The sequence below is a fragment of the Chryseobacterium sp. R2ACT005 genome, from assembly GCF_049949215.1.
GTDB lineage: Bacteria > Bacteroidota > Bacteroidia > Flavobacteriales > Weeksellaceae > Chryseobacterium.
On the sequence record NZ_CP188192.1, the window covers coordinates 2,362,898 to 2,824,270 of the forward strand.

419 protein-coding genes, 4 tRNA genes, 2 pseudogenes and 2 riboswitches (1 of these 427 running past the window's edge) are annotated in these 461,373 nt (G+C 36.6%); of the genes and pseudogenes, 162 read left to right on the forward strand and 263 right to left on the reverse strand.

Annotation, left to right across the window (positions count from 1 at the left end):
- From ACPF63_RS10845 to ACPF63_RS10995, 31 genes and pseudogenes are all read right to left on the reverse strand, one after another.
- Positions 1-1,733 carry the 5' portion of a glycoside hydrolase family 3 C-terminal domain-containing protein gene (locus ACPF63_RS10845; protein ID WP_426483030.1) on the reverse strand. The gene continues 907 nt to the left of window position 1, outside the view, so 1,733 of the gene's 2,640 nt are visible here — the first part of the coding sequence; it begins with the start codon at positions 1,731-1,733; its stop codon lies beyond the left edge, outside the window.
- Between the two features lie 296 nt (positions 1,734-2,029).
- Positions 2,030-4,768, reverse strand: a complete 2,739-nt coding sequence (locus ACPF63_RS10850; protein ID WP_426483031.1) for a T9SS type A sorting domain-containing protein — start codon at positions 4,766-4,768, stop codon at positions 2,030-2,032.
- Between the two features lie 131 nt (positions 4,769-4,899).
- Positions 4,900-7,422, reverse strand: coding sequence for a glycosyl hydrolase 115 family protein (locus tag ACPF63_RS10855; protein WP_426483032.1), 2,523 nt, complete (start codon positions 7,420-7,422; stop codon positions 4,900-4,902).
- 17 nt (positions 7,423-7,439) lie between these two features.
- The gene (locus ACPF63_RS10860; protein WP_426483033.1) at positions 7,440-8,660 is read right to left on the reverse strand and encodes an SGNH/GDSL hydrolase family protein; all 1,221 of its coding nucleotides are present in this window, start codon (positions 8,658-8,660) and stop codon (positions 7,440-7,442) included.
- Positions 8,661-8,688: 28 nt separating this feature from the next.
- Positions 8,689-10,626 carry a glycoside hydrolase family 97 catalytic domain-containing protein gene (locus ACPF63_RS10865; protein WP_426483034.1) on the reverse strand — a complete coding sequence of 646 codons (1,938 nt, stop codon included), beginning with the start codon at positions 10,624-10,626 and terminating at the stop codon, positions 8,689-8,691.
- The gene (locus tag ACPF63_RS10870) at positions 10,623-12,005 is read right to left on the reverse strand and encodes a glycoside hydrolase family 43 protein (RefSeq protein WP_426483035.1); all 1,383 of its coding nucleotides are present in this window, start codon (positions 12,003-12,005) and stop codon (positions 10,623-10,625) included. Before ACPF63_RS10870 ends, ACPF63_RS10865 begins: the two co-directional genes overlap by 4 nt.
- 8 nt (positions 12,006-12,013) lie before the next feature.
- The gene (locus ACPF63_RS10875) at positions 12,014-12,538 is read right to left on the reverse strand and encodes a carbohydrate-binding protein (RefSeq protein WP_426483036.1); all 525 of its coding nucleotides are present in this window, start codon (positions 12,536-12,538) and stop codon (positions 12,014-12,016) included.
- Positions 12,539-12,578: 40 nt separating this feature from the next.
- A complete protein-coding gene (locus ACPF63_RS10880; protein ID WP_426483037.1) occupies positions 12,579-13,406 on the reverse strand; it encodes a family 43 glycosylhydrolase in 828 nt (275 codons plus the stop codon).
- A gap of 13 nt (positions 13,407-13,419) precedes the next feature.
- Positions 13,420-15,438: an NPCBM/NEW2 domain-containing protein gene (locus ACPF63_RS10885; protein WP_426483038.1), complete on the reverse strand. Its 2,019-nt coding sequence runs from the start codon at positions 15,436-15,438 to the stop codon at positions 13,420-13,422.
- Positions 15,439-15,576: 138 nt separating this feature from the next.
- A complete protein-coding gene (locus tag ACPF63_RS10890; protein ID WP_426483039.1) occupies positions 15,577-16,950 on the reverse strand; it encodes a glycoside hydrolase family 43 protein in 1,374 nt (457 codons plus the stop codon).
- A gap of 16 nt (positions 16,951-16,966) precedes the next feature.
- Complete coding sequence (locus ACPF63_RS10895) at positions 16,967-19,408, reverse strand: TIM-barrel domain-containing protein (RefSeq protein WP_426483040.1); 2,442 nt, start codon at positions 19,406-19,408, stop codon at positions 16,967-16,969.
- A 44-nt stretch (positions 19,409-19,452) separates the two neighbouring features.
- Positions 19,453-20,325 carry an alpha/beta hydrolase gene (locus ACPF63_RS10900; protein ID WP_426483041.1) on the reverse strand — a complete coding sequence of 291 codons (873 nt, stop codon included), beginning with the start codon at positions 20,323-20,325 and terminating at the stop codon, positions 19,453-19,455.
- Between the two features lie 346 nt (positions 20,326-20,671).
- Positions 20,672-22,279 (reverse strand): glycoside hydrolase family 43 protein, encoded by a 1,608-nt coding sequence (locus ACPF63_RS10905; protein ID WP_426483042.1) that lies wholly within the window; start codon positions 22,277-22,279, stop codon positions 20,672-20,674.
- Between the two features lie 85 nt (positions 22,280-22,364).
- On the reverse strand, positions 22,365-24,083 hold the full coding sequence (locus ACPF63_RS10910) for a glycoside hydrolase family 43 protein (protein WP_426483043.1): 1,719 nt from the start codon (positions 24,081-24,083) through the stop codon (positions 22,365-22,367).
- A 170-nt stretch (positions 24,084-24,253) separates the two neighbouring features.
- Positions 24,254-25,528, reverse strand: a complete 1,275-nt coding sequence (locus tag ACPF63_RS10915; protein WP_426483044.1) for an MFS transporter — start codon at positions 25,526-25,528, stop codon at positions 24,254-24,256.
- Positions 25,528-26,163, reverse strand: coding sequence for a bifunctional 4-hydroxy-2-oxoglutarate aldolase/2-dehydro-3-deoxy-phosphogluconate aldolase (locus ACPF63_RS10920; protein ID WP_426483045.1), 636 nt, complete (start codon positions 26,161-26,163; stop codon positions 25,528-25,530). Before ACPF63_RS10920 ends, ACPF63_RS10915 begins: the two co-directional genes overlap by 1 nt.
- Entirely contained in the window at positions 26,160-27,173 is a 1,014-nt protein-coding gene (locus tag ACPF63_RS10925) for a sugar kinase (protein ID WP_426483046.1), read from the reverse strand. Before ACPF63_RS10925 ends, ACPF63_RS10920 begins: the two co-directional genes overlap by 4 nt.
- Positions 27,163-28,581, reverse strand: a complete 1,419-nt coding sequence (uxaC, locus tag ACPF63_RS10930) for a glucuronate isomerase (RefSeq protein ID WP_426483047.1) — start codon at positions 28,579-28,581, stop codon at positions 27,163-27,165. Before uxaC ends, ACPF63_RS10925 begins: the two co-directional genes overlap by 11 nt.
- 130 nt (positions 28,582-28,711) lie before the next feature.
- Positions 28,712-29,527, reverse strand: coding sequence for an SDR family oxidoreductase (locus ACPF63_RS10935; protein WP_426483048.1), 816 nt, complete (start codon positions 29,525-29,527; stop codon positions 28,712-28,714).
- A gap of 31 nt (positions 29,528-29,558) precedes the next feature.
- Positions 29,559-30,734: a mannonate dehydratase gene (gene uxuA / locus ACPF63_RS10940; protein ID WP_426483049.1), complete on the reverse strand. Its 1,176-nt coding sequence runs from the start codon at positions 30,732-30,734 to the stop codon at positions 29,559-29,561.
- Positions 30,735-30,813: 79 nt separating this feature from the next.
- The gene (locus ACPF63_RS10945; RefSeq protein ID WP_426483050.1) at positions 30,814-32,772 is read right to left on the reverse strand and encodes a RagB/SusD family nutrient uptake outer membrane protein; all 1,959 of its coding nucleotides are present in this window, start codon (positions 32,770-32,772) and stop codon (positions 30,814-30,816) included.
- A 12-nt stretch (positions 32,773-32,784) separates the two neighbouring features.
- The gene (locus ACPF63_RS10950) at positions 32,785-35,679 is read right to left on the reverse strand and encodes a SusC/RagA family TonB-linked outer membrane protein (RefSeq protein WP_426483051.1); all 2,895 of its coding nucleotides are present in this window, start codon (positions 35,677-35,679) and stop codon (positions 32,785-32,787) included.
- Between the two features lie 93 nt (positions 35,680-35,772).
- Entirely contained in the window at positions 35,773-37,101 is a 1,329-nt protein-coding gene (gene xylA, locus ACPF63_RS10955; protein ID WP_426483052.1) for a xylose isomerase, read from the reverse strand.
- Positions 37,102-37,208: 107 nt separating this feature from the next.
- Entirely contained in the window at positions 37,209-38,693 is a 1,485-nt protein-coding gene (locus ACPF63_RS10960; RefSeq protein ID WP_426483053.1) for a xylulokinase, read from the reverse strand.
- A gap of 15 nt (positions 38,694-38,708) precedes the next feature.
- Positions 38,709-39,434, reverse strand: a complete 726-nt coding sequence (locus ACPF63_RS10965; RefSeq protein WP_426483054.1) for an NUDIX hydrolase — start codon at positions 39,432-39,434, stop codon at positions 38,709-38,711.
- 991 nt (positions 39,435-40,425) lie between these two features.
- Positions 40,426-41,886, reverse strand: coding sequence for a T9SS type A sorting domain-containing protein (locus ACPF63_RS10970; RefSeq protein WP_426483055.1), 1,461 nt, complete (start codon positions 41,884-41,886; stop codon positions 40,426-40,428).
- A 5-nt stretch (positions 41,887-41,891) separates the two neighbouring features.
- Complete coding sequence (locus ACPF63_RS10975) at positions 41,892-42,071, reverse strand: hypothetical protein (RefSeq protein WP_426483056.1); 180 nt, start codon at positions 42,069-42,071, stop codon at positions 41,892-41,894.
- Between the two features lie 16 nt (positions 42,072-42,087).
- Complete coding sequence (locus tag ACPF63_RS10980; RefSeq protein ID WP_426483057.1) at positions 42,088-42,774, reverse strand: two-component regulator propeller domain-containing protein; 687 nt, start codon at positions 42,772-42,774, stop codon at positions 42,088-42,090.
- Between the two features lie 406 nt (positions 42,775-43,180).
- Positions 43,181-44,133 (reverse strand): annotated as a pseudogene (locus ACPF63_RS10985) (TraG family conjugative transposon ATPase); the annotation flags it as partial.
- Complete coding sequence (locus tag ACPF63_RS10990) at positions 44,130-44,228, reverse strand: hypothetical protein (protein ID WP_426483058.1); 99 nt, start codon at positions 44,226-44,228, stop codon at positions 44,130-44,132. The gene ACPF63_RS10990 and the pseudogene ACPF63_RS10985, both read right to left, overlap by 4 nt.
- A 463-nt stretch (positions 44,229-44,691) precedes the next feature.
- On the reverse strand, positions 44,692-47,655 hold the full coding sequence (locus tag ACPF63_RS10995; protein WP_426483059.1) for a response regulator: 2,964 nt from the start codon (positions 47,653-47,655) through the stop codon (positions 44,692-44,694).
- Between the two features lie 434 nt (positions 47,656-48,089).
- Between ACPF63_RS10995 and ACPF63_RS11000 the strand changes: the two genes are divergently transcribed.
- From ACPF63_RS11000 to ACPF63_RS11055, 12 genes are all read left to right on the forward strand, one after another.
- Positions 48,090-48,632 (forward strand): peptidoglycan-binding protein LysM, encoded by a 543-nt coding sequence (locus tag ACPF63_RS11000; RefSeq protein WP_426483060.1) that lies wholly within the window; start codon positions 48,090-48,092, stop codon positions 48,630-48,632.
- A gap of 200 nt (positions 48,633-48,832) precedes the next feature.
- Positions 48,833-49,378, forward strand: a complete 546-nt coding sequence (locus ACPF63_RS11005) for a peptidoglycan-binding protein LysM (RefSeq protein WP_426483061.1) — start codon at positions 48,833-48,835, stop codon at positions 49,376-49,378.
- Between the two features lie 452 nt (positions 49,379-49,830).
- On the forward strand, positions 49,831-50,376 hold the full coding sequence (locus ACPF63_RS11010; protein ID WP_213278759.1) for a peptidoglycan-binding protein LysM: 546 nt from the start codon (positions 49,831-49,833) through the stop codon (positions 50,374-50,376).
- A gap of 58 nt (positions 50,377-50,434) precedes the next feature.
- Positions 50,435-50,980, forward strand: coding sequence for a peptidoglycan-binding protein LysM (locus ACPF63_RS11015; protein WP_077414289.1), 546 nt, complete (start codon positions 50,435-50,437; stop codon positions 50,978-50,980).
- Between the two features lie 196 nt (positions 50,981-51,176).
- Positions 51,177-51,722 (forward strand): peptidoglycan-binding protein LysM, encoded by a 546-nt coding sequence (locus ACPF63_RS11020; RefSeq protein ID WP_077414292.1) that lies wholly within the window; start codon positions 51,177-51,179, stop codon positions 51,720-51,722.
- An 81-nt stretch (positions 51,723-51,803) separates the two neighbouring features.
- Positions 51,804-52,604 (forward strand): hypothetical protein, encoded by an 801-nt coding sequence (locus ACPF63_RS11025; RefSeq protein WP_426483062.1) that lies wholly within the window; start codon positions 51,804-51,806, stop codon positions 52,602-52,604.
- Positions 52,605-52,613: 9 nt separating this feature from the next.
- Complete coding sequence (locus ACPF63_RS11030; RefSeq protein WP_426483063.1) at positions 52,614-55,418, forward strand: hypothetical protein; 2,805 nt, start codon at positions 52,614-52,616, stop codon at positions 55,416-55,418.
- A gap of 10 nt (positions 55,419-55,428) precedes the next feature.
- On the forward strand, positions 55,429-56,862 hold the full coding sequence (locus tag ACPF63_RS11035) for a hypothetical protein (protein ID WP_426483064.1): 1,434 nt from the start codon (positions 55,429-55,431) through the stop codon (positions 56,860-56,862).
- A 27-nt stretch (positions 56,863-56,889) separates the two neighbouring features.
- Positions 56,890-58,887, forward strand: coding sequence for a response regulator (locus ACPF63_RS11040; protein WP_426483065.1), 1,998 nt, complete (start codon positions 56,890-56,892; stop codon positions 58,885-58,887).
- 166 nt (positions 58,888-59,053) lie between these two features.
- Positions 59,054-59,683 (forward strand): sensor histidine kinase, encoded by a 630-nt coding sequence (locus tag ACPF63_RS11045; RefSeq protein WP_426483066.1) that lies wholly within the window; start codon positions 59,054-59,056, stop codon positions 59,681-59,683.
- Positions 59,683-60,327: a response regulator gene (locus ACPF63_RS11050; RefSeq protein ID WP_180563538.1), complete on the forward strand. Its 645-nt coding sequence runs from the start codon at positions 59,683-59,685 to the stop codon at positions 60,325-60,327. The genes ACPF63_RS11045 and ACPF63_RS11050 overlap by 1 nt, the downstream gene beginning before the upstream one ends.
- 591 nt (positions 60,328-60,918) lie before the next feature.
- Positions 60,919-61,059, forward strand: coding sequence for a bacteriocin-like protein (locus ACPF63_RS11055; RefSeq protein WP_175627203.1), 141 nt, complete (start codon positions 60,919-60,921; stop codon positions 61,057-61,059).
- Between the two features lie 97 nt (positions 61,060-61,156).
- Here the strand turns inward: ACPF63_RS11055 and ACPF63_RS11060 are convergent, their stop codons facing one another.
- On the reverse strand, positions 61,157-61,288 hold the full coding sequence (locus ACPF63_RS11060; protein WP_426483067.1) for a hypothetical protein: 132 nt from the start codon (positions 61,286-61,288) through the stop codon (positions 61,157-61,159).
- Positions 61,289-61,516: 228 nt separating this feature from the next.
- Between ACPF63_RS11060 and ACPF63_RS11065 the strand changes: the two genes are divergently transcribed.
- Positions 61,517-63,556, forward strand: coding sequence for a M13 family metallopeptidase (locus ACPF63_RS11065; RefSeq protein ID WP_426483068.1), 2,040 nt, complete (start codon positions 61,517-61,519; stop codon positions 63,554-63,556).
- A 449-nt stretch (positions 63,557-64,005) separates the two neighbouring features.
- On the opposite strand, the gene ACPF63_RS11070 is transcribed toward ACPF63_RS11065, so the two are convergent.
- Entirely contained in the window at positions 64,006-64,554 is a 549-nt protein-coding gene (locus ACPF63_RS11070) for a hypothetical protein (protein WP_426483069.1), read from the reverse strand.
- Between the two features lie 291 nt (positions 64,555-64,845).
- On the opposite strand from ACPF63_RS11070, the gene ACPF63_RS11075 reads away from it, so the two are divergent.
- Positions 64,846-65,064 (forward strand): hypothetical protein, encoded by a 219-nt coding sequence (locus ACPF63_RS11075; protein WP_077414311.1) that lies wholly within the window; start codon positions 64,846-64,848, stop codon positions 65,062-65,064.
- 143 nt (positions 65,065-65,207) lie between these two features.
- A complete protein-coding gene (locus ACPF63_RS11080) occupies positions 65,208-65,750 on the forward strand; it encodes a hypothetical protein (RefSeq protein WP_426483070.1) in 543 nt (180 codons plus the stop codon).
- 44 nt (positions 65,751-65,794) lie between these two features.
- Here ACPF63_RS11080 and ACPF63_RS11085 read toward each other — a convergent pair whose 3' ends face one another.
- Positions 65,795-66,235 carry a lysozyme gene (locus tag ACPF63_RS11085; protein ID WP_426483071.1) on the reverse strand — a complete coding sequence of 147 codons (441 nt, stop codon included), beginning with the start codon at positions 66,233-66,235 and terminating at the stop codon, positions 65,795-65,797.
- Between the two features lie 528 nt (positions 66,236-66,763).
- Here ACPF63_RS11085 and ACPF63_RS11090 point away from each other — a divergent pair.
- The 5 genes from ACPF63_RS11090 to ACPF63_RS11110 all read left to right on the forward strand — a co-directional run bounded on the left by ACPF63_RS11090 (position 66,764) and on the right by ACPF63_RS11110 (position 73,052).
- Positions 66,764-67,117 (forward strand): hypothetical protein, encoded by a 354-nt coding sequence (locus ACPF63_RS11090; protein ID WP_426483072.1) that lies wholly within the window; start codon positions 66,764-66,766, stop codon positions 67,115-67,117.
- Positions 67,118-67,251: 134 nt separating this feature from the next.
- The gene (locus ACPF63_RS11095; RefSeq protein WP_426483073.1) at positions 67,252-69,567 is read left to right on the forward strand and encodes a TonB-dependent siderophore receptor; all 2,316 of its coding nucleotides are present in this window, start codon (positions 67,252-67,254) and stop codon (positions 69,565-69,567) included.
- A gap of 3 nt (positions 69,568-69,570) precedes the next feature.
- Entirely contained in the window at positions 69,571-71,016 is a 1,446-nt protein-coding gene (locus ACPF63_RS11100) for an ABC transporter permease (RefSeq protein WP_426483074.1), read from the forward strand.
- Positions 71,017-72,363: a DUF3526 domain-containing protein gene (locus tag ACPF63_RS11105; protein WP_426483075.1), complete on the forward strand. Its 1,347-nt coding sequence runs from the start codon at positions 71,017-71,019 to the stop codon at positions 72,361-72,363.
- Positions 72,357-73,052 (forward strand): ABC transporter ATP-binding protein, encoded by a 696-nt coding sequence (locus ACPF63_RS11110; protein ID WP_219072598.1) that lies wholly within the window; start codon positions 72,357-72,359, stop codon positions 73,050-73,052. The genes ACPF63_RS11105 and ACPF63_RS11110 overlap by 7 nt, the downstream gene beginning before the upstream one ends.
- A 70-nt stretch (positions 73,053-73,122) precedes the next feature.
- Here the strand turns inward: ACPF63_RS11110 and ACPF63_RS11115 are convergent, their stop codons facing one another.
- Complete coding sequence (locus ACPF63_RS11115) at positions 73,123-74,418, reverse strand: cryptochrome/photolyase family protein (RefSeq protein ID WP_426483076.1); 1,296 nt, start codon at positions 74,416-74,418, stop codon at positions 73,123-73,125.
- A 191-nt stretch (positions 74,419-74,609) separates the two neighbouring features.
- On the opposite strand from ACPF63_RS11115, the gene ACPF63_RS11120 reads away from it, so the two are divergent.
- A complete protein-coding gene (locus tag ACPF63_RS11120) occupies positions 74,610-74,852 on the forward strand; it encodes a hypothetical protein (RefSeq protein ID WP_149388642.1) in 243 nt (80 codons plus the stop codon).
- Positions 74,853-74,963: 111 nt separating this feature from the next.
- On the opposite strand, the gene ACPF63_RS11125 is transcribed toward ACPF63_RS11120, so the two are convergent.
- The 3 genes from ACPF63_RS11125 to ACPF63_RS11135 form a co-directional block, all read right to left on the reverse strand.
- On the reverse strand, positions 74,964-75,728 hold the full coding sequence (locus ACPF63_RS11125) for a hypothetical protein (protein WP_426483077.1): 765 nt from the start codon (positions 75,726-75,728) through the stop codon (positions 74,964-74,966).
- Positions 75,725-76,219, reverse strand: a complete 495-nt coding sequence (locus ACPF63_RS11130) for a MarR family winged helix-turn-helix transcriptional regulator (protein ID WP_426483078.1) — start codon at positions 76,217-76,219, stop codon at positions 75,725-75,727. The genes ACPF63_RS11125 and ACPF63_RS11130 overlap by 4 nt, the downstream gene beginning before the upstream one ends.
- Positions 76,220-76,322: 103 nt before the next feature.
- Positions 76,323-77,171: a helix-turn-helix domain-containing protein gene (locus tag ACPF63_RS11135; protein ID WP_426483079.1), complete on the reverse strand. Its 849-nt coding sequence runs from the start codon at positions 77,169-77,171 to the stop codon at positions 76,323-76,325.
- A 71-nt stretch (positions 77,172-77,242) separates the two neighbouring features.
- Between ACPF63_RS11135 and ACPF63_RS11140 the strand changes: the two genes are divergently transcribed.
- On the forward strand, positions 77,243-78,619 hold the full coding sequence (locus tag ACPF63_RS11140) for an MFS transporter (RefSeq protein ID WP_426483080.1): 1,377 nt from the start codon (positions 77,243-77,245) through the stop codon (positions 78,617-78,619).
- Between the two features lie 36 nt (positions 78,620-78,655).
- Positions 78,656-79,045: a hypothetical protein gene (locus ACPF63_RS11145; RefSeq protein ID WP_426483081.1), complete on the forward strand. Its 390-nt coding sequence runs from the start codon at positions 78,656-78,658 to the stop codon at positions 79,043-79,045.
- Between the two features lie 84 nt (positions 79,046-79,129).
- Here ACPF63_RS11145 and ACPF63_RS11150 read toward each other — a convergent pair whose 3' ends face one another.
- The 5 genes from ACPF63_RS11150 to ACPF63_RS11170 form a co-directional block, all read right to left on the reverse strand.
- The gene (locus ACPF63_RS11150; RefSeq protein ID WP_426483082.1) at positions 79,130-79,780 is read right to left on the reverse strand and encodes an HD domain-containing protein; all 651 of its coding nucleotides are present in this window, start codon (positions 79,778-79,780) and stop codon (positions 79,130-79,132) included.
- 91 nt (positions 79,781-79,871) lie between these two features.
- A complete protein-coding gene (locus ACPF63_RS11155; RefSeq protein ID WP_426483083.1) occupies positions 79,872-80,729 on the reverse strand; it encodes a helix-turn-helix domain-containing protein in 858 nt (285 codons plus the stop codon).
- A 131-nt stretch (positions 80,730-80,860) separates the two neighbouring features.
- Entirely contained in the window at positions 80,861-82,021 is a 1,161-nt protein-coding gene (locus tag ACPF63_RS11160; RefSeq protein WP_426483084.1) for an MFS transporter, read from the reverse strand.
- 136 nt (positions 82,022-82,157) lie between these two features.
- Positions 82,158-83,072 carry a helix-turn-helix domain-containing protein gene (locus ACPF63_RS11165; RefSeq protein ID WP_426483085.1) on the reverse strand — a complete coding sequence of 305 codons (915 nt, stop codon included), beginning with the start codon at positions 83,070-83,072 and terminating at the stop codon, positions 82,158-82,160.
- Positions 83,073-83,150: 78 nt separating this feature from the next.
- Positions 83,151-83,948 (reverse strand): SDR family oxidoreductase, encoded by a 798-nt coding sequence (locus tag ACPF63_RS11170; protein WP_077414354.1) that lies wholly within the window; start codon positions 83,946-83,948, stop codon positions 83,151-83,153.
- 134 nt (positions 83,949-84,082) lie between these two features.
- On the opposite strand from ACPF63_RS11170, the gene ACPF63_RS11175 reads away from it, so the two are divergent.
- The gene (locus ACPF63_RS11175; protein WP_426483086.1) at positions 84,083-87,424 is read left to right on the forward strand and encodes a DEAD/DEAH box helicase; all 3,342 of its coding nucleotides are present in this window, start codon (positions 84,083-84,085) and stop codon (positions 87,422-87,424) included.
- A gap of 112 nt (positions 87,425-87,536) precedes the next feature.
- On the opposite strand, the gene ACPF63_RS11180 is transcribed toward ACPF63_RS11175, so the two are convergent.
- The 6 genes from ACPF63_RS11180 to ACPF63_RS11205 form a co-directional block, all read right to left on the reverse strand.
- Positions 87,537-88,847, reverse strand: a complete 1,311-nt coding sequence (locus tag ACPF63_RS11180) for a T9SS type A sorting domain-containing protein (RefSeq protein WP_426483087.1) — start codon at positions 88,845-88,847, stop codon at positions 87,537-87,539.
- A 238-nt stretch (positions 88,848-89,085) separates the two neighbouring features.
- Positions 89,086-90,261 (reverse strand): acetyl-CoA C-acyltransferase, encoded by a 1,176-nt coding sequence (locus ACPF63_RS11185; RefSeq protein ID WP_426483088.1) that lies wholly within the window; start codon positions 90,259-90,261, stop codon positions 89,086-89,088.
- Between the two features lie 149 nt (positions 90,262-90,410).
- Entirely contained in the window at positions 90,411-90,911 is a 501-nt protein-coding gene (locus tag ACPF63_RS11190) for an endonuclease V (protein ID WP_077414361.1), read from the reverse strand.
- An 11-nt stretch (positions 90,912-90,922) separates the two neighbouring features.
- Positions 90,923-91,285 (reverse strand): glyoxalase, encoded by a 363-nt coding sequence (locus tag ACPF63_RS11195; protein ID WP_426483089.1) that lies wholly within the window; start codon positions 91,283-91,285, stop codon positions 90,923-90,925.
- Positions 91,282-91,731, reverse strand: coding sequence for a GNAT family N-acetyltransferase (locus ACPF63_RS11200; protein WP_228408670.1), 450 nt, complete (start codon positions 91,729-91,731; stop codon positions 91,282-91,284). Before ACPF63_RS11200 ends, ACPF63_RS11195 begins: the two co-directional genes overlap by 4 nt.
- A 25-nt stretch (positions 91,732-91,756) precedes the next feature.
- A complete protein-coding gene (locus ACPF63_RS11205; protein WP_426483090.1) occupies positions 91,757-92,797 on the reverse strand; it encodes a M28 family metallopeptidase in 1,041 nt (346 codons plus the stop codon).
- A 160-nt stretch (positions 92,798-92,957) separates the two neighbouring features.
- Between ACPF63_RS11205 and ACPF63_RS11210 the strand changes: the two genes are divergently transcribed.
- Positions 92,958-94,097: an aminotransferase class I/II-fold pyridoxal phosphate-dependent enzyme gene (locus ACPF63_RS11210; RefSeq protein WP_426483091.1), complete on the forward strand. Its 1,140-nt coding sequence runs from the start codon at positions 92,958-92,960 to the stop codon at positions 94,095-94,097.
- Positions 94,098-94,231: 134 nt separating this feature from the next.
- Here ACPF63_RS11210 and ACPF63_RS11215 read toward each other — a convergent pair whose 3' ends face one another.
- The 12 genes from ACPF63_RS11215 to ACPF63_RS11270 form a co-directional block, all read right to left on the reverse strand.
- The gene (locus ACPF63_RS11215; RefSeq protein WP_426483092.1) at positions 94,232-96,964 is read right to left on the reverse strand and encodes a sodium-translocating pyrophosphatase; all 2,733 of its coding nucleotides are present in this window, start codon (positions 96,962-96,964) and stop codon (positions 94,232-94,234) included.
- 320 nt (positions 96,965-97,284) lie between these two features.
- A complete protein-coding gene (locus ACPF63_RS11220; protein WP_077414371.1) occupies positions 97,285-97,896 on the reverse strand; it encodes an inorganic pyrophosphatase in 612 nt (203 codons plus the stop codon).
- 17 nt (positions 97,897-97,913) lie between these two features.
- Entirely contained in the window at positions 97,914-98,426 is a 513-nt protein-coding gene (locus ACPF63_RS11225; RefSeq protein ID WP_077414373.1) for a hypothetical protein, read from the reverse strand.
- Positions 98,427-98,450: 24 nt separating this feature from the next.
- The gene (locus ACPF63_RS11230; RefSeq protein ID WP_426483093.1) at positions 98,451-99,626 is read right to left on the reverse strand and encodes a hypothetical protein; all 1,176 of its coding nucleotides are present in this window, start codon (positions 99,624-99,626) and stop codon (positions 98,451-98,453) included.
- A gap of 71 nt (positions 99,627-99,697) precedes the next feature.
- Positions 99,698-100,630 (reverse strand): phytanoyl-CoA dioxygenase family protein, encoded by a 933-nt coding sequence (locus tag ACPF63_RS11235; protein WP_426483094.1) that lies wholly within the window; start codon positions 100,628-100,630, stop codon positions 99,698-99,700.
- A 73-nt stretch (positions 100,631-100,703) separates the two neighbouring features.
- Positions 100,704-101,618 (reverse strand): hypothetical protein, encoded by a 915-nt coding sequence (locus ACPF63_RS11240; protein ID WP_077414379.1) that lies wholly within the window; start codon positions 101,616-101,618, stop codon positions 100,704-100,706.
- A complete protein-coding gene (radC, locus tag ACPF63_RS11245; RefSeq protein ID WP_077414381.1) occupies positions 101,615-102,292 on the reverse strand; it encodes a RadC family protein in 678 nt (225 codons plus the stop codon). The genes ACPF63_RS11240 and radC overlap by 4 nt, the downstream gene beginning before the upstream one ends.
- Before the next feature lie 17 nt (positions 102,293-102,309).
- The gene (locus tag ACPF63_RS11250; RefSeq protein WP_426483095.1) at positions 102,310-102,822 is read right to left on the reverse strand and encodes a murein L,D-transpeptidase catalytic domain-containing protein; all 513 of its coding nucleotides are present in this window, start codon (positions 102,820-102,822) and stop codon (positions 102,310-102,312) included.
- An 82-nt stretch (positions 102,823-102,904) separates the two neighbouring features.
- A complete protein-coding gene (locus tag ACPF63_RS11255; protein WP_047384594.1) occupies positions 102,905-103,573 on the reverse strand; it encodes an ABC transporter ATP-binding protein in 669 nt (222 codons plus the stop codon).
- A 292-nt stretch (positions 103,574-103,865) separates the two neighbouring features.
- On the reverse strand, positions 103,866-105,461 hold the full coding sequence (locus ACPF63_RS11260; RefSeq protein WP_426483096.1) for a 2-oxo acid dehydrogenase subunit E2: 1,596 nt from the start codon (positions 105,459-105,461) through the stop codon (positions 103,866-103,868).
- An 86-nt stretch (positions 105,462-105,547) separates the two neighbouring features.
- Entirely contained in the window at positions 105,548-106,549 is a 1,002-nt protein-coding gene (gene pdhA / locus ACPF63_RS11265; protein ID WP_047384590.1) for a pyruvate dehydrogenase (acetyl-transferring) E1 component subunit alpha, read from the reverse strand.
- Positions 106,550-106,866: 317 nt separating this feature from the next.
- Positions 106,867-107,298, reverse strand: coding sequence for an NIPSNAP family protein (locus tag ACPF63_RS11270; protein WP_426483097.1), 432 nt, complete (start codon positions 107,296-107,298; stop codon positions 106,867-106,869).
- A gap of 200 nt (positions 107,299-107,498) precedes the next feature.
- Between ACPF63_RS11270 and ACPF63_RS11275 the strand changes: the two genes are divergently transcribed.
- Genes ACPF63_RS11275 through ACPF63_RS11285 form a run of 3 tightly spaced genes read left to right on the forward strand, consistent with a single transcriptional unit; the run spans position 107,499 to position 110,404 of the window.
- Positions 107,499-108,101, forward strand: a complete 603-nt coding sequence (locus ACPF63_RS11275) for a phosphatase PAP2 family protein (RefSeq protein ID WP_426483098.1) — start codon at positions 107,499-107,501, stop codon at positions 108,099-108,101.
- A gap of 8 nt (positions 108,102-108,109) precedes the next feature.
- Entirely contained in the window at positions 108,110-108,595 is a 486-nt protein-coding gene (locus ACPF63_RS11280; RefSeq protein ID WP_426483099.1) for a BlaI/MecI/CopY family transcriptional regulator, read from the forward strand.
- A gap of 24 nt (positions 108,596-108,619) precedes the next feature.
- On the forward strand, positions 108,620-110,404 hold the full coding sequence (locus ACPF63_RS11285) for a DUF4153 domain-containing protein (protein WP_426483100.1): 1,785 nt from the start codon (positions 108,620-108,622) through the stop codon (positions 110,402-110,404).
- A 52-nt stretch (positions 110,405-110,456) separates the two neighbouring features.
- On the opposite strand, the gene ACPF63_RS11290 is transcribed toward ACPF63_RS11285, so the two are convergent.
- Positions 110,457-111,209, reverse strand: a complete 753-nt coding sequence (locus ACPF63_RS11290) for a hypothetical protein (RefSeq protein ID WP_426483101.1) — start codon at positions 111,207-111,209, stop codon at positions 110,457-110,459.
- Positions 111,210-111,347: 138 nt separating this feature from the next.
- Positions 111,348-111,713 carry an RNA recognition motif domain-containing protein gene (locus tag ACPF63_RS11295; protein WP_047384580.1) on the reverse strand — a complete coding sequence of 122 codons (366 nt, stop codon included), beginning with the start codon at positions 111,711-111,713 and terminating at the stop codon, positions 111,348-111,350.
- Positions 111,714-112,197: 484 nt separating this feature from the next.
- Here ACPF63_RS11295 and ACPF63_RS11300 point away from each other — a divergent pair, with 484 nt between their 5' ends.
- From ACPF63_RS11300 to ACPF63_RS11340, 9 genes are all read left to right on the forward strand, one after another.
- On the forward strand, positions 112,198-112,317 hold the full coding sequence (locus ACPF63_RS11300; RefSeq protein WP_317169713.1) for a DUF6157 family protein: 120 nt from the start codon (positions 112,198-112,200) through the stop codon (positions 112,315-112,317).
- A 97-nt stretch (positions 112,318-112,414) separates the two neighbouring features.
- Positions 112,415-112,810, forward strand: coding sequence for an acyl-CoA thioesterase (locus tag ACPF63_RS11305; protein ID WP_077414396.1), 396 nt, complete (start codon positions 112,415-112,417; stop codon positions 112,808-112,810).
- Positions 112,807-113,367, forward strand: a complete 561-nt coding sequence (locus tag ACPF63_RS11310) for a helix-turn-helix domain-containing protein (protein WP_180563513.1) — start codon at positions 112,807-112,809, stop codon at positions 113,365-113,367. The genes ACPF63_RS11305 and ACPF63_RS11310 overlap by 4 nt, the downstream gene beginning before the upstream one ends.
- 174 nt (positions 113,368-113,541) lie before the next feature.
- Positions 113,542-116,403, forward strand: coding sequence for a heavy metal translocating P-type ATPase (locus tag ACPF63_RS11315; protein WP_426483102.1), 2,862 nt, complete (start codon positions 113,542-113,544; stop codon positions 116,401-116,403).
- A gap of 4 nt (positions 116,404-116,407) precedes the next feature.
- Positions 116,408-117,139 (forward strand): DUF72 domain-containing protein, encoded by a 732-nt coding sequence (locus ACPF63_RS11320; protein WP_426483103.1) that lies wholly within the window; start codon positions 116,408-116,410, stop codon positions 117,137-117,139.
- Positions 117,140-117,433: 294 nt separating this feature from the next.
- Positions 117,434-118,300 carry a polysaccharide deacetylase family protein gene (locus ACPF63_RS11325; protein WP_426483104.1) on the forward strand — a complete coding sequence of 289 codons (867 nt, stop codon included), beginning with the start codon at positions 117,434-117,436 and terminating at the stop codon, positions 118,298-118,300.
- Positions 118,301-118,375: 75 nt separating this feature from the next.
- Positions 118,376-119,035, forward strand: a complete 660-nt coding sequence (locus ACPF63_RS11330; protein ID WP_426483105.1) for a YggS family pyridoxal phosphate-dependent enzyme — start codon at positions 118,376-118,378, stop codon at positions 119,033-119,035.
- A 56-nt stretch (positions 119,036-119,091) separates the two neighbouring features.
- Positions 119,092-120,276 (forward strand): sigma-54-dependent transcriptional regulator, encoded by a 1,185-nt coding sequence (locus ACPF63_RS11335; RefSeq protein WP_047384561.1) that lies wholly within the window; start codon positions 119,092-119,094, stop codon positions 120,274-120,276.
- A gap of 100 nt (positions 120,277-120,376) precedes the next feature.
- A complete protein-coding gene (locus ACPF63_RS11340) occupies positions 120,377-121,738 on the forward strand; it encodes an MATE family efflux transporter (RefSeq protein WP_077414408.1) in 1,362 nt (453 codons plus the stop codon).
- 126 nt (positions 121,739-121,864) lie between these two features.
- Here the strand turns inward: ACPF63_RS11340 and ACPF63_RS11345 are convergent, their stop codons facing one another.
- From ACPF63_RS11345 to ACPF63_RS11355, 3 genes are all read right to left on the reverse strand, one after another.
- A complete protein-coding gene (locus tag ACPF63_RS11345; protein ID WP_123278421.1) occupies positions 121,865-122,368 on the reverse strand; it encodes a GNAT family N-acetyltransferase in 504 nt (167 codons plus the stop codon).
- A gap of 182 nt (positions 122,369-122,550) precedes the next feature.
- Positions 122,551-122,652 carry a helix-turn-helix domain-containing protein gene (locus ACPF63_RS11350; RefSeq protein WP_426483106.1) on the reverse strand — a complete coding sequence of 34 codons (102 nt, stop codon included), beginning with the start codon at positions 122,650-122,652 and terminating at the stop codon, positions 122,551-122,553.
- A complete protein-coding gene (locus ACPF63_RS11355; RefSeq protein WP_426483107.1) occupies positions 122,642-123,115 on the reverse strand; it encodes a Crp/Fnr family transcriptional regulator in 474 nt (157 codons plus the stop codon). The genes ACPF63_RS11350 and ACPF63_RS11355 overlap by 11 nt, the downstream gene beginning before the upstream one ends.
- Before the next feature lie 76 nt (positions 123,116-123,191).
- Between ACPF63_RS11355 and ACPF63_RS11360 the strand changes: the two genes are divergently transcribed.
- The gene (locus ACPF63_RS11360; protein WP_180563508.1) at positions 123,192-123,881 is read left to right on the forward strand and encodes an HAD family hydrolase; all 690 of its coding nucleotides are present in this window, start codon (positions 123,192-123,194) and stop codon (positions 123,879-123,881) included.
- A gap of 173 nt (positions 123,882-124,054) precedes the next feature.
- Here the strand turns inward: ACPF63_RS11360 and ACPF63_RS11365 are convergent, their stop codons facing one another.
- From ACPF63_RS11365 to era, 3 genes are all read right to left on the reverse strand, one after another.
- Complete coding sequence (locus ACPF63_RS11365; RefSeq protein ID WP_426483108.1) at positions 124,055-126,457, reverse strand: prolyl oligopeptidase family serine peptidase; 2,403 nt, start codon at positions 126,455-126,457, stop codon at positions 124,055-124,057.
- 338 nt (positions 126,458-126,795) lie between these two features.
- Positions 126,796-127,224, reverse strand: a complete 429-nt coding sequence (locus ACPF63_RS11370) for a DoxX family protein (protein WP_426483109.1) — start codon at positions 127,222-127,224, stop codon at positions 126,796-126,798.
- Positions 127,225-127,290: 66 nt separating this feature from the next.
- Positions 127,291-128,166, reverse strand: coding sequence for a GTPase Era (gene era / locus ACPF63_RS11375; protein ID WP_047384549.1), 876 nt, complete (start codon positions 128,164-128,166; stop codon positions 127,291-127,293).
- Positions 128,167-128,442: 276 nt separating this feature from the next.
- Between era and ACPF63_RS11380 the strand changes: the two genes are divergently transcribed.
- Positions 128,443-129,006, forward strand: coding sequence for a Crp/Fnr family transcriptional regulator (locus ACPF63_RS11380; RefSeq protein WP_426483110.1), 564 nt, complete (start codon positions 128,443-128,445; stop codon positions 129,004-129,006).
- A 240-nt stretch (positions 129,007-129,246) separates the two neighbouring features.
- Positions 129,247-129,579, forward strand: coding sequence for a DMT family transporter (locus ACPF63_RS11385; RefSeq protein WP_077414420.1), 333 nt, complete (start codon positions 129,247-129,249; stop codon positions 129,577-129,579).
- A 128-nt stretch (positions 129,580-129,707) separates the two neighbouring features.
- On the opposite strand, the gene ACPF63_RS11390 is transcribed toward ACPF63_RS11385, so the two are convergent.
- The 5 genes from ACPF63_RS11390 to gpmI all read right to left on the reverse strand — a co-directional run bounded on the left by ACPF63_RS11390 (position 129,708) and on the right by gpmI (position 134,642).
- Positions 129,708-130,475, reverse strand: coding sequence for a class I SAM-dependent methyltransferase (locus ACPF63_RS11390; protein WP_077414422.1), 768 nt, complete (start codon positions 130,473-130,475; stop codon positions 129,708-129,710).
- The gene (gene map, locus ACPF63_RS11395; RefSeq protein WP_077414424.1) at positions 130,475-131,284 is read right to left on the reverse strand and encodes a type I methionyl aminopeptidase; all 810 of its coding nucleotides are present in this window, start codon (positions 131,282-131,284) and stop codon (positions 130,475-130,477) included. The genes ACPF63_RS11390 and map overlap by 1 nt, the downstream gene beginning before the upstream one ends.
- A 155-nt stretch (positions 131,285-131,439) precedes the next feature.
- The gene (locus tag ACPF63_RS11400; protein ID WP_047384534.1) at positions 131,440-131,871 is read right to left on the reverse strand and encodes a BT0820 family HAD-type phosphatase; all 432 of its coding nucleotides are present in this window, start codon (positions 131,869-131,871) and stop codon (positions 131,440-131,442) included.
- Between the two features lie 101 nt (positions 131,872-131,972).
- Positions 131,973-132,950, reverse strand: a complete 978-nt coding sequence (locus ACPF63_RS11405; RefSeq protein ID WP_047384532.1) for an acyl-ACP desaturase — start codon at positions 132,948-132,950, stop codon at positions 131,973-131,975.
- Between the two features lie 150 nt (positions 132,951-133,100).
- Positions 133,101-134,642 (reverse strand): 2,3-bisphosphoglycerate-independent phosphoglycerate mutase, encoded by a 1,542-nt coding sequence (gene gpmI / locus ACPF63_RS11410; RefSeq protein ID WP_426483111.1) that lies wholly within the window; start codon positions 134,640-134,642, stop codon positions 133,101-133,103.
- A 238-nt stretch (positions 134,643-134,880) separates the two neighbouring features.
- Here gpmI and ACPF63_RS11415 point away from each other — a divergent pair, with 238 nt between their 5' ends.
- Positions 134,881-135,204, forward strand: coding sequence for a translation initiation factor (locus ACPF63_RS11415; RefSeq protein ID WP_047384528.1), 324 nt, complete (start codon positions 134,881-134,883; stop codon positions 135,202-135,204).
- Positions 135,205-135,206: 2 nt separating this feature from the next.
- Here ACPF63_RS11415 and ACPF63_RS11420 read toward each other — a convergent pair whose 3' ends face one another.
- The 3 genes from ACPF63_RS11420 to ACPF63_RS11430 all read right to left on the reverse strand — a co-directional run bounded on the left by ACPF63_RS11420 (position 135,207) and on the right by ACPF63_RS11430 (position 140,325).
- Entirely contained in the window at positions 135,207-136,106 is a 900-nt protein-coding gene (locus tag ACPF63_RS11420) for a leucine-rich repeat domain-containing protein (protein ID WP_426483112.1), read from the reverse strand.
- A gap of 58 nt (positions 136,107-136,164) precedes the next feature.
- The gene (locus tag ACPF63_RS11425; RefSeq protein ID WP_426483113.1) at positions 136,165-138,318 is read right to left on the reverse strand and encodes an alkaline phosphatase PhoX; all 2,154 of its coding nucleotides are present in this window, start codon (positions 138,316-138,318) and stop codon (positions 136,165-136,167) included.
- 177 nt (positions 138,319-138,495) lie between these two features.
- Positions 138,496-140,325, reverse strand: a complete 1,830-nt coding sequence (locus tag ACPF63_RS11430) for a cytochrome-c peroxidase (protein ID WP_426483114.1) — start codon at positions 140,323-140,325, stop codon at positions 138,496-138,498.
- A gap of 231 nt (positions 140,326-140,556) precedes the next feature.
- On the opposite strand from ACPF63_RS11430, the gene ACPF63_RS11435 reads away from it, so the two are divergent.
- Together ACPF63_RS11435 and ACPF63_RS11440 are read left to right on the forward strand one after the other, a co-directional pair.
- Positions 140,557-141,042: a hypothetical protein gene (locus tag ACPF63_RS11435; RefSeq protein WP_077414434.1), complete on the forward strand. Its 486-nt coding sequence runs from the start codon at positions 140,557-140,559 to the stop codon at positions 141,040-141,042.
- 21 nt (positions 141,043-141,063) lie between these two features.
- A complete protein-coding gene (locus ACPF63_RS11440) occupies positions 141,064-141,918 on the forward strand; it encodes a nucleoside phosphorylase (RefSeq protein ID WP_077414436.1) in 855 nt (284 codons plus the stop codon).
- A gap of 279 nt (positions 141,919-142,197) precedes the next feature.
- On the opposite strand, the gene ACPF63_RS11445 is transcribed toward ACPF63_RS11440, so the two are convergent.
- Positions 142,198-142,959, reverse strand: coding sequence for a hypothetical protein (locus tag ACPF63_RS11445; RefSeq protein ID WP_426483115.1), 762 nt, complete (start codon positions 142,957-142,959; stop codon positions 142,198-142,200).
- Positions 142,956-143,384, reverse strand: a complete 429-nt coding sequence (locus ACPF63_RS11450; RefSeq protein WP_426483116.1) for a MarR family winged helix-turn-helix transcriptional regulator — start codon at positions 143,382-143,384, stop codon at positions 142,956-142,958. Before ACPF63_RS11450 ends, ACPF63_RS11445 begins: the two co-directional genes overlap by 4 nt.
- Positions 143,385-143,561: 177 nt before the next feature.
- Between ACPF63_RS11450 and ACPF63_RS11455 the strand changes: the two genes are divergently transcribed.
- Positions 143,562-143,828, forward strand: a complete 267-nt coding sequence (locus tag ACPF63_RS11455; protein ID WP_077414442.1) for a hypothetical protein — start codon at positions 143,562-143,564, stop codon at positions 143,826-143,828.
- 84 nt (positions 143,829-143,912) lie between these two features.
- Here the strand turns inward: ACPF63_RS11455 and ACPF63_RS11460 are convergent, their stop codons facing one another.
- The gene (locus ACPF63_RS11460; protein ID WP_077414444.1) at positions 143,913-144,473 is read right to left on the reverse strand and encodes a DNA-3-methyladenine glycosylase I; all 561 of its coding nucleotides are present in this window, start codon (positions 144,471-144,473) and stop codon (positions 143,913-143,915) included.
- A gap of 138 nt (positions 144,474-144,611) precedes the next feature.
- Between ACPF63_RS11460 and ACPF63_RS11465 the strand changes: the two genes are divergently transcribed.
- Both ACPF63_RS11465 and ACPF63_RS11470 read left to right on the forward strand, forming a co-directional pair.
- Positions 144,612-144,911 carry a hypothetical protein gene (locus tag ACPF63_RS11465; protein WP_077414446.1) on the forward strand — a complete coding sequence of 100 codons (300 nt, stop codon included), beginning with the start codon at positions 144,612-144,614 and terminating at the stop codon, positions 144,909-144,911.
- A gap of 120 nt (positions 144,912-145,031) precedes the next feature.
- Positions 145,032-145,841 carry an enoyl-ACP reductase FabI gene (locus tag ACPF63_RS11470; protein WP_077414448.1) on the forward strand — a complete coding sequence of 270 codons (810 nt, stop codon included), beginning with the start codon at positions 145,032-145,034 and terminating at the stop codon, positions 145,839-145,841.
- Positions 145,842-145,945: 104 nt separating this feature from the next.
- Here ACPF63_RS11470 and ACPF63_RS11475 read toward each other — a convergent pair whose 3' ends face one another.
- From ACPF63_RS11475 to ACPF63_RS11505, 7 genes are all read right to left on the reverse strand, one after another.
- A complete protein-coding gene (locus tag ACPF63_RS11475; protein ID WP_426483117.1) occupies positions 145,946-146,950 on the reverse strand; it encodes a terpene synthase family protein in 1,005 nt (334 codons plus the stop codon).
- 205 nt (positions 146,951-147,155) lie between these two features.
- Positions 147,156-148,595 carry a glycoside hydrolase family 30 protein gene (locus ACPF63_RS11480; protein ID WP_426483118.1) on the reverse strand — a complete coding sequence of 480 codons (1,440 nt, stop codon included), beginning with the start codon at positions 148,593-148,595 and terminating at the stop codon, positions 147,156-147,158.
- Positions 148,596-148,633: 38 nt separating this feature from the next.
- Complete coding sequence (locus ACPF63_RS11485; protein WP_426483119.1) at positions 148,634-149,443, reverse strand: glycoside hydrolase family 16 protein; 810 nt, start codon at positions 149,441-149,443, stop codon at positions 148,634-148,636.
- Between the two features lie 73 nt (positions 149,444-149,516).
- Positions 149,517-151,739, reverse strand: a complete 2,223-nt coding sequence (locus ACPF63_RS11490) for a glycoside hydrolase family 3 N-terminal domain-containing protein (protein ID WP_426483120.1) — start codon at positions 151,737-151,739, stop codon at positions 149,517-149,519.
- Between the two features lie 9 nt (positions 151,740-151,748).
- Complete coding sequence (locus ACPF63_RS11495; protein ID WP_426483121.1) at positions 151,749-153,170, reverse strand: glycoside hydrolase family 30 protein; 1,422 nt, start codon at positions 153,168-153,170, stop codon at positions 151,749-151,751.
- Between the two features lie 3 nt (positions 153,171-153,173).
- Positions 153,174-154,724, reverse strand: coding sequence for a RagB/SusD family nutrient uptake outer membrane protein (locus ACPF63_RS11500; RefSeq protein WP_219072569.1), 1,551 nt, complete (start codon positions 154,722-154,724; stop codon positions 153,174-153,176).
- A gap of 11 nt (positions 154,725-154,735) precedes the next feature.
- Complete coding sequence (locus ACPF63_RS11505; RefSeq protein ID WP_077414458.1) at positions 154,736-157,657, reverse strand: SusC/RagA family TonB-linked outer membrane protein; 2,922 nt, start codon at positions 157,655-157,657, stop codon at positions 154,736-154,738.
- Positions 157,658-157,833: 176 nt separating this feature from the next.
- On the opposite strand from ACPF63_RS11505, the gene ACPF63_RS11510 reads away from it, so the two are divergent.
- The 4 genes from ACPF63_RS11510 (at position 157,834) to ACPF63_RS11525 (ending at position 163,245) form a co-directional block, all read left to right on the forward strand.
- Positions 157,834-159,018 carry an MFS transporter gene (locus ACPF63_RS11510; RefSeq protein ID WP_426483122.1) on the forward strand — a complete coding sequence of 395 codons (1,185 nt, stop codon included), beginning with the start codon at positions 157,834-157,836 and terminating at the stop codon, positions 159,016-159,018.
- Between the two features lie 16 nt (positions 159,019-159,034).
- On the forward strand, positions 159,035-159,823 hold the full coding sequence (locus tag ACPF63_RS11515) for an NUDIX hydrolase (RefSeq protein WP_052184596.1): 789 nt from the start codon (positions 159,035-159,037) through the stop codon (positions 159,821-159,823).
- 128 nt (positions 159,824-159,951) lie between these two features.
- Positions 159,952-161,130 carry an acyl-CoA dehydrogenase family protein gene (locus ACPF63_RS11520; RefSeq protein WP_077414460.1) on the forward strand — a complete coding sequence of 393 codons (1,179 nt, stop codon included), beginning with the start codon at positions 159,952-159,954 and terminating at the stop codon, positions 161,128-161,130.
- 156 nt (positions 161,131-161,286) lie between these two features.
- Entirely contained in the window at positions 161,287-163,245 is a 1,959-nt protein-coding gene (locus ACPF63_RS11525) for a T9SS type A sorting domain-containing protein (RefSeq protein ID WP_426483123.1), read from the forward strand.
- A 133-nt stretch (positions 163,246-163,378) separates the two neighbouring features.
- Here the strand turns inward: ACPF63_RS11525 and ACPF63_RS11530 are convergent, their stop codons facing one another.
- From ACPF63_RS11530 to ACPF63_RS11555, 6 genes are all read right to left on the reverse strand, one after another.
- The gene (locus ACPF63_RS11530) at positions 163,379-165,742 is read right to left on the reverse strand and encodes a patatin-like phospholipase family protein (protein ID WP_426483124.1); all 2,364 of its coding nucleotides are present in this window, start codon (positions 165,740-165,742) and stop codon (positions 163,379-163,381) included.
- Positions 165,743-165,924: 182 nt separating this feature from the next.
- Entirely contained in the window at positions 165,925-168,612 is a 2,688-nt protein-coding gene (locus tag ACPF63_RS11535) for a PD-(D/E)XK nuclease family protein (RefSeq protein WP_426483125.1), read from the reverse strand.
- On the reverse strand, positions 168,609-169,145 hold the full coding sequence (locus tag ACPF63_RS11540) for a DUF922 domain-containing protein (protein ID WP_426483126.1): 537 nt from the start codon (positions 169,143-169,145) through the stop codon (positions 168,609-168,611). Before ACPF63_RS11540 ends, ACPF63_RS11535 begins: the two co-directional genes overlap by 4 nt.
- Positions 169,145-169,549 (reverse strand): hypothetical protein, encoded by a 405-nt coding sequence (locus ACPF63_RS11545; RefSeq protein WP_077414471.1) that lies wholly within the window; start codon positions 169,547-169,549, stop codon positions 169,145-169,147. Before ACPF63_RS11545 ends, ACPF63_RS11540 begins: the two co-directional genes overlap by 1 nt.
- 62 nt (positions 169,550-169,611) lie before the next feature.
- Positions 169,612-170,247, reverse strand: coding sequence for a 16S rRNA (guanine(527)-N(7))-methyltransferase RsmG (gene rsmG / locus ACPF63_RS11550; protein ID WP_219072565.1), 636 nt, complete (start codon positions 170,245-170,247; stop codon positions 169,612-169,614).
- Between the two features lie 97 nt (positions 170,248-170,344).
- Positions 170,345-171,682 (reverse strand): M20/M25/M40 family metallo-hydrolase, encoded by a 1,338-nt coding sequence (locus ACPF63_RS11555; protein ID WP_426483127.1) that lies wholly within the window; start codon positions 171,680-171,682, stop codon positions 170,345-170,347.
- Positions 171,683-171,900: 218 nt separating this feature from the next.
- On the opposite strand from ACPF63_RS11555, the gene ACPF63_RS11560 reads away from it, so the two are divergent.
- From ACPF63_RS11560 to ACPF63_RS11580, 5 genes are all read left to right on the forward strand, one after another.
- Positions 171,901-173,094 carry a pyridoxal phosphate-dependent aminotransferase gene (locus ACPF63_RS11560; RefSeq protein ID WP_077414477.1) on the forward strand — a complete coding sequence of 398 codons (1,194 nt, stop codon included), beginning with the start codon at positions 171,901-171,903 and terminating at the stop codon, positions 173,092-173,094.
- A 33-nt stretch (positions 173,095-173,127) separates the two neighbouring features.
- Positions 173,128-176,067, forward strand: a complete 2,940-nt coding sequence (locus ACPF63_RS11565; protein WP_219072564.1) for a M16 family metallopeptidase — start codon at positions 173,128-173,130, stop codon at positions 176,065-176,067.
- Between the two features lie 147 nt (positions 176,068-176,214).
- Positions 176,215-176,847: a peroxiredoxin gene (locus tag ACPF63_RS11570; protein ID WP_047098363.1), complete on the forward strand. Its 633-nt coding sequence runs from the start codon at positions 176,215-176,217 to the stop codon at positions 176,845-176,847.
- A 124-nt stretch (positions 176,848-176,971) separates the two neighbouring features.
- Positions 176,972-177,280, forward strand: a complete 309-nt coding sequence (locus tag ACPF63_RS11575; protein WP_426483128.1) for a thioredoxin family protein — start codon at positions 176,972-176,974, stop codon at positions 177,278-177,280.
- Entirely contained in the window at positions 177,280-177,528 is a 249-nt protein-coding gene (locus ACPF63_RS11580; protein ID WP_002980002.1) for a DUF6952 family protein, read from the forward strand. Before ACPF63_RS11575 ends, ACPF63_RS11580 begins: the two co-directional genes overlap by 1 nt.
- Positions 177,529-178,225: 697 nt before the next feature.
- Here the strand turns inward: ACPF63_RS11580 and ACPF63_RS11585 are convergent.
- The 3 genes from ACPF63_RS11585 to ACPF63_RS11595 are packed head-to-tail and all read right to left on the reverse strand — an operon-like array spanning position 178,226 to position 180,474.
- Positions 178,226-178,915: a Bax inhibitor-1/YccA family protein gene (locus ACPF63_RS11585; protein ID WP_426483129.1), complete on the reverse strand. Its 690-nt coding sequence runs from the start codon at positions 178,913-178,915 to the stop codon at positions 178,226-178,228.
- A 37-nt stretch (positions 178,916-178,952) separates the two neighbouring features.
- A complete protein-coding gene (locus ACPF63_RS11590; protein ID WP_426483130.1) occupies positions 178,953-179,390 on the reverse strand; it encodes a peptidylprolyl isomerase in 438 nt (145 codons plus the stop codon).
- Between the two features lie 49 nt (positions 179,391-179,439).
- Positions 179,440-180,474: an acyl-CoA reductase gene (locus tag ACPF63_RS11595; RefSeq protein ID WP_426483131.1), complete on the reverse strand. Its 1,035-nt coding sequence runs from the start codon at positions 180,472-180,474 to the stop codon at positions 179,440-179,442.
- A 59-nt stretch (positions 180,475-180,533) separates the two neighbouring features.
- On the opposite strand from ACPF63_RS11595, the gene ACPF63_RS11600 reads away from it, so the two are divergent.
- The 7 genes from ACPF63_RS11600 to ACPF63_RS11630 all read left to right on the forward strand — a co-directional run bounded on the left by ACPF63_RS11600 (position 180,534) and on the right by ACPF63_RS11630 (position 188,574).
- Entirely contained in the window at positions 180,534-180,884 is a 351-nt protein-coding gene (locus ACPF63_RS11600; RefSeq protein ID WP_426483132.1) for a 4Fe-4S binding protein, read from the forward strand.
- A gap of 109 nt (positions 180,885-180,993) precedes the next feature.
- Positions 180,994-182,058: a 3-phosphoserine/phosphohydroxythreonine transaminase gene (serC, locus tag ACPF63_RS11605; protein WP_426483133.1), complete on the forward strand. Its 1,065-nt coding sequence runs from the start codon at positions 180,994-180,996 to the stop codon at positions 182,056-182,058.
- Between the two features lie 123 nt (positions 182,059-182,181).
- The gene (locus ACPF63_RS11610; protein WP_426483134.1) at positions 182,182-183,147 is read left to right on the forward strand and encodes a D-2-hydroxyacid dehydrogenase; all 966 of its coding nucleotides are present in this window, start codon (positions 182,182-182,184) and stop codon (positions 183,145-183,147) included.
- A 2-nt stretch (positions 183,148-183,149) separates the two neighbouring features.
- The gene (locus tag ACPF63_RS11615; protein WP_077414490.1) at positions 183,150-184,394 is read left to right on the forward strand and encodes a DUF1015 domain-containing protein; all 1,245 of its coding nucleotides are present in this window, start codon (positions 183,150-183,152) and stop codon (positions 184,392-184,394) included.
- Positions 184,395-184,449: 55 nt separating this feature from the next.
- Positions 184,450-185,853 carry a M28 family peptidase gene (locus ACPF63_RS11620; RefSeq protein ID WP_426483135.1) on the forward strand — a complete coding sequence of 468 codons (1,404 nt, stop codon included), beginning with the start codon at positions 184,450-184,452 and terminating at the stop codon, positions 185,851-185,853.
- Between the two features lies 1 nt (position 185,854).
- On the forward strand, positions 185,855-187,213 hold the full coding sequence (locus ACPF63_RS11625) for a M20/M25/M40 family metallo-hydrolase (protein WP_426483136.1): 1,359 nt from the start codon (positions 185,855-185,857) through the stop codon (positions 187,211-187,213).
- A 2-nt stretch (positions 187,214-187,215) separates the two neighbouring features.
- The gene (locus tag ACPF63_RS11630) at positions 187,216-188,574 is read left to right on the forward strand and encodes a M20/M25/M40 family metallo-hydrolase (protein ID WP_426483137.1); all 1,359 of its coding nucleotides are present in this window, start codon (positions 187,216-187,218) and stop codon (positions 188,572-188,574) included.
- 217 nt (positions 188,575-188,791) lie between these two features.
- On the opposite strand, the gene ACPF63_RS11635 is transcribed toward ACPF63_RS11630, so the two are convergent.
- Positions 188,792-189,322 (reverse strand): hypothetical protein, encoded by a 531-nt coding sequence (locus tag ACPF63_RS11635; RefSeq protein WP_426483138.1) that lies wholly within the window; start codon positions 189,320-189,322, stop codon positions 188,792-188,794.
- Between the two features lie 599 nt (positions 189,323-189,921).
- Here ACPF63_RS11635 and ACPF63_RS11640 point away from each other — a divergent pair.
- Entirely contained in the window at positions 189,922-190,152 is a 231-nt protein-coding gene (locus ACPF63_RS11640; RefSeq protein ID WP_047384443.1) for a hypothetical protein, read from the forward strand.
- 214 nt (positions 190,153-190,366) lie between these two features.
- Here ACPF63_RS11640 and ACPF63_RS11645 read toward each other — a convergent pair whose 3' ends face one another.
- From ACPF63_RS11645 to ACPF63_RS11665, 5 genes are all read right to left on the reverse strand, one after another.
- Positions 190,367-190,705, reverse strand: a complete 339-nt coding sequence (locus ACPF63_RS11645; RefSeq protein ID WP_426483139.1) for a hypothetical protein — start codon at positions 190,703-190,705, stop codon at positions 190,367-190,369.
- Between the two features lie 38 nt (positions 190,706-190,743).
- Positions 190,744-191,319, reverse strand: coding sequence for a hypothetical protein (locus ACPF63_RS11650; RefSeq protein ID WP_180565698.1), 576 nt, complete (start codon positions 191,317-191,319; stop codon positions 190,744-190,746).
- A gap of 169 nt (positions 191,320-191,488) precedes the next feature.
- Positions 191,489-192,526, reverse strand: a complete 1,038-nt coding sequence (locus ACPF63_RS11655; RefSeq protein ID WP_228408745.1) for a peptidylprolyl isomerase — start codon at positions 192,524-192,526, stop codon at positions 191,489-191,491.
- An 81-nt stretch (positions 192,527-192,607) separates the two neighbouring features.
- Complete coding sequence (locus ACPF63_RS11660; protein WP_077414507.1) at positions 192,608-193,120, reverse strand: FKBP-type peptidyl-prolyl cis-trans isomerase; 513 nt, start codon at positions 193,118-193,120, stop codon at positions 192,608-192,610.
- 206 nt (positions 193,121-193,326) lie between these two features.
- A complete protein-coding gene (locus ACPF63_RS11665) occupies positions 193,327-194,397 on the reverse strand; it encodes a branched-chain amino acid aminotransferase (RefSeq protein ID WP_077414509.1) in 1,071 nt (356 codons plus the stop codon).
- An 85-nt stretch (positions 194,398-194,482) separates the two neighbouring features.
- Here ACPF63_RS11665 and mnmD point away from each other — a divergent pair, with 85 nt between their 5' ends.
- Positions 194,483-195,157, forward strand: a complete 675-nt coding sequence (mnmD, locus tag ACPF63_RS11670; RefSeq protein ID WP_426483140.1) for a tRNA (5-methylaminomethyl-2-thiouridine)(34)-methyltransferase MnmD — start codon at positions 194,483-194,485, stop codon at positions 195,155-195,157.
- Positions 195,158-195,352: 195 nt separating this feature from the next.
- Positions 195,353-195,769 (forward strand): NUDIX domain-containing protein, encoded by a 417-nt coding sequence (locus ACPF63_RS11675; protein WP_047384430.1) that lies wholly within the window; start codon positions 195,353-195,355, stop codon positions 195,767-195,769.
- Positions 195,770-195,790: 21 nt separating this feature from the next.
- Here the strand turns inward: ACPF63_RS11675 and ACPF63_RS11680 are convergent, their stop codons facing one another.
- On the reverse strand, positions 195,791-196,495 hold the full coding sequence (locus ACPF63_RS11680; protein WP_077414513.1) for a DUF4294 domain-containing protein: 705 nt from the start codon (positions 196,493-196,495) through the stop codon (positions 195,791-195,793).
- Between the two features lie 51 nt (positions 196,496-196,546).
- Between ACPF63_RS11680 and ACPF63_RS11685 the strand changes: the two genes are divergently transcribed.
- Both ACPF63_RS11685 and rpe read left to right on the forward strand, forming a co-directional pair.
- Positions 196,547-197,620: a M42 family peptidase gene (locus ACPF63_RS11685; RefSeq protein ID WP_426483141.1), complete on the forward strand. Its 1,074-nt coding sequence runs from the start codon at positions 196,547-196,549 to the stop codon at positions 197,618-197,620.
- Between the two features lie 328 nt (positions 197,621-197,948).
- Positions 197,949-198,599 (forward strand): ribulose-phosphate 3-epimerase, encoded by a 651-nt coding sequence (rpe, locus tag ACPF63_RS11690; protein WP_426483142.1) that lies wholly within the window; start codon positions 197,949-197,951, stop codon positions 198,597-198,599.
- Positions 198,600-198,812: 213 nt separating this feature from the next.
- Here the strand turns inward: rpe and ACPF63_RS11695 are convergent, their stop codons facing one another.
- Genes ACPF63_RS11695 through ACPF63_RS11705 form a run of 3 tightly spaced genes read right to left on the reverse strand, consistent with a single transcriptional unit; the run spans position 198,813 to position 200,656 of the window.
- Entirely contained in the window at positions 198,813-199,298 is a 486-nt protein-coding gene (locus ACPF63_RS11695) for a DUF1772 domain-containing protein (RefSeq protein ID WP_426483143.1), read from the reverse strand.
- 35 nt (positions 199,299-199,333) lie between these two features.
- Positions 199,334-200,431, reverse strand: coding sequence for a DUF692 family multinuclear iron-containing protein (locus tag ACPF63_RS11700; RefSeq protein ID WP_426483144.1), 1,098 nt, complete (start codon positions 200,429-200,431; stop codon positions 199,334-199,336).
- A 3-nt stretch (positions 200,432-200,434) separates the two neighbouring features.
- Positions 200,435-200,656, reverse strand: coding sequence for a hypothetical protein (locus ACPF63_RS11705; protein ID WP_426483145.1), 222 nt, complete (start codon positions 200,654-200,656; stop codon positions 200,435-200,437).
- Between the two features lie 161 nt (positions 200,657-200,817).
- Here ACPF63_RS11705 and ACPF63_RS11710 point away from each other — a divergent pair, with 161 nt between their 5' ends.
- A complete protein-coding gene (locus tag ACPF63_RS11710) occupies positions 200,818-202,737 on the forward strand; it encodes an alpha-L-fucosidase (RefSeq protein WP_426483146.1) in 1,920 nt (639 codons plus the stop codon).
- A gap of 72 nt (positions 202,738-202,809) precedes the next feature.
- On the opposite strand, the gene ACPF63_RS11715 is transcribed toward ACPF63_RS11710, so the two are convergent.
- The 9 genes from ACPF63_RS11715 to ACPF63_RS11755 all read right to left on the reverse strand — a co-directional run bounded on the left by ACPF63_RS11715 (position 202,810) and on the right by ACPF63_RS11755 (position 211,731).
- Positions 202,810-203,226 carry a nucleoside-diphosphate kinase gene (locus ACPF63_RS11715; RefSeq protein ID WP_034687444.1) on the reverse strand — a complete coding sequence of 139 codons (417 nt, stop codon included), beginning with the start codon at positions 203,224-203,226 and terminating at the stop codon, positions 202,810-202,812.
- Between the two features lie 592 nt (positions 203,227-203,818).
- Positions 203,819-204,745 (reverse strand): ribosome small subunit-dependent GTPase A, encoded by a 927-nt coding sequence (gene rsgA, locus ACPF63_RS11720; RefSeq protein ID WP_426483147.1) that lies wholly within the window; start codon positions 204,743-204,745, stop codon positions 203,819-203,821.
- Positions 204,746-204,940: 195 nt separating this feature from the next.
- Positions 204,941-206,023, reverse strand: a complete 1,083-nt coding sequence (locus tag ACPF63_RS11725) for a chorismate mutase (RefSeq protein ID WP_047384411.1) — start codon at positions 206,021-206,023, stop codon at positions 204,941-204,943.
- A gap of 400 nt (positions 206,024-206,423) precedes the next feature.
- Positions 206,424-207,005: a hypothetical protein gene (locus ACPF63_RS11730; protein WP_426483148.1), complete on the reverse strand. Its 582-nt coding sequence runs from the start codon at positions 207,003-207,005 to the stop codon at positions 206,424-206,426.
- A gap of 32 nt (positions 207,006-207,037) precedes the next feature.
- Entirely contained in the window at positions 207,038-208,123 is a 1,086-nt protein-coding gene (gene dnaX, locus ACPF63_RS11735; RefSeq protein ID WP_047384410.1) for a DNA polymerase III subunit gamma/tau, read from the reverse strand.
- A 98-nt stretch (positions 208,124-208,221) separates the two neighbouring features.
- Positions 208,222-208,854: a TetR/AcrR family transcriptional regulator gene (locus ACPF63_RS11740; RefSeq protein ID WP_077414530.1), complete on the reverse strand. Its 633-nt coding sequence runs from the start codon at positions 208,852-208,854 to the stop codon at positions 208,222-208,224.
- Positions 208,855-208,859: 5 nt separating this feature from the next.
- On the reverse strand, positions 208,860-210,116 hold the full coding sequence (locus ACPF63_RS11745) for an aminotransferase class I/II-fold pyridoxal phosphate-dependent enzyme (RefSeq protein WP_077414532.1): 1,257 nt from the start codon (positions 210,114-210,116) through the stop codon (positions 208,860-208,862).
- 427 nt (positions 210,117-210,543) lie between these two features.
- Positions 210,544-210,900, reverse strand: a complete 357-nt coding sequence (locus tag ACPF63_RS11750) for a helix-turn-helix domain-containing protein (protein ID WP_426483149.1) — start codon at positions 210,898-210,900, stop codon at positions 210,544-210,546.
- Between the two features lie 93 nt (positions 210,901-210,993).
- The gene (locus tag ACPF63_RS11755; RefSeq protein ID WP_426483150.1) at positions 210,994-211,731 is read right to left on the reverse strand and encodes a LuxR C-terminal-related transcriptional regulator; all 738 of its coding nucleotides are present in this window, start codon (positions 211,729-211,731) and stop codon (positions 210,994-210,996) included.
- A gap of 88 nt (positions 211,732-211,819) precedes the next feature.
- On the opposite strand from ACPF63_RS11755, the gene ACPF63_RS11760 reads away from it, so the two are divergent.
- The 3 genes from ACPF63_RS11760 to ACPF63_RS11770 all read left to right on the forward strand — a co-directional run bounded on the left by ACPF63_RS11760 (position 211,820) and on the right by ACPF63_RS11770 (position 216,822).
- Positions 211,820-212,467, forward strand: a complete 648-nt coding sequence (locus ACPF63_RS11760) for a DUF1349 domain-containing protein (RefSeq protein ID WP_426483151.1) — start codon at positions 211,820-211,822, stop codon at positions 212,465-212,467.
- Between the two features lie 747 nt (positions 212,468-213,214).
- Positions 213,215-216,205: an ATP-binding protein gene (locus tag ACPF63_RS11765; protein WP_426483152.1), complete on the forward strand. Its 2,991-nt coding sequence runs from the start codon at positions 213,215-213,217 to the stop codon at positions 216,203-216,205.
- A gap of 5 nt (positions 216,206-216,210) precedes the next feature.
- Positions 216,211-216,822 carry a response regulator gene (locus tag ACPF63_RS11770; protein WP_077414542.1) on the forward strand — a complete coding sequence of 204 codons (612 nt, stop codon included), beginning with the start codon at positions 216,211-216,213 and terminating at the stop codon, positions 216,820-216,822.
- Between the two features lie 130 nt (positions 216,823-216,952).
- On the opposite strand, the gene ACPF63_RS11775 is transcribed toward ACPF63_RS11770, so the two are convergent.
- Positions 216,953-217,798, reverse strand: a complete 846-nt coding sequence (locus ACPF63_RS11775; RefSeq protein ID WP_426483153.1) for a hypothetical protein — start codon at positions 217,796-217,798, stop codon at positions 216,953-216,955.
- 232 nt (positions 217,799-218,030) lie between these two features.
- On the opposite strand from ACPF63_RS11775, the gene ACPF63_RS11780 reads away from it, so the two are divergent.
- From ACPF63_RS11780 to ACPF63_RS11830, 11 genes are all read left to right on the forward strand, one after another.
- Positions 218,031-219,014, forward strand: coding sequence for a helix-turn-helix domain-containing protein (locus ACPF63_RS11780; protein ID WP_426483154.1), 984 nt, complete (start codon positions 218,031-218,033; stop codon positions 219,012-219,014).
- A gap of 115 nt (positions 219,015-219,129) precedes the next feature.
- Positions 219,130-220,332, forward strand: coding sequence for an MFS transporter (locus ACPF63_RS11785; RefSeq protein WP_426483155.1), 1,203 nt, complete (start codon positions 219,130-219,132; stop codon positions 220,330-220,332).
- A 197-nt stretch (positions 220,333-220,529) separates the two neighbouring features.
- Complete coding sequence (locus ACPF63_RS11790) at positions 220,530-220,943, forward strand: hypothetical protein (protein WP_180565690.1); 414 nt, start codon at positions 220,530-220,532, stop codon at positions 220,941-220,943.
- Positions 220,944-221,121: 178 nt separating this feature from the next.
- Complete coding sequence (locus tag ACPF63_RS11795; protein WP_180565689.1) at positions 221,122-221,469, forward strand: DoxX family protein; 348 nt, start codon at positions 221,122-221,124, stop codon at positions 221,467-221,469.
- A gap of 125 nt (positions 221,470-221,594) precedes the next feature.
- Positions 221,595-221,912 (forward strand): hypothetical protein, encoded by a 318-nt coding sequence (locus ACPF63_RS11800; protein ID WP_228408686.1) that lies wholly within the window; start codon positions 221,595-221,597, stop codon positions 221,910-221,912.
- A 157-nt stretch (positions 221,913-222,069) separates the two neighbouring features.
- A complete protein-coding gene (locus ACPF63_RS11805; RefSeq protein WP_426483156.1) occupies positions 222,070-222,672 on the forward strand; it encodes a Crp/Fnr family transcriptional regulator in 603 nt (200 codons plus the stop codon).
- Positions 222,673-222,736: 64 nt separating this feature from the next.
- Entirely contained in the window at positions 222,737-223,357 is a 621-nt protein-coding gene (locus ACPF63_RS11810; protein ID WP_077414558.1) for a hypothetical protein, read from the forward strand.
- A gap of 13 nt (positions 223,358-223,370) precedes the next feature.
- On the forward strand, positions 223,371-223,772 hold the full coding sequence (locus ACPF63_RS11815) for a DoxX family protein (protein ID WP_426483157.1): 402 nt from the start codon (positions 223,371-223,373) through the stop codon (positions 223,770-223,772).
- 140 nt (positions 223,773-223,912) lie between these two features.
- Positions 223,913-224,824 (forward strand): PhzF family isomerase, encoded by a 912-nt coding sequence (locus tag ACPF63_RS11820; protein ID WP_426483158.1) that lies wholly within the window; start codon positions 223,913-223,915, stop codon positions 224,822-224,824.
- A 79-nt stretch (positions 224,825-224,903) separates the two neighbouring features.
- Positions 224,904-225,245, forward strand: a complete 342-nt coding sequence (locus tag ACPF63_RS11825; protein WP_426483159.1) for a YciI family protein — start codon at positions 224,904-224,906, stop codon at positions 225,243-225,245.
- 32 nt (positions 225,246-225,277) lie between these two features.
- Complete coding sequence (locus ACPF63_RS11830) at positions 225,278-226,510, forward strand: RNA polymerase sigma factor (protein ID WP_426483160.1); 1,233 nt, start codon at positions 225,278-225,280, stop codon at positions 226,508-226,510.
- 49 nt (positions 226,511-226,559) lie between these two features.
- Here the strand turns inward: ACPF63_RS11830 and ACPF63_RS11835 are convergent, their stop codons facing one another.
- Positions 226,560-227,204: a DUF1062 domain-containing protein gene (locus tag ACPF63_RS11835; RefSeq protein ID WP_426483161.1), complete on the reverse strand. Its 645-nt coding sequence runs from the start codon at positions 227,202-227,204 to the stop codon at positions 226,560-226,562.
- Between the two features lie 516 nt (positions 227,205-227,720).
- On the opposite strand from ACPF63_RS11835, the gene ACPF63_RS11840 reads away from it, so the two are divergent.
- Both ACPF63_RS11840 and ACPF63_RS11845 read left to right on the forward strand, forming a co-directional pair.
- The gene (locus ACPF63_RS11840) at positions 227,721-229,136 is read left to right on the forward strand and encodes an aldehyde dehydrogenase family protein (protein ID WP_426483162.1); all 1,416 of its coding nucleotides are present in this window, start codon (positions 227,721-227,723) and stop codon (positions 229,134-229,136) included.
- Positions 229,137-229,263: 127 nt separating this feature from the next.
- Positions 229,264-230,061, forward strand: coding sequence for a helix-turn-helix domain-containing protein (locus ACPF63_RS11845; protein ID WP_426483163.1), 798 nt, complete (start codon positions 229,264-229,266; stop codon positions 230,059-230,061).
- A 1-nt stretch (position 230,062) separates the two neighbouring features.
- Here ACPF63_RS11845 and ACPF63_RS11850 read toward each other — a convergent pair whose 3' ends face one another.
- Complete coding sequence (locus ACPF63_RS11850; protein WP_426483164.1) at positions 230,063-230,773, reverse strand: hypothetical protein; 711 nt, start codon at positions 230,771-230,773, stop codon at positions 230,063-230,065.
- Between the two features lie 206 nt (positions 230,774-230,979).
- Positions 230,980-233,283, reverse strand: a complete 2,304-nt coding sequence (gene metE / locus ACPF63_RS11855) for a 5-methyltetrahydropteroyltriglutamate--homocysteine S-methyltransferase (RefSeq protein ID WP_426483165.1) — start codon at positions 233,281-233,283, stop codon at positions 230,980-230,982.
- Between the two features lie 174 nt (positions 233,284-233,457).
- A riboswitch (cobalamin riboswitch) is annotated at positions 233,458-233,643 on the reverse strand.
- 195 nt (positions 233,644-233,838) lie between these two features.
- Between metE and ACPF63_RS11860 the strand changes: the two genes are divergently transcribed.
- On the forward strand, positions 233,839-234,300 hold the full coding sequence (locus ACPF63_RS11860) for an Lrp/AsnC family transcriptional regulator (RefSeq protein ID WP_047375447.1): 462 nt from the start codon (positions 233,839-233,841) through the stop codon (positions 234,298-234,300).
- Between the two features lie 84 nt (positions 234,301-234,384).
- Here the strand turns inward: ACPF63_RS11860 and ACPF63_RS11865 are convergent, their stop codons facing one another.
- The 15 genes from ACPF63_RS11865 to ACPF63_RS11935 form a co-directional block, all read right to left on the reverse strand.
- Positions 234,385-235,167 carry an enoyl-CoA hydratase/isomerase family protein gene (locus ACPF63_RS11865; protein ID WP_426483166.1) on the reverse strand — a complete coding sequence of 261 codons (783 nt, stop codon included), beginning with the start codon at positions 235,165-235,167 and terminating at the stop codon, positions 234,385-234,387.
- A 67-nt stretch (positions 235,168-235,234) separates the two neighbouring features.
- Positions 235,235-236,119 (reverse strand): 3-hydroxyisobutyrate dehydrogenase, encoded by an 885-nt coding sequence (gene mmsB / locus ACPF63_RS11870; RefSeq protein WP_426483167.1) that lies wholly within the window; start codon positions 236,117-236,119, stop codon positions 235,235-235,237.
- A 93-nt stretch (positions 236,120-236,212) separates the two neighbouring features.
- Positions 236,213-237,310, reverse strand: a complete 1,098-nt coding sequence (locus tag ACPF63_RS11875) for an enoyl-CoA hydratase/isomerase family protein (protein WP_426483168.1) — start codon at positions 237,308-237,310, stop codon at positions 236,213-236,215.
- 346 nt (positions 237,311-237,656) lie between these two features.
- Positions 237,657-238,817, reverse strand: coding sequence for an acyl-CoA dehydrogenase family protein (locus ACPF63_RS11880; protein WP_426483169.1), 1,161 nt, complete (start codon positions 238,815-238,817; stop codon positions 237,657-237,659).
- A gap of 98 nt (positions 238,818-238,915) precedes the next feature.
- The gene (locus tag ACPF63_RS11885) at positions 238,916-240,412 is read right to left on the reverse strand and encodes a CoA-acylating methylmalonate-semialdehyde dehydrogenase (protein WP_426483170.1); all 1,497 of its coding nucleotides are present in this window, start codon (positions 240,410-240,412) and stop codon (positions 238,916-238,918) included.
- Between the two features lie 133 nt (positions 240,413-240,545).
- Positions 240,546-241,997 (reverse strand): bifunctional 2-methylcitrate dehydratase/aconitate hydratase, encoded by a 1,452-nt coding sequence (locus ACPF63_RS11890; RefSeq protein WP_426483171.1) that lies wholly within the window; start codon positions 241,995-241,997, stop codon positions 240,546-240,548.
- A gap of 94 nt (positions 241,998-242,091) precedes the next feature.
- Complete coding sequence (prpC, locus tag ACPF63_RS11895) at positions 242,092-243,246, reverse strand: bifunctional 2-methylcitrate synthase/citrate synthase (RefSeq protein ID WP_426483172.1); 1,155 nt, start codon at positions 243,244-243,246, stop codon at positions 242,092-242,094.
- 2 nt (positions 243,247-243,248) lie between these two features.
- A complete protein-coding gene (gene prpB / locus ACPF63_RS11900) occupies positions 243,249-244,145 on the reverse strand; it encodes a methylisocitrate lyase (protein ID WP_426483173.1) in 897 nt (298 codons plus the stop codon).
- 456 nt (positions 244,146-244,601) lie between these two features.
- Positions 244,602-244,792, reverse strand: a riboswitch (cobalamin riboswitch).
- Between the two features lie 350 nt (positions 244,793-245,142).
- Positions 245,143-245,910, reverse strand: coding sequence for a LytR/AlgR family response regulator transcription factor (locus ACPF63_RS11905; RefSeq protein WP_426483174.1), 768 nt, complete (start codon positions 245,908-245,910; stop codon positions 245,143-245,145).
- Positions 245,911-245,914: 4 nt separating this feature from the next.
- Positions 245,915-247,048 (reverse strand): sensor histidine kinase, encoded by a 1,134-nt coding sequence (locus ACPF63_RS11910; protein WP_426483175.1) that lies wholly within the window; start codon positions 247,046-247,048, stop codon positions 245,915-245,917.
- Positions 247,005-247,745 carry a hypothetical protein gene (locus ACPF63_RS11915; RefSeq protein ID WP_426483176.1) on the reverse strand — a complete coding sequence of 247 codons (741 nt, stop codon included), beginning with the start codon at positions 247,743-247,745 and terminating at the stop codon, positions 247,005-247,007. Before ACPF63_RS11915 ends, ACPF63_RS11910 begins: the two co-directional genes overlap by 44 nt.
- A 220-nt stretch (positions 247,746-247,965) precedes the next feature.
- Positions 247,966-248,508: a hypothetical protein gene (locus ACPF63_RS11920; RefSeq protein WP_426483177.1), complete on the reverse strand. Its 543-nt coding sequence runs from the start codon at positions 248,506-248,508 to the stop codon at positions 247,966-247,968.
- A 99-nt stretch (positions 248,509-248,607) separates the two neighbouring features.
- Positions 248,608-248,976: a VOC family protein gene (locus ACPF63_RS11925; protein WP_426483178.1), complete on the reverse strand. Its 369-nt coding sequence runs from the start codon at positions 248,974-248,976 to the stop codon at positions 248,608-248,610.
- A gap of 50 nt (positions 248,977-249,026) precedes the next feature.
- The gene (locus ACPF63_RS11930; protein WP_426483179.1) at positions 249,027-249,620 is read right to left on the reverse strand and encodes a dihydrofolate reductase family protein; all 594 of its coding nucleotides are present in this window, start codon (positions 249,618-249,620) and stop codon (positions 249,027-249,029) included.
- A 32-nt stretch (positions 249,621-249,652) separates the two neighbouring features.
- Entirely contained in the window at positions 249,653-250,525 is an 873-nt protein-coding gene (locus ACPF63_RS11935; protein ID WP_426483180.1) for an alpha/beta fold hydrolase, read from the reverse strand.
- Positions 250,526-250,810: 285 nt separating this feature from the next.
- Here ACPF63_RS11935 and ACPF63_RS11940 point away from each other — a divergent pair, with 285 nt between their 5' ends.
- Both ACPF63_RS11940 and ACPF63_RS11945 read left to right on the forward strand, forming a co-directional pair.
- Positions 250,811-250,954, forward strand: coding sequence for a bacteriocin-like protein (locus tag ACPF63_RS11940; protein WP_175627206.1), 144 nt, complete (start codon positions 250,811-250,813; stop codon positions 250,952-250,954).
- A gap of 27 nt (positions 250,955-250,981) precedes the next feature.
- Positions 250,982-251,128, forward strand: coding sequence for a bacteriocin-like protein (locus tag ACPF63_RS11945; protein ID WP_167375285.1), 147 nt, complete (start codon positions 250,982-250,984; stop codon positions 251,126-251,128).
- Positions 251,129-251,280: 152 nt separating this feature from the next.
- Here the strand turns inward: ACPF63_RS11945 and ACPF63_RS11950 are convergent, their stop codons facing one another.
- The 5 genes from ACPF63_RS11950 to ACPF63_RS11970 all read right to left on the reverse strand — a co-directional run bounded on the left by ACPF63_RS11950 (position 251,281) and on the right by ACPF63_RS11970 (position 255,864).
- A complete protein-coding gene (locus ACPF63_RS11950) occupies positions 251,281-252,189 on the reverse strand; it encodes a hypothetical protein (protein ID WP_426483181.1) in 909 nt (302 codons plus the stop codon).
- Positions 252,190-252,199: 10 nt separating this feature from the next.
- Positions 252,200-253,048, reverse strand: a complete 849-nt coding sequence (locus ACPF63_RS11955) for a hypothetical protein (protein ID WP_426483182.1) — start codon at positions 253,046-253,048, stop codon at positions 252,200-252,202.
- 10 nt (positions 253,049-253,058) lie between these two features.
- Positions 253,059-253,955 (reverse strand): hypothetical protein, encoded by an 897-nt coding sequence (locus ACPF63_RS11960; RefSeq protein ID WP_426483183.1) that lies wholly within the window; start codon positions 253,953-253,955, stop codon positions 253,059-253,061.
- A gap of 650 nt (positions 253,956-254,605) precedes the next feature.
- Positions 254,606-254,770, reverse strand: a complete 165-nt coding sequence (locus tag ACPF63_RS11965; RefSeq protein WP_426483184.1) for a hypothetical protein — start codon at positions 254,768-254,770, stop codon at positions 254,606-254,608.
- Between the two features lie 200 nt (positions 254,771-254,970).
- Positions 254,971-255,864 carry a Fic family protein gene (locus tag ACPF63_RS11970; RefSeq protein WP_426483185.1) on the reverse strand — a complete coding sequence of 298 codons (894 nt, stop codon included), beginning with the start codon at positions 255,862-255,864 and terminating at the stop codon, positions 254,971-254,973.
- A 140-nt stretch (positions 255,865-256,004) separates the two neighbouring features.
- Between ACPF63_RS11970 and ACPF63_RS11975 the strand changes: the two genes are divergently transcribed.
- A complete protein-coding gene (locus tag ACPF63_RS11975; protein ID WP_426483186.1) occupies positions 256,005-256,325 on the forward strand; it encodes a DUF6035 family protein in 321 nt (106 codons plus the stop codon).
- A gap of 550 nt (positions 256,326-256,875) precedes the next feature.
- On the forward strand, positions 256,876-257,922 hold the full coding sequence (locus ACPF63_RS11980) for a PIN domain-containing protein (protein ID WP_426483187.1): 1,047 nt from the start codon (positions 256,876-256,878) through the stop codon (positions 257,920-257,922).
- Between the two features lie 188 nt (positions 257,923-258,110).
- Here ACPF63_RS11980 and ACPF63_RS11985 read toward each other — a convergent pair whose 3' ends face one another.
- From ACPF63_RS11985 to ACPF63_RS12030, 10 genes are all read right to left on the reverse strand, one after another.
- Entirely contained in the window at positions 258,111-258,851 is a 741-nt protein-coding gene (locus ACPF63_RS11985) for an SDR family oxidoreductase (RefSeq protein WP_426483188.1), read from the reverse strand.
- Between the two features lie 40 nt (positions 258,852-258,891).
- Positions 258,892-259,482 carry an NADPH-dependent F420 reductase gene (locus ACPF63_RS11990; protein WP_426483189.1) on the reverse strand — a complete coding sequence of 197 codons (591 nt, stop codon included), beginning with the start codon at positions 259,480-259,482 and terminating at the stop codon, positions 258,892-258,894.
- Positions 259,483-259,501: 19 nt separating this feature from the next.
- On the reverse strand, positions 259,502-259,582 hold the full coding sequence (locus tag ACPF63_RS11995; RefSeq protein ID WP_426483218.1) for a hypothetical protein: 81 nt from the start codon (positions 259,580-259,582) through the stop codon (positions 259,502-259,504).
- Complete coding sequence (locus tag ACPF63_RS12000) at positions 259,564-259,761, reverse strand: MoaF-related domain-containing protein (protein WP_426480041.1); 198 nt, start codon at positions 259,759-259,761, stop codon at positions 259,564-259,566. Before ACPF63_RS12000 ends, ACPF63_RS11995 begins: the two co-directional genes overlap by 19 nt.
- A gap of 200 nt (positions 259,762-259,961) precedes the next feature.
- Positions 259,962-260,759: an alpha/beta hydrolase gene (locus ACPF63_RS12005; RefSeq protein ID WP_426480042.1), complete on the reverse strand. Its 798-nt coding sequence runs from the start codon at positions 260,757-260,759 to the stop codon at positions 259,962-259,964.
- A 186-nt stretch (positions 260,760-260,945) separates the two neighbouring features.
- Entirely contained in the window at positions 260,946-261,524 is a 579-nt protein-coding gene (locus tag ACPF63_RS12010) for a Crp/Fnr family transcriptional regulator (RefSeq protein ID WP_426480043.1), read from the reverse strand.
- A gap of 309 nt (positions 261,525-261,833) precedes the next feature.
- Positions 261,834-263,018: a conjugative transposon protein TraN gene (traN, locus tag ACPF63_RS12015; RefSeq protein ID WP_426480044.1), complete on the reverse strand. Its 1,185-nt coding sequence runs from the start codon at positions 263,016-263,018 to the stop codon at positions 261,834-261,836.
- A 143-nt stretch (positions 263,019-263,161) separates the two neighbouring features.
- Entirely contained in the window at positions 263,162-263,521 is a 360-nt protein-coding gene (locus tag ACPF63_RS12020; RefSeq protein ID WP_426480045.1) for a hypothetical protein, read from the reverse strand.
- 362 nt (positions 263,522-263,883) lie between these two features.
- Positions 263,884-264,993: an alkene reductase gene (locus ACPF63_RS12025; RefSeq protein ID WP_426480046.1), complete on the reverse strand. Its 1,110-nt coding sequence runs from the start codon at positions 264,991-264,993 to the stop codon at positions 263,884-263,886.
- A 57-nt stretch (positions 264,994-265,050) separates the two neighbouring features.
- Positions 265,051-266,100 (reverse strand): alkene reductase, encoded by a 1,050-nt coding sequence (locus tag ACPF63_RS12030; RefSeq protein ID WP_426480047.1) that lies wholly within the window; start codon positions 266,098-266,100, stop codon positions 265,051-265,053.
- 253 nt (positions 266,101-266,353) lie between these two features.
- Here ACPF63_RS12030 and ACPF63_RS12035 point away from each other — a divergent pair, with 253 nt between their 5' ends.
- Positions 266,354-266,593: a SemiSWEET family sugar transporter gene (locus tag ACPF63_RS12035; protein ID WP_426480048.1), complete on the forward strand. Its 240-nt coding sequence runs from the start codon at positions 266,354-266,356 to the stop codon at positions 266,591-266,593.
- Between the two features lie 141 nt (positions 266,594-266,734).
- On the opposite strand, the gene ACPF63_RS12040 is transcribed toward ACPF63_RS12035, so the two are convergent.
- From ACPF63_RS12040 to ACPF63_RS12140, 21 genes are all read right to left on the reverse strand, one after another.
- Positions 266,735-267,514 (reverse strand): type 1 glutamine amidotransferase domain-containing protein, encoded by a 780-nt coding sequence (locus tag ACPF63_RS12040; RefSeq protein WP_426480049.1) that lies wholly within the window; start codon positions 267,512-267,514, stop codon positions 266,735-266,737.
- Between the two features lie 34 nt (positions 267,515-267,548).
- Complete coding sequence (locus ACPF63_RS12045; RefSeq protein WP_426480050.1) at positions 267,549-268,337, reverse strand: type 1 glutamine amidotransferase domain-containing protein; 789 nt, start codon at positions 268,335-268,337, stop codon at positions 267,549-267,551.
- Positions 268,338-268,463: 126 nt separating this feature from the next.
- The gene (locus ACPF63_RS12050) at positions 268,464-269,630 is read right to left on the reverse strand and encodes an MFS transporter (protein ID WP_426480051.1); all 1,167 of its coding nucleotides are present in this window, start codon (positions 269,628-269,630) and stop codon (positions 268,464-268,466) included.
- A 32-nt stretch (positions 269,631-269,662) separates the two neighbouring features.
- Positions 269,663-270,154, reverse strand: coding sequence for a hypothetical protein (locus ACPF63_RS12055; protein WP_426480052.1), 492 nt, complete (start codon positions 270,152-270,154; stop codon positions 269,663-269,665).
- Between the two features lie 45 nt (positions 270,155-270,199).
- Complete coding sequence (locus ACPF63_RS12060) at positions 270,200-271,318, reverse strand: L-dopachrome tautomerase-related protein (RefSeq protein ID WP_426480053.1); 1,119 nt, start codon at positions 271,316-271,318, stop codon at positions 270,200-270,202.
- Between the two features lie 119 nt (positions 271,319-271,437).
- Positions 271,438-272,349 (reverse strand): NAD-dependent epimerase/dehydratase family protein, encoded by a 912-nt coding sequence (locus tag ACPF63_RS12065; protein ID WP_426480054.1) that lies wholly within the window; start codon positions 272,347-272,349, stop codon positions 271,438-271,440.
- 80 nt (positions 272,350-272,429) lie between these two features.
- On the reverse strand, positions 272,430-273,590 hold the full coding sequence (locus ACPF63_RS12070) for an iron-containing alcohol dehydrogenase (RefSeq protein ID WP_426480055.1): 1,161 nt from the start codon (positions 273,588-273,590) through the stop codon (positions 272,430-272,432).
- Between the two features lie 89 nt (positions 273,591-273,679).
- Positions 273,680-273,985: a putative quinol monooxygenase gene (locus tag ACPF63_RS12075; RefSeq protein WP_426480056.1), complete on the reverse strand. Its 306-nt coding sequence runs from the start codon at positions 273,983-273,985 to the stop codon at positions 273,680-273,682.
- 87 nt (positions 273,986-274,072) lie between these two features.
- Positions 274,073-274,636, reverse strand: coding sequence for a Crp/Fnr family transcriptional regulator (locus ACPF63_RS12080; protein ID WP_426480057.1), 564 nt, complete (start codon positions 274,634-274,636; stop codon positions 274,073-274,075).
- Between the two features lie 97 nt (positions 274,637-274,733).
- Entirely contained in the window at positions 274,734-275,294 is a 561-nt protein-coding gene (locus ACPF63_RS12085) for a hypothetical protein (protein WP_426480058.1), read from the reverse strand.
- 97 nt (positions 275,295-275,391) lie between these two features.
- Positions 275,392-275,544, reverse strand: coding sequence for a T9SS type A sorting domain-containing protein (locus ACPF63_RS12090; RefSeq protein ID WP_426483219.1), 153 nt, complete (start codon positions 275,542-275,544; stop codon positions 275,392-275,394).
- A 1,118-nt stretch (positions 275,545-276,662) separates the two neighbouring features.
- On the reverse strand, positions 276,663-277,142 hold the full coding sequence (locus ACPF63_RS12095; protein ID WP_426480059.1) for a phage integrase SAM-like domain-containing protein: 480 nt from the start codon (positions 277,140-277,142) through the stop codon (positions 276,663-276,665).
- Positions 277,143-277,174: 32 nt separating this feature from the next.
- Entirely contained in the window at positions 277,175-277,393 is a 219-nt protein-coding gene (locus tag ACPF63_RS12100) for a hypothetical protein (protein WP_426480060.1), read from the reverse strand.
- 270 nt (positions 277,394-277,663) lie between these two features.
- Positions 277,664-277,748 (reverse strand) — tRNA-Ser (locus ACPF63_RS12105).
- Between the two features lie 217 nt (positions 277,749-277,965).
- On the reverse strand, positions 277,966-278,460 hold the full coding sequence (locus ACPF63_RS12110; RefSeq protein ID WP_426480061.1) for a hypothetical protein: 495 nt from the start codon (positions 278,458-278,460) through the stop codon (positions 277,966-277,968).
- 265 nt (positions 278,461-278,725) lie between these two features.
- Complete coding sequence (locus ACPF63_RS12115) at positions 278,726-279,244, reverse strand: hypothetical protein (RefSeq protein WP_426480062.1); 519 nt, start codon at positions 279,242-279,244, stop codon at positions 278,726-278,728.
- A gap of 24 nt (positions 279,245-279,268) precedes the next feature.
- A complete protein-coding gene (locus tag ACPF63_RS12120) occupies positions 279,269-284,026 on the reverse strand; it encodes an RHS repeat-associated core domain-containing protein (protein ID WP_426480063.1) in 4,758 nt (1,585 codons plus the stop codon).
- Between the two features lie 18 nt (positions 284,027-284,044).
- Positions 284,045-285,304 carry a tetratricopeptide repeat protein gene (locus tag ACPF63_RS12125; protein WP_426480064.1) on the reverse strand — a complete coding sequence of 420 codons (1,260 nt, stop codon included), beginning with the start codon at positions 285,302-285,304 and terminating at the stop codon, positions 284,045-284,047.
- A 6-nt stretch (positions 285,305-285,310) separates the two neighbouring features.
- The gene (locus ACPF63_RS12130) at positions 285,311-287,473 is read right to left on the reverse strand and encodes a type VI secretion system Vgr family protein (RefSeq protein WP_426480065.1); all 2,163 of its coding nucleotides are present in this window, start codon (positions 287,471-287,473) and stop codon (positions 285,311-285,313) included.
- Between the two features lie 576 nt (positions 287,474-288,049).
- Positions 288,050-289,816, reverse strand: a complete 1,767-nt coding sequence (locus ACPF63_RS12135; RefSeq protein WP_426480066.1) for a S41 family peptidase — start codon at positions 289,814-289,816, stop codon at positions 288,050-288,052.
- Between the two features lie 72 nt (positions 289,817-289,888).
- The gene (locus ACPF63_RS12140) at positions 289,889-290,392 is read right to left on the reverse strand and encodes a DinB family protein (protein WP_426480067.1); all 504 of its coding nucleotides are present in this window, start codon (positions 290,390-290,392) and stop codon (positions 289,889-289,891) included.
- Between the two features lie 168 nt (positions 290,393-290,560).
- On the opposite strand from ACPF63_RS12140, the gene ACPF63_RS12145 reads away from it, so the two are divergent.
- The 3 genes from ACPF63_RS12145 (at position 290,561) to ACPF63_RS12155 (ending at position 292,734) form a co-directional block, all read left to right on the forward strand.
- Positions 290,561-291,697, forward strand: a complete 1,137-nt coding sequence (locus ACPF63_RS12145; RefSeq protein ID WP_426480068.1) for a tetratricopeptide repeat protein — start codon at positions 290,561-290,563, stop codon at positions 291,695-291,697.
- A gap of 220 nt (positions 291,698-291,917) precedes the next feature.
- On the forward strand, positions 291,918-292,253 hold the full coding sequence (locus ACPF63_RS12150; RefSeq protein ID WP_180565612.1) for a nuclear transport factor 2 family protein: 336 nt from the start codon (positions 291,918-291,920) through the stop codon (positions 292,251-292,253).
- Between the two features lie 136 nt (positions 292,254-292,389).
- On the forward strand, positions 292,390-292,734 hold the full coding sequence (locus ACPF63_RS12155; RefSeq protein ID WP_077414625.1) for a YciI family protein: 345 nt from the start codon (positions 292,390-292,392) through the stop codon (positions 292,732-292,734).
- Between the two features lie 76 nt (positions 292,735-292,810).
- On the opposite strand, the gene ACPF63_RS12160 is transcribed toward ACPF63_RS12155, so the two are convergent.
- From ACPF63_RS12160 to ACPF63_RS12175, 4 genes are all read right to left on the reverse strand, one after another.
- On the reverse strand, positions 292,811-293,371 hold the full coding sequence (locus tag ACPF63_RS12160) for a DUF6624 domain-containing protein (RefSeq protein ID WP_426480069.1): 561 nt from the start codon (positions 293,369-293,371) through the stop codon (positions 292,811-292,813).
- A 63-nt stretch (positions 293,372-293,434) separates the two neighbouring features.
- Entirely contained in the window at positions 293,435-293,989 is a 555-nt protein-coding gene (locus ACPF63_RS12165; RefSeq protein WP_426480070.1) for an AAA family ATPase, read from the reverse strand.
- 62 nt (positions 293,990-294,051) lie between these two features.
- Positions 294,052-295,047 (reverse strand): MsnO8 family LLM class oxidoreductase, encoded by a 996-nt coding sequence (locus ACPF63_RS12170; protein ID WP_426480071.1) that lies wholly within the window; start codon positions 295,045-295,047, stop codon positions 294,052-294,054.
- Between the two features lie 50 nt (positions 295,048-295,097).
- The gene (locus ACPF63_RS12175) at positions 295,098-295,454 is read right to left on the reverse strand and encodes a winged helix-turn-helix transcriptional regulator (RefSeq protein ID WP_077414633.1); all 357 of its coding nucleotides are present in this window, start codon (positions 295,452-295,454) and stop codon (positions 295,098-295,100) included.
- Between the two features lie 107 nt (positions 295,455-295,561).
- On the opposite strand from ACPF63_RS12175, the gene ACPF63_RS12180 reads away from it, so the two are divergent.
- Positions 295,562-296,707 carry an MFS transporter gene (locus ACPF63_RS12180; protein ID WP_426480072.1) on the forward strand — a complete coding sequence of 382 codons (1,146 nt, stop codon included), beginning with the start codon at positions 295,562-295,564 and terminating at the stop codon, positions 296,705-296,707.
- Positions 296,708-296,759: 52 nt separating this feature from the next.
- On the opposite strand, the gene ACPF63_RS12185 is transcribed toward ACPF63_RS12180, so the two are convergent.
- The 4 genes from ACPF63_RS12185 to ACPF63_RS12200 form a co-directional block, all read right to left on the reverse strand.
- Positions 296,760-296,924: a bacteriocin-like protein gene (locus ACPF63_RS12185; protein WP_180565608.1), complete on the reverse strand. Its 165-nt coding sequence runs from the start codon at positions 296,922-296,924 to the stop codon at positions 296,760-296,762.
- A gap of 92 nt (positions 296,925-297,016) precedes the next feature.
- The gene (locus ACPF63_RS12190; RefSeq protein WP_426480073.1) at positions 297,017-297,652 is read right to left on the reverse strand and encodes an ATP-binding cassette domain-containing protein; all 636 of its coding nucleotides are present in this window, start codon (positions 297,650-297,652) and stop codon (positions 297,017-297,019) included.
- On the reverse strand, positions 297,639-298,550 hold the full coding sequence (locus tag ACPF63_RS12195) for a hypothetical protein (protein ID WP_426480074.1): 912 nt from the start codon (positions 298,548-298,550) through the stop codon (positions 297,639-297,641). Before ACPF63_RS12195 ends, ACPF63_RS12190 begins: the two co-directional genes overlap by 14 nt.
- 312 nt (positions 298,551-298,862) lie before the next feature.
- Positions 298,863-300,164: an Ig-like domain-containing protein gene (locus tag ACPF63_RS12200; protein WP_426480075.1), complete on the reverse strand. Its 1,302-nt coding sequence runs from the start codon at positions 300,162-300,164 to the stop codon at positions 298,863-298,865.
- A 235-nt stretch (positions 300,165-300,399) separates the two neighbouring features.
- On the opposite strand from ACPF63_RS12200, the gene ACPF63_RS12205 reads away from it, so the two are divergent.
- The 5 genes from ACPF63_RS12205 to ACPF63_RS12225 all read left to right on the forward strand — a co-directional run bounded on the left by ACPF63_RS12205 (position 300,400) and on the right by ACPF63_RS12225 (position 306,882).
- On the forward strand, positions 300,400-301,281 hold the full coding sequence (locus ACPF63_RS12205) for a cupin-like domain-containing protein (RefSeq protein ID WP_077414643.1): 882 nt from the start codon (positions 300,400-300,402) through the stop codon (positions 301,279-301,281).
- A gap of 126 nt (positions 301,282-301,407) precedes the next feature.
- Positions 301,408-302,121, forward strand: a complete 714-nt coding sequence (locus ACPF63_RS12210; protein ID WP_426480076.1) for a hypothetical protein — start codon at positions 301,408-301,410, stop codon at positions 302,119-302,121.
- A 63-nt stretch (positions 302,122-302,184) separates the two neighbouring features.
- On the forward strand, positions 302,185-302,724 hold the full coding sequence (locus ACPF63_RS12215; RefSeq protein ID WP_180565606.1) for a TetR/AcrR family transcriptional regulator: 540 nt from the start codon (positions 302,185-302,187) through the stop codon (positions 302,722-302,724).
- A 305-nt stretch (positions 302,725-303,029) separates the two neighbouring features.
- Positions 303,030-305,840: a TonB-dependent receptor gene (locus tag ACPF63_RS12220; protein ID WP_426480077.1), complete on the forward strand. Its 2,811-nt coding sequence runs from the start codon at positions 303,030-303,032 to the stop codon at positions 305,838-305,840.
- Positions 305,841-305,847: 7 nt separating this feature from the next.
- Positions 305,848-306,882, forward strand: a complete 1,035-nt coding sequence (locus ACPF63_RS12225; protein ID WP_426480078.1) for a phytase — start codon at positions 305,848-305,850, stop codon at positions 306,880-306,882.
- Between the two features lie 130 nt (positions 306,883-307,012).
- On the opposite strand, the gene ACPF63_RS12230 is transcribed toward ACPF63_RS12225, so the two are convergent.
- The gene (locus ACPF63_RS12230) at positions 307,013-309,262 is read right to left on the reverse strand and encodes an ATP-binding cassette domain-containing protein (protein WP_426480079.1); all 2,250 of its coding nucleotides are present in this window, start codon (positions 309,260-309,262) and stop codon (positions 307,013-307,015) included.
- Between the two features lie 50 nt (positions 309,263-309,312).
- Between ACPF63_RS12230 and ACPF63_RS12235 the strand changes: the two genes are divergently transcribed.
- Entirely contained in the window at positions 309,313-309,735 is a 423-nt protein-coding gene (locus ACPF63_RS12235) for a MarR family winged helix-turn-helix transcriptional regulator (protein ID WP_426480080.1), read from the forward strand.
- Positions 309,736-309,743: 8 nt separating this feature from the next.
- On the opposite strand, the gene ACPF63_RS12240 is transcribed toward ACPF63_RS12235, so the two are convergent.
- The 8 genes from ACPF63_RS12240 to ACPF63_RS12275 form a co-directional block, all read right to left on the reverse strand.
- Positions 309,744-310,466, reverse strand: a complete 723-nt coding sequence (locus ACPF63_RS12240) for a sterol desaturase family protein (protein WP_426480081.1) — start codon at positions 310,464-310,466, stop codon at positions 309,744-309,746.
- 79 nt (positions 310,467-310,545) lie between these two features.
- Positions 310,546-310,815 (reverse strand): hypothetical protein, encoded by a 270-nt coding sequence (locus tag ACPF63_RS12245; RefSeq protein ID WP_077414659.1) that lies wholly within the window; start codon positions 310,813-310,815, stop codon positions 310,546-310,548.
- 281 nt (positions 310,816-311,096) lie between these two features.
- A complete protein-coding gene (locus ACPF63_RS12250; protein ID WP_426480082.1) occupies positions 311,097-312,437 on the reverse strand; it encodes a S41 family peptidase in 1,341 nt (446 codons plus the stop codon).
- A gap of 6 nt (positions 312,438-312,443) precedes the next feature.
- Positions 312,444-313,187, reverse strand: coding sequence for a hypothetical protein (locus ACPF63_RS12255; protein WP_426480083.1), 744 nt, complete (start codon positions 313,185-313,187; stop codon positions 312,444-312,446).
- Between the two features lie 178 nt (positions 313,188-313,365).
- Complete coding sequence (locus ACPF63_RS12260) at positions 313,366-314,289, reverse strand: T9SS type A sorting domain-containing protein (RefSeq protein WP_426480084.1); 924 nt, start codon at positions 314,287-314,289, stop codon at positions 313,366-313,368.
- Between the two features lie 76 nt (positions 314,290-314,365).
- Positions 314,366-315,658 (reverse strand): hypothetical protein, encoded by a 1,293-nt coding sequence (locus tag ACPF63_RS12265; protein ID WP_426480085.1) that lies wholly within the window; start codon positions 315,656-315,658, stop codon positions 314,366-314,368.
- Between the two features lie 307 nt (positions 315,659-315,965).
- Positions 315,966-319,253, reverse strand: a complete 3,288-nt coding sequence (locus ACPF63_RS12270) for a TonB-dependent receptor domain-containing protein (RefSeq protein WP_426480086.1) — start codon at positions 319,251-319,253, stop codon at positions 315,966-315,968.
- A gap of 49 nt (positions 319,254-319,302) precedes the next feature.
- Positions 319,303-320,259, reverse strand: a complete 957-nt coding sequence (locus ACPF63_RS12275; protein ID WP_426480087.1) for a FecR family protein — start codon at positions 320,257-320,259, stop codon at positions 319,303-319,305.
- Between the two features lie 242 nt (positions 320,260-320,501).
- Between ACPF63_RS12275 and ACPF63_RS12280 the strand changes: the two genes are divergently transcribed.
- Positions 320,502-321,128, forward strand: coding sequence for an RNA polymerase sigma factor (locus tag ACPF63_RS12280; protein WP_426480088.1), 627 nt, complete (start codon positions 320,502-320,504; stop codon positions 321,126-321,128).
- Positions 321,129-321,259: 131 nt separating this feature from the next.
- Here the strand turns inward: ACPF63_RS12280 and hxpB are convergent, their stop codons facing one another.
- Together hxpB and ACPF63_RS12290 are read right to left on the reverse strand one after the other, a co-directional pair.
- Positions 321,260-321,907, reverse strand: a complete 648-nt coding sequence (gene hxpB / locus ACPF63_RS12285; RefSeq protein WP_426480089.1) for a hexitol phosphatase HxpB — start codon at positions 321,905-321,907, stop codon at positions 321,260-321,262.
- 20 nt (positions 321,908-321,927) lie between these two features.
- Positions 321,928-322,548 carry a helix-turn-helix transcriptional regulator gene (locus ACPF63_RS12290; protein ID WP_426480090.1) on the reverse strand — a complete coding sequence of 207 codons (621 nt, stop codon included), beginning with the start codon at positions 322,546-322,548 and terminating at the stop codon, positions 321,928-321,930.
- A gap of 194 nt (positions 322,549-322,742) precedes the next feature.
- Between ACPF63_RS12290 and ACPF63_RS12295 the strand changes: the two genes are divergently transcribed.
- The 6 genes from ACPF63_RS12295 to ACPF63_RS12320 all read left to right on the forward strand — a co-directional run bounded on the left by ACPF63_RS12295 (position 322,743) and on the right by ACPF63_RS12320 (position 326,344).
- A complete protein-coding gene (locus ACPF63_RS12295) occupies positions 322,743-323,369 on the forward strand; it encodes a superoxide dismutase (RefSeq protein WP_426480091.1) in 627 nt (208 codons plus the stop codon).
- A 22-nt stretch (positions 323,370-323,391) separates the two neighbouring features.
- Positions 323,392-323,892, forward strand: a complete 501-nt coding sequence (locus ACPF63_RS12300; RefSeq protein WP_426480092.1) for a DUF2480 family protein — start codon at positions 323,392-323,394, stop codon at positions 323,890-323,892.
- Between the two features lie 3 nt (positions 323,893-323,895).
- The gene (locus ACPF63_RS12305; RefSeq protein WP_426480093.1) at positions 323,896-324,465 is read left to right on the forward strand and encodes an NADPH-dependent FMN reductase; all 570 of its coding nucleotides are present in this window, start codon (positions 323,896-323,898) and stop codon (positions 324,463-324,465) included.
- A gap of 1 nt (position 324,466) precedes the next feature.
- Positions 324,467-325,519 (forward strand): NAD(P)/FAD-dependent oxidoreductase, encoded by a 1,053-nt coding sequence (locus ACPF63_RS12310; RefSeq protein ID WP_426480094.1) that lies wholly within the window; start codon positions 324,467-324,469, stop codon positions 325,517-325,519.
- Between the two features lie 5 nt (positions 325,520-325,524).
- The gene (locus tag ACPF63_RS12315; protein WP_426480095.1) at positions 325,525-325,848 is read left to right on the forward strand and encodes a 2Fe-2S iron-sulfur cluster-binding protein; all 324 of its coding nucleotides are present in this window, start codon (positions 325,525-325,527) and stop codon (positions 325,846-325,848) included.
- Positions 325,849-325,993: 145 nt separating this feature from the next.
- Complete coding sequence (locus tag ACPF63_RS12320; RefSeq protein ID WP_077414683.1) at positions 325,994-326,344, forward strand: 4Fe-4S dicluster domain-containing protein; 351 nt, start codon at positions 325,994-325,996, stop codon at positions 326,342-326,344.
- A 139-nt stretch (positions 326,345-326,483) separates the two neighbouring features.
- Here the strand turns inward: ACPF63_RS12320 and ACPF63_RS12325 are convergent, their stop codons facing one another.
- The 4 genes from ACPF63_RS12325 to ACPF63_RS12340 all read right to left on the reverse strand — a co-directional run bounded on the left by ACPF63_RS12325 (position 326,484) and on the right by ACPF63_RS12340 (position 330,801).
- Positions 326,484-327,419: a ketopantoate reductase family protein gene (locus ACPF63_RS12325; RefSeq protein ID WP_426480096.1), complete on the reverse strand. Its 936-nt coding sequence runs from the start codon at positions 327,417-327,419 to the stop codon at positions 326,484-326,486.
- A 63-nt stretch (positions 327,420-327,482) separates the two neighbouring features.
- A complete protein-coding gene (locus ACPF63_RS12330; RefSeq protein WP_426480097.1) occupies positions 327,483-328,064 on the reverse strand; it encodes a Crp/Fnr family transcriptional regulator in 582 nt (193 codons plus the stop codon).
- A gap of 76 nt (positions 328,065-328,140) precedes the next feature.
- The gene (locus ACPF63_RS12335) at positions 328,141-328,938 is read right to left on the reverse strand and encodes a class I SAM-dependent methyltransferase (protein WP_426480098.1); all 798 of its coding nucleotides are present in this window, start codon (positions 328,936-328,938) and stop codon (positions 328,141-328,143) included.
- Positions 328,939-329,139: 201 nt separating this feature from the next.
- Positions 329,140-330,801 (reverse strand): DUF4041 domain-containing protein, encoded by a 1,662-nt coding sequence (locus ACPF63_RS12340; RefSeq protein WP_426480099.1) that lies wholly within the window; start codon positions 330,799-330,801, stop codon positions 329,140-329,142.
- A gap of 209 nt (positions 330,802-331,010) precedes the next feature.
- Here ACPF63_RS12340 and ACPF63_RS12345 point away from each other — a divergent pair, with 209 nt between their 5' ends.
- Together ACPF63_RS12345 and ACPF63_RS12350 are read left to right on the forward strand one after the other, a co-directional pair.
- Positions 331,011-331,766 (forward strand): helix-turn-helix domain-containing protein, encoded by a 756-nt coding sequence (locus ACPF63_RS12345; RefSeq protein WP_426480100.1) that lies wholly within the window; start codon positions 331,011-331,013, stop codon positions 331,764-331,766.
- A gap of 27 nt (positions 331,767-331,793) precedes the next feature.
- Positions 331,794-332,957 carry an FAD-dependent oxidoreductase gene (locus tag ACPF63_RS12350; RefSeq protein WP_426480101.1) on the forward strand — a complete coding sequence of 388 codons (1,164 nt, stop codon included), beginning with the start codon at positions 331,794-331,796 and terminating at the stop codon, positions 332,955-332,957.
- Positions 332,958-333,055: 98 nt separating this feature from the next.
- Here ACPF63_RS12350 and ACPF63_RS12355 read toward each other — a convergent pair whose 3' ends face one another.
- The 3 genes from ACPF63_RS12355 to ACPF63_RS12365 all read right to left on the reverse strand — a co-directional run bounded on the left by ACPF63_RS12355 (position 333,056) and on the right by ACPF63_RS12365 (position 339,781).
- On the reverse strand, positions 333,056-336,055 hold the full coding sequence (locus ACPF63_RS12355) for a reprolysin-like metallopeptidase (protein ID WP_426480102.1): 3,000 nt from the start codon (positions 336,053-336,055) through the stop codon (positions 333,056-333,058).
- Positions 336,056-336,700: 645 nt separating this feature from the next.
- Positions 336,701-338,125, reverse strand: a complete 1,425-nt coding sequence (locus ACPF63_RS12360; protein WP_426480103.1) for a tetratricopeptide repeat protein — start codon at positions 338,123-338,125, stop codon at positions 336,701-336,703.
- Between the two features lie 162 nt (positions 338,126-338,287).
- The gene (locus ACPF63_RS12365) at positions 338,288-339,781 is read right to left on the reverse strand and encodes a tetratricopeptide repeat protein (RefSeq protein ID WP_426480104.1); all 1,494 of its coding nucleotides are present in this window, start codon (positions 339,779-339,781) and stop codon (positions 338,288-338,290) included.
- A 392-nt stretch (positions 339,782-340,173) separates the two neighbouring features.
- On the opposite strand from ACPF63_RS12365, the gene ACPF63_RS12370 reads away from it, so the two are divergent.
- The 4 genes from ACPF63_RS12370 (at position 340,174) to ACPF63_RS12385 (ending at position 342,730) form a co-directional block, all read left to right on the forward strand.
- On the forward strand, positions 340,174-340,677 hold the full coding sequence (locus ACPF63_RS12370; RefSeq protein ID WP_426480105.1) for a GNAT family N-acetyltransferase: 504 nt from the start codon (positions 340,174-340,176) through the stop codon (positions 340,675-340,677).
- Between the two features lie 338 nt (positions 340,678-341,015).
- Entirely contained in the window at positions 341,016-341,504 is a 489-nt protein-coding gene (locus tag ACPF63_RS12375) for a cupin domain-containing protein (protein ID WP_426480106.1), read from the forward strand.
- A 30-nt stretch (positions 341,505-341,534) separates the two neighbouring features.
- Positions 341,535-342,059: a hypothetical protein gene (locus tag ACPF63_RS12380; protein WP_426480107.1), complete on the forward strand. Its 525-nt coding sequence runs from the start codon at positions 341,535-341,537 to the stop codon at positions 342,057-342,059.
- Positions 342,060-342,088: 29 nt separating this feature from the next.
- Complete coding sequence (locus ACPF63_RS12385; protein WP_426480108.1) at positions 342,089-342,730, forward strand: cysteine hydrolase family protein; 642 nt, start codon at positions 342,089-342,091, stop codon at positions 342,728-342,730.
- Positions 342,731-342,967: 237 nt separating this feature from the next.
- Here ACPF63_RS12385 and ACPF63_RS12390 read toward each other — a convergent pair whose 3' ends face one another.
- The 5 genes from ACPF63_RS12390 to ACPF63_RS12410 form a co-directional block, all read right to left on the reverse strand.
- A complete protein-coding gene (locus tag ACPF63_RS12390) occupies positions 342,968-344,545 on the reverse strand; it encodes a hypothetical protein (protein ID WP_219072503.1) in 1,578 nt (525 codons plus the stop codon).
- Between the two features lie 165 nt (positions 344,546-344,710).
- Positions 344,711-345,325, reverse strand: a complete 615-nt coding sequence (locus ACPF63_RS12395; protein WP_426480109.1) for a response regulator — start codon at positions 345,323-345,325, stop codon at positions 344,711-344,713.
- Positions 345,318-347,138: an ATP-binding protein gene (locus tag ACPF63_RS12400; RefSeq protein WP_426480110.1), complete on the reverse strand. Its 1,821-nt coding sequence runs from the start codon at positions 347,136-347,138 to the stop codon at positions 345,318-345,320. The genes ACPF63_RS12395 and ACPF63_RS12400 overlap by 8 nt, the downstream gene beginning before the upstream one ends.
- A gap of 230 nt (positions 347,139-347,368) precedes the next feature.
- Positions 347,369-348,322, reverse strand: a complete 954-nt coding sequence (locus ACPF63_RS12405; RefSeq protein ID WP_426480111.1) for a two-component regulator propeller domain-containing protein — start codon at positions 348,320-348,322, stop codon at positions 347,369-347,371.
- A 180-nt stretch (positions 348,323-348,502) separates the two neighbouring features.
- Positions 348,503-350,878: a TonB-dependent receptor domain-containing protein gene (locus ACPF63_RS12410; RefSeq protein WP_426480112.1), complete on the reverse strand. Its 2,376-nt coding sequence runs from the start codon at positions 350,876-350,878 to the stop codon at positions 348,503-348,505.
- 171 nt (positions 350,879-351,049) lie between these two features.
- On the opposite strand from ACPF63_RS12410, the gene ACPF63_RS12415 reads away from it, so the two are divergent.
- Complete coding sequence (locus ACPF63_RS12415; RefSeq protein WP_426480113.1) at positions 351,050-352,660, forward strand: histidine kinase; 1,611 nt, start codon at positions 351,050-351,052, stop codon at positions 352,658-352,660.
- Positions 352,657-353,355, forward strand: coding sequence for a LytR/AlgR family response regulator transcription factor (locus ACPF63_RS12420; protein ID WP_426480114.1), 699 nt, complete (start codon positions 352,657-352,659; stop codon positions 353,353-353,355). The genes ACPF63_RS12415 and ACPF63_RS12420 overlap by 4 nt, the downstream gene beginning before the upstream one ends.
- 196 nt (positions 353,356-353,551) lie before the next feature.
- Here the strand turns inward: ACPF63_RS12420 and ACPF63_RS12425 are convergent, their stop codons facing one another.
- From ACPF63_RS12425 to ACPF63_RS12440, 4 genes are all read right to left on the reverse strand, one after another.
- Positions 353,552-353,869, reverse strand: coding sequence for a helix-turn-helix domain-containing protein (locus ACPF63_RS12425; protein ID WP_426480115.1), 318 nt, complete (start codon positions 353,867-353,869; stop codon positions 353,552-353,554).
- A 16-nt stretch (positions 353,870-353,885) separates the two neighbouring features.
- Complete coding sequence (locus ACPF63_RS12430) at positions 353,886-354,314, reverse strand: transposase (RefSeq protein ID WP_077414718.1); 429 nt, start codon at positions 354,312-354,314, stop codon at positions 353,886-353,888.
- Between the two features lie 196 nt (positions 354,315-354,510).
- On the reverse strand, positions 354,511-354,759 hold the full coding sequence (locus tag ACPF63_RS12435; protein ID WP_426480116.1) for a hypothetical protein: 249 nt from the start codon (positions 354,757-354,759) through the stop codon (positions 354,511-354,513).
- Positions 354,759-356,156, reverse strand: coding sequence for a hypothetical protein (locus ACPF63_RS12440; RefSeq protein WP_426480117.1), 1,398 nt, complete (start codon positions 356,154-356,156; stop codon positions 354,759-354,761). The genes ACPF63_RS12435 and ACPF63_RS12440 overlap by 1 nt, the downstream gene beginning before the upstream one ends.
- Before the next feature lie 426 nt (positions 356,157-356,582).
- On the opposite strand from ACPF63_RS12440, the gene ACPF63_RS12445 reads away from it, so the two are divergent.
- Entirely contained in the window at positions 356,583-358,133 is a 1,551-nt protein-coding gene (locus tag ACPF63_RS12445; protein WP_426480118.1) for a helix-turn-helix domain-containing protein, read from the forward strand.
- A gap of 99 nt (positions 358,134-358,232) precedes the next feature.
- Here the strand turns inward: ACPF63_RS12445 and ACPF63_RS12450 are convergent, their stop codons facing one another.
- From ACPF63_RS12450 to ACPF63_RS12460, 3 genes are all read right to left on the reverse strand, one after another.
- Complete coding sequence (locus ACPF63_RS12450) at positions 358,233-359,978, reverse strand: CocE/NonD family hydrolase (RefSeq protein ID WP_426480119.1); 1,746 nt, start codon at positions 359,976-359,978, stop codon at positions 358,233-358,235.
- A 210-nt stretch (positions 359,979-360,188) separates the two neighbouring features.
- A tRNA-Lys gene (locus ACPF63_RS12455) sits at positions 360,189-360,261 on the reverse strand.
- Between the two features lie 244 nt (positions 360,262-360,505).
- Positions 360,506-360,578 (reverse strand) — tRNA-Lys (locus tag ACPF63_RS12460).
- 284 nt (positions 360,579-360,862) lie between these two features.
- On the opposite strand from ACPF63_RS12460, the gene ACPF63_RS12465 reads away from it, so the two are divergent.
- Both ACPF63_RS12465 and ACPF63_RS12470 read left to right on the forward strand, forming a co-directional pair.
- Positions 360,863-361,318, forward strand: a complete 456-nt coding sequence (locus tag ACPF63_RS12465) for a MarR family winged helix-turn-helix transcriptional regulator (RefSeq protein ID WP_426480120.1) — start codon at positions 360,863-360,865, stop codon at positions 361,316-361,318.
- 15 nt (positions 361,319-361,333) lie between these two features.
- Positions 361,334-361,837: a transposase gene (locus tag ACPF63_RS12470; protein WP_426480121.1), complete on the forward strand. Its 504-nt coding sequence runs from the start codon at positions 361,334-361,336 to the stop codon at positions 361,835-361,837.
- A gap of 66 nt (positions 361,838-361,903) precedes the next feature.
- Here the strand turns inward: ACPF63_RS12470 and ACPF63_RS12475 are convergent, their stop codons facing one another.
- From ACPF63_RS12475 to ACPF63_RS12495, 5 genes are all read right to left on the reverse strand, one after another.
- Positions 361,904-362,542, reverse strand: a complete 639-nt coding sequence (locus tag ACPF63_RS12475; protein ID WP_426480122.1) for a DJ-1/PfpI family protein — start codon at positions 362,540-362,542, stop codon at positions 361,904-361,906.
- A 106-nt stretch (positions 362,543-362,648) separates the two neighbouring features.
- On the reverse strand, positions 362,649-363,650 hold the full coding sequence (locus ACPF63_RS12480; RefSeq protein WP_426480123.1) for a GlxA family transcriptional regulator: 1,002 nt from the start codon (positions 363,648-363,650) through the stop codon (positions 362,649-362,651).
- Positions 363,651-363,845: 195 nt separating this feature from the next.
- Complete coding sequence (locus ACPF63_RS12485; protein ID WP_426480124.1) at positions 363,846-365,438, reverse strand: beta-carotene 15,15'-monooxygenase; 1,593 nt, start codon at positions 365,436-365,438, stop codon at positions 363,846-363,848.
- Positions 365,431-366,495 carry an HlyD family secretion protein gene (locus tag ACPF63_RS12490; protein ID WP_426480125.1) on the reverse strand — a complete coding sequence of 355 codons (1,065 nt, stop codon included), beginning with the start codon at positions 366,493-366,495 and terminating at the stop codon, positions 365,431-365,433. The genes ACPF63_RS12485 and ACPF63_RS12490 overlap by 8 nt, the downstream gene beginning before the upstream one ends.
- 4 nt (positions 366,496-366,499) lie before the next feature.
- Complete coding sequence (locus ACPF63_RS12495) at positions 366,500-367,822, reverse strand: TolC family protein (protein WP_426480126.1); 1,323 nt, start codon at positions 367,820-367,822, stop codon at positions 366,500-366,502.
- 132 nt (positions 367,823-367,954) lie between these two features.
- Between ACPF63_RS12495 and ACPF63_RS12500 the strand changes: the two genes are divergently transcribed.
- From ACPF63_RS12500 to ACPF63_RS12550, 11 genes and pseudogenes are all read left to right on the forward strand, one after another.
- The gene (locus ACPF63_RS12500; protein ID WP_426480127.1) at positions 367,955-368,767 is read left to right on the forward strand and encodes a helix-turn-helix domain-containing protein; all 813 of its coding nucleotides are present in this window, start codon (positions 367,955-367,957) and stop codon (positions 368,765-368,767) included.
- A 101-nt stretch (positions 368,768-368,868) separates the two neighbouring features.
- Complete coding sequence (locus tag ACPF63_RS12505) at positions 368,869-369,300, forward strand: RrF2 family transcriptional regulator (protein WP_047384164.1); 432 nt, start codon at positions 368,869-368,871, stop codon at positions 369,298-369,300.
- A 100-nt stretch (positions 369,301-369,400) separates the two neighbouring features.
- On the forward strand, positions 369,401-370,177 hold the full coding sequence (locus ACPF63_RS12510) for a class I SAM-dependent methyltransferase (RefSeq protein ID WP_426480128.1): 777 nt from the start codon (positions 369,401-369,403) through the stop codon (positions 370,175-370,177).
- Positions 370,178-370,476: 299 nt separating this feature from the next.
- Positions 370,477-370,929: a hypothetical protein gene (locus tag ACPF63_RS12515; RefSeq protein ID WP_426480129.1), complete on the forward strand. Its 453-nt coding sequence runs from the start codon at positions 370,477-370,479 to the stop codon at positions 370,927-370,929.
- Between the two features lie 58 nt (positions 370,930-370,987).
- A pseudogene (gene nirK / locus ACPF63_RS12520) lies at positions 370,988-372,022 on the forward strand (copper-containing nitrite reductase); the annotation flags it as partial.
- Positions 372,023-372,061: 39 nt separating this feature from the next.
- Positions 372,062-372,892, forward strand: coding sequence for a formylglycine-generating enzyme family protein (locus ACPF63_RS12525; protein WP_426480130.1), 831 nt, complete (start codon positions 372,062-372,064; stop codon positions 372,890-372,892).
- 5 nt (positions 372,893-372,897) lie between these two features.
- On the forward strand, positions 372,898-373,461 hold the full coding sequence (locus tag ACPF63_RS12530; RefSeq protein ID WP_426480131.1) for an SCO family protein: 564 nt from the start codon (positions 372,898-372,900) through the stop codon (positions 373,459-373,461).
- Between the two features lie 12 nt (positions 373,462-373,473).
- Positions 373,474-373,899, forward strand: coding sequence for a c-type cytochrome (locus tag ACPF63_RS12535; RefSeq protein ID WP_426480132.1), 426 nt, complete (start codon positions 373,474-373,476; stop codon positions 373,897-373,899).
- A 46-nt stretch (positions 373,900-373,945) separates the two neighbouring features.
- The gene (gene ric, locus ACPF63_RS12540) at positions 373,946-374,671 is read left to right on the forward strand and encodes an iron-sulfur cluster repair di-iron protein (RefSeq protein ID WP_426480133.1); all 726 of its coding nucleotides are present in this window, start codon (positions 373,946-373,948) and stop codon (positions 374,669-374,671) included.
- Positions 374,672-374,684: 13 nt separating this feature from the next.
- Positions 374,685-376,928 (forward strand): nitric-oxide reductase large subunit, encoded by a 2,244-nt coding sequence (locus tag ACPF63_RS12545; protein ID WP_426480134.1) that lies wholly within the window; start codon positions 374,685-374,687, stop codon positions 376,926-376,928.
- Positions 376,929-376,994: 66 nt separating this feature from the next.
- Complete coding sequence (locus ACPF63_RS12550) at positions 376,995-377,453, forward strand: hemerythrin domain-containing protein (RefSeq protein ID WP_426480135.1); 459 nt, start codon at positions 376,995-376,997, stop codon at positions 377,451-377,453.
- 66 nt (positions 377,454-377,519) lie between these two features.
- Here ACPF63_RS12550 and ACPF63_RS12555 read toward each other — a convergent pair whose 3' ends face one another.
- The 5 genes from ACPF63_RS12555 to ACPF63_RS12575 form a co-directional block, all read right to left on the reverse strand.
- Entirely contained in the window at positions 377,520-381,011 is a 3,492-nt protein-coding gene (locus ACPF63_RS12555; RefSeq protein WP_426480136.1) for a glycosyltransferase family 117 protein, read from the reverse strand.
- Between the two features lie 265 nt (positions 381,012-381,276).
- The gene (locus tag ACPF63_RS12560; RefSeq protein WP_077414758.1) at positions 381,277-382,065 is read right to left on the reverse strand and encodes an SDR family oxidoreductase; all 789 of its coding nucleotides are present in this window, start codon (positions 382,063-382,065) and stop codon (positions 381,277-381,279) included.
- Between the two features lie 94 nt (positions 382,066-382,159).
- Positions 382,160-382,549, reverse strand: a complete 390-nt coding sequence (locus tag ACPF63_RS12565; protein ID WP_219072493.1) for a RidA family protein — start codon at positions 382,547-382,549, stop codon at positions 382,160-382,162.
- A 100-nt stretch (positions 382,550-382,649) separates the two neighbouring features.
- Positions 382,650-383,213 carry a Crp/Fnr family transcriptional regulator gene (locus ACPF63_RS12570; RefSeq protein WP_426480137.1) on the reverse strand — a complete coding sequence of 188 codons (564 nt, stop codon included), beginning with the start codon at positions 383,211-383,213 and terminating at the stop codon, positions 382,650-382,652.
- Positions 383,214-383,322: 109 nt separating this feature from the next.
- Positions 383,323-383,925: a TlpA family protein disulfide reductase gene (locus ACPF63_RS12575; protein ID WP_426480138.1), complete on the reverse strand. Its 603-nt coding sequence runs from the start codon at positions 383,923-383,925 to the stop codon at positions 383,323-383,325.
- A gap of 417 nt (positions 383,926-384,342) precedes the next feature.
- On the opposite strand from ACPF63_RS12575, the gene ACPF63_RS12580 reads away from it, so the two are divergent.
- Both ACPF63_RS12580 and ACPF63_RS12585 read left to right on the forward strand, forming a co-directional pair.
- A complete protein-coding gene (locus tag ACPF63_RS12580; RefSeq protein WP_426480139.1) occupies positions 384,343-386,673 on the forward strand; it encodes a TonB-dependent receptor in 2,331 nt (776 codons plus the stop codon).
- Positions 386,674-386,676: 3 nt separating this feature from the next.
- Positions 386,677-387,492, forward strand: a complete 816-nt coding sequence (locus tag ACPF63_RS12585; protein WP_180565628.1) for a DUF4249 domain-containing protein — start codon at positions 386,677-386,679, stop codon at positions 387,490-387,492.
- 48 nt (positions 387,493-387,540) lie between these two features.
- Here ACPF63_RS12585 and ACPF63_RS12590 read toward each other — a convergent pair whose 3' ends face one another.
- Positions 387,541-388,266, reverse strand: coding sequence for a YoaK family protein (locus ACPF63_RS12590; RefSeq protein ID WP_426480140.1), 726 nt, complete (start codon positions 388,264-388,266; stop codon positions 387,541-387,543).
- A 369-nt stretch (positions 388,267-388,635) separates the two neighbouring features.
- Here ACPF63_RS12590 and ACPF63_RS12595 point away from each other — a divergent pair, with 369 nt between their 5' ends.
- On the forward strand, positions 388,636-389,322 hold the full coding sequence (locus tag ACPF63_RS12595) for a Crp/Fnr family transcriptional regulator (RefSeq protein ID WP_426480141.1): 687 nt from the start codon (positions 388,636-388,638) through the stop codon (positions 389,320-389,322).
- A gap of 99 nt (positions 389,323-389,421) precedes the next feature.
- Positions 389,422-389,817 (forward strand): VOC family protein, encoded by a 396-nt coding sequence (locus tag ACPF63_RS12600; RefSeq protein WP_077414774.1) that lies wholly within the window; start codon positions 389,422-389,424, stop codon positions 389,815-389,817.
- Positions 389,818-389,993: 176 nt separating this feature from the next.
- On the opposite strand, the gene ACPF63_RS12605 is transcribed toward ACPF63_RS12600, so the two are convergent.
- From ACPF63_RS12605 to ACPF63_RS12620, 4 genes are all read right to left on the reverse strand, one after another.
- Positions 389,994-390,941, reverse strand: coding sequence for an alpha/beta fold hydrolase (locus tag ACPF63_RS12605; RefSeq protein WP_426480142.1), 948 nt, complete (start codon positions 390,939-390,941; stop codon positions 389,994-389,996).
- 157 nt (positions 390,942-391,098) lie between these two features.
- Positions 391,099-391,497: an ACT domain-containing protein gene (locus tag ACPF63_RS12610; protein WP_426480143.1), complete on the reverse strand. Its 399-nt coding sequence runs from the start codon at positions 391,495-391,497 to the stop codon at positions 391,099-391,101.
- Positions 391,498-391,972: 475 nt separating this feature from the next.
- A complete protein-coding gene (locus ACPF63_RS12615) occupies positions 391,973-392,626 on the reverse strand; it encodes a response regulator transcription factor (protein WP_175627210.1) in 654 nt (217 codons plus the stop codon).
- The gene (locus ACPF63_RS12620; RefSeq protein WP_426480144.1) at positions 392,604-394,310 is read right to left on the reverse strand and encodes a sensor histidine kinase; all 1,707 of its coding nucleotides are present in this window, start codon (positions 394,308-394,310) and stop codon (positions 392,604-392,606) included. Before ACPF63_RS12620 ends, ACPF63_RS12615 begins: the two co-directional genes overlap by 23 nt.
- Before the next feature lie 716 nt (positions 394,311-395,026).
- Here ACPF63_RS12620 and ACPF63_RS12625 point away from each other — a divergent pair.
- From ACPF63_RS12625 to ACPF63_RS12660, 8 genes are all read left to right on the forward strand, one after another.
- Positions 395,027-396,214, forward strand: a complete 1,188-nt coding sequence (locus tag ACPF63_RS12625) for an FAD-dependent oxidoreductase (RefSeq protein ID WP_426480145.1) — start codon at positions 395,027-395,029, stop codon at positions 396,212-396,214.
- 14 nt (positions 396,215-396,228) lie between these two features.
- Positions 396,229-397,998, forward strand: a complete 1,770-nt coding sequence (locus ACPF63_RS12630; protein ID WP_426480146.1) for a flavin monoamine oxidase family protein — start codon at positions 396,229-396,231, stop codon at positions 397,996-397,998.
- Positions 397,999-398,291: 293 nt separating this feature from the next.
- The gene (panB, locus tag ACPF63_RS12635; RefSeq protein ID WP_426480147.1) at positions 398,292-399,113 is read left to right on the forward strand and encodes a 3-methyl-2-oxobutanoate hydroxymethyltransferase; all 822 of its coding nucleotides are present in this window, start codon (positions 398,292-398,294) and stop codon (positions 399,111-399,113) included.
- Positions 399,114-399,130: 17 nt separating this feature from the next.
- Positions 399,131-400,093: a bifunctional helix-turn-helix transcriptional regulator/GNAT family N-acetyltransferase gene (locus tag ACPF63_RS12640; protein WP_426480148.1), complete on the forward strand. Its 963-nt coding sequence runs from the start codon at positions 399,131-399,133 to the stop codon at positions 400,091-400,093.
- A 3-nt stretch (positions 400,094-400,096) separates the two neighbouring features.
- Complete coding sequence (locus tag ACPF63_RS12645) at positions 400,097-400,507, forward strand: DUF2000 family protein (protein WP_426480149.1); 411 nt, start codon at positions 400,097-400,099, stop codon at positions 400,505-400,507.
- Between the two features lie 12 nt (positions 400,508-400,519).
- Positions 400,520-400,921, forward strand: coding sequence for a PaaI family thioesterase (locus ACPF63_RS12650; RefSeq protein ID WP_426480150.1), 402 nt, complete (start codon positions 400,520-400,522; stop codon positions 400,919-400,921).
- A 293-nt stretch (positions 400,922-401,214) separates the two neighbouring features.
- Positions 401,215-402,354, forward strand: coding sequence for a vWA domain-containing protein (locus tag ACPF63_RS12655; protein WP_426480151.1), 1,140 nt, complete (start codon positions 401,215-401,217; stop codon positions 402,352-402,354).
- A gap of 69 nt (positions 402,355-402,423) precedes the next feature.
- Positions 402,424-403,878 (forward strand): sigma 54-interacting transcriptional regulator, encoded by a 1,455-nt coding sequence (locus ACPF63_RS12660; RefSeq protein ID WP_426480152.1) that lies wholly within the window; start codon positions 402,424-402,426, stop codon positions 403,876-403,878.
- Between the two features lie 158 nt (positions 403,879-404,036).
- On the opposite strand, the gene ACPF63_RS12665 is transcribed toward ACPF63_RS12660, so the two are convergent.
- Positions 404,037-404,444: a YybH family protein gene (locus ACPF63_RS12665; RefSeq protein ID WP_426480153.1), complete on the reverse strand. Its 408-nt coding sequence runs from the start codon at positions 404,442-404,444 to the stop codon at positions 404,037-404,039.
- A complete protein-coding gene (locus ACPF63_RS12670; protein WP_426480154.1) occupies positions 404,444-404,692 on the reverse strand; it encodes a hypothetical protein in 249 nt (82 codons plus the stop codon). Before ACPF63_RS12670 ends, ACPF63_RS12665 begins: the two co-directional genes overlap by 1 nt.
- 166 nt (positions 404,693-404,858) lie before the next feature.
- Here ACPF63_RS12670 and ACPF63_RS12675 point away from each other — a divergent pair, with 166 nt between their 5' ends.
- From ACPF63_RS12675 to arsB, 7 genes are all read left to right on the forward strand, one after another.
- Positions 404,859-405,683, forward strand: coding sequence for an AraC family transcriptional regulator (locus ACPF63_RS12675; RefSeq protein ID WP_426480155.1), 825 nt, complete (start codon positions 404,859-404,861; stop codon positions 405,681-405,683).
- 69 nt (positions 405,684-405,752) lie between these two features.
- Positions 405,753-406,874 (forward strand): agmatine deiminase family protein, encoded by a 1,122-nt coding sequence (locus tag ACPF63_RS12680; RefSeq protein WP_426480156.1) that lies wholly within the window; start codon positions 405,753-405,755, stop codon positions 406,872-406,874.
- 200 nt (positions 406,875-407,074) lie between these two features.
- Entirely contained in the window at positions 407,075-408,019 is a 945-nt protein-coding gene (locus tag ACPF63_RS12685; RefSeq protein WP_426480157.1) for an MBL fold metallo-hydrolase, read from the forward strand.
- 182 nt (positions 408,020-408,201) lie between these two features.
- On the forward strand, positions 408,202-408,531 hold the full coding sequence (locus ACPF63_RS12690) for an ArsR/SmtB family transcription factor (protein WP_047384082.1): 330 nt from the start codon (positions 408,202-408,204) through the stop codon (positions 408,529-408,531).
- Positions 408,532-408,593: 62 nt separating this feature from the next.
- A complete protein-coding gene (locus tag ACPF63_RS12695; RefSeq protein ID WP_077414806.1) occupies positions 408,594-409,067 on the forward strand; it encodes a DUF6428 family protein in 474 nt (157 codons plus the stop codon).
- A 22-nt stretch (positions 409,068-409,089) separates the two neighbouring features.
- The gene (locus ACPF63_RS12700; protein ID WP_077414808.1) at positions 409,090-409,701 is read left to right on the forward strand and encodes a protein-tyrosine-phosphatase; all 612 of its coding nucleotides are present in this window, start codon (positions 409,090-409,092) and stop codon (positions 409,699-409,701) included.
- A 2-nt stretch (positions 409,702-409,703) separates the two neighbouring features.
- Positions 409,704-410,738, forward strand: a complete 1,035-nt coding sequence (gene arsB, locus ACPF63_RS12705; protein WP_426480158.1) for an ACR3 family arsenite efflux transporter — start codon at positions 409,704-409,706, stop codon at positions 410,736-410,738.
- A gap of 96 nt (positions 410,739-410,834) precedes the next feature.
- On the opposite strand, the gene ACPF63_RS12710 is transcribed toward arsB, so the two are convergent.
- The 14 genes from ACPF63_RS12710 to ACPF63_RS12775 all read right to left on the reverse strand — a co-directional run bounded on the left by ACPF63_RS12710 (position 410,835) and on the right by ACPF63_RS12775 (position 426,638).
- Positions 410,835-411,497: a hypothetical protein gene (locus ACPF63_RS12710; RefSeq protein WP_426480159.1), complete on the reverse strand. Its 663-nt coding sequence runs from the start codon at positions 411,495-411,497 to the stop codon at positions 410,835-410,837.
- A 38-nt stretch (positions 411,498-411,535) separates the two neighbouring features.
- A complete protein-coding gene (locus tag ACPF63_RS12715) occupies positions 411,536-412,303 on the reverse strand; it encodes a helix-turn-helix transcriptional regulator (RefSeq protein ID WP_426480160.1) in 768 nt (255 codons plus the stop codon).
- Between the two features lie 1,093 nt (positions 412,304-413,396).
- Positions 413,397-414,134 carry an energy transducer TonB gene (locus ACPF63_RS12720; RefSeq protein ID WP_426480161.1) on the reverse strand — a complete coding sequence of 246 codons (738 nt, stop codon included), beginning with the start codon at positions 414,132-414,134 and terminating at the stop codon, positions 413,397-413,399.
- A gap of 69 nt (positions 414,135-414,203) precedes the next feature.
- On the reverse strand, positions 414,204-414,695 hold the full coding sequence (locus ACPF63_RS12725) for a hypothetical protein (protein ID WP_426480162.1): 492 nt from the start codon (positions 414,693-414,695) through the stop codon (positions 414,204-414,206).
- Between the two features lie 145 nt (positions 414,696-414,840).
- On the reverse strand, positions 414,841-415,224 hold the full coding sequence (locus ACPF63_RS12730) for a DUF2750 domain-containing protein (RefSeq protein WP_426480163.1): 384 nt from the start codon (positions 415,222-415,224) through the stop codon (positions 414,841-414,843).
- The gene (locus tag ACPF63_RS12735; RefSeq protein ID WP_426480164.1) at positions 415,224-415,571 is read right to left on the reverse strand and encodes a DUF2750 domain-containing protein; all 348 of its coding nucleotides are present in this window, start codon (positions 415,569-415,571) and stop codon (positions 415,224-415,226) included. Before ACPF63_RS12735 ends, ACPF63_RS12730 begins: the two co-directional genes overlap by 1 nt.
- Positions 415,572-415,697: 126 nt before the next feature.
- Positions 415,698-416,117: a hypothetical protein gene (locus ACPF63_RS12740; protein WP_426480165.1), complete on the reverse strand. Its 420-nt coding sequence runs from the start codon at positions 416,115-416,117 to the stop codon at positions 415,698-415,700.
- A 19-nt stretch (positions 416,118-416,136) separates the two neighbouring features.
- On the reverse strand, positions 416,137-416,622 hold the full coding sequence (locus ACPF63_RS12745; protein ID WP_426480166.1) for an ankyrin repeat domain-containing protein: 486 nt from the start codon (positions 416,620-416,622) through the stop codon (positions 416,137-416,139).
- 120 nt (positions 416,623-416,742) lie between these two features.
- Positions 416,743-417,378 (reverse strand): immunity protein Imm33 domain-containing protein, encoded by a 636-nt coding sequence (locus ACPF63_RS12750; protein WP_180565662.1) that lies wholly within the window; start codon positions 417,376-417,378, stop codon positions 416,743-416,745.
- 157 nt (positions 417,379-417,535) lie between these two features.
- Complete coding sequence (locus tag ACPF63_RS12755) at positions 417,536-417,886, reverse strand: DUF2750 domain-containing protein (protein ID WP_232539092.1); 351 nt, start codon at positions 417,884-417,886, stop codon at positions 417,536-417,538.
- Positions 417,887-417,927: 41 nt separating this feature from the next.
- Positions 417,928-418,230 (reverse strand): NTF2 fold immunity protein, encoded by a 303-nt coding sequence (locus tag ACPF63_RS12760; protein WP_180565661.1) that lies wholly within the window; start codon positions 418,228-418,230, stop codon positions 417,928-417,930.
- Between the two features lie 10 nt (positions 418,231-418,240).
- The gene (locus tag ACPF63_RS12765; RefSeq protein ID WP_426480167.1) at positions 418,241-421,651 is read right to left on the reverse strand and encodes a DUF6443 domain-containing protein; all 3,411 of its coding nucleotides are present in this window, start codon (positions 421,649-421,651) and stop codon (positions 418,241-418,243) included.
- Positions 421,652-421,657: 6 nt separating this feature from the next.
- Positions 421,658-425,089, reverse strand: a complete 3,432-nt coding sequence (locus ACPF63_RS12770) for a hypothetical protein (protein ID WP_426480168.1) — start codon at positions 425,087-425,089, stop codon at positions 421,658-421,660.
- A 7-nt stretch (positions 425,090-425,096) separates the two neighbouring features.
- Positions 425,097-426,638: a T9SS type A sorting domain-containing protein gene (locus tag ACPF63_RS12775; RefSeq protein ID WP_426480169.1), complete on the reverse strand. Its 1,542-nt coding sequence runs from the start codon at positions 426,636-426,638 to the stop codon at positions 425,097-425,099.
- Positions 426,639-426,963: 325 nt separating this feature from the next.
- On the opposite strand from ACPF63_RS12775, the gene ACPF63_RS12780 reads away from it, so the two are divergent.
- Positions 426,964-427,344 (forward strand): helix-turn-helix domain-containing protein, encoded by a 381-nt coding sequence (locus ACPF63_RS12780; RefSeq protein WP_426480170.1) that lies wholly within the window; start codon positions 426,964-426,966, stop codon positions 427,342-427,344.
- Positions 427,345-427,422: 78 nt separating this feature from the next.
- On the opposite strand, the gene ACPF63_RS12785 is transcribed toward ACPF63_RS12780, so the two are convergent.
- Positions 427,423-428,517, reverse strand: coding sequence for a DUF4274 domain-containing protein (locus ACPF63_RS12785; RefSeq protein ID WP_426480171.1), 1,095 nt, complete (start codon positions 428,515-428,517; stop codon positions 427,423-427,425).
- Positions 428,518-428,607: 90 nt separating this feature from the next.
- On the opposite strand from ACPF63_RS12785, the gene ACPF63_RS12790 reads away from it, so the two are divergent.
- Positions 428,608-429,423 (forward strand): HNH endonuclease, encoded by an 816-nt coding sequence (locus ACPF63_RS12790; protein WP_426480172.1) that lies wholly within the window; start codon positions 428,608-428,610, stop codon positions 429,421-429,423.
- Between the two features lie 65 nt (positions 429,424-429,488).
- Here the strand turns inward: ACPF63_RS12790 and ACPF63_RS12795 are convergent, their stop codons facing one another.
- The 3 genes from ACPF63_RS12795 to ACPF63_RS12805 all read right to left on the reverse strand — a co-directional run bounded on the left by ACPF63_RS12795 (position 429,489) and on the right by ACPF63_RS12805 (position 432,860).
- On the reverse strand, positions 429,489-430,259 hold the full coding sequence (locus ACPF63_RS12795) for a hypothetical protein (protein ID WP_426480173.1): 771 nt from the start codon (positions 430,257-430,259) through the stop codon (positions 429,489-429,491).
- A 224-nt stretch (positions 430,260-430,483) separates the two neighbouring features.
- Positions 430,484-431,650: a hypothetical protein gene (locus ACPF63_RS12800; RefSeq protein ID WP_426480174.1), complete on the reverse strand. Its 1,167-nt coding sequence runs from the start codon at positions 431,648-431,650 to the stop codon at positions 430,484-430,486.
- A 214-nt stretch (positions 431,651-431,864) separates the two neighbouring features.
- Positions 431,865-432,860 carry a toprim domain-containing protein gene (locus ACPF63_RS12805; RefSeq protein ID WP_426480175.1) on the reverse strand — a complete coding sequence of 332 codons (996 nt, stop codon included), beginning with the start codon at positions 432,858-432,860 and terminating at the stop codon, positions 431,865-431,867.
- A 430-nt stretch (positions 432,861-433,290) separates the two neighbouring features.
- On the opposite strand from ACPF63_RS12805, the gene ACPF63_RS12810 reads away from it, so the two are divergent.
- The 4 genes from ACPF63_RS12810 to ACPF63_RS12825 all read left to right on the forward strand — a co-directional run bounded on the left by ACPF63_RS12810 (position 433,291) and on the right by ACPF63_RS12825 (position 436,148).
- On the forward strand, positions 433,291-433,758 hold the full coding sequence (locus ACPF63_RS12810) for a DUF3408 domain-containing protein (protein ID WP_426480176.1): 468 nt from the start codon (positions 433,291-433,293) through the stop codon (positions 433,756-433,758).
- Between the two features lie 239 nt (positions 433,759-433,997).
- Positions 433,998-434,654, forward strand: a complete 657-nt coding sequence (locus ACPF63_RS12815) for a hypothetical protein (protein WP_426480177.1) — start codon at positions 433,998-434,000, stop codon at positions 434,652-434,654.
- 436 nt (positions 434,655-435,090) lie between these two features.
- Entirely contained in the window at positions 435,091-435,792 is a 702-nt protein-coding gene (locus ACPF63_RS12820) for a nucleotidyl transferase AbiEii/AbiGii toxin family protein (RefSeq protein ID WP_426480178.1), read from the forward strand.
- A gap of 38 nt (positions 435,793-435,830) precedes the next feature.
- Positions 435,831-436,148, forward strand: a complete 318-nt coding sequence (locus ACPF63_RS12825) for a DUF6922 domain-containing protein (protein ID WP_426480179.1) — start codon at positions 435,831-435,833, stop codon at positions 436,146-436,148.
- 162 nt (positions 436,149-436,310) lie between these two features.
- On the opposite strand, the gene ACPF63_RS12830 is transcribed toward ACPF63_RS12825, so the two are convergent.
- From ACPF63_RS12830 to ACPF63_RS12845, 4 genes are all read right to left on the reverse strand, one after another.
- Positions 436,311-436,928 (reverse strand): hypothetical protein, encoded by a 618-nt coding sequence (locus ACPF63_RS12830; protein ID WP_426480180.1) that lies wholly within the window; start codon positions 436,926-436,928, stop codon positions 436,311-436,313.
- A gap of 1 nt (position 436,929) precedes the next feature.
- Positions 436,930-439,188 carry a ThiF family adenylyltransferase gene (locus tag ACPF63_RS12835; RefSeq protein ID WP_426480181.1) on the reverse strand — a complete coding sequence of 753 codons (2,259 nt, stop codon included), beginning with the start codon at positions 439,186-439,188 and terminating at the stop codon, positions 436,930-436,932.
- Positions 439,178-440,392, reverse strand: coding sequence for a hypothetical protein (locus ACPF63_RS12840; protein WP_426480182.1), 1,215 nt, complete (start codon positions 440,390-440,392; stop codon positions 439,178-439,180). The genes ACPF63_RS12835 and ACPF63_RS12840 overlap by 11 nt, the downstream gene beginning before the upstream one ends.
- A gap of 214 nt (positions 440,393-440,606) precedes the next feature.
- Positions 440,607-443,351, reverse strand: coding sequence for a tetratricopeptide repeat protein (locus tag ACPF63_RS12845; RefSeq protein WP_426480183.1), 2,745 nt, complete (start codon positions 443,349-443,351; stop codon positions 440,607-440,609).
- Positions 443,352-443,693: 342 nt separating this feature from the next.
- On the opposite strand from ACPF63_RS12845, the gene ACPF63_RS12850 reads away from it, so the two are divergent.
- Both ACPF63_RS12850 and ACPF63_RS12855 read left to right on the forward strand, forming a co-directional pair.
- Entirely contained in the window at positions 443,694-443,966 is a 273-nt protein-coding gene (locus ACPF63_RS12850; protein WP_426480184.1) for a helix-turn-helix domain-containing protein, read from the forward strand.
- Complete coding sequence (locus ACPF63_RS12855; protein WP_426480185.1) at positions 443,950-444,258, forward strand: hypothetical protein; 309 nt, start codon at positions 443,950-443,952, stop codon at positions 444,256-444,258. Before ACPF63_RS12850 ends, ACPF63_RS12855 begins: the two co-directional genes overlap by 17 nt.
- A 43-nt stretch (positions 444,259-444,301) precedes the next feature.
- Here the strand turns inward: ACPF63_RS12855 and ACPF63_RS12860 are convergent, their stop codons facing one another.
- The 3 genes from ACPF63_RS12860 to ACPF63_RS12870 all read right to left on the reverse strand — a co-directional run bounded on the left by ACPF63_RS12860 (position 444,302) and on the right by ACPF63_RS12870 (position 446,410).
- Positions 444,302-445,675, reverse strand: coding sequence for a site-specific integrase (locus ACPF63_RS12860; RefSeq protein ID WP_426480186.1), 1,374 nt, complete (start codon positions 445,673-445,675; stop codon positions 444,302-444,304).
- A gap of 295 nt (positions 445,676-445,970) precedes the next feature.
- A tRNA-Ser gene (locus ACPF63_RS12865) sits at positions 445,971-446,055 on the reverse strand.
- Positions 446,056-446,197: 142 nt separating this feature from the next.
- A complete protein-coding gene (locus ACPF63_RS12870) occupies positions 446,198-446,410 on the reverse strand; it encodes a glyceraldehyde-3-phosphate dehydrogenase (RefSeq protein WP_077414816.1) in 213 nt (70 codons plus the stop codon).
- Positions 446,411-446,625: 215 nt separating this feature from the next.
- Between ACPF63_RS12870 and ACPF63_RS12875 the strand changes: the two genes are divergently transcribed.
- Complete coding sequence (locus ACPF63_RS12875) at positions 446,626-447,477, forward strand: hypothetical protein (protein ID WP_426480187.1); 852 nt, start codon at positions 446,626-446,628, stop codon at positions 447,475-447,477.
- Positions 447,478-447,754: 277 nt separating this feature from the next.
- On the opposite strand, the gene ACPF63_RS12880 is transcribed toward ACPF63_RS12875, so the two are convergent.
- The 3 genes from ACPF63_RS12880 to holA all read right to left on the reverse strand — a co-directional run bounded on the left by ACPF63_RS12880 (position 447,755) and on the right by holA (position 450,740).
- Positions 447,755-448,132 (reverse strand): VOC family protein, encoded by a 378-nt coding sequence (locus tag ACPF63_RS12880; protein WP_219072476.1) that lies wholly within the window; start codon positions 448,130-448,132, stop codon positions 447,755-447,757.
- Positions 448,133-448,495: 363 nt separating this feature from the next.
- On the reverse strand, positions 448,496-449,437 hold the full coding sequence (gene trxB, locus ACPF63_RS12885; protein ID WP_077414822.1) for a thioredoxin-disulfide reductase: 942 nt from the start codon (positions 449,435-449,437) through the stop codon (positions 448,496-448,498).
- A 265-nt stretch (positions 449,438-449,702) separates the two neighbouring features.
- The gene (gene holA, locus ACPF63_RS12890) at positions 449,703-450,740 is read right to left on the reverse strand and encodes a DNA polymerase III subunit delta (protein ID WP_426480188.1); all 1,038 of its coding nucleotides are present in this window, start codon (positions 450,738-450,740) and stop codon (positions 449,703-449,705) included.
- A gap of 7 nt (positions 450,741-450,747) precedes the next feature.
- Here holA and ACPF63_RS12895 point away from each other — a divergent pair, with 7 nt between their 5' ends.
- The 3 genes from ACPF63_RS12895 (at position 450,748) to ACPF63_RS12905 (ending at position 452,737) form a co-directional block, all read left to right on the forward strand.
- Positions 450,748-451,179: a type I restriction enzyme HsdR N-terminal domain-containing protein gene (locus ACPF63_RS12895; RefSeq protein WP_426480189.1), complete on the forward strand. Its 432-nt coding sequence runs from the start codon at positions 450,748-450,750 to the stop codon at positions 451,177-451,179.
- Positions 451,180-451,317: 138 nt separating this feature from the next.
- Positions 451,318-451,929, forward strand: coding sequence for an HAD family hydrolase (locus ACPF63_RS12900; protein ID WP_426480190.1), 612 nt, complete (start codon positions 451,318-451,320; stop codon positions 451,927-451,929).
- 64 nt (positions 451,930-451,993) lie between these two features.
- The gene (locus tag ACPF63_RS12905) at positions 451,994-452,737 is read left to right on the forward strand and encodes a dienelactone hydrolase family protein (RefSeq protein WP_426480191.1); all 744 of its coding nucleotides are present in this window, start codon (positions 451,994-451,996) and stop codon (positions 452,735-452,737) included.
- Positions 452,738-452,799: 62 nt separating this feature from the next.
- Here ACPF63_RS12905 and ACPF63_RS12910 read toward each other — a convergent pair whose 3' ends face one another.
- From ACPF63_RS12910 to ACPF63_RS12955, 10 genes are all read right to left on the reverse strand, one after another.
- Positions 452,800-453,180, reverse strand: a complete 381-nt coding sequence (locus tag ACPF63_RS12910; RefSeq protein ID WP_426480192.1) for a PEGA domain-containing protein — start codon at positions 453,178-453,180, stop codon at positions 452,800-452,802.
- A gap of 191 nt (positions 453,181-453,371) precedes the next feature.
- Positions 453,372-453,743: a cupin domain-containing protein gene (locus ACPF63_RS12915; protein ID WP_077414834.1), complete on the reverse strand. Its 372-nt coding sequence runs from the start codon at positions 453,741-453,743 to the stop codon at positions 453,372-453,374.
- Positions 453,740-454,267: a GNAT family N-acetyltransferase gene (locus ACPF63_RS12920; protein WP_180565586.1), complete on the reverse strand. Its 528-nt coding sequence runs from the start codon at positions 454,265-454,267 to the stop codon at positions 453,740-453,742. The genes ACPF63_RS12915 and ACPF63_RS12920 overlap by 4 nt, the downstream gene beginning before the upstream one ends.
- A gap of 3 nt (positions 454,268-454,270) precedes the next feature.
- Complete coding sequence (locus ACPF63_RS12925) at positions 454,271-454,873, reverse strand: DUF2911 domain-containing protein (RefSeq protein ID WP_077414838.1); 603 nt, start codon at positions 454,871-454,873, stop codon at positions 454,271-454,273.
- Between the two features lie 128 nt (positions 454,874-455,001).
- A complete protein-coding gene (locus ACPF63_RS12930; protein ID WP_426480193.1) occupies positions 455,002-455,607 on the reverse strand; it encodes a CDP-alcohol phosphatidyltransferase family protein in 606 nt (201 codons plus the stop codon).
- Between the two features lie 61 nt (positions 455,608-455,668).
- Positions 455,669-456,715 carry a bifunctional transcriptional activator/DNA repair enzyme AdaA gene (locus tag ACPF63_RS12935; protein ID WP_426480194.1) on the reverse strand — a complete coding sequence of 349 codons (1,047 nt, stop codon included), beginning with the start codon at positions 456,713-456,715 and terminating at the stop codon, positions 455,669-455,671.
- On the reverse strand, positions 456,712-457,479 hold the full coding sequence (locus ACPF63_RS12940; RefSeq protein ID WP_426480195.1) for an isocitrate lyase/PEP mutase family protein: 768 nt from the start codon (positions 457,477-457,479) through the stop codon (positions 456,712-456,714). The genes ACPF63_RS12935 and ACPF63_RS12940 overlap by 4 nt, the downstream gene beginning before the upstream one ends.
- 95 nt (positions 457,480-457,574) lie before the next feature.
- Positions 457,575-458,087, reverse strand: coding sequence for a methylated-DNA--[protein]-cysteine S-methyltransferase (locus ACPF63_RS12945; protein ID WP_426480196.1), 513 nt, complete (start codon positions 458,085-458,087; stop codon positions 457,575-457,577).
- A gap of 39 nt (positions 458,088-458,126) precedes the next feature.
- Positions 458,127-458,672: a DinB family protein gene (locus ACPF63_RS12950; protein ID WP_426480197.1), complete on the reverse strand. Its 546-nt coding sequence runs from the start codon at positions 458,670-458,672 to the stop codon at positions 458,127-458,129.
- A gap of 53 nt (positions 458,673-458,725) precedes the next feature.
- Complete coding sequence (locus tag ACPF63_RS12955; protein ID WP_180565582.1) at positions 458,726-459,244, reverse strand: Crp/Fnr family transcriptional regulator; 519 nt, start codon at positions 459,242-459,244, stop codon at positions 458,726-458,728.
- Positions 459,245-459,313: 69 nt separating this feature from the next.
- Between ACPF63_RS12955 and ACPF63_RS12960 the strand changes: the two genes are divergently transcribed.
- Together ACPF63_RS12960 and ACPF63_RS12965 are read left to right on the forward strand one after the other, a co-directional pair.
- Positions 459,314-460,168: a hypothetical protein gene (locus ACPF63_RS12960; protein ID WP_426480198.1), complete on the forward strand. Its 855-nt coding sequence runs from the start codon at positions 459,314-459,316 to the stop codon at positions 460,166-460,168.
- A 33-nt stretch (positions 460,169-460,201) separates the two neighbouring features.
- Positions 460,202-461,218, forward strand: a complete 1,017-nt coding sequence (locus tag ACPF63_RS12965; protein ID WP_426480199.1) for a hypothetical protein — start codon at positions 460,202-460,204, stop codon at positions 461,216-461,218.
- Positions 461,219-461,373 lie beyond the last annotated feature (155 nt).

The window sequence follows — 461,373 nt, forward strand, 5'->3', positions numbered from 1 at the left end:
TTTCCTTTTTGGGTATGACGCAGTTCTATCTGGTATTCTTTTCCTTTTTCCATTTTTACAGAAAACTCTGAAGGATGTCTTGCATCAGGACCTTTTCTGGTTGCAATTTCTTTTCCGTCCACAAAAAGTGTATAGATATCAGAAGTGGAAGCAGAAAACACAACATCCCCCGTATAAGTGCTTTTGAAAATACCTGATATAATGGCAGAGGTATTTTCTCTTCCCACGTTGGGTGCAAGCTGGGTTCCGCCAAAACTGTTGTAGCTGATTGCGGTGGAATTTACCGAAGTATTGGCCGGTTCGCCTTTGAATTCATTATTATTGAAAAACTCTACTTTCATTCCTTTCATCCCATTTTTCTGACTGATAAAATTCTGATAGAGTGACGTTCTGGACGAAGGGTCTGTCACTTCACTTCCTTTTTCGTAAATAATTTCGGCATTCGGAAATTTGGTTTTGATTCCGTCTAAAATGGTTACAATTGAAGAAGGAGTTCCGTTATAGTTTCCTAACTGCATCAATCCGTCATCAGCGTTTGGCCCCACAACGGCAATTTTTTTAATATTCCTGCTGAGAGGCAGAATATTTTTTTCATTTTTCATCAGCACAATTGATTTTTGTGCCATTTTCAGTGCCTGCTTTTTATGATCTTCAGAATCGACTACAGAATAAGGAATTGTATTCCAGTGAACAGAAGATTTCGGATCAAGCATTCCCAATTCAAACCAGCCTTTCAGGATTCTGCGCATTGATACATCGATATCCTCTTCGGTAATCAGTCCGCTTGCAAGAGATTTATTCAGATTGTTATAGGTATCTCCGCATTCAAGATCTGTAGAATGTTTCAGGGCATCTGCAGCGGTTGTTTTTTCATCAGGATGGGTACCGTGGTACTTTTTCTGAAAGAAATCGGCCAGTGCCCAGCAATCTGAGACCACCATTCCGTCATACTTCCATTTTCCACGGAGAATTTCAGTAAGTAAAGTATTGTTTGCACAACATGGCTGCCCGTCAAAAGCATTGTAGGCACACATTACTTCTCTTACATTTCCTGCCTGAACCAGTGCTTTGAAAGCGGGAAGATACGTCTCATACAGATCTCTTTTTGAGATTTCAGCGTTATAAGAGTGGCGGTTCCATTCCGGTCCGCTGTGTACTGCAAAATGTTTGGCGCAGGCGTGGGTTTTAAAATATTTCGGATCGTTTCCCTGCAGGCCTTTTACTGCTGCAACGCCGAGAACAGAGCTAAGATAGGGGTCTTCACCATAGGTTTCCTGGCCTCTTCCCCATCTTGGGTCACGAAAAATATTGATATTGGGTGTCCAGAAAGTCAGCCCTTCGTACCGACCTGTTTTTAGAGCTTCATCAAAAGATCTGTTGTATTTTGCACGTACTTCATCAGAAATCATTTCAAAAGTTTTAAAATGCTCCGGAACATCCCATGTGGCCGCCATCCCGATTGCCTGAGGAAAAACAGTAGCCGTACCTGCTCTTGCCACGCCGTGAAGTGCTTCATTCCACCATCCGTAGGCAGGAATTTCCAGACGGGGAACTGCCTGGGAATTATCCATCATCATTCCTATCTTTTCTTCTGTTGTCAGTAAAGTAAGAAGGTTCTCTATTCTTTCATTAACCGGAAGATCTGGGTTTCTGAATGGGTATTTATAATGGCTCTGGGCAAAAAATAAAGGGGCTGCCAGTGTTGTACATAGGATTAATACAATTCTTTTCATAGGTAGTATGGTTTCAATAAAGTCCGAAAAAATGATTGTTGATTTTGTGATTAATAAATTTCTAACCACTGATTTCACAGATTTTCACGGATAATTATGTTTTCATTCTTATTTTATACAAATTTCCGGTATCATTGAGCAGCAATGACTAAAAAACAAATATAACGTTCTATTTTAAATAAATGTAAATAATACACTTAAATTAATAGTAAATCCTACTTACTTTTGGTTTTCATCTACCAAATTGTAGAAATAAAGCCACCATAAGCAGTGCTCATGATGGCTTTGGACTCAATTTACTCTTTGATAAATTTTTGTTTCACTACTGTATTATTTTTTTGAGTAACCTCAATAAAGTAAATACCAGCCGGGAAATTCCCCACATTAATTTGGTTTTTCCCTGAATTTATTTTCAACCCGGTTCTGATAACACTTCCTCTAGCATCAAAAATGGTGGCAGCTGCTTCTGACAAATCAGAATCAATGAAAAGATCTGCTTTTACCGGATTAGGATATATTTTTACACCCTCTTTTTTAGTTTCCATAGAAATATTTCTGGTGCTTAACGATCCGAAATTTAAAGGAAGAACGTTGGCTGAATAGGTATTCTCTTCTGTAAGATATGCTTTGAAAGAACCTATTGCAGGCTCACTTCCGGCAGTTACTTTATAGAAGCCTGTTACTCCGTTCTCGGTTTTCAGCACATACGCATTCGCCGGAACTTTGATGCTCTGATAAACTCCGTTCATCTGGTTGACCGTGATCGCTTTAGGGGTAGAAACATTTCCTGAACCGTTGAAAGTAATATTTCCTGTCGCATTGATGATTACCGGAGTATTTGCAGGAATGATTCCGTTTGAAATTGCGGTACAGTTGATATTACTGGCATCGGGAGACATCATATAGGCAGTAACTCCGGATGGTATATTAGCCTGAAATGGTAAGATCAACACCTCATAACCATTAAAAGTACGGCTGTAAGAAGCGGTATTGGCGGTAAAATTAAATGGCACCTGAAAATCCTTACCCTGACCGGAAAGGATGAGATTTGAACAGGTTGTACCTGAAATCACATTATTGGCAGATGAGGTTATATTCGAATTCACATAATAAATACTGTTCGCATTGGCACTCATAGGCTGCCAGTTATTGGAGGAAGTAACACCTGCTGCATTTCTAAAATCTACAGAGGTATAATATCCGTTTTCCAGTGCATCCATCAGATAACTGTCGCTTGCGGAGTAGGTACCCCCGAATTTAGAAGCAATTTCATTTCCCACATTGAAATAGACATCTCCCAGATTAAGAGTCAGTACAGAGCTGTAGTTGGAATTTCTCAATCCTAAAATCCCTTTGCAGCCGTCTGTCAGGACCTGTCTTGAAATATCAAATGTGATATCGAAGTTTCCTCCCTGTGGAAAATTAATTTTGCCATAATTATATGATTTTGTTACGCCCTGACTGTTGATGTAATATAAAGTCGTATTGTCCGAATAGCTTTGTCCCGCTGTTGTATAGCTGTTTACATGCAGGATCAGTTTATTGTACCTGTCATTAAGCTGAAGATATCCGTTAGCCGCAGTCATATTATTACTGATAAGAGGGCTTGGGTTGGAGAACGTCACCGTTGTATTGCTGATATTGAATCCTGTCCCAAAAGCTGTATTGGTAGGAGTTTGTGTTTCAATTTTATTATAATGAATATCACCGCCTGTCATGAGAGAAGCAGGTCTGTCACCACTTTTGTTAAAAACGAAAGTCATGACACTGGAAGGGCTGATATCAGCCGTTGGCCGGAACGTTGCTGTACTCAAAGAAAGAGGAGTACTCACCATATTGGATTGTGTATTGGTCAATATCTTTGTTCCCGAAGTAGTATAAAAAGGCAGGTCAACCTTCAAACTATAGGAGTTCTGAGAAGGATTAATGACCATAAGAACAACCTGATTGCCATCCTGGGAAATATAGGAAGAACCTTGTAAAACACCTGTTTTGTCATCCCATTTTGCATCTATTCTCGTCTTTCCTGTTGTGTATTTGGCATAATGTGAAAGGATATAACCCCTTTTGGTCATTACTCCTGCGGAGGTTCCGTAAGTTCCGTCACCCATTAACCCGTAATACCTTTTGGCAGAATAATGGATCCATGCGTTGATATTACCTAATAACGCATTGTTGACACTGCTCGCGAAAGTAAAAGCATCTGTATTCCAGCTGAAATCACGGGCCGGCTGTGTGGATGAAGAGTTCCAGTTGATCAGATATTCTGTCTGCCAGATTTCTTTGTTATAATTCTGGAATTGTTTGTAGGTAGACTGGATCAGCCCATACTGATGCCCTCCATACACTTCAAAATTAGCCATTGCCGCAGGATCCAGCAAAGCATTGGCAAAATTATCCGTAAATCCCACACTTTCCGGGGCAATCACTTTACAGTTAATGAGCTGCCCATAATTCTTGATAAAATTGGTAATTTGTGCAGGTGTCCAGATACATCCCTGATATTGAGCCATTTCGTCCGGTTCATTCTGAATGGAGATATAATCAAGTTCTACTCCATTGTTCTGAAGATAGGTAACAAAACTGTTGAGGTAAAGCGCATAATCCTGATAATTTTCAGTTTTCAGATATCCTACCTGTTGTACTCCATTGGCATCGGTATATACAGCATTTACATGGTTATTGGTTTTCCAGGTTGCGGGCATTGTCCACGGTGAAGCAAAAATGGTAAGTCCCATAGATTTAGCCAACTGTGCTGTAGCCAGTACAGAACTCCAGTTGCTGCTGTTTTCAGGGATATATAATCTCATAATATTATATCCGCCTTCACTGGAAGCTCCCCAAAGTGTCTGAATTTCTGATGTAGACATATGGTTATAGGCAAACTGAGGACTGCAGACAAATCCTCCAAATCCTTTTATTTTCTGATAAGGAATACTCTTATCAATTTTTACGGTGGTAAGCTGTCCCTGCAGCATCAGACTGCAAAACAGAGCGATAGAATGAATGGTAACAAGACTTAAAATTTTTTTCATAATGTTTTGGTTTAAATATTTTGTGATTTTGTGTGTTCCCGGTGAGACAGTTAATTTCAATAACTATCAGGATCCGGCTTGGAATATGAATGTTTCATGGTTAAAGTATTGTTTGTGATAAGTACCTTGCACTAGTGAAGCATTTCGCTTTCGGGAGCGCCCAGGTAAGAAGGTTTTAAACCTCCGGTGTTGATCAGGAGTTTTTCCAGGACAATGCCGGGTTCCAGCACTCTGAAACGTAACGTGTGCTTTCCAGCCTGCTGAACCGAATGCTTTGTAATAGATTTAATAATATGTTCTGACTGCCATTTTCCCAATTCTCCTTTGTAATGGCCATTGAAGTTGACAATTTGAGGAGTTTCGTTGTCAAAAGAAATTTCATAGCGAAGTCCTTTATTATGATTAAAATTTAAAGTCGGGGCTAATAATAATTGGACTTCAAACTCCCCTTTTGATTCAAAATTGATATCATATTCCAGCCAGATATTTTCATCGCTTTTAGGATAAGCATTCTGCGGAAAGGTTGTCACACCGGATTTTGTTTTTCCGAAATCAGGAATCACTTCCCAATGGATTCGGTCAGAATTGCTCATTCTTGCAAAATTCTCTGCCTCAATGGAAACATAGCCGTTTTTCTCCTGAAATATCTTTTCTTTTGGAACCTCGGCTTCGGAAATATAGGTAACTTCAGGCATTATATTTTCTTTGCCGTCTGCCCAGCTTTTATATCCTATCCTCATCTGATCCATCATATGCTTCCATTTCCCACCAGCGATCACATTGTTGTACTGGTTATCCAGATAAGCATTTCTTTCAAAACATGACTTCGCTTTATCCGCATAGAAATTGGCTTCAGGATCTTTTTTCGCTGCCAGTTCCCTGTTTTTTGCCACTGCGTAATACATTTCGTATAAATTACTGCATGCATCAATCGGGTACAGAACCAGCTGATAATAAGCATCCTGATATTCGGCAGGAATCTGCTCTTTTAACCGTAAGGCTTCTACCGCCAATGCTCTGTAATCATTTAAAACCGTTTCAAATTCATGATAATTTTCAAGACTGTACGTTTTGCTGTCAAGAGTTTCAGGCGTTACCCTTCTGTTGTATTTGGCATAAAGATTAATCATCCTCGCAATTTCTTTTGCATGTTTTTCGCCAAACTGCTGAGCAGCCCATTTCTCAGTATATTCTAAAAGGTTTTTAGCATTAAACTGCTTTGGATTCCAGGCCATTTCCAGAAAAAAACTAATCGGAAATTCCATAGGTTTTAAATCCCCCACATTCACTACCCAAAGCTTATCTACCTTATGTTCATAAGAAAGATTCATCTGTTCCCAAACTCTCTGGATGGGGCTTATGTTGATCCATTTGGAGTTTCTCGGGCCGCCTACATAATCGAAGTGGTAGTAGATTCCATAGCCTCCTTTATGCAAAGGCTTTGAAAGGTCCGGAAGCTTTCTTACATTTCCCCAGTTATCATCACAGAACAGCAGGATCACATCATCCGGAACCCTCATTCCTTTATCATAATAGTCCTGAACTTCTTTATACAATGCCCAGACCTGGGGCGTTTTCTCAGCCTTTTTCCCCGTAACATCAGCGATGATTTTACGTTGGTCTTTTACAATTTTTTCCAGCAGGGAAATATTGGTTCCCTCTCCCATCGCTTCATCACCATCACCACGCATTCCCACTGTAACAAGCTTTTCCCAGTTCTTGCTTCTTTCGAGTCCGGATTTCCAGAATTTCTGTAAAACCTCCGCATTTTTAGCATAATCCCAGACATTCGGGAGGTTATTTTTTTTGATATACCTGTGCCAGTCGGTTTGTGCCAAAGCCATAGGCTCATGGTGCGAAGTTCCCATGACAATACCCATTTCATTCGCTAACGGTCCGCTCAGAGCATCATCGTCATAGAATGCCTTTCCCCACATTGCAGGCCAGATATAGTTTCCTTTAAGACGCAAAATCAGTTCAAAAACTTTTTCGTAAAACTTACTGTTTACTCCGCCAAAAGTTGCTCTTGCCCAGCCTCCAAGTGAAGGTTCTTCATCGTTAAGGAAAATACCGCGATACTCTACAGCAGGCTCGCCATCGGTATAGATTCCTTTTTGAAAGTATACATTATCTTTTTTCTCAACCGGAACGTCAGCCCAATAATACCACGGTGAAATGCCTATCTGCTGAGACATTTCATAAATTCCGTAAATCGTTCCCCTTTTATCGCTTCCTGCAACCACAATGGCTTCAGAAACGCCCGGAAAAGGATTGCTGACATTCTGAATGATATATTTTTCTCTTTTCCCTGTTAATATTTTTCCATCCAGCTTTTTTTGACGAATTAAATTATCAATAGTCTTGCTTTTACCTGCTTCACCAATAATGATGATCATTCCGTTCACTCCAGGGTTTTGGGAAACCAGATTAGGCTGAACACCGGTTACTTTTTGAAAATCAGATTGAAGATTCGCAACGGCACGCAGAATTCCTTTATCCGAATCACTGTCTGAAAAAAGCATCAAACCTGAATTGCGTTCTTTCAATACCATCGAATTTTCTGTCTTAGCAAAAGAAATAAATGGTTCGGTTGCTTTTACAAAAAATATAAACAACAACGTAAGAAACAGCGAAATGTTTTTTGTAAAATTCATACTATATCTTTTTGATTTTAATTTTTAAATAAGTTCAGATCCACAAATTCTCCCATTCTCCTATAGCCGGCCTCATTGGGGTGAAGAAAATCATGATCGTGCATATCGTTTAAGATAACTTCCGGATTTTCACTCTGCATGTGTTTGGCAAAATCGATGACGGCATCAAACTTCCCGCTGTTCCTGATCCAGTCGTTTACTTTTTTCCAGGCCTCGATACGGAAAGGTTTGTCGTAGAACGACTTTGCAAAAGGAAGAATCGTTGCTCCGTACACTTTGATTCCGTTAGCATGTGCCTTATCGGTCATCACCTGGTAAGCGGCAATAAGTTCTTCTGTTCTTTTGGAAGCGTCATCAGGATCTCTTGTTCCTCCCAGATCATTCACTCCTTCCAAAATAATAAGCCATTTTACGCCCTGCTGATTGAGGATGTTATAATCGAAACGGTCTAATGCTGTAGGACCCAAACCGCCACGCACTACACAATTCCCGCCAATTCCGAAATTAAGAACACTTACATTCCTGGTAGAAGGATTTGCCAGTAACCGCTGCGAAAAAATATCCGGCCAGCGATTCTGCCTGTTGGTTCCTGATCCTCTTCCGTCGGTAATAGAATTTCCCATAATAGCCACCGCATACGAGGGTTCACCGGTCTTTACATCGATGTTAAAAAGCGAATACCAATGATCTGTTTTTACAGAATTTTTAAATACCGCAGCATTGGCCTGCTCACCTTTAACAATGAAAGAAGTTGTTCTTGAACCCGGATGCCCGGTGACAGATTGGGTTACTTTTGTATAGGAAATTGTAATAGCCAGTAACGAATTAGGCTTCAGATTAAAGTTCACTTCATCAGAATAAATATCGGATCCGGGAGCAATTTTAAAACTGTTTTTATTCTCAAACGTTAATGATCTGATGCTGGTTGCATCCACATTGCTGCTATCGGATGGCACGGCAACAGAAACTGTTTTTACTGCAAGGCTGTCTACAGAATATTTATTGGAAAAACGTAACTGCAATTTTTTTCCACCCACAGATACACGGATAATCTGACGCAGGGTATTCCCCGAAAGCCCCGGTTCCGACGGAAGGTTTTTAGGTTCCACCAATTGGGGAGCCGTTGCCCAGGTAGTAAGCCACTGGTCTTTGGATAACCGCCTTTCCAGACTTTGTGAGGAAGAGCAGGAAACCAAAAATCCCGAAATGATAAAGATATATAAGTTTTTGAAGCGCATTTTTTCCTGTTTTTCGTTTTATCAATCTTTAATTTCTTAGTATAAATCCTCCGTTCGGCTGAATTTCAATCATAAAATCACCTTTTGCATTCACTTTCATTTCTTTTTCTAAGGAAATTCCCTGAGCATCATCATTAATCAATCTAACTGTTTTCCCGGCAAACATCGGAAGTTTTATTTTCAGTTTCCGGGATTGTTTTTCAGCGTTTACACCAGCCACATACCATTGATCCACATGCCTTCTCGCAACAACGGCATATTTCCCGGGATAACCGTCTATGAAAACTGTCTCATCCCAAAGTGTTGGAACTGCTTTCATAAAGCTGAGCTGGAATTCCGGAGCATCAGTAAGATTATTCGGCATGATCCCAAACATCTGAACGGGATTCTGAAACAGGACTGCTGTAGCCAGCTGAAAGCCATCTGTGGTATACCTTTTATTTTTGTCTCTGTTGGATTCTGTTAAATATTTATTGAGGAAAGTACCTCCGAATTCCATACTTCCCACTGTATTTCTGATGAAAGGATGAAGTGTGGCAAAAAAAGCTTCCTGTTTCCGTACATCTTCTGAGAAATAAAGCATTTCTGAGGCAAGAACGGCTTCGCTTCCAGCATAATTCGGGTACATCACTTCCCAGCCTCTCGGTACCGTGGCTCCGTGAAAAATAATAGTTAATCCAAAATCGTTGGCATCCGACAGAATATCTTCGTAAAGACGTATGGTTTCCTGTTTGTCTCCTCCGAAGAAATCCACTTTCAGCCCTTTTACACCGACATCTTTCAGCCACTTCATTTCCTTTTTACGTTCAACGGATGAGCTCATTTTGTTTCTCGGTCCCATAGGTGCGTCATTGGCTGCTCCGTTGGAGTTGTACCAAAGCAATACCCCGACATTTTTTGATTTTGCATATTGAATAAGCTCTCTCATGCGGTCTTTGCCTATGTTTTTATCCCAAAGCGCATCCATAAGAATAAACTGATAATTCAGTGCAGCAGCAAGGTCTATGAATTTCACCTGATCATCATAATTCATACTGTTATCCTGCCACAGAATCCAGCTCCAGGTAGATTTTCCGAACTGATACTCCTGTGAAGGCTCATACATCGGATCTACCACATCAAAAGGAATTGTGGTCTCCACAACAGATTTTAAAGAATTCCCTACTGTAATTGTTCTCCATGGTGTTTTTCCGGGAAGAGAAACTGCTGCTCCGGTACTTCCGAAACCGTTATTTTCAGCAATATTCGGATACGCTACTTTGTAAAGGCTTTTTTCTGCTGTGGTTTCAAGGTGTGAAGCACAATACGAACTATTCACTCCTGTCTCAGAAAGTAATACCCAGCCTTCATTTCCGATATGGAATAGACCCGGGAAAACGTATCCATAATCGGATGGTATTCCCAGCTCAGCATCAGCTTTATAACCACTTTCATAACTTGGCGCTGTGCGGGCAAATCCCGTCATCGGCTTCATCATAGGTGAAAGAAAAGTAGTTGTCTGTGACGGAAATCTGTATCCTGTAGTTTCTGAGTGTACCACAACACTCAGCCGCTCTTTCATCGGTGGAATATTATAGCGGAAAGCAATATTGTTGTTGCTCACCTGAAATTCAATGCTTATTTGATGCTGATCTGTATTGATGAAATTAACCGATAAAGTATTGGCCTTATAATCAATCTCATATTTTTTGATTTTTTCGTTCGTATATTTCTTAGAAACGATATCTTTTTTGCTATCGATAAATTTCAGATTCTTTGAAAAATCGGACTCATTGGTTACCAAACCCAGCGGGGATTTTTCAAGCATTATCTTTCCCTGAAGGATAACATTATACAAGGCTTTTCCGTCTTCTGAAAAAACGTGGAGCTTCAGATGTCCGTTCGGACTTGAAATTTCTGCTACCTGCGCAAAGCTTTTGCTGATCAGAAAAAGGCTGAATACGATATATAAAACTTTTTTTCTCATAACTCATTATTTTCAAGAAAGGTCCAGTAATCGAAATACATAATATCTGTTAAAGCTTTTCCATTGAATACAAAGTACATATCATGAATGCCGGTAATCTTTTCAGTAAGCTGAACTTTTACGGTTTCCCAGCGGTCATCCCCACCCGTCAGTGGAACCTTTACCGTTGCGGCAACCGGGCCGTTCACAGCGTCCAGATGAACGCTCATTGTGACGTCACTGTTATGGGTAGTTCCTACTCTTGCAGAAAAAGAACTAGCACCTTTTTTCCGGAAATCAACATTCTTTACACTGGTATAAGCCCCATTTTTCTTTGCTTTGATGAAAACACCAGCCTCTTTATTCTGATAGGATTTTACATTTTCCGACCAGGCAATCATTTCTGCCTGATTGAATGAGTAAGGATTAACTGTTGCGATAGCTTTTGTAATTCCGTTGGTCATTTTAAATGGTGAGATGGAACCGTCTTTATTGAAGGTAAGCTCTTCCAGACTTACCGATCTTGTAAACCCGCTTCCGCCCGGCAACGCACCATTGTGATAAAAGAAATACGTTTTCCCGCGGAAATCAATAACACCGGGATGATTGGTGAATGATTTCCCTTCCGTAGGCATTACAATTCCTCCATATTTCCAGGGTCCTTGTGCTGTTTTACCTGTAGAATATCCTATGAATTCAGGAAGCGGACCGCCCGGCCAGAAAAGATAATACAGGTTTTTCCTTTTGTACAGCCACGGCCCTTCCTCGTATTTTGTGGGTCTTTCCGGGTTAGGTTTGCCATCCCTTTTTCCAAATGATTCTTCGGTCATCGGAACTTCTGTAATATTTCCAGAATAGGATATCATATCTTCATTCAGCTTTACGTATTTAAGCTTAGGATTTCCCCAGTACATGTGTGCCTGTCCGTCATCATCCACAAAAACGGTGGGATCAATATCTCCCCATTCGCTTTGAACAAGAGGTTTTCCCAGCGGATCATGAAAAGGCCCTAACGGGCTGTCGCCAACGGCAACCCCTATTGCGCCTTTGTTATTGGTTTTGGACCACATAGGAACGTATAAAAAAAACTTTCCGTTTCTTTCTACACATTGTGCGGCCCAGGCATCACGTTTTGCCCAGTCGAAATCTTTATACGAGAGAATTGTTCCGTGGTCTGTCCAGTTCACCATATCATTCGTGGAATATACTTTCCAGTCGTTCATGGTAAACCAGGTGGAATCATCTTCATCGTGTGTGGTATACACATACAGTCTGTCATTATAAACCATCGGTGCCGGGTCTGCAGTATAATTGGTCTGAATAATAGGATTCTGAGCTGATAAACCTTCGGAAAAGCCTATCAAACAAAGCCCCAGTATATATTGTATTGTATTTTTCATAGTCAGTTTTATTTTTTCTGAAAGCTCCAGTAATCGAAATTAAATAACTTTCTTCCTGCCGTAATATTTTTCCCCTGGAACACAAAGTATACATCGTGAATACCGGAAACAGATTCTGAAATTTTTGAGGTCAGGATTTTAAAATCTTCCCAGCCACCGGTTCTCGGAATCTCAATCTGGACTATTTTCGGTCCTTTAACATCATCCAGATGCACTTCCAGTATGCCACCGTCAATTCCTGTAGCAACGGAAGCTGAAAATTCAGAAGTACCTTTTCCAAAATCCACCGAACGGACTTTGATATACCCTCCGGTTCTGGCATCAGAGACATATACTCCGGTTTTCTTGTTTTCGGATGTGCTGCATTTTTCCGACCATGCCATGGTTTCTGCTTCGGTTCTCTGATATGGATTTAAAGTTCCTGCCGGAGGTACACCTTCTTTGGTCATGCTGATCTTCGGAATAGTCCCGTCAGCATTATATTTGAATTCTTCTACAGCAGTTGAACGTCCGTAGCTTCCTCCGGCCGGCAATAATCCGGTATGGTAAAACAGGTAGGACTTTCCTTTGAAATCAATAATTCCACCGTGATTGGTAAAGCTGTTGGTCGGCTTTCCCCTGATAGTTCCACGGCCCGGTTGGCGATGGGCTGGTTGAATAGGATAAACATTCTGTTCTTCCGGTCATTCCGGCGTACATCATATAATATTGATTGTTGTTCTTGTAAAGCCATGGTCCTTCTACGTACACGTCATCAAATTTTTCCTGCTTTTGCAGAACTTCATCAGCTTTTCCGGGACGTCTCAGCCCACCGAAAGCTTCCACCGATTGCGGAACTTCTGTGATTTTCCCCTGGTAAGAAGTCATGTCTTTATTAAGTTTCACATAAAATAATTTACTGTTTCCCCAATACAGATAAGCCTGTCCGTCATCATCTGTAAAAACCGTAGGGTCAATATTATCCCAGGTTCCGGTTGAAATCAGAGGTTTTCCCAAAGCATCTTTGAACGGTCCGGTGGGACTGTCAGACACTGCAACACCAATAGCCATATTGTTGTCAACGGTCTGTGCGCAGATATACCAATAGAATTTTCCGTTTCTTTCAATACACTGTGCTGCCCAAGCTCTGTCCCGCGCCCAGCTGAAAGACTCTAAAGAAATGGGAGAACCATGGTCTGTATAATTGACCATATCTTCCGTGGAATACACCCGCCATTTGGTCATTGTATAAAAATCAAATCCCGGCTGATCATCCCCTGTATAAACATACATTTTCCCTTTATAGACCATGGGAGCCGGATCTGGTGTAAAATGGGTCTGAATAACCGGATTCTGCGCAGATATAACGATTCCTGCCAACAGAAAAGAAAGTATACTATATTTTAAGTTTCGTTGATTCATATCTTAATCTTATTTATTTGAGTGAAATGAATTTATAATAAGCAACACCATGTGCCGGAATATCCAATGGAAGACTTTTTTTGTCTGTGTTGATTTCTGCAATATTCTTCTGTCTCCAAAGGTCACGAACCGTCTGAACTCCGGAAATTCTTAATTTTTTGAAATCTTGATACGACAGCTTTACTTTTTCTCTTCCGAAATTGGCAAAAGCCACCGCTTTGCCTCCGCCTTCCAGTTCTTTGACATAAATTCTGAGCTCGCCGATGGTCTGCAAACAAACACCCTGTTTTCCCAAAGCATCCTGATTGACGGCGATAACCTCATCATTCGTCAGAAGGTTTAAGGTAAAATCATCCAGTTTCTCAAGGTCACAGCCAATCAGCAACGGGGCTGAAAAAATGCTCCACAGACTCATATGAAGATACTGTTCATCAGGCTTCAACCGACTCTGATGTGGATTTCCCCAACCTACAACACCAATAACCAGCATATCCGGATCGTTCCGGTTTCCGGGTTTCGCAAAAGGAGCCGCTTTATCCTGAGCAAGAGCAATATTCTTTACGCTTGACCAGGTATCTGTAATATCGTTGGTGGTACGCCAGGATTGTGCATTGACCTCATCACCCCACTTCCACACATCGCCCATTCCGTATTGGCAGAGGTTGTAAATGATATCTCTTGACTGCTGCTTCAAAAGGCTTCCCATCAATTGGAACGGTTTCACGCCTTTGTCCGGATCTCCGCCGCCCTGAAAGGCAAGCGAAGGAACTTTCCCCGGATCATTATCCGGCAGCCCGTCAATCACACCGCCATAGCTGCACCAGTCATATTTCAGGTAATCAACGCCCCATTTGGCATAGCTTTCAGCATCCTGTTTTTCGTAACCATAGCTTCCGGCACATCCGCCACAGGTCCATGGACCGGGAGAAGAATAAATTCCCATTTTCAGGCCATTGCCATGAATATAATCTGCAAGGCCTTTCATATCGGGAAATTTGGAATTGGTCAGGATATAACCGTTTTCGTCACGCATCTTTCCCTGGAATGAAGGGTCTTTTCCATCCCTGTTATACTGCCAGGAATCATCGATATTGATATAATTCCAGCCATGATTGATTAGTCCTGACTTTATAAGGGCATCTGCAGCACGTTTCACTTTGTCGGCAGAAACTTCATGCCCGAAGCAGTTCCAGCTATTCCAGCCCATTGTAGGCGTGAGAGCGATTCTGTCTCCGCTTTCTATTTTTAATTTTTTTGAAACTGAACCTTTCGCATTTTTAGCATTCAAAGTCACTTCATAACTTCCTTTAGAGTCTATTTTTCCAGTGATGATTCCGGTCTGTGAATCTATTGTTAACCCTTTCGGAAGATTTTTCGCCGTAAAAGTCATTGGTCTGTCACCTGTTGCTGCAACCCTGAACAAAAAAGGTGAGCCAGGACGTACTCCGTAAATGCCTGCTGAATTAATTTTTGGAGTTGCCGCAGATTTTGGCGTCAAAATATAAGGTACTGATGAAATCGGGTTAAATGTTGTCAGTTTTGCACCGCCTGCTGTTTCAAACTTAGCATCTGCCCAATCGGCGTGATCATAATAAGGTCCGTTTCCGCCTTCTGTCACGACTAATTCTAATTGTTTCAAACCTTCCAGCGAAACGGAAACAGGCTTTGCTTTATCGCCTAATTTCATGACTCCGCTTGACCAAAGTTTTTTGTTGTCGCCGTAAATTTCAAATTCGGCAGCGGGATTTTGACCTTTGATTTCATCATCCATTCCCACCATTGCGGTAAAGCTTTTTGCTTTGCCATTTAATTTAATCATCAAAGAACTTTCAGCGTGGGTTCCGAAGCCTCTTTTGAAAACTTCGCCGGCAATGGTTATAGGTTTTCCGTCCACCGAAGTATTGATGCCTGGTTTTCCGTACCACTGTGTTACAACGCTCAAATCCAACTGGTCTAACCAAACGGTCGATTGTGCATTTAAGTAGTATCCGGCAATGAGAAAGCTGAAAATAAAGAGTTTAAATCTGAACATTTTTAAAATTGTAACTGATATATTAATATAACTCATAACAATGACTTAAGTTTTGGCTAAAACCAATTGTATTCTTTCTTTATAAAATGGGCTAAAGCCCATTCCTATTGATATTCCTAAATTCCGATTCAATCCAGCTTAATCTGTATTAAACTTCCACCAATCAAAATAGAAAAGATCTCTATCTCCTCTGAAGACGAAGTACAGATCATGAATACCTGTAATAGCTTTAACAGGTGTTTTAATGGTTTTGAAAATGTCGCCTTCTGCTTTTCCTGTTACTTTTACAATTCCTAAAACCGGCCCGTCAATCGCATCAGCATGAATTTCTATATTTCCCCCGTACAATGCTGCTACTGAAACGTCTATCGATTGAGCTCCTTTAGAAAAATCCACACCCTGAACTTTTAGGTAATCTCCATTGTTGATGGATGAAACCACCATTCTATCGGTGATTTTTTTACCTGTATCATAAGGATTATTTCTTTCCCATTCGGTCATTTTCTCGGTTTTCAAACCTTCACTGAATGCAATGGTTTCTGCTTCTACTCTGTTGTAAGGATTGAGTGTCGCAATTCTTTGTACGCCCTCAGGATTCCAGAAAGGCAGCTTCTGAATGGTTCCGTCGGCATTATATTTCATTTCGCTTACACAAACCGAACGGCGCTCGTAATGTTTGCTCATCGTCTGTTTCCCGATGTTATAATTGAATCCGAAAACGTAAGTTTTCCCTTTATAATCAATAATTCCAGGATGGTTTCCGTTGGAACGCCTGTCACCGTCCATAATCATTCCCTTAAATTCCCAGGGTCCGGTTGCAGATTTGCTCATCGCATAGCCCATCCCTTCCGGACAGCAAGTAGAGGCATAAGCCAGATAATAATGGTTGTTTCTTTTCCAAACCCAGGGTCCTTCCTGATAATGAAACAGATCCGGCGAGCCTTTCACTTTAGCTATTGAAGGATCTTTTACGATATCTCCATTTACGGAAATCATATCTTCGTTCAGCTTGACGTACCAAAGGTTCGGATTTCCCCAATAGAGATAGGCTTGCCCGTCATCATCAATCAGAACAGTTGGGTCTATATCATCACCTGAATTTTTAACCAAAGGTTTTCCTATCGGATCTCTGAATGGGCCATATGGGCTGTCGGCCACTAAAACCCCGATTCCTCTTTGTCCCGGCATCGGGCAATACATATAAAACTTACCGTTTCTTTCGATCACCTGCGGGGCCCAGGCTCCGTTTTCAGGATCGGTCCATTTGAAATCTTTTAAAGAAGCCACTATTCCATGATCAGTCCAATTGACCATATCAACAGAAGTGTAAAGCAGCCAGTTTTTCATTTTAAAACCAAACGCATCATCTTCGTCATGGCTGGTGTAAAGAAAAACCGTGTCTCTGTAAACCATTGGTGCCGGGTCGGCAGTGAATTTGGTCTGAATGATCGGATTTTGGCCAAAACAAACCTGGAAAAACCCTAATGCTATTATTAAACTTAAATTTTTCATATTCAATATTTTAAGTTTATTTAAAATGAATATCTGTTTTTTGCCCTGAATAATTTACCGTTTTCTGTCGGCCATCAGGAAGAATCAGGTTAAAACTCCTTGTCTCAATCATTCCTTTGTACTTCCCTTTCCGGGCAGCTATCGTCAATGTTTTTGATTTTTCGTTCCAGTGAAAAGGTATTTCCGTATAGGCTCCTTTTTCGTAATTATAATTATCGAATTCATCTTCGTATACAATGAAATCGGTATCGCTTCCCGGATAAACTTTTATGGTAAGATGATCCCATTTCTTTTCAGTGGCATATTGTACATCAGGCCCCAACGGAATGATGCTTCCTGCTTTTACATACAAAGGAATACTCTGAAGATTAACAGATTTCTGAATTTCCTTTCCTCCGCTGTGTTTTTCATTGGTCCAGAAGTCGAACCAATCTGTTCCTTCCGGGAGATAAACTTTAACGGTTTTATTTTGGCTAAAATCTATGTTGGTAACTGAATTATCCTTATTGCCGTCGGTTTTATTCCAGCCTTCATTTTCATCGGTTTTAACTGTCTTTTCAGGAGTATATTGGGCATTGAGAACAGGTGCCACCAACAATGATTTTCCAAAAAGATATTCGTTATTCATATCCCATGTTTTTTTGTCTGAAGGAAAATCCATGGAAAGAGCTCTCATAAAACTGGACCCGTTTTTTGAAACATCATGGGAAACAGAATAGATATATGGTAACATACTGTAACGCAGTCTGATGAATTTTTCTATCGCATCATAAACGATGTCTCCTTTATTCCCAAACTGGTAAATTTCTCTAGGAATATCGGTTCCATGCGAACGCATCATCGGCGTAAAGGTTCCGTACTGCAGCCAGCGGACATACAATTCCTGGAACATTGGATTTTTTGAACCTCCATTCCTTTTGTAAGTACCGGCAAAGAAACCTCCGATGTCAGAGTTGAAATTCGGATTTCCGGTAAGGCTAAAATTAAGACCGGCAGGCACCTGTTTGCGTAATGTTTCCCAGGAAGAATTAACATCGCCTGACCAGGTATTGGCTGCATATCGCTGCTGGCCTGCAAAAGCTGACCTTGTTAAAATAAAAACTCTTTTATCACTGGTGGTTTCACGCTGATGATCATAAACACCGCCTACTGTCATCAGCGGATAAGCATTTCTTACTTTTCTGAATGAACCAAGATAGGTTTTAGTATCCAGGTCTTCCGCTTTCTGGCTGAGATGATCGGGTTCTGTTGAATCCATCCACCAGGAATCTACACCTAGGCTGAAAACACCTTTGTTGAGATATTTCCAATAAATATTTCTTGCTTCCGGATTATAAGCATCGTACACTCGGACACCGGAAGGATAATTCATATCCGGAGGCCAGACCTCGCGGCCTGATTCAGGCCAGGTACTGATATTGAAAAGCATACCCTTTGAATCCATTTCACGGTACTGCTTGGTCATTGGTCCGAATGACGACCAGATAGAAACCGAAAGATGGGCATTCATATCATGGATATCCTGTATCATTTTTTTAGCATCCGGAAAGTCGGGACTAATGAAGTCCATAGCATTCCACTGATAATTGTTTCCCCAGTATTGCCAATCCTGTATGATTCCGTCTAACGGAACTTTCAGATCACGGTATTTTTTAACAACGTCTACCAGTTCATCCTGTCTTTTATAACGTTCTTTGCTTTGCCAGTAGCCATAGGTCCATAAAGGAAGCATGGGTACATTTCCTGTAAGATCACGCATTCCGGCAACTACTCCATCGGCATTTTTTCCGTAGATAAAATAATAATCTATACCATCTCCCACTTCTGATGAAAACGATGTTTTCTGAGGCGTATCCGTAAATTGTGTTGGTGAATAGTTGTCCCAAAAGATGCCATAACCTTTTACAGACTGAAAGAAAGGCACAAAATCCCAGGTGTTATTCTGAATCATTTTCACATCGGTATTCCGTTGGGACATTTTTTCGTTTTGCAGGATTCCAAGACCATAAATAGGTTCGTCTTTTTCGAGCTGAAAATCCTGCATTACGGAATAAGTCTCTTTTCCGGCGTCATTAAATGATTTGAAATCACTTGCTGTTTCTTTCAAAAGCTCTTTTCCGGATGGTAATGTATAGGTGATCGTTCCATTTTCAGCATTAATGAAAAGCAGCAGGGCATTTGTTTTTAATGAAATAACATTATTTTTCTCTGAAACTGAGAATTTAATTTTTTGTTCCTGTTTAATAACCGACAGACTATTTTTCATCAATGGTTTTCCGGCAGGATATTTAAGGACTCTTATCAGATTTTCTCCATACAATTTTATTTCAACGGCCATATTCCCTGCAGAAAAGCTCAATCCCGAATCTGTTTTCCTGTAAGATTGTGCATAGATATTTCCCGATAGTATTACCGTTGTGATGATGAATGCTTTATTGGTTATTGTGTTGAAATTCATTGTTTATGGATTATGGTGAGATCAAATTTTTAAATCATTGGTATTTATTCTGACTTCATAATAATGTTAACTTCTTCCTGGTTTACAGGTTTGAAAAGCAGTTGCGAAAACAGATACAGATCATTCTTCCATACTTTGAAATCATGACCGCCCGGTTCTACATAAAAAATATGCGGAATTTTATTGTCTGTAAGATAGTCGCTTGTTCTTTTGCTGAAAGGCATCAGCCTGTCCTGATCTCCGCATGAGATCCAGAGAAGCTTTAATTCTTTAGCCTTAGATGGATCCGGAAGAAGAAGCTGAGGCTCTTTGGTATTTGGAGCGGCAGAGAAAGCCCCTACCCAAGCAAACTTGTCGATATTTCCTAATCCGAAATTCAGGGTTTGTCCGCCTCCCATGGAAAGTCCGGCAATAGCTCTGTTATTTCGGTCTTTTTTAACTGGATATTTTTTTTCTACAAAGGGAATCAGATCATTCAGCAGGTCTTTTTCAAAGGTTGCGAAAGCTTCCACTTTATCCTTTGCCATGATATCTCCGGTAGCTCTGTCGTCTTTCATGGCCCGGCCGTTGGGTAGTACAACAATCATGGGAATAAGTTTCCCTTTGGCATATAGATTATCTAAAATAATTTGCGGTGTTCCATTTTTAAACCATTCTTTTTCATCCCCACCAATGCCGTGAAGGAGATATAAAACAGGATATTGAGTGCCTTTTTTAAATCCGGGAGGTATATATACCAATGCTTTCCGGATAGTACCAACCGTTGCTGAAGAATACTGTATGGTATCAATTTTTCCGTGCAGAATTTCTTTTTTCTCTATATCAAAATCCTGCGGTACTTTTTTCTCAAAAGACTGTGCAGAAATAAAAACTCCTGACAGCATGAAACCTAATGCCAATACAACTGATTTATTCATGATTTTTTATTTGTAGTTTTAACACTTATTATTTCAGATAAAAAAATAATATCCAAGCTGTTTAAAGTTTTATACTGATTATTTTAAACCACAAAAGGTTTAACACTTAAGTTTTTTTAGAGACAATCTTTATGCATAATAAGTACACCTAAGTGTTGCGAAAATCTTTGATTTTCATCTTATGTGAACTTTCTGCGGAACCATTTCAAACTTACTTAAGTGAACTCAAGTGTTTTTAAAATAAAAGCTTCTGTGACTTTTGTGGTTTAATACAGTTTAAACATCTGAATACTTATTTTATTTATCTGTTTACGGCAGACTTTTCCCTGCTAATTTTTGTTATTTGTCATTCTCTGGCTTTATTGACTCTGAAAAAATCCACGTCTACGAAACCTCCGGTATTTTTAGTAGCATAATTAAAAACTGCGAATTTTGATCCCATAAAAAATCTCCGGTAATCAAAAATCATTTTGTAATCTTTTTCCATTTCTGTCCAGTTCTTCTGATCGGAACTGTAATAAAAGTCGGCAAGGTCTTTCCCGAAGTTAAAATCGGCATCAATACGAAGAAAAACCTTATCCGAATTGAGAGGAATCCGTTTTTTCTCTTCTTTTTTAACCCCTGTAACGGCTTTTGTTTTACTGTCCAGGCTTACTTCATTGGTTGAAAAAATAATGAATTTCTCTTTACCATCCATCACTACTGACAAGATCCCGGAATCACCATTGAATGCACTAAAACCGGTAACATCTCCATCTTTCATTCCTTTAAGATCTAATGCTACAATTGCCGAAGAAGTCGGGCCTTCCATTCTCTGAGTCAAAGTATTGGGTGCTACATACAGATTATCTACCACTCTGCTGGTCTTCAGTCTCAGAAATCCTTTTCTCTCGGATAAAGACCACGCTTCATTCACCGGATTATGATTCCATTGCCACTGGATTTTCATTTTTTTATCAGAGAACTCATCGCTTTCCACCAAATGATTTTTAGCTTTAAATGGCGGAAGAGGAATTTCTCCTTTCAGAGGAACTTTTCCGTCATCTCCCAATACCGGCAAATCGTTTTCCCATTGTACGGGAAGCAGCAGCGGAACACGTCCCACTCCGTTTCTGTCCTGGAAAATAAGTGAATACCAGTTCCCGTTTTTATCATCTATCAAAGCGCCCTGACCTGCGTAGGAAAATCCTAAAAAATTGTCTTCCAGTATAATTTTTTTCTCATAAGGACCTGTCACTTTATCTGCTCTGTAAACTACCTGACGGCGTTTTCCGTTTCTTGGCCATGAGATCATCATCATATAATATTTTCCGTTTCTTTTGATGATCTGATTTCCTTCCAGAAGCCCGGTTTCTGAAGCATCTTTCTGAAATACTTCAGTTCCATCCGGATTTCCGATCACTTCTTTAAAATCGGGACTCAGTTCAAAAACTTTATTGGAGGTGAAAACGCATATTCTGTCATCATCATCGAAAAACAGTGAAGCGTCGTGAAAATGCCGGGTTCTTGTGATGAGTTTCCATTTTCCTTTTTCGGGATGATCAGTCACATAGAAATAAGATTTGAAAGGTTCATCATTCGGAGAGAATAAAACATAATACTTCCCTTTGTGATAACGGATTGAAGAAGCCCATTGGCCTCTTCCGTAAACGGTTCCGTTCAATAAATCATATTTTGAGTTGTCATTCAGAGTATCAAAAACATATCCGGACATTTCCCAATGAACCAGATCTTTAGAATGCATTACGGGAGCTCCGGGCATCAGATGCATGGTAGTACTGATCAGGTAAAAATCACTTCCGTTTCTGGTAATGGATAAATCCGGTGCATCCGCCCAAATAATTGGATTGGTAAACGCCGTCCCCTGTTTTCCGGAAGGATTCACCTGGGCTGAAAGAAGATTCAGCCCGATAAACCCCAATAAAGAAACTATATAAGATTTTTTGATTTTCAAAATGTACAGTGATGTTTGGTTTTACTTTTTTCAATTTTAAAAGGAAACACTTCGACAAGCTCAGTGTGACATTGCTGATACTGACTTAATTCGGAACGATATCATTGGAAGAGGTGCTGTACAGACCTATAAGGCTTCCTGTAAAACCTCCAGCTATATCCGTAGAAAGTATATCTCCGGAAACGGATCCTCCAAGATTTTTATAACTCTTACCATCCACAGAATAATTAAAGCTATATTCATCTTTATCTGCTACCACCTGTAGTTTAACCGGCTTGGATAATGAAATCTTCTCGCTGGCGATCAGTTTTGATTCTCCTTTTTCTGTTCTTTCCAATACGATGTAGAAATCTTTATCCTTTTTTGTGATTCCAAAAACATAATTGAATGTTTCACTTTGATAGCAGGTAATTCCTGCCAACTCCTTTTCTGATTTTGGTTTAAAATCCAGAGTTACAGAAGTTTCAAAATCTTCGTGCTGCAATCTGTGGAATAATGCCGAAACTGGAGCCAATGATTTGATATTAGTCTCCATAGGATTCACTTTTACGCCATTTTTCGTGGCAGTAATGAAATTCTCACGCGGTCCGCGCATCGCAATCCATCGCAAATCAAGGTTTTTATCGGTTAATTTGTCGTTATAGGTAAAGTTTCCGTTCGGAAAAAATCCGTTTTGTCCAGTTTGATTCTGAACGCCTTTTGGCATTTTCAATTTTGGCTTCATCGGAACAAGGCCATTTTGGAATACAGGATACGTTCCGCTCCAGTCTACAGGAAGAATGAAAGTTTCACGGCCTTTGGTAACACGGTTGTTTACATTCGGACGAATTGCTAAAAATACTCCATACCATTGCCCGTTCGGACCTTCCACCAAATCTGCGTGACCTGCCCAATCCACTTTTTCCTTTCTGTCTCTGGGAAAATATCTTTGCGTAAGAATTGGATTATTTTTAGCGGGAACAAACGGTCCCTTAGGAGAATCTGCCATAAAAATCACTTCGCTATGGTTGCCTCCGGTTCCGCCTTCTGCACACATCAGGTAATATTTCCCTTTGTATTTGTACAAATGCGGACCTTCAATCCAGATTGGTTTTTGAGAAAGGTCGACTCCACCGTTTACGATAATTCTGTCTGAACCTGCGACAACCTGATCTTTTTCCAGATCGTAATCCCACATTTTAATAACGCGGTGTCCGTTGTATTGTTCGGTTCCTTTTGGTGGCGCATCGTTATGAACAATGTAAGCTTTTCCATCATCATCAAAGAAAATAGCAGGATCAATACCATCAAAATTCAGCTTCTGAACTTCGCTCCATCCTTTTGCCGGATCTTTGGTTTTTACAACCATATTTCCGATACCGCCCGCAATCTGGGTAGTGATCATATAAAAAGTATCGTTGTGCTTATTATATTTAATGTCCGGTGCATAAATCCCATGCGAAACACCCCCTTTTTCCACCTTAAGCTGAGAAGGTCTGTCGAGAACGTGCCCCACCTGCTTCCAGTTCACCAGATCTTTGGAAGTAAAAATCGGAACACCCGGAAACATTGAGAAAGAAGAGTTTACCAAGTAATAACTGTCACCTTTTTTGGTGATGCTTGGGTCGGGATAACAACCCTGTAAAATCGGTGAATAAAACTCGTCCTGTTTAAGAGGGTTATCATTATATATTTTATCGTTTCCATGGTAGTTGAAATCTGAGAAAGTTTGTGCAGAAATAGAAGTCACAGACAGCAAAGCAGCTGCTGCAATGATATGTTTTTTATTCCTGAAAAAAACCAAATTCATTATATTCTGTTTCATTGTTATTCTTTTTTATAGTTTTTAATATTTTACAATTTTTGAATATCTGTTATTTATTATATTGTTTTTTAACGCTGGGTCCGTAAGTTTTTTAACTACTATCTTTTGAGGTTCGCAAAGGCGTTACACTCAGCAATGGGTATTTATTTTATCATTATGATCGATATATTTTAAACAGCTTTCTTCCGGTTGATTATTTTAATCAGTCCCCAGGCTGTAACATAGGATATTCCGGCTATGAAAAATATAATGTTGTAGCCTCCGTTGATATTTCCTGATTTTTTAAAAGCATCGAGAACGATTCCGATAAAAAGCGGAAAAATAATTCCTGCTGCCGAACCGAGCATACCGCCAAATCCTATCACAGAACTGACATAATGATTAGGCAGATGATCTCCAACCGTGGTCATAAGATTGGCTTCCCAACCTTGATGCGCGGCTGTTGCAAAGGCTATAATGATCGTTATCAGCCACATATTGTCTACATATTTTGAGAACATGACCGGAACCACCATCAATGCAAACAACAACATCGTAATGCTTCTGGCTCTTCCGATTGCCCAGCCTTTTTTGATCAGAAATGACGAAAGATACCCTCCGCCGATACTTCCGATTGTAGTTCCACTGTAAATAATAATCAACGGAAGAGATGGTTTTGTTAAATCCATTTTGAATACATCTGAGAAATATGCCGGCAGCCAGAACATGAAGAAATACCAGATAGGATCGGTTAATATTTTACCGATGGCAAATGACCATGTTACTTTATATTTGAGTAATTCCGATAAAGGAATTTTGGTTTTTCCCTCTGTTTTTTCATCCTGGTCACTTTTTATATATTGCAGTTCCTCCTTGCTGATATTTTTGGTTTTTTCCGGTATGGTATAGAATTTCCACCAAAGGATAATCCAAACCATTCCTAAAGCACCGATCCAAACAAAAGTCTGCCTCCAACCGTAATGTCCCAGAATGAACGGAACGAGTAATGGTGCTAAAATAGCTCCCACAGTCGCTCCCGAATTGAAAATCCCGGTTGCCAATGCTCTTTCTTTTTTAGGAAACCATTCAGCCACTGACTTGATAGCAGCGGGAAAATTTCCTGCCTCACTGATTCCCAACGTGCTTCTCGCAATGATAAAGCCGATGGTACTTTTGACAAAACCATGTCCTATAGAGGCAAGGCTCCATACAATAAGGGAAACGGCATACCCGATTTTGGTTCCTACCTTATCGATAAACCTTCCCATCGCCATATAGCCAATGGCATACGTCGTGGTAAAAGCCATAACGATATAGCTGTAATCTTTTTCGTCCCAACTAAATTCTTTTTCCAGAACAGGTTTCAGCAAGCCCATTACCTGACGGTCAAGATAATTGATCGTAGTGGCAAGAAAGACGAGCGATAGCATCCACCATCTTATATTGCGGTTGTTAGGGGCCTGCATTAGTTATGATTAAGTTGTTGTTGTAAATTTTTCGTCTTCTGAGTCAGTTCTTCTTCTTTAAATTCCTTTCCAATAAGAGAACTTCCCAACCCTGTTGCTATGGCACCTCCATTGAGCCATTCCATAATATCTTCAAATTCTGCATTGATTCCTCCGGTTGGCATGAAATTCATTCCCGGGAAAACAGGCTGTACAGATTTAATATAGTTCTTTCCTAAAGTATCAGCCGGGAATATTTTAACCAGTGTTAAACCGTTCTGGTACGCAATATTGATATCGGATGGGGTAAAACAGCCCGGAATCAGAAGGATATTTTTTTCGAGAGCATGTTTTACCAATGCTTCACTGATGACAGGTGTAATGATGAAATCTGCTTTTACATTAGCATAATCATCCATTTCCTGTATGTTTTTCACCGTTCCGATTCCAAGCAGAAGGTCCGGAAATTCTATAAGGGAAATTTCTTTCAGTCTGGTGAAATTTTCCAATGCCTGATAACCGCGGTTGGTATATTCTATCACACGGATTCCTGCTTCGTATAAAGCTTTTACTATATTTTTTGAGACTTCAAACGATTCGTTATAGAATAGTGGAACGATTTTCTGGTCCTTTATTTTTTGTACTATTTCACTCATAATGTTTCGATATTAATGCTTTCATCAATGGTATCTCCTTTTACAAAAAGTTTTTTAAAAGCAACTTTCGTCGCATCCTCAAGAATCTGCTGATCAGGATTTCCTTTTAAAATTCCATGAATTAAGGCGGCCATGAAAGAATCACCGCTTCCTACCCTTTCTTCAATTTTATCTGAATTATATTTTTCTGAAATCAAAAGCTGTTCATCAGCAAATAAAGTGGCACAATAATTAACCTGTTCTCCGTTTGTAAAGCGGAACGTATTGGCAATCTTTTCTACATTCGGGAATTGCTTCCGGATTTCCAACGCTGTTTTTTCTGCCTGTTTCAGAAGATTTTCATCATCAAATTTTCCGTTAAGCTCATATTCAACAGGAATATTCAGAAACTGCTCAACAGACCAGATATTTCCCATGAGAACGTTGACAAAAGGCATCAGCTCTTTGATTTTATGGGGATTCTGATTTTGCCAAAGCAATGCTCTGTAATTCAGATCGAGAGAAACCGTAATATTTCTTGTTCTGGCTTCTTTCATAATATGCAGGCATTTGCGGAATGCACTGTCACTCAAAGCCGGTGTGATGGTACTGATATGCAGCCATTTTACTCCTGAAAATATTTCATCATCACTGAATGCTTCAAAAGCCGATTGGGTAAAAACAGACGGAAAGCGGTCGTAAACCACTGAAGCATTCTGCATATCTCCGTCGGAAGAAAGATAAAATGTTCCTATTCTTCCCTGAGTTTTTTCTGCAAGGATTTCTACTCCTTTATTTTTAATCTGAGATTCCAGCTGGTTTCCCACAAAATTCTCAGGTAAAGCGGATAATAATTTCACAGAATTCTTCCACTGGGAAAGCGCTGCTGCAACATTGTACTCAGCTCCACCCACGTAAATCTTCAGAGACTGCTCATTAAGCCAGTTTCCTTCAGAATCTGGAGCAAAGTGGAGAAGCAGCTCCCCAAAACATAGTATTTTAGCTGAGTCCTGCATAGTATTAGATTTCAAAATAATTTTTTGTATTGTGATAACAGATATCCTGGATGATCTTTCCTACCCATTTTTCATCATCGGGAAGAAGACCTCTTTCCATTTCACTTCCAAACAGATTGCATAAAAGCCTTCTGAAATAATCGTGTCTTGAAAATGACAGCAGGCTTCGTGAATCGGTCAGCATGCCGACAAAAGTGCTGAGTAAACCAATATTGGAAAGCGTATTCATCTGTTTGGTCATCCCGTCGAGCTGATCGAGAAACCACCAAGCTGCTCCAAATTGCACTTTGGATTTGATTCCTTCTTCATTGAAATTTCCAGCAAGTGTTGCTAAAACTTCATTAAATGCCGGGTTCAGATTGTAAATAATGGTTTTGGCCAACTTTCCTTCCGTATTCAGTGCATCAAGCAAAATGCTCAGTCTCTGTGCGTAATATGGTTCTCCAATGGCATCATACCCTGTATTAGCACCTATTTTTCTGAACATTTCTGAATTGTTGTTTCTGGTTGCCCCTACATGATACTGCTGTACCCAGCCTTTTTCTGCGTACATTTTGCAAAGCTCTTTCAACATATAGCCACATAATGCTTCAGGATCGGAAAATGTTGAAAGATTACCTTTTAAAAATTCGGAAAATTCTTTTTCAAGGCTATGATTCCATTTCGTGGTATCCGGAAAATATTCAAAGCCATGGTCAGCCACTTTTGCTCCTGTTTCTGCAAAATAATTGATTCTGGACTGAAGGGCATTTAATAGATCAGAGACTGATGTGATTGAAAATCCACAGACTTTTTCAAGCTTTTTGATTCCTGAAAGATAGTGTTCAGAATTAATTATATTAATATAGGCATCTGGACGGAAAGCTGGAAGAACAGCTGTGTTAAATCCACTGTTTTTTAAAGCCTTGTGATGAACCAGATCATCAGCAGGATCATCTGTAGTGCACAACGCTTCTACCTTAAAATTCTGAATGATGGATTGTGGTAAAAAGCCGGATGTCTGTAGACTTTCATTCATGTAATGATATACAGTATCTGCATTATCGGGTGATAAATATTCACTGATTCCAAAAGGATTTTTGAGTTCCAAATGGGTCCAGTGAAATAATGGATTGCGAAGGGTATAAGGTACCACTTCTGCCCATTTCCGGAATTTCTCCTGGTCTGAAGCATTTCCGGAAATAAGCTGTTCATCAATACCAAAATTTCTCATGGCTCTCCATTTGTAATGGTCACCAGCCAGCCAGATAGCGGTTGGAGAACGGAAATTCTGATTGGCAGAAATAACATCCGGCTCAAGGTGATTGTGATAATCGATAACCGGCATGTCTTTAGCATAGCCGAAATAAAGATTCTCTGCCTTTGCTGATTCAAGCAGAAACATTTCTCCGAAAACATCTTTATTTTTAATGGAATTACTCATGATTTACTTTTACAAACCTGGATTTTTATTCTCTTTAAGTATTCTTATTTTATGAAAGTCTGCATTTTAAAAACAGAGCCATAAATGAAACCATTAAGGCCCTGCCCACTATATATGAAGAAATTAATTTTTACACTCCACTGAATGCGCTGAAACCTCCGTCAACAGGAATCAATGCTCCCGTGATAAAGCTTGCCGCATCTGAACACAGAAACTGTACAACACCGTTCAGTTCTTCTACTTCTCCAAATCTCTGCATGGGTGTTTTGGCGATTACTTTTTTACTTCTCTCCGTTAAGCTTCCATCCGGATTCAGGAGAATTGCCCGGTTCTGATCACCAATAAAAAAACCTGGTGCAACGGCATTTACCCGTATTTTATCTCCGAATTTCAATGCCAGATCAGAGGCCAGCCATTGTGTGAAGTTGGTAATTGCAGATTTGGCTGCAGAATATCCGGCCACTCTTGTAATCGCTGAATACGCAGCCATGGAAGAAATATTAATAATGTTGCCGCTCCCTTGCTCAGCCATTGCTTTTCCGAAAACAAAGCTCGGGTAAACGGTTCCGTTAATATTAAGATCGGTAACCTCAGCCCATCCCTTCATATCCATATCAAAAAATGACTGTTCGGGAGATAAAGTGGCCGCCGGAATATTTCCACCGGCAATATTGAGCAGAATATCTATGCTGCCATACTTTTCTTTTATTTTCACTGAAGCGGCTCCAAGGCTATCAATATCCATCACATTAGCTTCTATGGCAAATGAATCCCCACCCAAATCTGTCAGTTCTTTTACGCGGGCATCCAGTGTTTCCTGGTTTCTTCCCAATACCACAACTTTTGCTCCAGCCTCGATAAAACTTTTGGCAAGGCTTCCTCCTAAAACACCCGAAGCCCCTGTGATGACTGCTACTTTGTTTTTAATACTAAACAGGTCTTTCATTTTACTTTTTATTATTTATTACAAACGCAGATTAATTTTTCTGTAATTCTGACTGAACGGCTGCCATTACTCCTTCAATCTGGCCTAATGCCAACATTCTTCCCAGAAATGAATAGCCGGGATTATAGCCTTTGTCAACATCTTCTGTTAAAAGTCTTCCGTGATCTATTCTCATAGGCAGATCAGGATTTTCTTTTTCGAAGACATGAATCACTTCAATGAGTTTTCCTCTTCCTCCCAGATGATGAGCCTCAATGAAGTCGCCATTTTCAAAGACATTTGTACTTCTCAGGTGTACGAATTTGGTTCTGTGGGCAAATTTCTGAGCCAGCTTCGGAACATCATTCTGAAGGTTGGCGCTTAGAGAGCCTGCACAGAATGTTAAACCATTATGGGCATTATCAACAGCTTTCAGAAGCCAGTCTATATCTTCTTCATTGGTCACTATTCTCGGCAAGCCCAGTAATGAAAACGGCGGATCATCAGGATGTACACCCATCTGGATATTCCATTTTTCACAGACAGGCATTATTTTTTCAAGGAAATATTTCATGTTCTGACGAAGTCTGTCTTTATCGATTCCATCATACAAAGCCAATAAACTTTTGAACTTTTCTACAGGATTTAATTCTCCCTCTTTGATATTTCCGTTCACGAATCCCTGTGTTTTTACAATGACTGAGTCTATCAGATCATTATTATCTTTTTCCGTTAAAGTATTTTTTAATTCTTCTACTTTTTGAAGGATTTCTGAACTATAATCCTTTTCTGCTCCTTCTCTTTTAAGAATATGAATTTCGAAGTAGGCAAACTTGGCTTTGTCAAAATAAAGGGATGATGAACCGTCTTCCCATTCGTGAAAGAGGTCGGTTCTTGCCCAGTCAAGAACAGGCATAAAGTTGTAGCAAACTGTTGTAATACCTGCTTTACCCAGATTTTCAAGACTCTTGATATAATTTCCTATCAAAAAGTCACGGTCTTCACCTCCGTATTTGATAGCTTCGCTTACGGGAAGACTTTCCACAACAGACCAGCGAAGTCCGTGGCTTTCTATATAGTTTTTATAATCATTAATGGCCTCCAAATTCCAGATTTCTCCGTTTGGGACATCATGCAGGGCAGAAACAATTCCCTCTACTCCTATTTGACGAAGTGTGCTCAGTGCTATTTTATCTTTTTTACCAAACCAGCGCCATGTTTTTTCCATAATCTTTAATTTTTAACTCAGATAAACAAAGCAGGTGCTTTCACACCTACTCTGTTGCTGATATGAATGTAGAATGAAATTAATTGTATCCGGGATTCTGATATTTTGCTTTAATATCTGCCGACACTTCCATTGCATCAATCTGATTCTGAGGAATAGGTCTCAGATAATGAAAAGGTTTTATCGTTCTTGTCACGGTTTGCGGTGCGTGATCTCCATAGGAAGCTCCTCCGATCTGGTAAGTAGCTGCATAATCACCCCACTTCTGTGTACGTACCAGATCATACCATCTGTAGAATTCTCCGTAATATTCACGGGATCTTTCTGCCAGGATATAATCAATGGTAACTACAGCTGGTGTAGCAGCTGTCATCGCTGCACTATTATCTGCTACATAAGCGGTATTTTGGGCATTATTGAATTTCCATTTTCCGGCACGGGCACGGATTACGTTGATAAGGTCTCTGGCTGTCATAGCACCTGAAGCTCCTTTTACGGCTGCTTCTGCTGCAATAAAATAGAATTCTGAGAATTTGGCAACGCTGAATGGACGCGTTAATCCTGCATTCGGATATCCTAACCCGTTTGGATCATCGGTACGGTAAGTTCCTATTTTCCATAGACCTGGATATACAATTCTGCTGATTCCGTTCGGTGCAATTACCCAGTCTGCTCTTCCTGACAGCGTACCTGCTCCCACGCCACTTTGTCCGGATCCTGAAGGATAAACAGGAGTCTGACTGTCATCATTAAGGAAGCTTAGAATGGCTCCTCCCGGCTGTACAGGCAGATTATTTGCATTATAAAGAACAGGTACCGTTGTAAGGCCCGTGCCGTTTTTGTTCCAGTTTCCTCTGTACGTAGTTACAAAAGTTCCATCATAACGGGAATCGTTGGTTTTATCTGCAAAAGTATTTTTAATAACTCCTAAAGTAGGACACATACGAACCCACGGACGCCCCAATGGCTGTGCTGCCTCTCTCTGTACTGCACTTACTACGTCTGCACCAGCCCATGCAGTTGTTTTGCTACTTTTGATGGCAGTATAGTTCCAGGTCTGCATCCATGCTGCAAAATTATCCGGAGCCCAGCCTGAACCAAATCCTACTGGATCACTTTCATTATAGTATGTACTAGACTGGATATGGTCTGCATACAACATAGATTCGGTATTTCTGTCATTTGAACCTACATTGACATCATAGAAAGTAGGTTGAAGGGCATAAGTTCCGGGATTGTTGATTCCTTCCATTGCGATATCATAAGCCTGCTGGAAATACCACTGGGCATTATGTCCGTCAGGATCATTTCTTGTCACTTCAGGATAAGTTGGAACGCCATTTGGATTCTGCAGCCACCATCCATAAGTAAGATAAGCTTTGGCAAGCATCAATCTTGCTACATTTTTGGTGACACCTCCGGTTACCCTTGGTGAGGCAGGCAAATTTTCTATTGCTTTTTTAAGGTCAGCAAAAACGGTTTTTGTGTACACTTCCGGAACGGTGTTTCTTGCAGAAGAGGTTGACGGCACAGTGTTGTATTTCAATTCTCCGGCCCCTAAATCCATAGGAACTCCTCCATAGGTCTGCACCAGCATGAAGTAGTAAAATCCACGGAAGAAACGGGCTTCAGAAATCATAGATTCCGCAATTCCGAATCCGGGTCCCTTTTCAATGATTCCATTAGCTGTATTGATGTATGGAAACACTGAATTCCAAACCATGCTTGTAGGAAAAGTATTGGAATTTATAATACCATTTCCGGACATATCCAATTCTTTAAAGTTACCATCTGCACTTTGTGCCCATGTAGATTCGTCAGTCCCGTTCTGGCAATTGCTCATAAAGTAGCCATTACCATACAGTAACCTCATCTGTCTGTATAAGGCTGTAAACCCCTGATTAACTCCATCCGGTGTATTAAAATAATCAGCTGTATATATTGATCTTGGCTGCTCATCAAGAATTTCATTACAACCTGTAAATGTTAAGGATAAAAAGATTGCTCCTAATAGCAGTTTTTTGTTAAAATTTATCATGACAATACAATTTTAAAAGGTTAAGTTAAGTCCCATTAAGTAATTTCTTGTGGAAGGATTATTGGTTCCAATAACAAGCTGTCTGTTTTGATATCCGCTTACTGCCTGATTTTCATTTCCGAAAGAGTTTGGCTCCGGATCCATTCCTGAGAACTTATGATAAGGAGAAAATAATACAACAGGATTGGTTACCGTGAAGTAAATCCTTAAGCTGGTGATCTTTAAATCCTTTAAGAAGTCTTTATTGACATTATAACCTAATGTAATGGTACGAAGCTTAAGGTAAGAAGCATCAAACATGGCTAAAGTAGAAGAATACTTTGGATTGTCACCACTCAGATGGCGTCCCGGACGAGGAAAATAAGCCCCGGTATTGTCTTCTGTCCAGTAATCAACATCTACGTTATTTCCTCTTCCTGTTAATCTGTTAAGATAACTTGCAGATCCATAAATGGTACTTACCAGAATTCCCCCGTGCTGGAAAGCTCCTACTGTGCTTAGCTCAAAATTTTTGTAGGCAAAGCGCATATTGAATCCTCCCTGAAATTTCGGAGCTGTATCAAAAATCTGTCTGTCGTCCGGGCCAATTGCTCTTACCGGTGTTCCGTCAGCATTGTAACCTCCGGTGTAAAGAACTTTAATAGATCCTATGACATCAGCTGCAGTTCCAGGTTCCAAAATGCCCTGATAAGGATCTCCAGCCTGCCAAAGACCGATGTATTGATAATCATACAATGAATTAATATTGTGACCTACAAACCACAAGTTATTGACGTCACGTTCTGTTCCTGATGCAAGTGATAAAATTTTGTTTTTATTGGTATAAAAATTAACTCCTGCTTCCCAGGTGAACCCATCCGGATTATCAAAAATGACACCGTTTAAAGAAACTTCAAAACCTTTATTTTCTGTTTCTGCTACATTGGAAACAATGGATGACCATCCGCTTGTTGCCGGAAGACTTTTCTGCGTCAACAGGTCATAGGTATGGGTTTTGTAATATTCCACACTTCCTGTAAGGCGGTTGTTCAAAATCCCGAAATCTACTCCGTAGTTTTGTGTTTTTGAGTATTCCCATCCCAGGCTTGGGTTAGGTGGCTGATTTCCATAGATTCCGGTACTTCCTGCACTTCCATAATTGTAAGGAGCTACATTAAATCTTCCCATCGTAGAGTACGGATCTACTGCCTGATTGGAGGTCTGCCCCCATCCGGCTCTGAATTTAAGGAGATTAATCGCTTTGATATTCTGCATGAAGGATTCGTTGGTAACATTCCATCCTAATGATAATGCGGGATAGGTATGCCATTTGTTTCCCGGAGCCAGCCTGGAAGATCCATCGGCACGAAGTGTTGCCGTAAGCATATACTTGTTATCATAAGTATACATGATTCTTCCCATAGCTGAAAGCAAGCCGGTTTTCCAGTAAACCTGGTCTTCAGGTCTTACGGTAATATCAGCCTGAGGTGACTGCCCTAAGTTATAATACTGGAAAAAGTCTGCAGGAACATTCTTTGCACTCATGTATGAGCTTGTATACTTATTCTGTTCTGCGGAATATAATGCTACAGCATTTACCTTATGCTTACCAAATGTACGGTCATATGTTAAAAGGTTTTCCAATACCCAATGGTACGTCTGGTTATTCCCTCTTCCTGCAGCTGACGGTCCCAGAGGATTCGTATTAAATACCCCTACACCACTGTAATTCCCACTGTTTGAGGTACGGAAGTCCAAACCCACATTTAATCTGTATTTTAATCCTTTGATCGGAAGACTGGCTTCCCCGTAAAGATTGTTATAGGATGCAAAAGCCTTGGTTTCATCAATATACTTATCTCCCAGATTCCCCAGGCTTCCTCTGGTATAAATCCATGTCTGATCGATGCCCCCTGCAGTACTCATGACTCTTTTCGGGGTTCCGTCCGGATTGTAAGGATTGGCAATGGGAGAATATCCTAAAACAGCTCCTGGATTTACTCCGTTTCCTTCCGAAACAGAATAATTGGTATTGGTTGTAAAACCGAACTTGAAGATGGATCCTACCTGTTGATCAATGGCCATTCGAAGAGCAAATCTTTCATAACTTTGAATAGGGATCAGTGCATTTTGCTTGAAGTATGACAACCCCACATTATAATTTCCTCCCTCTGTCCCGCCTGAAACACCAATATCATGACTGGTCATCATGGCAGGCTTATAGTACAGGCTTTGCCAGTCTGTATTAACACTGTTGCTTTCATCAACCCCGTTGGAATACAAAGGTGTTGTATTTCCTGCAGGAATGGCATAAGAACGCAGCTGTGCAAACTTGGGACCATCCATCATGGGATACTTTGAAAACAAGGTCTGAACTCCTGTGAATGTATTGTAACTGAATTTGGGTCTCTGCCCCTTTGCTCCTCTGTTTGTTGTAACAAGGATAACACCGTTTGCCCCTCTGGATCCGTAAATGGCTGTAGCAGAAGCATCTTTCAGGATGTCAATACTTTTGATATCACTTGAGCTTATGTCACCCAATGATCCCACGAAAGGAATGCCATCCAGTACAATCAGTGGGTTATTATCTCCTGTCAGAGATCGTGTTCCCCTGATACGGATCTGCATGGCAGCACCCGGTTTGGTGGAAGTTTGCGAGATATCCACTCCTGCCGTTCTTCCTTGTAATGCCTGAGTGATATTGGCAGAAGGTACTTCACGGAGAGCATCTCCTTTTACCGTGGCTACAGATCCTGTCACAGCTTCTTTTCTCTGAGTTCCATATCCTATCACAACAACTTCATCTATTTTATTTTCTTTAGCTACTGTATCTTTCTTAACCTGTGAATATGCTATGCCGGAAGGCAATAAAGTCATTGCAAAAAATAGTGCTGCTCTATTGCTTTTATTGAAATAAAATCGGTTCATAATTATTATTTTAGTATTAGTTGTTGAATAAAAGGCTCTTTAATAATTATTGTGTATAAAAATCCTTAGTGTTTATAAGCCTTTTATTTTTTATTATATATACATATTCACGATGGCTTCAAACAATTCCTGTTTTCCGCTTTTAGGCTGTGGTTCACCGATTTCGTGAGCGATTTTCTGAAGATCTTCCAGGGTAAGCGTACCCTCCTCAAATGCTTTCCCATTTCCGTTATCAAAAGAAGCGTAGCGGTCTGTTCTCAGCTTTTTGTAATCTGAATTTTCAAGGATATCAGCCGCTGCAAGAAGACCTTTTGCGAATACATCCATTCCTGAAATGTGAGAAATGAATAAATCTTCAGCATCAATAGAATTTCTTCTGATTTTAGCATCAAAGTTTACCCCTCCTGTTCCCAGACCTCCTGCCGGAAGCAGTACCAGCCATGCCTGAACCATGTCGTAATAATCGATCGGGAACTGATCTGTATCCCATCCGTTCTGATAATCTCCTCTGTTGGCATCAATACTTCCTAAAAGTCCTGCATCAACAGCAGCCTGAAGCTCATGCTCAAATGTATGACCAGCCAATGTAGCATGGTTTACTTCGATATTTAGCTTAAAGTCTTTATCTAATCCGTAATGTCTCAGGAATCCGATTACTGTTTCAGAATCATAGTCATACTGATGTTTGGTAGGCTCCATCGGTTTTGGTTCAATCAGAAAAGTTCCTTTAAAACCTTGCTGGCGGGCATAGTCTCTTGACATAGAAAGGAAACGCGCAAGGTGATCTTTTTCACGCTTCATGTCAGTGTTTAAAAGGCTCATATACCCTTCTCTTCCACCCCAGAAAACATAGTTTTCACCTCCAAGCGCTATCGTAGCATCTATAGAATTTTTCACCTGAGTTCCAGCACAAGCAACAACATCAAAATTTGGGTTGGTAGAGGCGCCGTTCATATATCTTTCATGCGTGAAAACATTAGCTGTTCCCCATAAAAGCTTAATCCCGGTTTCCTGCTGCTTTTGTTTTGCATATTCTACAATAGCCTGCAAATTTTTCTCGTAGTCTTTCCAGTTATTGGCAGGGTCTACCAGATCGATATCATGGAAGCAGTAATAACTGAAGCCCATTTTAGACATAAATTCAAAACCTGCATCCATTTTGTGCATTGCCCTTGTTACCGGATCATTTCCGATATCCCATGGGTGATGGATTGTAGGTCCTCCGAATGGATCGCTTCCGTTTGCGCATAAGGTATGCCACCATGCCATCGCAAATCTTGTCCAGTCTTTCATAGGTTTTCCCATTATGATTTTTTCAGCATCATAATAGCGGAATGCCAATGGGTTTTTGCTTTCCTTCCCTTCAAACTTAATTTTTTCAATACCTGTAAAAAACTCTTTTGTACCTGTTAAAGTGTTCATATTTATTTGATTATTTTTTAATTTGTTTTTAATTTTTTGCGTAGAGATTCCCTTCTCACTGATTCTTAAGAGTCAGTAAGAGGATGAAAAATACTGTTGTAATTGTTCTAGATTATTTCGTTAAGATGATGTTTCCATCTGCCATAGGCTTCCAAATATTGTTCTTGTTTTTCGTGTTCAGGTTCTATTACAGCTATTTTTTCAAGTGAAGAAAATGCTTCCCTGGAATCTAAATAAAATCCTATTCCCATGCCTGCCGCTCTTGCCGCTCCTACCGCTCCATCGGTATCATAAAGTTCAATTACCGCGTTGCTGACACTGGATAGTGACTGGCGAAAAATCGAACTTAAAAACATATTGGCATTTCCTGCCCGGATCACCTGGATATCCATTCCGATATTTCTCATGATATTCATTCCGTATTCGTAAGAGAATACAATACCTTCCTGTGCTGCGCGAAGAATATCACCTTTTGAATGGATATTGAAGTTAATTCCGTGAATCGAACAGCTCGTATCTTTATTTTCAAGCACTCTTTCGGCTCCGTTTCCAAAAGGAATAATGCTTAACCCTTTTGAGCCGATAGGTGAAAGTGAAGCCATATCATTCATATCGCCATAAGAAGAAAGTGAGGTTGCGAAATTGTGCTTCAACCATGAATTTAAAATTCCGGTTCCATTGATACAAAGCAGAACTCCCAACCTGATCTGTTCCGGTGTGTAATTGACATGGGCAAAAGTATTGACCCTTGATAATTTATCATATTCCAGCTGGTCCAAAACTCCATAAACCACTCCTGAAGTTCCTGCTGTAGAGGCAATTTCTCCGGGATTAAAAACATTCAGGGAAAGCGCATTGTTGGGCTGATCTCCTGCTCTGTATGAAATGGGTGTACCTTCTTTTAGACCTAATTCTTCAGCTGCAACCTTTGAGACTGTTGCCTGGATGCCAAAAGTGGGTACAATTTCTGGGAAAAAGCTTTTCGGAATCTCATAGTGGTTGATAATATCTTCCGAAATACAGTTGTTTTTAAAATCCCAGAAGATTCCTTCTGATAATCCCTCAATTGTTATTCCTATCTGTCCGGAGAGTCTCATGGCAATATAGTCTCCCGGAAGCATTATTTTGTCTATCTTTTCAAAAATTTCAGGCTCGTTTTCTTTTACCCAGGCAAGCTTTGATGCTGTAAAATTCCCCGGTGAGTTTAAAAGATGCGAAAGACATTTTTCTTCTCCTATTGTTTTGAAAGCTTTTTCACCATAGGATACAGCACGGCTGTCGCACCAGATAATGGATGGCCTTAAAAGGTTTTGGTCTTTATCTACCAGAATCAAACCATGCATTTGCCAGGTGATTCCAATTCCTTTTATATCTTCAGCATGTATTCCGGACTCATGTATAACAGCTTCATGTGCCAACTTCAGATTGATCCACCAGTCCACAGGATTCTGCTCTGCCCATCCTGGATTGGCAGCAGTAATTTTCATCTCTTTTTTGGGAGAAAATTCAGAAGCAATCACTTTTCCGCTGGATGCCTCAATGAGACAAACTTTCACAGAAGAACTGCCAATATCATAGCCTAGTAAGTACATAATTTTTAAAAAGGGTTATTTTATAAGTTTTGTATTGTTTTTCTTGTAAATCTTAGCATCAAATCTGTAATATCTTGCTGCGCGGTGAGATACATCTTTTTGAATTTCGTTCAAAGGAACTATATAGGGGAATGAAGATATTTTTTTATGGAAATTCTTAATATCAATATTTTTTTCATTTAAAGCGCTGTAGAGCTGATAAAGCTGCCTTATGGTGAATCTTTTTGGCAGCAGTTCAAAAATGATGGAGAAATCAGATTCAATCCATTTTCTGATCTCCATTAAAGATTCATTGATAATTTGGTTATGGTCAAAAGGCAGTACCGGAACCTCATCAATGGGATACCAGTCTACGGTATCATATTTTGTACTGTTGATCTTATGATCTATTTTACAAAGGGAAAGATAAGCAACGGTAATGATTCTGTCTATATGATGTTTGTATTCCTGATCCATCCATTTGATATCATGTACATTGCTTGCTCTCATAGGATCAGCAAAACACTTGAACTGTTTGAGAACCATTTTTTTTATTCCCGTAAGTTCATGAAGTACTCTTTGTGCCGCATCATCTACATCCTCGTCGCTGAAAATCAAACTCCCTGGAAGTTTGATCTGCTTTTCCAGCGGAACATCATCAACATGGCGTTGTACTAGCAATATATTCAACCGGTTTTCATGGTCAAATCCAAAGACAACACAATCTACAGAGACATAGGTATGAATAAAGTTCTGATTCATTAGTTTGTTAACATTTTGGTAACATTACAAATATAAAAATTCATCTGAATAAAAAAAATAAATCTACCACTATATACTGCTTATCAATCAATTACATATCGAATTTTTATGATATCAATTGTATAAAAAATATGATAAGGTTATCATCATTTTTACACTTACTTATTTCATAAGACATGAATTCACAATCAATTGCAATTTGATAATAGTCCTAAAAAGATTATTTTTTTTTGAATAAATATTATGATAAGAAGAATTAATTTTTTTTTCATTTTGCATGAAAAAAAAATGTAAAAAACACACTTTTCATTATTAAAAAAGAAGTAAACCACTATTTGTAATTACCATTTTTTATACTCTAACTACAAATAATTACGAAACAGTCAGCTTAAATAACAATATGGTATAATAATGCAAATATGCAAATCTCTCTATATATGATAGGTTTATTTGAAGATTTCGAGAATATAGAACAAAAAAATCCTGAAAACATTGCAATCTCTTTTGCAGTTAATACCGTAGGTTCTCCACTAATTTTAACTAAAAAATTCCGTTAACCCAAGCAGTTGCATATATTATAAACTTAGAGACAGAATCTGGCTATAAGTACAAGACAAACATAGCCAACTATAAACTTATTATTCCAGTGCAGGTTTTTCTTAAGATTACACCCATGGCTTTATTTTACTTTTAAAACCTTCAATGATTTTCTAAAATAATAATTAGCTACTTTTTATCGAATCTGTCTTTTAAGTTCTTCTTTACTTGATAGAAGTGATTTATATTCTTTTACAAAAAAGAACCTGCATGAAGCATTAATTATGATATTTAACATCTTTATTACATAAAAAAATAGCCTTGATTTTTTAGTCAAGGCTATTTTTATGAATAGTAGTACACCTGTAAAATTAAAATCTTCTGGAACTTCTTGAATAGAAGTAAGTCAATTTCTGTTACATTTTAAATTTATTACTACCCTTAATTTGAATATTTATCTTTTGATTACTTTTACCGTTTTTACAATGTTATCGGCAGTGTTTATTTTTATCATATAGACCCCTGATGTTAAAGTAGAAAAGTCCACACTTCCTTTACTATCGTTGATAACTTTAACAAGAACCTGCTGTCCAACTGCATTGTAAACTGCTACGGAGATAATATTTTTATCAAACGAAATATTGAGATAATCCTGCACCGGATTCGGGAAAACTTTTAGATGATCAGATGCTGTTGAAATTTCTTCAACTGCCAAATTACTTATAGGGCATAGAAGCTGGGTAAAGGTAAGTTTCTGAATATTAGTTCCGTCACCGATTTGTCCGTAATTATTAGCTCCGGATACTCTCAAAATACCATCATTATTTATAGATAAAGTATGCCATCCTCCTGTAGAAATTGCCATATGAGAATTGACTCCCAGGCTCACCCAATTTGAAGAGCTGGTAGAAGTATTATTACCAAACGATCCGGTGGTATTATTTCCACAAGCAATCACAGTTCCAGATGTTGTCATTGCAATGGTATTAAAATTACCTGTAATAACTTTTTGAATTCCATCGGCTGCTAAAAAAGGCGTTGACCTGCTGATGGTAGTTCCATCAGCTAATTGTCCTGACCCGTTATATCCCCAAGTATAAAGGATACCATTTGCTTTTCTTCCTACAGTATGTGAATCTCCAGTGGATATATCTGCCCAATCGGTATTGGTTCCTATCTGTTTAGGCAAAATACGATCAGTTAGGGTACCATCACCCAACTGTCCATGACCATTATACCCCCAGGCCCAAAGGGTTCCATCTGTTTTTATTGCTACAGAATAGTAATTACCTGCAGTGATACTTTTCCAATTGGTCGCTGTTCCTATTTGAATAGGTATGAGCTTACCAATAGTTGTCCCATCTCCCAGTCCTCCATTTATATTCATTCCCCAGGCCCAAAGACTTCCGTTTGATTTTAGACCTAAATTATGACTTTCTCCAACTGCAATATCTTCCCAGTCAGTAGCAGTCCCTATTTTTGTGGGGATTGTTCTGTTAGTTGTAGTTCCGTCTCCTAAATACCCAAACTGGTTATTTCCCCAGGCCCAAAGCGTTCCATCCGTCTTTATTCCCAGTGAATGAAAAGTACCCGCACTTACAGTTTTCCAACATCCAGTTTGGTTAGGAAGTGTAGTAAAAGCTCCCCCCGGAACCCAGATACTTTGATTGGAGATGCAATTTGCTGCAACCCACCAATAATAAGTTGTGTTAGGTAATAAATTGGTAATATTCGCAGTGGTAGAAGTAGAAGCAGTAGCTGAACCTGTCATTGTCGGACTGGTACTGTAAACATAATAGTATCCCCCATTAGGTGCTGATGTTGAAGGCAGCCAATTAAGGGTAGCTGATGTAGAAGTGATATTAGAAGGATACATCTGGGTAGGAGGATTACAGACTGTTGTGCTTGGTGACATTTTTACTAAACCAAGCTGCAATGTTCCCAACCAAATGGTTCCTGAAGATTGTGTTCGTACTGCGCTAAAATAGTCATCAGGTAAACCTGAATTTGTATTTGTTTTAGTATAGGTTGTACAATCCGTAAAATTCTGTAAACCTGCACCATTAAAGCCAATCCATACTTTACTGTTGCTGTCAACATCTAACGCATTTGGATTTTATCCTGCCAGACAAGAATTATTTTGATAAGTGAACGTAATATTAGTTCCACTTGTTGTTAAAGTAATTAAACTATCAGAGCCTTTTACATAAATAGTATTATTGGCAATTCTCAATATTTTTTGAGTTCCTTGTGCTATAAAATTAAAATCTATACCATTAAATTTATACAGCACTCCTCCATTTGTCACCCAGACACCATTATTACTATCAGTTGCTACTGAATTCATATTTGATACAGAGTTATAAGTCGACCAGGTAGTACCATTGAATTTTGTAAGTCCTGCAGGTGTTACCACCCAAAGATTATTTTGTCCGTCGACCGCGATGTCAATAATCTCATTACTGGGAAGTCCCGAATTGGAAGTTGTATAATTGGTCCAGGTTGTGCCATTGAATTGAGAGGCGATCCACTTTCTGTTCTGACCATCAATTTCTATTTTTAGTATTGCATCAGACGCAATACCCGAGTTAGTGGTATTATAGTTCGTAAAAGAAGTTCCGTTAAAAGTAGAAACTCCATTGTAGGTAGCCAGCCACAATAATCCATTGGCATCTGTTTTAATATCAGCAATATAATTACTTCCTATTGTTGAATTTGAGGTATTGTACGTTGTGTAACTATACGTTTGTGCAAATACAGAAAATGAGACAAAAATTAAGAGTAAAAAATAAAGTTTTTTCATGGTTTTTAATAAAATGATTCTTTTCATGGTTAAGTTTGATAAGATTTCCCCTACTCGTTTAGCTTTTCGGTTCCGCTTGTTTACATGGTTGCTTAGCTCCGCAAAAAAAATTTTAAGAAATATTGAGTAAGCTATATATACAGCTTGCATTTCAAAAGAAATTTGCAGGATTCGATGAAACTTTTAATTGTTGGATACAATGAGTTTGGATGGAATAATAAAATCCAGAGTAATTTTTTTCATGGTATAATTAGTTTTTTATTGAGCAACATAAAAACAAAATATGATTTCATGTTCCTTTTTGCAAAAGTATATCTTTCTTATGGATAGTAGTAAGAAATTAACTACTTATGATACTTTTTTCATAGACAAATCTTTCTACAACATTGAAGATAAACAATTACCGCATTTGGTTGGTGAAGAAAGATTTACCGCTGCCCGAAGGTCCGAGGATAAATTTATTTCTGTTCGCAATGATTCCCTGCTTTATAGGAAGATCGGAAATGTCTAAGTGGATTGGCTTCCCTGTTAGGCAGTCTGCCATCTTGATTCTGAAGGGAGAGGGAGAATCCTGATAATTGGTTTCTGCAGTAAAGAAGCAAAGTGCAGGTTCGATAATTCCTACGGGAGAAGCAAATGACAGAAGACAGTCACTGCAGTATGTACTTAACTTTTCATAACGGCTGTGGAAGGAAACTGTACCCGGCAGATCCTCAGTGTCTGATAAAGTATGCATACTGATACGGTTATTCCCGATTAGCATTTCTTCCGAACCAAGTTTTATATACTGTAGTGAAGGATTAGCATCTCTTGATAGGTTTCAGATACTGCTCCAATATTCCCGACTGCTCAGCAGTTCCTGAAATCTCATTTTCAGTCAATCTTTCTAATTGGATATAACCACTGTCATTTATAATCCATCGATTGATTATTTCTTTGTCTTTGATTTCTTTAGGTATCAATTTGCCTTTGCATAGTGATGAAAAGTTGCTCTGCATTCGTATTCTTTCCCTACTGGTTTTCGTACAGTAATGATTTAAAAATGGGCTTTCATTACAGTGTCTTTCAAAAGATTTTGAAAGAAAACTCTGGTCTTCTCTTGAGAGATCAGGATGGTAGTTCTCTTTGATAAACTGGTCCTGCTTGTGAACCCCTGTAAAATCAGGAAGTGTTTTTTATCGCCTTGAACCATGCTGAATGCATCATTTCATACTCAGCGACGGCAAAGCTAAATAATTCAGGGAGTCTGACTTTAAAGCAAACCGTAACATCAGCCTTCTTTGAAATGATACAATTATTTTCAATTGAAAGCAATGGAAATTTACTTTCCAAGGTTGCTGCTTTGGAAGAATTTCTCATATGTCTGTTCTTTTACAGTTAGTTTTCAGATATCGGTAAATACTCTTGCGGCTGATGATGTATTGGGGATGCTTCTTACGAGCCCCAATTTTCATCAAGCCATGCTCTCTGTATTTTAATGAAAGTGATCTCCAAAAAGGTCTGATACAGCAGATGAAAAACTAAGTCTGTCTCCAACCATGGTATCTGAATACAAGACCCAGCTTCCTGACAAAAAAGTTCTGCAGAAGAAATTGCATGAGTTGTTTGAACACACAAGATAAATCTCTAGATATAAGAGAATTATATCAGATCTACAATACTTATCTCTTGTTATCTTAGTATGGATTTTGTCGTTGAACGTAATCCAGTCACATTCTTCTTTATCCTTTTTAAAGTAATTTGAATTGCTAATTGTTTAAATTTCTTTATTGTTTCCATTATTTTGGCAACTAATGGTCTACAACCAATCTAGGTTATTCATAAACTGATGTTTTAGATAAAGGTTATATCTGATACATTTAAAATATGTTGTCACATGATATTAACAGAAGAAATTGAGCCCATTTTTTATAAGTCCTAAACATTAATATATTTTTTGAGTACTTCAACAAGGTCTTTCTGCCTGATAGGCTTGGGAAGGAAATCATTCATTCCGGCTTCCAGACACTTTTCTTTTTCACCCAGCACATTTCCAGCTGTAACGCCTATGATAGGTATATTTTCATATCCCGGCAGCATTCTTATATTTCGTGTTGCCTCAATACCACTCATGATTGGCATCTGTACATCCATCAAGATAATGGAAAAATGCTTTTTCCTGCATTCTTCCAAAGCCTGCAGCCCATTGACGGCTTCCGTTAGATGTATACTGGGTGCAAGAGACTTCATTATTCTATTATTCAGGACCATATTCACTACGTTATCATCAACCAAAAGCACTTCTAATTCTGGGGCAAATAACTGCAAACCTTTCTCAGACTGATCCTTACTAATTTCTACTGCATAACTTCGGTCTACCTTTTTTAAGGTTTTGTATAGTTCATGTGATTTGATAGGCTTCAACAGTAAATGTGCATTTTCTATTTTTCTAACTGAATTAAGTATGCCCAGTTCTTCAGAAGAAGAAGAAAGTACTATAAATGGAGAAGTCTCTTTTCGCTGATTGAACAGCCCTGTTATTTTATCTATTGTTTCCAATCCTGACATAACAGGCATATGATAATCCATCAGGATCACATCGAACCGCTCTCCTTTCAACAGGATTTCCAACGCCTCCATCCCATTAGAAGCCAAGGTAGACTTGATATTTTTATAGGTAAGCATGTGGTCAAGAATGATCCTATTGGTTTCATTATCATCAACCACTAAGGCCGTTCTAATAGTTATTTCATCCTCCTCTCTCAATTGAGAGATCTCGTAAGGAATCTCAATGTCAAAGAAAAATACAGAACCCTTTTCCTTTACGCTGCTCAGCGACAAATGGCTTCCCATATATCCCAGGATATTATTTGAGATAGTAAGTCCTAGACCCGTTCCACCATATCGTTTACTAATGGAACTGTTTTCCTGAGTAAAGGCATTAAAAATGTATTTCTGTTTCTCAACAGGGATGCCGATCCCCGTATCTCTTACCGAGAAGCGCAAAACAATAGTACTATCATTCATGCGTAATTTCTCTACTTTTAGCTCTATCTCTCCCTTTTCTGTAAATTTCACAGCATTTCCCAGAAGATTGATCAAAATCTGTTTTAACCTTGCTTCATCCAAAAAAAGTATCTTTGGAAGACCTGGCTCAATATTGAGAAGAAGTTCGATATTTTTTTTCTGGGATTGATAAATAATAACATTTATGACCTGGCTTAACATATCATAAACATCAGTTTTCTCAATCAAAAGCTCCATTTTTCCGGATTCTATTTTAGAAAAATCCAATATATCATTGATGATGCTAAGCAGGTTTTCCCCTGACTCATTGATGTAATTCAGATATTGCATCTGTGTTTCATTCAGTGGTGTTGTGAGGAGAAGGTCTGAAAAACCAATAACTCCATTTAAAGGAGTCCTGATCTCATGACTCATATTGGCCAGAAATTCGGATTTTGCCTTGCTGGCTATATCTGCCGTTTCCTTGGCATTTTTCAGTTCTTCATTTATCTTTACAGCATTTGTAATATTCTGTATGGAAATAATCACTCCCCCTACTTCATCTTTTGTAAGATACCAAGGACCGACTTTAAGGTCATAATGCTGAATTTCTTCTTTTCCTTCCACCTTTAGCATAAAGTCACTGTTGATGTACGTTTTTCCCAAAAGTGCATTGTCATAGATATCTTTTCGTTCTTTGGGAATATTAGGTGATATCGTGAAAAGATTATTACCAATAAGATCTACATTATTCATACTAAATTCCTCTCTCCATCTGCTGCTTACAGCAACATAGTTAAGATCTTTATCAAACATGGCCAAAGGAACAGGAACATCAGTGGCAAAAGACTGCATTATGGCCTCCTTCCGGGTAACCTCTAAAAACATTTTTTTGAAGGCATCAATGTCCTGAATAATTCCGAAAACCCTTTTACAGGTATCATCTTCAAATTCGGGAATACCTTTTACTCTTACCCAAATCGTAACGCCATCATTACGCAAAAGCTGAAGTTCCTCATCAAAAGGAATTCCTTGTTGTATTGCCCTGCTAAAAAGATATTTTATTCTCTCCCTGCTTTTTCCTTTGTAAAATTCAAAGGCATTTTCAAAAGTAGGCTGGAAATTATTTTCTATTTTGTGAATTTCTCTTGTACTTTGAGACCAGAACAGCTTTCCTGTCTTCATATTGGCTTCCCAACCTCCCACCTGGGCTACTGAGCCTGTTTCTTCAAGCATTTCCTTAGTGTAAGACAGATCGCTTTCTAACTTACCACGCCGGATAAGATCAGATTTTAATTGTATATAAACAAAAACGGTTACACCAATGGCTGCAACCGCAGAAAAGATGATAAATAAAACAGTCCACTTCGAAGACTTATTCAGCTCTTCATTTTTTATGGCAAGTTGAACTTCCTCAAGTTTTACAAATTTCTGAACGAGCATGCGGCATTTGTCCATAGCCTCCTTGTTTTGTACAAGTTCTTCCGGACTTATTAATATTCCCTTTTTACGATTCTCAATAAGCAAAACATATTCTTTCATTAAGATTTCTGAAGTATGTAGCAGTTCATTTAGAATATTAATCTGATCTTTATCTCTAAGATTAAGTCTATCTTTGTGAGAAACAAGCAGCGGATATTCATTCCTACTTTTATCGAAAGGTTCAAGAAAATTTTCCAGGCCGGTAAGCTGATATCCCCGATTGCCCGTCTCAGCATTTAAAAGAGTATTTAAGATATCTTTTGCTAAGTTTATAGATTCCTTACTTTTCAAGAAGTCTTCCCTATTCTCCATCTGCTTATGTATGCTTATATAAGATGCTATGGAACTAGCAATCAGAAGCATCAAAGAAATCACTACTCCTATCTGAAGATTTCTTATAATTTTTTTCGGCATTGAATGGTATTTTTGTAATAAAATACTAAAAATAGGTCATTTTATAATATTTACAAATTAATTTAGAAATTTGTTAGAAGATATTGGAAAATGAATATAATTTAAGTCGTTTAAAGATGAAACTGCTAACTTTATAAAAGTTTATTTTGTATGGTTTCCCCATTGTTTTTCTTAATTGATATTCATTTTTTTAAACTTTTCAGCAAATATACCGGGCTTCAGAGCTTTTAACATTATCTCACCTAAAATGACAGTGAAGCATTCTATGAAATAAAAAAAATACTTTATAATAGCTAATCCTTCATTATCGAAACTATAACACTGACAATTAGCCAATCAATAACAATAAAGCTTTGGTAATTTCGAATAATGTTATTAGATTTATAATGAATTCTGAATTACAATATTATTACACCTCACTAAATTTATTAATCATGAAAAAGCAAATCTTTATCACTGCCCTATCCCTGGGAGCAATCACTATAGGAACCAACCGGGTTCTTGCACAAAATTCTGAGAAGGTTAGTACATCCGTAAATATTATTTTAGCAGACGTTATTGCAATGGACATTGGCACTGGTGCGTCAGAAGGTGCTGTAGATTTTAATTATGGGAGCACAAAAGACTACAACTCATCAAAAAATGTGACCGTTCCCAATAGTTTAGTCATTATTTCCTCCAAAAATTTTGATGTAAAAGTAAAATCTGAAGGTACACACTTTGTAAGTGGTGCAAACGTAATTCCTGTAGATATATTACAGGTAAAGGCAATACCAGGTGGAAGTCTGGTGGGGACCCTGAATGAGGTCACTTTATCTACAACTGATCAGGTACTGGTGAGTAATGCAAGTTTAGGTACTAAACAGTCTTTAAATATTGCCTACTCTATTTCGTCGGAAAATGCATCCAAAGTACTTCTGGGGAAACCACAAGGAACTTACACACAAAAAATAACTTATACTGCCACTGCATTGTAAGTAAATATCAATTTTTAAATATAGCCCTCAACACTTAGAAAGTGTTGAGGGCTTTTCTTATTCAAGCAAAATGAATAATCCTGTAGTGATTTTACTACATGAACTTCCGTTTTCCACTACAAAGAAACTTTTATCGCTGCTATAAATTTGCAGTATACAAAAGAACAATTAAATAAAAATAAAATTTAAATATTACTATCATGAAAAAACTAATCGTAATCTCAGCCTTAACTTTTGGAGCAATCATATTAGGAACTAACAATGTTCAAGCTCAAAATACTACAGCAACCACAACGGTAAACATTACCCTTAACGATGTAATCTCTATCGATGCGGGAAGTACTGCAATTGGTAATACGGTTGACTTCAACTATGTTACTGCAGCAGACTATAACTCTGATCAAACAATTACTAAAGCCAACTCTTTAAAAGTTACTTCAACGAAGAACTTTAATGTTAAAGTAAAAGCAGGAGGTGCTAATTTTATGAATGGAACCAACCTGATCCCTGTAAATGTTTTGACTATCAAAGCGGCTACAGCTGCCGGAACAATGGGCGGAACAAAAAGCACTGTTGTTTTATCTGCAACGGATCAGACTTTAGTATCCAATGCTCCTCTTGGAAGTGCATTAACACTGAATCTGGACTACACGATTCCAGCGGCAAAATCATCATCTTCTGATATTTTAGGTAAACCAGCAGGAACTTATACACAAACAGTAACTTATACTGCAACTGCTTTATAAATAAATTTTCATATTAATATTTTGTGATTTGGTGTTTCGAAGGCTTCCTCAGGAGGCCTTTGATTTTGTATGTATTGTACCAATATAGATAAAATTCAAAATCCGGGAATAAGTATCTGTCATCTGTAAGGTAGAATCTATGCTTTTGGACATTTAAATCTAATTAATACATCACACCAAACATTCAGTAAATTTTGTGAAAATCTAAAGAAAAATTATAAGCAACGGTAATTTATATCACGACAGCTTTATAATAGAAATAACAGGAATTAGATACGCCCTCAACACTTAGAAAGTATTGAGGGATTTTCTATTTAAACCAATGAGTAATCCTGTAGTGATTTTACTACATGAACTTCCTTTTTCCACTACAAAGAAACTTTTATCGCTGCTATAAATTTGCAGTATACAAAAGAACAATTAAATAAAAATAACAATTAAATATTACTATCATGAAAAAACTAATCGTAATCTCAGCCTTAACTTTTGGAGCAATCATATTAGGAACTAACAATGTGCAAGCTCAAAATACTACAGCAACCACAACGGTAAACATTACCCTGAACGATGTAATCTCCATCGACGCGGGAAGTACAGCAATTGGTAATACGGTTGACTTTAACTATGCTACTGCAGCAGACTATAACTCTGATCAAACAATTACTAAAGCCAACTCCTTAAAAGTTACTTCAACGAAGAACTTTAATGTTAAAGTAAAAGCAGGAGGTGCTAATTTTATGAATGGAACCAACCTGATCCCTGTAAATGTTTTGACTATCAAAGCGGCTACAGCTGCCGGAACCATGGGCGGAACAAAAAGCGCTGTTGTTTTATCTGCAACGGATCAAACCTTAGTATCAAATGCTCCTCTTGGAAGTGCATTAACATTGAACCTGGACTACACTATTCCAGCGGCAAAATCTTCATCTTCTGATATTTTAGGTAAACCAGCCGGAACTTATACTCAAACAGTAACGTATACAGCAACTGCTTTGTAGCAGCTGTAGATTTGTAATGTTCAAAAGAGAACAAGAATAATAATTAAATCTTACTGCCATGACAAAACAAATCGCCATCACAGCCTTAACTTTTGGAGTAGTTATATTTGGAACTAATAATGTTCAAGCTCAAAATACAGCCGCAACCACAACGGTAAATATTACCCTGAACGATGTGATCTCTATAGATGCAGGAAGTACAGCAATTGGTGGTATAGTTGCTTTTAACTATGTTACTGCAGCAGACTATAACTCTGATCAGACGATTACCAAAGTCAACTCCTTAAAAGTTACCTCAACGAAGAATTTTAATGTAAAGGTAAAAGCGGGAGGACCGCATTTCGTCAATGGTTCAAACTCAATCCCTGTAGATGTTTTGACAATCAAGGTTGCAGAAGCTCCCGGAAATATGGGCGGAACCAAAAACGATGTGGTTTTATCTCCAGGAGAAAGAACCTTAGTATCCAATGCTCCTCTCGGAAGTGCATTAACACTGAATCTGGATTACACCATTCCAGCAGCAAAATCCTCATCTTCTGATATTTTAGGTAAACCCGCTGGAACTTATACCCAAACAGTAACATATACTGCGACTACTTTATAAAAAAACACATCAATATATATGCCCTCAGCACTTTCCAGGTATTGAGGGCTTTTTTATTTAAACAAAATGAATAATCCTGTAGTGATTTTACTACATGAACTTCCTTTTTCCACTACAAAGAAACTTTTATCGCTGCTATAAATTTGCAGTATACAAAATAACAATTAAATAAAAATAACAATTAAATATTACTATCATGAAAAAACTAATCGTAATCTCAGCCTTAACTTTTGGAGCAATCATATTAGGAACTAACAATGTTCAAGCTCAAAATACTACAGCAACCACAACGGTAAACATTACCCTGAACGATGTAATCTCCATCGACGCGGGAAGTACAGCAATTGGTAATACGGTTGACTTTAACTATGCTACTGCAGCAGACTATAACTCTGATCAAACAATTACTAAAGCCAACTCCTTAAAAGTTACTTCAACGAAGAACTTTAATGTTAAAGTAAAAGCAGGAGGTGCTAATTTCATGAATGGAACCAACCTGATCCCTGTAAATGTTCTGACTATCAAAGCTGCTACAGCTGCCGGAACCATGGGCGGAACAAAAAGCGCCGTTGTTTTATCTGCAACGGATCAAACCTTAGTATCAAATGCTCCTCTTGGAAGTGCATTAACACTGAATCTGGACTACACCATTCCAGCAGCAAAATCCTCATCTCCTGATATTTTAGGTAAACCGGCAGGAACTTATACACAAACGGTAACTTATACTGCGACCGCTTTATAATAAAATTTTTAGTTTGTAAAGGTTCCTTTTGCTATGTTTTCAGTAGTTTTGGGAATCTTTTATTATTAAACTATTTACACCATGCACAAGTTTATTCACCTTTTTATTTTCTTTATCCTCATAGGGTCTTCTTCACTTCTGGCACAAAGTATCTCCATGTCACCTACACGCTTGTTTTTCACAGGTAATCCAGGAGAAAAAGTAACAAAGACAGTCACGCTTCAAAACAGCTCGGATAAAGATTATGTTTTTAATCTCAACTACAAAGATTGGGTTAGAGAAGAAGACGGAAATAAGGTTTATCTTGAAGCAGGCAGTTCAAAAATTTCCAACGCCTCCTGGATATCCACCTTAGAAAACGCTGTAACAGTTCCTGCAAAAAGCACAAAGGAGATTGTAGTAACCATGCAGATCCCGGCAAATGCATCACAGTCTGCTGTTACGAACAGTATGTTGTTTTTCACCCAGCTTCCTCAGCAGGCAGATAAGGCACGTGTTCAGAATGGTATTGGTATTATCACCTTATTTGAAGTGGGACTTCACATCTTTTATACTCCACTGGGAAACCATGTAAAAAGTCTGGATATTACCAATATTTCAGAGGTGAGTAATGAGAATGCAGCGAACAGAAAAGTAGCAGTAAGTATCCATAATGATGGAAACACCATCAATGATGCCACCGTTGAGTTTGAGCTCACCGACACAGATAGTGGTAAGGAAATAAAATTGCCAGCAATTTCCATCTCCATGCTTCCGGATACCAATCAGGTTGTTCAGTTTTCTTTACCAGAGAAAATTTCAGGAAACTTCCTTGGCGTGGTTATTATCAAAATGGCAGAATCCAATGATTTACGCGTAGGCGAAAAAAACTTTAAATTTTAAAATTAAGTCTTGAAACTACAGAATGGAATATCGATATCAGTCCTAAGAAGAACAATCTTATTTTTTGTATTTGTTCTTCTGCACTTCTCGTTGGCCTCTGCGCAGGAAAAGAAGGATATACAAATCCATTTTGAAAATGACAGTGTAGCTGTTGAGAAAGGTTCTACTTTTACTAATTTCCTGGTCGTTGAGAATAAAAGTTCTGAAGAGATTATCATTCAGAATATCATACCTAATGAAAAATATCCGGGATTGCTTTTCTATCCCAAAAATGAATTTACCTTAGGTGCAGGCCAGTCTAAAAATCTTCCTGTGAAACTGATCGCCAACGTGGATTTTATGAAACTGAGATCCAATGAAATCAAATTCCAGGTTTCGTACACCAGCCCAACGGTTACCAGAAATGAAAGCGCGTCGTTCTTCGTTGCTAAAGGCGAGAACAAAAACATTGCAATTTATACCGCCACCTACGAAAATTTCATTAACCCAGCTGTGCCCCAATCCTCAATTCTGCTGACAGTAGAAAACCAAGGTTATAGTAAAAGAACCGTTAAGATTGATTTGCAATCCATTCCTGATGGTTTGGAAATGATGCCAAAACAACAAACCGTATCTCTGGAAGGTTTAGAAAAACAAACGGTTGAAATCAAAATTGCAGTCAGAAAACAGAATACACTTTATCCGGAATTTAATATTAATGCAATTGTCACAGACCTGCTTGATAATAAAATCGTGGGAAGCAACACACTCTATTTAGTCATTTTATCGCACAACAGACAAATTGCCAGAGGAAACGAAGCGGTGAGCGGAAGTAATTTTGCAGAAATCAGCTATAATGAAAACAGTTCAGGTTTCAACTATCTTCAATTAAGGGGAAATACAGCATTTCGGGTGACTGAGAATTTGAAATCGCGCTTCAATATTGGTGCAGATTACTATGTTGAAGACGGTCGTTATAATCTGTATGATACGTGGCTGGAACTGGAGAGAAAAAATACGGTGTTAAGGGTGGGAAATGTTAATAGCAGCGATTATGATTACCCGGTTTTCGGAAGAGGCGGGAAAGTTTCTACCAAATTTGGTAAAAATAATCAGATTGAAATTCTTGCGCTGGAAAATAATTATAATCTGTACGGTACTTATTTCCAACAAACAGAAGGATCTACCATTATGGGTGCAAAATATGCTTTTGGGAATGCTAAATCTTTCAATGGGAAAGTGTCTTATATATTCGATCATGATCCGCGCTTTAACATAGATACACAGGTAGCGAACGCGGTAACGTCATTTTTAATTAATGATAAAAACACAATCCGCACAGAGGTTGGTCTGAGCCACGAAAAAGGCCTTTTGAACAAAGATGAAAACGCAGGCGCTTCAATGGGAGCCAATTACGATGGGAAAATAGGGAACTGGGATATACAATCTGTCAATTCCTTTGCTACCAAAAGTTATGCAGGGATCAAACGGGGATCTTTTTTCTCAAATCAGAGGATTGGCCGCCAATTTTCTGCTTCTCAGCGCGCTTTTATACAATATCAGAATTCGCAGATAGAGCCCGAGTTCCTGAGTTTCCAAGGTGCATCAACCCCACCTGGGAATACCTCTAATTTACGTTATTATTTCAACAGTACAGAAGCTTTGGGATTAGGTTATCAGTTTTCTTTAAAGAAGTGGAATTTTTTACTTTCTCCAAAGGTTGAAAATCAAAAAACAGCTAATTTTTACACATCGCAGGAACTTTTTTCATACCGGCTGGAAGCCAATATCAGCACTACATTAGGTGCCCACGGATTGAACCTGACGGCTGAATATTCTTATTCAAAAGAGAACAATAAACCGGACTGGTTCAACAGTTTGAAAACAACTTTATCTTACAGATATAAATCATTCTCCCTCAACGGAACAGCCCAATGGAACGCAACAAGTGTCTTTGATTTAAATTCTTATTATGATGTAAGCCGTAATTTTGCCAACTATAATGTATATGCCTCGTATAATTTCCAGATGCTTAATCATAATCTGACTGGATCTTTTTCAGCCGGAGCCTTCTATTCGGAACTTTATAAAAATTTAAACAGCAATATCACCGGTAATCTGGAATATAAGATTTCGTCTTCATGGTCTACCACAGGTTATTTTAATCTTTCCGGTTATAAATCTACGGCTGAATATGCAACCAGTGGCAGTTATTACCAGTTTAGAGTGGGGATTAAAAAATATTTTGCCACAGCTACGACTCTTGGAAATCATAAAGTGACGTTCCAGTTCTTTGAAGATAAAAATTTCAATGGGCTTCTGGAGTCCGGCGAATCGGTACTTGCTAATGAAATTGTAAAACTGGACAATTATGTAGCGATAACGGATAAGAATGGAAAAGTAGTTTTTCAGAATGTGCCTGAAGGTACTTATACACTGAAGGTGAACGAAAGTGCAGGTGCCCGATTGATGATGGATCCTGTCATTATGGTACATAATAATATTAACCGCAAAGTGAGCTTGGTAAAAAACATCAGGGTAAGTGGGAAATTAACGGAGATCAAGCAAGCCTACGATATTTTGGAAACAGATGTAACCGGAATAGTGGTATATGCAAAAAGTGAAGATGGAGTGATCTATACTGCCGTGGTTAACCAAAAAAATGAGTTTGAGTTTTTCCTGAAAGATGGAAAATACAGTCTCTATATTGAAAATGACAAATACAGTTATACACAACCCACCCAAACTATTCAGGTGACAAAAGAAGGGTATTCAAAAACCGTAGTTTTTGAATATAAGAAGAAAGACACCACCATTAAGGTGAAAAAGTTTTAAATTTAAAAGTATGAAAAAGATGAGGGCTTTTCTAATAGGAATTTTTACCATGTTCTGTGGGTCTGCAGCCACGAAAGCTCAGGATGTGTACCTGTCGGTTCCTGATAATAATATTTTTAACAGGACCGAATTTACCTCAGTACCTACAAGAGTAATGACGAACGCCAACAGAACAAACTGGGATTATGCCTTTTTGGGGCTACTCCCAACAGCTCCTACATTTACCTCTGTTTCAGGACCAACTTTTACTCACTCTTCTTCCTCATTTACTTTGCCCAGTTCCACTCTTCTATGGCAGTTAGAAAGTATGGGCGGGCAGCTGCCATATACTGGACTTTCAGGTTATTTACCAGGTTTTCAGTCGTTCAGTACAAGCGCTATAAAATGGTTTGAACCGCCATCACTAAGTATCGGGGGCGGATTCAACCGGGGAAATATCAATTTTACATTTAAAATTCCTGCCTCACAATTTACGGCTAATGCCTTCCGGGCCGGGAATTACTCCATGGATATCACTCAGAATTATAATGACTTTACACCACGTAATTTTAAAACAATTTTAGTCATTCCTCCATCTATGCGTTGGGTCACAAATTCTTTAACAAAATACATAGAAATATCTTCTTTGAATGACTACCGCAATACTAGCACGTGGGTGTGGGATTTGGGGAATACGGAAATCGCACATACGGTTGACTTTAATTTTTGGGCGAAAGCTGCTTCTACAAACATTCAGTTCACTTCTTCTAAAGGTGTTCCAGGAACCAGAAATATAGCAAGCATTAAATTGGGTAGCAATGGATCTGCACTCACGACCAAAGCCTTATCTGCCGATTTTCAGAATTTTTCCGCGGCTAATTTCAGTGTTGTAGCGGGAAACAGAAATAGCTTTATTCCAGAGCTTTATGTTTCTTCGGATGATTTTAAAAACCTTTTTTTTGAAGCCGGAACTTATACGTTTGAATTGAACTTCAATGCCAGAAGTACAGATAACTCAATTAACAGTTTGCAAAATACAGCTGTTCAGTTAAAGGTGCTTCCTCTGTCGGAGATCACCATCCCCAGTTCCGGGCGCAATGTAAATTTCAATTTTAATACCGCTGCCCAATACACCGATGGTCAGTCACAAATGATTTCAAACCAAATTATGCTGTCCAATAATGAAAATTTTGAGCTCTATGTAAAATCGGACGAAAATTATTTCAAGAAAGGCGGTCTGCAGACCAGCATCAATTCCAACATATTACAAATTGGTATAGACGGAAGTTCTGTAAATGCTCCCTTATCCAAAACTCCTCAAAAAATACTGTTTAATGGAGCACCGGTTTTGGACCGGGGGCTGAATGTAAGATACACCATATCACCTGCGGGTGCCCAAAGTTTGGTAGGTAAGGAAAATACCACCTACTCTATCAATGTTTATTATAGCTTCACGGCAATTTAACGATACTTTCTAAAAAAAACCTTCCTTATGGACCACATTAATGGCAATGATCAATCGCGGAATCAGCACTATATTGATAAATTAAGTGCATTCGAAAAAAAACATACCGATGTTTTTGATTTCTTAGTATTCGCGGCGGCCAAGATGACCAACATGGAGCTTTGCACCATGAGCATTACCTCGGAAGGGCAAGTTTATGTTCTCGCTTCCAGTGATGCATCCCCCAATCAGGTCTATCCCCAGAATCCTCACTTTCTTTTGAATGACCAGACTTCGGTTTATGAGTCTAAGAACTCGGAATTTAAATTTCATAGAAGTTATCCCATCCCCGGTCGTGAGGACAATCTGATCACTCATTTAAATTTATTTGACAGGGAAGAGAAAAATTTAAATAAAGAAGAGGAAGAGTTGGTCAACAAGATATTGAACCAAGCGGCAAAATGTCATTTGGATAAAGAAAGAGAACGGGCAGAAAAAGCCTATGTTTTAAAATCAGAGTTTGTGGCCAATATGAGTCATGAGATAAGAACTCCATTAAATGGGATTATCGGTTTTACAGAGCTCCTTATGGAAACCAATCTGGATGAAACGCAGAGACAATACCTGGAAATCATCAACCAATCTGGTGTATCCTTATACAGCATCATCAACGATATTTTGGACTTCTCAAAATTAGAAAAGCAAAAACTTAAGCTAAATCTCGACAAAGTAGAGATTGAAGAACTGGTTTCAGAAGCCTTCAATATTGTTGCGTACAGTAATACTAAAAAGCAAGTAGAAATGCTCATCGATATTGATGACACCATACCTACATATATATGGACTGATGAAATACGCTTAAAACAGGTTTTTGTCAACCTTTTGAGCAACGCTTTAAAATTTACCGAGGAAGGAGAGATTGTTTCATATGTCAAAGTTTTAGATGATTTAGGAGAAGGAAAAAAACGAATCCGATTTGGAGTTCGCGATACAGGCATTGGAATCAGCAGCGAAAAACAGGCTGAAATTTTCAACCCTTTTTCACAGGGAGATGGCAGTATTACTAAAAGATATGGAGGGACTGGCATGGGACTCACCATTTCTAACCAAATCTTGGCACTTGCCGGCAGTATATTACAAGTCGAAAGCGATCAGGGAAAGGGCAGCGACTTTTTCTTTGATATTCTGTTCGACACTGAGGAAGAGGAATATGATTTAAACTTAAGTGACATTAAGAAAGTTTTGATTGTGGACGATAATGAAAACAATCGGAAAATCCTGAAAAGGATGCTGGAACGAAAAAATATCGAAGTAACGGAATGCAATAGCGGGTTGAAGGCTTTGCTATTGATTATGAACAAGTCCAAATTCGATGTGATCATTATGGATTATCATATGCCGATTATGGATGGCATTGAAACCATAAGAAAAATGAAAAATATTATTCCCGACGCCAACCATGTAACGCCGTATATTGTTTTGTACAGCTCGTCCGATGATACTAATTTGCAGGCTGCATGTGATGAATTAGAAATAGAAAATCGGCTTGTAAAACCAATTCGTATGAAACAGATGTACCAGATTTTATCCACCTTAAAGAGTTCTGAAAAGAAAAAACCGGATCAAATAAAAAATGCAGCAAATGAAGTGAGCATGCGCGAAATAAAAATTTTAATTGCTGAGGATAATCCTATTAATTTACTTCTTATCAAAACTTATTTAAAGGAGATTATTCCTCAAGCTTTAATCATCGAGGCAAAAGATGGTACTGAAGCGGTTGAAAAACACCAAAAAGAGAGTCCTGATCTTATTTTAATGGATATTCAGATGCCTCATCTCAATGGTATTGAAGCAACCAAAGAAATAAGAGCCTTGGAAAAAAACATCGAAATACCTATTATTGCAGTAACAGCAGGGAGTCTGCCTGGTGATAAAGAAAAATGTCTGCAAGCCGGAATGTCAGATTTTTTAACCAAACCCTTATTAAAGCAAACCCTGTCTGATATGATTCAAAAATGGTTTGGTACGGAAATCGAAAAAGAATAAATAATAAACTATGCTTAAAAAAATACCTGAATAGTTTTTTTTAAGCTTTGATACAGAATTTATGAATGACCTTAGCAACGAACTACAATTAAAAATTGAAAAACTGGAAAATGAAATCAGTTTTAAAAACGGACTGATCTCGATATTATCTCACGATTCAAAGGAAATGTTTGGAAATTTTCTGTGGCTTATAGAAGCGGTAGAAGAAAAGACTATAAGTGAGGAAGATTTTTTTAAGTTGTTGCCGCAGTTAAAATGCGATGCCCAAAAGAATCTGCAAACCATTCAGGACAGCACCTCTTGGTTAAAAACGCAATATGGGGAATTTAAGATTAAACCTGAGAAAATCATGATGATGGATCTTTTTCACCATTTTGAAGAAAAATATGCACTTAAATTAAAAGAAAAAAATATTAAATTTCATTTTAAAGGAGATCCCAATGCATTTGTTACAACCGATCGTTTGTTGCTGCAATATGTTTTAGACAAAATTCTCAATAATGCAGTGAAATACTCTTTTTCCGGGAATGACATTCACTTGCAGGAAGTTACGGATGATCGTCAGGTGATAATTTCTGTGAGCGACTTCGGAACGGGAATGAATGAAAAATATTTATCTGAAATCTTCACTTATGGTAACCCCCTATTCCTTGGTACTGCTGGTGAGAAAGGAGTTGGATTAAGTTTGAAAATTGTGAAAAATTTTGTATCCTTGATGCATGGAAACATTCAAATCACTTCCGCTGAAAATAAAGGCACCACTGTTTCCCTCTTTGTACGTAAATTTATAGAATAATGGGTTTAAAAGTAAACGTTCGTATTATTGTAGCAGACGATCACGGTATCGTCCGGATGGGTTTAATACAAACCATACAACGCCTTTGGCCTGATGCTACAATCATTGAAGTAGAGGATTTTAAATCACTGTACAAAGTAATTCTGAAGGAAGAACTGGATCTGGCTATCATGGACGTCAATATGCCTAATGGTTCTGTTCAGGAAGCGATTGACTACATAAAAATGCACCAACCCAACTTAAAAATTCTTATATTTTCTTCTCAAGATGAAGAGGTGTATGCAATGCGCTATCTAAAGATGGGTGCCGGTGGCTATTTAAGTAAACAAAGCTCCAATGCAGTAGTTGAAACTGCTTTGACGGCAATGCTCAATACTGGCCGGTTTGCGAGTGACCACGTAAAAGAAGCGATGTTTTTAGAATCGATAAATGGCACTACAAAAAACTCACCTTTCGAAGCGCTGTCTGACCGCGAATTGCAAATTGCCAATAAACTGGCTGAAGGTCTTCCTCTCAAAGAAATTTCTAATCAACTTAATCTCCATTCATCTACGATCAGCACTTACAAAAACAGGCTGTTTGAGAAACTGAAAATACGATCCATACCCGAATTGGTGGAGATTCTTAGGCTGTATAATCATTAAAAATTCTATAATTTCCACTTTATCATCCGGGGAATCGTGGGATCTTGTACATCTTAACAAGATCCTACACTCCGCTAGCTTCAGGAGATGTTTCGCGAAATCACTTTGTATGGACAAAACAGAAGGTTGGGAGATCGACAGAAGCCAAACTCACAAATTCCCCATTCTATCAGATATATTTTTTCTGAATCAAACAACCTTTGAAGAAAGAGTGCTCTGAAAGATTTTTAAGGTAGAGGTCAGTATTTTAGCTTCTTGAGTATTTAATGCCTTGTGTCATTTAGATCAGTTTTTCATATATTTTTTCGTGACCCATTGCTAAACAGCTCAAGTATCAATTCTGGAGAATAAATCTGATAAGTAAGTTCATTTCCCTGCATGTTCTTCCTCAAAATTAAATGAAATCAAAGTTATTATTATTTTAATCAAATAAAGAATCACATCATACCATAGTATCAATTATTTAAACTATTGATTGCGGTATCACTCCAATTTTTAAAATCCAACCAAATAGAACGTTAAAATTCGTTAATTTAAACCCGTATATAATAATTATTCATGAGATTTGTTGTGAACATAAAAAATATTAGTATGAAAAATTTAAAAAAGCTTAAAAAAGCAGAATTAAAAACAATTGTTGGCGGAGCAGGTTGTACCAGACTATGTTTTATAAATGATAAATTAACATGCGTTCCGTATAATTCATGTGGTGGCCCTGGACTTGAGCCATAAAAAATTAATAACCTGTTTTTTAAAAACATATTTCTAGAATATTTTCAATACTAGTAAAATATCTGTTTGAAAAACAGGTTATCTTATACAAAAATATCTATACACACCTAAGAATTAAGAACCAGCCTAACCGTAGATGAATCTGCTCTTTCATAGGTACGTCCCATGCTCCCAGTTCTCCTACAAATCCCCTTTCCATGTGGAAACAGTAAACTGTATTTGTTTGCATGATGGTCTTTTTTCTCATAGTTACAGGGCTTACCACTAAAAATTTTATCAGCTATTGCCAAATCGGCAAGATATCCACAATTTTATTATAATTTAATTGTGTTTAACACGCATAGGATAAAACAATAAAACAGCATATCATTAAACGGTAAAAAAATATATTGTGATAAAATTTCTCACTATTTTAAACCGTTTAACCAGATGTTTGAAAAATTATATTTTTATCAGTATGAAAAACCATAAGTTGACAGCACTTTTAATTATTATAACGATACTCTTTTCTTGTAAGGCTGAAAAGAAAGCGAACATTAGTTCTGTTTTCAATAATTCAGGTTTTGACAATAGCAATATTGATTCTACTAAAAATCCATGTATTGATTTTGATGGCTTTGCTAATGGTAACTGGAAGAAGAAAAACCCTCTTCCTGCTACTGAAAGCAGATGGGGTGCTTTCGAAATTCTTGATCGGGACAACAAAGTGAAACTGAAAAATATTGTAGATAGCATAAGTAAATTACCTAATCTCAAATTAGGTTCAGAATCTCAACAGATAGCTGATTTTTACAGATCTTACATGGATACTGCTTCCATAGAAAAGTTAGGACTTTCACCTCTTGACAGCTATTTTGAACGAATTGATCATATTAAAGATTATACCGATTGGGTAAACTTCTCCGGGGAACTTCAAAAGCTTGGTGTACCAACTTTTATCAGTTATAAGGTGGAAGCCGATGCTCATAATAATCAAATGAATATACTTTCGTTAGGGCAAGGCGGATTAACTTTGGGTGATAAAAGCTATTATGCACTAGAAGAATCTAAAAATGCCAACTTAAAAGACAGAATGATCCAGCACATTGACATTATGTATAAAAGCGCAGGCCTTAAAGTTGTTTCCCCTGGTTCCAAAATTTACGAATTGGAGCAAAACGTGGCTCGTCTGCAGCTATCTAGTCTGATGTTGCGCGATCAGATAAGAACCTATAATAAGATATCTGTCCCAGAGCTCAGCCGCATAGCATCACAATTTAATTGGAACGGGTTTTTAAAAGCACAAGGAATTAATACCCAAACTGTTATTATTGAAGATCGTGCTTATATGAGCAATTTAACAACTCTCCTGCATAAAACACCATTAACTGTATTGAAATTATATACCCAGTGGCAGCTTTTATCTCATTTTGCACCTTACCTGCCACAGAAATACAGCAACCCTCACTTTGCTTTTTTCGGAACAGTAATGGCTGGAAAAAAAGAACAAAAAAGCCGCATAGACACGGCAATTAAAGAGTTAGAGCAAGCACTGGGCATGCCTTTAGGTAAGCTTTTTGTTCAAAGATATTTCCTTGAACAAGATAAACAAAAGATAGGTGAAATGATTGAAAATGTGCGCTGGGTTTATCATCAGCGCATAGACAGCTTACACTGGATGAGTAATAGAACCAAAGCGTTGGCACACAAAAAATTAAAGACAATGACTTTCAAGATCGGATATCCGGAAAAATGGCCCGACTATTTCGGTATCTCCATACAACCATTACGTTTGATAGATAATATCATTTCTGTTGCAGTTTTTCATCATAACGAAAGCATCAATAAAATTGATAAGCCAGTAGATAAAAGCGAATGGCATGCGACACCACAGACTGTTGATGCATTTTATGATCAATATACTAACAGTGCTTGTTTCCCAGCTGGTATCCTGCAGCCACCTTTTTATAATCATGAAGCAGATGATGCTATAAATTATGGTGCCATAATCGCGGCGATAGGGCATGAAATAACCCATGCTTTTGATGACAGAGGTTCGAAATTCGATGCTTCAGGTAATTTAAATAACTGGTGGACATCAATAGACAGACATAATTTTGAAAACCTCACAAAAGAATACATTCATTATTTTAACCAAATGGAAGCCCAGCCGGGAGTACACATTAACGGACAGCTCACTATAAGCGAAAATATAGCAGATCTTGGTGGACTTACTCTGGCCTATCATGCACTTGAAAAAAGTTATGATAAAAAAAAGCAACCTGCATCTATTAACGGTTTCACCTGGCAGCAACGTTTCTTTTTAGGGTGGGCACAAATGTGGCATGGCAACATCAGTCCTGAAGCTCTACGTAATGAACTATTAACCAACCCTCATGTACCTTTCAGATTTAGGATAAACGGCCCCCTGACACAATTAAGAGAATTTAAACAAGCATGGAACTGTAGTAAAAAAGATTCGGCCAATTTGAATACTAAAGGGGTAGAAATTTGGTGAACTTATAAATTTCTGGTTATAGTTTCACCTCTCATTCGATTTAAGCTTATAGTCTGCTGTCTCGCATAATGGAATAATAAATGATTCGTTCTCCAAAGGATGTGTTGACATTAGGCAGCTAAGTATCACTCTTATTTTTGTTTGTGGATCATTATTCTAAGAAAAACATTCTTTACTAATTATCATACAGCTATTTTTTAAATTATACAAAGTGACAATATACTTAGATATATCAGATCATATTTATATACTATAATAGCTAAAAAGTTACACCTTTTTCTTTTAATTCAAGTATTCATCGTTCAACAATATCCTCTGTAAGTTCTTCATGAAATACATGATGCCATACGTAATGTAAAATAATTAAAAATTCCTTCGTCAACTAAGGGTGAAAAAAAATCCTCGGAGATCCGAGGATAAAAGTTAAATAAAACTTAAAATATTAATTTTTAATACGCATAAAACGCAACACCTTCATAGGTCCATCCATCGCCACCCCACCCAAGCTCACCTAGATTCTTCGTGTAAAAATGACCATTTTTTGAGGATCTGTAATATTTATAAACTGGAACTGCTCCATTTTGTGGACCTCCAGCATCATACCCTATCGCTTCTTTAAAAACATAACCAGTTGCTTCTAAAGAAGTTCTTTCATATTGATTGGTAGCTATAACACAATCTAAATTATTTGGATTAAAATAAACAGCTAAACCATACAAATTATTGGGAGCACTTGAAGTTTTAAATGCAACCCCCTCATAAGACCAATCATGCTGTCCAACGGGAGCATATGCAGAACCATACCAATGCTTCATCATTGAATTGCTGTAGTGTCTATAAACATAAATATCACCACTTAATTTAGCAAAAGGATCTTTCTCTTTTTTAGATTTTGAAGACGCAATTTTAACTTGATTTTCTGATTGTATTTCAGATTCGTCTCTTCCGCATGACAATAGGGTTAGTGCACACACAGATGCAAAAAATAATTGTTTCATAGTATTATTAGTTTTAAATTCGTTGCAATTATACAAAATAAACCCCATATATCATCAATTAGAGAATAATTATAGAAATATATTTATATTTAGGCTAATCAAATAAAAGCCTCTCGAATTATCTATTGCAAAAGTGTGAATTTCCAGGTAAATGATGTTTCCAATAAACTATTACATATTTAAAACATTCTGTGTTTTTCCGGAGAGACTGTAGTCATAACTCTACGGGAAACCGTAAGGCATGATTTTTAATTGTTTATATATTCGGGGCTTAACAAAAAAATAATAATTATGACAATCGATTTTACAGTTGAAACATGGAATAACCTAGATGGAATGTTTGCTATTCTAATCACAAAAAAGGAACCTGGCAAACACATGATTCAAGTTTTCAAAAAGGACCAAGATGAAAGTTATTACCCTATTGATATTAGCATAAAAGACAAAGGAGCAACTGTATTGTTGTCAATTAATAGAGACCCGTTTGAGGGATACGTTGTATTAAGATAAAAAGATCCCCACTGTTAAGTGGGGAATTTTTATTTTATAATTGTCCCCCATTAATAAATCAGCTATGATAACTATCACTTATATTTAATTGTTCTAAATAGTATTAATTATTAAGTTTGTAGTAGTTAAAAAAAGCTTATACCATGAAAATTAAAATTCCTTTTAAGGCTATTGCTTGTTCAATAGTTATAATGTCGTTTATGAATTCTTGTGAACAAGATAATACTGAAAACACTCAAGAAACTCGTTCAAAATCTCAAAATGAAGAACGTAAAGTTGAACCCGCTATTGTAAACGGCAAATCTGTTTTAAAGGTTACTTTTGGAAAAGAAGTAAAGTATGTAGACACTTATTTGATTAAAGAAACAAATATTATGCTTTCAAATTCAAATAATCAACTTACAGTTAAGAAATTAAATAATAGTACCTCAAATACATCTAAAAGCGTTCCCCAAATATATATTTTAAATGAAAATTATCTAGGCGATGGATATATGATATATGCTTGTAAAGGGGAAGTCTATAGCATGGAAGTTGTTGACGATAATGGCAAGTTATGGATCAAATCAGGACAAGTCTCTTATACAGCAACATCGATAGCTCTAGAGGGGCTTAGTAATCATGATATGGCATACTTTCAATGTTTAATGGATCATGACCTTAACGGGGTTATAATTGTTAATTAGAAATAATTGAATCAAAATTTTCCCCACCTTACAGTGGGGATTGTTTATTTTGTGAAGAACAAATCCGCCTCTGCCTTTCTTCTGCGGATGAGACCATTTAAAACTTTCCCACCTGCAGTAATATATCGTTTTGTAAACCAATCTTTAATTTCTGAATCTTCTGTCTTCTTATTAATAAGATAAAACAAAGTATCAGATCCTCCGGTGTTATAAGCATGAGAAACTAAAGCATCAAACTGATTCTGATTAAGTGCTATTTTCACTTTTGAGTTCACTATTTTTTCATAAGTTGGCAAAACTGCAGCGAATAATTCTGCTCCTTTTTCTTTTGTGATTGTCGGATCTTTCATGGTTACTTTCTTTCCTCCAGGATAGTAAGTGTTACCATACCCTATCGTCGGAATTCCTGCAGAATCCAGATAAGGCTTAGCGCTGAAGCCTTCAAATGATACAATCAGGTTGATTCCTTTTTGTGATGTTTTCATGTATTTAGTTTTATGTATTGCTCAGCAAAATTAAAATTGTAAATCCCAAAACAGTGAGGAAAAACACCTGTTTTTATCAAGTGTTATTATTATTTTCTTTTTAAGTACGTTTTCTTATTTACATGGTTCTCACTGAGAAACTCTTGTGCTTATGCGAACATCTGTGTTACCACTGACTTTAATAGCTTGTAAGGTGTCTCCGTTCTCAATGTTGGATGTTTGTTGAATTTGCTCAATCTCTGGATTTATTGAGGCTGTAACTTATAAACTTAATATAAAAACAAAAACCTCCCGAATCATCGGAAGGTTATACTGTAATTTGTCAGAAATATGAAATTTCGATGGGCCAAATATAACAAGTTGTTTCTCTCACAAAATATGATCTGGATCATACTGCTTCGGAAAATATTTCATGTGTTCAACGGAAAATAAAATCATTAGATTTGAAACTACAGTTTGAAAAATATCTGTTACTTTTTCTTGATCATCCCATTTTTATCAAATTAAATTGTACTTTTGTTTTCTATTATGCAAAAATTTCTCAGAGTCTTTTTTGTTTTCTCTTTACTTCTGATATTTGTTTCTAATATCAGCGGGGTAAACACATGTCTTGATCATGCTAAACACTCGAAAAGTAAAGTGATCTATAAAAAGGGTTCCAAAGAAGAGAAAATTCCTACCTTTTCACAGGACGACGAATGTCAGTGTGCGCTTCATATGCACATGAACAATGTTCTCCTTCCTGAAGCTTTGAACATGAATTTTGCCATCAATAGTACGAATGACAGCGAAATGCCTCAACCAAAAGCCATTTCATACCGTTGTCTTCTCGACTTCTTCAGCTCCCGGGCTCCCCCATCTTCATTTTTCGCGGTAGCTTAATCTATAATCCTGCCTTCATTTTTGTATACAGATTCTTGTAGTCTGTACTGTTATGCCGTGGATACCTGTGTTTTCACACAACTAAAGATATCCTTTTATTAATGGGCATTTTCACTGCCCGTACATCCCTATTCATGATTACCAGTAATTTTAATTATTCGGGAATAATTCATTGTATTTCCCCAAATTCTGCGAAACTTTTAAGTTTAAGTTTTGTTACCGCATCTTCATTTCTATATGCTCAGTCCCGTCCTGAAGATTCACTATCTACGGTGGTGCAAACGGTTGAAATCATCGGAAGAAAGTCTAAAGATTATACTTCCGACTACTCTTTTGCTGCCACTAAGATTGCTATGAAAAATAAAGATCTTCCTTTAACTCTTAATACCGCTACCAAGGAACTGATCACCGACCGCCAGGCCTTTCAGCTTGGAGATGTTATGAAAAATGTGAATGGAGTTTCTCCTTCCAGCTATTACAACCAATACAACATCCGTGGAATCAGTCAAAATGAAGAAGGACAGATTATCAATGGAATGCGGACAAGACAGTATTATTTTCTACAACCTATGACTTCCAATATCGAACGTGTAGAAATTTTCAAAGGTCCGGCAAGTATTACCATGTCCAGTGTGGATCCCGGAGGAACAATTAATATGGTTACCAAAAAACCGTTGTCAATTTCCCGTCACGAAATCAGTTCATCGGGAGGCAGTTTTGATACTTACCGTGTCACCACAGATCTTACAGGCCCTTTAAACCAGAGCAAAACTCTATTATACCGCTTTAACGGAGCTTACCAAAATGCGCAGTCGTTCAGGGATCATGTTAAAAACAGTGGTGTTTTAATTTCTCCTTCCATCACATTTGTTCCGAATGAAAAAACATCGGTGAATGTAGAAATGATTTTCAATGATCTTTATGGAAACCTGGACAGAGGGCAGCCTATTTTCGGTGCTGTTGCTGGAAAAACGGATTTGTACAGTACGCCAAGATCTTTGAATCTGGGAGCTCCCGATGATTTTTTTAAAACCAGGGAATTGATTCTGATGGGAAGTGTTGCCCATCATTTCAACCCATTTATCAGCTTCAATGCCTCTTATATGAAGCAATACTGGAGAGAAAACCTGCAGGAGCACCGAACCACCAATTCCTTTGCTCCTGACATGGATAACAAACCGGTTTCCAGCCTTGCGATGATGCAGTTTGTGCAAAGAAAACAAAACTGGGCAACAGACAATATTAATGCTTATTTTAATTTTAAATTCAAAACAGGTGCTGTTCAGCATCAGGCTTTAATAGGCTATGACAGCCAGATCTGGGAAAAAAGAAAAGGCGGGCAACAAAATGCCGCAAGAGGTTTTCTCTTAAAGAACGGCTCTGTAGCTTCTTCTTACAATCCTGCAAAGGCATCAGAGTATCAGACTGCCAATTATAATGGAACACTCATTCCTAAGCCTAATGTCACTCCATTTGATCTGAATCCGGGTGCAGAAAATTATCAGGGTAATGATTTTAATACACTGAATATTATAACTGCTCTGCCTTCTGCTCTTACCACTACACACGCTGCTTATATTCAGCATTTTTTCACATGGAAAAAGTTCAAAATCCTATCGGGAATACGTCAGGAATGGTTTCAGGACACCACCAATTTCAAAGAATCCAATGAGTCTTCATTCCGGAATAATAAACTTCTGTACAGATTCGGGATTACTTACAGTCTTACAGATAATATTAACCTTTATAGTACTTACCTTACCGGATTCCAGCCACAATCCAATACGGTGACATTAATGCCCAATACCTCAAGCCTTACAGGCAGCGAATCTGCAGCACGATTTAAACCTTTGACTTCAGATCTTAAAGAACTGGGAATTAAGGCACAGCTTTTCGGAAAAATCTCATTGAATCTTGCTGTGTATGAGATCAACCAGAGAAATATCTTAATCAATGCCAATAATCCATCGGAACCGGATGAACTAGTACAGAGAGGTGCCGACCGTAGTCGTGGATTTGAAGCTGATTTTTCCGGACATATTCTTCCTCAATGGCATATTTACGGAGGCTACAGCTATATTGATGCTAAAATATTGGACGATACTAATTCTGATCTTGTAGGGAAAAGGAAAGAAAACACTTCTAAAAATTCTGTCAATATCTGGACGCGCTACAATTTTTCAAATATTGAATTCATAAAAGATTTCGGAATTGGGGCAGGAATGCTTTATCAGAGCTCTAAAGTTCCGTGGTTCACAAGAAGTTTTGAACTTCCCGCCTATACTACCATAGACGCTGCATTGTACTACACTCCGGCAAAGTCTGTCCAGCTTTCTTTTAATCTGAATAATATTACCAACAAAGTCTATTGGATTGGGGCTCAGAATTATTTAAGGCTATTTCCGGGAACTCCAAGGAATTATTTACTAACTGCTACTTATAAATTTTAAAATATGGCTATTTCAAACTTACAACTGATGGTGAGAAAAACCTGGCAGGATTTGTTTAAAGGAAAACAAAATCTGCTCACCACTATTGCTGTACTCTTATTCTGTATGCTGAGTATTGGTATAGGATATACAAAATATACGGATTCCTTTTCAAAAATAAAAGAATACCGGGAAGAAGTCCGGGAAAGCTGGGAACACAGACCTGATAAGCATCCGCACCGTATGGCGCATTATGGTTATCTGGTTTTCAGAATCGGGCATCCTCTGAATATTTTTGACAATGGATTAGATGATTACCTTGGGAATGTCATATTTCTGGAGGCCCATAAACAGAATACAGCCAATCTTTCGGAGGCTGGAAGCTCAGGAACTTTAGTAAGATTCGGTGCTTTCAGCAGTGCTTTTATTCTGCAGAGTATTGTTCCGCTGATTATTCTTTTTTTAGGATTTGGATTAATTGTTCAGGAACGAGAGAGTGCCACCTTAAAAATCATTAGTGTACAGGGAACTTCCGGAAGGGATATTATCTGGGGCAAAATTCTGGGACTCTGGTTATTTTCTCTATGCTTTCTGATTCCGGTGATTCCTATTGTTTTCCTTGCAGCGTTCATGTCCGAGACAACAGATTCGGCTGATATTTTATTACGCCTGCTTTTCCTGTTGCCTGCTTATATGATCTATTACTTTTTTATAAGCACTTTAACTGTTGTAGTTTCTGCAAACAGCAAAAGTACTTCTTCAGCATCGATCAGTCTTATAGGCTTCTGGCTTCTTTTCATTATTGTTTTACCAAAAGGTGTTCAGTTTGCAGCACAGAATTTATATCCGGCACCTTCCCGTATTGCTTTTGAAACAACCCTGGAAAAGGATATTTTAAAGTCTGGAGACAGCCACAACCCTGACGATCCTTATTTCAAAAAGATCAAAGATTCTCTACTGACAAAGTATAAAGTGAAAACAACAAATGAGCTTCCTTTCAACTATGGAGGATTTGTTATGAAAGAAGGGGAAAAAATAAGTTCACAGATTTATATCAGACACCAAAAAGAATTGCAAACCATTTACAACAGGCAACAAAATCTGACCGATTTTTCAGGGTTGATCAATCCGGCCATTGCCATTAAAAACTTTTCAATGATTGCAACAGGCACAGATTTCTTCTCTTATACTCAATTTCAAAAGCAGGCTGAAGAATACCGCTATCAGATGGCTCAGCATTTAAATGATTTACAAATTGAGCATATCAGCAATATAAAACCGGAAAACGGTGGACCACCTGCTGTGATTGATAAAGACAACTGGGAGAAGTTTCCGGATTTTAAATACAGGTATACTTCTGTTCTGTACAGTCTGAAAAAACAGCCAATACCTGCTGTCTCATTAGTTCTATGGATGGTTATCTGTGTCATCGCTATCGAAATAAGTGGAAGAAAATTAAAATTAATCTAAATGAATCGTTATTTATATACCCAATTTTACCGTAACAAAGCGTATATCATTGCTCTTTTGTTTTTACTTATAGCCGGAATTATGGCTATTTATACAGGGAAAAAATTTCTTGACAGGAACGGAGATATCATTTCTAAGAGTGAAGTATTTCAGGAGGAAAGTATTCAAAGGAATATAAAATTTCATAAGGATGATCTGGGGCTGGTTCTTTATTATATTAAATTCAATCTGGTGAATGAAACACCCAGGCTTGCTGCTTTAAATATCGGAATGCGGGATTTAAATCCCTCTATCCAGGGCGTAACCATTCGAAATCTTGAGGAACAGCGTTACAATTCTGATTTTTATAATCCTGCCAATGCAGCAGTTGGAAATTTTGACTTCAGTTTTGTCATTGTTTTCCTTTTTCCACTGGTCATTGTCGCGTTTTGTTATAATCTGATTTCTGAGGAAGAAGAAAGAGGAACCTGGAAATTGCTTTCAGTACAGAGTGGCAATTTACAAAAGCTTCTGGATCAGAAGATGTTTATACGTTTTTTGGCAGTGACAGCTGTATATTTTGTGCTAATAATCATTGCTTCGGTCTGGATAAGAATACCGTTAAACTCTTATTACACTGCCTTTCTTATTAGTGGATTCCTTTATATTCTGTTTTGGTTTGCCTTATGCAGATGGATTGTTTCTTTCCGTAAATCATCGCCTCAGAATGCGTTAATTCTTCTTATCATTTGGGTGGGCATCAATTTTATTATTCCCATGAGTAGTAATATTCTGATCCAAAAAGTATATCCGGTTCATGAATCTCTTAAAGCAGTGATGGAACAGAGAGAAGGCTACCACAACAAATGGGATGAAGCTAAACGCCCCACTATGGAAAAATTTCACAAGGCATACCCTCAGTACAGAAATTTCACTGTGGAAGAAAATGATTCATTCACCTGGACCTGGTATTATGCCATGCAGCATATGGGAGATATTGAATCTGCGAAGTCTTCAGAACATTATACTGAAAAGATGCAAAAACGGAATCAGGCGGCAACTTATTTAGGCTACCTCCTTCCGAATCTTCATACTCAGCTCGTAGAAAGCCGTCTGGCAAAAACGGATATGCAGAATCATTTGCATTATGCTTCATCACTAAAAGAATTCCATGAGAAAAAACGCTTATTCTTCTACCCTTTTATTTTCTCCGGAAAAACGGCAGAATCTATCAACTGGAAAGAACAAATCATACAAGTGTTCAAATTCTCTGCCCCTATAAAATGGATACAGCTTGTACTGCCATACCTCATCTTCATTGCATTATTTATTATCCTTTCACAAAACAAATACCGAAAACTATGTTAAAAACAATCAACTTACATAAAAAATACAACGATTTTACGGCACTTCACGCTCTTAATCTGGAAGTAAAAAAAGGGGAAATATTTGCGCTACTCGGGCAAAACGGAGCTGGTAAGAGTACAACAATTAATATTCTTCTGGGACTTATCAAAGCCACTTCGGGAGATGCTTTCATCAATGATATTTCGGTAAAGGATCATCCTCAAAAAATAAAAAAACACCTGGCTTATATTCCTGAAACAGTGCTTTTGTATCCTCAGCTCACCGGATTGGAGAATCTAGATTTTTTCTCCAAAATCGCAGGATTTAATTATCAGAAAGAAGAACTATCTGCCCTGCTTCAGCGCACAGGATTGCAAGAAACAGCCCATCAAAAAACACTCGGAGGGTATTCCAAAGGGATGCGCCAAAAAGTAGGAATAGCCATTGCTCTGGCTAAAGATGCAAAAGTACTTCTTCTGGATGAACCCACCAGCGGACTGGACCCGATAGCTACGGCAGAATTTACAGAGATTGTTCGCCAGCTGGGTAAAGAAGGCAGAACGATTTTAATGGCCACTCATGATATTTTCAATGCAGTAAGTGTGGCCACGAATATCGGTATTATGAAACAGGGAGAACTTGTACAGAATTTACCTTCCAAAGCTTTTACAGCACAGGAATTACAGGAGCTGTACCTGAAAACGATTTAATTTTCATATTAAATATTTGGTTGATGCCCGGTGACTTTTTGTTGCCGGGCATTTTGTTGATATCCGTTATTTATGCCAACGCTTTTTTGTATTCTGTTAAAGCTCTTTCACGGGCAAAAGTATGTTCTACTATTGGAGAAGGATAAGCTGAAGTATTCCATTCAGGAAGCCATTTCTTGATATAAAACAGATCTTTGTCAAATTTTTCAATCTGAGCTGTGGGATTAAAAACCCTGAAATAAGGAGCTGCATCGCAACCACTACCTGCTGCCCATTGCCAGTTTCCATTGTTTGCAGACAGATCATAATCATTCAGTTTTGAGGCAAAATAGGCTTCACCCCATCGCCAGTCGATCAGTAAATGCTTACATAAGAAACTTGCCACAATCATTCTTACACGATTATGCATATAGCCTGTCTGATTAAGCTGTCTCATTCCGGCATCTACAATGGGATATCCTGTAGTTCCTTCACACCAGTGTTTAAATTCATCTTCATTATTCCGCCAGTTGATATTATCATACTGTTTTTTGAAGGATTGATGCACCACCTGTGGAAAATGATACAGAATCTGCATAAAAAACTCACGCCAGATCAATTCTGAAAGCCATGTTGAATTATGATCCAATGCAAAGGCCACACATTTCCTGATGCTGATCGTTCCAAAGCGCAAAGCTATTCCTAATTGTGTGGTACGTTGTAATGCCGGATAATCACGGTATTTATCATAATTATCAATAATGGAAGCATCCAGAATCGGTTTTGTAAAATCAATTTCCGTTTTTTTGAACCCTATTTCCTTTAAAGTAAGAATATCAGAATGTTCCTGTGGAAAAAGATTTTTAAAATTTAATTCTACAGATTTATAATGTTCCAGAGTTAATGCTTCATGCCATTTCTTTGCAAAAGGGGTATAAACAGTATAAGGAGAGCCGTCTTTTTTAATAATCTGATCTTTATCAAAAATGACCTGATCTTTATAAGCTTTAAAAGGAATATTCTTTTCTGTGAAAAAATAATAGACTTCTTTATCTCTCTCAATCGCCTGAGGTTCATAATCCCGATTGCAGAAAACACCCTGAATATCATACTCTTCTGATAATTCCCTGAAGCTCTCTATGGGTTTACCATAATATGTATTGATTTTGGAATTATGCTTTTCCAATGAAATATTGATATCCGTCAAAGCCTGATGGATATAATCAACCCTTCGGTCTTCTTTATCTTCCAGCTTTTCAAGAATATCAGTATCAAATATAAAAATGGGTATTACCGGATCTTCAGATTGGAGTGCGTGAAAAAGACCTATATTATCTTCCAGTCTTAAATCACGTCTGAACCAGAAAAGGGTAACTTTATGTTTCATGTAATTCAAACTACTTTATCATTCTATCGTTATAATACATTTCATAACTAAGGATAAAGATACAGATTTTAGTGCATAAATATTTTTAACAATTCGTATTACTTGGCTTTATCATTACAATTTGTATAATGATATGAATTAAAATTTTCCGACATTTGTCCGGAATTTAGTATGAATAGAAACTTACAGTAATGGAAGAATTTGAAGTACCGGTAACCTATAAGGGTAAAGAACTGCTTTTCAACGGAAAGCTTGCCACATTCTCACACGGCTATAAATTGTATGTAGATGTTGATGGCACTGAAGTTATCATTGAACGTGATGATCATGGTGACTTAAGAGCACTTTTACCAGATTTAGCTGCGGAAAACACGATTGACAAAGGACTTATTGAAGCTATTATTGAGGTTTTCAGAGAACTTCAGGTTTTATAATTTATTTTCTGAAAGTTTAGGATATTAAAAAGAGGCTGTCTAAAAGTCAAATTAGTTGACTTTTGTCATTCTGACGAAGGAAGAATCTCATTAATAATCCAGTAATTTGCTTTATTCGAAGACTACATAGTTCACTTTATCTACTCCCGTATTTCCGGTTTTCTCATGATAAGCATACAATACGAGTTCATAGTTTCCCGGAGAACTGATGAGGTGATTTCCTTCAAAAAGATTGGTCGAAACCAATGACATGTCTATATTCTTCACAAATTTTCCGTCTTTTTTCAGAATTCCTTTCACTTCAATTTCATCAGAATTCCATACACCTCCTTTGTCTATGACACATCCGCACATCATAACAATATTGGCCTGAAAAAGGAAAGGTTTATCTTTAATGCTGTTCAATGCAATATATTGATGAGTTCTTGGCTTCAGAATATCAATGATGTATCCCGGAATTTCAAGGATAATTCCGTCTCCTAAAATATGTTTTCCAGGAATCAGCCACAATTCTGTGCTTACCACCGCCTGGGCCTGTTTGCTGTTCAAAGGAGAAATCACTTCTATATTCACAAATGTAGGTTCATCAATATCCACAGCCGCCATAAAACCTCCGGTCTGCGCATCTGCAATGGAATTTCCTCTGATTTTAGTCGTTTTCATAATCAGATCTGTATTTCCGGTACTTCCCGTAGTATTTCCTTCTGCCAGAATTCTTTGATTAAGTTTGTTTCTGATGATAATATGAGCTCCACCCAATGAAGTTCCTATAAATTTGGCATCTCTTGCTTTCGCTCTTATCATGATTTTTGTTTCCGTTGCCGAAATCATAAGATTGGAAAAAAGAAATGCAGTGATGAGAATTAATGCTTTCATGATTTGATTGATTTTAAATATTCCTGTTTAAACCTGTGATGGAAAGATTCATCTTTTAATTGCTGATCAATATGATCCAGATACGTGAAAATCGTCAGATCTTCTGATAGTACTTTCAAAATTGCTTTTTCACAGCTGTCCCAGATCTTCTCAAGCTGGGGAAGCATTTCAATGGCTTTTGGAGACAACGAAATGATCTGCTTCCGTTTATCTACACTGTCTTTTTTGATGTTGAGATAACCGTTTTCATTCATTTTTTTAACAATAACTACAACAGATGGGTGCGAATAGCCCAGCGGTTCAGCAATATCGGTAATTGAAATTTCCCCTTTCTTTTTCAGCAGCATAAAGACCAGATACCAATTAGGTTCAACATCAATTCCAAATTCTTTATAAAATTTCCGGACATCATGAGACATCCTGTCGCTGATTCTTTTCAGTCTGCTGTCCAAAGCTTTATATCCTAATTCTTTAATAAAGTCAAAATCCATCTGAAATATATTTGTGGTAAATATATAAAATATAAAGTTAACTATATAGTTAACTTTATATTTTTTTTTAAACAGAATTAAAACTCTTTAATAAAAAAAGGTTTTATTTGAAGGTTTTCCTATATTCACCCGGCGTTACTCCCCTATATTTTTTGAAGAGTTTGGAAAGATGGCTTTCATCACTGAACTGAAGTTCATAAGCAATTTCACTTAGTCGTGCACTGCTGTATTTTAGATACGTTTCTACCAATTTCAGTCTATAGTCCAGCAGATAATCCTGATAAGAAACTCCTGTCTGCTGTTTAAAATACTCTCCGAAATAATTTCCGGAAATCCCAAAATGTTCAGCAATAACCTGAATTCCGGTTTTCTCACGGTCCTTTATATGCTGTTGAATATAAGTGATGATCTTCATGATCGAAAAAGCTTTGCGGTTTTCCTGAAGGTCAGAGGTTTCACTCTGAATGATATTCCGGGCAATCAGATTCAGAAGGATTGACATACAGTTGCGGATAATAAGGTAATCTTCTGCTTTGTTTTTGAACTCATTAGCGATCTGAAGAATAAGGGTTTTGGCAAACTGCTCATCATTTTTATTCCTGAAGATACAACCAGCCCTTGCATGATAATTATGGCTGATATATTGCAGCTTATGCAAATTCTCACAGCTTTCAATACGGTCTGCTTCCAGCCGGATTTTATCAATAAATTCAGCCGGACATTGAATGCTGATAAGCTGAGCCATTTCACTCTTAAAGCGATACTCTTCCTGCTGAGGAATAATAAAAAGCTTACCCTGAGAAAAATTAATACTGCGATCATCATACACGAGTGTACCTTCCCCTTTGACAACATAAACGAATGTGAGAAAAGTCTTTGTTTTAAACACAATCTCTTCTTCTTTCAGTTTTATTTCTCTTACATCAATCTCTTCAAGCGGCAGTCCTTTCATTATACACTGTATTTTCCTCCAAAAGTACAATTTTAGCAGAACATAAAGCGGGTATTTTTGCATAAAAAAGTATGAACACATATCCGAAACGGTGGCGGGCACTCAATTTTCTGATCGCAGGTGCTTTTCTCTCACCTCTGGATTATTTTATTGTCAATATGGCTTTGCCTTCTATCAAAAAAGCATTCAGTGCCAGCGATCATCAGCTTCAGATGGTTATTGCCATTTATGGACTTACTTATGCAGCGCTTGTTGTTTGCGGCGGACGGCTGGGTGATATTTACGGCCGTAAAAAGGTATTTATATCAGGATTATATACTTTCCTGTTTTCATCCCTCGCCTGCGCTTTTTCTCCTAATGTTATGTGGTTGATTATTTTCCGGCTGTTTCAAGGCGTTGGCGCATCACTGCTCGCCCCTCAGGTATTAGCTTCTATAAAGGATCTCTTCAGCAGTCAGGAGCAGCCTAAAGCAATAAGTCTTTTCAGTTCGGTATTTGGGCTTGCTTCAGTGGCCGGACAATTGCTTGGCGGCGTTCTTCTAAGTATGCATTGGGGAAATTTTTCCTGGGAAATGGTTTTTCTTGTAAATGTTCCTATTACGGTTATCTGTATTCTGGGAATCCATTTTACTATGAATGAGGATAATAAGAAAGAACAGACAGGTATTGATTTTACAGGAGCTTTATTATTAATTCTGGCTTTGCTTATGCTTATCTGTCCTCTTATTTTCGGACAAAAATTTGAATGGCCATGGTGGATCTTCGGGATTCTTCTTGGAGGAATTTTATTACTTATTTTATTTTTAAAATATGAGAAGAAACAACTTCAAAAAAGCCGTCCGGTACTCATAGATCCGGCACTGCTGCACCATAAACCTTTTGCATTAAGTCTTCTGATCATCTTCTTTTACAATTTCACGGCAGGTTTATTCATTTGTTATCCTTATTATTTGCAGCAGTTTCTCCATCAGAATTCATTGCAGACAGGGTTGGCTATCGTTCCTTATGGACTTGCCTTTTTCCTAGGGCCTTTGATTACCACGCGGATAAAACTGAGCGCTTCTAAAATGATCTACGTAGGATTGGGATTGTTGATGACAGGCTTTGTGATAAGTGCAGTAACTTTTTATTTTCAGCAAAAACCATCTTTACTCACTCATATCACTTTGTTTATAGCTGGATTCGGGCATGGTACTATTATGCCTGTTATGATGCGTACAGCTATTTCTTTAGTTTCTAAAGATAAAGCAGGACAGGCTTCCGGTTTGATAAGTATCGGCATTCAGATTGGCAGTGTGACCGGTGGAGCTGTTATTGGGACTTTATTTTTTAATCTGACACCTATTCTGGGGTTCACAAAAGCATTTGTTGTAGCGGTAGGAATGATCGGTCTTTTTCAACTTATTGGAATATGGGCAGGAAGCAGGTTGAGAAAGATCATTGATTAAAAGACATTTAAATAATAAAAATATTATATTTAAAATATGAGCAATACAGAAAAAATTATTTGGGAAATAGAAGAATTTCACAGGAATATTGAAAAATGGTTTCAGGGTAAAACAGAAAATCAGGAAAGTCTTTATAACGAATTATTATCTGGATTTTCCCCAGATTTCAAGATGATTAATGGAAATGGAGATACTGTTACTCTGTCTATGTTTGGAGACTGGCTTCCTACCGTATTTGGAAAGTTTCCGGAACGAAATATTCAGGTTGAAAATATAGTAGTACATGATTCTGAGCATCATGGTCTTGCTACTTATATTGAAACACAGGTTACGGGAGATATCACTACTAAAAGAACATCATCAGCCGTTTTTCTACTGAATGAAGAAAAGGCAATATGGCTTCATCTTGTTGAAAACTGGATATAAATCTTCACATTTTTTGAACAGTCAACAGCCCTGTACATCCTTAGATGATCAGGGCTGTTTAGCTTAATGGTAAATTTCTTTCACTTATTCAGACCATGGAGAATGTAAAATACAGTCGCAGAAGTTTTTTCTTTGGAAATTGGGGATCATAAAAGCACAGACATCGGCTTTTATATTTCCAAAAGTGGTTTCTGTTTTATGCTCAAAACCACCGAAAAAGGTAGGAATAATCTTCTTTTTAAAGTCATTTCTCGGAAAAGCTTTGATAATTTTCTCCCGATGTTCTGTACTCAGGTTTTCATATCCTTCTCCCATCACATCCAATCCAACTCCTGAATACATTAAAGCGACCTCATTTTCCTTATGTTCTGCAATTCCAATGGTGGTATGAAGCGCAATGGTATCCCAAACCAGCTGAAGTTTATCCTGAGCAATCCCATGACCTTTCAAAAAATCTCGTGCTGCATTGGCTCCATCTACCTCAAACCTCAGATCCGGGCTGCTGTAATGAGAAACAAGTCCCAGATCATGAAATACGGATGCAACGTATAACAGCTCCGAATCATGAGCTTTGTTGTCACGCTTTGCATTTAATGATGAAAATAGGAAAACACGCAGAGAGTGATTGTAAATAAATTCTGTTCCGTGTTCCAATAGAAGTTCTGTGGCTTCAGTTGCAATTTTACTGTCCGGAATGATGATTCCCGCGACTTCTTTCATACGATTTACTGACATAGCTTTATGTAATTTTATCCAAAGATATCCTGATTACAAATGCCTGGAAATATCAATAAATACCAATAACATGTCAAAATTTCAAGCTGTTTTACACTCCAATATAAATGAAATTACTACGATAGTTTGCCGGAGATATTTCCGTATTTTTTTTGAAAAAGTGACTGAACTGTTCTGAGGTCCCGAAATGAAGCTGATATGCAATCTCTTTTACAGTATAAGAACTGAACTGAAGAAGTCTTCTGGCTTCTGCGATAATCTGCCCGTTGATGATCTCTTTTGCGCTTTTATTACTGCACCGCTTACACAGCTCACTCAATCTCCGTGGAGTAATATTCAATATCTCCGAATAGTCATTTACCGCATGCAGACTATGATACTGGCTGCTCAGCAGCTCCATAAATTTGCGGTAGATAATATAATCCTGACTGTTAAAAGTTTCTTCTTTTACAATTTTTATATTGGCTAATTTGATCATGATGATCTTTAAATAGGCAGCTAGTACATCCATCTGATTGGTGTAAGACTCAGTTTTGTATTCTTCCAGTAAGATTTTAAACAAACTTAAGAATTCGTCTCTTTCAGTCTGATCCGGTAATAGCTGTTGATTCGCAGCGGCATTATTAAACAAAACAGCTTTACAATTACTGGCACTGGAAGGCACTCTTTCCCAAAAACAGTCTCCAAAGAAAAGATGATAGCCAAAAACATCAGAATGATTCTCAAATTTACAGATCTGGCCTTTAGACAGTAAAAAGATTTCATTACCTGCGATATCAAAAGACTGTTCATCTACGGTCAGCACCCCTCTACCGCTCTCAACCATTAGAATATGATGATAATTGAGTCTTACGAATCTTCCGGAATAAGGAACATCATCCTCCAGCCGCTTTACGGAAAAAGAATGATCAATAACAGATTCAGTTAAAATTCCTGAGACCGGTTTCATCGAGATAAATTTTAATAAAGATAAAGAGTTTTTAGAAACAGTATTTTTGAAATGCAAGATTAGCCAACAATAAGGAGCAGGAACATGTCAAAAACCTCCTAACAGATGTCAAAATTAACCCGACAAACCTATTAATTTTTATTTCTGAATACTTTCATCTGCCCAGCCATAACCGCCAGTAAAATCCCAAAACAGGCAAAAAGTCCGTATGAATACCTTAGATCAAAGCTTTCAGCAATGTATCCGATAAGAGGCGGCCCCATCAGGAATCCTAAAAATGAAATACTGGAAACAAATGATAAAGCAATACTTGGAGCAACTGTACTCACCTTTCCCACTGTACTATAAACGGACGGTACACTCAGCGAGCTGCCAAGACCGATAATCATAAAAGCAATGATACATATCCAGAGTTCCGGAAAGAAAACACTGAGAAAAAGTCCTCCGCTCATCAGAATACCGCAACATTGCAAAACGATCTTTTTCCCGTATTTTTCTATAATTCTATTCCCTATAAAACGACCTAAAGTCATCATTAAAATAAAACTTGTATATCCCAGTATAACAAGATTTTCAGGAGCTTTAATTATAGTTTGAAAATAAACCCCGCTCCAGTCGAACATCGCTCCTTCAATCGCCATACTCAGAAATCCTATGATTCCCAAACCAAACAATGTAGGATTTACAGATTTAAAAATTGACCGGGTTTGCGGTTCTGCTTTATGGATAATATTAGTCAGATTTCTTTTACTGTAGAACCAAAGTATTCCTACCAGGATAAAAACAGTAACAAAATGATAGAAAGTTCCCACATGAAGGTTAATCATCAATAAACCCACAACAGCTCCTGTAAGACCAGCAAAACACCAGGCTCCGTGATAGGAAGAAAGAAGGGATCTTTTGGTAATGGATTCTATTTCAATGGCCTGCGTATTAATCGCTATATTGCACATATTCCCGGAAACCCCAAAGAAGAACAGAACAACCGCCAGCGTCCAGTAAGAAGGTGATAAGCCAATCAGCAAAAGGAAAAAGGGATATAATAAAAATACTCTTTTAATAATCCAGCTGCTTCCATATACACTGATCAGTTTCCCAGCCAAAACCATCGTTGAAAGCTGTCCTATAGGCATCAGAAGCAATAGCGTTCCCAGCTCTGCTTCATTGATCGAAAGTGCAGTTTTAATGATAGGAATCCGGCTCGCCCAGGAAGAAAAAACAAGTCCATGGGCAAAGAAAAGCAAAAAACAGGCTGTTGGCATTTTGGCATTAAAAGATTCTCTCTCGTTCATTATAACAGGGTGATAAAAATTCCTTTTGCAAATGTAAACACGCTCTGCTATTAAAATCTAGTCCGTTTTTGTCATTTTTATGTTCCATTTTAACCAATAACAAAAAAACACCCGGCAGTTGAACCGGGTGATATTTCTAATTGAATGATTGTCTGTAACTCAGAGGGGTTTTATCAGTTTTCTTTTTGAACAGCTTATTGAATGACTGCGGATGTTCAAATCCTAAAGCATAGGCTACTTCAGACACAGAGAAACCTGTAGTGGTAAGGTATTCTTTTGCTTTTTCAATCAGTTTTTCATGAATATGCTGCTGGGCATTCAATCCGGTAAGGTTACGAAGCATATCACTCAAATAATGAGGTGACAAACTGAGTGTGGAAGCAAGAAATTCTACTGTAGGAAGGCCTTTATTCAATGTTTCCTGCTGATTGAAATAGTTTTCCAGCACAACATCCATTTTGGTCAACAGATCACTGTTTACAGCCTTTCTTGTAATAAACTGTCTTTTATAAAAACGGTTGCTGTAATTGAGAAGAACCTCCATATAAGAAATGATAACATCCTGGCTTACTTCATCAATCGTGGTATTCAGTTCATTTTCAATATTATCCAGCAATCCTGTTATCGTTGATTTTTCCTGATCAGACAAGTGCAGCGCCTCATTCGTATCATAAGAAAAGAAACCGAAGTTTTTGATATTTTTTGCTAAAGGATAGCTTCTGATAAAATCCGGGTGTACCAGTAACGTATAACCGCAATATTCTGCATTCTCATCAGTGGAAAGCACCTGTCCGGGTGCGGTGAACATCATTCCTCCTTCGTTGAAATCATAATATCCCTGCCCATAGCCCATTTTTCCTGTGGTAGAATATTTATACGAAATTTTATAAAAATTCAGGATAAAGCTTCTCTTCAGCATATCCTTTTTAATGCTCATTTTCGTATTATCCACAAGACTTACCAACGGATGAAGCGGTTTAGGGAGCTGCAACATGTCGTGCAGTTCTGATATAGATGAAATTTTAAGAGGAATATTATCTTTCTTTTCCATGATATAAAATTATAAATTATTTGATTGTAAAGACAGTATAAATATGATTTACTTTATACTGTCTTCCAAAAAAACTGATTAAATAAACTGTTTGCCAAACTGCTCTCTGAATGCTTCATCACCTAATTCAAGGCGCTGTGCGTAGATCGCTTTAGCATCTTCTCCGGCTACATACCTCAGTTGTTTTCTGCCATCTGTAGCAGCCTCATACACCACTGCTGCAATCTGTTCCGGAGTAGAAGCTGCTTCCATCATTCCTTCCATTTTAGAAAACAGAGAGTTTGTGATGTCTTCATACGCCGGACTGGATGCCGAGTCAAGAGAACGGCTTACGAAATCTGTTTTGATTCCTCCGGGAGAAACAGTCTTAACATCTATTCCAAAAGTATTAAGCTCAAAAGCTAAACTTTCACTCCAGCCTTCCAGCGCCCATTTGGTAGCGTGATAAGTAGAACCCAGCGGAAATGCAACCAGTCCTCCTATAGACGTTGTAGAAATGAACATTCCTTTTTTCTGTTCCCTGAAGTAAGGAATAAATGCCTGTGTAACGCGTATAACCCCTAATAAATTCGTGTCAAGCTGTTTCACGATCTGATCATCCGAAAGCGCTTCCAAAGGGCCTATAAGCCCATATCCTGCATTATTGTAAACCACATCAATATCTCCCAGTTCAATAGCCTGTTTAGCTGTTGATTTTATCTGCTCCGGATTGGTAACATCCAATGGAAGCACAGTTACATTCTCCAGGGCTGCAAGATCGGCAGCTGCTTCAGGGTTTCTCATCGTAGCGATTACTCTCCATCCATTATTTTGAAATAATTGGGCAGTTGCTTTTCCTAATCCTGTAGAAGCACCTGTTATAAAAATTGTTTTCATTTTTCTTTGTTTAAAATTATAGGACAAAGTTCAGCATTAGAACAAACCCGGAAGTTGCCAAAATGCGGTAAGCTGTAGCCAAAATGGATTCTTAAATACATTTGTTTTTTGTAAGTTTGCCTTCATCAATTCTTATGGCAGAATATATTCTTGACAACATCAATATCAGTACACTTTCCGTATATGACCTGCTGAAACATACCTCAGACAGTACATTCATTGGAATCAGGGATTTCCGGGAAATATACCCTGCAGCTATTGAAAACAATACAGGAATATTTACAAAGCAATCTTCATTACAGGATTTTCCAATGGTCAGCATCAGCAAGGTCGGCAGTTCATTATTATGCTCCTGCACATGTGATAATCAGAAAGACCAGCTTTGTTCCCATCAGGCAGAAATTATCCATTGTATCATTGAGGATAAAAATTACCGCCTGTTTTTTGATGATATGCTCCGTAAAAAAGCTTTTCTCCCTAAAGCCAAAACATATGGCCTTGAAAATGAACCTGATCTGGATCAATATTTTCAACTGGAATATAGGGATGGTAAAATTGAAATCCTTCCTAAGATCAAGGAAATGCTTCCTGTAGATGATGTTATGTTTCAAAGAGATCTTCTACCGCAGCTTCCCTCAAGACTGGATGAATTGGCAGTACTGGAAACAGGCAAGAAACAGATATTGGTCATTGGTAAGCACCGTTATTACAACCATATGACCTTCTCTCTGATGGAAGCTGAAATAACGCAGACAGGGAAGCTCAAAAATCCGGTGACTCCTGTAGATGCCATGCAGCTGATATGGAAATCGGAGAAACCCGCAGAGATTAAATTTTACACCGCTATAACCTCTTTCCAGAATAATTATAATGAAGATTACAATACTTCAGAACTGGAAGCTTTAAAGCTCATTGTACAGAATCCTCTGAAACTGGATGTCTATCATCACGACCGGGAAATCTCAGAAACGGTATCCGCAAAGTCACTTTCCCATGTTGAATTAAATACTTTAGATGCCGAGGTTCAATTGTCTGTATTTAAGAAAGATCCGTTTTACGAAATAACCGGAGAATTACAATTTGATGATATCTCTGTTCCTTTCAAAAATATTGTACTCAGAAATGAATATTTTGTTTATAACCGAAACATTTTCAGCTTTGTAGACCATCCTGACATGCTAAGAATCATCCGGTTCTTTAAGGCTAATAATGAGATTTTACTGATCCATTCTTCAAAATATGAGGCATTCATGAAGAACATTCTCTCTACCATAGAAGAACGTATTCACATAAATTACAGCTACATACAAACCGCAACGAAAGTACAGCTTGAAGATAAAAAATATCAAACTGAAAGAGTAGTTTATCTCCGTCAGCAGGAAAATTATATAGGAATCACACCGGTAATGAAATACGGAGACGTAGAAATTCCTGTCTATTCCAGAAAGCAGCTTTTTGATACAGATCAGAATGGAAATCCATTTAAAATAGAGAGAAATGAATCTGCGGAAGCCCGCTTTACTTCTTTGGTCATGCAGCAGCATCCTGATTTTGAAGAGCAGATGGACGGCTATCAGTATTTTTATCTTCACAGGGATAAATTCCTGAATAACAACTGGTTTCTTGAAGCATTTGAAACCTGGAGAAATGAAGGAATAACCATACTGGGATTTAACGAATTAAAGAATAATAAATTAAATTCCCACCGGGCTAAAATCAATATTCAGATTACCAGCGGATTGGATTGGTTTAATGCTAAGCTAAAAGTAGGGTTTGGTCCTAAAGAAGCTTCTTTAAAACAACTTCACCGGGCGATCCGGAATAAAAGTAAATTTGTCCAGCTGGATGATGGAAGCATGGGAATTCTCCCTGAAGAATGGATGGAGAAAATAGCCGCTTACTTTCATGCTGGAGAAATTGACGAAGAGCTCTTAAAGATTCCAAAAATCAACTTCACGGAGGTTACTTCATTGTTTGAAAAGGAAATCCTGAGCCAGGAAGTTCAGGAGGAACTCACCACGTATTCCACTAAGTTCTCAAAAGTAAAAAAAATTCCCAAAGTCAATATTCCGGCTGGGCTGAATGCTGAACTTAGGGATTATCAACATGATGGACTGAACTGGCTTAATTTTCTTGACGGATTCAACTTCGGAGGGTGTCTCGCAGACGATATGGGACTTGGAAAAACCATTCAGATCATAGCTTTTATCCTTTCACAGCGGGAAAAACGGGGGCATACTACCCATCTTATTGTAGTTCCCACTTCCCTTCTTTTCAACTGGCAGGAAGAGATCAGCAAGTTTGCACCTTCTATAAAAGTTCTGCTGCATTATGGTGCAGACAGACCAAAAACAACCGCTCATATGTCTGATTATGAAGTAGTCCTTACCACTTATGGAATGCTGCTTTCAGATATCCGTTTCCTGAAAAATTTTAATTTCAATTATGTTTTTCTGGATGAATCACAGACTATTAAAAATCCAAATTCGGAAAGATATAAAGCAGCGCGCCTGCTTCAATCGAGAAACAGGATTGTATTAACGGGTACTCCTGTTGAAAACAGCACTTTTGACCTTTACAGCCAGCTTTCTTTCGCTTGTCCGGGACTTTTGGGAAGCAAGCAGTATTTTAAGGATATTTATGCCATTCCTATTGATAAATTTGAATACAGTAAACGGGCGTTAGAACTTCAGCAAAAAATAAAGCCCTTTATCCTCAGAAGAACCAAGAAACAGGTCGCAAAAGAGCTCCCTGAGAAAACAGAAACGGTGATCTACTGTGAAATGAATGCAGAGCAACGTAAAATCTATGACGCTTATGAAAAAGAACTTCGTGAGTTTATTGCAGCCAATGATGACGATGATCTGAATAAAAACAGTATGCACGTCCTTACGGGCCTTACAAGACTCAGACAGATCTGTAACTCTCCTGTTTTGATAAAAGAGGGATATTCCGGTGAAAATGCCGTTAAAATAGAGATTTTGATGGAACAGATCCTTGGGAAATCAAAAGATCATAAAATACTGGTTTTCTCACAGTTTGTGGGGATGCTTGATCTGATAAAGACAAAGCTGGAACGCCACAATATTCAGTTTGAATATCTTACGGGGCAGACTAAAGACAGAGGAGAAAAAGTAGCTAATTTCCAGAAAAATGATGATATCCGGGTTTTCCTGATCAGCTTAAAGGCCGGCGGTGTCGGTCTCAACCTAACGCAGGCTGATTATATTTATCTGGTAGACCCATGGTGGAATCCTGCTGCTGAAAATCAGGCTATTGACAGAAGCTACCGCATAGGACAAACCAAAAATGTAATTGCTGTCCGGATGATCTGTTCTAATACTGTGGAAGAGAAAATTCTTACCCTTCAGAAAAAGAAAAAACAACTGGCTCAGAATCTGCTTACCACAGATGGGAAAAAGCTTCAGGGACTTTCAAAACAGTACCTTATGGACCTGCTGGGATCTGGTTCATAATACACTTAAAAATCTATTGAATACGACATTTTAAAAATAAAAAAACCGACAGGTAAAGAACCTGTCGATTAAAAACAAAAATTGATATGGATATGATTTAGATATGATGTGTCTATTTTTTGATAATCTTTTCTGTGACTGTTTTTTGATTCTTTGTCAGGATTTTAATAAGATATGTTCCAGAAGTAAAATTCTCCATAGGTACATTCATCGAATTGCCTTCCAGCATCTTCTGCCCTGACATATTGTAAATCTCATACTTCTCCAAACCTTCTTTCATCCTGATATTCACAGAATTCGTTGTAGGGTTCGGATATATCTGAACATTGGCTGATGCTTCTTTAGAAACCTCTATTGTGGAAAGGCTTTCCGGCTGAATTTTAAGCGTATAATCTTCTGCCTGCCCTATAAACCATCCTGAAGGGCATGGAAGGTTTTCCAAAGTTCCCATCCATGAATTTGATTCATATGCTTTTACCAATCTGAAACGGGTTTCTCCAAGCTGCGCTCCTCCCGGAATTGTAATACTACCGGATGTGATCCCTGATTCTGTAGTAGTAACCGGATTGGAATGGTCCAGATAGCCCAGGTTAAACTTCTCATCCGCATCAAACTGATTATTATGGTTAAAATCAATATAAGCATACACTGATACGGTATTCTGTCCATGAGTACCTCCTGTTACTGCTATAGGATAGGCATTTCCACGGTTAACAGTGAAGACAGTCGCCGTAAAATTTTCAAGAACATCTGAGTTACCGTCGATAGCACTGTTTCTTACGGTTCCGGCAAATTCTACTTTGCTTATTTCGCTTACTGTAAGACTGGTTACATTTTCAGCACCACAGTAAGGAGCCGGGAAATTCACTGTGTTTCCTATAATATTGACGGTATAATCTTCAGTCTGCCCTGCTCTTAAGCCGGAATCACAGGCTGAACTGATAGAATTGGCAGCATTAGGATCAGAATAAGCCTGAACATTTGTATTCTTAAGAACCCTCATTCTTGTACTCCCGTTGGCCGCGTTCGCAGGAATCACTATTGTATTGTTGATGGTAAATGCATTGGCTGGATTGGCTGCTTCAAGTCTTCCAATGTAGAAGCTTTCTCCGGCATCATCAAAATTACCATTCTGATTAAAGTCTATAAAAACAGCTACATCACTGGGAAATGTACTGGAAGGACCAGTTACAGATATATTATAATTACTTCCGGATTGCAAATCTGTAGACATTGATGTAAAATTCTCATAAATTTGTGCATTCCCGGACTGAACCGGTGATGAGTTATTAATGTTTCCGAAAGTAACATTACTGATCATATTGCTGTCAGCTCCATACTGAAATGCAGGCATACAATATTGCAATTGTGCATTCACCAAAGAGCAAAGTACAATACCAGAAAGAGTAGTTATTTTTTTCATTTTTGTTTGAATTTCTTGGGACAAATTTATATTTATTTAGAATTAATAAAAATAAGAATGTAATGATATTTGTCAGTTTAGCAAAAATAGACCATTGACTGCCTAATGATATTTATCTGGAAACTTAATTTACTAATGGATAATCAATCTGTTATAAATAAAAAAGACCTTTCTCAAATTTTATTTCAAGAAAGGTCTTTTCGTTATAAAGAATCGAATCTAAGGAATTTTATCTGCTTCAACTTACATTTTCGATAATAACTGCAGACGCTCCACCTCCTCCATTGCAGATGGCAGCTATCCCCAATCTTCCTTTTTCCTGCTGCAGTACATTGACTAAAGTTGTTATAATTCTGGCTCCTGAAGCACCAATCGGGTGTCCCAAAGCAACCGCTCCACCGTAAATATTTACCTTATTGAGGTCATAACCCAAAATCTGCTGGTTGGATAAAATCACTGAGGAATAGGCTTCATTAATCTCGAAATAATCAATATCAGATAAACTGAGACCTGTTTGTTTCAACAATTTCTGAATGGCAATAGACGGAGAAGTAGTAAACCATTCCGGAGACTGAGCCGCATCTGCATATGCTGCGATCCTGGCCAAGGGTTTCAAATTATGCTGCTGTATAACTTCCGAAGATCCTACTAGAATTGCTGCAGCCCCATCATTCAGATTGCTGGAATTAGCAGCTGTCAGTGTACCCTCTGATTCAAATGCCGGTTTCAAAAGAGAAATTTTCTCTGGAATAAGTTTCTCAATATCTTCATCTTTATCTACGATGATAGACCCCTTCTTTCCTTCAATTGAGATCGGGATCAATTCATTGCTGAACTTACCGTTTTTCGCTGCTTCCTGAGCCCGATGATAGGAAAACAAAGCATATTCATCAAGCTGCTGCCGTGTTAATCCATATTTTTTTACGCCCAATTCAGCGGCACTTCCCATATGGAAATCATTATACACATCCCACAGACCATCTTTGATCACGCCATCAGTAAGGTTGGTATCTCCTAGCTTTGTTCCCAGACGAAGCTTAACGTAATGAGGAACATTGCTCATACTTTCCATACCACCAGTCATGACAAGATGTTCCAGACCAAGCTGAATCTGCTGAGCACCGATCATAGCCGCTTTCATTCCGGAAGCACAGACTTTGTTTATTGTTGTTGCATCTTTATCTACCGGAATTCCTCCAAAAATAGCGGCCTGTCTTGCAGGAGACTGCCCCAGCCCGGCACTGAGTACATTTCCCATATACACACTGTCTATATGCTCCGGAGCCAATCCGATGTTTTCATAGGCATTTTTAATTACAACTGCTCCAAGTTGAGGAGCTGTAAATCCGGACAGGCTTCCCATAAAACCACCCACTGGAGTTCGTTTTGCAGCCAATATAAATACTTCTTTCATAGGATATTATTTTTAATACCAATCGGTATATTTCTGGTTAAAAAAATTCTTTTATTTTCACAGGGAACAATACAAAGATAATTAAAATATACCAATCGGTATATTAAGGATTAAAAAAAATCTTACTGTAATAAGTAAGACTTTAATTTTTATGTTCTGCTCAGCTGATCCAGTTTTTTAAGCAGCGTGGGCATTCTGTAAGTGCCATGCATTTGTTCTACTTTCAATTGAACTTCATCTACATTCATTCCTTTGGCTGTCACAAAAAGTGGTGTTTTACTTTCTCCGCGAAATACACTTCTCCTTTGGGAATCCGGAGTTGTAAATTCGTTTTTGGCGATCCCAATAATAGGACACTTTTCTTCCAATGCTTCGTAGAGGTGGCCGCCCAACCCTATTTTTCCATCATTGTCAAGAGTAACATATCCGTCAACAATGATAATATCTTCTGATTTTAATGTAATTTTCGTGAGCAGACTTAAAATGCAGGGTAATTCTCTTTTGTAAAACGCCCCGCTTTCATATGCTGAACTCACAGCAGTCTGTTCTATAAAAACTTCCACTTCTTTTTCAGACGTCCAGTCCTCAAATGCAATACACACCGTATTGGCATAATCCTCATAATAATAGGTATCAAATGCGTAAATCATATTTTATTCCCTTAAAAAAACTCGCCAAAATGCCATAAAATCCCTGAAGGATCATGTAAAAAACACTCTTTTCCCCATTCCATGGTTCTTACAGGAGTAAGTTTTACATTCTCATAGGTATCTGTAAGCTTTAAGGATAAAAGCTCCTTCCAGAATTCATCTGTATTGACAACTTCCATAAAGATCATGGTATTATCAACCCAATCCTTTGTATAATAATCCTGAAGATAAAAGCCTATTTCCTCTCGTATAAACAGTGATAACTTGGGCTCCAGAACAACCTCTTCAAATCCGAGATCCTTATAAAAGTTTCTGCTGATCTCAAAATTCTTTGCTCCGATAAAAGGTCTGATGGATTTTAGTTTCGGTGTCATACTATTTTATTTTTCCAGTGTTCATAGGTCATTTCAAATTTTACCTCTCCTTTTCCATGGGTTCCGGTTTCTTTCCATCCAGATTTTCTGTAGAAATTCTCAGCCCGTGTTCCAGGTGAAGTACCAAGCCACAGATCGTCTTTCTTTTGTTTAAAATACCAGTCGAGCATGATGTCATGAAGCTTTCTGCCGATTCCCTGATTTTCAAAATCAGGATGTACAAATAAAGCCCAGATATTATTTTCTTTCAGATCTGCAATGGAAAAGCCTACAATCTGACCTTTTGCCTCACTTACCCATCCTTTTCCTCTTTGAAAAAGAAATTCCTCACAGTCTTTATCTGTAATCAAACCTGGATCTGATAATGTGTTTTCTTTCACAGAATTTCTTACGACCTGAATCTGTGGAATGTCTTCCGGTCTTGCTTCTCGGATTACTATGTTCATGGTGATTGTTTTTCTTAATTCTTGATTATTTTCTGTCAACCACAATTCTTTCTTCTCTGTTGGCAATATCCCATGCTGTAGTAAAAATAAGCTGGGTTCTTTTCTCTAATAATTGATAATCAATCTTTTCAGGATCATCTGTTGGCTTATGATAATCTTCATGAATCCCATCAAAAAAGAATGCGACAGGAATATTATGTTTGGCAAAATTATAGTGATCTGAACGGTAATATAATTGTTCCGGATCATTCAAATCATCATATTTGTAATTAAGTTCCAGGTTATTCGTTCTCTTATTTGCAGCTTCGTTAATTACTTTAAGCTGAGAGCTTAACATTTCAGAACCAATGACATATACATATTGTTTCCCTCTGTTGGCAGGATCATCACGTCCAATCATGTCAATATTAAGATCAACAACGGTATTGGCTAATGGGAAAACAGGATTTTCGGAATAATATTCTGAACCAAACAATCCGTGTTCTTCTCCTGTAACGTGCAGAAACAGGATCGATCTTTTAGGTCCTTTTCCTGCTTTTTTTGCCTGCTGGAATGCCTTGGCGATTTCCATTACTGCTACAGTGCCGCTTCCGTCATCGTCTGCTCCGTTGTACACGACTCCATTTTTTGTTCCTACATGATCATAATGTGCAGAAACTACAACAATCTCGTCCGGTTTTTCGCTTCCTTCAATAAAAGCCAGGATATTCTCAGAATCAGGAAGGTTTCCTCCACCTCTTTTTTTCATAAACTCAGATGGAACTTTCTGATAGTATGAGCCTAACGCTTTAGGTCCGGAAATACCAAGATTTTTATAATAATTAATCATATACTCTCCCGCCTTCTTCTGCCCTTTGCTTCCTGTATCTCGCCCTTCCATATCATCTGCTGCAATGACATACAGATTTTTCTTTAAATCCTCAGCATTAATTACCTTGTATGCATTGTTAAAGGCCTTGTTATGTTTTGTTGAAACAGGATGTGAAGAATTCCCATCAGATATTTTTGCCGTCCCACAACTGGTCACTATAGCCATGGCAAATAACGGAATAAGTATTTTTTTCATAAAGAATAAATTTCTTAAAAATAACAAATTTTATTGAATTCTAATAAAACAGATCAAAATCGCAATATCATATGCTTCCCATTATAAAATTAACGATACTCCAATTTAAAACTCAATACGGTATTAATTTTTTATTATATTTGATTAAAATACAAAATAGGTGGATAAAATTTACGGATTTACTCATTATTCCTTTTTTACAGAAATGTCCGAACTTGCAGCCAGACACGGAAGCTTTGATCTTTCTCTGGGACTTCCCGATTTTGATATTGATGAAAGACTTAAAATATTCTTAAAAGAAGCAGCCGAAAGAGACACTTACCATTATGAACCTCTTGCCGGCAATCCCCTTCTGATCGAAAGTATCATTCGTTTCAATGCAAAACGGACTCACAAAATTCCTGTTACAGCTAGAGAAATAACCATTGTTCCGTGTGCAACCTTTGCTTTATATACTTCCCTCAAATCAATTTTAAATCAATATGATGAAGTAATTATTATCCAACCTTCATATTATACTTATGGACCTGCTGTTGTCATGAATGGCGGAATCCCTGTCTATTATGATCTTGATGGTGATTTTACGATCAACTGGGATTTGTTTAAAAACTGTATTACTGAAAAAACCAAAGCTGTCATTGTAAATTCTCCTCAAAATCCAACCGGAAAAGTATGGAAAAAGGAAGATTGGGATCACTTGTATGAACTGATTAAGGATCGCGATATATATTTGATTTCTGAAGAAATATATGACACGTACTGCTATGATGAAGTTAAGCATTACAGTTCTTTTATTCATCCGGGGCTCAGAGAAAAGACGTTCTGTATTTTTTCTTTTGGCAAAATGTTTCATACTTCCGGATGGAAAGTCAGTTACATGCTAGCTTCTGAAACTTTAACGGCAAAATTCCAGTGCCACCAACAGTATATTTCTTACAGTGCCAATGCTCCGGCGCAATATGCTATCGCAAAGTATCTGGATGTATTTGATCCGACCATCAATAAAGAAATAATGCAGAATAAAAGAGATATTTTCAATCAGCTGATTCAGGAAACTCCCCTGCAAGTTGAACAGCAAGCGGAAGGAAGTGTTTTCCAGGTCGTTAATTTCCGGAATATTTCTACTACCATGACGGATGTAGAGTTTTCAAAATGGCTTACAATTGAGAAAAAAGTATCTTGTCTTCCGCTTTCGGCTTTTTACAACTCAAGACAGAATTCAGATTATGTCAGGTTTAGTTTTGCTAAAAAAGATGAACTGATTATCCAGGCTTTGGAACATTTAAAAAGGAATCTTTGATTTTTCTCACAGATTTCCCAGATTTCCACAGATGATTGTGGATATCTATTCATATAATTTTAATTTTCATGCTATCCCAAAATATAATAAAAAAAGCACCGCCAAGGCAGTGCTTCCATTATATTTTAATGATTTTAAAGAGCCAGAACTCTTACATCAATTCTTCTGTTTTTTGCTTTACACTCATCAGTGTCATTGGCTTCACATACCGGATGCTGTGAACCATATCCTTCAGCTTCCACTCTGTCTGCAGAAACACCCAGCTCGAGTAATTTAAGTTTTGCTGTTTGTGCCCTCAGATTTGATAATTTAAGATTACTATCTTCATTACCACTGTTATCTGTATATCCGCCTAATTTTATTTTCAGATCAGGATATGCATTTAAGATTTCAGCTAAAGTATTCAGCTGGAGTTCATAGCCTGCCTTCAGGTCACTGGAACCTGTTTCAAAATAAAGGTTTTCAATGGTGTACCATTTATTAGGGTCTAAAGCAGATTTATCTTTCTGTTTCACCACATTATAAAGCTGATAAAGCTGGCTTCCATCTCCTATGGCAATCGTTTTTCCTCCATCCAATTTTATCTTCTGAACATTTCCTGTTTCATACACAAAGTCGCCACTTTCATTAAGATGTCCGCGAACTTCACCTGGAGAAACCGGAACTGTTGTAAGATCCGTATGACCAGCCGTTGCAGCAGCAGATATTCCGGTAAGGCTTTCAATTTTTGCTTTTCTGTTGGCTTCAATTTTATCTTTATGCAAAACAGCTAAAGTAGGTGCAATAACTAAAGAAACAATTGACATTAACTTGATCAGAATATTCATGGATGGACCGGAAGTATCTTTAAAAGGATCTCCAACCGTATCTCCTGTTACAGATGCTTTATGTGGCTCTGAACCTTTGTAATAAGTCTGTCCATTGATATCCACCCCTTTTTCAAATGATTTTTTAGCATTATCCCAGGCACCTCCTGCGTTATTCTGGAACATTCCCATCAAAACACCACATACCGTGGCACCAGCCAAAAATCCTCCCAATACTTCAGGACCGAAAATAAATCCCATTAAGAGTGGGGAAATGATCGCTATAGCACCAGGCAGCATCATTTTTCTGATGGAAGCATCTGTAGAGATAGCAACACATTTTTCATATTCAGGTTGTGCCTTTCCTTCTAAAATTCCTGGAATTTCACGGAACTGTCTTCTTACTTCTTCCACCATCGCCATGGCAGCCTGCCCAACTGCAGTGATTGCCAATGATGAAAAGATAAACGGAATCATTCCACCAATAAATAAACCAGCCAAAACATCTGCTCTGTAAATATCAATTCCGTCAATTCCTGCAATTCCAACAAAAGCTGCAAATAATGCTAATGCCGTCAAAGCTGCTGAAGCAATAGCAAATCCTTTTCCGGTAGCTGCAGTTGTATTTCCTACCGCATCCAGGATATCTGTTTTTTCACGCACCTCTTTGGGAAGTTCACTCATTTCGGCAATACCACCGGCATTATCAGCGATAGGTCCAAAGGCATCAATTGCCAGCTGCATAGCTGTAGTAGCCATCATTCCTGCTGCTGCAATGGCAACACCATAAAGCCCGGCACACAGATAAGATCCATAGATTCCGCCTGCCAATACGATAATCGGAAGTAAAGTAGATTCCATACCCACGGATAAACCTCCGATAATGTTAGTTGCGTGTCCTGTAGAAGACTGTCTCACAATACTGGAAACCGGTCTTTTACCCATTGCGGTATAGTATTCTGTTATGATGCTCATTAAAGTTCCTACAACCAATCCTACCATGATGGCACCAAATACCCCCATTTTAGTAAACTCATGGCCTCTTAGGACCATTTTGTCAGGAAGGATATAAGTTACCAGAAAGTAAGATGATATAGCTGTAATAACAATACTTCCCCAGTTTCCAAGGTTTAAAGCATTCTGTACACTGGAAGTGGATGAGCCTTCATTATCATTAATTTTCACAAATAAAGTTCCGATCATAGAAAATATAATTCCGGTTCCTGCAATCAGCATCGGTAAAAGGATTGGAGCAAAACCACCGAAGGCATCATCGGAAATAGTTTCTCTACCTAACACCATGGTTGCCAGAACTGTTGCAACATAAGACCCGAAAAGGTCGGCTCCCATTCCTGCTACATCACCTACGTTATCTCCTACGTTATCTGCAATCGTTGCAGGGTTTCGGGGATCATCTTCAGGGATTCCGGCTTCTACTTTTCCTACAAGGTCAGCACCTACGTCTGCCGCTTTTGTATAAATACCGCCTCCTACTCTTGCAAAAAGTGCTATGGATTCTGCACCTAGAGAAAACCCTGTGAGAATTTCAATGGTCTTTTCCATTTCATGAGAATCTACTGTGGCATCGGGTGCAAAAATCTGTTTGATGATCAGGAATAATGCTCCTAAGCCTAAAACAGCAAGTCCGGCAACTCCCATTCCCATAACAGAACCTCCTGTAAAAGATACTTTAAGCGCTTTCGACAGTGAAGTTCTTGCCGCTTCAGCTGTCCTGACATTGGCTTTGGTAGCAATTTTCATCCCGATAAAACCTGCTAATGCGGAAAATACAGCTCCTACTGCAAAGGCAATACCGATACTCCAATGCGAGTTGGCATTACTTGATCCCATTACGGCAAGTAAAATGGCGACTACCACCACGAAGTACATTAAGATTTTATATTCAGCCTTTAGAAAAGCCATTGCACCGTCTGCAATATGGCCGCTGATTATTTTCATTTTTTCATTTCCTGCATTCTGTTTATTTACCCAGTTGCTCTGAAGAAATGTATAAAGCAAAGCGACGACACCAAAAATTGGCACTAACACAAATAGATCCATAGTTTAATATTTTTTTGGTAATAGAAAATTAAATATAATAAATAATTACCATCAAAGCACTAAAAACTTTAACAGTATGATGCTTCCCATCAAAAAGGATAAAAATATGGCACCGAACTTATCGTGGTAGAAATTGATGAAGAAACAGTACTGAATAAGGCTTTCAGACACATTTTATGCATAAAAAAACCTTTAAATTATTCAAAGGTTTTTCAGAGTTTGAGATTGCTTCACATTCTGTTCGCAATGACTTTTACTCAACAAAAAAGAGTAAACAGAAACCTGTCTACCCTCTTTTATTGTATTGCATTAAGAGAATCTTATCCTCCGAATTTATCTGCGTAATCTGTTTGAGAAGCTTTAATCACTTTTCTAGCATGCTCAGCTCCATAAACCTCCTGAATTCTACATTTAGCAGGCTCATCCGGCAGGTTTTTATACGTTAGGAAGTAGTGCATTAATCTTTTTACCTCTGCTTCCGGTAATTCAGAAATATCTCTGAAGTGTCCGAAAGCATGATCATTGATCATTACTGCAACGATTTTATCATCAGCTTCTCCTCCGTCGATCATTTTAAAACCTCCGATTGGAATAGCTTCCATCAATAAACCTCCAGCATGGATGTTGTGAGAACTTAAAACACAAATATCAAGAGGGTCATGATCTCCCATTGTAACATCCGTAGCTCCTGCTTCTACAGCAAGTCTCATTACTTCCTTATCACAGTATGTTCTTGGAACAAAACCATATAAAGCAGGGATGATGTTAGAAAATTTCTGTGGTCTGTCTACTTTTAAGTATCCTGTTTCTTTATCTACTTCATATTTAATAGTATCTGAAGGAACAATTTCCACAAATACGTTTACAACATTTGGCGCATCTTCTCCTGCAGAAATTCCGTGCCATGGATGTGCTTTAAAATTTGGAATCATTATTTATCTGTTATTTTTTAAGTTATTATTAAGATTTCTTTTCTTAAGTCTTCTATTGTTTCCACAATATAATCATTGCCTTCCATGTAGTTCATGATGAAAATCGTTTTGAATTCATCCAGTTGAACCTCCCCTTTCAATCCGTCATAGGTTTTGTGAAGCAATTCTATGATCGCATTTTTAGAGTCTACAATATTCTTCCATGAATTTTTTGTGATGTATAACTGCTGTGAGGAGTTATATTCAAATTCTTCATTGATTGTTTTTTCGGTAAGGAAAATAAATTCATGAACCGCTAATTCTCTATCAAATCTATGGATAAGGTTTGACGGCTTCATTCTGTCCAGAAACAAGGTCATTCTTTCGTAAGAATGTGCTTTGTTCTCTGAATTAGATTTCACGGTGAGTAGTTTGATTTCCTGGTTTTTAAGAGTAATGTACGAATGTACAAATTGTCTGAGCAAAACCAGAAAAGGAATTGCAATAATCAATGCAAATGCATACGGTAGATATCCTGAAAGACTCGTCATAATTTTAGACTGCAAAATTACTAATTATTTTCCGTCTTCTAAAGAGTTTTTAAAGATATCCACTTTAGAATTTTGTATATAAACTAATGCTAATATAATTATAAGGTAAAAGCCCGACATCATCCTGTTTACCAAGGACGGAAAAACCAGGAATCTCATGATGACAGTTCCATAAATAATTACAAAAAATAAGACCTGAGCCTGTCTTTTTTTATTATAAAGTGAAAAATTATTAGCCAGAATAATGATTATAAAAATCAAAAGAACCGGAAAATACGAAGCGTTGAACTCCAGCATTATTTTACTTTTAATAAAATGAATATAATCTGAAAAAGAAAACGGATCGGGTTGTGAAACAGGGTAAATCTGAACTTTAGTAAACTGATTCATAAAGAGTGCAGACCATGAAACCTGATTAAAAGCCTGTATTAAAAAGAAGGAAAGAAACAGATATCCATATGATATCAATAATGGACCTGTTTTCACCTGCAGCCTGTTTCTATAAAGATAAATAATGCCATACAGAAAAGAATAAAAAATAAAATATTCCGGTCTTGTAAGAATACACAGCATAGCAAAGATTCCCGCAAGAAAGAAATTTTTTCTTACTAAAAATACATAGAAGCTCAAGAGAAGCAACAGACATGATAAAGAATCTGCAGAGACATGCCTGCCTGATTCCAAAAGAGGTTTGAACAGGGAAATTAAAATCGTGATGATAAAAGCAAGACTATAATTTTTCAGAATTTTTATCAAAAAACCGAAAATCAAAATAAGAATCAGGGCGTAAGAAATAGCTGAAATTAAAGAGTTGGAAGCAGATGCACTAAAACCTAATTTAAAGAATGCCCAATTGATAAAATTATAAAAAGGTTTCACTACAAAAAGCTGCAATTCTTCTTCATAGGCTTTAGGATTTTGTGACAATATTTTGTAATAGCTACTTTCACCTTTCGCTACTTCTTTCACCATTGGATCTACAGGTCCTAATCCCGCAAAATCAGGATTCTTTTCCCGTAATTCATCATATACTTTCTGATGAATCTCTTCAATTTTCATTTCGGGATATTCCGTTTTATAAATCAATCCCATATAAGCTTCCATATCAGTATTGTAATAATGGTTGGCATATAGGTAGTATGACATGATGCATACATAGATTGAAAATATAAAAACAAGAATATTCTCCCTTTTTTTCATACGTTGATATTATAAGTATACAAATGTAAAAAAACTATCAACTTCTATTCTTATAAAAAGCTTTTAAAGGATTACAATTCAAACAATGCCGGCCTTTGGGTCACTTCATGATAACAAACGCTATTTTCATCAAAGAAATGATATACAAGGCTCTTTCTAGTTCTGCTCTTATCCGTATGAGGCTCACCGCCATGAAGAATATTGGCATGCCAGATCAATAGATCCCCTTTTTTTGCCTTAAAGACTTCTTTTTTCAATCCCAGCTCTTTTACTTTATCTTCAAGAAATGTTTCATAAGCTCTGTAACTTTTCTTACCGATTTTCAGGGCTGTACCCTCATTATCATAATCAGAATTCAGGAAATAAGGTAATTTATGGCTCTTAGGAATGTAATGAAGAGCACCATTCGTTTCATCCACATCTTCCAACGCAATCCAGACTCCAAGTAATCCTCCCAAAGGGTAAGTCGTCATGTGAATACTATCCGAATGTGTTTTTTGCTGGCTTCCGTTGATGAAATTGATACTTTGGAAAAGTTTAGATTTTCCGTCCAGTAAAACAGATAAAAAGTCTAATAATTCCTTATCACTTCCAATGTTTTTAATAATTTCTGAATGATGAATGGCAAACATCAGTTTTCCCCCGTAAATAAACTTCAGTGTACCATCTTCCATCAGCTTATCAATTTCTGTATTGATTTGATCTGCCGTTTCCGGAGTCAGGAAATTTCTCAAAATCAGATAGCCATTATCATCATACTGAAGAACACTTTCTTTATTTTCTTCCGATAACTTCTTAAAAAAGGGAGTTTCTGTAAGTTTTGCATAATTTACCTTTCTATCACTTGCAGGAAGATGAGCAAAATCTTTACTCGAAATACTTGAAAAATAATTCTTATTGATTCCGTATTTTTTATACAATGGAATATTATGCTTTAATTTATTCTTTTTAAACAAGTTATAAAGCATATATGATAATTTGTACTGACGAATCTGTTGTAACATAAGTGTTTTACTAAGGATTTTATAAAGTTACGGAATATTACTTAATTAGAACCAATCTAAACAATGCTTTTCATCATAAAAATGACTTCCCTCTCATGATAAGATACCCTAATTTTTTAAAGAGGTTCTTTTTTGAATTTTCGATAATTCCGTAAGGTCTTAATTCCGGGCGGAAACCTCTGAAAAATTCTTCAATATTGGGTAGCTCTCCCCCTTCAAAGTCAAAAATATGAGTTTCGATATTATCTTTAATAAGAGTATCAATCAATACTGAAGCTCCAGATAATTTGACGTAATCTTTATCATTAAAATTACCCAAAAGTGCCACCATGTTACAGTCTCTGTAAGTAGCTATTACGTTGATAATCTTGTTTTGATAATAAAAAGCTGTGAACTTCAGGTAATCCAACTTATGAAAACTCTCAAAAATCCTCATGAATTCACACAAATCACCGTCTTTACTCAACCCTATCGTGTGGGCTTCTATAAAAGTCTTTGCTTTGTTAAAAGAAATGGTTTTAACTTCTGATTCTTTTAAAACTTCTTCATCTAAACGAAGTTTTCTTTTTCTTTTGGGAGAATAATTGGCACGTACTTTCTCATAAGCATTGGGATATAATAAAAAATTCTTCTTGATTCTGATCTTCGTTCGAAGCTGGTTTACATCATTGAACGGATAGGCCCTGATCATGTAATTTTTTTCCAGATATTCTAAAAAAGCCTCATTAAGTTCAAGATTATCTTTAACAGAAAAAACACCAAGCTGCTGGCAAAGTTTCGGATTATGAACAATTTTCATCCCATATTTTCTTACAAAAGGGACAGGCATCACAGCCTCATAATCCTTATAAACGAGAATTTCCCATGGCATTGTAGAAGTTATATCTAAAAAATCTTTTGTAGCAGAATATTTTCTTTGTTCGGAATTTTCTAAACATTGAGCATATTTTACAAAATTAATTTCATGGTATTTCAATCTTCTAATCATAATAATCCTGAGTCCGAGAAACTAAAATAGGAATCCTGCGTGACAATAATATGGTCTAAAAGCTGGATACTTAAAGTATTTCCTGCTTCTTTTATTTTTTGTGTAATACTGATATCTTCCCGGCTTGGTTTTAAACTTCCGGAAGGGTGGTTGTGGGCAATGATAATACCCGTTGAAAAATGATCCAGTGCTGTTTTGTACAGAATTCTTACATCTACAATAGATTGGCTTATTCCTCCCTGAGTCAGTTGGGAAACATGAATCACTTTGTTGCTGTTGTTAAGGAAAATAGCCCAGAACTCTTCTGTTCTTAAGTCAGAAAGCTGGTTTTGAAGAATAAGATAAGCATCATTACTGTTACCAATTACTGCTTTTTCAGGAATTTCCTGTACCGTTCTTCTTTTTCCGATTTCTAAAGCTGAAATAATTGAAATCGCTTTTGTGACTCCAATCCCTTTGAATTTCATCAGATCTTTAGCAGAAAGTAAGCTCAACTGATGCCAGCTGTTATTAACAGAGGCTAAAATTTTCCGTGATAGTTCCAGAGCATCTTCTTCTCTATTTCCACTTCCCATAATAATAGCCAGCAGCTCAGAATCAGAAAGTGAGCTTTTGCCTTTCTGCAAAAACTTTTCTCTGGGTCTGTCATCTTCTGCAAGAAATTTTATAGCCATGAAAAAAAGATTATGAATTAATAAAATGCATACAGGATCATCGGCTTAGTCGACTGATCAACATATATTGCTGTTTCTTTCAGAGCATTCACCGAAAGCATCGGACATCCTAAGCTTAAACATGCCGGAGTCTGAGATTCCACATCCGGAATGCATCCGTAGGAATGAAGGACAATTGCCCTCTGCATTGCATTGCTGTTCGTAGAATCAAGCCCTTTTAACCGGTAAGCTTTACCAAACTTTCCTACATAGCTTTCTCCAATGACATATTTTCCCAGAGACGACTGATAGGAACCTTCAATATTACTGAATTTTAAAGCATCAGACCGTGGAATGACTGAACCTGAACCATGGGAAACAACGGCCTGTTGTACAATTGTATTATTTTTCAGGTTATAAATGAAATAACGGTATTTCCCGGAAGGTATCTTAAAGTTGATAAAAACAGCCAATTCCTGATTATACTCTTTCCCTTTAATATAGTTTTTAATTTCCGAAATCCTTGCCTGAGGCACATGCAGTGAATTCAACTGCTGGGATTCAGCTTTTGAACAGGAAATTAAAATTATAAAAAGAAAAATAAGGTGTTTCATCATCTGCTATTGTATACTTCTATTCTATGATCATTCCGTCTTTCATAACGAGCTTGCGGTCTGTAATTTCTGCAAGATTCGGGTTATGGGTTACAATCACAAAGGTTTGGTTGTATTTGTCTCTAAGATCAAAAAACAATCTGTGAAGATCATCTGCATTTTTAGAATCCAGGTTACCTGTAGGTTCATCTGCAAAAATGATTTTCGGTGAGTTGATTAAAGCTCTTGCTACAGCTACCCTTTGCGCTTCTCCACCTGAAAGCTGATTGGGTTTATGCTGTAGTCTCTGTTCTATTTTTAAATCTTCGAATAAAGCATAAGCTTTTTCAAGTGCTTCTTTTTCATTGGCTCCGGCAATTTTTGTCGGAAGCAATACATTTTCCAGCGCTGTAAACTCAGGAAGAAGCTGATGAAACTGAAATACAAAACCGATATTCTGGTTTCTGAACTTTGAAAGCTGTTTATCATTCATATTAATAAATGATTCTCCTGCTATTTCAATTTCAGTATCATATTTGTTGGATTGACTCGGATGATCCAGCGTTCCTAAAATCTGCAGTAACGTAGATTTACCTGCTCCTGATTCTCCAACAATAGAAACTACCTCGCCCATTTTGATATGGATATCAACTCCTTTCAGTACTTCTAAATTCCCATAAGATTTATGGATATTTCTTGCTTTAATCATGATTCAAAAATAGTGAATTGCCTTCAAATAAAAAACCGCTTTTTGAAGCGGTTTGTATTTTATTTTACTTTTATTACGATTAGATTTTCTTCATCCATTTATATAGGTCTTTTCTATTAATTTTTTTAATTATTTTCTTCATGTTTTAGCTATAAAACGCATGTAAAAAAGTATTTTCTCTTTTTCAGAGTTTATTTCCTTCCTATAAGTTTATTAAGAATCTGCATTTTAATGTAGCCAAAACAAAAAAACCTCCCAAGCTGGGAGGTTTCAATATTTTCATTTCAGAAAATTACAGTAACAATGTTAATGGACTTTCTAAATATGTTCTTAATGTCTGTAAGAATTGAGCACCTGTAGCACCATCTACAACTCTGTGGTCACATGCCAATGAAAGTTTCATTGTGTTTCCAACTACGATCTGACCATCTTTTACGATTGGTTTCTCGATAATTGCTCCTACTGAAAGGATGGCAGAGTTTGGCTGATTGATGATACTTGTAAAGGTTTCGATTCCGAACATTCCTAAGTTGGAAATAGAGAATGTAGATCCTTCCATTTCGTTAGCCTTAAGACCTTTGCTCTTAGCTCTTGAAGCCATATCTTTTACGGATGCAGAAATCTGTGTATATGTCATCTGATCTGTATTTTTCAATACAGGCACTACCAATCCGTCAGGAATAGCTACTGCTACACCAATATTGATATTTCCTCTGTGGATGATCTTATCACCTGCCCAGCTTGAATTTACCTGAGGGTGTTTTCTTAAAGCAATTGCAGTTGCTTTAATGATCATATCATTGAAAGAGATTTTAGTATCAGGTAAAGAATTGATTTCTTTTCTTGCTTCAATAGCTTTATCCATGTTGATCTCAACCATCAGATAGTAATGAGGAGCAGAGAATTTACTTTCAGAAAGACGTTTTGCAATAATATTTCTTACCTGAGAGTTTGGAGTCTCGGTGTCTTCACCCTGTACAAAGCTTACTGCAACCGGAGCAGCACTTGCTGTTGGAGCTGAAGCAGCTGGTTTTGCAGCTGGCTGATAGTTTTCGATATCTTTTTTAACGATTCTTCCATTTTCACCAGATCCTTGAACACTGTGGATATCAACCCCTTTATCCTGAGCCATTTTCTTAGCCAGTGGAGAGATTGCTACTCTGTCAGAAGATGAAGAGTCTGCAGCAGGAGCCGCTTTTTCTTCTGTTTTAACTTCTGCTTTCTGTTCAGCCGGTTTTTCAGTTGATACAGCTTCAGCTTTTGGAGCTCCTACAGCAGAAACATCTGTTCCTGCAGGACCAATGATTGCTAATACAGAATCAACCGGAGCAGCACCTCCTTCTTCTACACCCTGCTTCAATAATACGCCATTGAATTCAGATTCGAAATCCTGTACTGCTTTATCTGTTTCGATCTCAGCAAGAAGATCACCTTCTTTTACTGTATCTCCTACATTTTTGTGCCATTTAGCTACTTTACCTTCTGTCATTGTATCAGAAAGTCTTGGCATTGTAATAACTTCTACTCCAGCCGGAACTTCCGCAGCAACAGGGGCAGCAGTTTCTGCTTTAGGCTGTTCTTCTGATTTTTTTTCTTCAGTTCCTTCAGCGGGAGCAGCAGCTCCACCTGTCAATCCTGAAATATCTTCTCCTTCATTCCCGATAATAGCCAAAACAGAGTCTACAGCAGCAGCGCCTCCTTCTTCTACGCCTACGTATAAAAGGGTACCTTCTATTTCAGATTCAAAATCCTGAACAGCTTTATCGGTTTCAATTTCCGCTAAAATATCTCCTTCTTTTACTTTATCTCCTACTTTTTTATGCCATTTTGCCACTTTACCTTCCGTCATAGTGTCGGATAGGCGGGGCATCGTAATTACTTCTGCCATAATTTTCTAATATGATAATTTGTTAATGTAATGATGAGAGAATTAAAAAATCTAATTCATTTTCAAATTCTCAAATTATCTAATTATTAATTTTCTAATTTGTCTAGGAATGGATAGTTTTCCTGAGCATATACATACTCATAGATCTTTTCTGCCTCTGGATATGGAGAATTTTCCATAAATTCAATACACTCCTCAACGAAGTCTCTTGATTTATTATCCATCGCTTCCAAGTCTGCTTCCGTAGCCCATCCGTTTTCTAAAATTCTATGTTTTACAAGCTCAATTGGGTCATCGTTTTTATGAATAGCCACTTCTTCTTTAGATCTGTATGGCTCAGCATCAGACATAGAGTGTCCTCTGTAGCGGTATGTTCTTGCTTCAATGAATGTAGGTCCATCTCCTCTTCTTGCTCTTTCAATAGCCTCATAAGCAGCTTCAGCTACTTTTTCAGGATCCATTGCATCTACAGCAAGACAAGGCATTTCGTATCCTAATCCTAGTTTATAGATATCTTCATGGTTGGCTGTTCTTTTTACAGAAGTTCCCATTGCATATTGGTTGTTTTCTACCACAAATACTACAGGAAGTTTCCAGTTCATCGCCATATTGAATGTCTCATGTAAAGAACCTTGTCTTGCAGCTCCATCTCCGAAGAAACAGATATTCACTGCTTTTCTGTCGAAATATTTATCTGCAAAAGCAATCCCTGCACCCAAAGGAATTTGTCCTCCAACGATACCGTGTCCTCCGTAAAAACGGTGTTCTTTACTGAAAATGTGCATAGATCCACCCATACCTCCGGATGTACCTGTAGCTTTACCGCAAAGTTCAGCCATGATTCTTTTGGGATCTACTCCCATCGCCATTGGATGGATGTGACATCTGTAAGCAGTAATCATACTATCCTTTGTCAGATCCATGGCATGCGTGAATCCTGCAGGAATAGCCTCCTGACCGTTATACAAATGTAAAAATCCTCTGATCTTTTGTTTTAGGTAAAGAGAACGGCATTTGTCTTCAAACCTTCTCCACATTGTCATATCTTCATACCACTTCAGGTATACCTCTTTAGAAAATTCTTTCATGTGTTAGCTCTTGCTTTTTTATGATGAAATAGTTGAGCAAAATTATGAAAAAAACTTTGTTTTTATTCTATACATAGATAACTTTTCGTTTTTTCTGTAAAATCTATTTGCAGGCCGAATGGATTATTCTTAATTTTCGACCCCTTGAAAGACTGATGAAGCGGCGCTTTATCCGTTACATTCTTACCATGATATATAAGGAATCAGCCTATCCATATGGTTTTTCTGAAACAATACATAATTCGGAGATATCAGGATTTGGTACTTTTTGCGCCCCTGTTTCTTTCCTCTTTAATTATTGTTAATATATCTTTTGGTTATTTCAAGAGCTTCTTTTCCGGGGAAAAATCTGTAAGTTTCAGGGTTCTATCTTCAATTTCATTAACGAAATTACCATATTGTTTTGCTGTTCTCGCTTTAATCTCCTTCCATTCTTTATCTGCCATAAATCCTTCCCACGCTGTTTTCATTGTATATTCATCTTTCCACTCAAGCAGGTAAACAAATTCTGTTTTTTCCCTGAATTCCGATTCCCAGATCGATACAATAGTAAAACCATATTTCTTCATTATCCTGAGTGCATGATCCCTGAAGCGGTCCAGAAAAACCTGCTTATTCTTTTTGGGAACTTCATAAATTCTTAACTGATGCACAGGAGCTGGCAGTGCAGAAGTATTTTCCTGAGAAAGCTTTTGTCCAAAAGTAAAACAACCTGCAATTATCAGGAAGAATGTGAATAAATGTTTCATGATATAAGATTAAAACTGGTTAGTTAAAGGTATACATTTTCGGCAAAATTTAATATTAATTTAAAAAAGCTGAAAAAAAAATTATTTATCAAAAGCAACTGACATTGAGTCGTTTTCAGATAATCCAGCACCTTTCACCCCTCTGCTTTTTCGTTTGGTTTTTGAGGTTATATTGGTATATTTGGTTTTTAAATTTGATTATGGAAGAAAAGCAGTCTTCATTATTACACAAAATTTCAAAAGTCATCTCCGATTTTTTCAATCCTCTGGTCTCTCTGATCATTTTTTTCATATATATGAGTATCAGGGAATACACTCTTAAAGATTCTATGATGTACTTCATTCCCATATTAGCAATGATTATTATTCCAGTTGTCATTTGGCTGGTATGGAATGTGAAAACAGGAAGATATACCAATATGGATGTATCCAACCGGGTTCAAAGAAAAACACTGTATATATTTATAGCAGTCTGTGTGGTTGCTTATCTTCTTTTCCATTACATCAGAAACGGATCTGTTGATCTTGTCATGCTGTTTATTTTAATTCTTCTTTTTGCGTTACAGATCAGCAATCTTTTCATTAAAAGCTCGATGCATACCGCATTCAATATATTTGTAGCAGCATTATTTTTTAGCCTCAACTGGAAAATGGGTCTGCTATGGCTGGGAATTGCCACTTTGGTCGGGATTACCCGCGTTATTTTAAAAAGACATACCGTAAAAGAAGTATTTATGGGAGCTGGAATAGCTTTTATGGTATCTTTTATCTATCTTTATTGCAATATTCAATTTCAACATTAGAATCCTCTATGAAAATAAATCATCTTACTGCCGCAGAAGAAAACTTTATGAAGCTGTTTTGGAAAATGGAATCTTTCTATCTGAAGGACGTTATGGAACAGCATCAGGAACCTAAACCACACCAGAATACAGTTTCAACTTATTTGAAAATATTGGTTGAGAAAGGCTATCTATCTACCGTAAAAGAAGGAAGAATTTTCAAATATACAGTGCTTGTTCCTTTGGAAGTATATAAAAAATTTCTATTGAAAGAACTTTCGCATACCTTCTTTAATAATTCGGGGAAGGAAATCCTGGAGCTTTTATTAAGTGAAAAATTAATTTCCAAGGAAGATATGAAAGGATATTTTGATCTGAAAATCGAAATAAAACCAGCAAAGATTGAAGAACCGAAGTTTGAAATTGCTGAAGAAATCTTAAGTCCTAAAAAAGAAAAGAAAACCAAAGGAAAAGACAAGGACAAAGACAAAAAGAAAAAGAAGAAAAAAGATTAATCTTACTCTCAAAAACACCAAATCATGAAAACAAAATTCCAGGAAACATTAAGCCGGGCTAACGAGGTCATTTTCCGTTATCCAATGGTTCTGACAGTGGCTTTATTAGCTGCAATTGGTGCCATCTGCATTGTTGAAACAGAGCTTGAACAAGTTACAACATATATAAAGTTCACTATTTGTGCCTGTCTCGGTATTTCACTGATGTTTGCCCTGAAAATGGTATCACAGAGAATCGGGAAAGAATTATTATTACACTTATGTGGTAGTGCTTTTCTTATTGGGTTCTATTATATCCTGCCTGATAAAAAGAATAATTTCACCGAAGTTTACGCTTATATTATTGCAATTACAGCCCTTCTCTCCCACTTATTGGTTTCTTTTATTCCGTTTCTTCAAAAAGACAGAGAGCTCAGATTCTGGCAGTATAACAAAAATCTTTTTGTCAATTTCTTCCTTACTGTTGTATTCACAGGCGTTTTGACCAGCGGAGTTGAATTGGCCATTTTAGCTGTTGATAAACTTTTTGATTTTCATTTTCATCACAGAATTTATACAGATACATTTTTTGTTCTGGCTATTTTCGGGAGCAGTTTCATTTTTCTTTTATTCAGTGATAAAGGCTTAAATAATCTTGAAAAAGATGGGACATATCCTGTTGTTTTAAAGTTTTTCACTCAGTTTATCTTAATCCCGCTGCTGCTTATTTATGTAGCAATTCTTTATTTTTATTCTTTTAAAATCCTGATCAACTGGCAGCTTCCAAGAGGCTGGGTTTCTTATCTTGTTTTAGCCTACAGCATTGTCGGGATTCTGGCATTGCTTCTGGTACATCCATTAAAAGAAGAAAATGCAAAATCATGGGTTAAGATATTTTCAAAGGCATTTTACTATACTATTGTTCCTTTGATCATCTTGCTTTTCACGGCTATTTTCACAAGAATTCTGGAGTATGGCTATACAGAACCGAGATACTTTGTTTTCCTTCTTGCACTTTGGCTGCTCAGCATTGTTGTTTACTTTATTTTCAATAGAAAGGCAACAATAAAGTTTATTCCGGTCAGCTTATTTTTATTTGGAGCTTTTGCTTTAATCTTCCCTTACTTTAATGCTTTCAGTGTTGCCAAGAGAAGTCAGAAGACAGAACTGATGAATATTTTAAATCAAAATCAGTTAATCAGTGCCGGTAAAATTAATTTTAATAAAAAAGTTACAGATACAATCCGTAATGAAATTGCTGATAAATTTGAATTTCTGGCAGAGAGAAAACAAGGTGAATTTTTATCAAGTCTCCTGAATAAAAAAGATCAGAATGAGTTATCTGATAATATTGAAAAGGGTACATTTTACAGCATCAATTATACTATTCAAAATAAATTTTCGGATGTAAATATCACCGTTAAAAATAGACCTTACGAACTGAACAGAATCGTTCTTGTTCCTGAAAAACAAATTATAGGAATCGAAAACTATCAGTATTTACTTTCTTTCCATCGTTACAGCAGCGACCCGCAGAAACTGAATGAAGATCAGTTTGAACTTATAGATCAGCTGACTGATAAATCTTCACTGAGACTGAGATTAAATTCTAAAGAAGAGGTAGATTTTGGACCGAAAATCATTCAGTTATTTGAAGAAAATAAAAACAAAAACGGCACCGTAAAAGTTCCTGATATAGCAATGGAGTCTGATTTGGGCAAGTACCATGTCAAGCTTATTTTCAGTGAAATTACAAAAGAAAAATATTCCGATAATGAGCTGGCCAGCATTTATTATGAGAATGTTTATATTCTGATAAGATTAAAATAATAAAAAAGACTGCCACAGGGACAGTCTTTTTTTATTGTATATAGAAAATGTTTTATCTATTGGTTCCGGAACTCCATAGTGGAGTATAATCGCTGTAGATCACCAGGTTTCCGTCATTTTGTACAGAAAGCTTATTCGCTCCTCTACGGGAAGTATTTGAACTCCAGACAGGTTTATTATAAGAATCATATACAACAAGGTTTCCATCAGCTTGAAATTCAGCTCTGCTTCCTTTGTTATCTGTTCCGGCTGCCCAGATTACATCACCGCTATCATAGGATAAAACCAGATTTCCATCATTTTGGAAACCTAAATAATAGTTGCCATTAGGAGAAAATACTTTTTCCCCTTTGCGAAATCTGTGTCCTGTATTTACATTACCATTTCCGCGACCGAAGCCATTATTTCTTCCGCCATTTTTTAAATCGCTTTTTGACGCCCATAAAGGATTTGAACCATTATAAATCACAAGATTACCGTCATCCTGAACAGTTAACCTTTCTGCTCTTCTGCCATTGGTATTAGAACTGAAAGCCACTCCATTTCCCGGAGTATAAACTACTAAGTTTCCATCCTCCTGAAAAACTGCTCTTACTCCCTTATTATTTGTTTTGGCATCCCACATTGAGGCACCAGCTCTATTGTATAAAACAAGGTTGCCATCATTCTGAAAAATCAGATAATATCGGTTGTTACTCGCCCAATACTTTCTGTTTTGCTCTAGGCTCTGACCCGTATAAATGTTTTGTGCATTGATTAATAATCCACCAAACACCATCATTAATGCTAATAAATGTTTTTTCATTATAATTACTTTTTGATTGATTGATAATTTTCTAAAATTATGCCAAAACACCTCAATATTTCAATACAAACTCTAATCAAATGATTTACTGGAAATTAAATTACATAAAAAAAGCGGCTTAAAGCCGCTTCATATTTTTTACCAACGATTTCCGCCGCCTCCGCCACGGTTGTTGTTACCACCACCATAGCCTCCGCCACGGTTGTTGTTACCACCACCATAACCTCCGCCACGGTTGTTGTCGAAGCTTCTTCTTGGTTTTTCTTCTCTAGGCTTAGCCTCAGATACGTTTAGAGCTTTTCCGTTGAATTCTTTTTGATTAAGAGCTTCAATAGCCTGCTGTCCTTCTTCATCACCCATCTCTACGAAACCGAAACCTCTAGAACGACCAGTTTCTCTGTCTGTAACGATTTTAGCTGATGATACATCACCAAATTCTGCGAATAGATCGTGCAACTCATACTCTTTAGTTGCGTAATTGATGTTTGAAACAAAAATGTTCATTTTAAATAAATTAAAAAATTAATAAAAATTTGGTATATAAAAGAAAAACAACATAAATTAATGAACAAATATTGATTCCAAATATAAACGTATGCAAGATACAATTAAAAATTTCAAATCAAAGCTTTTTTTACATATTTCTCACATTATGTTGAATCTCAAAAGTTAAAAACAACCAAACAATAATAAAACATGTTGATTTACAAGTGATTATATTTGTAAATTCATTATTATAAAATTAGTTAATTTTTTTTAAATAAAAAAATATTAGACATCTATAACTTTGATAATCCACAAGATAGAATTATATTCATAAGATCTCTTACTAGCTGGATTCAATAAAAACATCAATTAAATGTCAGAAAATGAAACAATACACTACTAATTATATGAACACCTTTATTGAAACAGCCGAAGCCTGCCCTGTTTCCCAGGCCAGGCCTGCCTTTGATCTTCTCCTTTAGTTAAAAGATATGGATTCGGAATCCATCATAATAAAGATAAGAAAGTTGCCCTGTTCCCTATAGAAAGTAAAGAATATCAGGATTTCCTGAATGACACTTCTGCCACAAAAACAAAAGCCATGCGCTCCAAAAGAAAATGATTGAGAAAATGAATCATTATTTTCAGATCAATAAATGCTATTCTTTTGAAAACATCAGCTTTTAACACTAAATTTGTGCTACAAATTATTAAAAGATATGAACTACCATACCAGAAAATGGGTAAAACCTGAAGACTTAAATCCTAATCACTCTCTTTTCGGAGGAAGACTCCTTCAATGGATCGATGAAGAGGCAGCATTATATGCCATTATCCAGTTGGAAAACACAAAAGTGGTAACCAAATTTATCTCAGAAATTAATTTCGTAAGTTCTGCTAAGCAGGGTGACATTATAGAAATAGGAATTGAGGCAACTCATTTCGGTTCCTCCTCTGTTACTTTAAGATGTGATGTACGAAATAAGATGACTCACCAAACCATTATTACTGTAGAAAAAATCGTAATGGTAAACCTGGATGCGGAAGGCAATCCTTCTGCTCATGGCAAAACCCAGATTGAATTCGTAAAAGACAGGTTAAACAGCAGTCTATGAAAATTTTCATAAAAAATATGGTCTGCAACAGGTGCATTGCGGCAGTAGAAACCATCTTCCGTAATGCAGATGTAAAAACAAGCGTCGTCTTATTAGGTGAAGCAGAAACAGAAACTGAAGTTTCTCCTGAAAAAATGCAGGCCATAGAAAAAGAACTGCTTAATACTGGTTTTGAAAGAATTATGGATTCTTCACATCAGATTATTGAAAAAATCAAAAACCTGATCATTATAAAGATCAGCGACCTTGATATTGCTGAAGACTTTCTGCTTTCAGAATTTTTAAGTTCAAAACTTCATAAGGACTACAGTGCACTTTCAAAAACATTTTCACAAAACGAAAATATCACCTTAGAACAATTCTTTATTCTTCAGAAAATTGAAAAGGTAAAAGAGCTTCTTCTCTATAATGAATTCAACCTTACTGAAATTGCCGGAAAGCTTGGCTATAAAAGCGTTCAGCACCTTTCATCCCAATTCCGGAATATAACCGGATTCACCCCCACTGAATTCAAAAAGCTTAAAGAGCACAACCGCAAAGCACTTGATAATCTATAAGTAAGAACATTTGAGAGTATTTGGGTGAAGGAGTTATATATTTCTATTTCATTTACAAATGCTCTCCCCTTGCAACACTCCTATTCCTCCAACCTAATTTTATAACTATTATCCTTAAATTTATAACAACCTTAGCATTCCATTTTGGAAATTTGTAGTATAAATTTAAGAATCATGGAACAACAGTATAAAATACTCGGAATGACCTGTTCCGGCTGCCAGAAAAAGATTTCAAATCAACTGAACAGTGTTGAAGGTGTTCAAGCCGATGTCAATCTGGAAAACAATACCGCAACAATTATCTCTGATCATGAAGTAAAACTTTCAGTTTTAAACGATGCTTTGGCAGAAATAGGAAAATACAGACTTGAAGATCCGAATAATCCAGAGAAAGCCTTTATAAAACCTCAGGACCGTGTATCACCGTCTTCTGTATACTATTGTCCAATGGAGTGCGAAGGAGATAAAGTATATTTCAAACAAGGCGAAAGATGCCCTGTCTGCAAAATGTACCTGGTACCTATTGAAGAAAAACTGGCCAAAGATCCCAATCATAAGCCAACTTTTTCCGCAACCAACCTTCCCGGAAACTTTAAAGACAGTATCGGAAAATACTATTGCCCTATGTTTTGTGAAGGTGATAAAGTGTACGATGAAAAAGGAGACTGTCCTGTCTGCCATATGCATTTAGAACCAATCACAGAAGAGCTTATTCAAAAAGGAGGTTCACACCAGCATCATTCTCACTCCCACGCTCATCATCATGATCACCACAGTCATAACCATGATGCTCCCAAAGTAACTGATGAAATGGCTGGCAGATATTACTGTCCTATGTATTGTGAAGGTGATAAAACCTATGATTCCAACGTAGGATGTCCCGTCTGCGGTATGGATCTGGTAAAGTATCCGGAAAAGAAAACCGCAAAATACACATGCCCTATGCACCCGGAAATCGTTCGTGACGAACCGGGAGACTGTCCGATCTGTGGAATGGATCTCGTAAGAATGCCGGACAGCGGCGATGATGAAGAGGATGAAACCTATAATATATTAAAGAGAAAGTTTATTACTTCATTGGCATTTACCATTCCTGTTTTCATTCTATCAATGGGCGGAATGTTTATCAATTTTCCTTTTTCTCATCAGATTCAGGGATTTATTGAACTTGCTTTAACTCTTCCGGTGATGTTTTATTCCGGATGGTTTCTTCTGAAAAGAGGCTGGGTTTCTTTTAAAACATGGAATCTCAATATGTTCAGCCTTATTGCACTGGGTGTAGCTGCCGCATTTATTTTCAGTATTGTTGCTTTAGTATTTCCGGATATTATTCCGCATGAAATTCGTGGCCACAATCATGAAATCCCATTATATTTTGAAGCAGTCTGTGTGATTTTAACCCTTGTTATTTTAGGCCAGTTAATGGAAGCTGCCGCTCATAAGAAAACAGGTAATGCCATCAAGGAGCTGATGAATCTTTCACCAGATGAAGCCAACCTTATTGTAAATGGTGAAGAAAAGAAAGTACTGCTTTCTCAGGTGAAAATCGGAGATTTATTAAAAGTAAAACCAGGTGAAAAAATTCCTGTGGACGGAAAAATTACTGAAGGAAATTCTATCGTAGACGAAAGTATGATCACAGGTGAACCTGTTCCTGTTGAAAAAAATATAGATGATAAGGTGTCTTCGGGAACGATAAATGGTAATCAGGTATTCATAATGAAAGCTGAGAAAGTAGGTGATGAAACACTGCTTTCACAGATCATTAAAATGGTCAATGAAGCCAGCAGAAGCAAAGCTCCAATCCAGAAACTTACTGATAAAGTTTCGAAGGTGTTTGTTCCCGTGGTCATTCTTATTGCGGTACTTACCTTTATCCTGTGGCAGTTTTTTGGCCCGGAAGGAAAAAGAACCTTATTTGCATTTGTGAACGCTGTTGCTGTTTTAATTGTAGCATGTCCGTGTGCCCTGGGGCTGGCAACTCCTATGTCCTTAATGGTAGGAATCGGGAAAGGTGCCAAAAACGGAATCCTGATCAAAAATGCTGAAGCTCTTGAACAAATGAATAAAGTAAATGTTCTGATCACCGATAAAACAGGTACTTTAACGGAAGGAAAACCATCTGTAGAATATATTGAAACAGTAACCGGAGATCAGCATCAGATTTTAAAACTTGCCTTTTCTCTGAATCAAAACTCAGAACATCCACTTTCCAATGCGGTCATAAAAAGAGCAAAAGAAGAAAGTATAACTTCTGAAAAAGTAAATCAGTTTGAAAACATTTCAGGAAAAGGAGTAAAAGGAAATATTAATGGTAAAACAGCTTATTTAGGAAATGAAAATCTGTTGACCTCACATCATATCGCCATTCCGGAAAGTTTAAAACAAAAAGCCGTGCAAGTACAGTCAAAGGCACATACAATCTCTTATATCGCACAGGATCAGCAGGTACTTGGCTTCATAAGTTTCACGGATAAAATTAAAGAAAGCTCCAAAAAAGCAGTTAAACAGCTGATGAGCGAAGGAATTGATGTAATTATGATGACCGGAGATAATGAGCACACTGCCAAAGCTGTTGCAGATGAATTAGGAATCAAACATTTCAAAGCCAACTGTCTTCCGGAAGATAAGCTGAATGAGGTAAAAAGACTGCAGCAACAAGGTAAGATCGTTGCTATGACCGGAGACGGAATCAATGACTCTCCTGCCCTTGCCCAATCTAATGTAGGAATCGCCATGGGAACAGGAACTGATGTAGCCATTGAAAGCGCTGAAATTACTTTGTTAAAAGGAGATATTCTGGGTGTTGCAAAAGCGAAATTATTAAGTGAAAAGCTTCTCAAAAACATTAAAGAAAACTTATTCTTTGCATTTATCTATAATGTATTGGGAGTTCCGGTAGCGGCAGGATTATTGTATCCATTCTTTGGAATTCTGTTATCACCTATGATTGCAGCTGCTGCAATGAGCATCAGTTCCCTCTCAGTGATTCTGAATTCATTGAGATTAAACTCCGTGGATCTGGATAAAAAATAACATCATGACAAAAGAAAATCTTTACATAGGGTGTTCAGGATTTTATAATAACGACTGGAAAGGGTCTTTATATCCTGAAAATGCCCCAAGTAAAGATTTTCTTTCTTTATATTCAAAAACATTCAACACCGTAGAAATCAATTCTACCTTTTATAGAAAACCCACCTCAAAAACACTTTTGAAATGGTATGATGAAACTCCCCATTCTTTTAGGTTTTTCATTAAAATTCCAAAATCTATCACCCATCTAAACCGTCTTGAAAATTCAAAAGAAGAGATTGGAGTGTTCTGCAGTCATATTCAAAGCCATCTGAAGGACAAACTCTCCGGATTTCTATACCAGCTTCCTCCTTCTTTTAAAAACACTCCGGAAAATATAGAACATATCATCAGTTCTATTGATCATACGTTTCTGAACGTCATTGAATTCCGGCACAACTCATGGTGGCAAAAAGAAATCTTTGATATGCTGGAAGATCTTGGTATTGTTTTTTCCGGTGTAAGTTTTCCGGCTGAGCTCCCTGAAGATATGATTGTTAACCATCCAGCCATACTCTATTACAGACTTCACGGTAAGCCTGTCCTTTACAAATCTGAATACAGTGAAACCTTTTTGGATGAACTTGCCGGAAAAATTAAAAACTCCCAGCAAACCGCTTTTATATTCTTTAATAATACCTGGGGAACTGCGGCCATTAAAAATTCCCTGTACTTAAAAAGCATTTTAGAAAAATAATTACCTTTTATTGTAACAATCTGATTCTACACCTAAAATAATTCCCCATTATATGAATAATATTGAAATACCAACAAATATAGAGGAAAACTATTAGTTTCATATTTATAAATGTTAAAATTTAAAGAAAACCAAATCATAACTCCACAATTCATCAGGTAATGGAAATACCCTTTAAAATAAAGTTCTTAAAATAAACTTAAAAAGAAAAAACATGTACAGCATGGCATGTAATTTGTTAACTTTCAACTGTTATTTTTAACGATTTTTAACAATTTAAATTCCATTATCTTTATGAGAAAAATTTTTGCGGGAAAGTCAACAAATAAGACTTTTCTCGGGATGTTTGCATTGATGAGTGCAACTTCGGCTTTATTGTATAGCTGTAATTTTAAAAATGAAGTGAATAATGACCCCGTCGTCAATTCACAGGAGCATCCTTCCGCAGAAATAGTCCCCAAAATGGATGATGAAAGCGTAGACCCGGAAAAAAGAGTGATCTACCTTACTTTTGATGACGGTCCTAATCAGGGAACCGAAAATCTTTTAAAAATCCTGGATAAAAGAAATGTTTGTGCAACCGCCTTTCTGGTGGGAAAACATGCTTATGGAAGCAAAAAACAAAAAGACGATCTGCTGCTTCTGAAGCAAAATCCTCTCGTAGAGCTGGCCAACCACAGCTTTAGTCATGCCCATAACAAATACACCGATTTTTATAAAAATGCTGAATCTGTAGTACACGATTTTGATATCGCCAAAGACAGCCTGAAGCTTTCTGATAAAATAGCAAGAACTCCCGGAAGAAATATCTGGAGGCTTAACAATATTAATGTAACCGATATCAAAGGTTCTACTGCAGCTGCAGATGGTCTTAAAAAGGCAGGTTACAAAGTAATCGGCTGGGATCTTGAATGGAGACCTTCCCAGAAAATGACTTTAAAAGGAAGCCATGAAGCAATGATCAAGAAAGTTGACAGTATTTTCTTTAACGATCTTGAAAAAACTTCAAGACACCTTGTTTTCCTTACTCATGATCAATATCTCAGAGATACAGACTCTATCAATGAGCTGGATCTTTTTATTGAAAAACTGCAGAAAAGCAACAAGTTTGTTTTCAGAAAGATTTCTCAATATCCTAAGATCAATGAAGTTTTGAATTAATTTTTGTGTAAAAAGGACCATGTAAAATGTATTTATCGCTGGCAACTGTCAGGGAATTTTCGGAAATTTGCATCTATGAGTATTAAAGAAAATTATAAATCCATAAAAGATCAGCTGCCATCCAATGTTCAGCTGGTTGCTGTTTCGAAAACACACCCCGCTTCCGCAGTGCAGGAAGTATACGATCTGGGCCAGAGAGTTTTTGGAGAAAATAAGGTACAGGAACTGATGGAGAAATACCCTCTCCTTCCTCAGGATATCCAATGGCATCTTATCGGGCATTTACAGACCAATAAAGTAAAATATATTGCTCCTTTCATAAACACGATACAAAGTGTGGATTCTGAAAAATTATTAGCAGAAATCAACAAAGAGTCAGGAAAAAACAATAGGGTTATTAAGGTTCTACTGCAGGTAAAAATTGCGGCTGAGGAAAGTAAATTCGGGCTTGAAATTTCTGAAGCGAAAGATCTGTTTCAACAGTATGTTGAAGGTCAATTTCCCAATGTTGAAATTACCGGTTTAATGGGAATGGCAACATTCACGGATGATGAGCAGCAGGTAAGAAATGAATTTTTAATCCTGAAGGGACTTTTTGATGAATTAAATCAATTAAAAACACTAAATACATTATCAATGGGAATGAGTGATGATTTCCCGACAGCTATTGAGTGTGGTGCTAACTCTGTGAGAGTTGGATCTGCAATTTTTGGAAGAAGAGACTATTCAAAATAGAATATTTAGGTATAGTTTTTGCTAATAATTGAAACAAAAAATTTAAATTTGCAACTATGCAAAAAATCCTTATAGTAGAAGACGAAAAAGCAATCTCGGGAGTACTTCACAGTATTCTTTCGGATGAACTAACCGATTATGAATTTGTTATCGCTGAAGATGGCCTTGAAGGTTACAAACAGGTAGAAAAAGAAGATTTCGCATTGGTGATTTCCGATATTAAAATGCCTAAACTTTCAGGAACTGAACTTTTGAAGCAAAGTCTCGCATTAAAACCAGAAACTACTTTTATCATGATCTCAGGTCACGCAGATATTGATTCTGCTGTTTCCTGTTTAAAAGAGGGTGCATACGATTTTATCTCCAAGCCAATTGACATCAACAGATTGATTACGAGTGTAAAAAACGCTTTGGTGAAGGAAACCCTGAAGAAAGAAAACAAAAATCTTCAGACTGAAAACAAAACCTTAAAGAGAAAAGTAAATAAAAAATACCAGATGATTGGTGATTCTCCTGCTCTTCAAAAGATTCAGGATATGATCGAAAAAGTAGCCGCTTCTGATGCCAGAGTTCTGATTACAGGACCTAACGGCGCCGGAAAAGAATTGGTAGCCCATGCCATCCACAATCAAAGTGAGCGTGCAAGAGGTCCTATGATAGAGGTAAACTGCGCTGCAATTCCGTCTGAACTTATTGAATCTGAACTTTTCGGACACGTAAAAGGATCTTTTACAGGAGCTATTAAGGATAAGCAGGGAAAATTTGAGCAGGCTAATGGTGGTACCATCTTCCTTGATGAGATTGGTGATATGAGTCTTATTGCTCAGGCTAAGGTATTGAGAGCTCTTCAGGAAAGCAAAGTTTCTCCTGTAGGAAGCGATAAAGAAATAAAAGTTGACGTAAGAGTTATTGCGGCAACCAATAAGAATATGCAGAAAGAAATTGAGGAAGGGAAATTCAGAGAAGACCTTTACCACAGACTATCTGTTATTGAAATCTATGTTCCACCATTGGATGACAGAAAAGAGGACATCAAATTGCTGGTTGACCATTTCTCAGGTATGATTGCTGATGAGCATGGTACTGCTGTGAAAAAGTTTGATGATAAAGCTGTTGATGCTTTAAAATCTCTTTCATGGACTGGAAATATCAGGGAGCTAAGGAATGTTGTGGAAAGATTGATTATTCTTGGTGGAAACACTGTTTCTGAAGGTGACGTTGCAAGTTTTGTAAGGAAATAATAAAGCTATTATTTACGATATTATAAAAATTTGCAGTGTTATCACTGCAAATTTTTTTTTGCCTTATTTGAATTATAAACTATATGAATCTTAAAATATTATGAAATTTTTAAACAAAAACTATACGAAAGAATGCCTGACTTTGGCTCTGCCTGTGATGCTTACTCAGGTGGGGCAGGTTTCGGTCAACTTATTCGATAATATTATTGTCGGAAAACTTTTGGGTGCTGATGCGTTGGCATCCGTTTCATTGGGGAATGCTGTGTTTTTCTCCATATTTGTATTAGCTCTGGGCTTTTCATTTGCGATTCCACCATTGGTATCGGAGGCACATTCAAAAGAGGATCATGCAACGATTAATTCCGTTTTCAGTCATGGATTTATCATCAACATGTCTGTTGGGGTGATTCTGATGGTCATTTTACTTTTGGGAATGCCTCTACTCTATCACTCGGGGCAGCCGGCCAAGATTATTCCTGATACGGTAGGATTCTTAAGTATCATGGTAGTCAGCATGATCCCATTTATGGCATTTCAGACGCTTCGTGAAGTTTCTGAAGGTTTATCTTATACCATTGGAGTTACCAAGGCAACCATTATTGCGAATATCATCAATATTGCGTTAAACTATGTTTTCATCAAAGGACTTTGGGGAATACCTGCAATGGGTGTACAGGGATCTGCTCTTGCCACCTTGATTTCCAGAATTTTCATGGTTGTTTTCCTTTATTTTGTTTTGGTAAAAGAAGAAAAAACAAGACGTTATATCAAAGATTTCTCATTAAAAATTAAGGATTTCTCGAAGCAAATGTTTGATAAAATGGTGAAACTGGGACTGCCTACAGCTTTACAGATGTTCTTTGAAGTAACCGCTTTTGCCGGAGCTGCATTTATCTGCGGATTGATCTCTGCTCATGATATTGCTTCTCACCAGATCGCTTTAAGTATGGCCTCTTTCACTTTTAACTTATGTGTAGGGTTTAGTGTTGCTTCCACGGTAATGATCGGTAGAAAAGTGGGTGAACAGAATTTTGTGGAACTCAGAAAGGTTGGAATCAACAACCTGAAGATTGCCTTTATTTTCATGTGTATCTGTGGATTGGTATTTATTCTAGGAAGAAACATACTTCCGACTTTCTTCACGAAAAAAGAAGAAGTGGAAGTTATTATGCTGGCATCAAAACTTATGATTATTGCCGCACTGTTCCAGCTTTCTGACGGAATCCAGGTAACGGCTTTAGGAATGCTGAGAGGGCTACAGGATGTGAAAATCCCATCTATTTATACTTTTATCGCCTATTGGGTGATTACAATTCCTTTGGGATATTTCTTCTGTGTGACTTTAGAAATGGGCGCATTCGGAATGTGGATCGCACTAGGATTAGGACTGACAGTATCGGCCGTTTTCCTGGTAAAACGATTTCTGAATATGTCTGCGAAACGAATTAAGCAGAATTCATAAAAATAAAAAAGCTGTTTCAGTATTTGAAACAGCTCTTTTTATATTCGTTAATTTGTAATAAAGCATTGATCTATATTCTCTCGCAGATCTTATTGATTATGCAGATTTTTTTACCATATAAGTGCATCAATCTATTCTCTTTCCTAAAATCTTCAGACTTCTCTCAACGCCATCCAGAATGGCTACATTAGGAAGGCTTCCCCAATCTTCAAATCCGAAATGCCTGAACAGCTTCAAACTGGGTTCATTATGAAGGAAAATAAGGGCTACAAGATTTTTTACTCCAAATTTTCCGGCATTATCAATGCAATATTGAAGAATGGCTTTTCCGTATCCTTTTCCTCTGCAGGATTCATCCAGATAAATACTTACTTCTACCGTACCGTTATATGCTGCCCTTTCATGGAATGAACTGAAACTGACCCAACCAACGGTTTGATTCTGGTCATCTTCAACTACCCAAAGCGGCCTTGTCTGGGGATTATGCTCTTCAAACCATTTTAGCTTACTTTCCACAGAAACTTCTTCCATGTCTGCAGTGACCATTCTTGAAGCAATTGTTGAGTTGTAGATGGCTACGATTTTATTCAAATCGGCCAACTCAGCATTTCTGAACTTTAGTTTTTCCATGAATATTGAAGTCAAATTATTGTAACGCAAAAATACTACATTTTAAAATCACCCCTGTAAAAACACACTCAATTTATTTTATTTTTAATAATTAAAGCAAATACACCCCTAACAATACAATCATTTTTCACACAAAGACGTAATAAATTTAAACTTTGAATATTTTTAAGGAGCAAGGAAAATTATTTCAAATCTTTTAAAATTCTATTTAAACTTCTTACTGTAATTCCTAAATAAGCCGCCATATCTTCTTTGGAGATATGAATATTCTGCTTAGCCTGCATTTGTAACAATTGTTTTAAAGTATGTTCTATCGTATATAACTGTTGATAGGATGCTCTGCTGGAAGTATTGATAATTCGCTCTGCAAAAGACTCTAAAAGAAGGTGGTTCAGGGCCAAGATCATTTTTAATCAAAGCTTTAAAAAACGGAATCTTTACTGCATATGCTGTCACTTCATTGAGGGCTTCAATACTGCACAGACAGTTGATATTTTTGATTAATTCCACTTCCCCTATGATTTCACCGCTTCCCAGGAACTCAACGATATATTCTTTTCCGTTTTCTTCGGCGAGAAAGCATTTGACAATCCCTTCTTTAATCATCATGACATGAGAAAGCTGATGATCCTGTACCAGTATTTGATCCCCTGCAGAAAAAGATTTTACTATAAAATCGTCACTCCTCTTCTGCTTTTTGTGCAGTTCATCAAGATAGTTTAAAAATGTCTGATTCGTCCTTAACATATTCTCCCGGGACAAATGTCCTTTTCTTATTGAGTTTTTATATTGAATTTTACGGACAGAAAATTACAAAACAAAAATGAATAATCATATTACTACGATTGCCTTTGATGCAGATGATACTCTTTGGATCAATGAACCTTATTTTCAGGAGGCAGAAAAAGAGTTCTGTATGCTGCTTGAGGATTATCTTCCACAACATTCGGTATCACAGGAATTATTTAAAACAGAAATGCAGAATCTCCATCTGTACGGTTATGGAGTAAAAGGATTTATGCTTTGTATGATTGAAACCATTGGCAGGGTATCCAATAACACTGCCTCGTTGGAACTGGTAAACAAAACTATCCAGCTGGGGCAGAAACTTCTTCAAAAACCTATTGAATTATTAGATGGAGTTACAGAGACTCTTGAAAGGTTAAAGGGAAAATACAGACTGGTTGTGGCTACAAAAGGAGATCTTCTGGATCAGGAGCGTAAATTGAAAAATTCAGGATTACAGGACTATTTCCATCATATCGAGATCATGAGTGATAAAAAAGAAAATGATTATAAAAAACTTCTGAAACATCTGGACTGCAAACCCGAAAACTTCCTGATGCTCGGAAATTCTATAAAATCAGACGTTCTGCCGGTATTGGAAATCGGAGGTTTTGCAGCTCATATTCCTTATCATGTCACATGGAGTCATGAACAGCATGATGTTAATCTGGAGCATCCGAATTTTATGGAGCTTAAGAGTGTTGATGAAATTCTAAAGCATCTTTAATATGTAAACCATTAAGGTCTATTAAGAGAGTAAGATTATTAAGATGAGCTTCGCTTTAAGGAAAAACTTAATGCCATATTCTATAACATTTTAATTAATACCTTTTAATTCCGTATTTATTTTTTTTAATCAAAAAAAAGAGACTGTTTGTGATAAACAGTCTCTTTTGTAATTTATTTCTTCAAACATTTTTCAAGGAACTGATCCTGTTCCCATAAAAGGTGTAAGATATTTTCTTTAGCCTGATATCCATGGGCTTCTTTTGGAAGAAGAACCATTTTTACCGGAGCACCCAGATTTTTCAATGCCTGGAAGTATCTTTCAGTCTGTAAGGTGAAAGTTCCCGGGTTGTTATCTGCATCACCATGAATCAGAAGAAGCGGTGTTTTCATTTTATCAGCATTCATGAACGGAGACATTTTATTGTAAATCTCCGGAACATCCCAGTAATTTCTCTGCTCACTCTGGAATCCGAATGGTGTCAAGGTTCTGTTATAAGCTCCACTTCTTGCAATTCCGCACGCAAAAAGGTTTGAATGTGTCAAAAGGTTTGCTGTCATAAAAGCACCGTAAGAATGTCCTCCAACAGCTACTTTCTTTCTGTCGATATACCCCAGATGATCCACTGCATCAATTGCTGCTGCAGCATTTGCTACCAGCTGAGGGATGAAAGTATCATTAGGTTCTGTTTTTCCTTCCCCAATAATCGGGAAAGCAGCATCATCCAGAACAGCATATCCTTTAGTGGTCCAGTATACAAAAGATCCGTAATATGGGAATGTAAAGTCGTTAGGATTTTGGGTATTCTGTCCTGCTGTATTTTTATCTTTATATTCGGTAGGATAAGCCCAAATCAGCAACGGAAGCTTCTCTTTTTTCGCTTTTCTGTCGTAATTGGCAGGAAGATAAAGAGTTCCCGTTAAAGTCACTCCATCATTTCTTTTGTAAGTAATCACTTCTTTGTAAACGTCTTTGATACTTTCAAAGGGGTTTGCGAAGTTAGTTACAGCTTCTGCCTTATTAGATTTAATATTCTTTTTGAAATAATTAGGATAAAGACTTGGTGACTGTTGAGTAATAAGAATTTCACCCTTTGAAGCATTAAGAATATCAATAATCTCTTCTTTACCGTTTTTTACATTAGAGGTATAAAGTCTTTTCTTTTTCAGTGATTTCACATCCATTTCATCAATAAAAGGATGCTGTCCGTCTTTGGTAAATCCATCTCCGATCAGGTAAGCTTTTCCTCCTTTCATATCTATTACATATCTTCCATATTGGTTTTTCGTTGTGTTAAAATTTCCAGGATCACTGTAAACATCCTGATAATTTCTGTCATCAAAAACTTTAGATTCCCCGTTATTAGTATCTATAAGGTAAGATTTTGTATTTCTTGTGTCATACCAGCCTTCAGAAACAATAGCATAATGATCATTAGTCCAAACTACATCATCATATCTCTGCTTTGTTTTGAAGAAAGATTTTGGAGCTGCTGCAAATGGAGCTTCCCAGGTAAATATTTCGTCTCTGTAGTCCGCTGTTTTAGACTGATCTCCTCCATCCAAAGCTTCAGCATAGGTAAGAGTAGCAGGAGCATCACTTCTCCATGCCATATCTCTTTTTCCGGTTCTTACAGAGGAGAACCCTTTCGGCATGATTTCATTCAAAGGAACTTCATTCACTGTTTTTACAGCATTTCCTTTCATATCATATATAATCGTTGTTGATGGAAACCTGTTGAGCGGAACGATATAGGAAAACGGCTTTTTAATGGTTGTAGCCATCAGATAATTTCCGTCTGGAGAAAAACTCAAGCCGGCATACATATCCTGATCTTTTAATTTCTTAAGATTTCCTGTAAGATCTACATTATAAATTTCAGAGGCAGTAAGTGTTTCAAAGTTTTTTTCGTCCTGAGGGTTTTTCAAAAGATCCTGATAAGTTCTGTTCTGAGAAACTTTACCATCCGCCGTTGAAACAATCGGGCCTGTTGGAAGGTCTTTGGCTGCATCTATAAGAGCGGGTCTGTTTTGTGGAAGTGTTCTGATCAGGAAACTTTGAGAGTCATTATACCATACGTAAGGCATTCCCAAGTTGGCATTCAGATTATCAGCTGTAATTTTTTTGGCAGAAGCAGTTTCCATATCTACCATCCAAAGCTCTACTCCTTTATTTGTTGTATTGGTAAAAGCCAGTTTCTTTTCATCCGGCGAAAACGAAACATAGGCAATTTTCGGATTGGAAGGCAGGTTTTTTACCTGAATCTCATTTTTATCATTGATCTTTCTGATTTTCAGATTATTGGAGTAGGTCATACTGCTTGAGATATTGGTAACCGGATTTATTCTAAGCCCACCAAGCTTCATTTCACTCTGGCTGAGATCTTCCAGTGTTTTATATGTTGGACGATAAGTAAAAACTACCCAGTCTTTTTTGCTGTTCATCAGAACACTTGGAGGTCTTTGATAATCTGCCAATTTTAAAATCTCAGCAGAAGGTTTCTGGTAAGTAATATTTTCCTGAGCATCATAAAAATTGAGAAATGCCAAAAGGCAAATAGTCAGTTTTATCTTCATATAAATTCATTTTCTACGAATGTAGTAAATTTTAACAAATTTCTAACACTAAAAAATAAGACTCTTTTTGGTGTCATATTTATTTTTTCATTACTTTTATCTTACAAATTAAAATAGTATGAAAAATTTAAGAAAATTATCAAAGAGCAATTTGAAAACAATTAAAGGAGGAAATGCACCATTATGTGATCCAGGATACATGGCTTGCAGAGTAGGAAAAACTCCAAGCGGTGCTCCTATCTGGGAATGCTTACCTAACTGCAATTATTAAGAACAGAAAAGGCACCTCATTTTCTGAAGTGCCTTTCTTTTTATTGTGTATTGTTTTTATTGTAAGATTACCAGTCTGAAGCTCTTTTTCTTCTTTCTATCATATGATCCACCGAAACTTTTCCAGCTCCTATTACCATGAGCAAAAGATAAACGGAAAGATAGATTAGCGCCATTTCTCTTTTCTCAAAAGGATCTGCGCCATGTACTGCAAAAGCAGCAATGATCATGGTAAAAATCAGAAAACCTAAAGCAACTCTTGTAAAAAGCCCTAATATAAGGAGTATTGAACAAACAAATTCAGCAAAAACCGTAAGAATCAAAGATACCTGAGGCCCGAGTCCCATAAAATCGAAAAATTCAATTTTACCGCCCGCCAACAGCATCTGAAGTTTTGGAAAGCCATGAGACAGCATTGCAAAACCAACAAATACTCTCACTGCTAATAAAATAACATCTTTAGGTATTGAGCTCCAATTTGAATTATTATAGTTCATTTACTAAAAAATTTATACTAAGGTAATAAAAATCTTTTAATACAACGGGGTTACAGCCGTTTTAGTTTATCGGTAACCGAAATTTTTAAGATCTCTGTCGTTCTTTCTCCAGTCTTTTTTCACTTTTACAAATAAGTTTAAATGAATTTTTTTGGTGAAAAACTTTTCCAGATCTAATCTTGCTTCAGTTCCTACTTTCTTGATTGCTTCTCCTTTGTGCCCGATAATAATTCCTTTCTGAGTATCTCTTTCCACATAAATAATAGAATCTATGAAGATAATTCCTTCTTTCTCTTTGAACTGCTCAGTCACTACTTCTACCGAATATGGAATTTCCTTATCATAATTCAAAAGGATTTTCTCACGTATTGCTTCGTTTACAAAGAATCTTTCAGGCTTATCCGTGTACTGATCTTTATCGTAGTAAGGAGGATTTTCAGGAAGTAAAGATTTTATTTTAGGTAAAATAACCTCTGTATTGAAAGCATTCAAAGCAGAAATAGGCAGAATTTCAGCTTTTGGAATTCTGTTATGCCAGTCTTCTACTAATTTTTCAAGGCCTGCCTGATCGGTCTGATCTACTTTATTTAATAAAAGAAGTACAGGTACAGGGATTTTATTCAGCTTATCAATTAAAAATTCTGACGGTTCCGCTTTGTCGGTAACGTCTACAATAAACAGGAAAACATCGGCATCCTGTAAAGAGTCTTTTACAAAATCCATCATTTTTTCCTGCAATCCGTATTTTGGATCCAATACTCCCGGAGTATCAGAAAATACGATCTGAAGGTCATCTTCATTATAAATACCAAAAATTCTGTGGCGGGTTGTCTGAGCTTTCTGCGTTACAATCGCCAATTTCTCACCCATTAATTGGTTGAGCAAGGTCGATTTTCCCGCATTGGGCTTTCCAACTATATTTACAAATCCAGCTTTGTGCATAAAAATAATATTACGAACTGCAAAGTTACTAAAACAAAATTGGTCTTTACGGTTAATCTCAATTTTTAAAAGAAAAAAGAGAGTTATTGGATCTTACATTCGTTTTAAAAAAGGATTTAAGGAATATATATTAGGTTTAATCACAAACTCAGGCCTTTTCAATCAATGCTTTAACTTCATAGCCAGCCTGCCAGTTCTGTTTTCTGCAAAAACCATAAAATAATTTTGTATTGCATTACTTAAAACTAATATTTTTGAATATTAGAATTCATCTTTATGAATATAGACCAGATTCTCGATCAGATTTACATCCTGCCTGAAACATCAAAAAACAGTTTAAAAGAGCACATCACTGAAATTTCTCATCCTAAAGGTTTTTGCCTGATGGAAGCTGATAAAGTGATTCCTTATCTCTATTTTATCCGCAAAGGGATCGCGCGTGCCTATTCTTCAACGGCTGATAATGATATTACCTTCTGGTTTGGAAGTGAAGGACAGTGCATTCTTTCTATGAAAAGCTATGTGGAGGATAAACCCGGCTATGAAAGCATCGAATTACTGGAAGACTGTGATTTGTACAGAATGGAAACAGAAAGCCTCAGAAAACTGTTTAATAAAGATATTCATATTGCCAACTGGGGCCGAAAACTAGCGGAAGCCGAGATGATAAAATCTGAAGAACTGATTATTTCCAGACAGTTCAAAACATCTTTGGAGCGTTATAAGGATATTATAGCCTATCAACCTGATTTGCTTAAAAGAGTTCAATTGGGGTATATTGCTTCGTATCTGGGCATTACCCAGGTGAGTTTGAGCAGGATACGGGCGGAAATAAAGTAATTCCGATTTTGAGAATGGAAGCAGGAAGCTGGAGGATGGAAGTTATTTTCTCATATGATAACTACTAAGCATTCCCATTAATTAATAAAATTGAGCAAGATTTCTTAATAGGCTATCATAACTTCTTTCTTCCAGCCTCCATCTTCCTTTCTTTACTCTCTCTACATTTTTATTTTTTAACAATTGTAAAATTTTTTCTCCTTTCAAATTCTGAACTTTGCCGTAGAAAAATTTAAAAAAATGAATTGGTTAATATTAGTTATCGCGGGATTATTTGAAGTTGCCTTTGCATCATGCCTGGGAAAGGCAAAAGAAACATCAGGAACTGAGATGTACCTGTGGTATACGGGCTTCCTGATCACAATGACTATCAGCATGCTTCTGCTGATCAAAGCTACCCAGACCTTACCTATCGGAACAGCTTATGCGGTATGGACAGGAATAGGCGCTGTAGGAACGGCTTTAATGGGAATTATTTTCTTTAAAGATCCTGTAAGTTTTTGGAGAGTGTTCTTTATTGTAACGCTTATTGGCTCTGTGGTAGGCTTGAAGGCAGTGTCTTCATCACATTAAAAAAGCATAAACTTCTCTATATTTAAAAATGGCAACCGTCTTCGTATTGAAGGCGGTTTTTTAGTTATGTAAAAAAATTCTCATCCTGATTACACAAAAAAAGCCTGTCAAAAAATGACAGGCTTTTTTTATTTTTTATAAACTATAGGCAAGATTTCATTGTGTCTTAACCCGTATTTTTTAATTTCTTCTTCTGAGAATTTCTGTGAATAGAAGTTAGGTTCTGTTTCAAAGCCTGCTTTTTTTAGGCGGTCGAAATAATCCATTCCGTACCAGCGGACGTGATCATATTGTCCGAAATGCTTCTGGCGTTCTTTCGGATCTTTAATGGTAAAATCTTCATACGTTTTCTCCAATGAATTTTTCATCGGAACCTGAAGAATTCCCCATCCACCGGGCTTCATAACCCTATACAGCTCACTTATTGCTTTGGCATCGTCTTCGATATGTTCCAGAACGTGGTTACAGAAAATAATATCAAAACTTTCGTCTTCAAAAGGTAAATCCAGAATATCTGCTTTCACATCTACAATCGGAGAATAAAGGTCTGCTGAAATATAATTCAGGTTACTCATTCTTTTGAATTTCCTTAAAAATTCCTGTTCGGGGGCAATATGCAGAACTTTATAATTTTTAATAAAAAAATCAGTCTCATTCTGAAGATACAGCCACATCTGGCGGTGTCTCTCCAGGCTTAAAGTCCCGGGAGAAAGAGCGTTTTCCCTTTGTTTTCCATATCCATACGGAAGGAATTTTCTGTAAGATCTTCCATCAATAGGGTCATAGAACTGATCTCCTTTGAAAAACTGATAAATAAGCGGTCTGGCCCAAATACTCATTTTAATAAGCATAGGGCGTGGAATTTTATTCAGTAAAAGTTTTGTTACCTTTTTCATTAAAAATCCAGTTGGAACTGCTTTTCTTCATCACTTACAATCCCTAAAGCTTCATACACATAATCAAATGTTGAAAGCAATACCGGTTTACCATTGATTACTGCCACATCATGCTCAAAGTGAGCAGATGGCATATTATCTAAAGTCGTTACCGTCCAGCCGTCATTATGGAACTTCACTTTCTCAGTTCCCATATTAACCATTGGCTCAATAGCAATTGCCAAACCGTCTTTTATTACCTTTCCGCTTCCTTGTCTTCCATAGTTTGGAACCTGTGGATCTTCGTGCATTTTTCTTCCTAAACCGTGTCCTACAAGTTCTCTTACTACTCCATATCCTTCTTTTTCACAATGTGCCTGGATTGCATGAGAGATATCTCCTATTCTCTTTCCTCTGACAACCTGCTCAATTCCTTTGTATAAAGATTCTTTGGTAACCTGTAGTAATTTTTTAACCTCAGGTTTCACTTCTCCGATTTCAAAAGTATAAGCATGATCTCCTACGAAACCGTTAAGAATAACTCCACAGTCTACGGAAAGAACATCTCCTTCTTTTACTACATCATTGTTTGGAAACCCATGAACCACCTGATCATTCGGAGAGATACAAAGAGAGTTCGGGAATCCTCCATATCCTAAAAATGCAGGCTCAGCACCATGATCTTTAATAAAATCATGAGCCAGTTTATCTAAATATAAGGTTGTAATCCCTGGTTTAATTTCTTTTGCCAACATTCCCAATGTTTTAGAAACCAGTCGGGCACTCTCCTTCATCAGACGCAATTCGTCTATCGTTTTTAATTGAATCATTGTATATAGATGTTAGATATTAGATGTTAGAAGCTAGATTACAGCATGATGTGTATTTCTATATTATAACAATCTAAGACTCTTTCTGATAAAAAACAGAAGCTTTAATGTGATATCAAAAACTAATTTCTAATATCTGGCTTCTCGTTTCTATCCTACCAGAAAAGTCCTTTTTTCTTTTCTTTTTTAAGTTTTGAATAGGCAAGAACTTCCTTCCCTTCTACACGGAATTCTATTCTTTCCTGAATAATATTGTAGATCTCACCCCATCCCGGAAATCCTCCTAAGTTTCTGTCATCAATAAACCAATCTGCATCTAATTTTCTGGATTGAGTTTCATGATCAAAAACTTCTCCTTCAAAACTTGAATTCACAGCGTAAAATTCTATTCCGTTTTTTTGACAGAATTCTACGGCTTCATCTAATGTTTTTCCGTGTCTGTAAGTCCAAAGTATAAGTCTGTATCCTTCAGCCTGAAGTCTTTTTAAAGTTTCGAATGCAAAAGTTTTCGGTTTTCCAATGGCCGGGTAAGCGTCATCAACAATAGTCCCGTCAAAGTCAACAGCAATCTTTTTATTATTTAACATTTCGTTGTTTTTTTTAGCTTTGCAAAGATAAGAAATAAAAAGAGTGCCCAAAAGAAAGGCACTCAATTACTTTTATATTTTAAATAATAATGTAAATCCTATTAGCTTTTTACCCAGCTAAACTGGAACTGAAGATCCGGAGTAGAAACTCTGTCTGTGATCTTCTGAAGCCTTGCAGGAAGCTTCATCAGGTATTCCTGAGCTTTTTCTGCTTTTTCTGTAAGTCCTTTTACGTGCTCAATTTTCCATTCATCTAAAAGGTCTTTCATAATATTGATATAATCCTGACCAGTGTATACCATACATCTTTGTGCAGCATCCGAGAAATGTCCCCAAAGTTCTCCGGCTTTTTGTCCGGATTGTCTCATCAGGTGAGCAGGCATTACGATCTTTTTACGCATCATATCTTCAAATGCAAGAATCATTTCTGAAGGGTCTACTTCCAGGATTTTCGCTACGAAATGTTTGTATGCTTTAGCGTGTCTTGCTTCATCTGCAGCAATTACACCACACATTTTTGCCAATTTCCCGTTTCCGGACTGTTTAGCCAATGTACCTACTCTTCTGTGAGAGATATTGGTAGCTGTCTCCTGGAAACTTGTATAAATGAAGTTTCTGTATGGGTCCATACTTGTTCCCAAATCGAAACCATCATTAATCAGGTATTGAGTAGTAATTTCAACCTCTCTCATGTTTACTCTTCCACACAGATAAAGATATTTGTTTAATAAATCTCCGTGTCTGTTTTCTTCAGCAGTCCATGCTCTTACCCAATTGGACCAGCCTAATCTTTCTTCCTGATTAATTCCGTCAACTCCCATTAACCAAGACTCATAGGAAGGAAGAGCTTCTTCTGTGATACAGTCCCCGATCAATGTTACGAAAAGATCATAAGGCATTTCGCGGGCAAAAGTCTGAATTTCTTCTAAGTCGTGTTTAAATTCTTCGCTTGAAGGATCTGGTAAATAATCGGAAGGCTGCCATATTTTTTCAATTGGCGTTAAAAATTTATCAAGAAAAGAACCTACTTCCTTTTCCAATAATCCCATTACTTCTTTCCTAACAAGCTTTTGATACATTTTACTATTCAGTTTTAATTTACAAAGATATGATTTATTTATTATTTAACGCATAATAAAGTATGCAAGTCATACCTTATCTGACATAAATCATAAAAGAATGCCGTCATACAAAGTATAACGGCATTCTTTTGACAATATTATTGAATTTTAATCAACTAAAATATCTCCGGTCATTGCAGCCGGTATTTCAACGCCCATTACGTTAAGGATTGTAGGGGCTACATCTCCCAGTTTTCCTGGTTTTAAATTCCAGGTATGATCTTTATCCATTACGATGAAAGGTACAAGATTGGTTGAGTGCTGTGTATTAGGAGTTCCGTCCGGATTCATCATTACGTCTGAGTTTCCGTGATCGGCAAGGATAAAAACAGCATATCCGTTTTCATAAGCAGCGGTTGCTACTTTTTCGATGCACTGATCTACTACCTCAGCAGCTTTTACAGCAGCTTCAAAAACGCCTGTATGTCCTACCATATCTGTATTGGCAAAATTTAAACAGACAAAGTCAGCAGTTCCCTGTTCCAGTTCCGGTACAATAGCATTGGTAATATCATAAGCTGACATTTCCGGCTTCAGGTCATACGTAGGAACATCTTTCGGGCTTGGACAAAGCAGTCTTCTTTCGCCTTCAAATTCTTTTTCTCTTCCTCCTGAAAAGAAGAAAGTAACGTGAGGATATTTCTCTGTTTCTGCGATTCTGATCTGAGATCTTCCATTTCTTTCAAGAACTTCCCCCATTGTTTCCGTTAATACATTTTCATCAAAAACAACCTGTACATTCTGGAATGTTTTATCATAGTTTGTTAACGTGATATAGTAAAGGTTCAGTTTCTTCATAGAATATTCCGGAAAATCCTTCTGAGAAAGAACTTCTGTAATTTCTCTCCCTCTGTCTGTACGGAAGTTGAAGCAGATCACAACATCATTATCAATAATTTTTGCTACCGGCACCACATTTCCTGTAGCGGTAGTATTCATTAAAATGATTGGTTTCAGGAATTCATCTGTAACATTATTATCATAGGAAGTCTTAATTGCTGCCAAAGCATCAGTTGCTGGTTCGCCTACTCCTTCAACAAGGGCATCATAAGCTAATTTTACACGCTCCCATCTCTTATCTCTGTCCATCGCATAGTATCTTCCTATCACTGTTGCCAGTTTTCCGGTAGTGGCTTCCATATGCTTCTGAAGTTCATCAATAAATCCGAATCCGGAATGTGGATCACAGTCTCTGCCATCGGTAAATGCATGAACAAAAACGTTTTCATTCAAACCGAATTCTTTGGCAGCAGTCAGTAATCCTTTTAAGTGATTGATATGTGAATGTACTCCTCCATTGGAAACCAGTCCGATGAAGTGTACTTTTTTATTTTCTTTTTTTGCGTATTCAAATGCATCCTGAATCACTTTTTCCTGACCCAGTGTTCCGTTTTCAACCGCCATGTTCAGTTTCACCAGATTCTGGTAAACCACTCTACCTGCCCCCAGGTTCATGTGCCCAACTTCGGAATTCCCCATCTGTCCGGCAGGTAGCCCTACAGCCAGCCCACTCGCTTCAAGCGTAGTATGTGGAAATCTTTGGTAGCAGCTGTCTATGAATGGTGTATTTGCTTTATCTATTGCAGAAACGTCAGGGTTTGTTCCCAATCCCCATCCGTCAAGAATTGCCAGTATTGCTTTTTTTGACATTTTGTAAAACTTTTGTTAGACAAATTTACCTAATTTCCTATGAATAGAAGAATTTGAGGTCTTGAATTTTATTGATAACTGATCATCAACCAGTTCCACTTAAAATTATATCATAAAAATCGAATTAATTTGTAAACACTCACCCCTGTCAAGGTTTAAAACCTTGACAGGGGTGAAAAATTGAAATTTCATTGATTATTTCAGTTCATTAATCAGTAAATCTTTTTAATTTTGCGGTATGGATTTACGAGATCAATTGAAGAATCTTTTTCCTGAGCATGAAGAGCAGGATTTTGAGATGCCTGAAGAGCAATTCAAGCAGAAAGAGCCTTTGGTATGCAAATTTGAGAAAAAAGGAAGAAATGGTAAGCCTGTCACCGTTGTTGAAGGCTGGGAAGGCAGTGAGGAAGACCTGAAAAAAATTTCAAAGAAAATAAAAACCACCTTAGGTATAGGCGGTTCTGAGAAGGATGGAACGATTATCATTCAAGGGGACAACCGTGATAAAATCATGAATATCCTTAAAGAAATGGGATATAAAACCAAACGTGTTGGCGGATAGATCTAGAAATAGATCTGCGTATCCGGCAGTAAGGTTTTTAAATTTTCAATTGTAGATTTTTCTATAGGATTTCCTGTAAGAATCAAAGTTTTCAGATTTTTCAGCTGTTTGATTTCTACAGGAATATCTTTCAGATTATTGTTGGCCAGATTCATGCTGACTACACTTTTCAGTCCTTTTATTTTGGGTGAGATTTCCGAAATATTGTTTCCACTTACATTCAGAAATTCAAGATGCTGAGCTTTGAAAAGGTTTTCCGGAAGCTTGTTGATGGCATTCTGCTGCAGTTCAAGATATTTTAAGTTTTTAGGAAAAGACAAATTTCCAAGATCATTGATCTGATTATCAGAAAGGTTCAGAAATTTCAGGTCTCTGATCTGATCCAGTCTGTCTGCAATAAAACTGATCTGGTTTCCCTGAAGGTTAATTTCTTCCAACGTTGCAATTTCCATAAGTGCTTCGGGGAAGGTATTCAGGTTGTTGGCATCAAAATGTACTACTTTTAAGTTCTGAAGCTTTGCAATATTGGGATTAATGCTTGTCAGACTATTCAGATTCATTGAAAAAGTGGTCAGTTTCTTAAGCTTACTTACCTCATCCGGAATATATTTAATGCTGTTTTCATTCACATTTAAAATTTCCAGTTCTTTCAATTCAAAGAGTTCCTGATCCATTTTTTCAAGCTTATTAGCCATGATATTCAGAAAAAATAATGAATCCAGTTTCACGATCTGAGGGGGAAGATTAAACAATCCCTTTTCTCTGAAACTCATACTGTATACTGCTTTTTTACTGCTTAAAGCATCTTCAATATTGGTAAAAGTAGGATATTTCACCGGATCAATCTGTGCTTTGATCTGAGAAAGTGATAGTATGGAAATAAGTAAGAAAAGCTTTTTCATAAACATAAAAAAGTCTGCCAGCAACAGAAGTCACTGACAGACAAGAATTATAAATAATTTATTTCTTTAAAAGTTTAACTGTTTTCTGGAAACCTCCTTCAGCTTCAATATTTAAAACTAAAATACGGGATCCTTCCAACTGTTGTGTGAAATCCAGGTCCAATAATTTGTTTGTACCGTTGAACTTCTTCGTATAAACGATTTTTCCGTCCATGCTGTAAGCTGTCACTGAAATATCTTTCAATCCTTTTACTGAATTGATTTTTACGATTCCGGAAGTTGGGTTTGGTGCTACTGTTACTGTATTTTCTGCAGTTTTGCTGTCGATAGTCCCTAAAGTTCCTTCAGTTCCCAAGTTGTTTTTAAGTGCAATGACGATGGTAGCTGATTTTCCTTTATAATTGATTGTATTCCCTGTAGCATCCACATCTGTAGAGATTGTTGAATCCGGGTGCTGAATAGAGAAGAAACCAAATTTATGATCAGGCGTAAATGTCAATCCTGTAGGTTCTGAACCAGCTGGCATAGAAGCAAATAGTTTTACTTTAGGGTTGGCCTGTGTATGATCCGGAGCAATTACCCAGATATAGTTTTTACCTCCATCCTGAAGTACCCAAAGGTTTCCAAGCTCATCAAAAGTAAGGTTGTCATTTCCGTCTCCCCAAGCTTCAGATTTCATTCCCTGAGCGGTATTGAAAGAATATACTGAAGAACCTCCTCCTACAAATGTTTCTACTTGTGAAGCTGTTGTTCCGTTATCCTGTAAACGGTATACTCTGTCTAATCCTTTTGCTGTAAAATAGATTCTTCCATCCAGCGGGCTGATGTCAACATCTTCTACTCCATTAAACTTTGTTCCGCCCAATGATTGTGCAAGTGTTGCTGTATTATTCTGGTCTGCTTTGGTTTTATTAGGAACCTGAATCCATGTTGCTGTAGTTCCTACAGGATCTCCCGCAGTTGATAATCCCTGATCTAATTTTAAAACATACAGGTTTCCTGAAGAAAGGTTGTTTGGAGTATCCATTACATATTTATACACCATGTGTGTTCCACCGTCTTCCCCATAATAAGCAGTTGTTCCTGCGTTATTCACCACTACATTTTCGTGGTTCATGATTCCCATCTGCCAAAGTTTCCCTTTGGATCCGTCGGTATTTTTAGAAATTACCTGAGCTGTTGCAGGATCAATCTCTACCAACCAACCATAATCTTTATATCCATCATTGTTCACATCATTGGAAGTCACAGATTCTTCAGCAGTCACCACTGTTCCCCAAGGTGTAATTCCTCCTGAACAGTTTCTGATGGTTTGTACCAAACTTGGGTCTGAGAAACTTACCGCTCTTGATTTTGTTAACTGCCAAAGCTTTGAAGTCGCATTATAATTGATTTCTGCCATGGTAACTCCTCCAGGATTCGTTTCATGGTTTACAGAAAGATATCCATTGGTACTGCTTCCTATTTTTGGAACATAAGCTGTAAAGTCATTCTGACCTCCAACTAATCCACCTCCCTCTGTATAACTGTCTCCTTCTTTTAAAATAAGCTGGTATTTGTGTTCAGCAGGGATAATTAATTTATCAGTCTGTGCTGTAGGTACAATTGAAGTAAAGCAGCTGATGTGTGTTCCGTTGCAAGTTACAGGGATCGTTGTATTGGCTGTTGTTTTCAGGTAAGCATCAATTCTTAAATCTGAACTGGTTGTGCTTCTGTTGTGCAATTCTATAGAAAACCTGTTGACACCGTTTACAAATTTTGATTTTGGAATAGAGAAAATATTATAAACACTTTCTGCAGCTCCATCAATAGTTGTACTGGAAAAAGTATTGAATGTAACGGCACCTGCAGGCATATTGTCTCTTACGACTTCCTCTCCGTTCAGGTATACTATAATACCGTCATCTCTCATTACTCCCAGTTCCATAGTATCGGAAAGTGTTGAAAGATCTACTGTAAAATCTTTAGCAAAATAAGCTGTTGTAAGCCCAGAATTGATTGTTGTGGTTACAGGATCTCCGTATCCTAACGGTCCGTTTCCTACCGACCACGTTGAAATATCGTAGGTCTGAGCATTCCATCCCGCAGGCTGAGCCTGATTGTTGTCTTTGTAGCTCCAAGACGCATTCTTATTGAATATCAGAGTCTGCGCCTGAATACCTGAACTTGCCAGTATAGCCAACGCTCCCATTGTTAGTAGTTTTTTCTTCATTTTTTATTTGATTTATTAGACACTGCAAAACTATTTTTTTAGAGCTTTCCTTCTGTTAATAGGATTTTAAATATAAATCAGCAAATATTAACTTATCTAAAACCTAATGTTAATGGGATTAATTTTTTGTTAAATGATACGGGTTGCGAATCCCATATCTTGTACCCTGCATCCTGCCTATTTCGCTTTACTCACATCTGTAAGGGCATTAAGAAAGGCTATGATCTGCTTTATTTCTGTTTCAGTAAGGTTTAATTTATCCGGTGCAAGAGTTTGGTTTTTCATTTTTAATCCTAATCCTTCTCCGCCTCCTTCATTATAAAAGTCAAGAACTTCTTCTAGCGTATTGAAAGCTCCGTTATGGAAATAAGGTTTGGTAAGGGCAATATTTCTGACCGTGACTGTTTTGAATGAATAATCATAAATCCATGATTTTTCCTTTTTCACGGGACTATTTCCTCTTCCTAAATCCTGATCAAGTTCTACAGGAAGCTGTTTAATGGGCTTCGTAGTAATTCCCAGAACCTCAGATTCATTTTCATTAAAAAACGGCGGTACCAATCCTGAAAAATGAGGGGCAAAATGGCATGTCGCACAATTGGCTTTTCCCATAAAGAGGTTGAATCCTTTTTTCACATCATCAGAAACGTTCTTTTCGTTTCGCATAAAACGATCAAAATCGCTGTCAAATGAGTACAATGAAGCTACATAAGAGCTTAATGCCTTAGAAAAGTTCTCTTTACTGATCTTTCCGTCTTTGAAAGCTGCACGGAAAGCCTTTTTATATTCAGGTTTTGTTTTTAATTTCTGAATAATGCTTTCATAGCTTGTATTGAATTCCTGGTCATTATAAATTACGTGTTCCGCCTGCTGTTCCAGATAAAAAGCACGAAGGTCATAGAAAAACCTCTTGGCAAAAACAGCATTATATAAAGACGGGGAATTTCTCAGTACTGTTTTTCCTTCCACATTGCTTTGTGATTTTGCTTTAAGGTCTGTAAAAGCATTTTCCTGAAGATGGCATGTGGCACAGCTCATTTTCTCGCTGCCACTTAAATTCTGATCATAGAAAATTGATTTTCCAAGATTGCGGAGTTCAGGATTATCTTCTGAGGATTTCAATAAGGTATAAAAATACGGATCTAAAAAATCACTGCTGAAAAAGTTCTTGTTTCCTACATTCCAGCCGGAAAATTCTTTAAGATCATCAGGTCTTCCGTCCCATTTTCCAAGCTCTTCATATAAAGGCTGTATGTATTTTTTATAAAATTCAATCCTGTCAAAATTTTCAAAATCAGTATTTTTTGAAAGGTAGCTGATGGCTTCCGTTAAAGTCTGATTAGCTTTCTGAGTATTATAATTTTTAAAATAAGGATCATCATTAATGTATTTCTGCATTCCTGAAAAAGCATGGCTTGCTTCCCCGGAAATATTTAAAGAACCCGGAGTATCAAAACCTGTCACTCCGAGAGAATAGATCCTGATCAGCTCAATTCGTAAGGGCAATGTCTTGTTGTTGCCCTTGCTTAAACCATTTTTTAAAGCACTTAGATAAAATCCGGAATAGCTGTTGTATAAAAAGGTAGTAATTGTTTTGATCTTTTCTTTTTCATTTCCTGCTTCCTCTGAAAATATCAATTCATCCAACACCTGTAATCCTTCCGGAGGAAGTGTATATGCCGACGTTCCTGCAGCTTCAATATGAAACAAAGGGGCTGCATTCAGATGGGTTTTGGTAAATTCAGGATAATGATAAGCTACATAAAATTCTATTTCTTTGAATGAATTTCTGGTACTGCTCAGTGATTTCTGCAGTTCTTCAAGGGAAATACGGTCTTCTGAGAATTTATCAACATCTGATTTCAGCTGTTCAAGCTTGGTTTTGAAGTCGGACAACCCTTTATTGACAAATGTATTTTCGCTTTCTTTTCCTTTATAAACAGGATTAAAAGACATTACTGCAAATCCTATCAAAAGGACGATTACAAGCAGTGGATAAGATCTCATGAATTTTTAGCGGCAAAAGTATTACTCTGATGTTATCTCAGTTTTAATAACAGATTAAATAATGTTTATATTTCTGATATCATATTTTTCACTAATTTTAAACCCCGAAATCAAATTCATTATTCTAAAGAAAACGGTTATTCGAAATACCGGTAAAAATAATGGCGGGAGATTATTGGGCGAGGATTTTTTTAATTGAATTCAACACATCAAAAAAACTAAAATAGTATTATGAAAACAAAACTATGGTTTGCTGTTGCAGCAAGTTTCCTTTCTCTGACTGCATTTTCACAGAAAAAAAAGCAGCCTGAAAAACAGTCCGGAAAGCCGCAGGAAATGGCTGTCTACGCAGAGAAAAGAGGTTCTGATTATTATCTGGTGCGCCTTGAAAAGGATAAAAACATTCCCAATGTGTATGTGTATTCCAACGGTGTTACCAAACCTTATAAAAATTATTCTGATCTTAAAGATATCGTAACAGAATTCCCGGGAATGATGACTTCCAACAATTCTACAAAGGAAGAACTGATTTCCATTCTTACAAAAGATAACCATTTCTACGAAATCACATCACAGCGAAAAGATCCCAAAAACATTGAAAAAACTGTTGTTACGGTATACGAAGTGATGAACGGCCAGAAAAGAATTGTAGAAGAATATAATGACATCTATGAAGTGATGGCATCTCCTTATAAAGATGCGATTATCATTAATTAAAAAAACAAAATTATACATATTATGCTAAACAAACTTGCTGCCTCAGAACTTGTTCTGAATGAAGACGGAAGTGTATACCACCTGAATCTTTTACCCGAAGATATTGCTGACAAAATCATCCTTGTGGGTGACCCTGACAGAGTGGCAAAAGTTTCAAAATACTTTGATACTGTAGAGATCAAAAAAAATAAAAGAGAATTCTATACGCATACAGGAACGCTTCGTGGAGAAAGAATTACTGTAATGTCTACCGGTATCGGAACTGAAAACATCGATATCGTAATGAACGAACTGGATGCTTTGGTGAATATTGATCTTAAAAATAAAGAATTTAAGACTGAGCATAAAGCTCTTGAACTATTCCGTATGGGAACTTGTGGAAGTGTAAACCCTGATGTACAGGTTGACAATATGCTGGTTACCCAAAATGTAGTAGGATTAGACGGACTGATGCATTTCTATCAGGATTATAGCTTTGAAAATGAGTTTTCCAAAAACTTCTTAGAAAAATTCCCTTACGAAAAAATTAAGCCGATGCTTTACTTCTCAGACTGGGCTGAAGAAATGGGTGACTACTACAAAGATGCCAAATACCACGGAAATACGGCAACCTTCCCAGGATTCTATGCGCCACAGGGAAGACAGCTTCGTCTGAAAGCAGTAGATGATCAATTCTTAGAAACATTGAACGATCTTGGAATTACCAATTTTGAGATGGAAACTTCTGCAATCTATGCGCTTTCAAAACTATTAGGACACAAAGCCATTACCGTAAATAACGTTATTGCCAACAGAAGACGCGGTGAGTTCTCTGCGGACCACCATGCTTCAGAAAAAAACCTTATTGATTGGGTATTGGAAAGAATTATTAAGTAATTACTTTTATTTTACATAAAAAAACTCCGGAAGCTATTTCCGGAGTTTTTTTATAGGTTTTGGCTAAAGCCAATGGTATTTGTTTATTTTAAAAACGGGCTAAAGCCCGTTCCTATTGAATTTTGATCCCTTCACAATCAATAGAACTCCACATCCTTCCTTGCCATTCCGTAGGAATCCAAATACTAACTTTTAAAAACAGAATAGAGATTCCTACGGAATGACAAAGGGGTCAAAAGAAGTTTCGTAGGTAAAAACGGATAGGAATCGATACAATGATTACAAATGGAAAGTCCTTGGATCAGGATACTGAAAAACATAATCCAGTTCTGAAATCAGTTTTGAAGATAAAACCTTCTTCCCTTTTATTTCAAAAACTTCCTCATCAGGTATATTTTTCTGTACATTAATCACCTGACTTTTTGCCGGATGAATCGGAGCCGTAACATTATAAAGTTTAGCTTCTGCTTTATTTTCAATCATTTGTGTGATAATAGCACTGATATCAGCATAATGAATATGATTCACTGCATGATCAAGATTACCCACGTTATAGTTTTTCAGAAGTCTGTTATCTCCCATCAGACCTCCTAATCTCAGAATACTAAGCTGAGGATATTTGTTTCTCAACATTCTTTCTCCTGATACATTCTCAAAAGGAACATCCTCTTCTGTAAACTCTTTGGGAAGATCCGGGTAAACTCCTGTGGAGCTCATCAGAAACATCTGCCCTGTAAAATCACCGATAAATGCTGATAAATTTTGGATTCTATTATATAAAGAACTTACACAGCAACTTTTTTCAGAAACCGGAATAGTAATAATCAAAATATCTATATTTTTAACTTCCTCCCATTGAGGAACAGGTTCTGTCAACTGATAGTCCGGAAAAGATGCCACGACAGCATTCATTCCTTTGTTATTCAGATCTTCTGCTTTATTTTCAGTTGTTGTCGTTGCAGATATGGTATATTTTCCGGATAAGGAAGACGCTATTCTCTCTCCCAGCCAGCCATAGCCAATAATTCCTATTTTCTTCATATTTCGGATACAGATTGAATTGATAATATTTCATCTAAAGAACCCATCAGTTGAGTTTTCACTTCATCACTCAGATGTATACAGCTCTGAACAGCTTCAGGAATATGTTTTGCTTTTTCTTTGAGCTTTGTTCCATTCTCTGTAAGGTTGATCAGTACTACTCTTTCATCTTCTGAACTTCGGGTTCGGATGATTAGTCCATTTTTTTCCATTCGTTTCAGGAGTGGAGTCAATGTTCCATTATCCAGATGAAGGTGTTCGCCAATCTTTCCGATATTCATTTCACCATGTTCCCACAAAACAATCATGACAAGATATTGAGGATAGGTCAATGAAATTTCATCCAGATAAGGCTTATATAAGCCTGCAATATACCGGGAAACGGCATAGGTTTTAAAACATAAATGTTCTGATAAAGGGATCATCGTTTTTTTATAAACAAAGATAGTTTATTTATTTTGTGCACAATATTTTTGCTTAAAATATTTATTCTTGTAAGTGACATGAGAAACTAGAATCATTTAATAGAACCCAAAATATATTTTTGTTCTAGGCTATGATTATTTTATTACTTTAGCGAAAGTAAAAACTAACCATTGAACATGAAAAACACCAAACAGTCTGACGTCAGTAAGCTTTCCGAACTTTCTATTGAGCAACTTACAAAAGAAGAAAAAAAACGTTCTGCGGCTCATACTACCTTTTGTATTATTATGGGAATATTAATAGCAGCCTGTATCTATGTTACCATAAAGAAAGGTTTCAATGGAATAACTCCACTCCCTTTAGCTTTTTTTCCTTTGTACCTGATTATAAGAAATAGCTGGCAAAATGTCCGAAAGGAAATTCGGTCCCGAAAGGTCAATTAAAATCTATTATTTAAAAACTCATTGATCATCACGTAAAAATGTCCGGGATAAATAAAAAATCACCAAATTTCAAATAAAACCCAACTATTGCTTCCTCGTAAAGCAGTCTTTTATGTGGTCATTTACCATTCCGGTAGCCTGCATATGGGCGTAAATTACCGTAGAACCCACGAATTTGAACCCTCTTTTTTTAAGTTCTTTGGAAATAAGATCGGAAATTTCCGTTGTAGCAGGAACATCAGACAATTTTTCAGGACGGTTATCTATGGGGTTTCCGCCTGTAAAGCTCCAGATATAGCTGGAAAAACTCCCGAATTCTTTCTGAATTTCCATAAATCGCTGAGCATTGGTAACTGCTGCCAGAATTTTAAGTCTGTTTCTGATAATTCCGGAGTTGTTCATTAATTCTTCGATTTTCTTCTCTGAATAGGCGGCTACTTTTTTATAATCAAAATGATCAAAAGCGTTTCTGAAGTTTTCTCTTTTAGATAAGATAGTGTACCAGCTCAGGCCGGCCTGAAAGCTTTCAAGAATCAGGAATTCAAATATTGTTTCATCATCATACACGGGTCTTCCCCACTCTTCATCGTGATACTTTCTGTAGAGGTCATCTTTTTCGCACCATCCGCATCGTACTGTTTCCATAATTATCAAATTTTATCAACTAAAGATACTGCTGATTTAGAAAAATATAACAAAAGATTATGAAAAGTTTAACAGAGGTGTCCTGTTTTAGGAATGGTTATTGTTTAATTACTGATACCTAACCAAATTTATAATATTATGAACAATTCAGAGTACAACAAAGCGGAAAATGCAGTAAATAATGTAGAAAACTCTTTACAGAATGCAACGGATAAAACCAAATGGAAAATCAATGAATTGGCAGACAAGGCCAAAGATTATATCAATGAGAAGAGGAACAATGATCAGGAGGCAAGCCAGGAAGACTGGCTTGACAGGGTAAAAGCTAATGTATCTGATGCCTGGGAGGATATCAAGGATAAAGCAGATGAGGCATGGGAAAAAACCAAAGATGCAGCAGAGGATGTAAAGGCAGAATGGAATAAGAAAACCAATTAGTATTTCAGTCATATAAATATTTTCAATAAAATGGAGTCTTAAATTGATAAGGCTCCATTTTTTATTATGCCATAACCACAATTATTGCTACATTTGTATTATAATAAACATTAAAAAATTATGTCATACGGTTTACTTAAAGGCAAAAAGGGAATTATTTTTGGAGCCCTTAATGAACAATCTATCGCATGGAAAGTTGCTGAAAGATGCCATGAGGAAGGTGCTGAATTTATCTTATCCAATGCTCCTATTGCTTTGAGGATGGGGGAACTTAATGGATTAGCAGAAAAAACAGGTTCTGAAGTAATAGCAGCAGATGCTACTTCTATAGAAGATCTTGAAAAACTTTTTGATGCCGCTGTTGCAAAATTTGGAAAAATCGACTTTATCCTTCACTCTATCGGAATGTCTATCAACGTAAGAAAAGGAAAACATTATACAGAAATGAACTACGACTGGTTGGAAAAAGGCTGGGATATTTCCGCTGTTTCTTTCCATAAGGTAATGCGTGTAGCCTGGGAAAAAGACTGCATGAATGAATGGGGAAGTATTTTAGCGCTTACATACATTGCTGCTCAGAGAACATTCCCGGATTATAATGATATGTCTGATAACAAAGCTTATCTTGAAAGCATTGCAAGAACTTTCGGAAACTATTGGGGTGAAAGAAAAGTACGTGTAAATACAGTTTCTCAGTCTCCTACAATGACTACTGCCGGTAGTGGTGTGAAAGGTTTCGGAGGATTCCTTGGATATGCAGAAGATATGTCTCCACTAGGAAACGCCACTGCTCTTGAATGTGCAGACTATTGTGTAACTTTATTCTCTGATCTTACGAAAAAAGTAACGATGCAGAACCTTTTCCATGATGGTGGTTTCAGCAGCTCAGGTGTTACTCAGAGAGTAATCAGTAAATATGATACTGAATAATAATTCATCGAAAAAATAACGAACTGATAACGTTTCGTTTACCATAAAAGAAAACCCATGAATCTGTTTCATGGGTTTTCTTTTTTTAACAGTCATCAATATTTCTAGCCCGGGAACTCCCCTTCCACATATCCTCCATTCACATATCTGGAAGTATCATTAGTATGCCATGCATATACTCCGGCAATCATAATTCCCAAATCCTGTATATAACTGTATACCTCATTCTGCCATTTCCCGAACGGAGGAAGATGATCCCGCAATACCAGAAATTCTTTTAAATATTGATCGTGAATTTCCAAAGCTTTCATGTAAGCGTCATGTAATGAGAGTGTATACTCCTTCTGCAAAACTTTTACCAGATTCATGGTATCTCCGTCCCTGTGAATTTCTTTGGGTAAAGAGATGATGTCATTGTGTATACCAATCATTAAAGAACACAGAGAGTAAATACGCCTGATATGCGGATGTTCGAAAATTTCATCAGGCAGCTGTCTGTATTCTTTCTGCAATACTGCATAATCACAGTATGGCAGTACTCCACTTGTAGCTTCACGAATAAGCAGATACACAGGCAATGGCGGGACAATATTTGCCCGATAGTATGTTTTTTCTTCTGAATAACCTATCAGCACATCCTGAATTGATTTTATAAATCTTCTGTATATACTTTGAGGAATACCGCAATTGAGAGCATCCTGCCTGAGGACCCAGAATAAATGAAAAATACCATTTTCAGAGGGTTCTTCAGAGTTTTCACCGGATAATAATGCAATAACCTGAGCCATTATTCTGTACATTTCATCTCTGCTGCAACGATCAAAATAATCGTCCATCATTGCCCCATTTGCTGTATAGTTGGCTAAAGGCCTGAGTTCTGCAATATTTTTAAGGAAAGGGCAACCTCTTGCAGCAATATCTGTCAAATGATGCGATTTATGCTTTTCACGGGCTTCTTTACTTTGAAAAGCGTATTCTTCATCAATCCATTGATAATATTCTTGTCTTTGTTTTTGCAGCTCAGGATGAGTGAAATCCGGAAAAGGGTAATGAGGCCTGGGAAGTAAGTGCAGGCCTGCATAAAATTCTTCATTTGTTGTTGGTTTCATGGTTTTTATTTTAGGAACAGATTAAAATTATTGAAAAAAATCATATAATTCATAAAAAAACAACATATCAAACTATAATACAACAAGTTACGCCTATTTTTTCAAGTCTAAAGATAGAATTTATACAGTGGTATAGAGTATTTAAAATAAACCCGGCGGCCTCTTCGAGGCCGCCGGGTCTGTCAAAAATAATATTAATATGATATTATAAAATTACGGTCTGTATAGAGTGTGCCGGAGCGTTCAGTTTGGCTGCCATTCCTTCTATCCACAGGTTTGTTTCAATATCATTGTCTGAATCGTTCATGATCACGGTTACCAGCTGTCCGTTTTCGTTCATAAAGGCAGAAGACGTCAGTGCTGCTCTGTTGGAAGAACTCCCTATTCTCTGGGCATTCGGTTTGATATATTTTGAAACATGTCCTATATAATAGTATTCATAGGTATAGAAAACCTCTCCGGTTTTGGTATCTGCAATAATCGGGGCAAAACAGAAGTTTCCTTTGTGGTTGGGTCCTCCGGTTTCATCCAACAGAATGTTCCAGTCGGTCCATAGTGCATTTCCTTTATTGAAATCATTCAGCATATTTTTGCTGTACAATTCTCCCAGACTTACATCATAGATCTTATCCATACTGAACTGTTCTTTGCATCCTTCCGTGAAGGCCAGGAATTTATCTGGAAAAGCTCTGTGTGTTTCTGCTAAATTGTCAAAAAGCTGCGTTTTATTATTCCATGTTTCATACCAGTGATAGCCGATTCCATGAGCATATTTTGAAGTTTCCGGATCACTTAGCGTAGTGGTTGCTCTTTGATAAATAAGGTCTCTGTTGTGATCCCAGATCATTACTTTTTTATCTTTATATCCGTTTTTCCAAAGTGTTGGCCCAAGATTCTTTTTCAGGAATTCTCCTTCTTCTTCAGCAGTATAAATACATGATTCCCAGCTTTGGGTAGCCATCGGCTCGTTTTGAACAGTTAATCCCCAGATATTAATTCCTCTTTTTTCGTATTCCTTAATGAATTTGATATAATAATCTGCCCACGTCTGGTAATACTCGTTTTCTAATCTTCCGCCTTTATACAAACTTTTATTTGATTTCATCCAGGCTGGCGGACTCCACGGAGAGAAATAGAAGGTGAAATTATTCCCAATCATTTTCTGGGCTTCTTTGATCATCGGAATCTTATACTTCTCATCATGAGCAACGTTGAACGTCTTCAGGGAAGTGTCATTATCCTCTACATAAGTGTAAGAATCACTGGAAAAGTCGCAAGAATTCATATTGGTACGGACAACAGTGTAACCCAATCCGTTTTTGCCAAAATAAGCGTCAAGGATTTCCTTTTGCTTGTTCTTTGGCATTTTATAAAAAGTTTCTGCTGATGCATCGGTAATAGCACCACCAATTCCTATCAGTTTCTGATATTTAAAATTGGGAGCCACAAAAATACAGGCCTCAGTTTCTTTAGGCTGACCAAATTGTTCAAATTTAACGGCTCCTTTATCCGCCATCTTCTCATTCGCTTTCGAGTTGGTAAGGATCACCTTAGCTGTTTTTCCTGCATTCTTTTTCCAATAATTCTGCGCATTAATGTTGATAACAACGCCTACTACAAAACAACTTACAATTAGTTTTCTCATGATTTTTTCTGTTTTTGGACCTATCGTCCTCATTTTCATTATTTATTCTGATAGACCCTTACGTAGTCTATATAATACTTCTGTGGAAAAATAGAGTCATCAATTCCTTTCTGTCCTCCCCACATCCCACCTACTGCAAGGTTCACAATAATAAAGTAAGGTCTGTCAAAAGGCCATGCTTCATTATTTTTTTCTTTATTCTCATAGGTGAAAAATTTCTTATCATCTATATAAACATCAATCTTTTCGGGAGTCCAGTCTGCTTTATAGACATGAAACTTTTCGCTGGCATCTTTTACAAACAGAGTATCTGTTTTCTGTGTTCCCAGGATATGATTGTACTTTTTAGTGTGAACAGATGCATGTATAAATCCCTGGTTATACCCAACATGTTCCATGATATCCAGTTCACCATCATCAGGCCACTTCTTCATATTTTCGCTCATCATCCAGATTGCCGGCCATGTTCCGCGACCTTTGGGAAGTTTTGCCCGGACTTCTACTGTTCCATATTGAAAAGCGAATTTCCCTTTGGTTAAAAGTCTGGCGGAAGTATACTTATTGGTTTCCCAATTTTCTTTTTTAGCTTCAATGATGAGGTTTCCTTTTTCCATTCTGGCATTTTCAAGCCTGTTTTTGGTATAAAACTGAGCTTCCTCATTTCCAAAACCGCCTCCACCTACATCATAATTCCATTTTAATGAATCCGGAAGACCTTTCCCATTGAATTCATCATTCCAGATCAGGGTTCTGTGAGCATCAGATTTGTGCGAGGCACAGTTTAAAGCAAAGAAAAACGAAGTCCCTGCTGCACCTATTGTGATGATATTTTTAACTTTCAAATTCATTTTTATTAGATTTTAGCTAAAGCTATTTTCTGACTTCTTTATTAAGCGGGCTTTAGCCCGCTTCTATTGAATTTTACTTTGTCCAGTTAATTCTTTTGGTCTGTACATTTTGAGAATTGGTTCCGATCATAATATCGAATTCTCCACTTTCCCAGTCAAAATTCAGATTGTCATCAAAAAACTTCAGGTCTTCCGGTGTCAGCTTAAACTCTACCTTCTTACTTTCTCCTTTTTTAATAAGTACTTTCTGGAAACCTTTCAGTTCCTTTACAGGTCTTACCACTTTACCGAAAAGATCTCTGATATAAAGCTGTACCACCTCTTCACCATCATATTTCCCTGTATTGGAAACGGTAACGCTGATATTCAGAGTCTGATTTCCTGTAAGGCTTGCAGAACTTAAAACCATGTCAGAATATTTAAAATCTGCATAGCTTAAGCCATATCCAAACGGATATTTCGGATCATTATCAAGATCTATATAGGCTGAAACATAGTTTCTGTCTGTATTATTTTTTGCAGGCCTACCCGTATTATAATGATTGTAATACACAGGAATCTGCCCTTCTGTTCTTGGAAAGCTCATCGGAAGTTTCCCACCAGGATTTACAGCACCGAATAAAACGTCTGCAATAGAGTTTCCGGCTTCAGTTCCCAGCCACCATGTGTACACGATTGTCGGAATATGATCTGCTGCCCAGTTGAAAATCAAAGGCCTTCCGGCGTTAATCATCAGAATGATTGGCTTGCCTGTTTTAGCAATTTCTTTCAACAAATCTTCCTGAACTCCTGTAAACCCAATAGCACTTCTGCTTTTTGCTTCTCCGCTCATCGCATGGCCTTCTCCCAATGTCATAATCACTACATCCGCTTTTTTTGCCGTTTCTACAGCTTCTGCAAACTGGGTTCTGTCCTGATCATCGACATTACAGCCTTTTGCATAAAGTAAAGTGGAATTTTTATCCAGTTGATTTTTAATTCCGTCAAATTGTGAAACGATTCTTTGGTTATCATCTTTAAAAGCAATAGACCAGAACCCGTGATTTGCCACTGTTTCTTTACCAAAAGGGCCAATCAGAGCAACTGTTTTCGTAGTTTTTGAAAGGGGAAGAATATTTCCCTGGTTTTTAAGAAGAACAATACTTTTTGAACCAAATTCTCTTCCGAATTTTCTGTTCTCCTGATTATCGGTCTGTTCTTTCTGTCTCTTTTCATTGCTGAACCGGTAAGGATCATCAAAAAGACCCATTTCAAATTTTTTGGTTAAAATTCTTCCTGTTGCATCATCTATCAGTTTGGGGTCTACTTTTCCTTCTTTCACCAGTTTTGGAAGTTCTGCCATATAGACACGGCTTTCCATATCCATATCACTTCCACCCTGTATTGCTTTTTCAGCCGCTTCATTAGCATCTTTGGCATAACCGTGAGGAATCATTTCCCCGATGCTTCCCCAGTCTGAAACCACAAAACCTTTATAGTTCCATTTTCCTTTTAAAAGGTCTCTTTGAATATATTTGTTGGCTGTCGCCGGAATTCCGTTGATGTCATTGAAAGAGTTCATAAAAGTAGCTACTCCTGCTTCAGCAGCAGCTTTAAACGGAGGAAGGTACGTTTCATTCAGCTGTCTGAGGCTCATATCTACAGAATTGTAATCTCTTCCGCCTACTGCTGCACCGTATGCTGCAAAATGTTTTGCACAGGCCATCACGGCATCAAGACTTCCCAAACCTCTGCCCTGAAATCCTTTGATCCTTGCCAATCCTATTTTTGTTCCCAGGTAAGTATCTTCTCCGGAACCTTCCATTACTCTTCCCCATCTCGGATCTCTGGCAATATCCACCATTGGAGCAAACGTCCAGTGAATCCCATATGCCGCCGCTTCTGTTGCAGCAATTCTTTCCGATTTTTCTATCATTCCCATATCCCAGCTTGCCGCCTGCCCCAGATTTACAGGAAATGTGGTACGATATCCGTGGATAACATCCTGCCCAAACAGCAAAGGAATTTTAAGCCTAGACTGCATTGCCAGTTTCTGAAATGATCTGGTTTCTTCTGATCCTGCCACATTCAGCATAGAACCCACTTTACCTTTTTTAATTTCTTCCAAAACGGCTGCCGAATTAGATTTCTGAGGTCCTGTAGCATATTCAAACCCACTGTACTGTACCATTTGCCCTACTTTTTCCTCAAGGGTCATTTTAGACAGCAATTCTGCTACTTTCTGATCAATTGTTTTCTGTCCGTATGCATTCATTCCCAATGCGGAAAATGCCAGTAAGAAATAAGCTCTTTTCATAGTATCAAATTAAAAAATATAGGTTGCTGTAGAACGTCCTGAAATTGTTACAGCAGCGGTTTTCCCGGCAAATTTAATATTAAAATTCTCATCTGAAGGGTTATCGTTCTGCACAATTAAAACTATTTTCCCAAATTGAGTCTTAAAAGCAGCAGTGGAAAGTTTATCTGTCTGTGTGGAAGCGATACGCTGTGATCCTGCCGGAACAAATTTCGAAGCGTGGGCAATTATATAATAGGAAACATTTCTTGTGAAATTCTCGCTGTCAGACACGGTAACTGCTCCTTTACATTCTGTACAACCGCCTGGTGTATGCGGAGCATATTCCGGATCGTTAGCAAGATTCCATTCCAAAGCGATTTTACTCCAGTTTCTCATGGAGCCGATAATTACATTTTTTGTGTGCCAGTTCAGATCTTCGGTAAAAGTTCCTTTTGATCCGGTCCACTGTTCGGTAAAGTATAGATTTTTATCAGGGAAAGCATTATGCACAGTACTTAGAGCCGAAATCTCTCCTTCATACAAATGAAAAGCGGATCCGTCTATATACTTGTTCGCCTCGGCGTCCTTTAAAATATCAATGGCATATTCAGGTTTGTTGCAATTGTGATCATAGACAACAATTTTCGTGGTAATTCCATTGGCTTTAAAAACCGGTCCGAGATGGTTCTTAATAAAATCTCCCTGCTTTTCAGACGGCATATACAAACTCGGATTATTTCCCGGGTGTAAAGGTTCATTCTGAGGGGTTACTGCATCGATGATAATGCCCTCTTTTTTCATGCCCTGGATGTATTTTACAAAATATTGGGCATATGTTCCATAGAATTCAGGTTTCAAACTTCCTCCTTTTGACTGGCCATTGTCTTTCATCCAAACCGGAGGTGACCATGGCGCAGCAATGATTTTAACAGAAGGATTGATTGCTAAAATCTCTTTTAACGTAGCAATCAGATTTTTATCTTTTTCCAGACTGAAATTTGAAAGAGAAGGATCAGTCTGTCCTTCCGGCAGATCATCATATGAAAATACTTTACCATCAAGATCGGAAGCTCCTATACTTAACCTTAAATAGCTGATGGAAATTGAGTTTTTATCATTTCCAAAAAGTTCGTTAAGCAGTGCTTTTCTTTTGGAAGATGACAATCGGTTGATTACCTCAACACTTCCCCCTGTTAATGTATATCCAAAGCCATCAACATATTGAAACTTTTGAGAATCATCAATTTCAATATTCTGAAAACTGTTGGAAGTATTTACAAATTTAACAGAAGTCTGCTTCTGTAACTTTACACTTTCATCACCTTTTGTAAGCCAGTACTGCACTTCATTTCCTTTATTGGAAGCAACTGTACACGACAAAGAAAAAAGGGCCACACCACTAAGTAGTGCGGCACCTCTAAAGAAACTATATAAGTTGTGAAACTTCATATTTTAGTAACCAGGATTTTGTTTTAAAACTGTATTCGGCAATTCATTGAACGGAATTGGAAGAATTTCATTTTTATTGGCTTTAAATCCTTTGAAGGCAAGCTTAGAAGGAGCATCTCCCCATCTTACGAGGTCAAACCATCTGTGCCCTTCTCCTGCAAGCTCTCTTCTTCTCTCATCTTTTATGGCCTGTAAAGAAACCGGAACCGATGCTAATCCAACTCTTAATCTTACCGCATCTAATAAAGCCTGAGCTCTTGCTCCTGCACCTCCTAAAGCTTCTGCCTCCATCAGGTAAGTATCTGCTAATCTTATTGCAATATAATTCTGACGGAAATTCAGTTCTGCTGGTCCAGGAAGTGAACTTTTTAAAGCATTCGTAGGTAAGTATTTATTTAAGAAATATCCTGTATCAGCAAACGCTGGGCTGTAAGTAATTTTACCATCTGCTACGAGTTTTTTTGCATTAAAAACGGTTACATCCAGTCTTGGATCTCCCTGCATGAAAGTAACAAAATTCTCTGTTACGGTATTAAATGCCCAGCCTGAATAGATATCAGGTGCATCATTATTCGGGATATTTTTTAGTGAATAAGAACGAGGCCCTACCATTACGTTGATAGAGTTCCCTTCATCTTTACCCTGCCCCCAGAATCCCCAATCGGAGTTTCCTTTATTGGTATGCATTACTTCAAGGATAGATTCTGTTGAAAACTTATAAGGATCCGATAATTCAGGACCTACTTTAAATAAGTCTGCATAATTGGCTACCAGTTTATATCCATACTGGCTGGTTCCTCCAGGAGTACCATTTACCTCAGCGAACTGTGCTGCTGCTTGAGGCATTTTTTTATCATAAAGATAAATTTTACCTAAAATAGCTCTTGCAGTTCCCTGTGTGATTCTTCCTTTATCATTCCCACTTGATACCATCATCAGATCTGGAATAGCAGCATTGATATCGCTTTCTATCTGAGTATAAACATCATTAGGATTAGCCTGTGGAATATTCCAATAATTATCATCAAACTTTACGGATTTAAGGATTAAAGGAATATTTCCAAACATTCTTAACAATTCGAAATAATATAATGAACGAAGAACTTTTGCTTCTGCGATATATCTTTTCTTAATATCATCACCCATATTAGCACTCGGAACTCTTTCTATTAAAAGGTTAGCACGTGCAATTCCCTGATAATAGTCTCTCCAGTAACTGGCTGGCATTGTATTCGGGTTAATCATATAGTTATTTAGCCCCTGAATTCCTGCTCCATCATTAGAGTTTCCTCCTCCTGAATAAAAATCATCAGACCCTGCATTAAAGAAAGTAACTGAATTCTCGAATCCGCCTGAATATTTTCTCAAAAGATCATATACTGAAACCAGAGCACTGAAAGACTGCTGCTCATTCTGAAAATACAAATCAGTATTAAAAGATCCTGAATTCTGTACATCATCCAGATAGGAATCACTACAACCCATATTGGTAAAACTCAGACCTGTCAGGAATGCAACGGCAAGTCCTTTATATATAAAATTCTTATTTTTCATTTTGTTAATCATTAAAATTGAATATTAGCACCTATCAGGAATGTTCTTGCCTGTGGATAGTAAGCTCTGTCTACACCAATAATATCCTGTTCGGAATTATTTCTTCCTGCAATTTCCGGGTCGTAACCGGTATATTTTGTGAAAGTAACAAGGTTCTCTCCAGTGATGTACAGTCTTACTTTGCTCATTCCGAAACGTTCGGTAACATCCTTAGGAATAGTATAGCCTAACTGAACAATTTTCAAACGGACATAATCACCTTTCTGAAGATAATAATTTGACATCCATGAATAGTTATGGTTAGGGTCATTACGTGTAATTCTAGGATTATCGTTGGTAGAGCCTTCACCCGTCCATCTGTCTAAGATTCTTGTCTGATAGTTGGCATCAAGCATATCCAATCTTCTCAAACCCTGGAAAATCTTGTTACCAGCCTGTCCTTGAGCGAACATCATTAAATCAAAATTCTTATAATTAAGATTTACTGTAAGTCCGAAAGTATATTTCGGGATAGAGCTTCCTAAGTTTACTTTATCTTCATCATCAATTTTACCATCACCGTTGTTATCCTGCCAGATAAAGTCTCCCGGTTTTGCATCAGGTAGTAATTTTACTCCATTTGCATTTACATAGTTATCAATTTGTGCCTGATTTTGGAATACACCACTATAAGTCTGTCCGTAAAATGATCCATAGGGCTGTCCTACTGCTACTCTGGAAACTGCTCCCATTGTTTGGAAAGAAGCAAGGTTAAAATATTTAATGTCATCTTCCAATCTAAGAACCTCATTCTTTATCGTAGCGAAGTTACCATTAACTGAAATTCCGAAATCTTCCCAGTTCTTTTTATATCCTAACTCAAGCTCCAGACCGGTATTCTGCATATCTCCTACGTTTGACCAAGGTAAATTCGGAACTCCTACATAGCCAGGTATATTGATCTGTCTAAGGATATCTGTTGTTTTCTTTTTGTACCAGTCGGCAGTAAGAGTGAAATTATTGAATAATTTTAAATCAGCAGCAATATTGAGCTGACTGGTCTGCTCCCATTTCAAGTTTGGATTTTCCAATGTACTTGGTGCATATCCAATAATGATATTATTTCCAGAGTTAGTATAGTTACTTCCTGAAACCATGAAGCTTGCAAATCTGAAGTTATCCATTTCATCATTTCCTAATACTCCGTAACCTCCTCTTAGTTTTAAGTTATTAATTACTCTGTTCTCCGGCCAGAAGTTTTCCTTATGAACATTCCATCCCAAGGACATAGACGGGAAAGTTCCCCAATGCTGATTGGTCGCAAATTTTGAAGAACCATCTCTACGAATCGTTCCGGTGAATAAATATTTGTCCGCATAATCATAAATGATTCTACCAAAATAAGATGCTTTACGGGTCTGAATTCCATCCCATCCTGTTGCAGTAATATTATCCTGCGGAATATTAAAGTTGAAAGAAGCATCCTGCCAGTTATCAATAGGTAGGTTACTATATGTCAAACTAGCCCCGCCAGCAATGTTGTATCGGTAAACTCCCTGTCCAATCATAATGTTGATATTATGATCCCCAAACTTATTCTGATAGGTCAAAGTATTTTCCATACTCCACTCAAATTTATTTTCATCCACCTTATTCAGACTGTTGAAGCTGGTATTGTTATAGTTTGGACTTAAATAATATTTCGGGGTAAAAGAACGGCTTCCCCAATAGGATTTCTTACCGTTCAGGCTGGTTTTAAATGTAAAGTGATCCAGAAACTTAAGCTCGGCAAAAACATTTCCTACGAAATCATCAGACCAGCTATAATTTCCCTGTTGTATATGGCGGAAAGCCTGCGGATTGGTCATTTCCTGATTTACATATCTTGAAATTCCATAGGGACGGCCTTCAGAATCACGGATGATATAAGGGTTGGTATAGCCGCTTGGGTCTACCAGAGACCAATCTGTTACAACAACCGGAGTGGTAGGATCCAGGTTAACTGCTGAAGCCAGAGGCCCTCCAAATTCTTCATTTGCACTTACTCCTTGTGACTTCACATGGGTATAGGCAAAGGTTTGTCCTATCGTCAGATAATCTGTAACTTTATGGGTTGAGTTGAATCTCGCATTGATTCTTTTGTAATAAGAGATATCGCTCAATACAATACCGGACTGATCAAAATATCCGAACGATGTATAGTATGTTGATTTTTCATTACCCCCTGTAATGCTTACTTCATGAGAAGATTTTTCACCTGTTCCGAAAATGGCATCCTGCCAGTTGGTTCCTTTTCCAAGTGATTCCGGATTAGTGAATCTAGGAGTTCCTCCATCATTTACAAAACCCTCATTGATAATTTTAGCATACTGCGTAGCATCCAGAAGGTCCAGTTTTTTAGAAGCGTTTGAAAAACCATAGAATCCATTGTAAGAAAGGGTAAGTTTTCCTTTTTTCCCTTTTTTAGTAGTAACCAATATTACTCCTTTTGCAGCAGAAACTCCGTAGATTGCAGATGAAGCTCCATCTTTTAAGACTTCGATACTTTCTATATCAGACTGATTGAGCCATCCAATATTATCTACAACAATACCGTCTACCACCCATAAAGGGCTGTTACTTCCTGCCCCAAAACTGGTAATACCCCTTACACGTACAGTGGCAGCAGCTCCAGGCTGTCCGGAATTGGTCACTACAGAAACTCCGGCTGCCCTTCCCTGTAATACCTGTTCCGGTTTACCAGATGGAATATTTTCAATATCGCTGGCTTTAATACTCGCTATAGCACCTGTCACATTACTCTTTTTCTGAGTACCATAACCAATCACTACAACTTCGTCTATTTTGTTTTCTTTAGCAATTGTGTCCTTCGCCTTGGTGGTCTGGGCACTGAAGTTGGCCGTAAAATAGAGGACGGCAACCACTCCTACGCTTCGTGATATTCTTACATTCATATACAGTTATTGTTTAATTCTCAAATTGAGACAATAAAAATATATTTTTTTTCAATTAATTAACATTCTATTCATAAATATTTTAATTTTTCTTTTATTTTTCAGGGTTAGAAGCCCTATCTTCGCATCAATATTTCATAAAATTTCACAAAAAAATAATAAAGTAGTCTCCCAAAATGATCATCAAGCTTTCTAAAATTTCTCTTCCGTTAAAACTTACCTTTCTTATTTTTTCAATGGTTTTGAACTGTATGGGGCTTATTATTCTGCAGTTGGCCGAAGAGAAAATCACTTACGGAGAATTGGGTTTTTTAGAATCATTTAAAGACCTGCCCATCGCTTTTATTTCTCTTTTTGCAGTAAGTTTTATCAACAAAACGGGAACAAAAAAAGCATTGATTTCGGCTTTAATAATTGTAGGCTTTTGTTCTTGTCTGCTTCCATTTATAGAAGTTTTCTGGTTTTTCAAATTATGGTTTGCCATCATCGGTGCCTGTTTTGCGATTGGTAAAATCTGTGTTTTTGGAATTATAAGGAACAATATTTCGGATGAAAAGTCGCTGGCAAAGACTATGAACAGTGTAGAAGCTTCTTTCATGATCGGAATTTTTGTAGTGAATACCTGCTTTGGATGGGTAGTATCAAGTGAATATTCTGAATATTGGAAATTTTGCTTTTTATTAATCGCTTTCTTATCTGCATTAACAATATTCCTTTTATCAAAAATTACAATTTCTGAGGCCAAACCATTGGAAAATAAAAGTGTATTCTCTGAACTTTCAGGGTTTGTAACTCCTTCTATAATGCTATTCCTTGGGGTTATATTTTTTATTGTTTTTATAGAACAGGGATTCAACTCATGGCTTCCGTCTTTTTATAAGAATCATTTGAAAGTCAATTCATTTTTTGCCCTTCAGGCCACGTCTTTTCTGGCAGTATTTTCTTATGCAGGAAGAACAATAACAGCCAATATTATCCGAAGATTTTCATTGCCGGGTTACTATCTTTCATGCATGGCTTTTATTATTTCTTTATTGATCATTATTGTAGGTGTACAGTATTTTGATTCAGCAGATTCAAAGATTATTCTCTTCTTATTTCCGGTGATCGGTTTATTTTTGTCACCACTCTACCCTGTCATCAATTCAAAAATGATTGCACAGATGGATAAGGAAAAAGTAAACTTATTCACTTCTCTTATTGTTATATTTTCCTCACTGGGCAGCTCTGTAAGCTCGATTATCATGGCTGTTCTGTTTGAAAAACAATTATTAAATTTTTATCCGTTATATATCTTATCTTTCGTAATTCTTCTTTTTGTGACTAGTTTGGTATTTTTTAATGTTTCAAAAAGAAAATAGTTTTATTTTTACAGCCATGAAAATCAAAGACACAAAAAGTAAAGAAACACTTCGGGAACTTATCGATACCAAAGATTTTGTTGCCCATATATCTGTTGACTGTACTATATTCGGCTTTCATAATAATATTTTGAAAGTCCTTCTTTTAAAGTATCATGATCTTGATCTATGGTCACTTCCAGGTGGTTTTGTTTTCAATGATGAAGATTTAAGGGAAGCTGCAGCAAGGGTTTTATTTGAAAGAACACATCTTAAAGATATATTTCTGAAACAGTTTCATACGTTTGGAAGGATAGACCGTACAGAAAATAATGTTCATCAGATTCTTCTTAACAATAAAGGAATTGAGGTACCGGAAGATCACTGGATTTTTCAAAGATTCATTACAGTAGGTTATTGCAGCCTTATTGATTTTTCAATGGCCAATACTTTCCCTGATGCCTTCAACGAAAGCTGTGAATGGTTTGAGGTAAGCAATTTGCCCAAGATGGCTTTCGATCATGATAGGATCATAGAAACAGGGTTAGAATACCTGCGAATGAATATCAATACAGAGGTGGCGGCCAGCAATCTGCTTCCTGAGAAGTTTACGATGAAAGATCTTCAGTCTCTTTACGAAACCATTTTAGGCCAAAAATTCAGAAGGAATAATTTCCAGCGAAAAATTTTAAGTTTAAATATTCTTGACAGACTGGAAAAATTGTATGATGGCTCAGCCAATAAAGCGCCTTACCTGTATAAATTTAAAAGTAAGGTTCACAATTCTACCAATCAGTATCCTATATCCAATGATGAGGAGGCTTAAAACACAGAATTTATTTTATAAACAAATAAAAAGAGCATTATCTGTCTGAAAACCAAACTTAAGATAAGTTTTCAAAAAAATTTTCAAGACACCACGAAAAATGTTACTTTTAACCAAATCAAAAAATCATGTCATATTATCCTCTTACAAGCATCCCTGATTATTATGGAATTGATGCTTTACTTACTGAAGAACACAAACTAATCCGCCAATCTGTAAGAGACTGGGTTGAAAGTTTTGTAATGCCGCAGATTGATCAGGCCGCTCAAAATCATACCGATATACCTAATCTTATGAGAGAATTAGGGAAAATCGGAGCATTGGGACCTTATATCCCGGTTGAGTATGGCGGTTCAGGATTAGACCAGATTTCTTATGGTCTGATTATGCAGGAGTTGGAAAGAGGAGATTCTGCAGTACGTTCTGCAGCTTCGGTTCAGAGTTCTTTGGTGATGTTTCCTATCAATGAATTCGGTTCTGAGGAACAGAAAATGAAATATCTTCCTAAGCTTGCTGCCGGAGAAATGATCGGATCTTTTGGATTGACAGAACCTAATCATGGTTCAGACCCAAGTTCTATGGAAACTTATTTTAAAGATATGGGAGATCATTATCTTTTGAATGGAGCTAAAATGTGGATCACGAACTCTCCTCTATGCGATATCGCTGTGGTATGGGCAAAAAATGAAGAAGGAAAAGTACAGGGATTGATCGTTGAAAGAGGAATGGAAGGATTTACTACGCCTGAAACTCACAATAAATGGAGTTTAAGAGCTTCAAAAACCGGAGAATTGGTATTCAATGACGTAAAAGTTCCAAAAGAAAACCTTCTTCCCGGAGTAACAGGACTGAAAGGACCTTTATCTTGTCTGAACTCTGCACGATATGGAATTTCTTGGGGAGTAATTGGTGCTGCTATTGACTGCCACTGTACTGCTGTTCAGTATTCTAAAGAAAGAAAACAGTTTGGAAAACCAATCGGTTCTTACCAGCTTCAACAGAAAAAACTGGCTGAATTCTTAACAGAGATCACAAAAGCTCAGTTATTATGTCTTCAGTTAGGAAATCTTAAAAATGCTCACAAAGCAACTCCGGCCCAAATTTCTATGGCGAAACGTAATAACGTTAATATGGCTATTGAAATTGCGAGAGAATCCAGACAGATCCTTGGTGGTATGGGAATCATGGGTGAATTCCCAATGATGAGACATGCTGCAAACCTGGAATCTGTGATCACTTACGAAGGAACGCATGATGTTCACTTACTGATCACCGGATTAGACATTACGGGAATCAACGCCTTCTAAAAAAGACAATATATATAAAGAGTCTGGCCGCCGGTCAGACTCTTTTATTTTACTCACATTTCAGAGAATTGATATTCAATGAATAATTGTTGATGTCGTAATATTTTCCTGAATTTATTAAAGTTATTACCTTAATACCAAAGAAAATACATCAATATGAGAAAAATTACAACTTTTTTACTGGGCCTTACTGCCTCATTCTACTTTGCACAGCAGGCTGGAGACGTCGTAAGTGCGGAACAGAAACTGGATTTAACCCCACAGGGAGTCATCAATTTCATCGCCAATAATCTCGGTGATCAGGATGCTCCGGAATTTGCCGGCTACCTGAACAGTTTTAATGTAGGACTAAAGGGGTACAAGATCACTTATTACACCAAAAATGAAAATAATGTTCTTGTGAAAGCTACGGGGCTTCTTATGTATCCTAGTGTACCTTTCAAACTTTCAACAGTGGTATCAGATCATGGAACAACAGACAGTAGAAATAATGTTCCGTCTAATTTTAAGGGAGCATTGACAGCAGGATTTGTTGTTGAATTGTCTTATGTACTCAATGGCTATATTTTAATGGCTCCTGATTATGTAGGGATGGGGACCGGAGACGGAGTTCACCCTTATGTAGATTATGCCACTGAAGCAGGTGCCACCATTGATTTCATCACTGCTGCCAATAAAGTACTGGGTCAATTAGGTGTTAAACGGTATGATGAATACTTTTTAGCCGGATATTCACAGGGTGCTCATGCTGCGATGTCTACTTTAAAAAGATTAAGCATTTCGAATCCCAATAATATCAAATTCAAATATGCATATATGGGTGACGGGCCGTATGATTTCTCAGGAGTTACTTTAAATAAAGGAGTTCTGGAAAAAGATATTTACCCGTTTACCTCATTCCTGGCCAATGTTCTCAATACCTGCAATAGTACGGGATATAAAACATATAATAACAACATTTCAGAAGTTATTTCTGCAGAATATCTTGATAAATACAATTACCACGTTGTTCAGGATAACGGCGGGCTTTTATGGGGTCCTGTGATATGGAGAAAACTCTTTACGACAAGCTTCGTGAATGATGTTACCAATAACCCCAATAACAAGCTAAGACAGTGCATGAAACCGAAGGATGTATACGACTGGTACAACAAAACACCTATGACATTAGGTCATTCTACTGTTGATTTAGCGATTCCGCCTGAAAATACTTCTAAAACCATTGATGTCCAGCGTGGGTATTATGCATGGTGGGATCTGAATAAATACAAACTGGATTCTTTTTATTGGGGACCACTAGGACATGTTGGAGGAATTCTTCCATTCACTCTAGCTTCCAATGCCAAATTCAATACATTGAGAAGCGGCGGACTTCTTAATGAATGGGCGATTGCAGGGTCTATTTTCGGGAAGCAGTCAGCAGAGAAAACGAATGAAAAGCTTGCTCCTTTTTCTTCACAAATACAACCGGATTTGGGCAACATGCAGCTGGTTGAAATCACAGATTTTAATAAAGAAAAAATTCAAAGCAGGACAGCTAATGACCGTAGTCTATCAACTTTAAAAGACGGAGTTTATCTGTTGAAAGTATCGGAAAACAACGAGAATAAAATAATTCCGTACATCAAAAACACTCCTAAAGAAGTTACTGAAAATGAAATCGTACAGTCTGCGAACTCATCAGTTTTGCAATTAAAAGTTGATCTGGATGAACTTACTGCTGTAAACGTTTTTGATGAAAATAAAACAATGATCAAAAGTATTTCTCAAAAACAATATCGCGAAGCCGGAGGAATCAATGTGCAGGATCTCGAAAATAAAAACTATACTTTTGAAGTGGTAACTCCGTATTACAATCTTCAGTTCAATAAAGCAATTGGAGGTACCCAATCTTCTGAGAACAGTACTGATATTTTCACTCAAAAACAGCAAATTGTTGCAAAATCCGCCAATGATATTAAAAATATCAGTATTTACAGTATTTCCGGAGCTCTGATCATTCAGCAGGAAGTCAATAAGCCATTATTTGAATCCAGAAATTTAGAATCCGGTGTGTATCTGGTACAAATCACCCTTTCTAATGGAAAAGTTATTAATAAAAAAGTAAAACTGTAGAATCAATCACTCTTCTATATCTCATTTCAAGTTAATTTTTGGCACTTCAGCAATGAAGTGCTTTTTTATATCAATAATTATAATAAATGGTCTTACTTAAATTAATAGCTTAAGTAACAGATTCTCCTGATACTTAAAACTTAAAACCAACGCTGAAATATATTCTTGAAAAATCAAGCTGGCTGTTTCTGGAAACATTTAAACTGATAGGACCTATGAGAGATTCATACCCAAGATTCACTCCATATCCAAACATATCGAAACTATCATTAAAAGGAGACAGCTCTTCACTCACCTTACCATAGCTGAACGATGGGGTAAGATAAAGCTTTTTCATGATCCTGTACTGAAGTGATATTGCTGTTTTAGCAACCGAGGTCATAGGAAGTTCTTTCTGACGAAGACCATTGAATTCAGGACTTAAGAGATCATAATTATATTCACTTCCTCCAAGATTATATTTCTGATTCAGGAAGAGGTAGGGAACCTGATCATCCTTCCCTGATCCAAAACTTGCTCCCAAAAATACATTTGCTTTCACAGTCAGTCTTCTTGTGATTGGATAGAAAAAATTCTCATTTAAAGTGAATGACACGAGGTTTTTAGGCTCGTAATAATAAGATTCTTTTGGGTTAAGTATCAGATAAAGAAGTGGCTGTACTGTGATCAGATCATAAAGCTTATACTGATCTCCATAATAAAATCTTGTACTCACCTGAAGATGATTCCCTTTTGTAGTAAAATATCTTTTATTGAGATTATTCTGTTCAAATTTCAGTAAAGTGTTGAAATTGCTGTGGTTATATAATTTCTTACTATAATTATCCACTTTTGCCTGATCCACTTTATCCAGTAAGCTGTACATTCTTTCTGTGCTGAACTCTGTTCCCAGTGACAGGTAAGCATTTGGATTGATGTTATAGTTCAGCGCAATCTTTCCAGTTATATTCCGGTACATATGGTTAGGAAAACGGTCGCTCCCGTCTTCGCTTACATCATACAATCTGAAGTTCAGGTCATTGCTTTTAAGATTAACCATCTTAGCCTCCAGATCCAGCCACAAACGCTCTCCGCTGTCAAGGAACTGCTGATAAGCCAGTTTAGCCTTAAAACGTTCGGAAATATCTACAGTTGCTAGAAATCGAGATCTGTTCAGAAGAATATTCCTGTAAGTATAATTAACAATAATTCCTACTGATTGTTCCGTATCATAGTGCAGAGCCAGTTTAAAAGCTCCTTTTTTTGCTCTTTTCACAAAAATATTCATTACAAGACCATCATTTTCATTCGTGTAGGTATAATACACCTTTACATACTGACGCATTCCAAATACTCTGTCTATTGCTTCATTTACAGTTTTTGCATCGTAATACTTTCCTTCTGTCAGCCCCATTTGCTTCTTAAGCACCTCAATTTCTGCCGCATCATTAATAGGAGTTCCGTCTTCTTCGTTAAAAGTAAATTTTGTAGTAGGCAGTTTCACCTCTTCAATCATCTGATGTTCATATTGAATTCCTGCCTTTCGCTGAGCTTCTGCCAGGGCTACAAACTCAGGAAGATGCTTTCTCGCTTCCACCTCTCCAATTTTGATGATCCTCCTGAATTTAGCAAAATCCTTCGTTGTAATCTCACCCAATGGATCCACAAAGTCTACCAATACATTAGACAGCTCCTTTTGATGTTTAAAATCCTCTACCGAACGGATGGCATGGGTCTGATAAATCATCTTCATCGGATTTTCAATTTCTTTCTTGGTAAAAAGCCTGAAGCCTGTATAGCCTCCGATCACAAAATCGGCACCCATCTCACGAACCTCATTGGCTGGATAATTACGATCCAATCCACCGTCAACCAAAAGTTTTCCGTCAATATAAACAGGTGCAAAAGCTGCAGGAATTGCCAATGTAGCACGAATAGCAAGCGGTAAAGAACCTTGTTTCTGCATGATCAGACCACCATTTTCAATATCGGAAGAAGTAAGCTGAACAGGAATCTTCAGTTTGCTGAAATCATTGATATGTTTTGCATTGAAAGTAAGTGTATTAAGAACTTCTCCCATATACTGCCCTTCAATATATGAGCTAGGAAGAGTCGGAAATCCTTTGACTACAGGAAACTCGAGGATATATTTGTCATATTCGTCTTTTTCACTGATATTGACTTTGCTGTAAGGAATTTTATTGCTCAGAATCCTGTTCCAGTCCATTTTATAGATCGTATTCTTCAGTTGGTCCGCATTATACCCCATTGCATACAAACCTCCTAAAATCCCTCCCATACTGGTTCCTGTAATATAATCTACTTTAATTCCCAATGAGTCAATCATCTTCAGAATTCCAATGTGTGCAAAACCCTTTGCGCCGCCACCGCTCAGAGCAAGGCCAAATTTTGTGTCTTTGGTCACATTCTGAAGAGCAATATTCAGGGAATCATTCTTTTGCTGAGATTTGATAATAAGAGAGAAAGCTATGGCAAAAAATATCAGGATCTTTTTCATTGGTGATTCTTGGTGTATCCGATTGAAACTTTAAAAGTAATAAGGAGTAAAGATACACAAAAAAGCCACCTGCTTTACGGCCGTTTTTATGAAGTAAGCAAATGTATTTCTATCTATTATTTAAAATCAATAACAAACTGATTTTCAAATACAATAAGCCAATGTATCAATATTAAATCATTTTAATATGCTTTTATTGTTTCCACAAAATTAACATCCGGATTTAGGATTTCAAGGATCAGGCTTTTGACTGACTTCATTGCATCATCAATATTTCCTTTGTCAAACTGCAGGGAAACCATTCCTTTTTTAGCATCTGCAAAGCTCCATATTCCTGTTTCGATAGGGTATCCCCAAAACTCAGGAAGATGCTGCACCACATAATGATAAATACAAAGCTGAAGTGCCTGTTTTCTTTCACTGTTATAGAAATATTCAGCTACATTATCTCCGTCAATTTTCACGCTGAGATTTTTGATCTTGGCTGTTTTATAATCGATAATTCTTAGAGTTCCGTTCAGTTTATCAATCCGGTCAATGAATCCGAAGAAAGAAATTTTATCATTTCCATCAAGAGGAAAATCAATGTTTTCAAACCTTCTTTCGATGTCAACAATCTCCAGTTTGTTTCCCTGTTTTATCAATTCAAGATCATGAGTAAGTACATTTTCAATTACTTTTTTAGCAATTGCTTTATGAATATAATTCATCCCCTTCTCATAGAATTCCGGCTGGTGCTTCAGCTTTTCAATAGCAATATTTACATAGTAATCTATCGCTTTAACTGAATCCCTTAAATCACTTTCCTTTAAAACCTTACCCTTCAACACCTCATACACTTCTTGAAGTGAATAATGGACCAGATTTCCGTAATTTTTCACAGAAAGTTCTTCTTCAATTTCATCTGTTTCCGAGGTATTCAAAATCTTGGACAGATAGAAATCAATCGGATTATAGAGGTAACTTGTAAGGTGGGATGCAGATACTTTTTCCTTCCATTTCTGAAGACGGTCCTGTACAATCTGCGTCTTGGAAATTTCTATAGGTTTGGTGGTAATAGGCTCGGAAGAATTCTCAATAATCAGGTGTTCAATCTCATGTGAACTCTCCATTTCAATCTGTGTAATAAAACGACTCTTCTCTCCTGTATTCACTCCGGAACTTAATGCATTATAGAGCAAATGAACATTCTTAGCATCCTGAATCAGTCTGTAAAAGTGATAAGCATAAATGCTGTCATTTTCCAGGAAAGTATGAAGATCAAAGAACCTTCGGATATCAAAAGGAATATAGGTATTCTGAGAGTTTCCAAGGGGAAGTTTTCCTTCATTCACAGAAAGCAGAATAACGTTTTCAAAATTCAGGAGACGCGTTTCCAGCAATCCCATGATCTGCAGTCCTCTCAACGGTTCACCCTGAAAATCGATACTTTCAGAATTAATATGCTGGTTGATAAGAATTTCCAGCGTTTCCATTTTGATCTCAATATTGTAGGGAGTCAGCTGGTTTTTGATGATCCTGAATGCGTTTTCGAAGTGAGAAACATTCTCATACTGAATATCGTCTATTTCCAGCCATTTTACCTGCTGGCAAAACGTAATGAGCATATCCAGATAAATATTTGTCCCCTCAGCTTTTTGAAGAAGGTTAAAGTACGATAACCCACTCAGCAGTTCATGTAAAAGTTTATTAGAAATATAAACAATATTTCTCTCCTCTACTTTGGATTTAAAATCATTGATAATAAGCTCGTCCTCATCAGATTTAGGAAGTTCTTCCAGAATCGGGAAAACATCCCGGTAATAATAGGAGGATTTATTTTTTTCCAGTTGTTTCTGCAGGTAAAAAAGACGTTTCACAGCGTTGGAGAAAGATAGGTTCTTCAATGGAAAACCCATCGTAATATTCAAATTATCAACACCATGCATCACATCCAGGCTTGCAGGAAGAAGGTTTTCATCCAGCAATACCACTGCTGTATTGGAATAGGTTTTATTATTGATTTCCTTAAAAATTTCCGGCAGTACTTTGGTCTGGGTCACATTCCCGGATACTTCGTATACCTTAATTTTTTTAGGTTGGTTAAAGTCGTCTTCTATCCATTGAAAAGTTCTGTTTTCATCAAATTCTTTCCAGGTTTTATGGTTTCTCAGAAACTTTCCGGCTTCCTGTCTTTCATCGTCGAAATAATAATGGTCTGCCTGAAAGAAACATTGAGCTTTATTCCATTTCAAAAGGCTTCTTACCAGCTTTTCCTCCACCGGAGTAAAAGCATTGAATCCACAAAAGACAAATTCTTCTTTGGTATTTTCAGCAAAATCAGCAATCTTAGCTTTAGCAGCCTCATGAATCATTCCGGAGGTCGCCCAGTTTTTTTCCTGTAGTCTCTCCTTCAAAACGGGGAGAAAAACATTCATATTCTGCCAGAAATTAAGGAACTTCTTTCTTGGTACATTATCATCCTCACCAAGATCCTGAGCCCATTCTTTGATCCTTTCCTCATCAAACATATACTGAAGAACCGCCTGATCACTGTCTGAAAATTTGAGAATATCATCCCAGTCCTTCTGCAGGGTAGGAAACCACTTCAAAAAGTCCGAAAAATCATCCCTGGGAATAAGATTCAGACTTCTGTACACATCGAATGAGAAAAGCCACAATGGAATTCCCTGAATCGGCTGTTGATCTGAAATTTTATTGATAAGTTCTTCTACGGTAAAAAAATTGGGAAGAAGCCCTGAATAACTATTTTCCTCCAGAATCTGTCTGATAAACACAATAGGACGTTTTCCGGGCAGAATGATATTAAACGCAGAAAGGTCCGGGTTTTGCGCTAGCAGTTCGTGAATGATCTTATTGAGGAATTTCAAGGGGCTTGATAGCTTTTTAAGTTGTCGAGTTGTTCAGAAATCATATTATTATATTCTGCCTGTTTTTCTTTATTGATCCCGTGACGGGTTTCTCTGTCATAGGCCATCTGAAAGTTTTGATAATCAACGGATATCCCGTCATAAATTGCTTTGAAATACTTGTTATAATCACCGGAAGTCCTGATTTTTTCAGCGACAGCCTTTCTGAATTTTCTCACAAATAATTCTGCAATATCAAAATGTTTTTGTTCATGAAGCAGGATATAATCATCCATTTTTCTAACATCCTTCCAGGATTTCTCTTCGTTAAATATGGTTTTGATGGTAATGGTAACCGGTGCTTTTGGATTGGAAGATTTTATAGAAGAAAACTCCCAGCCGCAATGGGTATACGCTGCTACATCAGGATTATTTTTCTTATTCACCGAACTTTTAAAATTATCCCAGGTCAGCTTTTTGCCTTCCTCCCAGGTAATCTTTTGCCCGAATACCAACTCAGCGGCCAATAAGCACAATACAAAAGTCAATCTCATTATTCTACCACAATTGTTTTCGTAATCCAGTTATTTCCTCCGTTCCAGAATTTAAAAGTATAAGTTCCTTTTCTCTGCGGACTGAAGTTGATCTGATTGGCTCCTACATAACTTCCCTGCGTACAAGGTCCGTTTGTGATATATTTGTAGGAAGTCACCGTTCTTTCAAGATTAGTATTGTAAATATAATCATAGCCGTAAAAGCCATCACAATGAGAGGGATAGGTGGAATAAGTTTTTATGCTCTGTATCGCAAAAACATCCATGGTGTCATTGACAATTTTTACGCTGTCTATTTTGATCTTATCAATAGATTCAATTGTATGGTAATCGTCGTCATTACACGAAACCAGAAGCCCGCCAAACAGTAATACTGAAAATCCAATATTTAAAAGTTTTTTCATAACCTTTAGTTTTCTGATTATTAACAAATATTAGCAAAAATTATTCCTTATTTACATAAAAATCAGGAATTAAAATTACCTTTTGATACATAAACTACTTTTTTAGTATCAAAAAATTCTTCATCAAAATAGTGTTTAAGGTTGAAAATTTCACATTTAACTCCGGCAAGTTCTTCTGCAAGATCCCCGCCTTTCAAATATAAAATTCCGTTATGTTTAGTGTTAAACTGTTCTTTTTCAAACTTTCCTTTCAGCCATCTTAAAAATTCCGGCATCTGGGTTACTGCTCTGCTGACTACAAAGTGGAATTTTTCTTTCAGTTTTTCTGCTCTTCCGTGGATCGCTGTTACATTCGTCAATCCTACGCCTTCTGCTACCGCCTGTACTACACTGATTTTCTTACCGATAGAATCAATAAGCGTAAATTCTGTCTCAGGAAACAGGATCGCCAAAGGAATTCCCGGAAAACCACCTCCGGTTCCGATATCCAAAACTTTTGTTCCAGGAGCAAATTCCATCACTTTTGCAATTCCCAAAGAGTGGAGAATATGCTTTTCATACAGCGACTCCATATCTTTTCTGGAAATTACATTGATTTTTTCATTCCATTCATTGTACAGATTTTCCAATTGCGAAAACTGTTCTCTCTGTCTTTCAGTAAGATCCGGGAAATATTTTAATAGTAACGATGCAGACATGTGAATTATTATAAACAGCAAAAATAAGTTTTATTTCTCTTGTATTCAAATCTACTTTTCCCGGCAGGCCTTGATCCCTGTTTTTCAACAGAGATCATCACTTTGCAATACCCGGAATTACAGGCACGTTCAGGTTTCCGGACTGGCTGATTGTCTGTACGGCAAAAATATAATTGTCTTTGGAAAGCGGAACTTTAATGGAAAGCTCTTTTGTAAATATTTTTTTCTGCCATACCGGACTGTCTGTTTCACGGGCCAGCACATAATATCCTGCCGGAGTTCCTGATTTTGGTTTTTCCCAATGCAAAGTTGTGGAATTGGTCAGTTCTTTAACATCCATTTCTACTTTTTCAGGTTTTGAAGTGGATTTTGCAAGACTGGCAAGTACCGCTATATTGGCAGCCACATTCTTTTTCAGATATTTAAAATCTATAAATTCCGGAAGGTCACCATATTGCTTATTGTTTTCTACTCTTATATCCTGATGCTGATGATCGTAATTTTCATAATACTCGGTAAGTCTTACTGAAGGAAAGCCATTATTAACAAAGCTGGTATGATCTCCTCCGCGCAGAAACCTGTCATTTCTGTAGATCAGTTTTATTTCAAGTCCTTTGATGTACTGTTCTGTAATTTCTTTGATATATCTTGCCAGCTGTCTGGATTCGCTGTCATTTTCAAAACCCAGATTTCTGATCGTCATTGCCTTTTTGTCCAAATCTTTATACGGCAGACCTTCACTAAATACACGGAGTACGCCGGTATTGACTTCTCCAGTTTCTCCAGCTTTAGAATTGCCAATCATATCATTGTTCAGAACGGCTTCCAACTGTAAATTTTCTCTCTTAATTTTTTCAGCCAATTGTTTAGATCCCAAAAGTGATTGCTCTTCTCCTGAAAACGCCACAAAGATAATGGAGGCCGGAAATGAAGATCTGCTTAATATCCTTGCAGATTCTATAACGGCGCTTACTCCACTGCCATCATCATTGGCTCCGGGCGCTTTGGAAGTTCTGTTCATCACATCTGTCACCCTGGAGTCAAGGTGCCCGCCGATCAGAAATATTCTTTTGTCATCAGGATCCGTACCTTTCAGAAAAGCAACAGCATTTCCAAGATTGACTGCTTTATCAATTCGCTTTCCATCCGGCTGAAGATCTTCCTGTTGAAGGTATACTTCCATTCTGCCTCCGGAGTTTTTTGCATATTCATTGAATTTTTTAATAACCCAGTTTCTTGCTGCTCCTATTCCATACTTTGGATCATCCAGCGTGCTTAAAGTATGTCTTGTTTCAAAACTCACCAGCTTACCGATGTATGACTTTAATGAGTCTTCACTCACTTGCGAGACATATTTTTTCACTTCCTCATCTTTTGAATGTTTCTGAGAGAAAACAGTGCAGGAAATCAGCAGCAGAAAAACGAAATATTTCATAGGATCAATCTTAGATTGTTAAAGATACAAAACCATAGGGCTACTATATAGTTTTTTATTTTAATGAAGTTCATTATGGGTTAATATCTGCCAAACCGTGAAAAAGATGCAATGATTCTCAAACAGGTTAAAACCTGACAAAAATCTTCAAACCAAACCCACTTTTATTATCCCTGAAAGGCGTTTTTATTATATATTTGTTAAAATTCAAAAAATACATGGATAAACTTTCAGATAGAGTAAAAAGATTAGGGTACTCACAGACATTTGTAATGTCTAACAAAGCCAGAGAAATGAAAGCCAGCGGAATAGACGTGATCAGCTTAACTCTTGGTGAACCGGATTTTGATGTTCCGGACAATATCAAACAGGCCGCTTTTGATGCCATCAACCAAAATTACAGCCACTACTCTCCTGTACCCGGATTTCTGGAACTGCGAGAGGCTATTGCTCATAAATTAAAAAGAGATAACAACCTGGAATACAAACCTACCCAGATCTGTGTTTCAAATGGCGCCAAACAAGCTATTATAAATGTTCTTGCCTCCATTATCAATGATGGGGATGAAGTTCTTCTTCCAGCTCCATATTGGGTAAGCTATGATGAAATGGTAAAAATGATGGGTGGAGCTTCCGTAATGCTTCCTACCTCTTATTTAACGGACTTTAAAGTAACAGCAGAACAGCTTGAAGGGGCTATTACAGAGAAAACCAAAGCGGTACTTTTCAGTTCTCCATGCAATCCATCAGGTGGCTATTACACTTATGACGAATTAAAATCCATTGCAAAAGTTATCGCCAAATACCCTCAGATAACGATAATTTCTGATGAGATTTACGAGTATATCAATTACGAAACAAAAACAACTTCTATTGCACAGTTTCCTGAAGTATATGAACAGACAGCGGTGATCAACGGAATGTCAAAAGCATTTGCAATGACAGGATGGAGAATCGGTTATTCTGCCTGTCCGGAATGGCTGGCAAAAGCGTGTGAAAAAGTACAGGGACAGATGACCAGCGGAGCCAACACCATGGCACAGAGAGCATCTATTACTGCATTGAAAACAGATCCTTCTGAATATAAATACATGATTGATGCTTTCAAAGAAAGAAGAGATCTTGTGTATGAACTGATTAAAGAAATTCCAGGATTTAAAGTATTGCTTCCTAAAGCAGCATTCTATTTCTTCCCGGACATTTCGCATTATATCGGAAAAAACCTGAACGGAACTGAAATTAAAGATTCTGACGATTTTGCCATGTTCCTTCTGGAAAATGCTCATGTAGGCTGTGTTGGCGGATTCTCTTTCGGAAGTCCGGAATGTATCAGATTCTCTTACGCTGCATCTGAAGAAGATTTGAGAGAAGCAATGAAGCGAATCAAAAATTTATTGGAGCAATTCAACTAACAAATTAATAACCAAAAATAAAGTACAACAGCAATGAATCTGTTAAAAAAACTAACCATCGCGACCAGTATTGCCGCCGCAAGTTTTGCAGGATATGCTTTTGGCCAGGATTTCCAGTGGAAAGAAGGAAATTCTAATGGCTATAAGTATAAATATGTTACCAACGACCCTACTTCTGCAAGGTATTATACCTTAAAGAACGGATTAACGGTTATCCTGAGCCCTACCAATAAGGACCCGAGGATACAAACATATATTGCCACAAAGGCAGGAAGTAAAACCGACCCTGCAGACCACACCGGTCTTGCCCACTATCTGGAGCATATGCTTTTCAAAGGCACCAATCAATTCGGATCTAAGGACTGGGCAAAAGAAAAACCTCTTCTAGACCAGATTGATGCTCTTTACGAGAAATACAACCAAACTAAAGACGAAGCTAAAAGAAAAGAAATCTACAAAGAGATTGACAAGGTTTCCGGAGAGGCTGCCAAATATGCAATAGCGAATGAATACGACAAAATGATGGCCGGTATGGGAGCTGACGGAACCAATGCCTTCACTTCCTTTGAACAAACGGTATATACAGAAGATGTACCATCCAATGTTCTTGACAAATTTCTTGCTGTACAGGCTGAAAGATTCAGAGAGCCCGTTTTGAGACTCTTCCACACAGAGCTTGAAGCAGTATATGAAGAAAAAAACAGGTCTCTTGATGATGATGGAGATAAAGTTTATGATACAATGTTTGCCAGTCTTTTCCCTAACAATAATTACGGAAAGCAAACAACCATCGGGACGATTGAACATTTGAAGAACCCTTCTCTACACGCTATCAGAGAATATTACAACAATTATTACGTTCCCAACAACATGGGAATCATCATGTCCGGAGATTTTAACCCGGATGAAGTGATTGCAAAAATTGACAAGGCTTTCTCATATATGAAGCCTAAAGCCATTCCTGAATATAAAGTAGGACAGGAAAAACCAATTACAGCTCCCATTGTAAAAGAAGTTGTAGGACCTAATCCTGAAAATGTAATGCTTGGTTTCAGATTTCCGGGAGCTTCTACAAAAGATGCAAGAATGCTGAACCTTGTTGGAAATATGCTTACCAACGGACAGGCTGGATTGATTGACCTTAACCTGGTAAAAAAACAAAAATTACTTGGGGCTTATGCAGGTTCTTATACTTTAAAAGATTATTCAGTATTACTTCTTCAAGGAAAACCAACTGAAGGGCAGTCTCTGGATGAAGTAAAAAATCTTCTTCTTCAGGAAATTGATAAATTAAGAAAAGGGGAATTTTCTGATGACCTGATTCAATCTATCGTCAACAACGAAAAGAAAGGTATTATCCAGAAGGATGAAAAATATTCGTCAAGAGCAAGCATCCTGATGGATGAATTTACTTCAGACATTGACCACAAAGCAACACTGGAGTATGTAGACGAAATTTCAAAACTTACGAAGAAAGACATCATGGATTTCGTATCCAAATATCTTCAAAATAACAACTACGTTGCAGTTTACAAAAGAAAAGGAGAAGACAAGAGTATTGTGAAAGTTGACAAGCCAACGATTACTCCGGTTTCTGTAAACAGAGAAGACCAGTCTCCTTTCCTTAAGAAGATTGATGATATGCCTGAAAACCCTATCGCTCCGGTATGGTTGAATTATGATAAAGATATCGCTAAAAACAAATTGGCCGATGTAGAGGTACTTTCTGTAAAAAATACAGATAATGCGCTGTTCAGAATGTATTATCACTTTGATTCCGGAAAATGGAACAACAAAATTCTTCCTATAGCAGCAGAATATCTTCAGTATTTAGGAACTAAAGACAAATCTTCAGAAGTAATCAGCAAAGAATTCTATAAACTTGCTTCAAGCTTCAATGTTGGCGCAGGAAATGAAGAAACTTATGTATCACTTGAAGGTTTAAATGAAAACTTTGATAAAACGATCTCTTTATTTGAAGATCTGATTAAAAACTGCCAGGCAGACCAAACCGCTCTTGATGCTTACAAAACAAGACTGAAAAAAGCCAGAGCGAATGCGAAGCAAAATAAAGGAACCATCATGGCCGGACTGAGAAGTTATGCCCAGTATGGTGCACAGAATCCTTTCAACAATGTACTGAGCGATGCTGAACTTGACGCCTTAAAAGCAGAAGATCTGATCAATGTACTTCACGATCTTTTCAATTTCAAGCACAAAGTATTGTATTACGGTCCGAAATCAGGAAACGATGTGGTAGCATCTCTAAAACCTGTCCACAAACTTCCAGCAACCCTGAAAGATCTTCCTAAGTCAAAAACTTTTGCTCAGATCCCGACTGATAAGAACAAGGTATTATTTGCTCATTATGACATGGTACAGGCAGAAATTTTCTGGGTGAGAAACGCAGACCAATACAACCCTTCTACGACGCCTACTGTAAGCTTGTTCAACAACTATTTTGGAGGCGGAATGGGATCTATTGTTTTCCAGACGATCAGAGAATCTAAAGCACTGGCTTATTCTACCTACTCTTATTTTGCACTTCCTAGCAAGAAAACAGACAAGGATATGATTATGGCGTATGTAGGAACACAGGCAGACAAATTCAATGAGTCTACAACAGCAATGAATGAGCTTTTAACAACTCTTCCAAAATCTGAACAGTTATTTGAAACTGCAAAAAGCGGGTTGAAAAAATCTATTGCTTCTGAAAGAATTACTCAGGACGGAATCATCTTCTCTTATCTGAAATCTCAAAGACTTGGAAACAACTTTGACATGAGAAAGAACGTCTACGAACAGGCACCAAAACTGTCTTTTGCAGACATCAATACATTCCACGATAAGGAAATGAAGAACAAAAACTACACATACTGTCTCGTTGCTTCTCAAGATAAAGTAAATGAGGCTGATATGCAGAAATTAGGTGAGGTAAAAAAACTTAATTTAACCGAAGTATTTGGTTACTAAAATAAACAAAAAGCCCTGTTGTCAGGGCTTTTTTATTTAACAGCGCGCCAAAAACAATTATAGATTTTATTTATCAACATTTGTTTGTTCGATAGATGAATCTTTCATATCTTTGCGATAGAAATTTAAATATAAAAACAGAAAATTATGTCTTTAGTAGGAAAAAAATTCCCAAATTTAACAATTGACGCAATGTCCGAAATGGGTGACGATTTAAGAATCAACATCCTTGATGAAGCAGTAAACAACCAGCAAAAAGTTCTTTTATTCTGGTACCCTAAAGATTTTACTTTCGTATGCCCTACTGAGCTTCACGCTTTTCAGGAGGCTTTAGGAGAGTTCGAAAAAAGAAACACTAAAGTAATTGGTGCATCTTGTGATACTAACGAAGTACACTTCGCATGGTTGAACACACCAAAAGATAACGGAGGTATCGAAGGAGTAACTTACCCACTTTTAGCTGATACTCACAGACAATTGGCAAACACATTAGGAATTGTAGATCAGGATTTTGAATACAATGAAGAAGGAGAAGAAGTTTTCACAGGTTCTAATGTAACTTACAGAGCAACTTACCTTATCGACGAAACTGGAAAAATCTTCCATGAAGCGGTAAACGATATGCCTCTAGGAAGAAACGTAAAAGAATTCTTAAGATTAATTGACGCTTACACACACGTTCAAAAACATGGTGAAGTATGTCCTGCAAACTGGGAAGAAGGAAAGGATGCTATGAAAGCTGACAGAACTTCTACAGCAGAATATTTAGCTAAGAACTAATATAATTTGTTAATTTGAAAATGAGATAATTTGAAAAATAATCTCAAGATTTTTGAAAATTATCTCATTTTCTTCTTTACAAAACATTGACACATCCCAATTAATAAATTTTCAAATTACAATCATGTACACAGAATTAACCGAAGATACATTACAAAATATCGTTAACGACAACGAAAAAGTAGTTGTTCAATATGGCGCAACATGGTGCGGAAACTGCAGAATCATGAAGCCAAAATTCAAAAAACTGGCATCTGAAAATGATACTATTCCATTTTTATATGTAGATGCTGAAAAGCTTCCTGAAAGCAGAAAATTAGCAAAAGTAGACAACTTACCTACTTTCGCGATCTTTAAAAACGGAGAATTGGTAAACCAGGTTCAATCTAACCAGACAAAAAGTTTAATTAACCTTTTTAACGAATTAGCATAATGAAATTACCCGTAATCAGACAGTTTTATCAGAATCAGACTCCTGAAAACCTTGAAAAAACATTAGAAGTACTGGAAAGCTTCTGCGAATTCAGAGGAACAAGTGAAGAAGACTTAAATGTTGCAGGAGAATTGATCACCAACATTTGCGGAGCTTTAGAAGTTCACGCCAACGTACAGAACGGAATGAGTGAAAAAGATGCTTTAAACTCTTTTGCTCAGAAGGTTTTAGGATCAATCGACAAATAATATCTTTTGATTATTTTTAATTAAAAGATTATAAAAACACATATACAATACCTGAGGTTTTCCTCATTACTATACTTTTTTCTATTCTTTAAGAATCTTTTATTTCAACTATAAAATGTACTTCAAAGGACCTTACCCGGTCACATGAGGCTGGATGTTGTGTGGAAATTTTAAAGAATATCCAATAAAATTCTGGTGAAATATCATCAGGATTTTTTGGGTTTATGGTTTAAAACACTAATAGCACAAATATTCTGCACAAATTTCACAAATAGGACAATAGCTATCAAATCATCAAAATTACATGCAATCATCTGTGGCAATCTGTGAAATCTGCGGTAAAAAAAATATTTTTAATTATTATAAATTTTGGCTAAAGCCAATAGATAATGGCTTTTTAAGTAAAAGGACTCCCTTCGCCTACGCTCAGGATGATAGCCCGTTCCTATTGAATAAACAACAAGGATTTATGCAATTAAACCAAAGATAAACCCACTCTATCAAAAGTATTGATTTATGAAATCTGTGGACAATAAATCAATATCATCATAAGTTTTGACTAAATCCCGCTCCCATTGAATTCGTATTATTCGTGAAATCATTTGTGACATTTGTTTTTAAAAAAACTTGTATTCAAAAAAAATCCCGATGAAAAATCACCGGGACTATTATTATAAAGATAAAATCAACTTATCTATTAGTTTCTTCTGCTCATCAGAATACTCAGGATATACCAGAATAAAAGCATAATTGAAGCAAAAAGCTGCAATGCCGCTCCTACATACTGGTTCGTTCCATAAGAGTCTTTTAATTTACTTGTCTGATATAAAATAGTAGCCGAAGCCAAAATTACCATTCCTACCGAAAACCATAATCCAAGGTTAAAACCGAAGATCATCCCTCCTACAATCAGTCCGATTGAAATAAATCCACCGATTACAATGATATTTCTTAAAAAAGAAAAATCTCTTTTGGAAGTAAATGCAACTGCAGAAATACCTGCAAACATCGCTACAGTTAAAGTTGCAGCCTGGAAAATCACATTTGTACCACCTGTCATATTGGTTGCAATAAAAAGCAGAGGCATAAAGATAATCGCTTCCAACAGGATGTAAAACCCTAGTCCTAAATACTGGGTAGATTTACTTTGTGAAAGTGACCATTTAGAAGCTAAAACAGAAGCCAACCAGAAGACTCCAATGATTAGTAACCAAATATATTTCTGAGCAAACATCATGAAAATAATTTCTTTCGGAACCGTTTTCAATAATATCGTTTCAACTCCAATAAATGCAAGAATAGATAAAGCAACATGCAAATACGTCTTCTTGTAAAAATCCGCCTTCTCCACGTCCGAAGAATGAGCGACTAAAACATCTGTCACCATAGTTAATATTTTTTAGTTAATCGAAAATAAATTTTATCTATTTCGAAGGCAAAACACCCAGGATTTTCCCATCATCTTCAAATACAGCCGTAATAGCCTCTTTGGAAGATGATTCGCCTGCATATTTATATTTAATACTTGGATGATTGATACCATCCATCGTTTTATAATATCCTGCTTTTAAGATTTCAAGCTTTTTGTTGGGGTCAATGCCGTCTTTTACTTTTTTAAGAACATCATCCGTTACAATTTCCTTTACCTTCTCAGAAAGCAATCCATCAATTGTTTTACGGTCAGAAGCCTGTAAAGCCTCAACAAACTTAAGAAAGTTATCATTGTACAAACTGACTTTCTCCTTACTTATAGCAGCGGGCTGCTCTTTTTTCTGGCCACCCTCAACCTTCACACCTGCCACTTTCTGAGCAAACATCAACTGTGCACCTACGAGAGCAATTCCCAGCAATAATTTTTTCATAGTATTCATTTTTGTTATCTGGTGAAATAAGTGATGGAAGATACGAAAATCAGACCAGTTCTAAAAATTTCATTGTATCCACATTATCTGCATAGGTGTCAAGACCCGGATTTTGTGCTTCTCCAAACGGAATAGCATTCAATACCAACTCCTCTTTAGACACCACACACTGGATATTTTCTTCGTTTTCAGCAATAAATGTTTTCACATCATCCAAAGACTCATATCTGCTGAAATTGATTACAGAAAGCGGACTGAAAAGTTTATCATCTTCTTTCAGCATCACAAAATTATTATCCCAGAATTTATCCTGATTTAAAAGATAAACTGCTCTGTTATAGTCATAATTATTGGCATACTTATTATGATTGATGATATCCTGGAATCCTACGAAGCTCTCAAACAGTCTGTCAATAACGAAGTCCTGTGGAATAAAAATTCTCGTCACATTACGGCATCCAAGTCCAAAATACTGGAAAATATCTTTTGCCAGCAACTGTAGTTCTGCCTCCGTTTCATCACCTTTCAACACAGCAATGGAAGTTCTGTTCTTGCGTATAATGCTTAAGTAATTTTTAAAATAATATTCAAGATATCTGGCTGTATTATTACTTCCTGTAGCGATAACTGCATCAAAATTCTCTAATCTCTCTACAAATTCAAACACTACATTCTCATTGGAAAATTCATTCCATTTTTTCAATAAAAACGGAACCATATATTTATCTTTTGACGACAGCTTAATAACAGGAATATGATTACTCAACACAACGGACATCACATCATGAAAGCCTACCAAAGGAATATTTCCGGCTAAAATAAGTCCAACTCTTTTTGATATTTTAGAGGTTGAATAATTTCCAAGCCAGTTTCTGATATTTTCGTCAGTCAAAAGATCTGCCCATTGCTGTAAAGCAAATTTCTGATTATCAATAGTAAACCACGGATTCTCTATTTCAGATCTCTTCAACAATAATTCAATATCTACATCATCTTCATTGTGATCTTCCGGTTTCTTCGCTAAAAACGCTTTTATATAGTCACTTAATTTAATAAGTCCTAAAACTTGATTTTCGGTATTCATAATTACTTTAAAATTGGGGAATATTTTGTAATTTTGTGCAAATTTAAAAAAAATTAGCGATGGCTATTAAAATAACTGATGAATGCATTAATTGTGGAGCTTGCGAACCAGAATGTCCCAACAATGCAATATATGAAGGAGCTGTAGATTGGAAAGCTTCTGACGGTACGGCTCTTCAAGGTACAATTACAATGCCGTCGGGACTTACTGTAGATGCAGATGCACCACAGGAACCTGTAAGTGATGATGTTTATTTCATTGTAACAGATAAATGTACAGAATGTAAAGGATTCCACGAAGAACCTCAGTGTGCGGCGGTATGCCCTGTAGACTGCTGTGTTCCTGACGAGGATCACATAGAATCTGAAGAATCTCTTCTTAATAAAAAAGCATTCTTACACGGCGAATAAAAAAATTCCGTCTCATTATCTGTGAGGCGGTTTTTTTGTCCAAAAATCCAATTTAACCAAAAATAAAGCTGAAAGACTATCAATCCGGAAGCAACCAAAAAATAAAAATATGAACAAAAAGCACAACTTCAGCGCAGGGCCATGTATTTTGCCACAGGAGGTATTTGAAAAATCAGCACAGGCTATCCTGGACTTTAACGGTATCGGATTGTCTCTTCTCGAAATTTCTCACAGAAGTAAGGATTTCGTAGCTGTAATGGACGAAGCGCGTGCAATTGTAAAAAGACTGATGAATCTTGGTGATGATTATGAAGTTATTTATTTAGGAGGAGGTGCCAGTCTGCAGTTTGCAATGGTTCCTTACAACCTGATGAAAGTAGGTGGAAAAGCAGCTTACCTGGATACAGGAACATGGGCAGCCGGAGCCATTAAAGAAGCAAAAAAAGTAGGAACAGTAGATGTAGTAGGTTCTTCAAAAGAAGAAAATTACTCTTTTATTCCTAAAAATTATACGGTTGGTTCAGAATACGATTATTTCCACTGTACTTCCAACAACACGATTTATGGAACTCAGATGAAATCTTTCCCTGAAGTGGATACTCTGATGGTTTGTGATATGAGTTCTGATATTTTCTCAAGACAACTGGATTTTTCCAAATTTGATCTGATCTATGCGGGTGCTCAGAAAAATATGGGACCTGCAGGTGTTACCTTAGTGGTGATCAAAAAAGAAATCCTTGGAAAAACAGGAAGAGAAAACATGTTTTCTATATTGGACTATTCTCAGCATATCGCCAAAGAATCAATGTACAATACGCCACCGGTATTCCCTGTATATGCCTCTTTACTTACCCTTCAGTATCTTGAAAAAAACGGAGGAATTGCGGCTGCAGAACAAAGAAACGAAGCAAAAGCTAAGCTTTTATATGATGAAATCGACAGCAATCCTTTATTTGAAACTTTCTGCGTGAAAGAAGACCGTTCACTGATGAATGTTTCTTTCAAAATTACTGACGAAAGCAAAAAAGAAGAATTTGACAATGCATGGAAAGCTGCAGGTATCAGTGGATTAAACGGACACAGAAGCCTGGGCGGATACAGAGCAAGTTTATACAATGCCTTACCCATTGAAAGCGTACAGGTTTTGGTAGATGTAATGAAATCAATCAAATAATTTAAGCATTAAAAATTCAAAGATTGAAAGATTGAAAAGCAGTTAATTTAAATTTATTAATTTGCGCCTCAGTTTTAAAATTTTGAAATATTTACATTTTTCAATCTTTAAATCAAATAATTCATGAAAGTTTTAGCAAACGATGGAATCTCAAAAGCAGGAGAAAACGCTTTGAAAGAAGCTGGAATTGAAATCCTGGACAATAGAGTCGCTCAGGATCACGTTATTAATTTTATCAACGATAATAATGTGGACGTCCTTCTTGTAAGAAGTGTAACGAAAGTGAGACAAGAGCTGATTGATGCATGTCCCGGTCTTAAAATCATTGGAAGAGGTGGTATCGGGATGGACAACATTGACGTGGAATATGCCAAAAGCAAGGGGATTAAAGTAATCAATACTCCTACAGCATCTTCAAAATCAGTGGCAGAATTAGTGTTCGGACATTTCATTTCACTGGCAAGATACCTTCACGAATCCAACAGACTGATGCCTCTGGAAGGAGATACTCATTTCAGTGCTATGAAAAAGTCATTCAGCAATGCATATGAACTCTCAGGGAAAACATTAGGAGTAATCGGCTTTGGAAGTATTGGCCAGGAAGTCATAAAAATAGGAATTGCTTTAGGAATGAAAGTAACCGTTCTGACAAGAAGCCCTAAAACAGAAGTTCTTACCCTGAATTTCTTCAACGGACAGTCTGTCGACTTTGAAATCACTTCCACCAATGATATGGATGCATTCCTGCAAGATGCAGATTTCATCAGTATCAATACGCCGAAAACGAATGAATATATTATAGATACCCCTCAGTTTGAAAAAATGAAAGATGGGGTCTATATTGTAAATACTGCAAGAGGAGGTGTCATCAATGAAGTGACACTGATTGATTTTATCGAGTCAGGAAAAGTAGCCGGAGCTGCATTGGACGTTTTTGAAAACGAGCCAAGCCCGGAATTGCCTTTACTGATGAACCCTGCACTATCTCTTTCTCCACATGTTGGAGGAAACACAGTAGATGCTCAGGAAAAAATCGGTATCGAACTTGCAGAACAAATTATTAAGCTACAAAAAGAAACTATAAGATAAATATGCCTGTTTTTAAACCTTTCCGTGGAATAAGACCTCATAGAGACTTCGAGAGCACTTTCCCTACACATCCACTGGATAATTTTACCCAGGAAGAGATCACAGAGAAGGCTCAAGTTGAAAATACTTACATCAATATGATTAAACCCTATGTTGTAAGTAAATCTAAAGATATTGACCGGAATCTGCGAAAGATCCGTTCTACATTTGAAGAACTTCTGGACGAAAAGAAATTGGTCCAGGACAATTCAGCCTACTATCTTTATGAGCAGATCTACCCCAACAAACAGGTGTTCAGAGGACTTCTGGGATTAGCAAGTATTGAAGATTTCTGGAATGGAAAAATCAAAAGACATGAAAGTACCATTCCCCAGAAAAAAGAAAAACTGGCTCATTACCTTGAAAAAGTAAACCTGCAGGCAGAACCTGTACTCCTTACCTATCCGGCCAACTCAAAAATTGAGCTGCTGATGAATCATGAGGAAAAAAATGTCCCTATCTTCAACCATGTAGACACTATCGGTATCAGACATAAAATCTGGAGAATAGACAACCGCCTGAAGTTACAGCAGTTTAAAGAAGTGATCGATCAGATTGATTCATTTTATATTGCTGACGGACACCACAGAATTGGGTCTACAGCGATAAATGCCAAATATCATAAGGAGAAAAACAAAAAACATAATGGTACAGAGCTTTACAACTTTGTCTACAGCTTTATTGTTTCCAATCAGTCTATTAAAATTCATGATTATAACAGAATCTTACATGACCTGAACGGCATTTCTCCCGAAGCTTTCCTGAAGGAACTTGAACATTATTTCCTTATTCATGAAAAAGGAGAAACATCCTACTACCCTTCTCAGAAATTCCACATTTCAATGTATATGGATGGGAAGTTCTATTCTCTTCATGTGAAGCACGATCTTCGTTCCAAAGAAATGTCTCTTGATAATCTGGATCACCACCTTATTGACAAGTATATTTTTAAAAATATATTGAAAATTGAAGATCCGGACAGCTCTGAGCTTATTTCTTATGTAAAAGGAACATCCAATATCAACGGAATCAACCTTTTAAAAGAGAAAGTAGACAGTGGTGAAGGCAAGGTTGGCTTTGGAATTTATCCTGTAAGTTTTAATGATATGATTAAAATTTCTGATTTAAAATTAAGCATGCCTCCAAAATGTACATTTATTGAACCAAAGTTGATTACAGCGCTGGTAATGTATGATATGAAACCTTAATAAATTCCCATTTTTTCCCTACTTTTATCAAAGGAAAAAGAAAGGTAAATAAAAAATGAAAAAGATATTCATTATACTTCCACTCTTTTTGAGTGGATTTTTATTTTCTCAAAAAAAGCCACAAAAAAATCCGGCAAAAAAAACAACGCTTGCCAAATTCAATTATCATGATGAGTTCAGAAAAATTTCAGATGAAATCATGACCAATGGTAAGGCTTATGATAATCTTGGAGAGCTTACGAAAGGAATAGGATCGCGTTTCAGCGCAACTCCAGGCTATACAAAAGCCGTAGAATGGGCAGAAAAAAAGTTCAAAGAAATTGGTATTGACATGATCTGGAGACAAGAAGCCAAAGCCCCTGTCTGGATCAGAGGAAAAGAATCTTTACAGATAAAAGCAGGAAATGGAGATTGGAAAAATATCAGAATGCTTTCTTTTGGAAACTCTGAAGGAACAGGCGGAAAAGACCTTACAGGTGAAGTTGTCTTAATTAACTCCACTTCAGAGCTTAATGCAATGTCAATAGGCCAGTTAAAAGACAAGATCGTTTTCGTGAATGTTCCTATGGACCCGAAAATGATCAATACAAGTGACTCCTATTTACAGACTGCAAAATCGAAATTAATTTCCGCTTCTATCATTGCTAAAACAGGCGCAAAAGCATTAATCATAAGATCACTGACAACAGCTAATGACGACACTCCTCATGCTAAAATGATTTACTATGAACCAGATGATAAAGTTAAAATTCCGGCTTTATCCATTGGAGTAAGATCCGCAGATGAGTTGGAAAAAATATTGAAAAAGCAAAAAGTTACTGCTAAAATCAACATGACTGCCGAATCAAAAGGTGATACTACAAACCCCAATATTATTGCTGAAATTCAGGGTAAGAAAGATTCTAAAGTGATCGTTTTGGGTGCCCAGCTTGATTCGTGGGATTTTGGTGAAGGGGCCATTGATGATGGAACAGGCGTAGTCCAGTGTATAGAAGTTTTAAGAACACTGAAAGCACTCGGATACGAAAATAACCACACCATCCGCGTAGTCCTGTATGCCAACAGTGAAAACGGAGGCCAGGGCCGTGAGATGTATGCCGCTTTTGTAAAAAAGAGAGACGAAAAACACGTTTTTGCCTTAGGAACAGATGCCGGAGGCTATTCTCCGCGAGGATTTTCTCTGGATATGTCACCTCAGAGAAGAAGATTGATTTACCTATGGAAAGAATATTTTCTTCCTTATGGCGTTTATGATTTTGACCAAACTGAGGCAATTCAGGACATTTCACCCTTAAAAAAACTTGACATTCCCTTAGCAGAACTAGTGGTAGATACACAAAGGTATTTCGACTACCATCATTCCGAACAGGATACTTTTGACAAAGTGAATAAAAGAGAACTTCTTCTCGGAGCAGTTGCCATTACACAGATGATTTTTATGGTTGATAAAAACTGGTAATATGAAAAAGATATTTGGAACTTCATTATTGCTTTTCGGAATGGCTGTTTTTGGTCAGACTAAAGAAGACTCTATCCAATTTAAAAGGATTTCCACAGAAATTCTGAACAACGGCAAAGGATACAATGAACTGAGAGAACTTACCAAAACTATAGGCAACCGTTTAAGCGGATCTGAAGCCTATGAGAAATCAGTACAATGGGCAGCACAGAAACTCCGTGATGCCGGATCTGATAAAGTATGGCTTCAGGAAGTCATGATCCCGGTTTGGGTAAGAGGAAAAGAATCTCTGCACATCCAGACTTCAAACGGAAAATGGAAAAGTATTAAAATGCTTTCTCTCGGAAATTCCGAAGGTACAAAAGGAAAGGATATCTCAGGTGATATTATTATGGTAAAATCACTGGAAGAATATGATAAACTTCCTGCAGAAAAGGTGAAAGATAAGATTGTATTTTTCAACTATCCTTTTAATCAGGAAAATGTACAGACTTTCATTTCTTATCGCGATGCCAGCCCCTACAGAAGAACTGCGGCTTCATTGACTGCTAAAAAGGGAGGGAAATTTGCCATCATCCGGTCACTTTCTTCCGCTTTTGATGATGTTCCTCACACAGGCAATATGCGCTATGATGAAAACGTTTCAAAAATACCGGCCATTACGATCGGAAATACTTCTGCTGATGAACTGGAAATCCTGTTAAAAAATCAGAAAGTAACAGCCAAACTTAATTCCAACTGTGGAATGAAAGGCGAAAAGCTTTCTCATTCTGTAATTGGAGAAATCACTGGCAAAAAAGACCAGAGTGTTATCGTAGTTGGCGGACACCTTGATTCCTGGGATGTGGGTGAAGGTGCTCATGATGACGGAGCCGGAATTGTGCAAAGTATTGAGGTTCTGAGAACATTTAAAAAATTAGGAATACAAAATAACCACACCATCCGCGCTGTTTGCTTTGCCAACGAAGAAAACGGAACAAAAGGCGGAAAACAATATGGCAAAGTTGTTAAAGAAAACAATGAAAAACATCTTTTTGCGATAGAAACAGATGCCGGAGGTTTTTCACCACGGGGAATTTCCCTGGAGATGGAGGATCCTCAAAGAAATCAGATCAAAAGCTGGGTCAACCTGTTTTTACCTTATGGAGTCTACAATTTTGAGGGTAAATATTCTGGTTCGGATATAGCACCGCTTCACGAAATGGGAGTTCCCACAGCTGAGCTGGTTCCAGATCCACAGCGTTATTTTGACATTCACCATACAGCAGAAGACACCTTTGAAAAAGTCAACCGGAGAGAACTGTTACTTGGTTCTGCGGTAATGACACAACTTATTTATATGATTGATAAAAATTGGTAACTATGAAAAAGATAGTAGGAACTTCATTATTACTTTTTGGAATGGCTGTTTTTGGCCAATCCAAAGACGATTCTATTCAGTTCAGAAAAATCTCTACGGAAATTCTGAACAACGGAAAAGGATATACTGAGCTGAGAGAGCTTACAAAAAATATCGGACATCGTTTAAGCGGATCTGAAGCTTACGAGAAGTCAGTAAAATGGGCAGAGCAGAAGCTTCGTGATGCCGGAGCTGATAAAGTATGGCTTCAGGAAGTTATGATTCCGGTATGGGAAAGAGGAAAAGAATCTCTGCATATCCAGGCTTCTAACAGAAAATGGAAAAGTCTTAAAATGCTTTCCCTTGGAAATTCTGAAGGAACCGGAGGAAAAGATGTTTCGGGAGAAATTATCATGGTAAAATCTATGGAAGAATATGACAAACTTCCCGCTGAAAAGGTGAAAGATAAGATTGTATTCTTCAACTACCCCTTCAGCCAGTCGTTTGTAGAAACCTTTAAAGCATATGGTGATGCCGCAAAATACAGAACCACAGCCGCTTCATTAACGGCAAAAAAAGGAGGTAAGTTTGCCATCGTCAGATCACTTTCTTCTGCTTTTGATGATGTACCTCACACAGGAGCAATGCGCTACGAAGACAAAGTCTCTAAAATACCTGCCGTAGCCATCGGAAGTACGACAGCAGATGAACTGGAAGCTTTACTGAAAAGCCAGAAAATTACTGCTAAACTTAATTCCAACTGCGGAATGAAAGGCGAAAAGCTTTCCCATTCTGTAATCGGGGAAATCACCGGTAAAAAAGACCAAAGCGTTATCGTAGTTGGAGGACACCTTGATTCCTGGGATGTAGGTGAAGGCGCTCATGATGACGGAGCCGGAATTGTTCAAAGTATTGAGGTTCTGAGAACATTTAAAAAATTAGGATTACAAAATAACCATACTATCAGAGTGGTCTGCTTTGCCAATGAAGAAAACGGAGTAAAGGGCGGAATTCAATATGGTAAAACGGTAAAAGAAAAGAATGAAAAACATCTTTTTGCCATAGAAACGGATGCCGGAGGTTTTGCACCAAGAGGAATTGCCCTGGATATGGATGATACCAAAAGAAATCAGATCAAAGGCTGGTCAAATCTATTCCTTCCCTACGGAGTTTATAATTTTGAAGAGCGATTTTCCGGAACAGACCTCTACCCGCTTCATGACATGGGAATTCCTGCTGCTGAATTGATGCCGGATTCTCAGCGCTATTTCGATATTCACCATACAGAAGAAGATACTTTTGAAAAAGTGAACAGAAGAGAGCTTTTATTAGGCGCTACAGCTTTAACACAGATTATTTATATGATTGATAAAAACTGGTAACAAATATAAAAACCGTCTTTAAAGGCGGTTTTTGTTTTTCACATACAATATCTCATTATTTCAATAGGAACGGGCTATCATCCTAAGCGTAGACGAAGGGAGCCGTTTAATTTTACAAATACCTTCCAATGGCTTCAGCCAAAACTTATATTGATTTTATAACCACTGATTTCACAGATTGACACAGATGATTCTATAAATGGTAATAACTAATTTCTTATCCTACAAAATTATCTTTTGAATTTTTAATTTTACGCCTGTAAAGAAAATTTCTCCATAAAAAAGTTTTCCACTCATGATGTATTCCACCTCCCGATTCCCAATTGACATCAAATTTCTCTCCTTCCCATGCATATACAGGCATTGCAATTTTTGAATGGAACATTGGTGGATTATCTTTTACTACAGCAAAATAATCAGCATCAAAATTTGATTTTCTGTAATATTGGATTTCTATAATCGTTTCTCTTGTATTTGCCCGGAAAATATACAGAGTAACATCATAAAGATCATCAAACTCTTTTTGTAAAATCTCCAGTGCAAGATCCAAAGTAAGCAATGTTTTTGAATTATTTATCCTGTTTCGGGATATCCTCTGTTCACTGAGATCGGATCCTTCAAATTCATTAAAATCAGACAAAATAAAAAACAATTTCGGGGAAATCGCATTCCGACAATTGATTTCAGCCAGCTGCAAAAGATTTGTTATACAGATATTGATGCTGTCTTTTAAACTTTCCCGGTTCATTTTTAAACTATACTAAAGGAGTTTAAATATATAAAAAATAGTTGCACCGTAATATTTTCTTTGCTTCAGGCAACTTAAGCTTAAAAACAGAAAATTTTTCTTTGTTTAAGGAAATAACAGATGAAAACACGCTTCATGAGGAGCTTCGCCAGTCCCGTGAAACAAAGTGTCAATCGAGAAAGTTTTATTTTGGCATGATATTAACATGTAAAATATTGAGAAAAAATTAAAAAACACTAAGGATGAGAAAAAAGGTTTTCTGTGGATTTTCAGTTTTTCCACTGATTCAAATTCATATCTAGTATATGAATCCTTCTTTTTCTACGATGCCGTCACAGATACGGGCTCGTGATTAATTAACCCCCGTTGATTTTTCACAGCAATTTTGCACCCGTATCTCACTGGTATCATCAATAACCACGAATCATTTATTGATTCAAAAAAAACAAAAATATCCCGGACTTTTGGCCCGGTATTACGATATAGATAAACGGCAAAGTCATCACGAACCTTAGCCCAGTAAAGGAATTTATTCTTTTTACCGCGATGAGTACGCCTTTATTTTTTTAATTAATTGTATAACCCTTAAAATGTAAGTAATGATGAGAGCCTTTTTTGAAATGATTTTTAAGAGAAATGAAGATGCTGCAAAATTGAATATATGGAGCCTATTGCTGGTACTAAGTTTTGCTGCATTTTCTGTATTGGTATACGCCTTAAAACCAAGCTTTAACAGCTTAATTATATATCTGACGGCATTTGCCGCTTATATCGGCTTCGGCCTTGTATTCATCAGTTCTTTAGCCGGAACAAGTATGAAGAAAAGATAATAAAATATAACTTTCAATTAATTTTTACTGAAAAAACCGTCCTGTTTGGGGCGGTTTTTTATTTGTATAACTAAACTATACAATCATTAAAACCCATAATTTTTTTTAAATTATAATTAATAGTCCTTATGAATTACAATCTTTCCAGCAAAAAAGCCACTCCCTCCGGAGCAGCTCTGCGATAACAACAAAGTTATCTTAACATCGTAAAAACTTATTCTTTAAACAGGTCCTTCATCATTTTTTCAAGGGCCTTTTTGGTTTCTTCTTCTATCATATGTCCGGATTTTTCAACCATTTTTTCTCGGAAAGGTTCACAGCAGGCTTTTATTCCAAAGCCTTCATCTGTTTTAATCAATTCCGGGTGCAGACCGTGTTCTTCACACATTTCTGACTCAATTTCTTTTTTTATAAGGTCGTAATTCAGATCAAACATATCTCTTATTTTGTTTCTTATAAGTACAGGATAAAGATAGATGTAATAATGCCTTACCGAAATCCGTATTTTTACGGTATTTACAGGAAACAAAAAACCGTCTTTTTCAGACGGCATTATTTTAATATAAAAGTTGATGCTTACTGCTTAACCTTTTAAAATGTATCCAGAATTTTCTTCGGTAAGATTTTCACCAGTTCTTTTTTATATTCCTTTTCAAGAATAACAAATTTCCATGACTTTTTATCTTTTGAAACAGCACATGCTTTCATATTAGCGTTGATGAGATATGAACCTTCGTTAGCTAAATATTTAACATTATTTGCGCCATATTTGGCTGTTAAAGCGCTGTTCATTTTCTTTTTCATATCATCATTTAATGAACTGACATTACATTTCAGTTTCAAAAAATAATTGGTAATAGAGAAATACTCACCAGTAATGAGTTCAGGTTTTTCAATATTTCCAAACTTCAAATCCTGTACTTCAATTTTCATGAATGGATTATTATATGTCATATTCAAAATCTGCGTCATCTGCTCTTTTGAAACTATGGTGAAGAATTTTGGATATATACAGCTTACTGCCTGATCTAGCTGTTTAGATTTAATACTGTTTACAAAATAAGTAAGTGATTTTTTTATCGCTGTATCGTCAGGATTTGCCTTGGTCTGTGAAAAGGCTATAAACGAAAGCAGAACGAACAGAAACAGAAGTGATTTGGTCTTCATTATTTAGTAGTTGTTACAAATTTTAAGATTACTTTTTACCGGAAAATCATTGAACTTCCCAGGTATTAAAATGGGTCGCAGCCTTACACATATCGTTACAGAATGTATTTGAACAGAATAAAAAAAGCCATCCTTCCGGACGGCTTTTGAGAATATTTTGAAAATTCAATTATTTTACTTTTACAAGCTCAACATCGAAAACTAACCAAGAGTTTGGCGGGATCACTCCTCCTGCTCCTCTTTCTCCGTAAGCCATTGCTGGCGGGATCAATAATGTAGCAGTTTCACCTTCTTTCAACAATAGGATACCTTCATCCCATCCTTTGATTACTCTTCCCATTCCGATTGGAATTTCGATCGGCTCATTTCTTTTGAATGAAGAATCGAATTCAGTTCCGTCTACCAGTTTACCTGCATAATGTACAGATACATTATCACCCGCTTTTGGAGCTTTACCGTCAGCTGTTTTTGTGATTTTATAGTAAAGACCTGATTCAGTTTTTTGCATACCAGCTTTTAGGTTTTCAACTAATTTCTCCTGGTTAGCTTTGAATTCTTCTTCTTTTTTCTTCTTTTCAGCTTCTTCTTTAGCGATGAAAGCTTTATTGTTTTCTGCAATCTTTGCTTTTCCTTCAGTAAATGTTTTAGCAGCATCATAGTGCTTGTACTCATCACCTTTGCTGAAAACAGAAACTTTTTCTAGAACGATATTTGTTTTAGGTTTATCCTGAGCTCCTTTTTCAACGTTAGCAATAGCATCAATCACATCATTACCTTTTACCACTTTTCCGAAGATTGTGTGTTTTCCGTCTAACCAAGGCGTAGCTACTTCAGTGATGAAGAACTGAGACCCGTTTGTATTAGGTCCTGAGTTCGCCATTGAAAGAATACCTTTTCCTGTATGTTTAAGGTCGTTTCTTTCGTCCTCGAATTTATATCCCGGATCACCTGCTCCAGTTCCCTGAGGATCTCCCCCCTGGATCATGAAATCTTTGATTACTCTGTGGAAAATAGTTCCGTCATAATAAGGAACTCCTTTAGCCTTAGCTTTGTTGTCGATTTTCCCTTCTGCAAGACCAATAAAGTTGGCTACAGTTACTGGTGCTTTCTTGTCTTCAAACTTTACAATCAAATTACCTTTTGTGGTTTGAAGATTGGCATAAAGCCCGTCATTAAGACCTTCGTAAGTTTCTTTGTCTACGTTCATTTTTTTATAAATTGGGGTACAACTCATCAGCGAGATACTTGCCGCTGCCAGAATTATATTCTTGTTAAACAATTTCATGTATTATAGCGCTTTTAATTTTATGATTAATGGAATATCGTTATCTATTTTCTTTTCGTCTCCAAAAGTTCCGTAAGCCAAAGAAGACGGTACCAAAAGCGTTACTTCCTCTCCATCATGTATAAAACGCAAAGCGTTCTCCACTGCCCTCAGTTCATCAAAGTGCCCGAATCTGGCATCTCTTCTTTCAAAAGACTGATCGTATATTTTTGTCTGATCAAAATCATACAGATCATAAGAATAGGAAATCAAAGTTTCATCTTTCCTTCTTTCTCTCTGATCATAACCTTCAGCGGTTACCCAGTAATTAAGCTGTGTAGGATAAAATTTCACAGACTGCCCGCTGATCCAATCCTGAATCTGGCCTCTTTCTATGATATTCAGATTTTTCATCCTGTTTTTAGAAACATCCAGATCTTTTTGGCTTAAAACACCGCCTACCGGAGGGTGGGCCGTCTGTGTATTTCTGTTGCAGCTTAACAGGCTTATGGCTGATATGAAGAGTATTTTTTTCATAAACTTTTGCGAAAATACACATTTCGCGAATCAATTACAAAACTTGACCCAGAAATATGTGAATGTAAGAATGTAAATCTGCTAATAAAACAAGGCAGCTGGCTGAATCCTCTGATTAAAAGTTATTCATACATTTTACACGAATACATAAATACAAAAAAAGCCGGGAAAAACCCGACTTTTATATAGTTTATTTAAAAAAAATATTAAACTGTTTCTAATGCATGATCTACTACAACTCTCCATCCGAAAGGATCTTCAGAAAGATTAGTCTGCAGGTCTACCAAGTCTTTCTTAAGAATAGCAGCGAAGCTTTCTTCATCAGATAATCTTGGAAGCTCAAGTTTTACACCCTCATATCCTAAAGCCTGGAACTGAGTGGTTACCACTGCTGTACCTACTCCCCACACTTCTTTAAGAGAACCATTCTTCAATGCTTCAATAACTGTTTTCACAGGAATTGGTTCTATTTTCACTTCAATTCCTCTTTTCTTAGCCAGTTGAATGAAACTGTCTCTTGTTACTCCGTCAAGGATTTTCTCAGAAGTTGGAGGTGTATAGATTGTATCATTGATTCTTACAAATACGTTCATTGTACCACTTTCTTCGAAATATTCGTGAGTAGCATCATCTGTCCAGATGATTTGCTCATATCCTTCTTCGATCGCCAATTGCGTAGGATAGAAAGAAGCAGCATAGTTACCTGCAGCTTTTGCAGAACCTACTCCTCCGTTTGCTGCTCTTGAATAGTGATCAGAGATCTTTACAGATACCGGCTCAGAATAATAGCTCTTTGCTGGTGTTGCAACGATTGCAAACATATATTTATTAGATACTCTTGCTTTCAAAGCTTCCTCTGTAGCAAAGATCAATGGTCTGATATAAAGAGACATTCCTTCCCCCTGTGGAATCCACTCTCTATCCATATCTACCAATGCTTTTAATCCGTCCAAAAACATTTCTTCAGTCACCTCAGGCATAGCAAGACGCTTTGCTGACTTATTGATACGTTCAAAATTCTTTTCAGGCCTGAAAAGGAAAACCTGCCCGTCTTTGTCTTTATAGGCTTTCATCCCTTCAAAACAAGCTTGTCCATAGTTTACCCCCATCATGGCAGGTGTAAATGGAATCGGACCGTAAGGAACTAATTTTACATCACCCCATTTCCCATCTTCATACTCACATATGATCATATGATCTATGAAAGTACCACCAAATGAAAAATCGTTAGGGTCAAATGTAGAAATTCTGGAGTTTTCAGTTTTTTGAATTATCATTTTTTAAAATTTTTACGATGTTCTACAAATTTAACATAATTTTCTAAATATAAAAATTTTAGAGTAAATTTGACAAAAAAATAGCTTGAAAAGAGAGATTAAGACCACAAACGACGGCAGTAAAACATTGTTTATCAATGAATTAAATGAAAACTACCATTCTCATCACGGAGCACTTCAGGAAGCTGAACATGTGTTTATTAAAAATGGATTAAATTTGACAAATGATTGCGAAATTAATATTTTAGAACTCGGTTTTGGAACAGGTTTGAATGTTTTAGTAACAATTAATGAATATTTAAAAACTGACAAAAATCATGTCATCAATTATTTTTCGCTTGAAAAATACCCCATAAATGAATCCGAAGTTAAGGATCTGGCTTACTTTGAACATTTTGATAACCCTGAGTTTAAAAATATTTATCAGAAAATTCATCTGGCAGATTGGGAAAAGTCAGTAGAAATCATTAGTGGATTCAACTTAAAAAAGATAGAATGTGATTTTTTTGACCTAAAAGACATTGACTTGCCTAAAATCAATCTTGTTTATTTTGATTGTTTCGGTGCCAGAGTACAGCCTGATCTTTGGGAAAAGCCACTATTTGAACTGGTTTCTGACAAAATGGCAATTAACGGATTATTAACTACCTACTCTTCTAAAGGCAGTGTAAGAAGAATTCTTCAGGAACTGAATTTCCAGGTAGAAAAAAAACAGGGACCTCCGGGAAAAAGAGAAATGATCAATGCCATTAAATTGTAGAATGTAAAGCTACTAAGGAGATATACTTTAATTTTCTATTTTTTATAATAATCACTCTATAGTAAAGATAGGTTGATTTAGAAATTTTCAGAAATAAAACAGATAGCATAAAACTTCCAGCTTCACGCTTCCTCCAGCCAGCTTTTTTCAACAAAATTTCTTACATTAGCTATACAAATATTATACATTATATATATGATAGATAAGATCAACATTAGAGTGTATGCGTGTGCGGTAAAAGACAAACAAGTTCTGACTTTATTTGAAGAATATGCCGGTGAACCTTTAATGAAATTTCCGGGTGGCGGATTAGAATATGGTGAAGGAGTACTGGAATGCCTGCATCGTGAATTTGATGAAGAACTGAATGTACAGATTAATGTTCTGGAACATTTTTATACTCAGGAAAACTTTCTGGTTTCCCGCTTCAAAGAAAACGAACAGCTTCTTACCATATATTATATAGTAGATATTGTGAATGAAGAAGATTTCATTATCATGGATCCCTGCATCGAAAAAACAGAATGGATTGATATAGACAGACCAGACAATCCTTTCCCTCTTCCAATAGATAAGATTGTATTTGATAAATTAAAAGAAAAATTCCTGTAAGCATTCTTACAGGAATTTATATTATTTCTTGACTTTAAAATCGCTTGCTCCCGGGTAAGGCTGCAAATACCCTGAATTCCAATTGGACTGAAGCAATGATTCTACAAATTCATCAGTTCTGTTTTTGTGTGGATCGTATTGTTCTTTCAGATCAATATCGGCCATTTTTCCTTTTACATTCCACCAGAAAGCGCTCCATCCACCTCTCAGTTCTTTGATTATTTCATAGACATTTTTTCCGGTAGCCCTGTTCATCAGTTTTGCAAAAACCTGCCCCTCGGTAGTGGTAAGATCTCTCAGTTGTTTTTCATATTGATCTGCCAGCATATTCTGTCGTTCTCTTACAAATTTTCTTTTAGCCTTGCTATCCATATCATTCATATCTTTCTGGATGTCTCTGTACTGCTGTAATGCAGTGACAAATAGCGGATATACTCTGTACAGCTTTTTATTCAGAAAATAATAGTAATTTTTATCCAGCTGGTTATTAAATCTCGGTTTATTAACCAAAACCAACTCGTCTAATACAACTACAGGCTCGCCGTTAATTTCATAAATCTTGACTTTTTGCTGCTCGTCATAATAGTATTTATTACCAAATTCATCCGTTTTCAAGGATTCAGGTGGATACTGATTGAGTGGTTTCGCCACTACACCATCCTTTTGGCCAAAAGCACTGACTCCAAAAAAGAGAATAAAAAGGCAGATAATCTTACTAAAATTCATTATTTTTACACTTATAAGAACAAAAATTAAACGCAAAAATCATTCCTTTTTATGAAATTTGAAAAGAAATCTTTGAAATTTTTAGAAAAATATTTAAACACATCATCTCCAACAGGTTACGAACATAAGGGACAAGAAGTCTGGATGGACTATATCAGACCCTATGTTGACAAAATAGAAGTAGACCATTATGGAACCTGTTATGGGATCATCAACCCGGAAGCTGAATTTAAAGTAGTGATTGAAGCACATGCTGATGAAATTTCATGGTACGTCAATTATATTACGGATGACGGATTAATCTATGTCATCAGAAACGGAGGTTCCGATCAGACGATTGCCCCTTCAAAAGTGGTTCATATTCACGGAGAAAACGGAATTGTAAAAGGAGTATTCGGATGGCCGGCTATTCATACGAGAACGAATCAGAATGAGCCTACTCCTAAAATTGAAAATATCTTCATCGACTGTGGTGCTACTTCCAAAAAAGAAGTGGAAGAAATGGGAATTTTTGTAGGATGTATGATTACTTACCCGGACGAGTTCTTTGAAATGAATGACAGATATTTTGTCTGCAGAGCGTTGGACAACAGAATCGGAGGTTTCATGATTGCAGAAGTAGCAAGACTTTTGAGAGAAAATAAAAAATCTATTCCATTCGGACTTTATATTACCAATTCTGTACAGGAAGAAGTAGGTTTGTATGGAGCAGATATGATTGCTGATACCATCAAACCGAATATCGCCATTGTAACAGATGTTACCCACGACACGACCACTCCGATGATTGAAAAGAAAAAAGAAGGTGATCAGAAATGTGGTGCAGGGCCGGTAGTATTTTTTGCTCCTAGCGTCCATCACACCATCAGGGAATTAATTATTGACACTGCAAAAGTTAAAAAAATCCCTTTCCAAAGAGCCGCAGCAAGCAGAGCTACAGGAACTGATACTGACGCTTTTGCCCATTCTAATGGCGGAGTACCAAGTGCTTTAATTTCCTTACCTTTGCGTTATATGCATACTACGGTAGAAATGGTGTCTAAGGAAGATGTAGCTAATGTGATTAAACTTATCTACGAAACCATTCTTAAAATCAAGCCGGAAATGAAACTGAAATATCATTAAAAATGAACTTTATTTCTGATTTAATTAAAAAACCAACTTTTATCTCTGTAATATTTATTATACTTATAGGGCTTGGAATTCCTTTAATTCTCTATCAATTATTTACATTCCATTCTAGTGAAAGCTTAGGAATTACGATAGAAGTAATTTTTTTTTTGGTTCTATCTGGACTCCTTGTGATCGACAGGTTTTTACTCAGAAATATCAACAATAAAAAGTTATCTGTCATAGAAGCGATTTTAATAATAGGATATCTAACCAATTATTATTTCACCCATGACCGTTCATTTTCAATAGGATAATAAAAGTAAAAGTATAAAAAGTAAAAATGAAAACGAAGCTTATTGCTCCATCCCTTTTATCTGCAGACTTTGGGAATCTGCAAAGAGACATTGAAATGCTGAACAATTCTCAGACCGACTGGTTCCACATTGATGTAATGGACGGCCGTTTTGTACCCAATATTTCATTTGGTTTTCCGGTAATGAAAACTGTTCAGCAGCATGCCAAAAAATTTGTAGATGTTCACCTGATGATTGTGGAGCCTGAGAAATATGTTGATGAATTTATCAATCATGGTGCAGACCTTATTTCAGTACATTACGAAGCATGTACTCACCTTCACAGAACCATTCATCACATTCAGAGTAAAGGAGTAAAAGCAGGTGTTGTTTTGAACCCTTCCACTCCTGTATTAATGCTTGAAGATATCATTGCAGATGTGGATCTGGTATTGCTAATGAGTGTAAATCCAGGGTTTGGAGGACAGAAATTCATTGAAAACACTTACAAAAAAATTGCTGAAACCAAAGACCTGATCTTAAGCAACAACTCTACAGCCCTTATTGAAATAGACGGCGGAGTAAATCTTGACAACGCTTCTAAGCTTTTTGAAGCCGGAGCTGATGTACTTGTGGCAGGAAATGCTGTTTTCTCAGCAGAAAGCCCGGAGAGAACGATTGAGCTTCTAAAGATTTAACCATTATCTTTATTATAAAAACAAAAGGCAGCCAATGGCTGCCTTTTCTCTTGTTTGAAATGAAGTCTTCGTGGTTATAAATTTTTTCTCAACATTTTGAAAATGTTAAATCTGTTTTGTCTTGCTAACAACACAAAGATCAGAATAAAATCATAGGTACACATCCGTAGAAATACCGAATCTAACATTAAGTATTTCTACGTATTCGCACATTTACACCTCTTTATTCCAGATACAGGCACATACTACAAAAATGATAGAAATAACAGAGAAAACGGTTCTTATATTATTCAGAAAATTCCATCTGTTTTCAAAATTAGCGCGCATCTGCCTGATGGCTTCCGTTGTAGAATTGGAAATATCAAACTTATCCAGCGCATCATTCATCGGAACATTTCCGGCAACCGTCACTCCAAAAACCCCAATCAGATAGGCCAGTGCAGCCAGCAGGAGAAAGATAAAAACAGGCTGATGTCCGCGGAACAAAAAGACAGATACCGGCAGAAAAGCCGCTGTTCCCATAAAACCCATGAAGAAAACAGGGTTCAGAATTTCTCGGTTGATATTCTGCATAGCTTTCAGATATTCTACATCAGAGAGTTTTCCCAGTCCAAGGACTACAGAACATGAATAAGCATAGAAAAGTCCTCCTATCAGAGCAGTGAGGACAGCGGTAATGATCAATACTAGTGTTGTCATTTTCATATATTTTGATTTTGGTTATCAGGATAGAATTAATAAGGATTCCATTCTTTGATAATATTCTGGGCAGTAAGAATCATTTCAGGATCCCAGTTCTCTGTTTTAAAGTAATGAAAATCCTGATCTTTGATAACTACTGCTCCCGCATTGTCAAAAAGAAGTCTGGTAAGCCTGGACTGTTCTTCAAATAAAGCCAGATCTTCGACAGGTTTCTCCGGACGTTGTATTTGCCGTTTGTTCCAACGGCTTATTTTTCTTCCTTTCCAATCAAAAGCTTCAATTATTGTTTTAACTTTATTGAAGTCATTCAGGAAATTTTCTTTGTCCTCTTCCGTCTTCAGCGTATGGCCCAACCTTTCGATAATAATATATTCCAGATTTTGACACTTTGCTAAAACAGAAGGCAAAACAGAAAAAATCTCCTCAGGGATAACATCATCATGGGTATCTCTCCTTACCTGCTTTTTCCCATATACACTCTCCTGCCAGCTTCCTCCGGAAAGATGAATCTCTTTTACCTTATCCAAAGGGTACAGATCAATTATTTCCTGCATTTTTACCCCGAAATTACAGGATTGACAATAAATATTATGAAGATCGAGAATCAGAAAGCCATTGGTATCCTCCGTTAATTTATCAAGAAAAATTCCTTGTTCTTTGACATCATCAATAGAAAATGAAAACGCTAAATTTTCTATACCTACAGGAATATCTACCGTCTCCTGAAGCCTGTACAGCCTGTCTTTTCCTATCTGTAATGTTTTGGGATGCAGAGATACCGGCAATGGTACTCCCTGGTGAAAGTTTTCAGTATTCATGAAACCAAAATGTTCCGTGATATGATTGTATTTCCTTAAGCCGACTTCTTCTTTTAGCTTTTTCAGCCAATCTTCCTGCCTTTCTGTCCACCTTGCATCAAACAGGGAATAATAAACACCATGGCCTATCAAACGGTTATTTTCTGCATAAAAGTTTAGCAGATCACGAAGCCAATCCGGTTCATTGGTATGATAAAGGGTATCAAAGGACCATTCCAGAACATCAATAGTGTTGTTCTGCAGCAACGGCAAAACAGCAGAAACAAAATCAGCTTCTGCCATCATTGATATTCCTAATAGTGGTTTTTTCATCTTTTATCCCATTCCACAAGCCGGACAGCCATGGCCACGAAGAACAAGCGTATCTTTTTTTACGATTGACTTAGGAGTCCCCGGTTTTTTCTTTTCAACAGTATCGGGTGCTGTTGCTTTCTTTACTTTTTTTACAGGCTTTTTAGTTCTAGTTTCAGGTTTAGTGCTTTGTGCAGAAACTCCTACTGCTAATAAACTCGCCATTAATATTGCTGGAATTTTCATAATTGCTTTTTCAGATAAAATTTACAATAAACGTTCCATTTATCTCGTCCAATATATTCAACCTTTTATTTTAAGTTCAAATTATATGGAAATGGTTTTATTTTAATTTTTAGTTTAAATCATAAAAATACAATAATAAAGGAGACGCTCTGATAATAATTATGAGTAAATCTCAAGATATTATTGCGGTAATGCTTTCTTTATTTATATTTAATGGTAAAATAAAACTATATATGAAAAGCAGTCTGATTAAAGCTGTTTTCCTCGGGTTGGTGTTATCTGCTTATAATACCAATGCACAGGTTCAAACAGTTGACAACAGCAGGAAAATGGAATGGTTTAAAAATGCCAAACTGGGTGTTTTTATTCATTGGGGAATCTACTCCGTGAATGGAATATCTGAATCATGGTCATTTTTCAACAATTATATCAATCACGAAAATTATATGAAACAGCTGAATGGTTTTTCAGCTTCAAAATATCAGCCCGAACAATGGGTAAATCTTATTAAAGAATCCGGAGCAAAATATGCTGTTATTACAACCAAACATCATGACGGGGTTTCATTGTGGAACTCTAAGGCTGAAAAAGCGATCACGATTCCCGGACAGTCTTTAGCCAAAAAAGATGTTCTAAGTCCTTTTATTTCTGCTTTGAAAAATTCCGGATTAAAAACAGGGCTTTACTTCTCCTTGCCGGATTGGAGCCATCCCTATTATGACATCAATACGCGGACAAAAAAGCGATACGAAATAAAAGACGATCCGAAACGATGGCAGAATTTCATCAGTTACTATCAAAGCCAGCTTAATGAACTTTCCTCTCAGTACTCCCCTGACCTTCTTTGGTTTGATGGAGACTGGGAGCATACTTCTGAGGAATGGAAAGCTTCTCAGACTCTGGATCTGCTCAAGAAATACAATTCAAATATCATCATCAATTCAAGGCTCAACAATCATGGGGATTATGACACTCCCGAACAGGGAATTCCGGTCGTTCCACCACAAAATCCATACTGGGAGCTTTGTTATACTATGAATGATTCCTGGGGATATCAGCCTTATGATAAAAGCTATAAAACACCCAATATGATCGTAAGAACGTTGACGGACGTTATCAGTATGGGAGGAAATCTTCTGCTTGATATCGGACCCAGATCAGATGGTACAATTCCCGAGGAGCAAGTTGAAATTCTGAAAAATCTTAGCCGATGGACCTCTAAAAACCAGCACGCCATTTATGAAACAACCCGTGGAATTCCTTTTGAAAATTATAAAGGAAAATCTTCTTTATCTACCTCAAAAAAGTCCTTATTCCTTTATCTGGAGGAAGCCAAAAACTTCGCAAAGATTTATGGATTGGAAACAAAACCTGCTTCAGCAAAAATAATAGGAGATCCTTCAGCTGTTATTAAAACAGATTACAACGCTGAAAAAACACTGACATTGAATTTTTCCAATGTGAAATTTGATAAAGACGTCACCGTTGTAGAACTTACTTTTGATACTCCGCCTGTATTTCTGAAAGATTTTAAAAAGGAAAATCACTCTCTCGCTGAAATCATGGGTAATAAAAACACACAGGAAGCGGCCTATACTATAGCCAATACACTATATAATGGTTATAATCTGCCGACCTCTTCAGGGCTGACCAGTGATGGTCTCGATATGAAAATCAAGAAAACACCCAACACCAATCAGGAAACTCTGCAATGGATAAGTAAGCATGCGGAGGCACTTTATGAAACTGAAAAAGGATTACCAGATGGCCACTATTCAGGAATAAGTGCATTGTCAAAAGATAAACAGACACTTTATCTTTTTGTGGAAGGAACCCCTACAGGTCCAATTGCCTTAAAAGGAATAAAAAACGGAATTGCCAGAATAAGAGTGGTAGGCGAAGGCACTATGTTGTCACATACGATATATAATAAACTTTACTGGAGTGACAGACCGGGAATTATTTATATTGATATTCCAAAGGAAAAGCTGGATAAGCAGATGACTGTCATTGCTGTTTTACTCAATAAGCCTATTGAACTTTACAGAGAAAATGTAGGTGCTATTGAAAACAATCTTTAATAAGCGTTGAATATCATAAAAAACAAAATCCGGAGAATTCTCTCCGGATCTTTTATTTTGTAAGATGATTTCTTAGAAAATCTCTCTTCCTGAAAAATGGAACTGAGCTTCGATTAATGCATTCTCGTCAGAATCTGAACCGTGAACAGCATTTTCTCCTATGCTTCTTGCAAACATTTTTCTGATTGTACCTTCTGCAGCTTCTGCAGGATTAGTAGCACCAATTAATGTTCTGAAGTCTTCAACTGCATTATCTTTTTCTAAAACTGCAGCCACGATAGGACCAGAGCTCATGAATTCTACCAACTCACCATAAAATGGTCTTTCAGCGTGTACTTCATAGAATTTTTTTGCATCAGCAACTGTAAGCTGAGTTAATTTTAAAGCTTTGATTTTAAAACCTCCTTCAGCAATCTTACCCAATATAGCACCGATATGTCCGTCAGCAACTGCATCAGGCTTAATCATAGTGAATGTAATGTTAGACATAAATGTATATTTTTTTAATGGCGCAAAATTACAAAAAATATCTTTGATTTTTATTTTAATTTTTTTTTAACATAAAAATAACTTTTATTAAGAAATTATGAACCAATCTTTGGCACAGTAATTGTTTATTCTACTGCGATTCTCATGTTTAATTTGAGTTTTCATGGTTATTAGTTTTTACCCAGCTTCGGCTGGGTTTTTTATTTTCAAAAAACAATGCCATTTTTTATCAATTCAACATTTTAAACAGCTAAATAAAAGTAAATTTAATAGTATTATTGCTTTTATTTCAATTATTAAAACAATCGGATTTTCCAGAATATTATTTTCTCGCTAAACTAAAATATGTCAAAAGTGGAGTTATCTGCCAAATTTGTTATGCCAAAAAGTAGAGTTATATAAAAAAGAGATTTTTTTCGTTAAAATTTAGAAAAAACAAATCAAAAAAAACAGACCATTAGTAAGAATGTTAAATTTGAACATTAAAAAATAATATTTGAGAAATATTATACTAAAATGACAGCAATAGAATCTGTACAGATTGTCCGAATTAATCTGCAGTGGTTATTATAATAGTATAGAATTGATATGGTTATTTCTGAGAAGCTTCTTCCGCCTCATCCATCAATTTAATGTACGTAGAATAGCGCGAATGTTGTATTTCGCCTGTTTCAAGGGCATCAAGAACAGCACATTTCGGCTCATTAATGTGAAGGCAATTGTGAAATTTGCACTCTTCTCTCTTTTTGAAAATCTCAGGGAAGTAATGCTGTACTTCTTCTTTTTCAATATCGATCATGGCAAATTCACGAACTCCAGGGGTGTCAATAACATTTCCGCCAAAATCCCAGAAGTGCATCTGTGCAAAAGTTGTTGTATGCTTTCCTTTCAGATGGGTATCTGAAATTTCAGATGTTTTCAAATTCAGTCCTGGCTGCAAAGCATTTACTAAAGTAGATTTCCCACAACCGGAATGTCCGAAGAACACTGAAGTTCTATCTTTAAGGATTTCCTGCAACTGATCTAGATTCAGTCTTGAATAAGATGAAATTTCCAATGTGTTATATCCAATTTCCTGGTAGAGAAACTCGATATCTTTCACAATTTCTATTTCTTCCCCCTGGAGAACATCAATCTTATTAAAAAGAATCAAAGGAGTAATATTATAGGCTTCACAGCATGCCAAAAATCTGTCAAGAAATCCTAAAGATGTTTCAGGATGTTTCAGGGTAAAGATAAAGCACGCTAAATTAATATTGGAAGCGATAATATGGGCTTCTTTTGAAAGGTTTACTGATTTTCTGATCAGATAATTGGAGCGTGGCTCAATTTTCGTGATCCAGGCAATATCATCCTGTTCCAGTTGAAACTCAACAAAATCTCCTACAGCAAGTGGATTGGTAAGCCTTGTTTTTATTAATTTGAATTTCCCCCTGATTCTGGCCTCGAAAATTTTATTTGTTTCCAATTCCAAAACCTGGTACCAGCTGCCTGTAGATTTAATGATTTTTCCTTTCATAGATAATACTGGTGCAAATATAAGGAATTAGGGCTTAGCATTCAGGAAATAGGTTAAAAACACATGTTTCAATTCTTCTAAATCCTGAGGTCTAAGCCCTAATAAATATTTTTTGCCGTAAATAGGTAATCGTTTTCAGGAATTAAATCAATTCTACTTATCCTAAATCCTATCCCCTTATCCGTTATCTGCAGTTTATCTCTTATCGATCATAATGCTGTTCTGAACTTCAATAGATTCTTCGTGAATTGCTTTGAAAACTTTTTCAATAAATTCCTGAGACATTCCGGTTTCTTTTGCTTTTTGATTAGCATATTCCGTGATTACTTTCCAACGTTCAGGCTGGAAAATCGCGATATCATTTTCCTTTTTAAGCTTACCGATCTTTTCAGAAATTTTCATTCTTTGAGAAAGAAGTTCTATTAACTGGAAGTCAAGATCCGAGATCAAAGTTCTGTGTCTTCCCATTTCTCCTTCAAATCCTGCAAGATTAGAGCTTCTTACTTTCAGATTACCAATAAGGTCTGCAAGAACTTCAGGAGTAATCTGCTGAGAAGCATCACTCCAGGCTTCATCAGGATTACAGTGTGATTCAATGATAGCACCCTGGTATCCTACGTTAAGAGCTTCCTGTGTAATATCAGCAAGACCGGTTCTGTTTCCGCAGATGTGTGATGGGTCAATCAACATTGGAATATTTGGAAACTGGCTTTTGAAATCAAGGGCAATCTGCCAGTTCGGGTTGTTTCTGTATTTTGTTTTCTGGTATGTTGAAAATCCTCTGTGAATTACTCCCAGGTTTTTAATATCCTGACCTAAAAGTCTTTCCAACGCTCCAATCCATAATGCAAGATCCGGATTCACAGGGTTTTTCACGAATACAGGTTTATCTGTTCCTCTTAAAGCCATTGCAATTTCCTGTACTGTAAACGGGTTCACCGTAGAACGTGCTCCAATCCAAAGAACATCTACATCTGCTTCCAGAGCTGCAAATACATGGTGCGCATTGGCTACCTCAGTAGCTGTTTTAAAACCATACTCTTCTTTTACTTTTTTTAGCCAGTTCAAACCGATCACTCCTACTCCTTCAAAACCGTTTGGTTTGGTACGAGGCTTCCAGATTCCCGCACGGAAAACCGATACATTGGCATTGGATTCTTTAATTCTCCTGGCGGTTTCAAGCATCTGAGCTTCACTTTCTGCGCTACATGGTCCCGCGATCATTAGTGGCTGTGTAAGCCCATCGATCCACTCATTTTTCAAATCATTTAAATTCATATTCTAAATTTTATTGTTTTTTTATATAATTTTTTCGTTGACAGCAATAGCCCTTTGGATTATAAAATTTAATTTATAATTCTTTTCAAAAAATGCCGTTCAAAAATTTTTAAAGGAATCAGGAAAATAATAGGGCTCTACTTCTCCTGTATTTTTTGGAAAGAAATTCAGTTAACAGTACCAATAAAATCGGTAATACGTTCTGAAATTTCTATAATAAGAAGCAGAAAAACTAAAATAACCGCTAAAAAAGTAATTAGCGGGTGCAAAAAAAGACAGATATGTGTTAGTCAGTTTTTCCATTTTATTCTGGAAATGTCTTTGTTTTAGCGTTTCTGGTTGTAATTTGTTCTTGTTGAAAACGTATTTTCAACAGAAATATTTGACAAATATATAAAAATTATGTCAAATCAAACTTCATTAAATCATCAAGATCTTTTAAAAGTGGATTTTTTTCGATCATTTTTTCAAACATTTTCCTCTTGGTCACCACTTCAATCTTCAGGTTTTCAACGTCTCTGACGTATTCTACCTCAATTCTATGGTTTTGAATTTTTCTTTTAAAATGATTAAAAAATTCTCCGCTTATTTTATCAAATTCTACTTTGGCAGAATCTGAAGGGAATAAAACTTTGATTTTATTTTCTGCAGCTTTTTCCAGTTTGAATGTTTTTACTGCGTTAAATACAAAGTTATTTTTTACCTGAAGCTGTTTAAGCATAATTTTCCATTCCATCTGCAGATCTGTATCTGTAAAATGGTTTTGAGGAAGATGTTCAGTTTTCACAACAACATCTTCTGTTGTTTCCACTTTATCTTCTTTATTCAGGAAAGAATTGATGCTGAAACCGGAAGAAATTCCCGGTCTTGATAATGGCCTGGTTGTTTTTGTTACTAAAGTTTCCTCAACTTGTTCCAAAGCAGCAGGCTTTTGTTCTGCTTTAACTTCTTTTTTATCCGGAGTTTTTTCCGGTATCTTCACCTCCTGTTTCTCACTAAGAAACGGAGCCGGAATCAGGAACTTTTTTTTTTAGTATCGCCTAAATTAGCTGTCAGTGAAGCCAGCTGCATTAATGCAATTTCAACCGTAAGTCTTGGGTTTTTGGAATTCTTATAATTAATATCTGCATGGTTGCAGATTTCAATGCCATCAATCAGCTGCTGGGCGGCCCACTTCTGTCCCTGTTCTATAAATTTGGATTTTGTCTTCTCTCCTACTTCAATGAGGTCGATCGTAGAAGTATTCTGCGCCATCATCAGATCTCTGAAATGATTTCCTAATCCGGCAATAAAAATATGGGGATCAAATCCTTTTTTTACAATTTCATTGAACGCAAAAAGCACTTCAGGAATTTTGTTTTCCTTGGCAAGATCTACAATATTGAGGTATTGATCGTAATCCAGAATATTCAGTACTTCGGCAGCTTTTGCCAGCGTAATATTTTTCTGGGAGAATGTAGAAAGCCTGTCGAAGATAGAAAGCGCATCTCTTAGTGCCCCGTCAGCTTTCTGAGCAATCAGGTACAATGCATCATCTTCATACTGGATATTTTCTTTTTGAGCAATATTTCTCAGATGATTCTGAATGTCTTCAATGACAATTCTCTTGAAGTCATAGATCTGACAACGGGATAAAATTGTTGGAATAATTTTATGTTTCTCCGTTGTTGCCAGAATAAAGATGGCATGGGCAGGTGGCTCTTCCAGTGTTTTAAGGAAAGCATTGAAAGCGGCAGAAGACAGCATATGAACCTCATCTATGATATATACTTTGTATTTACCAACCTGAGGTGCAAATCTTACCTGATCTATCAGTTCCCTGATATCATCTACAGAGTTATTGGATGCAGCATCCAGCTCATAGATATTATAAGCAAAGCCATCTTCTGAAACCGAGCCATCTTTCTCATTGATTTTTCTTGCAAGAATTCTGGCACAAGTAGTTTTACCCACACCACGAGGACCACAAAAAAGTAATGCCTGAGCTAATTGACTTTCTTCAATTGCATGTTCTAAAGTATCCGTAATATGGGATTGCCCTACAACTGTATCAAACTCCTGAGGACGATATTTTCTTGCAGATACTATAAAATTTTCCATTGGTCAAAAATAAGAAATATAGTTTTAATTTGAAAATTAAAAGTTTTCAAATATCAACAAAAAACGTATTTCTGTTTAAATCGGAAAACTTTTAATCCCTACTTTTTTTTGCTGTATGCAAAGTCAATCAACTCAACAATAGCGCTTTCAATCTCTTTTCTACCTTCTTCAGTTTTCAGGTCAATACCGCAGAACTTGTTTGCGTTATATCCTGTATAAAGGTTAAGATAGTAAGCCCCGGAAACAATTAAAGCCATAATTGCCCTGTGTCTTGTAGCTACCCCTTCACCAAAATAAGGATCTGAGATATTCCCAAATAAAACTTCTCCTACCTCTTCACGTTGTTCAACTAATTTCTTAAGAATAGGTTTACTTTCTGAAAGCTCCCACAGGATAATCTTCTGAAGTTCTTTATTCTTCTTCAGGTTTTCGAACTGGTTGAGTACAACCATTTTAGTAAGTTCGTGTCCACCGTCAGAGAAATCCATATCAACGTCCTGGTTGACCTGGCTCCAGTAATCCTGAGATTTGATATATTCATCAATCAGTTTATCAGTACTTCCAAAGTACTCATAGATCAATTTTTTATCAAATCCGGCCACTGCGGCAATTTTACTTACTTTTAGTCCGGAGTATCCTTTTACTCTTAAAATTTTACCAACTGCAGCAAGCAGTTTTTGCTTTGTTTTTTCTTTGTCCCTAATGGGGCCCTGCACTACTTTTCTAGGCATAATTATTATTTTTTTGCAATATGCAATTTTTTATTAATATCATCAAACGCGTTAAGCGTTTTGTCGAGATGTTCTTTTTCGTGTCTTGCAGTTACACTCATCCTGATACGCGCATCTTTTCTTGGTACAGCCGGATAAAGAATCGGGTTGGTGTAGATTCCTTTTTCTATTAGTAGTTTTCCTGCTTCACCTGTTACATAGGGATCTCCTATTTTCACTGGAATAATTGCGGAACAGGTAACTCCGGTATCCAATCCAAGATCATCAAGTCCTTTTTTGAAATAATTGATATTGCTCCAGAGTTTTTCTCTCCAGATAGGTTCTTCATCTATTAAATCAATGGCTTTAACAATTCCTGCGGATGATGGTGGAGCTGTTGCTGAGAAAATCTGCTGACGGGAATGGAATCTGATAAATGCAGCCAATTTTTTATCGGCAATGACATATCCACCAAGGTTTCCAAACGTTTTACTGAATGTTCCCGTGATGATGTCTACTTTATCTAATAAACCAGCCTGTTCCAAAGTACCTCTGCCTGTTTCTCCAAGGATACCAACGCCATGTACATCGTCTACCATTAGAAAGGCATTATACTTTTTCACAAGATTGTAGATCTCATTAATACGGGAGGTATCACCATCCTGGGAATACACTCCGTCCACAATAACGAGTTTCGTACGGTACAGATTTTCAGATACCTTCAAAATGTGTTCCAAAGATTCCAAATTATTGTGCGGAAAAGTTTTTTTATTGGTAAAAGCGCATCCTTCGTGTACACTGGCATGTACTGCCATATCTAAAATAGCAAGATCTTCTTTCTGCATTAAACACTGTAAACTCGCACTATTAGCAGTATAACCGGTAGTAAATACTACGGCTTCATCTTCTGTTCTTTTAAAAAAACTTGAAATTCTTTTTTCTAAAGCATTATGGTAATCAAAATATCCCCCGATGAGAGGAGTAGCTCCTGTACCTGTACCATATTTTTCGATTCCTTCAATAGCAGCTTGTTTTACTTTTGGATGCTGCGTAAATCCTAAATAATCACTTGATACAAAACTAACAAATTCTCTGTTTTGGTTTGCAATATTTACATTCAGTATCGCATTGGTTCCTGAAGTATTCTTCAGTCTGTAATTCATGTGTCCATTAGACTTTACATAGTCTAAATATTCATAAAAAATTTCAGCCCTTTGAGCCATATTATTATCTGGTATATTCTCAAAGTCTTTAATAGTTGCTGTTGTGAAATTGATGCTCATCCTTAATCTTGTTTGTTGTGGTTTAAAAGAAACAAATATATAACTATTTAGAGGGCTTAAACGCCTGCAATAAGATTAAATATTATTAAAGACACAATAATTTATTCTTATTATCTGGTAACCAAACTATTTTATATATCTGTCCTTTTTAACTTTTTTTTCCTATTGAATTAATTAGTTTTTTCTTACCTAAATTTAACAAAAAAAGTAAACAATAAAGAAATATTAATAAATAAATAATAAAAAAAGGCGGTTATTCCTTACAACCATCTCATTTATAAAAGATTATTTTCAGGCTGTTTTCCGATGATTATTCACTAAAACACTCATTATAATGGAAAATCCGGCATGCTTAAATCCCTACCAAGAGATGAAAATCGTCACAAATTCCCTCCCACAGCAATTTTAAAGAAATAAAATAAGCAGGTTAAATTTTGTTGGAATTCCTGAATTTTCCGGGAGTAAAACCGGTCATTTTTTTGAAAAATTTTGAAAAATTGGATGGGTCATATGTAAAAATACGGGCAACTTCTGCTATAGATTTATCGGAATTGATGAGCATCTTTTTGGCCTGTTCGATAATTTTTCCATCATAAAAATAGCAGGGGTGCTCTCCGGTTTCTTTTTTAATGGTATCGGTGAGATGTTTATGAGAGACTGCAAGCTCTCCGGCAATTTCGTTCAGCTCCATAAAATCCGGAACAGTTCCGGAAATAACCTCCTGAATGTGCTTGTCCAGAAAGGTAAAATATTGATGGGTAATTTCTTCACTTCTTTTCATCATGTATTTTTCTTGCTAATCTGTATTCAAGGTATAAAATTAATCATAAGATACAAAATAACATGGTGAACTTTTCGGATATTTAAAGCTAAGCAGTTAATAAAAACTGTCTTTGAAAGCTTGTGTAGAATTTTTTACTTTTAGTTTTTCCAGAATATTCTGACGGTGTCTGCTGACAGTATTGATACTTATGAAAAGTATATCTGCAATTTCTTTGCTGGCATAGCCCTCTCCCACAAATTTCAAAACTTCAAGTTCTCTGGGACTCAGAATATTTTTATAATCAAGTTTATCTTTTACAACAACTTCTCCCTTTATTGTATTGATAATCATAAAATCAGGAACCGCAGATGAAGCCAGAGCAATATTGTAAAGGCAGAGAGCCAGCCTCAGTCTGCCATTGGAAGGTGAATACACATAAAACATACGGTGTTTTACCCAGCGGTACTCGCCATCTTTATCTTTCATCCTGATTTTTGACACCACACTGTATTCTGTACGCAGTTCCATTTCCATAGCATCCAGTAATTTGAAAAAACGGAGTTCATGGATATATTTCTTCAGACGGTCATCCGGATGGATCTTTTTCAGCATCTCTTCTTCCCAGATAGAATCTATTTCTGTGGGATTTTCTCCCATAGTGAGTCCAAGTTCTCCAGCGGCTGCAGATTTATAAATAAAGCTTTTATTCGCCTGCATATCGCTCAGTACACATATTGCTCCTTCCATCTGAGAGTACGCAAGTGCTCTTTGCTTATAGACTTCTATATCAAGGATGCATTTTCTGGAAGCGTTATCGAGTAATTTATCGCTGAGCTGTTCACGGATTTCCATAATGGTTATTTATCAGTATTGACGCGAATAAGGTTTAATAATACTTTTGCTAAAATAATAATTTACCCTTAGAATTTATCCAAAGAGAATGAAGAAATTGATTTTAGGCTTTTGTGCCCTATTCCTGATTCAAAAGCTTTCTGCCCAGAGCCTGGAAAAAATGACCTGGTTCAATGAGCCTGAAAAATGGGAAATCAAAAATAACAGCCTTTCGATGTTTGTGACGCCGCAGAGCGATTACTGGAGAGTTTCACATTATGGATTTACGGTGGATGATGCTCCTTTTTATTACACCACTTATGGCGGTGAATTTGAAGCAAAAGTGAAAATCACCGGCAGTTACAAGGTCAGATTCGATCAGATGGGTCTTATGCTGAGAACCGACAAAGAGCATTACATCAAAGCTGGAGTGGAATTTGTAGACGGCAAGTACAACCTCAGTACTGTAGTAACTCACAACAAAAGTGACTGGAGTGTCATAACATTAGAGAAAACACCTCCTGCAGTATGGATAAAAGCCGTGAGAAGGCTGGATGCTGTGGAAATATTTTATTCTTTTGATGATAAAAATTATATCATGATGCGGAATGCACCTCTTCAGGATAATACTCCGGTAATGGTTGGCTTAATGGCCGCCTGCCCTGACGGACAGGGTTTCAATGCTGTTTTTGAGAACTTTACCGTAAAACATCTTCCGGATGAGCGCAGGCTAAAGTGGCTTGAAACTCATCAATAACGATTGAATTACACTTCAATATACAATCAGTTTAATTCGCCTCCCGTATCTATGGGAGGTTTTTGTATGTTTAAAAACGAAATTTCTGAAATCCGGAAATAAAAAAGAGGCGTTACTTTTGATGCAGCCTCTTCTGTTTTTTTGAGATAAAACCGTTTGTGTTCTTAGAATCATTATTTATACAATAAATCTTCTTTAATCGTTGTGAAAATATTTTTGCAAAAATATGAATATTCATAAGCCCTAGCAAAGATATCATGTAGAATTAACCCCAGCTTTTTGTCAAATTTTTACTACAAAAAGCAGTTAATTAAAACTAAAAACTATTTATCAGCAACTCTTAAAAAAAATACAAAAGCATAAATATTTATTATTTCCAAAATCCTAAAACCAATCATAAGTTCTGTACAGCACTGAGATTTGTAGAAGGAATTTCAAAATGAATTCAGTGTAAATTTATCACTTATTATTGAAATATTTTAATGTTTTGGAAAATTTCATGTACCCTATCGTCAGCAAACCGGGATAAAACTTGTACAAAACAGATTCTGGGATACTGATTTATCTCCATAATTTCACTATTTTTACACAATCAAAAAATATAAAACACAAAAGACCTGAAAACTTCAATGATAAAAATTTATTTTCAATCGTTCCTGCCCATTAAAAAAACATTGACTTGTACAAACACTATTATTAACCGTCTCTTGCGCTAGTGCAGGAGATAAAGATCAGTTTTGCACATCTATGAGAGTTTGGGCATTTATATTTGCTTGCATCTATTTAAACATTTACGGACAGAGCCACACTTCTACGTGGTACAATATAGACAATGGGCTTCCGCAAAGCAGTGCAAAGGCCATTGTTAAAGATAAATATGGTTTTATCTGGATCTCCACAGAGAACGGTCTTGTACGATATGACGGAAGTTCATTTATTACTTTTAATAATTTCAAAGTAAACAATCTTCATTTTGGGGAATTTATTGGTGATCCGCTTCTGGACAGCATTACGGTCCTTAATAATTTCCAGGAGAATAAAATAATTATTAAAAACAGGTTTCCAAAACTTTCCAATCTTACGGGGGATGATAAAATGGCTTTTTCCAATGGCAATGCTATTGTACAGCGGATTGCCAATAATATTATAACATCAAGCTTTTATAATGATATTCAGTATTTTATACAGCTTAAGAATACATCCTATTATTTTACAGAAAAGAATACGATCATCTATAAAGAAGGAAAAAAGGAGACCAGAATAGCAATCCCATTTACCAATAAGGATCTGAATAATATTTTTGTCCTGAATGGCACTATTTTTATTAATGATCTGAAGAAAAGGAAAACCTATTCTATCTATAAAGGACAGCTTTCTGTTTCTGAAGAACCAACACTTTTTAATCATCCGGACACCAAAATCTATTGGCAGCAGATTACCAATCAGACTTTTATCATCAATCATGATAATATTTATATTTTAGAGGGTAACGAAAAGAATCTCCGTTTAAGATTTCTCATTAAGTTTGAGGAAATCGGCGATCACTCTTACTGTTCTATGTTTTTTGATAAAGACTTTAATAAACTTTATCTGGGGACACTTAATAATGGGCTTAATGTACTTAAGCTTACCAATTTTTATATTTCAAAGAAAGAAGCAGATTTTTCCAACAATGTGTATTATGCTTCCCTTCCGTTCAGTAACAGTACAATCATCGCAGAGGATGGAACAGAATTTGGGAAAAACGGTATTGTCAATAAATACCTGTTCGGACGCAATGACAATTATCTGATGATGTATGACGATTCCGAAAATATTCTGATCAGAAAGAGAAACAGTATTATCAGATATTACAAAAATTCGGGGTATAAAAGGAAGGACTCAACTTTCATCGGTAAAGGGTTCGAAGCTTTTATGAAAAGAGGAAGTATTTATGGCACTACATTTACGGATCTTTCGGGTACACAACTTCGTCTTTATAAAAAAAATCTGTTTACCAATCCGGATTTCACTTATAATTTTAAAAGTTTTGTCAATATTTTTTTCCAATACAGTGACCATGAAATTCTGACCGGCAACAGTGACGGTTTGTATTCGGTAATGCTGGGAAGCAATACAATAACTCCAATCATCAAAAATATTCATGTCAAAAGTATTTTCAGAACAAAGGATAATCTGATCTGGATTACTACGAATAAAAATGGATTTTATCTTTTCAAAAACCACAAACTCATCAAGATGCCGAATGACAGAAATGGCTACCTGCAATCGGCTCATTATATGCTTGAAGATCAAAAAGGGGCTTACTGGATTTCTTCCAACAATGGCCTTTTTAAAGTTCCTAAAAAACAACTGCTGCAGTATGCAGAAAATAGAAAAACTCCGGTCTTTTATTACCGTTTCACTAAGAGAGACGGCTTCCTGACGAATGAATTCAATGGCAGCTCAGAGCCCAATGCTTATGCTTTAGAGAATGGAGAATTTGTATTTCCATCAATGGACGGATTTGTGTTTTTCAACCCGGACAATATTAGGACTTATTATCCGGAAAGGAATAAAATTTATATTGAAAGGGTAAAAATAGGAAATTCTGAACCTCAGTATTTTCGTCAGACCCTTGATTTCAAGAATGATTATAAAACTGCGGATGTTTTTATTGATATCCCCTATTTTTCTAATCCGGAAAACCTGTATATCGAAGGGAAAATATCGGGAAAGGAAAATACTGAATGGGAACAGATCTCAACAGGAAGTGAATTAAAATACACCATCAGTAATCTTTCTCCGGGTGAATATACGCTCAGCATAAGAATACTTATTTCTCCAGACGGGAAGTATGAGATAAAGACAATCCGCTTCAACATTCAGCCTCTTTTTTATCAGACATTATTGTTCAGGGTGTCTGTTTCTGTGATTATACTGATTATCATTATTATCATTGTTCAGCTGACCACCAACTTTTTAAGAATAAAGAATAAAGCATTAAAGCAAATTGTTCGTAATAAAAACTCTGAACTGAAAGAAACTTCTCTTCATCTTGAAGTGGTAAAAAGCAATCTGCAAAAAGAAACGGAATATCAGAAAAAACTGGTGGAAACCATCAGCCACGACATCACAACTCCTATCCGGTTTATCGCCATGCTTTCCCAGAAGCTTCATGAGTCTGATGATCTGGAACTTCAGAAGAAATATTTTGACAGTATTTATAAATCTTCGGAACAGCTTTATCAGTTTACCCTGAATTTAAAAGAATATACTGAGCTTTACAAAGCGGAGAATATTTTTGAAGAAAAGGAATATCCTGTCAACAGAATTCTGGAAATCAAAAACAGGCTATTCTGTGAAATTGCCAAAGAGCAGGGAACAACAATCACCCAGCTTACTGAACATATTGTGTACTCTAAAGTAAACGAAAGTATTTTAACCGCCATTATTCATAATATCCTTGATAATGCTGTGAAAAATACGTTTGAAGGAAATATAAGCCTGAATATTACAGAAAACCAACAAAAATCCACAATCATAATCTCTGATACAGGTATCGGAATGTCCGCAGAACAGATTGCTATTTATATGAACCTGTTCAGAAATCCTACACTGGAGACACCCAGCTTCAAAGGGAAAGGTCTTGGCCTGCATATGGTCATTCATCTGGTGAAAAAGATCAACGCTGAAATCAGTTTCAGCCAAAACCAACCTTCAGGAACGGTTGTGAAAATAATACTCAATAAAAACTAATCTCTATGAATGAAAGAATTTTAATCGCTGATGATCATTATGTAGTAAGAGCAGGAACCTCTCTGGTTCTTGAAACTGCTTATCCGGAGTTGAAAATAGATTTTGCAGAAAACTATGACCAGGTGAAAAAGAAGCTTGGCAGTTCACATTATGACCTACTTATTCTAGACATTGATATGCCTGGAACTCAGTATAAAAAAATGATTCCGGAGCTTAAAAATATACAGAATGACCTCAAGATTCTTATCTTTTCAGGATATGATAAAGATGTCGCCATCCAATATATCAGAGAGGGTGCTGAAGGTTATCTGAATAAGCAAAGCAGTGAGGAAGAAATCAAAAATGCAGTGAAAACAGTGATTGAAAAAGGATATTTTTATCCTGCAGAACTGATTGGCCTTATTATCCAAAATAAAAGAAACAATCCTGTAGAAAAGCTGTCATCCCGTGAATATGAAATCTTTAAGCTTCTTGCCGACGGAAACGGAAATCTTGAAATTGCCAACAGGCTTAATATCCAGATGTCTACCGTGAGTACTTACAAAAAGAGAATTTTTCAAAAGCTTGATGTCGCCAATATTGCAGAACTGATCAAGGCTTACGAAATGATGCATTAAAAAACGGGGCCGGAATCTCCTATTATTCCTGCCCCAGAAAAAACACAAATCTCATTAGAGTTTTCACCCGTTGATCTGTTTATTTTTTTATAGAATCAATGTGTTTTTAGAATCATAGAAAAATGCTCTGTTAATATAATCTCTGAACAGATAGAAACAATTCTCTTGTGTTATCAGAAGTATTGGAATCCGTTGTAGTGGCATCACTGCTTCCTGTTGTAGATTTGTTGTCTACACGGAATGCATAATACACTCTGTACCATCTTGGCTCCGGTTCCTGTATGGTAATATCAAATGTTACCGTCTCATTATGGGTCTGTGTAAGATAAACTCCGTCATCAAACTGTCTGTAGGCACCTGGCGACAGTTTAATATTTCCGTTGTCAGAATCACCGGTATGGGTAGACATTTCCGAAACCCAGATTTTCACATCTGAAGTACCTGCATTATAAAGTCGTGGATTAAAAGTCGTGGCTGACCCTGTACCTGCTGAACTGCTGTTGAATTGAGCGTCTAGTCTTAAGAAACCTCCCAGCACGGGAAGATCAGAGAGATAGGTACTGGCCAACGTACCCGCTCCGGAGGTACCTGCAGGAATGCTTCCATGATAGTAAATTAGATCACCAATTGTAATATCATCGTCTTTACCTCCAAATGCAAACTTCCAGGTGGTTCCATTGAACATATAATAGCCGGCTTTATCTACCTTTGCCGTTTTTACAGAAGGCATCGTCACAGCTTGGGTCACATAGACTAAAGCTCCTGCCTGCTCAGCCAGATAGACGTTATCCTTCGCCTTCAGTTGATCGCCCGTTACCCTGGGAGCCATTACTCCATCAGGAATGGTAGCGATATCTGGTTTTCCTTCCACATGTAATGTTACTTTAGGGGAATCTGTATTGATCCCTACTTGGGAATATGCCGCTATTGAGAAGCTCATCATTATGCTGGCAAGAGTTAATTTTATTTTCTTCATTTTAGTATATTTGTTTAAAATTATTAAGGGGTGAATAAATTATGTGGATCAATTGATAGGTAATCAATAAACCTTGGTTGAGCTAGCTGGTGCAAAGTTATCTGCACGGATAAATCAAATTCCTTAATAATCAATGAAAACCCGGAAACGGCTCATCAAAACACAAATAACTAATAATCAATGTTTTATCATAGTCATTTTTTGATATTTGACTGTTATAAAGCGAATTGAAATGATTAAAAATTATCTGTTACCACAAATGAATACCGCAAAAGACATAAAAATTGAACAGTACAAAAAACAGCTGGTGTATTATTACAACATTCTGATGTCTGTTATTCTTGCCGTATTTGGTTTGATATTTACTTTTATCATCCCGGATAAAATAATGGCCTGGTATCTTTTTGGAGGACTTTTTTTAATGGTCTACACTTACCTCATTGTACGTAAGACGTATTCAATAAATGTAATGGTACATTCCTATATTGTCATTGCAACCCTTTTTAATTTTTATATCATGCTGGCTTTCTGGAACAATTCTATAGCAAGTTTTGTCTGGCTTATCCCGATTCCGCTGGCGGCATATGTTTTCTTTCAGAGGAAATACGTCTTTATCTACAGCATATTTGTATTAATGAATATTATTGCAGGTTATCTTATTTCAAAAAATTTCAGCTTTAACTTTCCTCTGCACAGTCAGGATGATGTAAGAATTACAGATACAATCCTTATGGTTTCTAATGTAGCCGTAATATCCCTTCTGATCTATTTTAAAGACAAAATAAAAAGAGTTGAAATTTACCATGAAATTAAAGAGAAAGCTCTGAATCCGGAAGTTCAGCCAATCCTTGTAACAGAAAAAGCTCCTTTTGCAGATGAGTTGTTTGAGAAAATTGAGCTTGTAATGAGAGAAAAACAGCTGTATAAAGATGTTAATTTCAATATTTCAAAACTTTCTGCAGAAATGGATATCAACAGCAGTTATATCTCAAAATCAATCCGGGTAAAGGGATATCCCAATTTCAATAATTATCTGAATATGCACAGGATTGAGTGTGTGAAAAGACTGCTTACTGAAAATGATATTGAGAAGGTAACTCTTATGTATATTTACACCGAAGCGGGATTTTCAAATCAGTCTACTTTCAACAGGGTATTCAAACAGATGGAGGGCATTACTCCCTCAGAATACATCAGCAGTTTACAGATGCATTGATTTTTTTCACCAATACATATGATTGAAATTATGATTTTTAAATCCGAAAAATAATCAGGAAATTTACAGAACTCAATTTTTCTGTTAAACCACTGCATTTTAATTGCAAAAAATCATGAATTCATCTGAAAAAGCCAGTCAGGGAAGCTCACGTTTACGATATATAAAACTTTGTATTTTCTTTTCGGGACTTTCTGTTTTTGCTCAGCTTTATCTTTTCCAGCCGATGCTACCTATGGCTGCAGAACAGTTCGGGGTGTCTGTAGGTGATACTTCCCTTCTTGTATCTTCCTCCACAATAGGTATGGCATTGGGATTACTGTTTTTTGCTTTTAAAGCAGACAGCTATTCCAGAAAAGGTCTGATGGTCTTTTCATTGATTTCATCTGCCATACTTACCATTATTTCCACCTGGATCCCGAGCTTAAGCCTCCTGATCGCTATCGGAGTACTGAAAGGTTTTGTTGTTTCCGGAGTTTCGGCGGTTGCTCTGGCCTATCTCACAGAGGAAGTGAATGCTCTGGCAGTACCGGCAGCTATCAGCATGTATCTTAGTGGTAATACCATCGGAGGAATGAGCGGAAGAATAATGGCGACTCTTTTTGCCGGTGAATTCGGATGGCGCAATGCGGTACTTTTTATCGGGATAGAAAGCTTCATTCTGGGAGTTATATTCTGGAAACTGTTCCCGGAATCAAGGTTTTTCAATCCACAGAAAACAGATTATCATCTTAAGGTAAAACAGATGAAGTTTTTCCTGACCAATCCTTACATGCTTCGGTTATATTGTACAGCTGCTTTACTGATGGGTGTTTTTGTGAGTGTTTATAATTACCTGACATTCAGACTGGAAGTAAAACCATTTTCATTAAGCCACTTTATCATTGCTTTTATCTTTCTCATGTATATTTTCGGGGTCTTTGGAACAATGATCGTTGGCCGTCTTTCCAGAAGATTTCCCATGAACAATATCCTGAAAGGCTCTATTTTATTTATGCTCACCGGTGCGGCATTGTTATTATCCGAAAATATTTATATTCTTATTTTCGGGCTTGGTCTTTTTACCCTTTCTTTTTTCGCAGCCCATACGATGGCCAGCCAGATGACTGCATTGTATGCCAAACGCGGAAAATCTTCAGCCACTTCTATTTACTGGCTGTTTTACTATTTTGGTTCAAGTATTTTGGGCAGCGGTACCGGTTATCTCCTTCATGCTTATTCCTGGAATGTCTTCATAGGAATTCTTATCATAGCGGTTATCACAGCCCTTCTGTTAGCCACAGCCAATGTAGTACCTAAAGCAAGAACAAGAAACTAGTACCACATACATACCACATCCATTTTTTTGGCAACATGCTATCATTCACTTATGAGCCTACTATTTTAACATATTATTAATTTTTTATAGTAAAAATTTAACCTAACCTTCACTAAAACAGGGTACAACAATATAATGCTGGGCATAGTATTTGCTGTTTGTACAGGACTATATCATCACCTAAAAATCAAAATATCATGAACGTAGCAGATTTAAAAATCAAGAACTTGGTGGAGTATAATAATCAGATTTATATAATCTCCGAGATCTTTCACAATGTCGAGCAGGCTTATTTTGTTAAAATTGAAAATGATATTCAAAGTATCTCAGTCCCGGCAGCTTCTATCAGACCTATTAAAATAACAGAAGAATGGCTTGAAAAACTGGGATTCTCAAGAACGTACAGTTCGGATAAGAGTATACGGTACGAAAGACCGGAATCTTTTATAAAATACGATATAGACCTGAGTTCCAGAAAAATACTGGAAGGTCTGAAAATATATGGGAACGCTATAAAGTGCAGGTACATCCATGAGTTTCAGAATATTTTCTCAAGCCTGTTCGGAAAAGAAACAGCTTTGCATTATGGTTATTTGAAAACAGAATCGTAGTTTACATGGTTCTAAAGCTGTAGAAGACCACAATTTACAAGTTAAATTGTGGTCTTCTTTTTAGAACAAAGCATACAGAATCCACATCTTTTTCATTTATAATAAATTCCGAAAACTTCACCATTGATATATCATTAATTTCATTGATATTTGTATTAATAATATAAAAAACACATCAATGATTCTAAAGATTATTAATTCTGCATTGATTCTATTTGCTGTCTTTATGGGCTTCAAACAAGGAATTGCTATGATTTCCGGTAAACCTGAAATGACAGAAATGTTCGGAAAATGGGGATTTGACAAAACAGGACTTATGATCAACGGAGCGTTTACTATACTGGCTTCTGTAATGATTTTATTTCCAAAAACATTTGTCTGGGGAAATTTTCTGATGGCAGCCGGCATCCTTTTGATTATCTGTTTTCAGCTTTTAAATAAAGACCTGAAAGGTGCTATGATAGAACTTCCTTTTCTTTGTCTGAATCTGCTTATTATTTATCTGCAACATCCTCTTAAAAGCTAAAACCAATGAAAACCTATAAGTTAATCATTATATTCCTGACAGGCTTCTCCTGTATAGCCTGTGGACAAAACACAAACAAAAAGAAACAAAATCAAGAACCACAACTTTCAAAAAAACAACAAATAATGGACTTATCAAAAATAACAGACCCTGAAGTAAAAAAAGCCATAGAAGCTTTACAAAACGGTGATAAAAGCTGGTATAGCTTCTTTACAGAAAATCCTGCAATGACCGACGACGGTAATTCTATAGATTTTAAATCTTTCTTCTCCAATGCTCTGGGTAACGAGATGTTTCTCAGCATAGACCGCGTAGAAAATGATGGAAAAAGTATATATGGTAATTTTAAAGCCGGAAAATGGGGAACATTTCAGACTTACTTCAAATTCCATAAAAATGCAGAAGGGAAATTTGATAAACTGGATATCGGACAGGCCAGATAAATTCTTTTTATACTTAAAAAAGTATCATTTCTGACTTCAACTGTGTTCTTTCAACTGAGGTTAAGCCTGTGTTCTTCCTGCAATTTTTAATATTTATGTAAATTTGCACCCGTAGTTCGCCCTTACCATAATCGTTGGGAACAGAACTCAATACCTCATGACAGATACAGATACTATACTTTTACAGCTGATAGAACATTTTAAGGAAATCGTTTCTTTAGAAGATAAGGATATTGATTGCATTACTTCAAAATTAGAAATTATACAGCTCAAAAAGAAAGAGTATCTGCTTCGTGAAGGACAGGTTTCCAGACACATGCGCTTCATTGCTAAGGGAAGTCTGTTCGCCTATCATATTGATGAAAAAGGAAAAGAAAACACCACCCAGTTAGGTATTGAGAACTGGTGGGTAAATGATCTGTACAGCTATCTGAGCGAATTGCCTTCAAGAATGTTTATTCAGGCTAATGAAGATACCACGATTATACAGATCAGTAAAAGTCATTTGGAAGTATTATACAAAGAAGTTCCGGCCATTTCAGAATTCTGGCGCCTGAAAATGCAATCTGCGTATGTTACGTTACAGGAAAGAACTTTTGAGCATTCAAGGGTTGATGCCTATACTAAATACCGGACATTCGTCACAACCTACCGCAATATTGAGCAGCGTTTTCCTCAATACATGATTGCTTCCTATCTGGGAATCACAGTAGAATACTTGAGTTATCTTAGAAAAAAACACCTGTCTGACCTTTCTTAAGATTTCTTAAGTTTATTCCGTTCCAGCCCGAATAATTTTGCTCACAGAATTTAATGAGTGAAATATGAAGGCAAAAATCATCACAATAACAGCTCTTGCATCAGCTTCCCTGAATCTGAATGCACAGAAACTTTCCTATACTCCCGATCTTGTTTTAGGACATCGGTCGTATACCTATATGCATAATGTCAATTATCAACTGAATGAACAGCTGAAATTGAACAATCTTACTTTGTTTGATACAGAATACACCAAAGACAAAGAAAATATATTTTTTATCAGAAATACCCTCGCTTACAGCTTTACCAGAAGACTTAGCGCCAATGCGGCATTTGGAATGAAAAATCCGGGAGCATTTTTCAGTGCTTATCTGCAATACAAAATCATCCAGCCCAGCTATTCTCTCTCCTACTCTATTGGAACTACCTACCAGAAAGGGTTTTCGCTGGAACAGTCTATATCATTTGAATATACTCCTTATCTCACAGAAAACCTTAAAGGATATTTCAGTGTACTGGCAATTGGAAACCTGGATGACAGTGGGTATCCCAGAGGACTCCAGTTTATCAGAATTGGTGTAAAACAGGATAAAATGATGTATGGACTCGCTTCCAATTTTGATCAGTTTAACAACGGAAAAAAGACCCTGGAAAATATCGGGGCATTTATAAAATATAACTTTTAAATAATTATAAGAAATGAAAAAGAACATTGATTTAGGAATGCTTATCTGCAGAATAGCCATCGGATTTCCCATGTCGGTTTACGGAATCAGCAAACTGATCCATGGAGTTGGATTTATTAAGGATATGATGACTATGCATGGTTTACCATCTTTCTTTGCATATGGGGTCTTTGCAGGAGAAATTATAGCTCCTGTTATGCTGATTGTGGGATTCAGGGCCAGACTGGCTGGATTAGTTTTTGCAGTCAATTGCTTCACAGCCACTATTCTTGCACAGACGGCTAATATTTTCAAACTTAATGAATTTGGTGGGTGGGCTTTGGAATTACTGGTGATCTATATGCTGGTAAGTCTAAGCTTTTTCTTTACAGGAGCCGGGAAATATGCAGTTTCTACCCAGAATAAGTGGGATTAAAATACCTCGAAATTTTCTATTCACTAATTGATAAATCAGGATCTCAGGATTCTGATTTATCTTTTTGCCAAATGACAATAAAACAGACATCAGATCCCCGGTTTCATTCCGTATTTTTACAGTAAACTTAATCACCCATCATGAAAGAAGTTATCGTGTATCAAATCGATTCTTTTACCAAAGAGAAATTCAAAGGAAATCCTGCAGGAGTTGTATTAAATGCTGAAAATATGACGTCTGAAGAAATGCAGCTCGTTGCCAGAGAGCTTAATAATTCTGAAACTGCATTTGTTTTCAGACCTGATAATCCCAAAGAAAATTTTGATTATCAGGTCAGATATTTTACCCCTACTACAGAAGTTCCATCCTGCGGACACGCTACCATTGCTGCACTTTACGCAAAAGCTCAGGAAGACCACCTGGATTCCTGCATCGTTAAAATCAAAACACAAATCGGAATATTACCAATTCATATAGAAAGAGAAAACAATGATTATCTCATCACCATGACACAGGGAAAATTTGAGCTGAGCCCAGCTTTTGATACTTCAATGACCCAAAGAATTGTGTTTGCCCTGGGACTGACAATGGATGATCTTGATGAAAAATGTCCCGTACAGATCGCTTCTACAGGACATTCAAAAGTAATGATCGGTATTAAAAGCAATATGACCTTAAATCATCTGGTTCCTGATCTTACTGCTTTGACAAAGCTCAGTAAAGAAATTGGCTGTAACGGATATTTTGTATTTACTTTCGATACAGATGAAAAAGAGATATTAACCCATGGAAGGATGTTTGCACCCGCTATCGGTATTTCCGAAGATCCGGTTACCGGAAATGCAAATGGTCCTCTGGGAGGTTATCTTATTCAGAACAAGATCAGAGAAACTGCTGCTGATATTTTTGAATTTACCGGAAAACAAGGGGAAGCCATCAACAGGATTGGTGAAGTAAAAGTACAGGTTAGCGTAAGAGACAGCCAACCCGATATCATCCGTATTACCGGAAATGCAGTATGTGTTTTCAGAACTACTATGAATTTGAAATAATTCTGATATTTATATTAAAACAATTGTCCCCATTAAGGAAAATTGGTCGTCATCAAGATGAATCAAAAATTTGAATACAATGAAAGAATTCTTATTAGTCTTCCGTGCAGACTACAAGTCTATGCCCAAGACATCACCGGAACAAATGCAGGCCAACACTCAGAAATGGATGAACTGGATTGCAGGAATTGCTGCGCAGAATAAACTGGCAGACAGAGGAAACCGCCTGGAAAATACAGGACAGGTTGTAAAATCCGACGGAATAATTTCTGATGGTCCTTACACTGAGATTAAAGAATCTATCATGGGATACACGCTTATCAATGCGGAATCTATTGAAGAAGCGACTGCTTTATGTAAAGAATGTCCTATCCTGTTATTTGGGGGAAGTGTAGAAGTAAGGGAAATCAGTAAATTGTAATAACTACCTTTGATACAGTCTTTTCATCAGCCATGACCAATCCGAATGAAATAACGCCGCATTTATTCAGAACCGAGTACAGTAAAATCGTTGCTGTACTTTGCAGAAGTTTTGATATCAAACATATCGAAATTGCAGAAGATATTACCAGCGAAACCTTTCTGAAAGCTTCAGAATATTGGGTGGTAAACGGACTTCCTGATAATCCTGCAGCCTGGCTTTATACAGTGGCTAAGAATAAAGCAAAAGATTATTTCAAGCACCTTTCCATTATTGAAAAAAACAAAAAAGAAGAGGTAAGAACCACCGAAAAAGAATATCCAACCCTAGATTTCGATACCAAAAATATCTCTGACAGCCAGCTGGAAATGATTTTTGTGACCTGTAACCCTGTCAATTCCCAACAAACTCAAATATGTCTGGCTCTTCAGATTCTCTGCGGCTTCAGTGTGGAAGAGATCGCCAATGCTTTTCTTTCTAAAACCGAGACTATCAAAAAACGTTTGCAACGGGGCCGGGAAGCTCTCAGAACACACCGTTTTACAATAGATTCTTTAAGTGAACAGGATATTCACCAGCGATTGGAAACGGTGTTGACTACTTTATATTTATTGTTTAATGAAGGCTATTTTTCCAGAACGGATAACCTTTTGATCCGTAAAGATCTTTGCCTGGAAGCCATAAGACTTACCCTGATTCTTACTGACAATCAGTTTACCAACATCCCGAAAACCAATGCACTGCTGGCTTTGATGTGTTTTCAGAGCTCAAGGCTTAATGCCCGGACCAATGATGAAGGAGAAGCCATTCTTTTTGATGGGCAGGACGAAACATTATGGGATAAAAATTTGATTGAAAAAGGCAATTATTACCTGATAGAAGCCTGCCAGACAAACAATACTTCTGTTTCAAAATATCATCTGGAAGCAGGTATTGCATATTGGCATACTTCATCTGCCAAAGATAAATGGCAGCAAATTTTAACACTGTACAATCAGCTTGCTATCATTGAATATTCTCCGGTTACTGCCTTAAACAGAGCTTTTGCTTTTTCCAAAGTGTATGGAAATGAGATTGCTGTTCCTGAAGCAGAAAAGCTTAATCTCACCGGCAACGAATATTATCACGGGCTGCTGGGATATTTATATTCTGAAATCCATCCGGATCAGGCGATTTATCATTTTGAAGAAGCAATCCGTCTGACCAAATCAAAGCCGGAAAAACAGACTTTACAGAAACAGGTTAATCTTTTAAAAACAAAGTAAATTTCAACATAAAAAGCCTCCCGATAATCATCAGGAGGCTCTTCTTTTATTATTCATCAGCGGTTTTGAGAAATAATTCCTCTTTCCCAATAAGATAGATGTCGATCAGCGCTTTTGTGTTGATATTAACAGTATCACCGTTTTTAATCTTGTATTTCTTCTGTAAAGGTTTTCCGTTAAAATAAACTGTACCTGAATCAAGCAGAAGGTTCAATTTAGATGACGAAAGACCTAAGCATGTCCTGATAACAGTTGAAGCTCTTACGTTAAAATCAAAAGAACATTGTATCTGAAACGAAATGATTTCACCGTCCATATTGATCAGATCTTCAACAGGAATGGTATTGTATAGAATTTCATATGCTACGCTTTCCAGATCTGCTTCTATATTATTTTTCTTTCTTATTTCCTGTGAAAAAGCATATTCCCAGGCAATTTCCGTATCGTTTTCTGAAAATTTATTGAACAGTTCTTTACTGACAGATTCTGTTCTTATTCTTGAAAAGACAGTCATGTTATAGGTGTTGCTGCATTTTACACATCGGTAAATCAACCATATATCTATATTCTTTTTTTGAGCATTCAATCTGAATTTATCGCTGCAATAAAATCTGTCACTGTTACAATGATTGCATTTCTTTTTTAGTAAGGGAGTATTTTTCGCTTTTACCTCCCAAATATGTTTTGTACTCATTACTTATAATCGTGCTTGCTATTCTTTGTTGGATTTTTTCCATATTATTCACGCATTACAAGAAGGTTGATACATCTGAGATTTACCCACAGACTATTCTTAAGGTATAATTTGAACTGTATTTCAGTCTTTTAAAATCATAATGATGAAGACGAAAACAACAGATATAGCTGCCTTTGGCAGGCAATGCATAATATGATGAAATGAAAACCTGTTCGGGTAGAATTACCCAAACGAAAGAACGATCAGCCTGTGGTTACGGAGACTGATACTAAGCAGTAATAAGTTTAAGTGTTGTTCTCAAAACGACCTGTTTACTTGGTTATGATAAAAATAATCATTTTCAGTGAAGAGCAGGCCATTTTTTCATATTAATTCAAAAAAAAAACAAGCAGCCTTTATTTCCCATAGAAATTGGTTTCTTAAAAATGAACCATACAACAAATAAAAATTGAACCATACAGCAAACTTACCTTTTCTGTTTCTGACGAACTTTGTGGTATTAAAATCATCAAAATGAAACAGATTAATAAAATTTACATCAACGGTGAGTTTGTTACACCGAATGGAACAGAAACATTTGACCTTATCAATCCTGCGACCAATCAAAAAACCGGAGAAGTCGTTCTTGGAAATGAAGAAGATACCCGAATGGCTATCGCTGCAGCGAAGAAAGCTTTTACAACCTTTTCAAAAACTACAAAAGAAGAACGCATCAGATTACTTCAAAAACTTCATGAAGCGGTTAGTAAACGGGAAGATGAACTGGTTTCTGTGATGGTGGAGGAATATGGAGGAACCCTGCAGTTCTGCAGGATGAGTGTTCAAAACGCAATTTCAGCCTTTACAACAACCATTACGACTCTGGAATCATATGACTTTGAAAAAACAGTCGGCCATTCCAAAGTACGTTTTGAATCTTTGGGAGTAGTAGGAATCATTACCCCATGGAATGCCAGCAATAGTTTTATCTGCAACAAACTGGCTACCGCTATTGCTGCCGGATGTACAGCCGTCATCAAACCAAGTGAAATGAGTGCTGCACAAACTCAGCTGCTTACTGAATGTTTCCATGAAGCCGGTTTGCCTGCAGGGATATTCAATATTGTAAATGGGTTAGGAAATGTAGTGGGCGCAGAAATTACCCAGCATCCCGATATCGCAAAAATTTCTTTCACCGGATCCACAGTTACAGGAAAAGCTATTGCCAAAGGAGCCGTAGATACTATGAAAAGAGTAACACTTGAACTTGGCGGAAAGTCTCCGAATATCATTCTTGAAGATGCCGATCTGGAAAAAGCTATTCCTATGGCTGTTTTTGGAGCCTATATGAACAACGGACAGGCTTGCATCGCTCCTACCCGTCTGCTTGTTCCTATCAACAGATTGAATGAAGTGAATGAACTGGCTAAAAAAGCAGCAGAACAGGTAAAAGTAGGAAACCCTAATGAAGAAGATACCCTTGTAGGACCTATGGTAAGTGCAAAACAGTTTGAAAGGGTACAAAGCTACATCCGTCTTGGACAGGAAGAGGGAGCAACTTTGCTCGCAGGTGGTGAAGGTAAACCGGAAGGTCTTGAAAATGGTAATTTTGTAAAAGCAACCATCTTTACCAATGTTCGTAATGATATGCGTATCGCTCAGGAGGAAATCTTCGGGCCGGTACTGTCTATCATTCCTTATGCTAATGAAGAGGAAGCGGTTGCTATTGCCAATGACACCACTTATGGTCTGGCAGCTTACATCAGCTCTTCTGATAAAGAACATGCAGAACGTATTGCTGCACAGATTGATGCCGGAAGAATCTGTATCAATGGATTTTCACATGATCCTTATGCTCCTTTCGGTGGGTTTAAGCAAAGTGGCATCGGCCGTGAGTATGGTGTATTCGGATTGGAAGCTTATCTGGAACCCAAGACCATTCTTGCTTAATATTAAAATCCTCAAAGTCTGTAAATAGCGGGCTTTGAGGATTTAAACAATAGGTAATCCATTATTGATACTAAAAAAGTTTTGTAAGTTTGAAAAAAGAATCGATCAAGAAATAACTACCTGAGCCATGAGCGAAAATAATATTCTTTTACCTATTAATTACTCCTGTCATTTTTCAGAATTCAGGGAAGGAGAACAATTTGCACGAATCCATAGTCTGGGACTGGTTATTTCCGGGGAAATGGAACTGAATGACGGTACCACAAAGACAATATTTAAAGAAGGGGAACTTTATTCTGCAAGAAAAAACCGTCTCCTTAAGTTTGCAAAATACCCTCCTAAAGATGGAGAGATAAGAACGGTAACCATTTATTTTGATGAAGCCATCTTACGTGATTTCAGCCGTGAGTATGGATATCAGGCAGAGAAGAAGGATAATATTCCGGCTTTTATAAAACCGGATCAAAAGGCATTAACTTCTTTTATGTACTCTTTACTGGCCTATGAAGAACTTCCTGCTTCTACAGAACTTCTGCGTCTCAAACAGAAAGAAGCTTTACTTCTGATGTTGAGCGATGATCCGGGTCTTAAAGATATTTTATTTGATTTCTCTGAGCCTTACAAAATAGATATTGAAACTTTTATGAACAAAAACTTTCATTTCAATGTCAATGTAGAACGATTTGCTTATTTAACAGGGCGAAGTCTGTCTGCCTTTAAAAGAGATTTTCAAAAAATATTTGGGATACCGCCAAGACAATGGCTGCAGCTTCGGCGATTGAAGGAAGCTCATTTTCTGCTTACGCAAAAAGGGAGATCGGTTTCCGATATTTATCTGGATTTGGGCTTTGAAAATTTATCTCATTTCTCCTTTGCATTTAAAAAGCAGTTTGGCTATCCACCGAGCTCATTACAGGCAAAATAACTTAGACTTCATCTAAAAAAATGTATCTGAAAGCGAGGATCACCAGAATGACAACAGCTATTGTAATAATTTTCACTTTCATATCGCTTTTAAGGTGGTCAGGAGCATAGCGCAATGTTTTTTCATCAAGATAAAAATCCTTGTAAACCTCAGAATCAATTTTGAGATCGGGGCGAAAAGTCTGTACTCCTTTCAGAAAATGTCCAATAAGATCATACCGGTTTTTAAGTGGAATCACATCCAGATTGATCAGTTTCTTTTTGGGTTTTCCGGTTTCATCTTTTTCATGAACATATAGATTTTTTCTGAAATTACTATATTTTCCGAGATTCTGAGATTCTGAATAAATATCTTTTGTATAGGAGTCCTTGCTTTTGATCAAATCCTGGTATTTAATTTCTGACAGTATTTTCTCTTTTCTGTTGAGAAACAGGATTCCCTGATGATTGATCAGCAGACCACTGATTTTCTCATCCTGATTTCTGATCATTTGATAAGCCAGCCACCCTGCCAGCAGGCCAGTAATCAAAAAGAATAAAAAGAAGATCATGTCAGATGCGGTATCTGTAGAAGTATGTGAAACAGCATCAATAAAAAATCCCAGTAAAATAACCGCAATGACAGCAAAAAGGATGACAATACTCCATCTTATTCTGGCTATGTATTCCGGGCTGTAGGTTTCTGATTTCATTTCAGAAAATGATTCTTTCATATTTAAATGTATATTTCGTTGGTTATCAGTTTTTCAATGTATTTTTAAGACTTATCTGTCAAAATACATCGGGCAGCAAAAATACGATATAAAAATGAATAGAATATTAAATGATCACCCTATTTTTATCTTTTTAAAATAACAGATCGTGCTATGAAAATCATAACACGATCTGAATTGTTGAATATAATTATTTTAAAGTTTTTTTAAAGTGCATATTCTACGGAGGCTTCTTTAGCCGCGGCCACCATTGCAATCAAAGCTTTTTCTGTTTCTTCCCAGTGTCTTGTTTTCAGTCCGCAGTCCGGATTTACCCAAAGTTGATTGGCAGGAATTACGTTTTGAGCTTTTCTCAACAGTTCAATCATTTCTTCTTTTGACGGAACCCTTGGGGAATGGATATCGTATACTCCGGGACCAATTTCATTCGGATATCTGAAATCTGCAAAAGCATTCAGCAGTTCCATCTGAGAACGGGAACATTCTATGGTAATCACATCTGCATCCATATCAGCAATGTTTTCAATAATATCATTGAATTCCGAATAGCACATATGGGTATGAATCTGTGTAGCATCTTCCACTCCGCTTGCTGAAATTCTGAAAGCTTCTACGGCCCATTTCAGGTAGTTCTGCCAGTCTGTCTTTCTTAATGGAAGCCCTTCTCTTATCGCAGGCTCATCAATCTGAATAATTCTGATTCCTGCTTTTTCAAGATCCACAACCTCATCACGGATAGCCAGAGCAATTTGCTTACATGTCTCTGAACGGGGCTGATCATCACGTACAAAAGACCATTGTAAGATCGTAACAGGACCTGTGAGCATTCCTTTTACCCATTTTTCAGTCTGGGATTGTGCATATTGGGACCAATATACCGTCATTGGTGTCGGGCGGGAAACATCACCGAAGATCACAGGAGGCTTTACACAACGGCTTCCGTAGCTTTGTACCCAGCCATTTTTCGTAAATACAAAACCTTCCAGCTGCTCTCCGAAATATTCTACCATATCGTTACGTTCAAATTCCCCGTGAACCAATACATCTATTCCTATTTCTTCCTGCCAGTTGATGGTTCTCTGGGTCTCTTCTTTCAGTAAAGTATCATACTGCTCTGCCGTCAGCTCTCCTTTTTTGAATTTTGCTCTCCAGCTTCTTACCTCAGTGGTCTGTGGGAATGATCCGATGGTTGTTGTTGGAAATAAAGGAAGCTGCAGTACTTTCTGTTGTTCTTCTTTACGGATTTTGAAAGTATTTATCCTTTGAGCATCTTTTTCAGTAACCGTATTTGCTCTTTGCTTCACGTCATCATTATGAATAAGCGAAGATGTTCTTCTGCTTGCAATTGCTTTTTTATTATCTTCAAAAGCGGCAAGAATCTGTTCATTCTCGGTTTCGGATGCCAGTTCTTTAAGCGTTACCACTTCTGCCACTTTTTGTTTGGCAAAAGCCAGCCAGTTTTTAATTTCCGGATTAAGTGTGGTTTCAAAATCCAGATCACAAGGTGAATGAAGTAATGAAGAGGAAGGAGCAATTAAAACCCTTTCAGATCCTAATTTCTCAACTGCTTTTTGAATGAAAGACAAAGACTTTTCATAATCATTTTTCCAGATATTTCTTCCGTCAACCACACCCAATGAAAGGCCTAAGCTTTCCGGAATGACATTCAGAATATCATCTAACTGTTCAGGGCTTCTAACCAAATCAATGTGTAAAGTATTCACCGGAAGTGATACCGCAAGTGATCCATTATCTTTTAATCCTTCAAAATAAGTGGCAATAATAAATTTCAGTTTCGGGAAACGTTTTCTTATTTCGGTATAAATAAAATGATATGTTTCTTTTGCTTTCTCCGTTAAATCCAATGCCAGAAAAGGTTCATCAAACTGAATCCATTCTGCACCCTGCTCCTGAAGTTTTGTTAGAATCTCTGTATATACGGAAAGAAGGTTTCCAGCCAGATCCAGTTTATCAAATCCTTCTTCTTTCTCTTTTCCTAACAACAGATAAGAAACCAGTCCGATAATGACCGGTTTTGCATTGATTCCTGCCTGCTTTGCTCCTGCAAATTCATTGAAAATTTTATCTGAACTCAGTTTAAACAGTTGATTTTTATAAAACTCGGGAACGATATAGTGATAATTGGTATCAAACCATTTTGTCATTTCCATCGCTGTGATATCCAGTCCTTCTTTCTGATATCCTCTTGCCATGGCAAAATAAAGATCCAGCTCAGAATTGTTTTTTTTAAGCACTACTTCATGATAACGTGTGGGAATTGCCCCTACCACAAGACTCATATCCAATACCTGATCATAATATGAAAAATCATTACAGGGAATAAGGTCTATACCGGCTTCTTTCTGAATGTTCCAGTTTTGGTTACAGATATTTCTGCCCGTATTCAGAAGTTCTTCCAAAAGGATTTTACCTGACCAATATTGCTCGCAGGCTTTTTTGAGTTCTCTTTTGCTACCAATACGCGGATAGCCCAGAATGTGAGTTTGCATTTTTTTTACTTTTTAATTAAACTTAATGGTAAAGTCTTTTAAAAATGCTTCGTAATGTTTTAACGGATAAAAATTTCAGGATCATGATATAACAAACAATACAATTCCCTTGCAGAGAAAGTGTATAAATCCGATATATCATCTGTATGACCCAAAGCTTCAGACCGCGAAAGCATCGTCAATTCAGTAAAGGCAGGTCTCCTGACTTGTAACAGTTTCCGTCATCCTTCCCGCTTTTGGCAGTGGATATATAAGGATAGAAACCTTTGGTATGTTACTTACAGTTGCGCGACAGCTCGTGATTCTCACACGATTCCCTATTAATCTACGTTACGTAAAACCTTTCCTGTTTGATGAAGTATCTCTAAAGAACTGTACTTTTACCTATAACAATGGTCATCAGTAAAAGTTTTTAATTTTGTGTAAAATTAACAATACAGAATAAACACACAATCAAATCTAATTAATTAAGCAAAATAAACTTTTAAAAACATAAATAAAAGCATATAATTCTTTACATTTGACTGTTTTTATAATCTAAAAGAATAATATTCTGTGGAACAACTCGATGATAAGGATGTACAGCTGCTGAGGCTGCTCCAGAAAAATGCAAAACTGACCGTTAAAGAGCTTGCTAAAGAAGTGAACCTCTCCACTTCACCTGTTTTTGAAAGAGTAAAAAGATTGGAACAGGAAGGGTTTGTGAAAAGATATGCCGCTGTTCTTGATGCTGAAAAACTCAACCGTGGGTTTACGGTTTTCTGTCAGATCAAGCTGAAAATTCACGACCGATCTGTAGGTTATGATTTTGTGAAAGAAATTTTAGAAATTGAAGAAGTTGCAGAATGCTACAATATTTCCGGAGATTTTGATTTTCTTCTGAAAGTTCAGGTACGGGATATGAAACATTACCAGGATTTTGTGTTTAATAAACTGGGATCTGTAGATTCTATAGGGAGCACTCACAGTACGTTTGTGATGGCTGAGGTGAAAAACAATCATGGAATCACCATATAATAAAAATGGAAAATTGAGAATTGAAAATGGAAAATGATACTTAACTTAAACCATGCTATTTTCAATTCTCTATCTTCCAATGTATTAATTTCCTTTAAAGTCCGGGGTTCTTTTTTCTATAAATGCCCCGATACCTTCATGGTGGTCTTCTGTTGTAAACAACTCTCCGAATAATGCAGCTTCCTGTTTTAACCCATCCGTAATGTGCAGTTCAAATCCTGTATTTAAAGACTGTTTCGCTTTTGCCACAGCTACAGGTCCTCTTGCGGCAATTGTTTCTGCCAGTTTTTGAGCTTCGTTGAGTAATTCTTCGGGAGCAAAAACATGATTAACAAAACCAAAATCTTTACAAGCTTCTGCGGAATAAAATTCTCCGGAGAAAACCATTTCTCTTGCTTTGTATAATCCGATAGCTCTTGGTAGACGCTGGGTTCCGCCAAAACAAGGCAATAATCCTAATGTCACTTCAGGGAGTCCAAATTTTGTTTTCCCGCTAGCCAGGATAATATCACAGGATAATGCCAGTTCACACCCTCCTCCCAATGCAAAACCGTTCACAGCAGCTATCACGGCAAACGGAAGTTCTTCAATAGCATTAAAAGCAGTTTGTGCAGCAATAGAAAAAGTCTCTGCTTCTGCGGGAGTCATTTGCTGCATGGCTTTAATGTCAGCCCCTGCAACAAAAGCTTTTTCCCCGGAACCGGTAATAATTAATACTCTGATATTTTTATCTGATCTTATCTTGCTGGCAAATGATTTCAGTTCCTGTAAAACCTGCTCATTCAATGCATTTAATGCCTGCGGACGGTTTATCGTCAGCGTTCCGACAGGTCCGTTTTGTTGATATAATAATGTTTCGAAAGTCATTTTTTTAATTGATAGTTGATAATTATTAAAAAGTAATCATAGACAGTTTTTACCTTCTATTCAATTTTTAAAGGTCTCTGTTTAGAAATTGAATAATACTTGAAAAGTCTGTTTTTCCATTTCCGGATTCGCTCCACATTCTGTACAAATTCAATGCGGTATTGCCGAGTGGTGTGGATGTTTTGGTTTCCAAACCTGCTTCTGCGGCTAGGCCCAGATCTTTTGTCATCAGGTCTACGGCAAAACCACCGGAATAATTACGGGAAGCCGGGGCATTTTCCATTACTCCCGGATAAGGATTATAAACATCCAAGGACCAGTTTTTCCCGGAACTCTTCTGCATAATCTCACTTAAAACCTGAGGATTAAGACCATGTTTTACCCCAAGATTGATGGCTTCTGAAGTTCCGATCATGTGAATGGCCAACAGCATATTATTACAGATCTTAGCAACCTGTCCCGCCCCGGATTCTCCGGCATGAAATATATTCTGTCCCATACACTTCAGTATCGGCCTGGCTTTTTCGTAGTCTTCCTGTTTACCGCCCACAATAAAGGTGAGTGTACCTGCCTGAGCTCCGGCTGTTCCTCCGGAAACGGGTGCATCTATCATTCTGCAGCCTTTTGAAACAGCAAGTTCAGCCACTGTACGGGCTGTAACTGCATCAATGGTACTGCTGTCAATTAATAATGTGTTTGGTTTCAGGCTGTTTATAAAATCTTCTGAATAAAGATCAGCTACGTGTTTTCCGGAAGGCAGCATTGAAATCACTACATCTGCATCCTCAGAAGCGGCCACAGCAGATCCTGCAGCCTTCCCTCCTTCTGACACCAGTATTTTCAAAGCTTTCTCCGAAAGGTCAAAACCCACAACGTGATGACCTTTTTTGATCAGGTTAACGGCCATGGGTCCACCCATGTTTCCTAATCCTATGAATGCTATATTTGACATAATTTTTAGTTTAAAGTTTAAAGTTGAGGGTTCAAAAAGTTCTCTATTGATTAAAAACATCTATGAACGTCATAAAAGTCTTATTTTCAATACTTAAATCTCCATTCTCAATGTTTCATTTTCCATTTTCAATTCTTTAAAGTAAGAATCTATCCATTCTTCCGTAATCTCTTCCCATGTTGCGGGATGCCATTTCGGAGACATGTCTTTGTCTACCAATAATGCTCTTACTCCTTCTGCAAAATCAGGGTGGATACAGCACTGACACGACAGATTCAGTTCAGATTGAAAAACCTCTTCAAGACTTAGATCTTTACCTTGTTTCAATTGTCTGAAAATAATGTGCGCTGAACTTGGAGATCCGGCTTCAAAGCTTTTCACACCGTTATTAATCCATTCATCTTTATCATTATGGCTGACCAATATTTTTCTGAAATCTTCCAGAGAGTTGATTTCTTCAAACTGCTTGATAAAAGAAGCGTGTAATTCCGCCTGAGACTCAGGAATAATGACTTCTTTTGAAATATTTTCGAGAATATGGGAAACAGTTTTATGAGATGCTCCGTCCCAGTCTGCCTGTTGAAGGGTATTCAGAACAGTTTCTTTTGAGGAAGATTCTATAAAATAATCTGCCAGTCCTAAGAATTTACAGTCTGCTCCATCCAGTTTTGCGCCTGTTAATCCTAAATAAACTCCATAGGCGGAAGGCATTTTATTCAAAAAGCAGGTTCCCCCTACATCAGGATACAGTCCAATTGTAATTTCAGGCATTGCCAGTTTACTTTTTTCTGTAACGATGCGGTGTGAGGCTCCTACCATTAAACCAATTCCGCCTCCCATAACGATTCCGTGTCCCCAGACGATGACAGGTTTTGGATAGGTATGAATGGCATAATCTACCTGATATTCTTTTGAAAAGAAGTCGAAACAGTCCTGTGGAACCTTTGAAGCATCTACTTTACGCTGCGCAATAATAGCATCATGTAATTTTCTTACATCACCACCTGCACAGAATGCTTTTTCGCCAGCTCCCTGAAGGAATATACAGGTTACTTCATCAGAAATCTTCCAGTTTTCCAGGATAACTTTCAGTTCTTCTATCATTTCCAATGACAGCGAATTGAGGGTTTTCTCAGAGTTCAGGGTAATAATCCCGACCTTATTTTTTATTTCTGTTATAATTACACTCATGGTATTTAATTAAAAATTGAGAGTTGAAAATTGAAAATTATTATTAAAAAGTTGTCTAAACTTTATTATTAATTATTTTAACCACAAAAGACACAAAAGTTTAAAACACTTAAGTTTCTTTAGTACCTGGCTTTATGCATAAAAAGTACCCCTAAGTTTTGTGAAAATCTTTGATTTTCATCTTATTTGAGCTTTTCTGAGATATCATTTTTAAACTTACTTAAGTGAACTAAAGTGTTTTAAAATAAAAACTGTTGTGTCTTTTGTGGTTAAAAATAATCCATATAAAAAGTTTAGACAGCCCAGTTAAATGCTAAAAGATTCTACATTAATGAAAATAGGTTTATCATCTTATTTGTAGGGTGGCTCCTTCTTCAAGGATCTTTCTTGAAATCACTAGTTTCATAATTTCATTGGTTCCTTCCACTACCTGATGCACTCTGGCATCACGCATCAGCCTTTCAACCGGAAAATCCTGCGTACAGCCATAGCCGCCTAAGATCTGAAGGGCCTCGTTGCATATATTAAAACTCATATCCGTAGCCAATCTTTTCGCCATGGCACAATAAGTAGTGGCATTCGGATCTTTGGAATCAAGCTTAAATGCTGCCAACTGTACCATTTGACGGGCTGCGACCAACTCCGTCACCATATCTGCAATTTTAAACTGAAGCGACTGAAACTGGGCCAAAGATTTTCCGAACTGCTGCCTTTCATGCATATAGCGCTGAGCCTGATTGATTGCTCCCTGTGCTGCTCCTACGGAACATGTGCCAATATTGATGCGGCCTCCGTCCAATCCTTTCAGAGCTATTTTAAATCCTTCCCCTAATGTTCCTAAAAGATATTTCTCTTCTACCTCCACATGATCTAAAAACACAAAACGAGTCGGCTGTGTATTCCAGCCCAGCTTTTTTTCTTTTTCTCCAAAACTGATTCCCGGAGCATCTGCAGGCACTACAAATGCACTGATTCCTTTGGTGCCAGATTCTCCTGTACGGGCCATGACAATTAATATATCACTTTCACCTGCTCCGGAGATAAATGCTTTGGTTCCATTAATACTATATTTATTTCCTTTTTTGACGGCTGTTGTTTTCAAACCTGCTGCATCTGAACCTGAGCCTGGTTCAGTAAGGCAATAGGAGCCCAAGAGTCTGCCTGATGCCAGATCCGGACATAATTTTTTCCTGATTTCATCAGTTCCAAATTCATCAATCATCCATGAAACCATATTGTGTATGGTAATATAGGCTGTAGTAGAAGGGCATGCTGCTGCTAATTCTTCAAATATAATGGCAGCATCCAACCGTGATAGTCCCAATCCTCCGGCTTCTTCACTGGTGTATACACCGCAGAAGCCCAATTCTCCGGCCTTAACAATAGCTTCTTTGGGAAATTTCTTTTCAGCATCCCATTCTGAAGCATATGGAAACAGCTCTTTTTCAGCAAACTTTCTCGCAGCATCCTGAAATGCCAGCTGATCTTCATTTAGGTTAAACTCCATAGTATTAAATTGAAAATTTATTTGAATTGAGAATGAATAATTGAATGTAAAAAAATGGATCATTGAGAAGGCTAATTATCTCAATTATCCATTTTACATTATTTTAAGTTGATGGTCATATTCACACTTCCTCCCGGCACATCTTCTTCAAACCAGCGGGCGGTAATGGTCTTGGTTTCGGTATAGAAACGAACGCCTTGTTTTCCGTAAGAATGTAGATCGCCAAAGAATGATTTCCGCCATCCCGTAAAAGAGAAAAATGGCAGCGGAACAGGAATCGGAAGGTTGACACCAATCTGCCCTACTTCAATTTCATGCTGGAATTTCCTTGCAGCGGCTCCTGAATTAGTAAAAATTGAGGTTCCGTTTCCGTATGGGTTTTCATTAATGATCCTTATCGCTTCATCTAAGGTTTCTGCCTTTAATAACAGCAATGCCGGCCCGAAAATTTCTTCTTTGTAGATGTCCATATCCACAGAAACACTGCTAAATAAGGTAGGGCCTACAAAATATCCGTTTTCATAGCCTTCTACGGTACAGCTGCTTCCATCCAGGAGAACTTCTGCTCCCTGATCGTAGGCACTTTTGATCAACCTTACCACTTTCTCTTTAGATTGCTTATTGATCAATGGACCAAATGCAGCTGATTCATCAGACCAGACCCCTGGCTTTACTGTACTTAAAGCAGTTTTAATATCTTCTATCCAATTTTGAGACTCTCCTACCAATACAGCCACACTGATCGCCATACAACGCTGGCCGGCCGCACCACAGGAAGCTCCTACCAGATTATTAATCACCTGGCTTTTATTGGCATCGGGCATAACTACCATATGATTTTTAGCCCCGCCAAAAGCCTGAACTCTTTTGAGATTATCGGTTCCGGTGCGGTAGACCTGTTCTGCAACCGGTACAGAGCCTACAAATGAAATAGCCCTGATGTCGGCATGATTCAAAATATGATTTACCTGATCTTTGGTACCGTGAACAATATTTAAAACACCTTTAGGAAAACCTGCCTCCAAAAACAGTTCTGCCATTTTCATGGAGGTCATAGGAGTCTGCTCGGAAGGTTTTAAGATAAAGGTATTACCGCATGCTATCGCCATAGGAAACATCCATAAAGGAATCATGGCCGGGAAGTTGAAAGGAGTAATTCCTGCACAGACCCCAAGAGGCTGAATGTAACTGTAGGTATCTACTCCTCTTGCTACGTTTTCTACTGTTTCCCCCATCATCAGGGTCGGAATATTACAGGCATGCTCTACGACTTCTATGCCGCGCCAAACATCTCCCATAGCATCTGCAAAGGTTTTTCCGTTTTCTTTGGAAAGGATTTCCGCAATTTCTTTTTGATGTTCTTTTAAAAGATGCTGGTATTTCAGAAATAGTCTTGCTCTTTCCGGAGTGGCAACTTCTTTCCATATTTTGAAAGCTTCTGCAGCGGCTTCAATAGCTTCATCTATTTCAGACAATTCCGTGAGAGGAACTTCTGCAAGAATCTCCTGTGAAGCAGGATTTTCTACAGGAAGATAGTTTTTCGTTTTACTTTCTGTAAAATTTCCATTGATTAATATTTTTATTTTTTGTGACATAGTTTTTTTAATTAAAATGGAGCATTGAAAGTTTTAATCATAAAAATGAGAATGGAGAATTGATCATTTTTCAAAAAAATATCGACTATTCTTTAAAAACGTTTTGATATTCAATTCTCCATCTCTTTTGATTTTAAATGACTAAAAGATCTACAAATTCATTGACGTTAAGATTCACTAATGTGTCATATTCCAATGAATTTTCAAGGATTGTTCTTTGTTGTTTTTCCGGGAAAATACGGGCAAGATTAACTTTATATTTCTTGATCAGTTCAGGAATACCTTCGTCTCTTCTTCGTTTGTGACCAATAGGATATTCTACCACTATTTCGTCTAAAACAGTTCCGTCATTAAGTTCTACCGTCATCGCATTGGCAATGGAGCGTTTTTCCGGATCATGATAATCTGCAGTAAACTGAACATCTTCCACACATTCAATTTTGTCACGAAGTGCATCAATTCTTGGATCTGAAGCGATGTTATCTTCATAATCGGCAGCCGTCAGTCTTCCATAGATCAATGGTACAGCCACCATATATTGAATGCAGTGGTCACGGTCGGCAGGATTATTTAACGGTCCTTTTTTATCGATAATTCTAATAGCAGCTTCATGGGTACGGATGGTAATTTTTTTGATATCATTTGTTGTTTTTCCAAGGCCTCTTAAAGTTGCGTGTAATGTCATTGCGGCTTCCACTGCGGTCTGCGAGTGGAATTCTGCAGGGAAAGAAATTTTAAAGAGTACATTTTCCATTACATAAGAACTGTATTCTCTCTGGAATTTGAATTCATTCCCTTTGAAGGAAACATCATAGAATCCCCATGTTTTTGCGGTCAATACAGATGGATAGCCCATTTCTCCTGTTTTTGCAATCAGGGCAAGACGTACTGCCCTTGAGGTAGCATCTCCTGCCGCCCATGATTTACGGGAACCTGTATTGGGAGCGTGACGGTAAGTTCTTAAAGACTGTCCGTCCACAAAAGCCAGTGACACGGCATTGATAATTTCATCACGGTTTAATCCGACCAGCTTTCCTACAACTGCTGTGGAAGCTAATTTTACCAATAAAACGTGATCCAGTCCTACTTTATTGAATGAATTTTCCAATGCCATTACGCCCTGAATTTCGTGAGCCATGATCATTGCTTCCAGTACCTGCTTCATTTTTAAAGGTGATTTTCCTTCTGCAATATTTGTTCTGGATAACCAGTCTGCGGTCGCCAGAATCCCCCCAAGGTTATCAGAAGGATGTCCCCATTCTGCTGCCAGCCATGTATCATTGAAGTCCAGCCAACGGATGATCGCTCCGATATTGAACGCTGCCTGAATGGGATCCAGCTGGAATTGGGTACCCGGTACTTTTGCGCCGTTAGGAACTACTGTCCCTTTTACCACAGGTCCTAAAAGTTTTGTACATGCCGGGTAAGTCAATGCTTCCAGCCCACAGCCGATTGTATCCAGAAGACAGTAGTGAGCGGTCTTCCATGCTAAGCCATTTTTAATTTCGTAATTTAAAACATAGTCTGCAATGTCTGTTAATACCTGATCGGGTTGTGGTCTTTCGTTTGAGATGTGTGAACTCATTTTTTATTATTGAAAAATTTTAATTAATTAAAAGTTAAGAGTGGAAAATTGAAAATGAATTATTGTTTTTTCATTTCCGACATTCTATTTTCCATTATTTCCGGTCGTTGATGGACACAAATTCTTTGTTTTCAGGCCCTGTATAATTGGCACTTGGACGGATAATCTTTCCATCCTGTCTCTGTTCTATGATGTGGGCACTCCATCCGGTCACTCTTGAAATGACAAATAACGGAGTGAACATCAGAGTAGGCACTCCCATCAGATGGTAAGAAACAGCAGAGAACCAATCCAGATTCGGGAACATTTTCTTTTCTTCCCACATAATCGTTTCTAGCCTTTCAGCAATAGTATACAGCAGCATATCTCCTGCTTCTTCGGAAAGTTCTTTTGCCACTTTTTTAATTACGACGTTTCTCGGATCTGAAATGGTATACACCGGGTGTCCGAATCCGATAATCACTTCTTTGTTCGCAATACGCTGGCGAATATCGCTTTCTGCTTCATCCGGAGAATTGTAACGGCTTTGGATTTCAAAAGCAACTTCATTTGCTCCGCCATGTTTAGGTCCTCTCAAAGCACCAATTGCTCCAGTAATTGCAGAGTAAATATCAGATCCTGTTCCGGCAATCACACGGCTGGTAAATGTTGAGGCATTAAATTCATGTTCTGCATAGAGGTTTAACGAGATTTCCATTGCTTTTACCCAGGAATCTGCAGGTTTTTTCCCATGCAGCAGGTGAAGGAAATGCCCTCCTATTGTATCATCATCGGTTTCTACGTCAATTTCTTTTCCATTATGGGTATAGTGATACCAATATAACAGACCTGAGCTGAAAGATGCCAGTAATTTGTCTGCAATATCTCTTGCTCCCGCCATATTATGATCATCTTTTTCTGGCTGAATACTTCCGATAGCAGAAACCATGGAACGCATGACATCCATGGGATGAGCCGCTGCAGGAATACTCTTGAGAATATTTCTCACAGAATGAGGCAGCCCTCTCAAAGATTTTAGTTTGGCTTTATAGTTTTTCAATTGTGCTCCGGTTGGCAGCTGGCCATAGATCAGAAGATAAGCTACTTCTTCAAACTGTGCTTTCTCTGCCAGATCCAGAATATCATATCCTCTGTAATGGAGATCGTTTCCACTTTTTCCGACACTGCAAAGAGCCGTATTACCTGCTGCTACCCCTGAAAGCGCAACGCTTTTTTTAGGCTTAAATGTGGGTTCACTGTTAGTTGGCATTATCAATTATTTTGTTTAAAAAGGTTGTCTAATTTTTGTTCGTAGCCGTAGTATCCGATGCTTTGATAGAGTTCTTCCCTGGTTTGCATAGTATCCAATACATTGACCTGTGTTCCGTCTTTACGAAGGTGTTCATATACATTTTGAGCTGCTTTATTGGCAGCACGGAAAGCAGAAAGCGGATAAAGGATCAGTCCCACGCCTGCATTTTTTAATTCTTCCACCGTGTACATTCTGATCATCCCGAATTCGGTAATATTAGCCAGCACTGGAACTCCTGCAGCTTCAACAAACTTGTGATAAAAGCTTAAGTCAGGAACGGCTTCTGCAAAAATAAAATCTGCTCCAGCTTCTTTATAAGCTGCTGCTCTTTCCAATGTTTTTTCCAATCCTTCATTAGCAAATGCATCGGTACGGGCACCAATTACAAAATTTTCATCGGTACGGGCATCTACCGCTGCTTTCAGTCTGTCTACCATTTCTTCTTTGGTTACCACTTCTTTTCCCGGGCGGTGTCCACAGCGTTTTGCCCCTACCTGGTCTTCAATATGGAGGGCCGCAGCTCCAGCTTTAATCAATGACTTTACAGTTCTTGCCACATTGAATGCTGAAGGTCCGAATCCGGTATCAACATCTACCATGAGCGGTACATCGCAAACATTCGTAATACGCTGAACATCAATCAATACATCTTCCAGCGTGGTAATTCCTAGATCCGGAATCCCCAGAGAACCCGCGGCAACACCGCCTCCTGAAAGATAAATTGCATTAAAACCTGCCTGCTGTGCTAACAATGCATGATTGGCATTGATGGTGCCAACAATCTGAAGGGGACTTTCTTCTCGCATGGCCTCCCGAAATTTCATACCGGGAGACTTCAAACTTTCACTTGTAGTCATTATAATATTTATTGTTTAGTTGAAATTTGTTTTACAGAAAACCATGAACAGGCATCACAATAGCTACCGGCATTGCATGATGTGCTAAAAAGGAAATCAAAAAGAAACTGATTTGTTTTAATCGATTTTTGCAATCCGGAATTCGGGGCCATTATCTCCGTGCCAACCTGTTTATTTCCAAGTCTGCTGCTGTATGAATAATCGAAATCGAATGGGTACATTTTTTTAACTTTTTATATTGATTAAATCCTCATAAAAAGTTCCTGATAAACTTCACAATGCCTGTGAGAAAGAAAAATATGGAAAAGGAAAATACGATGAATACACGATAATGAAAGAGCACACCGCTCCACTACTTATCTGCATCACAAAAATAACACGAGCTGACAAAATATATTGATCCCACTGTTATCCATATCGTATCATACCTGACTATAAGCTTCAGACCGCGAAAGCATCGTCAATTCGAAATAGGCAGGTCTCCTGACTTGTAACAGTTTTTATCGTCCTTCCCATATAACAAGGTATACAGTGGACCTTTTTTGATAAAAACCTTGATGTTACTTACAGTTGCGCGACAGTTCGTGATTTGCACACGATTCCCTTTTAAGACACAGCTAAGTGTAACCAGTTTCGGTTGATAAAGAAGATGTTAAGAACTCCTTGGTGGTAAATATAGGTATTTTATAAAAACGTGAAAGATATTTTATGCAAACAATAATTATTTAACCATAACCCGCTGATTTTGTTATTATTAAAAACACACATTCCATCCAATAGACATTATAATTTAGATGATTATGCTCATTTTTTGTTACTAAATCCCTAAGATATCTCGTTAAAAAATCAAACAAGTTCAAAGAAAACGTTTACTTGTTATTGCTTTTTATTTTGAAATTAAAACGCTTTTTTGAACTGATTTTTTAACAATAATGAATAAATTTCTTTTGGCATCAAATGATCTTTTTTATATCAATTTTAGTCAGAAATCTGATCTTTATTCTTCAATCCATTTTCTGAAAGCAGAGGTATTACTCTGGCTTGTGATAAGGTGGATTTTATGTCCTTTTATCTGGATAGACAGTGTATTTCTGTTGTAACGCTCTATCCTTTCAATATGTATTTTCTGAACGATTTCACTTCGGTTAATTCTGAAAAAATCCGAAGGACTAAGCTGATTTTCAATTTCTTTTAGCGTAGATTCATTCAACAAATGTTTCTTTCCTGTAGTATCGAAAGCAAAGACAATTCCCTCTTCTGCTTCAAAGAAAGTGATCTCTTCAGTATTTACAAAATAAGTTCCCTGATGTGAAGAGACCGTAAATCTTTTTTTATATTTTTTCTCTGGATGACTGTTATTGAGCATTTGCTGAAGTTTTATCAGGACATCATTCTGTTCTGATCCAGAAGTTCTTAATAAAAGAAATTTACCCCATGCTTTTTGGAAACGGTCCTGTGAAAATGGTTTTAAAAGATATTCTATACCATTACTTTCAAAGGCATTCATCCAATACTGATCGTAAGCGGTTGTGAAAATTATCGGGCTTGAAATATTGACCTGACTGTAGATTTCAAAGGAATTTCCATCCAATAACTCTATATCAGAAAAGATCAGGTCTACTGTTGAGTTTTTTAAAAAAGTAACGGCTTCTTCTACGGTATCAATCTCTGCAACGATCTCAACCGGTTCTTCCAATTCGCTGATAAAACGTTTTAATTTGTTTCTGGCAGGAATTTCGTCTTCGATAATTATAACTTTTATCATATTTTTATACTGGAATTATAGGAAGTGTTACTGAAAATCCGGTTTCTGTTTTTAATATTTCTACCTGTCGGTCGGTTAATAACGTATATTGTTCTTTAAGATTGTTCAACGCTCTTCCAGACGTTTTTTTACTGTTACGCTTCGGTATAACATTATTTGAAACGGTTATTGTCTGGTCCAGATTTATAGTGACTACAACTGGATTTGTAAGCGTTCCAAGATTATGCTGAACTGCATTTTCCAACAGCAGCTGTAATGATAACGGGATAATATTTCCTGGGGATCTTATATGATTTATTTCTAATGAATAGGCATTTCCGTATTTGTACTGGATCAGATTAAAATATTTCTCTGCAAAAGCAAGCTCTTCTTCCACTGCTACTAATTTTTTATCGGAAACATCTAAAACATAGCGGTAGATCTCTGCAAATTCGTTAAGAAAGTCGGAAGCTTTTCGTTTATCTTCTTCTATTAGCTGATCCAGAATATTGAGATTATTGAACAAGAAATGAGGATTAAGCTGCGCTTTCAGCTGATTAATTTTACTTTCAGACAATGCATGATCATAAAGAGCAAGCTGTTTCTGATAGTCTGTATTCTTTTTGTAGTAACGGTATGCCAGAAAAAAACTTCCATAAATAAAGCCTCCGATCAAATCTGAAAAAGTGGAAAGAATAACAACTTCCTGATTAAAATTTTTCTCAATCTTTCCAAAAGCAAAGGCAATCAAAAAGCCTATTATCTTCATCACCACAAGATAGGTCAACAGTGATGAACTGAATATTTTAAGGATTTCTGTGATGCTGAATGTTGATGACTTCTGCCAGTTTTTAATGAAAAAATCGATCACAAAAAACAAGATACAGGCACTAATAAGAGTAACAACTGCAGCTTCTGGAGTAAAAATATACCAGTCTAATGTTCTTCTTATCCCAATACGGGTATGAATAGATTGTACATAGGCAAACAAAAGGATAAACAGAAGAAAATACCTGTTTTGATTAATCCGTTTTACAATGGTTTTCATCGGCTTTCTGAATGGTCTTTTTTGCAAAAATAGCCCTATATTTTTACAGGGCTGTTTCTTTGTATATTTATTTTTTCTTTTCAGGAAATGATGCGGTAACGTTTCCTTCATTATCTAAGAAATCCAGTTTTGCTTCGTTATTTTTATCTACACAGAATCTGGCTCGTGGCTGGCCTTTACTGTCGAATAAAAACAATCCGTTATGTTCATCTTTGGTTTTCCCAAGCATCATTCTTGGTGCTCCTCCAACCAATCCCTGCTGTTCAAATTCTTTATATTTTTTCTGAGCAGCCTCCGGATCTTTTATCTGATTCAGCTCTGCCATTATTTCTCCGGTTTTTATTTGTGATTCTTTTGATGGGCGGTCATTGAAATAAAGCCCGCTTGCCACTACTCTTTTATCTCCTTTCTTATAATCCTGAGTCAAAAGCTGCATTACCTGATCACCGTCATACTGATCATAAGTAAGGGATAATCCCGAGCTGTGCCCGTTTTTATTTTTCTGCCCATCATAGATAAAACCTCCACATTCTATCCCGTCTTCATTGAAGAAAAGCATTCCTGAGCGTTTTTTTCTTGTTTTATTGGTAGGATTACCGTTTATTTTATCTTCTCCGTTGGGAAATTTTTCTACATTGGTAATGATCATCTTTACAGTACCGTCTTTTTCAACAATATTGATTCTTTCAACATCAATCTCTGTGAATTTCTCATGTCCGTCTGTTTTGAAAGCTGAAGCTGTTAAAAATACAATTCCAATGACTGCTGTAAAAGCAAATGTTCTTAAAAAAATTAATTCTCTGTTCATAGTTTATGATGTTAATTATTTCTGTTTTGATAAGTCAAAGTTATTCTATCTGCTTCTGCGGTTCAATCAGAAAACAATGAACTCAGGAAATAAAGAAATGAATGGATGATTTTTACGGATGAATGAAAGAGATCATTTTTACACGGTGGCACTTCATTCAATACATTGAAAAAATCCGCCAAAAAGTGACGGATTTTATAGTATTTGAAAGCTGTTGAAATTAATTGACAGCCGGATCAATAAGTTCTGTGGTAAGTCCTAAAGATTTTAGCAGATTTTTATTATCAAAAAACAAGGTTGCATACCGTTTTCCTTTCTTAAAAATCAGTTTTGAACCTCCCGGAAATTCACTGTCAGCACCAAGTTTCTGCGTTTTAGCATTGTATTTACTGAACTTAGTTTTGCTGTCCTGCAATGTACTTTTATTCATGACAAGGCCAAATGGAAGTCCTTCTACCACTACGGATTTATTGTCTGAAATGGTAAAAAACATCTCATCAACAATATTGTTTTTACCCAGGCTGCAATAGAGTTCCAATCCTGTCTTCATAGGCCATTTCGCGTATTTCTCTTCATTGGCATCTTCATAAAAAACAGTTTTTATGTTCAGTGCTTTTGATATTTTATCGGGAGTCTGTGGAAAAATAAATTCTGTATTTTTATCTAATAAAGAGTTCAGAGCAGCTGTTTTCTGAGAAAATGCAGTGATACTTACCAGTTGAAAAAAGAGGGTTAAGATGAAAGTTAATGTTTTCGCCTTCATGAATTGTTTAAAATTTTAATGATTTGATGGTTAAAGATATTAATTTTTTGATTAAAACCATATTCTAAGCAATTTTCTACATCATCTTTCTTTCTTTTGCTATTTTCTTTCCTGTAGATTGAAGACTGTGCCGGCAGGATCGGTAATCCAATGCATATTTTCGGGAAGCTCTTCAATTTCGTCACAGGTTTCTACTCCGTTTGACCGAAGGTATTCTGTAGCTTGCTCTACATCAGAAACTGTAAGCTGTAACCAGGTTTCGGAATGGGTATAATTATCTACACAGTCCAGCCAGATGATATTATTCCCGAATTTTACCTCATGGGTTCTGGAAACCGTTGGATTATTAATCGGTTTTTCTTCGACATTCAGTTTTAGGATGTCTCTGTAAAAAACTACCGTTTTTTCATATTTACTTTTGGGAATTTTTATGGCAATATTTATTCCTGCTTCAAATTTCGTATCCATATTGTAGGTTTAACAGTTGTAAAAAATAAAAATTAATGAAAGGCCTCTATTTACATTTCAACATTGCCTGTCACAATCTCACCAGAACGTTTGTAGTTAGCTATAATAACTCCTTTTGATGTTACATGGCTTTCCGTGAGGGCAAAAGCAGCCGGAACAGAATTATCGTCAAACAGTTTTTTCCCTTCACCAAGAATCAACGGATAGATTTTTAGACGAAGTTCATCTACAAGGTCATTCTTCAACAGCAGATGAATAAGTTCGCTGCTGCCCCAAATCTGAATATCAGCACCTTCTGATTGTTTAAGCTTCCGGATATCATCCAGATTTTTGAGAAAAAAGGTATTCTTCCAATCTGAATTCTCTATAGTCTGAGACAGAACATACTTATTCCCTTCGTTGATTCCCGGCCAGAATTCAGCGTGTTGAGGCCAGTAAGATGAAAAAATATCGAATGTTTTTCTCCCCAGAAGATAGTCAGTCTGTTTCATTTCTTCCTGCATGATTTCACCGAAAAGCTCATCACCATACGATACAGTCCATCCTCCATATTTAAAGTTCCCGGATCTATCTTCTTCAGGACCGCCGGGTGCCTGCATGACACCATCCATTGTAATCATTGATATGACAGTTATTTTTCTCATGATATTTAATTTATAAATGATATTGTATCTGATTATTGTAAAAAGCTGTTCAGATAGTTCAGAATTGTTGCGGTCTGCATCATCAGGCTGACATGGCTTTGCCCCGGAACAATAGCCAATTGGGATTTTGGCATAGGTCCCATATCTGCAGACACTCCACCTCCCAATAATTTATAAGTTTTTGATAGTTCGGTTTTATCCAATCCATCATTGTCACCTGCTATAACTAAAACTGGTGCTGAAATTTTAGAAATATTATCATCACCCAGATCAAATGGCTGTCCAGCTGTGGCTATCATCTGCTCCAGAAACTTTGTCCATTTTGTTTTATCAGGCGCTACGGCATCATAAGCAGTATGCATAGGGCTGTTCATAAAGAGTTCTGGTTTCATTCCTTTAAATGCATTATTTACTTCAGGAAGCCAGCCGCTATTTTTATACGTTGAAGAAATAATAACTAGTTTGTTCAGCCTTTCCGGGCTTTGTATTGCCAGCTGATAAGCGATTGCTCCCCCAAAGCTATATCCTGCCACATCTGCCTTATCAATTTTCAGATAGTTCATTACTTCTGTCACATCACTTGCCAAAGCAGTATGTGATAATTTTCGTTCTGAAAACGGAGTATGCCCGTGTCCCTGTAATTCAACAGCGATTACTTTCCTGTTTTTTGACAGTTCAGGAATCAGCTGTCCCCAATTGGTATCAATAGTCATGAAAGCACCATGCAATAATACGATGGGCTTCCCTTTACCATAGACTTCATAATAAACTTTGCTGCCGTTAGCAGGTGCATAGCCACTTTCAGAAGGTTTCACTTTTTGTCCATATACCTGTGATGTGATAATGGTAATCATTAAAATCAGTAATGATTTCAATAGGGTTGAGAATTTGAATAGACTTTTCATAATATTATCGGATTTGGTCATTAAACTTTTAACCAAAATTAGCAAGTCATTACGAAATCCAACTTGTCACAAGACAAGATTTTACTCAAAAGAAATCAATTCTTTGTGCATTCCTTTAACAAGGCTTATTTAACCTACTTCACATACATTATATTTTGTTTAATTATAGAAAATCTAAAGGAAAATATTAAACAATAAACTGATTGAAAATAAATATTTTCATGATAATTCTACAACAGTTGATAAAAATTGATTAATTTCGAATAGAACTAAACCTATATTATTATGAAAAATTTAAAGAAAATCGAAAGACAGGATTTGAAAACAATCAAGGGTGGAATTGACTGCAGAGGCGGACAGCTTTGCTTAATCGGCGGAAAGTGGCAATGTATGCCATACGATGGATGTGGTGGTGGAAACCAACCTTAAGTTTTAGTTTAATTCAATTACTTGACTATGAAAAATTCTAAAAAAATTTCAAGAGATCAGTTGAAGAATATTAATGGCGGAGCATTAAGTTGTTCCGAAGCATGCTGCCCTCCTCCAGGAATAAAGAGATGTCCCTGGGTGATTTGTATAGCACCATGTGAGATTTTAAGTTAAAACACTGTATTCTCCAAAAATAGAAACCTGTAATTCGTATGAGTTGCAGGTTTTTATTTTAAGTTTACGTTTTCATTCAAAAAAAGTCTCCCGCAATCAAGCTGGGAGACTTAAAAATTAAAATCAGATTGTTCAAACTTATTAAAATATCTTTATTGTTCAACTATCGTAAGCGCATTGTAAGCTCCACTTCCTGATACATCAAACTGGCTGATTGTACCATCAAATGCTACTGTAATCCAGGTAAAAGGTCTTAGTTTGCTGCCTTTATTCAGGTATACACTTACTGTACAGGCAGAACCTACCGGTACGGCATTGGGACTGGCTCCGGTATCAGAAGCATACCCATTATTTGTTTTTATTCTTTGGGTAATTGTTCCGGCAGAATCTCTAACTTCCCAAATAGCTTCTGTCTGATTGTTAGCCCCGGTATTTACCTGGCTGGATTGTAATGCAAAAGTAAATGTTGCAAAATAAACTCCATCGCGTGGTGCTGTAAATTCACCTGTAGCCGGATCAAAATTTGAGGTTGGAACCCCAGAATCAGAGTCTAATTTTTCAGTCCAGTTCGTTAAATAAGAAGATCTTCTCTGCACTATGCCGGATTTGGTTCCTATTTCTGAAGGAACTGCGCTTTCAAATACATAGGTATCCTGAGTAGTTTTACTTGCCATTACTATAATACGCGGTTTCCCTTTAGGAAAAAAACTGACCCAATTTGAACCATCAGAAAATTCTAAATATCCCTTTACCCCAATGGCCGGGCTTGCAATATACCGTAATGCTCCGGCCCCAGCCTGGGCAGCTGTTTTCGTAGTATTTCCAATAGCCACAGAACTATTTGTTCCGCCGCGTAGATCCAAAGCTACTTTGGGATTGGCAGCCATAGTCCCCAATTTTCCGGAACTATTAACTATAATATTACCGACATCCGTTTTAACCTCAAGCGGATTTGACGGATTGGGTGCTCCTATTCCGATTTGAGCATTTATATAGGTTACACTCAGTGACAAAGCAATAACAGCACTGATCAATTTTTTTATTTTATTTTTTTGTCCCATTATTACGTGTTTACAATTCACTGATACTTAAATTATTTAATTTACTGTCATTCAAAGTATTTCGGGCACTGCCTATATTATGCCTTATGCTGAATTTTATAGTATCATCTTTTTTAAGATTGAAAATAGCATTACAGTTACCACTTATATAATTACTTACTGCACCAGCCTGAAAAGCAGGATAAGAATTTATAGTTTTAAATACAGGAATATTATCTGTACTTTGACTGCTTTCTATTGCAGTTTCGACAAATGTATTTTTAGGGATATTTCCATTAGCCAGAGTAATATTGAAAGAAACCAGATAAAAACCATCACGGGGAGCTTTAAAAACCCCTGTGGAAGGATCAAAATCTCCACTGGCACCGGCCCCTAAATCAACTGTTTCTGTCCATCCTGTAATAACTGTTGAAGCTGCACTTGGAATACTTTGTGCAGAGCCTTTACTGGCATTTACCAATGCTTTTGTTGGAGCAGTAAGTGGCAATGCTATCCATTGTTCACCGTCGGAATATTCTAAAAATCCACCGTTATTGTAACGTATTGCTCCTCCCCCTGCGGCAGAGGGGCTTTGTGTATTATTGCCTAAACCAATAATTCCCTGATCAGACGAAGACCTCAGATCAACTTTAGTAACGGGATTTAAAAGTCCAAAGCCAACCTGACCAGTTGATGTAACAACAACATCATTAGATATTTTTGCTGCGTCAGGTGCTGAGCCATTATCTTTTCCTGCATCTATATGTAGAGGTTGTGCCGGCGTAGGAGTAAAAAAACCTGTTTGTGCCATTGTTTTAGCTGCAGAAAAAAATAAAATACAAGCAAATAGTTTATAAGTTATATTGATCTTTTTTTTCATAGTCTATATCTTAATGTTCTATTATGGTTAAATTGTTAAATCCATCATCTGGATTTGCAGGATTCGAAGAATCTGTAGTAACTCTAAGCGGAATAGCACCTGAGGTAAGATTTTGATATAGTCTTACACTTACTTTAGTCCCTGCCGTAAGAGTAAGGGTAACAGTACTCGATCCTCCAGCCTGTGTGGAACGTGTAGCATTTGCGTCATCAGCTGTACCTGTCATAGACTGACCGAAAGTTTTATACACACTGGCAAGAACAGTGCTTGTAGTGGGATTATAAAATTGTGACTCAACTCTGGAACCGTCACTAATAACAGCTCCGTTAAAATTGAATGTTAATAAAAAAGTATAAGTTCCGTTTCGGGGAGCTGTAAATTCACCAGAGCTTGGATCAAAGCTATTGCTCATGTCACGTACCTCATTCCAGTTAATAATGGTTGTTGCAGAAGCAGAGGGTATAGACTGACTTACAATTTTACGAACAACAATCACAGCCTTTTGAGGGGCAATATACGCTTTGTGCCATACTGCGCCATCAGACACTTCGATTTTAGCACCCACTGGTACACTGTTTACATCATATCGTGTAGCACCTGCACCTGCTATTACCGCAGACATCGTTGTTGTCCCTAAACCAAGAGCATTTTCACTTCCTGCTGATCTGATATCCAACTGAACCTTAGGATTAAGAACGCCTGCACCAATAAATCCTGTTGTTTTATTTACAATAACATCATTAGAAACTTGTATTGCCGTTGGTATTCCGGAAGTAGAGTTATCCTTAGCTCCATCTACATGTAAAATCCCTTGTGGATTATTCGTACCTATTCCTACCTGCGCTTTCAATATACTGATAAGAAAGAAACAAGGTACAATCAGTGTTTTATGTATTTTTTTTCTCATATTCTCATTAAAAATTTGAGGTAATAAGGATTGCTGACCTCACCGGATTTCAAAATGAAAATAATATCTTCAACAAAATGCAACAGCCAATTAATAAAAATATTCTGTCTGAGGGATTGGGCAAATGTGTTTTTAGAATCTTGTTTTCATTGATGTAAACATCAGGTCGAGCTATTTCAACAATAGTTTTTTTGCAAAATTGTTGATTTTCTGCAATCAAGCAAAAAATAACATATCGATAGAATTCGATGTGCCGATAGATTTTTTATGAGTTTAAGATTCTTTAAGGATTTTGATATTAGTATCATTCGGATACTTTCAAATGAAGGAAAATGATCAAGTTAATTTTTTTACCGGATAGTAAACAGATCGTTTTAAGATTATGATTATTTAGCACATTTGGTACTTACACAAAACAAAAAAGCTGTAAAATATTTTACAGCTTTTTTACTATTTTAATTCAATAGCTTGCGGAGAGTGAGGGATTTGACCCGACCAACATAAAACAATGAAAATCAATTGATTAAAAATCATCATTTTAAAAATGCCACAAATTTGCCACATCTCTTTATATTTTGAATAATCTGCAAAAAATCTTAACAACATAGATCCAAAATACTTTGGCTCTTACAATACAAATATAAGATTTTTCATTCCATTTGTATTTCAATTTTTTTACGAATAGTTTCAAGTCGATCAGCAAAAATCTTGTCCAATCCTATCTCATATTTATCAAGTTCCTTCATTACAATAACAAGACCTTGAAAAATATCAGAAACCTCCTTATAAGTTAGCATAATTGTTGTTTCTTCCATGATCAAATATAATCATCCACGTTAGCAACTATCTACGGTTTTCCGTAATAACACCTTAAAAATATTTAATAGATCTAAAATTATATTATTGATTTTGATAATAGAAGTATTCTAATAAAATATTAATCTTTTATATTGAAATATATTGTCGTCTAATTTAAATTAAGCTGATGGACCTGGAACTAACTCCGAAATACAAATCACTCGTGAATTTTAAAATATTTTAAAATATTTTGATAATTATCCTGAGCAGTTAAACAAGTGTCCAAAAGATATCCTCTAACATTTGGCCATTCTTGTAATCCCTGATAATAAAACATTTTCAAGTCTTCGTCAATAATGAATGGCACTACATTATTTGCAAGACACTCTTTGAACATTATTAACCTCCCCACTCTTCCGTTTCCGTCTTGAAAAGGATGAATGATTTCAAAGTTATAGTGAAAAGCGATAACATCTTCTATTGTTTTATTTTCAATAGCATTATACTCATTAATTATCTCTTTCATTTTTACAGCAACATTTTCTGGTGCAGTAGTTTCGTTACCACCAACCTCATTAGGCAGCTTTTTATATGCTCCAATATTGAACCACTCTTTAGCACTATCTGATGTACCGGATTTTAATAAAAAGTGAAGTTCTTTAATTAAAGATTCCGTCAATTTAGATTTGGCTTTCTCAATAATGATGTCAATAGCTCGAAAGTGATTTGTTGTTTCAATAATATCATCAACATTTATACTTTCTTTTGAAGCTCCAATTGTATTCGTTTCGAAAATATATCTTGTCTGATCATGTGTAAGTTTACTACCCTCTATTCTATTGGAGTTGTATGTTAAATCGATTTGCGTTCTATGATAAATTCCACCCTTCAGTTTCATATCTTTTTCTTCTTTGAGTCTGTTTAACAACACATTATTACTAAACTTACTTTTTTTAGACTCCCTCTTTGGTGGTAAGGCATCTTCAGGAATATTCCATGTTTTACCTGTCAAAAATGCCCCTTTGATTCTTCCTTGAGAGCAATAGTTTCTTACTGTTCGTTCAGGTATATTCCATTTTTTGGAAAAATCAGCTACAGAAATGTACTTCATAAGAATTATAAAATGCCGTTGTCGGCAAAAATTTAAAAATTAAACATCATAAATATAGTCATTTTTGCCGATAATGACAACGTTTAAATCTTACATATTTAGAAAAAAGAATTAATTTAGAAACAAATAAATGATCCTTAATGGCTAGTGGAAGACTAATAAATATAGCAAGAGACAAAATTACTGGAAAGCTTTTAAATGCAAATCTACTTTTCGACCAAAGTAAAAAAACAGAATCTTTTGAAATAAGAAAAGAATTTAATCAAGATGAGCTGGCTTCAGTTTGTTTAGAATGTGAACAAGACCTTACAATCACAAATAGCGACTTTACTAATTACAAAATCTGGAATCAATTAAAGAATCGAGATTTGGTTGATATTGCATCAGAAAAAGATTCTTTACTTTTTATTTTAGAATCAGCAAAGACAGGTATAATTAGAGGAAATAAACTCGCTAATTGAATTTCGTTTGCCAATAATGCTATTCAATATTATAACAATTATTGGGAATACATTGAGGGCGAAAATGCTTTCAGTTTTAATTAATGTTATAAAGGTAACCTTCTAAAGAGGTTGCCTTTAATCTGTTGCTAAATTAATAGAAATCTAAAGATATTTTCCATTTTTATCTTATGGACCAGTCTGAGAAAATTGTGCAAAAAGACATTCCCGATTAATGGTTGGGAATGTCTTTTTGCACAATTAGTAGATCCATCTCTTTAACCACCCTCTTCACTTCAAAAGCTATTGAACAATACTCTTTATCTTTTTAGAAATCCGGTAAAAAAGATAATTTCTCACTACGGATCGAAAACATCTTTTTTATCAGTACGAAAGCAACCTATTTGAATGCAAAATCTCTTTCCATATCGTCAAAAAAGTTGCTATTAATTGTTAATAAGATAATAGATCCAATAAATACAATTTTGAGAAAATGATTTATAAAAATTCATGAAAATTCAGATTCCTATGGAATAATTACTTATTTTTCGATCTATAAAAACTAATAATAATGAACATATTTTTAGATTCAAATATATTATATCAAGACTATTTCTTTGAAAATAAATCTAACAGAAAATTATTGGAATATTGTAAAGAAGGACTTATCAATCTCTACATGGCCGAGATTGTAAAATTGGAATTAAGGAGGCAATTCATGAAAGAAATTGAAGAGATCAATACCGAAATAAAGAGAATAAAAAAAGATGCTTCCAGACTTAGGATTGAAAATGAACCAGCGATTATTCCAATCGATACCCAATTAAAAAAATTCGATGACTTTTATAAGAAACTCCCACACAATGAAAATTACCAAATTCTGCCGTATAGTAATGATTTTCTTCCTGATATAATCAACCGTGCAGTTTATAGAAAAAAGCCCTTCACTGAAGAAAAATCAGAATTGAAGGATGCTCTGATCTGGAAAACATACTATGAATTTGTTGAAACTAACGTTATGTCTAACTGCATCTTACTTACAAATAACACCTCAGATTTTTGCTCGAAAAAAGATAGCTCAAAAATCCATTCTGAACTTCTGGCAGATACAAATAGATTTACAGTAATCAACAAGTCTTTTGAATTCGTTAAACTTCATGGACCTCATCTGGAAAGCCCTGAAAATAAGTTCCAGATTTACTTCAATACAATTGAAGTAAATGAAGAATTTGTTATGCCAATTTTAATTGAAAATTTTAAAAAACTAATTGAAAGTAGTATTCATAAAAAAATTGATACCATGTACCCAAGTGATATTCTTTCCAACGAATACATTTTTGATGGTCAATTAGTGGGATATGGTTGCGAAATTGTAGATTGTGATTATATTGAACATGAAGTGATTGGGGATAGAGCTCTTATTTCAGGGACTGTTTTTGCAGCTGCAGAAGTCGAAGTATGGCAATACAATGCAGCCCGAGACCCTGGTGAAGATCGATATTCAACCATTGCCGAAAGAGACGTTATTTTTAGAATACAATTCAATTTTGATATGAGAATGGAAGAAACGTACTCAGATTTTGAAATTACGGACATTAATGTCAATTCTATCCACTGATTTCTTATTTTTTTGCTTATCGACTTAAGAAAACAATCTGAAATAGAATTGAGATATATCAGGTGAATATTATAACATGTCATAGCATACCTGCAAAGAAATTTACATTCAAAAAACACAAAAATAGAAGATTGTTTAGCAGTCTTCTATTTATAAATTACTTTTGATTTTTCTTTTTTACATCTTAATTAACTTGCAAAGCCTCCATCAATATTTAAGCTTGCACCATTAATATAACCGGTTTCAGAACCAGAAAGATAAGAAACCAAACTTGCTATTTCTGTAGGTTGCCCATACCTACCAACCGAAATATGCGTTTTTAAGTAATCTGCAAACTCACCTTCTTCAGGATTCATTTCAGTATTAATTGGACCCGGCTGTATATTGTTAATCGTAATTCCTAAAGGTCCAAAATCTCTGGCTAATCCTCGTGTTAACCCTTGGATGGCTGCTTTACTCATAGCATAAACACCGCCACCTTGAAACGGCATTCTGTCAGCATTAATGCTTCCAATATTAATGATTCGACTACCTTTCTTCATATGCTTCATTGCTGCTTGTATCGCTATAAAAACAGCTCTCACATTAATATCTATTGTCTTATCAAATTTTTCCAAAGAAAACTCTTCAATAGGAGCAACAATTCCAATTCCTGCATTATTCACTAAAATATCAAGTTGCCCAAAAATTGCTATTGTTTTCTCTACTGCAGCAATTACCTCCGCAGGATTTTGGTTATTAGCTTCTATAGCTATTGCTTTACGCCCTGTTTTTTCAATTTCTTTCACCAGTTCTTCAGCTTTTTCCTTATCAGAAATATAAGTGAATGCTACGTTTGCATCATCGGAAGACAGTCTTCTTACAATTGCTGCTCCGATTCCACGGCTACCTCCGGTCACTAAAGCTGTTTTATTATTAAGTGTTGACATAATTAATTGTTTTACGTTGTATAAAATTTTGATTTATTATTTATATTTTAATTAAATTCAGTGTAGGTAACACTCCTCCTGGAAACTGTTGTAATTTTCCTCCTTCGTTAAGGCGACCCAAATCAATTCCTGCAAATCCCAAACGGTTAATGATCCCAGAAACAATATCTTTTGCATCATCGAAATCTCCAGAATAGAAAATCACTCTATGTCCTCCTGCCTGCACAGGACTAGCTGCTAAAATTTCTGGTTGCAAAGTATTGAAAGCTTTTACCAGTTTCGATCCTGAAGTCCAATCTTGCACGACTTCGCTTGACGTTTTATTTCCTAAGTTTGCTAATGTAAAACCAGGCAATATAGGATTGGTCGGATCAATTACAATTTTCCCATTCCAGTCAATATTCTGAGTCACTTGCTCAAGATGTTGCCATTGTAAGGCTAAGAAAATTACTTCAGCGGTAGCAGCTTCTGCTACACTTCCTGCTGTTACGTTCCCTCCTAGTTGGTGTGCTAATTCTTTGAGAGATTCTGCTCCTCTGCTATTACTGATTACTACTTCATAACCAGCATTTGCTACTTGTTTGGCGAAAGCTTTTCCTATAGCTCCTGTGCCGATAATTCCTATTTTCATAATGTTTGAATTTAAAAAGTTAATATGGATTGTTTGTGATAATACTTCCTGTAGTTTGATAGAATTTTCCGTTATTCATTGTTATATTGGTATAAACCAATTTCTTTTCAAAATCTTGAATTTGATTGATTGATTGATTGATTGATTGATTGTTGTTCCTGAAATTTCTTTCCACGTGATTAAAAATAGATTTGATCTCAATTCTGCAACTTTTGTTTCTACTGTTTCAGTATACCCCTTTTCAATTCTTCCTCCTCCATCAATGATTGTAAATGACATCTTATTTTCAGTTTCAAAAACATTTCCATTACAATAGAATTCATTTTTATTTTCAATCTGCTATTTGTATAAAAATTTTCACTTGTTGTATTCATGATTTATTTAGCTTGATTTTCTGTTACAAAGTTGCAACAAGAAGTACACTTTATCCGTTGATGAAAGGCAAATAAAACTCTTGACATTTATCAAGAAAGCAGAGATTATTTAGCTTCTTGTAAAAGAAAGTGAATTAGTTCTTCTGTATGTGCAATAAAAGGTGTATGACTGGATTTAATGAATAATTGATTTTCAACATTTGCTTCTTTTACCATTTTTTCTTGTAGAGCAATACTAATGGTATTGTCTTCTGTAGTAAGTACTGCAGCCTTTTTTATTTTTCCAAATCTACTATTGCTTAGCTTTACGGGTGTAACCAATGGAGCTAAAGGCTCAGGCTGAATATTTGAAGCAATATATTCTCCAATAGATTTCGGGGCATCAGCTGCAAAAACTTCAATTACACCTTCTTTTACTATCTCAGCAAGTCCTTCCGATTCATTTATTTTAAGATATTGACCAATATGACTTTGAGTATCGGTCTGAGCGATGGACAATAAACTCTCACCATTTTTTGGAATATAAGCTGCTATGTAAATCAACTTCTTTATTTGTTGTGGTATTTCTTCTGCAACCAGACTGACGACAATGCCTCCAAAACTGTGTCCAACTAAAATAATTTCTTCTTTAGTTCCAATTATTTTTTTTACAGCATCAACGTAAGTTTGTAAAGTAATTGAATTAGTAGGAGTTTTATCATTGCCATGCCCTGGCAAATTAACCGTTAAAACATTGTGTCCCTTTATTTTTAAAAGAGCGGAAACATTATACCAATCTGAAGCTTTAGACCATGCACCATGTACAATAACAAATGTGCTTTTTTCTTTTGATGAAAAGGTGGACGCTTTACTACCAATAAAAAATAGTATTAATATAGCAGTCATTATAAACTTTGTTTTCATAAATATTGAGTATTTAATTAAAGAAACCCGCTTTGAATTTCTTTTACAAAGTTGCAACGGAAAGCATATTTAATCTATTGATAAAAAACAAATAAAACTCTTGATAAATATCAAGAGTTTAAAAAAATAAGATTTAAGCTTCTATAAAAATGCTGTATATAAATATGCTTTCGGTGTATAAATATTTCATTTCCTTACCATATGATTTCTTATTCTACTGAGAGTTTCTGGAGAAATCCCTAAATAAGATGCAATCATATGCTGTGGAATGCGATTGGTGATATCAGGATAAGCTTTTATAAAGTCTGCATATTTTTCTTCAGCAGAATAGCTTATACTGGCATGAATTCTGTTTTGAGATGCAATGAAACTTCTTTCCAATAATACTCTGGTAAACTCTCCAAATTTAGGAATCTCAACTTGCATGCGGTCGAAATCAGCTTTAGGAATAAGTACTATTTCAGCATCTTCCAATGCTTCAATATTAAATGTTGATGGTAATCTAGAATGATAACTTTGTCGGTCACCAGCCCACCAATTTTCGATGGAAAATTGTATGATATGCTCTGTACCTTTTTCATCTGCTCGATAAGTACGTAAAACCCCTTTTGAAACAAATGCATTTTTATTCCAAACATCACCTTCCTGTAAAAGATATTGTCGCCTGCGAAGTCTTTTGACAGTACAAACCTGTCTGAACATTTCCAGTTCATCATCATTTATTGGAAATTTATCTTTAAGATAATTTAAAAAATTGTCTACCATTGATAATGATTTAAGAGTAATTACAAATTTAAATATAATCTATAAATAATTTCATTTAGATATTAGAATAAATGCTTGAAGAGATAATGTTAGTAATAAGCTAGATGCTGTACCAAAAATAAACCATCTGTCTCTATCAATTACCATCATATAAAAAACTTTAAATCCATTATTAACCTACTCATAGCCTTATCCTTAAACTAATGTCACACTACTGAGATAAGCCCCCAGCTAATAAAAGTGCTTGCAAAAAAAAAAATTATCTAAATATCAATCAAGTAGACTTAGCCCCTTAAATAGCCGCTCATTTCAATTCCGTTTTAAATTTATTTGATCTAAGGTCCTAGCATTGATCAATTCCCAATTATCTAGTTTCAGTTTTTGATACCTTCCTCCGTTATTTTCAAAAAGTTCAATTTCTAAAATCTGATCGTCCAACAAGGTAAACTGATCCAAAAGAAAAACAAATCGCTGTTGTGATTGTGGGCCAATATTCTCAATTTCCGGATAAATACGCAACGGGCTGATCACACGATCCTGAACAACGGTTCGTTTGAGATTCTTTTTGTCAGTTATTGTAAAGCTGACGGATTCTATCTTATAAGACAATTGACTCCTGTTCTTAATATTAATGACAAAATAAAACTTTGAATCTTGAACGTACAGACCTTTAAGAGAAAATACAATACCATAACCTTTGGAATTGATGTGGCGGATCTTGCGTTCATTATTAGCATAAACCTTTTTCATCAGCAGCTCTGTGAATGATGATGAGCCACCTCTTAGATCTTCAAATAACACATTGGCAGATGTTTTCTTGGGATGGCTCTGTAATTGAGCTAAATCAAAATTCAATATTGCAGGAAAGGGGCTATACATTACATTAAAGCTATAAAAATTACCATCCTGAGTAATGACTGAAAAATTAGTCTCTTCTTCAAAATGTTGGACAGCAGATTTAATTCTGAGAACGTTGGCAACAGATTCAGCTTTGCTGGCTGCCAGCAAATCACTACCAAGATCAACATAGCGAATTGGTGAAGGAAACAAAAGATGAGTAGTTTTATTGTAAGATACCAAATACACTCGATGACCCACCTTAATAGTGACTTTGGGACTACGAACCTTTTTTTGGAAATAGCCAGAAACGCCCTGAAGCACTCCTCTGCTCAGATCTGCTGTAACCTGCTGTCCGGCTGAACGGGTCAGTATCACACTAGTTCCGGAACTTTGCCCCATATTGGCTACAATATCTGTGAGTACACTTTGCTCCGGCGAATACGGAACAAACAAGCCTAATTGACCGTCGTTATCATATACATTGATCTCAACCGGCTCGATGATCCCTTTATATTCTATGGAAGAGATTTTCAATTGTAAGCGCCCATCCTGAAATTTTGCACTAGCTTTTACTACAGTCCCTTTTGGAATACTGAGCTTTCCAAGCATCATGGGTTGCAATAATCTCAAACCTATCTGTTCATCTGGTCTCACTATCCTCGTTTCAGCAAAAGCAGCAAGTACAAAAGATGTGCTTGATTTTGGTCTTCAATGGTAACAAATCTGTTTTTTCAAAACCGTTAATCCAAGCACTATCTGATGGCTTCCCTGTAAATACGAGATGTAGGATTTCTCCATTAGCTGAAGCTGATCGTTGACCGTAGATTGCTGACTGGGCATGTCCTTTTGCAAAAGTTCATTTCTGAGTCGTGAAACCTCCGTTGTAAATGGCTAACCTCCTGATTATCTCTTCCGTAAAAGAATCCCAAAGTCTGCTGTGCTGCTTTATAGCTCTGGATCGAATTATTGTGAGATCCATGTGCAGCATTATCAGTAATCCCTCGGTTATCATTCTGCATATTTTCTTTATCCCAGTAATCTGATAAGCTGGTCAGATTATTTCTTTTTTCCTCGTCTCTTTGCTCCAATAACTGCTGTTCATAGGCCTTCTGTTTATCGGATTGAAGATTGTCATCAGAAGCCTGTGGTATAACCATCTGCAGCAGTTACTGTAGTTGGTTTGCCGACTACATCAAGTGTTGCTGATGGTTAGGAGGTGTTCACACCAATCTGTGCACCTATTGTTGTACTAAAGAAAAAGACACCAATAAGTAAAATTTTCATTTTCATAGTAAATAATCATTAGAAGTTGTGGTGATGAAATGTTATGTATACCTAAGAAAATCAGGGGATAACACTTCTCTATGTCATTATTTACAATAATAGACGATTGTCAGTTTAAATAAAAGGTAATCAATCACAAAATTCATGTGATTCTAAGCACAAAAGAAGAGCCAAATTTCATTTTCATTAATGAAATTTGACTCCTCTTTTCAAAACATTTTGTTTCTACTGTGTACTAATAATTTGCTTTTTCAGTATAGGTTTCCCAATTGGTATAACCATCCAAAGTTAATCCATAATGTAGCTCTCTTTTTGGAGGTGTCAATGGCCAGTTGTTTTGAAGACGTTCGACCAGGTCAGGGTTTGAGATAAAAGATTCTCCAAAGGCGGCAATATCAATCAGCCCCTCATTGATTAATCTTTCAGATTTTTCCCTGTTCATTCCACCAGCAAGGATAATTGTCCCATCATACCAATTACGGAAACGATTAAGGAAACCTTCGGGCAGGGCAAAACTACCTCTTGATTGCTGATCCATGATATGGATGTAAGCTATTTTTCGTTGTGAAAGCTCTTTCGCCAGATACTCATAAGTAGCTTCGATCTCCTCATAATGTGGTAACTCATGAAGGCCTCCGTAAGGTGTCAGACGAATGGCAACTTTTTCCGCTCCAATAGCATCGATACAAGCATCTATTGCTTCCAATAAAAAACGGCTACGATTTTCAATACTTCCGCCGTACTCATCAGTTCTGTTATTAATCAACGGGTTTAAAAATTGTTCGATTAAATAACCATTGGCTCCATGCAGTTCTATTCCGTCAAAACCTGCCTTAACAGCATTTTTAGCCGCTTCAGCGAAGTCATTGGTTACATTTCTCACCTCTTCTGCAGAAAGCGCTCTAGGCTTAGAACAAGTGACAAATCCTTCTTTCCCATTTTCGTCATACCCCCAAGCTGTGGAGTTTTCTGCCTGAATATCTGAAGCTCCCACAGGAGCTACCCCTCCCGGCTGAATAGAAGTGTGTGAAACCCTTCCCACATGCCATAGTTGCGTAAATATCTTACTTCCTTTCTGATGTACTGCATCAATCACCAATTTCCATCCTTCAATTTGTTCTCGAGTGTATAATCCTGGAATATATAATACTCCTTTGGATGTTTCCGAAATGGCTGTTCCTTCAGTAATAATTAATCCCGCATCAGCTCGTTGACTATAATATAATGCATTATTATCATTCGGAATACCGTTTACATTTCTAGCTCTCGTCATAGGAGCCATTGCAATACGATTTTTCAGATATAAAGAGCCTATTTGCGCTGGTTTAAAAATATCAATACTCATTTTTCTCAATTTTTATTTTAATATCTATTTTATATTTCTTAATGAATTGTCAGGAATTTAATCTTGGCACAAAGGATAATCTGTATATCCCGCAGCTTCTCCTCCAAAAAACTTTTCTTTTATTGGAGTATTAAGAGTAAGTCCATTCTTTAAACGAAAAGGTAAGTCAGGATTTGCTATAAATGGTCGTCCAAAACCGATAAGGTCTGCCCAACCATTTTGTAGGGCTTCTTCTGCACGTTCAATTGTATACTTGCCTGAATAAATTAAAGTTCCATTAAAAGCCTTACGATATGCTTCTTTAAATTCTATGGACATTTCCGGAGCATTATCCCAGTCTGCTTCAGCAATATGAATGTAAGCAATGCCTATATCGTTTAATAGGGTAGCAGCAGCAATATAAGTTTCTTCAGGATTGTCATCCATAGCACCCATCAATGTGGTTAGGGGTGCTTGGCGAACCCCAACTCTTTCAGTACCAATTGCATTTACCACAGCTGTTGTCACTTCTTCTAAAAAACGTAATCTATTAGTAAGATTTCCACCATATTCATCAGTTCGTTTATTAGTCTGGGAATCAATAAACTGTTCGATCAAATAACCATTGGCACCATGCAGCTCTACTCCATCGAACCCTGCTTCAATAGCATTTTTTGCAGCCTGTGCATAATCTTCTATAATTTGTTGTATTTCAGGTTTTGTAAGCTCCCTGGGCATGGAATGTTGCTCCAGATAACCTTCACCAGAAGCTGATTCCTTTCCGTCTTTTGCAAGGAAGACTTTTACACCTTCCGCAATAATAGCTGAAGGAGCAACAGGAGCCTGCTCATTCTCCTGAAGAGAAGTATGAGATACCCTACCCACATGCCATAGCTGTGCAAAAATTTTGCCCTCTTTTTGATGAACAGTCTCAGTAACTTTTTTCCAACCTTCAATCTGTTCAGGAGTATATATTCCGGGAGTCCAAGCATACCCCTGCCCTTGTTTACTGATCTGTGTTCCTTCTGAAATAATTAATCCAGCCGACGATCTCTGTCCGTAATATTCTGCCATGAGGTCTGTAGGCACATCACCTTTTCCAGATCTGGAGCGTGTCATAGGAGGCATTACTATTCTATTTTTAAGCAAGAGGCCTTTTAAATGATAAGATGCAAATAACATAAAAATAATTTGTATTTAATTTGATGAAACAAAATTCAGGGTTTTCAATGTATTATTAAAATAATATAAATAATAATATAATATCATAATTATAATAGATAAGCTTTTACTTTTAATTCTTCATATCAATGAAAGATGATCAACCATTAATTTCGGATTTCATATATTTGAAATACTCAACCCACAAAAACAGCTGAATATGGAGTTAGAAACTTTAATTGGAATTTTGGGTGCTGTATTGTCTTCGATCTCATTTCTTCCACAGGTAATCAAAATTTGGAAAACCAAATCTGCTGCAGATTTATCACTTCCAACTATTTTGTTGCTTTCTGCAAATGCAGCAACTTGGCTAATGTATGGTGTAATCAAGAATGCAATACCATTAGCAATAACCAATGCTATTATGCTTACGATGCTATTAATAATAGTTTTTTTTTAAATCAGGTATAAACATAATTCCTAATAATTAATTTTATTATGGTCATTACACAAAAAAGCCCAGAAAATACTGGGCTTTCAATTTTAATAATATCACACGTCTAGCCGTGAATACCCCTTTTCTTATATAGAATCGATAAGATTAGTGTTTTTTAAGCTCTGCAAGAACTGCTTCTCCGACAGCCTTCGCCGACTGAGGATTTTGTCCGGTAACAAGTCTTTGATCAGTTACTACATGGACTTGCCATAATCCTGACTTTTCAAAAATAGCACCGCGTTCTTTTAACTTATCTTCCAATAAAAATGGCACCACTTTATCCAATTTAACAGCTACTTCTTCTTCATCAGTAAAGCCATTTACTTTTTTCCCGTCTACTAAGTATTGCCCATTGCTCAGTTTAATATTTACTAAACCAGCCGGACCGTGGCATACCGCACTAACAACACCTCCATTTTCATAAATTTTGCTTGCAATGGCAGCTATCGCCTCATTATCAGCAAAATCCCACATAGCGCCATGTCCACCGGCAAAATGTATAGCCTGATATTCATTAGGGTTAACTTGAGATGGTTTTTTAGTATGCTCTACCTTATTACGATAAATTTTGTCATTCCAAAATTCAGCATTCACCTTATCCTTTAAATCAAAACCGTCTACAGGTGCTTTACCACCCCGTGGGCTTACAAAATCAATTTCATATCCTGCATTTTTCAAAACCTCCCAAGGATGCGAAACTTCTCCCAAGTAGTATCCTGTTGGTTCTCCAGTATCTCCTTTTTTATCATGACTGGTTACCACAAAAAGAATTTTCTTTTTGTTTGGTTTTTGTTTTTTTGTTTGTGCTGTTGTCATATTCGCAGTGAATACAATTGCTATAACAGCGAATAGCATCTTCATTACTCTCGTTTTACTCATCTTCATACGTATGAATTTTAAAAATATATACTTACTTATTTTACTTGTTTAGATTCGTGATCAATTGTTTGGCCACTAGTTCTGCTGAAGCAGGATTCTGCCCGCTAATCAGCTGTCCATCTTGTACCGAATATGGTTTCCAATCTTCACCTTTGACATAAGCTGCTCCTTTTTCTTTTAACATATCTTCTAATGAAAATGGCACCATATCCAATGTTTGGCCTGTAGACTCTTCTGTATTGGTGTATGCTGAAATTTTTCTGCCCTTTACTAAAGAAACTCCATTTTTATCAGTTACGTTTTTCAAAGCTGCCGGACCATGACAAACTAACGCAATTGGTTTTCCCGCTTCATAGAATGCTTTTATCAATGCAATAGACAGTGCATTATCAGGTAAATCCCACATAGGTCCATGCCCTCCAGGATAAAAAACGGCATCATAATCTTCTGCCTTAATATCCTTAAGAGCAACTGTTTGAGCAAGTTTCTTTTGTGCTGCTGGGTCGCTGTAAAACTTTTTAACAGATTCTGTCGAATATTCAGGCTCAGTACTTTTAGGATCAACAGGCGCATTTCCTCCATTAGGAGTAGCCACCGTAATTTCGAACCCTTCTAAGGCCAATGCATAATAAGGTGTTGCAAACTCCTCAATCCAAAGCCCTGTTTTTTTTCCATTAACTTTTACCTGATCAAAGGAGGTGGTAACAAATAAAACTTTTTTTGTTTTCATAACTTCTTTTTCTTTTGTTGGTTTATTTTCGCTTTTAGCACATGCTACAATAATTGTAGACCATAATAGCATCAATAAATACTTCGTGTATTTTTTCATAATATTTAGATTATAATGAGACTTACTCAGTTTTGTCTATTTAAAATAACACTACAAAATTAAAGCAAGGGCCGTCCATATCTGTGTGATTAGACGCACAAAATTCGACTTGTAAGATCCCTTCAGTTAAACTCTTTCCCGTTTATACAAAATGGTAAGTAATGCAAGCATACTAAGGAATAGCATTTGAACAATTACAGCTGTCCACCCACCATACTGATATGATAGCAGTGCGCAGTAACCACCTAATGAACCACCTAAAAAATAAGCAGTCATATAGACTGTATTGATCCGGCTGCCCGCCTTATCATCAAATGTGTAAATCAATGATATGTTAGTAACCTGTGCAGCCTGAACACCTAAGTCCAACAGCAAAACTCCAATAGCTAAGAACCAGATTGAAAATGGAAAAATTATAAAAAGGAATTCACTGATCAAGATGAGAAGCACTGCAAAAACAAGAGATATGACGATACGATTATTTTTATCGGAATTCTTTCCGAAGATAGGAGCCATCAAGGCCCCTGCCACAGCCAGTAAACCAAACAATCCTATTTTATCACTAGATAAGTTCATAGGACTTTCACTTAGGTGAAAAGTAAATACGGTCCAGAATGAACTAAGGGTTCCGAAAATCAATGCACCTGTTAAAGCAGTACGCCTGAGCATTGAAAATCTCTTTAACTGATACATTGTTGATTTCAGTAAATTAAAGTAGTTCTTTTTGTAACTCCCTTGTAAAGAAATAAAATTGAACTGTATACCCAGAGCAGAGATAAGAACCATTCCCGAAGAAATAACATACACACATCTCCATTTAAACCATTCACCAATAAAACCACTGAAAACCCTTGCCGATAAAACTCCGATTAACAAGCCTGTAAATATCTGCCCCACCACTTTACCACGATTTTCAGATACCATACTGGCAGCCATCGGTAGAATAACCTGGGCTACTATGGCAAATAATCCAATGGTAAAGCTATAAAGATAAAGCTGTGCTAAAGTATGTGATGCCGCCATTCCAATAAGTGAAACAAAAAGTAATCCCTGCAAAGCTAAAATCAGTTTTTTACGATCCATTTTATCCCCCAGAGGCGTTATAAAAAACAAGCCCAATCCATATCCTACCTGAGAAAAAACAGATATAAGGCCAGCTTCTTGATTCGAAGAGCCAATATCTTTTGCTATATCCGGAAGGAGTGGCTGGCTGTAATACACATTGGCAATACATATCCCACAAGTAACCGCCATGATCAGGATCTGGCTTCTTTTCAACATAGTGCTTTCCATATATCCGTATTAAAAACCATTATATATGATAATTAGTGTTCAAGAGTTAAAGGGGAGGCTACAGGACTAGTTTTAAATTTTTCTAATTTACCCTTCCCTTTTATAATACGATCTTTAAGAAACTTAACATCATCATGTAAAGTATTGAGCTCATTCTTCGCATTCCTTGCCTCTTTTGAACTTCCTCTTACCTCACTAGACAGATGATCAGCTTTTCGGGCCAATTTTTTATCTTGAGGATTTTGACTCAGTTTTTTCGCTAAATCACTATTTTGATCGGCAAGGTGCTGGGCTTCAAGGCTTGTTTTTTCTTTATTTTGAATTTTTAGCGCCAGCTGACTTTCTAGCTCCAGTAACTTTAGCGAATCTTTACTGATCTGCTTCACCAAGGCTATTGAATCTTTACTGATCTTACTTACAACATTTTTACTTGCTGTATTTTGAGCATTGAGATACGTTGGAGTACATATAATTATAGCAAGTGCCAGAAAATAGACCAGGCATTTTATATCGTTATTTTTCATCCTATTTTTTTTGTTTGTTTAAAATACTATCATGTAGAATCACTACTATTTTATTTTGACACGAAGTATATAATAAGGAGGTTTGCTTACATTCTGGTTATTGTTCCACCAGGGTTTGTTTTGAAGCTGATCAGATACGATGTACAGGTAACCGTCCGGTGAGAGAGCTACCCCATCCGGCCATGAAAATAACTTATTATCCTGAGCCAGAATGGTATATTTACCTGGAGTAGAAACCCCTACTGCATTATGCTCTACATCGGTCACATAGACCTTTCCGTTAGAACCCACTTTGAAACCATCTGATTTTGGCTTTGGAGCATAGTATTCAATTTTATTTTCCAGGTCAGCATTTTGAAGGTCATTGTTTGCAACAGCATCTGCTGCAATACGGTAAATCTTTTCTCCTCCAAGTGCTCCATAGTAAATCCAGCTTCTCTCCGGATCAATAGAAATAGGATTAAGAGGATACTTTGGTTCATATTTTTTACCATCTGCAAACTGATGACTGATAGCCCTGCCGTTTACAATTACAGGTTCATCCACCGGCTGAAATGAGCTGTGATTTTCTAAAATCCGTCTGCTATAACCTGTCTTTAAATCAATCACGACAAATGCCGGTGTTGCAGGAAGAATCATTCCCCCCATCGTCATATCTGCAATAACTGCCGTATGGTGTTTCTCATCGATTACAAAATCCTGTAAAAATGAAGATGGACGTAGTACAGCATCAGGGAGTGGATATACATGTACTAACGCACGGCTTTTGATATCCCAGCCAATAAGCTTGGGAGCTTGTTTAGGATCTGCACCACTATTCCCCATATCCAATACCCATAAGATATTATCAGAAGATACCTGAATACCGATTGCTGAATTAATTCCTTTAATTGAATTCCCTACCGGTTTTTTAATCCATTCTTCGTCAGGAAAGTTAACCGTTTTGCCATCCGATAGTATTTCTCTGAGCAAAAACTGAGTTTTGCCTTCAGCGCTCATGGTAACAAATATTCCACCTTCAGGGGAAATGGCTATATTACTTGGGCGCTCATCAGTAAAAGATGATACGACTTCAATTTCTGATTTTGCTTTTGATTGGGCAGAAACAAAAGTGTGAGTCTGCGGAGCAAAATAAATTACTGCTGCTAATATTATTTTTTTCATATGCTGAATCTTTTCGATTATATGTATGATAGTATTAAAAAGTGTAAATGATAGATAATCAACTTAAAGCAGGCAGGATATATCCTGTCTGTTCTTAATTATAAAAACACCATTGAATATTATTGGTTTATAGCATATTTATTTGTTAATATCCATTCTGAAACGGACTCTCTTGTAGGATTCCAACCAAGAATCTCACGAGCATTAATCGCTTTAACTCTACTATTAGAGCCTAATGCATAACGCGCAAGTCCTCCTATTTCAGCAAGGGCTTCCTCAGCACTCCAACTTTCAGTTTCCCCTCCAAAACCTAGTGCCTTACTGATCCAACCAGCAAGATCTTTAAATGATTCCTCTCCATTTTCTACATAAAAATAGGATCCCGCAGGAGCGTGTTCCAACGCTAAAAGATAAAGATCAACCACATCTCCTATATGAACATTCGACCATCTGTTAATACCTTTTCCGATATAAATCCCTTTTCCTTTTTCAATTGATTTACGATATACTACAGGTAATTGAACACTTTCTACATCAAGACCTAAGCTATCTCCATAAATCATTGACGGAACAATCACTACCGTTCTGATATTTCTTTCAGCTCCCGCATGCTTCATCATCTGATTAATGATGACCCCTTGTTCCCTTGCCTCCAATGGCGAAAAATCACTGGTTTCATCAAATATTTTCGGATTCTCAAAATCTCCCAACACGTCATCTGCCACTACACTAGATCCTGAAGTGTGAATAAACAGCTTTCCGCTTCCTTCCAGTGCTTCTAAAATAGTTTCCACACTTTTCAAATGCTCAGAATCTGCGGCATGAATAACAGCATCAGATTTTTTAGCATACTCAGTGAGCAGATCAATATCTTCAAGAGATCCTGTCACTGGAATAATCCCAAGACTTCTTACCTCGCCTGCCTTTGCAGCATCTCGAATCAGGCCATGGACAATATGTCCTTGGTCAACCAGTACCTTACCAATTGAACTTCCAATATATCCGTTAGCGCCTGTTAAAAAAATTTTCATTATTGTTTATTTTATGGGTTTAAGATCAGGATACACTATTGTTCCTGATCGCTTTTTTGTTTTATACGTTGAAATGCAGTCTAGTAACTTAATTCAACAATTTCTTTTACTTTATCTGAAGTGATATTCTGTAATTCCCCCAGTGCAGTCCACCCTCTTTGCTCAAAACGATTGACAATAAGACTGGCTGTATTTTTATAATCATCGGTATAATATGATAATCCTGTCTCCATTCCCATTGTATGAAGAAACTCTACTGTTTTGTTAATAGCCAGCTTTGCAGTGAGATCTTCATCCATATTGTCAATTCCCCAGACCCTTTTTCCATACTGTGCTAATTTTTGTTTTTTACTTTCAAACATGACCTTATATAAACTAGGAGCTATAACTGCCAGAGTTCTTGCATGGTCAATCCCATACAATGCTGTCAGTTCATGTCCTATGAGATGAGTCACCCAATCTGAAGGAACTCCTTTTTGGATCAATCCGTTTAACGCCATGGTACAGCTCCACATAAAATTAGATGCAAGAGTATAATTTGCTGGTTCTTTGACAACCTGGGGCCCAACCTCAACAAGCGTCTGCAATATTCCTTCTGCAATTCTGTCCTGTAAAAAGGCATTGGAGGGATAGGTAAGATATTGTTCCATGACATGGGTAAAGGCATCAACTACCCCATTTTGAAGTTGTCGCTCCGGTAAAGAAGCAATTACCTGTGGATCACAAATCGAGAATTGCGGGAAAACAGCAGGGTTATCAAAAAAAAGTTTTTCACGGGTAGCCTCAATGGTAATGACCGAACCTGAATTCATTTCACTTCCGGTCGCCGGAAGAGTAAGCACAGTACCCAGAGGAATGACTTTATGTTTTATTTTATCCTGTCCATTGAGAATATCTAATGAATCACCATCATACTTCGCTGCTGCAGAGATAAATTTTGCCCCATCAATAACAGAGCCTCCACCGACTGCCAAAATAAAATCAATATTTTGGTCCTTAATCATTTTAACTGCTTTTAGCAGCGTTTCATAATGTGGATTTGGCTCTACTCCACCAAATTCTGTAATCTCGAAATTCTGCAAAGAATCGATCACCTGCTGATAAACACCATTATTAAATATACTTCCCCCACCGTAAACAAGAATAATTTTTGCATTCTTAGGAATGAGATCTGGAAGTTTTGAGATTTGCCCCTTGCCAAAAACAAGATTAGTCGGATTATAGTATTCGAAGTTTAACATATTCGATGTATATGATTATTTATGTATGTCTTAAAAAATAATAGGAAATCTTGAACAGATCATTCATTGAAAATCTGCTCTAAAGAAAATTATATGATAGGATTAAACAGGGAAACATTCCTTGATTCAAGAAGGGGAATGATTTGTAAAAGAACTACTTGCTTAAAATAATTACTTTGCCGATGTTGCTCAAGAGCAGCCGCATCTTTATATATTTCATAAAGTACAATTCTTCCGGGATCTTCGATCGATTGACAGACCATATACTGAAGACAACCAGGTTCCTGAACAGTACGCTCAGCAACCTGTTTTAATAAGTCTATCACTTCTGACAGAGTATTTTCTTTTACCTGATATTCAGCAATAAGAATAATATTCCCTTTTTTATGTATCATATCTATAATTATTGATACACAAAATTGGGACTATTTAAAGAGGAGAGAAAGGAGACAAATCACAAAACAAATGTGCATCCAATCACATTAAGGATGACTTAATCTGCTCAAGGTTTCCCTTGAAACCCCTAAATATGAAGCAAGGAGTGTTTTGGGAAGTCTTTGTAAAAGTTGAGGGGTTAGTTGATACAAACGGTTATAACGCTCCTGTGGGTTTTTCTCCAGGAGCATCAGGATTCTCTGTTGAAGTGCTACATAGCCAATATTCGATTTTTTTCTGAAAAAATTAGCAACAGTATGCATCTCACTACATAGCTTCTCTTTATTTTCCCGTGATATCACAAGTAATTCAGAATCCTCTATACAATCTATTGATATAGTGGCAAGTGTTTTATTATTGTACGCCTGGTAATCTGACACCCACCAATCTTCCATCGCAAACTGTAAGATGTGCATTTTACCGTCTTCTGTGGTATGATACGCCTTAAGCAATCCTTTAATAACCCAATAATCATTGGCAACTTCATGATCTTCCTGCACAAGAAACTGATGTTTACGCAGTTTTTTAGTCGAAAACATTGAAGAAATATAAGCGAATTCTTCGTCGGTTAAAGGAGTAATTTTTTCTATATGTTGTCTAAAATTATTCATGGTATTTACATTGATTAAAGAATACAAATGTATCTATTTTATAGAATCCCATTACAAGACATGGTGTTTTGTAAGAGAGTATTTGGTCTGTCTTATTTTAATTTATTGATGAGCCAGCACTTCTGTCTGATGCCTTTTCCGCTTTGGTTTTTAAATTTTTTAACCATATAGGAACAGAGCTCTCCAATTCTTTCTGAAATTGACTGCGATTTATGAAAACCAACCATCCTTCCATACTTTCTTCCATTTTTATAGTGGTATAATCTCCATGCTGAGTAAACGACCAGCTATTGATGGCAAATACACCACAGGCTTTACTACACCATCCCATTTTCTTTCCTGGAATTACATCATTGATAATTGAATACATATCTGTATCTCCTCTTTTCCAGTCAAAACTATTCCCTTCTTCAAATGAACCATTGAGTTTTGGATCTCTAATTTCCCGGTTCAATTCCTCCCAATGATTTACCTCACTCATCATCTGATACACTTTCTGTGACGGAGCATGTATGGTTATTTCCTTGCATATTTTTACAGGCGCATCTTCATTGATTGCTTTTAGCCCTGTATCAGTCGTAAAAATTACTTCCAATAAAATAATGGCAACTGCAATCAATCCCAACATCATTAATAGACAATACAAAATTAATTTCATTTTTTTCAATTTTTGGTTTCTAACCTTAACATGTTAGAATCATTTACATTAAAAGGGCGGGATTGCCCCGCCCTACTAATCAACGTCCCAAAGGAAACTACTTTTTTACAAATTTTACGGTTTGGCTTTTAATTCCATCATTCAATTTTAGAACATAGGGCCCTGGCACTAAAAAGTCAATAGCTAACAATTCATTAACGATTTCCTTCTTAGATAGTACAAGTTTTCCCGTAAGGTCATATATAGAAATGTTTCATACAACTAAATGTAAAAAAAGAAGGTTCGTGCAAAACACACCTAATAATACATTTCTTCTTATCATAATCTTTATTTTAAAATAGTACTTTAATCGCCAATGGAATTGCGATATTATCCTTTCGATATAGTGTTGAGACAAAAAAATAATAATTTCGAAAAAAAAGAAAGGGTTCAAATCACAAAATATGTGTGATTTGAATCACAAAACAATACGTATCATCCACTTATGTTAATTAATATTTTTCAAAAATGATCATCAAAAATATAGAGTATCTGATCATTGTACTTTCAGTAATTGATCATAATACTTTGATTTTGTTACTTTTTAAGAAAAATATTAAAAATACAGATGCTGAAAAATCGTATTTGATTAAATTAGAATCTTATAATAATTCATACAATTTTGCTACATAATAAATGTGCTAAGAATCTAAAATCAATTTTATTTTCAAAATAAGTTTACTAATATTGCCGTTCATTCAAATCAATTGGTATACCACAAAACACATAATTCACTCTACTTAAGAAATTTACATTAATTAAAGGCCAGGTATACAAATTTTCCCACATTTTTAATGTTTGAAATTACATGACAAGAATAGACTTTGTAATTCTTTCTAAATTTGACTCAATCAAATCAAATCTTCTCAAAAAAATGTTTGAAGTAAAGAATTATTTGAGGATAAACTCCTAAGCAAAGAAGAACTACAGTTTGATTGGTTAAGAAGTAAGACTATTCGAAAGATGATGAATATTTCACCTGCTACTTTACAAAATTTAAGGATTAAAGGTAAAGTGAGATATAAAAAAGTAATGGGCTCGTACTATTACAACAGAAATGATATCCAAAATCTTTTTTGAAAATGAACATTGACGCATCAAAAAAAGGGCTTGTGTATCTAGATATTATTACAGCAGATCCCAGATTAAATGTATGGCATATTAGCTTACTATTGGCAATAACTTTACTAGCATACAGACAGAGTGAAAGAAACATAATTAGAGTTAGAGAAACAAATTGATGTCAATATTTCATATTGAAACAGCACCTACCTATCACAAGTATTTTCAACAACTTCAAGAGTTTGGCTACTTTAAATACAGACCCTCCTACCATCCGGGGTATAAGAATACCTTCTCTTCGATTCTTTTTAATTCCGTTTTAGTCAATGGTTTTTTCACCTTTGATTTTTTACTCGTAAAGAGCTTAAATGGGTCTTTAGGGATAATCTCTTTAGCAACAGCACGGAGAACGATCTTTTTAAAATTGCTGATATATTTAAGAGAGGTATTATTGGAACATTTTCTAACAGTTTTTAGATATAATTCATAATTCTTTACAAATTCATAGTTCAATGCAGAAAACGAAAGATCATCACGCCCATATTTATATTTGATAAACTCAGCTACATGAGAACGAGCAGTGACATATCTTTCACGAGTTCCATCCGAATATTCTCCAGTTTTAACTAAAGCGGCTATCTCATCATTATGTTCCTGAAATTCTTCTAATACAGAATTCTGACGCTTGTAACCGCCATTTACAAAGTCAATAAGATCAACAGCTGTAATAGGTTTATCATTATTCAACAGTTCTGTCCTATGGCTGTTAATTTTTGTTCTTAAAGAATTAAAAAGAAATTCAGTTCTTTAGCGTCTTCTTTTGTACCTATGGCTTTCTCTTCCTTGTGGTTCCATCTTATAACATCCCATTTTCTTTTTGTAGAAGTTTCTTTTGGAATGCCATCAACTGTAATCCGTACATAAATAAAGCGGATTGATTTGTCCTTTACATTTGAGCTCTTTAAAAAGAAAGAAAGCCCATAACTTTGTTCTAACATAATTAAACATTTTAAAGTTTATAAATGTCGAACCAAAGCCTCTTAAAGCCAAGTCGTCAAGTAGATTTAAATATTGATTATCAAGGATTTAAACCAAATTCTGTGGCAAGTTTTTTAAATTTCTAATATTGCCACGATTTTGCCACAAACTTTTGGAGTGTTTTTGAAAATTTTAGCAATTCCCATAAACAAAAAATCCTTCAATTCGTTGAAATTGAAGGATTTAATTATTTTTTATCGCTTTTTGAAAACTTTCGTCTTCAGTACTTGCGGAGAGTGAGGGATTCGAACCCCCGGACCTGTTACAGTCAACAGTTTTCAAGACTGCCGCAATCGACCACTCTGCCAACTCTCCTTTAACTCCGGTTATACCGTTGTTTTCAGTGGTGCAAATATAGAAAGTTTTTTATTACTGACAAAATATTTTTGGAAGAAAATTTACATTTCTATATTTTCAAAGAAAATTCTGTTTTCTTAGACTGTTAAATCAATATTCTTAGCAACTCAACTTCAGCCATTTACCCTTTAATAAAAGGTATTCAGCCTTCATCGCTATTTTTAATATATATTTTCTAACCGTAGTAATATTCGGTGGTGACATCTCCGCTAAAAGCCGGATGCAGGTCCTGTTTCTGCATATTCAGTTCGAATAATCTTTCGCCATTTTTATTTCCTCCCCGTATTTTTAACGAATACCATCCGTTTTCTAAAGATAAAGTAATACTGTTTTCCTCATTAATAGAAGTAACGTCTTTTAAATAACCGATACCAACAACTTTTACTTCATTATTAGCGGTCTGAAATATCCAGCCTCGTGACTCTACTTCTACCTCATCATCATTCAAAATCTTTTCGTCATTCACGGAAACCCGGAATGCATAATGGTCTTCTTCAACCCCTATGATGGGAATTGCGATGCCTGATTTGGTTATTTCATCTCCATGTTCATTTTCTACGAAATATTTTAAAATATTAGTACCGGAAAGATTGTTTTCTTGCTGGTAATTTGCTAAAAGCTGCGGACTAAATACCACAAAACCTTTAAGTTCTGAGAATATTTTCTTCATATATTTTGGATTGGATTTGGATTAAATTTTATCTGTTTACCATGGTATCAACATGTTCAGATTGTTTTTTTAATGTTTGATCAGTTTAGTTCGCCCGGCGAAAACAAATCTTTGATGAAAGTTTTATCTTCACATACTTTTTTAAAAGTTTAAATAAAATCCTCCAACTTTTCTGAATCAGAAGAATAAAATTACATATTAGTTTTAAGCAAAAAGAATTGTAAAACCATTGTTATCTAATAAAGGATTTATTCATGAGATTTACTTATCCCGTAATTTTAATTGGTTTATCTTTTCTTTTGAAATCAAACCAGAATATTTTACTTTGCCCCATACTTTTTAAATAAAAAATATCCTTGTAAAAAGTTCCCGCACCAGAGTAAACTCCTTTCTCATAATCAGCATCTTTCTTTAACATATTAAGCAGTGCATTAAAAAATGATTTAATATTTTTTTCAGGAGTCTTGCTTATCATTCTTAATGCCGTCTGTTCAATATTATCTCCGTCTTCTCTACCTCCGGTTCCCTCTATTGTATAACCATATATTTCATCACTATAGAAACTTATTTTCTGTGAAACATCAATTAACTTTGTGGATAGAAAAAAACAACTATAGCTTTCATTAATATCAATTTCTTTAATATTATTTTCTAACAAAGTATGCCACACTTTTCCTGAATCTCTATATTCAATATATACATAAACTTCATACTTATCTAAAAGAGGTTTAGCATACTCTATTACATTATCAATTGTATTTAAAATACTTATTTTACTTGCCATTTAATCTCTATTTACTATTTTAAATTATCTATACGCAGATGCTTTACCATATCCTTCAAAAGTAACATCATGGCCAGCATTTCTAACATCTTCCAAAGCTAGCCTTTCTCTTATTACTCCTGTTTTTCCATCTTCTAATGTTCGTCCAACATTTATGTGGTATATATCTCCATCAGCATTTTTAAATGATGCATCCATTCTTCTCACATCTTTATGCCCTCCTAGGTCGTCTAATATTATTTCTGTTTTAGAACCTCCACCAATATGCTCTACTCCAGGTTTAGCTGTTTCTCTTGCTATGATTTCATCAATTTTAGCATTATGATCACCAGTTCCTTTACTCTTAGGGCCTGGCTTTTGATAAGGGGTACCATCTTTTTTAGTTTTTCCTGCCCATCTTTGCCCGGCTAAACCAAATATATCTAAATAATTGTTAGAATCATGAACATATGCATAGATATTATAACCTCCATCAATATCTATCGGATCTTTACTAATATATAAACCACTGTTTACATCATAATATCTTAATCTATTATAGCAAAGATCAATTTCAACATCATAATACTGTCCCTGATAACGGAAAGGCACAAAATTTCCAACACCAATTTCAACTTTTATATCTCCATAAATATTAAGCTCTCTCTCCCAAATCTTTTCTCCTTTTTCAGTGTAAACCTGTATTGGCGTTCCTAAATGATCATTAACAATCGTGTAACATTCATTATCTATTATTTTCGCACTTGGTACATGACTTCCTCTTTCATACACCCAGGTCACCACATTCTCCACAGGTTCTTTTCCCACAATGATATTTCCGTCATCATCTACAACCGTTACAGAAACTTCTTCAGCATCATAGCTCCATTCATGCAGAAGAACATTACCATCCCAAATATAACGAGTTATTTTCTTTAGGCCAATTTTTGAGGTTCTTCTTCCGAGGGCATCATACTCAAAGCTTACCTCTTTGCCGTCGGGGCGTTTTACTTTAGCCAGCATCCCGTTAGCATTCCAGGAATACGCCCAGTCTCCGGAAGACCATTCCGGGTTTTGTATTTCTGTTGGAGAGTCTTCGGTTACATCGGGTAAATCAGCTCCATCCGGCAGTTTCGGGCTGTTCAGCCAATCTGAAGCAATGGTTTTATAATAAGGATGTGCATTCTCCTGTTCTTCTTTATGCTCCGGTTTGGCATCATTAATGGGCCGTTTACTTTTTAACAATAAATTTCCTTCTTCATCGTAATGGTAAAACCAGTTTTTATCGCGCATCAGCTTTCCTCCTTCGTCGTAGACGCGGTCAGTCTGCCGGGCACTTTCATATAAACATCCCGTAGCATCCGGATTTTTGTACTGTACTTCTCCGTTCGAATATTCTGCAGCAACAAGGCTTCCGAAAGCATCGTAATCAAATCTTGTTCTTCCTCCCGTCACCCTGTCCAGCGTATGCAGCAATCGGCTTCCGGCTCCCCAGTCATAATCTTTATGGAAGGTAGTATTGGTTTTATTCACTGTTACTTTCTGACTTACCGGCATTCCGATATGATCAAATTCAAAAGTGCTTTCTACCCCGCCGGTCATTTCACGGGAATGCATCTGTCCGTTCCGGCTGATCTCAAGATTCATCTGCCAGGGTGCATGCACTTCCGGAATAGTGGCAGTTACCGTTTTAAGCTGTCCCAGATCATTATAAGAATAGTCTACTTCGGCTCCTAAGCTACTTTTCAAACCAATCAGATTTGCCTGAGTGTCATATTCATATTGAATGGTGTACGCACCCTGTTTTTCACTGGTGATCTGTCCTAATTTATTTCTCTGAAAGGCTACACTGCTGTTTTCATTATCTGCTTTAACCAATAATCCTGAGGAGTCATACTGATAGGCTTCCCAGGTTCCGTCGGGATAATGGGTCTGTGTTAATCTTCCGCCCAGATCATATTCATAAAAAATATCTTTCCCGTGGGGAGTTCTGGTTTGGGTGACCATTCCGTCTTTATCTCTTACAAAGAACTTTTTCTGGCCGTCAAAACCTGTCTCCCCGGTGACTTCGTCATTATAGTTTCTTTCAAACTGGTAAACTTCTCCTTTTTCATTGGTAATTCTCATCAGATTTTCATAAGCATCATATCCGAAAACCAACGTTTCTTCTTTTTTATGAGAAAGAGCATTCCTGCGGACCTGACGTTTAAGCCTTCCCATTGGCGTATAGCTCATCAGCCATTCTGCGCGCCCATCAGTAGCATACACCGGAAGATCATAGGCGTCGTAACGAAGTTTTAGTGGCAACTGCCCCTGTTCATTCACTTCTACAACCCTTCCCATTTTATCCCTGTTCCAAAGGACTCTGTTTAGAGGTTTGGGGCTGAAAACCAATAATCTTCCATATTCATCATACCTCCAATATTGCTCAGCTCCTATTGTATTGGTTAACTGAATAAGCTGACCTCTATTATTATATTCGTAAGATGTTGTAATATGTTCTTTTATGCTTTTTTCGGGAAGTCTGCCACCGTCTGCATATTCATAATATACACTTTCTTCGGCAGGATCGGTATAGCTTATCAGTTTTCCCTCATCATCATAGATCCATGTTTCCGAAGCTCCCGAAGGGGAAAAACGGGCAATTACCTGTCCGAATTCATTGTACTGATAATGGTATTCTTCTCCATCCGGAGTATGGAAAATTTTAATATTTCCCATTTCATCATACGTATACCCCTGGACACGTCCTTCAGGCGTTCCAATCATCTTTAGTTCGTTGTGCGCTGTAAAATCATACCATGTTTCTCCACCCTCTCCATCTACTTTTTTGTAAACCAGAAAGTTTTCATCATAATGATATTCCTCTGTTTTATTGTTTTGCTTTGGATAGATAACTTCTGTAAAGCCTTCCTCATCATGGTAATGAAGTTTTCCTTCCATATATCCATCCGTACCTTTGGTATGAACTACTCTTCCGTTTTTGTCATATTCCCACTGATAGCTTATTCCGTTCCGGTTAGTTCTTCTCACAACATAGTTTTCTCCATCATAGTCAAATACAATGGCCTTTTTATGAATATCCCAAACATGGGTAAGATTGCCTCTTTCATCATAATCATAGCGAACTTGTAAGTCTCTTTGTTTTTTATAACAGTAATATACTTCTGTTACTTTTTTATACTCAGGATTGATAACAGTTTCTATGCTGAATCCACTCTTTACATCTTTTATGCTTTTCAGGATAATATTGCGGTCTTCATACTCATATTCTCTGATCGTACCATCTCCATATTCAATACGAATTACCTTATAAATTAGTCCTTCCGTAACATGATGAAAGCGTCTATAAGTATAAATATCAGTTCCTTTACGAATAACCCAAACACTGCTGCTTGGTCTGTACTGCCATATTTTCTGATCTCTGAAATAGGTCATCTCTTCACCAATTTCAGGTGCGGGAACCAACATTGCAATATTTTCATCAGGATGCATCCAACCGGCAAACTTATTGTCTTCTTCAGGAAGAATAAACAGGTCATGATTATTAAAGACACCGTTTCCTAAAGGACCAAAATCGTAAGGCCGGTCGCTGTGCCAGATATTTCTCCAAGTTAAAGGTGTACTGCCCTGAATAATAAAATCTTCCCATTCGAAAACCATGGCACCGGTTGCAAAATTCACAGGTTCAAGGCCGTAATGACATAATTTTTTGGATAAGGCATTGGCCAATTTAAATTTATTGAAAGGCGCTTTTTTAAGAACACTGTTATTGAGTTTTTTTAATCCATTGGCTCCCAGTTTTCCTATTTTCTTAGTCAGGCTTCTCATCAAAAACATCCCCGCAAGACGCATCAGCATTTCTCCGGGGGTATACACATGCGGAACAAAAGCTCCACCCACCAACACAGGACCTCCTGTATTGATCTGAATATACATACTTGAAAAATTATTATAGAAGGCGAAATAAGCCAGTGGATTTTTCTTTGGTTTGTCCGGCATGGCGGGCAGCATAGTCATCCCAAAAGGAAATCCCATACAGGTAAGCACCTGTTGCGGTTGATTTCCACTCATTTTACTTCCTTGCGCCAGAACGGTCTGTGAACCATAATAAACTTCCCCTTCATGTGGAGCTTCCTGAGGAAAAGGAATTAAATATACAGGAATTAATGATGTGATATGTCTGAATGGAATCACTACTCCCATTACACTTGTTGTAGTGGTTGCCTTATGTCTTCCGTGAACGTAAATAGAGCCTCCCATCGGAATACTTTCCGGCAATGAGGGCATCAAATTTCTTGCGAACTGTGGAATCGGAATGGTGATGGTGATGTAATCCATGATGTCAAACACAATTCCGATAAAAGGATGTGGCAACGGCAGAGGAATCAGCATAAATGATGGCGGTGGTGGAATCAATGTCCAGTGGATATCAATTGCCAGCACAATATCAAAATGCTTACTCGTATGCTGAATCGCAGTGGAAGGCATTGCCGGTGTATTGACTTTAATTAGCTTCACCTTGCTTTCCGGAGCAGCTTTTTCAGCTGTTACAGCGCTCTCTCCACCGCCTCCGCCACTACTTTTTTGTGGCTGACCACCGTCTCCTCCGGCTAAGGATTTAACCATAGAAACAGGATTCAGGGAGTCAACATTATTTTTCATCCCATTCTTCCATCCCTGCTTGGTTTTGTCCCAGCTAACCGAAGTAACGTCTGCGTTCACCTTCAAGGAGCGTTCCGGGTTCATATCCGGTTTTGCAACTTTGATCGGTTTTACTGTCTTTTTATTCAGATCTGCCATGATTGTTTTAATTTGAGATTACCCTGCTTTTGGTTTTTCTACACTCACTCTCCATTCATCACCAAAATAAGTCTTCATTTCATTGTCCAGTATTGTTTTTTTATCACGATCGCCTTCGTATTTGAGAATCAGCATTGAGGCTACAAACCGCAGGCTGCTTTGGTCCCGTACTGAAGGTTCCATTAATTTTGCTATGTCGAGGCATTTTTCAAAATACCTTATCATTTTATCTTTTGTCAGCACAGTATCATTCAATGTTGCAATGATTCTGTAACATTCAATAGCCATCGCATATTCTCCTATCTTTTGTGCTGTTTCTGCAGCTTTTTCAAATATTTTTTCAGCCTTGGATTTTTTGGAATTTCCTAACAGATGGCTTCCATAATTCATATACATCTGAACTTCCAAAGGCGAGTCGGGCTCTACTTCTTCAAATATTGTCCTGTACGTATCTTCTGCTCTATCTTTTTTCTTGTCTGCTGTATATGACTGGGTAAGCATAAAATAGGCAGAAATCTCTCCCTGTTTATTTTTCTGTTCTTTAGCCAGCTTCACTGCTGTTTTTAAGGCATGTTCCGCTTCTTTGAATCTTTCTTTACTTAAATGATTGCTCGCTATAAGAATCTGCTGCTGAAAATCTGTATCCGGACTGTTTTTTTTCCTGTTTGTATGAGCTGCTGTATTCTGCATTAACTGATGAATATCCACTTCTACCCTGAAACTGTGCGCTGAAGGAATCTGCGATAGTGTTCTATAGGTATGATGTTCTGCCCAAACCAGTTTAATATCTTTATTTTCTGATATCTCACATATCTTACACCATTCTTTCACCCACAGGGACAATTCTTCTGTATCACTGATCCTGAGTGGGGCAATATATAGGTAGATTTTGGAATCCTTAATATTCGGGAAGTTTTTCTTTAATTCCAGTAAAGGATAAAATGCCTTATAAGCATCAGTTTTAAAAGTTTTTCCCGGATCTTTGAAGTCCCATTGCGGAATATTTTCTTCACTTTTTTTCAGCATTTCGTAGAATTCAGTCCATTCATCCAGTAAAGTCTGTCCAAAGGATTTCATTCCGTTAAATTCCTGATAATGGAGTAAAAAAATATCATCCCCTTCTTCATCTTCGGAAAGTTTTGACTTGATAAATCCGTCAAAAAGATCGGTTTCATGTTTTTCTCCTATACAGATCAACATAGGTTTTTCTTCGTGCTTTAAAACAACTTTCTGCCATTGTCTTTTTAATTTTACCAACTCCAAATCTACTGGATTCATCTGCTTTTAATTCAGTTTTACAGTTCCACTTACAATATTTGTTTCACTTCCGCCACCCACATTAATTTTTCCTCCACTGCTAAGATTGGCTTCCGTATCTCCTCTCATTGAAAGGGTTTTGGTTCCGATATCCAGGGTATCTGACTTGATTCCGACTCCGGAAGTAGGATCACCGTCTTCAGGTCCTACCCCAACTCCGATACTTGTTGTTCCCCCAACTCCGATATTAACTCCCTGTACAAATATTTCTTTTCCTTTGATCTGAATATTTCCATCTTTATCCATATAAATAGAGCTGCTTCCACAGTTCAGGGTAATAGAAATTTTACTGTCTATACTTATATTTCCTGCACCATCCAGAAAAACAGAATTCTGGTCTTTATCTCTCACGGTAATTCCTCCCGCATCATCCAGACTCATGGTATGTCCGCTTTTACTGCTTAAGCTTTTAATATTATTTCCGGTTCCGCCGCCGCCGCCAACTCCACCGTGAAACATTCCTCCCATCACGAAGGGACGGTCAGGATGCTGATGGGCAAAGTTGACCACTACCTGATCACCTTCTTCCGGAATGGCCATAAAGCCTCGGTTTTTACTTACTTTTTCACTTCCACCTCCATCGGGAGTCATTACCCGGATGTATTCTGTAGTGGTAGAACCATTCTGCCAGTCAAACTGAACTTTAACTCTTCCCTGATTTAAGGGGTCTGTATTGGAAATCACTTTGGCAAATTGTGCATCCGCTTTTGGAATATGAAACTCCGGGCGGGGAATAAATCCTGTGTCAGAAGCTATTGCTTCAAATGTTCCGGTATAATATCCTCTTGCATCCACCTCATGATACATATCTATAATCATCAGTTTGGTGAAATAGGTGGTTTCACTGCTTTCTGCTTTCCGCATTTCAATATCAGCAATACATCCCGGATATAGGAATGGTACTGTAGTAATGCCTGAAATAACAAATACTTCTGAAGCTTTACTTCCGGCTGTTCCTTTCTGAGAGTTTTCCACATCCATAAAAGACACTGCTTTTATTGGAGCTACTCTCAATGAAGGGGTTGTAAAGGTTTTTTCTGATATTTCATACGCTCTTTTAGCAATATCTGAAGTATGGGTAATCTTAGAATTTCCTGCCGTTAATTTTTCATTTTTACTGCTGTTATATCCATAAAATGAAGGATTCACGTGCTGGGCTTTCATTTTGATTTTTACGTCACTCACACTGCTTCCGTAAGTAAGTTTCACAGGCTTTTCCTGAGGTGGAAGCTTCCCGAAATGCAGAACTTCACCATCATAATAAAACTGTTCACCATACGCTTCTGCTATTCTTGCCAGATAGTTGTAATGGGTTTCTTCATATTGTGAGCTGTACGAAATGTTTCCGTGGGCAGCATCCACTCTGAAATCAAAGGAATTCTGTCCAAGACCTTCTTTGATCACCTGATCTGCAATACTGTTCAGACTGATCTCCTGTGCTCCGCCAAAACTCTGAATATGAGGAGCTGCATCCAAAAGAACAGTCGGGCTTGAACCTGTAAGAACAATATTTCCCAGACTTCCTTTTTCCTGGCTGAAACCTACTTCAGTGATTACACCTACAAAGTTTCTTTCAGGGCCGTCTTCAACGTCTTTGTATCTGAAAATAACCGTAATTCTTTTTCCCAGAAAGTTCTGAGCTTCTTCCAGATTATGGTTTTCCGTGCTTCCCAGTGTATCGTGAGCCAGCATAAGATCGAACTCATGATGTTTTACAGCACTTTGTTTTAGCTGAAAATGTTTGAAATGTTTGATTACTTTTCCGTCAATTACAATTTCAAGCTTTACCACACGGTTGATTCCCGCTACCTGATTGCCAGGGATTGTATTGGCGTTATAGATTCCGGAAGTAGGTTGTTTTGACCATACTTTATCCTCTACCAATGTGGGTGGATTAGGCTGCTTAACCTGATTCATAAACATTTGGGACCCGCTTTGAACCATTCCGGTATAGGCCTGCGCCTGAACCATTTTTTCGGTAGCTTTTTTAATGGTTCCACTTGATTTTTCCTGTACTTTCTGGGCAGCTTTGCTTACTGCCTGGTCTTTGAGAGTCTCTTTTAGATTATCTGCAGCTGGAATTTTATCTTTGGAAACAGGCATTTTGGGTGAATGATCGTCCTGAAACATAGTTGTAGTATTTTGATTGATTGGGTGTCAAATTTTTTAAAGGCTAAAATCTACCTGAATCAAAAAGATCAGATACATTTTCGTTATCCGTGTTCTATTCTAAGGAATAAAATCCGGATATTGAGATCAAAAACAGGGTATAATGTAATGAGTAAAAAGATAAAGCAGCATATTTATCTACTTTATTTCCCTGCTGGATTCCAGGATTTCTCCTGAGTTTATTGTGATGATATGCAAATTTTAATCATTATTAATTTTTTTGTAATTGGATTTGGTGTTATTACAAAGATAAAACGCTAATCTCTATTCAAAAAATTTTCTGTGACTAATCTGAAATTTTGTAGTAGTTCTACGACTTTTAATTAATAATTCTAAAATAAATGATTTAAATAAAAGAATAAATACCTCTTTATCAAATGAATATTTAACAATTTTTAATAAATAAAAACAATAAATTTATCACTTAAAACAGAAATAATATAAAATAAAACTGGATTCTGGCAACAAAAAAACCAGCTGCAAATAATGAATTTAGAGCCGGTTTTATATTTAATAATACAATAAAAGGAATCGGTTTTACGGTTTTCGGAGTTCTGATACTTTTTTCATATAAATATCAGTCTGATCAAGAAATTCCTGATCAGTCTGCTGTATCTGAATGTGAGGGATAATTCCGTGACCTCTTTTCTGATCAGGAAGATTCTGCGCATCCTGAATGACATGCACAATAGAGAATCCGGTCTGGATACCGGTATTGGGAAGTTCATATACCAGCGGAAGATGGCCGTTATGCTCATAATACCCTCCTACCGTTTCTTTACCGATCACAATGGCATTGGTATAAGATTTTATCAGTGAGGCCAAATGTGAAGCTGCGGAAGCCACTCGTTGGTCTACAAGCAGATAAAGCTTTCCTTTAAAAGTTTTGTTATTGGGTAAAATCGAAGGATTTTTGTCATCTGCCCAATAATATTTTCCTTGAACCTCTTTAGGATAAAGCTGTTTCAGATAGGCATTCAGTCCATGTTTGTCCTGTACTCCATTGGAAAGAAAAAGAGGTGTTATGACCATCTTTTCTTCCATAGGCACTTCATTAAAGTTGGTATAAGCATATTGGCTGTCGCGGAAAGGTCTTTGGGTAAGATAAGAAAATACTTTTTCATAAAGAGCCCCTGTACCTCCGGTATTTCCTCTTAGATCTATGATCAGGTTTTCTGTTTTTTCGCTTTCCAGAGTATTCATCATCTGGTCAAGAAAAGCACTGAATTTTTTATAGGCAGGATCTTCTTTCCCGGTTGCAAAATCAAACCCTCTCAAGGATAAGCGATAGATTCCATCTCCTTCTTTATTCAAACTGTATTTTTCAGACAGCAGTTTTTTGTCAAAGGCAAGCGAAAATCTTGAATCCTGAAGTTTTTTAAAATCGTCCAACGATATTCCCGGCAGTGATATTTCTTTTACAATTCCGTTCCATTTATAGCTGATGAGATAGTTTTTGTGGGTTCCGAATTCCATATAAAATTTATCCAGCATTCCTCTTTCAAAACCTGTTGTTTCTTTGTAGGGTGCTGAATATCCGTCAGAAAAATAATACTGAGAAAAACGGCTGATCATTTCTTTTGCAGAAACTCCGTTGATAGAAAGGATTTCAGCACCAAGAGGTAATGCATTATCTTTTGAATCCTGAAGCAAACGACCGTCAATATTCTTTAAAGTAATGGGTAAATATTCCGGTTTCTGTGTGAGATAATAAGAAGCGTGATTGGGAAGATCTGTATAGTTATGGCAGCTTCCTTCAAATCCGGTAATCTTTGCAATGACTTTATAGAAATCAAAAATATTTTTGCTGTTTCTGGCTTCTTCCTCAGCCTGTCGGTAAATACTGTCAATTTGCTTTCTTGTTCTGTATACATACAGTCCGGAATTTGCTTTTTCTCTTATAGAACGGAATGTTTGAAGATCTTCTACAAACTGATCAGGACTGAATTTCCCTTCCAGAACAGGCACATTTCGGGACTCTGTAATGGAAACTCCGGCCGTTTTACTTTTTTCTGAATACGATTTGGCCCAGATTTTAAATTCATATTTTTTTCCTTTTTCTGGAGTAAAATAGAAGCGTTCAACACTCTTTATACCTCTGGAATCGTCCTGTTCTTTTACTTTTTTTCCATCCATAAGCAGCGCAATTCCCAGATTGGCATCTGCAGACTGTACCGAGATCCAGGAAGGTTTATGAGATTGGGGAGAATATTTTAAAGTGTCTCCAGGTTTCAGATCTGAATAGGTTTGTGCATAGGCACTGTTTAAAAATAGTAAAAGAGGGATGATAAAAGGTCTGGCCATTATTATTTTTTGAATGGGCTAATATACAAATTAACCCAAATGGATTGAAACTCTTTAAAATCTACTTCCATTCTATAGTTTTACGCTCAGGTTCTGAACTTCTTCGGCAGAAAATCCGTAAATCTGAGGTGTTTTCACATCCAAAAGATTGAGATAGATGTATAATTCTGCTCTGTGATGAATCTCATGTTCTATCATCGCGCGAAGCCATTTCCAAACAGAGATTTCACTGTTGGCCGGAGTTAAGCATTTGCTGGTGAGATCTTCATCAGAAAGGCCGTTAATGATTTCCAGCGTTTGTCTGTGCATTTCATTGAAAAACTTCACGGTATTTTCATAGCCATCAGCAAGTTCTTTTCCACATCCCGGATAAGCACTTTTCTTTCCAGTAATGGTTTCTCCATACATATAGCGTTCTATGGTAGCAATATGTCTTATCTGATCGCCAATAGTAAACTTCCCGGGTTTATAGGAAAAATCTATATGTTCAGGTGGAACAACTGCAATAATGCGGTTGGTTCTTTCTCTTATTTTCTCATAATAATTGATGAATGACTGTACCGTTTTTATTTCCATATTCATTGAGCTTTGTCTGTCTTTTTTACAGGATGAATATAAGCAATCTAATGGGGAGAAGTTTTGATTTTACTATAAATTATTCATAAAATTTAAAAAAATCCCCAATATGTGACCGTAAAATTTGGAGGCGTATTAAATATCCAATATTTTAGTTAAAAAATAACCATGATGAAAATAGGGATTTGCTTGTGCATTATACTATTAGGCTTTAACAATATCACTGCTCAGTCTGCAAAAATTGACACTGAAAAGCTTCTTGAATATTATGAGACACAGCGCTATGCCGATGCTGCCAAATACCTTCAAAGCATATATCCCGGAGATACGCAGGATGTAAAAGCTCTTTCACAAATAGCCTACTGTCATATGATGGCTGGAAAACTTCCGGAAGCAGAGAGAAATTATATAAAAATCAATACTATACAACCGAACAGCCTGCCAACTCTATTTAGTCTGGCAAGCATCAATTCCAGACGGGGTAATGTGACTAATGCCAAGGCTTACCTTCAACAGATCATTCAGCTGGATAGTCTTAACTTCAATGCTTACAAGCAGCTTGCCACCTATGCTGATACTCCCGAAACTAAACTGAACTACCTCAAAAAAGCCAGCTCCCTGAATTCTACTGATCCTGATGTAGCTTATGATCTTTCTCTGACTTACAGTGGCCTGAAACAATATCAGCCTGCTTATGATGTTTTAAAAACAGCCATCGCTTCTGACACAGAAAATTTCACTTTACAACAGGCTTTATTACCCGTTGCCAATCAACTTGCCAAATATCCGGAAGTAATTGAAATTGGTGAAAAACTTCTTAAAAACCATGCGGATGTGAATGTAATAAATGATATGGGACAGGCTTATTTTTATGTAAAAGATTATCAAAAATGTGTTAGCCTTTATAAAATGCTGGAAGTTATGGGAGTACAAAACGAAGGCACTTTATATTTCATGACCTTAAGCTATCGTGAACTGAAAGATTATAATAATGCTGCTATCTATGCACAAAAGACTATTGATGAAGCTGTTTCAGATCATACCACGCTGTATTATGCCGCATTGGCAGGCATCTATGAAGCCAAAAACCAATACAATGATGCGGTTACAGCTTATAAAAGAGGATTGACTTTTGGGACCAGTAATATTATTTATTATCGCTTAGGCCTTCTTTATGATCTGAATCTGAAACAGCCTAAGAATGCGGTCACCTACTATCAGATGTACCTTAAAAACCATCCGGACCAGGAAAAAGAAAAAGATCAGATTGCGTATGCAAAAGGGAGAATTCTTATTTTAAAATAATAGAAGGCGAATACATACAATTTTACATCATTGTCATTGACTACGTCGAATCTTCGATTTCTGACAAAGGAAGAATCTCATGTAAAGCCAGGATTCTTCATTTCACTACGTTACATTTATAATTACCTAACAGAAAATTCCAGTTATTTTTGTGATTATAGTCACAAGTGAGCTATTCAATGAACCGTTAATTTTGCATTCAACAATAAAAACAATATTTATGGACAATACAACCCAAAATGTGGCAGAACAGTTTATTCAGTATTTAAATGAAGAAAATTTTGACAAGGCGGAAAGCTGTCTTGATCCTGATTTTAAATTTATCGGAGTATTGGGAAAAAGGGATAATGCTTCGGTTTATATCAAAGATATGAAGCAAATGAAGTTTAAGTATACAATTCTGAAAGCTTTTACGTCTGGTGAAGATGTATGTTTCTGGTATACTATTGATATGGGAGAAAAAGCGATAGAAGCTTCCGGATGGTATCAGATTAAAGAGGGGAAGATTCATACCTTAAAAGTACTGTTTGATCCCAGACCTTTATTGGATAAGTAAAAATCTTGAATATCCTGGAAATACGGCACCTGATTGTATGACATTTGAGCAAAAACCAAAGGGCAGATTTAAAATAAAATTAAAACGCTGTCCCTGTTTTTATGTCTTAATCGTCATTTAAATAAAGAATCTGCTTATGAAAGAATTTGCATTAATTTTCAGACTGAAAGACATTTCTGATTTTAAGCCTTCTCCGGAACAGATCCGGGAGCGTCTGAATTGGCTGGGAAGTATCGCTGCCCAAAACAAGCTTGTAGATAAGGGAAATACTCTTTTGCCCGCACCGGGAGCTGCAAAAACGGTAAAGGCGGATAATATTGTAACGGATGGTCCTTATACCGAAATCAAAGAATTTATCAGCGGGTATATTATTGTACGGGCAGACTCTATTGATGAAGCGGTAGAAATGGCTAAGGGCAATCCTATCTTTAAAATCGGAGGAAATATTGAAGTGCGTGAGGTTTTGAAAGTGGGTCAATAAGATGGAAGCAGGAAGATGGGAGTTGGAAGTTATTATAGTTTATGTATAAAATCCATTTCTTCATTCTGCAATCTTTTTAAATCCAGCCTACTTTTTTTCTCCACACTGTATATTCAACATTTTTATCATCTATTTCCGGAATGTCCTCAGGTTCCGGAATTTTGTTGATTTCTATCTCAGGCAACACCGGAAGGTTTACTTTTTCACGTTCTTTGTTTAGGGTTTCTTTGTTTTCTACGGGATATATTATTCCTTCGGCCGTCAGCTGTGTTCCATATTTTTGAGGTTTACTTTGAAAGAACTGAATCCGGTCATATAAATAAGCTTTATGTATCGGATTAATATCACTGTTTTCTTCCATCATAATACAGCATTCTTTCATAAACTCTGGCTCACCAATAGCGTGCTGGATAATCAGCCATGCGGCATTGCTTCCTTTTTCACCTACTTTTGAGAGCGTTGGAAACCCGATCTCAGTTATAATTTCCCGGAGCCGCAGTGCATTAGCTTTATGAACCTTTTCCATTTCAGGATGGTAACCTCCGGACAGTTTTCCGGCAGCGAGCAGCTCTTCTCTTACAGTGAGATCTTTATCAGCAAGTTCGATCAGTTCTTTTTCAAATAAGAAATTGTCCATATTATTAATGATAATTGATTGGTGATAAAGGATGTACCTCAGCTGAGCCTACTCATTTCAGTTTTATATCAGAACTCTGTCAAGGATAAAACGGGCTCTCTTTTCTACAGTAACTTTCGGTACTTCAATGATATTGAAGCCGTACTCCTCATAAATCTCTTTCATACATTCAAAAGTGAGGATGGCTTTTTCAATGGTCTGTTTTCTCTCCGGGTCATTTTCGTAAATCTCTTTCCATGGAGGAAAAATGAAAACATTGTTATTATAAACCATTTCTCTGGCTCTTGCTGTCATTAATTCCGGAACAAGAATATTTTCAAGCCTCATATACCCCAGCGTGTCCCATATTCCGCGGTCAAAGAAAACAGGTTTCAAATGGGACGCTTGGTTTATTTCCAGATAGGTTTTTACCGATTCTTCAAACATCAGACTGGCAAAAAGTTCTTTGTTCAGCCAGGGAAGCCCTTCTCCTCCGGACTCAATCTGTTCTTTTATAATTCTCCTGCCTTCTTCAGGGACTGCTGTCAATCCATATTTATTTAATTCATCCAGCACCGTTGTTTTTCCAGCTCCGGGACCGCCCGTAATGATATATAATTTTGAAATATCCTGCTTCATGCATTCGAATTATGTTTAAATACAGCCCCAGTAAAACAGAAATTTTGGCTTTCTTACAGGGCTTAATTATTATTTTTAATGATACTTTTATAGGTATGAATACGATCTTCTTCCTTATACATATTACTCAATATCAAAAGATTATCCGTATTGTATTTTTCTGAAATCTGCTGCAATCTCTGCGCCACAGACTGCGGTGTTTCTATAATAATTCTCTCTAAAAAGGTGAAAAACTCATCTTCATCTTTAGTTCCCAAAATCTTTTGCTCTACAACTTCAGGAGAAAGAACAGCATTGGGACTGACTAACTGGCGGGATTGTAAAAACTGGTAGGCCATTCCATAAGCATTCCGTCTGGCTTCTTCAATGGTATCTGCTACCGATACAGCAACTGCCACCTGCAGAGAAGGCTGGGAAAAATATTGAGTACCATCAAATTCTTTGAGATAAGCTTCTGTATTTTCCATCCCGTTCTCACTGTTCATAAAAGCAGCGAAGGAATATCCTGTCCCATGTTTAGCCGCTTCTTTTGCCGAAGTCATTCCTGATCCCAGCCACATGATTTCAGGAATGTGCTGCACATGGGTAGGTTGCGCAATAAGTCCGTCATAAGATCCTTCTTCCTCTCTGATCAATTGAATGATCTCTTCGAGTTTCGTTTCCATGTTTGATAACACTATCGGCTTATGACTATTGAGTGCCATAACAGCATCTTTCAATCCTCCGGGAGCTTTTCCCAATCCGAGAATAAAGCGTTCAGGATACAGAGTGGACAGCATTTTGGCCCATTCCGCAATTTTATAGGCAGAATAATTCCGCATCATAATTCCGGCGGTTCCTATTTTGATATGGTTTGTTTTACTTAGTATAATTGCTGCTAAAAGTTCAGGACTGGAACTCCCATAAGCTTCTACTCCATGATGTTCGGCATACATGACACTATGAAAGCCTGTTTCTTCAGCCAGTAAAGCAAGGTTGATACTGTTTTTCAATGCGGAGGCTGCACTGCCACCCATTGTTACAGGTGACTGGTCCAAGATCCCTAATTTCAGCTTCATACTATAGAATAGATTTTGTGTGAAGGTATGAAAAAAGACAATATATTTTTTTATTCTTTAGGCGGAAAAACAATGCCTTCATCCTTAATCAGATCATAGCCGTACTGCATAATGGTCTCAATAACCGGAATGGCTTTTTTCCCTTTCTCCGTAAGGCTGTATTCCACTTTCGGCGGCACTACGGGGAATACTTCACGATGAATCATGTCTTTAGCTTCCAGTTCTCGCAGCTGGCTGGTCAGCATTTTATCTGTAATATGAGGAATATCTTTTTTAAGCTCACTGAAACGAAGAGGTTTTTCCTGTAATCTCCATAGAATCGGCATTTTCCAGGTTCCTCCAATATGACTTAATGCAAATTCAATAGGCGTATAATACAGTCTTTTATCGTGGAAAAATTGAGGCATAATAATCGTTTTTTATTTACACTTTCAAAAAGGTAAGTATAGAACTAAAAGGTAAGTATATAGTTTTCTGATAGTCTATTCTGCAAATTTGCAAAAAAATAATGAAAATGAACAGAAATCTGTATGTACTGGCACTTGGTGTTTTCGGAATCACAACCACAGAATTTGGTGTTATAGGGGTATTGCCTGAAATAGCTTCAGCGTTCCGGGTTTCCATTGAAAAAGCGGGATGGCTGCTGAGTGCTTTTGCGTTGATCGTTGCTGTTTTCGGCCCTTTTATGCTGATGGCATTATCTACCTTCAAAAGAAAAAATCTATTGATTTCTTCATTATTTATTTTCGTTGCTGCCAATATTCTGTCTGCGTACATCACCAATTTTTATATGCTCCTTGTAGTCAGAATGATTCCCGCGTTCTTTCATCCAGTTTACTGGTCGATTGCTTTATCTATGGCCGGAGAAACCTCAGATTCTACAGAGAAATCCAGGGCTGTTAGCATTATTTTTTCGGGGCTTACTCTGGCAACGGTAATGGGTGTTCCACTGGCGACTTTTATGTCTGATCTCTTTTCCTGGCAGTCTTCCTTTTTGCTTACCGCTTTTATTAATGGAATTGCACTGGCTGGTGTATGGATCTGCTTACCGCCTATTCAACATACAAACAAGCCTTCAATAGGTTTTTCTGTTAAAATATTTTACAATACCCATTTATGGATCGGGCTTCTCCTTGCATTTTTCACCATTGCAGCCATGTACTCTACATATGGCTATATGGCAGATTTTTTAAAGAAAGTTACCCGGATGAATGGCAAACAGGTAAGCCTCATGCTTTTTTTATTTGGAACAGTGGGAATTGCAGGAAATAAAATTGCAGGAAAATACATGAGCAGATTTCCATTTCAGACTACTCTCCTGTTTTTAATTCTATTATCAGGAATTCATCTGCTGATGGGATATTCTGGAACCTATTTTATACCTATGATATGGATTATCGGGTGCTGGGGAATGGTACATTCGGGAGGCTTTCTGATCAGCAATATCAATGTCACTTCTTCTGTTTCAGATTCTTCGGAGTTTATGAATAGTATTTTTACTTCGTGTGGAAACTTTGCCGTAACCGCAGGTACTTTATTTGGAGGATTCTGGATTGCCCGTTTTGGTATAGAAAACATAACATGGTCAAGTATTACAGCATTATTTCTGGCAGTTATGATGTTGTTTATCAAAAAGAAGTATGAAGAAAACAAGCCATAATAACGTAAAAATAAACCTTCCGTACTCCGGAAGGTTTTTTATAGAAAAATGATCATGCACATCTGATATCGGCACAACCACCGCCGCCGCCATTTCCATTTTTATAATAACATGTTGATGTAGGACAGCCACACGCTATACACTCACTTTCTGCAGGTGGGCGACCTCCTGTGATTGTTTTTAAACTTTGTCTCGCGATTTTCTTTAGATTTTTCATAATAAATAAGTTATTAGTTTGAAAAGGCAATTTAATAAAAAAAATCCTTAAGAACTCTTTCTCCTAATGTTAAATAGTATTAAAAAAACGATCTAGAATTTAAGTACATTCAATTGGCTGAATTCTTCCTTTTCATAGATCTTTTCAATATTGCCGTTTTGTAGAAAAGCGATTTTATCACAGGTATGAAAAAGAGTTTCAATAATATGGGAACTCACGATAACTACTTTGTTTTCGGATTTCAGCTGTCTGATGATACCATAAAGGATGTGAACTCCTTCAAAATCTACTCCATTGAATGGCTCGTCAAGGATATTAATAGGCTTATCCAACATCAGCATTCCGATAAGAGCCAGCTTTTTCTTCATTCCGCTGGAATAATACTGCACATATTTTTTCATCGGAAGATTGAATTTTTCAATAGCCTCTTTGATTGCAACTTCTTTTTTTGAAGTAAAATAAGCAAGATATTCTTCTCCCGTAATGTAAGGGTAAAAATAGTTTTCGGTTTCCAGGTAAGAAATCATTTCCCGTTTCAACCGTTCATTTTTCCAGCTGATCTCTCCTGAGAATGGTATACTTTGGTACAGGGATTCAAACAAAGTAGTCTTTCCCGCCCCATTTTTCCCAAGCAGTCCCAATATGCAGCCTTCTTCAATAGATAGATTCAGATGGTTTAAAACATTCTGATTTTTAAAATGAACATGTATATTTTTAATCTCCAACATAGGTTTTAATATTTTGAGAAGCTTCTTTTATATTATTTTTCAATATGAATACCGCCGGGATAATGATTATACTGGATATTGTATACTCAATAAAAACACCTATAGTGTAGTAATTACTCTTTTCTTTATGATGGTACTGCTTATATTTTCTGGTCAGAATCAGCATACAATACAGGTTCATAAAAGCAAAATAATAAAGTATATATAAACTTTCAGCAGGGTTCAGAATCAGAAACATAGCGTATGTTGGCAACAACAAAGCATTGAAAAGCAGAGAATTCCTTCTGAGTTTCTCTTTTAAAGTATATTTTTTAAAATACATCTCCAGCATTTCTTTATTTTCATTAGGTTCGTAAAGATGTGAGATATAATCCAGTGCAAAAATTCCTGTAAGAATCAGAGCCACAAAGTGATAAGCTGAACACCAGAGAATAACCAATCCCAAAACTGCCAGCAAGGTATTTTTTCTCAGAAAGCTTTTCCATTCAAATAAATCATCCGGAATAAAGTTCCACTGAAATGTCATCCATGGCTGGGTTCTTGGAGTGATAAAAGCCAGTAAGGCAAACATCGGCAATAAAAGTAATGCGGTTTTCTCAAATAAGTAATGAATATTTCCGCATAACAAAATACTGTAAATGAATACCGCTTCCAATACAATAATCCAACGCCAGCTTTTGACAAAGACCTTTTTAAGGAAAGGAATATCTTTTCTTTCGTAATGAAACAGCAATGCCAGTATAAAAAATAAAGGCGGGTAATAATAGCTTTCAGGCAGCTTCATGATGACAAGAACTCCCAGAATAATCAGCACAGGTATACCTGTTCTTGGGTTCAGATTGAGCAGTCTGAAACTTTGATGAAATCTGAATTTTAAATGGTTGAATAATTTCTTCAAGGTTTTACAGTTATCTTTTAATCCTTATTTTTTCGTAACCTGTTGTCTTTGATAATAGTTGTTATTACAAAGTAAATCAAAAGTGCCAGCATATGACATCCTGATACAACAAGCAGGCAAAACCACCATACAAGACCTGCTCCTCCACTGCTATCATAAATTAAATGATAATATAATATTGAATTGTATAAGCAGAACAGGAGCATATTGACACCGCCAAACTTCCGGCTATGCCTGAAGGTTAGAATAATAAGAAAGAAACAAACTATTGAAGCTAGATATAAAAGCTGGTTATCATTCATAATGATCAAACTATTTATCCCTTGTTTTAAACTTTACAAGAAGTGTTTCATCTCTCAGGGGATACCCGTCTTTAGAAGCGAAACTTTTGTTCGTCAGCACAAATTCATACTCCTTACCCGGTTTCAGATCTGCTGAAAGAACCAATGTTCTGTCATTATTTTCCATTCCTATTATTTTGGTAATTGGAAAATATTCTTTTCCTTTATCGGAAAGATTGAAGGAATAGCTTTTGGGAACCATTTCTTTTGAAAAGGTAATTCTTATTTCTTTTGTGTCAGCACTTACATTTACTGAACCGTTTTTAGGTTCTGTTTTTACCACATACGGTAAATTCTTCTCATATTCTTTGATCAGCTTTTGTTTATCAATTTTTTCTTTGAAAAATTTTGACCTGGTGAGGAAGTCTTCAACAGCTTTATCGTTGTCATAATTCAGTTCAATAATATCTTTTACAGCCTGTTTTTTATCTTTTGCATTCCGGTAATAAGATTTAGAGATTTCATATCCTACATAATATCCCAGATCGGCACTTTCTCCTTTTTTTCTTCCGTTATAAAGCCAGTTTGTAAAATTACCGGTGAACATTTCTTTTTTAAAGAGATCTTTAACCTCAGCCGCATGAGCATTTCCATAAGAGAGATATTTTCTTTCCAAAGGTTTATTCATCACCAGTTCAGCAATCAGATCGCACGATCCTTCTTTTATAGATTTATTTAAAACTCTTCTACGGTCTCCGATCTGCTGGGTATGGATATATTCATGAACATTTAAAGAGACGATATTATCCAGAGATTGTTGGCCAAATACGGTTTTCAGCCAGTCTTCCTCAAATTCTGAAACATCTGTAGATGGAAGCCCTGTTGCCAGTTCAGCACCCACCAATACCTTATTTCCACTCACTGTCCCCCCGGAATTAAGTCCACCTATCGTAAAATACATTTCAGCTTCTTTAAGATCCGGATAGATCTCCTTCAGTCGGATAACACTTGTTTCCAGCTCATTTGTTTTAGTTTTTATAGTCAGAGTATTTGGTCTGATCGAATTCCAGAATTTAGGATACTTATCAATAATGTTTACAAACACAGTATCATTATAATCTCTGGCCTTCATAAAAGCTTTTAAGCCTGCTGTTCCTTTATCGATATATAATTCTTTAATCAGGGTCAGTTTTTGGGTATGATCGTTTGTTTTTTGAATGCTGTCATAGGCCACCCAAAAATTGTCAATATCTGAAGTGAAAATTTTAGCTGATTCCTGTGAAAAAGCAGTTGCAAATACAAGCAAAAAAATAATCGTAGTGAAAGTTTTCATGGCTGTTTTTAATGTCACAATAATACATACAATTATTCTATTTCACAACGATCATTTTACAGCATAAACACAGTATATTTTAAAACTATTTGAACTAAAAATCTAACACAATAACTCTAAAAAAAGAGACAGAAATATGTATTTTATCATTTATTTATATTAATTCCAAATAATTTTATTTCTTTCCGTTTTATTGTCGCAAATATTTAATACTTTAGCTTAATAATTTGAACGAATGGGAATAATCCTTAAACCAATTGATATTGTAGATGATATTTCACAAGAAGATTTCCGTGAAAAATATCTAAAGCCATGTAAGCCAGTGGTAATCAGAAATATGGCAAGAAAATGGCCTGCCTACCAAAAGTGGACAATGGAGTATATGAAAGAAGTGGTTGGCGACGTTGAAGTTCCCCTTTACGACAGTTCCAAAGCAGATCCTGCCGCTCCTATCAATACTCCGACTACGAAAATGCCTTTCAGTGATTATGTAGACCTTATTCAGAGAGAACCTACTGATCTGAGAATCTTTTTCTTTGACCCTATAAAATTTGCTCCGAAACTTTTGGACGATTATGTTCCGCCAAAGAATCTGATGGGTGGGTTTTTAGATAAATATCCGAGTATGTTTTTCGGAGGTAAAGGTTCTGTAACCTTCCTTCATTATGATATAGACATGCCTCATATTTTCCACACCCACTTCAATGGAAGAAAACATGTTCTTTTATTTGAATACAAGTGGAAATCCAGACTTTATAAACTTCCGTATGCTACCTATGCACTGGAAGATTATGATATTTCCAATCCTGATTTTGAAAAATTCCCGGCATTGGATGGTATTGAAGGAATCGAATGCTTCCTGGAACACGGAGATACTTTATTCATGCCTACCGGCTGGTGGCACTGGATGAAATACCTGGATGGATCTTTCTCTATTTCCCTGCGTGCATGGGACAAAAGCTGGGCTGTAAAAGCACATTCTCTTTGGAATCTTGCTGTTCAGCGTAATTTTGATAATTTCATGAAAGGCCGATACAAAAAAAGATATATGGACTGGAAAGAAAGAAAAGCGGTAGAAATAGCCAATAATGCGTTAAAAAGAGGACTTCCTAAATAATAAGAAACGTTTTTATACCATAAAAGAGTGGATGATTTATCTTAAGTCATCCACTCTTTTATTATGTTTTAAGATGTAATACAAAAATTGATTAAATTGCAAAAACGTTCCCTTAATACCTTCTATATGTTTGAAAAGTTGATTGATAGTTTTGAAAAGCTGTGCCTGCAGATTATTATTGAAATATTGTTGGTTCCCGTAACCATTTTTAAATTGTTTCAGGATCCCCGCCGCTGCTATGATCTTTCCGTACACGAGATGGAAAAAGAGGAGACAGAACGTTTTCGCGACTATCTCTCTCCTATCAAACTTTCAGTGTATACTTCCGTGATTGTCTCCGTACTTTTAATGGATTATGGTGGTGAGCACAATATTATTTCCAAGATCAAGGGACTCAGCATGATGGAAAAAGCTTTGTTTATATTCCTGATGAATAATATTACTGCGGTTCTCTTCAGTGTTGCTTTATTGTGGTATAAAAAGGAAAAAATAAATACTATTACATTTAGAACGTTGCTGTTTTCTTTTATTTATACTACCGTGTATACTTCTACTCCTTTTTTTATATTAATTACTTCAGCAATGTTTTTGGGTCAGACCCTGAATGTAGAAGCCTATATTGATAGCTTTAGTAAAACAACTGAATATGAAACAAGAGATTATCTGTTTTCTCTGGTTTTCCTCGTCTTTTTTCTCATTGGAATTATCGGGATTTTTAAGTTGTTCAAAGCCCTGCACTATATTCTGAAAAATAACTTCACCTATCATCCTTATATCGTATGGTTTTTTACCGTACTTTTCTTTGTTATTCAGCTATATTATGCCACAGGGTTTATTTAAAAATAATTTTATTTTCAAACCTACCAGTCTGTTTATTTTTTACATTTGTAAAAATTTTATACGATGCCCAAACCTCGCGAAAGAATACTAAATACAGCAATGGTTCTCTTCCATAAGCAAGGTTACAACAATACAGGCATCAACCAGATTATTGATGAAGCTGGCGTTTCAAAAGCAAGTTTCTACCATCATTTTAAATCTAAGGAGGAACTTTGCATTGAATTTCTCAATAAAAGATATGATTACTGGGTGTCTGAACTTAAAAAATTTACATCGGAAGCAGAAACACTGCAGGAAAAATTCCAAAAGTCCTTTGATTTCCTGATTTACATGAATAAAAGAGAAGACTTCAGAGGATGCAGTTTCCTGAATATTTTATCTGAAATCCCTGCCGATAAGGAAGAGATTCACAAGGTAATCCGATATCATAAAAATAAACTGAGAGAATGCTTCAATAAAGACATCCAAAACGATATTACATCCGCCCATATCTATCTTCTTTTTGAAAGCTCTATACTTACCAGCCAACTCTACAGATCCAATGAATTGATAGAGAAATCTAAAATTATCGTGCAGGAAATACTTAATATTTCAAAATCTTAAAAAGGTCAAATTTCAAAAAAATTAAATGCATTATTTGGATTCCTACGGAATGACAATGTGCGCGTGTATTTGTATAGTATTCATAATTATTTCATCAGTTATATACGCTTAGTATATCCATACAGTTTATCATTCCGAGGAATCTATATCTATCTTATTTTTTGTCTGAACTTTAACAACAATATCTTTTATCTTTTACAAAATCATCTATATTAACAATTCTTAAGAAACAGTTAATTTTCTCTTCAACACTTTTCCCAAACAGACGTTTAATTTTGCTGTGATTTTTATCTAAAAAAGGAAAAGTGAAGAAAATTTTTACATCTGTTTTATTTTGTGCCTCTATTTTTTTCTATGCGCAAACCGGATCTCTTTCCGGAAACATTAATGACGATTCGAAAATAGCCCTGCCGGGAGCTAAAATCTCTCTAAGTCCGGGGAATATTTATACCACTTCAGATGAACACGGAAACTTTGTTTTCCTGAACGTTCCTCCGGGGAGTTATACCATGAAAATTGATTATCTTGGGTATGGTGTTCATGAATACAACGTTACAGTTGAAAGTGAGAAAAACACCCGCCAGAATATTATTTTCGATAAAAAAGAAACCTCTATTGCAGAAGTTGTAGTATCAGGAGCTACTTTAAAAAATCAGGCAAGAGCTTTAAACAAGCAAAAGAACAACGCCAATATTACCAATGTAATTTCTTCTGATCAGATCGGGCGTTTTCCTGATGCCAATATCGGGGATGCTTTGAAGCGTGTTCCGGGAGTTACCATACAAAATGATCAGGGAGAAGCCAGAAATCTTATTATCAGAGGACTGGCTCCCAATCTTAACTCCGTTACCCTGAATGGTGACAGAATTCCCTCTGCTGAAGGAGATAACCGTAATGTACAGATGGACCTGATCCCTTCTGATATGATCTCTACGATTGAGGTTAATAAAACCCTGACTCCAGATATGGACGCTGATGCCATCGGAGGTTCCGTCAATCTTATTACCAGAGCTTCCCCGAATGGACAAAGAATGTCTGCAACCGTTGCCGGAGGATACAATCCAATCCGCGAAAAAGGAAATTATACCGCCGGTTTTGTCTATGGAAACCGGTTTTTGGATAAAAAACTAGGGGCTGTATTCAGTTTTTCCTATAACAACAACAATTTCGGTTCGGATAATATAGAACCGGTATGGAGCCAGGCGAACGATCTTGCACAGACTGTTTATGTAAGCAAAATGGGTGTACGTTATTATAATGAACACCGTATCAGACACAGTTTTGATCTTAATATGGATTATGAATTCAATTCCAAAAACAAGATCTACGCTTCTGCAATGTATAATTTCAGAAATGATAAGGAAACCAGACTGGCATTAGGGTATAAAATAAAACCGGTCTATAACGCCGATGAAACTGAGATTACAGACTGGAAAGGAAGTATCACAAGACAGAATAAAGGCGGTGATGCTGATAATGACAATACCCGTCTTGAAAAACAGAAAGTTCAGAACTATGCTTTAAGAGGAGAACATTTATTAGGTTCTAAAGTAGATCTCGACTGGTCGGTTAACTATGCAATAGCAAGTGAAGATAAGCCTCACCAGCGCTATATAGAGTTTGAAAACAGCAAAATGAATTTCTCTCCTGACCTTAGTAATCCTGAAAAACCGATGTTCAATCTCCTTGCTGCAGATAATTTAGGAAGTTATAAATTGAGTGATCTTTCCGATGCCAATAACTTTACACAGGAAAAGGAACTGGGAGCAAAAATGAATGTACGTTTTCCTTTTTCAGTGATTGATGGCCAGAAAGGACGTCTTCGTACCGGTTTCCGCATGCGTTTGAAGAAAAAAGAAAGAGAGAATGACTTCTACGCCTTTACTCCGGTCAACACTATGGGAAGCCTTTTATCTGTTCCGACAATAAATCTTGATGGTCAGAACTTCCAGCCGGGAAATTACGTTCCGGGAACATTCGTTGACCCTTCTTTCCTTGGAGGGCTGGATTTATTCAATCCAACTTTGTTTAATGGTAAATTAAAGCCTGAAAAATATCTTTCAAGCAACTACAATGCGAAGGAGCAGATCTATGCAGGCTATATCCGTTGGGATCAGGATTTCAATGATAAATTATCCATGATCGTTGGAGCGCGTGTTGAAACGACCAATATTGATTACACCGGAAACTATGTGATGAATGAAAAGGACCTGGTAGGACAAATCAATAATACGAATACATACACCAATGTACTTCCGAATATTTCCTTCAAATATGTTCCGGTGCAGGATCTTGTGCTTCGTGCAGCATTTACCACAGCTCTGGCACGCCCCAATTATTACTCACTGGTTCCTTACCTTAATGTTATTTCAGAAGACGAGATCGTAGCAGCCGGAAATCCAAACTTAAAAGCAACCTATGCCTATAATTTTGATTTTATGGCAGAAAAGTATTTTAAGTCTGTAGGGATACTTTCCGGAGGTATTTTTTATAAAAACCTGAATAATTTTATTTATACGTATTCCCAAAGAAATTATACTGCGAATGATTTCGCAAATGATTTTGCAGGACAGTCCAACCCAATTCCTGCGGGAGAAAGCAACTGGAAGTTTACCCAGCAGCGTAATGGTGACAATGTAGATATTTATGGGTTTGAAGTGGCTTTACAAAGACAGCTTGACTTTATTCCAGGCGCTTTCTGGAAAGGACTTGGAGTTTATGTAAACTATACTTACACCAAATCCAAAGCAAAAGGAATCACCAATGAAGAAGGCACTGAGAGAACAGATGTAGGGTTTCCCGGCGCTGCTCCTCATATGTTCAATGGATCTCTTTCGTGGGAAAATAAACGTTTTTCGGCCAGAGTTTCCATGAACTATGCGTCTCATTATATTGATGAACTGGGAGGAAAAGCCTTTGACGACCGTTATTATGACAAACAGTTTTTCCTCGACGCCAATGCTTCCTACAAGATTACAAGCCAGCTCAGAGTTTTTGCAGAAGCCAATAATCTGACGAATCAACCGTTAAGGTATTACCAGGGAATCCAGAGCAGAACCGCTCAGGCTGAATATTACAGGCCAAGATTTACAATGGGGGTAAAATTTGATTTTTAAAATACACATGAAAAATATACATTATATATTGGCTCTTTCAGTTCTTCCTTTTGTGATCAACTGTACAGGGCAGAAAGATTTAGCGGAAAAATTAAAACCAGCTGTTATTACAGAAACAGTGGTTCATGATACTGATGATCCCGCCATATGGATCAATCCACAGGATGCCTCAAAAAGCATCATCATAGGAACCGATAAAGATACCGACGGAGGATTGTATGCTTTTGACCTTAACGGAAAAATTATCAATAAGGTTTCGGGATTGAAACGTCCCAATAATGTTGATCTGGAATATGGTTTTATACTAAATGGCAAAAAAACAGATATCGCTGCCGTAACGGAAAGGGAAACCAACAAAGTAAAGTTATATACGCTTCCTGAGCTGAAAGAAATTGGAGAATTCTCTGTATTTGATGGAGAATCTGAACGTGATCCGATGGGAATTTCTCTCTATAAAAATCCGCAGACAGAAGAAATATTTGCTGTTGTGGGAAGAAAATCAGGTCCGGCTGACGGATACCTCTGGCAATATAAACTGATTGAAAAGGGCGGTTTTATAACAGGAGAAGTTGTTCGTAAATTCGGGAAATACAGCGGGCTGAAAGAGATTGAAAGTATTGCTGTAGATGATGAAATGGGCTATATTTATTATTCTGATGAACAGTTTGGCGTTCACAAATATTATGCAGATCCTGCCAAAGGAAATGAAGAATTATCGGTCTTCGGGAAAGGAGATTTTAAATCTGATGTGGAAGGAATTTCAATCTATCCTACTTCTCAAGGAAAAGGATATATTCTTGTTTCGAATCAGCAGAATGATACATTCAATGTATATCTGAGAGAGGATCAGTCTAAAGGAAAAATTGCCGAAATTCCTGTTTCTACGCTGGAAAGTGATGGTTCTGAGGTGACAAATGTTAATTTAGGACCCAAATTTCCTAAAGGAGTTTTCGTTGCGATGAGTAATGGCAGAGTATTTCATTTTTATGATTGGAGAATGGTTGAGAAAGCTATTCAATCTGCTGTGAAAGCCACTAAATAAAAATTAACCTTTAAGCCATTAAGGCCAATAAGGTTTTAAGAGTATTAAGTTGAACCGCATTTATGAGATTGCTTCACCTTTGGTTCGCAATGACAATACAGTTCAACTTAATACTCTTCATTATTTTATCTTACTGAATATGTTTCTTCAGAAACTCTGCGGTAAATGATATTTTGTTTTCCAACAGCTCCGGCGGAGTACCTTCAAACAATACTTTCCCTCCAAATTTTCCGGCACCGGGCCCCATATCAATAATCCAGTCTGCCTGTGAAATAATATCAAGATTATGTTCTATGACAATCAGCGTATTATTCTGATCTACAAGACCGTTAAAAAAAGTCAACAGTTTTTGTGTATCACTTGGATGCAGCCCTGTACTCGGCTCGTCAAGAATAATGATCTGATTGGTGTTTTTCAGCTCTCTTGTCAGTTTCAGGCGCTGTCTTTCACCTCCGGAAAAGCTATCCAGTCTTTGTCCAAGAGTCAGATAGTCAAGTCCCAGTTGTATCAGCAGGTCAAAATTTTTGAGAACAGGTTCTTCTTTAAAAAAAGATACTGCTTCAGAAACTGTCATATTCATAACTTCCACAATTGTTTTTCCATTGTATCTGTATTGCAGCACATCAGGATCAAATCCTGAACCTCCGCAAACCTCACAAGGCTGCTCAATATCATCCATAAAAGCAAGATCAATCTTTTCTGTTCCCAATCCTTTGCAGTTTTTACAGGCTCCTTCGCTATTTCTGCTGAACAGTTTGTCTGAAACATGATTAGATTGTGCAAAAAGCCTGCGCACAATATCTGATATCCCCAGATACGTAAGCAAATTGGAACGGGCACTTGCAGCAAATAAAGATTGATCAATAATGGTCACATCAGGATAAAGCTCCGGCAGAATACGATTAATAAGCGTACTTTTACCGGATCCTGCAACGCCAGTTACAACTGTCATTACTCCGGTCGGAATACTTACAGTCACATTTTTAAGATTGTACCTGTTGGCACTTTTAATTTCCAGATAGCCATCAGGCTTTCTGAATTTTTGCTTTATAGATGGTTTCCTTGCAAAATAAGAACCTGTTTTGCCAGTTGAGGTCTTTAAGTTTTTAAATGTCCCTTCATATACCACTTCTCCTCCATTTCTTCCTGAACCCGGGCCTATATCAATAATATGGTCTGCCATTTTTATCAGGTCCGGATCATGTTCTACAATTAAGACAGAATTTCCTTTATCCCTGATCTGCTGTATAATGGTGATAATATTCTGGAGATCTTTTGGATGAAGACCGATACTGGGCTCATCAAAAATATATAAAAGATCTATCAGACTGTTTCCAAGACTCCGCACCATTTTTATACGTTGAGACTCTCCTCCGGAAAGGGTGTTGGTACTCCTGTCAAGAGTCAGATACTGCAACCCGATGGTCATCATATTCTGGAGTTTTGCTGAAAGTTCTTTGATGATAACTTCATATGGTTTTGAATCCAGCGAAGTAATAAACTCAAGCAGTTCATCCACGGAAAGTGCCATACAATCTGCAATACTTTTTCCTTTGATCTTACAGGACAGTATTTTTTCATTCAATCGTTTTCCTTCACATGAGGGACAGGTTTTTGTGATGACAATATTCTTCAGTGCATCTTTTCTTGTGATGTTTTCTTTAGAATCTTTTTTCAGGAACGCTTTTTCTATTCTTGGAACAATTCCTTCGTATTTTACAGTTTTCCTCCATTCTTTATGTGGATGCTTAGGCTTATGTTCAGGTGCGTGCAACAGAATCTCCCATTCTTTTTCAGTAAAATCTTTCAGCTTTTTATCATTATCAAAATAGCCGGACAAAGTATATCTTGTTAAACGCCATCCACCCGGCTGGAAGGTCGGAAAACGGATTGCACCTTCATGTAAAGATTTTTCACGATCAATTAAAGCATTCACGTCCAGGGTCTGAACAAAACCCAGCCCCTCACATTCCGGGCACATTCCCTGTGGGTGATTAAATGAAAAAACGTTGGAATATCCTACAAAGGGTTTTCCCATTCTCGAAAATAGCAGCCTTAAGGAAGCAGACACATCAGCTGCCGTCCCCACGGTAGATCTGGCATTTCCTCCTAACCGCTTTTGATTGATGATGATAGGAACATTCAGGTTTTCAATTTTATCTACGTCAGGCAGACCATAATGCTGCAGACGGTTTCTGATAAAACTGTTCTGGGTCTCATTAATCTGCCTTTGAGCTTCTGCTCCAATGGTTTCAAAAACCAATGAAGATTTCCCGGATCCTGATACTCCCGTAAAAACCACGATCTTATATTTTGGAACTTTTATGGAAATATTTTTGAGATTATTTTGCCGGGCATTGGTAATTTCTATATTTTCCATTTTAAAATACTTAACTTTGTTAACAATTAACTAAGTTAAGTATATTTATCATGAAACCCATTGAAAAAGAGTTTTTTAACACATTTACAAATTTCCAATGTCTTATTCTGGCTCATATGAACCGGGGAAATATCAATGGAGTAACGGCTGCTCATTATAATATCATTGAATTTATTTTAAGAAAAGAAACAGCCACAGGAAGGGAAATTTCAACAGCATTTAATATCAGCCAGGCAGCCATCTCGAAGCAGTTGAAATTTCTGATCAGTCATGATTTGATTATTAAGAAACAGGAAGAAACAGATCATCGGAAATTCAATCTTTCAGTAACGGATAAGGGAAGGTTTATTATAGAAAATTCGGAAACTTTCCGTAAAAATATTACCGGACAGACGGCTTCTATACTGACTTCTAAAGAACTGGAAAATTTCAATTACCTGCTAAGCAAAGTGCTGAATCATGTAAAATTATAATACTTTTCCTACTTATAGGTTCCAAATACCCTATCCCAGATGGAGGTATAAAATCCAAAGTTTTTGCTTTCATCCAGATGATGCTGATTATGAAATCTTGTTGTTCCTACGAATAAACGGTCAAATGAGGCCGGAAAAAACTCTCTGTTCAGATGCCCTATGGTTCCCCAGATAAGGTTCAGCATAAGATAAATGGAAATAGAAATTACAGAAAAATGATATCCAATAAGCAAAGCAAGCATCATCAATCCAAATCCAATTGTTTCAAAAGGATGCAGAACAAAAAGACTCAGAAAATTGGTACTTACATGCTCGTGATGTTTTCTATGCAGTATTTTGTAGATAAAAGGCAAATGGGCTCCATAATGAAAGAAATACATCAGAAGATCCATCAAAAGAAGCAAAGCCGCAACTTCTGCTATGATCCTGACTACTGATTGAGTTTCTCCAAGTACAATCCATCCGTTTTTCCATAAGAAAACTCCCAGCAGCATAACAAAAGTGTTGCAGATTATGGTAAAGAGACTGAGGTAGAAATCGGATCTTGTGACGGGATGATTTTTTTCCTGCAGCTGACTTTTACGGCACGTTTTTTCAATGAAAACATATAATCCTATAGAAAACAGGTACAGAAAACCGTTAATGATAAGGCTGAATATGATCCACTTCGGCCAGGAAAACTGCCATAATAGATGCAAATAACCGGAAAGTTCTGTGTGATTAAAATTCATAAACCTGTCATCCTTCAGCTTGATGTCATAAAGGTAAGAATTTCATTGTAAAATCAGCTGATAAAGTAAATTTCAGGTATTATTTCTGTCTTGCTTTTCTTCTAAGTTCCCGAAGTCTTACGGTAAGGTTTTTCCGTAAATCATTATGATACTGCCGATAGTTTTTGATGCTGTTCTCCAGATTCTTTTTATTAAGCAGATATTCTTCATACAGATGACCCAGCTCTGAAATCTGCGTCGCTACATCCGAAGGCTGGCTTTCAGGATCTTCTGCAGCTTCTATCAATAGTCGGTAATATTCAATACGGCTGGTCAGGTTCATGTGAAGTTTCGGTTCTATTCCCTGCATGATTTTGTGATTTTATGGTGTTCCTGAATAGTAAAAGGGCAAAAGATTTTATCCTTTTACTATTCAATATATTATTTTTTATTAGTTAAATAAACCTTTTAATTTTTCTTGAACCATTAAGATTGTATTAAGGTGTTAAGATTATTAAGATTATTAAGATCAATCTTCGCTTTAACTTAAGATCAGAATGATTGATCTTAACTATACTTTATTTCTTCAAGCTTCTTAATGGTTTAAAATATTGACATTCATTTTCTTTCTTTGTCTTTTCAATCCAAATTCTATTTTTCCATCATCACCGGAGGTACATCACTCTGATATAGAATTTTTACGCTTCCGTTCTTTTCCTGAACTGCAGATTTGAAATAGCCTCCGTTAAGGGCAGAAGAAATAAGGGTTTCATTAGGATCGCCCAACGGTAATAGTGGCAGCCCGGCATATTCGTTGACCATGATCTGTGGAGAAATTCCATTGCTGTATTCTCCGGCTCCGCTGGCATTAAATACTTTATAAATTACCGGATGAATCTGCCAGGAAATTTTTCTCGGTTTCCGCTTATCTTCCACTACAAATCCGGCCATGTCTTTACCCAGCGTAGTATCTCCGATCTGAATAACCTGCATATACGGCTTCAGATTGTTGATGACAATTTCCGCTGCAGATGCTGTACTGTTGGATGTAAGAATAAATACTTTCTGTAGTCCCAATGCATTGGCACGTAAAGTAGTAAAATCAAGAGCTTTGGGATCATAAGCGATCTGCTGGGCAAATGTTCTTTTTACTTCTCCTCCGTTTTTATTTCCTTTAAAAATGATGAATGGCGAACCAGACGACAGCCCTGAAGGAATCAGTAAGCAAAGAGCCGCTGCAGAGGACACCGAACCTCCATAGTTATAGCGGAGATCAAGAATGAGTTCCTGTACTCCGGCAGCCTTAAATTCTGCAAACTTCTGGTTAAGAGTTTGTGTCATTCCGTCTGGGAAATCGTAGATATACAGGTATCCTGCTTTTTTACCATTTTTCTCAAAAACTTTAGATAAAATGGGCTGTTCAAAAGAGAAGCCATAGTAAACGGTAATATTTTTTTCATCAGCAACCGCTCCATTCTGCCATTTTCCTACGGTGAGGTCTACAACAGTCTGGTCTTTAATAGATGCGGCCATTGATTCTGCATTCGCTGCTGTAATAACTTTTCCATTGATTTTGGTCATAATCATTCCCCGTTCCAGCCCTGCATTGAAGGCCGGAGAATTTTGAAGAACCAGCTTAACGATTGTAACAACCTGGTTATTGGCAAGCTTGGCAACGGTATAATCAAAACCGTACATATTCCTTATGGAACGTGGATAGGTAGAAGAATCTTCAGTATTGACCATGAAAGAAAACCGATCCTGGGAAGAAAGCAGACTTTTAAAAAAATCTTTTACGGGAAGGCGGTAATCTGGTTTTGCAGGCATCTGATCTGCCCAATAATAGTACCGTTTCATACTGTCCTGAACCCAGAGATTCACAGATTCTGTACTTCCTTCCGGAAAAACAGGTGCGCTTTCGTCATTATTATTCGTACACGAAATGAGAAAGACTGCGATGGCAATGCATTGAAGTTTAAAAAAATTTTTCATACGCAATTACAGATATTCTGCGACATCAATATCTCCTTTTACCACCCATTCTCCATTTTCCATTTTTTCCTGAAGAACAATCATGTTTGCCCCTGTGTGCTGTTTCAATTTTACCTGAATCATTTTAGATCCGGAATAAGGCTCCGCAGTTCCGGGTTTGTACAATTCCAGGTATACCAGAGCTGCAGAACTGAAAAAACTATAGATTTTCACTGCGGTAAAATTGTCTTTCCCAATGTTGTCAAATTCTGCCAGCACCACTCCATTTTCTCTTTTCAGAACGCCTTTCACATCTTTCAGGGTGGTTCCGGAAAATTCGCCAAGATTAGGGAAAATAAATTCAAACCCAACTTTTCCAAGATTAACCTGAGGTTTTACCGCATAAGTCTGCAGATAAATCCCCGGAAGATTGAAAAAGTATAAGTTTTTATAATCATTTATATTGTCATAAGTAATATTGTATTTTGCAATTTCGGTACCTGTTTCATTATTATATACAGACAGCTTATTGGTTTCACCCTGATCCAGAACAAACTGAAGCTGGGTTTCTATTTTATTGGTATAGGACGTTTTTCCGTCAATGGATACAGATGCTCCATTCAACCTCAGCTGAAGGACATCAGGCTTGGAAAATCCTTTGATGTTAACCTCTCCGGGTTTCTGTACCTTATCATACAACTCCATCGTGTTGTTGTCTGTGCATGAAAACAGTGCAGTAAATAATAGTAGTAATGCAAAGATTCTGTTCATCTTTCTTCAATTATTTCATTGTAAAACTTAAAAATATTGCCCTACCCGAGAGCAGGGCAATATATAATTATAAAAAAACTAGTTGGATATGTTCTGGATAGTCTTTATCAAATACTATCCATTATCTTATATTAAAAATTCATGGTGTTTCTAAAATCAGTTTCTAAGAGAAGAAGGGTTATTTTTTAATAAACTTCAACCTTTCCGTAGTCTTTCCATCTGTAATTTCGGCTATATAAGCTCCAGATGTAAGACTTGTTGTATTGATCGCTTTAGAATACTGAGCGGTAAGTACTTTTTGTCCTGCTGCGCTGTAAATGTTTACCACCGTCATATTTTCTTTCAATGCCGGATTAAGCTGCAGCTGTAGAGATTCTTTTACCGGATTTTCTGCTATTTGTGTTACAATTTTGTTTCTTTTTACATCCTTAGTTCCCAAAAATGAAGTAGCGTAGATTCCCATTTCATCAATATTGATATTCTGGACATTATTTCCGCTTGCTTTTCTGTTTGACCACATTCCGATATAGATTTTCTTCCCTGCAAAAGCAGAAAGATCTACAAGGGATTCTACAAACTGGGTAAGATCAGCCGGAAAAGGATTGGCTGAGTCACCTACCTGTATTTTATAAATACTCTGAACATCATTTCCACTTGCATCTACGGTCATTGCCTGAAAATCTGATAATGTAGGAACTTCTTTCTGTGGGGTGCTTACATAGATAAAAAGTTCTCTGGCAACAATAGTATGAGTAGATCTCTGTCTCCCGATATAGGCAGCCAGAGTAACAGTTCCTGCAGTATTGGTAAGATCAATCTGAGGAGAAATAATCCAGTCATTTTCTGCCCCAAATCCTGTAACACTTCCACTTGGAACCAAACTGATAGAGTGACGAAGAACGCCGGCAGTTCCATATGCTAAGGATGTTCCGTTGTGATAGATGTTCTGCCCCTGTACCCATCCGTTGCTATTGTTGTTCAAATCATGGAAAGTCCATCCCTGAAGGTCAGCAGGAGTATCAAAAGAATTTCCCCATACCAGAGACTGTGCTGCAGCCATGTGAGATAAAAACAGAACAGATGATAAAATTATTTTTTTCATAATGCTGATTATTAAGGTTTTTGAAGTAAAAGCAAGGAATCAGCATGTGCTGTTCCCTGCTTTTTTAAAGTTTTTATTATTCTACAATGGAGAAATTGTATTTTGTCCAAAGTCCCTGGAAGTTTCCACAGTTTCTTGGAGATACATTCCAACCACCTTCGTTGAAGAAAGGCTGGCTCATACCCCATAGAGATGCAGGAGTACCAGTCGCCAGATTAGCTGCAGGGATTCCTGCTGTTCCTGTACCTGTAACTGAAGTTGTAAATCCGTGAATCTGGATTGTGTTGTATGCTGAAGCTGAAGAAAGTTCAGAACCTGTACCTTCTACTTTGATACCCACAGGGTAACCTGTAACCACAGCGTTATTTAATGTTAATCTTCCGTGTCTTCTGATGTGGATACCGTTTTCATACAAAGCACCTTTAGCAGAGTTCTTAGAACCAACGATCGTAAGGTTGTTGATAACCGGGTGAGTCAACAATGATGTAGAAGAACCGTCTGCGTTGTTATCAAGCTCGATACCGTTAGAATCCGGGCTTGATCCGCTAAGACTGTGTGTAGAGTTGTAATCTGCCAAAGCAAGAGCACAAGTAATAGTTCCTGTATATCCGTTATCAAAATCGAAGTTATCATCATCCGCAGCGAAAGAAACAAGGTTTGAAGCGTTTACAGTACCACCGAAGAATTCAAAAGAGTCATCTTTTCCGAAAGATACCTGAATATGATCTAGAGTAGTTCCGTTTCCTACTCCTCCTAAAGTAAGTCCGTTGATTTCGTTTCCTGAGTTTGGAGCTAAAAGATCGAATCCTGCAAACTCAATACGTACATACTTAAATGTTCCTCCGTTGTGAGAAGCATTAGTACCTCCGTAATAGAAATCAGGACCAGATAATCCTTCAATTGTTTTTGTGAAAGGAGTGTTGGTAGGAGCATCTCCTAATATGATAACACCTCCGAAATCACCAGGAGCAGCAGTTGTATCTTCATTTCCGTCCAGCAATTTGTAGCTTGTGAAGATGATTGGCTGTGCTTCAGTACCTGCTGCATTGATTTTTCCTGTTTTAGCAATTACCAAAACTCCTGTAGCAGTATTGCTTGTGTTTGGTTTAGCTTTAATGAATGTACCCGGCTGGATTGTTAGTGTAGCACCATTTTTTACGGTTACAACTCCATCTAATTCAACTACACCGCTCCATGTAGTATTTGTAGTAATAGCACCACTTACGCTGGTTACCGGAAGAGCCGAAGCTGTAAGGTACTCAGCAGAAGTAGATTTCATTTCGAATGGAGATGATGAATCCGCCAGTTGATCGTTTTGACAAGCTGTAAGAGAAAATGCTGCCACTGCAATTAGAGTTAGTCTTTTCATTGTTATAATTTTTAATAAATCCGGTCGTATTATTTTATACCAGATCAGTTTTTTAATATTCAGGAATATCTGCCTCTCTATTCCTTCGATTTGGTTTTTAGAATTCATCCGTCACTGCAGGAGGAGCTGCATTGGGGAAGTTCCCATAGAAACCGCTAATACCTGGGAAAAGCCATTAACGCTCGGTTTTTTTCTGAACCGGTACTGCTGTGCGCTTCATCAGTATTCTTCCAGTCTTTGATCAGGTTACCGAAACCTGTACGGTGCTATCCTGAGCTCTTTTTATATTTACATTTGGTGTCTTCTTTTAAAAAGTATAATTCACACTTAGGCTGAACATTCTTCCGCTGTACGCCCGAAACATGATCTTATCAATATTTTTATCATACTTATCTGTTGCTCCCGGAAGAAGATCCCATGCTTCTCTTTCTGTACCAACGTTACTTCCTCCTCCATTTTTGGCAGCGAGATAAGAATTGAAGTTGTTATAATATTCCTTCACCCTGTTGAAGAGGTTTCTTACATTAAATTTCACTTCAAAGTTTCTGTTACGAAGGAATTTATAAGAAAGCTGTGCATCGGCTACAGCATACGGACGCTGTATTTCCTCTCCTTTGTAAGCATATCCTACCGTGATGTACTGATCTCCTTTCGCGTTATACAAAAAGCTTAGTCCCAGACGGCTTCCATCATAGACCAATCCAAGGTTGTAGGCATAAGGAGTCTGTCCGTAAAGCGGTCGTTTCACTTCATAGGTTTCATCATTATTACCTGTTTTATACAGGTCTTTAAAGGCCACTACTTTCGTATGGTTATAGGTAAAGTTTCCGCTTATGAAAAGCTTTTCCAGAAAAGTTCCGTCTGCAATAAAGCCTAAACTTTTTCTCACTTCGGCCTCCACTCCTATCAGCTTTGCATTTTTTGAATTTCCGTTGTATAAGAAAAGATTTCCTTCACTGGAAATATGGCCTTCACGTTCGATAGGTCTGTCTATATTTTTATAATATAATCCTGCAGAAAATATCTCGCCCAGTCCTGGAAACCATTCAAATTTGAAATCATAATTATTAATGACTGAAGAACTCATTTCTGTATTGTAAATCAACCCATTGGCGATTGGATCAAAATAGGGCAATCCTGTTCTTTCATTAAACTGAGGGCGTATTACTGATTTATTATAAGCAAGTCTCAGGTTGATTTTATTGGTAGGACTGTATGTAAAATTCACAGAAGGCATCCATTGCCATGGTTTATCTTCTATCGCAGTTCTCATGATATACTTGGAATCTGAAGGATCCAGCTGTTGAGAAATCATATTGTACTTAAAATATTCTGCACGAAGCCCCCATACCAATCTTAACTTCTTCCAACGGTTGTCAAACATAACATATACGGCATGCTGATTAACTTCTCCTTCATATTTGTCATTTTTATAAAGTCCTCTGGTTTCCCAGCCAATACCACCCGGAACATAATGGGAGCCATTAAACCAGTCAGCAAGCGAACCATACATCGTCAAATAGTTCTTCTCGCTATTGGGAACGTCCCGGTTTTCATCAACACGAAGAAAAAACTTCTGCTGTTGGTTGGTATTGTTTTTTATAGCTCCGGCATATCCGGTTTTAATAGTATTTTTAAAGCTTCCTGCGTCCATATCCCATTTCACGGAAGCTCCATAGTTGTAGTCTGTTTCTCTGTTTTCAATATATCCTCTGTAGAAATCTGCTCCGGAATTATAGATCTTATGAAAGGCTAAAATTTCATTTCCGATAAAATCATACCGGGTGATATACTGTGTATAATCTTTGGTATCGGAAGAAACTCCTGTGCGGGCTCCAAACCAACTAATCTCTGTATTTCCTATTTTATGACTTCCTTCCAGCTTATTTTGCAAAAGGGTCTGAAAAATCGGGTAATTGGTATTATCGGTATAAGGTCTGTCTAATGTTTTGATCTGAGCCGGATCATTATTGGGAATAACTCCGTTATAAAAATAATTATAGGCTAGTTCAGCATTGGCAGCCATTCCGCTCCCGGTTGAGTATTCATTCCATCCTGTAACTCTTGTCAAAGTATTATCAAAAATATGGGTATATGAATTACGGAATGAAATTCTATTTTTGCCCAGCTGTAACCCGAAATTCAACATCCCAGCGAGCGTAGAATTATAATTGTAGGAAGCTCCGCTGTTTTTGAAATTGTAAAACGGAATCTGCCCGTTTGCATCCGGCATTCCTGTAGTATCCAGCCAGTTTCCTCTTCCCGTATGGTCTATATCCAGTTTATTCTGTTCGTTTCTGATGACAAATGCTCCGGCAAATCCCCATTTATTATTGTTTTTAAGCGCGTAAGTCCTTCCCAGGGCCAGTTGTATGTTAGATCCCATATCACCTCTGGTTTTATAGGTGCTGAAATTATCATTGGTAAATTGTTTGGACTGTTCAAAAAATTTCGGATCCGTCCAGTTCACGGCTTCCAGTCCTTTAGGGAAATCTCTGCTCCCGTCATCATATCCGAAATAATCATACTTTCCCCGTTTGCGTGTCAGGAATTCTTTAAATGCCGACTGATCATTATAAGAAGTTCCCATTGTTACGGTCGTAAAATTTTCATTGGGAATATCTTTGGTTCTCACTTCTACATAACCTCCTGCAAAGCTGGCGTTCATATCAGGTGTTGCAGATTTACTCACTACTACACTTTCCACCATGGCTGTAGGAATGATATCAAAGGAGAAATTCTGATTATAAGCTTCCGTACTGGGCAGGTTGATTCCGTCCATGGCTGCCGTATTCCATCGTTCACCCATAGATCTTACGACTACATATTTATTATCGATAGTGGTAATTCCTGTTACTCTTTTCAGAGTTCCTCCTACATCGCTGTCCGGTGTTTTGGAAATCTGTTCTGCTGAAATACCGTCACTCATCTGTGCCGCTTTTTTCTGCTGGGCAAGAAGTCCTGCCTGTGTATCTGCTTTACGGGCGGCGGTAATTACGACTTCTTTAATATCTGTGATTTTATCGGAAGCTTTGTTCAGGGCAAATGATACGGAACTCGTTTCTTTATTAATGACGGATAGTTTTTCAACTCTCAGCGTATTGTATTTTGGAGCTTTTATTGTAAGGTTATAGGTTCCGGAGGGAAGATCTACCGTAAAATCTCCGTTATTATCTGTTACTACAGTTTTCCGGGCTATAGTAATTTCAGCTCCGGTAATGGGATTTCCTACCTCATCCACTATTTTACCGGAAATACGTCCGTTTCCCAATACCGAGATGTTAGAATTTTCATATTTTATCGAAATAAGATCACCATGCAGACGATACACAACAGGAAGTCCATTGGTAATATCCTTCAGACAGTTGTTAACAGAAGTATTTTCGCATTTTACCCCTTTTACCTTCAGCTCTTTAATATCTACCTTAGAATAGGCCAGTCTCATTCCTGTTTTTCCGGCAAATTCCTCCAAAACTTCAATCAACGGTCTGTTGGCAGGTACAGAAAATGTTACTTTCTGAACCAGCTCCTGTGCTTCTGCGGCTACAGTAAAAAATAAGGCTGCTATGGTAATCCCACATTTCAAACTTTTCATACTTAAAGTGTTCTCTTGATTATGATTATTTAATTTTTTGAGTAGTTTTTTATTTTTTCAGGATATAGGTGTTTTCTTTTTTCTGTACTTCCAATCCCAGGATGAAGGCCAGTGATTCAATATTTTCGCCTACCGTTCCTCCGGTAAAGTCAGCAGTGATCTTCTTGTCTTCAGCATCTTTAGGATATAATACTTTTGTGTTGTAGTTGCTCTCAAGAACAGCTACCACTTCTTTTAAAGGAACATCGTTAAAGCTTAAAGACAGTATTGCAGAAATTTTCTTGGCCGCATTTTTCACCGGACGTATTGAAATAACCGCTGTAGTACGTGCAATCCCGAAATTTGTCCATTTCTGATTCGGTTTAAGGAAAGAAACCGGAACTCCAGGAGAAGATACAGCCACCTTCCCTTCATAAAGATCAACCGCTTTTCTCTTTCCTGACTGTGAGATTTTAAATACAGTTCCCAAAACTTTAGTACTGAAACCATCGGCACGCACTACAAAAGGATGTACTTTTGACTTGGCTACGGAAAAGATGGCATCTCCTTTTAAATCCACAATTCTGGTAGAAGCAGGAAATGATTTTTCAACGGTAAGTTCCGCGCCTGGTAAAAGGGTAACCACAGAGCCGTCTTCCAGATGAACAATACGGTTTTCTGATTTTGCAAGATAAACATCAGGCTTAATGAACATTGTATATGTGAAAATACCTCCCAACGACAAAAGCAGAATAATAACCGCTGCAATTTTATATAGATGTGTTTTAAACCTTTTTACAGAATGTATAGAAATACGATCTGTTTGAGGAAAATAATGCTCCAGTCCGGACAATACTCTTTCTCTGGATTCTTTTCTATGAATAGCATCCAGATCTTTTTCAGTACGGATTCTCCATTTTGTTAAAAGTTCTTTTTCCTTTTCAGAAATTGATTCTTCAGAAACTTCCCGTTCCCAAAGTTTGAAAACAAAGGCTTCAATATTTTTATATGTTAAACGATTTTTCATAAAGTCTTTCATGGTATTCACAGATACTTCTATCTATAAGACAGTGAAAATGAAAAACTTCCCCAGGGCATTCTTAACGTTATATTCACATTATGAGCAAATTGTTAATAATTTTCACCATTTTTCACATTTACCCAACATTAACCCACTATTTTGTTCCCGTTTTTCAGAAATATTTAATCTTACCACACCCAAAGTTCACAAAAAGTTAATTTTCCTTTAGGTAATTTTGCATCAACAATATGAGCCCAACAGACTATACATTATTAAAGAAAATAAAATCAGGCGACCGCCCTGCATTTATGCTGCTGTATGACCGATACTGGGATAGTCTATATAGCTTTGTTTTTGTGCGGACGCGTGATAAAGAAATCGCTGAAGAAATCCTTCAGAACCTATGGGTAAAGATTTTAGAGAATACGGATACGATACAAACCGACGACTCAGAAAGTGCAAAGGGCTACCTTCTCCGCCACCTTCATTACCGTATCCTTGACTTTTATAACAGTTATAAAAAAGCTCCTCCCACGCTGAGTATTGACGAGTTTGACATCCCCAATGAATTGGAGATTTCGGATACAGATTATTTTGAAATTCTTGAAGAAAATGAGATCAATGCTTTATTATCGATGATTGATGAAGTGGTTGCCCAGCTTCCTTCAACGGAACAGCAGGTATATGATATGAGAATCCGGAAAAACATGTCTGTTAATGAAACTGCAGAAGCATTGGGACTCAGCAATAAGACGGTAAGTAATAAATTAAGCAAAGCTTTGGGAGAAATCCGCGAACAGCTGAATCCGGAATATCAGTCGTCTAAGAAATTGGTCTCTATCCTGTTGCTGATGGAGATTTTGATGAGGTATTGAGAGGTGGGATTCGTGATTCATAATTACGTCAATCGTCAATTTGCTACGCAGGCAATGGTCAATTTTTATAGCACGTTTTAAAATTCACAGCGAAGCGGACTCACTATTCACCATTCATTATTTATTATTTACTATTCACTAAACACCGGCAATAAAGCATTGCTAAAGTTCAATATTTTAAAGTCGGCAAGATCAGAATCAATGCTTTCATCATTATTGGTGAAAACAATGGTCTGCATTCCTGCATCTTTTGCTGCTTTTAATCCTGAGTGGCTGTCTTCAATAGCAATGCAGTATTCAGGAGAAACACCAAGGTTTCTTGCCGAGGTAAGATATACTGCAGGATGAGGTTTGCCCTGGGTTTCAAATTCGGAGGAATGAACGGTATCAAACAGATCACGAACCTGAAGTTTTTCAAGAACAATATGTGCCACACGCAAAGGCGCATTGGTTGCCAGCCCTATTTTATATTCTTTATTCTTAAGATGTCTGATAAATTCCTGCACGCCGGATATTGTACAGTCTTTGGTTTGTATCAGCTCAATCACTTTTGAAACTACTTTATTTTCTAAATCTGATGCGTCAAAATTTTCCCATGGAAATCTTTCATACCAGAATTCTGTTACTTCCTGAGTAGTCATGTATTTGGTTTGTGCTGCAAGATCTTCCGTGACCTGTACTCCATAAGATGAAAATACATCAAGCTCTGCCTGAGTCCAGAATTTTTCTGAATCTATCAGGACTCCATCCATATCAAATATTACTGCTTTTAAAGCCATTTTTTGAATGATAAATTAAATTACTGGCTGATTTTATAAACACAGCGCTGCCCGCCGGAAACAATATGATCTACTCTTTCAACCGTATATTCTTTCCCGATCAGCGACTGGAAGTTGGATAACTCAGCACGGCAGAACCCTTGACATTCTGTTGCTGCAGCACATATCGGGCAATGGTTTTCGATCAGAAAATAATCTTTCCCTTCTTTTTTCCATTCTGCCATATATCCTTCTTCACTACGTACTTTTGCCAGGGATTCAAGGCGTTGTTCCAGAGATTTTGCCTTAGAAAGTACTTTTTCATATCGTTCATGAGTGTTCTTCTCACGATCACTGATTAATAAATCCAGGGCATTTTCACCTAAAAGATTTTTCACTGATTTCAGAATCTGAACGGTTACATCTGCATGGGTATCAGGAAACTGAGCCAATCCTTTTTCTGTAAGAGTATAGTAAGCAGATGGGCGTCCCACCCCTTCGCTCTTCACCGAAGACCGGATCAATCCTTCCTGAGCAAGATTCAGTAAATGTTTTCTTGCCCCTTCTTTTGTAATCGACAATTCTTCAGCAATAAGAAGTGATGTAACTTCACCTCTCATCTTTAAAAACATCAGAATACGATCAGCAGCCGGCTTCTTCATTTGACAATATTTAGGTTGTTTTATTTTTCAACAACAAATATAGTCATTTTCTATAACCTCCAAAAACAACAGACAAATCAAACATTTACAACCAGTTATATTTTGAAAGCGCACATTCAATTAAACAACCATAAAGTTGTTTAATTCAAATATATTTTTACCTTTGTCATACATTAATCAAAAAAATAAATACGATGAACCCATTTACATTACCCCAATTACCTTATGCATATGATGCTTTGGCACCTTTTATAGATACAGAGACAATGACAATTCACCATCAGAAACATCATCAGGCATATGTAGATAATCTGAATGCTGCACTGGCACAAACCAATGAAATCAATCCCGACCTTGACTCACTGCTTCAAAGAATTAGCGAATACAGTCCTGCTGTAAGAAATAATGGTGGCGGTCACTATAATCATTCTTTATTCTGGGAAATCCTTTCTTCTCAACCCAAACTAAATCCAGAAGGTATGCTTCATGATGATATCACAGCCACTTTCGGAAGCCTTGAGAACCTTAAAGCAGAAATGAAAAAAACAGGTCTGTCACAATTCGGGTCCGGATGGGTATGGCTTTTTGTAAAATTCAATGGATCTCTGGCTATTAGTTCCACACCTAATCAGGATAACCCAATGATGGATGTTCTTTCGATGAACAGAGGCTTCCCTATTCTTGGAATAGATGTGTGGGAGCACGCCTATTATCTGAACTATCAGAATAAAAGAGCAGATTATCTGGATTCTTTCTGGTCTGTTCTGGATTGGTCTGCTGTGGAGAAAAAATATGAAGAGGCTTTATCAAAAGTAAGATAATTAACATCAAATATAATAAACTATGACTGAGGAAACTTTTATCAATAAAGCAAAGGCTTCAGGCATTATTGCTCTTGACCTTTCAGACTACAAGCCTACAACGGAAATTGTAGAACTGGATATTAAAGATCATCTTTTTATGGGAATGATTGTCAAGGAGAAAGAATTTAAAGAATCAATTGCTGCGGTGGATTTTTCTGTCTATAACGAAAAAGCAGTAGGAATCATCTGTTCTACGGATGCCATTATCCCGCCCTGGGCCTATATGCTGATTATGGAAAAACTTTCTCCCTATGCTTCTTATGTCGATTTGAACAATGCAGAAACAGTTCTGCTCGATCTCTGGAAACGCCGCCTCATCTATGCAGACCTGAAACATTATAAAAATCAGAAAGTAGTCGTCCGGGCGAGCACCTATCATGATCCTGCACTCTATTTATTAGCTGCAGGACTTCTGAAACCTTTAGTTAAAACACTGATGTATGGCGAGATAGGTTTACCCAAAGTAATTTTTAAACAATAAAAAATGAAAGCAATCATATTCAACGGATCTCTGGAAAGAAGAACACAATCTACTTCTGGACTGATTTCCGATTATTTTTCAGAACGTCTGAAAATGCTGGGAATTCAGAGTGATATTTTTACCCTTGCTGACTCCGGCATTCCATTATTTGATGTTACCCTTACCAAAACCCCTTTGGCGGTAGAACGCATGACTCAGATGTTCACTGATGCAGATCTGCACATCTGGCTGGCTCCTCTTTATCACGGAAGCATTCCGGGAGTGATGAAAAACTGCCTGGACTGGCTTGAAGTGACCGCCAACAGGTATGAGCCTTATCTTACAGATAAAACTGTAGGGTTGGTATGCTGGGCAGATGGTCTGCAGGCAATGCAGGGAATCAATGCCATGGATTCTATTGCCAAATCATTGCGTGCCTGGCCATTACCATTCAGTGTTCCTATTGTAAGATCATCATTATTTACTACTGATCAATCCACTGAAATTTCAGATCTCTACGCTGGTAAGTTTGATAAACTGATCAACATTGCTACCTCCAAAAAAATAGAAAAAACGACTATAAACCATTCATAACATGATAGAAACAGATATACTGATCATTGGTGCCGGCCCTGCAGGGTTATTTACGGTATTTGAAGCCGGCCTTCTCAAAATGCGCTGCCATATTATAGATGCACTGCCGCAGATGGGAGGCCAGTTATCAGAACTATATCCCAAGAAACCTATTTTTGACATTCCCGGATTTCCCAGTGTACTGGCCGGAGAACTCATCGATAATCTTTATGAGCAGATTAAACAGTTTGAACCGGGCTTTACATTTAATGAAACAGCAATACATCTTCTCAAACTGGAAGAAAATCTTTTTGAAGTGATTACTGATAAAGGAACAAAACACAGAGCAAAAGCCGTTATCATAGCCGGAGGTCTGGGAAGTTTTGAGCCTAAAAAACCACCTATTGAAAATATTTCTGATTTTGAGGAACGCGGAGTCAGCTATTTTATCAAAAGACCGGAGGATTATACTGGAAAACATATGGTCATTGCCGGAGGTGGTGATTCTGCACTGGACTGGACGATTCATCTTACTGAAATAGCTTCGTCCGTTACTCTTATTCACAGAAGGAATGAATTCCGCGGAGCTCTGGATTCTGTTGAAAAGGTAAAAAAATTAAAACAGAATGGAAAAATCAACCTGATTACCCCGGCAGAAGTGGTAGCTGTGGAAGGAGAAAATCATTTAACAAAAATATTTATTGAAAAAGAAGGAACAATTCAAGCCATTGAAACAGATTATTTTATCCCTTTGTTCGGGCTGGTTCCCAAATTAGGACCTTTGGCTGATTGGGGACTTGAACTGGAAAAGAATGCTATAAAAGTAGACAACAGCGCTGACTTTCAAACGAATATTCCAGGGGTATATGCTGTAGGAGATATCAATACCTATCCTTATAAAATGAAACTGATTCTGTGCGGGTTCCATGAAGCAGCCATTGCCTGCCAAAGTATCTATCAGCGTTTGAATCCCAATAAAAAATTTGTACTAAAATATACAACAGTAAGTGGAATTGAAGGCTTTGACGGCACTAAAAAACAGGCAGAAAAACAGGTAGTAGCTACTATTGACTAAGAATTATGGAGAATGAAATTACCATTACTGTTATCGACCAAAACGGTAATACTCATACATTATTATGTCCTTTAGAAATGGGACTTACGCTTAAAGATATCTGCAAGGCTTACGAATTACCCATGGAAGCGATGTGTGGAGGGATGGCCATGTGCGCCACCTGTCATTGTTTTATTCTCAGTGAAACCATCCCTCTTCCTGAAAAAAATGATATCGAGGAAGCTCTGTTATCAGAACTGTTTACCTCCAATACAACCAGCAGATTAGCCTGCCAGATTCATCTGACTGCCCAAATGGATGGACTGTCAGTAAAAATTGCTGCAGATTAATGAGTTAAAATTAAAAATTAGCACACTTTATGCTGCTTATTTTCAAAAGAACAGTGTTGAACTGCTGTAATTAAGTTTAGCAGGGATTTCTGAATCGTCCGACGTTGAAGAAATCCCTTTTAAAAACCCTCTAAACATACACAATATGGCTATAAAAATAACGGATGCCTGTATCAACTGTGGAGCCTGCGAACCGGAATGCCCCAACTCAGCCATTTATGAAGGCGCTATCGACTGGCGCTGGAAAGACAAAACAAAGCTTTCAGGGCATATTACATTTCCTGACGGCACAGAAGGTGATGCCGATGCTTACAATGAGGCTGTTTCGGACGAAGTGTATTATATCGTTTCCGGAAAATGTACGGAATGTAAAGGTTTTCATGAGGAACCACAATGTAAAGCTGTATGTCCTGTAGACTGCTGTATAGATGATCCTGATCACAGGGAAACAGAGGAAGTATTATTGGACCGGCAAAAGTTCATGCATAGTGCCTAAGTACCTGATTGAGTAGTTTGATTACCAGTATGAAACAGGAAAACGACTAAAAATTTCTATCTTTTATATTTAATTTTCAATAGAGGCGGGTTTTAACCCGCCTTCTTATATTTCCTCTTCTTTCGGCTTTATCCAAAACTTATTTTGCAGTAATCTCAGTGTAGATTTTCTGAGTAAAAGAAGTTTCTACACCTGTTTCAGAACCATATTTCAATATGGCACCTGCAAATAGTTCCAGTTCGTTATCCTTCTTTCCCGAATGGATATCAAGCTGTAAGGAAGTAGGCGTTTCAAAAGGAAATGTAGAAGCTTTTTCGAATGTTTTATCAATGATATCTTCCTGAAGATGGATTTCTTTTTTAGCGGCAATCTGTTGTATTTCTTTCATAATTTCAGTCGCTTCCTTCTTCTGTTGCTCGTCCGTACATACAGTTCCGATGGATGAATTATGCTTTGCCGTTACCAATCCGAAACTGGCAATGAAAATAAATTTTGTCCAGATATCCTTTAATGAATTATCCTTGAAATCAAAGTCAATTTTGCTTTCGCTCAAAAGATCGGTAATCCACTCTACAGGAGCAGAAAAATGTTCAGGATCTCTACCAGCAATCATTTTCCCGGCTTTTCCTTTATGCTCTACAGTTCCTCTCTCTTTAATATGAGAAGCTACATAAATACAGGTTGGAAGAACGGTATGATCCGGAATAACGGTACGTATTCTGTCATAGATATCTGCTCCGTTCATCATCGGAAGCAATATGGTATCTTTGTTGATGACCGGCAACAGCTGCTTACATACATTTTCAAGGTCATATTCTTTTACACAAATTAATACCAGATCAGGATTTTCACTCTCCCTGATGTTCTGTACAATTGTATCAGGATGAGTCTGCGGATTAGCATGTTCAGGAGACAGCAAAGTCAATCCGTTATCTTTTACTTTCTCATAAGTTTCTCCACGGGCAACAAAGGAAACGGTATATTTCCGGGAAATTTCATTAGCTTGATTTATTTTAAATCCAAAATAACCGCCTACACCTCCCAATCCTACTACTACAATATGTTTTTTGTTCATGAATAATTTTTAAACAAAGATCAGTGATCATTTCTGAACTATCACTTGACAAATGAAAAGAAATTACAGTTTGTGAATATCCCTTCTGATCCGGCTCAGTGAGCTGTCTTTAATTCCTAAATAAGAAGCAATTACCTTCAAAGGGACATGCTGAAAAATATCGGGATCTTTCTTCATTAGATTAAAATATCTTGTGGATGCTTTCTGACTGGCCATTTCAATCAGTCTGTCATGAATATTATAATAATTAAGGACAAAAAGAAGCCGGCTAAACTCCCTGAATTCGGGAATATTATGGAAATTATGCTGTACGTTTTCCAATCCTGTTTCCCAGAAAATGCAGTCTGTAACAGTTTGGTATATTTCTTTGGCAGGCTGCTGTCTGAAAAAGGATAAAAAATCATTAACGAAGCAGGGAGCTTTATAAATATTGGTGGTAATTTCCTCATTATCTTCATTCAGTATAAACGAGCGGACATACCCTTTTTCAAGAAAATAGGTTTTGGTACTGATGGCATCTTTATCCAGCAAAATTGTTTGGGCTTTCAATTCAAAGCAATTAAATTTTTCAGTGATCTTTTCAACCACTTCTTTTTCAATACTGAATAGAGAATGAAAGTAAGTGTTAAGTGATGATTTGTCCATTAAAGTATCTTCATAAATCTATTTTGAGACTTCTAAAATAGGGATAATTCAGATACTCGTTAAAATTTTCATGCTTTTAATGGTCTGGTTTTACTGCTTTCGTTGCTATAAAAGTTGGTAGATACTCATCAATTAAAAAGCGTGGGTTTGGTTGCATTTCTTCTATAAAATCTGCAATCAAAAAACCTGCTCTCAATTGTCCGCCAATAAGGTCTGAAAGGGTATGCCCAAAAACCAGCGCTTCATTATTTTCCAGTTTTCTATTAATCTGATTCTGATCCAAATCTTTTATATCAGCATAAGGAAGTGTATATTTTGGTCTGATAACTCCATCTTTTATATCCTGAGGATTTCGGTCTGCTACAAACACAACGGGATTAAAAAAGCTGGCCAGTAATACTCCTCCTTTTTTCAAGACTCTATAAGTTTCTCTCCAAACAGGATTCACATTTTCCACATAATGGTTGGATATAGGATGAAATATAATATCAAATGTTTCATCTTCAAATACACTCAGGTCTCTCATATCCCCCTGAACGGTTTTCAGTGACAAACCGTCACGTTCAGCAACTTTTTCATCCTGTTTGAGCTGTTCACCGGAAATATCGAAAACAACAACGGAAGCTCCTGCTGCAGCCAGTACCGGAGCCTGCTGTCCTCCTGCAGATGCCAGACACAAAATTTTCTTTCCTTTCACATCTCCCAACCATTCTTTATTTAATGGTTTCGGAGTCAGATGAACCTCCCATTTCCCTGCTTTCGCATCATTGATCAAGTCTGTACTTACTGCTTTTGACCATTCATTCTCTTCTAATGCCTGTTTGTTCCAGGCCGCTTCGTTGTGCTGTATAAAATTGATTTCCTTTTTTTGCATAGTATTCGTTTTCATTTTGCATTTCTTATTTACAATGCTTTATATCATTCAAATATAGAGACTTTAAAGATGACAATAATAGATTAAACCCCTATTTTTCTTAAAAAAATTAATTTCATTATGCTTTCATTATGAAAAATAGGAAGCCATTAAACTTTAAGTTCAATGGCTTCTTATTCTATATCTAAAACAATAATACAGTTATTCCTCAGACATAACCTCATCATAAGTAACAGGATCTGTAACCTCCTGATACTGTTCCCATTCTGCTTCCAGCTGTTTGTTGGTTTTCATATCTTCTTCAAGCTTCAAGGTTTCGCGGTATTGTTTGGCCTCCGCTGCCAGTGTCCATTTACAGCTAATATTCATAGAATCAAGATAATTTCTGATATCGTGAATATTTAATTTAAAAAATTCTTTTCTTGGATTAATTTTATTCAACTGGCTTTTTAAAAACTTCTTATGAAGCTGTTTCTCTAAAGCCGGAGCATCTTCAGCATAAATCATAGCATGAACATCAAACTCAAAAGGAACACTTGCATCCCCAAGCTCACGAACACGATCAAGAGGCTCCAGACGTCTTGTCATACCAATTTTATATACATCTTCTCCAAATGAGCCAATGTTTGAAATAATATAAACATTTCCTGTTCTGGTCTGCTGTGCCATAGATATTGCTCTTTGATTTTTTTCCTCTGCTTGGCTAAGCTTTTGCTGTAATTCTTCCAGCTTTTGCTGAAAAAGTATTTTCTGTTCTTCATTAGCTTTCGCGACCTGAGATTCTGCTCTTTCTATCAGCTTTTTTAAGGTCTGTTCTTCTTTTTCAGCCTCTTTTATTGCCTTCTCATATTCTTTACGGGCTCTTTCTTCTTCTCGAATCTGCTCACGAATCTGCCTTTGTTCTTCCTGTTCCTGCCATTTTAGCTCCTGGGCAACAACTGCCCATCTTAGTTCTTCTACTCTTGCACTATGATACACCTCTGATATTCTTGCATTTCTAAAAGCTTGTCCATTAAAGTTTACCAATTGAAATGCATCGTCCATCTTTTGTTTCAATATGCCAAAGTTATCTTTCTTTACGGAAGCTAAAATAGAGTCTACCTTTCCATTATAAGCATCAATAACAAAATCAATCGCTGTATTCCTTCTTGACTCATCCATATAATCACAGATACCCGCCTGTCTGCTAACAATCATAAGTTTATTGTTTTGTCGAAGCTTTTTAAGATTGTCACCGGCCTCCTTATGGCTGAAATCTTCTGCCAGTTCATCCAATAAAGTATAAGTTGGAACCAAATATTCATTACCATAGCCCTCAATGACATTTTTCATTGCTTTTATTCTGTCCGCTATCTGATCAGTCTCTCTTAAACTTCGATAAGCGTCACCACCTATTGATTCTGCTCTCGCTTCAGCATTATCTACAATACGCTTAGCTTCATTTACGGCATTTTCGTAGAGTAATTCTATCTCTCTGGTTTTTTTCTCAGTATTTTCCTTTACATTTCTGCGAAGCTCTCGGGCTTCAAGTTGAGCATTAGAAAGCTCTTGTCCGGCCTTCTCTCTTAATCTCAAACTATCTCTTTCTGCTTTTTTAAGAAGATAATCACATTCAACTTTAATATCAATAATGTCCTGATACTTTCGGAGTGCATCATTATGCTGCATCAGTTCAGCTACTTTTTTGTTGAGAGTATTCTTATCAAGCTGTAATCTGGATCTCTCCATTTTCAGTTCATTATTCTCTCTTTTTAAATTGGTAATCAGTGTATCTTTCCTAAGTGATTCTTTTTTAAATTTCCCTGATGTACCAAATGCATAGAGCATCAGTATAAACAAAATAATAATCAATAAAACTGCCATGGTTTCAAATTTTTACGGCAATATTAAATAAAAAAGACAGGTACAGCTTACGGAAAACCGTAACACTAAAAAGTCTATATTTTAAAAGTCATCTTTCATATTGAAGAATATTGGTCTCACGGATTACAGTGAATGTATCAATAACTTTGTAGTTTACAACAATTTTTGTAATTTTCTTCATCTAAAAACAGACTGCGCAGACAATAATTATGGACAATGACTTCTCTTATCATTTCATAGAACCTGACAAAGAGATCGCGGATTTTGTTGAAAATCTGGGAACTTTTCAGAATCTTTCAGATGAGGCTAAAGAAGTCGTGATTATTCCTGACGGAAGAATTGATTTATTTTTTTCACAGTCTGCCTCAGAACCTTTTCATATTACTCTTCTCGGGCTGGAAACTTATCCGGAACAAAGATACATTGCTCCCCATACGATTGCCTTTGTCGTCAGTTTTAAACCTCTTGCAGTTGAATATATTTTGAATACCTCTATTGCAGATCTATTGAATATAGGAAAAGAACTTTCTCCCGATTTCTGGGATTTTAAAACAGATGATTTAAAAGATTTTTCCAGCTGTTGTACAAAAGCAATTCAAAAAATAAAAGAACTGCTTCCTTCAAAGGTAGACGAAAGAAAACGCAGACTTTTCGACCTGGTTTATACTTCAAAGGGTGAAATGAGCGTGCAGGAACTTTCTGAAAAAACAGGCTGGAGCAGCAGACAGATTAACCGTTATTTTACCAAACAGCTCGGTTTATCATTAAAAGCCTACTCTACTATTTTGCGTTTCAGAGCATCTTTGGAACACATTGCGCAGGGAAGACTCTTTCCCGAACTCAATTACACTGATCAAAACCATTTCATCAAAGAAGTGAAGAAATTTTCAGGAGTTGCTCCCAAAGAATTATCTAAAAATAAAAACGACCGATTTGTACTATTATCAGTGTTAAAAGGAAAATAAATTTGCATTGTAAAATTTAAATTAACAATGCTTATAGACAATAAATCAATAGCAATCGTTGGCGGCGGTCCCGCAGGACTTACACTGGCAAGACTTTTACAGTTGAAAGGTGCAGACGTAAAAGTATATGAAAGAGATTTCAATAAAAATGCACGGGTACAGGGTTCCCCTCTTGATATGCATGAAGATTCTGGGCTGGCAGCCATACGCAAAGCTGAACTGCTGGAGGAATTTAAGAAGACTTTCCGACCTGGAGCAGACAAAACCCTGATCATGAATGAACAGGCTCAAATATTTTTCAATGATCATGAGACGAAACCCGAAGAAGATTTTGGCGAAGAACATTTCCGCCCTGAAATAGACCGCGGGCCTTTAAGGAATATGCTTTTAGAATCATTACATCCTGAAACCGTAGTCTGGGACAGTCATTTCCTCACGATGGAGCGTAAAAATGAAGGATGGCTTCTGCATTTCAAAAACGGAACTTCAGAATATGCAGATCTTGTTATTGCCGGTGATGGAGCCAATTCTAAAATACGGCCTTATCTTACTGATATTAAACCTGTTTATTCCGGAATCATCATGCTGGAAGGCAATGTTTCAAAAGAAAATGCACCTCATATTGATGCTATGGTTAAAGGTGGGAAAATAATGGCATTTGGAAATACCAAAAATATCTTATTAGGTCAGAAAGGCAATGGAGACCTGGGATTTTATGCAAGCTTTAAAGCTGATGAAAACTGGCCTGCTGACAGCGGTCTTGATTATTCTGATCATGCACAGATGCTAAAATGGTTCAAAACAGAATATTCCGGATGGAACCCTGTCTGGGATGAGTTGTTTGAAAATGCTGTAACGCCGTTTATTCCGCGCCTGATCTACTCTATGCCTTCAGATCAAACCTGGGAAGCACAACCCAATCTGACACTGATTGGTGACGCTGCCCACGTAATGCCTCCGTTTGCAGGAGAAGGCGCTAATATGGCCATGCTGGATGCCCTTGAACTGAGCGAATATTTAACAAATAACAGCTACAGTACATTACAGGAAGCAATTTCCGGCTATGAATATCATATGCGTAAAAGAGCGGCTATTGCCACACAGGAATCTCTTGAAAACGGAGAACGGATGCATTCTGAAAAGTCACTGGCAACCATGCTGGATTTCTTTAATGGTCATCTTACTTCATAATAAACAAAAGGCTGCCTCAACCAGAGACAGCCTTTTTCAGTTAAATAAACTTTTTTTCTCTCCGCTTTTTTAGATCCTGATGCGGAGATTCATGTGTGTTATTTCTTGATTAACTTAGTGTTGTAAGTATTCTTATCATCTTTTATAGTGATCACATACATTCCTTTTACCAAAGAAGCAACGTTGATTTTACCTTCAATTTTACCTTCCTGAACTAATCTTCCGTCTGCACTGTAGATTTTGTAATCTGCTTTACCTTTAAGATTTTTCACTTCTACAAATGTATCTGCAGGGTTAGGATAAATAGATACCTCTGAAGATTTTGTGTCTATAGCCTCTCTCACAGCAAGAGCACCAGCAGTAATTTTAACAGGAAGATCCAAAATACCACCCGCATTGCTTGCCAGTTCACCACAAGTATCAGTAAGAGCTGCAGTTGAATATTTACCAACAATTCTCATTCTTAATAATTTATCTCCTGTATATGATGTGGCTGGAACCGTAAAGTTATGATCTCCAAAATTTACAAGCCCTTTCGGAGCACCACCTGATATACTGCTTACTCTCTCAGTAGCTTCAAATACTCCGTTTCTGTTATAATCAATCCAAACAGAGACATTTTCATTTGCAGCAGCAAGTAAGTTTACAACAGCAGGCTTTAGTGTATAAGAACTCCCCTGAACAAGATTCACTATTTTAGAAGAATCCTCGCTTAAGTCTATATATGATCTTGCAACCCCATTAAAGTAATCCAAATTCGCTACTTTAACAGATACAATTCCGGCAAAGTAAGGTGACCCTGAATTCAATATACAGTAATCAACTCCTGTCTTTAAACCTTTTGTTTTAAATGTATAATTATTAGAAAAAGCCCCGGCAGCAGAGTTCACTACAGCTGCAACCTGTACTTCATAATTTGTTTCGTCTTCTAAGTTATTTAATACTAATGAATTTGCCGGGCTCACTGCATTGGACCAGTTTACAGTTCCTGCTTTTCTATAATTAACAGAATAGGTAGCTCCCGGAACACTGTTCCAAGATACCCTCGCTGTTGTTTTGAAAATCTCAGTATCTATAGTGGAAAGACCTGTAGGTGCTGACGTAGGAGATGTAGGTGCACTGCCCACAGTAATGGCAGGAGATACTGCGTAAAAAACGTTTCCTACAGCTGATATTCTTAATTTTACAGCTCCATTTATATTAGCCGGCATTTGTGCACTAAAGCTTCCGGTATTAGGAGTTGCAGCAACAAGGTTCGTCCAGCTGGCTCCATTATTTGTAGTATAATCTATTTTTACGCTCGCTGTATTATAAGGTGCAGCATTCGTATTGGCAACATCCCAATAAATTGTGCTTACAGCATCATTATACAACACTGAAGATTCAGTAAGCCCATTGAATTTGAATGGACCATCATTCCCAACTGTTACTGTAGTTGTTGAGGTTGAAACCATTGGGCGCTGAGCGTTCAGATCTCTTACCGTTACAGCATAATTCAATGTTCGAGGAATATATGATACAGTTTCCCATCCCTGCTTATCTGTAAGTATTCCGTTCATCACAGTCTCCAGCTTAGGAAAATATCTTCTTCCATTTGGTGTACCAGGAAGTGATCTCGTTAAAGCTCCTTTGGGATTATACCCCCATCCGCTATCTCCTGAAATGGTAGAAAAATCATCTGTAGTATCGTTCTGCTCCCAAGTATAGTTTACAGCATCATTTTCAGCATCTGCAGCAGAAGCTTCAAGATAATAAGCCGTTCCTTTAGGAATGTTATACGCTGACAATGGATTAATTGCCGGAGCTGTATTATTAATGATATTTTGAGATGCTCCACACGTAGATTTATTTTCTAAATTGGTCAGTACCTGATCAATGGATTTGTAATGAAAATATCCATCTGCGTTTGCCTGTACATTATCATAGGTAATCCCTGCATATCCCATGATTGTTGTTCCTCCTCCCGGTTCTACATTCGCTCCCTGAAGAGCATCTGTAACAGAAGTATTTGAAAATGTATGATTAGCTCCCAGCTGATGTCCCATTTCATGTGCTGCGGTAAAGTCAAAAACTTCACCAACAGGTACAGGTCCCTGGGTATAAGCTGATCCTTTTTTAATTTCTGTATTATTGGCAGGATCTGTACAGACAATCCCAATTCCACCGGCATTTCCACTTCTTTCTGCATTTTGATGAAGAACGTGCCCAATATCGTAGTTGGCATTTCCTACTGCAGAAGTAAGGGTCTGCTGTAACTGAAGATTTAAATTATCTGTATAAGGGTCAGATGCAGCATCAAGATATATAATCTGTGGAAGGTTCTGAACTGTTAAATGAGTACCAAAATCTCTTTCAAAAACACCATTTATACGGGTCATTGTATTGTTCATTGCTGCCAAAACAACTCCTTTTTTCACATCATCTGTTGCGTTGGCAGGAGTTCCCGCTGCGGTCAATTGATATTGGCTGTATTCCCCGGTAACGGATAATGCCATTCTAAAATTTCTGTATTTTGTATTGGTAGGTCTGCTGGTAATTCCCACTCCGGAAAGCATTTTTTTACCATTTTCTACCAGCTTATTTATATTTTTAAAATCATACTCCCCGGTATCACATTTAAAACCATGCTCCCCTGTTTCTTTTGATTTATAAAATACACCGTAAGTTTGTTTATCCGTACTTATGGGTTCTATAAATTGGAATACACCATCTTTGATAATCATAGACTGCATGTCAGTAGGGGATGTACTGAATCTTAAATACTTAGAAGAATCATCCACACCAATTCCCACATAGGATCCCAGCTGATATTTGTCTACAAGCGATTTATCCATTACAGGATTGCTATAGACAGCAAATTTTTCAATCTTTCCTTCTGCTGTTGGTAAAGAAATAATAACAGGACGTGCATTCTTTCCCGTTTCTTCAGCATTTTTCAGCATTTCTCTCAGGGACTTCAGATCAACTCTGTAAGACTGCTGCACTTCTACACCTTCTCTTATCTGCAAAGATTTCTGAGAAACAGATTCCCATCTCTGAGCATTGAAAACTGTAAAACAAGACGCTAATGCGCAAACAAATAAAATTCTTTTTTTCATAAAGCTCTATTAAAGTTATTTTGGAGGAGTATATTGTGATTTTTTATTGAAAGGATTATCCGGCTTCTGCCTTCAAAGACACTGATAATTATTATCATAAATTCAATAAAACAAAACATATCATGTGATATTCACAACTAAACCCGTTGCAAAACTTACATTTTCTGAATAAAAAACAAAAAAAAACGATACTACACAGATACAACATGATTATAAATAATTATATTTCAAGGATTTACACTTTAATTCTAATTATTTATTTAATCCACAAAGATTTTGAAAAGGTGAGATTATTTGAGAGTTCTTATCAAGATACTGATAAAAAAACATGGAAAATCAGGGCTAAAAAACATTGTCAAAGAGTTTATTATTTTAAAATACAGGCTAAAAAACGAGCTGCTTTAAAGTTGCTGGTCCTTTTTTCTAAAATAAACCCACAAATCCAACATAAAACACAATAACTTAACTATCAGTTATTTAAAAACACAAATATGTGATGTAGTATTCATGTAGTATAGCTTTTTTTCTTGTTTTCATTAAAAATTTTCATATTTGAATAGAGAAACCACAAAAAAATTCAAGTGGTGAAAAGAGAATATTTTCGAGTACTGTCTGACATGATAAATCAGACAGTTTTTTTTGAAATTATTTCAAGGTATCAAAGAAATGATAAATATCTGTTTCTCCAGGAATATTCAGTTTCTTTCTTATTCTGTATTTTTTCTGCTGCACACTTCTGTGCTGAACCAAAGTATAATTTGCAATTTCTTTGGATGTAAAATGCAGTTTCAGCATCGCACAAAAAATCAATTCAGAACTTTCAAGGCCGGGATTAATTGTTAAAAGCTGATCTATAAATTCAGGATAAACTTCTTTAAAACGATTCAGAAATTCAGGATCATTCTTCTTACCAAGTTCTATGATCTCTTCCTGCTTGTTGTCATTCATTCTGATTTTCAGATTTTCGGCTTCTATTGTAAGTACTGCTTTTCTTTTTCCAAGGGCTCTGATAATTCTCCATGCATATAATCCCAGCAGAGAAAGACCTACCAATGATAAAAAGAAAATCCAGTATATTTTACTTTTATGGTGGGCTGCATCCTGTTGGGCTCCAGTAATAAAAGATTCCATATCCTGATTGATCGTGGCCGCTAAAGATGTATTGGTTTTATAATAAGCTTCTGTATATGCTTTCAAATAAAGGTATGCTTTTTCTTTATCTCCTGTACGTTCATACAACATCCTGAGATCGTTATAGATATATTTACCATAGTAGGCATAGATACGTTTGGTCTTTTCATTGATTTTCAAAGCCTTCTTAAGAGTTTCTTCTGCCTTATCATACTGTTTGTTGGTCAGAAAATATTCTCCCATAATAGTATTGGCATACAGGGCAATTCCGTCTTCCTTCCCTCTTATATTAGCTTTATTATAAGCAGTAGCAACGTATTTGTATGCAGAATCTTTATTCTTATGCATATAAATATAATCCCCTATTGCACAATCGGTAAGACCTGTATTATCCATTTTTTTTGCCCTGTGAAAGTATTCAAGTGCTCTTTCATAATCCTTTTTTTGGATAAAATAAATGGCCTGTCTGAAATAAATACTGAAAAGAAGATCATTTTTAAGTTCAGATTGACCGCTTTTCTGGATCAGGCTCATCGCTTCATTATTATATTGAAAAGCTTTGTCAACCCGTCGGAGTTCTAAATTGAACCTGCCGTAAACATTATAAAATCTGGCTTTGTGTATATTATCTTCTGAATGATCCAGGATTTCTTTTGCGTTATCAAAAAGAATCTGAGATTTCTGAAAATTTTCTAATGAAATATTAAGCTCTGCCAGATTGATGTAGCACAGCGCTTTTCCGTCTGCATAATTTATTTTATCAGCCAGTTTGTAATACCTTTTATTGAGATTGATCAGAGAGTCATATTCTCCGGCCACTCTGAATTTCTCATTCTGCTTCAGAAGAGAAACATCAAATTTCTTTTCAGCCTCCTTTTTTGAATAAGAATGGCATGAAACTAAAATAATAAGTAAAACAGCAAGAAAAATACGTGTCATATGTTTCTTTATTTAAGCTAAATTTCTGTATAAATTATGATTAAAAATGATCTCTCAGAATAAATTGCACTCTATTCTTTTCTCCAATGGCGCTTCTACTGAGATTAACAATAAAATCTTTTATAAAACAGAATCAGACACCTTTTATTGTGATGAATTTCTTTATTCTGTTAAGTTTTCAAAAAAGTCATAAATATCCGTTTCTCCATGAATATTCAATCTTTTTCTGATTCTGTATTTTTTCTGCTGTACGGATCTATGCTGTACAAAGGTATAATCTGCTATTTCTTTAGAAGAAAAGCGTAGTTTCAACATAGCACAGAAAGTCAGCTCTGAATTTTCAAGATCAGGATTGATTTTCAAAAGTGCTTTTATAAAATCAGGATACAGTTCTTTGAATTTTAATAAAAAAGAAGAATCATTCCGTTTGGCAAGTTCTGTTACTTCTTCCAACTGCTTAGTTTCCACATTGTTTTTCAACTCATTTGTTTCTTCTTTTAAGGAATTCTTCTTTAGCTTTAACTGATTAATTATCTTCCGTACATATACTCCTGAAAAGGTAAAAACAGCTATAGAAAGGGCAATAAATAACGGAAGATCATTTTTATGCCAGTCCGACTCCTGCTTTACTTCAGAAATAAAATCCTCGGTCGCCTTATTCATCGCGGTAAATCTTGCAGCATCAAATCTGCCTTCTTCTTCCATATATTTTTTCAGATAGAAATAAGCTTTCCCGCCGTCATTCTTTTTCTTATACAGGTCTGCCAGTGCCTTATAAACCTCTTTTATATGTGAAGAATAAGTACGTCTTGTTTTAATATTGATGTCCAGAGCTTTTCTAAGTGCTTTCTCAGCCTGCTCACTGTTATTTATTTCATTATAGTAGTATCCCATCGTATAATAAACCCATAGGGATTCTACATCAGTTGTCTTTTGGCTTAGCATTTTCTCATCTGCCTTCTCAATATATATTCCTGCAGAATCTGGCTTATGAACAAATAAATAGTATTGGGCGACCATACAATTGCTGTAGGCCGAGTTTTCCAGTACATTCGCTTTGGTGAAACATTTTAAAGAAGTTCCGAACCACCCTTTCCAGGCATAGTAAATTCCTTTGTTCACGTACAGTCTTGGAAGAAGTTTTCGGGCAAGACTAGTTTTTGCAGCCTGTTTTAAAAAATAAAATGCTTTATTATTACATTCAATAGCCTTGTCATTTATTTTAAGATGAGAATAATACAGGCTATAGTCATTATAGAATGCTGCTTTATGATAATTATCCTCAGAGTTTTTCAGATCTTTCTCTGCTTTGTTGAAAAAAAAGCGGGCTTTATCATAATTTCCTGCCGAGACATTCACCCCTGCCATATTCAGATAGCAAAGACCTTTTCCGGCTTTATATTTCATTTTCGCAGCCTTTTTCAGATATTTGATATTCAGCCGGATAAAAGCTTCATACTCCCCTGACAACTGAAGGTCTGAAGTCTGGTTTAATAGAGAAGTATCAAAATTTTCTCTTTCCTTATCCTGAGAATCATGGCTGCACGAAAGCATACATAAAAATAACCCTATACAGATTGTACAGGCTATTATTTTTTTTATATCCTTTGAATGTATTTTTTTATTCTTAAGAATGATTAGATTAATTCTTTCCATCAGCACCACTTTTCCCTATATCTACCTATACATATTTCATTAAAATATGTTGATAAACTTTTACTATTATTTTACTATTTTCCCCAATAAGTGTTATAAATATACATAATTTATCATGCTTATTATGAAATAAGCCGTTAATTTTGCAAAAATGTAACATTTAAATAAAGTACCAAATTTTCCCCTTAAACAAACATTTTTTAAGCTTTCCGGACTGTTCTATAAACTTTTCCGATCAAAAAATGATTGCTTTTGTTTATAATAAGACTAGCTGAAGTGAAATTTGTTACAAATACATCATTTAGTTTAAAAATTTTAATACAATTGTTGAAATTCAACCGGGCATACTAAAAGAAGTTCAGAATAATCTATATACTTGTACCCGGATATTAATGAAAATAATTACCACCCTACTGACTATGATAAATATTAGCTATCGAAAACTTATCTCCGGAGAAAGTAAAATGTACCGGGCCATCCGCCTGGAAAGTCTGGAAAAATTCCCTGAATCTTTTGGAGCAATCTATCAGGAAGCCCTGAATATTGAAAAATTTCGGATAGAAAGCGATATTGAAGAACAAACACCGGAAAGATTTGTGTATGGAGCTTTTGCACAGCAGGAACTCGTGGGTATCTGTACTTTTGTTAAAAATGAAGACAGCACCGGAAGTATTTACCAGATGTATGTAAAAAGAGAGTTTCAAGGAAAAAATATAGGTCAGGGACTGATTGAGGCCGTTATTGCCGAGGCCTGTCAAAAATTTAATGGCATTGAAATCATTCTAGAGGTTATTCCCGGAAATGACAAGGCTTACAATCTGTACCGGAAAATAGGGTTTCACGAAATACCTAATACTCTTTCTGAAGAAATCAGTATGAAATATATTCCCGGATAAGAATATTTTATTTTTAATAGTAAATCTTAATGAGGAGAAGTTTATTGTCCTGATCCCTCTTCTGTCCGTTGCTCGAAAATCATCGGTCAATTAATCGAATACTACAGCTTTAAAAGCAAGAAACGCCATGTAAAAGTTATCATTTTTACATGGCGTTTCTGTTTGGCCTCAATTCATTCTTTATTGTACATCTTCATAGCTGACTGTCCTGTTTATGTGAGGTAGGTCACGCAATCTATTGTCAAACTCTACCGAATTTTGCTCTATGATTTTCCGGTATCCCAATTCATCCGAATACAAGTAACTGGATAAAAATTACAATAATTAATTTCTGAAAAATGAAAAAAACAAATTACTTTATAACTCTGCTTTGCACCGTTGCATTTCTAAGCACCAACCATACTCATGCCCAAAGTTTATCCAATAATGAATGGGGAGATATCTATCCAGAAAATATCAAATGGTCAGCATTTCCAGCGTTTCCACCTGAAGCCCGTCTTGCTGTACTGATAGGAGATCCGAAAAAGGCAGAACCCTATGTAGTTCGGGTAAGAGTACCTTCTGACGTGGTACTGCTTCCGCACAAGCATCCTGAAAACAGAATATATACAGTCATAAGCGGTGTATTTTATATTGGTATAGGCGAAAAGTTCGATGCTGCTAAATTAAAGGCTTATCCACCGGGAAGTGTTGTGGTACTTCCTGGAAATACACCGCATTTTCATTGGGCAAAATCAGGAAGTTATGAAACACAGGTCAGCGCCTTTGGGCCTTTGGGAATAAGCTATATGAATCCTTCGGATGATCCCAGAAATAAAGGAAAATGAATTATTAAAATGAATTAAAATATAATTAACATGGAAAATAAACCCATTATTGTTGATTCAAGCTTTTCTGCTGTGATCAACGCACCGATTGAAAAAATCAACCTTCCGGAATGGTGCTTTACCCTTCCGGAACACGAATATCAGGCATGTTCCCCTGCTCACATTGCGGCAGGCGTTACGACCTCTCCTGAGGGTAAAAGAATGTCTATTAATGTAGAAATACTTGGAGGAAATCCAATGGTACAGCATTATATAGAAACCGTGTCCGAGCCCACACACCTTATCCTGGAGTCTGTTTCGGATGTTTTTACCCCTACCGGCCGTGTTACTATCCTTGTACACTGGGAAATGAGTGTAAGAAAGATAGATGATAATACTTGTGAATTTACCAACAGAGTCCTATCAAGACCTACTGATGATTTCCTTAAAGGACTGGAAAAGCAGGGAATCCCATTTGAACTTTTTAAAACCCAACGACAGCCAGTTTCTATATATCACAATCAAAGCGAGACGCCTTTGTTTGCAAAAAGTATTGAAAGACATGCATTGAGATAAAATTAATCTTATATTAAATAAAAAAGAAAATGGAAACACCAATCTATGAACGTAATAAAACAGCTTTGTTATTTATTGATCCTTACAATGATTTTCTATCTGAAGGTGGGAAAGTGTGGCCAAGAGTGAAAGACGTTGCAGAAAGCAACAATTTATTGAATAATCTGCGAAGCATCGTAAAAGCTGTAAGGCAGACAGGTATACAGATCTTTATTGTTCCGCACAAACGATGGGAACCTACAGATTACCAATACTGGAAATTTCCCAACCCTACTCAGATAAGCATTATGGAACGTCATTCTTTTGCAAAAGACAGCTGGGGAGGCGAATGGCATCCTGATTTTACTCCTCAGGAAGGAGACATTATTGCCAAGGAACACTGGGCACAAAGTGGTTTTGCCAATACAGATCTGGATATGCTGCTCAAGCAACGCGATATAACCCATGTCATCGCTATAGGATTGCTCGCTAACACCTGTGTTGAAAGTACGGCACGTTTTGCAATGGAGTTAGGATATCATGTAACCCTGGTAAAAGATGCAACAGCAGCCTTCACCTCCGAAATGATGCATGCAGCACATGTCCTGAACGGGCCTACCTATGCTCATGCACTCCTCACAACCCATGAACTTATCACTGCATTACCCGTAGAAAACAGCACCGGATCATAAAAGACGATTATCTGTAAAACTGATATAAACAGAAGGCGTATTTTCATGCGCCTTTTTAGCTGATTAAACACTGTACAGTTTTTTTGCGACCCCATTACAAAATTCAGGCTTCCTTTCTTGAATACTTATATACAAGAAGTAAAAAGCTGTAAAGAATATATACTTTACAGCTAAAATTTCATGGTGTGTTTTTAGAATCTTTCTTGATCTGATAATCTTATAAATATATTGAGCAACTTAATTTTGAAACTTCACAAAATCTAAATAAAAGCTAGGGTTTCCTATATTAAAAGCAGGAACCACTCCGTTAGTTTTAATAGCCAATACCGGATAGGTTCCGGGTGTTGAAAAATACAGTACCCGGTTCTGATCCCTTGGACTCATATTAGCAACAGTAGAAACATTACAGTAGGTTTTCCAGACCTCTCCAATCCCATTAATATAAAATACATAATCGTTACAGTCAGAAGCAATTGTAAGACCAGAGCGGAAAAAATACCATCCTTTTGCCGGTATCGTTACTGAAATCCCTGTGGCCAGCCCACCACCGCCTGTAGTTCCGGTAAAAGGATTTACCAATGTTCCGGTATAAGATGTCCAGTTATTGGCAAATGCAGTAGTAACCGTAGAAGACCATGTTGCTAACCCGTTAGCATCACTTGTGAGTACATATCCCAGTTGTTGGGTACCGTCTTTAATCTGAAGGGCTCCATTAGTAGTTCCGTTATCAATAACCATCTTTGCGCTGGAAGCTCCGGCAGGTACAATATTGGTTCCAACCAGAACTTTCCCAGTACCATTAATGCTTAAGTTATTCCCTGCGGTTGCAATATCTGCTGCTTGTGAAAGAGTTCCTCCCAATTTTACATCTGTTCCGGACAGAGTAAGACCATTACTTGCTGTGATGTTATTATTAATGATTGTTGTTCCCCCATTTCCGTTACCTCCGGCAAGTTCTGTAACTGTCATAAAACCTATCCCTGGATTCAGTTGAGCGGTTCCAGCTCCCCCTAATCTTACTTTTACAGATGTATCAGCGATAGGTCTGTAGATCGCATAAGCTTCAGGCTGCCCTCCAAGGGATGTTGCCGGATAGTTATTTATTGCATCAACTACTCCCGTGGTGCTGGAAGGAAGAACAGAGTTATTGGAAGCATCTACCCATTCATAAACAAAAAAACCTCCTGCCAAAGAAAAATCAGTAGCGTGCAGCTGACATCGAAGCACATAAGTCTTGCCCGCCTTCAGATTAAAAACACCTGAGTTATAAGTGATGTTATTAGAAGCAATTACAGATCCGAAGGTCACATCTGACCCTGTAGATACTACTTGAGCCGCGTTAGGTTTTACAATAATGTAGTCTCCTGTAGAAGAGGAGCCTGCTGATAGGAGTTCCCATGTAGAATTTGTTCCTGTAAGCCCCGTATTTACCAGTTCCACACTTTGATTCGCAGGAATTGAAATAGTAGCACTGCCATTAATTGTTTCCGGAGCCGCAGAAAAGACTGTTATTTTAAAGTTCGTATTATTTTTAATTCTGTAAATCCGCCCTTTAAAATTCCCGATTCCACTAATAGCAGATGGAAGGTTAAATATAGCATCTGCCCCTCCGTTATATGAAACATGGAAGTCTGATGATGTTAAATTATAAGACGTTGTATTCACCGCTTTATAACTTGCGGCTAACGATCCGTTAATATCCATGGTAGAACCAGGGTTCACAGTATTAATCCCAACACTTCCAGCCTGGGCAAAAGCAACGGCCGGGCTAAAAGCCAGCATTGCAAAAATTAGTTTTGTAGAAATTTTAAGCATTTATCATTATTTTATTTACATTACTAAACCGTGTTGTTTAACATAATGTAAAAGTATTAGAATAAATACTACAGGAAAGATCACAATACGTAGAAATAAACTAAGCAATTTGTAGAAAATTTTCTACACTTTGAAAAACTAATTTCTACTGAAAATACAGTACAGCTATGACATATAAGCTTCATATAATTTAATAAGGTCTGCCAAATTGGTTGTTTTTAATTTTTTATGAATTCTTTTTTTATAAGTACTTATAGTGGACATCTGAATTTCCATTTCATTTGAAATTTCCAGGTTTCCGTTTCCTTTTATCATTAATATAAAAATTTCATATTCTCTTTCCGACAAACTTTTAATGCCATCAAGTGCAGATGGCTGTAAGAGTTTGTTTACAATACCATTGGGATAATAATTGCCTTCTGCAAACATTTTCATGACTGCTTCAGAAATTGTATCTACCTTGCTTAATTTATTAATATAGCCATCTGCTCCTTCTTTGATATATTGTACTCCAATATCTTCTTCATATGCTGAAAACACAAGTATCCTGATTTCAGGCTGGATGCTCTTAATTTCTGAAATCATTTTTTTATTCCTGCTTTCGGGCATATTAATATCCAATATGAGTAAATCATATTTTTGTCCGGAAATTTTATCCAGAACCTCAGGATAGTCTGCAGCCGTATCTATTACAGTGTTGGGAATACGTGATTCTAAAATGATAGATGTTCCCGTTAATACAATATCATGATCATCCGCTATGAGGATTTTTTTAATCATTATTCCGATTTTTTAAGATTAATTGGAAAGAAGTTCCTTTTGCTTCGTTTCTTTTGATTATAATTTTACTTTCTATCATTTGGAGCAATTGCAGTACAAGATGAAGACCCATACCATACTTTTGTAATAATAACTTCTCATTTTCAATATTCTCCTGAAGTTTAGTATAGTATTCAATTTTCTGGTCATCCATCCCGATACCTGTATCGGTAATTTCTAAAATTATCAATGTATCCTTATCTGATCCATTGATCGTAATAATTCCGTTTCTTGTAAATTTCACTGAATTATCTATCAGATTATGAATAATAACAGCCAAGATATTTTTGCTGGTACGGATCAATAATTGTTTGCTGACCAGATTTACAATTGTGGTATTATGATTATTGGCAATTTCCTCAAAAAGAATTTTCTTTTCTTCCACAAGGCTATATAACGAATAAAGTTCAGCCTCATCAGTTCTGTATTCATTGTAAATATCAGCATACTCCTTCAAAGTCTTTGTAAAATTATAGAGTTGGTTGGACGACTTGTAAATAGAATTCAAAATCCTTTCCGTACTGGATACGCTCATTTCCTTATAATTTAAAACTTCTTTACTTGTTAAAGCAATAAACTTTAACGGTGTAGTAATATCATGGGTAATAGTACCAATAAGCTTTTTCTGCTGTTCAATTTCCTTTCCCAATTTTATTTGAGTAACTTCAAGATTATTGACAGTTTCTGATAAAGTATTGGTCCTCAACTGAATAACTACCTCCAATTCGTGGTTTTTCTTTCTAAGGAAACTTGTCCGCCATTTTATGGAGAGATAAAATAAGCATAACAGCAGGAAGCATGTTAACAGTTTGAACCAGAGAGTCTGATAAAAAAAAGGGGGAACAGTAATTTTTATTTTTTTGAAGATATATTTCTGCTGATCAGAAACAAGCATTCTAACAGTAAGAATATGTGTACCATTACCAAGACTTCCAAGCAAAATCTTTCTATCTTTTCCTACAGATATCCATTCATTTTTTTTCTCATTATCAAGATGTGTCTGAATGATAACATTATCAGGATTTGCATAGTAAGGAACATCAATAAAAATTTCTGCTCTCGTGTTTTCCTGACTAAGTGTTAAAGTATTTGCAAAAAAACTTTCTTTACCATCAATTCTGGCTCTTTCTAAGTATATGTCTGTTGGATAATAACTTTTGACCTTTAAAGGATTAAAAAAAACAAGACCATCTAAGGAAGGTAACACAAACTCTTCATTTTTTAATTTATTACCATTTATGTTAGCTCCACCATTAAATTCATTAGTACTAAAGCCTGTTTCTTTTGAGTATTTGTAATAGTGTATTTTAAAATTTCGATTCTGAACATATTTTAACAACATGTTTTCCTTTATTTTGTACAAGCCATTGTTCGTGGAAATCCAAAAATAGCCATTTCTATCCTCCAATATGGTGTGGGATGACAGAAGGTTTCCTTCAGAATCGACCGGCAATTTTATGAGACTGTTATTTTTTAAAAGATAAAAACCTTTTCCCAGGGTTGTTATCCATATGTTTCCATCTTTGCTGCGTATCACGTCCCGGATCGACAATTCATTATGACCATTTAACTTGTATATTTTACCTGACACAGCCGGGAGCTTGAACAAACCTTTTATAGTTCCTACTAAAATATTGCCACCATCTGTCAACATAATTCTGGTAGGTTCACTGGCAAAAAAATATTTTTCCTTTAAAGATTTATAGGGCCAGTCTTCATATATGCTCAAAACACCCGTGAATTCAGTACTTCCCTTTTTTTGTTTGGAGGACAAGACATAATATTTTCCATTAGCAAATAAAAAATCTTTAACGGTCTCTTCTCCTGTAGAAATTCTTTGAAAATCTAAAAAATCTCTCTGCTTATCATATACAAGAAGAGTCTGTTCCTTTCTTGTAATAATATTTCTGTACTTATCAAAACCTAAAAAATAGGATATGTTTTTCCCAAATTTTTTACTTTTAACCAGTCCATTTCTATTATATATTTCACCTTCAGGTGTTATTACACATGAGTCACTAAAAGGTTGAATAGCATAAAAAACGGCCAGCGATTTTGGATTTTTTTTTTCGAGGAAATGAAATCTGTTAAACTCACAATTTTCAACCCATCTGTGCTGCTCCCCAAATAAAGTTTTTTGTATTTTTCATCATAATAAATACTCATTAAGGTGCTCTGAATTACATTTTCCAGCTGAATCAGTTTTGATATTTTGAATGCTCCATTACTATAGGTATACCGATAAAGAGTATTATTATTTAAGACAAACCCTTGTCCACTCATTCTGTTCCAGAATAATTTACTTCTGACATCAGCAATAACAGGCACATCATAATCAGCCGTAAACCTTCCCTCTTCTATTGTTCTTACTTTTTTAGCATTATGATCAATATAAAATAAAGTCTCTCCAATGACAAAAGTATTGGGACTATTTTTATAAACAGGTTTCTCAATCACCCGGATCTGGGAATTTGAATGCCGACCCTCATAAATAATGGAATTCTCCGCAATGAAATACCGCCCTTTTTTAAAGTTCATAAAAAAATAGCTGTAGGTATAGTTTGAAATAGATAAACTATAATTTATATACCCCCTAGCAATAAGTGAGGGAGATTTCTTTATATTGTTAATTACCTTTGGAGCTTTCTGATGGATTAGCACAGTTTTTCCATAATCTCCATCTGTAAAAATACTATCCTTTTCAGGATTACCATAAAAATAGGTAAACCTCTGGCTATTCAGGGGGAAATTTTTATATACTAAAAAATTAAGGCCATCATATCGTACAATTCCGTTTTCTGTTGTCAGCCAAATAAAACCATATTTGTCTTTAATAATGTCTTTTACACTATTCTGAGGAAGTCCGTTATCCGTATTGAAAAGCTGGGTAGTATATTGCTGGGAATAAATCGAAAGAAAAGCAAGTAGAAAACCGACTACAAGAATATTTCTGTACAAACCTATTATTATTTATTGATACTGTAAAGATAATTCATTTATGTATAAATAAATTATCAAATACCAACATTCATATAAAAAGTAGTCATTCAATTCGTATAATGATCTCAAGTCGTAACTTCTTCATTTATTTAATTGCAGTAAATTATTTCTATTTTGGAGAGGGTTATGTAAATACGATCAATTACGGTTACCTGATTTAGCCTGCCGGACGGTCTGATTATCTCTTAAATTAAGTCGATATACAAGTGTTAATCGGTAACGGGCTGCATTGGGAATATTGGTCTGATTGATCTGGTAATCTGCTCCTGTGGTTTTGCTGATAGATTTTCGAAGATCGAACAGGTTACTTACATCAAAGGACACTGTTGCTTTATCCATTAAGAAAGTTTTGCTGCACCCAAAATCAATACTATGCAAAGCGTTTGAGTAAGTTTGGGCAGTTGCATTGGCCCCCCTGAAATTATACACCGACTGGAAAGCAAGTTTATCCTTCAATTTCACCTGAGCGCTTACACGGGCTGTAAGTGTATTTCCTGCATAATCGAAGATCTGATTCTGATAACTTCCCTGTTTGACATAGTGAAATATATTAAGTTCAGTATTTAACTGTAACCATTTAATAGGATTATACAATACGGAAAGCTCTAAACCACTGCGCTCTTCTTTGTTGATATTAACCGGCATGGTAATAAACAAACCATCTGCATTTTGATACGTATAATCTTCAATGACCCCAGTATTTTTTTGATAATAAAGGGATGGATTAAAAGTAAGGGTCTTCCAGTTCTTCAGGAAAGCCAGTTCAAACACATGAGCATAAGATGGGTTCAGATCCGGATTACCAATATAACGGCTATTCAGATCGGTCAATTCATTGAAAGGATAAATCATTCCCAATGATGGCCTGTTGATCCGTTTACTGTAATTCCCCTGTAAGGTGGTGCCTGTATTAAAACGGTAACTGACATTTAACGTAGGAAATAACCTGCTATACTTTTTATCATTTGTGTAACTTCCTATACGATCTTCAATACCTATACGGGTCAATTCACCTCTTACACCGCCCTGATAACTCAATTCCCCCATCTTGCCTGCAAACTGTACATAAGCACTCCCAATAAGTTCTTTATATAAAAGATGATTGTCGATCTGATCAATAATTTCCCAGCCCGCAGAATTTTGCTGTTCAGCAGTGAAATCACTGTTAACCCTCCTGTTCTCCAGTTTCAATCCAAATTCCAGTGTCGAAGTACTGTCCAGTGGCTGTATCATATCTGTTTTAATCATCAGATCCTTACTCCCTCCTACCGAGCTTGTTCTGATTGTGGGAAAGATAACAGGAGCTGGAAAAACTCTATTAGTTGCCAGATTCCATTCTTTATCACTGTCCCAGAAATCATATTGTATATCCACAGTAAATTTTTTGCCGGTGCGTTCAAAACTTTTTGTATAATTAAATTCCAACTGATTGTAACTTCGCTTTTCCCATGATTCGCCACTGCGGCTAAGTGTACTATCAGTGACACCACCCTTTCCTGAATATAAATAGTTCAGCCAGGTCTTATCATGATCATGTGTAGAATTCCTAAGAAAGGCTGCAGTAATCGTATTATGGTCATTAATCTGGTAATCTGCACCAAAATAAAGCAATTTGGCATTATCATGGCGGTTCTCATCCTGGCGTTGGCTCAGATAAACCGCGTTACCTGAAAGTCCGGTAGATTGCTCTGTTTTATAGAGACCCGCATAATCTGATAATCGCAAACCATACGTTGCAAATAGGTTAAGTTTATTTGATTTATAATTTAAACTGGGACTCACACGTGTTTCATTAGGAATACCGCCAACTACCCTTAACTGCCCGCTGAATCCATCTTTCTTATTTTTTTTAAGAATAATATTAATAATTCCTGCCGACCCTCCAGCATCAAATCTGGAAGAAGGATTGGCAATTACTTCAACACGTTCCACCTGATCAGCAGGTAACTGTTCCAGGGCATTACCCTGAGTTAATCCGGTTCGTCGTCCATTAATTAATACCAATACATTAGCATTACCACGAAGACTAATCGCACCCGTAGGACTCACACTGACTGATGGAACAATGTTCAACAGATCAGTTACCGCTCCTGTTTGAGAGAGAACATCCTTACCTACTTCAAAAACTTTCTTATCAAGTTTTAAATTGATCGAACTCCGATGTCCGGTTAATGCTACCTCCTTCAAAAGTTTTGTGTCAGCCTCTAAGGTTATTATTCCAACATCTGTCAGCAGGCCCGTACTCACTTCTATTGGTTTACTGACTGGCTTAAAACCTATCAGATTATAAGTGATATGATAGGTTCCGGCTGGTATATTTTCCATCTTGAATATTCCTTTGGTATCCGAAATACTGGTCATAATTATTTTTTCCGTACTATCTTTTAGTGTTACATTGACATGCGGGATAGGAACAGAAGGATTTTCATAAATGACACCTGTTATTTGTGCGTGCTGTGCAAAGGAATTTTGAACAGTTAACATGATCAGAAAAATGAGTAGTATTTGTTTCATGATGTAAAATTAAATTCCAGAAGTACTCATTTCGAGTAAAAACATCTGAACGGCTCTATAGACTTGCAAACTGCCATCAGCTTTTACAAATTACCTTGTATATTTACATTATGCAGAATTTTATGTTTTTGCTGATTTTGCTCGGCATACTGAACCCATCTGTTATTCGTAATGAAGATCCTAATACCTGTTTACAAAACAGGTGACGATATGTCCTGGGCATCTAAGGATTATAATGATAAGAACTGGTCACCCGAGAGAGTAAATACCTCTGATAAAATTTTCTGGTCACGAACTCATTTAGATCTGCGTAAGGTTGAAAATGAGGTATTACCGCTTGGTCTTCAGATTGAATCCTTTGGTTCTTTTGAAGTATACTGGGACGGAATATTGATTGGTCATAACGGTCAGATTCCACAAAACGGCAAACCGGAAATACCCGGTACTGAAAGCAGTTATTACAGAATTCCGGATCATTTGATTTCGCCTGGTCTTCACACGGTTGCCCTACGCAGTTCACAATCATTACTTCCACACATACAACGTGGTATTGGATATAAATTAGATCCTTATAATTCCTTATTGACAAGCCCATTGGTTACGATGTCTTATATGAATCTCATGGCAGGAGCTTTCCTTATCGCAGCTGTGTATTACTTTTTTCTTTATGTAAACAGCAAGCGAAAACAATGGGATATATTGATCTTCGGAATCATCTGTTTTCTGTTTTTTTCCTTACTGATCATGGAATATCTGAAGTTTCATGTTACAATCCCTTACTCCCAGTTTTTCATACGCCTTGAGATTATCGGTTGGCTGACTTTTGCTAATGCATTATTGGTTCCGCTGTATTTTATCATCCAATTCAATTTTAAAAAGGGAAAATGGCTGATGGCAGCACTTCTGATAGCTTTAGTATTTCTTTACTGGTCCAATTACGGACACTATGATCTGACTGCCAGGCTCTATAGTTTAGCTATGCTTATTGCCTCTTTCATTGTCGTTTTGAATGGTATTATTCAAAAGGAAAAAGGAGGGTTTATAGCTATGCTCGCGCTTTTAATGAGTGCGATGGTCAATCGTTTAGTGGTTTATGATTTTGGGCTGTTCATCAGTTTCACTATCATTGTTCTGAGCATGCTCTATCTGCATTCCATCCGTACAAGTGTTATGGAGGCTGAGCATCAGAATGCAATTTTACTTTCCTCAAGGCTGCAGTTGGAACTGCTCAAAAAAAATATTCAGCCTCACTTTTTAAGAAATACCCTGACTTCAATGATGGACTGGGTAGAAGAATCTCCAAAAGAAGGAGCGCGTTTTATCCAGGCACTGGCTGCAGAGTTTGATATTATGAACGAAATTTCTGAACAAACCCTGATTCCCATAACAAAGGAATTGGAGCTTTGCCGTCAACACCTGTCGGTAATGGGGTTTCGTAAGGAGATTAATTATATATGGGAGCAAAACGGAATAGATGAAAGTCAGCTGATACCCCCCGCTATTATTCATACATTGCTGGAAAATGGTATCACCCACAGTGAACCCTTACCAGAGAACTCTGTTAAATTCATACTTCGTTATGTTGTAACGAAAGAAGGCTATCATCAATATGTTTTTGAAACCATCGCAAAGAACCGGCATATTCTCACAGAACGTGCAGGAGGTAATGGGCTTAGATATATCCGGACACGCCTCACTGAAAGCTATGAGCAAAACTGGAGATTCGATTCGCATGCTACAGAAAACGGCTGGATATCTACCATTCAAATTTTAAAACCATGAATATACTGATCATTGAAGACGAAGCCAGAATCGCCCGTCGTTTACAGCGTATGACTGCCGAATTCTTTGGAAACAGGCCTATCCAGATCACAATCTGTGATTCTCTTCAGAGAGGGCTTGATCAAATTACCAGTCAACTTCCGGATTTACTTCTTCTAGACCTGAATCTCAATGGTGATAATGGTTTTGAAGTATTGGAACAGATGGTAGCGGCTTCTTTTCATACCATTATTGTTTCAGCCAATACGGACAAAGCTATTACTGCTTTTGCTTATGGTGTACTTGATTTCGTTCCCAAACCTTTTGACAGAGAAAGGTTTTTTCAGGCGCTGAACCGATTTATTAGCCCTGCATTAAAATCGGATGATGGGATGAAATATCTTGCAGTAAAGAAATCCGGACAAATCCGGCTTATCAGCATTTCTGAAATTATCTATATCAAAGGAGCAGGAATCTATACGGAACTGCATCTTAAAAATGGGAAACAGGAATTGCATGATAAATCACTTGAACTTTTGCAGCAGCTTCTTCCTGATAGATTTGAAAGGATTCATAAGTCTTATCTCGTCAATCTCCAAGAGGCAGAAAAAATACTGATTAATCCTGGCTCAAGATATGGGCTGCAGATTAAAACCGGTGAAATACTGCCCATAGGACGTTTAAAATATAAAGAACTTAAAAATAAGGTGATTTAGCATATATTAAAGTATTTTTTCAGCTTTTTACATTGAGAGGCTTATCGATTTCAGTTTGAAGATCAAGCTATTAGCACCACATCAGTAACAATCTGAAAACTAATATTTAGACATAAAAGCAACCATTTTGAACACTTTTATAAAAAATCTGGATAAGCTGTTTGAGCTAACAGCTGAATAAACTATGTTTTATTTCTTAACTGTTATATATTTTCTTCCATTTGGTCACAGTATTCCTGCTTAGTTTAAAATGATCAGCCAATTGTCCGTTATTAAGCTTATTTTTTTTCTGATATTCTAACATGTACAGAATATCTGACTCTTTATATGAACGGTATTTCTGGCTATTTTTCTCTGATATGCCAAAAATAAGGGCATTAATTTTCAGGATGTCCAAAGTAAAAATATTTTTTTTTAGCAGAACTCCTTCACAAGTCTCATATTTTTCCGGATATTTTCTGGTAAGAATGTCTTTGTAAATCTGTCTAAAATCTGGTGTAACATATTTTTTCATATTCAAAATGTTTTTATTATCTGTTGTTATATTTATTAATCCACCTAAAAAGTGTTGTTTTGGGGATACCATATCGTTCTACCACATCATTTTTCGTCATGGTTTCTGTGTTGATCTGTTCCAGAATAAAATCTATGACCTCCTGAGTATAAATAGTCTTACGAAACTGGGGAAGGCTGATTATCTTTTTTCGTTTTTCAGATATATTTTTCCGTGATAACGGTGCATACAGAATAATATGCTGGGAATAGAGTCTGAAAAAATCATATTCCAAAAGCTTACTCCATTTTAGTAATATTTGGATATCTATGCTTCCTGACAGATACATTTTCTCTATTTCTTTTTCTGTGCATTGAAAGTAATTACAGATACGGGAAGTTTCTACATTATTTTCTATAACTGCTTTCCGAATCATGCTTCCTATATGAATGTCTTTAAAATTCATTTAATCTTTGTATTGAAAGTCCTGCCAAAAGTCCTCTTCCGGCAGGATGAAATGATATATATAAATTGTGTTTTATGTTAAAAAATATTCTTTAATTCCGAAGAATCATTTCCAGTAGTTCCAGTTAGAGCCCATCGAATACAACCAGGTTCCTTCTACTTTTACATTACCTGTTTACTGTTTTTTATCAATCCTTTTATGGTTTCCAAAAGCTCCACACAGTTCCGTTATAAATGGCCAGCTGTTTTTTTGTGGTATCATATACCATCATGCCAGCGGCAGGGTTGACAATGTTGAGGTGTGGGCTAGCTATTTTGGGAAGAATCATTGCTTTATTTACATCCACATAAGCATCCGCGAATCTCAGGATATTGATTTCAATGTTGAGAGAATATTGACTTCCAGCAATTACAAGGCTATACGTAAGAAATCTCCTGTTTGACATTATGCCTTACGAGTGATTGACAAGAAAATTTTCTTGGTAGCCGCAGGCCCCGTACCTATTTCCATGCACCACCATTTGAACTCATACCATCTATATGTGCTTGCATCTATCTGAACCTGTACATTCGTTGTTTCAACTTCTGCCGCTGAAGTCATCCAGTATACAATATTATTACTATCCACTTGTACATAACCTCCTGTTGCTACAGAATTATTGAGTGAAGTTTCGTTCTCATTGACCTGCGTTGCAAATGACTGATAGCTTATTAACTGAGTATTACCGGAAACGTTATAAATCCTTGGATCATAGTAAGATCCGTTCACTCCCTGTATATCTATCCGTAAACCATCAAGTACCGGTAATACAGGTAAGCTATTGGCCATAATATAGGTGTTCAGATTAAATGTATTGACGTTCGTAGTTGATGCCGGGATAGAATATACCTGCGAAATTGTTTCACCCACATTAATAGATCCTGACGGAGCAGTTCCGCCACCTGTAGTCGGCAGTCCTGTTACATAGCCTAAAACCCCATTGGCATCAGCTACTACGGTTCTGGTTGCTGTGAATGTCTGATCTTGATTTGTTGAAGCCGTACCTCCTGGTGTTGTATTAATAGCATTGCTAGCACCGTTAAATGGGAGCTGTCTAATCCTTGTTGTACCTTCTATAACATCAAGCTTTTCTGTTGAGATATTATTATTTCCAATCCCTACATTACCAACAGAGCTAATGAACATTTTTCCTGTTCCAACTGCTCCACTTCCCGCAGAAGTATCAAAACGGATATAAGAAGGTGCATCTGTACCTCCTGTACCTATGAGAAGATTCGTATTACTTCCACTTGCTATAATCTGTGATGTTCCACTTCTGAACTGCTGAATATATAAATTGGCATTATTACCTCCATAAAAAGCCATAGAAGCTAAACCAGATGAGGATAACAAATTATTTTGGTTAATACTTCCATCCGCGCTCCAAAAAGTTTTTTGATCGGTACCTGTAAAATTTAAGACATTACTATTTAGGGAAAGTGTTCGTGTTCCTGTCAATGAACCGTTTGCTTTGTAAATATTAATATCACTTCCTGTACTCTTCCATTTGGTTCCATTGAAATAATAGTATCCAATTGAGATAACGTCTACAGTCTGCCCTGAAGGTGCTGTATCTGCAGCTGTTACATATACCAACACACCCGTCTGATCTGCAGTATATACTTTAGCTCTTAGTTGATTGCCTGTAATTCTAGGGGCAATGATACCGTCCAATGAACTGGTGTCAGCTGCTTTTCCTACCACGTCTAAAGTGGACTTCGGAGCATCTGTATTGATGCCCACTTGTGAAAATACGATAGAGGAAATTAATAATGTTCCTAAAAGGGTAATTTGTTTTTTCATTTGTATTAATAAATTAAAATTAGTTTGGGATATTTTAATAAAAGACCATTCAATAAGCAATGACAATATTAGGATGAACATACCTCCCCCAACAAAGGTTATACTTGGTGCTTTCCGAATTATTCCATACTATTTCTATATTCAATTTTCATTTTACAAATGACAATAACTGATTTTCAACGCATTATAGCCAGAACTTAATTTCTACATGGCAAAATGTGTTTTCCAATATGCATACGTGGAAATAGGAACATTTACAGAATTTATACTCTAAATTTGCATGCAAATAGTAAATTGCTATCATAAAAACAATTGCCTGAATTAACAACCCTCATCATTATCATGAAGAAATTACTTAATTTTTTTCTTATTCTTTTTTCTTTTCAATTTGCTTCTGCACAAAGCAATCCTTCCGAACTCGCTATTATGAAACAAATTAGAAAAGTCAATAGAAATGAAAAAGATGACTACAGAGAAAAAGAATATCTCCGATTACTTAATGAGTCTAAAAAAATAGGTTTCCAATTCGGAATTCTGACTGCAGGAAGTGCATTAATGACGGTATATTCTAGAGAAAGTAAGAATGAACATGTACTCAATTTAGGAGATGAGCTAAAAAAAATAGCTAAAAATAAAAAAGATACTGCAGGTATACTGTCTCAGATATATGGAAAGAGTGCTCTGACTTTCTTTACACTTGGTCTTGACGATGCAGGTCTTAAAGATTTGAAAACAGCAATACATTACACTGAAGATATCAGCAATGAAAATAAAAGATACTATTTTCGAGGAACCTATTATGAAAATATGACCGCATATTACAGTAATTCAAAACGATATGGAGAAAAAAAATATAAGGATTCCATATTATACTTTCTTAATAAAAGCCTTGAAGCTAATAAAAAAGTAACTGATAATGGTAAAGGGATATCCAAAAAGAAAAAATACAGAGCTATTGCCTTTATCAACATAAGAATAGCAATATATTGTCTAGAGGAACCTACTGTAAAAGGAAATCTTAATAAGGCTGAAGAGCATCTATTGGCAGCGTCTACTGTTTACGAAAATAAAGAGTATGATATTGAGCAGACAGAAAAAACGATGCTACTAAATCAATACAGCTGGCTGTATATGGAAAAGAAAGAATACCATAAATCTATCCAATACGGAAATCAAGCCCTTAACCTGCAGAAACAATTTCCCAATCCGTACAACAAGGTTGATTCTTATGAGATTCTAGCTTCTGATTATCTGGGATTAGGGAATAAGGAAAAAGCGAAGTTTTACATGGATAAGTATACTACTCTTAAAGACAGTATTCGTTTTATGGAAAAAAACACTACAGATGCTACTGTGAAAAAGATGGTTAAGCAAGTAGATAAGGAACATCAGGAAAATTCTAAAAAGCAATGGGCTATCACATGCATTTTGGCATTGATAGTTGCAATTATTATCTTCATTTTTTGGAGAAGAAAAAACAAAATTCATCAAAAAAAATATGAGGAACTGGTTTCTAAATTAAAAAATAAGAAAGAAGAAAACAACCTGGTGACATCAAATAATGAGGTCAAATCTTCTGTTATTATACCGGACGAAACTGTAAAGGCCTTACTTCAGAAACTAGAGAAATTTGAAACCTCAGAAAAATATCTGAAAAAAGAAGTTAGTCTTACATGGCTCGCTAATAACCTCAACACCAATACTAAATACCTTTCGGAAATTATCAAAATCCACCGGGGTAAAAATTTCTCAAACTACATCAACGGATTACGGATCAACTACGTTGTCCACAAACTCTATAATGAACCCCAATACAGAGAATATAAAATAAGTTATCTCGTTGAAGAAAGTGGATTTGTCACCCACAAGGTTTTTGTAACCGCCTTTAAAAATGAACATGGTGTAACTCCCTCCTATTTTATTGATAAACTGAAAGCTTCCTGTAGGGTACATGAAAAACATATAGCCAATTCATAAAGCTTGTTAGAAAAAGAATTCTTCATTGATTGACTACGACTGTTAAGTTAGACTACTATCCTATTTCAAAAGATTACAAGGGATCACAAGAAAAAGTTTCTATTTTAAAATAGGGATTTCAATGAAACTGTCATTAAACCATTTAATGTTTAAAGGTTCCCCGGCATCAAGAATTGTTTCTTCACTGACCTCTTTACCTGTGCCATAATTAAGCTGGGAAAAAGCATTTTTATTAACATTAAGTACAATTGCCACCCTGCTTCCTTTTTGGAGTTGCTTACTTATCAGGTGGGTATTGGAAAAGGGTATGGTTTCTTTTTTTCCGGGTGTCAATAGAGTGCGCTTGGTAGGATCTTTTGCATAACTTGCGCGACCAATATAATAAGACAAGTGAAAATATTTACCCTCAGCAGTAACTTCATATAATGTGAGACCTATATCAAGATCCTTTTTATTACAGATTAAATTGATTTGCCCAAGAAAGGAGCCATTGATAAGCAAAGGCTCTTTAAAGGGTTCAGTAACAAAGACAAAACCATTATCATCAATATTGTCTCGAACAATTGGATCCGGATAATAATCGTTATTGCTGCTCTTTCGGTCGGAAAAATCAACTTCTTGGGTAAAGTATTCTGAGTTTTTCGATTGGTTAGAGCTTAAAGAATAGAATTTGCCCGACTTGTTTTTGCTCAAATACAACTTCAGATATGTATTGTGCATAGCATCTAAAGAAGGTGCGCTGCGCCATTGGTCAGTACCTATAACCTGGTAATTAATTTTATCTCTTAAAAAATCAGGTTTCTTATCACCTTTTAATATGAAATTAAACCATTGGTAAGTATATTCTTTGATATTAAAGCGGGCCACAGGATCTATTTTATATCCATTGATCATCTCTTCACCTCCCACCTGAGTTCCAAAATGTCCATAAGGTCCTATCACCAGATATACCGGGGTATCCGGACTGTATTTGTTAAGTTCCCGTAAATAGTATAGGCTTGAATTTTGGGAGTCATTATAATACCCATCAAAAGCCAAAACCGGAATTCTTATCTGAGCAAAATCTTCTTTATACGGAGCCATCTTTTGCCAGTAATCGTCGAAATCAGGATGACTTATCCAGCGTTGAAACAATCTGTTAGGTGTTCCATCAATACTGTCCATTTTCTTATAGGCTGCACCACTTTCCCACCATTTAAACATCATAGCTCTGAACCGGTTTCTATTATTGCCGGTTTCTGTATCCAGGTATTTGTTATTACTAACATAAAAAGACCATTCATAATTTGGATTGATGAAAATGTTATTTTCCATAGGCAATCCCATTCCCGGCCGGTTAGCAACATAGGGAACAATGGTTTTCAGTGCAGGATGAACTTTCTTGGTTGCAGCCCACTGTGTAAACCCATTATAGCTTCCTCCGTACATTCCGACACTCCCATTACACCATAATTGTTTACTAATCCAGTCAATAACATCGTAAGTGTCGTTTCCATCGGTCTCATATGGGTATATTTCATTGGGGCTGTATCTTTTACCTCTTGTATAAGCAATTACACCAATATAATCGCGATCTGCAGCATCTTTAAGTGATTGTAAATCCCTGTCTTTATCACGAACATAAATGGTAAATTGCAGTATAACAGGTTTAGGTTTTGTATCACTTTTCTTACGAACAACAATAGCGGAGAGCAGAGCTCCATCACGCGTTCTGATCATAATGCTGTCCTGAATATCATAGACTTCATCTTTACTCCTGAGATTTTGAGATAATATCTTTTGAGCATTAGCATTAATCATAGCCAATATAATAAACAGCAAAATAAAAATTGTTTTGTACTTCATAAAACGGATAATTGTGATTAGCAGGTATTTATTATAAGACAACTATAACCCTAATTTATTACATCTAATTGAGCTAAATATTTAAAATAAATTCCCGACCGGAAATATTTACAGGAGTTTCTTTGAGTATTATTAATAGTGCAATTATAAGTGTCCCAGAAATTCAGACAAATTAAAAAGAGACAACTAATAATAGTTGTCTCTTTTAAGTGACCCGGCTGGGATTCGAACCCAGGACCCATACATTAAAAGTGTATTGCTCTACCAGCTGAGCTACCGAGTCGGTCACTTACTTTTTCAAGTAAATCCCTTTGTTTAAGGGACTGCAAAGATAGAAACTTTTTCTTTATTTACAATACTTCCCAGACATTTTACGATCCAAATACTGCTAACTTTTACAAAATCAGAGACAAAAATTTCATGTTCTATCGCAGATCAGATCATTTGAATTTCAAATATTATAAAATGAATAAGAAATATAATTAAACTAAAAATGGATTGCTCAATTAAGCAATCCATTTTACTAGTGACCCGGCTGGGATTCGAACCCAGGACCCATACATTAAAAGTGTATTGCTCTACCAGCTGAGCTACCGAGTCGGCCACTTACTTTTTCAAGTAAATCCCTTTGTTTAAGGGACTGCAAAGATAGAAAAACAGTCTTTAATTCCAAATTTTTCTATGCTTTTTTACAATAAAATTTACACCCAAAAAGTCAAACACCTGTTTATAAATTAATTACGATAATTATTTTTTTTCCAATACAATCTTAGCAATAACAGGAATCTCCGGATGAACCGGTTTTTTGGACATAAAATATATTTTGCTAAGTCAAAAATAAAATATATCTTAGCAACTAAGATAATTATTAAATAATTAAATTAATGACTAAAGATACTATATCTCTTTTTCGTGAGGCCAGCAGAGCCTATTCTGATGCTTCTATTTTTATGCACGAAGCTATTGCCAGAAAAGCAGGTCTTTCCAGTGCTGATCACAAGTATCTGGGACTTATTTTGCAGTATGAATCTATCACAGCCGGTGAAATATCAAAGTTAACAGGTCTTACTACCGGTGCTGTGACGGGGTTGATAGATCGTCTGGAGAAAAAAGACCTTCTTAAAAGACAATTTATCCGGGAAGACCGAAGAAAGGTAGTCATCATTCCCAATGTTGAGAATAGTATGAAATTATTGGGACCTATTTTCGATGAGCTGCAGCAAAAAACACTTAGCCTCATTGCTGCTTTTTCTCAAAAGGAAATAGAATCTATTGAACGGTATTTCAGGGAAGCGACCCTCCTTATGAAAGAAACAGCAGATCATTTAAACAACCCATAAAACCATAATAAACCCATGGAAAGTTTAACCGTCACTTCAATTACCCGTGCAGAAATATGGCTTTGCATTACGACATTGCTTTACTTCCTTATGAATGGTGCACAGATTTTCGAAACTCTTGTATTTGTGCCTAAATGGGCTTCTTCCCCACCCGACACCTTTAAGCTGCTTCAGGACGGAAAAGGAACAAGTCTGAAGTTTTTTTGGATTATCCTTCATTCCCTTCACGAAATTGCCTTTATTCTTGCCCTCTTTTTTTGCTGGAAAATTGATCCGGTAAGGAACTGGCTTCTGGCTTTATTCATCATTCATGCAGCAGTAAGAGTCTGGACATTAGCCTTTTTCGCACCAAACATCATACAGTTTCAAAACCTGGCAGCATCCTCTTCTGTTTCAGAAGAAATACTATCCAGAATCTCACTTTGGAAAACCCTTAATTATATTCGGGTAGCTATTTATATTATTGTTTCCATAGGTCTTATTCCTCTTTGTATTAAACTATTCAGCTTCCGATATTAATTAAATCCTCTTTTAAAAAAAATTGCCGGCTTATTACAGTCGGCAAAAATTATTAATCAAATTCTTTTACATTGAAACATCAGCTTTACTATTCTGGTATTCAAAAAGCTTAACGATAGTATCAACGGTTTCCTGGCCCAGATGCTTTCCAGTAAGATAGAGTGCAGCATCAATTCCGGCTGTAATTCCTGCAGTTGTTATCAGCTTTTCCTGATCAATATAACGTACATTCCGGATGACATTAGCTTCAGGATTGTGCTGTTCCAAAACGTCTAACAGCATACTATGAGTTGTGATATTATGACCAGCAAGTATACCCGTCCCCGATAGCAGCATACTTCCCGTGCATACAGTAAATACAACAGTTCCGGTGTCGTACTGATTTTTAATCCATTTCAGCACAGTTTCCCGAAAATCCTTATCCTGAATATATTTCATAATATGGTCAGGGTTTGCGCCGGGAATGACAATGATATCCGGCTTTGGACACGTCTGTAAGTTATAGGTAGGAATAACAGCCATCGTATTTGCTTCGGTGTATATGGCTTCTTTTGTTTTTCCGACTGTAAAGCAATAATAACTGTTGGGCTGTATGACATTTGCTTTGACAAAAACATCCAAAGGACCATTTAAATCAAGTACTTCTACCTGATCATAAACTAAAAACGCTACATTCATTGTTTTACTGTTTTGTACGTGTTTCATAATTCTGTTATTTTTAAGATGATTATTTTGAGAATAAAAGCATAGCTCTTCCTTACTGACAATTGATGATCATCAGTTTTATTGTAAACAAGCAAGGGAAAAATGATTATTCTATGCGCTTAAATGTTTTCCGGTATTGTGCCGGGGTAAGAGAAATATTTTTAATGAATAAACGACGCAGCGAAACAACACTGCTAAAGCCACACTTATCAGCAATGATCTCTATACTCATATCAGTATATTCCAGCAGATTCCTGGCCTGATCCAACCTCATTTTTTCCAGAAACCGGCCAGGAGTTAATCCTGATTCTTTTACAAATACCCTCGAAAAATTGCGGACACTCATATTCAGAGAGTCAGCAATGAATTCTACGTTTACCATCTCTCCGAGTTTGTCTTTCAACAGATCTCGAACCTGTTTTGTAAAGGGAGACATCGTTTCATATTCCGGCAATGCATTTCCAAACTGAGACTGCATTCCGGGTCTTTTTAAATGCAGAACAAGATGGCAGGCAACTTCTGCTGCCAAAGCTTTACCAAAATCTTCTTCTAAGAGTGCCAACGCAAGATCCATTCCTGAAGAAACACCTCCTGAAGTATAGATGGGTTTGTCACAAATAAAAAATGGATTAACATTGACCACCAGTTTTGGGTAAGATTTCTGCAGTATATCTGCAAATTTCCAATGGGTAGTGACTTGCCGGCCATCCAGCAGACCTGCTTTGGCAAGTACAAATGCTCCCACACATACTGATCCCATCCGCCTTACTTGTGGTGTTATATTTCGAAGATAAAGGTAGGCATCGGGACTGATCTCATCCAGCACACTCAAGTTGGTACCAGCTACGAGTAAAGTATCTATAGGAAAGTCGATATCATAAATGGTATGAATGCATGACAACGGCATTCCAGAACCGGAATATATTATCTTTTCTGATGTGCCGGATACCAAATGAACATGATAACCGGAATCCTTACTTTCGCTGTTCAGAAAGCGGTTTGCTGATGTAAAAACATCCCACGGTCCGGCAATATCAAGCAGCTGCACCTGTGGTAATGCTAAAAGCACTATATTTTTCTTCCCGGTATGCTGTTCTTCTTTCTTCATATCTCATTCTGTATGAGTACAAATGTAGCGAGAAAGTGCCTTGTCTGCAATGACAAAAAACATACATTTCCGGCCAAAATACGTTTACTTTTTCTGTCATAACAAAAGAGACTGCCTTATTTATAAGACAGTCTCAGCACTCTACTATAAAATTAGCTTAACAAGCTATACTTTCCAAATCATTAAAAATTTCACCTAAGCTGGCGACAGTCTTCGTGATTTCAAATAAAGAGCTGTACGATTCAGATAGGGAAAAAGAAAAATCAATAACAGTGAAGCCGCAAGCAGCCACATCATCATTTCATAATAATCCATAGCAAAACGGACATGATCCTGAACATTCATTCTTCCTACCAGCAGCTTATTGGCCGCTTTTACCGCCTTGTCTTCGGGCATCCCTCTGGAAATAAGTTTAGCTGTCTGCTGATGAAGAAAATTTTTGACTGCCGGATCCACAGCACTTAAATGATCCTGAAAAGCATTATAATGGCGGCTTTTTTCAAACAATTCAAAAAAATTGATCAGTGCTATACTGATGCAAAATCCCAGGTATCGGACTGCCAGAGCCGTTGCAGCAGCTGAAGGACCAATAATAGCAGGAACTGAAGAAATAATAAAAATAATAGTCGGAACCATAATCAATCCTACCCCCAATCCCTGAAGAAACAACGGAATATAATAATTAAACTCATCAGCCTGAACATCAAAAGAGTAATACATTAATCCATGAAAGATCAGCAGCATTAGAAATCCAAAGCCCCAGATATACCTTATATTTTTCTTTTGCAAAACCATACAGCAGGCAATAATTACCCCTGCAACCAACCCTGCAAGATTGAAAATATTGATATAGGAAATATGAAACGGATCCAGATGCAGTTCTGAAGCAAAATAATTGTTGACAATTCCTGAGGCAAACCGACAGATATACATCACAAAAAGGATCAGCAGCCCTACTTTAAAGTTTCTGTATTTAAAAATCCGAAGATCAATATAGGGTCTTTTAATGGCCTGCTGGCGGAAAATGGATATCCCTACCAAAACAACAATTCCTATGACACTACCCAAAATCCGGTTATCTTCCAGCCAGTAATATTCCTGTCCAAAAATGGTAATATATCCTACCAGTACCAGGATCGTACTGAACAGCCCGAAGCTCTGCCAATCCAGCTTATACAGATGAAATCTCGCATGGGTTCTGTAATTGCTCATGGCAAGAGTGAGGAAAATAAGTCCCGGCAGGTAAGAGAATATTGCCGTTTTATAGACAATATTAAAATTATAGGAATCAATAAGATCCGCAGTGATCAGATTATTAAACGGCAGCGCACAGATCAGAATTCCGAAGAACACTGAAAAACTAATCTCCCTTCCTCTTTCACTGCTCAGCCTCGTAAAAATCAGGGTAAGCGAAAGATTCACATTTCCTGCAAATAACATTCCCTGCATGAAACGCACCGGAAACAGGATATAAATTTCACGGGTAAAATAACAGACGAGGCAGGCCAAAATCTGCAGTGTGGTAAACAGAAGAAAATATTCCTTTGCAGCCAGAAAGCTAAAAAATCTTCTTTCCAAACTGTAAAACCCTACATATCCTGCATAAAACAGTGCTACAGAAAACTGAATATCCGCTGGTTCGCTCCCATAATATCCCGCTGCTGCATTCACATTAGCTAAAGGAAGAAAAAATATAATGATTCCCGGAAGAGTCATCGAAAAGAGAATGATCTTGATCAGCCATTCCGGTGCCCATTTTTTGAAAAAGGGCATTTGTCTTTTAGCCATTAGAATGTTTTTTGTCGGCATATACGTTCACGTTCATTCCCACTTTCAGCACATCAATATCTTTTCTTGTTCCATCTACTTTTATTCTCACAGGAATACGCTGTACAATCTTCACATAGTTCCCGGTAGAATTATCCGGTGGCAGTAATGAAAAACTTGATCCGGTAGCCGGGGAAAGCGAAATGATAGTTCCTTTAAATTCCCTGTCAGGATAAGAATCTGCTACAATTTTCACATGATCCCCGATATGCATATCCTTGATCTGTGTTTCCTTATAATTCGCAACCACCCATTTATCTGTTTCATTATTGACAATAAATGCCAACGTTTCTCCGGCATCAATCATCTGCCCAACTTCAACAGTTCTTCTCCCCATTCTTCCGTCATAAGCAGCAGTAACTGCGGTATAGCTGACATCAAGTTTATGACGGTCCAGCAGTGCTTCCAGTCTTACAATTTCTGCCAGTACAACTGTTTTTTCTGCCTGAATATCATTTATTTTTGATTTTGAAGCTGCATAATTATCCTGAGAAGATTGGTAATCACTTTCATTGACATCCAACGTTGCTTTTACATCTTCAAGCCGCTGTTTTGTGGCAGATTCTTCATCATAGAGTTTTTTATATCTGTTATAATCAAGCTGCTGCTTCCATACTTTTGCTTTATTGGCATCTATCTGAGCCATTGCTGCTGCAGCTTCTTTTTCTGTGGTACCTGTGTTGCTTTCCAATACTTTCAGCTGGGCACGGGCTTTCTGAAGAGCTGCCTGAGTCTGTTTTTGCTGAAGGATATATTCACGGTTATCTATAATCAGAAGCGTATCCCCTTTTTTAACTTCCTGATTTTCTTCAAATTTCACAGCTACGATGAATCCTCCGGCTCTTGAAATAATAGGGTTCACATATTCCTGAACCTGTGCATCATTGGTCTGTTCATATGCATAATAGTTCTTTAGAGTAAAACCGCCCCATATGGCAAGTGCGGCAACGATTAAGACTGAAATCCATCCTGTGATCTTTGTGATCAGCCTGTCCGTGGGAGTATATTTTTTTTTCATTGTATTATAAAACGCCTGTAATGTTTTGTAGTAAATAATAATTGTTCTGTGCCATAATTTTTGCTGCTTCCAGTTCAAATTTTGTCTGAAGAAGCTGTATATCTGCATCCAGCAGTTCTGTAATAAGAGAAGTCTGGCTGAAGTAAGTATTCTTAATAATACGTGCATTCTCTTTGGCCTGAATGACATTGGCTTCCGCTACCTTTATCTGCTCAAGAGCTTCCTGATACCTCAGATAAGCTTCTTTCACCTGTTGTCTTACTTTATCTTCTGTATCCTTGTGTACCTCCTCTTCTTTTTCAAATTCCAACTGTGCGGCTTTTACTTTATGGGTATTATGATAAAGAGAAGAAATGGAAAAAGATGCCTTGACTCCAACTATTCCCAATGAATACCAATAAGGATTGTAGGGATAAAGAAAAATCTGCGGATTGGCATAGTAGAATTCACCATACATCCCGATTTTAGGTCTTACATTGGCTTTTACCTGCTTCAGTTTTATCTTACTCAGTTCTGTCTGCTGTTCAGAGACATGATAACTGAAAGAGTGATCCAGCGCCAGTTTCAAATAGTCATTGTAAGGAGTATTTTCATCCCATTGATTAAGTGGTGCTTCAGGAATAACAATCTGCTCATCAGGAATACCCAGGATAATGTTCAGCTTTTGTGTAGCAATGAGAATATCATTTTCTATAGTCACTAAAGCCATCTTCCGTTTTGAAAGTTCAAGCTCAATCCTTAAAACATCACTTTTTAAAACGACCCCGTTTTTATAAAGAGCCTGAATTTCTTTAAGCTGTGTTTTCTGATCGGCAATATCTTGCTGTATAAGGTTTCTGAAAATTAAAGTTTTCTGGAGTTCAAGATAAAGCGCTGCAGTCTTGTAATGAATATCAGAAACAGACTGCTCTTTCTGGATATCCTTAATTTTCTGAAGAGTCTGATTTTCCTTAATCTTAAGATTCAGCTTGTTTCCGTTATAAATGTTCAGATAAAAATCTGCTCCCGCCCGGTAAAGCGTGTGAATGACTTCATGCTGGGTTGGTTTGGAAAAGATTCCGTTTTCATAGATGGGAATGTTGGACGCTTTTTCTGCAGAACCTTTAACTTCTATTTCCGGAAGCCGTTCTCTTTTTGCATCTTTTACTTCAGCTTCCGCAATGTCTACATTGATGGTATTGATTCTGATATGACGGCTGTTTTCTTCAGCTTTTTGCCATGCATCTTTTAAGGAGAGTCGTAGGGTATCCTTTGTTGAACTGCCTGTCTGAGCTGATATTGTGTAGGAAATTCCCAGCATCAGCAATCCGGCGACATAAATTTTCATTTGAATTTTTGAATTATTGCACTGCAAATTTATCCTCAATCCGGAAATTATATTTATCTAAAATAGTCAATTTTTACATGATTCCGGCCAAATGATTATATTTGCATTCTCATTGGTATTTTATATTTTTTTATGGGATTAATTGCTGCACTTCCTGATATTGATAAAGACGACAAAAGTGTATTTGTTATGCACGAGAAATCGGAAAAACTGATTCCTTTCCACAAGCATACGAAAGGACAGCTGAGCTATGTGGAAGGTGGTATTGCCTATATTACGATCAGCAACAGGACGTATGTGGTTCCGGCCCGGCATTTCTTCTGGATTCCGCAGGGAATGGAACATATTTTAGAGATCGGACACTCCGCCACAGTTCTTCGTTCTCTTTATTTCTATGCTCATGATGACCTCTCAGATCCCTTCTACAGTAGACTGGGAATATATCCGGCATCAGAACTGCTGATTCAGATGATCAAGTATACTGAAATATGGGATGAAAAACATGTTACTGCAAAAGACGAAAATTTTGAATTTCTGGTCGCTTTAAAAAAAATACTGCCCAAAACCCATCAACAGCCGTTACCCATCATTCTTCCTGCCACTCACAACAAACAAATGATGAAAATTATATCTTATCTGGAATGGAATATCAGCGAAAAACTTACTTTGGCCAATGTAAGCACCAGATTTGGCCTGAGTGAACGCTCTATGTCCCGGCTTTTCAAAGCAGATATGGATATTTCTTTTCTTCAATACCTGAAAACATTAAGAATCATCAAAGCCATTGAATTACTTTTAAATACAGACAAGCCCATCAATGAAATTGCTGATGATGTAGGCTACAGTTCCATTAGCGCCTTTAGTGATACTTTTCGTGAATTTACACAGTCCAGACCTTCAGACTTGAGAAAGAGTAATAAAACGACTCAAAGTTCCATCGGATAGCCAGTTTATTTATGACCTTCGTCAGCTTTAAAAAAAATAAAAGAGTAATTTATCTTTTATTAAAAATATCTTTCTATCTTTGTCTCATAAAACTCAGAAAAATGTTTTCAAAAACCTGTGAATATGCCTTAAGAGCTTTGATCTACATCGCCCAGCAGTCTAAAAATGGCAGCAGGGTCGGGATTAAAGACATTTCAAAAAGCATCCATTCGCCGGAACACTTTATCGCCAAAATTTTGCAGGACCTGAGCAGAAAAGGATTTGTACAATCTGCCAAAGGCCCGAATGGAGGTTTTTATATGGATCAGAAAAACCTGAATACTTCCATTGCTGATATTGTAAGGGAAATTGATGGTGATAAGCTTTTCTCCGGTTGTGGACTTGGTCTGGAGCAATGCTCAGAAATACATCCCTGCCCTTTGCATGAGCAGTTTAAAAGCATCAGACAAGATCTTCGTATCATGCTTGAAACTTCAAAAATTCAGGCTTTTGTAGATAACCTGGATTTAAAACTAACCCATCTGAAGGTGTAAAAAAATTTAAATAAATAAAAGACAAAAAAGTCTTTATATATTAAATAAATTCAAAAAAATGGGGTCTTATAATTTCATTAACTTATTAAATAACAATCTAATGCATACAGAAAATATTGAGAAAATGTCCGGACACTGGTTACTGGCTAAAATCGGTAAAAAAGTGTTGCGTCCCGGAGGTCTTGCGCTGACCAAAAAAATGTTATCAATGCTGGACATCACCTCTGCTGATGATATGGTGGAATTTGCTCCCGGTCTTGGGTTCACCGCGCACATGACATTGGAAAAAAAAACTGGTTCTTATATAGGAATTGATGCGGAACAAAGTGCCGTAGAGTATCTTAACAGGGAATTTGGAGGGATATCAGCCCAATTTAAACTGGGAAATGCAGCAGAGAGTTCTTTACCTGAACAATCGGCCAGTAAAGTATATGGAGAAGCGATGCTGAGTATGCATGCAGATCACCGGAAAGCAGAAATTATTCAGGAAGCCTACAGAATCCTGAAACCTAAAGGATATTATGCAATTCATGAACTGGCTTTAAGACCGGAGAATCTCGACAGTAATGTAAAACTGCATATTCAGAAGGAACTGGCTTTGGCTATCAAGGTGAATGCACGTCCGCTGACCGTTTCTGAGTGGACCACATTATTGGAAAAAGAAGGATTTAAAGTACTGAAAGTAGAAACTGCACCCATGCATCTTCTGGAACCTCAAAGAATTATTGATGACGAAGGGGTTTCCGGAGCCATTAAAATTGCTAAAAATATATTACTCAATCCTTCCATCAGAAAGAGAGTGCTCAAAATGAAAAGGATATTCAAAAAACATGAACAAAACATGTGTGCTGTGGTGATTATCGCAACAAAAGAATAAATTTTGAAAGTGAAAATAAGGTGATAAAAGTCAGAACAAATAAAAAACAATTCACTCTTTTATCCTGAAAATAGATTTTATATTTGTATAAGAAAAGGAGAAGAAAGTACCTTCAAAAACCGGTAAAAATTACAGTTCATCAGCAGTTCAGGATAAAGATATCCCTGCTCATGATATAAGTACCTGGTTCCTATTTTTAAAATTAAAAGACTAAATATTTATCGATTATTTAACAAAATTTTCTCAGAAAACAATTTAATAAGAGATAAAAAGGTATTAATATCTCAAATAATAATAAAATGAAACTGAATGCTAAAAACCCATTGGTGCTAATGATGCTTTGCCTGATGGCAGGTGTTTTTATCACGGTCAGTTTTCTGGAAACCCCCATGAAGTTTCAGGTTCCGGGAATGACACTTCCTGTAGCCCTTGAGCTGGGAATGATGATGTTCGGAATATCCACTAAAATACAATGTGTTTTCCTTATTCTTATTGTAGCAGGAATGTTCGTAAGCAGAAAAAAATACACGAAAACAGACTTTATAATAATAGCCGTTTTATCAGCCATCCTGCTGTTTGAAAAATTCTGGATGCTCCCTGTCCTTGATAACCGAGCCCAGTTGTTATCAGCTGGAAAACCGGTTTTATCGTCAGAAATGCATAATTATTTCATCTATGCTGAATCTGCCAAAGCAATATTTCTGTGTATAGCCATCAGCTTACAATTTATAAAACAAAAAAATGAATACTGAAGCAACTCTGCACAATATTTACTCCAACAGAAAAATTTAAACTATTAATTCCCTTATTATGAAAAAAACGATCGTACTCACCACAGCATTATGCACAGTAATGATATTCAATGCCTGTAAACAAAGTACTTCATCCGATACAGTCAATGGTACCAATACGGAGAATATAAAAACGGATGGAACAAGTGAAGAATTAAAGATGCCCGCTCCACCTCATGTTCCCGCTCCTGTTGGAATCCGTGCTGCTAAAAAAATCATTGTAAAACTGGAAACGATAGAGAAAACGGGAGAACTGGCAGATGGAACACAATATAATTTCTGGACTTTCAACGGAACAGTTCCCGGAAGCTTTATCCGGGCAAGAGTTGGAGATGATATTGAACTTCATCTTAAAAACCATGAAAATAATACCTTCCCCCATAATATTGACCTTCATGCTGTAAACGGACCTGGCGGTGGTGCTGAAGCTACTTTTGTGGCTCCCGGTAAAGAAGCTGTCTTTACTTTCAAAGCACTCAACCCCGGATTATATGTCTACCATTGTGCAACAGCACCTGTAGGAATGCATATTGCCAACGGAATGTACGGTCTTATTCTTATAGAGCCTGAAGGCGGACTTCCAAAAGTAGACAAGGAATTCTATATCATGCAGGGAGATTTTTACACGAAAGGAAAATTCGGAGATAAAGGTTTGCAGGAGTTTGACATGGATAAAGCGATTGCTGAGCATCCTGAATATGTAGTCTTCAATGGAAATACAGCCTCTCTTTTAGGCGATAAAGAACTTCAGGTAAAAACAGGGGAAACAGTAAGGTTCTTTGTAGGGAACGGCGGCCCGAATCTTACCTCTTCTTTCCATATTATCGGGGAAATCTTTGACAAAGTATACATTGAAGGAGGCAGCAAAATAAATGATAATGTACAGACCACTGTAATTCCTCCCGGCGGGGCGTCTATTGTAGAGTTTAAAGCGACAATTCCCGGAGAATATGTGATTGTAGATCATGCAATTTTCAGGGCATTCAATAAAGGTGCTCTAGGTAAGATTAAAGTAACCGGACCAGACAATCCGGCAGTATATAAAAAGAACCAGTAATGAATTAAGGTTCATTGGGATTTTAAAAGAGAAACAATGAGAACTTTTGTAATTATAGTAGGTCTGGCAGTCTGTTCAGTAATGACATGTTGTTCCGAAAAGACGAAAAGAGCGAAAATAAAAATTCCAGCCCAAAAACATTTAAACCTGATTGTAAGTCAGAAGAAAATGATCAGAATACAGGGAGGAATGTATAAGGCATTCATCGGCAAAGATTCAGGAAGGATTGTAAGAGTACAGACTTTTTACCTGGATGACAGCCCTGTTACGAACCGGGAATATCTTGAGTTTCTTAAAGCAAATCCTCAATGGACACGAAGCAAAGTACTAAGACTCTATGCAGACAGTAATTACCTGAAACACTGGAAAAGTGACTATGAAATCCCGGCAGGAATAAGCCCGGAAGCACCTGTCACCAATATTTCATGGTTTGCCGCTGAAGCCTATGCTAAAAGTACAGGAAAAAGACTTCCGGCAATCGACGAATGGGAATATGCGGCACTGGCAGATCAATATACTCCGGATGCCTCCAGGGATCCCGCTTTTACAGATTATATTCTGAAAGCTTATCAAAAAAAGGATAAAAACCAACAACCTATAAAACAGGAACCTCCTAATTATTACGGAATTTATAATATGTATGGAATGGTTTGGGAATGGACTTATGATTTCAATTCGGTAATGATGAGTGGAGAATCCAGAAAAGATAATACGGTGAATGACAACCTCTTCTGTGCCGGAGCAGCAGTAACTTCTTCTGATCTAAGAAATTACGCAGCCTTTATCCGGTATGCATTAAGGGGAAGTATAAAAGCAGATTACTGCCTTAATAATCTCGGATTCAGATGTGCTAAAAACAAAAATTGACCCTTATGAAAAATATAACCCTCATGCTGCTGGCTTTGATGATGATATCCTGCAGCAAGAAAAATGAAGAGATAACCCCTGATTCCATCTACAATGTACAGACAAACTGGGAGAAACAGAATGGTGAGAATATTACATTCTCGGATCTGAAAGGAAAAGTACTGGTGACTGCAATGATTTTCACTTCCTGTAAAACGGCCTGCCCAAAACTGACCGCGGAAATGAGAACGATCGCCCAGAAAGTAGGAAAAACAAATCCAGAGGATATTCAGTATGTATTAATTTCCATTGATCCGGAAAATGATACTCCAGAAGTAATGAAGAGATACCTGTATGTAAACCGATTCGATGAAAAAGAATGGACTTTCATCCGGGGTAATGAAGAAGATACCAGAGAACTGGCCAATATAATGGCTGTAAAATATAAGCAGATATCTCCTATAGAATTCTCCCACTCCAATATCATTACAGTGTATTCAAAAAAAGGAACTCTTGCTTTTCAAAAAGAAGGTCTCGATAGTGATTACGAAGCTATTGTGAGCGAAATAAAAAAACAAATACAACTTTAAATGGATAAGATTATGAAAAAATTACTTGTAGCAGTTTCACTGTTTTCACTTGCTGTAACGTCATGTTCAGATAAAAAAGGTACAGATCCCATTCCTCAGCCACAGGAAAGCAATACAATGCTGGAAGAACCAAAACCTCAGGAAGCAGCACCAGCCGCCGCTCCTCTTTCAGGAGCTGATGCAGAAATCGCCGAAGGAAAATCCCTTGTAGAAGGAACAGACTGTTTATCATGTCATAAAATCGATTCAAAACTTGTAGGTCCAGCATATCAGGAAGTTGCAGCAAAGTACAAAGAAGCAGATCTTGATATGCTTGCACAGAAAATTATTGACGGCGGTAAAGGCAACTGGGGAGAAATTCCCATGACTCCTCATGCAGGATTAAGTAAAGATAACGCCAAGCTGATGGTAAAATACATTCTGTCACTTAAGAAATAGGGTTAAAAAAAATTTAAAATAATAAAAGATAAAAAAGTATTATATTATGAATACAAGAACAGACTTTATAGGAAATATGGTTGCTGAAGATTTCAGAACGGCAGCAATTTTTAAAAGACATGGGATCGATTTCTGCTGTAAAGGAGGAAGAACCATAGAAGAAGCCTGCAGTAATAAAAAATTGTCTCCGGAAAAGATTTATGAAGAGCTGGAAGCGCTTCCAAAAAATGAAGGATCTACAATAGATTTCAACAGCTGGCCTTTGGATTTGCTGGCAGATTATATTGAGAAAACCCATCACCGTTATGTAGAAGAAAAAACGCCTGTGCTGCAAGCTTTCCTTGATAAATTATGTAAAGTACATGGAGACAGACATCCGGAGCTGTTTGAAATTAATACATTATTCAATGAATCGGCTCACGATCTGGCCGCTCACATGAAAAAAGAAGAACTGATCCTGTTTCCTTTTGTACGAAATATGATGAAGGCTAAAATATCAGGCACAGCGCTCCCCCAACCTGCTTTCGGAACAGTAGAAAACCCTGTTAATATGATGCAGCACGAGCATACAGTGGAAGGTGAACGTTTCAGAAAGATTGCCGAAATTACGGATGAATATCTTCCTCCCGCAGATGCCTGCAACACATACAAAGTAGCATTTGCCATGCTTCAGGATTTTGAAAATGACTTGCATAAACACATTCATCTTGAAAATAATATCCTTTTCCCAAAAGCTATCCGACTGGAGAAAGAATTTGCCGTTGAATCTTAAAAACTAATACAGAATGACACCTAAAAAACTTTGGATATGGCTTGCTGTAGTAATGGTTGCTTCGTTTGCTGTTCTTATCTTTTATGGAACTGAAATTTACAGAAAAATCCCCCCAATTCCTGATAAAGTAGTAAGCACGGATGGAACTGTGCTCGCTACCGAACAGGATATAAAAGACGGGCAGAATGTCTGGCAGTCTATTGGAGGGCAAACGGTAGGAAGTATCTGGGGACATGGTGCTTATATTGCTCCGGACTGGACTGCGGATTACCTTCACAGGGAATCTGTGCTGCTGCTTGATGAATTGGCCAAAAAAGATGGTAAAGTGTATAAAGACCTTCCGGATGATGAGCAGGCCAAATATAAGGTACTGCTGAAGAAAGAGCTTCGTACCAACACCTTTAATGAAAACAATAATGAAATTGTTTTCTCTCCCGAACGGGCCGAAGTACAGAAACAATTAGCTCAGTATTATTCAAAATTATTTATGAATGATACTTCTATGGCAAAACTCCGGGATCAGTACGCAATCCCGGAGAATACCATCAAAGATATCGGAAGAATGGCTCAAATGAATGCTTTCTTTGCCTGGAGCACATGGGTTTGTATTACGGAAAGACCGGGAGATGATGTGACGTATACCAACAACTGGCCGCATGATGAATCGGTAGGAAACGTTCCTCCCCCTTCACTGCATTTATGGTCAGGTTTCAGCGTATTGCTTCTGTTGGGGGCTGTAGGTCTTCTGGTGCTTTACCATGCCCGAAATAAAGAGGAAGAAGTAAGTGAAATCCTTCCCCTTGAAGATCCGTTGCGAAATATGAAGCCTACCCCTTCTATGAAAGCTACTTTAAAATACATATGGGTAGTTGCTTTACTGATTTTGGTTCAAATGCTTGCTGGAGTCGTTACCGCTCACTATGGTGTGGAAGGAAGCGGATTTTATGGTATTCCTCTGGATCAGTTTTTACCTCAGTCAGTTTCCAGAAGCTGGCATGTACAGCTTGCCATATTCTGGATTGCTACCTCATGGCTGGCAACAGGACTTTATATTGCCCCGGCTGTGTCGGGACATGAACCGAAGTACCAGAAACTGGGAGTGAATATCTTATTCGGAGCCTTACTGATCGTTGTGCTGGGATCTCTTACCGGGCAATGGCTTGGCGTCATGCAAAAGCTTGGCCTTGTTGATAATTTCCTTTGGGGACATCAGGGTTATGAATATGTGGAACTGGGGAGAATCTGGCAGATTTTACTGCTGATTGGCCTTATTTTATGGCTGGTTTTAATGGTGAGAGCCCTGCTGCCTGCTTTAAGACGTAAGGATGGAGATCGTCATTTACTGACCCTGTTTACTCTTTCAGCCGTAGCGATTGCGCTATTTTATGGGGCAGGATTAATGTATGGAAGACAAACCCATATGGCCATTGCTGAATATTGGAGATGGTGGGTGGTTCACCTTTGGGTAGAAGGCTTTTTTGAAGTATTTGCAACGGTAGTGGCAGCATTTTTATTTACAAGACTTGGATTATTGAGATTGAAATCTGCTACGAATTCAGTACTATTTTCTACGATTATTTTTCTTGCCGGAGGAATCCTGGGAACATTCCACCACCTTTATTTCAGTGCTACTCCTACAGCTGTGCTCGCATTAGGCGCGACTTTCAGTGCATTGGAAATTGTACCGCTTGTTCTGATTGGTTATGAGGCCTACCAAAATTACCAGCTGAGTAAATCAACCAAATGGATTCAGGCTTATAAATGGCCAATCTACTGCTTCATTGCGATGTGTTTCTGGAACTTTCTGGGTGCAGGAATCTTCGGATTTGCCATCAATCCTCCCATTGCGCTTTACTATATTCAGGGGCTGAATACCACTGCTGTTCATGGTCATGCTGCCCTGTTCGGAGTATATGGAATTTTAGGAATCGGATTAATGCTGTTTGTATTACGGGGACTTTATCCTGAGAGACAATGGAATGACAAATTAATAGGCTGGGCTTTCTGGCTTATCAATATCGGATTGCTGGTCATGGTAACCATCAGTCTTCTTCCTATAGGCATTATGCAGTCGGTAGCCTCTATAAAAGAAGGGTACTGGTATGCCCGTTCTGCGGAATTTATGCAGACGGATATCATGCACTTCCTCAGATGGATGCGTGTGCCGGGAGATATTTTACTGGCTGCAGGTGAGCTGCTTCTGGTACTATTCATCATCGGACTTAAATTGGGTTGGTCGTTGAAAGAAAAACGTTAGCATTCTTTATTCAAACCTCATGGTTATTCAACTTATGGGGTTTGATTACCTTAAATCAAAAAAATCATGAAACGAAATGAAAATATTATCCCACTTTCCAAAGATCATCATTTCGGGCTTCTGTGCAGCTGGAAAATAAGACAGGGACTGAAAAAAGAAATTGACGTTTCCCGGATCAGAGATTATATTCTGTATTTCTGGGATCATCATCTGAAAAAGCATTTCAGGGAAGAAGAAGAAATTCTGTTTCTTTATCTTGAAGATGAATATACGCTCCGCATACGGAAAGAGCACAGACATATTCAGAATATTGTTTCTCAAATTTCATCCTCAGAAAACATTGATCTTTTCTCAGATTTTGCCGATCTTCTGGAGCAGCATATCCGTTTTGAAGAGCGTGAATGGTTTCCTCATCTTGAAGAAACATTGGAAGTTCCTGCTCTGGAAAAAATCGGAAAAGAACTGAATGATATTCATACAGAAGAAAAAGACGACTATGAAGATGAATTCTGGAAACAGGCCTGACTTTATTATTTATGTTATATTAAAAAGCCTTTAAATATTGAATTTAAAGGCTTTTCTATCTATAATTTATTGTGTTGCTTTCATCATGGCATTGGTAATTTCAATTTCCTTTTTCCTGGAATATGCAGAATCAAAAGGCTCCATAACATTGAATAGATATTGGTAAAAAGGAGCAATCTGTCGTACATTTTCCGATTCTTTTACCGCTTTCTCTTTCCCCATTTGATGCAGTCCGTTTATAAAAACACTGAATTTTTTATCAATCGGCTCCATTGACTTTAGAAGATAGGCATGTGCTTTTTCTTTCTGCCCCAATGTTTTGTAGGCCTCTGTAACAGCTGAAACAACTAATGCATATTCCATTGGTTTTGACCTCATCTGCTTTCTGGCCGCTGCTTTAAATGCCGGAGAAAGATTTTGATAGTAATCATATTCTTCAAATATTCCTTTCTTAAGGGTTTCTGCCAGCTGAAGACCTTTCTGCTCCTGCCCTGCAACAATATATCCTGTTACCATTGAGCTTAATGACCGTGGATCATTATATTTCTCCACTGGAATTTCTTTCACTACAAGATCCAGCAGCTCTACTGCTTTAGCTTTCTGTCCGCTTACCACAAGTGCAGATACAGCCCTGCTTACCGACATTCTGTAGCTTAGAATATTGGAAGTAGCCGTTTCATTATAATAAATACTGAGGTCTTTAAAATTCCCCCATCTGAAGTTTTTCACCACCTGATAAAGCGAATTCGCATCTACCCTTCCTTTATCTCCATCCGGACTCTGAGGCGTGTGAATAGGAACAAGTCTGTAGCTGAAGCCATCAAACTGCAGATATTCGTCAAGGTAAAAAATATTCTCACTTTCATACATTCCACCTGATGAGAAATTAATGGGACGTTTCCAGTCGAAATTAGCCAGCATATCCAACATCATCAGATTGCTTTTGTAAAGGGTATTCGCTTCATAATTGATCATAATCTGATCTACTGTCTTAGAAAGATCAGCCTGATTGATAATCCCCGATTTTACGGCATTTTCCTTATTTACCGGAAGTATAAATTTATTTACCGGGAGTATATTAATATTATATTTTTCATATTGCTTTTCCCCGAAGTACATCTTCAGCAATTCATCTTTTTCGGATGATTTAAGTTTTAAGAATCTGATAGCATCTTTCACCGTCAGAGAATCCTGGGTAAGATATTTTCTGAACTCCTGAAAAGCAGTGTCTGGTGCTCCCTGTTCTTTCAACATCTGGAAAAAGCTTTCCCAATCTTCTTTTTTCATCAGATAAACCTGATCATTGACACCGTCTCTGTATTCTTCATGAGTGAGTTCTCCCGGAATTCCTTTGGCATTATATGTTCTTCTTTTTACCTGATCTATATTCCATGGAGTGGCTAAAAGGGTAAAATTGACTGTTTTCACATCATCCCTGAATCGTTCCGTCTCCTGAATGGCCCATACAGGAAAAGTATCATTATCACCATAAATGAAAAGAATATCATCTTTAGGCAGCGAACGTAAGAATGAATAAGCATAATCACGGGCTGCGGTCTTTTTACTCCGGTCGTGCGAGGTATAATTCTGGAATCCCATCATAAAAGGAATTCCCAACAACACGACTCCCAAGATAATGTTGACTGCATTAGATTTAAGTTTAGACTGAATCAGCCAAAGTATTGCTCCTGCTCCCAGACCGATCCAGATGGCAAAGGCATAGAATGAACCTACCATCGCATAGTCTCTTTCCCTTACTTCAAAGGGTTTTACCCCTGTATAGAAAACAATTCCCATACTTGTCAGAACAAACAGCGACAGGATAGCATAAAATCTCCCGAAGTCCCTGTTCAGCTGAAAAAAGAAACCGATAAGTCCTAAAATCAATGGCAGAAAGAAAAACTTTACGGTACTTTCATTTTTAAATTTAGCAGGTATATGATCCTGATCACCCAGCAAAGCATTATCAATAAAGGAAAATCCTGAGATCCAGTTGCCATTGGTATTTTCCATATGTCCCTCAAGATCGTTCTGTCTTCCTACGAAATTCCACATCAGATACCGGACAAAGTAGTATCCGTTCTGGAAAGAGATGAAATACTCCATATTCTGAGCAAAGGAAGGCCGTTGTACCTTAATAAGATCATAGGGTTTTACTTTCAGGTAATCTTCTGCGGTAATGGAATCTCCTTCATATTTCGCTCTCAGTTCATCAAAAATCCTTTTAGCCTCCGGATTGTCTGCTACCTCTTCATTATCATAATTGAAGGTAAAATCAGGAGCACCGTACAAGGCGATATAATTTGCGGTAACCTCTTTATCTTCATTGAACATCCTCGGCATGAAGCTGATGTGCGATTTATTAAACACATAATTGAATCGTTCCCCGGTTTTTCTATAGGTTCCTGTTTTTTCATCTTTTTCGTAAATATCTCCTGTCACTTCTCTTTTGTAACTTCCGCCCTCATCTTTTTCCAAACCGTTTCTGTCGAGAAATGCAGTATAGTTTTGTCCATAAATCGTTGGCCAGTCACCATATTGTACCCTGTTATAGTAATCTCTCATTCCTATCGCGGTATCCGGATCATTAAGGTTCATCGGTGGATTGGCGTTTGCCCTGATAGGAATTACCAGCCAGCAAGAGAAACCAATCATCATATACACAAGGGATAAAACGATCGTCTGATAGACTTTTCTTTTTGTTTTCCTCGCATATTTAATCAGGAAATAACTGATTGCAATCATAAGAACAAATGCCGCAATTGTCCCTGAATGGAAAGGAAGTCCCAGCCCGTTCACAAAGAAAATTTCAAGTTTCCCAAACATGGTCATCACCAAAGGGAAAATAATCTTGAATACAAAAGCAAGAATTCCTAATGTAATCAGATTGGCAGCTATGAAACTCTTCCATATAAAAGTATAGTTACGGGCATAATATACCAGACATATGGCCGGAATAGCCAGCATACACATCATATGCACGCCTACAGAAAGTCCTATGGCAAAGAAAATAAGAATGATCCATCTCTCACTGTCGGCAGCTTTAGATTCATTCTCCCATTTGGTGATCAGCCACACCAGCAGCGCAATAAACAGTGAAGCCATTGCATACACCTCTCCTTCTACTGCTGAAAACCAGAATGTATCTGAAAAAGTAAAACATAAAGCCCCGATGACTCCGGCAAACAGGATTGAAATTTCCTGAGATTTGGTAATATCATCAAAATCCTTATTCAAAAGCCGTCTTAAAAAATGGGTAATCGTCCAGAACAGAAACAAAATGGTAAATGCACTGAATACTGCTGACATCGCATTGATCACAAGGGAATAATGCTCTTCGTTCCCCAGCGCAAAAATACTTACCACCGCTCCCATAATCTGGAATAAGGCGGCTCCCGGAGCATGAGTCACCTCAAGTTTTACCGCAGAAGAAATATATTCTCCGCAATCCCAGAAGCTCAGGGAATGCTCCATTGTTGAAAGATAAGTGACAAGTGCAACAGCGAAAAGGAACCAACCCAGTACGGTGTTCCATTTTTTAAAAGACCAGTTTTTCATATACTATTTTTCAATATGTATATGACAACCGGGAGAAAGGGTTTATTACATGAAAGAAAATCTATTTAATTATTTTTTTTCTAACCACAAAAGTCATAAAAGCTTTATTTCAATTTATTAGTTTAAAACGATATGTATAAAAAAGTTCAAATAAGAGAGAAAATAAAAGATTTTCAAAAACTTAAGTGTACTTTAATGATTAAGCTTAATACTTAAAAACTTTTGTGTCTTTTGTGGTTTAAAATATCTTGGTTTATATAAATTTTTAATACGTATTACTCAATCCTCCATCCAAAGGAATGCTTGTTCCGGTAAGATAATTTGAATATTCTGAAGCCAGAAAAGCTACCAGATGACCATATTCTTCCGGCTGCCCGAATCTTTTCATAGGAATCTTATTTTCTCTTGCTTTTTTTATTTCTTCCGCGGGAGCACCCGTTTGCTGGGCTTCATGAGTAACCAGTTTTTGAATTCGTTCGGTGTCAAAATATCCTGTCAGAACATTATTAACGGTGATATTATGTTGTGCAATTTCATTCGACAGGGTTTTTGCCCATGCAATGACAGCAGAACGGATAGAATTGGAGAGCGCAAGATTTCCGATCGGTTCTTTAACGGACAAAGAAGAGACATTGATAATACGGCCGTTTTTCTGTTGGATCATATGAGGTAAGACCAATAATGTTGTTTCGCAAACCGTTTTGAAAAGAAGATCAAAAGCTTTCTGATAATCATCCGGGGTTTTATCGAGTGCCAAACCTGGTTCCGGACCGTTTGTATTGTTAACCAGAATATCAATCGAATGATCATTAAAATATCCTGTAATAATTTTCTTATAACTTTCAAAGTCCGAAAAGTCAGCCACCAGATATTCGTGTTTCTGTTCCGGATTGAGTACCGGCAGGGAAGAAACGAAATCTTTAAGTTTTGTTTCATTGCGGGCCATAACGGTAACATTAGCGCCGCATTTTGCCAGTTCCAGAGCAATTCCTGCTCCTATTCCCTGAGTTGCCCCTCCCACCAAAGCGTTTTTTGAAAAAAGTTGAATATTCATAAAATTTTGATCAATATTAATTGGTATAAATAAATGTAAGAAAAAACCTCCAAATTATATTTTGAAGGCCTGTCTTTTAACTCAAATTTATCACTTATTTCACCACTGTTGCTTCAAGTTCCACCTTTAATGTTTCGAATAAGCCATTTACTTCAAGCATTGTTAAAGCCTGTTGGATCTTATGCCGGGCAATCCACTCCTGAAGAATGGGAAAATAAGGCCAAAGCTCTTCTGCAGAAGTTGTATAGACATTTAATCTTACAATTCCTGCACATTCATATCCTGCTGTGCGGATCACTTCTTCCAAGTTGGCAATAGCCTGTTCCAGCTGGGACTTCATATCCTTATCACTGGATGTTCCATCGGGATCAATAGCTGCCTGCCCTGAGCAGTATAAGGTACTTTCAACATTTTTTACCTCTACCGCCTGATAATAGCTTCTTTCATCCTGCCATTTCCATGGATTAACTGTTCTTTTTTCCATTGTCCTGAATTTGTTATTTGTTACAGTACAAAATTGCAGAACAAATACAGCAAAACCCTGTGATCCGGATCACGATTATGGTGTGAGTTCTATCACAGTTTTATAGTGGCAGACGGCTCAAAGTTTCCCTGGAAACTCCTAAATAAGCAGCTAAAAGAGATTTCGGAACTCGCTGTACAAGGGAAGGATATTTTTTCAAAAGCTGGTCATACCGCTCTTTTATTCCGGTTGTCATCATGGAAATGGTTCGTTGCTGAGCCGTAATAAATCCCATATATGCTTTTTCCAGAAAGAAATGCTCCAATTTTGGCAGATGGGCACAGAGCTTTTTGTAATCCTCTAACTGAAGGCACAATACTTCTGTATCTTCAAGACATTCCAAAGACATCGTTGCCAAAGTTTGCTGATAGTAAGCAGGAAAATCTGTTTCCCACCAGTCTTCCATGGCAAATCCTATAATATGTTCTTTTCCTGTTTCGTCAGTATAAACCAGCTTCAGAAGACCTTCCAATACAAAATAATTATAAGGAACCGGTTCACCTTCCTGTACTAAAAACTGGTGTTTTTTATATTTTTTATAGGTAAAATAGGATGATATGAATTCAAATTCATCATCATTAAGAGGGATTATTTTTTCAATGTGAGTCCTTAGCTGATTCAGCATATTCTATTTCTTGTGGTATAAAAGTATTCTTTTTTCATAAAAGCATTCAGTATTTCGGCTTCTATTTTTGCAAAAGTCAACAAGGTAAATAAGTCATTAGCTGAAAAAATTATGGCTTTTGTTTCAACAGTTCATCAATCTGTTTGTAAAAAGAATCTTTACTGTAATCTGCCAATCCTTTATGATGCAGGCGGATGCCGCCTTTTTTATCCAGCACGACCGTTGTAGGCAAAGAGCCACTATAAAGTATTCCAGGAATATTGCCAGCCGGCACCAGAAAAGGAATAGTAAAGCCTTTTTCTTTTAAGTAGGTTTTTCCAAGAGTGGTGTTGTCATCAAGATTTACGGTAAGAAATACCATATCCGGATTGTTTTTATACTGATCATACAGTTTTTGCACAGAGGGAAATTCTGCCCTGCAGGGAGGACACCACGAGGCCCAAAAGTTAATGAAAACGACTTTGTTTTGTAAAGCAGCAGTATTGATAACCGTTCCATCTTCATTTTTCACCAGAAACCCGGCATAAGAAACCCGTGCAGAAGTATTTTGATGCTCTTTTGATTCTGATATACTGGAATTGAGGATTCCCGTGGAAGCAACCTGTCTCATCAGCCATGCCTTAGCATCTTTATTCACCAAAACGATAATGAACAATATGGTCAGTATTGCAGTAGAGCCATTTTTCCTGATCCAGATTTTTACATTTTCCATACTCGTTCCTCTTAATTCTTAGCCAAGATAATACTAAAATTCCAATTAAAAGTTCTGAAGGAGCATTTTTAAGCGAATAGTCTTTCCATCACAGGATATAAAAGCTTTTTAAATGGTTAGTTCTATAATTTTCCTAACAGACAGCAATAAAGTTCACACAACAGTCGTTAATAATTTATTTTTTAACATAATTAACTAAAAAACAATTAATAAATCAGTATACAATGCATAATATTATTTTTTATGTAACAGTCTTATTTTATTCTTGCTTTTACCATTTTCAAAAACACACTTTTTCAATGGATTTATTTCATAATTAATTTGTTACATGTAACAAATTCCCTGTTCATCCAACTAATCGTACATCAACAAAACATTAATTCCTATACAAGAGATCTACTACTTTAAAATAAACTAATGCAAACATCCTTTTTAAAAATTACCGCTGCCACCGCAGCGCTCTGTTTCAGTACCCTGGCAATAGCCCAACAAACCTATTCTGTAAGTGGAACTGTGAAAGACAAAAAAAACGGTGAGCTGTTAATCGGAGTATCGGTAAAAGTAAGTGAAGATCCTACCATCAATGTTGCAGCCAATGAGTATGGATTTTACTCTCTATCACTGCCTGCAGGTACTTATACCATCATTATTTCCAATCCGGGATATAAAGATTTTGAACAGCAGATCAAAGTAGATCAGAATATAAAACTTGACCTTCCTCTTCTGCCTCAGGAAGAGACCACAAAGGCCATTGACGAAGTAGTTGTAACTGCTGTTAAAAAGGATAAAAATTTAACCTCCGCTCAAATGGGAGCAGAAACGTTAAATATAAAAAGTATAGAAAAGCTCCCTGTTCTTTTTGGGGAAAAGGATGTGATGAAAACCATACAGCTTTTACCGGGTATCAAAAGTAACGGTGAAGGAAGCAGCGGATTCAGCGTAAGAGGCGGTGCTACCGATCAAAACCTGATCCTGCTGGATGAAGCTCCGGTTTATAATGCGTCTCACCTTCTTGGTTTTTTCAGTACATTCAACAGTGATGCCCTGAAAGATGCCAGCATCATCAAAGGAAACAGCCCTGCCCAATATGGAGGCCGACTTTCTTCTGTTCTGGATGTAAAAATGAAAGACGGAAATAATAAAGACTATAACCTGAATGGAGGAATCGGTCTGATCAGCAGCAGGCTGAGTGTAGAAGGACCAATTCAGAAGGAAAAATCATCATTCATTGTTTCGGGAAGAAGAACATATGCCGATTTGTTTCTTAAAACCAACAAAGATTATAAAGACAACAAGTTATACTTCTATGATCTCAACCTGAAAGCCAATTATCAGATCAACGAAAATAACCGTATTTACCTTTCAGGATATTTCGGAAGAGATGTTTTGGGATTGGGAGATACTTTCAATACAGACTGGGGAAATACAACGGCAACTTTAAGATGGAACAGCATTATCAGCAGCAAGCTATTCTCCAATACATCTTTTATCTACAGTAATTATGACTATAAAATCAGTCTGAAAAATGATGATACTGTATTTGATTTAAATTCAAAAATACGTGACTGGAATCTTAAGCAGGACTTCACCTGGTTTGCCGGGAACAAGCATTCTGTACGTTTCGGCCTTCAGTCTATTTATCATACTCTTACTCCAAGCAGTGCTTCCGGTACTACGATGAGCAGCTTTCCAAGAAATCCCAGATATTCATGGGAGAACGCGGTTTACATCAATGATGATTTTAAAGCAACGGAAAAGTTAACCGTTAATTACGGAGTAAGACTTGCAATATTCAGTGTATTGGGAGGAGATACATTCAATACGTATGAAAACGGAGTCCTTACCGACAGTAAATTCCTGGAGAAAGGAAAATTCGGAAAAACGTATGTGAATCCTGAACCGCGAATCAGTGCAAACTACCGCATCAATGAAGTAAGCAGTGTGAAAGGAGGTTATTCCCGCAACACACAAAATCTTCACCTTTTAAGCAACAGCAACAGTGGAAATCCTACTGACCAGTGGATAGGAAGCAGCTATACGGTAAAACCTGAAATTGCAGATCAGATCAGTGTGGGCTACAGCAGAAATTTCAACAATAATAATTATGAATTGAATGCTGAAGTTTACTATAAATCCATGAAAAATCAAATCGACTTCAAAAACGGGGCTCAGATTGGATTTGATGCCGGATCTGATGTAGAAAGTGAACTGTTGTTCGGAAAAGGAAGAGCTTACGGGCTGGAACTTATTGCTAAAAAGAAAAGCGGAAAACTTACAGGATGGATTTCCTATACCCTTTCTAAAACGGAAAGAAAGATCAACGGAATTAATAATAATGAATGGTACAACGCCAGAATGGATAAAACACACGATCTATCCATCGTTGCCACCTACCAGCTTAATCCGAAATGGAGCTTTTCAGGACTGTTTGTTTACAGCACAGGAAATGCCGTTACCTTCCCTACCGGAAAATATGAGCTGAATGGTCAAACAATATTCCAGTACAGCAACAGAAATGCTGACAGAATGCCTGCCTATCACAGAATGGATCTGAGCGCAACTTATGAGCCAACTTCCAATAAGCGATTCCGCGGTTCATGGACCTTCGGTATTTATAATTTGTATGGTAGAGAAAATGCCTACACAATCAATTTTGAAGACAATCCTGACCATCCCGGAACTACACGTGCTATGCAGACTTCTTTGTTCCGATGGGTACCCAACATCACTTATAATTTCAAATTTTAAATCATGAAAAATACTTTTTATATCATATTATCTCTCTTTGCATTAACCTCTTGTGAAAAAGAGATCGATCTGGATCTGAATGATCAGGGCGGAAATATTGTCATCGAAGGAAATGTAACCAACCAACCGGGGCCTTATACCGTAAAAATCACAAAATCAGTTAGTTTCTCAGAGCCTAATCAGTATCCGGCTGTAACCGGAGCTCAGGTTATTTTAAGTGATGATACCGGCCAAACCGAAACCCTTCAGTACACAGGAAACGGAATGTACCAGACAACCACTTTTGTGGGGCAGCCGGGAAGAACCTATACTCTGAAAATACAGGCGGAAGGAAAACAGTATACCGCTCAGAGCAGTATGCCTGAAATTGTTGATTTTGACGGGCTTGAACAGAGTTCATTTAAATTTGGTGACAAAACCACTTATACCCTTTTACCGATCTTTACCGATCCGATGCCGCTTGGGAATCGTTATCTTTTTAGTTTTACGATCAATGATCTTCCTAAAAAATATATGAATACCTTTTCAGACAATGTAAATAACGGAATGTTGAACCAACAGCCACTGATTCTGCCTAATGACGATAACAAAGGTAGAGATCATGAAGTGATTGTGGGAGATAAAATCCATGTAGAGATGCAGTCTATAGATAACAATATATTCACTTACTATAGTGCTCTGCTTCAGATTTCCGGAGGCAATGGCGGAGGTGCTACTCCAGCCAATCCACCAAGTAATATCAATAATGGAGCTTTGGGTTATTTTTCTGCCCATACCACAGATACGGAGACTTTTGTAATCCAGCCTGTAACTCCATAAATTTAAAAAGGATATTCCAATCAACGGAATATCCTTTTTTATTTTGTCTTATCTCAACTTTCTTTTCAAGGCATAATACCTGTACAGAAGCTTATCATATCGGATAACGAAGAACAATAATCCCGCAGTTATAATCAGTGTTTTTAATTGAATCATATTATAACTATAGCCGCCAATAATACATCCTGAAAAAAAGCATGCAATGATAACCAGTTTAAGGGTAATATTCTTTTTAAGCTGTCTCTGTTCATTTTTTCTCTCCTTAAAAAACAGTTTTGAAAGTTCTATTCCAAGATCTGTAAACAACCCTGTAAGATGAGTTGTTCTTACTACAGACTGTGATACTCTTGTAACCAATGAGTTCTGAACTCCCATTGCAAAAAGTAAAAGACCTGCAGTGATATAAGGAGATAACGAGATTTTTAATTCTTTATAATCTGACATTCCTACACATCCCAATATCAAAATTTCGGTTATTAAAGGGATGAGATGCGGACGAACTGTTCTGTGCCCTGACGAGAATTCAACCAGAAAGCTTGAACAAAAAGCTCCGCTCAGAAAACAGATAATAAACAGAAAGTAAGTAAGTGCTTCGTTGTAATGATCTAGAAGTATCTCTTCAGAAAAGAAAGCAAAATGTCCTGTTATATTGGTTGTCAATACTTTAACAGACAAAACACCTACAATATTTACTATTCCGGCAACGAATGAAAGTGCTGATGCCAGCTTAAGATTGTGAAAATAGGTTCTGTTTTTCCCTTTGTGTCTGAACATTTTAAATCTCTGTAAGAGCTGTGTATTATTGTCAAAAAACAGCTGGATAAAATAAATAAGTAAAAAAATAAATTTAGAAATGTCAGTGTCAAACTGTGAAAAACATGTCCGCTTAAGTATTTATCCAGTGTTCTTTATATCTGCTGTACTCTTTTTTGCATTCTTAATAATAAATTAGAGGCTTTTACAGAAAGTAAAACAGCTTCTCTGCAACGCTCTGAAATGTTCTGTTTCTTAATTCAGAATCAATTTTATTACTTTTGTAAAAGTAATTCGTTTAGGAAAAAAACTTGGTGATCTGTATCAGTTTAAAATGTGATTTAAGTTAAAAAAACCTAGCGTTTATTCAATAGTCCGTATAGAAAAATTATGATCTCAAAATTTATTTTTAATAATCAGTATCTTTTTGATGAGCTCCCTGAATATGATAAAAATATGCTTACAGGAGCAATGAAAACCAGGAACTACCGTAAAAATGAGCCTATATTTACTGACGGGACAAAACCTAATGGCGTCTACTACCTCAATGAAGGGAAAATAAAGAAATACAAGGTTGATAATGATGGAAGGGAACAGATCATTTACATTTACAGTTCTGGTGAATTTTTTGGATATTCTGCTATTCTGAGCAATGAATCTTATGGAGACACTACCTCTACATTGGAAAATTCTGTTATCTCATTCATTTCAAAAGACAGTTTTCTGGATATCCTAGGCCAGTCATCAGTACTTTCAAGACTGCTGCTGAAATCTTTAAGCCACGAATTCAGTGTCATGGCCAATCTTATTGCCGTTTTATCTCATCGTACGGTCAGGGAACGAGCTGCTTTGAGTTTGCTTATTCTTCATGATAAGTACAAATCAAATAATGAACCTGATCAGGAAGTATTCATTTCCCTTTCCCGCATAGATCTGGCAAATATGGTAGGAACAGCCAGAGAAACCTTAGCCCGGATTATTAATGATTTTAAACAGGAAAAACTCATCAGATCTGAAGGTCGTAAAATACAGATTATCAACTTTAAGCAGTTAATTCATATTGCTAATTTTTATTAGTAAATAATTTAGTTTAAAAGCTTTAATTTTCTACTGACAAACTGTTGTCATAACTACCTGTTACCTTTGTTTAAAATTAGTTTAAACAAAAAATACCTTATGAAACTTACCTCATTAAGACTCATCAGCAAAGACATCAAAGCGGCAGTAGAATTTTACGAACAAATCATGGGAGCAACAGCCAGATGGTATACTGAAGATTTTGCAGAACTCTCTGCAGATTCCATAACCATTGCAATCGGAAGTATCCGGACGATGCAAATGTTTTCAGAAGGTCTTACCCAATTTGCGGGAACAAAATCAACCATTATTGAATTTATGGTTAAAAATGTAGATGAAGAATATGAAAGAATTAAAAGTTTAGCCTCCGAAATTATCCAGAAACCTACAACAATGCCTTGGGGAAACAGATCACTTTTGTTCTGTGATCCGGATGGAAATCTGATTAACTTTTTTACTCCGGTAACTGTGGAAGCTGTGCAAAAATTCAGCTAAGCCACCCCTTCAATAAAAAATAAAAAGAGGTTGCCTCAAAGGTCAAATAAATTGACTTTTGTCATTCTGACGAAGGAAGAATCTTATTAGTAACCGAACATATTAGATTCTTCACTCCATTTCATTTCATTCAGAATGACACTTTTGAGACAGTCTCTTTTTGTTATAATTAAAATCTATTTCCCAAGGAACTCAATTGCTTTCCCTACAAAAGTATCATGGTATTGATAGAAAGAAGCATGTCCAGAATCCGGGAAAATCACCAATTCTGCCTGATCTAAATTCTGCGCCATATTTTTAGCATTCTGAACAGACACCGGGAGATCATTTTCACCATGAACAATCAGTACTGGGTTCTTGATCTTTTGTATTTCTGTAAGAGCATCAGCGTTAGGTTGAGCCCAGGCCAGTACGGCAGTAAATTGCGAGTTAGAAGCAGCATCATTTAACGGAAGGTCTCTGTCTGTAGTACGAAGCTGAACTCTTGCAAAAGATGCTTTTCCTTCTGCTGTACTTTGAGCCGATTCTGTAAATCCAAATTTTAGATAGGAAGCTTCCGGGCTTAATCCGGCTGTTCCTGCAATAATATTAGGTAGATTAGACAACCCGATTGCCCCCTGCGGACCTGTTCCGGTTAAAATCACTTTATTAATCAGTGAAGGATGGGTCAGCACGATTCTCTGAGCAATAAACCCACCCATGGAAAATCCCATGATATTCACTTTGTTCAGGTTCAATGCATTGATAAAATCGACAGCATCATCAGCCATTGCCTGAACTGTATTGGGAGTAATTCCCTTTGAAGAAGCAACTCCTTTATTGTCGAAGATAATTACTTTGTATTTCTTTGCCAGTCCATCCGTCACGGCAGGATCCCAATCGTCCATTGACCCACCCAATCCCGGCAGAAGCACCAATGGAATTCCATCTTCTTTTCCTAAAACACGGTATGCAATGGCATTTCCTTTAACGTTTATGAATTGGGTTTTGGCAGTTTGGTGGTTTCTGTTTTGTACCTCCTGTACCGTGGGAGGCTCATTTTCTTCAGTGCAGGAAACTGTCACTACGGTAAAAAAAGTTAAGCATAATAGGCTAACGGCTGAGATTTTTCTGATTGCTTTCATTGTAGTTTATTTTTGTTTGATTATGGTGCAAACATAAAACACAAAAACAGGCAGAACACTCAAAAGCTTTCTCAACAGGGCATTTTAGGAATTCGATTAGACATTTTTGAAGGTGAAAATGATAAGTGGAAAGTGTAAGATCATTTTTTGAAACTTCTTAAACCATTTTCAATGCATGAAGAGCTTTCATTGCTTTTTCAGCATCTTCTTTTGCAATAAAAATATGATCATGAAAATAAGCAGCAACTACATTACAACTGATATTTTCCTGTTTCAGGGCATTTGCAAAGGCCGCAGTGAGCCCTACAGCTTCCAGGGAAGAATGAATATTCAGAGTAATCCATGAAGCAATATAACTGTAAATCATCCTCCATTCATTTGCTGTCTCTTTTTTCAAAACAACAGTAACCGCTTCAGTTTCCCGAAAGAAAAACAAAACCTTGTCTGTATCCGGTATCTCACTCAGGTTTTCAACAGTACAAAATACATATTCTCCGGCATTTAATACCGGTTCCATGTTCTGAAGCAGAACAGCCAAATCTCTTTCTCCTGTCATCTTTTTGATACAAAACTATGATATACATTACAGCATCTGTTTATCAAATGATAAAAAACAAAAAAGAAGGCTGTGTGCCTCCTTTTTTGTTTTGTAATTGTAACCGTCAACTGAACCTCTTTTTTATATGTATTTGTGTTTTTTTCATTTGGTCTTTTAAGAAGCCCAATTAAGGTTACTCATCACTCCAATTAATTTCATCAGTGTTTTATTAATTTCATCATTTGTGTCTTTATAACTACCAGTTATTAATTGTATAGCTATAATCATTTGTTGTTTTTTGTATAAAATTTAAAACCTGAATAAGCATTTTTGATTTACTTTTTTCGTTGCTTAAATTTCACAGTACAAAGGAACAACATTACAAAATAAAATCCTCTATAAACCCCATCGATACATCTCGATTCCCTTATAGATATTTATCGATAAAATTAAATTCTCTGATCATAAGAAGTGAAAAATATCCTAAAGACTGCTATAGTTTATGATGTGTTTTAATGAGATCCACCAGCTCAACCATGTTCTCTATCTTCAGTTTTTCAAAGATATTTTTTTTGATTGTGCTTACTGTATTCTGTTTGATATTCAAGCTGTTTGAAATTTCCAGGTTTCCATATCCTTCGGCATAAAGTTCTGCAATCTGCAGTTCCCGTTTGGTCAGACTGTTGAGAGGGCTTATCAGATCCGGATTGTAAACAAGCTGCACCAATAGATTCCTTAAAAGACCAGAAAAATACTCTCCCTTCTCTATAAAAGTTGTGATAGCTTCCCTTACCTCTTCCTCTTCACTCATTTTGCTCAGGTAGCCGTTAGCACCCGCTTTGATAAATTTAAGGCCATGCAGTTCCTCTTCAAGTCCTGTAAAAATTAAAACTTTAAGATCAGGATTTACACTTTTCATCTGAGGCAGAATATGCAGACTGTTTCCGTCCGGGAAATGTGCGTCAATGATGGCCATCTCAACCCCTTTTGATTCTATCAGCTCCAATACCTGATGTAAGGATGATGTCTGAAACACTTTAGCGTTGGGAACAATATCACTGATAACAATTTCCATTCCCTGGCGCACAATGCTGTGATCGTCTGCCAGCAGGAAAATAATCTCTTTATTTTGAATTGATGTTTCCATTATTATTACTATTTAAGTTGATCCTGAATGTCACTTTCGTTCCTTTGTGCAGTTTACTTTCCACCGATATATCACCATCGAAAAGCTCTACGATTTCCTTTACCAGGTTAAGACCAAGTCCTGCTCCCAGATTATCTACCTCATCAGATACCATTCCCTGATAGTAAGGATCAAAAATTTTACCCAAATCAGATTCTGATATCCCCACTCCGGTATCTCCTACCGTGGTAATTAAGGAAATTTGGTTTTCTCCTATAGATTCTGTAGCCATTACGAGATCAATCTGTCCGTTTTCTGTAAACTTATTGGCATTCCCCAGAATATTCATAAAAATCTGGTTGATTCTTATATTATCAGAATATACCACCAGCTCTTCAGGAATTCTGTCTGTTACCACAAACCTGTTATTTCTGGTTTCCAGATAAGGAGTAATTACCTTCACAATAGAACTGATCTCATCTTTAAGATTGAAAACTGATTTTATAAGTTCTTTTTCAGCATTCTCATTTTTTGTGTATTCCAGAATCTGGTTAGATTGCAGAAGCAGAGTACTGTTGGTAAACTTGATAGATTTAAGATAATCCTTTATTGTTTCATCCTCTGTAGTTCTGTGAATCTTATCTATAAAAATATTGATGATTTTTAACGGAGATCTCAGGTCATGGCTCAACATTCCCAGAATTCTGTTTTTAAAATTAAGGTTCTTTTTAATCTCTTTATTAGCGGCGTCCAGTTTTTGTTCATAAATAAATGCCATTCTTGTAAAATACATGATCAGAATGGATACAATAAACATAAGAATCATCAAGCCCAATACCAGATACGTCCTAATCCTGTTATTATTAGAACTCTGCTCATTATATTCTTTTTCCAGTTCAGTTTTAAAATCTTTGATAGCATTTTCGTACACTTCTATTAAGCCGTTACTATATACCAGCAGTTTACTGAAATTGCTGTAAAACTGTAGATTGCTCTTCTGTTTTTGGGCAGCAAGCATCTGTACTTTCTTTACTTCAGCAGCATAATGCTTATCCATAGACTTTATTGTGTTGTCCATTTTAGATTTAACCTGAGAAAGATCCAGCGTTTTGTTGTTGGTCATTGTGATCACCGTACTTTCTTTCTGAACATCCACTTTCCCTGTTACAGCATCTTTTAAGCGTCCAAAAAAACCTTTCTTTTTAACAGTGTCTGCATAGGTGCGGGTTTGAATCTTGAAATCTTCAAAATCATTTTTATATTTGGTAGGTTCATACTGCTTATCCTCAATTTTTGACGGTGGATTAAGGGAAGTCTGGTATACTGAGTCTATCAATGTTTTCAGTTTCGCCGTTTTCAGGGTGTCCTGCCTGTGAACTGCCAGATTTTTTTTCAACCTCGGACTTGTATTTTCATATTCACCAATCTTATCGAAATTGATTTTAAGTTTTCTCAACGACTGAAAATATAACTGCAGTTCTTTATTATTCTGCGTAGCCATATATTTCTGAAGATGTTCCTGGGCATCCAGAAAATCTTTCCTCGAATTATCTGTCAGTCCACCCAATGCACGGCTTTCCTCAAGCTGATCTTTAATAAATTTCAGCTTCTTCCCGTTGATAAATTCGTTATAAAAAAATATGGCGATGATGACCTGTATCAATAAAATACAAAGGATCAATGAGTAATGAACGAGTTTTCTCAATTTAAAATTTAAGAATTTATATTTCATATTTCTTTATCAGTTAAATTAATTTCCTGACTATATAAGTCCATGAGATATTAGCCTTCAACAATATACCATTATTTTCAACAATTTCGTAATAGCCGTATATCATCTAACTTGCAAAGTTAAATTAATTTTTGTCTTCTTATAATAATGAATATTTGACAAAACCCACAGAATTTAATTTTTTTCTATATCAAAACGCCGTATAAATATTCAGTTTTATTTACGTAAAACCATTTTTTTATATCAATTGCAAAAAATTAGGGCTCAGTAAAATATTCTGTATCTGCCTATTTTATTGTATCTAGCGAATAATAAATAATCAATAACGTGTGAAAAAACAATAGATACCCAATCATTATTTCAGTCATTTTGAAAGATCAGGGCTCCATTGCTGAACACGTTTGTATACCATTAAGTATTTCTACTAGATACCACAATTGGTCATTTACACTCTAAGAACATATATTCTCTTCTTTGTTACTTTGAAATGCTTATTAATAGTGACAATATTCAATGGAAAACCAGAATATGCACATGTACCGGCAGATTCGTCTCTATACTTAATCTATCGCAGCAGATGGGACACAGAGATTATTGAAGATCAGTAGTGGTGGTACATTCCTTCATTTTGATGTCTTTACTTTTCTGTATCTCTTCAATACGATTATAAAAAATAAAAACAATAACCTATGATTACAGAAAACTACGACGTAATTGTCATTGGCGGAGGAGCAATAGGCCTTGCAACGGCCTATCACCTCGGCCAGCGCCAGGCCAAGACGTTGGTATTGGAACAATACACCTTTGTGAATCAGCTGGGCAGCTCTGCAGGGGTATCCCGTCAGTTCCGGATTCCCTATCCGGATGAATATATGGTACAAATGGCTTTGGACTCCCAACCGTATTGGGATGAGCTTCAAAAAAAGACTGATACCCAATTGCTCGATAAAATAGGTACCCTCTGGTTTGGAGATCCTGAAGTACATTCTACCGAAGGAAATATTGCTGAAGCAGAGAAAGCTTTAGAAGCTTTAGGTGTTCCCTATACAAACTTAACTTCAAAGCAAATTGAAGAGCAGTATCATTTCAAAAACCTGCCGGACAATTATGTAGGCCTGTTTCAGCCTGATGGAGCCAGCATTAATTTTAAAGCAACTATTGAAACACTTCTAAGTCTTTGCCAGAAAGAAGAAACCGTAGAACTCAGAGAAGATTCTCCTGTGCTTGAGATCAAACAAAATGGTGAACTTTTTGAGCTTACCACTCCCAACGGAATTTATATCGCCAAAAAACTGGCCATTATTCCCGGACCATATATAAACAGTGTTATCAACCTACTTGATTTTAAAATAGAAGCTACCTACTGGAATATGTCTTCTGCTTATTTCAAAAAGACTGATCCTGCAATACAATATCCAACCTGGTTTGTGTTCCAGAATGCAACGGGAGATAACGGCAATCAGTTTTACGGTTTTCCTTCTGTTGAATGGGACCATCCGGAATATATCCGCGTAGCACCGGATTTTGTCATCGAGCCTTTGGAGGAACCCAATGACAGAACATTGATTCCGAACCCGAAGGAACTCGCCTATACTTCCCAATGGATACAAAACCATATGACGGGTCTGAATATTGAACCGGAATATACTTCAACATGTCTTATCGCTTTGAGCACAATTCCCAATAAAGAATTACTGATTGATTTTGCTCCTTCTTATGTCCCCAATCATAAAAACATTGTGATTTATGCCACAGGATGGGCCGCAAAATTCACCCCTTTCTTAGGTAAAATCATGTCTGATCTCGCATTAGACGGACATACCGATTTTGACATTACTCCATTCCGATTAGGATATAAATATTTCTTAGCACTTTAAAAAATTATAAAACCATGAATCAAAAAAACGTAAATAAAGATACACCGCTGTATCCGGGAATGCAGCCCGATCTGAAAGTAGAAGTAGCCATTATTGGTGCCGGAACTTCCGGACTCTATACAGCTTTCCGTTTGGTAACCGATAATAAGTATAAGGCTCACGAAGTACAGGTCTTCGATATGAGTAACAGATTGGGCGGAAGACTGGAATCCGTAGTCATGCCGGGAATGAATTTCTGGGGTGAGCTTGGAGGAATGCGCTACCTGACTTCTCAGGAAATTGTAACCACATTGATAGAGGGTTATCCATTGAAAGAGGATCCGAGCAAAAGAACACCTGTATTAAAAGATAAGATGACCCCTGTTGAGTTCCCTATGGGTGAACCGGAAAAACTTCTGATGTACATCAGAAAAGAACGTTTCAAACAAAATGCATGGACAGAAGAACAGAAACACGATAACAAACTGATTACCCGTTATTATCTGAATGAAGGGGATGAAGGCTTCAGCTCTGACCAGCTATTTAATAAAATCATTTACAATGTTTTAATGTCGGATCCATGGGTAGTAGAAAACTATAAAGAATTAATCATTGAAGATCCTAACGGTTATGATTACTCTTTCCAGCTGACCAGCAGAGATTGGGATGCCATCAAACCAAGGATGGTTTACAATTTCCCGGGTTCTCCTTATGACAAACGTCTGGTAAATGATATCGGTTTCTGGAATTTAATCAAGGACCAGGTTTCTCAGGAAGGTTATGAGTTTTTGGCCAATGCCGGAGGATATTATTCAAATACCATCAACTGGAATTCTGCTGAGGCATTTCCGTATATGGTAGGAGATTTTTCTGCCGACACTACCTACAAAACGATTGAAGAAGGCTACGACAGCATTGCTTATGCAATTGCGAATGCTTATATGGAATATGAAGGAGCACGCATCTGGTCTGAAAATAAGCTGATTACCTTCACCAAAGACCACCATTTGATCCATACTCATAAATATGAACTTACTTTCCTGAATATACAAAGCAATACAACGTGGAAAGTATATGCCAATTCCATAGTATTGGGTATGCCAAGAAAATCTCTTGAACTGTTGGATCAGAATAATTTCTTTTTCGATGCTAACAGACATCAGAAACTGAATGAAAATATCCGTTCTATAATTATGGAGCCTGCATTTAAAATCCTGATGGGCTTTGACCGTCCTTGGTGGAGAGATCTTGATATTTATTCCGGGCATTCTATTACGGACTTACCTATGAGACAGTGCTACTATTTCGGTACTGATGCTGAGAATAATAATTCAATGCTGCTGGGAAGTTACGGTGATATGGAAACGGAAACTTTCTGGAAAGCGCTTTCTGATGACAAAGTTCTTTTCAAAGTAAGAGCGAACAAGTCTACATCCATGGAAGAATTACACAAATTTGATGATGTTCAGGCCACTGAGTTCATGGTCAACGAATTGATAAACCAATTGAAAGAATTGCATGGTATAGATATTCCACAACCTTATATAACCTATTTCAGAGACTGGACAGACGATCCTTATGGCGCAGGATATCATGCCTGGAAAGCAGGTTTCTCAGTGAAAGATGTCATGCCTTATATGAGAAAACCACTGATGGATGAGCAAATCCACATTATCGGGGAAGCCTATTCTGATCAGCAAGGCTGGGTGGAAGGCGCCTTCTGTGAAGCGGAAAAAATGCTTCAGACCCATTTTAAATTAGACTGGCCGTACTGGCTGGATCATGAATATTATTTAGGATGGTAACCTTGAATATATAATAATAATAATAATAATAATAAGTAAGATGATGTGTATCAATAAAGCTCCGGATTATTTCGGAGCTTTATTATTCCTGTATTTACAGTAAATTATTGCCCAGACAATCTTCTGTGGGATCTTTTTATGACATTATTTTAAATACAATTAATAATTTTAATTCAATACATTCATCTTGGTAATTATTAATTCATTACATTTGCATAACTGGTTATATAATTAGTTATTTTGTAATGCTTATATAAAGTACAGGAACTTAGTGTAAAACAAAAAACATAAAAATGTCAGTTCATAAAAAAGAAGATAAGAAAAAGATTACCACGCTTCAATTAAAAAAAATGAAGGAGAAAGGCGAAAAAATAAGTGTTTTGACGGCTTATGATTATACGACTGCGAAGATCATTAATGAAGCAGGAATTGATGTAATCATTGTGGGAGATAGTGCATCCAATACAATGATCGGAAATCCAACGACATTAAGCATCACCTTAGACCAAATGATCTATTATACAAAATCAGTAGTGAATGGTAGCAAAAGAGCGTTGGTGATCGCTGATATGCCATTTGGAACTGTATCTGGAAATCCCATGAAATCTCTTGATGCAGCTATCCGCATGATGCAGGAAACTGGTGCAGATGCTATTAAGATTGAAGGTGGAGCAGAAATCAGGGAGGATGTAAAAAAAATAATTGATGCCGGTATTCCTGTAATGGCTCATTTAGGGTTAATGCCTCAATCTATCAATAAATATGGAACGTATGCTGTAAGAGGAAAAGATGAAGACGAAGCAAAAAAACTGATAGAAGATTGCCATTTAATGGAAGAATTAGGAGCATTTGGAATACTGCTTGAAAAAATACCTGCTGATCTTGCTACTCAAATTTCTCAACAAATATCTATCCCAACAATAGGAATCGGTGCGGGTGTAGGCACAGACGGACAGGTATTGGTTATACAGGATGTAATGGGAATGAACAAAGATTTTTCACCCAAATTTTTAAGGCGTTACGCAGACCTGTATACCGTAATGACAGAAGCTGCACAGCATTATATAGATGATGTAAAAACAATGAATTTCCCCGCCAAAACTGAGAGTTATTAATAAAAAAATCTTGAAATATGGACTTATTCAACAGAACAGGTAAAATGGCGTTAGGCAGCAGGCTCCGTTTGCTGACAGCAAAAGTGACCGAAGATGCCACTAAAATTTATGAGTTGTATAATGTAGAAAACTTTTCGCCCAAATGGTTTCCTGTATTTTTTGTATTGCATGAAGAAAGCAATCAAACCATTACTGAGATTGCCGAACAAATTGGACACTCTCAACCTTCAGTAACAAAAATTATCAAGGAAATGCTGAAGGCAGGATTGGTTGAGGATAACCTTAAATCAAGTGATAAGAGAAGAAATATCGTAGGCTTAACTGCGGAAGGTAAACAACTCGCAGAGAGAATGGTAACAATACAATGTGCAGATATAGATCTTGCTATTGACCGGATTATTGAAGAAGCTACACATAATCTCTGGGAAGCCCTTGCAGAATGGGAGCACCTTTTTGAACAGAAATCCCTGCTTTCCAGAGTAAAAGAACAGAAAAAGGCTCGCGAAAGTAAAAATGTAAAGATCGTTGATTATGATCCGAAATACCAATCTGCATTCAAAGCACTTAATGAAGAGTGGATCTCTGCTTATTTTGTAATGGAAGATGCCGATTATAAGGCATTGGATAATCCTGAAGAATACATTTTAAATAAAGGAGGAAAGATTCTTGTCGCACTCTATAATGATGAACCGCTTGGGGTCTGCGCTCTTATCAAAATGGATGATCCTGATTATGATTTTGAGCTGGCAAAAATGGCCGTTTCCCCAAAGGCACAGGGAAAAAATATAGGCTGGCTGCTGGGACAGGCAATCATCAGCAAAGCAAAAGATTCCGGAGCATCAAAAATATATCTTGAAAGTAATACCCTACTGAAACCCGCCATTAATCTGTATTACAAACTGGGTTTCCAGAAAGTAACCGGACGGTCAACTCCCTATCAGCGCTGTAATATTCAAATGGAATTAAATGTAAACAATTAAAATATGTATGATAAAAAAGTAGCCATCGTTATCAAAGACGACCTGTTACCATGGCAAAAACTTAATGTTGTTTCTTTTTTGGCCGGAAGTATTGCAATCGAATTTCCGGAAACCCACGGTGATAAATTCGTGACAGCTGACCATGAGGAATTTCTGCCTTTTATAAAGCACCCTACCCTTGTCTATAAAGCAGACAGTACAGAAAAGCTTCAAAGGGCATTCCACCGCTCAAGAGACCGTGAGCTGGCCATTGGAATTTATACCCGACAGCTCTTTGATACAAGATCTGGTGAAGAAAATATTCTTGAAATAGCAAAACATACTTCAGATAATCTGGATCTGGTTGGTATTATCATGTATGGCGAAAATAAAAAGGTAGATAAAGCTTTGGATGGACTAAAATATCATGAATAAAAACCAATCATTATGTACGATAGAATAAAACAGAGTTTTGACAAACAGGGGATCATGAAAACAATTGGTGCCCAATTAGAAGAAGTACAACAAGGACAGGCTAAAATTACCTGCAAGTTTTCTGAACATCTGACCCAGCACAACGGTTTTTTTCATGCAGGCGTTCTGACAACCATTGTAGACAGTGCCTGCGGATATGCCGCTCTAACAACGATGCCCGAAAATTCCAATGTACTGACAGTAGAATTCAAAGTTAATTTTATGAAACCTGCCAATACAGATAAACTTGTGGCCATTGGAAAAGTTCTGCAGACAGGAAGAACACTTACCATTTGTGAGGGTTATGTCTATGATCAAAAAGAGGAAAAGCTCATTGCAAAAATGACAGCCACCATGATAGCCATCTATTCATAAAAATCAATTTTCTCCAATAATTTAAAATGTACAAATCTTTATTTGTACATTTTTTAATATCAATCTATGGTAAAGAATACTTTAGATTTTATTACAACAATACGTTATTATATTCTTATTCCATATCACCACCATTAGTTTTTTCTATTTCTCTGGAGGAATCTTCAAGTGATATTTTCTTAACTTTTCAGTTTGAAACAAAGTAAAGGTATACAGAATACTTCAGGCAGTTTCATTGTATGATCAACTGAAATATTCAAAACCCAATAACAGCAAAACAGCTTCATCATCTTATGACAGATAAAAATTTTAATCCTCAGAAAGGCTTTATATTCAGTAAACATGTGCCGGAGGAAATATCACATTTTGACCGGGTCTTTGATGTTTTCAAAGATTTGCTCACCCATACCTCCGGAGATCTTGAGGAAGCCTTTGAATGGCTTGATATGCTAGATAAGGAATATGACATTTTCGACGAGGAATACACCCTTCAGGATTTTGAAGAAGATTTGAAAAAAAGAGGTTATATCAAAGAGGAAGATCCTGAAGAAGGCAATACCGGAAGTGGAAAAGGTAAAAATATATTAACTCCAAAACTGGAAGCTGCCCTTCGTGAATATGCTTTAGATCAAATATTTGGAAAGCTGAAGAAAAACGGAGCAGGAAATCACCGCACCAGCAAAACAGGAATTGGTGACGAACGCGATGGTGAAAACCGTTCCTTCCAATATGGAGACGATCTAACAGCTGTGAACATGACTGAAAGCTTAAAAAATGCCCAGATCAATAACGGAATTTCAGACCTGCGTCTTACGGAAGACGATCTCATTGTAGAAGAAACCAAACATAAGGCACAAATGAGTACCGTCCTCATGATCGACATCAGCCACTCTATGATCTTATATGGTGAGGACCGTATTACACCAGCGAAAAAGGTTGCCATGGCACTTGTAGAACTGATTAAACGGAAATACCCCAAAGATTCCATTGATATCATCGTTTTTGGAAATGAAGCATGGCCCATCAAAATCAAAGACCTTCCCTATTTAAAAGTAGGGCCTTACCATACCAATACTGTAGCCGGTCTGGAGCTGGCAATGGATATTCTCCGCAGAAAAAGAAATACCAACAAACAGATTTTTATGATCACCGACGGAAAACCGAGCTGCATTCAGCTGCCCAGCGGTGAGTTTTATATGAACAGTTTTGGTCTGGATGAAAAGATTGTTACCCAATGTCTCAACAGAGCAGCACAGGCCAGAAAATTGAAAATCCCCATCACTACTTTTATGATTGCCCAGGACCCCTATCTGCGTCAGTTTGTAGAAGAGTTTACCGCTCAAAACAAAGGAAAAGCATTTCTGACAGGGCTATCAGGTTTAGGACAAATGATCTTCGAGGATTACGAAAAAAACAGAATAAGAAGAATATAGAGGTCGGATTTCAGACCTCATCAAAGCATTACAAGAAAAATCTTACCAGATAATTAGCAGTACAAGAAAATGAAAAACGATATTACATTCAAAGAATTAAAAGATTCCGGTTATACCCATAAAACGATTAATGAGGAAATCCAGGCGAACCTGATTACCAGGATTAAAGCTAAAGAACCTGTATTTGAAGGACTTTGGGGATATGAAGACACGGTGGTTCCCCAATTGAAAAAAGCCATTCTTGCCGGCCACCACATCAATTTATTGGGATTACGCGGACAGGCAAAAACAAAAATCGCAAGAAGCATGGTCAATCTGCTTGATGAGTATATGCCTATTGTAAAAGGCTCTGAGATCAATGACAGCCCATTCCTGCCCATTTCAAAATTTGCCAAAGATCTCATTGCAGAACTGGGTGATGAAACTCCGATTTCATGGGTACACCGCTCCCATCGTTTCTATGAAAAATTAGCAACTCCGGATGTGAATGTGGCTGATTTAATTGGAGATATAGACCCCATCAAAGCGGCTACTTTAAAATTACCTTATTCCGACGAACGTGTTTTGCATTACGGAATGATCCCACGTGCCAACCGTTCTATTTTTGTTTTAAATGAACTTCCGGATTTACAGGCACGCATCCAGGTTTCCCTGTTTAATATTTTGCAGGAAGGTGATATTCAGATCCGCGGTTTCCAGCTGAGAATGCCTCTTGATATTCAGTTTGTTTTCACAGCCAATCCGGAAGATTATACCAACAGAGGAAGTATTGTAACGCCATTGAAAGACAGAATAGGGTCTCAGATTTTCACCCACTATCCAAAAACTATAGCGCTTGCAAGACAGATTACAGAGCAGGAAGCATTGATTTCTGCTGAAGATAAAGCACAGATACAGATTCCTGACCTGGCGAAAGATCTTTTAGAGGAAGTCGCTTTTGCAGCACGCATCAGTGAATATGTAGATGCAAAAAGTGGTGTGAGTGCCCGTCTGACCATCAGCGCTATGGAAAACTTAATTGCAGCCGCTAAATTACGTTTGATTGAATCCGGAGCTGAGCGAACCACTGTCCGTCTGCTTGATTTTATGTCGATCATTCCATCCATCACAGGAAAAATTGAACTGGTTTACGAAGGAGAACAGGAAGGCGCTGATTATGTTGCCAAAATATTAATTGACAAAGCGGTGATGACCCAATTTGAAAGTCTCTTCCCGCGTATCTCCAAACTGGAAAAAGAAGGGATCAAAACACCTTATACCGACCTGATCAGATGGTTTAATAAAAATCATCTGGAGCTTAATTATAATGATACCGATGAAGAGTTTTATTCTAAACTCGATAAGATCGCTCCTCTGGCAGCCGTGGTGGAAGAAAATACGTCTGAACTGAGTCCGGAAGATCAGAATTTCTGTAAAGAATTAGTATTGTGGGCATTGACTATCAGCAATAAAATTGATAAGTCTGAAAATCAAAATGCCTTTACTTTTGATTCACCTGGAATTGGTCAGTTTTTACGCAATTAAAAATCAGTATCCAATAGATTAAATATAAAAACCTTCAGAACTGATCTGAAGGTTTTTTATTTTGTTTCTGAAAGACTTTGTCCCAACCCTTGTCAAGGTTTGAAATCAGGAATTAAAAAGCCTCATAAATTTGATTCTTAATAAGATTATTTTTGGCTTTATACCATATTATCATTTTTAAGTATAGCAGCTCCAAAAGGATTGTCAACCAGCCACAGCCACTCCCCGTTTTCATTTCTTTTCATAATGCACGAAGTATGACCGGTCATGTGTATAGAATGTCCATTCGGAGCAATTCCTGTCATTTCCCACTGATCAAGCCACATCGCAAGATCATTCACAACGGTCACATGGGGTACTTCTCCCTGAATATCCAGCTGTAACCTGCAGATTTCATTCATTGCCAACTCTATCTGGTCAAGACCTCTCAGCTCCTTCCCCTCTCTGTCTATGTAGACTGCTTCAGAGTGAAAACAGCTTAATGCTCCTGCAACATCTCCGTTTTTTATACAATCGCGGAAATAGGCTACTGCACCAGCTTCTGTTTTTCTGTTAAAATCTCCCATTACTTCAGATTTCGGAATTCTATTTCCTTTTTCAATGCTTTCTTATCTTTATTCCAGCTGTTAGCTACAAAAAAAGCAAAAATGATGGGTAAAAAAGTCATTAAACCGAGACCATGGGTTATCGTACTATAAATAGCAATACCCGCCAATACTCCCAAAATTACAGCATTGACAGTATTTCTGGTTTCAATTGCTCTTTTTTTTCCTATAAGTTCCTGATTGGTTAATTGTGATAAATCTTTTTCCATAATTCATTTAAGTTTTTTGGTTGGTTTTGGCTTTTAAAATGGCAAAAATTTTTATGCTGAAATTTATTTTTACCGAAAGCTAAAATACAATATTGCTAAGACATTTTTTTATTTCTTTTATTTGTAAATTATTTCCAGCTGTTTATTTCTGAAAATTTCAAAGCTTATGGAAGACAACCTGAATTCTATTTACAGAGTTATCAATTTCATGGAAAAGAATTATGACCGGCCTGTTTCTGTAAAGGAACTGGAAGATATCTCCCATTATTCTTACCGGAATATCCAGCGTATTTTTAAGTACAGCTGCGGAGAAACAATAGGTGCTTTTCAGCAAAGATTAAAGGTAGAAAATGCTTATAAACGGATTCTTTATACCCAGGAAAATCTCACCTCTATTGCTATTGAAGTAGGTTTTTCCAATATCGCTTCTTTTTCCAAAGCTTTTAAACAGCACTTCGGGATTTCTCCGAAAACAGCAAGATTAAGTAAGGAAAAACTTTTGTGCGAATACGAGATCATTCCGATAACATCTGATGAACTGCTGGAGCCGGAGATTGTCTATCTTAAATCATTGCAGGTATACTATCAGAGTATTAAAACCTATTATAACAACGAAGAAATTGAAGTACTGTGGGAAAAATTTATGGAAAATAAGTTTCCCGATTCCGGAACAGAATATTTTGGCGTAATAGCAGACGAACCCTTGATTAAAACGGAAATCAACTGCCGGTATGATGCATGTTCTTCTGTACAGTCTATCAACAAAAAGCTTCCTTCAAAAACAATATTCGGAGGGAAATATGCCCGCTTTACCCATACAGGCAGCTATGAAACAATAGACGAAACATATACTAAAATCTATTCCCGCTGGATTTTTAATTCCGGTCTTGAATTTTCACACGCTCCTATCATAGAAAAGTACGAAAGACATGCTGACAATGAAGATAAACAGGAAAATCAGTTAACTTATATTTTACTGCCTTTGAAGTAAGTTGTCAATTTGGGACAAGTTTTCACATTTTTATCGATCTAATTTTGCCCTGTTAAAAATCAACCAATTATGCAAAAAAAGAAAATCATGTCACTGTTATTACCAGCTATTTTACTTTCCTGCTCTCAGACACAATTACCAGAACCTCCAGATACAACAAATGCCGGTGCTGCTGTTTACAAAATGCCTGAAGAATCTGCTCCACACGAAGGAACATGGCTTCAATGGCCTCACCATTATCAGTATGGAACGACTTACCGTAACCGATTGGATGCAACCTGGGTAGCAATGACCAAAGAACTTGTACAAAGTGAAAAAGTTCATATCATTGCTTACGACAGTATAGAAAAAGCTCGTATCACAGGGTTATTAAACAATTCAGGAGTTCCTCTTACCAATATCAATTTCAAGCTTTATCAGACAGATGATTTTTGGGTAAGAGATAATGGCCCCATTTATGTAAAGGATCAAAATGGCCAGCTATACATTCAGGACTGGGGATTTAACGGCTGGGGTAACAAAGCCGATTACAGCAGATGTAATGCAATTCCTTCAAAAATAGCGGCAGACACCAATATACCTAAAATCAACCTCAATTCTGTGATGATCAATGAAGGCGGAAGTGTAGAAATTGACGGAAACGGAGTATTGATGGCCTGTAAAAGTTCCATCCTTAATAACAACAGAAATCCTGGGATGACGCAACAACAGGCAGAAGCTATTTTTACCAAAAACCTAGGCGTAACTAAATTTATCTGGCTGAATGGAAAAGCGGGTCTTGATATCACCGATATGCATATTGACGGTTTTGCCCGATTTGCAAATTCATCTACTATTATCACAATGAATCCTGATGATCTTAACTACTGGCAGGTTCCTGACGGCGACATTGATAAATTATATGATGCTACTGCAAAAAATGGTTCTCCTTACCAGTTTGTAAAAGTTCCGTTAACAAGAAATGATGTGATAACCACTTACGGAAAAAATGTAGGCCGTGCTTCTTACATCAATTATTACATCGCAAACAACCGCGTATTGGTCCCTAATTATAATGATCCGAATGATGCCGTTGCCAACAATATTATCCAACAGCTGTATCCCGGTAAACAGGTTGTTGGAATAGACTGCCGTAATTTATTTGCCAATGGCGGAATGGTACATTGTGTAACGCAGCAGCAACCGCAATAAAATAATTTTCCAAATAGAAAAAGTCTGCCGATTGTTCGGCGGGCTTTATTCATTTATAAGACAAAATATTATCTAGTCAGATTTTAAAATACTTACCCGAATTATGCTCTATTTGTTAATACAACTGAAAGGCAGTCGCCAAAAAATAACGTAAATTTGCTCTGTCCATCAAGTAAAGGATGGTTTCCAGTGTAAGTATTATGAAAAAAACAGCAGTTTCTTTATTAGCTCTTCTTCTGAATATTATTTGCCATGCACAAAATTTTGATGTCATTCCCTTAGGGATTTATGGTGGAGAGCAGGAAGACAATTTATCAGCCTATCTGGTAGGCGCTCCGAAAGACAATGCATTTCTCTGCCTTGATGCCGGTACTGTAAATGCAGGAATACGAAAAGCTATTCAACTGAAAAGTCTTGACGGATCCGCAGAAACAGTTCTCAAGGATCAGATAAAAGGATATTTTGTATCCCATGGTCATTTGGATCATTTATCAGGGCTTATCATCAATTCTCCGGCAGATTCTAAAAAGGATATTTTCGCTATAGCTCCGGTAATTCAGATTTTACAAAATCATTATTTCATCACGGATACCTGGATTAATTTTGCTGATCAGGGTCAAAAACCTATCCTTGGAAAATACCATTATAATGAACTTCAGGAAGGAACTGAAATCCCGGCTTCCAAAACTCCGTTTTTTATAACAGGCTATGAACTGAGCCATGTAAATCCCTATAAAAGCAGTGCTGCACTGGTAAGAAGAGATGATCATTATCTTCTTTATCTGGGCGATACAGGTGCTGACCGCATCGAAAAGTCCGACCGTCTTGATCTCCTTTGGAATACTATCGCTCCTCTTGTTAAAAAAAGACAGCTGAACACCATATTAATAGAAGTTTCTTTCCCAAACAGCCAGCCTGAACATCTGCTGTTTGGCCACCTTACTCCTAATCTGTTGATTGAAGAATTAAGCAAACTGAAAGAAAAGACAGGACAAAGCAGCCTTGAAAGCCTCAGTATTGTAATTACCCATAGAAAACCAACTGGTGATAACCCTGAACTTATCAAAAAGGAACTCTTGAAAAACAATCCTTTAAAAGTAAATTATATTTTCCCGGAACAAGGCAAAAAGATTAGTTTACCATAAAACAAATCAAAAGATGAAGCATATCTCTGTTTCATCTTTTTTATTTTCGACATTACAACTTATCAATAATTTTAACTAGCTACAAATCAACTACTTAAAAACAAATCACTAAAATTAATTAAGTTTTTCATGTTTATCATATTTTAATATCGTAATATTGCAATATTAAAATAAAAAAAATAATGGGAGTTACTAAAACAGAAATCTATACTGACGAACAAAACAGATTAGCTTCCCTTCTTAAAGTTTTGGGACATCCTGCCAGAATAGCTATTTTACAATATATTATTAATCAAAAGGCATGCATCTGTAATGATTTGGTTGAAGAGCTTGGTTTGGCTCAGGCTACTATCTCGCAACATTTAAAAGAGCTGAAGAATATCGGAATCATCAAAGGTTCAATTGAAGGAAAATCAGTATGCTACTGTATTAATGAAAGTACCTGGAAACAATTTCAAAACGAATTCAACCTGTTTTTTAATCAGGATGTTACGATAAAACAATGCTGTTAAGGCATTTTTTTTGAACATCATAATCGTAATATTGCAATATAACACTAATAAATTTTAATCTAATGAAACTATCCGAAATCAAAAAAATCCTTCCGACACTGGAAAATGTAGAATTTCAATTGGAAAACGGCACTTTTGTACCTGAGCATTTCCATGTAACAGAAGTAGGTCAGATTACAAAAAACTTCATCGATTGTGGCGGTGTAATCCGAAATGAAAAGGCGGTCAACTTTCAGCTATGGGATGCTGATGATTATGAACACCGTCTGAAACCGGGAAAACTGCTGCATATCATTCAACTTTCTGAAGAAAAACTGGGAATAGAAAATTCAGAAATTGAAGTAGAATATCAGGGAGAAACTATCGGTAAATATGATCTGGAATTTAACGGTAAAAATTTTGTCCTGAAAAACAAAACAACAGCCTGTCTTGCTCAGGAAGCATGCGGAATTCCTTCTGAAAAACAAAAGAAAAATCTTTCTGAATTGTCTGCAAACCCAACATCAGCTTGCAATCCGGCTTCAGGCTGCTGCTAATTAAACCTTATAAAATAGATAGATGTATCAAGAATTATTAAACACGGTTCAATCTTTACAATGGGAAAATATAGAGACCAGCAGAAAAGAGATTCTGGAACCATTGATTAGCTACATTCAGCAAAAAGTAAATGAGGGGAAAGAAGTCAATCTGAATTTTATCTGCACGCACAATTCGCGCCGTAGTCATTTGACGCAGGTTTGGGCACAGGCAGCGGCTGCTTTTTTTACGATCCCGGGAGTTCATAGCTACTCCGGAGGTACGGAAACAACGGCATTATTCCCCAAGATAGCAGAAACTTTAGCTGAGCAGGGTTTTACAGTATTCAGTATTGCAATTTCAGATAATCCCATATATGCCATAAAATATGATGACAATACCCTCCCCGTTATAGGTTTTTCAAAAAAATATGACAGTCCTTTCAATCCCGTTTCCGGATTTGCAGCAATTATGACCTGTTCGCAGGCAGATGGCGGATGTCCGTTCATCCCAGGAGCAGAAAAAAGAATTCCTATCACATTTGAAGACCCAAAAGTTTCAGACAATACCCCTGAACAAACAGGTGTATATACAAAGCGAAGCTTACAAATTGCAGAAGAAATGTTCTATGTTTTTTCTAAAATCAAAAAATAATCATGCAGCCAAGATTAAAGTTTCCGGATCGTTATCTCACGTTATGGATATTCATTGCGATGGGTTTGGGGATTTCTTTGGGACATTTGTTTCCTTCTATTCCTAACCTCATCAATTCCCAGTCTGTAGGAACTACCAATATTCCTCTGGCAATAGGGCTCATTCTTATGATGTATCCCCCATTGGCAAAGGTTGACTATTCTCTTCTGCCATTGGTATTTAAAGATAAAAAAGTAATTGGGGTTTCTTTATTGCTCAATTGGATTATTGGTCCTACTCTGATGTTCGGGCTGGCTATTCTTTTTCTAAGGCACGAGCCTGATTATATGTCGGGACTGATATTGATTGGGCTGGCAAGATGTATCGCTATGGTCATCGTCTGGAATGATCTGGCCAAAGGAAACAGAGAATATGCGGCGTTGTTGGTTGCCTTAAACAGTATCTTTCAGGTGTTTACATACAGCTTTATGGTGTGGTTATTTATTAATGTACTGCCCAGCCAATTAGGTCTGGCCAATTTCAATGTAAATGTGTCTGTGAAAGATATTACTGAAAGTGTCCTTATATACCTTGGAATTCCTTTTTTAGCGGGTTTTCTCAGTCGTTATTTTCTGATAAAATCTAAAGGAGAGGAATGGTACAACAGAATATTCATTCCAAAAATATCACCCGTTACGCTGTATGCTTTATTGTTTACAATCATACTGATGTTTAGCCTAAAAGGCTCAAAAATACTGGAACTACCTGCAGATGTAATTAAAGTAGCGCTCCCCTTGATGATTTATTTTATTCTGATGTTTTTCGTGAGTTTTATGATCAATAAGTCATTAAAAATACCTTATGATAAAAATGCATCTATAGCCTTTACAGCCACCGGAAACAATTTTGAACTGGCCATTGCTGTTGCAATCTCTGTCTTCGGAATCCATTCTCCACAGGCATTTGTAGGAGTGATTGGCCCTTTGGTAGAAGTTCCGGTACTAATACTTCTTGTAAAAGCAAGTTTATTATTAAAAAAGAAATGGTACCATGATTAATCTGGCAGGAAGAATAATAAAAGCTTCACTAAATTTGTGATGCTTTTATTATTTAATTTTTTCTAACGAGAAACATTCTCATAAATTACTGGATGATTAAATTTCACCAATAACAGGGCGGTTGCTCTTATCATTTTTTGAATTGGCATACCGGTAAACAAAATACCATGTAATAAGGATCTGAAATAGGATAACTGAAGGTAAAATGAAAGGATATCTGACAAAAGGAGCTAATGTATCCCCATGCGCCAGCATCATTGGCAGATCAAGGACATTGAATATCATAATTACCCAAAGCAATGCTTTATTTCCTTTAAAATACCACCAGCAGAATATCCCATAGGCAAGCTCAATAATGAAATTCAGAATAGGATAATCTAGAATTCCGAGTCCTAAAACCGGTTTGGCAGAAAAGGGCGAAAGCTGAATATCCTTCTCATGAAAAATCACATCAATGACAACATGAGACAGAACTCCAATAGCAAATGCCAGCGCCAGTTTTCTGTTTTTATACCCCCAGTTGATCACACAAAATGAAAGTACCGCAGCAGCAATTCCTGAAAAAATAGAATGTGAATACGGCAGAAAGTCAAGATGTACCCTACCCCCGGAAATTGAAAAGTGTTCCCAACCCAGATAGTTGAAAAATACCCAGCATACTTCTACAAGCTGTACGGAAACCAACAGCGGGAACAGTGGCAGTTTGGGGTTGTTTTTTTTAATCAACAAAGCTGTTGCAGCATGGTTAATGGCAAACATAATATTAGATTTAGATTATATAGGCAAAGATGCTGCAGCTATTTTATATACGCTTGTATGATTTGGCTATTCTGCAACAACAATGTAGGTGACTGCCCAAACATCCTCCTGAAGGTACGGTTGAAATGTGGAGCATCTGAAAAACCAGCTTCCAGAGCCGAATCTGTGAGATTATGACCATCAAAAATATATTGTAATGCCCTTAAAAGTCTCGCCCACAGAATATACTTCCTCATAGGAATACCCACCTGTTCTGTAAATAAATGAATCAGCCTGCCTGGAGAAAGATAAGCTGCAGATGATAGATTCTCAATCTTCAGAGGCTCAATTCCGGGCTGCTTCAGAATCTCCAGAACCTTGACGATCCTTTCATCCATTTCTTTGGTTTCATCAGTATTTGATAGCTTCTGAAGAAATTGAAGTATTGTATTGAAAAGTGGATCAACCGACATATTACTTTCCAGCAGCGGTTTGATATCCTCCAATAATTCTTCCACGGTTGATTCAGGTAATCGTGTGATTTTTTGTCCTGACAAATAAGTTTTTTTAAGACTCGTCCCAATTTTACATTCAGGATCAATATTAATCAATAAGAATGTATTATCATAGGTTCTGCATTCATGCGGTTCATCAGAATTGATGATAACAGCCTTATATTTCATAACAGAGCCGGATGAGATCACCTCTATTTCATTATCAAGACTCATAGCAATCTGTATTGCATGATGCTCGTGAACAACAGTGTCAATAGCACGGCCAATATAGATAAAGTATCCGGTTGAGAAAAATAATAGGGGTTGTGTCATATAAGCTTAGCCTTATAAGTTTTATACTCAAATATATTTAAATAAAGATGATAAATAAGACCTGCCCTACAAAATATTATATTTCTATGGAGAAGAAATCACCTTCTGGTACTTCATAATGTGCAGTTCTCCTATTTTGGCTGTTACAAATGATTCTTTGTTGAAATTAGCACAATGTAATATTAAAATTCATCTTGGAACAAAAAAATAATAAAGAGATATATGAAAATAAAAAAGCCTTGAATCATTCGATTCAAGGCTTTTTTGCGGAGAGTGAGGGATTCGAACCATTTTATATAAATTATTGAAAATGAATACTATTTAAATTTCAGATTCAACAATAGCCACGAATTTGCCACAATTCCATAAATATCTTAATCTACAAAATCTAACAAAAAGATTTAAAGAACGATTTTAGTTTTAATATTACAAATATAAAAAGAAGTTTAGTAATTAGCAATAAGATACTATTTCACTCCACTTTATTAATAATGTAAGTTTTAAAGGTAACTCTGAACGACTTCCAAAAATGCACAGGTTGACTTCCTTGAATTTTTAATAACCTAGAAACTTGGCTTGGTCTTGGTTTATTCATCTGATCAAAAAAATCACAAGCTATATGATACACTGAACACAGATTTCATTTTCTGATAACGCAGTTCAAAATTACCATTTACATTGACGGGCTCAGAACCGTCCATCCATCAACCCAGTCTATGATATATTCCAACTTGTTTTAGATAAAATATTCTTCATACTATATTTTCCAATAACGGTCCATTTATTCAGCCTTGCTATGTCTTCATTCTCAAGATTTTTTACCAGCAATTCGTATTGCTCCCTGTCACTTATCTCTCCCTAAAATTTATCTAAAAGATCCCGACACAACAGCCGCCTTGTAAAACAGTGTATTGATTATTTTAGCATATTAAAATCATGAAATGCTTACACTCGAAAACAAACTCACTAGATTAAGAAAAAAGATAAAGTAACACATTAGTCTTGCTTTAATTTGTTAATTTTTATTTGAAGGCAGCTACAACTGTAATTGTTTCATATTGAATATCCAGGCACCAGCTTTATACAGCCGTTTTTAGTGGTCATTAATTGTTAGTGGAATTTCCATATTAGTTTCTACATTAACTCCATGGATAGTAGCTGGTCTCCAAGTTCCCTTAATACTTTTGGCAGCATTAATGACCATTTTGTCAAAGCCGACATTCCCGGATGTTGGCTTAACAATAAAATCGATAGCTTTACCATTTTCATCCACTTTAAATTTTAAATATATCTTTCCAAACCGATCGAATTTAAAACCATCAATACTTACCTTTTGGCTGAACTGTTCTTTAAAAACTGCATTACCCCCAGGAAATTCAGCTATCGGAACAGAGTAATTCACGGGGTCATAACCTTCTTTGTAGTTTTCAAATAAACTATCAGGAAACATGACTATCTTTTGGAATACTGAAACTTTTTCCCCGTTGATTTCGGCTGGAATCCAACCTTGTAAATCTTCTAAAATCATTTGGGTCAATTCAAATGCACATTTATTTTTGCGGGCACTTTCGATGTTTTGCTTTTTTAACAACTTTATCGTTTTATCGGGGTGAACGACAACCACTGCAATATATAATTCCTTCTTATTATCACATGGATTAAGTTTCTTTTTTACTATAATTTCATGTATATTTTTATAGAGTTTTATATTCCCCCCGATATACGCCTGCTGCCCATCGGGATATCTACCATAGACAATAGAGTCTTTCCATTTATTTTGGCCAAACAATATTGAACTTATAAAAACAAAAAGTAAACTAATTTTCATCATAATTTTTCATATGTTTTTTTATACATCAACCAAACTGATTACTTTCATTGACAACTGACTATCCAGTTATTAAATATTTTTATTGAATTCTTTCAATTCAAAATAACAGTTCTCACAAATCAGTGTTATTTCAGCTAATTTTTCAGACTCCTCATTCCAACCATCAGCTTCAACCCTGACTTTTTCACAGTCGCTACACCATGCCTGTAAATCTTCATCTTCTTCCAATTCCATCCCCTTATAAGTATCAAGGGCTTCTTCAAAACCTTTAGGTACTTCAAGAATTAAATGCTGACAGACAAAAGCAGGTCTTGAATATCCATGACTATCACAATCAACCTTTTTTTGCTTCATCATCTTTACTTCTGATGATTGTTCATCGGGAACGTTGATGACTAACAGGTATTTTTCTAAATCATCAGTATTAACTTTATACACACCAACACCTTTTAGAAAATCAAAACAAATTGAAGATAATTCCCACCCATCATACTCATCACCAGGGAAAGTTCCATTGTAAAGTTTTTTATAATTATGTTCAATGCCAAATTCTTTTACCATCAGAAGTTCATTTTTATTCAATTCCTTTGTATGTTATCATATATTTTTTAATTATAAAACCCAAATAGATTAAAACAAACCCTTGTATTTCTGCAAGGGCTGTTATTACTCTATTTTGATACGAGCGGGACGCTCAACAGCAGGATTATTCTATCTTATCTAGCTCTTCTTGTAAATCTCGATTAAATTCTTCGAGATTTACTACAAATCCTGATTTCCCATTTACAGGAAATACATTAATTAAATAATTTTCAGAATTAATAATATCGAATATATTTTCTTTTAAATCATCTAAAGTTAATTTGATAGGTTTGCAATCGTCCCAACCTCTTTCCAAATATAATGTAACAAACTCCTCAGCAGGCCAAAATGATATAAGATTAAATTCATCAATTTCTGAAATAACATAATCCCCATCCTGATCAATAATTGTCCAAAGTTGTTCAAAGTCTGCAGCCTTCTTAATAAAGTATTCATATCTTTTAATAGGCTCTAATCTTAAAATGTTTTCAATTTCTTTTTGATTCATTATTCATACTGTTCTAATTCTTCTTGTAAATCTATGTAAAAATCATTCGGTGAAATAACTGTTCCTTTAGCATTTGGTGTAAGAAAGACATTTACTAATGTTGAATCATTAGTCATACCAGGAATCCATTTTTCTATAAAGTTATTTAATCGTATTACCTCAGGCTTATAATTTTTCCATTGATCAACTGCGCAAATTACAGCAAATTCTTTTTCTGGCCATACAGGGAATATTCGATTGTCATCATTATCTCCAAGTAGAGCCCAACCATCATCATTTAATCCCCATAATTCTTCAAAATCTGCTACTTTTCTGATGAAATAATCATATCTTACATCTTCTGACATTTTTAAAATGTTTTCTATTTTCTTATTTGTACCCTCCATACATTAAGTTAGCTTAAATGTGATTTTGAAATTTAGAGTATTGAAAACAATATCTTAAATAAGCAACACGTTTGTAAATTTGCATTTTTATTGGGTTTTGCAAATTTCAGAAGCGAAAATTTCTCCTTCAAATTGAGTATCTATAACAGCACATTTTCCTTCTATCTTTTTGATTGTACAAAGATACCCACCATGAATATTAATATACTTGTCAGTTTCGTCATGCTGGCTTTTAGCAAGGTCTAATAATAAAACAAATTGGCAGTCATTCTTCCACAATATTTTATAGTATCTATCCTTCTGTATCTTTAAATTTGTAGATAGATCAAAAACCTCCTCTTTCTGAAAATCTTTGGATTTTTCTATAAGATACTTTTTATTTGTCTTCTTATTTATTAGTATAAACTTTCCATTTTTAAAATCTCTGCAAGATAGTTTTCCAGAAACAATTTCTTTTGGATTAACTAGTAATGACAGAACAAAGGGAAACATTATTAAAAGCTTCATAATTTCTTTAGATTTATAATTAAGAAGTAAGAATTTTAATCATTTCATCATCTCCAATTTGTTTCGCAAAATCTAAAGGAGATTTATTATTGTTATTTTTCGAATTTGGATCTGCACCAAATTCTTTTAACAATTTCACAATATCATAATAACCTCTAGCATTAAAGGCTGCAACCCAAAGTGGATTATTACCATACTTATCATTCTTATTGATCTCGATAAGCTTATTGCCTAATAGCAATTTAGTTGATTCAAAATCACTATGAGCAGCGCTAAAGTGCAAAGGAGTTTTGCCATTTTGATCAGAATGATTAATATCTATTTGACAATTTAGTAAGAACTTTACAATATCAATTGCTTCAAAGGCAATTGCTCCTTGCAGAAGATTTTCGCCAAAACTGTTAATAAATTGATTAACATTAACAGAATTAATTTCGTTTTCAACATTATCCAATTCATTAAGTCTTATAAATTGAAAGACACTATCAATATAATTGTTGTTCATATTTTCTCCTGTAATTTTATAAGTAGTATTGGCACTTAAAATTTAGGGTATTAAAAATAATACCCTAAGTAAGCAAAACATTTACAAACTATCTTTTAATGATGTCATTCTAATTGGGAGTTACTCCTCCTCATCCTTATATATTCCAATATTTCCTTCTTTCATGATAAATCTGTATCCAAATGGTATGGCTAAATACTTTAAAATATCAGGACGAGCAAAAGCAACATGATAAAAATGCACCATTTTTAATGACTTAATATCGTCATTATAGTCATCCGTGATAAGGTACCATCCACTCTCATCTTGAGGTGAGTCATATCTGATTCCTTCGATATCTTTTCCTTCATAAACACCATCTGATATAACAACTGACTGGTTGAAGTTTGGAAAAAGAGGAATAAGATTTTGTTGCCAACATATTTCTCCTTGCTGTCTAACAACCGAAATTGCCGTATCACAACCTTTATTAAAATCGCTGCCGTCAGCGTTTGCTTCATATAGATCATAGCAATTATCTTCATCCAGTCTAAATTGTAAAAGCCATGAATAGTAGCCGATATTTTGGTTTTCAGAAATAGCAGGTTTACTATCTACAATATAATCTATAATATATTTAATAACCTCTATGTAGTTTTCGGGTTGATTTTCACCAATTACAACTCTTATTTCTTTATCCAGATAAGTATTTAGCTCTTTAGTTTCAACATAAGTACTATCATTTACGATTATTTCAATTCCTTTGTATCTTATCATATTTTTTAGTTAACTGTACTTTTTTGAGATAATCTTAAAAAGAAAGTGTCCATTTTAAGACACTTTCTTTAATTATTACCGTAAGGGTTCAAGAATTTCTATAATTCTGGATATTTAATTATGTTTAAATTTCAGATAGTTACTATTAATGACTTACTTATCCATAATTCTTCAACTCCTCGCTCAAATCCTTAGAGAACTCTGTTAGATCAACCACGAATCCCGTTTTATCAAAAACTGGAAAGACATTAATTAAATAACCATGATCAGCAATAAAATCAATAATTTCATCTTCAAGATCATCCAAGTCCAGCTTTTTAACTTGACAATTTTCCCATCCACTAACTTTACAAAGTTCTGCATATTCCTTCGCACTCCATAAAGGAAATAATTCTTCGTCGTTAATTTTTGATACTACGTAATCCCCGTTATCATCTGTGAGAGTATAAAAAAATTCAGAATCAGCTACTTTTTTTATAAAGTATTTATATCTTTCTACAGGCTCCAATGCAATTACGCTTTCAAACCTCTTTTTGTTTGGGACTATTTTTACTCTCCATGGGTATATTTAATCACTTCTTTAGTTTTTACATTTACTTCTGCATAAGCAACACCTCCTATTACTGGTGGTTTAGGAAAACTCCCATGCACAGTCCAAATACTATCATTCTTCCTTTCTGCAACGAACGGTTTTTGTTCATTTATGGCTGATTTTCCATAAACTTCATTCCATTTTTTTTCAGCTACAGAAATTGCAATCTCTTTATCAGTAATGTTATTTTCACTTTTATTAGATATTCGTTGCTCACAACAAGCAAGGGAAAATAGCAATATAAAACTATAATATTTCATTTTAAATTATTTATTGGTGACGTGGTAATTGTTTTCGATCTATCGATGGTGTCTGTTCTCGATTTTGCCTCATAGCTTCTATTGATTTTAAACCATCATCTAAAACAGGTTTGGGAAGATAATCAGAAATAGGATCCAATTTAGGAAAAGGTTTAGGTTTAGCCCTATAGTCTCCTAAAGAAGGTCTAGGGTTTTCTATAGGATTAATTCTATTCTTTCTTTCTGGTGAAGTAGGATCACTTGGCATATTTGTTCTTAATGTTTTTTCTGTATCAGAACTTAAATCATAATATTTTAATTGGCCTCCAGGAGTTACAAGAAAAGCATCTAATCCAAGATTGTTTGCAACCCCTTTATCTCCACCACCACTTGCATCTCCTGAAAAATTTTCATCATCATACTCTTTGTCTTCATTACCATGGGCATGAATATAAGCGGAAGCAGCTGCACCTTTTGGTAGTTTCATATTTAGACCTTGTGGAATACCATGAGCTTCACCTGTTGTAGGATTATTATAAGCATAATACTTTTTACCATCCACATATTTAAAGTAAATCACTGCTCCTATTTCACGTTTATTTAATATTGACTTTCCATTATATTGTTGTCCAAAATTTGCTGCAGCATTTTCTCTGGTATTAAATAACACGTGAGGTTCCAATCCCTCCAACTCTCTTGCATCAACTACTCTATTTCCACTGAAAGCATAGGTTGACCAAGTATTGTATTTTTCACTTAGTGGGTCAACATTAAAGAACCTCCCCATCGCAGCATCATAGTTCCTCCATTTAAAAGAACTCCATCCTGTTTCAGTTTGTTTTTCCTGTCCCTGGCTAGAATATTTATAGTTTGGTGTTATTGAAACAGCAGTACTCAACTCTCCTCCAAACTCTAGTCCAAAAGGATAATAATGAGTGGTTCTGTCTATTTTCAGGTTACCGGAAGCATCTTTATAATACGCTAATCTGATGTTTCCTACCTGATCTGCATAGTGGTAAATATACTTATTTTGAACGAAATCATAATACCCTTCTGAAGTTGGAACAAAACTTAATACCTCATTTAAATATTGAAATCCATCCAGATAATCTGTCGTTTCAACAGTTTTTAAATTCATTCTACCTGTCCCATATGTATAGATTTTCCTTAGTTTTTCTCCTGCAGCATTATACAGATATTTTGTATTGACGTAGGTATTAACCTCTAAATCATGAGGCACGTAATTCTGATCAAATTTCACATAGTTGGGAAGATTAAGATAATTGTAGTCTATCTGCAACATACCTCTGTCAATATGGCTGATCATATTCCCGTTATTATCATAAGAGATTGTATTTCCTGAATTGTCAGGGTAACCGCCATAGTTTCCAGAAGTATCATTAACCTTAGTAAGTCTATTTCCGGTGTAAGAATACCCCAAATCATCCATCACCACCGCTCCCACATTTGATAGTAATCTATTTCTTTTTAGGGTCTGGATATTCCCGTTTACGTCATACGTCAGCACTTCGTTGTAATAATTATTCTGCGGAACCGTTGCATTGGGCTCAGAATAAATCCCATTTTTTAATCGGTCTAATCCATCGTACTGGTAATTATATCTTCTAAATGTTCCACCATCAGCAGCTTGCCAGTCTATTTCTGCAATATTCCCATTGTATTTGCCTGTAGAAACTGTAGAATAGACCGGATTATGGTATTTAAGCTCATAGGCAAAAAGCTTCCCGTTTAAGTTGGCGGGATCATTCACTTTCGTAATCCATCCTCGGATATTGTAGGTCTGATCTATTGACTGTAAAGGGGTACCCGTGGTATTACCTGTCTTTTTATTAGTAAGCTGTCCCAGGTCATTGTAGATGTTTTCTATCAGAAGTTCTTCTGTTAGACTGTTCACCTTATGATAGAGCTTCAGCAGTCTTTTCTGGTCGTCGTATACAAATCTTTCTTTGATAACCACTTCAGCATCTGTGCTTCCTTTTTTGTGATAGGTATAACTTTCATCCACAGCACCGGAGAAATCAAGCTTGAATTCCTTTTTAGTATAACCACCTAAATGATTCCAACTTTTCTCCGCAACTTTCCCGCCCTTGGTATTGTAGTAGGAATAGGTTTTGGTCCAGTTATCATCTTCTATGTTCTTTACATAAGATGCTGTGGGAAGACCTTGGGTATTAGCTCCTCCGTTGAGAGCCTTATCTTCGTTAACTACATATTGATCGAGAATTTTCGCAGGGGGAAATTCCTTGGCATCTCTTGGATAAGAATCGTAGTAATTAACAGAAAGAAGAGTCTGAAAATTATTGAAAAGCGTATTAGTATAATAAACGACAATCCCATTTTTGCTAAAACCTACAGCAGTAGGTGTTTCGCTGATAACAAGATTACTAATCTGCCCCTGTAGATCTGCACGGCTTCCTCCAGCAATGAGTCCGGTATAGGCAACACGTCCAAAGGCATCATATTTGGTCAACAGCCATTGTCCTTTATTTTTCAGGTTCACATCCTGGGTAAGCACCGGACGGTCTGCAGCATCATACACCACAGATTCCCAATCATCCCTTCCAGGAAGTCTTTTTTCCACCTGCCTGTCTAGTCCATCATATCGGTACTGGTAGCAATAGGTGTTCAAAATATCTGTAGTAACAACGTTATTATTCTGCTCAATCTTCTTTACTGCCAGAGCCGGAATCACAAATGCCTTTTGGCCGTATTCGTTGTAGACATAATAGGTATCAATATTCTGTGCTCCGTCTGTTCTGCGTACCAGTACCGTCTCACCGCGCCCATTTTGAAATTGAATAACCGGAGTTCCGTCTTCATCGGTAACCGTATTTTTGTATAGTATCCCTGCATCATAAAAGCCGCTTCCTGATGCTATGGAAACCGAAGAAATGGTTTTATTATCCGTTCCTACTGTATTGGTAGTTGTATTGGTAATAAATTTCTTAACCTCTGTCCCAAGGTTTACCTCATATTTATATTTTTGGGTGTGTCCGCTGCTCATCTTCCAGGGATCACCCGGCTGGGCCACTTGCTTTACCCTGTCTAAGGATGAATTTTCAATTTCCTTTTCGGTGTAGGCATTAGCTGCTCCATAATAAGAGTTAGCTGTACTTTCATTTACAATTCCGGTATGGATAGCTGAATTGAGAGTATTAGCAGGAACAGGAAGAATATCCTTGACCTGTCTTCCAAACGCATCATAGATAATGGGAGTTACCAGATCCTTCCCGGTTGTTGTCGCTTTTACACTGACAATTTGTTTTGGTCTTCCTAGCCCATCGAAATAAGTAATAGCCTCAGTTTTCTTGCTGCAATCACCGTTTAGGCAGGTTTTGGACTGTATATAGTTTTCTGTTGTACTTTGTGCATAGGTCGTCATCGCTGTAAACAACAGACCTAATAGTTTTATTTTTTTCATTGGTGTTTACTGCTTATAGTTATACTTAAATTCTTTGACTACCTTAAAGCTGTATGTTCCTGCATTATCTCTTTCTCTTACCTGAATTTGTTTCAGCCGCTTCGCGCTGTCATAGACATAGAGTTCCCTAACACCTGATGGTGGTGTTATCGTAGTTACCCCCACCAAAGGATCGTAGGTATATTTGGTTACCATTCCTACTGGCTGGAAGGCATCAAGAGCCAGTAACAGGTCTGCTTCTTTGGTTGGATCAGCTGCATCTTCATTGGATCTGGCTACGATAGTACTCATCAAACCTTCCACCTGGCTGTACAATGCTCCTACAATTTTTGCAATAGGTCTGGTTTTGTTGTATCCCCAAACTAAACTCACCGGAGTTCCGTCTTTCTCTCTGTATTGGAGAATATTTCCTTTTTCATCATATTTTTCATAGCTGACGTCCTTAGAAGAAACAGTAGGGCTCAGGGTATCATAAGAATATTCAGACAACGGAAGCACTAAATTCCCGGTAATTGCATGAGGCAGAGCAGCGGGATAGATAGTTTCATCACGGGAGGTCACTTTTGTGATGTTATCTACGGTTTGCTGTGTTTTGGTTTCCAATGGAATACCTACCATATTCTTATCAATCATCAGCTGATTGCTTTTTTCATGGGCGTACTGATACGTTTTTTCCGTAGTGGAAAGATCCGGGAATATGGTTTTCTGATTGGTCAGCTGAGTATGTTTTGGATTATTATAAAAATACTGGGTTTCCGTTTTCATTGCATTTCCATTCAGATAGTCTGTTGTTTTCTGAGACTTCAGATATTCGAAATGGGAAATGTTTTTGTACTGCATAATATCAAGATTATCCAATTGTTCTTCATAGGTGATCACTTCACCTGCATTCTTACCATAGCATCTTGTTTTGTAATCATTTGTCACATTATTAGCTCCAAAGGCATAACAGTTTTTGTAGCCATCAGTACTGGAATAAAAATGACTATGATTGGCACTACAATAGGTAAATGAAATCATTTTCGTTATATCCGCAGCAGTACAGGTATAAGTAACATTTCTGGGGTTAGGATTATCATAGTTCTTACGGATAGAATAGCCATCTACCTGGTATTTTCTGCTGTTATCTTCCTCGTAGTTCATATCTACAGTACGTAGAAGATTATTTCCAGCATCCAGATATTGAGTTTGGAGTTCCCGTCCGTTATTCCATCCCAAATTCGTCCATACTGAGTTTCGGATATTGTCTCCGAGGAGCACTTTTCCAAAATCATCTGAAACAACAGAATATTTATGAATAATATTCGATTTTCCCTCTACAATTTCCTGAACCGTTTTATAGAATACATTGGGATGGGTAGCAAATAGCTGGTTGATATTGGTAGAAGTTACCATTGTATAGGGAAATGCTTCCATGCCACTAGGATAACCACTTCCGGGATTTCCAGGATTTGGGATAATAGCACAGGGTCTTGTAAATTTAAGCTGTTCCTCAAACGCAGGAGTTCTTAATACAGTTGCTTCTGTGAATTGCTCATTCAAATCACGATAAACAAACTTTCTTGTAGATGCCACTCCATTTTCTGTGGTGTCCACAATCTTAGCGATTCTTAATCCGCCAATAGGTGCTTCTCTGTCGCCATAAACAGCATCTTTACTAGTATAACTCGCTGATGCTGTAGAGCGGGTACAAACAAAAAGCGTCCAAAGTTTAAGAGTTAAAGGTTCGTCTTTCTGAACTTGGGCAAAAATGCCTCCTCCATTATTAGTAGGGAAAGTAACCGAATTTCCTGCAGGGGTAACAACACCTGTTGAAGTTTTATAATACAATGGTACGGCCTGTCCGCCAGGCTTTAGCAGGCTAACAATAGCTCTGTGTTTTCCGGTAACCTGTTCAGCTGGATCACACGCGTTATTAAACTGGGCACTTCCTCCCAAGCTAATCTCTTCTGTTCTCAGCGGAGTAAAAACCGTCGTATTCTCAACATGACCATTATTATCGTCAGCTGTTGCTTTGATTTGTACTCCCGTTCTTTCAGATGGACTGAGCATTACATTTTTCTCAATCGCGGTATTATTTTCATAGGTAAACTCGGTAGATCCTTTCGTAGGATAGACAATCTTTTGAAGTATTCCAATAGCTGTATTTTGCGGAACGACCGATTGTGATGCTCCAATATATGAACTCCACATAGCCACCTCCTCTTTGTAAGGAACCAGGTTGGTGTTGGAGGTATTACCGTTATAATATCCCCAGCTATCTCTACTAAAGGCAAGTCTTTGGGGAAATAAATCCGGCAGATTATACTCAAATCCATAAGTCGTATTTAAAACACTATCCACAACCGAAGTCAAAAACAGTCGGTTATTTGCGGTAAGATTGTAATTAAGGGTAACATCATTGATGATATTGCCATTAACCTTTTTAGTAACTTTTTGCAGTCTTTTATAATCTCCACTACCTCCCGATTGCAGATAATCAAAAATAATTTCTCCATAAGAAGGATTGTTGCTGTATATTCTTTTGATTTGTTTTCCCGCCACGGTTTGGTTATGACTAATCAGTTCACTAACCTGTGGATATCGAATAAATGGCGAACCGCCACAGCCTGATAACATAGGACCTCCATTAGGTGAAGTATAAGATAGGGTCTGTGACTGGCTCATCGTACCAGTATACCCTCCATCTAGATTCTCAATAAATACAATTTCTCCACTGGTGATATCTTCAATTTTTGTCAGATACCAGGCTGTGGTAGAAATGGATATAAGGGAATGTCCAGCTCCTGCGGTACGGTTGGAAGTGGTCTCCTTATCTGTAAAATAATATTTGGCTCCGTTATCTACCGTTATGGTAAAGGAATTTCCTCCACTCGTTCCCTCAATTACAACATCTTTTTGGGAATAAATGACAGGAATTCCTTTTTTGTCAAAGACAAATTTGATCTGCATCCCTCCAAAACTGGCCATATACAAATCCTGTTCCGTATCTACATCATCAAGAGAGGCATCCTGAAAGAACTGCATTACTGTTGGATGATTTACCCCAAGTTCATCAATATTGGTTGGAATCATTATACTGCTCTGATGATCTTCATCAGGCATATCTCTTATTACTCTGGTTATCACGCCTCCTGAAACAAGATTCCAGCCGAGTCCTGTAGAACCGTTCATATCATCGACTTTGAGTCCATTGGAAAAATAATTAAGCCTGATTGGAATATTAATATTTTCGGTATCAAAAGATGTTACAGGTATATCTACATTGGCATTCCCTGTAAATAGGCTTACCGGAAGATTTCCAAAGGCTCCCAATTTATAAGACTCCGCAGATGGAGGAATGATATTGGGAAGCGTGGACTGTTTGCTTCCTGTAGTTTGCGCAAGTGCAGCGCCCATAGACAAGCAAAAAAATAAGCTTGTAATATTTCTTTTCATTGTGTTTTTATTTCTTAATTAATTTGGCGTTCGCCGTTTTATTGCTATCAGTTTTGATCGTTACCACGTATGCACCTTGAACAAGGGCTTGAGTATTAATCTTAGTGACTTTGTTCTTTGTCTTTATACTTTGAAGCTGCCTTCCGCTCATATCATACAGCATAATATCAGCCTCCTTGAATAAGCTTCCAATTTCTACGTAGGCATAATCAGATACAGGGTTGGGATAGATTTTGATGTCGTATTTTTCAATCAATTGCTCTACCTGTTTGTCTCCCAATTTTACGATCTTCCAGTTCTCTTTACCCAGTTCTTCTGCACTGGTTCCAGCCAAAACAACAGATCCGTCTCTGTTCAGCTTCAAATCGGAAAGTCTTTCTTCTTTTTGCCTGGATTCTCCGGTAATGTGTTTCCGCCATTGTTCAGTACCATTTACATCGAGGTAAAGAATCCAAAAAGTATTGTCTTCTTTCTCCGCTCGTCCCTCTGAAGGAGTATAACCACCCAATAAAATTCCTTTTGAAGATTTGTCATCTGCAGAATGAAGAACATTCATGCCCATTAAAATGTCACGATTTCCAAAATTGTAGGATTTTTGCCACTGCTCATCTCCTCTTTCATTTAAAGAAATCAGCCAAAGGTCTGTCCCTTCTTCTATTCCTACCGTTTTGTTTCCTGATCTTTCTGATCTGGATTCTCCGCCAATGATGAATCCATTTGAAGTCAAAGCCATAGTTCTGATATGATCATCTCCTTTTCCTCCAAAGTTCTTTTCCCATTCTACTTTTCCATTTTTGTCCAGCTTTACGATCCAGTAGTCGCCCTCGCCAAAGTTTTCAGTTTTCTTTGTTCCTCCCATCGAACTTCTTGAATAGATTCCAAGCAATGCTCCTCCATCTCTCGTTGAAATCATCTTCTCAACTTCATCTAAGCCTTTTCCCCCTAAGGTTATTTGGGATAACTCTTTTCCATCTTTATCCAGTCGGGTAATAAAAACATCTTTAGATCCATAACCTTTTGAAAAGCCCTGTACGTTACCCGCAACAAAGAATCCCAGATCTGTAGTCTGGATAACTGCTCTTGCTTCTTCATCTGATGAGCTTCCTAAAGTTTTTTGCCATAATTCATCACCGAATTCATTGATCCGGATCAGCCAGATATCGGATCCTCCTTTGGAATCATCTTTCTTATCCAAACCTTTCCCTGAATACGAAGTACCTGCTAACAAACTTCCACCATCCTGTGTAGTAACAGTTGCTGATAAATAATCATGATTTGATCCCGAGAAATATTTCTCCCAAGCCTCTTCTCCCTGCTGATTCAATTTTACAAGGTGAAAGTCATAGCCGTTGTTTTGTTTGCTCGTTTGCTGTAATTTGTCGCTCTGAATCGAGCTTCCCGTGATAAGATATTGCTGATCAATGGTTGTCGTAACCTGGCTTAAGAAATCCTGAGTGGAGGATTTGATGTCTTTTTGCCAGAGGACCTGTTGTCCCTGTAAAGAAATTGCGGTATACAATAGGAGTATACTGTAAAAGTTTTTTTTCATAGTTCTTAGGTTTTTTTGGCTCCGCCAAATTTAGTTTAGTTTCTTCTGTAGAGATATGTGGTTTTCCCTATTTTACCTACCCGTGATTTCCCTGATAGATGAAACTAAATCCTTCTGTTTTTAAGCCAATTGGTTAATAAGCCAAAGATAATTTGGGTCAGCGACAATACATGTCGTATTATATTTCATAAAATATTTAGGCAAGATAACATGATGGATTTTCAGCAACAATGCTTATGGTTATAAATTTAATAACTGTTGGTTATGAATTTGTATAGTTTTTCTATATTAAAATTCATTAAATTTGTCTGATTAAATATATATTATGGTTTCTCTCGGCACTAAATTAACCAGGCTACGTAAAAAGAAAGGATATACGCAACAAGAGGTTGCTGATTTATTGAATATTTCACAACCGGCATATCATAAATGGGAAACAGATTTGGCAAAACCCGCTATTGAAAATCTATTAAAGATTTCTGAAGTTTATGAAATCGACTTAAATGATCTTCTGGAGGAAGTTCCTACCTTTAATATAACAAATAATGATTGCAGTATTCAAAATATTGGTAATCCACATTCCAATTTTTATGCAGAATCACCTGTGCTCATAAATGGAATTTTAAAGAATCAGGACGCAATTACTAATCTTCTTAGTGTTCAAAATAAACTTATTGAAACTCTCATCGATAAAATTAAAAAATAGGAGTAAATGTTCTCGTTAATTTTTTGTCACGTTTTTTACTCTTCAATGGGGATGCAAAATATATACGATATTTCAATATTAGCCCTGCAAGTTTTGAATTGAAAAAGAATATATTATCTCAGGGATGATTTCTTTATTAAAATTATCCAGGGTATCAGTAATAATAAACAGTGAAAATAGGATTCCATCGACTTCCACTAAAAGTAGTTTTAGATATTGGAGATTTTCAATATTTACGACTTTAATCTGCATTACCTTGGTTGAAACAAACCACACATTATCATATTTAATTCGCTTAAATTTTATAAATTCATCTTCAACCCCAATGATATCGACGAATGCTTCAAGATAGACCAGTTCATTTCTTAAGATGGTAGCAACATTGGTTACATTGTCTGTTAAATGTAAGGGTTTACTATTAAAAATATTCAATACTATGATGAAATCATCATTTTCAACAATGAGCTGGGGTTTTATCAATACCTTTTTTAGAGCTTTGTCAGAGGTATCAAACTTTTTCTCCAAATTTTCTGAAAACTTCCATGAGGTAAAAAAATCATTATACCTCTTATCATTAACAGGAACAAATCCAACAGGAATTTGAAATAGTATTTGTTTATAGGGTGTTGTTAAAAGGAGTTTTCCTTCTTCATTTGTAATGGTTAGATTTCCTTGGTAGAATTTTAAATTTCTTTGATGAAATGTTTCAGTGAAAGAAGGTTCTACTCTTTTCCCTTTAGGAATTGAAAATAAGGTATCTGTAGATTGATATTGATTAAGAAATTCCTGCCGATCAAAATGTAAAGAATCCGGATCATGATCAGGATGATAATAAAATAGCTCCTGCAAATAAAAGTTCTTCTCAAAATTTTTCAAAATGGAGGTAATAAGATCTGTGTCTTCACAATTGTTTTTATCCTTTAGAAAACCATCTATATCCAAGCGAAAGAAAATCATTCTTGCCGTAGAAATATCACATTGGCGATGATTAATAATATGCTTTAGCAATTCATTGCCATTATCGTAATTATAATTTTGGGCGATATAATGTAACTCTACCGGCTCCTGTATCGTGTTAAAAGTCTTTATATCCAGCTCTCTTCCATCAAAGGAATAGTTTAAAAAATGATGAACCAGGAAAGCAGCTCTCTTTTCTGATACTTTGAACTTCATGGTTTATGTTTTATTAAGATTTTAATAGATAGGTCTTCTATATTCTTACCCTTAAAATATGCAACTAAATAAATTAGTATTTTTAAAGATATGAAAAAGAAAAATACTGAATACAGAAAAAGGCTTTACGACAGAGATTTCAGGCTGCTTTGGGCTTTGTCAGGCGGTTTTTGTGCATACTGTAAGAAACCATTTATAGATATGGATACTCTTGAATGTACTGTTCATCAGGCCCATATAATTTCCCGACATGACACCAATGTACCAAGTTATCGGGATATTCCCATTAAAGAAAAAGATAAATATGAAAATCTCTTTCTTTTGCATCCCACCTGTCATGAAAAAACAAAATACTTCTCATTAGAAGAACTGCAGGCTATTAAGACAAATCATGAAAAGCATGTAAGAGACACTTTAAATGGTATTTATAATCCTTATCCTATAGGTAATGGTAAGTTTGCCATGTATCCACATGTAGTTTATTATCCGAAGGAAAGGGCGTTTAATCCTTTCAATGCCTATACAGCTTTGTTTAGTATTGCTATTTTTAACATCCTTCTGGTTTTCTTCTTCATATATATTATGAAAGCAAAGTGGGAGATCAATTCAGTGTTTCTGATGAGTTTATTACTTATTATGAGTGTCATGTACATAATAAAAGTTATTAGGGATCTAAAAAGAAGGCCTGCAACCACTATTCATGAAGCAAAATGTATTTTTTCAGGATGCAATGGAAAGGTAAACATTATACGCCCTTCTCCAATTTACGACAGCATGAGTAAAAGGAATATTCCTGAGCCTGGGATTGGGATGTGTAATTTTGATCATACCCATACTTTCACCGTTCCAAGAGATCTGTCCTTATCCAATAGAGGAGATTATCATCAGTTTAAAATATATCCATAATGTCTTAAAATTATAAGGACTTTTGCTCATCCTATAACTATATATATTAGGGATCAATACAAATATTACAATTTGGCGAATCTGGAAATTTTGCTAAGGTCTATATCATATCTGTTAAAAGCCCTATACAAATTGTTATACTTAACAAAGTTGTGGCTTATCGCGATTTCCTTCAATGTCTTTGAAGTAAAAAGAACGTCTCCAAGAGCCCCGACCATCTTTGTTTTTAGATAATGGCTGTAAAAGCTGTTGCCCCAGTATTTTTTAGAATCACTGTGAATCTTATGGATACTAAGTTCCTTCCCTTTGATCCAATCCCGCAGCTGAGAATGTTTAACAGAATCATACTCTTCTAATAACTCCGAAAGATATGCATAACTTCCTGGCGAGTTCTCAATCATATCCCTTGGAATAGAACACTCGGATAGACATATAAATACCCTTTCTAAGTTATCTTTCCATATAATACCGCTTACACAACAGAAATTGGGGAGTGTAGTGAAATGGATATGAAAAGGTAGTGGAAAATTCTCTTTCATTGTTTGTTGCTCGGGTAGATATTCCATAATCTTGGAAACAGAGCTGTCGTCTTTATTAATACTGGAGGCAAAATAGAGGTTTCCCTCCAAAATACGTTTATAAAACCGGGAATCTTTAGAAAGCCATCCAAACTTAGAAAAACAACCTATATATAACTGGGTTATATAGGCGACCTTTTTAGCCAAATATTCAGTATTATGGATATAGACTTGCTTTTTAACAAAAGACAGCGTAGAAAAACGCTCCATAGATTGATTCATTACTTTATCAAATAACATGATTGTATTAACATTCATATGTACCTCCTTATTGTATAATTTTATATAAAGCTGGCATCAATTATTGCGAAATTTACGAATTCCTGTAACGTATGGTTTATTGTATTAATTTAACGTTTTTTAATCAGACAAAGAAATAAGTAATTAAATGATAACGTAGTCATGAAAATTACACACATTATGTAACAAATATTTTCAAGATAGTAAAGGATATCATATCTTCAAATCTGCATTTTTTTGTATCAGTATCTTATATTTCTTCTCTTCTTTTTCTTTTTGGGCAGAGGAATCTCTTCTGGCTCTGGATTATATGCCGCTCCTAAGCTTAACATGGAAAATAAATCGAGAAGTAATTCACTTGTCTTAAAGATCTCTTCAAAAGCAGAGAAAGGAATATTATTTTTTTCAGATAGATCTTTACATATTCTGCTCATTTCTAGGGTAAGGTTTTTCTCATCCATTGAACTATAATGAGGATTGCTTAAACGCTCGGAAAGGATCTGCTTTTCCAGTGCCTGAATAACAGAATCCATATATTTTTTCTTTTCACCAGCAAAAACATTGGGATTGGTTATATGCAGGGTGTTTTTGCTCCTAAGATCAGATATTTCTTTTTTTTGTGATTCTGTCTGAAGTTTTAACGATTCAATTTGTTTCAGATGAGATTCAAGCAGATCATTATTTTTTAACAGCTGAGCATTGTAAAGCTTAAAAGCCTTTCCATAATTTTCAATGGTCTTTCCGATCTTAACATGCTCAAATCCCAAAAAGTCAGCTTCTTTAACAATGAGGTCTTTGAATGAGTTGCCCTCTAACCTTGTTTTCATCTCGTTAATTTTCATTTCTAAAGCTTTAAGCTCTTCTTCTTTTTTGTGGATTTTGAACTCTACCGCTTCCAGTCTTCCTACCGAACCTGCTATTCCTCTTTCCATACCGAGGCATTCAGCAGTAAGATCCTGCATTTTGGAATAATGAAATGACTGATGCTTTAATGTTTTTCCTGTTTTCAGGTCTTGCCAGTCAGCGACAAGATGGGCATGAAGATTAGGTTTCCACTCGTTAGATTCCTTGTCCCAGTGACCTTCATCTTTGTGGATGGCTATTTGAAAAACCCTTATACCCAGTTCCTGTTCCAGCTTTTGAGAAAGATCAAAAAGGTCTTTCATCGTGGTATCCTCCTTAATAACTACCACTGCTTCACGTATCGGCATGGCATTGCTCTGTAATTTCCTTCCAGATTTATCTTTACAATATGCTTCAATCTTAGCTACCCTATCACCAATTTTTTCTTCCTGCCAATACTCATTATTTGAGCTCAGCTCTTTTCGAATATAATCGAAAGTTTTTCTTCTGAAATTATGAATTTCTGAATCAGGTTTTATGACTTTGAAATTGATGGAAGTTTTCATAAGATAGTTGTTTTGTTAAATTGTGATATATTTGCAGTGATAGCTCATAAGTGTTTGCTGTAATAGGTCAAACATTCTTCTACTTAAGCAGCCAGGAATAGGCTGTTTTTTTTAGCCTCTGCGGGCGAAGTAGAAACTTTGTTGGGAGGGTACCGACCTTCAAAGTTGCGAATGAGCTCCTAACTTTTGCTGACAGTTGGTAAAAACATCCCTGCTACATTCTCCTGCGCATTCCTTTTTTTTTCCTGTTTGTTTCTTCTTTGCAGTCCTCTTTTTGTATTTTACTGCCTGCTTCCTTTTGGGTAGTATTCCCCGCAATTTTTGCAGAAAGAGCCTGCCGTTGTCTCTTTGCGGTCAGGTAATGATTGAGATCTTTATGATCTGCATAGAGGTGGGAAAAGTCCTTGGCGTAGGGGAAGGATTTTAGAATCGTGTTGGTACAATCTCTGCCACTCTTGTCATTATCGAGAAAGAGACTGATCTCAGAATATGGGATAAGAACATCAATAGCTCTCTTTATTATTGCCGTAGAATTCAACACCAACAAATCTCCTCGAAAAGATTTCTGCATTTCGATAAAGGACAGAGCATCTGTAAAACCTTCAAAAACGGCAACTTTTTGGTGAGCTTCCTTGTTGATTATATTGGTGCTGATTGATTCAGTTTCAGGGGAGAAACGTAACAAGGTAATATCTTTTTTATTCAAAGCACCTTTATAAAAGACATTTCTAAGCTCCCAGCCATCCGACCTATTCTTAAAACCAACCGCATACAATTGTTTATTTTCGATCGTAAACCATAATTCTTTGATAAATGGATATACTTTTTCGCTCAAACCTCTTTCATGCAGGTACAGAATAAGATTAGGATGAGCAATATCCATAATCTTGTCTATATGATAATTTGGATGGGATTTTATAGGTTTTGTTTGCTGGTGAAAAGAAGAAAAATTTTGATTGGATGCCCATTCCAGAGCTCCTTTTACCGATATTTGGAAATATTTCTGAATAAAATCGGTAGTAGTACCGCCTATCCCCTCTGAAAAGAGGTACCAGAGATTCTTCGGCTTATCAATTTTAAAAGAGGCTTGGTTCTCTGGGGTAAAAGGATTCGGATACCAAGCTTCTTTTTCATTTTGGCGGGTTGGAAGGTATCCGAGAATAGCGAGGACTTCTTCCAGCTCTATGGAATTTAATTGCTTACAGTTCATTTTATGCTATCTATTTTCCAGAAGATAGCAAAGTGTTTAACGTACATGGGGTATGTGACGTCAAGTGGCTGTATTTGTCCTTTGGTTTCCTAATCACTCAATCTTATGGTTTTTGTATTAGGACAGCAAAAGAAAAACAGTTCCTATAAATGCCGCAATAAAATCATATCCGAAATCATTCCTTTAATTTGTTATATAGTTAGCACTATAACTTTACATATAGCTAGCAAATTGAAATCATTGAATTATATGGGCATGCAATACTAGTCAGTATACGTCATGACATTAGAATTTGTTATGCTCATAAAATGATAACAAGCTGTAGCGTAACATAGCTAACGATATAATCAAAGGGCTTTATAACAGTATAATAGCTTACAAAGCAATCGTTATATACAAAAAGGAGGATGAACATATAATCTTATACGATATGAACAAAGAAAACTTGCATGATCAATCCAATGAAAATGCGGCTTATGTGAGAAAGGGAAGATCAAATGAACCTAATGATCAATCCCAAGAATTAGCAGGTAATACTATAGCTGTAACGGATGATGAATATCTAAAACATGCTATGGCAGCTGAGATGCCTAAAGAGACTCAACCAATCAAAAGTCAGTCATTTGTAAGTGGAAATAGACGATCAAAGTCCCCTGGATTAACTGAGAAAGAATATTTTGAAACTTTCTTTAAAATTCCAAAACAAAATGCTAGCAAAGGAAGGACTGTATACATCCGTCCTGAGTTCCATCAGAAATTTTTAAAGCTGATAGCTGGCCTTGAAATAGACAGGCTCACAATGTATGCTTATCTGGATAATATTATTGACTATCATTTTATACATTTTGAAGAGCTGATTCATAAAATATATCAGGATAGAAATAAACCGTTGTTCTAAGGTATAATTTTGCTCGAAGGACTATATGATGGAATTTCTTTATATGAAGGGTTAAATTGAAGATAATTGTTGATTTACAATAAATTTATTAACTTTATAGTGATATAAATAAGAAAAAACGATATACAAAAGTCACTATATCAGTTTCCTTAAAGACATCTAAGATGGGTTATATATTAATATTTCACGATCTAAAGAATCAATACTATTATTGTTATGACGATGATAAAAGTAATCTAATGTATATTGCTTTCGAAGACGAAATCATTTTAGAAAGCTTCATTATTCTCCAAGGAACTAAAAGTGAGCTTCCACTTGCTGGCTTTTTGCCATACGAAGTTTATCTCAATAATGTTGAGGTACAAAAAAATAATTTAGAGGTAGAAAAAAGACGAAGGGAAAACGGCTTAAAGGCACAGGAATTATTTAAAATAATAGCTAGGGAACAGCTTTTTATTGTAGAAGATATTCCGCAGGACAAAGATAGTATTGCCAATTATAAAGTAATTGAATCGATACCAGTTAAAAGAGCCGATTATAATATCAAAAATTGTAAGAATATTGAAGTTGAAGTTAAATGTCTCACCTTATATCCAAGAATTAACCCATTGTTTTTCTACATTAGTTCCTATGAAGTAGAGAAGCTTGAAAATTTGAATAAATTAACTGGAAAAAAGACCATTCTAGCAATATATAGTCAAGCAGAAATTGATCAGGAAAACTGTTCGGTAATCATGATTAAACTTTCTACAATAAGAAAAAATAAAAGACCTATTATCTATGATATAGATAAAGACTGCTATAAGGTTCCAATAAGCTTAACTACAGAAGGATTTGAACTGCTGGAAAAATATAGAATAAAGGGAGATCTATATAGGAAATCAGGTAGCAGATAATAATACTAATTTTAGAAATCGTAATTATTAAGTTGATAATCAGGCTTGAAATTAAGAGACTGACCATTCTAATTGTTTGGATAAAATTAATTGAACTCCAATTTACACAGTTTGACAGACTGATATGTAAAATTCATCAGAAGTAAGTATACTTCTATTTATAAGAATACAATTACTAGAAATTCTTTAGATCATGGAATTCTTTCATAGGAAAGAAGCAAGTTATCTTTTGAGCTGCTTGAAATAAATTCCGCTGCTCAAAACAACTTGCCCTTCGGGATTTGAAACATGCTCCGAAGTCGCTATTTTTCAAAAAAAAAGACAGATCATTATTTATAGGGTACAATTAGGAAAATAAGGGCAAAATGAAGCCACTAAATTCCACTTCAACAGGACGGATCAATTTCAGGAATAGATTTCCGAAAAATGATTTGTTATGTTATATAAAGAAACTGTCAGCAATGAAATGTGGGGGCTACTCCAAAAGCTGATGAAAGATGAAAAGCTCAAAGACTACATCTTAGTTGGAGGTACTGCATTGTCCCTAAAAATAGGACATCGAAAATCAGTAGATATAGATTTGTTCACCACAAAAGATTTCGACTCAAAAGAAATGTTTGATTATTTAAATCTGCAATATGATGCAGTAATTAAAGAAAGTAAGCTATACAACAATACAGTACTTACATTTATAAATGATATAAAAGTTGATATTGTTGCCCATAAATATCCTCTATTAAATCCTGTGGAAATAAATGAAGGCATCCGAATGATTTCTAATGAGGATATTGGAGCGATGAAGCTCCATGCCATTTTTCAGAGTGGAAAAAGGCTAAAAGATTTTGTGGACATGTATTTTCTTCTGGAAGAGAAACCACTTAAAGACTATCTTCAGGCATATGAGAAAAAGTATTGTGGTCATGATTTTTTAGCCGCTTATGCACTTTCCTTTTTTGGAAATATTGATTTTGATAAAGCTTTTGATGTTTCAATGATGAAAGGAAAAGAGAACAATTGGCCAAGAATGTCAGAACGTTTGAAGAAAGCTGCTGTTAATCCTGAACTGAAATTTGAGATAAAATTTAAACAGGAAAATGGAAATAAGCCACCCCAAAAAGGGAGAGGTTTTCGTCGATGACTATTGCATAAACTAATGAAATTCAGTAAATTTATAATATGAAAAATAGGGTAAATAATGTGCTAAAACCCAATCTGCATGCAAAATTTTTTTGGGATACGGATATAGATAAAATGGACTGGCAAAAAATGTATGTTGCAGTTATCACCCGTATTATAGAAAGAGGTGGGCAAAAAGAGGTTGACGAGATTGTACGCTTTTATGGACGTGAAAAAGTTATAAAAGCTATAAAAGATGAAATTTTCTTTCTCCCTAATTACGCAATAGAAGATACTATCAAATTCTTTCCTGAACTTAAAAAGGAAGAAATGTACTGTTATATCAACAGAAAAGATAAACCTTACCATTGGATTTAAAATGTATAGCCAATAAAAAAGAATTGAGAATAAAATGTCTATCCTCAATTCTTTTTTATTGGCTCATTATATTTCAAAGATTTTGAAACACCAACTCTAAATTTTGTCATTACTGACATCCTTTTACAAAAAGATTATCTATTAAACTTTTCACTAAAAATTTTAATTATTCGACTCAACAGCAAGTACATTGGAAACAAATCTTTTCCCTCGATTTTGAGCATTGATTACGTTTGCTAAATACTGAATAAATAAGAATCCTACATAATAAAACTTAGAATCATCATGCATAAATATTAAAACTAACATACCTGTAAATACAATAAATAAGAAGCTCAATGATGTTAAATCCCTAGCTAGAAGAAATGCTCGATGACTTTCTGTAACTATTAGGTTAGCTGAATTCTTCTTATAAAGCTTATACCATAATTTATTCTGCTCAGAATTCTTTCTTGGAAATTGTCCATATTTACTTTTTAAACTTTTTATATCAATTCTAGAATCTTTAATACAGAGTTTTGAAAAAGCAATAGAACCTGGTAACGGATCATTTAATTTCCAAAATACAAGAATTGCTTTTTGATGACTGGTTAATAACCCATTAAGTAGAAACAATAGTATGGGAGCAATAGAAGCTCCTATTGTTCTGATCAATAAAATAATATCAAATTGCTTTAAATAGTGAGGAAAAAAAATTATAAATAATATAATAATATTAGCGGCTAAAAATACCCAAAGTAAAGTTGTATTCTTAGTTTTTAAATTTACTTCTTCTGCCATGTTAAAAAATATAAGGATAAAAGCCTGAGGGAGTTATTATTGATAAGAGCACGGGTAATGGCGTTTTAAGCCCATTTAATTCTTCTTTATATTCTTTCACGCATTGCATATCAATTGGACTTAGATTATCCGGTCCATGTGGATGTGAGTGCCATTCACCAATATAACCTATTTGTCCCCCTGTTTTTTTATTGATATGAGCAATTTCTTGAGCAAGATCTTTAAATCCACGAAAAAAATTAAGGTGATCACCTTTACTGTCTTTGGGAGCTTTTAAAAGATCTGTAATAAAAAATGTTTTTGTTTTATAATTACAAATTCCAATAAAAACACCACCAATCTCATTATCTTTTGCTTTTGTACTCTGCATTTTGATGTTCTCAAGAATTCCATTTTTAAATCGCAAGGTCCAATTGTTATTTACAGCTTTAAACACTTTAAAAGGTTCCACTATAATATTTTGTGTCTCAACCATATAATCTTCAGAATCTGAAATTATATTTAAAAATATCTTTCCTTCATCACTTTTATTAGCTATTTCTTTTTTTAATGCTCCAGCAAAGTAACTACTATGTGAAGATACTTTTTCGTCCGAAAGTACAGTAGTTTCTGAATTACAACCAATTCCCACCCTAACTATTAAATTTGAATTGCTTTGTGTGGTATTCTCTCCAATAAGCCATTCCGAAATCTTTGGATTGGTTAAAGCTGAAGAATAAAGAAATGCTTGCATATCATCTATCCTTGGATTTCGGTTTTGGCCTTCTTTATAGAGGATTCCCAAATTTCCAAAGTCCGAAATTGAAGCACTTGCGACTTGACAAACTCCTACACTTTTAATAACTGATAATTTATTAAAGAAAGCTTCCGAGGCAGTAAAATCAAATAACCATTCATAAGGTTTGAAGGTTTCCTCTTGGTCAATTAATCCCTCTTTAAAAGATGTTGAAGATAATGTTTGTAAAGACTCATTAGGGTAAATTTCCTTAATTTTTTCTTTAAGGGCTGCCGCTTTATTTTTACCTATACTATCCGCGAAAAGGCTGTGTCTAACCAAATTATGGGAAGAGATGCTGTCCGGATCAAGCAAAGATAAATTAGTTATACCGCTTCTTGCAAAATGCATTACAACTTTTGATCCCAAAGCCCCACATCCAAAAACGACCGCTCTGGACAGTTCAATCTTAGTACCTGAAATCTTTTCAGATTGAGCAATGCTTAGTGGTTGATTATGTGAAAGGATATTTATATGGAAATTATTTATAATTTTTCCATCACATATATCTTCCTTTGAAATCACGAATTCAAAATTGAGTAATTCAATATCTGCTGAATATCCTATTATTGGTTTAGGGCGTCTGATCCCTACTATAACCGGAAACTCTCTGAATGGAGCATCAATTATCAACTCCATCAAAACATCACATTTGATCCCATAATTATGACAAAACGTTTTGAAATCTTCCCAATTTGTAGGCAAGTTTATAGCATAATTACTATTTATAGTATTTTCATTATTCCATAAAAAGAAAGCTAAGGATAACTCTCGTTTTGTTGTATCATTTTTTTGTTTATCCTGATTCTCTCTAATTTCTTGTATTATTGGTTGAATATTTTCAGGTGTCGTTTTCTTAATGAGTTTATATGTTCTTCTGTCATTTTGCAAAACTTGTTCAAACTGAGCTACAGAAAACTCAGTAGTGACAGGGAAAGGATTGTTTTCAATTATCTCCTTCATAATCAAATCATAATCATATATGATAGTGCTATAATACCCTTCTAATCTCATAGGCTCATATTGTTCTCCATCTTCGGTTAATTCACCAATTGCAGCATCTCTAAACCAGTTATTTATTCTTATTATGACATCTTCTATTCTTTTGTTTGCATACCACTCGTTTGGATTTTCTCTCACATAACATATGGCAGGAGGCCGACCATTAGTCGCAATATATAAGTGAGCAAGTTCATCCTTTGGAAAATCTAGACGATCTGTATAAATAACAGGGCATTTTTCTGGATAATTTGCCTCGTCAATAACAAGTAAAATTGGTTCATTTTCCCTTATATCAATTCCATTAAAAGTTCCCAAATTTGGTAGGTTCACGCTGATGTTAAGAGGAATCGCAATTCTTTTATTCCCCCAATCCAAAATATCTAGTTTATTTCCCGATATTTTTTCAAGTGAATATAAAGAATCCTTTAAAAAAGGATTCTTTATATCATCTTCAAACTTTTGTAAGGTGGCACTAAAGTTCATTACACCCATATTTAGAAGTAGAGTTTACAATTCCTAAGCCTGCTGTGCCCACAACTTTTGCTGTACCTTCCGTTTGTCTGGGTTTAGCAATCCCTAAAAATGTGACCTCAAAAATTATTGGCTGGGGCACTTTGTTTATAATATTGTAAGTTGATGTATTGAGGAAATTAGTGTTTCCAACCTTTTTGATGTATTCCTTTTTTGCATCATAGTGAGGAGGATTATCATCATCATCCAGAATTGTTTTACTGGATGCTATAACCTTACTTTCTCTTCTTTTATAATCTAACACCTCAAGTGAAGATTCCATTGGGTTAGGGTTTTTCGCATGAGGTCTCTCGTTAAAAAATGACCATGAACAATGATGAGGTGAGAGGAATAAATCCCATTCTAATGCTTTTTCATTATTATGTCTTTTCGTCTTATCTAAGATAATATTCCATGAAGAGTGGTCGGAGTCTCCTCCAAACATAACTAAACCGGAAAAATTTGATTGATAAGCTTCAGTTTTAAATCTAGCCTGAAAAACTATACTTGTTGAATTTTTTTTGTCCCCACCTTCATTCTCTAGGTGTTCCTTAAAAGGGGCATGAATAAAAATCGAAAAAAGATGCTGATCTTTGTCATTAAATCTTGAAACAATATTTCCCGGGGTAGAACGTAAATGATCTAAATCCTGATAATTTTTGTTACCATCATATCCAATTATACGTATTCTATTACCTGGAAGATCCTTGTCTGGAGCATTGTTTCTATGTAATTCTAATCTGCGCTCGGCTTCTTTTTGATAGGCATCTTCATCCTCATTGGTTGATTCTTCGGCGATCATAGGTGAAAACCACATTGCATCTACTCGAATAATATTATTCTTTTTATCCTCCGAAGAATAATCCTTTGGATCTCCCTGATAAAAATGACTCTTAAATCCTCTACAATGATCCTGATCTCCATGGGTAAGGATAAAAACATCTACATAAGGTATACTATTGTCATACTGAATACTTTTCAGAAGATCTTTTTTAACATCATAAATACCTTCATCACAATTCCTTATATTGCAATCTACGATGATTGTGGTTTTGTCTTTTAATGTAATTAGCGCATTGTCCCCGTTTCCTACAGGGTAAAACTTAACTGTTGCGTTCTGCATTTTTAATAATTTTTGTTTAGTAATTTCTTTAAATATGGTCTCATAATAATCCATATAGAAATATTAACTGTAGTGGATTTCCACAGTCATTTAAAAGAAATTTCAGAGATAAGGAATTGAACGCAATTTTTTAATATATTTGTACGTTACTTTAGACAAAATCCAATATCTTCATTAGATGGAAATTTCTTAATGAAATGATATTTAAAAGTTCAAGAAGGGTGAGAGTTTCTTGAGCTTTTTTTATCACTTAATATTCTATTTTTTCTTAAACTAATTTTTCTTTTAAAAACTTCACTTCATCTTTTAATTCTTTTATCGTTTCTTTTAATTCTTTTCCGGCTCTTAAATATTCATTAGGGAGTTCATCCTTAATATCTTCCATCAGAAGGAAATAAACAGGTCTTAAAATCGTTTCAAGAGTTGGAATTTCCTTAAATAAACTGATTAGCAACTCTCTTTGATTTTTGGCAAATAACAAAAGAAAATAATCAACAAAGTCAGTAAAAACTTTATTTGTAATTCTGTTACTGTTTTTTGGATTATTGCTAAAATCAATTAAATCTTTGATATGTTGCTTAATCAAGGATAAAGAATCATCAACTTTGTCATTCCACAATAATATCTTAGCGTAGAGTAAATTAAATCGTAATGTTGGAGGAAAATCATCGCTTATATTATTTTGTAATATTTCCAAAGCGAATTTCTTTTTGTCTTTTCTTAGGTCTTCATATATACCTTGCACCCAGCATCCAACAGCATGTATTTCTCCTAGTTCAATTGTTTTCGCAAACATTAAGTCCGACTTCTCGTAAAGCTTTTTCTCAGAATAAATATGGCTTAATAGATGTGCGGATTCTGCATTATTTTTTTCAACACCCAGCTCTAAAATCTGAATGGCCTTATCTAATTCTTGTTTTTTTATGTAGAGTTTTGCCAATTCACTATATCCATCTTCATCCCCAATTTCGATAGCTTTATTTAATTCAACCTCCGCCTTTTTGTAACTTGGCCTGGGTTTCAGATAATAGAACCTACCTAAATTTATCTGGCTGGATTCTTCATTCGCAAGAATGGCATCTTTTAAAGTTTTTTCAACTTCTTTTGTTTGGTTTTGAAAAGTGTATACTTCCGCCAGCTTTGTATGCGCATTTGCTACTTTGAAAGAAATAGCCTCTTTATAACATCTAATAGCTTCTTCGTTATTTCCTTGTTTAAAATAAATATCTCCCAGTGAAGTAATCGACAGTTTAAACTTCATGGATATCGCTTTTTTGTGATACATGATCGCATCCTCATAGTTTTCATCCAATTCTATTGCAATATCACCTAAACGATAAGCTGCATATCCATGAGGATCTGGCAGTTCCAGACTTATCTTATAGTATTCTTGAGCTTTATTTAAATCACCAACTTTAAATTCGTACAATGTACCTAGTGAAATCGCAATATATGAGCTTTTTTCCAAGGACCAAGCTTCCTGAGCGGATTTTAGCGCTTCTTCCTGTTTGTTTTTTAGTATAAAAAGAGACGTTGCCACTTTGTAGTAAAGGACGTCTTTTACTTTTACTTTGTACAATAAATCTTCTGCTTCATCAAAATTACCCTTTTTAAGAAGGTTTTTAACTTCATTTAATATATCTTTTTCTGAAGTTTTTGTATTCTTTAGTAAGCGTTCTGGAAGAATTGAATTAGTTTCTTTAATTAACTCTTCTTTTAATGTTTCAGAAACATTTTCGCAGGATAAGAAGGTGTTCCCCATATCGATAGCTGCATTAACGTCATAGTTGCCACCCTTTAGATTGCTGATATGTTTTTTTACACGGCTAGTCAACTCTGTTTCGTCGCACCAAGCATCAAAAAAACGTACTAGCCATACAACATTGTCTTTATCATTTTTTCGTCCAAAACGCATCAAATACCAGATATTCATGAATCGTTCTTTAATTCCATACAAATGATTTTTAGTATTTGTAGGAATTTTTTCAATGAACTGGTTTTTTTCTAAGTATGATAGAATTGATGAAATGTTTTTGCTTTCTAACCTTGTTTTTTTTACGATTTCTTTAACCGAAATCGCATCCCATTTTTTTGCAATGACATCTACTACTTTTTGTTGCTGTGTTGATAGTTGATCTAATTCAGATTTGTATAGTAAAGTAAGTGTGTCAATTAATAAATAAAGATCTTTTATCGCTCTTCCGTTTTCATTATCCATAAAAATTTGAAATAGATAGGATATTGTTCTTGGCACTCCACCTGTCAATCTTCTCAAAGCTTCAATACGACCAGGATGATTTTCGATAATAGCACGGATTTGCTGTTCCTCTCCATATTGCTGTCCAATCTTTATTAAAAGCTTCTCACACTCACTCTTATTTAAACTATCTAACTCTATTAATTCGATGAATTTGAAAGATTCCTCTAGAAAATTGATCCGACCATCGTTAAGAGCTGTAGCAGTTCCGACAACTTTAAAATTAGAATTGTTTTTAAGAATGTTAAAAAATCTTTCTTTTTCTTCATTAGAGATTTTTTTAAGTAAAAAATTGAAGTTCTCAATAAAAAGAATAGCTGTTTTATTCTTTTCTTTGAGAAAGTTATCTAAATGTTCGAAAGATCTCTCCTCAAAATTCTCATAGGTTTCAATTATATTTGAAATTGCTTCTGGCAGTGCTTCTTGATAAAAATGATCTTCAATACTTATAGCTATACTTTCCCATAGGTTTGTTAAATCCGATAAGTTATATTGTTCTTCAGAAAACATAATAGGAATGTACCTTTCTGCGAGAGAAGGATTATCAATTATTTCATAATTCAATCTATGAATTAAGGTAGTTTTTCCAGCTCCTCTCTGTCCAATAATTAAGATGTTTTTTGGTGAATTACTATCCTTTACCAAAAGATTCTCTTTTAATAAATCCAATTGATTCGTTCTTACAACAAAACCCTCAATCAGATTTTCTTTGGACTTTATTCCAGTATTGTTTCTTAATAATAGGTCTTGATTCATTTTAACGATTTTAATTTCGTCAAAGTTATAATAAATAATTTACATATTAAAATTTTAACGATTTTTTTATTGTCAAAACATGAAATTTACATAAAAGACAGCATGCAGATTTTGCAATTATTGTAAATTAAGTCAAATATTAAAAAGTGTGATAATTTAACCAACTCTCCCTTACTTAAAGATATGCAAATATTATAGGGATTATTTAAGGGAAGTAGTTTTCAGTTAAGCCTATACATCAAACCTATTTGGCAAGTAAAGGAAAAACAATACCTATAACTACTAATTTGAATGTATTAATTCTGAAAAAGAGAAATTTTGTATAAATCAAAATTTTTAGATATGGATACAATAACAAAAAACGATCTCGACACAATGAGGGATCAGATTATTTCCGACATTGCAAATCTTCTTGCAAGTAAAATGACAGATAATAAGAAAGTGGAAGAATTTGGATGGATGCGCAGCAAAGCGATACGCAATAAACTAAATATTTCCGCTTCTACCTTACAGAATCTTAGGATCACTGGCAAAATCCGCCACAAGAAAGTATTAGGGTCCTATTACTACAATAAAGAAGATCTTCAACACCTTTTTGATGATGGAACCGAATAATGATCTACAACGATGGTTTGATTTCCTTGATGAAATTGGTAGTGATCCACAACTAAATGTCTGGCATATTTCTTTACTCATTGCCATTGCAAGACTTGCCAGCAAGCAAAATGAAAAATGGTTAATCAGAGTGAGCAGGAATAAACTTATGGCACTTTCTCATATCAAGACAATAACCAGTTTCCATAAGTATTTTAAAGAACTACAACTGTTCGGTTATATCAAATATACGCCGTCCTACCATCCGGATTATCGAAGTACAGTAGAGATCCTTCGTAAGGCAAAAGACTAGAGTAAATAGCCTCAATATCGTACATTGAGGCTATTTTTATTTATCAGATTATTGCCTTTACTCTTTCAAGCATATTTTCAAATGTACCACACCGCTCTGTAAAGGATGGATCTGTAGTACTACCCATAAGATTCTTCAATTCCTGAAACTCTTTTTCAAGTTGTTGAAGGAAGTTGCCAAAATCTCTGTTGAACTTATCTACACCTTTTAATTTTGCTCCCAGTTCTTTCATTTCACGGGAAATTGATGCCTGTTCTGTAATTGCATATTCTTCGGTTTGTTTTACAGAATAGTGTCCCAGCATTTCTTTAACTATATGAATCGACACCCCATTGTTCAGGGTAACTGTGCTTGCAAAGGTACGTCGGGCTTTATGGGTATTGAGTGTTGAATTTACTTCACACAGAACAGCAATTTCTTTAAGATATTCATTCATCTTCTGATTTGAACGACCAGGGAGAACAGCCCCTCTTTTCAGACATATGGGATCATATCGGTATTTTGCGATGATTTCAAGTGCTTTGGGAAGTAGCGGTATATCTGTTTCTGATTTTGATTTTTGCCTGCTGGACATAATCCACATGAACCCATCGTCACCTTTTTTAACATCTTCCCATTTAAGCTGGAAAGCGTCTATATAACATAGGCCTGTATAGCATTGAAAAACAAAAATATCCCGTACTACCGAAAGCCGTTCTGAGCTAAATTCTTTTTCTTCAATTCGTTTTAGTTCTGCTTTTGTAAGTGGCTTCTTTTTGATCTTGGTTTTCTTGGAGACAAACAGCTGGAACGGATCTTTAGGTATAATCTCTTTAGCAACAGCCCTTAATACTATTTTCTTAAAATTACTGATATATTTCAAGGATGTATTATTGGAGCAATTTCTTATTGTCTTTAGATACAGATCATAATCCTTAACAAATTCATAATTAAGTGCGCTAAATTCTAAATCATTTTTATTATACTTAAACTTGATAAATTCCTCCACGTGGGAACGTGCAGTAACATAACGTTCGTGCGTGCCTTTGGAATATTCGTTTGTAATGACTAGTTTGGCCATCTCATCGTTATGTTCCTGAAATTCTTCAAGAATTTTATTTCGAGGCTTATACTTTCCGTTTACAAAATTAATAAGATCAATAGAGGTAATGAGAACACTATTATTCATCAACTCGGTTCTGTGGCTATTGATTTTTGTCGTTAAAGATTCAAGGAAAAGATTGATCGTTTTTGCATCTTCTTTAGTACCTACAGCTTTGCCTTCTTTCTGATCCCACCTATCAATATACCATTTTCGTTTGGTAGATGTTTCTTTAGGAATACCATCTACTGTTATCCGCACATAAATGTGGCGAATCTTTTCATTTTTTGAGCTCTTTAAAAAGAAAGTGAGCCCATAGCTTTGTTCTACTAACATAATTCAACATTTTTAAGATTATAAATGTCAAACTAAAAGCTCTTCAAATCAAGATGTTTAGACTCACAACACGTTCATTATAAATTAATTATAAGTGTTTTTATGGTATTTTAAATTCTATTTTTGTGGCAATTTTTAAGTGATTTAAAAATTGCCACAAATTTGCCACAAACTTTTGGAGTATTTTTGAAAATTATAGTATTTACTATAAACAAAAAAAATCCTGCAAATCATTGATTTTGCAGGATTTATCTATTTTTCAGTGCTTTTTGAAAACTTCCGTCTTCAGTACTTGCGGAGAGTGAGGGATTCGAACCCCCGGACCTGTTACAGTCAACAGTTTTCAAGACTGCCGCAATCGACCACTCTGCCAACTCTCCCTAAACTCCGGCTATACCGTTGTTTTCAGTGGTGCAAATATAGAACGATTTTTAATTCCCGCAAAACTTTTGCCACACAAATTTTAACAAAACGTAATAATAGACTAGAAATCAAGGGAATTATTTTTCACGAACATATCATCTATTCCTTGTCTACGATTGCAATGAAGCTGTTTTTTAAAAGATCAGATGGGTATACAAACTGATCTCCATCATCTCCCTTTATCACAATAGCCCCCTGCTCATCGTTCAGGCACTTGTCCAGCTGGCTTTTCAGATCATTAAGTTTTCCATGGGGAGCTTCAATAATGTAGGTTCCGGTAACGTGTGTTATTTTGATGACTTTTGTTTCCATATTCTTTTTGATTAGTTGCTAAATGTAGGAATTTTACTTCAGGTATGAAGACATTTATTACCATGAACAGAAAGACTTTTAGAAATGATTCAAAAATATTGTAAAAGATCATGAATCATAAAACTATCCGACATCCTGTACTCAATTTTACATTTTATAATTTATATTTGTAAGGATTCATCAGAATATTAAAAACTAATAACAATATCTTTCAAATGTTTACTCAATCTTTTATCAAAAACACTATTGTTACTGCCTCACTAGCTATTTCCTCTATGGCTTTTGCTCAGAAAATGCCTATATCTGTCCTTCCCTCCGGCCACCTGATTGTAGGAGCTGAAATAGATGGTAAAAAGGGAAATTTCATCTTTGATACCGGCGGAGGAATCAATCTTTTTCTGGGAAATTTTTCCAAACAACTTGGTCAAAAAGAGACTTATAATTATCTGACGGCTTTCCGGGCTACTGGTGAAAAAATGACTATTCCTCTTTTCAAATCGAAAGAGATTATTTTTAATGGTAAGAAATTTAAGGATACCTGGTACTCCACTCATGATATGGAGATCAAAGGAATTGATGGTTTGATTTCCCTTCCAATGCTCTATGACACAGAGTTTATCATCGATTATACTACGAATGAGCTTATATTTCCAAAAGAAAAGCTGGCCAGTAAGAAAGTAATGGATATCCAGCTGTCTACCAATGCTGACCAGTCTATGGATATTACCACTTACGTGCTCCTGAACAATAAATATAAGATTAATGTTCTTCTGGATTCCGGTTCTGGCAAAGATTCTTTCTGGCTGAGTGAACACCTGGCGAATACACTGGGCATCAAAAAAGAAACACTTCAGATGATGGAAAAGAAAAGTGAGTTTAATCCCGATCTGACGACCAAGTTTTATATCGGTGATATTGGCTCTATTTCTACTCCTTTTGCTACTGTTGAAAAACCTAAAGTCTCTTTTGTGGAAGGTCTTATTTATGAAGGTAAAACAAGTATCAACTGGCTGGGTAAAAAACTGGGATTCAACCTTAAGGAGAAAAAGATTTATATTTTGGATTAAGAATTAAGGCAATATTGTAAAACTGTCGTTCTGACGAAAGAGAATCTTAAAGTTTGAGATTTTTCCTTCGTCAGAATGACAATTTGGAAAGGCTTGAGTGTGGGGGAAACCACCCCGTCAAAAATTCTTTGAATTCTCGCCACCCCTCCAAGGGCGGGAAATGATTGTGTCTTAAGTTGTATTGTTTGTCATTTCACAGTAATCTCAGCTTTTTTAAAATACTTTAGATTCCACGCTTCACTTTGTTCCGCTCTGAATGACAAACATCCTCCACCTTTTACTCTCCAGCAGGTTCGAATAATTCTATTTTATTTCCTTCCGGATCAAGAATGTGTACAAACTTTCCATATTCATATGTAGCGACCTCATCCAGGACAGTTACACCTTCTTTCTTTAGTTCCTTTACCAATGCTTCGATATTCTCTACATGGTAATTGATCATGAATTCTTTTGATGAAGGTTCAAAATATTGGGTAGACTCTTTAAAAGGGCTCCATAGTGTATATCCTTTCTTATCAGATTCTTCGTCTTTCCAGTCGAATTTGGCACCATATGGACTGGTTGGTAATCCGAGATGGGTTTTGTACCATTCATTTACTTGTTCCGGGTCTTTACACTTAAAGAAGATGCCTCCGATAGCAGTTACTCTTTTCATTTTTTATCCGTTTTTGTTCAGTTTATAGTTTCTTACATGCAATTTGTAATCGTTTTGCAATTTCACAAATATATTAATGTTTTCATTAGATATTTCATGAATTTTCATTGAATATTTGATGAGAGCCATGTTCGAAATTGAAACACATAGTATCTTAAACCATTAAGAAAAATTAAATATTTAAGAATATTAAGGTGAAACAGTGTGCTCTTAAAGCATCTTTGATGTTTCCTTAACTTTCCTTCACAGCTTCAATTTCCTTAATGGTTCAAAAAATTTGAAAACATCATATTATTTCAGGAAAAATTATAACAAAAAAGCGCACCCATCGGGCACGCTTTGTATTGTATACACTGAATACTATTAGTGTAATTCAGCTAAATATTTTTCAGCATCCATGGCGGACATACATCCGCTTCCTGCAGCTGTAATAGCCTGTCTGTAGATATGATCCTGAACATCTCCAGCCGCAAATACTCCCGGAAGATTTGTTCTTGTAGAACCTTTTTCTGTTAAGATATATCCATTCTCATCAAGATCTATCTGACCTGCGAAAATATCAGTATTTGGCTTGTGACCGATCGCGATAAAGATTCCTTCAACCTCTACTGTAGATTTCTCCTGAGTCTGGTTATTGATGATCACTGCTCTTTCTACCAAACTATTTTCTCCTTCAATCCCGATTAATTCATGGTGAAATTTCACTTCGATATTCGGAGTACTTTCCACTCTGTGAACCATTGCTTTTGAAGCTCTGAAAACGTCTTTTCTTACCAGTAATGTTACTTTCTTACATAATTTGGCAAGGTAAGTAGCCTCTTCAGCTGCTGTATCTCCTGCTCCTACTACTACTACATCTTTTCCTCTGTAGAAGAATCCGTCACACGTAGCACAAGCAGAAACTCCACCTCCTGCATATTTTTTCTCATCATCAAGACCTAAATATTTTGCTGTAGCGCCAGTAGAGATAATTACTGTTTTGGCAAGGATCTCTTTGTTTCCTGCATATAATTTGTGAACACCGCCAACTTCCTTAGAGAATTCAGCTTTAGTGATCATTTCATAATGAACTTTGGTATCAAATCTTTCTGCCTGTTTTTGCAGATCCATCATCATTTCAGGACCTGTAATCCCAGCTGGATACCCTGGAAAGTTATCCACTTCTGTGGTTGTAGTTAATTGTCCGCCTGGCTCCAAACCTGTATACAATTCAGGTTTAAGGTCTGCTCTTGCTGCATAGATAGCAGCGGTGAAGCCAGAAGGCCCAGATCCAACGATCACACAATCTAAAATGTTTTGCTCCATAATTTACTTTGTTCGAAAAGATTTAATTTGAATTAAGACTGCTAATTTCGGAATTTTTAATTTCTCCTTAAAGTTATTTTAATGATACTTGTCAATATCTGATATGTTGAATTTCGATAGTAATTGTTATAGAGTAGATTAGAGTTCTGGGGTTGGGTTACAGGATTTGGTCTTTAATATAAAAATTAAAACTTTTGTTTTCATACCCACATCAAGTATCGCAAACTCATCTCGCTATCTCGAATCACGAAACTCGCATCCCGTCTCACACCTTCATCTTAATTTTATCTACATTGATAATCTTATATACCAGCTCTCTGATGAGTTCCGTCTCTCCCATATTCACTGCTCCAAGTCCCTTACCTTTCATATCAAACTCACGGAGAATAGAAATGACTCTTGTGGCGTGTTTCAAAGGATAAAGTCTCGCACTTTCTGCATAATCTTTGATGAAGTAAGGATTTACGCCCATTTGGGAAGCAATGGTCTGTGGAGACTGCCCAGCCATCGTTTGATAGATAATAACGTTTGAAAAGTAATTGTAAAGGCTTGCCAGCATCATTACAAAAGGATTGTTTTTCGGGTTCTTTCCCATAAAATGGGCAATTTTAAAAGCAGCATTCGCATTTTTGGTTCCCAACGCTTTTTGAAGTTCAAAAATGTTATATTCTTTACTGATTCCGATATGGTTTTCAACAATCGTTCCGTCAAGGATTTCTCCTTCTTTAAGAATGATCTTTAATTTGTTGAGTTCATTGACAATTCTTGACAGGTCATTACCCAGATATTCTGCCAGAAGATGGGAAATATTGGGTGCTGTATTGATTTTAAATTTCGCACATTCATCTGAAATCCATTTAGGAAGATTGCTTTCTTTTACAGATTCACTCAGAAAAAGAGCTTTGGCTTTATCCAGAGCTTTAGCAGCCTTTTTCCGGCTGTCCAGTTTCTTGTGTTTATGTGCAAAAACCAATACGGTAGAAGGAACAGGGTTTTCTACATAAGATTCTAAAATTCTGTTTTCCTCTTCATTGAATCGCAAATCCTGAGCTTCTTTCACGATAATCACCTGCTTGTCTCCCATCATTGGAAACTGTCTTGCCAGAGAAAGGACTTCCTGATAAGAAGTATCTTTTCCGTAGGTAACCGTTTGGTTGAAAGCTTTCTCATCTTCTTCCAAAAAGTTATGTTCAAGGGCTTTCACAGCGACATCAATAAAGTAAGCTTCTTCTCCGTGGAAAAAATAAATAGGTAAAACTTCTTTATTTTTAATATTTTTGAGGATTAAATCTAATTCTTTCATCTTATTAATGGAACTTCCAAAACTGAATTTTCAGGAAACTTTTGATTTTAAATTCAAGAAAGACAAAGATAAGTTTTTTATTTATGATTTGGTTCGTAAAACTTATCTTCTACTCACTCCTGAGGAATGGGTAAGACAGCACTGGATACATTATTACCTTACTGTAAAGTCCTATTCTACCTCAGCCCTGATCACCGAAAAAAAGATAGTCCTGAATGGATTGACCAAACGTATTGACCTTCTGGTGACCGAGAAGACAGAACCTGTAATCCTGATTGAATGTAAAGCGCCGCAAATCAAATTAACGGAAAAGACATTTGAGCAGACCGCCAGATACAATTCCATTATCGGAGCCAGAGAAATTATTCTTACCAATGGTCTTCAGCATATCAATGCTTATTATAAGGATGGACAGTATCAGTTTTACAGACCGGAATAGCACAAAATCATTTCCGTTTACCAATATTGATTGGAACGGTAAAGAATTCCCATCCTTTGGAGGGGTGGCGAAAATTCAAAGAATTTTTGACGGGGTGGTTCACAAAAATACTACTACTTCACAACAATATTAAACATTATGAAAATAAAAAACATTATATTCGATTTCGGAGGTGTACTTATGGACTGGAATCCGAGATATTTTTTCAAAGATTATTTTAACGATAATGAAAAAATGGAATTCTTCCTGGAACATATCGCACAGGATGAATGGAATGTAGAACAGGACAGAGGAAGAAGCCTTACCGAAGGAACAGAAATTCAGGTGAAAAAATTCCCGGAATGGGAAAAAGAAATCCGCGCTTTCTATGACAACTGGACAGTAATGCTGAAAAGCGATATTCCACAAAATGTAGAAGTGCTGAGAAAACTGAAAAACACGGATTATCACCTGTTCGGGCTCACCAACTGGTCTGAAGAAACCTTTCCTTACGCATTGGAAAACTATGACTTCTTTCAGATTTTTGAGGGCAAAATTGTTGTTTCCGGAACAGAAAAACTAATCAAACCTGATCCTAAAATATGGCATGTTCTGTTAGACAGATACAATATCAAGGCTGAAGAATCAGTTTTCATTGATGATAATGCAAAGAATATTGAAATGGCACAGTCACTGGGATTCATTACTGTTCAGGTTTTTCCGGATACCAATTTAACAAAGGAATTGAAGAAATTTGGAATTGACGTTTAATCATTTAAATATTTTCTTAATTTTAATCTGTTTTTACAATTCACTAATTCACAAATAATTAATTATGATACGTTCCATCTTATTAACCACAATGATTATGGCTTCAGGAACCCTTTTCAGTCAGAAACTTAAAACAGTTTCCTATCAGGACGGAGCACAGAAACTGAATGGTCTTATCACTTCCAATACAGGAAAGAAACTTCCGGGAGTTCTTATTCTCCCAGCCTGGAAAGGGATTGATGAAGAAGCTAAAACAGCCGCTCTTGAACTAGAAAAGCAAGGTTACATCGCTTTTATCGCTGATATTTATGGTGAAGGAAAAATTCCTGCAGACAATGAATCTGCTGCTAAAAGTTCAGGATACTACAAACAGAATTATAACGAATATCAGAAAAGAATTTCGCTGGCTTTGGAACAGCTGAAGAAAAACGGAGCAATTTCTGACAAAACAGCTGTTATTGGCTATTGTTTTGGTGGTACCGGAGCATTAGAATCAGCCAGAGGACATCTGCCTGTTGCAGGAGTAGTTTCTATCCATGGAAGTCTGGGGAGAGATCAGAACAGAAAAAATGAAGTATTAACTGCTAAAATACTGGTTGAAAATCCAGCTGATGACAGAGGTGTAACTCCAGATGATTACAATAACCTCATCAAAGAGATGAATGAAGGAAATGCCGACTGGCAAATTATCACATATGCCCACTCAAAACATACTTTCACAGATCCAAAATCACCGGATTATAATGAAACCATGGCGAAAAGAGCATGGAACCACACCCTGATGTTCCTGAAAGAGATTTTGAAGTAAACATAAAAAAGGCAAATCTGCTAACTGCAAATTTGCCTTTTTCCTTTTATATTTTTATCCAATTATGGTTTAGCTTCCAGCTCAACATCATATTTTTTTGGAGAATATTTGGTCAGGGAACCCGTGGCTGCATCAATACCAACTCCTATTGCACCACCCAGAATAATATTAAGTAAAGTTACTGCATTAAAGTTCTTAGTCAGCTTCACTTCTTTCTTCTCAAATCCTTCTTTTTCAAATGCTACCATCTGCTTACCCAAAGCTCTTGGAATTTTAGCAGTACAAGGTGTTGTACATTTTTCTATTCCTTTGTGAAACACTTTTGCCCCTTCAGGATTTGAAGAAAAAGCTATTGAATCCTGAGTTCCTGTAAAAATAGTTGCGCATGAAGTAGTAGAAAGTGTAATCCCTAGTAATAGTACAATTGATAATTTGTTTTTCATAGATTTTAATTAGTTCATTTTTTTAAGTCCGCGAACTTACAAAATAATTTAAAAAATCCAATATCAATTTCGAAAAAAATATTTAATAAAACATAGAATTCATAGGCATTTCAAGAAAATAACTCTAATTTAATATTCAAATAAAAAAAGCAAATCCTCAGATTTGCCTTTTTTTTATTTGAAAAATTTTCTTAATCTACTCCTTCCTCTTCTCTGTTGACCAACTCCATAGAAAATGCAGGCAGACAGATGGCAAGGTATTCACAAGGTTCTGAAAACGGGTTGCTGTAACGGATTCTCGCTCCTTTTTCAATAAGAATACTCTGTCCTTTTTCCAGAGTAACAGTTTCTCCATCAATTTCAAATTGTTTTTTCCCTGAAATAATATAAGTAAATTCATCAAATTCAGGGGTCTGATGGGGCTCACTCCAGTCCGGAGGTGCTATCATATGTGCAATAGAAACATTAGAATTTCCGGTAGAATTTCCCCAATGTTCTTCTATCAGTTTCCCGTCCGTAGTTGGGACTACAAATGGTGAGTGTTGAATTTTATATTTTTTCATACCCAGGCTTCTTTTGTGATTTCATATACAAAATTGGTTCTTGTAGGTTCTGCAAAATAAGCAACTTCTTCCTCAGCAATTTTTTGTCCTCCAAGTCTTTCCAAAGCTGTCTGTGAACGGAAATTTTCTTTTCCGATATGAAAATGAACCTTATCTACAAACTGGAAGATATAATCAAGCATCAGTTTTTTGACCTTAGGATTGATTCCTTTTCCCCATGATTTTGTTCCATAGAAAGTATACCCGATGAAAATATGATTATCTTCTTCATCAAAATCATAATAACGGCTACTTCCCAATACATCTCCGGTTGCTTTCTCAATAATTTTGAAAGCACCTTTACTCTCCATAGCTCCTGTAAAAAAATTTTCAAAAACCTCTTTCTTATAACGGTCTTTGTTGGGGTGTTGTTCCCAGACTTTAGGATCGGAAGCTACTTCATATAAAGATTCAAAATCCCCTTGCTGTAAGGGGATCAGTTGAAATTCTTCATTCTCTAAAACAGGCTGAACAGAAAAATTCATTATTTAGCTCTTTTTAGTAGAATCTGATTCTATTTTTTTGATTTCTTTCAATTTGTCAGAAATCTTGATCACAGTATCTAATTTTGATGGCTTCAAAGGAACTTCTGCCTGAGCCATATCCCATTTGATTACTAAGTTTCCTGTGTTTTCATCTGTAGGATTCAGGGTGATTTCAAACCACTCCTGTTTGTCTGTCAGTTTATTCACTGGCACGGTAACATCTACTACATCCTGTTTAGGATCGTAAGTATAAGCTCCCCACTGCTGGAAATCTTTATTCAGGATCACTTTCCATTCTTTTTCTGTAGGAACAATGAATAATCCATAGGTTCCTGCAGGCACTGTTTTTCCACCGAAATTAACGGCTTGTCCGAAAGTAATTTTCGTAGACGAGTTCGCTCCTGCTCTCCAAACCTGGCCATAAGGAACCAATTCTCCAAAAATCTTACGTCCTTTCACTCCCGGTCTTCCGTAGTCGATAGAGATTTTGGACATTGAAAACTGCTGCTCCACCTTCTGACGCGGACTTGCTGCCGGTACAGAATAATCCTGAGCAAAACTGAATGCTGAAACTGAAATGCAAACTGCTGCTAGTAACTTTTTCACGTGTAAATTTTTGCTTAAAATTACAAAAATCAAAACAAAATAGCCTTTCCCAACTCCACTAATTTTTGTTTTCCCGATATTTTTCTATTAACATTTTACTCCAGCCAAATTCTTTTTTTAAATCTCCCTTAGCCATTGAAGATTTTACTTCTTTTAATTGCTTTTCCTTTTCTGAGCCTGATCGCATGATAAACGGAAGGTACATCATTGGTCCATGTTTTCAGTAGTACAAGAATAGCAATAATTTCTGCTCTCGTAAGGAGTCCAATCCAGAAGCAAAGATTAAATAAAATAACTGACTGACATTGTAAAATAACCTGGATCAGTGTTCCAAAAAGCAGTAAAGTCCAGATCTTGGCACCAATAGAGTGTGTAGCCACTTCTTTTCGGAATTTCAAAAAGCTCACCAGATAGATCAGAACTTCAGCTCCTGCAAGAATTATTATTTTATAGGCATTTGTTTTGAAAAACTCAGGGCATTGTATATAAGCAGAAACTCCTACTGAGATGAAAAAAACCTGATCAACAGCAGAATCCAGACGTCTGAGCTTTTGAGTTGAAACATTCAGATACCGGGCGATCATTCCATCAAAAATATCGGTTAATAACCCTAAAGATAAAAGAATAACAATAATGATCTTATAATTTTCTATTTTAATAAGGCTTAAAGAAATGATTATAAATCCAATAATAAGTCTGGAAAAAATTAAAATAGTCGGAATTTTTGATGTCATAAAAATGATAAAATAGTATTCTAATGAATAAATTCTATGCCACAAATTCTTTTGAAGACTTTTAAAATAAAATAGCCTTCTCAAGCTCCAATAATTTTTGTTTCCTCCAGATTCCTCCGCCATATCCCGTTAACTGTCTGTTGCTTCCGATCACACGGTGACAGGGTATTATAATAGATATTTTGTTTAAGCCGTTCGCATTGGCTACTGCTCTCACTGATTTAGGATTTCCCAGTATATCAGCCTGTTCCTGATAGCTTCTTGTTGCTCCGTAAGGAATTTCCTGAAGAATATTCCAGACTTCTTTTTGAAAAGCTGTTCCTACCGGAGAAAGAGAAACCGTAAATTGTGTTCTTGTTCCTTCAAAATATTCTGAAAGTTCTTGTTCCAAGGTCTCAAAGTGAGGATTCTCTCCTTGTATAATATTCGCTTTACAATATGCTGAAATACTTTTCAGTTCTGTAGGGAGTGCTTTCCTATCAGAAAATTCCAGCAGACAGATTCCATTTTCATCAGCACAGGCGATCATAGTTCCCAGTATGGTTTCAATTCTCTTCAAATCAATGATCTTTTCCGTAGTATTATTTTTAGGAGATACTCCAAAAATATTTTTAAAACTCTCATTAAAACCGCTGAGACTTTCATATCCTGTATCAAATGCCACCTCTGTAACCGATTCACCCTGCTGGAGCTTTTTAAATGCTGTATTGAGCTTTGACATTCTTTGAAAAGCGTGAAACGTTATGCCATGGTGTTTCAGAAACCATCTGCGAACTGTAGCCGGCTCCAATCCTCTTTTTACAAGGTCATAATCTTTAAGTTTTAATGTGGGATCTTCAGCAATTTCTTTCAGCAACTCTTTAATATAGAATGGGGTTGCATTTAGATTCTCCAAAGGTCTGCATACTTTACAGGGACGATATCCTTTCAACATTGCATCTTTGGTATTGGAAAAAAATTCCACATTCTCAAATTTGGGTTTTCGTGCTGTACAGGTTGGTCTGCAGAATATTCCTGTGGTCTTTACTCCCATCCAGAATATCCCCTCAAATGAAGAATCTTTGGTATAAGAAGCCTCATACATTATTTTTCCTGTGAGTTCCATCATTCAATGAGTAATTTTGAAAAACTTCTTTCTTGTCTTATCACCTGACTTACCTTTTCAAGTTCTTTGTAAATATGTCTGTACATAAAAGCACCTGAAGTAATTCTTTTTACACCTAATTCTTTAAGCGTATCAAAATCAGGTAAATCTGATACTCCCATAACATTCACAGGAAGAGACGTGGCTTCAGTAATGGTTTTGATATCATTTTCAGAAGTCACGCAGGGAATGAAAACTCCGTCAGCTTTAAGTTCTTCAAATAGTTTAATTCTCTCTAAGGTCTCTTCCAGCTTATTTTCAATATTCAATAAAAAAGCATCTGTTCTGATATTGATGAACACTTTCTCTCTGCTTTTTCCCAGTTTTATGAAAATATCTTTCAGCTTTTCATAGAAAAATTTTCTGTCTGTAAGCTTTCTTATTCCGCCAGCTACATAAGTATCTTCGATATTGATTCCCGATACTCCTGTTTCAATAAGCTGCAGAATATTAGACACAACCGTATCATTTTCACTGCCATATCCAGATTCCAGATCTACGGATAAAGGAATTGATACAGATTCTTTAATCCTTGTAATTATATAAAAATATTCTTCGAAGGTCATCTGCTCTCCGTCTTCATACCCTAAACTAAGTGCCACTGCCGAGCTCGATGTTGCCAATGCTTTGTACCCAAGTTTTTCGTATACCTTTGCACTTTCTACATTCCATACATTACCCAATAGCAATGGTTCTTCACTTTGATGTAATTGTTTAAAACTGATCATTCTTTTTTTATTCAAAAGTAGAAAGATTATCGAGCGCTATACAACCGAAAAATGAACATCTATTTTTTTAATAGTCTTTAAAGTAAAGTTCAGATTTAAAATAAAATAACCTTTTCCAGTTCCAGTAATTTTTGTTTTCTCCAGATTCCTCCGGCATACCCCACCAATTCTCCGTTGGAGCCTATCACTCGATGGCAGGGGATTAAAATGGCAATTTTGTTAATCCCATTGGCTGTTCCTACGGCACGTATTGCCTTGGGATTTCCTAGTCTTTCTGACTGCTGCTTATACGTTCTGATTTCTCCCATCGGAATTTCACGGAGAAGCTGCCAGACTTTTTCCTGAAACTCTGTTCCTGTGGTAAATAATGGAACTTCAAAATGGGTCCTTATTCCTTCAAAATATTCTTTCAGTTCTTCTTCCAGCTGCCTGAAATGAGGATGTTCTTTCTCTACAATCTCAGCTTTCAAAACCTTTGACAAAGCCTTCAGCTGTTTTTCAATATTTTTCCGATCTGTAAATTCAAGCAGGCAGATTCCCTGGTCTATGGCACAAGCGATCATTTCTCCCAGTGGAGTTGATATGTTTTTTTGGTGTATAATTTCCATTAGTTTAAAATTAAGCTTTTTGGAAATCATAACTTCTTTTTAATGAGGTAAAATTCTTTTTATCTGTTCAATATGCCTTAAATTATGGTAAATAACAAACCGGAAGGTATCCCCCAGCTTCAGCTTGATCAGCTTTGAAATGCTTATATTAGTCTTTACCTTTTCCAGATCCGTCTGCCGGGCATCTTCCAATAATTCAAGTAATTTTTCCTGCTGTTTTATGAAGGTATCTATTACCCCTTTATTTATCTGGCTGTGGATAGGATTCATTGTTTTAAATGTTTTCATCTTATTCATTTTCTCTTTAGGAATCATACTTTTAGCAAAATAGTTCCCTAGAATTCCAGGCCTAAAATAAGGTTGGAGAGACTTCCCTGCAGAAGAAATATTGCGGCTGATTTCAGGAATATAAAAATCTCCATAGCGATTGAGATGTTCCAGACATTCCAATGTACTCCAGTTGTCTGTTGAAGGTCTGAAGTTCAGCTCCTCCTCTGTTTTTTGTGTGAGTATCTGTGCGTATTGTAAATGCTGGCGGGTTATTTCTTTTAATTCATCTAATAGTGCTGAAGCTAAAATTTTCATTACGTTTTTTATGCAAATATCATGAACAGATCATTCTTAAATCTTGACTGAACTCAAGATTTTTTAAGCCTTGATAAAGTTTCAGGTGACATCCTCAGATAATTAGCTATGTATTTATTGGGAACTTCCTGAAACAGCTTCGGGCTTCGTTTCAAAACTCTCTCAAAGCGTTCTCCCGGAGCATTGATGAGTAAATCTTTTTCCCTTTCGAGCTGCTGCAATATCAGATCTTCCAGAATATCCATCCAAAATTTCAGGTGTTCTTCATTGGATTGTATAAAATTATAAAAATCCTTTTTTGAGGCTGTTCTTACTGTTGTTCTTTTAATCGCCTGAATGTAAAGGTCAGACGGTTTTCCTGATAAGAAGGAATCCAGGCTGACAATAATATTTCCGGTGTATCCGAAACGAATGATTCTTTCTTCATTTTCATCCATCATAAAAATCCGGACACTTCCGTTTTCAATAAAATAAATAGAGGTATCTGTACTGCCCGAAATCTTCAGGAACTCATTTCTTTTGAATTCTTTCTTTTCCCAATGGATTCCGCTTTGAAGTAACTTTTCAACCATTTCATTTTATTATTTGCTTTTCCAAAGATAATAGGTAATTTTAAAGTTTTAAAACACCAATCACTGATAATGCTCAAAAGAACAGTCTTTTTCATGCTGCTTTCTGTTGGATTTTCCGGTATGAAAGCCCAGCAAACCATTCCTTTTCGGATCACAAAACACAATAATATCATTGTGAAGACTCTTGTCAACAAAAAAGATTCTCTGGATCTGATGTTCCAGATCGCAATGAAAGATTATTCAATTTCCCCCGAACGAAAGCGAAAAGCAGATCATATTGTTTTCAACAAAGAAGAAATCAGTGACCATAATACCGTGGATATTGGGCAAATCAACCAGAAAAATGTACGCTTTTTTGATAATCAGTTAACAGGCCATGAAGCAGATGGAAAAATCGGAACCGGAATTTTTGATGGTAAAGCATTTAAAATCGATTATGATAACAACCAATTTGTGATGTATGATAAAATGCCAGACCTGAAAGACTACCAGCCCGTCAATATCATCTTAGATCATGATGGGTTTTATCTTGCAGCAGATAATATTATTGATGGAGATCAACAGCAGGAAGCTTATTTTGTACTGCAGTCAGGATTTTCCGGAGCTATTCTGTACAGTAACGAATTTGCAGAGAAAAAACATCTGGATAAAAAACTGAAAGTAACCGGTGAAAAAACACTGAAAAATTCTGAAGGAAAAACTTTAACTACCAAGCAGGCCATTCTTCCTTATTTTAAATTGGGAAAGAGTGTTTTTAAAGATGTTTCAGTAGGATTCTTCTCCGGAAAACTTAAAACACAAAATGTCAGTTATCTCGGGGCCGATATGCTTCGCAGATTCATTTGGATTTTTGATGCTGAGAGAAAAATGGCTTATATAAAACCAAGCAAATACTTTTCAGAGCCTTATTACAAAATGAATTAAATTATAATAAACACTTTAATGCCAAAAAAGATAATGAAGATAAAAACTGCCGCAGCCCCTTTATTTTTTCTACTGATGGTTACCAGCTGCCAGAAAGAAGAGAAGAAAACTGCCGTTACCACAACAAAAACGACTAATGACTCTGTAAAAACGACAAAAACAGAGGAGAAAATAGATTACACTAATTTTAATATTTTCAGTCTGTCTTCCATTTCATCAGCAGAGAAGGATGCTGACGTTGATTTTTTTATTTCTGTTTCTGATATTTTTAATGAGACTCCTCCTATTCCGGCAGATATTCTTAAAAATCAAAAGCAGATGTCTTTTGAAGAACTCCAGCATTTTGAACTGGATGCTCCAGGCAGAAAGAAACTGCTTAGTGGAATTCATCTCACTGAAAATGATTCCCTGTATATTTACAATTATCAGTCTAATAAGCTTCAAAAAAGACCTGTCAGCCAATTAAAAGCAGTTGCTTATTTAAGTCCTTATATGTCAGACAGTGAAGAATTAGATCCAGAGTCTTATATGATTGGTTTTCAGGTTGAAACTCACCGAAAAATAACAGACTATGATAAATACGATAATGCCATCGCTTATTTTGGGAATAAAAATCCATTCGTAGAAAATAAAATGAAAGCTGTGAAATGGCAAAAAGCCAGTACTGATATTTCAAAAAAATATTTTAGTCATTCAAAATTGACTCAGGGAAAGATCTATCAGTCACAGTATGAAAATATAACTTATTATCTTCAGGACTATCTTGAAGAAGGAAATATTACAGAACGCAAGCTTGTAGCCATCAATGATCGTAAAGAAAAGGTGGCGGAAAAAACATTTAGTCTTGCAGGAAGTGATGGTGGAGAATTTCTTCCTTTGTATGGAATAGATGCCGATGAGGCCAATGTTTTCCAATGGACAGGCCATCTTTTTAAAGGAAAACCTCCTGTGATTTTTGGATTCATTGCCCAGTCTTTTGGCTGTCCCTCTATTAGTTTTTTAGATAAAAAAGAGAAGGATTTTCCAATTAATTGTGATAACAGGCATTAAGAAAAGCTTTTGGAAAAAATCTGCATGGATTCCTACGGAATGACAGACTGTGTGGATAGGTTTTTAGAATACATTTGCTCAATCAGCAAAATCTATAAGAAAAATTAAATAGGAACGGGCTTTAGCCCGTTTTTATTTGTCAACAATCCATTGGC

What these genes read in the sequence shown, in the direction of transcription:
- ACPF63_RS11150 (WP_426483082.1), bottom strand. Translation starts at nt 79,780, where the DNA reads ATGTCAGTAAATCGTATGAAAGAAGTCGCGGGAATCATCATTCCGGAC.
- ACPF63_RS11420 (WP_426483112.1), bottom strand. Translation starts at nt 136,106, where the DNA reads ATGAAAAAGCTTTTCTTACTTATTTCCATACTATCACTTTCTCAGATC.
- ACPF63_RS11055 (WP_175627203.1), top strand. Translation starts at nt 60,919, where the DNA reads ATGAAAAATTTAAAAAAGCTTAAAAAAGCAGAATTAAAAACAATTGTT.
- ACPF63_RS11200 (WP_228408670.1), bottom strand. Translation starts at nt 91,731, where the DNA reads ATGAACATAGTAATCCGAGAAGCAAGACCGGAAGACATTCCACAGATT.
- ACPF63_RS12745 (WP_426480166.1), bottom strand. Translation starts at nt 416,622, where the DNA reads ATGAACAACAATTATATTGATAGTGTCTTTCAATTTATAAGACTTAAT.
- ACPF63_RS11140 (WP_426483080.1), top strand. Translation starts at nt 77,243, where the DNA reads ATGAACACATATCCGAAACGGTGGCGGGCACTCAATTTTCTGATCGCA.
- ACPF63_RS11780 (WP_426483154.1), top strand. Translation starts at nt 218,031, where the DNA reads ATGATTAAAAATTATCTGTTACCACAAATGAATACCGCAAAAGACATA.
- ACPF63_RS12210 (WP_426480076.1), top strand. Translation starts at nt 301,408, where the DNA reads ATGTTTGAAAAGTTGATTGATAGTTTTGAAAAGCTGTGCCTGCAGATT.
- ACPF63_RS12855 (WP_426480185.1), top strand. Translation starts at nt 443,950, where the DNA reads ATGATGGAACCGAATAATGATCTACAACGATGGTTTGATTTCCTTGAT.
- ACPF63_RS10895 (WP_426483040.1), bottom strand. Translation starts at nt 19,408, where the DNA reads ATGAATTTCAACACAATAACCAATAAAGCATTCATCATCACAACGGTA.
- ACPF63_RS12155 (WP_077414625.1), top strand. Translation starts at nt 292,390, where the DNA reads ATGAAAGAATTTGCATTAATTTTCAGACTGAAAGACATTTCTGATTTT.
- ACPF63_RS12160 (WP_426480069.1), bottom strand. Translation starts at nt 293,371, where the DNA reads ATGGACAATTTCTTATTTGAAAAAGAACTGATCGAACTTGCTGATAAA.
- ACPF63_RS12380 (WP_426480107.1), top strand. Translation starts at nt 341,535, where the DNA reads ATGGAAAATAAACCCATTATTGTTGATTCAAGCTTTTCTGCTGTGATC.
- ACPF63_RS11115 (WP_426483076.1), bottom strand. Translation starts at nt 74,418, where the DNA reads ATGAAACATAAAGTTACCCTTTTCTGGTTCAGACGTGATTTAAGACTG.
- ACPF63_RS12415 (WP_426480113.1), top strand. Translation starts at nt 351,050, where the DNA reads ATGAAGATCCTAATACCTGTTTACAAAACAGGTGACGATATGTCCTGG.
- ACPF63_RS12005 (WP_426480042.1), bottom strand. Translation starts at nt 260,759, where the DNA reads ATGAAAACAAAGTTTATAATGACTGCTATATTAATACTATTTTTTATT.
- ACPF63_RS12920 (WP_180565586.1), bottom strand. Translation starts at nt 454,267, where the DNA reads ATGAATTTTTCTGTTCAGCCTGTTTTAGAGAATGAAGAATTTCAACTG.
- ACPF63_RS11520 (WP_077414460.1), top strand. Translation starts at nt 159,952, where the DNA reads ATGTCATATTATCCTCTTACAAGCATCCCTGATTATTATGGAATTGAT.
- ACPF63_RS12035 (WP_426480048.1), top strand. Translation starts at nt 266,354, where the DNA reads ATGGAGTTAGAAACTTTAATTGGAATTTTGGGTGCTGTATTGTCTTCG.
- ACPF63_RS11765 (WP_426483152.1), top strand. Translation starts at nt 213,215, where the DNA reads ATGAGAGTTTGGGCATTTATATTTGCTTGCATCTATTTAAACATTTAC.
- ACPF63_RS12535 (WP_426480132.1), top strand. Translation starts at nt 373,474, where the DNA reads ATGAAAAAATTACTTGTAGCAGTTTCACTGTTTTCACTTGCTGTAACG.
- ACPF63_RS11710 (WP_426483146.1), top strand. Translation starts at nt 200,818, where the DNA reads ATGAGTAAATCTCAAGATATTATTGCGGTAATGCTTTCTTTATTTATA.
- ACPF63_RS12725 (WP_426480162.1), bottom strand. Translation starts at nt 414,695, where the DNA reads ATGGTAAAAGAATTTGGCATTGAACATAATTATAAAAAACTTTACAAT.
- ACPF63_RS12565 (WP_219072493.1), bottom strand. Translation starts at nt 382,549, where the DNA reads ATGGAAAAAAGAACAGTTAATCCATGGAAATGGCAGGATGAAAGAAGC.
- ACPF63_RS11340 (WP_077414408.1), top strand. Translation starts at nt 120,377, where the DNA reads ATGAAATTTTTAAACAAAAACTATACGAAAGAATGCCTGACTTTGGCT.
- ACPF63_RS12660 (WP_426480152.1), top strand. Translation starts at nt 402,424, where the DNA reads ATGAAAAACGATATTACATTCAAAGAATTAAAAGATTCCGGTTATACC.
- ACPF63_RS12870 (WP_077414816.1), bottom strand. Translation starts at nt 446,410, where the DNA reads ATGGAAACAAAAGTCATCAAAATAACACACGTTACCGGAACCTACATT.
- ACPF63_RS12800 (WP_426480174.1), bottom strand. Translation starts at nt 431,650, where the DNA reads ATGAAAACTTCCATCAATTTCAAAGTCATAAAACCTGATTCAGAAATT.
- ACPF63_RS11660 (WP_077414507.1), bottom strand. Translation starts at nt 193,120, where the DNA reads ATGAAAAAAATACTCTTCATATCAGCCATAAGCCTGTTAAGCTGCAAC.
- ACPF63_RS12305 (WP_426480093.1), top strand. Translation starts at nt 323,896, where the DNA reads ATGAAAGCAATCATATTCAACGGATCTCTGGAAAGAAGAACACAATCT.
- ACPF63_RS10945 (WP_426483050.1), bottom strand. Translation starts at nt 32,772, where the DNA reads ATGATAAATTTTAACAAAAAACTGCTATTAGGAGCAATCTTTTTATCC.
- ACPF63_RS12875 (WP_426480187.1), top strand. Translation starts at nt 446,626, where the DNA reads ATGTTTACTCAATCTTTTATCAAAAACACTATTGTTACTGCCTCACTA.
- ACPF63_RS12250 (WP_426480082.1), bottom strand. Translation starts at nt 312,437, where the DNA reads ATGAAAAATTTTTTTAAACTTCAATGCATTGCCATCGCAGTCTTTCTC.
- ACPF63_RS11740 (WP_077414530.1), bottom strand. Translation starts at nt 208,854, where the DNA reads ATGCCTAGAAAAGTAGTGCAGGGCCCCATTAGGGACAAAGAAAAAACA.
- ACPF63_RS11845 (WP_426483163.1), top strand. Translation starts at nt 229,264, where the DNA reads ATGAGCGAAAATAATATTCTTTTACCTATTAATTACTCCTGTCATTTT.
- ACPF63_RS12440 (WP_426480117.1), bottom strand. Translation starts at nt 356,156, where the DNA reads ATGAAAAAACAAATTACCCTTTTAGGAACATTATTAATTTCCTCTATC.
- ACPF63_RS12760 (WP_180565661.1), bottom strand. Translation starts at nt 418,230, where the DNA reads ATGAAATATTATAGTTTTATATTGCTATTTTCCCTTGCTTGTTGTGAG.
- ACPF63_RS12915 (WP_077414834.1), bottom strand. Translation starts at nt 453,743, where the DNA reads ATGAAAAAATATAAAATTCAACACTCACCATTTGTAGTCCCAACTACG.
- ACPF63_RS11695 (WP_426483143.1), bottom strand. Translation starts at nt 199,298, where the DNA reads ATGACAACACTAGTATTGATCATTACCGCTGTCCTCACTGCTCTGATA.
- ACPF63_RS11635 (WP_426483138.1), bottom strand. Translation starts at nt 189,322, where the DNA reads ATGAACCGGGAAAGTTTAAAAGACAGCATCAATATCTGTATAACAAAT.
- ACPF63_RS11045 (WP_426483066.1), top strand. Translation starts at nt 59,054, where the DNA reads ATGTTTGGAAATTTTCTGTGGCTTATAGAAGCGGTAGAAGAAAAGACT.
- ACPF63_RS11065 (WP_426483068.1), top strand. Translation starts at nt 61,517, where the DNA reads ATGAAAAACCATAAGTTGACAGCACTTTTAATTATTATAACGATACTC.
- ACPF63_RS12650 (WP_426480150.1), top strand. Translation starts at nt 400,520, where the DNA reads ATGTACGATAGAATAAAACAGAGTTTTGACAAACAGGGGATCATGAAA.
- ACPF63_RS12895 (WP_426480189.1), top strand. Translation starts at nt 450,748, where the DNA reads ATGGAACTTCCAAAACTGAATTTTCAGGAAACTTTTGATTTTAAATTC.
- ACPF63_RS11380 (WP_426483110.1), top strand. Translation starts at nt 128,443, where the DNA reads ATGAATATAGACCAGATTCTCGATCAGATTTACATCCTGCCTGAAACA.
- ACPF63_RS12720 (WP_426480161.1), bottom strand. Translation starts at nt 414,134, where the DNA reads ATGATGAAAATTAGTTTACTTTTTGTTTTTATAAGTTCAATATTGTTT.
- ACPF63_RS11815 (WP_426483157.1), top strand. Translation starts at nt 223,371, where the DNA reads ATGAAAAAGAACATTGATTTAGGAATGCTTATCTGCAGAATAGCCATC.
- ACPF63_RS11800 (WP_228408686.1), top strand. Translation starts at nt 221,595, where the DNA reads ATGGACTTATCAAAAATAACAGACCCTGAAGTAAAAAAAGCCATAGAA.
- ACPF63_RS11470 (WP_077414448.1), top strand. Translation starts at nt 145,032, where the DNA reads ATGTCATACGGTTTACTTAAAGGCAAAAAGGGAATTATTTTTGGAGCC.
- ACPF63_RS11435 (WP_077414434.1), top strand. Translation starts at nt 140,557, where the DNA reads ATGAAAACAAAACTATGGTTTGCTGTTGCAGCAAGTTTCCTTTCTCTG.
- ACPF63_RS12945 (WP_426480196.1), bottom strand. Translation starts at nt 458,087, where the DNA reads ATGGAAATTATACACCAAAAAAACATATCAACTCCACTGGGAGAAATG.
- ACPF63_RS11170 (WP_077414354.1), bottom strand. Translation starts at nt 83,948, where the DNA reads ATGAAAACAATTTTTATAACAGGTGCTTCTACAGGATTAGGAAAAGCA.
- ACPF63_RS11280 (WP_426483099.1), top strand. Translation starts at nt 108,110, where the DNA reads ATGAAAATAAATCATCTTACTGCCGCAGAAGAAAACTTTATGAAGCTG.
- ACPF63_RS11015 (WP_077414289.1), top strand. Translation starts at nt 50,435, where the DNA reads ATGACAAAACAAATCGCCATCACAGCCTTAACTTTTGGAGTAGTTATA.
- ACPF63_RS11615 (WP_077414490.1), top strand. Translation starts at nt 183,150, where the DNA reads ATGCCTGTTTTTAAACCTTTCCGTGGAATAAGACCTCATAGAGACTTC.
- ACPF63_RS11190 (WP_077414361.1), bottom strand. Translation starts at nt 90,911, where the DNA reads ATGATTTACGCATTTGATACCTATTATTATGAGGATTATGCCAATACG.
- ACPF63_RS10910 (WP_426483043.1), bottom strand. Translation starts at nt 24,083, where the DNA reads ATGAAACAGAATATAATGAATTTGGTTTTTTTCAGGAATAAAAAACAT.
- ACPF63_RS11500 (WP_219072569.1), bottom strand. Translation starts at nt 154,724, where the DNA reads ATGAAAAATAAGAATTTTATATATAAAGGACTTGCCGTTGCATTCCTG.
- ACPF63_RS11825 (WP_426483159.1), top strand. Translation starts at nt 224,904, where the DNA reads ATGAAAGAATTCTTATTAGTCTTCCGTGCAGACTACAAGTCTATGCCC.
- ACPF63_RS12500 (WP_426480127.1), top strand. Translation starts at nt 367,955, where the DNA reads ATGGGATTAATTGCTGCACTTCCTGATATTGATAAAGACGACAAAAGT.
- ACPF63_RS12050 (WP_426480051.1), bottom strand. Translation starts at nt 269,630, where the DNA reads ATGGAAAGCACTATGTTGAAAAGAAGCCAGATCCTGATCATGGCGGTT.
- ACPF63_RS12510 (WP_426480128.1), top strand. Translation starts at nt 369,401, where the DNA reads ATGCATACAGAAAATATTGAGAAAATGTCCGGACACTGGTTACTGGCT.
- ACPF63_RS12475 (WP_426480122.1), bottom strand. Translation starts at nt 362,542, where the DNA reads ATGAAACACGTACAAAACAGTAAAACAATGAATGTAGCGTTTTTAGTT.
- ACPF63_RS11700 (WP_426483144.1), bottom strand. Translation starts at nt 200,431, where the DNA reads ATGAAAAAACCACTATTAGGAATATCAATGATGGCAGAAGCTGATTTT.
- ACPF63_RS12420 (WP_426480114.1), top strand. Translation starts at nt 352,657, where the DNA reads ATGAATATACTGATCATTGAAGACGAAGCCAGAATCGCCCGTCGTTTA.
- ACPF63_RS11080 (WP_426483070.1), top strand. Translation starts at nt 65,208, where the DNA reads ATGAAAATTAAAATTCCTTTTAAGGCTATTGCTTGTTCAATAGTTATA.
- ACPF63_RS11630 (WP_426483137.1), top strand. Translation starts at nt 187,216, where the DNA reads ATGAAAAAGATAGTAGGAACTTCATTATTACTTTTTGGAATGGCTGTT.
- ACPF63_RS11875 (WP_426483168.1), bottom strand. Translation starts at nt 237,310, where the DNA reads ATGAGTGTAATTATAACAGAAATAAAAAATAAGGTCGGGATTATTACC.
- ACPF63_RS11130 (WP_426483078.1), bottom strand. Translation starts at nt 76,219, where the DNA reads ATGGATTTTGACTTTATTAAAGAATTAGGATATAAAGCTTTGGACAGC.
- ACPF63_RS11945 (WP_167375285.1), top strand. Translation starts at nt 250,982, where the DNA reads ATGAAAAATTCTAAAAAAATTTCAAGAGATCAGTTGAAGAATATTAAT.
- ACPF63_RS11120 (WP_149388642.1), top strand. Translation starts at nt 74,610, where the DNA reads ATGGAAGAATTTGAAGTACCGGTAACCTATAAGGGTAAAGAACTGCTT.
- ACPF63_RS11915 (WP_426483176.1), bottom strand. Translation starts at nt 247,745, where the DNA reads ATGAACAGAGAATTAATTTTTTTAAGAACATTTGCTTTTACAGCAGTC.
- ACPF63_RS12055 (WP_426480052.1), bottom strand. Translation starts at nt 270,154, where the DNA reads ATGAAAAATAACGATATAAAATGCCTGGTCTATTTTCTGGCACTTGCT.
- ACPF63_RS12580 (WP_426480139.1), top strand. Translation starts at nt 384,343, where the DNA reads ATGCAAACATCCTTTTTAAAAATTACCGCTGCCACCGCAGCGCTCTGT.
- ACPF63_RS10980 (WP_426483057.1), bottom strand. Translation starts at nt 42,774, where the DNA reads ATGAAAAAACTTTATTTTTTACTCTTAATTTTTGTCTCATTTTCTGTA.
- ACPF63_RS12030 (WP_426480047.1), bottom strand. Translation starts at nt 266,100, where the DNA reads ATGCCTCCTATGACACGCTCCAGATCTGGAAAAGGTGATGTGCCTACA.
- ACPF63_RS11750 (WP_426483149.1), bottom strand. Translation starts at nt 210,900, where the DNA reads ATGATGAAAAGAAGTGAAGAAATTACCCATCAATATTTTACCTTTCTG.
- ACPF63_RS12225 (WP_426480078.1), top strand. Translation starts at nt 305,848, where the DNA reads ATGAAAAATATACATTATATATTGGCTCTTTCAGTTCTTCCTTTTGTG.
- ACPF63_RS11530 (WP_426483124.1), bottom strand. Translation starts at nt 165,742, where the DNA reads ATGAAAAAGATCCTGATATTTTTTGCCATAGCTTTCTCTCTTATTATC.
- ACPF63_RS12615 (WP_175627210.1), bottom strand. Translation starts at nt 392,626, where the DNA reads ATGGAAACATCAATTCAAAATAAAGAGATTATTTTCCTGCTGGCAGAC.
- ACPF63_RS12495 (WP_426480126.1), bottom strand. Translation starts at nt 367,822, where the DNA reads ATGAAAATTTATGTCGCCGGATTGCTGATGCTGGGAATTTCCTACACA.
- ACPF63_RS11005 (WP_426483061.1), top strand. Translation starts at nt 48,833, where the DNA reads ATGAAAAAACTAATCGTAATCTCAGCCTTAACTTTTGGAGCAATCATA.
- ACPF63_RS12265 (WP_426480085.1), bottom strand. Translation starts at nt 315,658, where the DNA reads ATGAAAAGACTAACTCTAATTGCAGTGGCAGCATTTTCTCTTACAGCT.
- ACPF63_RS11310 (WP_180563513.1), top strand. Translation starts at nt 112,807, where the DNA reads ATGAAAATTTTCATAAAAAATATGGTCTGCAACAGGTGCATTGCGGCA.
- ACPF63_RS11510 (WP_426483122.1), top strand. Translation starts at nt 157,834, where the DNA reads ATGATCATCAAGCTTTCTAAAATTTCTCTTCCGTTAAAACTTACCTTT.
- ACPF63_RS11600 (WP_426483132.1), top strand. Translation starts at nt 180,534, where the DNA reads ATGGCTATTAAAATAACTGATGAATGCATTAATTGTGGAGCTTGCGAA.
- ACPF63_RS11760 (WP_426483151.1), top strand. Translation starts at nt 211,820, where the DNA reads ATGAAGAAATTGATTTTAGGCTTTTGTGCCCTATTCCTGATTCAAAAG.
- ACPF63_RS12330 (WP_426480097.1), bottom strand. Translation starts at nt 328,064, where the DNA reads ATGGACAAATCATCACTTAACACTTACTTTCATTCTCTATTCAGTATT.
- ACPF63_RS12930 (WP_426480193.1), bottom strand. Translation starts at nt 455,607, where the DNA reads ATGACATCAAAAATTCCGACTATTTTAATTTTTTCCAGACTTATTATT.
- ACPF63_RS12025 (WP_426480046.1), bottom strand. Translation starts at nt 264,993, where the DNA reads ATGAGTATTGATATTTTTAAACCAGCGCAAATAGGCTCTTTATATCTG.
- hxpB (WP_426480089.1), bottom strand. Translation starts at nt 321,907, where the DNA reads ATGGCTTTAAAAGCAGTAATATTTGATATGGATGGAGTCCTGATAGAT.
- ACPF63_RS12125 (WP_426480064.1), bottom strand. Translation starts at nt 285,304, where the DNA reads ATGAATCCAGTAGATTTGGAGTTGGTAAAATTAAAAAGACAATGGCAG.
- ACPF63_RS12555 (WP_426480136.1), bottom strand. Translation starts at nt 381,011, where the DNA reads ATGAAAAACTGGTCTTTTAAAAAATGGAACACCGTACTGGGTTGGTTC.
- ACPF63_RS12910 (WP_426480192.1), bottom strand. Translation starts at nt 453,180, where the DNA reads ATGAAAAACAAATTATCAATTGTACTATTACTAGGGATTACACTTTCT.
- ACPF63_RS11990 (WP_426483189.1), bottom strand. Translation starts at nt 259,482, where the DNA reads ATGAAAATAGGAATTATCGGCACAGGAGCTATAGGAAAAGCTTTCGCC.
- ACPF63_RS11830 (WP_426483160.1), top strand. Translation starts at nt 225,278, where the DNA reads ATGACCAATCCGAATGAAATAACGCCGCATTTATTCAGAACCGAGTAC.
- ACPF63_RS12045 (WP_426480050.1), bottom strand. Translation starts at nt 268,337, where the DNA reads ATGAAAAAATACACGAAGTATTTATTGATGCTATTATGGTCTACAATT.
- ACPF63_RS11755 (WP_426483150.1), bottom strand. Translation starts at nt 211,731, where the DNA reads ATGGAAATCCGTGAACAGCTCAGCGATAAATTACTCGATAACGCTTCC.
- ACPF63_RS12600 (WP_077414774.1), top strand. Translation starts at nt 389,422, where the DNA reads ATGAAACTTACCTCATTAAGACTCATCAGCAAAGACATCAAAGCGGCA.
- ACPF63_RS12295 (WP_426480091.1), top strand. Translation starts at nt 322,743, where the DNA reads ATGAACCCATTTACATTACCCCAATTACCTTATGCATATGATGCTTTG.
- ACPF63_RS12955 (WP_180565582.1), bottom strand. Translation starts at nt 459,244, where the DNA reads ATGGTTGAAAAGTTACTTCAAAGCGGAATCCATTGGGAAAAGAAAGAA.
- ACPF63_RS12170 (WP_426480071.1), bottom strand. Translation starts at nt 295,047, where the DNA reads ATGAAGCTGAAATTAGGGATCTTGGACCAGTCACCTGTAACAATGGGT.
- ACPF63_RS11835 (WP_426483161.1), bottom strand. Translation starts at nt 227,204, where the DNA reads ATGAGTACAAAACATATTTGGGAGGTAAAAGCGAAAAATACTCCCTTA.
- ACPF63_RS11650 (WP_180565698.1), bottom strand. Translation starts at nt 191,319, where the DNA reads ATGAAGACCAAATCACTTCTGTTTCTGTTCGTTCTGCTTTCGTTTATA.
- ACPF63_RS11680 (WP_077414513.1), bottom strand. Translation starts at nt 196,495, where the DNA reads ATGAATTTTAGTAAGATTATCTGCCTTTTTATTCTCTTTTTTGGAGTC.
- ACPF63_RS12730 (WP_426480163.1), bottom strand. Translation starts at nt 415,224, where the DNA reads ATGAATCAAAAAGAAATTGAAAACATTTTAAGATTAGAGCCTATTAAA.
- ACPF63_RS11775 (WP_426483153.1), bottom strand. Translation starts at nt 217,798, where the DNA reads ATGAAGAAAATAAAATTAACTCTTGCCAGCATAATGATGAGCTTCTCA.
- ACPF63_RS12735 (WP_426480164.1), bottom strand. Translation starts at nt 415,571, where the DNA reads ATGTCAGAAGATGTAAGATATGATTATTTCATCAGAAAAGTAGCAGAT.
- ACPF63_RS11810 (WP_077414558.1), top strand. Translation starts at nt 222,737, where the DNA reads ATGAAGGCAAAAATCATCACAATAACAGCTCTTGCATCAGCTTCCCTG.
- ACPF63_RS10860 (WP_426483033.1), bottom strand. Translation starts at nt 8,660, where the DNA reads ATGCGCTTCAAAAACTTATATATCTTTATCATTTCGGGATTTTTGGTT.
- ACPF63_RS12525 (WP_426480130.1), top strand. Translation starts at nt 372,062, where the DNA reads ATGAGAACTTTTGTAATTATAGTAGGTCTGGCAGTCTGTTCAGTAATG.
- ACPF63_RS10880 (WP_426483037.1), bottom strand. Translation starts at nt 13,406, where the DNA reads ATGAATCAACGAAACTTAAAATATAGTATACTTTCTTTTCTGTTGGCA.
- ACPF63_RS12335 (WP_426480098.1), bottom strand. Translation starts at nt 328,938, where the DNA reads ATGCAAAAAAAGGAAATCAATTTTATACAGCACAACGAAGCGGCCTGG.
- ACPF63_RS11965 (WP_426483184.1), bottom strand. Translation starts at nt 254,770, where the DNA reads ATGGAAGAAACAACAATTATGCTAACTTATAAGGAGGTTTCTGATATT.
- ACPF63_RS12880 (WP_219072476.1), bottom strand. Translation starts at nt 448,132, where the DNA reads ATGAAAAGAGTAACTGCTATCGGAGGCATCTTCTTTAAGTGTAAAGAC.
- ACPF63_RS11040 (WP_426483065.1), top strand. Translation starts at nt 56,890, where the DNA reads ATGGACCACATTAATGGCAATGATCAATCGCGGAATCAGCACTATATT.
- ACPF63_RS11445 (WP_426483115.1), bottom strand. Translation starts at nt 142,959, where the DNA reads ATGAAGAAAATAGGAATTATTGGCTATGGCTGGCTGGGAGAGAGAATA.
- ACPF63_RS10890 (WP_426483039.1), bottom strand. Translation starts at nt 16,950, where the DNA reads ATGAAAAATTTAAGTTTAATAATAGCATTAGGGTTTTTCCAGGTTTGT.
- ACPF63_RS12180 (WP_426480072.1), top strand. Translation starts at nt 295,562, where the DNA reads ATGAACAGAAATCTGTATGTACTGGCACTTGGTGTTTTCGGAATCACA.
- ACPF63_RS11575 (WP_426483128.1), top strand. Translation starts at nt 176,972, where the DNA reads ATGTACACAGAATTAACCGAAGATACATTACAAAATATCGTTAACGAC.
- ACPF63_RS12410 (WP_426480112.1), bottom strand. Translation starts at nt 350,878, where the DNA reads ATGAAACAAATACTACTCATTTTTCTGATCATGTTAACTGTTCAAAAT.
- ACPF63_RS12325 (WP_426480096.1), bottom strand. Translation starts at nt 327,419, where the DNA reads ATGAACAAAAAACATATTGTAGTAGTAGGATTGGGAGGTGTAGGCGGT.
- ACPF63_RS11220 (WP_077414371.1), bottom strand. Translation starts at nt 97,896, where the DNA reads ATGATTCCAAATTTTAAAGCACATCCATGGCACGGAATTTCTGCAGGA.
- ACPF63_RS11400 (WP_047384534.1), bottom strand. Translation starts at nt 131,871, where the DNA reads ATGTTAAATAATAAAAAGATTGCTGTTGACTTTGACGGGACTATTGTT.
- ACPF63_RS12835 (WP_426480181.1), bottom strand. Translation starts at nt 439,188, where the DNA reads ATGAACTTTAGTGCCACCTTACAAAAGTTTGAAGATGATATAAAGAAT.
- ACPF63_RS11565 (WP_219072564.1), top strand. Translation starts at nt 173,128, where the DNA reads ATGAATCTGTTAAAAAAACTAACCATCGCGACCAGTATTGCCGCCGCA.
- ACPF63_RS11125 (WP_426483077.1), bottom strand. Translation starts at nt 75,728, where the DNA reads ATGAAAGCATTAATTCTCATCACTGCATTTCTTTTTTCCAATCTTATG.
- ACPF63_RS12320 (WP_077414683.1), top strand. Translation starts at nt 325,994, where the DNA reads ATGGCTATAAAAATAACGGATGCCTGTATCAACTGTGGAGCCTGCGAA.
- ACPF63_RS11790 (WP_180565690.1), top strand. Translation starts at nt 220,530, where the DNA reads ATGAACGTAGCAGATTTAAAAATCAAGAACTTGGTGGAGTATAATAAT.
- ACPF63_RS11415 (WP_047384528.1), top strand. Translation starts at nt 134,881, where the DNA reads ATGGATTTACGAGATCAATTGAAGAATCTTTTTCCTGAGCATGAAGAG.
- ACPF63_RS11105 (WP_426483075.1), top strand. Translation starts at nt 71,017, where the DNA reads ATGAATCGTTATTTATATACCCAATTTTACCGTAACAAAGCGTATATC.
- ACPF63_RS10865 (WP_426483034.1), bottom strand. Translation starts at nt 10,626, where the DNA reads ATGAGAAAAAAAGTTTTATATATCGTATTCAGCCTTTTTCTGATCAGC.
- ACPF63_RS12080 (WP_426480057.1), bottom strand. Translation starts at nt 274,636, where the DNA reads ATGAATAATTTTAGACAACATATAGAAAAAATTACTCCTTTAACCGAC.
- ACPF63_RS10975 (WP_426483056.1), bottom strand. Translation starts at nt 42,071, where the DNA reads ATGTTGACAGCAACAGTAAAGTATGGATTGGCTTTAATGGTGCAGGTT.
- ACPF63_RS11560 (WP_077414477.1), top strand. Translation starts at nt 171,901, where the DNA reads ATGGATAAACTTTCAGATAGAGTAAAAAGATTAGGGTACTCACAGACA.
- ACPF63_RS10970 (WP_426483055.1), bottom strand. Translation starts at nt 41,886, where the DNA reads ATGTCACCAAGCACAACAGTCTGTAATCCTCCTACCCAGATGTATCCT.
- ACPF63_RS12270 (WP_426480086.1), bottom strand. Translation starts at nt 319,253, where the DNA reads ATGAAAAGTTTGAAATGTGGGATTACCATAGCAGCCTTATTTTTTACT.
- ACPF63_RS12465 (WP_426480120.1), top strand. Translation starts at nt 360,863, where the DNA reads ATGACTAAAGATACTATATCTCTTTTTCGTGAGGCCAGCAGAGCCTAT.
- ACPF63_RS11230 (WP_426483093.1), bottom strand. Translation starts at nt 99,626, where the DNA reads ATGAAAAAAAGGGAGAATATTCTTGTTTTTATATTTTCAATCTATGTA.
- ACPF63_RS12805 (WP_426480175.1), bottom strand. Translation starts at nt 432,860, where the DNA reads ATGAACTGTAAGCAATTAAATTCCATAGAGCTGGAAGAAGTCCTCGCT.
- ACPF63_RS12280 (WP_426480088.1), top strand. Translation starts at nt 320,502, where the DNA reads ATGAGCCCAACAGACTATACATTATTAAAGAAAATAAAATCAGGCGAC.
- ACPF63_RS12085 (WP_426480058.1), bottom strand. Translation starts at nt 275,294, where the DNA reads ATGAAATTAATTTTGTATTGTCTATTAATGATGTTGGGATTGATTGCA.
- ACPF63_RS12185 (WP_180565608.1), bottom strand. Translation starts at nt 296,924, where the DNA reads ATGAAAAATCTAAAGAAAATCGCGAGACAAAGTTTAAAAACAATCACA.
- ACPF63_RS12630 (WP_426480146.1), top strand. Translation starts at nt 396,229, where the DNA reads ATGAATCAAAAAAACGTAAATAAAGATACACCGCTGTATCCGGGAATG.
- ACPF63_RS12960 (WP_426480198.1), top strand. Translation starts at nt 459,314, where the DNA reads ATGCTCAAAAGAACAGTCTTTTTCATGCTGCTTTCTGTTGGATTTTCC.
- ACPF63_RS12665 (WP_426480153.1), bottom strand. Translation starts at nt 404,444, where the DNA reads ATGGGAGATTTTAACAGAAAAACAGAAGCTGGTGCAGTAGCCTATTTC.
- ACPF63_RS11525 (WP_426483123.1), top strand. Translation starts at nt 161,287, where the DNA reads ATGAGAAAAATTACAACTTTTTTACTGGGCCTTACTGCCTCATTCTAC.
- ACPF63_RS11485 (WP_426483119.1), bottom strand. Translation starts at nt 149,443, where the DNA reads ATGAATTTGAAAGTTAAAAATATCATCACAATAGGTGCAGCAGGGACT.
- ACPF63_RS10870 (WP_426483035.1), bottom strand. Translation starts at nt 12,005, where the DNA reads ATGAAAAATACAATACAATATATACTGGGGCTTTGTTTGATAGGCTTT.
- ACPF63_RS12300 (WP_426480092.1), top strand. Translation starts at nt 323,392, where the DNA reads ATGACTGAGGAAACTTTTATCAATAAAGCAAAGGCTTCAGGCATTATT.
- ACPF63_RS11165 (WP_426483085.1), bottom strand. Translation starts at nt 83,072, where the DNA reads ATGGAAAAGAAAGATAATATTCCTCTTAAAATTTCATCTATATCAGAA.
- ACPF63_RS10950 (WP_426483051.1), bottom strand. Translation starts at nt 35,679, where the DNA reads ATGAACCGATTTTATTTCAATAAAAGCAATAGAGCAGCACTATTTTTT.
- ACPF63_RS11685 (WP_426483141.1), top strand. Translation starts at nt 196,547, where the DNA reads ATGAAATTTGAAAAGAAATCTTTGAAATTTTTAGAAAAATATTTAAAC.
- ACPF63_RS11440 (WP_077414436.1), top strand. Translation starts at nt 141,064, where the DNA reads ATGCTAAACAAACTTGCTGCCTCAGAACTTGTTCTGAATGAAGACGGA.
- ACPF63_RS11160 (WP_426483084.1), bottom strand. Translation starts at nt 82,021, where the DNA reads ATGAACGAGAGAGAATCTTTTAATGCCAAAATGCCAACAGCCTGTTTT.
- ACPF63_RS11285 (WP_426483100.1), top strand. Translation starts at nt 108,620, where the DNA reads ATGAAAACAAAATTCCAGGAAACATTAAGCCGGGCTAACGAGGTCATT.
- ACPF63_RS12060 (WP_426480053.1), bottom strand. Translation starts at nt 271,318, where the DNA reads ATGAAAAAAATAATATTAGCAGCAGTAATTTATTTTGCTCCGCAGACT.
- ACPF63_RS12530 (WP_426480131.1), top strand. Translation starts at nt 372,898, where the DNA reads ATGAAAAATATAACCCTCATGCTGCTGGCTTTGATGATGATATCCTGC.
- ACPF63_RS11235 (WP_426483094.1), bottom strand. Translation starts at nt 100,630, where the DNA reads ATGTTACAACAGATTCGTCAGTACAAATTATCATATATGCTTTATAAC.
- ACPF63_RS12830 (WP_426480180.1), bottom strand. Translation starts at nt 436,928, where the DNA reads ATGGCAGAAGAAGTAAATTTAAAAACTAAGAATACAACTTTACTTTGG.
- ACPF63_RS11590 (WP_426483130.1), bottom strand. Translation starts at nt 179,390, where the DNA reads ATGAAAAAATTATTGCTGGGAATTGCTCTCGTAGGTGCACAGTTGATG.
- ACPF63_RS12425 (WP_426480115.1), bottom strand. Translation starts at nt 353,869, where the DNA reads ATGAAAAAATATGTTACACCAGATTTTAGACAGATTTACAAAGACATT.
- ACPF63_RS11910 (WP_426483175.1), bottom strand. Translation starts at nt 247,048, where the DNA reads ATGAAGGAAACGTTACCGCATCATTTCCTGAAAAGAAAAAATAAATAT.
- ACPF63_RS12780 (WP_426480170.1), top strand. Translation starts at nt 426,964, where the DNA reads ATGGTTTCTCTCGGCACTAAATTAACCAGGCTACGTAAAAAGAAAGGA.
- panB (WP_426480147.1), top strand. Translation starts at nt 398,292, where the DNA reads ATGTCAGTTCATAAAAAAGAAGATAAGAAAAAGATTACCACGCTTCAA.
- ACPF63_RS12470 (WP_426480121.1), top strand. Translation starts at nt 361,334, where the DNA reads ATGGAAAGTTTAACCGTCACTTCAATTACCCGTGCAGAAATATGGCTT.
- ACPF63_RS11595 (WP_426483131.1), bottom strand. Translation starts at nt 180,474, where the DNA reads ATGAATACCGAAAATCAAGTTTTAGGACTTATTAAATTAAGTGACTAT.
- ACPF63_RS11370 (WP_426483109.1), bottom strand. Translation starts at nt 127,224, where the DNA reads ATGAACTATAATAATTCAAATTGGAGCTCAATACCTAAAGATGTTATT.
- ACPF63_RS12905 (WP_426480191.1), top strand. Translation starts at nt 451,994, where the DNA reads ATGATACGTTCCATCTTATTAACCACAATGATTATGGCTTCAGGAACC.
- ACPF63_RS12145 (WP_426480068.1), top strand. Translation starts at nt 290,561, where the DNA reads ATGATGAAAATAGGGATTTGCTTGTGCATTATACTATTAGGCTTTAAC.
- ACPF63_RS12370 (WP_426480105.1), top strand. Translation starts at nt 340,174, where the DNA reads ATGAAAATAATTACCACCCTACTGACTATGATAAATATTAGCTATCGA.
- ACPF63_RS12395 (WP_426480109.1), bottom strand. Translation starts at nt 345,325, where the DNA reads ATGATTAAAAAAATCCTCATAGCGGATGATCATGATATTGTATTAACG.
- ACPF63_RS11865 (WP_426483166.1), bottom strand. Translation starts at nt 235,167, where the DNA reads ATGACTTTCGAAACATTATTATATCAACAAAACGGACCTGTCGGAACG.
- mmsB (WP_426483167.1), bottom strand. Translation starts at nt 236,119, where the DNA reads ATGTCAAATATAGCATTCATAGGATTAGGAAACATGGGTGGACCCATG.
- ACPF63_RS11840 (WP_426483162.1), top strand. Translation starts at nt 227,721, where the DNA reads ATGAAACAGATTAATAAAATTTACATCAACGGTGAGTTTGTTACACCG.
- ACPF63_RS12605 (WP_426480142.1), bottom strand. Translation starts at nt 390,941, where the DNA reads ATGAAAGCAATCAGAAAAATCTCAGCCGTTAGCCTATTATGCTTAACT.
- ACPF63_RS11955 (WP_426483182.1), bottom strand. Translation starts at nt 253,048, where the DNA reads ATGAAAAAAAAGATCAATATAACTTATAAACTATTTGCTTGTATTTTA.
- ACPF63_RS10850 (WP_426483031.1), bottom strand. Translation starts at nt 4,768, where the DNA reads ATGAAAAAAATTTTAAGTCTTGTTACCATTCATTCTATCGCTCTGTTT.
- ACPF63_RS12365 (WP_426480104.1), bottom strand. Translation starts at nt 339,781, where the DNA reads ATGGAAAGAATTAATCTAATCATTCTTAAGAATAAAAAAATACATTCA.
- ACPF63_RS11385 (WP_077414420.1), top strand. Translation starts at nt 129,247, where the DNA reads ATGAATTGGTTAATATTAGTTATCGCGGGATTATTTGAAGTTGCCTTT.
- ACPF63_RS11325 (WP_426483104.1), top strand. Translation starts at nt 117,434, where the DNA reads ATGAGAAAAATTTTTGCGGGAAAGTCAACAAATAAGACTTTTCTCGGG.
- ACPF63_RS11305 (WP_077414396.1), top strand. Translation starts at nt 112,415, where the DNA reads ATGAACTACCATACCAGAAAATGGGTAAAACCTGAAGACTTAAATCCT.
- ACPF63_RS12310 (WP_426480094.1), top strand. Translation starts at nt 324,467, where the DNA reads ATGATAGAAACAGATATACTGATCATTGGTGCCGGCCCTGCAGGGTTA.
- ACPF63_RS12815 (WP_426480177.1), top strand. Translation starts at nt 433,998, where the DNA reads ATGTATATTGCTTTCGAAGACGAAATCATTTTAGAAAGCTTCATTATT.
- ACPF63_RS12375 (WP_426480106.1), top strand. Translation starts at nt 341,016, where the DNA reads ATGAAAAAAACAAATTACTTTATAACTCTGCTTTGCACCGTTGCATTT.
- map (WP_077414424.1), bottom strand. Translation starts at nt 131,284, where the DNA reads ATGATTCAATTAAAAACGATAGACGAATTGCGTCTGATGAAGGAGAGT.
- ACPF63_RS11085 (WP_426483071.1), bottom strand. Translation starts at nt 66,235, where the DNA reads ATGAAAACATCACAAAAAGGAATCAACCTGATTGTATCATTTGAAGGC.
- xylA (WP_426483052.1), bottom strand. Translation starts at nt 37,101, where the DNA reads ATGAACACTTTAACAGGTACAAAAGAGTTTTTTACAGGTATTGAAAAA.
- ACPF63_RS11035 (WP_426483064.1), top strand. Translation starts at nt 55,429, where the DNA reads ATGAAAAAGATGAGGGCTTTTCTAATAGGAATTTTTACCATGTTCTGT.
- ACPF63_RS11405 (WP_047384532.1), bottom strand. Translation starts at nt 132,950, where the DNA reads ATGTATCAAAAGCTTGTTAGGAAAGAAGTAATGGGATTATTGGAAAAG.
- ACPF63_RS12795 (WP_426480173.1), bottom strand. Translation starts at nt 430,259, where the DNA reads ATGAATGTTAATACAATCATGTTATTTGATAAAGTAATGAATCAATCT.
- ACPF63_RS12140 (WP_426480067.1), bottom strand. Translation starts at nt 290,392, where the DNA reads ATGGAAATAAAAACGGTACAGTCATTCATCAATTATTATGAGAAAATA.
- ACPF63_RS11495 (WP_426483121.1), bottom strand. Translation starts at nt 153,170, where the DNA reads ATGAAGTTTCACAACTTATATAGTTTCTTTAGAGGTGCCGCACTACTT.
- ACPF63_RS11950 (WP_426483181.1), bottom strand. Translation starts at nt 252,189, where the DNA reads ATGGGACAAAAAAATAAAATAAAAAAATTGATCAGTGCTGTTATTGCT.
- ACPF63_RS11960 (WP_426483183.1), bottom strand. Translation starts at nt 253,955, where the DNA reads ATGAGAAAAAAAATACATAAAACACTGATTGTACCTTGTTTCTTTCTT.
- ACPF63_RS12070 (WP_426480055.1), bottom strand. Translation starts at nt 273,590, where the DNA reads ATGTTAAACTTCGAATACTATAATCCGACTAATCTTGTTTTTGGCAAG.
- ACPF63_RS11180 (WP_426483087.1), bottom strand. Translation starts at nt 88,847, where the DNA reads ATGAAAAAAATAACTACTCTTTCTGGTATTGTACTTTGCTCTTTGGTG.
- ACPF63_RS11935 (WP_426483180.1), bottom strand. Translation starts at nt 250,525, where the DNA reads ATGAAAAGTCTATTCAAATTCTCAACCCTATTGAAATCATTACTGATT.
- ACPF63_RS12685 (WP_426480157.1), top strand. Translation starts at nt 407,075, where the DNA reads ATGAAAAAAACAGCAGTTTCTTTATTAGCTCTTCTTCTGAATATTATT.
- ACPF63_RS12570 (WP_426480137.1), bottom strand. Translation starts at nt 383,213, where the DNA reads ATGCTGAATCAGCTAAGGACTCACATTGAAAAAATAATCCCTCTTAAT.
- ACPF63_RS11770 (WP_077414542.1), top strand. Translation starts at nt 216,211, where the DNA reads ATGAATGAAAGAATTTTAATCGCTGATGATCATTATGTAGTAAGAGCA.
- ACPF63_RS12625 (WP_426480145.1), top strand. Translation starts at nt 395,027, where the DNA reads ATGATTACAGAAAACTACGACGTAATTGTCATTGGCGGAGGAGCAATA.
- ACPF63_RS10935 (WP_426483048.1), bottom strand. Translation starts at nt 29,527, where the DNA reads ATGAAAGACCTGTTTAGTATTAAAAACAAAGTAGCAGTCATCACAGGG.
- ACPF63_RS12215 (WP_180565606.1), top strand. Translation starts at nt 302,185, where the DNA reads ATGCCCAAACCTCGCGAAAGAATACTAAATACAGCAATGGTTCTCTTC.
- ACPF63_RS11745 (WP_077414532.1), bottom strand. Translation starts at nt 210,116, where the DNA reads ATGAGCATCAATTTCACAACAGCAACTATTAAAGACTTTGAGAATATA.
- ric (WP_426480133.1), top strand. Translation starts at nt 373,946, where the DNA reads ATGAATACAAGAACAGACTTTATAGGAAATATGGTTGCTGAAGATTTC.
- ACPF63_RS11430 (WP_426483114.1), bottom strand. Translation starts at nt 140,325, where the DNA reads ATGAGATCTTATCCACTGCTTGTAATCGTCCTTTTGATAGGATTTGCA.
- ACPF63_RS12860 (WP_426480186.1), bottom strand. Translation starts at nt 445,675, where the DNA reads ATGTTAGTAGAACAAAGCTATGGGCTCACTTTCTTTTTAAAGAGCTCA.
- ACPF63_RS11345 (WP_123278421.1), bottom strand. Translation starts at nt 122,368, where the DNA reads ATGGAAAAACTAAAGTTCAGAAATGCTGAGTTGGCCGATTTGAATAAA.
- ACPF63_RS12785 (WP_426480171.1), bottom strand. Translation starts at nt 428,517, where the DNA reads ATGAAGTTCAAAGTATCAGAAAAGAGAGCTGCTTTCCTGGTTCATCAT.
- metE (WP_426483165.1), bottom strand. Translation starts at nt 233,283, where the DNA reads ATGCAAACTCACATTCTGGGCTATCCGCGTATTGGTAGCAAAAGAGAA.
- era (WP_047384549.1), bottom strand. Translation starts at nt 128,166, where the DNA reads ATGCACAAAGCTGGATTTGTAAATATAGTTGGAAAGCCCAATGCGGGA.
- ACPF63_RS12435 (WP_426480116.1), bottom strand. Translation starts at nt 354,759, where the DNA reads ATGTCAAACAGGAGATTTCTTACGTATAGCCTTGTAATTGCTGGAAGT.
- ACPF63_RS11460 (WP_077414444.1), bottom strand. Translation starts at nt 144,473, where the DNA reads ATGGAAACAGTACGATGCGGATGGTGCGAAAAAGATGACCTCTACAGA.
- ACPF63_RS11905 (WP_426483174.1), bottom strand. Translation starts at nt 245,910, where the DNA reads ATGATAAAAGTTATAATTATCGAAGACGAAATTCCTGCCAGAAACAAA.
- ACPF63_RS10920 (WP_426483045.1), bottom strand. Translation starts at nt 26,163, where the DNA reads ATGAGTGAAATAGTACAAAAAATAAAGGACCAGAAAATCGTTCCACTA.
- ACPF63_RS11020 (WP_077414292.1), top strand. Translation starts at nt 51,177, where the DNA reads ATGAAAAAACTAATCGTAATCTCAGCCTTAACTTTTGGAGCAATCATA.
- ACPF63_RS10990 (WP_426483058.1), bottom strand. Translation starts at nt 44,228, where the DNA reads ATGAAAATTGGGGCTCGTAAGAAGCATCCCCAATACATCATCAGCCGC.
- ACPF63_RS11050 (WP_180563538.1), top strand. Translation starts at nt 59,683, where the DNA reads ATGGGTTTAAAAGTAAACGTTCGTATTATTGTAGCAGACGATCACGGT.
- ACPF63_RS12040 (WP_426480049.1), bottom strand. Translation starts at nt 267,514, where the DNA reads ATGAAGATGAGTAAAACGAGAGTAATGAAGATGCTATTCGCTGTTATA.
- ACPF63_RS12670 (WP_426480154.1), bottom strand. Translation starts at nt 404,692, where the DNA reads ATGGAAAAAGATTTATCACAATTAACCAATCAGGAACTTATAGGAAAA.
- ACPF63_RS11450 (WP_426483116.1), bottom strand. Translation starts at nt 143,384, where the DNA reads ATGATCCCTTTATCAGAACATTTATGTTTTAAAACCTATGCCGTTTCC.
- ACPF63_RS12840 (WP_426480182.1), bottom strand. Translation starts at nt 440,392, where the DNA reads ATGGATTATTATGAGACCATATTTAAAGAAATTACTAAACAAAAATTA.
- ACPF63_RS12655 (WP_426480151.1), top strand. Translation starts at nt 401,215, where the DNA reads ATGACAGATAAAAATTTTAATCCTCAGAAAGGCTTTATATTCAGTAAA.
- ACPF63_RS11175 (WP_426483086.1), top strand. Translation starts at nt 84,083, where the DNA reads ATGGCAGAATATATTCTTGACAACATCAATATCAGTACACTTTCCGTA.
- ACPF63_RS11880 (WP_426483169.1), bottom strand. Translation starts at nt 238,817, where the DNA reads ATGGAGTTTAACCTAAATGAAGATCAGCTGGCATTTCAGGATGCTGCG.
- ACPF63_RS10900 (WP_426483041.1), bottom strand. Translation starts at nt 20,325, where the DNA reads ATGAATAAATCAGTTGTATTGGCATTAGGTTTCATGCTGTCAGGAGTT.
- gpmI (WP_426483111.1), bottom strand. Translation starts at nt 134,642, where the DNA reads ATGTCAAAAAAAGCAATACTGGCAATTCTTGACGGATGGGGATTGGGA.
- ACPF63_RS12385 (WP_426480108.1), top strand. Translation starts at nt 342,089, where the DNA reads ATGGAAACACCAATCTATGAACGTAATAAAACAGCTTTGTTATTTATT.
- ACPF63_RS12575 (WP_426480138.1), bottom strand. Translation starts at nt 383,925, where the DNA reads ATGGAAAATGTAAAAATCTGGATCAGGAAAAATGGCTCTACTGCAATA.
- ACPF63_RS12695 (WP_077414806.1), top strand. Translation starts at nt 408,594, where the DNA reads ATGAAACTATCCGAAATCAAAAAAATCCTTCCGACACTGGAAAATGTA.
- ACPF63_RS12115 (WP_426480062.1), bottom strand. Translation starts at nt 279,244, where the DNA reads ATGGCAAGTAAAATAAGTATTTTAAATACAATTGATAATGTAATAGAG.
- ACPF63_RS11315 (WP_426483102.1), top strand. Translation starts at nt 113,542, where the DNA reads ATGGAACAACAGTATAAAATACTCGGAATGACCTGTTCCGGCTGCCAG.
- ACPF63_RS12315 (WP_426480095.1), top strand. Translation starts at nt 325,525, where the DNA reads ATGGAGAATGAAATTACCATTACTGTTATCGACCAAAACGGTAATACT.
- ACPF63_RS10995 (WP_426483059.1), bottom strand. Translation starts at nt 47,655, where the DNA reads ATGCCGAAAAAAATTATAAGAAATCTTCAGATAGGAGTAGTGATTTCT.
- ACPF63_RS12100 (WP_426480060.1), bottom strand. Translation starts at nt 277,393, where the DNA reads ATGTTAGAACAAAGTTATGGGCTTTCTTTCTTTTTAAAGAGCTCAAAT.
- ACPF63_RS12120 (WP_426480063.1), bottom strand. Translation starts at nt 284,026, where the DNA reads ATGGCAGATCTGAATAAAAAGACAGTAAAACCGATCAAAGTTGCAAAA.
- ACPF63_RS11930 (WP_426483179.1), bottom strand. Translation starts at nt 249,620, where the DNA reads ATGAGAAAAATAACTGTCATATCAATGATTACAATGGATGGTGTCATG.
- ACPF63_RS11585 (WP_426483129.1), bottom strand. Translation starts at nt 178,915, where the DNA reads ATGGTGACAGATGTTTTAGTCGCTCATTCTTCGGACGTGGAGAAGGCG.
- ACPF63_RS11010 (WP_213278759.1), top strand. Translation starts at nt 49,831, where the DNA reads ATGAAAAAACTAATCGTAATCTCAGCCTTAACTTTTGGAGCAATCATA.
- ACPF63_RS12290 (WP_426480090.1), bottom strand. Translation starts at nt 322,548, where the DNA reads ATGAAGAAGCCGGCTGCTGATCGTATTCTGATGTTTTTAAAGATGAGA.
- ACPF63_RS12545 (WP_426480134.1), top strand. Translation starts at nt 374,685, where the DNA reads ATGACACCTAAAAAACTTTGGATATGGCTTGCTGTAGTAATGGTTGCT.
- ACPF63_RS11335 (WP_047384561.1), top strand. Translation starts at nt 119,092, where the DNA reads ATGCAAAAAATCCTTATAGTAGAAGACGAAAAAGCAATCTCGGGAGTA.
- ACPF63_RS12850 (WP_426480184.1), top strand. Translation starts at nt 443,694, where the DNA reads ATGGATACAATAACAAAAAACGATCTCGACACAATGAGGGATCAGATT.
- ACPF63_RS11295 (WP_047384580.1), bottom strand. Translation starts at nt 111,713, where the DNA reads ATGAACATTTTTGTTTCAAACATCAATTACGCAACTAAAGAGTATGAG.
- ACPF63_RS12485 (WP_426480124.1), bottom strand. Translation starts at nt 365,438, where the DNA reads ATGGCTAAAAGACAAATGCCCTTTTTCAAAAAATGGGCACCGGAATGG.
- uxuA (WP_426483049.1), bottom strand. Translation starts at nt 30,734, where the DNA reads ATGGAAAAAACATGGCGCTGGTTTGGTAAAAAAGATAAAATAGCACTG.
- ACPF63_RS12490 (WP_426480125.1), bottom strand. Translation starts at nt 366,495, where the DNA reads ATGAAAAAAAAATATACTCCCACGGACAGGCTGATCACAAAGATCACA.
- ACPF63_RS12175 (WP_077414633.1), bottom strand. Translation starts at nt 295,454, where the DNA reads ATGCCTCAATTTTTCCACGATAAAAGACTGTATTATACGCCTATTGAA.
- ACPF63_RS11320 (WP_426483103.1), top strand. Translation starts at nt 116,408, where the DNA reads ATGACAAAAGAAAATCTTTACATAGGGTGTTCAGGATTTTATAATAAC.
- ACPF63_RS12710 (WP_426480159.1), bottom strand. Translation starts at nt 411,497, where the DNA reads ATGTTTGCCATTAACCATGCTGCAACAGCTTTGTTGATTAAAAAAAAC.
- ACPF63_RS12770 (WP_426480168.1), bottom strand. Translation starts at nt 425,089, where the DNA reads ATGAAAAGAAATATTACAAGCTTATTTTTTTGCTTGTCTATGGGCGCT.
- prpC (WP_426483172.1), bottom strand. Translation starts at nt 243,246, where the DNA reads ATGCCAACTAACAGTGAACCCACATTTAAGCCTAAAAAAAGCGTTGCG.
- ACPF63_RS12595 (WP_426480141.1), top strand. Translation starts at nt 388,636, where the DNA reads ATGATCTCAAAATTTATTTTTAATAATCAGTATCTTTTTGATGAGCTC.
- ACPF63_RS11090 (WP_426483072.1), top strand. Translation starts at nt 66,764, where the DNA reads ATGCAAAAATTTCTCAGAGTCTTTTTTGTTTTCTCTTTACTTCTGATA.
- ACPF63_RS11060 (WP_426483067.1), bottom strand. Translation starts at nt 61,288, where the DNA reads ATGCAAACAAATACAGTTTACTGTTTCCACATGGAAAGGGGATTTGTA.
- ACPF63_RS11580 (WP_002980002.1), top strand. Translation starts at nt 177,280, where the DNA reads ATGAAATTACCCGTAATCAGACAGTTTTATCAGAATCAGACTCCTGAA.
- ACPF63_RS12150 (WP_180565612.1), top strand. Translation starts at nt 291,918, where the DNA reads ATGGACAATACAACCCAAAATGTGGCAGAACAGTTTATTCAGTATTTA.
- ACPF63_RS12205 (WP_077414643.1), top strand. Translation starts at nt 300,400, where the DNA reads ATGGGAATAATCCTTAAACCAATTGATATTGTAGATGATATTTCACAA.
- ACPF63_RS11655 (WP_228408745.1), bottom strand. Translation starts at nt 192,526, where the DNA reads ATGAACGTAGACAAAGAAACTTACGAAGGTCTTAATGACGGGCTTTAT.
- ACPF63_RS12900 (WP_426480190.1), top strand. Translation starts at nt 451,318, where the DNA reads ATGAAAATAAAAAACATTATATTCGATTTCGGAGGTGTACTTATGGAC.
- ACPF63_RS11970 (WP_426483185.1), bottom strand. Translation starts at nt 255,864, where the DNA reads ATGAAGTACATTTCTGTAGCTGATTTTTCCAAAAAATGGAATATACCT.
- uxaC (WP_426483047.1), bottom strand. Translation starts at nt 28,581, where the DNA reads ATGAGTAATTCCATTAAAAATAAAGATGTTTTCGGAGAAATGTTTCTG.
- ACPF63_RS11850 (WP_426483164.1), bottom strand. Translation starts at nt 230,773, where the DNA reads ATGAAAGAATCATTTTCTGAAATGAAATCAGAAACCTACAGCCCGGAA.
- ACPF63_RS12020 (WP_426480045.1), bottom strand. Translation starts at nt 263,521, where the DNA reads ATGGTTATACCACAGGCTTCTGATGACAATCTTCAATCCGATAAACAG.
- serC (WP_426483133.1), top strand. Translation starts at nt 180,994, where the DNA reads ATGAACAAAAAGCACAACTTCAGCGCAGGGCCATGTATTTTGCCACAG.
- ACPF63_RS12200 (WP_426480075.1), bottom strand. Translation starts at nt 300,164, where the DNA reads ATGAAAACTTTCACTACGATTATTTTTTTGCTTGTATTTGCAACTGCT.
- ACPF63_RS11920 (WP_426483177.1), bottom strand. Translation starts at nt 248,508, where the DNA reads ATGAAGGCGAAAACATTAACTTTCATCTTAACCCTCTTTTTTCAACTG.
- ACPF63_RS12590 (WP_426480140.1), bottom strand. Translation starts at nt 388,266, where the DNA reads ATGTTCAGACACAAAGGGAAAAACAGAACCTATTTTCACAATCTTAAG.
- ACPF63_RS11455 (WP_077414442.1), top strand. Translation starts at nt 143,562, where the DNA reads ATGAAAAACACCAAACAGTCTGACGTCAGTAAGCTTTCCGAACTTTCT.
- ACPF63_RS12135 (WP_426480066.1), bottom strand. Translation starts at nt 289,816, where the DNA reads ATGGCCAGACCTTTTATCATCCCTCTTTTACTATTTTTAAACAGTGCC.
- ACPF63_RS11545 (WP_077414471.1), bottom strand. Translation starts at nt 169,549, where the DNA reads ATGAAAAAACTTTTAAATATTGGATTTTCAGTATTACTGTTTGGCGGG.
- ACPF63_RS12000 (WP_426480041.1), bottom strand. Translation starts at nt 259,761, where the DNA reads ATGTCATTTACAATCATTGATGGAGGAGGAAGAATTGAAAAGGGGTAT.
- ACPF63_RS11465 (WP_077414446.1), top strand. Translation starts at nt 144,612, where the DNA reads ATGAACAATTCAGAGTACAACAAAGCGGAAAATGCAGTAAATAATGTA.
- ACPF63_RS11350 (WP_426483106.1), bottom strand. Translation starts at nt 122,652, where the DNA reads ATGCAGGCTAAGCAGAATATTCATATCTCCAAAGAAGATATGGCGGCT.
- dnaX (WP_047384410.1), bottom strand. Translation starts at nt 208,123, where the DNA reads ATGGAAAATTTTATAGTATCTGCAAGAAAATATCGTCCTCAGGAGTTT.
- ACPF63_RS12940 (WP_426480195.1), bottom strand. Translation starts at nt 457,479, where the DNA reads ATGATCAGTTTTAAACAATTACATCAAAGTGAAGAACCATTGCTATTG.
- ACPF63_RS11475 (WP_426483117.1), bottom strand. Translation starts at nt 146,950, where the DNA reads ATGAAACCAACAACAAATGAAGAATTTTATGCAGGCCTGCACTTACTT.
- ACPF63_RS12775 (WP_426480169.1), bottom strand. Translation starts at nt 426,638, where the DNA reads ATGAAAAAAAACTTTTACAGTATACTCCTATTGTATACCGCAATTTCT.
- ACPF63_RS11025 (WP_426483062.1), top strand. Translation starts at nt 51,804, where the DNA reads ATGCACAAGTTTATTCACCTTTTTATTTTCTTTATCCTCATAGGGTCT.
- ACPF63_RS11000 (WP_426483060.1), top strand. Translation starts at nt 48,090, where the DNA reads ATGAAAAAGCAAATCTTTATCACTGCCCTATCCCTGGGAGCAATCACT.
- ACPF63_RS11215 (WP_426483092.1), bottom strand. Translation starts at nt 96,964, where the DNA reads ATGGATCTATTTGTGTTAGTGCCAATTTTTGGTGTCGTCGCTTTGCTT.
- ACPF63_RS11355 (WP_426483107.1), bottom strand. Translation starts at nt 123,115, where the DNA reads ATGTTAAGGACGAATCAGACATTTTTAAACTATCTTGATGAACTGCAC.
- ACPF63_RS12640 (WP_426480148.1), top strand. Translation starts at nt 399,131, where the DNA reads ATGGACTTATTCAACAGAACAGGTAAAATGGCGTTAGGCAGCAGGCTC.
- ACPF63_RS11665 (WP_077414509.1), bottom strand. Translation starts at nt 194,397, where the DNA reads ATGATAATTCAAAAAACTGAAAACTCCAGAATTTCTACATTTGACCCT.
- ACPF63_RS11205 (WP_426483090.1), bottom strand. Translation starts at nt 92,797, where the DNA reads ATGAAAAAAATACTTATTCCGTTATTTGCCATGGCTATAGTGACCAGT.
- ACPF63_RS11885 (WP_426483170.1), bottom strand. Translation starts at nt 240,412, where the DNA reads ATGTCACAAAAAATAAAAATATTAATCAATGGAAATTTTACAGAAAGT.
- ACPF63_RS11725 (WP_047384411.1), bottom strand. Translation starts at nt 206,023, where the DNA reads ATGAATTTAAATGATTTGAAAAATGAGTGGATCGATGGGCTTACACAG.
- ACPF63_RS12810 (WP_426480176.1), top strand. Translation starts at nt 433,291, where the DNA reads ATGAACAAAGAAAACTTGCATGATCAATCCAATGAAAATGCGGCTTAT.
- ACPF63_RS12950 (WP_426480197.1), bottom strand. Translation starts at nt 458,672, where the DNA reads ATGAAAATTTTAGCTTCAGCACTATTAGATGAATTAAAAGAAATAACC.
- ACPF63_RS11480 (WP_426483118.1), bottom strand. Translation starts at nt 148,595, where the DNA reads ATGAGAAAACTAATTGTAAGTTGTTTTGTAGTAGGCGTTGTTATCAAC.
- ACPF63_RS12965 (WP_426480199.1), top strand. Translation starts at nt 460,202, where the DNA reads ATGAAGATAAAAACTGCCGCAGCCCCTTTATTTTTTCTACTGATGGTT.
- ACPF63_RS11975 (WP_426483186.1), top strand. Translation starts at nt 256,005, where the DNA reads ATGGCTAGTGGAAGACTAATAAATATAGCAAGAGACAAAATTACTGGA.
- ACPF63_RS12480 (WP_426480123.1), bottom strand. Translation starts at nt 363,650, where the DNA reads ATGAAGAAAGAAGAACAGCATACCGGGAAGAAAAATATAGTGCTTTTA.
- ACPF63_RS12165 (WP_426480070.1), bottom strand. Translation starts at nt 293,989, where the DNA reads ATGAAGCAGGATATTTCAAAATTATATATCATTACGGGCGGTCCCGGA.
- ACPF63_RS12680 (WP_426480156.1), top strand. Translation starts at nt 405,753, where the DNA reads ATGCAAAAAAAGAAAATCATGTCACTGTTATTACCAGCTATTTTACTT.
- ACPF63_RS12935 (WP_426480194.1), bottom strand. Translation starts at nt 456,715, where the DNA reads ATGATGGAACTCACAGGAAAAATAATGTATGAGGCTTCTTATACCAAA.
- ACPF63_RS12245 (WP_077414659.1), bottom strand. Translation starts at nt 310,815, where the DNA reads ATGCAGGGAATAGAACCGAAACTTCACATGAACCTGACCAGCCGTATT.
- ACPF63_RS11195 (WP_426483089.1), bottom strand. Translation starts at nt 91,285, where the DNA reads ATGACACCGAAACTAAAATCCATCAGACCTTTTATCGGAGCAAAGAAT.
- ACPF63_RS12260 (WP_426480084.1), bottom strand. Translation starts at nt 314,289, where the DNA reads ATGAAAAAAATAATTTTATCATCTGTTCTGTTTTTATCTCACATGGCT.
- ACPF63_RS11625 (WP_426483136.1), top strand. Translation starts at nt 185,855, where the DNA reads ATGAAAAAGATATTTGGAACTTCATTATTGCTTTTCGGAATGGCTGTT.
- ACPF63_RS11425 (WP_426483113.1), bottom strand. Translation starts at nt 138,318, where the DNA reads ATGAAGAAAAAACTACTAACAATGGGAGCGTTGGCTATACTGGCAAGT.
- ACPF63_RS12230 (WP_426480079.1), bottom strand. Translation starts at nt 309,262, where the DNA reads ATGGAAAATATAGAAATTACCAATGCCCGGCAAAATAATCTCAAAAAT.
- rsgA (WP_426483147.1), bottom strand. Translation starts at nt 204,745, where the DNA reads ATGAAAGGAAAAATCATTAAATCTACAGGCAGCTGGTACCAGGTTTTG.
- ACPF63_RS12610 (WP_426480143.1), bottom strand. Translation starts at nt 391,497, where the DNA reads ATGACAGGAGAAAGAGATTTGGCTGTTCTGCTTCAGAACATGGAACCG.
- ACPF63_RS12515 (WP_426480129.1), top strand. Translation starts at nt 370,477, where the DNA reads ATGAAACTGAATGCTAAAAACCCATTGGTGCTAATGATGCTTTGCCTG.
- ACPF63_RS12235 (WP_426480080.1), top strand. Translation starts at nt 309,313, where the DNA reads ATGAAACCCATTGAAAAAGAGTTTTTTAACACATTTACAAATTTCCAA.
- ACPF63_RS12360 (WP_426480103.1), bottom strand. Translation starts at nt 338,125, where the DNA reads ATGACACGTATTTTTCTTGCTGTTTTACTTATTATTTTAGTTTCATGC.
- ACPF63_RS11705 (WP_426483145.1), bottom strand. Translation starts at nt 200,656, where the DNA reads ATGAAAATTCCAGCAATATTAATGGCGAGTTTATTAGCAGTAGGAGTT.
- ACPF63_RS11240 (WP_077414379.1), bottom strand. Translation starts at nt 101,618, where the DNA reads ATGATTAGAAGATTGAAATACCATGAAATTAATTTTGTAAAATATGCT.
- ACPF63_RS11940 (WP_175627206.1), top strand. Translation starts at nt 250,811, where the DNA reads ATGAAAAATTTAAAGAAAATCGAAAGACAGGATTTGAAAACAATCAAG.
- ACPF63_RS11155 (WP_426483083.1), bottom strand. Translation starts at nt 80,729, where the DNA reads ATGAAACCGGTCTCAGGAATTTTAACTGAATCTGTTATTGATCATTCT.
- ACPF63_RS11100 (WP_426483074.1), top strand. Translation starts at nt 69,571, where the DNA reads ATGGCTATTTCAAACTTACAACTGATGGTGAGAAAAACCTGGCAGGAT.
- ACPF63_RS11270 (WP_426483097.1), bottom strand. Translation starts at nt 107,298, where the DNA reads ATGAAACATTTATTCACATTCTTCCTGATAATTGCAGGTTGTTTTACT.
- ACPF63_RS12820 (WP_426480178.1), top strand. Translation starts at nt 435,091, where the DNA reads ATGTTATATAAAGAAACTGTCAGCAATGAAATGTGGGGGCTACTCCAA.
- ACPF63_RS11075 (WP_077414311.1), top strand. Translation starts at nt 64,846, where the DNA reads ATGACAATCGATTTTACAGTTGAAACATGGAATAACCTAGATGGAATG.
- ACPF63_RS12340 (WP_426480099.1), bottom strand. Translation starts at nt 330,801, where the DNA reads ATGGCAGTTTTATTGATTATTATTTTGTTTATACTGATGCTCTATGCA.
- ACPF63_RS11610 (WP_426483134.1), top strand. Translation starts at nt 182,182, where the DNA reads ATGAAAGTTTTAGCAAACGATGGAATCTCAAAAGCAGGAGAAAACGCT.
- ACPF63_RS11570 (WP_047098363.1), top strand. Translation starts at nt 176,215, where the DNA reads ATGTCTTTAGTAGGAAAAAAATTCCCAAATTTAACAATTGACGCAATG.
- rsmG (WP_219072565.1), bottom strand. Translation starts at nt 170,247, where the DNA reads ATGTCTGCATCGTTACTATTAAAATATTTCCCGGATCTTACTGAAAGA.
- ACPF63_RS12845 (WP_426480183.1), bottom strand. Translation starts at nt 443,351, where the DNA reads ATGAATCAAGACCTATTATTAAGAAACAATACTGGAATAAAGTCCAAA.
- ACPF63_RS12560 (WP_077414758.1), bottom strand. Translation starts at nt 382,065, where the DNA reads ATGAATATTCAACTTTTTTCAAAAAACGCTTTGGTGGGAGGGGCAACT.
- ACPF63_RS12355 (WP_426480102.1), bottom strand. Translation starts at nt 336,055, where the DNA reads ATGAAAAAAAGAATTTTATTTGTTTGCGCATTAGCGTCTTGTTTTACA.
- ACPF63_RS11135 (WP_426483079.1), bottom strand. Translation starts at nt 77,171, where the DNA reads ATGAAAGGACTGCCGCTTGAAGAGATTGATGTAAGAGAAATAAAACTG.
- ACPF63_RS12345 (WP_426480100.1), top strand. Translation starts at nt 331,011, where the DNA reads ATGGACAATGACTTCTCTTATCATTTCATAGAACCTGACAAAGAGATC.
- ACPF63_RS11365 (WP_426483108.1), bottom strand. Translation starts at nt 126,457, where the DNA reads ATGAAGATAAAACTGACTATTTGCCTTTTGGCATTTCTCAATTTTTAT.
- ACPF63_RS12700 (WP_077414808.1), top strand. Translation starts at nt 409,090, where the DNA reads ATGTATCAAGAATTATTAAACACGGTTCAATCTTTACAATGGGAAAAT.
- prpB (WP_426483173.1), bottom strand. Translation starts at nt 244,145, where the DNA reads ATGACTACAAGTGAAAGTTTGAAGTCTCCCGGTATGAAATTTCGGGAG.
- ACPF63_RS11980 (WP_426483187.1), top strand. Translation starts at nt 256,876, where the DNA reads ATGAACATATTTTTAGATTCAAATATATTATATCAAGACTATTTCTTT.
- ACPF63_RS12690 (WP_047384082.1), top strand. Translation starts at nt 408,202, where the DNA reads ATGGGAGTTACTAAAACAGAAATCTATACTGACGAACAAAACAGATTA.
- ACPF63_RS11330 (WP_426483105.1), top strand. Translation starts at nt 118,376, where the DNA reads ATGAGTATTAAAGAAAATTATAAATCCATAAAAGATCAGCTGCCATCC.
- ACPF63_RS12350 (WP_426480101.1), top strand. Translation starts at nt 331,794, where the DNA reads ATGCTTATAGACAATAAATCAATAGCAATCGTTGGCGGCGGTCCCGCA.
- ACPF63_RS12010 (WP_426480043.1), bottom strand. Translation starts at nt 261,524, where the DNA reads ATGGTAGACAATTTTTTAAATTATCTTAAAGATAAATTTCCAATAAAT.
- ACPF63_RS12190 (WP_426480073.1), bottom strand. Translation starts at nt 297,652, where the DNA reads ATGTTGGAGATTAAAAATATACATGTTCATTTTAAAAATCAGAATGTT.
- holA (WP_426480188.1), bottom strand. Translation starts at nt 450,740, where the DNA reads ATGAAAGAATTAGATTTAATCCTCAAAAATATTAAAAATAAAGAAGTT.
- ACPF63_RS11555 (WP_426483127.1), bottom strand. Translation starts at nt 171,682, where the DNA reads ATGAAATATTTCGTTTTTCTGCTGCTGATTTCCTGCACTGTTTTCTCT.
- ACPF63_RS12075 (WP_426480056.1), bottom strand. Translation starts at nt 273,985, where the DNA reads ATGATACATAAAAAAGGGAATATTATTCTTATTGCTGAATATCAGGTA.
- ACPF63_RS12275 (WP_426480087.1), bottom strand. Translation starts at nt 320,259, where the DNA reads ATGAAAAATCGTTTAACATATAAAAATATTGAAGCCTTTGTTTTCAAA.
- ACPF63_RS10965 (WP_426483054.1), bottom strand. Translation starts at nt 39,434, where the DNA reads ATGAATCAGAACTTTATTCATACCTATGTCTCTGTAGATTGTGTTGTC.
- ACPF63_RS11185 (WP_426483088.1), bottom strand. Translation starts at nt 90,261, where the DNA reads ATGAAAGAAGTATTTATATTGGCTGCAAAACGAACTCCAGTGGGTGGT.
- ACPF63_RS11620 (WP_426483135.1), top strand. Translation starts at nt 184,450, where the DNA reads ATGAAAAAGATATTCATTATACTTCCACTCTTTTTGAGTGGATTTTTA.
- ACPF63_RS10915 (WP_426483044.1), bottom strand. Translation starts at nt 25,528, where the DNA reads ATGCAGGCCCCTAACAACCGCAATATAAGATGGTGGATGCTATCGCTC.
- ACPF63_RS12750 (WP_180565662.1), bottom strand. Translation starts at nt 417,378, where the DNA reads ATGATAAGATACAAAGGAATTGAAATAATCGTAAATGATAGTACTTAT.
- ACPF63_RS11675 (WP_047384430.1), top strand. Translation starts at nt 195,353, where the DNA reads ATGATAGATAAGATCAACATTAGAGTGTATGCGTGTGCGGTAAAAGAC.
- ACPF63_RS11360 (WP_180563508.1), top strand. Translation starts at nt 123,192, where the DNA reads ATGAATAATCATATTACTACGATTGCCTTTGATGCAGATGATACTCTT.
- ACPF63_RS10885 (WP_426483038.1), bottom strand. Translation starts at nt 15,438, where the DNA reads ATGTTCAGATTTAAACTCTTTATTTTCAGCTTTCTCATTGCCGGATAC.
- ACPF63_RS11890 (WP_426483171.1), bottom strand. Translation starts at nt 241,997, where the DNA reads ATGAGTTCACACATCTCAAACGAAAGACCACAACCCGATCAGGTATTA.
- ACPF63_RS12675 (WP_426480155.1), top strand. Translation starts at nt 404,859, where the DNA reads ATGGAAGACAACCTGAATTCTATTTACAGAGTTATCAATTTCATGGAA.
- ACPF63_RS12450 (WP_426480119.1), bottom strand. Translation starts at nt 359,978, where the DNA reads ATGAAGTACAAAACAATTTTTATTTTGCTGTTTATTATATTGGCTATG.
- ACPF63_RS10960 (WP_426483053.1), bottom strand. Translation starts at nt 38,693, where the DNA reads ATGTACTTACTAGGCTATGATATTGGCAGTTCTTCTGTGAAAGTTTGT.
- ACPF63_RS12825 (WP_426480179.1), top strand. Translation starts at nt 435,831, where the DNA reads ATGAAAAATAGGGTAAATAATGTGCTAAAACCCAATCTGCATGCAAAA.
- ACPF63_RS12390 (WP_219072503.1), bottom strand. Translation starts at nt 344,545, where the DNA reads ATGCTTAAAATTTCTACAAAACTAATTTTTGCAATGCTGGCTTTTAGC.
- ACPF63_RS11290 (WP_426483101.1), bottom strand. Translation starts at nt 111,209, where the DNA reads ATGAAAAAACATTTATTAGCATTAATGATGGTGTTTGGTGGATTATTA.
- ACPF63_RS11540 (WP_426483126.1), bottom strand. Translation starts at nt 169,145, where the DNA reads ATGAGATTGACTTTTGTATTGTGCTTATTGGCCGCTGAGTTGGTATTC.
- trxB (WP_077414822.1), bottom strand. Translation starts at nt 449,437, where the DNA reads ATGGAGCAAAACATTTTAGATTGTGTGATCGTTGGATCTGGGCCTTCT.
- ACPF63_RS11795 (WP_180565689.1), top strand. Translation starts at nt 221,122, where the DNA reads ATGATTCTAAAGATTATTAATTCTGCATTGATTCTATTTGCTGTCTTT.
- ACPF63_RS11515 (WP_052184596.1), top strand. Translation starts at nt 159,035, where the DNA reads ATGAAAATCAAAGACACAAAAAGTAAAGAAACACTTCGGGAACTTATC.
- ACPF63_RS12585 (WP_180565628.1), top strand. Translation starts at nt 386,677, where the DNA reads ATGAAAAATACTTTTTATATCATATTATCTCTCTTTGCATTAACCTCT.
- ACPF63_RS11925 (WP_426483178.1), bottom strand. Translation starts at nt 248,976, where the DNA reads ATGGATACGAAATTTGAAGCAGGAATAAATATTGCCATAAAAATTCCC.
- ACPF63_RS12645 (WP_426480149.1), top strand. Translation starts at nt 400,097, where the DNA reads ATGTATGATAAAAAAGTAGCCATCGTTATCAAAGACGACCTGTTACCA.
- pdhA (WP_047384590.1), bottom strand. Translation starts at nt 106,549, where the DNA reads ATGAAAGAATTTTCTAAAGAGGTATACCTGAAGTGGTATGAAGATATG.
- ACPF63_RS11275 (WP_426483098.1), top strand. Translation starts at nt 107,499, where the DNA reads ATGGAAGAAAAGCAGTCTTCATTATTACACAAAATTTCAAAAGTCATC.
- ACPF63_RS11640 (WP_047384443.1), top strand. Translation starts at nt 189,922, where the DNA reads ATGATGAGAGCCTTTTTTGAAATGATTTTTAAGAGAAATGAAGATGCT.
- rpe (WP_426483142.1), top strand. Translation starts at nt 197,949, where the DNA reads ATGAAAACGAAGCTTATTGCTCCATCCCTTTTATCTGCAGACTTTGGG.
- ACPF63_RS11390 (WP_077414422.1), bottom strand. Translation starts at nt 130,475, where the DNA reads ATGAAAAAGGTAACAAAACTTTTACTGAATAAAATTCCACGCCCTATG.
- ACPF63_RS11260 (WP_426483096.1), bottom strand. Translation starts at nt 105,461, where the DNA reads ATGGCAGAAGTAATTACGATGCCCCGCCTATCCGACACTATGACGGAA.
- ACPF63_RS12255 (WP_426480083.1), bottom strand. Translation starts at nt 313,187, where the DNA reads ATGAACAGAATCTTTGCATTACTACTATTATTTACTGCACTGTTTTCA.
- ACPF63_RS11110 (WP_219072598.1), top strand. Translation starts at nt 72,357, where the DNA reads ATGTTAAAAACAATCAACTTACATAAAAAATACAACGATTTTACGGCA.
- ACPF63_RS11225 (WP_077414373.1), bottom strand. Translation starts at nt 98,426, where the DNA reads ATGACGAGTCTTTCAGGATATCTACCGTATGCATTTGCATTGATTATT.
- ACPF63_RS12765 (WP_426480167.1), bottom strand. Translation starts at nt 421,651, where the DNA reads ATGAAAAAAATAAAACTATTAGGTCTGTTGTTTACAGCGATGACGACC.
- ACPF63_RS12065 (WP_426480054.1), bottom strand. Translation starts at nt 272,349, where the DNA reads ATGAAAATTTTTTTAACAGGCGCTAACGGATATATTGGAAGTTCAATT.
- ACPF63_RS12110 (WP_426480061.1), bottom strand. Translation starts at nt 278,460, where the DNA reads ATGAAGAAAATATTCTCAGAACTTAAAGGTTTTGTGGTATTTAGTCCG.
- arsB (WP_426480158.1), top strand. Translation starts at nt 409,704, where the DNA reads ATGCAGCCAAGATTAAAGTTTCCGGATCGTTATCTCACGTTATGGATA.
- ACPF63_RS11805 (WP_426483156.1), top strand. Translation starts at nt 222,070, where the DNA reads ATGACAGATACAGATACTATACTTTTACAGCTGATAGAACATTTTAAG.
- ACPF63_RS12715 (WP_426480160.1), bottom strand. Translation starts at nt 412,303, where the DNA reads ATGACACAACCCCTATTATTTTTCTCAACCGGATACTTTATCTATATT.
- ACPF63_RS11490 (WP_426483120.1), bottom strand. Translation starts at nt 151,739, where the DNA reads ATGAAAAGAGCTTATTTCTTACTGGCATTTTCCGCATTGGGAATGAAT.
- ACPF63_RS11145 (WP_426483081.1), top strand. Translation starts at nt 78,656, where the DNA reads ATGAGCAATACAGAAAAAATTATTTGGGAAATAGAAGAATTTCACAGG.
- ACPF63_RS12740 (WP_426480165.1), bottom strand. Translation starts at nt 416,117, where the DNA reads ATGAAGCTTTTAATAATGTTTCCCTTTGTTCTGTCATTACTAGTTAAT.
- ACPF63_RS11645 (WP_426483139.1), bottom strand. Translation starts at nt 190,705, where the DNA reads ATGCCGTCTGAAAAAGACGGTTTTTTGTTTCCTGTAAATACCGTAAAA.
- ACPF63_RS11715 (WP_034687444.1), bottom strand. Translation starts at nt 203,226, where the DNA reads ATGTCTAACATTACATTCACTATGATTAAGCCTGATGCAGTTGCTGAC.
- ACPF63_RS10855 (WP_426483032.1), bottom strand. Translation starts at nt 7,422, where the DNA reads ATGAATTTTACAAAAAACATTTCGCTGTTTCTTACGTTGTTGTTTATA.
- ACPF63_RS11505 (WP_077414458.1), bottom strand. Translation starts at nt 157,657, where the DNA reads ATGAATGTAAGAATATCACGAAGCGTAGGAGTGGTTGCCGTCCTCTAT.
- ACPF63_RS12240 (WP_426480081.1), bottom strand. Translation starts at nt 310,466, where the DNA reads ATGAATTTTAATCACACAGAACTTTCCGGTTATTTGCATCTATTATGG.
- radC (WP_077414381.1), bottom strand. Translation starts at nt 102,292, where the DNA reads ATGGCTATAAAATTTCTTGCAGAAGATGACAGACCCAGAGAAAAGTTT.
- ACPF63_RS11095 (WP_426483073.1), top strand. Translation starts at nt 67,252, where the DNA reads ATGATTACCAGTAATTTTAATTATTCGGGAATAATTCATTGTATTTCC.
- ACPF63_RS12550 (WP_426480135.1), top strand. Translation starts at nt 376,995, where the DNA reads ATGAAACGAAATGAAAATATTATCCCACTTTCCAAAGATCATCATTTC.
- ACPF63_RS11255 (WP_047384594.1), bottom strand. Translation starts at nt 103,573, where the DNA reads ATGATTAAAGCAAGAAATATCCATAAATCTTATGGGAATTTAGAAGTA.
- ACPF63_RS12430 (WP_077414718.1), bottom strand. Translation starts at nt 354,314, where the DNA reads ATGAATTTTAAAGACATTCATATAGGAAGCATGATTCGGAAAGCAGTT.
- ACPF63_RS12790 (WP_426480172.1), top strand. Translation starts at nt 428,608, where the DNA reads ATGAAAAAGAAAAATACTGAATACAGAAAAAGGCTTTACGACAGAGAT.
- ACPF63_RS11785 (WP_426483155.1), top strand. Translation starts at nt 219,130, where the DNA reads ATGAATTCATCTGAAAAAGCCAGTCAGGGAAGCTCACGTTTACGATAT.
- ACPF63_RS11985 (WP_426483188.1), bottom strand. Translation starts at nt 258,851, where the DNA reads ATGTCAACACTTAATAATAAAACAGCTTTAGTGACCGGAGGTAGCCGT.
- ACPF63_RS12445 (WP_426480118.1), top strand. Translation starts at nt 356,583, where the DNA reads ATGAAACAAATTAGAAAAGTCAATAGAAATGAAAAAGATGACTACAGA.
- ACPF63_RS11820 (WP_426483158.1), top strand. Translation starts at nt 223,913, where the DNA reads ATGAAAGAAGTTATCGTGTATCAAATCGATTCTTTTACCAAAGAGAAA.
- ACPF63_RS12505 (WP_047384164.1), top strand. Translation starts at nt 368,869, where the DNA reads ATGTTTTCAAAAACCTGTGAATATGCCTTAAGAGCTTTGATCTACATC.
- ACPF63_RS11070 (WP_426483069.1), bottom strand. Translation starts at nt 64,554, where the DNA reads ATGAAACAATTATTTTTTGCATCTGTGTGTGCACTAACCCTATTGTCA.
- ACPF63_RS12130 (WP_426480065.1), bottom strand. Translation starts at nt 287,473, where the DNA reads ATGTTTCAGGACGATCATTCACCCAAAATGCCTGTTTCCAAAGATAAA.